Source organism: Halobacillus sp. ABA4_118, assembly GCF_056160205.1.
Genome location: NZ_JBSWWS010000001.1, coordinates 2,063,015 through 2,450,000 on the forward strand (window position 1 = coordinate 2,063,015; position 386,986 = coordinate 2,450,000).

Sequence of the window (386,986 nt, forward strand, 5' to 3'; positions counted from 1 at the left end):
ATTGCCTTATTCATTTTCATAACCATCAGTATTGCTGCTTTTAAGCTCCTTGTCCAGCCGATGATCATGACACAGGGAGGACCGCTCGGCTCTACGAAGTCTCTCGTCTACCATATCTATGAAACTGGCTTTAACTATCGTGATGTCGGTTATGCTTCGGCGATGGCTGTCGTCTTTACCGTTATTGTCCTTGTGATCACCATTGTTCAGCGGATCCTTGTCCGTGAAGAGAGGGGGTAGGGAAATGAAAAGGAAAAAACAGATGCAGACCGTAGTTTTGTATACGTCTTTAATTCTACTGACCTTTATCTTCTTATTTCCGCTTATTTGGATGCTGGTTTCATCTTTGAAAAACGAGTTTCAGATTTTCAAGGATATGAAGTCTCTGCAGGCTTTTCTGCCTCCAGCACCAGGTGAAGTGGAAGGCGGCTATTTTCAAAACTATATCGCAGCTTTCCAACGTGTGGATCTGCTTCGGTATATCATCAATAGTCTAATTTATACGACAGGCATTATCGTGTTCGGACTGGTCGTAAATTCGATGGCAGGGTACGCTCTTGCAAGGTTCCGGTTTCCTCTGGCTGGTTTTTGGCTGGGGGTGATCATCGCTACTTTAATCATCCCGCCGGAGAGCATTTTCCTTCCATTGTATGTTCTTGTGTATGATCTCGGATGGGTGAATACCTACACAGGATTAATCGTGCCGTTTATCGCGAACGCCTTTGCCATTTTTCTCTTCCGACAGTTCTTTCTTGATTTCCCTAAAGAACTGGAAGACGCAGCTAAAATTGATGGATGCTCACAGATCGGCATTTTCTTCCGGATTATCGTTCCGCTGTCGAAGCCGGTTTTTGCAACCGTAGCGATTGTACTGTTCATCAATCATTGGAACGACTTCCTGTGGCCGCTTGTTGTAGCATCGGATGAAAGCATGCGGACCATTCAGATCGGTCTTCAGTACTTCATGAACGAACCGCCGATTAAATGGGGGCAGGTCATGGCGGCTCTTACGATTGCAACGGTTCCTATGCTTTTAATTTTCATGTTTTTACAGCGTTACTATGTTCAGGGCCTGACTCATACAGGTTCGAAGAATTAACAGGAAGGAGTGTGCAGCCGTTATGACACATTATGAAACGATGCCTGCCCATGGCTATTATAAAGAAAAGTACCGCCCTCACCTCCATTTTACACCCGAGCAGATGTGGATGAATGACCCGAACGGACTCGTCTACTTTGAGGGTGAGTACCATTTGTTTTATCAATACCATCCGTACAGTACACAGTGGGGGCCGATGCACTGGGGACATGCGGTAAGCCGGGACCTGGTGACTTGGGAGCACCTGCCTGTCGCTCTGCATCCGGATGAGCAGGGGATGATTTTTTCAGGGAGTGCAGTGGTTGATCATGAGGATACCACCGGTTTTTTTGACGGAGGTAAAGGACTGGTCGCTGTTTATACAAGTGCTGATGGTGACCTTCAGCGGCAGAGTATTGCCTACAGTAAAGACCGTGGACGGACGTGGGTGAAATATGACGGAAATCCTGTACTGGAGAATCCCGGCATTGCAGACTTTCGTGATCCGAAAGTGTTCTGGCATTCGTCCTCTTCCCGATGGGTGATGGTATTAGCTGCTGGAAAACAGGTGCAGCTGTTTACATCGGAAAATCTAAAGCAGTGGACCTTTGCCAGTTCTTTTGGGGAAGGGTGGGGAGAACAGAAAGGGACATGGGAGTGCCCTGATTTGTTTCCTATGGTCAATGAAAAGACTGGAGTTGAAGAATGGGTCCTGATGATCGGCATTGATGCCGGAGGACCATACGGAGGTTCAGGGACACAGTATTTTACGGGAGTTTTTGACGGGTCTGCCTTTTTCCCTGACCAGCAGCAGGATGAAGTCAAATGGCTTGATTTCGGGAAAGACTTTTATGCTGCCCAGTCTTTTTCAGACCTTCGTGACCGGCGTGTGATTATCGCTTGGATGAGTAACTGGCAGTATGCCAACGACGTACCGACAGATCCTTGGAGAAGTGCGATGACCCTCCCGAGAGAACTGATACTTACAAAGGTTTCCGGGGAAAGTGTGCTGAAGCAGATGCCGGTGGCTGATTTGATTCATTCGGTGGACAACAGCGCTCCAGGCAGCGGGGTTCAATTGCTTCCTGGATCCCCGCACATTCAATCACAGCCTGATGCCCCCTTTGTATGGAAAATCACCTTGGAGCTCCAGGCAGATTCCCATGTGGAAGGTACGGTTTTTCATACGGGTGAAGGCGGATATCGCTTTGGTGTCGAAAATGGGAGGGCGTATGTGGTCCGGGATGAATGTGTGCCTGCTTTTTCCGACCATTACGCTGCCGTATGTACAGCTGACATATCTGGCAGTTTCGATGAGGTTACCTTGACGGTCGTTTGTGATTTTTCTTCGGTGGAGATGTTTGTAAATACTGGAGAGATCGGTATGACAAATCTGTACTTTCCTCAAACAGGCCTGTCCCAACTCATGAAGCTGGAAAGTATAAAAGGGTATGCGGCCGTGAAGGACATGGTCATTGATCAACGGCCCTCCATCTGGGCAGAAAACCATTCCTGAAAGGAGAGAATATTCATGAAAGGAACCGGCTCTGTTATTTATCAATGCTGTGACTGGCTGATGCGGCTGGCTGTTCTCAATATATTATGGCTGACATTCAGCATGGCAGGGCTGCTCGTTTTCGGGGTGTTTCCAGCTTCAGCTGCTGCTTCAGCTTTATTGAAGGAGTGGGTGGCAGGGGAGCGGCCGGCGTCGTTTTCCTATTTCCGGCGTATCTATCGGCAGTCTTTCTTTTCTTCCAATACGGTTTTTACAGGAGGATCCGTCGTTTTTATTCTCCTTGGTCTGAACTTATATACAAGTCTGCAGTTTCAGGGGATTCTATTTTACCTGTTTGTCAGCGGCACCATTTTTCTTATGTCCGGCCTTTTTCTTCTGCTTATGCTGACGCTTCTCCCGCTGGGCAGCGGTGAAAAGACAATACCTTCGCTTCGACGCGCCTTTCATCTGCTCATGTGCTATCCGGGCCGGCTTGTTTCATTGTCCGCCGGGATCGTGCTGCTGTTGGTGTGCATCCGGTATGTCCCAGGGATTTTACCTCTCTATTCTGTGAACCTTATTCTCTTCTTGGTAGTGGCTTTGTTTACGAATCAACTGCGTTTGGATGCTGTTTCATAATCAGAAAGAGGCGGTGGTGAGCCGTCTCCTTTTGTATATGTGTAATGTGATGATAAATGAAAAAAATTTATAACAAAATGACAGCGCTTACAATGTAAAGGAGGAATTCGATTGACTTGGAGGTTCCCGAAGACTGTATTTGTCTTGTTCTTTTTTTTCGTAATGGCTGTGCTGTTGCCGGCGGTGGTGACAGCGGAAACGTCTGCCTATCGCTCTGCTTTTCATTATTCCCCGGATGAGAACTGGATGAACGATCCCAATGGCCTCGTCTATTACGATGGGGAATACCATTTGTTTTATCAGCACAACCCTGCTGGTAATGTGTGGGGGCCTATGTATTGGGGGCATGCCGTCAGTGAAGACCTCATCAACTGGAAGGAGCTTTCTCCAGCTCTTTTTCCAGATGAGAAAGGATTCATCTGGTCGGGGAGTGTTGTTGTAGATGAACAAAATACCTCGGGCTTTAAGAACGGGTCAACGGCACCGATGGTCGCTCTTTTTACGCAGGAGAAAAAGGGCGGTCAGATCCAGAGTCTTGCCTACAGTCATGACAAAGGAATGTCATGGACCATGTATGAGGGCAATCCTGTGATTGACAGGCCTGAGGGGAAGGATGTGTACCGGGATCCAAAAGTATTCTGGCATGAAGCAACTGAACAATGGGTGATGCTTCTTTCCGGAGGGCAGTCCATTGAATTCTATCAGTCGAAAGATTTAAAGACGTGGGATCATGTCGATACGTTCGAGCGCCCAAGCGGTGGAGAAGGGGTCTGGGAGTGCCCGGACCTTGTCCGGCTCCCAGTGGAAGGAAAGGAAAATGAGTATAAATGGGCTTTGATCGTCAGCATCAGTGAAGGTGCCGAAGCAGGCGGCTCAGGGATGGAATATTATATCGGTGAATTCAACGGTTCACAGTTTCAGGCCGAACAAGGACCTGTTCCTTTCGATTATGGGGGAGATATGTATGCCGGGGTCACATGGAACAATCTACCTGAAGAACAGGACAGAACCGTGCTGATCGGATGGATGAACAATTGGCAGTATGGACAGGAAATTCCCTCCGACGGTTCCAGGGGTACTATGTCCCTTCCACGTGAGTTGACTCTCCTGGACGAGGGAGGAGGAAAGTACAGCATCCAGCAGCAGCCGGCAGAGGAGTTTGGTCAGTTGAAGGAGGAAGGAAAGGAGTGGGAACAACAAACGTTGAGCGGGGAGAAATCGTTTGGTGAAGTGGAGGATCTCATCCAAATTGAAGCATCCTTTGATATGGAAAAGACAACAGCTTCAGAACTTGGACTGAAGCTTACGAATGAAAGTGGAGAGGAAACGGTGATCTCCATATTTCCAGAAGAGGAAAAAGTGGCTCTTGACCGAACAGCTTCAGGGGAAAGTGATTTTTCTGGGCATTTCGCAGCTGTTCATAACGGACCGATAAAAAGCGGGGATGGAACGGTGGATCTGTCTATCATCGTTGACCGGAATTCGATTGAAATGTTCGCAGATAACGGAAGGTCGGTATGGACCGATCAGATTTTCAGAGATACATCCCAGTCAGAACTCCATGCTTACAGCCGGGACGGAGAAGCAGCGGTGACCATGCTGCGTGTAACTCCTCTGAAATCAGCTCCTCCCGAAAAAGCTTTGGACGAAGTGCCGGCCTCTTCTCCGGAAACTTTGGAAAACGGGGGGTTTGAAACAGGGGATCTGACCGGGTGGACAGCGGCCGGAAGCGCGTTTTCCTCAGGTGTATCCGAAGTAGAGACGTATTGGGAGGGAAACTCCTTCGATCATGAAGGGGACTACCATTTGTGGGGATTTTCGGAGGATGTTCCGGATTCCGACTTTCGTACAGGTACGCTTCAGTCCGCTCCCTTTACGCTGTCCGGACAGGGGAAAGTGGACTTCTTAGTCGGCGGTGGTGAGGATCTTGACCGGCTGTATGTCTCCCTTGTCCGTGCTGAAGATGGGAAGGAATTGTTTAAAGCTACAGGAGCAGATGATGAAAAGTATCGGCGTGTTTCCTGGGATGCTGCCGATTATATAGGGGAAACCCTTTATATTAAAGTGGTGGATTTTCATACAGAAGGGTTCGGTCATCTGAATGTGGATGACTTCCAGGTTTACCATGAAGGAAGTCCGGAAACCAACACGCTGATTAATGGAGACTTTGAAACTGGTGATCTTACGGGTTGGACTGCAGTGGAAGGAGAGGCCTTTACTGATCAAAGTATCACCGACCATACGGATTGGGGTTGGGGAGGCCCTTTTAATCATAACGGGGATTACCATCTGTGGGGGGCTTTGGGAAATGGGGACGACCAGACAGGTGTGCTGCATTCCAATGTCTTCACTTTGTCAGGCACAGGAGAAATCTCCTTTTTAATCGGTGGTGGAAACAATCCTGATGAACTGTATGTGGCCTTAGTGAGAGCTTCGGATGATAAGGAATTGATTAAAGCTTCCAATGAAAAATGGGAAGACAGCGAGGCCTATCACGAAGTTATGTGGGATGCTTCCGATTATAGAGGAGAAGAAGTATACCTGAAAATTGTGGACAGCGCCACCGGCGGGTGGGGACATATTAATGTCGATCATTTCCAGGTCAACCAGACCGGCACACTCGTCCACTATCCGTTTGATGAGGAGCAGGGGGCTGTCACTAAAGAAGCTGTCAGCAGCGAAGTAGATCCCGTCCATTATGTATTTAATGAGGCTGAATATAAAGCAGATTCCGACCCATTGTGGCGGAAAGGGTTAAAGGACAATGCGCTGTTGTTTGATGGGTACTCCACATGGGTGACGCAGAAGGCAGAGGATGTAATTCAGCCCGAAGATGCTTTAACGGTTGAGGGCTGGGTGGCCCCGAGATCCTATGAATGGGGGGACCTGAATCAGGTGTCGGCCATCGTCAATCAGCACGATCCAGGGAAAAAGGAAGGATATGTGCTCGGGATGGGTCGTCACGGAGTTCTGGCTTTCAAGGCAGGCATTGGAGGCGAATGGGTGGAAGTGGATTCCGGTGACCATATGATTGAAAAAGATCAATGGTCTCATGTCGCTGGTGTATTTGACCGTCGTGAGCAGAAGCTGCGCGTCTATATCAATGGTGAACTTGTCGGAGAATCATCGACGCCATCCGGTTCTCTTGCCTCATCAGAAGAAGATTTACTCATAGGAAAGCATAACAAGGCCGCTCTCTTAAACGGGGTTTTTGAAGCCAACATGTTTCACGGATTGATGGATGACGTGAAGATTTCCAATGGAGCTAAAACGACCGAACAACTGAAAAAATCTTTTGATGATACGATCAGCGGTATGGAGGGAGGGGAACTTCCTAAACCAGAGCTGTACTGGGATCGTACCCGTTATGCCGGAGATCAGCATCGTCCGCAGTATCATTTCATGCCGCCTGAGCATTGGATGAATGAACCGCATGCCCCGCTCTATTTTGGTGGAAAATACCACATCTTTTATCAGAAGAACCCTCAAGGACCGTATTGGCATCAGATTCACTGGGGGCACGCGGTGAGTGAGGATCTCGTCCATTGGGAAGAAATGCCGGAGGCTCTGGCACCGGAGAAAGGATCGGTGGCCCCGGACGGGGTTTGGTCCGGAAGTGCTGTCGTGGATAACGGTGAACCTTACTTATTCTTCACGGCCGGTGATGACAGCAGATTCCCGAACCAGATGACTGGTCTTGCCTTCAGTGAGAATCCAGAGGATCCCTTATTGAAAGACTGGCGGATGCTGGATGAGCCTGTCACTGTACAGGAGGAAAACCTGCCCGCAGAAGACGGGGAGGTCATGTATGGGCAGTTCCGCGATCCGTTCGTCTTCAAAGACGGCGATACATGGTATCAATTAATGGGATCCGGAATTGATCAAGTCGGGGGGACGGCTTTGTTGTATTCGTCCAAGGATTTAAAGAATTGGACGTATGAAAAACCGTTTTTCACAGGAGACTCGGAGACGTATCCGAAAACCGGGGATGTGTGGGAACTTCCGGTCTTCCTTCCGATCGGTAAAGATGACACAGGAAAAGAAAAGTATGCTTTCTTTATCAATCCATGGTTTGACGGCTACAGCCCTCACAATGTGAAATATACGTTCTACTGGGTGGGGACATGGGATGCGGCCAAACTGGAATTTGTACCGGATCATGAAGAACCGAGGCAGTTTGATTATGGAGAGCACTTCACAGGTCCAAGCGGCATGATTGATGAGGATGGCACACCGCTTTTATTCAGCATCGCCCAGGATAAGCGAAGCGAGCAGGAACATTATGATGCTGGATGGGCTCATAATGCCGGCCTTCCCGTTGAACTTTCTCTAAGTCGTGGGGGGGATCTTGGATTGAAACCGATCGAAGAGCTGGAAACGCTGCGTGGCAGCCAGCTTGTCTCCATGAAGAATCAGTCGATGGAGCAGGCAAATGAACAGATAGAGGATGTAGAAGGAGATTTGTTGGAGGTTGTTCTCGAGATCGATATGAAAGAGGCGGATAAAGCAGGACTGAAGGTTCGGCAGAGTAAGGAAAGCGGGGAAGAAACCCTGCTGTTCTATGATCAATCAGAAGAGCACTTTGCGATTGACCGGAACGACTCCAGTTTGAATCCTGATGTCAGCAAGGGAATCCAAGGTGGAGAGCTATTGTTGGAGGACGGGAACTGGAATCTCCACGTTTATCTGGATCGTTCCATGGTTGAAGCCTATGCCAATGAGCAGAAGAGTATAACGTCCCGTGTTTATCCAACGAGTTATGACGCCCTCGGCATTGAACTTTGGAGTGAAGGGGGAGAAGTGGAAGTTGTATCTATGGACGTATGGGAATTGAACGGAGCATTTGGTGAAGTCGAACCGGTGTATGAGAAGGAGCAGCCGACGGTACCTCCTCATGGGGAACTGCCGAACCATGACTTTCAAAATGGTGATTTATCGGGATGGAATGTTGTGGAGGGGGACGCTTTCTCCGATGCCCATATTACAGCAAAACAGGACTGGGGATGGGGCGGTCCGTTTGATCAGGCGGAGGATTCCACAGATCTCGAACGCTTCCACTTGTGGGGATTCCTGGATGCTGCCGGCGGAGATGCAGCTACTGGTGTGATGGAGTCCGAAGTATTTGAACTCTCCGGGAGCGGACAAATTGATTTTCTAATCGGTGGAGGAAAAAATGTCGAAGAACTGTCCGTCGCACTCGTCAGGGCTTCCGACGATCAAGTGCTGAAAGAGGCCACTGGAAGAAATGCAGAAACCTACCGCCGTGTCGAATGGGATGCCTCCGAGTTTATCGGAGAGCAGCTGTTGATCCGCGTAACTGACCGGGCCACAGGTGGATGGGGACATATCAACGTGGATGATGTGAATGTGCCCACAGCCTTAAGTGAGGAGGCTCAACTTTTTCAACAGTTGAAAGATATGCCGTTAACCACCAGTAAAGATTTAGATAAGAAAATCGATCTTTATGAAAAAGTAAAGAAACGACAGGCAGCCGGCAAAGGAGATCTGGACTTGATCAGGGCGGACATGCTGGGTTTCCTTCTGGATCAACTTCGTTTGAAAAAGAAAGACTATACCTTGACTGATCAACAGCTTCCGTTCCTTGTTCAGTATGCGATTGAAGAAACCGGAGCGGAAGATGAGTCTGACTATGGGGAAGTCCAGGGGTTTGTCATGAAGAGGGTAAATAAACATGCGACTGGAAAACAGGTGCGGGATGTGATTGAACACCATTTGTCCTAGATCCTGAAACCGTTGGTTGATAAGAAAAAGGTTCTGCTCCCTTGGGAGCAGAACCTTTTTTGGTTTAAACAGCAATATCTTTTTCAACGGCTTCCTTATCGTTGAAGCGTTTGACGTTCAACTTTTTCAAGACACGTGAAGTCAATGTCCCTGATGTCATAGCGCCGTTGACATTGAGTGCTGTCCGGCCCATGTCGATCAGCGGCTCTACAGAAATGAGCAGTCCCGCAAGTGCGACAGGCAGGTTCATGGAAGAAAGAACAATCAAAGCAGCAAAGGTCGCTCCGCCTCCGACACCTGCAACACCAAAGGAGCTGATGGCGACAATCAGCACAAGCTGCACGAGGAATCCAGGACTGAGCGGATCAATTCCGACAGAAGGAGCAATCATAACAGCAAGCATCGCAGGATAGATGCCGGCACAGCCGTTCTGCCCGATCGTCGCTCCAAAGGATGCCGACATGTTGGCGACTCCTTCATCAACACCAAGACTGTTTTTCTGGGCTGATATATTTAATGGAATCGTTCCGGCACTGGATCTGGACGTGAAAGCAAAGGTGAGGACCGGCAGCACTTTTTTCAAGTACGTGAACGGGTTCAATCCAAACGCTCCAATCAGAACAAGATGAATGATAAACATGACAGCAAGGGCGGCATAGGAGGCAAGGACGAATTTACCAAGCTCTAAAATACCGGCGATATTGGTCTGGGCGACCGTTGTCGCCATTAAACCAAGAATACCAATGGGTGTCAGGCGTAGAACGAGGGTAACAATCCGCATGACGACCGCATAAAAAGCGTTGATGATGTTAATGAATGTTTTGGCATGTTCGGGCTGCTTGCGGCGTACGCCGAGAACAGCGATACCAACAATCGCAGAGAAAATCACGACGGCGATGGTGGACGTGGCACGGTCACCGGTCATATCAAGGAAAGGGTTGGCCGGGATGAATTCGAGAATTTTTTCCGGTGTGGACAAGTCCTGGACCTCTGTGAGCGTTTCTTCCAAGTATATTCCCCGGTCGGACTCGGCCTGGCCGGCCTCAATTTCACTGGCGTTCAAATCGAAGACAAAGGAGCTGCCGATCCCGACAAGTGCGGCGATGGCTGTTGTTCCGACTAATATTCCGATAATCCAGAGAGAAATGCGTCCGAGCTCCGATGTTTTCTCCAAATTGATAATGGACTGGATGATCGAAACCATAATCAATGGGATGACTATCATCATCAGGAGACGCACATAGCCGCGTCCGGCGATGTTATACCAGTCTGTCGTCTGGGCGGTTATGGCAGAGTCTGCGCCGAATACGGTCTGCAGATAAACCCCAAGCAGCACGCCGAGACCAAGACCGGTGAACACACGCTTACTGAAAGAGACGTGTTTCTGCTGCATGCGGATCAATACGAATATAAGAGCTGAAATAAGTACAATGTTCAAAAGAACAAGAAATGTTTCCATAAAAAAAGACCTCCTTTAATTGTTTATCCTATAAAACTGATAAAATTACTAAGGTTTATAAATTATCCAATTTCCCACTTAAAGTCAATAGTTTTCCATAACTTTCTATATCTTATTTTATGAGCAGGACAAATGAGCTGAGAACAGCGGAGTTGACATTTTTAGATGAGGACGGTATATTTATCTTGAAACTGAGATAATATCAAAAGGATGAACAAATAAATGGAGGAATGGACATGAACGAACTGAAAGGGATTCACCATGTCACCGCGATTACGAGCAGTGCGGAAAAAAACTACGAATTCTTCACTTATGTACTTGGGATGCGCCTCGTGAAAAAGACTGTCAACCAGGATGATATTGAAACGTACCACTTGTTCTTTGCAGACGATCGGGGGAATCCCGGTACGGATATGACGTTTTTCGATTTCCCAGGCATTCCGAAAGGGTCCCACGGGACGAATGAAATTTCCACAACGTCGTTCCGGGTACCGAATGATGAGGCTCTGGACTACTGGGTTAAACGCTTTGAGCGGCTGGATGTGAAGCACAAGGGCATTCAGGAACGTTTTGGGAACAAGGTTCTTCCGTTTGTCGACTTTGACGACCAGTCGTATGAATTGATTTCTGATGAAAAAGACAATGGTGTGTCTGCCGGAATTCCTTGGCAGGCCGGGCCTGTACCGAACGAATATGCCATCACTGGATTAGGGCCGTTGTATGTCCGCGTAGATAAGGCGGATTACTTCAAGGACATGCTGCAGAAAGTGATGAATTTCCGTCAAACCGCTGAAGAAGGAGCCTTTACGAGGTTCGAAGTCGGAGAAGGTGGAAACGGAGCTGCGGTCATTGTTGAATACAACGCTGTCCTTCCAGATGCGCGTCAGGGGTATGGTACGGTACACCACGCTGCTTTCCGCGTCCATGACCGTGGGGCCCTCCAGGAATGGATTGATCACCTTCCGAAATTCGGTTTCCGCACGTCCGGTTTTGTCGACCGCCATTATTTCGGTTCTCTCTATGCGAAAGTAGCGCCTCAGATTTTGTTTGAGTTTGCGACCGACGGACCTGGATTTATGGGGGATGAGCCGTATGAAACCCTCGGTGAAATGCTCTCCCTCCCGCCGAAGCTGGTGCCGAAGCGTGAGGAGATCGAAAATTACGTGCGCCCGATTGATACCGTCAGAAGTACGAAGACGATTGAAAAAGAATATGAATGAATTACGGACCCTGGAGAGATGTTTTCCGGGGTCTTTTTTTCAGCATAGGAATCGAACGGGGCACATACGTATGTTTTATTCGCAGGTCTTGCAGGAGGTCAACGAAATGAAAAGCGGAAGTCGTAAGTGGCTGTATCTTCCGATTGAAACGAAAGTGAGAGAGCTGGATGCGAAGTTACTGCTTGCGTTTCATGCCATAAGTCAGGGGTATCACGTCGTGATTGGAGAGCATCAGATGGTGGAACAGGCAGCAGAAAAGCTGCCGCTTGGTATTTTCCTGGCCAAGGGTTATTCGAAAGGGTACGGCAGAAGAGTAGTGGAAAACATAGGGAGATGTCATCATAAGATTGTAGAACTGGATGAAGAGGGTTTTTTCATTCCCGACGCTCCGAAATACATCAGCCGGCGGATGAGGAAGGAGCATATTCGCGGACTCTCCCACGTGTGCTGCTGGGGGGAGCATCAAAAAAACATCCTGACAAAAGCTTATCCTCATATGGAAAAGAACTGTACCATTACCGGAAATCCCAGATTCGACCTGCTGAATGACATCTATAAAGAGCTGTACGCCTCGGATGTAGAAGTCATACAGGCGGATTTCGGCTCTTATATCCTCATGAATACCCGGTTTACGTTTTATAATCCGATCGGCGGGGTGAGAGATAACGTCCATCTGCCGGAAATGGAGAAAATAAAAAGGCTCTGCCATGCTTTTATCCAGCTCGCTCAGACGCTGAGCCGGGTCTATCCGGGAAAAAACATCATATTCCGTCCGCATCCCGGGGAAAGCCTCGACGTTTATAAGGAGGCGTTTAAAGGGTTCCGTAACATCCACATCCATAGGGAGCGTAGTGTGATTCATTGGATTCTCGGGGCGGATGCTGTCATTCATAACGGCTGTACAACCGGAATTGAAGGGGTTGTGCTGAGAAAACCGGTCATCGCCTACCAGCCTGTGATTCACTCCTCCGGCATGTTGGACTTTCCCGACAGGCTGAGTATCCAAGCGTTCACCGAGAACGAAGTCTTTCAAATCCTGCAGCATGCTGAAAAGCCTGAACTTCCTGATCAGTTCTTTCATTATTACAGTCATCCGGCCATCCCGTCCGCCTGCACGGCCATTCTGAACGTGTTGAACAACCAACAGGTCCCCCCTGCCCCTGTCCCCTCTTTAAAAAAACTGCGTTTCGTAAAAGACCGGCGGGAAAAAATGAAACGGTTCTTTCCATCTTTATCGACAGAAGAAATCGTACACTTTTATTCCCTTCTGAATAAGATTTCCAATAAAAACCTTCCTTATCGTATCCACCCTTTATCGGATCGGTTATATCTGCTTGAAAGCCTGTAACCAGGGACCGGAGCCGGCTCCTGGCTGGGTTTCTATCTATTATTTTCACCTTTCTATAAAAATAGCATATACATAAGCATGATCAGGTAGAAAGATATGAGGGAAGGAGAAAGAGAGTGTTTTATAAAAATAAGGGCATTCTGGTAATTGGTGGGACGGGCACAATTGGAAAGCGGATTGTGGCTGCCCTTTTGAATGAATCCCCCAAGTATATCAAGGTGTTGAGCCGTGATGAATATAAGCAGTATCAATTGGAAAAAGAATTGAAGTCCGATCCGCGGGTGCATTTTATTCTAGGAGACATCCGTCATTACGAAACAGTCTATGATGCAATGGAAAACGTAGATTACGTGTTTCACCTGGCCGCTATGAAGCATGTTCCTTTTTGTGAAAACAACCCGTATGAAGCGGTGCTTACCAACATAGCAGGAACACGGCACGTGGTGCGGGCAGCAAAGGCCCGTGGTGTCAAAAAGGTTGTGTTCACGAGTACAGATAAAGCGATTTCTCCGACGAATACGTATGGAGCCTCCAAGCTGATTGCTGAACGACTTCTTTTATCCTCCGAACAGCACAAATCAGAAGAAGGTACAATTTTTGCCAGTGTGCGTTTCGGAAATGTCATGGGGTCCAGAGGGTCTGTCATTCCACTGTTTGTTAAGCAGATGGTAGAGAAGAAGCGGATTACCGTGACGGATGATCGGATGTCGCGGTTCATGATGACGATTGACGAAGCCGCTTCCTTAACGATCCGCTCACTGACGAGAGCACAGGGGGGAGAAATTTTCGTCTTGAAAATGCCGGTCATTTCCCTGCAGGACCTCATTGAAGTGGTCCGGGAGGAAGTATGTCTTGCCTATGGCTTGGATACACATGAAATCACAGTTCAGGAGATAGGGTTAAGAGTTGGAGAAAAAATGTACGAAGAACTGATGACCTTTGAAGAATCGACGACAGCCTGGGAATTTGAAGATATGTACGTCATCCCGGGGGATAAACGGACCTCCTATCCGGATGCTGTCAGAACTCAAGTGGGAACGTACAGCTCAAGCGATCAGAAACCGGTCTCCAAAGAAGAGCTGCGCCGGATTGTGCAGAAGCAGAATTTAATTTAGGAAGGAAAGCGGCCATGGATATCATTGAACAAAAATACTGGTCCGTGTACCTGGACTTTCTGGATGATTTTCAATCCCTCCATTATAAAGGGCACAGCATCTCCTACCTTTGTTACTACAGAGGGCTGATCCAGAGCAATAAAGGACTGATGGAAATCTACCAGCAGAAGGGGTGGGTTTCTTTTGTTCGTAACCATGTCACGGATGTACGAGTCGTTCAGCAGCGTTTTGACGAGTACAAAGCGAGGTTTCAAAAGAAAAGGAATCAGGCAGTGAAAAAGAAGCTCGTGTTGTATGACGGGTATGGGCTTCTCAGGCTTCCAACTGCCACTTTATTGAGACTGAACCGGACCTTTGAAACGCTGTACATCGTCGATCGGGAAAACGGCCGGAAGAAAGGGGAGAAAAAGCCGAAGGTTAGGTCGCTGGGTGAAACGGTGTTAGTGAAGAGGCCGTCCGGTATGAAAAAAAGAGCAGCGAGCGTCCTTCCTCCTCGTTACTTTGACGAATATAAGGTGAATGTCCATAAAGAAGTGCTGCGTCTTCAAAAAGAAGCGAAAGTGATCCTTGCCCGTAAGAAAGCGGCCGGCCACCCGGTGTATGCCGTTCCTTACTTTGAAAAAGCATTGATGAATCAGATTGACCAGGTCGTTCATCGAGTGGAACAGATCGGGGCATTACTGCAGCGGGAAGGGGTAGGGTGTGTCATCGTCCCGTATTCGCAATATATGGAGTCGCGGATCTTTTCTATTTTAGGAGCTGCTTATCAGATACCTGTAGCCGCCCTGCAGCACGGCATCATTTCCGATGCATTCGGCTATCTTCCGTGCGTCACTGATTATAAGCTTGTCTTTGGACATTATGAGAAGCAATGGTTCCTATCCCGGGGGGTTCCGGAGAAGAAGATCGTTGTGATGGGACACCCGCGTTTTGATGAAGTGTACAAGGCGGCTCAGATCAACAAAGTAGGAATCAAACAGAATATAGGGCTTCCCATTCATAAGAAAAACCTTCTCATTGTTGTACGGAGCAACTATCAAATGAAAAAATGGGAGTCATTTTTGAAATCCCTTCCCCTGTCAAATCCGGTGAATCTCATCATCAAAGATTTCCCTGACCACACGCCCCATTACTTAACAAAAAAATTCCCGTCCACCTTCCATTCCAGGAACCAGCCGTTAAGTGACTTGATCCAGCTGTCTGATGCGGTCGTCAGTTACCACTCAACCGCCGGGCTTGAAGGCTTGATGGCCGGTAAGCCTGTATTTATCCTGAATAATAATTTTTATGGATACAGCGGATATTTTGATTCATTGGGACGTTTGAAACAGGATGACCCTGTCCGGCTTGCGGGCTTGGTCAATACTTTCCTTAAAGACGGCAGGGTATCTGCACACGATCAGTCCTTGATGCAGTCATTCACACAACGTACCTATCCGCTTGGGAACGGGGCGGAGGGGCGGCTTTCATCCTTTGTCACAGGGCTTCTGAAGAAGTGATGCCCTGTGATTTTTTTCATACATAACGGCACCTAGCAATATATGTATATAGGAATGCCGTTTTTAAAAGAGGAGGGAGCTTTCTGAACGTACTTGTTACAGGTGGAGCAGGGTTTATTGGTCGATGGGTCGTGAAGAAATTACTGGAAGACCAGCATAACGTCTGCGTCGTTGATAATTTGTCGAATGGGGACGTCGGAAACATCGAGGAGTTTCTTTCGCATAAACGTTTTAAAGCTTTTTATCATGATGATATACGTAAAGAAGATGTCATCGAACAGGTCGTCAACGATTCTGTGGATATCTGCTACCATCTAGCGGCAAGTATCAATGTCCAGGACAGCATTGATGATCCGCAGACCACATTCTATAACGATACGGTTGCGGCCTTTCATTTGCTGGAAAGCTGCAGAAAGCACAAGGTAAGACTTGTGTTCATGAGCACGTGTATGGTTTATGATCAAGCATCCAATCCCCAGGGGATTACCGAAAAGGACCCTGTCAAACCAGCTTCTCCCTATGCCGGTTCAAAAATTGCAGCAGAAAATATGGTGCTGTCCTACTTTCATGCCTATCAGATGCCTGTCACGATCGTACGCCCTTTCAACACGTATGGTCCTTTTCAAAAGACAGGAGGAGAGGGTGGTGTGGTTCCTATTTTCATAAAGAAAAAGCTGAATAAAGATCCGATCCAGATTTATGGAAACGGGGAGCAGACCCGTGATCTTTTATATGCAGAGGACTGTGCGCGGTTCGTTGTGGAGGCGGGTCTCCATGAAGAGGCGTTTGGGGAAATTTTGAATGCGGGTCTGGGCCGCGATGTGTCGATCAATCAGCTGGCTGAGCTGATTGCGGACGGCCGGACGTCCATTACTCATATCGAGCACATTCACCCGCAAAGTGAGATTTCCAAACTGTTGTGCGATTATTCCAAAGCCAAAAAGATCCTCGGCTGGGAACCTGAAGTAGATTTAGAGGAGGGAATCCGGCGGACAGAGGAATGGATCAAATCCAACCGTATGTAAAGGAGCTGGGCAGGTGGGAGGCAAGCTTGCTGTATTTGGAGGAAAGCCTGTACGTGATTCGTTTCTCCCTTATGGAAGACAGTGGATTTCCAAGGAAGATAAAGCAGCCGTTGAACGGGTTTTGAACAGTCCCTATTTAACGACAGGACCTGCCGTAGCCAGTTTTGAGAGAAAAACAGCTGCTTATACAGGGGCGGCGTATGCTGTTTCCTTTTCAAGTGGAACGGCAGCGCTGCATGCCGCCTGTTTTACTGCCGGCATCGGGAAGGGGGACGAAGTCATCACCTCCCCTCTCACCTTTGCCGCCAGTGCCAACTGTGTCTTGTACTGCGGAGGCACGCCGGTTTTTGCAGATGTAGACCCCCGCACGTATTTAATTACACCGGAAAGTATCGAAGCCGCTGTTACCGAGCGGACGAAAGCGGTCATTCCTGTAGATTTCACCGGACAGCCGGCTGATTATGAGGCCATCAGAAAAGTGGCGGACAAATACAATCTGCTCATCATCGAAGACGCCGCTCATGCTCTCGGGGCTTCCTATCACACACAGAAAGTCGGTGCTCTCAGTGATATGACGATGTTCAGCTTTCATCCCGTGAAACCAGTGACCACCGGAGAAGGCGGCATCATTACGACGAATGAGGAAAGCTGGTACAAAACGCTTCTTCAATTCCGTACCCATGGCATTACGAAGCATGCACCTGATTTTATACAAACACGCGATCCGTGGGAATATGAGATGCAGTTTCTCGGATTCAACTATCGGATGACCGATCTGCAGGCCGCTCTTGGGGAAAGCCAGCTGGACCGGCTGGATACGTTCACATCCATGAGGGAAGCTTATGCGGATTATTACAACAACGCCTTCAGGACCGTGAAGGGTGTAACGATCCCTTACCAGGAACAGGACCGGCGTTCGAGCTGGCATTTGTATATTCTTAAGCTTGATGAGGAGATGATCGGCCGTCGGAAAGAGATTTTTGAGGCATTGACAGCGGAGAACATCGGGGTAAACGTCCATTACATGCCTGTATATGAACAGCCGTACTATCAGGAAAACGGCTTTGATCAGGTCAGCTGCCCAACCGCAGAAAAGCTGTATCAGCAATTCCTCACCCTCCCGCTTTTTCCTGCCATGGACCAACAGGACCTGGATGATGTGATCGAAGCAGTCCGGAAGGTTTTGAATTATTACCGGGATGGGGCCGGCTCATGAGAGCAGCCATCCGTGTCGACGCATCGGTCCAGTGGGGGACCGGGCATATGATGCGCTGTCTGACTTTGGCCCAAGATCTTCGTGACCTTGGAGCCCATGTATTTTTTATATGCCGAAGCTGTCCGGAAAGTCTTGTGCAGGTGGCTGTGAACCAGTCTTTTTCTGTGTATAGGCTTGAGGACAGCGGAGAATTTTCTTATAAAAAGGATGCGGACCAGACGAAAGAGCTGCTTCAATCATGGGGACCCATCGACTGGCTGATTGTTGACCATTATCAACTGGACGCCGGATGGGAGGAAGAGGTGCGGCCGTTGGTGAAAGGACTGATGGTCATTGATGATCTGGCTGACCGGCGTCATGCCTGTGACGTGCTGCTGGACCAAAATATCTGCAGCAATCTTCATGAACGGTATACCCATTTGATCCCTTCGTCAGCTGTCCGTCTTCTGGGACCGGACTATCTTCTTTTAAGAAAGGAATTTCTCCAGGCAGGTAAGGAGCAGAGTGGAAACATCCATCATCTTCTCATCAGCTTCGGAGGCAGCGATCCTTCCGGTCAGACGTTGAAAGCGATTGAAGCTGTCCAGCATATGACAGATCTGACTGTGACCATCGTTGTCGGTGGAGCGAACGAGAAGGTGGAGGTCATTCGGAGGTACGTGTCCCGGTTTCCACACATGACCCTGCACGTACAGACCAGTCAAATGGCACGGCTGATGGAAGAGGCTGACCTCGTCATAGGAGCTGGCGGCTCATCCATCTGGGAGTGCTGCTATATGAATCTTCCAGTGATTGTCATTCAAACAGCTGCCAATCAGGCCGCCACCATCGCTGCTCTGAAAGAGAGAAAAGCCGTTTTCTATGTGGGAAAGGCTGTGGATGTGCCGGTGGACCGGTTGAAAAGGGCTGTTGAAAAGCTTGTCTGCAACCCAGCCGCCGCCCGGGAAATGGCCGGTCGATTTTCTCAAATCATGGATGGGTACCGCCCAGGACGTGTGGCGGCTTGTTTAATGAACTGGAATAACTCTCCTGACATACCGGGGAGGAAGAAGGGATAAGGTTCCCCCATGGAATTCAGCATTCAAGGCCGTCGCATCGGGAGCGGCCATCCACCGTTCATCATTGCGGAGATGTCAGGCAATCATAATCAATCGCTGGCAAAAGCCCTTACCATGGTCGACCATGCCGCCGCATGCGGGGTGGATGCTTTGAAAATACAAACGTATAAACCGGAGACGATGACGCTCTCCAGCAGCCGGCCGGATTTTACGATTAAGGACAAACAAAGCCAATGGGATGGAAAAAAGCTTTATGACTTGTATGAGGAAGCGAAAACCCCGTGGGAATGGCATGAGAAGGTGTTCAGCAGATGCCGGAAAGCGGGGATTATTGGTTTCAGCACTCCTTTTGATGAATCGGCAGTCGATTTCCTGGAAGCGTGTCACGTTCCGTTATATAAGATATCCTCCTTTGAAAATACAGATCTCTCTTTAATTGAAAAAGTCGTGAAAACAGGGAAACCGGTCATCATCTCGACCGGAATGGCGTCCTTAAGTGAGGTGGAGGATATAGTGAAAACGGTGAGGGGCAGTGGAGGCAGCCAGTTTGTCCTGCTGAAGTGCACAAGTACTTATCCGGCACCTCCCGGTCACTCGAACATCAGCACGATTCCGCATATGGCGCAGACATTTTCCTGCCCTGTCGGCCTCTCCGACCACACGCTCGGCATCGGTGCGGCCGTTGGAAGTGTGGCCCTGGGGGCGGCCGTCATTGAAAAGCATTTCGTGCTGAATCGGTCTGAAGGAGGCGTGGATGCTTCTTTTTCTCTGGAGCCCTCAGAAATGAAACAGCTGGTACTAGAATCGAAAAACGTGTGGCGGGCGATGGGGAGGATTTCGTACGGGGATACGCTGGAAGACGAAAGAGCGAGAAATTACCGGAGGTCTCTTTACATTTCGAAGGATGTAAAGGAAGGGGAGACTTTTACAGACGAGAATATTCGAGCGGTCCGTCCGGGCTACGGCCTGCTCCCGAAGTACAAAAGCGTCTTCCTTGGGAAGCAGGCGCCGTTTGCCATCTCCAAAGGCACTCCGTTGAGCTGGGATATGCTTACGGGAAGGCGGAATGATGTATGAACGTTGTAGCGGTCATCCAAGCGAGAATGGGCTCCACACGACTGCCTGGGAAAGTGCTGAAAATGGCAGCAGGAAAACCTCTCCTGCAGTACCAGATTGAACGTGTCCAACGGGCATCCTCTATCGATCAGCTCGTCGTGAGTACGACGGTTCAACCTGGTGATGACCCGATTGAACACTTGTGCAGCCAGCTTGGAACGGCCTGTTTCAGAGGATCGGAAAAGGATGTATTGGAACGCTTTTATTTGACGGCCTCCCACTATCAGGCAGACGTCGTGATCCGGCTTACCGGGGACTGTCCGCTGATGGACCCTGCCGTTGTTGATGAGGTTACCGCTCTCTTCCTCCATCACTATCCGAAGTATCCGTATGTATCCAATACAAAATTCCGGACGTATCCAAGAGGGATGGATATCGAAGTATTTACATTCGAAGCTCTCTATCATTCTCACTTGATCGCAGATGACAGCTGCACACGCGAGCATGTGACAACAAAAATGATCCGCGATACCCGCCCGTTCAAACACAATCACCTCTTGTATAAGAGAGATGAAAGCAGACACCGATGGACGGTGGACACCATAGAAGATTTTCAGCTGGTTGCAAAGATCCTTGAACATCTCTACCCAAAGAATCCCCGTTTTACTTTGGAGGATGCGCTCGCCTTGTTGGACGCCCACCCCGAATGGGCGGAAATCAACCATCATATCCAGCAGAAAAAGGAGGAGACGGATGATTGAATTCGAGAGATTGAAAGAATCCCATCTCGATCTGGTGTTACAGTGGAGAACCTCCTCCTTCGTCACACGGTACATGTATACAGATATAGAGGCGGACCGAAGCAGACATCAGGCCTGGTTCGAATCGGTCTCCCAATCCGACACGGACCTCTACTGGGTGGCTGTGATCGATGCGGTGCCTGTCGGTGTGCTTTCTCTAAGTGACATCCACCCTGTCCATAAACGGGCCGTTTTCGGTTATTACATAGGTGAGGAAAAATACCGGATTTATGGTGGAATCCTTCCTCTCTATCTATATAACCACGTTTTCAGCAATCTTTCTTTGAATAAGCTGACAGCAGAGGTGATGGAGGGGAACGACAAGGTGGTGAAGCTCAATACCTTCCATGGATTTCGTATGGTCGGCACTCGTAAAAATCACGTGATCAAGCATGGGAAAAGCCATGACGTCCACCTGATGGAGCTTCATAAATCCGACTGGGAGAAGAAGAGCCGTCTATTTAAGAAATATACCGCACCCTTTTGACAAGGAGGAGGAGGAAACGTGGAGGATCAATTGATTGTGATTGTTAATGACATGCGTAAAGATAATGGCCTGCCACCGTTGAAACGACTGGATGCCGGTCAGCATCTCAGGGATGATTTGAACATGGACTCCTTGATGCTCGCTGAATTGACAGTCCGGGTGGAGAGTGAATTCGACGTAGATATCTTTGAGGATGGCCTTGTTGAAACGGTTGGAGACGTCATCAGGAAAATCGAAGGGCACCAGCGTCCATGAAGCATCTTTTTCTCGCTTCCAAAGGACATCAGTATACGTACGAGGAGCTCCTTAAGGATGTGGGCAGCAGGAAAATGGCGTGTTCCAGAATTTTTGTGAAAGGGAACGAACCGTATCAGATTTTCGCAGCGATTGTCCATAGTCTGTGGCTCGATTATCCGGTAGAGCTGTTGGACGGAGATTTTTCTGATGAAGAATTGAAAAAAATGGGAATCCAAACCTCTGACCTCCAGCCGGCTTTAATGGAAAGTCTTCCTGAGCATCCTCCGTCTCATGAGGACGTAACGACCCGTCTTCACCCAAAAAACTGGACCTTGTCCTTGTATACATCAGGAACAACCGGCCGGCCGAAAAAAGTCACTCATCGGTATGAGTCGTTAACACGGCAGGTGAAAACCGGCAGTCACTGGGAGGACCATGTGTGGGGGTTTGCCTATAACCCTACACACATGGCCGGTCTGCAGGTCTTTTTTCAAGCCTTCTGCAATAAAAATCCGATGATCTATGTGTTCAATGAAGAGCAGAAACGGCTGCCTGATTTGATTGAGCCATATCAAATGACGCATCTGTCCGCCACAGCTACCTACTATCGCAATATATTCCCCAGGCTTCAGTCGAAGACCTATCCGTCCGTCAGGCGGATCACATTTGGCGGCGAAGGGTTTGATGAACGATTGTCGGAGAGGATGAAGCAGGTTTTCCCGCATGCCCGGATCAGGAATGTGTATGCCTCGACAGAAGCAGGAAGTGTATTTGCTGGAAACGGCCGCACCTTTACTATATCCTCCTCCATAAAAGACTTAGTGAAAATCAATGAAAACCAGGAACTGCTCATCCATCAGTCGCTGGTCGGTACATTGGAAAACGCAGAAGTCGGCGGCGAATGGTTGAATACCGGAGATGTTGTACAGGAGGTCGGGGCAGATCAATTTGTTTTTGTATCCAGGAATTCTGATTTTATTAATGTCGGGGGGTACAGGGTGAATCCGTTGGAAGTCGAAGCTGTGCTGACAGCGGTCCCGGGAGTAGAGGATGCATTGGTGAAAGGGAAGAAAAATAGTGTAACAGGAAACCTGCTTACCGCTGATATCGTAAAGGCGGCAGACGCCGAAGAGGATCAAGTGAAGAAAGCGGTCCGGGAGCACGCCTCACGCATCCTGCAGCCGTGGAAAGTACCGAGGATTCTTGCGTTTGTCGAAGCCATTCCGAAAACGCGCACAGGAAAGAAGGTCAGAGAATGAAGTGGGTCATTGTCACCGGTGAATCCAGAGGCGTGGGAAAGGCTGTTGCCAGAGAAATTTTAATGGAAGGAACGTATGGGGTCATCGGCATCAGCCGGTCGAAAGGGGCCGAAGTCGAAGATCTGAAACAGCTGGGAGGGGAGCGTTTTGTCCACCTTACCTACGATTTAGAAAACGTGGAAGGGATCAAATCGTTATACCTGCAGCAGCTGAAACCGCTCGGGGTCATTCATGGGTTTGTGAACAATTCCGCCACTGCCTATGATGACATTATTTCCAATCTCCGTGTCGATCCGCTTGAGAAGATGTTCCGAATCAACGTACTGAGTCCCATGCACCTGACTAAATATGTGATCCGGGATATGCTGTTGAACAAAACGGAAGGATCGATCGTTCACATTTCCTCCATCAGTGCCCACACCGGATACAAAGGATTAAGCATGTACGCATCTACAAAAGGGGCCATCGAAGCGTTCTCGAAAAATACGGCGCGGGAATGGGGGGCACGGGGCATCCGTTCCAACTGTGTGATCCCTGGATTTATGGATACGGCCATGAGTGCGACTTTAACGGAGGAACAGAAGGAGAGAATTTACAAACGAAATGCGATGAAGAAGGAAACCGGGATTGCCAGTGTCGTACGCACCGTTCTTTTTCTTTTATCCGACCAGTCCTCTTCGATCACGGGAACAGGTATACATGTAGATAATGGAACGATATAAAAAACCGCAGATCCTCTGGATCTGCGGTTTTTTGGCTGGGGCTGCTAAACCCATAAGTAAGCCCCAGCTGAATGCTGGAGCCTCCGCCACCTATACCTATACAAACGTTCGTCTCTTATGTTCTTTTATATCTCTACTTCAGATGGCTCAAACTAAAGATACCATATTAAGGATGATAAGTTAACTAAATTGTCGGAAAAAATCATAGGTCTTTAGATTCATTTTATTACTTATATAACTTTTTTTAACTTTTGTTAAAAAGGGTGAAGAACCCTTTAATGCCTGATATACCCATCAGCTTCTTTCCTTTGTTCCATAGATAGGGATATAGTATAGTGGAAATGAGCGTGATAATTCTGAAAAATAGTGCGTCAGGGAGGAAGGGGTCCATCAAATGTCTCAACAAACGTTTCTCTATCAGCCGAAAGTAACCGAGGTACTTAACAATATTAGAAAAGTGATGATTGGAAAGGAAGAAGCAGCGCTTTTAAGCGTTGTGGCCCTGCTGGCAAAGGGACATGTTCTGCTTGAGGATGTTCCTGGAGTAGGGAAGACGATGCTTGTCAAAACGCTTGCGAAATCCTTGGATTGTGATTTTAAGAGAATTCAATTCACACCGGATCTGCTGCCGTCAGATGTGACCGGTGTTTCCATTTATAACCCGAAGACATTGGAGTTCGAGTTCCGTCCAGGCCCTATTCTCGGAAACATCGTCCTGGCCGATGAAATCAACCGGACGTCTCCGAAGACGCAGTCCGCGCTGTTGGAAGGGATGGAGGAGACGAGCATTACCGTGGATGGGAGTACCGTCCAGCTTGGGGAGCCCTTCTTTGTCATGGCAACCCAGAATCCTATCGAGTATGAAGGAACCTATCCGCTGCCGGAAGCGCAGCTGGACCGTTTTCTTTTGAAAATGGAGATGGGCTACCCTACAGCGAAGCAGGAAATGGAAATGCTTGCCCGTACGTCGAACAGTCATCCGATCGAAGAAATCTCGGCTGTAATAACAAGGGAAGAACTGGTGGAGCTTCAAAAGGAAACCGCCCAGGTCTATGTGGACCGTTCTGTTCACCGTTATATCGTAGAACTTGTCACAGGCACACGTGATCATGAAGGAGTCTACTTAGGCGTGAGTCCGAGGGGATCAATTTCTTTGATGAAAGCGGCCAAAGCCTATGCGTTCGTCCATGATCGCGATTATGTGCTCCCGGACGATGTGCAGTTCATGGCTCCGTATGTGCTCGGCCACCGGATGATTTTAACGTCTGAAGCGAGGTTTGAAGGGAAGACGTCCGCCTCTATCATTGAGGAGCTCCTCACGGCTACTTCCATCCCGGTGAAAAGGACGACCGGGGAATGAAGCAGACGTTCAGCCTTGCCGGCAAAGGGGCTGTCGTCGTTCTGTTGTTTGCGGCCCTGTTCTCGTATGCGATGTTTCAAGGCGGATTTGTCAGCTGGTTTCTTTTTTATGCGTTTTTCCCGTTCCTTCTTTATATGATCGGTGTGCTCGTGTATCCGATCCGTAAGTGGGAGGTTGAGCACCAGTTGTCCAGGCGTTATGCCCTTGGCGGGGAAACCGTGGAAGTGGAGGTGACGCTGAAGCGGCGGTTCCCATTCCCTGTTTATTACTGTGTCATTGAAGAATATCTTCCGGCATCCTTGAAAAAGGTGGATGAACACTTGGAGAAATACAAGGATATGACGAAAACAGAAACGTATCATGAACAGCGGAATATCAAGAAAGTCGTCTTTCCGTGGTTCAGCCGGAGGATTTCGTACCGCTACGAACTTCAAAAAGTCCCGCGCGGTGCCCATGCCTTCAAGGCGATCCGCGTGAAAACGGGCGACTTCTTCGGATTTGTAAAAAAAGAACAGGTGTACAAGCATACGAATGAACTTCTCGTGTTTCCATACGTCCGTCCGGTAAAAATGAAGGACCGGGTCTACAGCTTTGAGCAGGGGACAAGTCCTTCCTTTAAACTCAATGAGAAAAATACCAATATCGTCACGGGTGTCCGGGAATACATGCCGGGTGACCGCTTTGCCTGGGTGGATTGGAAAACGACGGCGAAGAAAAACGAAATGATGACAAAAGAATTCGAACAGGAAAAAAGCGTGGAAATGCTGATGATCTTAAATACAGGCGCCCATTCGGATATGGACATTTTGAGCTTTGAAGGAGCGGTCGAATTTTCAGCGTCGCTTGTGAAGGAGTTTCACCAGCAGTCTTCCCCGCTGTCATTCATGACGCTTGGGGAAGACCGCCGGTATTTCCCCTATCACCAGGACCCGGCCCGCCAGCAGCAGATCCAGGGGCATCTGGCCCGGGTAAGGCCGGTGGGTCGGCAGCCGTTTGCCAGTCAGCTTGAGCGCGAACGCCCGTCTGTGCCGAGCGGTGTTCTCTTGATGGTGGTCAGCCATCAGCTGGACCAGGATGTTCAGGCGGCGCTTTCGAAATTGGCGAAGAAAAGCAAGCGGCTCGTCTTTTTTTATGTCCGCCCGCATGAACGGCTGACCTTTCAGGACCACCAGCTTACCAAGCAGCTGAAAAGCCGTGGTGTGGTGGTCAATCTCTTATCCGAAGAGCAGATGACACAAAAGGAATTCGAGGTGAACACGTAATGCAGGACCGTCATTCAACCATTTACCGGATGATCCTCTACGGCATCGGTTTTCTTTTGTTCTGTGAATGGCTCCGGCCGCTTGAAATGATTTCCCAGACGGATGACGTCCGGATTTTCTTTATTTTTGCGGCGTTTTGTTTTTTTGTTTCCTTTTTACAAGTCCCCTGGTATCTATCCATGCCGTTAAAAGGACTGGGTGTGGCCTTTATTCTGGACGGACTGTACATCGGGGAACTGATTTTTTCCCCGGGGTGGTTCGCCGTTCTTATCGAGCAGGTCACCTTCAATATTCAGATGATCAGTAGTCAGGAATGGTGGCAGATGACGCCGCTTTTCCGCAGCCTGCTGTTCCTGATTTTACTGTGGCTTATGAGCTACCTTCTTTACTACTGGTTCGTAGTTGCGCGCCGCATGTTCTTTTTCGTGCTTTTGACGATTCTTTTCGTTGCCATTGTTGATACATTCACGGTTTATGATGGCAGCTGGGCGATTATCCGGACCTTTATGATCGGTATGGCGGCGCTCGGACTGTCGAGTTTTGCGAAAGAAATGGATAAGGAATCCATTGTATTCAAAGGGCTTCATAAAGCCAATGTCTGGCTGTTTCCCTTGATTGGAGTCATTTTGTTTTCTTCCGCAGCCGCTTATGCGTCTCCCAAGTTTGCTCCACAGTGGCCGGATCCGGTTCCATACTTGGAAAGTGCCGCAGGAGGGACAGGGGCCGGAGGAGGACGGACAATCCAGAAGGTCGGGTATGGCGAGGATGACAGCCAGCTTGGCGGATCGTTTGTGCAGGATGATACGCCGATCTTCACAGCGACCGTGGATGGGGACCGCTACTGGCGGATTGAATCGAAGGATACGTATACAGGAAAAGGCTGGACAGATACGTTGGAGCAGCCGGTCATGACGACGGACCCTTATGATATTCCATTCTCCACGTTCACTGAAGAAGTGGAAACAGAAACGCAGAGCGCGCAGATTGAAATGACGAGGTTCGCTTCGTTTAGAAAACTGGTTTATCCCTACGGTCTTACATCCGTCGGGAATTTAGATGGGGAGTACAACCTCCGCGTTCACAATAACACGGGGGAGATGGATACGTACCAGGGGGATGCTCCTGCGAAAATCAGTACAGCTGAATTGACGTATGAGTTTCCTTCTTTTGAATACAGCCAGCTTCGTGAATCCGGGAATAATGATCCAGAGGAAATCAGGGATCAATACCTGCAGCTCCCGGAGAATCTGCCGGAGCGCGTCCGCAATCTGGCTTCCCAGATTGTCGAGGGAGAGGACAACCGGTATGATCAGGCAAAGGCCGTGGAGCGTTACTTTTCAGCCAACGGCTTTGAATATTCAACGACGGATGTTCCGGTTCCGGGCGATGACGAAGACTATGTCGATCAATTTTTGTTTGAATCCCAGATTGGATACTGTGACAACTACTCGACATCCATGGTTGTCCTTCTCCGCTCAGAAGGGATCCCGGCGCGCTGGGTCAAAGGCTTTACAGGCGGTGAGCGGATCGATTCTGTGGAAAATGAAGAAGGAGACGGCGTCCAGAACGTGTACGAAGTCACGAGTGGAAATGCGCACTCCTGGGTGGAAGTGTATTTTCCTGACGTTGGCTGGGTTCCTTTTGAACCGACACAGGGCTTCAGTAACAATGCTGATTTTTACACCGATGTCGATGTGGAAGAGACCGAAGAAGATCCGGCAGCAGGTGCTGAAGACGATACGCAGGATGAAACGATGGGGAATCCTCAGCAGGTGGAGGAGGAAGATGAAGCCTCCGGAAATGCGGATGCAGCCTCTTCTTCTGGATCGACGACCTTTACGGCAGTCCTCACAGGTACCGTCCTTTTGGCGGCTGGTATTCTGCTTTATGTCACCCGCTACCGCTGGATGGCCGCGCTTCTGATCCGCCGCTACCGTCGTAGTGAAGACGAAGAGACGTATGAGAAGGCTTACCACTTCCTTTTGAAAGTGCTGAATCATAAAGGGTTGAAACGGAAGCCTGATCAAACACTCCGTGATTACGCCTTGAAAGTGGACCAGCATTTTCAATCCAATGAAATGCAGCGGTTGACGAATAATTATGAGCGTGTGATCTATGGAAATGAATCCGAGAAGGACCAGTGGCAGAAAGTAACGGAATTATGGGAAAATTTAATTAAAAAGACATTGTCTTGATTCCTTGGAAGACGGTTGATAGAATAAGTGAAAATTATCAGATAGAATTCTTCCTTCGTATATCCTCGGGAATAAGGCCCGAAAGTCTCTACCGGGGCACCGTAAATGCCCTGACTATGAAGGTGGGAGTCACAGACGTGTCTTGACATGGATGGATTTCTGCCTTCGTTGTATGCAGCATACAAGAGGCAGGAGTCCATTTTTTTATGGCACGGGAAGTGAAAGAAACAGGCAGGACCAATTTTGGTACAGGGAGTGGAACGTATATGGAAAACGTACAAGGAATGATTCTCGTACTCGACTTTGGAAGTCAGTACAACCAGTTGATCACACGAAGAATCCGCGAATTTGGCGTGTACAGTGAGCTGCATTCACACAAGATGAGCATAGAGAAAATCAAGGAGCTGAATCCGAGCGGCATTATCCTTTCTGGTGGGCCGAACAGCGTATATGGAGAAAACAGCTTCCGTTGTGATGAGCAGATTTTTGAACTGGGTATTCCGGTGCTCGGCATCTGTTACGGCATGCAGTTGATGACCCACCATTTTAATGGAAAAGTAGAACGGGCCAAGGAACGCGAATACGGCAAAGCCGACATTCACATTACAGAAGACCCGGTCCTGTTCCGCAAGACACCAAAAGAACAGGCCGTATGGATGAGTCACAGTGACAAAGTAATCGAAGCTCCTGAAGGTTTCCGTGTGGATGCGACGAGCCATTCCTGTCCTGTAGCTGCCATCAGCCACGAGGATGCAAAGATGTACGGCGTCCAGTTCCACCCGGAGGTCCGCCATTCAGAATATGGGAATGATCTTCTTCGCAGCTTCGTTTTCGATGTCTGTGAAGCGAAGGACGACTGGACGATGGAACACGTGGTAGAAATGGAAGTGGAAAAAATCCGTGAGCAGGTGGGCGGTCGTAAAGTGCTGTGTGCGTTGAGCGGCGGTGTGGATTCCTCTGTTGTAGCAGCATTGATTCATAAGGCGATCGGCGATCAGTTGACGTGTATTTTCGTCGACCACGGGCTGCTGCGTAAGAACGAAGCCGATGACGTCATGCGTACGCTGGGTGACGGCTTCAATATGAACATTATTAAAATAGATGCCAAGGAGCGGTTCATGAGCAAACTTGACGGTGTATCCGATCCGGAAAGAAAGCGGAAGATCATCGGCAATGAGTTCATTTATGTGTTTGATGATGAAGCAGAAAAGCTGAAGGACATTGACTTCCTTGCCCAGGGTACACTGTATACCGACATTATCGAAAGTGGAACAGAAACCGCTCAGACGATCAAATCCCACCATAATGTCGGCGGTCTCCCGGAGGATATGGAATTCCAATTGATCGAACCTTTGAATACGCTGTTCAAGGATGAAGTACGTGCGCTGGGTACGGAGCTTGGTGTACCAGAACACATCGTCTGGCGTCAGCCGTTCCCCGGTCCAGGTCTTGCCATCCGTGTTCTAGGAGAAGTGACAGAGGAGAAACTGGAAATCGTTCGTGAATCTGACTTCGTCCTTCGCGATGAAATTAAAAAGGCCGGGCTGGATCGTGACATCTGGCAGTATTTCACTGTGCTTCCTGATATCCGATCGGTCGGAGTCATGGGAGATGAGCGTACCTACGACTATACGATCGGGATCCGTGCGGTTACGTCCATTGATGGTATGACTTCAGACTGGGCCCGCATTCCATGGGACGTGCTGGAGAAAATATCGACGCGTATCGTGAATGAGGTCGATCACATCAACCGCGTCGTGTATGACGTGACGAGTAAGCCGCCTGCAACGATTGAATGGGAATAATCGAACATTAAAGGGTTTTTATTCAATAATGTTCGGAAATAGTATTGACAGTTCTTGTCGAACGATGTAAGCTGAAGACAATTCAATAACGCATCACCTTCGTATAATTTTGGGGATAAGGCCCATGAGTTTCTACCAGACCGCCGTAAATTGGTCTGACTACGCTGGTGAATGGACGACTGCCTGTACGCATGTGCAGACGTCCGTTTATCTTCGTATCTACAGACACTCTTGGATTTTATCCAGGGGTGTCTTTTTTTGTGGGAGATGGGTCAACATAAAAATAAAGAGACCCGATAAGAAAGGCGACGGAAAACAAAAAGGGGAGGATTTACAAATGAGTAAGTTTTTTAAGTTTAAGGAAATGGGAACGAGCTATCGGATTGAATTCATGGCGGGGCTCACAACGTTTCTCGCGATGGCCTACATTTTGTTTGTCAACCCGTCCACGCTCGCACTGGACGGCATTGAGGCTCTGCCTGAAGGGGTCACTCGTATTGATAAGGGAGCCGTATTCACCGCTACAGCCGTAGCAGCCGCGGTGGGTACATTGATTATGGGATTGTTTGCGAAGTATCCGATCGCTCTTGCTCCCGGTATGGGACTGAACGCATTCTTTGCGTATACGGTTGTGCTCGGGTTTGGTATTCCGTGGGAAACAGCGCTTGCCGGCGTACTTGCTTCTGGACTTATTTTTATTGTGTTAACGGTAACCGGCCTGCGGACGATGATCATTGATGCTATCCCTGGAAACCTTAAGCTGGCTGTCGGAGCGGGGATCGGGCTGTTCATCGCGTTTATCGGCTTTCAAAACGCCGGGATCGTACAGAACAGTGACGCGACACTGGTGCAGCTTGGTGATTTGACCGCCGGACCGACGCTTCTCGCTGTTTTCGGGATCATTGTCAGTGTCATCCTGCTTGCTGTCGGATTGAAGGGCGGCATTTTCTACGGGATGGTGCTGACGTCATTGATGGGGATTCTCACGGGCTTGATTGATCCACCATCCGGCCTTGGCGGCATTGTCAGTCCGGCGCCGAGTGTGGCACCGACGTTCGGTGCAGCGTTGACACACTTTGGGGATATTTTCACGATCCAGATGCTCGTAGTCATCCTGACGTTCCTTTTCGTCGATTTCTTTGATACGGCCGGTACACTTGTGGCTGTAGCCACCCAGGCCGGGTTTATGAAGGATAACAAACTGCCGCGGGCCAACCGTGCGCTGTTCTCCGATTCCGCCGCTACGGTCGTCGGAGCCGTCGTTGGAACTTCGACGACGACGTCCTACATTGAATCCACCGCGGGTGTCGGAGCAGGTGGACGAACAGGCTTTGCTTCTGTCGTGACGGCAGGATTTTTCCTGCTTGCCCTGTTCTTCTCTCCACTTCTCGCTGTTGTAACTGCTGAAGTTACCGCACCTGCTTTGATCATTGTCGGAGTGCTGATGGCGTCCACCTTGAAGAGTATTGACTGGGATGAGTTTGAAATTGCCGTCCCTGCCTTCTTTACGATTGCTGCGATGCCGTTGACGTACAGCATTGCCACCGGAATTGCGATCGGCTTTATCTTCTATCCGATTACAATGATCTTGAAAGGACGATCCAAAGAAATTCATCCGATCATGTATTTCCTTTTTGTCATTTTCGTCTTATATTTCATTTTCCTTGCATAAGGATGTCTATGAAAAGAGTGGTGCACTCTTGGATGACTTCCCCGTCAAGGTATAAAAAAACCGGCGGCCTTCTGTCAGGCGCCGGTTTTATTCATCCTCCAGGTGGCGGATGGTGATCGGTTTCTGTCTTGATGAATCAGGGATGTAGCGGTGAAGCTGGACGACCAGCAGTCCGTGCCTGTAGGTGGCTTCTATTTTGTCATGCCGGACAGGGTAGGGGAGGTCGATGGAACGTTCAAATGTACCGTCGGCAATTTCTGCTTTGATCTGATGACCACCGCGGTTGTTGATTTCGATTTTCCCTTTCAATGTTAACGTGGCGTGGTCGACGAGAACATCGACATTTTTCGGGTGGTCCATGCCGGGAATGTTGACGAAACAGAGCAGCTCATTATCGTATTGATAGATGTTGACAGCCGGTATGGCGGGCTTCATCATCCCCTCAAAACCGCCCCAGAATTCCTGGCCGAAGAAACGGTCGAAGTTTCCTTTCCAATCCTTGAACTGGTCCATCAGCCTGCACCTCCAAGATTTGTCTGTAATTGCGGTGAAAAGCGGTTGTGCCCCTTTATTCTCATGGTTTATAGTGTATGCAAGAGAAGCGGTCCGGGTGATAGATTTTCACTTTATCCCGGGCAAAGGAGGCTGTCTGTGTTGTTTGAAAACCCACTTGTACTCATCGCCATCATATTAGCGGTGAACATCGTTTATGTATCCTTTTTTACCCTTCGTATGATTTTCACATTAAAAGGACAGCGGTATTTCGCAGCGTTTATCGGAATGTTTGAAATCGTCACGTACATTTACGGACTGGGCATCGTTCTTGACCGTCTGGACCAGATTGAAAACGTTATTGCCTATGCTGTCGGTTACGGTACAGGGGTGATTGTCGGTATGAAGATTGAAGAGAAGCTCGCCCTCGGGTATATTACAGTTAACGTCATCTCCTCGAACCCGGATATCGAATTCACCCGTCAGCTCCGGGATAAAGGGTACGGGGTGACGAGCTGGTACGCGTACGGCATGGAGGGAGACCGGCTGGCGATGCAGATCCTGACTCCTCGAAAGTATGAACTCAGTTTATATGAAACCATCCGTACGATTGACCCAAAAGCCTTTATCGTTGCGTATGAACCAAAGCAGATCCATGGAGGCTTCTGGGTGAAGTCTGTAAAGAGAGGAAAGATCCGCGATGCCCAAAAAGAACAGCAGGAACAGCAGAATGCGTTTTGAAGTGCAGGAAAATGAAACGATCGATGATTGTCTCGACCGCATGAAGAGTCAAGGCTATATGCCCGTCCGCCGCATGGAAGAGCCGGTCTTCCGTGAAGAAATCCGAAACGGGGAAAAAGTCATGGAGCCTGTAGGAAAAACGATCGTATTTCAAGCCGTTAAACAGTAAAACCGAACAATTTGTCAATTGTAAAATGTCATTGTTCGACAATGGCGTTGACAGCCAAAAGAGATTCTTGATATGATAAAGACAGAATTGCATAGACGACCTCATATAAGGCGGGGATATGGCCCGCACGTCTCTACCTGGGAACCGTAAAGTCCCGGACTATGAGGGGAGTTATGTCAGCGGCGCCCGGCCGGCCTTGGCCGACGTATGCCTGTTCGACTCCTCTCATTGATTGAGCGGTCGGGCAGGCTTTTTTTATGTTACTTCACAAAGAAACGAGGGAGAGCGCATGGCTGAAGTTGGGATCATTATGGGAAGTATTTCGGACTGGGATACGATGCAGGAAGCCTGCATCGTCCTGGATGAACTGGCCGTCGATTACGAAAAAGAAATCATATCTGCCCACCGGACACCGGAAGATATGTTTGAATACAGTGAAACCGCCCGCCAGAAAGGGCTGAAGGTCATCATTGCCGGCGCAGGGGGAGCCGCCCACCTGCCTGGAATGGTCGCTTCTAAGACGACACTCCCCGTCATCGGGGTACCGGTTGAATCAAAATCGCTTCAAGGCATGGATTCCCTTCTTTCCATTGTCCAAATGCCCGGCGGCGTTCCTGTAGCCACCGTATCGATTGGAAAAGCCGGGGCTAAGAACGCCGGGCTTCTCGCAGCAGAAATGCTGGGGGCTTTTGATAAAGAAACAGCTGGACGGCTGGAGGAGTACCGCAGCCGGATGAAAGAGAAAGTCGGAAATATGAGGAGGGAGCTCGATGAATATTAATGTCATCCGTCCAGGCCAGACCATCGGCATCCTCGGCGGCGGCCAGCTTGGAAAAATGATGGCGCTCGCTGCCAGGCATATGGGGTACCGGATTGCTGTGCTGGATCCATCCGAAGACTGCCCCTGTGCACCGGTGGCCGACCATCATATTGTAGCTGCCTATGATGACTTTGAAGCGGCAGAGCGGTTGAATACAATCAGCCAGGTGGTCACCTACGAATTTGAAAATGTGGACGCCGGTGTTTCCCGTTTTTTTGCTGAAGCAGACATGCTTCCCCAGGGCACGCTTGCCCTCGAGGTGACACAGAATCGTGAGAAAGAGAAGGCCTTTGCTGTAGACGCCGGCCTTGCTGTACCGGATTACCGTATCGTCCATACGTCGGAAGAAGCCGGTCAGGCTGTCAAAGAGATTGGATATCCGGCAGTTATGAAAACGATCAGCGGCGGCTATGACGGCAGAGGTCAGCTGAAACTCGAACAGGAGTCAGATCTTGAGAATCTCCCTTCTTTTCTGAAAGAAGGCGGCACGTATATCGTGGAACAGTGGATTCCTTTCGATCTTGAAATCTCCCAGGTTTTCACCCGTGGACAGGATGGAAGTATCGTTTATTTCCCTCTTGCGGAAAATATCCATAGACAGCAGATTCTTCATGAAACCCGGGTTCCGGCCCAGGTGTCGGACGTTGTCCTTGATAAGGCGAAAGCCGCCGTTGAGGCCCTGGCCGAACGTATCGGCGTTGTCGGGACGTTTGCTGTGGAAATGTTCGTCAGCGGCGATGATATCTACATCAACGAAATGGCGCCGCGTCCGCATAACTCCGGACACTACACGATTGAAGCGTGCAGTGTCTCGCAATTCGAACAGCATATCCGTGCCATCTGTGGACTGCCGCTGCTGCCGGTACATACCTTCGGCGCAGCCGTGATGATCAATGTCCTCGGAAAACACCGCGGCATCCTCAATGACCGGATTGAATACTATACAGGCGGCCACCTTCATGACTACGGGAAAAAAGAAGCCCGGACCACACGCAAGATGGGGCACCTGACCTTCATCGGTGACACACTCGAAGAGATCGATGAACGCATCGAACAAAATCAGATCCATTATTGGTAGGAGGAAGACTATGATTGAACGTTATACACGCCCGGAAATGGGAGCCATCTGGACGGAAGAAAATCGTTATCAGGCCTGGCTTGAAGTTGAACTGCTGGCTTGTGAAGCATGGAGTGAGCTTGGCATCATTCCCAAGGGAGATGTCGAAAAGCTGCGCGAAAAAGCATCCTTCTCCATCGACCGCATACATGAAATCGAACAGGAAACGCGGCATGATGTTGTAGCCTTTACGCGTGCCGTTTCCGAAACGGTCGGAGAAGAACGTAAATGGGTCCATTACGGACTGACCTCTACGGACGTTGTCGACACCGCCTTGTCCTATCAACTGAAGCAGGCGAACGAAATCATCCGCCGCGACTTGGTCAACTTCATTGATATTCTTGGTGAAAAAGCACAGGAACATAAACACACCGTCATGATGGGCCGTACACACGGAGTCCATGCAGAGCCGACGACATTCGGCTTGAAGATGGCGCTTTATTATGAAGAAATGAAGCGTAACCTTGAGCGTCTCGACCTGGCAATCAAACAGATCGAAGTCGGAAAGCTCTCCGGTGCGGTCGGTACGTATGCCAACATCGATCCTTTTGTCGAAGCGTACGTCTGTGAGAAGCTTGGACTGGCTGCTGCTCCTGTCTCCACGCAGACACTGCAGCGGGACCGCCACGCCCATTACGTGTCCACCCTGGCTTTGATTGCGACATCCATGGAAAAAATCGCTGTAGAAATCCGCGGCCTTCAGAAGACGGAAACGCGTGAAGTGGAAGAGTATTTTGCAAAAGGACAGAAAGGTTCCTCTGCGATGCCCCACAAACGGAACCCGATCGGTTCGGAAAACATGACAGGGATGGCCCGCGTACTGCGTGGAGAAATGATGACCGCGTTTGAAAATGTGCCGCTCTGGCATGAACGGGATATCTCCCACTCTTCTGCCGAACGGATCATTCTTCCGGATGCGACCATTGCCCTGAATTATATGCTGAACCGTTTTGGCAGGCTCGTGAAAAACTTGACGGTCTTCCCAGAGCGTATGCAGGAGAATATGGAGAAAACCTACGGGTTGATTTTCTCCCAGCGTGTACTGCTTACCCTTATTGACGAAGGCATGGTGCGTGAGGAGGCATACGATCTTGTGCAGCCGAAGGCGATGGAAGCCTGGGAAGAGGGCATTCCGTTCCGTGAGCTGATCGAAGCAGATGAGAAGATCACGTCGACGCTTTCCTCAGAGCAGCTGGATGCCTGCTTTGACTATAAGCACCACCTCAAACAGGTGGACCGTATTTTCGATCGTATTGGTTTGTAATCATCAAGGACCTGCGGATGCAGGTCCTTCCCTAACAAAACAAGTGAGGTGCTGCTTTTATGAAAGGTTCCCTTTTATATGAAGGAAAAGCGAAGCGTGTGTACCATACCGACGATCCTGAACAGTTGATTTTATCCTATAAAGATGATGCGACCGCCTTTAATGGAAAGAAAAAGGAGTCGTTCCCCGGCAAAGGCCGTCTGAACAACCTGATTACCTCAAAAGTCTTTCAATCCTTACATCAACAACACATCAAGACCCACTTCATTCAAGCTTTAAACGAAACCGAGCAGCTCGTCTACAAGACAGATATCGTTCCGCTCGAAGTCGTTGTCCGCAATAAAGCCGCAGGCAGCATCACCCGCCGCCTCGGTATCTCTGAACAGACACTCTTTCAACCACCCATTCTTGAACTCTTTTACAAAAATGATGAACTGGATGATCCGCTGATCAATGATGTCCACGCCTATCATTTGACGGGGATCCGTGAACAGGACCTCACCTTGATCAAGGAACAGGCGCTTCTCATCAATGAGCATCTGAGCAGCATTTTTCAGAAAGCCGGTCTTGAGCTGATCGATTTTAAACTGGAATTCGGTTTCCTCTCTGATGGCCGCCTCGTCCTCTCTGATGAAATATCCCCGGATACGTGCAGGCTCTGGGACTTGGAAACAGGTACAAAAATGGATAAGGACGTTTTTCGTGAAGGGATTGGCAGTTTGACAGATACGTATGAACGGATTTTACAACGACTGGAGGAGAGCGTATGCGCAAAGTAAAGATTCACATTACGTTGAAAGAAGGGGTCCTGGATCCGCAGGGCAAGGCCGTTCAGCATTCCTTGAAATCACTGGAATACAATAACGTTCACGACGTCCGTGTCGGGAAATACATGGAGGTTCTCGTTGATGACAAGGAAGATTTGGAAGCCGAAATCGACAAGATGTGTGATCAGCTTCTCGCCAATCCGGTCATTGAAAACTATACGTATACGATAGAGGAGGCTGGCTGACGTGAAATGTGCCGTCGTCGTCTTTCCAGGATCGAACTGTGACCGTGATATGTACCATGCCGTCAAAGATGAACTTGGTGCAGACGCAGATCTTGTCTGGTATCAGGAAGCGAATCTAGCAGACTATGATGCTGTGTTTCTGCCGGGTGGCTTTTCTTACGGAGATTACCTGCGTTCAGGAGCGATTGCTGCGACTTCTCCCATCGTTGAGCAGATCCGTGCTGCCGCAGAAGCCGGGAAACCGGTGCTTGGCGTATGCAACGGGTTTCAAATTTTATTGGAAACCGGCCTGCTGCCGGGGGCGATGCTGCCGAACGAAAAACTGAAGTTCATGTGTCATACCGAAACGCTGATCGTAGAGAATGCTGATACACCGTTTACGCAGTCGTATAAAGAGAAGGAAGAAATCCAGATTCCCATTGCCCATGGAGACGGCAATTACTTTTGTGACCAGTCAACGCTTGAGCGTCTTCGTAAGAACAAGCAGGTGGTTTTCACTTATCAGACGAACCCGAACGGATCAGCCGGTGATATTGCCGGTATCGTCAATGAGAGAGGCAATGTCCTCGGTATGATGCCGCACCCGGAGCGGGCGGTCGATGCCCTGCTCGGCACTGATGACGGCCTTCGGCTTTTTCAATCGATTTTGACCTATTGGAGGGAACATTATGCCATCAACGCTTGAGATCAGTCCGGAAATGATTGAACAGAACCGTTTATATGCAGATATGGGTCTGACGGATGACGAATACACCTCGGTGGTGAACATTCTCGGCCGCCGTCCGAACTATACAGAAATCGGCTTGTTTTCGGTCATGTGGTCGGAGCACTGCAGCTACAAAAACTCAAAGCCACTGCTGAAGAAGTTTCCGACAGAAGGTTCCCATGTCCTTCAAGGCCCTGGGGAAGGAGCCGGAATCATCGATATCGGAGATGACCAGGCGGTGGTATTCAAGATCGAAAGCCACAACCACCCGTCTGCTGTTGAACCGTATCAAGGGGCAGCGACTGGGGTCGGTGGTATTCTGCGTGATGTATTTTCCATGGGCGCCCGTCCTGTAGCGTTACTGAATTCTCTCCGGTTTGGATCGCTTGAGCGTCCACGGGTGAAATACTTGTTTGAAGAAGTCGTACGCGGCATCGCCGGCTACGGCAACTGTGTCGGTGTGCCGACAGTGGGCGGGGAAGTCCAGTTTGATGACGCCTACAACGGCAATCCGCTCGTCAATGCGATGTGTGTCGGGTTGATCGATCATAAGGATATCCAAAAAGGGATTGCAGCCGGTATCGGAAATACGGTCATGTATGTCGGGGCTAAAACCGGCCGGGACGGGATCCATGGAGCGACCTTCGCTTCTGAAGAATTATCGGAAGAGTCTGAAGAGAAGCGTCCATCGGTCCAGGTCGGCGATCCATTTATGGAAAAGCTGCTGATCGAAGCCTGTCTGGAGGTCATTCATCATGATGCCCTTGTCGGCATTCAGGATATGGGCGCCGCTGGTCTAACTTCCTCCGCCAGTGAGATGGCGAGTAAAGCGGGAACCGGCATGACGATGAATCTTGACCACATTCCCCAGCGTGAGGAGAACATGACGGCTTATGAGATGATGCTGTCGGAATCACAGGAGCGGATGCTTTTAGTGGTTGAGAAAGGCCGGGAAGAGGAAATTGCTGCTGTCTTCCGGAAGTATGATCTTGAAGCCGTTGCGGTCGGTGAAGTGACCGATACGAAGCGCTTCCGCCTTGAACATCACGGGGAAGTGGCTGCGGATGTTCCGGTGGATTCCCTTGCAGAGGATGCCCCGGTCTATCACCAGCCGTCCAAAGTACCGGAGTATTATGAAGAGTTTCAACGTATGGAAGATTACAAGCCGGCCGTGACGGAATATACGAAAACCCTGCTTGCCCTTCTACAGCAGCCGACGATTGCGAGTAAAGAGTGGGTGTATGACCAGTACGACTACATGGTCCAGACGAACACAGTGGTCTCCCCGGGTTCTGATGCCGCGGTACTTCGTGTGCGTGGAACGGACAAGGCGCTGGCCATGACGACGGATTGTAATTCCCGCTACATTTACCTCGACCCGGAAGTGGGCGGCCAGATTGCCGTGGCGGAAGCGGCACGTAATATTGTCTGCTCCGGCGGCCGTCCGCTTGGAATTACGGACGGTCTGAACTACGGATCTCCGGAAAACCCGGAAATTTTCTGGCAGATGGAAAAAAGCGTTGATGGAATGAGTGAAGCCTGCCGCACCCTCGGCACCCCGGTCATCAGCGGGAACGTCAGTCTTTACAACGAATCGTTCGGCGGACAGGCCATCTATCCGACGCCGATTGTCGGTATGGTCGGTTTAATTGAAGATGTCCGCCATATCACACGTTCCCACGCGAAAGCCGCCGGCGACCTCATTTATGTGATCGGGGAAACGAAACCGGAATTCGGAGGAAGCGAGCTGCAGGGGTTGTTGGAAGGCCGGCATTTCGGAAAAGCACCCGGACTGGATTTAGAAGTCGAAGCGCAGCGACAGAACCAGCTGCTGACAGCGATCCGCTCTGGTCTTGTCGAATCTGCTCATGACCTGTCCGAAGGTGGTCTGGCTGTAGCTCTTGCGGAAACGTTATTCGATCAGGAGTTTGGCTGTGATGTCACGATCGAAGGGGATATCACGACAGCCCTTTTCTCAGAAACCCAGTCCCGTTTCCTTGTGACCATCCATCCGGAAAACAAAGACGCGTTTGAGAAGGCCGCACCTGGAGCGCAGCAGATTGGTACAGTGACGGATAATGGCATGTATACAGTGAAGCAGGAAGACGTTGTGATGGAGGAAAAGACATCTGTGCTGAAAACAGCTTGGAAAGGAGCTCTTTCATGCTTGGTGAAATCAAAGGCTTAAATGAAGAATGTGGGATTTTTGGTGTCTGGGGTCATCCGGATTCTGCCCAGCTGACGTACTATGGTCTCCACGCTCTGCAGCATCGCGGCCAGGAAGGCGCGGGCATTGTAACGACGGATGGCGGGCAGTTGAAGCTTGCCAAGGGACACGGGCTGATCAATGAAGTATTCTCTGAAAACCAGCTGGAAGATCTGCAGGGGCATGCGTCCATCGGTCACGTGCGTTATGCAACAGCGGGAGATGGGGGCTATGAAAATATTCAGCCGCTCCTGTTCCGTTCGCAGACCGGCGGACTTGCCCTTGCCCACAACGGCAACCTTGTGAATGCCCAGGCATTGAAAAACCAGCTGGAAGGACAGGGCAGCATCCTCCAGACGACGTCGGATACAGAAGTCGTCGCCCACCTGATCAAGCGGGCGCGTCATCTGCCGTTGGAGCAGGCCATTACAGAAGCCCTTTCCATGATCAAGGGAGCGTATGCCTTTTTGTTAATGACCGAAGACCGGATGTTTGTCGCTAACGATCCACGCGGCCTCCGTCCCCTCAGTCTCGGCCATTTAGGGGGAAGCTGGGTGGTTTCTTCAGAAACGTGCGCTTTCGATATCGTCGGTGCGACGTATGAAAGGGAAATCGATCCTGGTGAAATGCTCGTCATTTCTGATGAGGGCATTGATTCCATTCGGTTTTCAGCACCGATCCAGCGGACGCTCTGCTCGATGGAATATGTGTATTTTTCCCGTCCTGACAGCAATGTGGATGGAAAGAATGTCCACGCCTCCCGTAAACGGATGGGCAAAACACTGGCTGAAGAAGCGCCTGTGGATGCGGATGTCGTAACAGGCGTACCGGATTCCAGTATTTCCGCCGCGATCGGATATGCCGAGGCTTCAGGAATTCCTTATGAGCTCGGGCTCATCAAAAACCGTTACGTCGGCCGGACGTTTATCCAGCCGTCCCAGGAGCTGAGAGAGCAGGGTGTGAAGATGAAGCTTTCCGCTGTCCGGGGGATCGTTGAAGGGAAAAAGGTCGTCATGGTCGATGATTCCATTGTGCGTGGAACGACCAGCCGGCGGATTGTGAAGATGCTGAAAGAAGCAGGGGCCGCAGAAGTCCACGTCAGAATTGCCTCCCCTCCGATCAAGAATCCGTGCTATTACGGAATCGACACATCCAACAGCGGAGAACTGATCGCCGCGAACCATTCTCTTCAGGAGATGGAAGAACAGATCGGTGCGGACAGCCTCGCCTTTTTATCGACGGAAGGCTTGAATGAGAGCATCTACCAGGGAGAGGAATCCTTGAGGCACGGCGGCTGCATGGCCTGCTTTACCGGGAACTACCCGACCGAAATCTATCCGAACACGATGCATCCATATGAGAAAGCGTAGGGAGGTATACAGATGAGTCAATCCTATAAACAGGCCGGTGTCGATGTTGAAGCCGGTTATGAAGCGGTGGAGCGGATGAAAAAGCATGTCAGCCGGACGATGCGCAAGGAAGTCATCGGCGGACTCGGAGCCTTCGCCGGGTTATTTGATATCAGCGGGATGTCCTACAATCATCCGGTGCTTGTCACAGGAACGGATGGGGTGGGGACGAAGCTCAAACTCGCCTTCCAACTCGATCGTCATGATACGATAGGGGTGGATGTCGTAGCGATGTGCGTCAATGATATTGCGGCGCAGGGAGCGGATCCGCTGCTCTTTCTCGATTATATTGCCTGTGGCAAAAATGACCCCGCCCGTATCGAACAAATCGTCAAAGGCATTGCAGACGGCTGTGAGCAATCAGGTGCTGCGCTTGTAGGTGGAGAAACGGCGGAAATGCCGGGCATGTACGACGCGGATGAATACGACCTGGCCGGCTTTGTCGTCGGTATGGCTGATAAGGACAAGCTGATTACAGGGGCGTCCGTTCAGGAAGGGGACGTCATCATCGGCCTGCCTTCCTCAGGCATCCACTCCAACGGCTTCTCGCTTGTGAGAAAACTCGTGGAGGAGCTTGATTTGGAGCAGGTGTATCCGGGGATGGCCCTGCCGCTCGGGGAAGTGCTGTTGACTCCGACTGTCATTTACGTCGATCCGGTCAAAAAACTTCGCGCAGCAGTCGATGTGAAAGGACTGGCCCACGTCACCGGCGGCGGCTTTTATGAAAATCTACCCCGCATGCTTCCGGAAGGTTTCGGAGCTGTTGTTGAGCAGGGCAGCTGGGACGTCCCGCCTGTGTTCCGTTTTTTACAGGAGCAGGGTTCCATCGCGGAAGAAGAGATGTATGGTGTCTTCAATATGGGCATTGGTATGGCAGCGGTCATCAGGGAAGAAGAGGTGGAACAAGCATTATCGGCCTGTCCTGAAGCCAAGGTCATTGGCCGCGTGACTAAAGGCCGGGGGGTGGAGCTGATATGAAGCAGCTGGCGATTTTTGCTTCTGGTACCGGCTCCAACTTTGATGCCATCGTGAAAGCCATTGAAGAAGGGAAGCTTGATGCCCGCGTCGCTCTGCTTGTGTGTGACCGGATCGGGGCAGCGGTGATTGAAAAAGCTCAGCGTCATGAAATCGATACCGTCGTGTATACACCGAAGCTTTTTTTAGATAAAGCTGCCTACGAGGCGGCGATTCTCGAGGACCTGCGCTCTAGGAATGTGGAATGGATTGTCCTTGCCGGTTATATGCGCCTGATCGGACCGACGCTGCTGGCCCCTTACGAAGGAAGGATAATGAACATACATCCGTCCCTTCTTCCGGCCTTTCCAGGAAAAGATGCGATCGGACAGGCGCTCGACAAACAGGTGAAAGTGACAGGCGTGACGGTTCATATTGTCGACGACGGCATGGACACCGGCCCGATCATTGCCCAGGAGCCTGTCCCTATCTATGATGATGACAGCAGGGAAGACGTTCAGCGCCGCATCCAGACCGTAGAGCACCGCCTTTATCCAGAAGTCATCCAGTCTTTACTACCCAAGGAGGAATACAAATGAAAAAACGCGCCCTTTTAAGCGTATCCAATAAACAGGGGTTAACAGACTTCGCCCGCCGTCTGAATGAGCTTGGTTATGAGCTCGTTTCCACAGGTGGGACAAAACGCACGATAGAAGAAGCGGGCATTCCGGTGCTTTCGATTTCTGAAGTGACCGATTTTCCGGAAATTATGGATGGCCGTGTCAAAACGCTGCATCCGTCTGTCCACGGTGGCCTTCTGGCTAAGCGTTCCAACAAAGAGCATATGGAGCAGCTGGATGAACTGAACATCCAGACCATTGATCTTGTGGCTGTAAACCTGTATCCATTCAAAGAAACAATCGCCAAAGAAGGTGTGACCGAAGCCGAAGCGGTTGAAAACGTCGATATCGGCGGTCCGACAATGCTGCGGGCAGCGGCGAAAAGCTTTGAAGATGTCGCGGTGGTCGTCGATCCATCTGATTATGAAACGGTCGTCGAAGGCCTTAATCAGGGAGAACTTTCTTATGAAGAACGCCGCCGTCTGGCAGCCAAGGTGTTCCGTCATACCGCGAATTATGACAGCATGATTGCTGGGTATTTCTCTGATTTGACGGAAGAGGCTTATCCGGAAACGTATACCGTTACATATGAAAAAGTCCAGTCCCTCCGTTACGGAGAAAATCCGCACCAGAGTGCTGCTTTTTATAAGAAAGCAGCGGTGGAGGGAACATCCCTCGCAGAAGCGGAGCAGCTGAACGGCAAGGAGCTTTCCTATAATAATATCCAGGATGCCAATGCGGCCCTTGAAGTCGTCCTTGAATTCAATGAGCCTGCAGCTGTCGCTGTGAAGCACATGAACCCGTGCGGCGTCGGTGTCGGTGAAAATCTGTATGAGGCCTATGGGAAAGCGTATGAAGGAGATCCCGTTTCCATCTTCGGAGGAATCGTCGCGCTGAACAGGGAAGTCGATGGAGAGACAGCCGCCAAGCTGAAGGAGATTTTCCTTGAAATCATCATCGCTCCATCCTTCAGCCAGGAAGCGCTCGACATTCTCACAAAGAAAAAGAACCTGCGTTTACTCCGGGTGGATATGAAGAAATCAGACCGCCCATCCCATAAGCTGACAAGCGTGAACGGCGGTCTGCTTGTCCAGGATACGGACGAAGGATCGCTGGATCAGGTGGAGTTGGAAGTGGCAACAGATCGTGCGCCGTCCCAGCAGGAAATGGAAGACTTGAAGCTTGGCTGGAAAGTCGTCAAGCACGTCAAATCCAACGCCATCATCGTAGCCAAAGGCGACCGCACGCTTGGCGTCGGGGCCGGTCAGATGAACCGGGTAGGTGCTGCGAAGATTGCTCTTGAGCAGGCGGGTGAAAAAGCAGAGGGCAGCATTCTTGCCTCCGACGCCTTTTTCCCGATGCCGGATACAGTGGAAACGGCGGCAGCGGCCGGTGTCACAGCCATCATCCAGCCGGGTGGATCGAAACGCGACCAGGATTCCATTGATGCCTGCAACAAGCACGGCATCGCCATGGTCTTTACGAAAATGCGTCACTTTAAGCATTAAATACAGAAAGGATGAAGGACGATGAACGTTTTAGTAATTGGACGCGGCGGCCGGGAGCACAGTCTGATCCAGAAACTTGCGGAAAGTGACCGGGTGGAGCGGTTATATGCGGCTCCCGGAAACGCGGGCATGACCGAACAGGCCGAGTGCATCACCATTGATGAAGGAAATCAGGAAGCGCTCGTGGCGTTTGCGAAGGAAAAGGATATTCGCCTGACGATTATCGGCCCGGAAGATCCGCTTGCCGCCGGTCTGGCTGATGCGTTCACAAAGGCCGGTCTTCCTGTGTTTGCCCCGAGCGGCCGTGCGGCCCTCATTGAAGGAAGCAAGCATTTTGCCAAGCAGCTTATGAAAAAATACAACATTCCGACAGCGGATTATGAAGCGTTCACCGATGCGGATAAGGCGAAAGCCTATATCGCTGAAAAAGGCGCGCCAATCGTCGTCAAAGCGGACGGCCTGGCCGCCGGCAAAGGGGTCGTTGTAGCAGAATCCGTCCAAGATGCAGAGCAGGCCGTTGAAGAAATGCTCGGAGACGGCCGCTTCGGGGAAGCAGGCCGCGAAGTGGTTATTGAGGAGTTCCTGGCTGGAGATGAATTTTCCTTAATGGCCTTCGTTCGTGGAGGAAACGTTTATCCTATGGTTCCGGCAAGAGATCATAAGCGTGCCTTTGAAGGGGACCAAGGCCCAAATACCGGCGGGATGGGCGCATATGCTCCCGTTCCGGCACTGTCCAGGGCATCCTATGAGACAGCGCTTGAAACGATTGTCCGCCCAGCCGCCGAAGCGATGGTCGAGGAAGATCGATCCTTTACAGGGATTCTCTATGCCGGATTGATTGAAACGAACGAAGGTCCAAAGGTGATTGAATTCAATGCCCGTTTCGGTGATCCGGAAACACAGGTGGTTCTGCCGCTATTGGAAAACGACCTCGTCCAGGTCCTTCTTGACGTTCTTGACGGAAAAGATCCGGGACTTACCTGGAAAAAGCAGTTCTGTGCCGGTGTGGTGGTTGCTTCCAAAGGCTATCCGGGATCCTATGATAAGGGACGTCTCCTTCCAGAGCTGAAAACAGACAAGTCCGCGTTTTTTGTCCATGCCGGAACCGCCCTCGATGAAAAAGGGTATGTATCAAACGGCGGCCGTGTTCTCCTTGCCGGCAGTCTCGGCAGGAATACCGAAGAAGCGCTGGACAAGGCCTACCGCTCTCTTCAAGTATTCGACACGTTTGATGACTTTTTCTACCGCCGGGATATCGGAAGGTCAACTCTTTTTTCTTCGGGAACGGAGAAACACCGCACCTAAAGCGGCAATCGTCCCGATGATCGTGAGAATGACGAAGCCGACATCGGTCACATATTCTAAAAAGTACACGTTCATTCATCCTTTATAAGTAAGAGCGGGGCATGTCCCCGCTCTTTTTATTATCCTGCAGGTTCCTCTTTCTGTTCGTCCTTCTTCTTTTTATAACGGCTGAAAAGATAGAGGAGAGGCAGAAACATCATCGATCATTCCCACCTTTTCAAGCGTCATCCGGCAGGTTCTGTGCCCAGGGTTCTTCTTTTCCGTCTGTCTCTACGGCTGCTGATTCGTATAAAGCAGTGAGAGGACAGAAACGTACGATGCCTTCCGCGATCTTCAAGGAAGCCATTATGATCAGCAGCGGATGGGAGGAAGATCCTTCCTTGCGCGCTCCGCGGATCGTCAAGTACGTCAGCATGCTGAAGCCTGCTGTGATCCGGATCATGCTGTTGATCAGGCCGATATTCGGTTTCATAACAGGTTCCTCCTTAGCAGATTGGAATATCCTGTGTTACGATAGAACATAATGAAATCAGGGAGGTACGCTCCATGAACGAAACACGCTTTCGCTGGCGCAACCGTCAGCTGCGGGAACATGCAGCTGTCATGGACGGGAAAGTAGCGCCGACGAAACTGATTACCCATACAACATACTTGAACGTGTATTTGAAACAGTGGATGACCGGTCACATCTGGATTTACGAAGACCGTATCATATATACGGGACAGGAGCTTCCTGCCCATACAGAAGGAACGGAAATGATTGATGGCAGGGACAGCTGGATCGTCCCGGGTTACATTGAACCGCATGCCCATCCATTCCAGTTATATAATCCCCAGAGCCTTGGAGAATATGCTGCCGCCACGGGAACGACAACGCTCATTAATGACAACTTGATGTGGCTTTTTTTAACGGACAAAGAGAAAGCGTTTTCTCTGCTCGAAGAATTTATGAATCTGCCTGCTTCGATGTACTGGTGGGCGCGCTTTGATCCTCAGTCCGTATTAAAGGATGAGGACAGAGAAGCGTTTGATGAGCAGATCGAATCGTGGATTGAGCATGACGCCGTCATTCAGGGCGGAGAGCTGACGGCCTGGCCGGATGTTTTGTATAACGGGGACGAGCAGATCCTCCACTGGATGCAGGAAACGAAGCGGGCCCGCAAGCCGCTTGAAGCCCACCTGCCCGGCGCATCAGAGAAAACACTGGTGAAGATGCGGCTGCTCGGCATGGATTCCGAGCACGAGTCGATGACGGCTGATGATGTGCTGAACCGCCTCGCCATCGGTTTCCAGACAGGACTGCGCTATTCTTCCATCCGTCCGGATCTGCCGGATATTCTGCAGGGACTTATGGAAAAAGGACATCAGCAGTTCGACCACATGATGTATACGACCGACGGATCTACCCCCGGTTTTTATCGTGAAGGACTGATCAATCAGTGTATTCAGATTGCTCTCGATGCCGGTGTTCCGGAAATTGATGCCTATATGATGGCGACATACAATTCCGCCCGTCACTTTACGATCGAAAACCGTGTCGGCAGCCTGAACGCCGGACGCGTCGCTCATTTGAACTTCTTATCAAGCCCGGATAATCCGACGCCCCATTCTGTTCTTGCTAAAGGTGAATGGGTGAAAAAGGATGGACAAGCTGTAGAAACGCCATCTCCTGTAGAATGGAAGAAAAACGGAATCGATAAGCTGAACCTGGACTGGGATCTCACCGAACAGGATCTGCAGTTTTCCATGCCGGTCGGTCTTGAGATGATCAATGACGTCATCATGAAACCTTATGCAGTGGATACGGATACAGGTGTGGAACGTCTGCCGGAGGATCACTCCGAAGGATTTCTCATGTTGATGGACCGTGAAGGTGAATGGAAGGTCAACACGTTGATCAAAGGGTTCACAACCTCACTCGGTGCCCTTGTCAGTTCATACAGCAGTACAGGCGATCTTGTTCTGACCGGAAAATCGAAAGCGGATATGAGGACGGCATTTGCCCGGATGAAAGAAATCGGGGGAGGCATCGTACTCGTCAACAAAGGGGAAGTCATCTTTGAGCTGGCTCTTCCGCTCGGAGGAGTCATGTCCGACAAGCCGATGAATACACTGATGGAAGAAGAAGAAACGTTGAAGAACCATTTGAAAGCCTATGGATTCGCCTTCTCCGATCCTGTTTATACGCTTTTATTCCTGTCTTCGACGCATCTTCCATTTATCCGGATCACACCACTTGGAATCATCGATGTGAAAAGGAAAGAGGTACTCTTTCCTTCAATAATGCGTTAAAATATAAGTGGGATGATCTAAAGGACGTGCATGTATGAAAAAGCTGCTGCTCATCGGTCTGCTTACCGCCGGTCTTATTGGCTGCCAATCAACAGGAGAGACTCCTGGAGAAAAAGCAGCAGAAACCCCTGATCCTGTCCCTGCCGGTGATGTTTTTCCATTAACGGGAGAACCCGGTGCAGGGGATAAATCCGGGCGTGTCCTCGGTGTGATGGTCAACAACCATCCGAAAGCACGGCCGCAGTCCGGGCTCAGTCAGGCAGACCTCGTCTATGAAGTCCTTGCTGAAGGGCAGATCACCCGTTTTCTCGCTTTGTTCCACAGTGATATTCCTGATACAATCGGGCCGGTACGCAGCGCCCGTCCCTATTATTTTGAGCTGGCCTATGGATATGACGCTCTTTACACTTATCACGGAGCTTCCCATTCCATATATCAGCAGCTTGCCGGCACCAGCATGGACGCTGTCGATGGTGCTGTTTATGACAACAATGGCTGGCTTTTCCGCCGTTCCGGTGACCGTCCTGCACCGCACAATTCCTACCTTTGGACAGAAGGACTGGATCGTGTGGTCGGTGAAAAAGGCTTAACCGAGGACGCCCCGCCGGAGGCTTTGTATTTTACAGATGAAAGTCCAAACGGTCGTCCGGTTGATGAGGTGGAAATCACCTATGGCAGCAGGACACAAGTCCGGTGGCAGTATTCCGATCATGGGTTTCTTCGATTCGACGACGGAGAACCGTCTGTGGATCGTTCGACGATGGAACAGATTTCTGCCGATAATGTATGGATGATAGAGGCCCGCCACGAAATCATCGATGAGGCCGGCCGCAGGGAGGTTGATTTGACCTCAGGCGGACGCGGTTTTCTTTTGCAGAAAGGGACGATGAAAGAAGTGGAGTGGCGGAATACAGATGGACGGCTGCTTCCTTATGAAGGGGAAGAGCAGGTGCCGTTCGTCCCGGGAAATACATGGATCAACATTATACCAGAATCCGCAGCGGTTCAATTTTGAGGAGGAATCCGAATGCAAATCGATAAATTGCGCGGAAAAACGCTGGATCAGCTTTTTGAAGCGATTCTTTCACTACAGGATATTGAAGAGTGCTATGAATTTTTTGATGATCTGGCAACGATGAACGAGGTGCAGTCGCTGGCTCAGCGTCTGGAGGTCGCCCGCATGCTGAGAGACGGGTACACCTATCATAAAATTGAAACGGAAACCGGAGCTTCGACAGCGACGATTTCCCGTGTGAAGCGCTGTTTGAACTACGGCAACGACGCCTATACCAAAGCGCTCGACCGTGTCCACGAAAAGCGTACAGAATAGAGAAAAGACTGCCATAACGGCAGTCTTTATTTTTTTATGTGTGTGTCTGGTCACGTTCCGCTTATCGGTGGATGCTTGCCGCGGGCCCGGCCTCAGCTAACTTGGTCAGGAAAACCTCCTGTCCAAGTGGATCTTCGGCTCGTGCTGTTCCCGCAGGCGTCACCACCGAACGCTCCTCGTGACAGTCAAATAATGAGCGTGAAAGAGGGATGAACCTTAGGGCCATAGGATGAAAATCCCGATACCATCCCCACTGAATTCAAAAAGAAGGAGTAGGCAGACATCAATATTATAAGTGTGTTAATAGGAAGAAATAGACATATGGATTTTCATACCGTGGTTTTCCTGAGAAGTTCATCTGCTGAAAGAATGGCTGGTGTCTGGTCACGTTCCGCTTGTCGGTGGATGCTTGCCGAGGGCCCGGCCTCAGCTGACTTGGTCAGGAAAACCGTCTGTCCAAGTGGATCTTCGGCTCGTGCTGTTCCCTTAGTCGTCACCACCGAAAGCTTTTCCGTGACGGCGGTCTTTTTTTTGTCTTCTAAAAACACTCGACCCGCATAGAATGGGGTGAGGGGGGACGGGCCTGTGAAAGAGATGGTGAAGAAAGGGATCATGATCGTAGCCGGAAGCTTGATTCTTTCGCTCGGTATCAACTTTTTTCTTATTCCCGACCATGTCCTCGACGGTGGGATCATCGGCATCGGTATGATTGCCAATTACATATGGGGGATGAAGGTGGGGCTGACGATCATCTGCTTCAGCATCCCGATTTTCACCCTTGCCTGGTTTTATTTCCGCATGTACTTTTACAACAGTCTGCACGGCCTGTTGGTTTCCTCGTTTTCCATTGATGTGCTTCAGGGACTGCGTGCTTATCATCTGCCGCTCGACCCTGCCATCAGCTCGATCATCGGCGGGGCCCTTGTCGGCGGGGGGATCGGTTTGATGCTCCGGCACCATACGAGCACTGGCGGGACGGATCTTCTTGCTCAGATGATCGCTGACTGGATGAAGGTAAATGTCGGATTCGTTATTCTGGCCATCGATGCGGTCATCATCGGGGCGGGAGGGCTGCTGTTTTCGATGGAAACGCTGCTTCTTTCCGCCATTACGATTTTGAGTGTCGGTCTTGTTACGATGACGTTCACCTCTTCCCGTCTCCTTCCTGAACATCCTGCCTCTTAATTTAGTAAGGCGGCCGAGAACATTCTCGGCCGCTTTTTTTGTTTGGCAGCCGGATTTTCCCGGTCGTTCTTTCACAGAATATTTACACTCTGAGGGAAACCCTCAACCCGGTGCCGAAATTTTGTTATAATCGACTAATGGATAACTGTTGTTTTGGAGGCCGGAAATGTACAATATAAGCAAGTGGGATCATGTGTTCAAACTGGATCCAAATAAAACGATTTCGGAAAAAGACTTGAAGGACATCTGCACATCCGGTACGGACGCGGTGATGATCGGGGGTACCGATGGGGTAACGTTTGAAAATGTTACCGATCTGCAGGAACGGGTGGAGGCGTACAACGTCACCTGTGTGTTGGAAGTGTCCGATGTGGAAGCCGTTGCTCCGGATTTTGACGCTTATTTCATTCCGATGGTGCTGAACAGCGAAGATAAAAAGTGGATGCTTGATGTGCAGCATCAAGCAGTCAAAGAATACAGCGATATGATCAACTGGACGGCTATGCTGACGGAAGGCTACTGTGTCCTGAATCCCGAAGCGAAAGTTTTTCAAAAAACGTCCTGTTCTCTGCCGGATCAAGCGGACGTGCTGGCATATGCCCGGATGGCCGAGCATCTTTTCCGCCTCCCGGTTTTTTATATGGAATACAGCGGGACCTATGGTGATCCGGCTCTCGTAAAAGAAGTGGCGGATGTGCTGGAGGGGACGACGCTCGTATACGGCGGCGGTATCCGGACGATGCAGCAGGCAGCAGAAATGGCAGCCCAGGCAGACGTCGTCGTCATTGGGAATGTCATCTATGAAGATATACAAGTGGCGCTTCAAACGGTGGAAGCAGTCAAATCAACAAAGAAGAAGGATGGTGGACGTTCATGACTCAGGCGTTGAATGCTTTGATTCAAGGTTTGAATACAGAACAGCGCAATGCGGTAATCCATACAGAAGGCCCGCTGCTCATTATGGCAGGTGCCGGAAGTGGTAAGACAAGGGTGCTGACCCATCGGATTGCCTACTTACTCAGTGAAAAAGATGTAGCGCCGCGCAACATTCTGGCGATTACGTTTACAAACAAGGCCGCGCGCGAGATGAAAGAGCGTGTAGAATCCCTTGTCGTGAAAGACGGCGAAAAAATATGGATGTCGACGTTCCACTCGATGTGTGTCCGGATCTTACGACGGGACATCGACCGGATCGGCTATGACCGCAACTTCTCGATTCTGGATTCCAGTGACCAGCTTTCTGTCATCAAGCAGGTGCTGAAGGAACTGAACCTGGATCCGAAGAAGTGGGACCCACGGGCGATGCTCGGGGCGATCAGTAATTCGAAAAACGAACTGATGACGGCTGAAGATTATGCCAACCAGGCCGGCAGTACCCATGAGGAACAGGTGGCTGAAGTGTACAAAGGCTATCAGAAAAAGCTGCGTAAAAACCAGTCGCTCGATTTCGACGACCTGATCATGCAGACGCTCCGTTTGTTTGATGAAGTGCCGGAAGTGCTGGAAACGTATCAGCGCCGCTTCCAGTATATCCATGTCGATGAGTACCAGGATACGAACCACGCGCAGTACCAGCTCGTCAAGCATCTGGCGAGCCGGTATCAGAATCTGTGTGTTGTCGGGGATTCCGACCAGTCGATTTATGCGTGGCGCGGAGCGGATATTCAAAACATCCTCAACTTTGAAAGTGACTACCCGAAAGCACGGACCATCCTGCTGGAGCAGAATTACCGTTCCACAGAATTGATTCTCGATGCGGCCAACAACGTGATTGATAAAAACTCCGGCCGCAAGCCGAAGCGCCTCTGGACCGATAATAAAGGCGGCGAAAAGATTCACTATCATCAGGCTGGCACAGAGCGTGAGGAAGCCCTTTTCGTCACCGATAAAATCGGCGACCTCGTAAGACAGGGAAAGTTCCGCTATCAGGATACGGCGATCCTGTACCGGACGAACGCCCAGTCGCGTACGATTGAGGAGACATTCGTCAAAGCGGGCATCCCGTACCAGATGATCGGCGGTACGAAGTTCTACGATCGTAAGGAAATCAAGGATCTTCTTGCCTACCTGCGTCTCATTGCCAACCCGAACGATGATCTGAGCTTCCAGCGTGTGATCAACGAACCGAAGCGCGGGGTTGGAAAAACGAGTATGGATAAAATGATGGCCTATGCGGCCGATCACGATATTTCGCTGTATGAAGCAGCGGCGGAAGTCGATTTCGTCGGGGTCAGCGCCAAAGCAGCCAAGGCGATTATGAGCTTCCGCAAAATGGTCCAGAACTGGAGCGAGCAGCAGGAGTTCCTGTCAGCGACCGATATGGTGCAGCAGGTGATCGATAAAACCGGCTATGAAGAGATGCTCATGAACGAAAAAAGCATCGAAGCCCAGAGCCGTCTGGAAAACATTGAAGAATTCAAATCCGTAACGAAGAACTTTGAAGAAAATGCTGAAGATAAAACCTTGGTGGCGTTCTTGACGGATCTTGCGCTGATTGCGGATATCGATTCCATGAATGAGGACCCTAGTAGTGATGACACGGTCACACTTATGACGCTTCACTCCGCGAAGGGTCTTGAGTTTCCTGTCGTCTTTCTCATCGGGATGGAGGAGAATGTCTTCCCGCACAGCCGTGCATTGATGGATGAGGAAGAGATGGAAGAGGAACGCCGCCTCGCTTATGTAGGGATTACCCGTGCTGAGAAGCAGCTGTTTTTGACCCATGCGAAAATGCGTACGTTGTATGGACGGACGAACATGAACCCGATCAGCCGGTTCATCCATGAAATTCCGGAAGAGCTCGTCGACGGACGCGAGCAGAAGGAAGAGATGCCGTTTTTCAATAAGAAGCGTGAAACGAGCCCGTTTGGGAGACAGACCCAGGAGCCGCCGAAGCGTTCTGCCAAGAAACCGAAGAAGACGGAATCGACCGGCGGAGAGAAGATCGGCTGGCAGCCTGGTGATAAAGCGACACACAAAAAATGGGGAACCGGCACCGTCGTCAAAGTGCAGGGTGAGGGAGATGCGCTTGAGCTCGACATCGCGTTCCCGGCACCGACAGGCATTAAGCGGCTGCTTGCCCGTTTTGCTCCGATTACGAAAGCGTAAGGAAGTGAATGAGTATGAACGCAAGTGAAGCGCAGCAGAGGATCGAGGCGCTGCGACAGGAACTCGAGCAGTACAGCTATCAATATCATACGCTCGATGATCCGTCGGTCTCTGACTATGAATATGATAAAAAAATGCAGGAGCTGATCAACCTGGAGGAGGAATTTCCGGAGCTGCAGACACCGGATTCCCCTTCCCAGCGTGTCGGTGGAAAGCCTCTCGATGCTTTTGTGAAGGTGCAGCATGATATTCCGATGCTCAGCCTCGGCAACGCTTTTAACGAGGAAGAGCTCCGTGATTTCGACCGCCGTGTCAAGAACGGCACAGACGAAGAAGTCAGCTACGTGTGCGAACTGAAAATCGACGGGCTCGCCGTCTCATTGAAATATGAGGATGGGGTGTTTGTCCGGGGAGCGACACGGGGAGACGGAACGACAGGCGAAGACATTACGAAAAACCTCCGGACCATCCGCAACATCCCGCTCCGTTTGAAAGAGCCTGCCACCCTTGAGGTGCGCGGGGAGGCGTTTATGCCGAAGCGCTCGTTTGTCGGTTTGAACGAAGCGAAGGAAGCGAATGGAGAAGAGCCGTTTGCCAATCCTCGGAACGCCGCAGCTGGATCGCTGCGGCAGCTGGACCCGAAAATCGCCGCCAAACGGAACCTTGATATTTTCCTTTACGGCATCGGTGTCTGGGAGGACGATCCGACAGACGCCCACAGTGAACGGCTGGAGCGGATGAAGAAACTGGGACTGAAAACGAACCCGGAATGGAAAAGGTGTAACAACATCGATGAAGTGATCGACTATGTGAACAGCTGGGTCGAACGGCGCCCGGATCTCGACTATGAAATAGACGGGATCGTCATTAAAGTGGACCGTCTGGATCAACAGGAAACGCTCGGCTTTACGGCTAAAAGTCCACGTTGGGCGACCGCTTACAAATTCCCGGCTGAAGAAGCGGTCACTACGCTTACGGATATCGAGTTAAGCGTCGGCCGGACAGGGGCCGTAACCCCGACCGCCATTCTGGAACCGGTCAAAGTCGCGGGAACGACCGTGCAGCGGGCTTCTCTTCACAATGAAGATTTGATCCGTGAAAAGGACATCCGCATCGGAGATACGGTCGTCATTAAAAAAGCCGGTGACATCATTCCTGAGGTGGTACGTGTACTTACGGATCATCGGACAGGGGACGAAGAGCCGTACTACATGCCGGAAACGTGTCCGGAATGCGGAAGTGAGCTTGTCCGGATTGAAGAAGAAGTCGCACTGCGGTGCATCAACCCGAACTGTCCGGCCCAGCTGCGGGAAGGATTGATCCACTTCGTATCCAGAAATGCCATGGATATCGAAGGGCTCGGTGAAAAAGTCATCGCCCAGCTATTCCAGGAAAACCTGATCCATAACATTGCCGACTTGTACAAGCTGGACCGTGAAGAGCTGCTGCAGCTGGACCGCATGGGGGAAAAGTCGGTCGAAAACCTGCTGCATGCGATAGAAGCCTCCAAGGAAAACTCTCTGGAACGCCTGCTTTTTGGTCTTGGCGTCCGTTACGTCGGCTCCAAGGCCGCCAGTACGCTCGCCCAGCACTTTGAGTACATGGAGGCTCTGAAGGCAGCAGACACGGAAACGCTGGAGGCGGTTCCCGAAATCGGCAGCAAGATGGCGGATTCGATCGCCAGCTATTTTGACAAGCCGCAGGTCATCGAGCTGTTGGACGAACTCCAATCGCTCGGCTTGAATATGGAATACCTCGGCGCGAAGAAAAGCGACCAGCCGGAAGATTCTCCGTTCAAGGATAAAACGATTGTCCTGACCGGAAAGATGGAACATTTCAGTCGTTCGGAAGCGAAGAAAATCGTTGAAGGACTCGGCGGCAAAGTGACGGGGAGTGTCAGTGCCAAAACCGACCTTCTCATCGCCGGGGAGGATGCCGGTTCGAAATATACGAAGGCAGCAGATCTCGGCGTTGAAATCTGGGATGAAGAGCAGTTTAGAGAAGCTTTAAACGATTAGGGAGTGGAAAGCATGAGGAAGATGCACGCACTGTTACTTAGTTCGGTGCTTTTCGTGAGCGCGTGTACGCCCGTTTTTGATAATAGAGAAGAAGTCATACAGGAAACGACCGATGAGAACAATAACCAGTCGGCGATTGTTCCCAACTATACGATGTCTGAAGAAGATTACCGGATGATCCTAACTGAAAGCAGTCCGACAGTGTCCTCCGCCCGCGGGGTCACGACGAACCAGATGGGCAATCGGCTGGATATCGATGAATTTGAAAGCGGCCTGCGCCGGCACTCCAAGGAATACTATGACCCCGAGGATTACTTTTTCCAGTCGGGTCAGTATTTGACGGACGATACGCTGATCAGCTGGCTTTCCCGTGAAAGCGAGACAAATGAAGTAGGGCTGAACCCTGAACTCGACGAAGATGAAGCATCGGAAGAAGAGTTCCGTGACAGTCCGAAATACATTTCCAATATCGTTGAACAGGATTACTTAGTGAAGAAGGAAGAAAACGTCGTGGAACTGAAAGGGATCACGATCGGAATCTCCCTGCGTACGGTGTACAATTTCCAGACACCGGACGGAAAGAATTACTCTGAAAACCATTCGACCGAGGAGCTTTTGACTAAAGGGAAGCAGTACGCCGGGGAAATCCTGGAACGTATCCGCGAAGATGAGGAACTGAAGGACGTTCCTGTCGTATTTGCTTTGTATGAAGAAGAAGAGGCGAGCTCCAAAGTACCGGGCAGCTTCCTGAGCAAGGCGTATGTGAAAGGTTCATCCGCGTCCATCGGTGGCTGGGACACCATTGATGAGAAGCATGTCCTTTTCCCATCCAGTGAAGCGGAAACCGATCACTTCGATGATTCCCAGGTATTTTCGGACTTCAGAAAAGAAGTGTCCGACTATTTCCCGAACTTTGTCGGTATGATCGGCAACGGTTTTTACGTGAACAACGACCTTCGGGAGGTTACGATTGAAATTCCGATCGAATTCCAGTCGCAGTCCGAGGTTGTCGGGTTTACCCAGTATGTGTACAGTCTTGTTGTTGAAATGTTCCCGGACCATTATGGTGTTCAGGTGAACATTCACAGCATGGACGACCCGGAAAGCCTGATCGTTAAAAACGCAGGGGAAGAAGAACCCTTTGTACATGTCTATAAATAAAAGAAAGCCGTACTCTGATTTTCAGGGTACGGCTTTTTTTACCTGTGAAGTGATGACGGCCACGTTCCGCTTATCGAATGCTTGGCGCGGGCGTCACCACCGATAAGCTCCTTGTGTCCCAGCCGCATGGAGATGTGAGATCCTGAAAACGTTTGTGCACGGAAAGAGAATGGTCTGCGATTCTGGAAAAATACCAGGGTTTTCAACAAACTGAAACCGTACCCTGTAAATGGAGGTATGTTTTTTTTAATGACCTTGGTCGTTTTTTTCTGGTTCTTTAGTCATTTTTCCTTGAGGGATGAACCCGCTTACACACCTAAGGAAAAGGATTTCATCTTTGTTGTGAAGCGTGCGGAGGGTCTAAAGCACTCCCTCCGGTTAATAGTTGAAAGAAAGCTTCTCTCCCTATAAGATAATCTCGGATATTTAAAGAGAGAGGTTTGAAGTTTATGTCTACACGCCAACGAATTACAGCTTTGACAGGAGTGGTCGTACTCATCCTGTTCCTGATCATTTACATGCTGACGGTGTCGCCTGCCGAGCAGATCAATGAAAAGGAGGAAGCGGCTGAACGGGAGGAGATTTCCTATGACCAGTCGCTCCGTCCTCAATATCATTTTACTCCAGCGGAAAACTGGATGAACGATCCTAACGGAATGGTGTATTACGAAGGCGAATACCATTTGTTCTATCAATACAATCCGGATGGGGATCAGTTCGGAAATATGAGCTGGGGGCATGCAGTCAGTGAGGATCTCGTACACTGGGAGGAACAGGATGTTGCGCTGACACCTGATGAGCATGGCATGATTTTCTCAGGGAGTATCATTGCCGATGAAGAAAATAAAAGTGGACTCTTCCCAGATGAAGAAGGTGGTCTTGTTGCCTTTTATACGAGTGCCGGTGATGTTCAGGATCAACGGATCGCTTATAGCACCGACAAAGGAAGGACGTGGGAGAAATACGATGGGAACCCTGTCGTACCGAACCCCGGGATTGAGGACTTCCGCGATCCTAAGATCATCTGGCATGACGAGTCTGAAACATACATCATGCTGCTGGCTGCAGGAAAAAAGGTGATGTTCTATGGATCAGAGAATCTGGTGGATTGGGAATACTTAAGTGAGTTCGGTCATACAGGAGCCCAGGGAGGTATCTGGGAAACGCCGGAATTGTTTGAACTCCCAGTAGATGGAGAGGAGGGAGATACACTCTGGGTGCTGCAGGTGGATATGAACCCGGGCAGTATCGCCGGCGGTTCAGGCGGCCAGTATTTTCTCGGAGATTTTGACGGTGCTGAATTTACAAGACAGGAGAAGTCCAATGACATCAACTGGGTGGATTATGGGACGGACTTTTATGCAGCCCAGGCCTTTAACAACATGAAGGACCGTGTCATATGGATGGCCTGGATGAGTAACTGGACGTATGCCTCCAGCCTTCCAACCGATCCGTGGCGCGGAGCGATGTCGCTTCCAAGGGAAGTCACGCTTCAAAAAGACAAAAACGGGGAAGTACAGCTGATTCAGCAGCCGGCCGATGAACTGAAAGACCATCGCGGAGATCTCATATATGAAGCCGCTGGTATCGAGCTGGAGGGTTCAGAGACGATTGATGGTTTTGAAGAAGAAACCTATGAGATTACAGCGGAAATGGAACCTGGCTCCTCTGGGGAATTCGGATTCCGTGTTCGATATTCCTCCGATATGCAGGAAGAAACCATTGTTGGATATGATACGAAAAACGACGTCGTATTCACCGATCGTCTGAACTCAGGAAAAACCGATTTCCACGAATCGTTTGCTGGTGTCTACCGGGCACCTTCCCGATTAGAGGATGGCACCGTTAAGCTGCACATCTTCGTAGACCGGTCCTCTGTGGAGGTGTTTGCGAATGGTGGACAGCAGGTCTTAACGACGCGGATTTTCCCATTCCCTGAAAGCAGTGGACTTGAAATCTACAGCAAAGAAGGGGATGTGAATATCAAATCGCTCCAAATTTACGATCGACCTTCAGCGTGGTAACCGGTGGCGTGCGGCTTATCAATGCTTCCCTGCCCAACCGGTCCTGGTGAACGGTACAGGGAAAGCATGACCTGACAACAAAGAAAAAAGCTTGTAGAGAAACTCCTGTTTCTTTACAAGCTTTTTTCTTTTTTTCCGCCAGGAGCGAAAGCCCCTTCCCTTTCCGCGGACGAGCGCCCGAGCTTCCTCGCAACACCCACGCTCGGTGATCTCGGCCCACTCGTTCTTCCGCAGGAGTGGAAGGGGCACCGCTCCTTGTTAGTTCTTTAAAATCGAAAAAGACTCCCCTTCACCCAGCTCACCCTTGTTTGATGGCGGGCAGTCTTTTTCATATTCCGGCAGGCAGCTGTCATCAGCGCATGTTCTTTCCCTTTTTCTTTTCCATGCAGGCGGCAACAGCGCCGCTCATGCCGTTCTTTTGAATCTGCGAACCTGCATAGGGCACATGTTCTCTTCTATATATGCTAACGTCGGCACGAGGAGCGTTCGGTGGTGATGCCTGCGGGAACAGCACGGGCCGAAGATCCACTTGGGCAGGCGATCTTCCTGACCAAGTTAGCTGAGGCCGTGCCCGCGGCATTCATCCACCGATAAGCGGAAAGTGACCCTGCAAATGGACCACTCTAACTGGTTAACACAGGCTTTTTCTACAGCCCAACAGTCTTGATAAAGGCTGTTTTTTTATGCTGTATAACGGAAGGAATTTAGAAAGATTTAAGAGGGAACGGAAGCAGGAAGTACGATGCTCTGGGAATTTGAAAATGTTTCACCGGCCCGGGCTTTAGAGGGGAATAGAACGGGATATTCCGTTTGAATAAGGAACACGGGTGCGGTAGAATAATTGTGGAAACATTAATTATTGTAATTTTCTTAAAATTACAAGGCGTATACCCAACTACTTTCAAGGAGGCGTTTTTTTATGGTGGTCCCTTACAAACATGAACCATTCACAGATTTCGCGCTGGAAGAAAATCGAAAAGCCATGCAGGCTGCATTGAAGCAGGTGGAGGCAGACCTTGGAAAAGAGTATCCGTTAATCATCGGCGGGGAGCGGATCATGACTGACGAGAAGATCGAAGTCGTCAATCCGGCCAATAAAAAAGAAGTGATCGGCCGAGTGTCGAAAGCGAATCAGGACCTGGCTGAAAAAGCCCATCAGGTGGCTGATGAGACATTTGACTGGTGGCGGAAGACGAAGGCGTCGTACCGCGCGGATATTCTTTTCCGGGCTGCGGCCATCATTCGCCGCCGAAAGCACGAATTCACCGCCCATCTCGTCAAGGAAGCCGGTAAGCCGTGGAAGGAAGCCGATGCAGATACAGCCGAGGCGATTGATTTCCTGGAGTATTATGGGCGTCAAATGCTTGAAATAGATAAAGGAGTCGACGTGAACTCACGTCCGATTGAAAACAACCGGTTCCACTACATACCACTCGGCGTCGGTGTCGTCATTTCACCTTGGAACTTCCTGTTTGCCATCATGTGCGGGACAACAGTCGCCGCCATGGTGTCCGGTAACACCGTCCTATTGAAACCGGCCAGTGCCACCCCGATCATCGCCTATAAAATGATGGAGGTGCTTGAGGAAGCCGGTCTTCCTGCAGGCGTCATCAATTACATTCCAGGAAGCGGGAAGGAAGTCGGGGATTACCTTGTCGATCATCCACGCACACGCTTTATCAGCTTCACAGGCTCTCGTGAAGTCGGTACCCGCTTGTTCGAGCGGGCAGCGAAAGTCCATGAGGGACAGAAATGGCTGAAGCGGACGATCATTGAGATGGGCGGAAAAGATACCATTATCGTAGATGAAGATGCCGATCTTGAACTGGCTGCGGATGCGATCACGTATTCTGCTTTCGGTTTCTCCGGTCAGAAATGCTCGGCCTGTTCCCGTGTCGTTGCACATGAGGCCATTTACGACGACCTTCTCGACCGTGTCGTCCAGAAGACGAAGAAGGGCGTGAGTTATGGAGATCCATCTGATAACAGCCATTATATGGGGCCGGTCATCGACCAGGGAGCGTACGACAAGATTTTAAGCTATATCGACATTGGGAAAGAAGAAGGGAGTTTAATGTGCGGCGGAAAAGGGAATGACGGTACAGGTTGGTTTGTCGCGCCGACGGTTTTTGCCGATCTTGCTCCGGATGCACGAGTCATGCAGGAGGAAATCTTCGGTCCTGTCGTCGGTTTTACGAAGGCCAAGGACTTTGAGGAAGCTGTTCAATTCGCGAACAATACAGACTACGGCCTGACGGGGGCGGTCATTACGAACAACCGTGACCACATTGAAAAAGCACGGGAAGACTTCCATGTTGGGAACCTGTATTTCAACCGCGGGTGCACAGCAGCTATTGTAGGGTATCATCCGTTTGGCGGATTCAATATGTCCGGAACCGACTCCAAAGCAGGAGGACCGGACTACCTGCTGCAGCACATGCAGGGCAAAACATCGTCTGAGATGCTGTAAAGCAAAGGGCGCACCCTTCTTTTATCCAACATAAGAGGAGGGGTTTTTTTATAAGGCAGAAGTACATACTAAAGAGGCAGAGAAAAGGGGATAATTCCCTATTTTAACCAAAGTGGTGAAATTTTTTGAAGAAATTTTGTGAATGAATATCATTAAAACATCGTATATACGCATTATTATGCATTATTAACGGATATTTATTCAAATAGGTAAAAATATGTAAATTTTTGCAATGTTCAGTCAAAAGTTATATGATATAGTTGTATCCGTGTTTGGTTTCCCTGAGTCTTTGTGACTCAAGAACCATAAGTCGGTACAAATGCATAACATTGTATATCATAAGTCTTGAAGGAGGTGAACCACTTGTTTGAGCTCGCGACTGCAGCATCAGCATCCATCGCCGGGGCGACCTGGTTCTGGTTGTTCGTCCCAATGCCAATACTAATTATTCTATCACTTATTTCCCTATTTACTGAGAGGAGCGAATAACAAACCATGAGTACTGCAACGTTAATAACGTTTATCATTTATTTAATCGGTATGCTGGGTATCGGATTTGCCGCATATCGTCTAACATCTGATTTATCCGATTATGTCTTAGGCGGTCGTCGTTTAGGACCAGGAGTAGCCGCACTATCCGCCGGTGCCTCTGATATGAGTGGCTGGCTGCTGTTAGGCCTGCCGGGTGCGATTTATGCTTCCGGATTGTCTGAAGCGTGGATCGGTGTCGGTCTTGCGATCGGTGCCTACTTAAACTGGCAGTTTGTCGCGCGTCGTCTTCGTGTATTTACAGAGGTTGCGAATGACTCGATTACAGTTCCTGACTATCTTGAGAACCGCTTCCGTGACAACTCCCACGTTCTGCGTGTTATATCTGCATTTGTCATTCTATTATTTTTCACCTTCTATACTTCCTCCGGTATGGTCGCCGGTGCGAAGCTGTTTGAAGCTTCATTTGCCTTAAGCTATACACAGGCTTTATGGCTCGGCGCGATCGTAACTATTTCTTATACGTTCCTTGGAGGCTTCCTGGCTGTAAGCTGGACAGACTTCGTCCAGGGAATTCTGATGTTCCTTGCTCTTATCGCTGTGCCGATTGTGGCTGTATCTGAGCTTGGTGGATGGAGCGCAGCGACAGACGCTGTTGCCCAGATTGATCCATCCCACTTGAACATGGTACAGGGTGTCGGTGCTCTGGCTATCATTTCCTCCCTTGCCTGGGGACTTGGTTACTTCGGTCAGCCGCACATTCTTGTTCGTTTTATGGCGCTTCGTTCACCTAAGGATGTACCGAAAGCCCGTCTGATTGGTATCGGCTGGATGGTTCTCGGCCTGTACGGTGCCATTTTCACCGGTTTGTTCGGACTTGCCTACATCAACACAGCTGATGTAGCGGACTTGTCCACGTTTAATGCTGAAGTCATTACAGAAGGCGGCATCCAGATGCTTGCCGACTCTGAGAAGATCTTCATCACGTTCTCTCAGATCCTGTTCCACCCGATCATTGCGGGTATCCTGTTGGCAGCCATCTTGTCTGCGATCATGAGTACGATTGACTCCCAGCTTCTTGTATCTTCTTCTGCACTGGCAGAGGACTTCTACAAGGCGTTGTTCCGTAAAAACGCTACAGAAAAAGAATTGGTATGGGTCGGACGTGTTGCCGTAGCCGGTATTGCTCTGATTGCCGTGCTTCTTGCCGGTAACCCGGACAGCACCGTTCTTGGACTTGTATCCTATGCATGGGCTGGATTCGGTGCCGCTTTCGGTCCGATCATCATCCTGTCCTTGTTCTGGAAAGGCATCACCCGTAACGGGGCGCTCGCCGGTATTATCGTCGGTGCCGTCACTGTTGTCATCTGGGGTGACTTCCTGAGCGGCGGTATCTTCGATCTTTATGAAATCGTACCAGGATTCCTGTTGAGCACCCTTGCTACGGTGATCGTCAGTCTGATGGGTACACCGCCGAAAGAAATCATTGAAGAATTCAATGAAGCAGCTAGACGCTGAGTTTCTAGAATCATCCCCGGTCGCTGGACCGGGGATTTTTTATGTTTGAGCAGGTTTAAAAAAGAAGGGCTGCCTTCCATCCTGGTGTTCAATTTTCTGTCAGAAACGGTGGTCAATTTCCATCCGTACGGAAAAAGACAGGGGGCGGTGGATATGTTAAGATAGAAAAGGTGTGTTACGTACGTTGAAAATGGATTCTTAAATTTGGTATGATCATATATTATGTGAGATCGAAATGGAGGTCGCATTATGTCCAGAATCAGTAAAGATGAAGTGAAGCACGTCGCGAATCTTGCGCGTCTTGCGATCACGGATGAAGAAGCAGCAACATTCACAAAACAGCTGGATGACATTATTACCTATGCTGAACAGCTGAATGAGCTCGATACAACAGGCGTTGAGCCGACAACCCACGTCCTTGACCTTAAAAACGTCATGCGTAAGGACGAGCCGAAGAAGTGGATCACCCAGGATGATGCACTGAAAAATGCACCAGACAAACAGGATGGACAATTCAAAGTCCCATCCATTTTGGAATAAGGAGGTTCAACGATGTCTTTATTTGAGTACACGTTAAAAGAGCTTCAGGAGAAGCTACATAATAAAGAAATCTCAGTGACGGACCTTGTAGAGGAATCCTACAAGCGCATTGACGAAGTGGATGAAGAGATCCAGGCTTTCATCACACTGAATAAAGAAGCCGCCATGACGAAAGCAGCAGAACTGGATGCTGAGCGCGGAACGGCAGCGGAGAAGCTGTTCGGTCTGCCTATCGGCGTGAAGGACAACATCGTAACGAAAGGGCTTCGTACGACAGCCGGAAGCCAGATCTTGTCCAACCTGAACGATCCATTGTATGACGCAACCGTTGTGAACAAGCTGAACGACGCGAAGTCCGTCACGATTGGTAAATTGAATATGGACGAATTCGCAATGGGATCTTCCAACGAAAACTCCAGCTACGCTGCTGTGCGTAACCCGTGGAACACGGATTATGTCCCAGGTGGCTCCAGTGGTGGTTCTGCGGCGGCTGTTGCTGCAGGCGAAGTCCCTTATTCCCTTGGTTCTGATACTGGTGGTTCCATCCGTCAGCCGGCCGCTTACTGTGGTGTGGTCGGATTGAAGCCGACATACGGCCGTGTCTCCCGTTTCGGATTGATTGCTTTCGCATCCTCTCTTGATCAGATCGGACCAATCACACGCAATGTCGAAGATAACGCGTTCCTTCTGGAAACGATTGCCGGTCATGACAAAATGGATTCGACATCTGCCAATGTAGAAGTGCCAAACTATACAGAGGCTCTGACAGGTGATGTGAAAGGTTTGAAAATCGCTGTACCGAAGGAATACCTTGCTGAAGGTGTCGCTCCTGAGGTAAAAGAAGCGGTTCAGGCTGCCCTGAAAGAATACGAAAAAATGGGGGCGACATGGGAAGAAGTTTCCCTGCCGCACTCCAAATATGCGCTTTCCACGTACTACCTGCTTTCTTCTTCAGAAGCGTCTGCCAACCTGGCCCGTTTTGACGGTGTCCGCTACGGCAAGCGTGCGGAAGATGCGGAGTCTATGCTGGATATGTTCAAGCGTTCCCGCGCAGAAGGCTTCGGTGACGAAGTGAAACGACGGATCATGCTTGGAACATTTGCGCTGAGCTCCGGATACTACGATGCGTATTATAAGAAAGCCCAGCAGGTACGTACCCTTATTAAGAACGATTTCGAAAAAGTGTTCGAAGACTACGATGTCATCGTTGGACCGACAACGCCGACACCAGCCTTTAAAGTCGGCGACAAAGTGGACGATCCAATGACGATGTATGCCAATGACATCTTGACGATTCCCGTCAACCTTGCCGGTGTTCCGGGGATCTCCATTCCTTGCGGCTTCTCCAGTGAAGGACTGCCGATCGGACTGCAGATCATCGGAAAACACTTTGACGAAGGTACTGTCTACCGTGCCGCTCACGCCTTCGAGCAGGCTACCGATTACCATACCCAACGCCCGTCCCTTGGAGGTGCGCGCTCATGAACTTTGAAACGATCATTGGACTTGAAGTCCACGTAGAACTGAAAACCGAATCCAAAATCTTCAGCCCGTCTCCGAACATGTTCGGAGATGATCCGAATACGAACGTCAACCCGATCGACCTCGGGTATCCGGGCGTTCTTCCCGTGCTGAACGAAGAAGCGGTGAACTTCGCTATGAAAGCGGCCATGGCCCTGAACTGTGACATTGCGGAAGATACGAAGTTCGACCGTAAGAACTATTTCTATCCGGACAACCCGAAAGCTTATCAGATCTCCCAGTTTGATAAGCCGATCGGAGAGAATGGCTACATCGACATCGAAGTCGATGGAAAGAAAAAGCGCATCGGTATTACCCGTCTTCACATGGAAGAAGACGCGGGTAAACTGACGCACAGCGACGACGGCTACTCCCTTGTCGACTACAATCGTCAGGGTACACCGCTTGTTGAGATCGTATCCGAGCCGGATATCCGTTCTCCGAAAGAAGCATACGCCTACCTGGAAGCATTGAAAAACATCATCCAGTACACAGGCGTTTCCGACTGTAAGATGGAAGAAGGTTCCCTGCGTTGTGACGCCAACCTTTCCATCCGTCCGATCGGTCAGGAAGAATTCGGTACGAAAACCGAGCTCAAAAACTTGAACTCCTTCTCCTTCGTTCAAAAAGGATTGGAATTCGAAGAGAAGCGTCAGGAACAGGAGCTGCTGAAGGGCGGCGAAATCCTTCAGGAAACCCGTCGTTATGACGAGCAGACGAAGGAAACGATCCTGATGCGTGTGAAGGAAGGTTCGGATGACTACCGTTACTTCCCAGAGCCGGACCTTGTCCCGCTTTACATCGATGAGGCGTGGAAAGAGCGCATCCGTGCGGAAATCCCTGAGCTTCCGGATGCCCGTAAGAAGCGTTACATCGAGGAGCTTGAGCTGCCCGCTTATGACGCAATGGTTCTCACCAACAGCAAAGAGCTTTCCGATTTCTTCGAAGAAGCGATTGGTCAGGGTGCTGACGTGAAGCAGGCGTCCAACTGGATGATGGGTGAAGTATCCGCCTACATGAACAAGCACTATAAAGAATTGTCCGACCTTGCTTTGACACCTGAATCCCTGGCTAAGATGATTCAGCTGATCGAAGACGGTACGATTTCTTCTAAAATCGCCAAGAAAGTCTTCACAGAGCTTGTGGAAAACGGCGGCGATCCAGAGAAAATCGTTAAGGATAAAGGACTTGTTCAAATTTCCGATGAAGGCCAGCTGACGGAAATCATCGTGAAAATCATGGACAACAACCCGCAGTCCATCGAAGACTACAAAAATGGTAAAGACCGCGCCCTCGGATTCCTCGTCGGCCAGGTAATGAAGGAAACCAAAGGCCAGGCCAACCCGCCGATGGTAAACAAAATCATTCTGGCAGAAATGGATAAGCGCTGAAACGAAGCCTGGACTGAATCATAGAGGGACGAAGCACGCACTCCCGGGTGCGTGCTTTCGTATGGTTTAGGACGAACGGTCATATACTATATAAAGTTTGCAAAAACAGGAAAAAAAGATATGATGTATGATGGAACAAGCTTGGATAAAGGGGGTCATATGATGAAACGTGCCCGAATTATATATAACCCGACCTCTGGACGAGAACTCATTCGCAAGGTTCTCCCGGACATATTACAGAGATTCGAACAGTCCGGCTATGAAACCTCCGCGCATGCCACAACGTGTGCCGGCGATGCCGCTGAGGCCGCCCGTTATGCCGTCGAGCAGGAGTTCGACGTCGTTGTAGCCGCAGGAGGCGACGGAACCATTAACGAAGTGATCAACGGACTTGCCGAACAGGACCATAAACCGAAGCTCGGCGTCATTCCAGTCGGGACTACCAACGATTTTGCCCGTGCCTTGCACATCCCAAGAAACATCCATAAAGCCGTCGATATCATCCTTGAGGATTATACCCACCCTCTTGATATAGGACGCGTGAATGATCAGTACTTCATGAACATATCCGGTGGGGGAAAGATCACCGAAGTTTCCTATGAAGTACCAAGTAAACTGAAGACGATGATCGGTCAGCTTGCCTATTACTTGAAAGGCATCGAAATGCTGCCATCCATCCGTCCGACCCGTGTAGAAATCGAGTATGACGGCAAATGGTATGAAGGAGAAATCATGCTGTTCCTCGTCAGTAACACGAACTCCGTCGGCGGACTCGAAAAGCTGGCTCCGTCCGCACGTATGGATGACGGCCTGTTTGATCTGATGATCATCGAAAAAATGAACGTCGCCGAGTTTGCCCGTCTGGCCACACTCGCGATTCAGGGAAATCACCTGAACCATCCGAAGTTCATCCACACCACGGCCAGCCGTGTGAAAGTGAAGACGGATGAAAAGATGCAGCTGAATATTGATGGGGAATTCGGTGGATTATTGCCCGGGGAATTTGTCAATTTATACAGGCATCTGGAGTTTTTTGTACCGGAAGATAAGTTCAAGGAAGAAGAATAAGGGGGAGCGCTGCTGTTGGAACAGTGGCGTTCTTTTCTTTTGTTTGTAAGTGCTCGTGAGGGAATTGTTTGAGGTAGAAGTCCGCAGGCCTCCACAAGCTGCTCGAGGTCATAAGTCCACCGGCTCTGAAAAGGAAGAACGCTTTTCAGTTCCGCTGTTCTTATGCTTGTCGCAGCTGTCGGGGCGACTTCGCACTTAAAGATATCCGGCTGCGTCGCCCAGCTGCTCGAGGTCATAAGTCCACCGGCTCTGAAAAGGAAGAACGCTTTTCAGTTCCGCTGTTCTTATGCTTGTCGCAGCTATCAGGGCGACTCCGCACTTAAAGATATGATAAACTACGGTTAGAGTATATAGATAAAGGACGGATGAATGATGGCGAAGGTGAAGCCGCCTGTACAGAAGAATGAGACGATACAAGTGACGTTTGAGGATTTGACGCATGAAGGCAATGGGGTAGGGAAAGTTGATGGCTATCCGCTTTTCGTACCGTATGGCCTTCCCGGCGAGACGGCTGATGTGAAGGTCGTGAAAGTGAAAAAGAACTTCGGCTTCGGTAAACTCTTGAAGGTGAGCGAGGAAAGTGAACACCGTGTCGAGCCGCCGTGTGACGTATTCTATCAATGCGGAGGCTGCCAGCTTCAGCATATGAGCTACCAGATGCAGCTGGATATGAAGCAGAAGCAGGTCAAAGACAACATGAAGAAAATCGGGCATCTGGAACACGTGCCTGTCCACCCGACGATGGGGATGGAAGATCCGTGGCGCTACCGCAATAAAGTACAGATCCCGGTCGGACAGAAGGAAGACGGTGAATTGATGACCGGCTTCTATCAAAAGCGCAGCCACAACATCATTGATATGGATACGTGCCTGATCCAGGACGAAGTGAACGACCGCATGGTGGAAACCGTCCGCCGTATCGCATCCAAGCACGGGCTGGATGCCTATGACGAACAGACCCACCGAGGTGTGCTCCGTCACATCATGGTCCGCACAGGGCAGAATACGAATGACATTATGATCGTCATCGTAACGAAAACGAAAAAACTGCCTCATAAAGATGAAATGATCAGTGAGATCCACGATGCATTTCCAAATGTGAAGTCCATCGTTCATAACGTGAACAGCGCGAGAACGAATGTCATTTTAGGAAAAGAAACGAACGTCCTTTGGGGCGATGAGTACATTTACGATACGATCGGTGACATCAAATTCATGATCTCACCAAAATCGTTCTATCAGGTCAATCCGACTCAGACGAAAACGTTGTATGATAAAGCGTTGGAATATGCGAATCTACGAGGCGGCGAAACCGTCATTGACGCTTACTGCGGCATCGGAACCATCTCTCTTTTCTTAGCTCAGAAAGCGAAAAAAGTGTACGGCGTCGAAATCGTACCGGAAGCCGTCACTGATGCGAAAAAGAATGCACGTCTCAACAAGATGGACAACGCAGACTTCTTCGTTGGTGAAGCAGAAAAGCTGATGCCATGGTGGCGTAACCAAGGGCTTCGTCCAGATGTGATCGTTGTCGATCCACCGCGTAAAGGCTGTGACGAAGAGCTGTTGAAGGCGATGCTAGATATGGAACCGGAGCGTATTGTATATGTGTCCTGTAATCCATCGACGCTTGCGAGAGATCTTAAAGTGCTGGAAGATGGCGGCTATGAGACGAAAGAGGTCCAGCCGGTGGATATGTTCCCGCAGACGAGTCACGTGGAGTGTGTAACATGGTTAGAGAAGAAGTAATTGGTAGATTGAATTTGAGATATATTTGAGAGAAGTGCACGAAGAGCAGGGGATAGTTCTCCTGCTTTTTTTGTGACCTGAAAAATGTGTAACTCATTGTGGATTTTCAACATCAGGACATAGATGTGTAAAACTTTAGAAAGAATTATTTGAGGAACTCAGGACTTTTGAGATGGTGCATATTTAACAAATAGTATAGACTGTTTAAAAATTGTCCGTTGCAATGGACATTCAACAAGGAAGCGCTTTCTGAAACTTGAGATAATATAAAGTTGCAAGGAGGGATATTGTGAGTTCTAAAAATAATCGTGAACAAAAGTTGCTACTGTTTCTTTCAAAAAATGAAGATTACGTTACTTCAGAGAATTTAGCAGAAGTACTCCATACGTCAAAAAAAACAATATACCGTTTAATAAAAAAAATTAACGATGAGAACGTGGATGATTCACTGATTGTTTCTGAGATCGGACGTGGTTACAAACTAGATTATGAGAAATACATCAATCACCAAAAAAACAATGAAAAATATAATGAAGACTATTTTACACCTGCTGAAAGACGTAAAAGAATAATGGAAGAATTATTACTTTCTTCACCTAAACCTATAAAAATATATTATCTATACGATTCCTATTATGTAGGTGATTCAGTAATCTTTAATGATGAACAAATTATGAGCGAAGAACTTAAGAAGTATAATTTGTTGCTGGAAAGAAAAAATAGGACACTCTCTGTAATGGGGGAAGAGTCTAATATAAGAAAGGCTATTAAAGAGATAATTGAAATTTTTAACATCATTGATATTGATGATTTAAAAACGAATTCTAAACTTTATTTTAATAAGTTTGATGTCCTGATTATTTTAGATCAATTAAGAAAAATTGAAAAAGATTTGAACATAACTGTTCCTTATCCATACAACGTAAATATCTTTTCTCATTTGTATATATTGTTAAGCCGTTCTAGAAAAAACCCAGCTTTTATATTCTTAGGTGAAGCATCACATGAGAAAAGAGAAAATATGAAAAATGATTTTGATTTATACCAAGTTGCTAAAGCTATTATCAATAATATAGAAGATTACTTGAATAGCCCTCTACCTGAAATGGAAATCTACTTTTTATACCAATATTTAGTTTCATCAAGAATGCAAGGAACATTTGAATCATTAACAAACTTGTCTTCAAGCGTGATCAAGGTAACTCAGACATATATTAATGAAATGAGCGCAAAAATAGGTATAAATATAGATAATCAAACCATCTTTGTAGATTTGGCCAATCATATCAAGCCGATGCTTAATAGATTAGAGCATAATATTCGGGTTAAAAACAGTTTGTTAAGTCAGATTAAAGTGACTTATGAAGAAATATTCTACAATGTGAAAAATGTATCTGAGGTAATCAGTAAAACTTATAATTTTCCGGTAATAAATGATGATGAGAACGGATTCATTACTCTCTATTTTGCAAAGATAATTGAAACAAATCAACATCAGCGTCCTATTAAAACGTTGATTATGTGTACAACTGGAATTGGAACATCTGAACTATTGAAAGCAAAAGCATCTAAAAGATTTCCTGAGTTAGAAATAGTGGATGTAGTAGCATCAAGAAACATTCAGCAATTAAAGGAGAAATATCCAGAAATTGAATTGATTTTGACCACTGTTCATATTCAAGAAAATATACCAATGCAACATTTATTAGTGAGTGCCATGTTTACGATAGATGACCAGAAAAGACTTCAAAGGAAAATAGAGGAGATTTACAATGAACGATAATTCTTTTTATCGGATTTGTTTGGACTGTAATTTAGAAACTAAAGAGGAAGTGTACGACTATCTTTCATATATCACATGCAAAAATGGCCATCCTGAAAAGAAATACGATATTCTCCATCAATTCATAGAAAGAGAAAAAGCTGGAAGTCCATTAATAGATGAGCATGTTCTCCTTCCTCACATTGAAAGCGAACATGTATTAGAGACTCAAATAATTATTATTAGACCAACAACACCCATAATATGGGGCGAGTCTACAAGTGATCTTCGCTTAATCATTGCAATCCTAATGAAGTCGGATGAACAGAAAAAGGTAAAGAAAAAGATTACTACATTTACTAGGTCTTTAGCTGATGAAGAATTTATAAGTAAATTAATAAATATCGAAAAAGAAACAGGATTTTATAAAGAACTTCATAACCTTAAGGAGGAATTATGATGAAGATTGTTGGCGTTGCAGCTTGTACAGTAGGAATTGCACATACGTACATTGCGCAGGAGAAAATGGAAAATGCAGGAAAGAAAGCAGGGCATGAAATTTCCATAGAAACTCAAGGGACGATAGGGACGGAAAATGAGCTTTCTTTAGATCAAATACAAGAAGCAGATCTTGTTATTTTAGCAGCTGATGTGAAAATAACAGGTAGAGAACGGTTTGAAGGGAAACGCATTATTCAAGTCCCAACTGAAGTAGCAGTGAAGTCACCTAATAAACTCATAAAAAAAGCAGAAGAAGTAATAAAACAAAAACAGAATCAATAAAGGAAAATTTGGGAGGCGGGGTGGTAATTTTGGAAATTAGTAAAATTTTGAATGAACGCACAATCAAAATAAATATGAATGCCCAAAATAAAGATGAAGCTCTAAATGAATTGGCACAGTTACTACTGGAAAATGGATATATAACTGATATAAAACGTTTTATGAAAGATATTTATGCCAGGGAAGAAGAAGGTCAAACCGGCATTGGAAACTATATTGCAATTCCTCATGGTAAGAGTAATTTTGTGAAAGAAATAGGAGTTGCAATAGGGGTCAATAAAAACGAAATACCATGGGAAACACTAGATGGGAACGGTGTGAAAGGGATAATTCTTTTTGCTGTTGGTAATGACAATGAAGGGGCTAAAAATCACCTGAAGTTACTTTCGTTATTTGCGAGAAAGTTAGGTAATGATGAAGTGATAAAAAAAATATTGCTGTCTGAGAAAGTAGAAGACGTTAAAGAAGCTTTTTCTAGTTAATGGTTCGTTTTGGGTCGGTAGAACTTTTCTGTGATTTAATTACTGAAGTCTTACTTTTTGAAAAGCCAACGGATAAATAGCTGTTCATTATGTTATTTAATGGGATAGGGGGATGGAAGATGGGGAGTTTAAAGGAATTAAATCTGAAGGGACATTTGTTAACAGCAATTTCATACTTAATTCCAATTGTTTGTGGGGCTGGATTCTTGATAGCAATTGGTATGGGATTTGGTGGTACAAGTCAGGGTGCACTCATTCAAGGTGAATTTTCTTTCTGGGATACATTAGCGACAATGGGGGCTGCTGGACTAGGCTTGCTTCCTGTAGTCATAGCAACAGGAATCTCCTATTCCATTGCTGGTAAACCTGGAATTGCTCCAGGATTTATTATTGGCTTAACTGCTAATGTAATTAGTGCGGGCTTTATTGGTGGAATATTAGGAGGATTTATATCAGGTTATTTAGCAATTTCATTAATAAAGTTCCTAAAAGTACCTAAATGGGCTAAAGGACTAATGCCGACTTTGATCATTCCTTTCTTTACTTCCATTATAGGCGGGCTAATTATGGTATATATAATTGGATCTCCCATTTCTGCCTTTACCTCATTATTAACAAATGCTTTAAATAGCCTAGGATCATCTTCTTTGGTGATGTTTGGTGGAGTTGTTGGTTTATTGAGTGGGATAGACTATGGTGGCCCCATTAATAAAACAGTTTTTGCGTTTGTATTAACCTTACAGGCTGAAGGTATTAATGGACCAATTACAGCTTTACAGTTGGTGAATACAGCTACACCAATTGGTTTTGGATTAGCTTATTTTATTGGGAAGTTATTTAGAAAAGACATTTATACCCCTATAGAAACGGAAGCACTGAAATCAGCGGTGCCAATGGGGTTTATTAACATTGTTGAAGGTGTAATTCCAATTGTTATGAACGATATTGTACGCTGTTTAATTGCTACAGCAGTTGGCGGTGTTGCCGGTGGAGCAGTGTCGATGGTGTTAGGAGCTGATGCAACTGTACCGTTTGGTGGAGTACTAATGTTACCAACTATGACTAACCCTTGGTCGGGAGTGGCGGCGCTTATGGTAAATATACTTGTTACAGGTTCGACCTTAGCGCTAATAAAGAAACATAAATCTCAGGAACAACTTAGTTTGGAGTCAGAAGATAATGGTGAAGACGAAGAGGAAATTGATCTAGCTGATATCAAAGTATTGTAAAGAGCTGCTTCATCTACTTAAAACATAGATCATTATAAATATAAGGAGGATACTGGTCATGAAAAAAGTGGAATTTTCTCCATCTTTAATGACAATGGACTTAGATAAATTTAAAGAGCAGATAACGTTCTTAAATCATCATGTAGATTCTTATCATGTGGATATTATGGACGGGCATTATGTTCCCAATATTACACTATCACCATGGTTTATCGAGGAAGTTAGAAAAATAAGTGACTTGCCTATTTCTGCGCATCTTATGGTTACAGACCCAAGTCTATGGGTTCAAAGGCTGATTGATATAGAGTGCGATTGGATATGCATGCATGCTGAAGTCTTGGATGGACTCGCCTTTCGTTTAATTGATCAAATCCATGATGCAGGATTAAAAGCGGGAGTTGTTTTAAACCCTGAAACTCCAATTGACATAGTCTACCCATATATAGAATTAGTCGATAAAATTACAATTATGACAATCGATCCCGGATTTGCAGGTCAACGTTTTATCGAAAGTACGTTAAATAAGATTGTTAATTTAAGGGAACTTAGAAAAAGAAAAGATTATGGTTTCCTCATTGAAATGGATGGATCATCCAATAGGAAATCATTTAAAAAAATTGATGCAGCTGGGCCGGATATATATATTGTAGGTCGTAGCGGTTTGTTTGGTTTAGATGATGACATTCAAAGATCGTGGGAAATTATGAACAAAGATTATGAGGAGATGACCGGAAAATTAATCACATACTCTTAGAAAATAAGATGACCAAAGCCATGAGATACTTTCTCATGGCTTTGGTTTGTTATACAGCACAGCATGGATCTAGGCTGCAAATTCAGAATAGAAGTAAGGTATACATTTCTCGCCTTTTTATAAACGTTTTCTAATCTTAGTGTAACATCTTGAAAACCTCCGCAATCTTGTAGGAAGTTGCTTCATCGGCGTTCTACCATCTCCATCACTAAATAGGGGGCTAAATTTTATGATAGCTGTCCAAGCTATTGTATATACTCTGGAGAAGGCCTGATTCTTTATTGTTGACTATAATAGCAGAAAGGTCTACCATCAAAACGTATAGCTTTACGTTTTGCCCGAAGTAAGGAAGAAAATCTTGTTTATGAAGAATGAGAGCCCTTGCTTAAGGGTATAGATATAGGAAACCTCTGCCTGAATCATGGCATAATCGAAATCGAAACTACACTCAATTAGGAAGGGGAATTCCAATGGCTGATGAAAACCTAAGTAAAGGCCTTGTTGATGCTGCCTTCAATAAGAAAGAAGCAGAAGAAGCAGAGAAAATAAAAGAAGAAAATAAAGCAAACGACGGGGATATCATTACTTTCAAAAGAGACGGCCAGCAGCTGGAAGCTGTCGTTACTTCTACGAATCCGGCAAACTCCGTTGTCTGCGATCTTACCATCATGGAAGATTTCCACGAGCGCAATTTTGACTTCGAAAAGACCGTTGTTGCTCATAAGAACTACACCATTAAAAAACGCAGCAAAAAGTAAGTCCGGCCTCTGCTGTATACGGAAAAGAAGCACCGCACTCGACAAGTGTGGTGCTTCTTTTTATGCGGAGAACTCCTGAAAACGCTTGAATCCCATGGTCATTAGACAGCTTCAACACATAGGAATGAAAATGAATGCTTGATATGTGTTTTGAACTATCCATACCTCAGCAAAATGGTGTACTCTTTATAGGTAGAGTAAACTTCAGAGGTGAGAGAAATGAAAAAGATAACAGCTTTGTGGCTGATAATTTTAACAGGGGCGCTGCTTACAGCCTGCTCCGGAACTTCAGAACCGCCGGACGGTTTTATGACGATGAATAAAGAAGTGACGGAGATGGCGAAAGGCACGTATGAATGGACCAAAGAGGGGGTGTTTTCGGACAGCCAAGTGACAGCGGATGCCGGAACACCTTACGAGATTGCTGACAATGTTGAAGCGGCACCGTCAGGCGGTGACAAGACTGCAGTGATCACGTTCAGCAGTGGAAAAACACCGGAACTCTCCGCTTTTATCTGGGATGATGAAGGAAGGCAGGAGGAGCTTCCGATTGAAAATGAGCAGGTGACTCTTCCGGATTCAGAAGGCCGGTATACGATTGAAGTTTTCGCTGAATGGGAGAATGGAACCGGTTCGTACACGCTTCCTGTGATGATCCCATAGAGGATGAAACCTGATTCCCCTTCTAATCGTATAGATAAGGAACAAAGCGAAAGTGGGTGGAAGGATATGAGTGGAGGCGTGTTTCTGCTGATCATTCTGAGTTTGCTCGGTCTGCCTATTTTATGGGGAATGATCCGGGATAAATTCGGAGGGAATACCAACCGATTTTACGGCGATGAATTGAATAAGCATCAAAAAAGAGGAAGAGAAAAGGTCTATGAAGAGAATACGAGGCATACAGGACCAAGAGACAACCCGCCCATGGGAGGGGATGGAAACCCCTGATGAAATAATGTCCACTTCTCTACAGCCTGCATTGATGAATGAGAAACATAGAACGTATAAACAAGAAATCACTTGTTTGAAATCTCTTGGCTGAGAATTCATCCTTATGTAAAAATAAAACCCGTCCGCGCTTTAAGGCGTAGACGGGTTTTATTTGATTTACTCGCTTTTTACCTCTGTTTTCAGCTTAGTTAAAGGCTGTGGAGGGCATGATTTCTGTGTGAGCCGTGAAACGATGATGATCGTCAGCAGGCCGCCTACCATTGCAAGCGTACGGAATGGGAAAAGGACCACGCCGTCTTCAATCATCGGATAGGGAAGAAATGCCGGTAATCCGAGTGCGGGTTCTCCTCCGCCGAAACGCAGAATGAAAGAAACCGTCAGTCCTGCAACGGCTCCATATGTATTTGCTTTTTTATCGAACAACGCAGTTGTCAACTGAGGGAAAAGCATACAGTAGACGAGATCGGCACATAAATACCAAAGTGTGTAGACACTGTCGATATTTAAAGCGACGATGGTTGCGGCTAGTCCGATGATGATGATGGATAAACGGATGGTGCCTTTAATATCCTTACCTGTCGCTTTCGGCTTGATGAGTGGACGGTAGATGTTCCAGGCTGCCATGGATGATGCGGATAGGATGGAAGAGTCCATCGATGACATGACGGCTGCGGCTACAGCACCCAGGGCGATGATCGCAATCCCGTAGGGCGACATATAGTTGATGACGTAAGCGAGAATTTCGGAAGCGGAACCGGGTCCTTCGATTCCATAGCTCGCCCAATCGGCAGAGAAGCCTGCGACACCGATCATAACAGCGGGTACGGCTAGTACGATACACAGGATACCTGCTGCGATGGACAGCCACATCGCTGTCTTTTCATTTTTTGATGAAAGCACACGCTGGAAATATACCTGCCACGGAATACCTCCGAAGATAAGCAGTAAGGCATAATCCCACCAGTTCCAGTAATAATTTCCCCAGTCCGGATGGTTCCAGCCATCAAGAGGAGGAAGAAGGTTCGCAAACCCGGCCATTCCATCTTTGTAAGCTCCCCATGCTTGTCCGACACCGCCTGCTTCAGAAAGGGCGAACGGAACGACAAGGAACAACCCGATGAGGATCATGATGATCTGGGCTACGTCTGTAAGAGCGACGGACCACATACCTCCGACAAAGGTGTAAGCGACGGCGATAATCGCGGAAATGATGATCGATGTATTGAAATCGAGTCCGAGAATCAGACCGAATGTTGTTCCGAGTGCAACGAGGATGGCGGCACTCCAGAATAGTTCCCCGAGCAGGGCTGGTAAGTATAGAACACCTGCCACCTTCTTACCGAAGCGAACCTCCAGCGGATCGAGCATTGTCGTGAATTCGTGCCTTCTCATCTTACGGGCATAGAAAATCCCGCCTATGATTAAACTGAGGCCGTATCCCCAAGGGGCCTGCGCCCATACGATTCCTGAGGCAAACGTCGTTTCGGCTGTTCCGGCGATATATCCGCCGCCGACCCATGTCGCAGTCATCGTGAACATAGCGACCCATAACGGCATGGAACGACCGGCGACCATCATATCCTTGGCGCTGTCGGATTTTTTTCCAGCGGTGATGACACCTATATAGAAGATGATGGCATATGAGAGAAACATGAAGGCCAACGCTCCCCAGTTCACATCTTTACCTGCAATTCCTACATAAATGGCGACGATGGCAAGTAAGCCTAAGAAGCCTAATAATCCTGAATTACCATATTTCTGTTCCTGTTTTGTGACTGTCTGCTGCACCGAATCACTCCTTTTACATATTGGTTGTATCGAACTGTTCGAAAGGTGAACAGTTCTTTTTTCGATGTAAAACTTTCTATGGAACCGGTTCCTGTTAATTGTTTTAAAACGTTTAATAATTATTAAACATACCTGCACCTATTTACACTAACGTAGAATGAAAGTTTGTCAACAGTTCGATTCGGTATATTTTGGAGATCATTTCGTCGATGGAAGGGATAATCATAAGTAATAAAGAAAGGTGAAAATCTTTTTCTTCATCTGTGTTTTTTATATGATTTTAAAAATCGCATCTATAGGTTTACAAGGTTCCTATTTTACGTTACGATCAAATTGTTCATTTCGTTTAAAAAAAATTAAATAAAATAAATTAAAAAAAGGAGGTTTCACGTTGAAATACATGTACATTAATGGAGCGTGGGTCAACGCAGCGTCTGAAAAGGTGAGAGATATCATCAATCCCTTCAATCAGGAAGTCATTGCCCAAGTGGCGGAAGGGGATGCTGAGGACGCGAAGCTTGCGATCGCGGCTGCGAGAGAAGCATTCGACAATGGGGAGTGGAGTGATACTCCGGGAGCCGAGCGCGGCCAAAAAGTCTTTCGTATCGCAGAACTGATTGAACGGGATAAAGAAGAACTTGCTGAACTCGAAACGCTGGATACTGGTAAAACATTAGAAGAAAGCCGTGCGGATATGGAAGACATTGCCGGTGTGTTCCGGTACTTCGCAGGCCTGGCAGATAAGGATGGCGGAGAAGTCATCGAATCCCCGATTCCCGACAGTCAAAGCAAAGTCGTCCGCGAACCGGTGGGTGTCTGCGGGCAGATTACTCCATGGAATTATCCGCTTCTACAAGCGACGTGGAAAATCGCACCGGCATTGGCGGCAGGCAATACCATCGTATTGAAGCCTAGTGAAATTACTCCGCTCACAACTTTGAAAGTAACAGAACTGATGGAAGAAACCGGCTTCCCGAAAGGTGTCGTCAACCTCGTGATGGGACCGGGGGCAACGGTAGGGAACGAGCTTGCAGAAAGCCACGACGTTGATTTGATTTCTTTCACTGGAGGCATTGAAACCGGAAAGAGAATTATGCAGACCGCGAGTGGCAATGTGAAGAACATCGCGCTTGAACTTGGTGGCAAGAACCCGAATATTGTCTTTGCAGACGCTGATTTCGAAACAGCCGTCGATCAGGCACTGAACGCGGTCTTTTTCCACGCCGGACAGGTGTGTTCTGCCGGAGCGAGATTAATTCTGGAAGATTCCATCCACGATCGGTTTGTAGAGGAGCTGAAGAAGCGGGCGGAGCTTATTAAGCTGGGGAACGGTTTTGATGAAGATACTCAATCCGGACCTCTCATCTCTGCGGAACACCGCGAAAAGGTCGAAAATTATGTGGAAATCGGGAAGGAAGAAGGCGCAAAACTGCTTGTCGGAGGCGCACGGCCGGAGAATCCTGAACTTCAGGACGGTTTTTTCTACCTGCCGACGATTTTCACAGAGTGCACGACAGATATGAGGATCGTGCAGGAGGAAGTATTTGGCCCTGTATTGACGATCGAACGTTTCCAAACGGAAGAGGAATCCGTGAAGCTTGCGAATGATTCCATTTATGGGCTGGCTGGTGCTGTGTTTACACAGGATATCGACAAAGCCGAACGTATAGCAGGTAAGCTGCGCATGGGAACGGTATGGATCAATGACTTCCACCCGTATTTCGCACAAGCGCCCTGGGGTGGATATAAACAATCCGGAATCGGCCGTGAACTTGGTAAACCAGGACTTGAAGAATATACAGAAACAAAACATATTTTCCGTAACGTGAATCCTGAACCGATCCATTGGTTTAAGGCTTGATTTAAATACATGACAACAATGTTAAGGAGGCTGTTATCATGAAAGAATCTTATGATATTGTCATCATCGGTGCCGGAAGTGCAGGTTCGGTCCTCGCAGACCGGCTGACTGAAGATGGAAAGAAAGATGTCCTTGTACTTGAAGCGGGACGAAGTGATTATGCTTGGGATCTACTTGTTCAGATGCCGGCAGCCCTGCCATTTCCGGCAGGTAAATCCCTGTATGACTGGAAATATGAATCTGACCCTGAGCCTTATATGAAAGGACGGCGTATCAAGCATGCCCGTGGTAAAATGCTCGGAGGATCAAGCTCGATCAATGGCATGATTTATCAGCGCGGGAATCCGAAGGACTATGAGCGCTGGGGAGCGGACGATGGGATGGAAGAGTGGGATTTCTCCCACTGTCTGCCTTACTTCAAACGTTTGGAGAACGCCCTCGGCTCGGATAAAAATGATCCATACCGCGGTCATGATGGTCCGGTGAAATTGGAGCGCGGTCCTGCAACGAATCCGCTTTTCCAAGCCTTTTTCAATGCAGCTGCCGAAGCCGGTCATGCCCGGACGCCGGATGTTAACGGTTTTCGTCAGGAAGGTTTCGGACCTTTTGACAAGCACGTCTATAAAGGGCGGCGCATGTCTGCATCCCGTGCGTATCTGCACCCGGCAATGAAGCGGAAAAATCTTACCGTGAAAACCAGAGCTTTCGTTCAGCACATAGATATCCATAATGGGAAAGCGCGAGGCCTGACGTTCAAACGAAATGGTAAAGAGCACTACGTAAGGGCTGGGGAGGTCATCCTTTCTGGCGGTGCGATCAATACGCCGCAGATGCTTCAGCTTTCCGGCGTCGGTGATCAAGAACACCTACGCTCTGTAGGAGTGACTCCGAAAGTGCATCTTCCAGGAGTTGGAGAGAATCTTCAGGACCACCTTGAAGTGTATATCCAGCATGAGAGTCTGCAGCCAGTTTCTGAGCAGCCGAACTTGAACAAGCTGAAGATGCCATGGATCGGTTTGCAGTGGATCATGGGGCGTAAAGGTCCTGCTGCGACGAACCACTTTGAAGGCGGCGGTTTCGCCCGTTCCAATGATGACGTCGATTATCCGAACCTGATGTATCATTTCCTTCCGGTAGCTGTGCGCTATGATGGGGAAAAAGCGCCGGTCAAACACGGCTTCCAGGTTCACATCGGACCTATGTACTCGGATGCTCGTGGATCATTGAAGATCCGCTCCAATGATCCGAAAGCTCATCCAAGCATGGTTTACAACTACCTTTCAACGGAACAGGACAAACGTGAATGGATCGAGGCTGTCCGTGTGACTCGTGAAATCATGTCCCAGCCGGCAATGAAGCCATTCAACGGAGGAGAAATTTCTCCGGGGCCGGCGGCTCAGACTGAAGAAGAAATTCTTGACTGGGTGGCAGAAGATGCGGAAACGGCTCTGCATCCAAGCTGCACAGCGAAAATGGGACCAAAATCTGATCCGATGGCCGTCGTTGATCCGAAGAGTATGAAAGTTCATGGCCTTGATAACCTACGTGTCGTCGATGCATCCGCTATGCCTTATGTCACCAACGGGAACATCCACGCACCTGTCCTGATGCTTGCCGAAAAGGCGGCAGATATTATCCGAGGCAGAAAACCGCTTGAAGCTGAGCATATGGACTATTACCAGCATGGTGTCCATCCAGCAGATGCGGGATCGATTAAAGGCTGAGTTGCGGCTTGAATAAACTGCCATATGAAGGCAGGGGCTTGTATAGCCCCTGCTTTCGATTTATATTATAGAAAGAGCGTATTAATGAAATTGAATGATTTAAACGTTTAAAAGGTAAAGAAGAAAGTGGAGGCGGTTCTTTGAAAAGAAACCTGGAGGCACGAATTGAGGAAGCAGAGAGCGCTGTTGTCAATTCGATCGCTGAAACAATGGACCTGTATGGCATCACTCCGTCAACGGGAAGGTTATTTGCGAGAATGTATTTTAAACATGAGCCGATGACGCTTGATGATATGAAGGACGACCTTGGGATGAGTAAGCCGAGTATGAGTATTGCCGTCCGGAACCTTCAGGAGGTCAGCATCATCCATAAAGTTTGGCGGAAAGGGTCCCGCAAGGATTCCTTTATGGCGGAGAAGAATTTCTTTAAATATTTCTCCCGCTTTTTCGGAAGCAAGTGGGAACGTGAAGCCAAGCTTAACTTGTCGGCCATTGACTATGCAGGGGAGATTCTTCAGCAGGTCATGGAAGATGAGGAGGCGGACGAAGCGACGGTAGAACGAGCAAGGATCAATTATGAGCAGCTTGAGGATTACCGCAAGTACTGCAAGTGGTTGGAGCGTCTGTCTGATTCAATCGATTCCGGTGAGATATTCGACTTCCTGCCTGTTGAGGAACCGGATGCAGATAGTAAGTGATTGACTGTGGCTGACTCTTTCTTTTTTACCGCTGTGAAAGCGGGGAGTCGGGCGCATGCAAAGGATATCGAAATAACCAAAGCAGGATAGGAAAAGCTCCCTTCATCGATCAAGGGAGCTTTTCTTATTGGAGCCATTATTTATTAAGTTCTACGTCTACTTCAATTTCTTCTCCGATATTTTCAAAATTCTCGTTCTGAGCTGCACTGTAATACAGCGTAATCGACTCCACATCTTCAGCTTTTGAATTCTTCAGGATGTAGAAGGAAGTGCCTTCTTTGTTCACTTGACCTAAATATTCGCCATCGATATGATCACTCATAAGCATGTCAGGCTCCAGCTGCTCTCCCGTATTCGTAGTCATTACAGCCTGGGAAGCATAAAAGGAAATATGATCCTCAGAAGAATTGCTTGTTTTCATATCGACTTGGATGTATTCGATTTCTTCCTTATCCATAAGAGCTGCGGCTTCACCTTTTAAGGTGCCGGAGACTCCATTGACCTTTTCAATAGTAAGGCTAATAGGGCCGCTTTCAAATGTTCCGACATCATCAGTGCGGCTGACCATCGTTTGTTCACCTGCTTCAGAAGTGACTGTATCCCCAACCTTGGCATCCTTATTTTCGTTTTCTTCTGCCGTCATGGTTTCAGGAGCATCTGTCTCTTTGCTTTCAGTATCCGTACCTTGTTCTGTTCCTTCTGTACTTGAAGCATCATCAGCGGTGGTATCTGATCCTGAACTTTCTTCTGTACCACAGGCGCTCAAAGCCATCAAGAAGACACTGACAAACAGGATGAAGAGTGAACGTTTCATAAGTTTCCCCCTTAAAAGTAGTGGAGCCTGATACAGGCAACGCGGACATCTTACTAGTAATTTTATATTTTCTTCCATATAAGTCAATGATTTATTAATAAAGTTGAAGCGGCGATTCGGCAGGATTTCCAAAAAAGCCGCTATTCTATCGTATAGATGAGAATAGCGGCTTTGAATGCATTTATGATGTTTTACGTTCTTTTTCTTCAACCGATACAGGGGCACTTTGTTCAGCAATCAGCCCCTGCTCCTTCGCCATCTGTTTCGCTACTTTCGGTGCGAGCCAGACAGGTGGCAGCAACAGCAGTGAAACGGGAACAGCAGTGACAACGATGAAGTTCTGCAGCGTTTGAATACTGCTTTCCCCAATACCGAGGAGCGCTGCGGCGATGCCTCCGAACAACAAGGCCCAGAATACGCGCAGGACACGTGGCGGGTGGGTATCGCCTGTAAGTGTGACGGCGACGGAATAGGACATCGAGTCAGCGGTTGTTGCGACGAAAATGATCGTTACAATCAAGAAGCCTGCAGCCATGACCATTCCGAATGGTACTTGCTCCATAATCGCCATAACAGCGGCAGGCATGCCTGTTTCATTGAGAGCGGTTGAAACGGCTCCTGGTGATTCCAGTTCGTAAAACAGACCGGAACCTCCGACAACGGCAAACCAGAAGTTACTTACGATCGGAGCGAGGATCGCTACGGCAAGGATCAGCTGGCGAATGGTACGGCCTCTGGAAATACGGCTGATGAACATCGCCATTGCCGGTCCGAAACCGAGGAACCAGCCCCAGAAGAAGACCGTCCAATAACCGAGCCAGCCGCTATCTCCGCGGTAAAGACTCATTCGCAGGAAGTTCTGGATTTGGAAAGCTTCGGCGGCGACGAATGAATCGATGATGAACATCGTCGGCCCGAGAATAAGCATGCCGATCATAAGAACGACAGCGAATCCTACGTTGAGACGGCTGAGCAGTTGAATCCCTTTATCTACACCGGAAGCCGCTGAAACGGCAGCGATCGTCACAAGAAAAATAATGACAATGGACTGCGTAAACAGGGTGTCCGGGATATTGAATAAATAGTTGAGCGCATAACCGACTTGTAAGCCTAAGAAGCCGATCGGTCCAATGGTTCCAGCGGCAACAGCAATGACAGAAACGATGTCAGCAGCTGCTCCGACAACACTTTTCTTGTTGAAAATTTTCTCGCCGACCATCGGATACAAGATCGCACGTGGTTTTAGCGGGTACCCTTTATGGTAGTGCGCATACATCAGGACGATGGTAGCGATGGTTCCTAAACAAGCCCATGCGGTAAAGCCCCAGTGGAAAAAGCTCTGCGCTAAGCCTGGGACGACGGCTTGTGCTCTTGTCATTCCCTCATCAGCAAACAGTGGCGGGGTTGTTAAAAAGTGATAGATCGGTTCTCCGGCAGCCCAGAAGACTCCGCCACTGGCAAGCAGTGTACAAAGAATCATCGAGACCCAGCGGAACCATCCGTTTTCAGGCGTATCCTTTTTTCCTAATTTCACTTTTCCATATTTCGACAAGGCAAGCGCAACGCCCACTACGAAAGTAGCAAGCAGCAGCAGCTGCCAGAAGACACCAAAGAATGTAACAGAAAAGTCGAATGAGCTTGAGATCCATTCTCCCGTAAGGTCTTTGTTTAAAAGAGACATCAGTAAAAATAAGACGAGAAAGCCTCCGCTGATGCTGAATGTAATCCAGTCAATCCTTGTTTTCCTGTCCGTTTTTTCGTTCATTATTTTCCCCCTAGGTTTTTAACCTGTGATAGTTAATATATTGTGAAGACGTTGATGGATAATGGCTTTGTTCTTTAGACGTTCAGAAAACGAATGCTCCTCTGGTTATAAGACGTTTATTTCACATAGGGATTAATTATAGAGATGTTCGGACAACTCGTCAAAAAGGAAGGAAGGCAAAGATTGATAGGATGTTAAAGCTTTTAACAGCTGAGTGGATGTAGTTGAGGGAGAGCATAAAATCTATGAAGAAACAGAGGCCTCCTTTCGCTTTTAGTAGAAAAGTACCTTCGTTTATGTAAATCCACGACTTCTCACAGGAGAGTTGATCAGTACATATCAGACGATAGGAGAATTGAATAATAGATTGCCTTAATACTGTTTTCCGCTTCATGTATAATGATAGTTAACCAAAATAAGGAAAAATGATTGGTGTAGTTTTATTTGAAAACAAAACAAAGAGGTGAATCAATTGGATCACACGTTCATATCGTCAGACAATACGTGGGCGCTTTGGTCGTTTCTGACAGGATGGGCGGCCATCAGTATTTATTTGGAGCAAAAGTACAAATGGGCATCGAAAATTTCCGGAGCCATCATAGCTTTGATTGGAGCCATGGTCTTAGCTAATTTAAATGTCATTCCACTAGAGTCGAGTGTGTATGATGCGGTATGGAATTATGTCGTGCCGTTGGCGATACCGTTGCTATTGTTTCAGGCGAATATTAAGAAGGTTTGGCAGGAAAGTGGACGGATGCTGACGATATTCCTGTTAAGTTCCATCGGTACGGTCGCCGGTACCATTCTCTCGTTTATGCTTTTAAGAGATGTGATCCCCCATTTGGATAAAATTGGTGCCATGATGGCAGGTTCTTATACAGGTGGTGGCGTAAACTTTGCCGCCATGGCAGCAAAATTCGATACGCCCAGTGAACTTGTTTCGGCTACCGTGGTTGCAGATAATATGATGATGGCCACCTTCTTCTTTGTTTTGATGGCTATTCCGACATTTTCATTCTTCCGGGACACATTCAGAACCCCTCATATGGATGAGGTGGAATCGGGCGTTACCGGTGATGAAGGTGAAACGCAGGCCGCTTCTTTTTGGAAAGGAAAGGAAATATCCTTAAAAGATATTGCGATCAGCGTGGCGAGTGCATTCGCCCTTGTTACAGTATCCTTTAATCTCGCTGACTTTTTTGCGGGAGTCCTTTCTGGTGGGGAGGATGTAAGCATCATTTATCAGGTGCTGGGCGGTATCATTGGTGATCGTTATCTGATGCTTACGACACTGACAGTGCTGGTCGTTTCGTTGTTCCCCAGACAATTCGAAAGCATCAAAGGAACACAGGAACTTGGGACGTTCTTGATTTATTTATTCTTTGTCGTCATCGGGGTACCGGCTTCCATCGCTATCGTAGTCACAACATCACCATTGTTATTGGTATTTGTTTTAATCATCGTTCTAATGAATGTGATAGTCTCTCTGGTTTTGGGTAAACTATTTAAATTTAGTTTAGAAGAAACTCTTCTTGCAAGTAATGCAAATATGGGGGGTCCCACAACAGCTGCAGCCATGGCGATTGCCAAAGGCTGGCATAAACTGATCGTGCCGATTCTTCTTGTAGGTACGCTCGGGTACATCATTGGAAACTACATAGGCACGGGACTTGGGTTCTGGTTTCAAAATTTGATGTAATTTTAGTAAGGGGGGGATAAAAAAACTCTCCTCCTGTAACAACAGCAGGTTCAGACAGGAAAAGGTGACCCTTGGCAGCATGGGTCACCTTTCTCCTGTGTTATGGACTGAATTCATTTTTCAGCTTAGTCTTCTTCACGCCTTTTTTGTACTTGATGAAGCCATCAAGGATGTTCCATACAGCAAAAATGATAAAAATGGCGGCGATTCTCCAAGCCAGACCATCCGCGACTTGAGCGGAATTCCATTTGAAGAGGTCCGAGATATAGTTGATGAAGGCTGATTGAAAAAGTTTGTCATCCGTAATGATCCAAACGAAAATACCTGTAGACAGAAGTTCCTGTATCGTGTTGAACCAAACGACATCTTTGCTCCATTCTTTCTTCAACAGCTTATAAAGAGCTAAGGCTATTTCTAAACCGATGACAAGGACAATCCCTGGCCAATAGCTGAGCAGGACATCCTGGTTTAAAGCGGGTGTGATGTAGGTCAGTCCTTCTCCCTGGTTTTCATAGATCCCTAACAATTGGTCGGCATGGAAGTAGACAGTTGACCAAATTGCTGTCCAAATAATGGCCCCATACACTTCCCATTGAGGTATCGCACGTTTTTTCGGGGTGTGCGAGACTTTTTTCAGCTTTTCCGGTGTCCATGCTTTACGCGAGGGCATCGATTCTTCATATTCGGCGCTGAAATCGACACGTTCGATCAGGGCGAATATGACCGTGATCCAGAAAAAGACCTGCATGCCGACCGAAAGAATCAGCCATAGACCATTACCAACAATGGAGAGGATCATCGCAATTAAGCTCGTTTCCTCAACATTCCCTATGATATTTTCAGCGAGTAGAGTGATCAATGAAACGGTAATCGCAATCGGCAGAATCAATTTGATGAGGGAGATATAATGATCATAATAACGGGGACCGATCAGATGCATCGGCTTTTCACTATAGCCATGGGCAAGCTTTACAGGGTCGCCCAGTTCCTGAAGGACGTTTTTGACGTCATTTTCGGAAGGGTTCTCTGGAAGCATATCCTGGATGGTCGATTGGATCTCAAGCAGGATGTCCTCCCGGTTCTTTTCTGGAAGCCGGCGCTCAACTTCTTGTAAGTAGACCTCAATCCATTTCATTGTTCTCCTCCTCCAGTAGTTGGAACAATTCGTTTGTCGCTTTTTTCCATTCTTCCTTCAAGGTTTGAAAAATATCTTCCCCGTAATCACTCAGTACATAATACTTCCGGGGGCGGGACTCTGACGTATCCCAGCTGCTCGTGACGAGATCTTTTTTTTCCAGCCGGCGCAGCAGAGGATAAAGCGTGCTCTGTTCGATGGTGATGCCCGAGCCTTCTAATCGTTTTACGAGAGAGTATCCATATTGCGGGGTGCGCAGCTGGCTCAAAACCGCTAACGTCAGATTTCCTCTTCGTTGTTCGGTCAGCAGCGAGTTCAATAGTTGACTCAAAATCTTCACTCCTCTTTATACTGTACGACAAACACTATCTACTCATAGTATATGTCATACAGTATTGGATGTGCAACTGTATTTTCATAACGAAGAATCCCATGAAAAAAACACCTTTCAGAAAAAGGTGCTTACGAATTCAAGATATTTCGAGCCGGACCTTGCTGATCCCGGTTTTGTTTGAAGGCGATGAACTCGTACTTAGACAAAGAGCGCTTCAGTCACGAAGCGCTCTTTGAGTAGTCGTCTGTGATAATTTTTTTCGGACATTCTCATTCAATGCGTCCATCTCTTCAATGAACTGTTCACTCGAAGCAATGATGCGTTCCGACGACTGCTCGGTCGTCTTCAGTGCTTCAAACACGTTATCGAAGGATTCTTGAAGAGCTTCCATACTGATGGCCGGATTCTCCATCATCTGTGTCGTCTCTTCTGCATTCTGCTTCAAATTCCTGGAGTTTGACAGCAGCATGTCTTCGGTCGCCTTATTCACACCGTTCACGGTATCGATCACTTTCCGCTGATTGCTCAAGGCGAGCTGGATGGAGGCGGAGACGGTAATGATATTTTTTGTCAGCGTCACGGCATTGCGGATGGATTCCTTCAGCTTTTCATTGTTTTTCTTAATGATATCAACAGAGGAAACACTTTGATGCAGCACACTCTTCATCTGCGTCATGTTTCTCGTACGCGTAATGATTTTCTCTTTGCCTTCGGTGATCAGGGCAAGGTCGTACTCACCCGTCGCTTCTTTTTCCTTCAACAGCTCAAACAGTTTTTTCCCGAGATAAATCTGCTTGTCCAGGTCATAAATACGCTTCTGGGCGTTTTCTTTGATGAGCTGCAGTTCGACGCTGTCTTCTTCAAGACGGTCTTTCCCTGCAAGCAGGCTGCGGACGACAGTATCGATTTTCGAGTCGACGGTTTCGTACTTCTTCATATAGCGGTCGATCGGTTTCTTTTTGCTTAGTTTATAAAAGAACCGCTGCACGCCGTTTCCTTCTGTACGCTTCGGATCAAGGTCCGATACGATTGTTTCAAGCTCCTGCAAAGACTGGGGGATGTCATTATTGCCCTTGGTCATAAGGTCGTTGACCGGACGCTTCAACGTTTCCATCGTTTCCCCGGCGACACGCTGTTCTTTTTCTCCGAGGTCTCCAAGTTCCCTCATCACATCGGACAGGGAGTCGTCCCTGGATGCATCGAATCTTCCGGCATAGGTTTCTGCTTCCTCATTCAATCGATCGAGATCTTCTTTTTTAATCAGCGTCATGGCTTCCCGCAGGTCCTGATGGTTCAGTTCCGCTTCTTTGTCCCTATAGGTGGAATGGTTACTCATAGTCCTACCTCCTGTATGCGATTCGGTCTTCTCAAGAAAAACAATACAGCCGGCTGCTTAAAACGATCACTTCCTGGAGAGGAAGTTTTCATCTTCTTTGTTGTACTTGGAAGCGATAATCCCCTTGCTTCTGGCGAAGTTCTGCGCGTAACTTTCTTCTTCTTTCTGTTCCAGTGTTTCGATGAACCGGCTCAAATCATACATCGTCTCTACCAGTTCATGCTTTCGGTTTTCCTTATTCTCATCAGACAATCGATGGAACGATGCGATGAAGTCAGGAACGTCTTTATCCATCATCGTCTCGAGCGCGTATTGGTCTTCGACGTCGAGTTCGTCCAGGCGTTTGAATTGGTTTGCTGTCCGTTCCTTTAAAGAAACCCACTCCTTCTGAAGGTCGTGATGCTTTTCGAGAAATGGAAATTCCCATTCTTCGAATATGGGGTTCTCAAAATCTTCAAAGGTTGTAGTTTCTATGGATACGTCCATATCGTTGACGTACGTATTCAAATAGGTAAACAAAATCCCTGAAAAATCCCGTAATGTGTCTCCGAGCACTTTTTTCCTGCTGAACTCTTCCTTCAGGAACGTGGGGAAAAAATGTCTGCGTTCATCGTCCATTTCAAACCGGCCGATCAGCATTTTCGGCGGCTTGCCGTAATACTCGATCGTCCCTTTGAATGTATTGGAGGTTGGAAGCACGGCGGTAAAGAATATGCCGTTCCAAAATCCATCCAGAATATATCTTTTGTTCATTTCCGCCAGCTCTTTGATCTCCAGATCGAAATAGACCGGCCGTTTCTCTTTGATGACCTGTTTCATATCCCTCATCGTTTGAAAGTCGATATAGCGCTGATATTCGGATGTATGCGGCATGAAGGCTCTTTCCAAATACTCCAGCGTAGAAGAGTAGAGGTTGTCCATGCGTTGTCAGCCCCTTTTTTCATCTTTCCTAATTTCCGTGGTTTCAAGTTTATATATTACTTCAAGAATACCATATATCCGGGGGAATCTATGAATCTCTTACTATGAATATACGTAAGAACATGGGCGAATGTTTCATGTATTTATATCAACTTCCTATGTGGCCGCCTTGAAATGTAAAAACGGTACCTGAATCCGCTGGGGAAGGTACCGTTTTTAAAGGTTATTTTATATTTTTACGATGGATGTAATCAGAGACGACAAAAGCAAGGTCGTCATTTCCGTAAAGGGAGAGTACCTCAAGGATTGTTTCTGAATCAATGAGATCGGATTCCTTCTTTGGAACAGTCAGATCCAGTGCTTCGATCAACTCTTTATTCTTCTCCTGGTAGGGATAGGCTTCTGTATACATGGCGATGGGATCGAGGTCATGGTTGATGCACCACTGGGCAAAAACCAGGATCATCATTTTTTCGCCTTTTTGATAGTTACGGATCACTTCTTCTTCGCGGTTATATTCCACGGAGCATTCCTCCTTTGTGGGTAGGGAAGGGGGCTGTGTTTGGTATGCGTTTATTTTCTTCACCATACCATGAACAGAGGTGATGTGCCTATTTACACAGACCGATTTTCAATAAAAGAAAAGGAAATCCTTCCATTATGTTGAAATCGTTAACAAGCTCGTGAGGGTATCTGGTCATAAGAGCAGAAGGAAGGATGAGGGTATGCTGAATTTCATTGACGAGATGAAGTCACACCGTACGGATGCTGGAGTGTTTAACCCATGGAAGGATTACTCGGAACACCTTGATATCCACCCTGAAGCGCCATTGATAAGGGCCGAACATCTCACCAGGTATTTAGAACAGAGAAAAACAACAGCAGAGTATATCTTTGTAGCAGAAGCATTAGGGTATCAGGGTGGGCGTTTTTCAGGGATTCCAATGACATCGGAAAGAATCATTACTGGTACTCATCCTGACATAGGGCATCAGGGTGTTTTCAGAGGGAAAGCGGGGCAGCGAACGAGCCATCCAGAATCAGATTATCCAGGCTTCAGAAATTCTTGGAGAAAGAAGGGTTTTAGTGAGCCGACGGCTTCTATTGTATGGAAAACACTCCTTGAAAATAACATCGATGCTTACAAGGTGATTTTTTGGAATGTTTACCCTTTCCATCCTTATCAAGAAGAAAAAGGATTGCTCTCCAACCGGCCTCCAAGAGCGGATGAATTACGAACAGGCGTAGAGTATTTGAAATGCTTGTTAGACTACTGTCCACCCAATAGTAAGGTAGTTTGTATTGGGAAATATGCGAAAGAAAAGCTGAATCAGTATGGAATGAAACACGTTCCTATTCGTCATCCTTCCTATGGAGGTGCGCCGGAGTTTAAAGAAGGGTGTAGGAAGTTATTTGCCACTAGACCTTAAAGCCGCATGTTGATTAGAATGTGGGCAGGAGAAACGAACCTGTATGCCCCGGTAATTAAAGATATTCGGAATGTCTGCAGTAAGGAATCACGAAAGGATATTAATTTAGGAACGACATGACTGATCTAGGAGGACAAGAATGACTAAACCCATCTACGACCATTATTATGAAGAACCGCAATACTTCGGTGACCCCTACCCAGGACTCATCAAGTTCTTTGAGTCCTATGAACCGAAAGGACACGTGCTGGATTTAGGATGCGGGCAGGGGAGGGACGCTCTTTGTTTAGGAAGGTTAGGCTATACAGTGACAGGGGTGGACATATCAACAGTCGGCCTTGAGCAGATGAACCATTCCGCCAGTGATGAGCAGCTGGAAGTCAAAGGGGTGGCAGGAGATCTTCATGCGTACCCGGTATCCCGCGACCACGATATTGTCCTGCTTGATTCCATCCTGCATTTTTATAAAAGGGACCTGGAAAAAGAAACAAAGCTGCTCCATCGTGTCGCATCCGAGTTACAGTACGGCGGCATCCTTGCCACTTTCATGATTCAGGGAGAGGAGAGGGAGGATCATCTGAAGCGCGTGCTGAATGAGATGGATTTCGACTGGGAAATCCTTTGTGATGATTATACAGACTATCCTGCCTTTCACGCCGCGTATCATATGTACATCGTGAAGAAAAAAGGGGAATGACCTTGAAAGAACAATCCCTGACATCTCTATCAGGGATTGTTTTTTATTATCCTCACTTATGGATTTGGATGAGAAGGGACGTGCTGTAACCTTTTTTCAATGGCCTGGATAATAATCCGATTGGTCTTCACCCGGGCAAAATGCTTATTTTCCCCTTCGACAATGTGCCACTGACATTCAGGAGGAGAAGTATAGTGGAACATATCTTCCACCGCTTCTTCATATATGTCCCATTTGGACCGGTTTCGCCAGTCTTCGTCTGTGATTTTCCATTTTTTCAATGGGTCGGATTGTCGTTCTTGAAATCGTCTGAGCTGTTCTTCTTTTGATATGTGCATCCATATTTTAATCACTACATAGCGGTCTTGGGAAAGGAGTTGTTCAAATTGATTGATTTCATCGTACGCCCGTTTCCATTCCTGCCCTGAAGCAAAACCTTCGACCCGCTCCACCAGCACCCGTCCATACCACGAGCGGTCAAAGATGGCTATTTTCCCATAGGGAGGGAGCTTATTCCAGAACCTTTTGAGGTAATGGTGGCGTTTTTCATTTGTGGAAGGCGCACCGATGGCATGGACCTCGAAGCCGCGAGGGTCGAGTCCGCTCGTAATCCGCTTGATGGCGCCTCCTTTACCGGAAGCGTCCCAGCCTTCAAAAACGATGATCACTCCTAACTGCTGATCGTAAATGGGGCGCTGCAGCTGAAGTAACTTCAGCTGTGTTTCCTTCAGTTCCTTTTTGTACTGCTGTTTGTCTATGCTCAAGGATAAGTCTACAGAGTCCAGCATGGTTTTCTCTCCTTTGGAGTAATCGATGGATCATTCTTCCTTACCTATTCATCAAAAACCGTCTGAACTCCTTTTGTAAACGTTTGCAAAATAGACACAACTTCCCCCGTGCACACCCGCACAGGGTGCTATAATAAAAGTGTAAAGAAGATCAGTAACAAACATAAACAACTTAGGTGGCTCAACCATTACGTGTTCGTTTCCGAGCGGACAAAATCACAGCCGTGGAAAAAAAGTTCCTCCATTTACCGAGGAAAGGACATCGGGTCTGTGATCCAGCCGGCCGCAGAAGGATAACAGGGAAGGTTTCTTTATTAAGCTGGATGGTCACCGGAATAAAGAAACATTGGCCGCTTCCATAGCTGCTGCTTTCTCCTTTCTGGGCTGGAATAAAAACGGGACGTAACGGGATAAGGAAACGAATGCCTGGTAGAATTGTCCTTCGGGAAAGTCTTAAAAAATCAATCGAAATGTATAGAATCAAGGATGATTCTTACATGGTTGGGTCACCTAAGTTGTTTATATTTTTCCCCGGCGCTTTTTCGCGCCGGGGTTTCTTTTGGTAGATGGTAGAACGACTATTCCGATAGATGAGGTGAACCCCTGCCGTCCGGGAAGTGTAACTAATTGTGCGGACGGCTGTCCTGACTCAGGATGCATATAAAAAAACCCTGAAAGCAGCAGTGCCGCTTCCAAGGTTTTTGGGGTCGGGGTCGTTGATGATTAATGGTTACGCCTGGTTATAAGCCAGGTTTTTATTCTTTTTCAGGTCAAAACGATCGGCGTTCATGATTTTCACCCATGCGGATACAAAATCATGGACGAATTTCTCTTTGTTGTCTTCTGTCGCGTATACCTCTGCAATGGAACGAAGCACAGAGTTTGAACCGAAGACAAGATCTACACGGGAAGCAGTGCGGACAAGCTCGCCACTCTGGCGGTCACGGCCTTCATAGCGGTTGTAATCCACAGGCTTCCACTCGATGCCCATATCAAGCAGGTTGACAAAGAAGTCATTGGTCAACGAGCCGACACGGTTCGTGAATACACCAAGATCCGTATCCTCATAGTTCGCTCCAAGTACACGCATGCCGCCGATAAGAACGGTCATTTCAGGGGCCGTCAGTCCAAGGAGCTGGGCTTTGTCGACAAGCAGCTCTTCAGGGCTGAGCGTGTATTTTTTCTTCTCGTAGTTACGGAAACCGTCAGCCATCGGTTCTAATACATCAAAGCTTTCAGCGTCGGTTTGTTCTTCTGTGGCATCTCCGCGTCCAGGTGCGAATGGGACTGTGATATGAACACCGGCATCCTTCGCCGCCTGTTCGATAGCAGCTGAGCCACCAAGGACGATCAAGTCAGCCAGGCTGATTTCATAATCGATTTCCGACTGGATGCGCTCGTACACGTCAAGAGCTTTGGCCAGCTGCTGAGGCTCGTTGACTTCCCAGCTTTTCTGCGGTTCCAGACGGATGCGCGCTCCGTTGGCTCCACCACGATTGTCAGAGCCGCGGAATGTGCTTGCAGAAGCCCAGGCTGTTTTGACAAGCTCACTGATCGTCAGTTCTGAATCAAGAATGTGGGACTTGATGTCTTCAATATCTGCATCAGACAGGTCGTAGTTCCCTTCTGGTACAGGGTCCTGCCAGATCAAATCTTCTTCAGGGACTTCAGGTCCAAGATACCTTGCTTTTGGTCCCATATCACGGTGAAGAAGCTTGAACCAGGCACGGGCGAATGCATCGGCGAATTCGTCCGGATTTTCATGATAACGGCGGGAAATCTTCTCATAATCCGGATCCATGCGGAGGGCCATATCCGCGGTCGTCATGAAGGTTGGTACTTTCATGGATGCATCCTCAGCATCAGGCGCCATATGTTCTTCCTTCTGGTTGACAGGAGCCCATTGGTTGGCACCGGCAGGACTCTTGGATAGCTCCCACTCGTAGCCGAATAGAAGGTCGAAGAAGCCGTTATCCCATGTCGTCGGGTTTGCTGTCCATGCCCCTTCCACACCACTTGTGATTGTGTCGCGGCCTTTTCCGCTGCCGTGTGTGCTCTGCCAACCAAGCCCCTGGTTTTCAATCGGTGCTGCTTCTGGATCCGGACCGACGTGGGCTTCGGCATCTCCGGCACCGTGGGCTTTACCGAAGGTGTGTCCACCGGCAATCAGCGCTACAGTTTCTTCATCATTCATTCCCATACGTCCGAATGTATCGCGGATATCACGGGCACTTCCAAGTGGATCCGGGTTGCCGTTCGGTCCTTCAGGGTTGACGTAAATCAAGCCCATTTGAACAGCAGCCAGTGGATTTTCAAGGTCGCGGTCACCGGAATAACGGTTGTCGGCCAGCCATTCTCTCTCTGTACCCCAGTAGACGTCTTCTTCCGGGTGATAGATGTCTTCACGGCCGGCTCCGAAGCCGAACGTTTTCAGACCCATGGATTCAAGAGCAACGTTACCTGTCATAACGAGCAGGTCGGCCCAGGAGAGTTTATTGCCGTACTTCTGTTTGATCGGCCAGAGGAGACGGCGGGCTTTATCTATGTTGGCATTATCCGGCCAGCTGTTCAATGGAGCGAAACGCTGGTTTCCTGTCGCGCCACCACCGCGTCCGTCACCTGTACGGTATGTTCCCGCAGCGTGCCAGGACATACGGATGAAAAGGGGACCGTAATGCCCGTAGTCCGCCGGCCACCAGTCCTGACTGTCTGTCATCAGGTCATGAAGGTCCTGCTTCAATTGATCATAGTCAATCTTGCTGAACTCTTCCTCATAATCAAAATCATCGCCCATCGGCGTTGTTTTCTTATCGTGCTGGTGAAGAATACTCAAGTTGAGCATATTCGGCCACCAGTCTTTATTGGTCGTTCCTACTTTTTGTGTGGTAATGGCTGTTTCTTCCTCTGTGCCACCATTCGTTTGACCAGTGAACGGGCATTGACCGCCCTGGCTTCCGTGAAGATCATCTTTATGCATATAACAATTCTCCCTTCAGAATTTATGTTATTTTATAACCCATCTCAGATTATAATTATAATAAAAAAGAACATAGATTGAAAGAGTGAACCCGTAAATATTTTGAAAGATTTATGAACAAACGTTCGTGTTCATGGAACAGAGGGAAGTGGCAGCGATCGACAATAAGCGGTGTAATGCGGTTTTTTAGGTTTTTCAAGAAGTTTACTAGCTTTATTGTAACAAACTATCAGAAAATATAATATATTTTAAGTGGTTAAAATTCATACAGTAAATTTTCAAGTACAGCGCTTTCATTCTCAATGATATTTCTTTGTCCTTCGCCATAATGTGACAAATATCTCTGTTTCCATGTGCTACTATAGTAAAAAGCTGCCTGGAAAAAGACCATTCAACGGGGAGGGAGCGGGATGAAAAAATCGACACGCGCCTTATTTAATGAAGAAAAAGAAAGCCTGCACAGGGAAATTACCGAATATTCGATGGAACCGACCGTCATCCACTGCGATCATGAAATTCTTCACATCAATGAAGCGGCTTCCGAGTTCTTTGGACTGGCAAAAGACCAGATTGTCGGAGGAAATGTCTTAGATGTATTTACAGAAGACTTTCGGTCTTTTATCCGAGGACGGATTAAGGATGGGGAAGAGAAGGGCAGGATCGGGGAATTGGTGGAAACAACCGTCTACCGGGGAGACGGCACGGTTGTGGAGGTGGAACTTTTCTGTCATCCAATTCAATATGAAGAAACTAAGGCGATTCAATCGATCTTTCGTGATATGACCACACAGAAAGAAGCGGAGCGTGAACTGATCAAAGTCATGACTCCTATCGTCCCGCTGAAGGAAGGAATCGCTGTTCTTCCCCTGATCGGCACGATGAATCAAACAAGGACGGAGCATATGATGCAGCAGCTCTGCACAGAAATCCCCCGTCACCGCCTCAACTACCTGATCATCGATGTGTCCGGATTGTATGATGTTGATGAACATGCCGGAAAACTACTCTATGAGCTGACAGGCGTTCTTAAGCTTCTCGGGATATCCCCCATTTGTACAGGAATCCGACCGGATATGGTGAGAAATACATTGAAGTTTCTCAATCAGGACGGGAGGGGGATGATTCCGACAATGGCATCGGTCAGTACGGCCCTCAAAAAAATAGCCTTCTAAATGATATAGAATGGGACGTAGGTTTGAACATCTGTTAAAACACGAAGCGGGCGCCGTTATAGAGAATAAAAAAGGTCCGTCCCATGAGTGGGGACGGACCTTTTCTGCTAGAAGAGGGTGCGTTTGTTCATCCATGCCCCCAGCTTTGTAAACGGTCTGCGCTTTTTCGTGTAGGTGAGTGCCTGCGGCTGGCAGAAAGCTTGATAGTCGACCTTCTCAATGAAAAGAATCAAACGGGCTAGTGCGAAAACAAAGGCCAGAGTGGACCCAATCGAGAAACTCAGCCCATAGCCGTCATAGCCGAATGGGAGGAACAACAGAGACAACCCGAGATTCAATAGGAAAAAGATGATGGATGTCCACATGGCTCCCCGCCGGTCTTCGAAATAGAGGAGGATCAGTGTAATCACAAGAACCATCGCATTGGCAAACGCACCGATGGTCGTAAAGCGGAAAATGGAGGCAATTTCAGGTTCTAGGGAAAGGAAGGATGCAATACTTCCAATCGTCAGAAGGATCAGCAGGGAAAAGAGCCCCTGGCTGCGGATCAGGCGCTCCATTTCCTGCTTCAGAACGCGCTGCATCGCTGTTTTCGCAGTCTTGATCTGGGAAAGCGTCCCCCCTTCATTGATATAACCGTAAAAGACACGGTACCGCTCATAAAAACGCGTTTCAACGGAAACGACGAAAATGATCAGCGTTGGGATGATCGTTAAGTACGACCAGAATATCGCCGTATCATAGATGCGGTGGTACAAGAAAGATTCTAAAAGGAAGCCGTTTCCTTCACCGAACCAGATCACCCAGTTACAGACCCAGATGCCGACATTGTACAAGAATCCCGTCCAGAATAAGGAAGGGAAACGGTCAAAATAGTCCAGATAGCTGAATTGGTTCTCCTTCGACCTGTTTGGAAACGTCATGAGCATCGACATGAATAACCCGAACAACGTCACGAGCATGCCTGATGTAAATCCGGCAAGCAGAAAGAAGCTGTTGGAGTGCTCGAACACCGGAAACCAGGAAGCGTTTTTGCCAAACAGGAAGACGAGAAGCAGAGCGGCTCCGCCTCCGGCCAGGAAGCTGTAGGCCACGGACTGATAAAATTTCGCTGCGCTGAGGAACAGGAACAGCACCCAGATGAGATTAACGGTCACATAAAGAATCAACATCAGCCATTTGAAGTAGTAGGGAAGAGGCGAAATCAAAAAGAAAATCAACCAGCTGATGAAGGCAAGTCCGAGCGTCACCTTTGTCATCCCGATAAACGTTGGGAAAATGGCCTCTGTTCGTCGTTCATAAAACAGGTCGGCGGTGTACCGCGTGACAACTAACTGCTGCACACCGAAAAGGACCTGGGAAAAGATGAAGCAGTAGGCTACAGAAAGGTTGAACAGCTCCCTCTCCTGCAGATCAAGCAGGGAGAAGAAAGAGGTCATCCACTGGATCACAGCAATGGTCGCAATAACGACCAGCCACGGACCGGAGGTGACCAGTCCTGCAAATGCGTAGGCTTTAATCCGCGAGGAGAAGTAGTCCTCCTGAAACAATTTCTGCAGCTTAAACCCGATGCCGGCCATAAGCCATCCCCCTTTCTGTGTACAACTCTGTATACTGATCAATGAATTGGTGCACTTGATAATACGTTTCTGCCCGTTTCTGTCCATTTATTCCGAACTTCTCAGCTTCCTGAGGGTGCTCATAATACCATTGGCAGTGTTCAGCGATGGCTTTCGGATTCACGGGCGGGACGACAAAGCCTGCCGGTCCGAAGGGATCATCTTCACGTCCATACATCAGCTCAGAACATGACCCCACATCTGTGACGACATAAGGAATCCCTGCTGCCATACCTTCAAGGACGGCCAGCGGCTGCCCTTCTGAAATACTTGTCAAGAGGCAGACATCAAAGTGAGGAAGGTAGTCTATGATATTGACCTTACCCGCAAGCATGACGCAGTGATTTAGACTCAGCTGTTCAATCATCAGCCGGCATTCCTCGGCATACTCTTCCTCTTCATCCAGTGGTCCCATAATCGTCAGCTCAAAAGGGACCCCTTTGTCATCGAGGATTTTGGCGGCATTGATCATCGTTTTAATATCCTTGATTGGAACAACGCGGACAATCGCCCCGATTTTCAGAACATCTGTTTTGGGAACTTTGACAATTCCTGAAAGCCGGTCATAATGGATGCCATTTGGAATGACAGCCAGCTTGTCTTCATCAGCACCAAGTTCATGTTGGAGCCGGCTGTTGCGGTCGAAAAGCGTAATCACATCATCCGCTTCCGTGTAGGCCTGCTTGGATAAATGGTGGAAAAACTGGACCCAGCGTTTTTTATAGTACTCAGGAATCCATCCAGCCTGCAGGATTTCCTCCTCACGCTCTCGTGAATAGATGCCGTGTTCCGTTAAGAGATAAGGAATTCCCTGACGCTGCTTGATGGCAGCAGCAATCAGTCCGGCATAACCCGTGGACGCAGAATGGATCAGATCAAGGTCCGGGAAGTCCGCCTGCAGCAGCTCGAGGACAGGCGTGAACATGCCGCGCCACATCCAGAAGTAATCGATGAAGGAACCCGACTGTTCTTCAATCCGGTAGCTTTCCTGTACCATGTTCCAGAACAGTTCGCTTGAAAAGAGCGCTTCGGTCGAACCGATTTTTTTCTTGAAGATGTCCAGTACATCCGGCGGAAGACTGCGGAACATCATCCAATCGGTCAACATATGCTGTTCTTCTTCAGTCAGTTTGACGCGCCGCTTTTTTGCGGCTGGTTTTAGATTCAATGGAAGGTTAATGACTTCCGTGATATTGGAAGGAAGCTCGTAGCGGTAATCGTCAGCGGTCATTTCCTCCGGTGTAATGGCAATAATGACGAATTCATGCTGAGGCATCTGTGCAGCAAGCATCTGTACCCAGCTGGCCACGCCGCCGCTTACGTAGGGATAGCTTCCTTCAACGACCATTCCTATTTTCACAAGGCTTCATCCTTTATCGTAATTTCAGCATACGGCTGTTTAAGGGTCACTTGATAAAGTGTGCCGGATTCACCGAGAGATTCGACATCTCCATAATCAAAGGAACCGGTCTCGATCCTTCCTTCATTCAATCTGACAAGAACTGTGGAAGGGGAGAGGAGATTTTCGCCCTTGATAACGATCTGCTCGTCCTGATAGGTTACGTCAATGACAGAAGCCTGGTACTGTTTCATTTTCTTTGTGGCGTCCGTCTGACGCATCCCCTTCAGGTGTGTGTAGTGATCGTGAATATAATGGAGCATATCTTCATAAGACTGCCTCATTTCCGGCCATCCACTGTCTCCGGCCCGGTATGGATCGAGCACATCATCCGGGTGGATGAAGTGGGCGAATACCCCGAAGTTCGCAATCGCATCAATCTGGACGAAACGCTCTTCATCGGTCTCCCCATACCCACTTGAAATCCTTGGGAAATGGTAGATGGATGGAAACTCACTGTTTGGTTCATATTCCTGTAAGAAGGCTCCCGTCTCCTTGTCACCTGTATACAAGCCGGATACAGCTTCAAGTTCCGGAAATACTTCATGCAGAGCGCGCACCCCGGTTTCGTTTAACACATTGGAAGGGGGGACATAGGAATGAACATCCTTTTCCTTGAAGTAGTAGTTGAACAGTTCGTTCACTCGGTTTAGAGACTCTTCCATCTCGCCTTGATTCTGCCAAGGACGGTAGCCGTATTCAGGATCGATCGGTTCATCTGCTGTTACAAGAGACTGGTGATTATATCCATGGAGTCCAATTTCCCCGTCCTCCTTCAAAACCTTGCGGCCGAAATAAAGCATTGGGAAACGTCTGGTTTCAATCAGGTCTTCTGCTGTAATATCCATCGTATCCTGATAGGTTCCAATTAAGTATCCGGTATAAATCACATCTTCTTCTTCGCCGATCCGTTTCATATCCTCCCACCAGACTTCAGAATAAAAATCTTCCACAGTCAAATCGTAATCCCGCTGGATCACATCTGTCGTACCGCTTGGAACAGGAGAAGGGAAGTCATCAATGTGCATCACCTTAATACCCGCCTGTGAGGAAACGAATGTGGGAGGCAGGAAGGAAAGGGCCTGCAGCATTAGTCCACGTGAGGTTTTTTCTGTAACAGAAGAGGTGTTCCAGAACATGACCTTCCCTTCTCCGTAATTGTTCGCCCATAAAATCGGGTGATCTTCTGCTGAAATGTAAACATCGGCGGTTTCAGCGAGTTCAACATCAGCAATGCTGTGGGAAAACAGCTGGGAATCTTCACCTAAATCCATATATCCAGGGAAAACTTCCTTTTCAAACGTCAGCCCGTATATATCGTCGAGGAAATCCTCCACATCTTCCAAGCCGATCAGTTCATTCCAGTTGGGATTGATGAAGCGTGAGGCAATATACAGGTTTCCTCCCTTTTCCACGAAGGAGCGGATTTCTTCATACGGCCATTCTTCGGAGTGCTCACCTCCGAGAACGAGGACGGTATAAGGGGAAGGCGTCAGCTCTTCCATTTCCTTTTTCGTTATCTCCTTATAGGAAACCTTAGCGTAGTCCATGGCGTATTCCAGGTTTTCCAATGCGTCCTTGGACAATGGGGTGTCATTTTTATGCACATAAACCTGAAGTTCTTCTCCTTCTGTGGGACTCTCCTCCGTGCTCATCGTTTCCACCGATGTTTCTTGTGCCGATTCGGCAGGAAACCACTGATGAAACATATCGAGCCGCATAAATTGCAGAATGATAATGGCAGCTGTGAATAGAAGGAAAAGAACCGAAGCATAAATAGTGATTTGTTTTTTCACAGTGTTTTCCCTCCCATCTGTTGGATAATGAAGCGTTGGCTTTCAGGGATGTCCTCTGCCTGCACATGTTGGAAAAGGTCGTAGAGCACAGGCTTGATGTTTGTCCAGTCGCGTCCTGCATAGTATATTTCAATCAATTTCAAGTAGCCTCCTGGATGGGCCGGGAAGCGGCTGACCATCTCACGGAAAGCTTCCACCGCTTTTTCCTCTTTTCCACGACGTATGTAAATATCGCCGAGACTGCGGTACATCCATGGTTCTTTTTCAAGTTTCGGAACCATTTCTTCCAGCAGTTGTTCATATTGTTTCTCGAGCCGCGCCTGTCCGTTCTCATCGAGAATACCGCTTCCCAGATAACGTTCGTACACGCTGCATAAACGCTCGAAAGACATGGGTGCTTCCGGGGCCAATTCTTTTCTGGCATGTTCCAGTTCTTTTTCAAACCGGCTGGACAGCACGTTCATGGTTGTAGCTGCATAGTGGACGGTTTCTGAATTGTTGTGGATCAGGCCGAGGTTCAAGTGCCGTCCTTTATTGGCGATATCGGAATTGATCAGACTGACAATCAATTCCTTCTGGTTGACGCCATCGTTCCTCAAAAGGGCATCGCTGATGGGCGATAAATCCATACTTGATGATGCTTCATAACGCAGGTATTCAAGATTCAACGGCGTGAATGTGACATAATCATCGTAATCATCAATCATGTGATTGCTGCCGGACGCTTTCGCAGCCAGCCAGGCGGCCAGTCCGAGAAGCTCCCCGATGATCGGGAGGAATACGCTCGTAATGGCGAGCCATGTGACGGTTCCTTTTTTGTCATCATGCATCCTTTTTCGAAGCAGCAGGGAAACGATCAGAACAGCGAGGCCGTGAATAACATAGAAAAAGATCAGCCAGTAGGGTTCCTGGAAATTAACCAATGTAAATCCCGCCTTTTGTATCGAGTGCTTTGTAAATCCGCTCTTCGACGATGGATGCATTCTCGGAGCTCGTACCTGGAAGCAGGAAGTGGAAATGCTGCTCCGTCTGGTCGTAGCCCATAATGTCCAATTCTCTCAAGTAGGCACGCAGGATGATTTCTGCTTCCACGACCGACATTTCCCTGTAAGGGCTGACATCGATGGAAACGACACTATAAGGAACCCCGTATTTCTCCGCTCGTTTTTCCTGAAGCTGAACAAGTTCGTCAAAAGCTTCCTTATCATAAATACTTGTGCCTGGATACATCTTCTGCTCTTCTTCTTTACGAAGATACTCTCCAGCTCTTTCGATCCGGTTGGCCATCCAGTCGAGCACGAGAGAGAGGATTTGAACTTCATATTTTGTCAGTTTGGCAAAATCAAGTTGATCAATCACGAGGATTTCCCGTACGTCCTGATTGTAGACGATCGGTCCGATCAGCACTGGAGCATCGGCTTCATCATCAACCGTCTTTAAAGTAATGGTTTTGTTCTTCAGCCCCCGTGAGAAAATCGAGGCCGCATCATCAATGAAAATCGTCTGCGGAAGTCGTTCGGTATTTCCTTTTCGAACGCGGAGGCGCAGCGATTTCTTAGAAGAGTCGACATGATAGACAGCTAAGTCTTCCGCTTCAAACAGGTCTCCGATAATCGTAACGGCCTCGTTTCGGACAAGTTCTGGAGAAGGCTGATCAAGCGTCTTTCCGACTTCGTAAATCCTGGAAAGGGTGTACTCGGAATCAAGGACCTTTGCCTGCATGACCCGTTGAGACCGCTCCAGAGCAGTTAAGGATGTTTTTAGTTCCTCATTTTCATCCTTAGTTTCCTTCAGCACATACTGCTGACTTTCATATCTTTCCCGGAAGGACGTGCTGTACAGCCCTGTAATGACGCCGGTCAGGAGTAGGAAGAGGAGAGATAAATAATTGGCGGGATCATAGAATAAGAGAAACAAGTCCCCGTCCCGCTGATACATGTCATACACATGATAGAATAATGCAGCAAAAAAGCTCAAAAGAGCAAAATTCAGACCGTATCTGAGGGAAAACAATAGGACAGCAAAGAAGACAGGGTTCAGCGTCCATTCCAGCATGTTCCATTCCAACGTCTGATCAAGGAATCCCAATACAAAAAATACGAGGATCAGTTCAATAAACTTCCGGATAAAACTGGATTGTTGATAGAACATCCAATCACCTCCATGTGGATTTAAAATACTTTAACATGTTAAACCTGTGGTATAATGTGGATAAAATTAAATAGAGAAAGGCAAACTTATCGAAAGATAAGGGCGCAAAGACATGGGTCGTAGTTCCTCACAGGAGCCGATTGCCAGTCTGCAATGCCACAGCCGCTCTCTGAATAATCAGGAGGCGTATTATGGGTATACTCACAAAAATGAAACAGAGTTTTCTTGTTGTTTTAGCCGCTGGTCTTGTACTTTCCCCTCTATCTACTTCTGCACAATCTTCTCATCCACTTTCCAATGTGCAGTCCTATAAAATTTATTATGATTCTCCGACCGAAGCAGTCTTGAATAAGATGCAGGCGTATGATGCTGTCATGATTGAACCGGTGTTCTATACTAAAAGCCAGATTGAAACGATTCAGCAGTCCGGGACATTGGTGTATGGGTATATCAACACCATGGAAGCTGATAACTGGAATACGGCGTTGATCAGTCAGCTTGAAGAGTCCGACTTTTTCCACCGGGACGGTGAGCGTGTCTATTATCCGGAATGGGATTCTTATCTGACCGATATCACCTCTGATCATTATCAGCAGGTGCTGCTGGCTGAGATTGAGAAGCAGGTGGCTGATAAGGGTTTGGACGGTGTCTTTTTAGATACTGTCGGCAATATCGATAACGAACACTGCGGATCCGATGTACTGGATGACCAGCGTGCGGGCATGGCCGTCTTCCTGCAGGAAATCCGGCGTCAGTACCCTTCCTTGTCCCTTATTCAAAACTGGGGGTTCGGCACGTTGTCGACCACAACGTATCCTTATGTAGACGGCATTATGTGGGAGAATTACAATTACTCCTCGGTTGCGAAAGATCAATGGTCCCTGGACCGCATGCAGGATTTGAAGCAGCTTCGTCAGGAAACAGGTTTGGAAATACTGACCGTCTCCTTCTCTCAGAAGTCGAAAAGTCAGAGGCTGGCAGAAAGTCACGGGTTCATCCATTATCATGAATCCAGCCATTATAATGCTTGGTAATTATTATACAAAAATTTTCTTGAAAAATGGGCTGAATGGCGTAAAAATGTCGAAAAATGAACAGATCGAGGACTTTTATAAGGGAGCCTAAAGGAGGGCTCCTTTCCTTTTATAGTAGACATATCCTTAATTTTCCTGTACATTCCAAGGTAAGAGATTGATAGAGGAGGAGAGGCAATGATCTTAGTTACAGGCGGGGCCGGATACATAGGCAGCCACATCTGTCTTGAATTATTGGAGAGGGACCATGAGGTTATCGTTCTGGACAACTTATCGAACAGCCACCCCGAATCCCTGCTGCGTGTGCAGGAACTGACAGGGAAGACGTTGACGTTTGTAGAAGGGGATCTGCGGGATCAGGACCTTTTACGAGAGGTTTTCAATGACTTCGATATTACAGCTGTCATTCATCTGGCAGGACTGAAGGCGGTCGGTGAATCGGTTTCTATGCCGCTGACGTACTATCATAACAACATTACGGGGACGTTGATGCTGTGTGAAGTGATGAAGGAATTTGATGTTAAACAGCTGATCTTTTCGTCATCCGCCACCGTGTATGGCACCCCTGACTCTCTTCCTCTTACGGAGAGTGCATCGGTCGGGGCCACAAATCCTTATGGCCGTACGAAGCTGATGCTTGAGGAAATTCTTCAGGATTTATATGTCTCTGATGAATCGTGGAGTATATCTGTTCTCCGCTACTTTAATCCGATCGGGTCGCACCCGAGTGGCCGCATAGGTGAGGATCCTTCAGGGATTCCGAACAACCTGATGCCTTATATTACAAAGGTGGCTGTCGGTCATTTCCCTGAATTGAAGGTGTTTGGTGACGATTACCCGACGGTTGACGGGACAGGAGTAAGAGATTACATTCACGTCGTGGACCTTGCGAGAGGACACGTGCATGCGTTGGAAAAGACAGCAGGCGAAACTGGAATCGAAACGTATAATCTTGGAACAGGTGAAGGATACAGTGTTCTTCAGCTCGTGAAGGCTTTCGAAAAAGCTTCCGGCCGTAAAGTTCCCTATGCCATAGAGGGGCGCCGCTCCGGAGATATTGCAGAGTGCTTCGCAGACCCGGCCAAAGCTCATTTGAAGCTGGGCTGGCAGGCAGAGAAGACGATTGATGATATGTGTGTGGACTCCTGGAACTGGCGGAAGCAGAATCCAGAAGGCTATACGGGAGAGAAGAATGCCTCCAAGCGGGAGCTTGTCGGACAAGAATAAAAAAGGGAGTGGACGGTGACGTCCACTCCCTTTGGCTGTAGAAAAAGCCTGTGTTAACCAGTTCGAGTTATCCATTTGTCGTGTGAAAGGTCACATTCCGCTTATCGGTGGATGAATGCCGCGGGCACGCCCTCCACTGACTTGGTCAGGAAGACCGCCTGCCCAAGTGGATCTTCGGCCCGTGCTGTTCCCGCAGGCATCACCACCGAACGCTCCTCGTGCCGACGTTGGAATATAGAGGAGAGAGATTGTGCACGAAGCAGGTTCGCAGATTTAAAAGCACGGCATGGGCTGCGCTGTTGCCGCCTGCGTGGAAAACAAAAAGGGAAAGCACAGGCGCTGATGACGACTGCCTGCCGGAATATGAAAAAGATTGTCCTGCATCCAGCTGTGCTGGGTGAAGAGTCTTTTTCGATGTTAAAGAATCCCCAAGGAGTGGCGCCCCTTCCACTCCTGCGGAAAGGGAAGGGGCTTTCGCTCCTGGCGGTAAAAAAGGAGTGGACATGCGTGTCCACTCCTTTTTTTCAGGAGGATTCGTTTCCGAAGGCCTCCGGCAGCATTTTAAATCCGTCAATTTCTGCATCTTCTTCAATTTCAATCATGATGCATCGTTTCCCTTTGTAGTTGACCTGTCTGACAAACTCCAGATCCTGGGGACTGATGGAGATGTTGGCCACTTTCGTGTTGATTTTGATGGATTTCGTCTTGTATTTAGGAACGATACTGCTGGCTTTCAGCTCGTATCCTTCGTTGTCTGTGATCATTTGAAAGGCGTGTTTCACTTTTTCGCCTTCGACCTGCTCGCCGCTTTGGTTTAATACCCGTTCCACGTCCCGGTAATCAAGCTTTGGCGGGGTATCATCCTCATTTTCCTCGACCACTTTATTGATTTCCCCATATACATTGGCGAGGGTGGATGGACTCAGTTGATCCCCGACGACACCGCGGATGACTTCCTCAAATACGGCTTTGTCTTCTTTTGCTGTCATAATCTCTTCGCCGTTTAAGACATCCTCGATAAACCAGTAGTCCGGTTCGTTGGCTTTGCCGGCGGCGTACAGCACGTGGTTGACATCAGAGGTTCCTTCGGTAATGCTCGGGAACATGAATCCCGTCAGCGGGTGCTTCAAGTCAATAACCGGATCGACCTGGATATTGTACTTGAATTCTTTTTCAACATAGTCGAACTGGATTTCCTTTTTCGGCTCTTCCGTCTGGTTGACGCTGCAGAGAATAAACGGGTTGGAGTACACGGCATCGCGGTCACTTTCTTCTGATTCTTCACTGCGTCGTCTCGTCGGTTTTAAGTATTCGGCCCGTATGAAAGTGATGACGACATCTTTTTCATACGGATGGTCCTTGATCATTTTTTCCGTCATGGCGAGCATTTCCTGTTTCCAGTCTTCTACGTTCCGGCTCAAGAGTCCGCGGTGCAGAATGAACTGGCTGGAATTCTCTGCCTCCTGGTTGAACTTCAGTTCGAACAGCTTTTCATCGAGCTGTCCTGTGAGCACTTTTTTGAAGTTGGTCATAAAAAGCTCCTGCTGGTCGCGGTCCAGCATTTCAAACGGCTGGCTTTGATGATGATAGATGTCTGTTGATTCCTTCATAATATAGACGTTGAATATATTCGATATCTTCATCAGATCATTGTCGACCTTCAATTGTTTCCGGATCCCGGCTATGTCTTTTTTATCCATCAATCCCACTCCTACCTCTATGATTCTTTCATTTTATCATAGCTTGGAAGTGCGGCGTTTCACCGTTTTTTTATGGTGAATTCTTCTTTAAGCAGGAAGCCGGCTTGAGGGAAATCGAGACCGGTTTTCCAGCCGCCGACACCCTGGATATCATATTTTTTCACGAGTCTGTATTTGGCCAGTATGGACCGGGCGTCCTCGAACCACACTTCATGAATGTCGCCCTGAGGATCGGTGTAGGAAAACCACGGACTTTGTTTTTCAAAATCATAATGGATCGGACGTTGGTGCTCCATCGCTGTATCGACAGCTCGCTGCTGGGAATAGGCTTGGACATCTTCAGGATCTTCTGTATTCCAGTCATAGGCGTACATGGCGATTCCTAAGAAAATTTTCTCTTTCGGCATGGCTGTTCCTGCATAGTTCATAACAGCATCCACCTTCTTGATCGGTGCAATGGCGCCGGGCGACCCACCCATCCAGTGCCAGTTGTACGTCATAAGAAAAACGAAGTCGACGGCCCCGCCGATGGTGTTGTAATCATAGGCTTTGTGGTGGGCAGGGGTGTAGGCGCCGGTCATCGGCGGCAGGGCGGCTCCGACTTCTCCTCCTATTCTATGAATCCGGGTGGAAAGCTGCTGGATGAATGTATTGAAAGAAGCCCTGTCCTTTTCGTGCAGACTTTCAAAGTCGATCACCACCCCTTTGTACTGCTTTTCGTCCACGAGGCCGGCGATATTTTCAATCAACGCTTTTCGTTTCTTCTCATTAGACAGCAGACGGTGGGCCAAATCCGGATCGAAGCCTTCTTTAGTTAAATTAGTGATGGTGGCATGAGGGATCAGGCCTTTTTTCCATGTGCGCGATATGGAGTCTTCACCGTTCAGTCGGCTGAGTTCTCCACTCTCGTCCGGCCGGTATTCGAACAGGCCGAGGGCAGATAAATACTCCCCATAATAGTCAATGGACTGTTGATTTTTTACTGGGGTGCCGGGAATGAAAAATGCTCCAGCGGTAATCGGCTGTTTCCGACTTTGCGGGATATGGAGTTTCTGCCCGGGCGTGATGACGCTTCCGCTGATGCTGTTTCGTTTTTTTAAAGCATGGATGGACGTCTGATGAATCCGGGCAATCTTCCAAAGTGTATCCCCTGTCGTTACGTTGTACGCATTCCCAGGTATGATCACGGACTGCCCGGGCATGATCTGCGAACCGTCCGTTATGCCGTTTATCGTTTTCAAACGGTCTGGCGTTGTTTCATACTGTGCAGCGATTTTCCATAAGCTGTCCCCGGGCTTCACTGTGTAGAGGACGCTTGCAGAGACAGGTGCTGTGGAAAGGGAGAAAAAAATAATGATGGTAAGTAGACCTGTACGTTTCATAATAACCTCCAACTATAGAAAGAGGATTCCCCTGAAAAAGGGAAATCCTCTACATTCATTTAGTTATCTTGTTTTGCTTTTTTGGATTTGCGGGCTTTTTTCGCTTCTTTCTGATGAGCTTCATTCGCAGCAGCACTGCCGAACTCCTCAGAAAACTCTACATCGGCCTGTTTTGGAGCAAACCCTTTTTGGTTCTTCTGCTCTGCTTGGTTTTTCTTTGTTTTCTTCGCCATCGTTCTCCACCTCCTTGTCCCTGATAGTATGTTTCTTCTTCGGTCATCTCATGTAAAAAGAGGGAAGAAAATCATCTGGAATCGATTGGGTGAAGGAGGTATAATGGAACAACAATGATGATGGAAAATGTAGATGGAAAAGGGGCGCGGGCCTTTTTCCATCTATTTTTTCTTTCCTGAACAGAAAGGGACGAACATATGGATTTCTTCACAAACATGGAACAACACACGGGAGTAAAACTGAACGATGTCCAGAAGCAGGCGGTTCTTCACACAGACGGCCCACTGCTCCTGCTGGCATCACCGGGATCCGGGAAGACGACGACACTGAATATGAAAATCGGCTACCTGCTTCTTGAGAAAAAGGTGAAGCCGGAGCGGATCATGGCGATTACTTTCAGTAAAGCATCGGCCCGGGACATGTCCGATCGTTTTGACCGGTTTTTTTCTTCCCTCACGAATGAAAAGGTGCACTTCTCAACGATTCACAGCTTCGCCTTTCAAGTGGTCCGGGAGACGCTGCAGAAAAGAGGAGAATCCTTCCAGCTGATCGAGGGGAATGTCAGTGATGAAGAACTGAAAAAGGGTTTCCATGGACCGGATGTACCGCTCCACAAAAAGTTTATTTTGAAAAGGATTTATGAGGATATCCATCAGAAACAGATGTCCGAGGATGAGATGGATGAACTGATGACTTACATCAGCTTCGTGAAAAACCGGATGCTGGCAGGGAAAGAGCTGGAGAAGGTTTCGTGTCAGGTGAAGCGGGCGGCTGATATGTATAAAGAGTACGAGCGGTTTAAAAAACAGCAGGTTTCTGATCGGCTTCTGCTCGATTTTGACGATATGCTTACGTACGCCCATCAGTTTCTTTTAGAAGATGCAGAACTGCTGGGCCGTTATCAGAGCCGCTTTGAATATGTGCTGACCGATGAAAGTCAGGATAACAGTGTGGTCCAGCATGAAATCGTGGAGCTTCTGGCGCGTCCGCACAACAACTTATGTGTTGTGGCGGATGATGATCAGTCGATTTTCATGTGGCGGGGATCCGACGTAACGAAGCTGCTTCAATTCGAGAAGGTTTATGAGGATGCTGCCGTGATGACGATGTCGCAGAACTACCGGTCATCGAAGGAAATTGTGGAAGCGTCCAATCAGTTTATTAAACGGAACAAAAACCGCTATCCGAAGCAGATGTTTACGGAAAATCCGTCCAACGCCCCCATCCAGATGCAGACGTTCAGCAATTATGATCAGCAGCTGACCTATGTCGCGGAAGCTGTGAAAGCAGCCTCACCGGGGGAGGAAACGGCTGTTTTATACCGGAACAATTCATCAGCGGTTCCACTGGCAGACAAGCTTGATAAGGCCGGTATCGATTTTTATATGAAGGATATTGATGCCAAGTTTTTCAAGCACTGGATCGTTGAAGATATATTGAACTTCATGCGCTTCAGCTATAATGATCAGCGGGTGGATATCCTGGAGCGGATTCATACGAAATTCAACGGCTATATCACGAAAAAGCAGATCGCTTTTTTGAAGAGAACACACCTCTCAACCTCTATTTTTGATGTGTTGAGAGAAGAGGATATCCCTTCGTATCAAGACAAAAATCTCGCTCAGGCGAAAAAGAGGTTCCATGAAATGAACACCATGGAGCCCGGCAAGGCCATTCGTATGATCCGGGATAAGCTCGGTTATGACAAGGCGGTCACGAAAATGTGTGAGAACTTCGGCTTCAATGCGGAGCATCTATTCGGCATTCTGGACACCCTTGAGGAAATTGCCCACGGTCTCGGTTCATTAAAGGGCTTTGCAGACAGATTGAAACACCTTGAACAGCTGATTCAGACGTCGAAGTACAACAAAAATAAAGCTCCCCTGACTCTGACGACCTTCCACAGTGCTAAAGGGCTGGAATACGACAATGTCTATATGATTGACCTTATTAACGGGGTGGTGCCCTCCAAGGATGACATGGAGCGGTATCGAAGTGAAGACCGCGCGCCGATGGAGGAAGCGGTCCGGTTGTTTTATGTCGGCATGACGCGGGCACGCTCTCATCTTGAACTCCTTTCCTACAACTATAAAGGCAGTGAGCGGGTTACAGAGTCCATTTTTCTTATGAATGTCCGCCGCATTATCCAGCCGGAAGTGGAGAAGAAGAAAAAGGCTCCGGTCCGTCCGGCTGTCGACTTATCAGATGAATCGCTGCTAAAGGAAGGGGAGATGGAGCTTGGGTTGAAGGTGTCCCACCGGAAATTCGGAGCGGGCATCATTTCCGAATATGGCGGGGATCAGATCGGAATCCAGTTTGAGGAGCATGGATATAAGGAGCTGCTGCTGGCGTTCTGTCTGGAAAACGGATTGTTGAAAAAAGCGTAGAGACCGGCGGTTCCGGAGATCCAGAAGGCCGATCTCCTCTTGCCTGCATAATAATTATTCAAAAAAACTGCCGGGGATGATCCCAGCGGTCTGAAGAGGATACCCGTCAAAGGGTATCCTCTTTTTTGAAATTTCTTCATAATCCATTCAATCCTAAGAAAAGTGGACCGATAGTCATGAGCAGGGATACAACCGTAAGGGTGATCAAGGCACCGCGTGGAAGCTTCCGTCTTTCTTTTCCTTTGTACCATCCACTGAATTGAAGGTAATTCCTATATATAATAAATAAAAAGACCCATACGCCGGCTGCTCCAACCACTCTGTATGGATCATGAACGTCGACAGCTTCGTAAAGCGGTCCAAGCACGGTAGACCAGAGTACTGCTCCAATGAATGGAAGCAGCAGGAGAATACGGAGAAGTTCAAGGAGGATCCATGCTGTTGGTTTCACAGAGATCCCTCCTTTTTTATGACAGTGTAGTCTATTTTGAAGATGTTGGAAAGAGTCAAGCGGCCCGTCCGGGTTAATGGGGGGATCGCGTTGCGGAAAGCTGAATGACAGAGGGGATGGGAGGAAAACAAAGTGGATTCTCGGCAATCAGCTGTGTCATAAACGGGCGATCGCTGCGGATGTAGACAAGGAGAATGATATTTAAATAGCAGAAGCTCATCCGCGGGCGGCTATAATAAGCAGACGGAAGAGAAAAAGCAGGCGCTCAGTAAAAAAGCGTCATTCTTTAAAAAACAGCTCCAGGACGGACACTTTCATACGGAATAAACGTCCAGGGGGACTGTGCGTTTTATTTTTTATTGACAATGATAATCGTTATCAATTATGATATAGGTGTGAATCAGGAAGGGAGAGAAGACAATGCAGGAATGCTTATTTGTTGTCAAATCCTTTACGTACGAAAAAGGAAGTCGTCAATGCTCGTGTCATCAAACAATCCGGTTTGATAAGGGAGATCGTTTACATATTGTTCAAAATCCATACGCTGTGGCCAACCGTGGCTGGTATGTGCTCGTGCGGAAAAATGAGGAGGGCGCTTTTCCAATGTCCGCCCAGTTTGTCCAGGACCTTTATGACCGCCGTGCAGTTTCTACGAAAATGGATATCCAGCTTGCTCTCAACTATCACACGTATAAAATCAATCAGGCGTTGGAATGGAAAGATGAGGAGAGTTTCCGGACACATGCACGTCTCCACGCCCGGCTTTCCGGTTACCTTGAAGACAGCCTCGTAAAGGGTGTGTAACCTATGGCACGCATTTTCATTGGCTTTGCCAGCATGTCCGGGAATACGGAGGAAATGGCGGACTTGATCAAGGAGCGTCTCGAAGGAGATCATGACATCCACTTGGAAGAAATAGAAGAAATCGAGCCTGATTTTCTCGCCGGTTTCGATGCGGTCCTTTTAGGATCCTATACGTGGAATGATGGAGATCTGCCTTATGAAGTGGAAGATTTCTACGAAGACCTGGAAGACATCGATCTGACGGGTAAAGGTATTGCAGTATTCGGATCAGGGGATACCTCCTACCCGCAGTTCTGTGAAGCAGTGAACCTTTTTGAAGACAGGTTAACGGCTGTCGGTGGAGAGCGGATGTCGGAAGGATGGAAAGTAGATATGCATCCCGATAAGGAAGAAGACTTGACACGTCTGCAGGTTTTTACAGACGAAATCATCGAACATCTGGGACGATTAATACAATTGAAATAAATTTTTCAACAGTGGCTTTTTACAGGGGAGCGTTTACATGCGCGCCCCCGTAGGGAGCCTCTTTTTTATGGGTTGGATTGGAAAAATAATAGCAGTACTTTTTTATTTCTCAAGCGGTTTTCCTGTGCTATACTCCCTCAATGTGGCTTTTATAAACCATAAATTGTTTGATAATTCAAAGGATTACGTAGAAAAGGAGTATCATCATGATTTTCACACAAGCCCTTATCCAAGAGCCTATGGCGGTCTTCGCCTATTTAATAGCTATCGTCGGCATTGTTTTCATGTTAGCGACAGTTGACTATGCACCACTGAAAAAATTCTTCGGCTATCTGCCGCCGTTGATCTGGATGTATTTTCTTCCGATGTTGTCGACGACATTCGGCATCATCCCGCAGAGTTCTGACCTTTACAGCTTTTTAAGTACTTATATGCTTCCGGCAGGTCTGCTGCTTCTAATGATCAGTACGAACGTTCCGGCCACTTTGAAACTCGGCGGAAAAGCGGTCCTCGTTTTCCTGGCAGGAACTCTCGGAGTCGTCGTCGGCGGCCCGGTTGCTTTCGCCCTGTTCCAAGGTGTGCTTCCTGATGAAGCCTGGCGCGGAGTCGGAGCGCTTGCCGGAAGCTGGATCGGTGGTACCGGAAACATGGGTGCCATGATAGAAGCCTTCAAGACCCCGGATGATATTTTAAGTCCGATTATTCTGACCGATACACTCGTTGGAATCGGCTGGATGGGTGTCATGATCTCCCTGGCCAACTTCCAGGATCGATTCAATAAGTGGAACAAGGCAGATAACTCTACAATTAAAAAAATCAACGAAGATATTGCTACCGACGTGGCACGCAACGCTAAACCGCTGGAGCTGCCCCAGTTGTTTGCGATTCTGGCGGTCGGTTTTGCCGGTTCATACTTGATCCGTTTGTTTGCTGATTTGTCATTCATCCCGAAATCTGATGTGATGAGCACATCGACTTGGACATTCCTGCTTGTTACCGCTGTTGGTATCCTGCTTTCCTTTACGAAGGTGAGGAAGCTTGAATACTATGGTGCTAGCAAAATTGGGTATATGGGAATTTATCTGTTCCTTACCGGAATAGGGGCTCAAGCGAATCTTGCAGATATTGTTCAAGCTCCTGAATTTCTCTTAATGGGAATGGTGTGGCTTTCTATTCACATACTCTTTATTTTCACTGCTGCCCGTCTGCTTCGTGCTCCATTGTTCTTCGTCGCTGTCGGATCACAGGGGAATATTGGCGGGACAAGTTCTGCGCCGATTGTAGCGTCCGTATTCCAGCCGGCTCTTGCGCCAGTCGGCCTTCTCATGGGGATTCTCGGAAACGTCGTCGGCATGTACGCCGCTCTCCTATGCGGCCAGCTCGCCCGGATGATTGCCGGGGGCTAAATAAAAGACCCGCCTCATCTGCATTTGCAGGAGAGGCGGGTTTTTATTATAGAAGAGACAGTAGGTTTGGACTGGATATAGAAAAGAGAGGCATGAGATTGGTAAACGTCGATACAAATAAAGAAGCTGCCTAATGGCAGCTTCTTTTCGTTAAGCAGACTTTTGATCTTGTTCTTCTTCGGAGTCCGATCCAGCCGCTTCATTAAACTCTTCTCTGAACGACTTGAGCAGACTGACGATCATCAACAGCAGTATAATGGTTAACGGGAACCCGCTGATGATCGCTGCGGCCTGTAGACCATCAAGTCCTCCAGCCCCCATTAAGATCATGGCGATCGCTGTCAGGATAATACCCCAGCTCAATTTCATAAAGAATGGAGGGTTCAAGCTTCCGCGGGACGTCTGCATTGCAAGGACGAATGTGGCGGAGTCCCCGGATGTGATGAAGAACGTCATAATCAGGATAACGGCTACAAAGGAAAGCAGACCGCTGAATGGAAGCTGGTCAAAGACATAGAACAAGGAAGATTCCATGGACTGACCGGCTACGTTGACGCCTTCCACAAAGTCGAAGTAGATGCCGGCTCCACCGAACACGCCGAACCAAAGGGTACAGACAAGAGCAGGGGCAATAACAACCGCCACAATAAATTCACGTACAGTACGTCCTTTGGATACACGGGCAATGAAGGAACTCACAAATGGCGTCCAGGAAATCCACCAGGCCCAGTAGAAAATCGTCCAGTCTTTTACCCACTGGTTGTTTTCTGCATCAAACGGGCTGAAGCGCATCCCCATCTGAACGAAGTTCTGCATGTAGTTTCCAAGGGTTGTGGAATACGTTTCCAATACAAATCCTGTAGGTCCGAGCAGCAGGAAAGCTGCAAATAATACGACAGTCAGAATCAAGTTGATGTTACTGATGTATTTGATGCCTTTAGAAAGGCCGGAAGCTGCTGAGTAGATAAACAGCACGGCTGTTATTCCCATAATGATAAGCTGGACGCCGTAGTTGTTCGGCACGCCCCATAGATACGCAAGGCCGCTGTTGATCTGCTGGGCACCTACGCCAAGTGAGATGGCGACACCAAAGATGGTAGCGAAAACAGCGATGATATCGACGATATAACCGGCGACACCGTTCATGCGGTTACCGAAGAGTGGCGTAAGGGTAGCACTCATCAGACCCGGCTTATCTTTTTTAAATTTAAAGTAGGCAAGCACGAGGGATACAATCGCATAAATGACCCAGGCGTGCAGGCCGTAATGCAGATAGCTGATTTCAAGACCGAGTTTAGCTGATTCGATCGTCTGTGCATCTCCCACGGGCGGGTTGGCATAGTGGGTGACCGGTTCTGTCAATCCGTAGAACAGCAGGGTAATTCCCATACCTGCACTGAACAGCATCGCAAACCAGGTCGGAGTAGTATACTCGGGTTTATCATCTTTTTTACCAAGTTTGATTTTCCCGTATTTACTGAAGGCAATGATGAAGGCAATAATGAGCATGAAGGTGACGGCGAATTGATAGAACCAGCCAAAACGGTCAAGGATTCCATTCCGAATCGTCATCATCGTATTTAATAGGTGATCAGGGAAAATCGCTCCCCAGCTTACAAACACAATTCCTATTGCTAAAGCAATCCAATACATGGGTGAAAGTTTATTCACGTTATTCCTCCTGAAATGTTTATCTCGTTCGTATAGTTCGTTCAGAAAAAACTTTATAAAAAGTGCATAAACAGAATTATATACGACGCCGAACATAAAATCCAGAAGTTCTAAAAAAGAAGAAATATTCGTAATATTAAAACTCCCTGCCTCAAGGCAGGGAGTTTTAGAAGATTCAGCTGGTGCTTCCCCGTAGATCATTTTCGATTTCTTCAAGGCTTCGTCCTTTCGTTTCCGGTACATACGTATAAACGAATAGGAACGCGAGTATACCGATGACTGCGAATAGAACGAATACCCACGCGGTTCCGATAGCGCCGAGTAGAATCGGGAAGAAGAGGGAGACGACCAGGTTGGCGGCGGACAGCAGCAGTGTCGTAAAGCCTGTGGCAGCCCCTCTCGCTTTAGTCGGAAACAACTCCGGCAGCATGACCCAGACGACAGGTCCCCATGTAGCGGAGAAGAAGATGATGAACAAGCCAAGAAAAACGACTGTCAGCCAGGCAACAGCTGTGGTAAGTTCGGCTGTAAATAAGATGGCAGCCAGAACGGCAAGACTTGTGACCATCCCGGCGTTCCCGATCAGCAGCAGCTTTTTCCTTCCGAGTTTATCGATCGTTGCAATAGCCACGAGTGTCATCAGTACGTTCAGTACTCCAATCCCAACGGTTCCAAGAATGGAAGCAGAATCGGCCAGTCCTGCTTCTGTAAAGATGGTAGGAGCATAATAGATGACCGCATTTATCCCGATCAGCTGCTGGAATATAGCAATTCCGCTTCCGACAAGAAGCATGGGACGGACCCATTTAGCTTTCAGGACATCCCAGGTGCCTTCTTTTTCCGCTTCGATTTTCTTCATCTGTTCCATTTCTTTCTCAATTTCTTTCTCGTCTCTTGTCAATCCCATCACTTTGCGCGCTTCTTTCTCCCGATTTTGTTTAAGGAGCCATTTCGGACTTTCCGGCATAAACATGACGCCTACAGCAAGAACGACGGCAGGAACCGCAGCAAGACCGAGCATCCAGCGCCAGCCTTCAACAGGTGCGAAGGCATAGTTCACAAGATAGGCAAGGACAATCCCGATGGTAATCATTAACTGGTTCAATGACCCCAGCGCACCACGAGAATCCGTCGGCGCCATTTCCGATAGATAAACCGGTACAATGGCCGTTGACCCGCCGACTGCCAGTCCCAGGATGACCCGACCTGTGACGAGCATGGGAACGTTCGGTGCAAATGCAAGGACAAAAGACCCGGCTATGTAGATCAAAGCGATCGTAAACACCACTTTTCTTCGTCCGAACCGGTCGGAAACGTAGCCGCTCAAACCTGCACCAACAATAGCCCCGACGAGGAGAGAACTGACGACAAGCCCTTCCAGGAAGTCTGTCAGTGGGATATCATCACTGATGAATAAGAGGGCTCCGGAAATGACACCGGTATCATACCCATATAATAATCCGCCAAGGGCACCGAAAAAGAAAATCCACCCTTTGCTTATTGAACGATTCATAACATGACCACCTTTTTTTAATCTGCTAAATGGGTTCTACCACGAAATCCTTTGTTAAAAACAACAACTCCTTCCTGATTTTTCATGATACCGATTTCATATTCCTCTGGTATGGGGATTTTGGATCAGTGAAAAATATTGATGCTTTTCTTCTGACAACAGTGGATAGAGGTGGGTTTCGTCTTTTCAGCAGGTTGCAGGATGAAAAACGGGATTTAGCTCAGACTAAAACAAAAGCACGTGGATACAGAAGTTTTTAGTGCAATCCAAATTGGAGGAGTCAGTATGGCGGACAATTCTCAACTTTCTTCTGCCGAAATCGGGACGTTATGGATGACCTACCAGCAAAAGACCATGATTCTCAGGATGCTGGACTATTTTATAGAAAAAGCGGATGACCGGGAAGCGGAAAAGATTATGGTCTATCTGCAGAAGGACATTGAACCCTATGCGGAGAAGATAGAAAGAATATTTGAAAAGCATGGCCTTGAAGTGCCGGTTGGATTTACGAAGGACGATGTGACAAAAGAGGTTCCAAAACTCTACGATAATGGTTTTGATATCATGTTCGTCCGGCTTGTGAAAGAAATCAGTATGGGGATGCATACGCTGAACCTGACGATGTCTTATCAGAAGGATATTATTGAAATGTATCGTGAACTAACCTACCTTACACAAAAATATTATGAAAAGTGCACCCAGTATCTGCTTAAAAAAGGACTTCTTCCACATGCTCCTTATGTCTCCATCCAAAAGCCGGTGGAGCATGTACACGATAAGGACTACCTGAAATTGTTCAAGCCGATCCAAGGGAGACGAGCGTTGAATACAGTGGAAATGACCCATATCCATCACGCAATTGAGTCCAATATCATCGGTATGCAGATGATTTACGGTTTTTCACAGGTGGCCAAAGAACCTGAAACGAGAAAATATTTCCATGAAGGCGGAAATCTGGCTAAAGGGATTGTAAAGCAGCTGACCACAATCATGTTTGAAAATGACACGCCTGCTCCGATGACCTCGGGCGGCAATGTCACCCAGTCTCATCTCTCTCCATTTTCAGATAAAATGATGCTGTATTGTGTCAGTCTGTTCTGCAGCTTCTCATTAGGAGGGAATTCGCTGGGAACAGCTTTCAGTCTCCGGAATGACCTGCCGGCGAAACTTTCCTTATTTATGAAGGATATTTTTGAATATGCCCATAAAGGGGCAAAATTGATGATTAAACACGGTTGGATGGAAGAGCCTCCCCAGACAGAAAAACATTAATCATCTTCCTGATTGAATAAAGAGACTTTTAAACGGGAAGGTACATGGTAGTCTGAATGGGAGGGTGTAAACCATGAACAAAATGAACCGAGGAATAGTTACAGCACTGTCAGCGATCGGAATCGCACAGGCATTGAAAATTGTCACCCATAAACGAGTGCATGGGGTGTGGGACGTGAAACAGGTGGCGACCACCGGCGGAATGCCAAGCTCCCATTCTGCAGGTGTAGCCGCGCTTGCCTCCTATATTGCAGCGAATAAAGGGTCTCGTCATACAGAAACCGCCCTGGCTGTTATTTTTGGTGTCATCGTGATGTATGATGCACAGGGCATCCGCAGACATACGGGAGAAATCGCCCAGCTGGTCAACGACCTTGAAGATAACGTCGCTCAAATATCCGGTGATTTTCCCAGCCTTGAATTTGTAGAGCGTGAAAAAGAATTGAAAGAACTGCTTGGACATCAGCCTGTTGAAGTCCTGGGAGGAGCCCTTTTAGGTATTGCGCTCGGTTATGCTTCCGCACGCGTGGAAGGATAAGCGTCACCCTCATGTAAGGAGGTGGAGCTTATGGGAAAAACAGCAGGTCGGCGTTCAAGGACGAACGTGGATGAAGTGAAGCGCTTGAATGCGTTGTCCGGCTTTTCGTACAACCAGGTCAAAGCACAGCTGGCAAAAAAACAGAAGTCATAAATAATGGGAAGACCCGGCATATAGCCGGGTTTTTCATGTTTAGGAACATCGGAAAATGGAGAGATGAAAAAAAGGGGGGATCCTATGTCCATCAATCAAACGATTCTGCTGTTATTGATCGGTTATCTTATCTTCACCCTGGACAAAAAGCAGGAAAACCTTCCTGTTCCCATGATCCTGGTGTTTATTGGGGTCGGTTTGTCGTTTCTTCCCTACTTTTCAACCATTGAGGTAACAGAGCATCTGATTTATCATGTATTTCTTCCCGCTCTGTTATTTGTATCTGCGTACCGCTTCCCTCCGGAGGGATTCAAAAGAAACAGCCCGTTGATTATCTTTCTGGCTTCCATCGGCATCATAGGAACTGTGGGTATTCTGGGGGCTGCGATTTATGCGGTGACCGGTCCATTCCTTTCCCTGTCCCTGACAGGGGCGATGTTGATGGCGGCTGTTCTGACTCCGACAGACCCGGTTTCTGTCGTGTCGATCTTGAAGAACTCGACGAGTGATGACAAGATGGCGGATGTTGTGGAAGGAGAGTCCCTTTTAAATGACGGAACCAGCATTGTCATTTTTTCTGTTCTGATGGGGATGTATACAGGGAAGTCCGATGTCTCCCTGCTGTCCTTTTTTGGTGAGTTCGTACTCGTTTCCTTCGGGGGGATCGCTCTCGGAGTGGCCTTTGGCTGGTTGATCAGTAAAGGGGTCCATTACACGCACAACCGTGAATACCAGGTTATGCTTAGCATCGTCCTGGCCTACGGGATTTTTAACCTGGCTGAATATCTCGAAGTTTCCGGTGTGCTTGCAGTCGTATCCGCTGGTCTGATGCTGTCTTTTGAATACGGAAGAACGATTAAGGAAGAGCACTTTAAAGAAACCCTTGACGGTTTCTGGGGAGTTGTAGAAACGTCGGCCCTTTCTTTATTGTTCCTGTTGATTGGGATTGAAGCCGCAGGGTATCTCGTTTCGACGCTTTGGGGACTGGCCGCTGTCGTTTTTCTTCTGTCCATAGTCGTTCGGTTCATCGTCATTGCCGGTTCTACGCAGCTGTTCCCCAACTGGCGGAGGAAAATCAGCTGGCGCGAGTCTGCGCTTTTGACATGGGCTGGTTTAAAGGGAACGATGTCTATTTTTCTCATTTTATCATTTGAAGCCGAAGTGGGCGGAGGAGGTGCCTTTACAGCGCTTGCCTTCGCTGTTGTGATCATCTCGCTTATCCTTCAGAGCGCAGGTGTTGCACCGATTTCAAAAAAACTATTGAAAGCATAAACAGAGCGGGGTCCCATGAGGATCCCGCTCTGTTTATGCTTTAGGAACAAGACTGTATGCTGGTTAATTTACGGCATTTGGAAAAGGATAAAAGAAAGAGTTCAATCGATTGACATCGACATATCATCTGAATTATGATACCTAAGTCATTAAAACTTATAAATTTACTTGGTATTACGGAGGGAAAATAAAATGAAAAAATTAACATGGTTATTATCGATCGGTTTTCTTGCCCTTGTTCTGGCTGCCTGCGGAACAAGTGGGGAGGAAAGCCAAAATACATCGGAAGGGGGAGAATCCTCTGAAACAGAAGGGAACGGAGAGGAAAACCTTTTGAAAGAAATCCAGGATAATGGGGAACTCGTCATTGGAACAGAAGGAACCTATCGTCCGTATACGTTCCATGATGATAATGATGAATTGACCGGTTTTGATGTAGAAATCGCCAGGGAAGTCGCAGACCGTCTCGGAGTAGAAGCGGTATTCAATGAGACGAAATGGGATTCCATGTTTGCTGGCCTGAATGCGGGACGTTTTGATATGGTAGCCAACCAAGTCGGAATCAGGGAAGATCGTCAGGAGAAGTATGATTTCTCCAATCCTTACATCCAGACATCAGCGGTCGTGGTGACCAACGAAGCCAATGACTCCATTCAATCCTTTGAAGATTTGGAAGGCGTCAATACAGCTCAGTCTCTGACGAGTAACTACCGTGATATCGCAGAAGCCAACAACGCAGAAATTACAGGGGTGGAAGGCTTTAACGAATCCATGCAGATGATTGCGAGCAACCGCATTGAAGCAACAGTCAATGACCGTCTGTCTGTTCTGGACTATATGCAGCAGCGCCCGGAGGCTCCGGTGAAAATTGCCGCTCGTGCGGATGAAGCTTCTGAAAGCGGTCTGTTGTTCAGAAAAGGAAATGAGGAACTTGTGGAAGCTGTCAATGAAGCCTTAAAAGAAATGAAGGAAGACGGCACATACCTCGAAATTTCCGAGAAGTGGTTTGGTGAAGATGTATCTAAGTAATCTATTCACCAACCCTGACATGCAGGAAAAATACCTGGACATTTTTACAAGCTCTTTTCTCCCTTTGGTGAAAGGGGCTTTATATTATACAATTCCTTTGACGCTGATCACATTCGCTATTGGGATCGTGCTCGCTGTCATCACAGCATTGATGCGTTTGTCGAACGTGAAGTTTTTCCGGGGCGTGGCCCGCGCTTATGTTTCCATCATTCGCGGCACCCCGCTTCTCGTGCAGTTATTCATAATCTTTTTCGGTCTACCATCTCTTGGCGTGACCATCAGTCCTTTTTATTCAGCGATTATCGGTTTCTCCCTGAACATGGGGGCGTATAACTCTGAAATTATTAGAGCAGCTATTCTATCCATCCCGAAAGGACAGTGGGAAGCCTCCGAGTCTATCGGGATGACAACCGCACAGGCGTTGAAGCGTGTCATTCTGCCTCAGGCGACAAGGGTGTCCATCCCACCGCTTTCCAACTCGTTTATCAGTCTGATCAAGGATACGTCGCTCGCTTCAACCATTACGTACACGGAAATGTTCCGGAAATCTCAGGAAATTGCTGCTCAAAATTACGAATTTCTACTCGTTTATTCCGAAGCAGCCCTCATCTACTGGATGATCTGTGTGGCTCTGTCGTTTGTTCAGGACCGGGTTGAAAATCGAATGGAAAGATATGTCGCAAAGTAGGAGGCTGATACAATGATAAAAGTAAATCAACTGAATAAATATTTCGGTGACCTTCATGTGCTGAAAGACATTGATATGAACGTGAACCGCGGGGAAGTGGTCGTTGTTATCGGACCTTCAGGGTCAGGGAAGACGACGCTGCTTCGTTCATTGAACATATTGGAGACCCCGGAATCGGGTGAAATCACCATTGGGGAACGCTCCCTTGATTTCAGCCGTCCCCAGAAGAAAAAGCAGCTGGTGGAATTCAGGAAGCAGACCGGAATGGTGTTCCAAAACCATAATCTTTTCCCTCATTTAACCGCTGTCCAGAATGTGATGGAAGGCCCTGTAACGGTTCAGAAGACGCCTAAAACAGAAGCGAAGAAAAAAGCGGCTGATATTTTGAACAAGGTGGGATTGGGGGACAAACTGGATGTGTATCCCCACCAGCTTTCCGGGGGGCAGCAGCAGCGTGTCGGCATCGCCCGCGCTCTGGCGACAGGTGTAGAGGTCATCTTGTTTGATGAGCCGACATCTGCTCTTGACCCTGAACTTGTGGCGGACGTTCTTGACGTCATGAAAGAACTGGCGGAAGAAGGGATGACGATGGTCGTCGTCACCCACGAAATGAAGTTCGCCGAAGAAGTAGCGGACCGCGTTATTTTCATGGATCAAGGAACCATTGTGGAAGAGGGGACCCCGGATGAGGTGTTCCATTCTACCAAGGAACCCAGGACCAAGCAGTTTCTTCAGCGGATCGGGCAATAAACAGGAACCCGGCTTCTTCAGAAGAGACGCGGACTGTCGAGAAGATTCTCGGCAGTCTTTTTTTTTGATGCTGTAAAATGGATGTGCAGCATGCTCTGATCAATCCTCATTTGGCCAAGTCAAAGGATAGGTCCGTTCCCCTGCCACAGCACCAGAGGAGTGTGACCGTCCACATGCAGGATCTTAAGCATCGAGGGGAAAATTATGTTAGGGTTAACGATAACACTACTATGAATGAAGGAGATTCCATGACACAGACAGGATGGAACTTAAAGCACAGCTATCAACTGCTTCCGGAACATTTTTATGCCAAAGTGGAACCGACACCAGTCAAAAATCCGGCCTGCGTCGTTTTTAACGATGATCTGGCCGCAGAACTCGGCCTCCCGGATGATTCCAAACAACACCCGGAACTATGGAGTGGAAATGAGCTTCCAGACGGAGCTGACCCGATTGCCCAGGCCTATGCCGGTCACCAATTCGGTCAATTTACGATGCTTGGGGACGGCCGGGCCGTCCTTCTTGGTGAACAGGTCACGAATAAGGGAAGACGATTTGATATCCAATTGAAGGGAGCCGGACGCACCCCGTTTTCAAGACGTGGCGATGGTCGTGCAGGACTCGCCCCGATGCTGCGGGAATACATGATCAGTGAATCCATGTATGGACTCGGTATTCCGACGAATCGGACTCTGGCTGTTACGACAACCGGAGAACATATCCAAAGGGAAATTGAAATTCCAGGAGCGGTTTTAACCCGCGTCTCCAGCAGCCACCTACGCGTGGGCACGTTCCAATATGCCGCCGGCCTTGGTGATGTGGACGCCCTTCGACTGTTGGCCGATTACGCCATCCAGCGCCACTATCCTGAAGTGGCAGGAGAAGAAAACAGGTATGCCGCTTTTTATGAGAAGGTCGTGGAAAAACAGGCGGCGCTGATTGCCCAATGGCAGCTGACAGGCTTCATCCACGGGGTGATGAATACCGATAACATGGCGATCAGCGGGGAGACATTTGATTACGGACCTTGTGCCTTTATGGACGTGTATCACCCGGAAACAGTATTCAGTTCCATCGATACTCAGGGACGGTATGCCTATCAAAACCAGCCGCCTATCGCTCAGTGGAACCTTGCCCGTCTGGCTGAAGCCTTGATACCGATTCTTGATGACGAAGAAGAAGCCGCTGTCGAAACGGCTCAGGAAATCCTCAGCCGCTATGGCTCCTATTTCCAAACACACTGGGTCAACGGGATGAGGGATAAGCTCGGATTCTTAAGTGAGGAAAGCCAGGATCGAGCCTTGATGGATGATCTTCTGGATATCATGAAAAAGCAGGAATCGGACTATACGAACACCTTCAGAGCGTTGACGCTTGATCGACCGGAAGAGCTGCCGATGTATCATTCCGTCGCTTTTTCAAGCTGGTATGATCAATGGAAAAAACGTCTCGAACGACAGGAGCAGCCGCTGCACCTCGCTTTTGAAACAATGAAGAAGGCCAATCCTGCCATCATTCCCAGGAACCATAGAGTAGAAGAGGCGTTGGAAGCAGTCATTCAAGAGGATGACTATTCGGTGATGCATCAGCTGATGGAACAACTGAAAAACCCTTACGCCTATTCCGATGCGCAGGAGGAGTACGCCCAGCCTCCAGAGCCGTCGGATCAGCCGTACCGCACGTATTGCGGCACATAAAGAAAACCGGTCTCTTCTTTGAGACCGGTTTTTTAATGGATGTACGTTCCTGCCCCTCTCTGCATAAGATAAGGCGAGATTGTAAGGAAGGGAAGATCCATGTGTATCCATACCCACCTATGAACAGGCAGGAGACGGCTGGAGATATTCTGCAGAACAGCATCGCTTCCAAAGCGGCCGCCGCCCATTTTTATCAGCGCCTTTTTTCGTATGCTCCTGCTGCTGACCAATCCGTCATCAGGCAGGCTTTTGAAAAAGAATCAGCTGTCTTGAATGAGCAGACCGTCCTTTATAGACAGATGACAGGAAGGCAGCCTTCTCTCAAGGCCGTACCGCCAGCTTTCACTACGTATCAGGATGGACTGCAGAAAGCATATGAAATGAAGCTCAATCACTATAATTATGATCAGCAGGCGTTCAGGGCACTGCAGGGCACCCCATGTGAACCGTGTCTTCAGCGTGCCTGTCAAAGTAATGCCGACGAAGCAGGCCGGTGGTACAGATTGTTGACCCGTCAGGAAGAAACAGGAACGACTGTGGACTTCGGCGGCCAGCCTTATGTGCTGGATATCGAAAAAGCGACCGTTCAAAACGATACGTTCCGCACAGCCATCTGGACGGGAGACGATCTTCAGGTCACTTTAATGAGCATCGGTGTCGGAGATGATATCGGCCTTGAGATTCATCCGGATGTTGATCAGTTTCTCCGTCTGGAGCAGGGACGTGGGAAAGTACAAATCGGACCTGAAAAAGACCAGCTTACATTTGAACGGGAAGTTTCGGATGACTATGCAATTATGATTCCAGCAGGAATGTGGCATAACGTAACAAATACCGGGGACGTTCCTATGAAGCTGTATTCCATCTACGCTCCTCCAGAGCATCCATTCGGCACGGTCCATAAGACAAAAGCGGATGCGTTGGCTGCGGAGGCTGAAGAATAAAGGTTTGTCGCGAGAAAGCTTGAGGTTCGATTCCCCTTTTGTAATAATTGAAATAAACAGGGGGGATAACATGAAGCTCTCGTATTTTTTACTGCTGATTATTTTCATGATGCAGGGGATGGCCCTTGTGAATGTCACCCTTTTTGAAAACAACTGGAACGGTGTGATGCTCTGGATCAATACATGTCTTTTTATCATTGCAACCGCTTTAACGGTGAAACCAGCAGATTCCAGTCATGAAGACCATTAAAAGGTACGTTTCCCCTTATGGGAACGTACTTTTTTTATGCGGAAGTAGGGGGATGGATTCCGGGTACACTATATAAGGATTTACATAATTATTACGTGGAATTAACTCATTCTTACCATTACTTATTCTGTCATTAACATAAGGCTACTAGTATGAACCATGTAATCACATGAACGGAGGGAAATTATTTTGAACAAACAGCTTGCAAAGAAAGTATTGTCTGTGACCGCCTTGTCCTGCCTGTTTTTTGGAACGGCTGATTCCCCATCATACATAAGTGCTGAAGATCACAACGAAGAAGTGAAGAACGTCATATTCATGGTTGGTGACGGGATGGGGCCTGCCTATACGACCGGGTACCGTTACTTTAAAGATGATCCGGACACCAAGGACATGGAGCCGACGGCTTTTGATCCCTATCTTGTTGGGATGCAGTCGGTCTATTCCCATGATCCTTATCACGATGGCGGCGAAGAGGATGAAAAGGAGAATATTCCGGATTCCGCAGCGACGGCTACCTCCATGTCTTCCGGGGTGAAAACGTACAACGGAGCCATTGCCAAAGATCTGGAGAAGGATGATACGAAGACAGTGCTGGAGGCGGCCAAGGAAAAGGGGATGTCCACAGGTCTTGTTGCTACCTCCCAAATCAATCATGCCACACCTGCTGCTTACGGAACACACGATGAGTCCCGCCAGAATTATAATGACATTGCTGATGATTACTTCGACGATCAGATTGACGGAGCTCATAAGGTTGATGTCCTTCTCGGTGGTGGAACGGATTATTTTATTCGTGATGACCGTGACCTGACTAAGGAATTTCAGGAAGACGGCTATGATTATGTGACGACGGCCGAGGAGATGGCGGATTCTGAAGCAGAGCAAGTGCTTGGCCTTTTTGCTCCTGTCGGATTGGATAAGGCTATCGACCGTCCGGAAGAGCAGCCTTCTCTCGCTGATATGACAGAAACTGCTCTTGATAAGTTGAAAAACAATGAAGAAGGCTTCTTCCTTATGGTGGAAGGAAGCCAGATTGACTGGGCCGGACATGACAATGATGTCGTAGCTGCCATGAGTGAAATGGAAGATTTCGAAGGAGCTTTCGAGAAAGTGATGGCTTTTGCTGAAGAGGATGAAGAAACACTGGTTGTTACAACTGCGGACCATTCTACAGGAGGTTTTTCCCTTGGAGAAGGTGGTCCTTATAAATGGGATCCCGATGTCATCCATGCCGCTTCCCATACGCCTGATTATATGGCCGGACAGATTGTGGAAGAGGGGGCTGACGTAGAGGAAACCTTGACGGAGTCTATCGATTTCGAATTAACAGAAGAAGAGATCATGTCCGTTCAGGATGCTGTAAATAATGGAGACGATGAGGAAAAAATGGTAGATGTGGATAATGCGATTGAGGACATCTTCAACAAGCGGTCCGGTACAGGATGGACAACCGACGGACATACAGGTGTGGATGTTCCGGTATATGCCTATGGTCCGGCCTCGGATCGCTTCTCTGGATTTATTGACAATACGGACAATGCTAAAATCATTTTTGAACTGCTGAATGGTGCGGAAGAGGAAGAAGAAGGTGCACCTCTGGCTGATACAGCCACCTCCTATCCGTTGGGGCTGCTGGCCGGCGCAGCTGTCGCCGGGGCCGCAGGTGTCATTCTTTTCTTTAGAAGGAAACAGCTGAAAGTGTAACAAACTGCGGGATAAAGGAGAGGTCCGATGATTCAAAAGCTGAGCGTTGCCTTATTGCTGCTGGGATTGGTGCTGGTATTTTGGAATGGCTTCCAATGGTGGTCGGAAAGTCGTGTCGCTGTTTATGATGCAGAGATGCAGGATGTTTCATATTCTCCGGAGAGCGGACCATCTCCATCCGAAGATTTCGTCGCTGCAGAAACCGTCGGAAGCTATCAAGAAGGCGGGGAAATCGGAGAGCTTACGATTCCTAAACTCGGAAGGCGTTATCCTGTGTTTTTCGGGACAGGGGACAGCACATTGAAAGAAGGCGTCGGCCTGTATGATACGTCGTATACGACTCTTCCGTCTGAAAAGGGACATACTGCGCTTGCTGGCCACAGAGAAACGGTCTTCCGCGGCCTCGACGGTCTTGTTCCTGGGGACTTCCTTTACCTTACAGAAGGAGGCTATGAATACGAGTACCAGATTAACCGGATCTGGGTGACGGATGAACAAGATACGTCTGTCATCGTGAAAAAAGACTCTCCCACATTAACTTTGACGACGTGCTATCCTTTTGACTTCATCGGCTCAGCTCCTGAACGTTTTATCGTGCAGGCTGAGTTTGTAAAAAGACACGAACTGCCTTAAGCTTAGCGCTGCCTCTTTCCATTGGGAAGAGGCTTTTCTTTTTGTTAACCTTTCTGAATATTCTTTACTCCGTGCGTGGAAAACCATACACTAAAAGAGATCGTGATTTCTTACATAACTGAAAGGCTGATGCGTATGAGGAACACTCTCACTCCCTTTGACAAGGAAGGTAAATCGTCTCTATTGTCTTGAATCAATCATGAACTGGAGGAGTCGGTATTGAAGACTTTAGGTGATCTAACCATTGTTGAATATCATGATGGGTTGGCGGAAAGTACAGCTGAGATGTGGAACGAAAGCCGTGGAGAATGGGGAGGAGACCTGGTCGTCACAACGGCGGAGGATGTAAAGGAAAAGGAAAACGCCTCTACGAACCTGAATCTGTTCCTCGCGCTCGACGGCGGTAAAGTCGTCGGTTACTGTGGCCTGTCGGAGTACAGGGAAGATCAGGAAGCTTTATATATCCCGCTGTTGAACGTTCATCCGGATTATCATGGAAGAAAGATCGGGCGCAAGCTCTTGAGGAAGGCGATCGATCAAACGGTTGCCTATGGATGGCCGCGGCTGGACTTGTTTACATGGCCGGGCAACACTAAGGCGGTCCCTCTCTATAAAAAATGCGGATTTTTCTGGGAGGAGCGGGATGATACGACTCACTTGATGAACTTCATTCCACAGGTGCTGCAAATGGAGGTCCTCCGTCCATTCTTTCAGGATCATGACTGGTACAGCACCAGCCAGCGCCCGATTGAAGTAAAGCCGGATGGACAGCAGGCTGGAAAGCATACCGTTTATGAATATAAATGGCAGGCACCGGACGGCCGTTTTGTCAGGGTCCAGTTTGAACGGACAGGCCGAGGCATTCATTTGATTGAAACAGATGATTTCTCCATACAGATGGATCTTCCTGACTTTAAACTACGGGAAAATGAAACCTACGCTACCTACATTCATGTCGTCAACAAACAGGCAGCCCCAGCCACGTTCCATTTGGAAGGGGTGTCATCAGAACTCGTGGACCATCGCCTCCCGATGATCACTACGGTGGAGAAGGAAGTAACGGTGAACGGGGATGTCGAGGTGACGGTTCCGGAACAGAAGCCGAGTCCTTGGAAAACCCACCCTGTAGTTGAAACAACCGTCCACATAAACGGCTGGTCCGTTCCATTGAAAATGGGCGTGTATCCAATCAAAGCAGGAGACGTCACGGTACGAACTGTCCAGCCCAGCTGGAGACCGGGACAGGAGGGTTCGTTGTATCTGGATATGGAAAGTCACCTGGAGAAGCCTTCAGTATGGACGGTTCGTCTTCCGGATCAAGACGTGCTGGAGTGGCACCCACCCAGCATACAGGTGGATATAGACGGCGGTGCCCGTGTTTCCGTCCCTGTTCCGATCACCCTTCGGAAAAACGGATTTTTGAAGGAAGAGATTTCAGTTGCCGTCGAAGAAGAGGGCAGGTCTTCCTTTGAATTCACCGCCAGCCTTTCCTACGCTTTTCCGGGCCATGGAGCTAAATTCGGAGGAGAAACAGAAACGAAGTGGTTTGGTTTTAACGGCCCGTACTATGCAGAAATGGAGAAACGGAACCAGTTTATCGAAGTCGGATCGATTCGGTCCGACGAAGATCCTGTGAAGCTGATGACTCCTCACCTGGGAAGACCCTTCAGTCAGGAATTTTCAAAAAAAGAAGCGTCCACGGTGGAATTCATCGAACTCCCGGAAGCTTTTGTTTTGAAAACGACACTTGAATCCGAAGCGTTTACAGGCCTTCTGCTCAACACGTATATCAAAATTTTTGGCGATGGTGTGGTGGAGGTCCATCACGAAATCATCAACCAGGGACCGGCGAAGGAAAGCGTTCACCTGCAGATTCCGGTTTACCCGATGTACAAGCAGCTGGTCATTCCGTATAGAGACGGAGTCATTGTGAATAGGGAAGCATCGATTCCTTTTACCGAATACCTGCGAGATGAAGAGATATCGGAACCATGGCTGTTTTCAAAAAATTCCTGTGGAGACACGAAAGCCCTCGCTTGGCCGGAGGAAGCCAGAGGAAGAGGAGACGACTGGCGTTTTGCCATCGTGTATGAATCAGGTGAACTGGAGGAACAGGAAAAACGCAGCCTGGGCCCGATAAAAGTCGGCTTCAATGCTACAGCCGGCTGGAAAGACTGGCGTTCCCTTGTCAGAGGTGAAGACGGGAAACACTTGAAGGAATACCCGCTGTTCGCGCTGGAAGCAGCCGGGCAGCGTTTTATATCCCGCGCAGGAGAACGAGTCCCCTACACCTTCCGCTCCCTGCTGACTCCGTATCTTCACGGCTCATTAACGATTCGTCAAGACGGAGAAACGTATCGGGAGGAAACCACAGTTGAACAAAAGCGTACGAAAATGGAAATCATGATGGAGCATTCGTCCCCAGGGATTCATTCGATCCATGGCCGCTTCCGCTCCAAAGGACAAGCAGCTGCTCTCCACACCTGCCAGCTTGTAACAGGGGAAAAGCCAGTAGAAGTCACCAGCCGCAGCGGTGTGTGGACCGTGGAAAATGATGGATTATCCTTCCATGCTTCCGCCTCCTATTTTCCCGGCATATACTCGTTGGTGTATGAGGGTCAGGAAATGCTTCACCATCAATACCCGGAGGCGGGACCGAAAAGCTGGTGGAATCCATGGGGCGGTGGGCTGCGTTTTGCGCTCCCGGAAGTGAGTGCTTATTCCATGATGAAAGAAGATACCCGCATATCACGGACAGACCGGACGGATTCACTCGGCCATACGTGGAGCGGCCTGTTATTATCTACAACCCTGCAGGAACATGAAAGGATGAGAGGACTGACCCTCCGTCAGTATGTCCTTACCCTTCCAGGTGTGCCTGTCCTGGTGGTCTTCGCTGAGATTGTCCCACCTGTGCATCGCACGTTTTATGAAGAGAGGGTGAATCTTGAGACTTTCCTCAAGCCCGGAAAGGAACTGGACGGCTGTTATTTGAAATTCCCGGGAAGCGGGGTTTTCCATACGTATTACGCCGGTGTAGAAGAATATGAATTGGAAAATACATCAGCTGTGTGGATCGGTTCTGATGAACACGAGAAGAAGATGACGTTTCTTCATCCACAAGCGAGTAAAGAAGCGGGCAGCTACGTGAATCAGGATGTGATGTACCTGGAGTCTGTACAGAACTGGAGTGCCGCAGATGGAAGGGGTTTCCAGACTTCTCCTGCTTTTCTGTACGGCGGGGGTGAAGAAAATACTCAGGCCCATCACTTGTTTTATGGACTGGCGTTTCCAGAAAAGGATTCTCCCTCGTGAAAATCATTGATGCGCATATTCATTTTTCCAATATTGGAAGCTTTAAAGAAACAGCTGAAAAGCTCTCACACGTTCATTATTGTGCAGGTGGATTGGAAAAGGAGATGAAAGACAACCGCATTGAAGCCTGTATCGGAATGGGAGTGACAGAAACGGAGCGCGAGGAATTCCCTGCCCGTCATGCATCGACACCGATGCTCCTGGATTTAGAAGAACCCCCGGGTCAAGTGGCGGTCTGCCCCGGAGTTAATCCTTGGAAACTCGATGGATCAGGGCTTGATGCCCTTGAAAAAGAACTGCAGAAACCTGAATCGGTGGGGGTGAAAATCTATTTAGGCTACTACCCCTTTTATGCCTGTGATGCGGTTTATCAACCGGTGTATGATCTGGCTGCAGCTTACCGAGTTCCTGTTGTCCTGCATACCGGCGATACGTATTCCGAGCGTGGATTGTTGAAATATTCCCATCCGCTTACCCTTGATGAAGCGGCAGTCATGAGAAGAGATGTCCAGTTTATGATGGCTCATCTTGGGGATCCATGGGTGTTGACGGGAGCAGAAGTGGTCTATAAAAATCCGAATATGTACGCAGATCTTTCCGGGTGGATCGTCGGAGCCGGAGGGGAAGTGGAAGAAAAAAGACGGGGCAGGCATTTTGATCACATCCGTCATGCGCTCACTTATTGTGAACACTATGAAAAGCTTTTGTTTGGGTCTGATTGGCCGCTTGTGCCGATCGGGGATTATGCGGCATGCATTGGGGATTTGATCCCCTCCCGTCATATGGAAGATGTCTTTTACCGTAATGCGCTGCGGTTATTTCCGAAGCTTCGGGCTTTCATTGAAAATGGAACAAGCGGACGGTGAATCCACCGTCCGTTTTTTTCGGATGGAATTAGGATTTCTATGCTACTATTATAGTAGAAAATTATCGGTGATTGGCACAGGAGAAGAAAAATACGGGCTGTCGTCGTGGGTGTGACGATTATAAAAGGAGGATGACTATGACACATACGGTTGATGTCACGGGTGTGGAAGACTGTGGAAATGCGCCGAAAAAGCAATGGCTGAAGGCGTTTAACGAGGCTTTCGCAACAGGAGATGCCGCTTATATTCTGGATCAGGTGACTGATGATGTGATATGGAGGATCATTGGAGAAACTAATGTTATCCAAGGGAAAGCGGCGTTTGCTGAGGAACTGAAGTCCATGACGGAATACAAGGTCAGCGGGCTTCATTTTGATCAGATCATTACGCACGGAAGCACCGGATCCGCGAACGGAACGATCCTCATGCAAAGCGGCCGGCAGTATGGATTCTGCGATGTTTATCTGTTTACAAGTGCAGGGAAAAAGGCACAGCTGAAGGAGATTACCTCCTATCTCATCCCACTCCCGTCAAGCTCCAATTGATTCTGAAATACGGATTCGTCATCATCTGGTGGAACGCCTCCGCGTTTATTACTGTATGTATTAAAAAAGAAGCACACAACGGTGTGCTTTGGCTGTAGATAAAGCCTGTGTTAACCAGTTAGCGTTGTCCATTTGTCGTGGGAAGGGACACTTTCCGCTTATCGGTGGATGAATGCCGCGGGCACGTCCTCAGCTAACTTGGTCAGGAAGATCGCCTGCCCAAGTGGATCTTCGGCCCGTGCTGTTCCCGCAGGCATCACCACCGAACGCTTCTCGTGCCGACGTTAGAATATAGAGGAGAGATTGTGCACGAAGCAGGTTCGCAGATTCAAAAGAAAGGCATGGACTGCGCTATTCCCGCTTGCGTGGAAAACAAAAAGGGAAAGAACAGACGCTGATGACGGCTGCCTGCCGGAATATGAAAAAGATTTTCCTCCATCCAGCAAGGGTGAGCGGGGTGAAGGAGAGTTTTTGTCGATGTTAAAGAACCCCCAAGGAGCGATGCCCCTTCCACTCCTGCGGAAGAACGAGTGGTCCGAGATCGCCGAGCGTGGGTTTTGCGAAGAAGCTCGGTCGCTCGTTCGCGGAAAGGGAAGGGTCTTTCGTTCCTCGCGGTAAGAAAGAAAAAAGCTTGTAAAGAAACAGAGGTTTCTCTACAAGCTGAAGCACACAACTGTGTGCTTCTTTTTTGGAATTTAATAATCCTGCCATGCTTTTTGATACAACTGAATGAGGACGGGGCGGTTCAACGTATTGACGGGGATATCAAAGGTCGCTCCGTTCTCTTCCTCAATCAAAGCATCCGTATCATTGCCGAACGCGAACAACGCGCGTGCGGTCTCCTCATTTAAGAAGGACAGGTTGTCTGAGACCTCCAGGTTGTCGAGATTGATTTCTTCCCGTGAGGCCAGCGTGAACCCCCAGTTTCCGAAACTTGGTACATCCAGATGGTAGCTGTCCGTATACAATCCAGTTTCCTTCATCGTTTCGTGGATCGTCCAGAATACTTTAGGGGCAAAAACAGGGCTCGTGGACTGCATGCTGATTTTACCGCCGGGGGCAAGATGGTTACGGACGAGCGAATAAAATTGAGTGGTATACAATTTATTCAATCCCTCATTGTTCGGGTCGGGAAGGTCTCCGATGATGACATCATAGAACTTTTCATTTTCCTGCAGATACTGAAAAGCATCAGCGTGAACGACCTTAACACGGTCATCCTTGAGGGCACCTTCGTTTAGGCGGAGCAGCTCATGATGGGTGTTGGCCAGATCCGTCATTTCCGGATCGAGGTCTACAAGTGTGATGTCTTCCACCTGTTCATGTTTCAACACTTCCCGAACAGCGAGACCATCGCCGCCTCCAAGAATAAGGACGTTCCTTTTCTGTTCGGCAAGGGCCATGGGAATATGGACAAGGGCTTCATGGTAGCGGTACTCATCACTTTCTGAGAACTGCAGCTGTCCATTCAAATAAAGACGTACATCGTTCGGCTCCTTGGTCAGGATGATCCGTTGATATTGGGTATCTTCAGCATAAATCACCGGATCGGCATACACCCTCTGCTCAAAGGCTGCGGCATATTTTTCACCAAAAAGAAAGCCCCAACCGAGCAGAAGCAGAATAAGTACACCACTCAGCTTATGAAGAGCCGGACGGTGTATTTCTTTACGAAAATAGAACGTAAGGAACAAGGCAATAACCGCGTTGATCGCGGCGACTAAGAAGGCCGTTTTGATCAGTCCCAGTGCGGGCCTCAGGAGAAGAGCGAACCCGATGGATCCGATCAAGCTTCCTGCATAGTCAAAAAATAAAACACGGGCCGTGCTTTTGCTGATATCCGCCCGTATGTCCTGCACCCGCCTGATTAAAATCGGCAGTTCTAATCCGGTCAGGAAACCCGTCAGGGAAATCACGATATACAAATAAACCTGGGCGGTTCCCTGATCGAAGAAGGAAGAGAAAAAGAACAGACCAAAAACAGAAAAACCGCCGATGATGGCAATCAAAAACTCGGCCTGCACGAACCGGGTCACAAGCCGGTTTTTCAAACGTTCACTAACAGCCGCCCCAATCCCCATCGCCATTAAAAAAAGGCCGATGGTAATGCAGTAGTAAAGGACACTGTCCCCGAACAAGTAGCTTCCAGCCGCCCCGTAGAGAACTTGAAAGACGATTCCGCAGATGGAGACAATTCCTGATGATAAATATAAGTATCTCTGGGCGTTCATAAAGTACCTCCCGCAGGTTTACGTAATGCTGCCTGCCACGGCAAAGCCGATGAAAATGCTCACGGCAGCCGCAACGATTGCAACCGCTACGTTGTTTTTACGGATTTCGTCTTCTGCTTTGAAAGGGGTGACCAGTTCAAAGAGGTAATAACCGGCAATCATTAATACAAATCCGATCAAAATCCAGATAGCTGCGCCCCAGATGCTCAAGTTGTGGGCAATGGACGCTTGTGTGATGATGCCGAGGCCGATCAATTTACCAGCAAACTGTGTACCGACAGCTACATTTCCGTTCAGCAGCTCCTGACGGTCATCGTAGGGGGTGAATTTTTCAAAAACGGCCATGCAGATCCCGGCAATAAGGAGCATGAGCACCCAGTACACAAGGGTGAGCATCAGTTCTGTGGCATCAAGGATCTCTGAAAATTCAAAGGCAAACATAAATCAAACACTCCTGTCTTTCATTATTTTCCTGTTCCTGGTCCTCCACCACGAATACCACCCGGTGAATCCGAGGAATATTTCAAGGTCGGAAGCTTTCCACTGTTCTTCACATAACCGCCGCCGAGGATGTACCCGGTATATAGGAATCCTCCACCCCTGGATTCAAAATCCATATCAAATTCCTCTTCAGCCTCTCGGGCAATGCCGTAATCAGAAAAGAAGGCAGTGGAGTAGTTGTTTCGTACAAATTCTTCTCCAGACATTTCGACGAGAGAATCATTGGCGTCTTTCGGGTCTTCAAAAACCTGCACAAGCAGATCATCATAAATCATAAGGTGACGGTCGTTTTTCGAGGCTTCGTACATCGGTTCGTTTGTATCCATGATCTGATTGGCGACCGTAGTTACCGTTTGATTGGAAGCCCGGTATATTTCAGATTTGTTTTCCCTGTCGTCATAGACGATGTCCTCCAGGGGATACGTGTTGTCAACCGCTCCCTGCACGGAGGAACAACCTCCCATGATGATCAAAACAAGGAAAAAACTGTAGCTGATCCATCTCTTCATTGGTTCACCTCCTGACAGCTGTAGTAAAATTCGGTTGAAAAAGCCGTGGGTGTTTCAAAGCCGTTTAAGCAGGCGGACCCAGGGACATTTTCCCATATCATCCTCTTTCATTATACTTGTGTACGAACGAGGACTCAATAACGTTTCATTTATGATGGTTCAGGTCTTTTGACTTCGAGAGGTATCAGACCTTATACTGAACGGAGGAACTGCAGCTTAGACAGAGAAAGAAGAGATGCCATGAACTTACGTGTCGAGGACTACATCAGCATCAAGCTCCACCAGACAGACTTGAAGCTGACAAGTGAAATCAAATCACGCCTTCAGCCCTACAACCTTGCACCTGAACAAAATCTAGTCATGATGCTCTTGTGGGAAAAAGACGGACTGACTCAAAACCAGCTGTCTGAAAAACTTGGAAAAGATAAGACGAATATTGCCAGAATGGTAGGGAATCTTGAAGGGAAGGGCTTTATTGAACGGAAATTCTGCCCGAGCGACCGTCGTTCCCTGGAGGTATATCTGACCGAGGATGGGCGGAAATTGAAAGAAGAAGTCGTCCCTGTTTCTGAAGCGTTCAACGCGGATGTGACAGAGGGACTGAGTGAGCAGGATTTGGTACATCTGGACCAAGTGCTGACAAAAATCCTGAACAATATAAAAGGGTAAGGGTCCCTTTTTTTGCCAATATAGTATGCGTAGCAACTAAATGGAAGAAAGGATGGTTGGATGACATTCCAAAGAGAACTCAAGGAGAAGTGGAGAGTCGAATACACGGAGATGGGGTTTCCGGCTGTACAGAAAGGCTGGGTGCTTCCTGTCGAACGATGGCGTGATTTTGATCCATTCATCCTGATGGCGGAAGACTGGTTCAAAAAGGGCACCTTTCCCGATCATCCCCATAGAGGCTTTCAAACGGTGACTTATGTTGTGGATGGCAGGCTCGAGCATATAGATAACGCAGGAGGCCGTGAAATTCTTGAACCTGGTGACGTTCAGTATATGAATGCCGGGTGGTCGGCCCGTCACGCAGAAGACGGGGTGGAAGATGATATTGCCCATACGCTTCAGTTGTGGCTGAACCTTCCAAAGGATCAAAAGCAATCCGGCACGTTGTATCAGAACGTCTATCAGGAGGATGCCCCTGTCATTTCTTTTGGCGGAGGCAGTGTAAAAGTGTTCTCTGGAAATATCGCAGGAGTGACCGGTCCTCTCGATTCCATCGTTCCTATTACGTTGACGGAATGGACGATGGGAGAAGGGGCTTCCTATACGATGTCCCTGCCTGAAAACCATAATGCTTTTGTTTACGTGCTGGCAGGAGAAGCCGAAACCGGGCCCGGAAAACAGGTGATGAGAAAACACGAAGCCGGCCTGCTTACTTTCCGTGAAAATGGAGAAGAGGATAGTACTCTGACGATCCGTTCCAAAAAACGGCGCACTAAAGTGCTTGTTTATTCTGGAAAACCGATCCGCGAGGAAATTGTCCCGCATGGTCCTTTCGTGATGAATTCCATGGAGGAGATCGAGCAGGCTTTTGAAGATTTCCGAAAGGGTAAGTTCGGACCTCCAGCTGTATAAAGGACGCAGAAAAGCCTGAGAGGCAGCTGGCTCTCAGGCTTTAGTTATCGAAGTTACTGCTGACAGATCGTTTACCATACTTTCGCGTTTCATGACGGATATAATCACTTTTTCTGCTTCTGTGAGTACCGCCTCACGCCATTCCTGCTCTACAGGGTAGAACATGTTCCGAAGTTCCTGCAGGATCCATCGCCGGTCTTCTTCGTGTTCGGCACCTTCCCAGTACAGTTCATTTTCCAGAATAATCGTTGTGAACTCTCTAAGCTCCGCCTCGCGGCTTGTTCCGAATGTACCGAACTCGAACAGCGCCGATAAAAGACTGCGTTCAGGAAACTCATTTTGCTGCAGTTCATAAAAGTGATTGGTTGAATCGCCTTTGACTTTTGAGGGACTGAATTTTTCGATGTTCTCCATATGATAATCTTCTTTCAGTGTATCTACATCTCTTTCTTCAAGGTCTGAAATCACCATCGTCACTTCATTGGTCGGCCCGAGTGCTGTGTGCCAGTCCATATGGATCACCCGGCTGTAGTCATTCAGCATTTTCCTCTGCCACGTTTTCATAATGGAAGCAGACAATTCTTCTTCTTTTCCTCCATAATAAACGCCCTTTTCAAATTCATACTGTCCCATGCCCTTGGCGGACTTCACGGCTTTGTATCCCTGTTCTGCCATTCCTTTGGTCAAATATTCATAGAGAGCTGTCTTTTCTCTTGGAATTTCCTTTAAGCTGCCATTCGGCTGGAACAGACGGCTTGCATCACGATAGTTTGTGTTCAAATCCTCAGGCACATGTTCAGTCTTATAAATATAATTCCGGTTTAAGTCCACATTATTTTCTGTGACCCTGCGGAAATGCTTCATCCCCCAAGGGTTAATGCTGTGGACGAGGCATAATCCTGTATGATCCGCATCCATGCCGGATAGGTGCTTTTCGACAAACATTTTTATAACGGCCGCTCCCGCGTATCCTTCGATTCCGTGTTCACCTGTCGTCATGAACATGACCTGATCATTGTTTACAGTGGCATCGGCATAAATGAAGTCGATGGTTAAATCTTCTTCATTTCCGATGTATTCGGTATGAAGGGAAGCCTGTGGCCACCGTTTCTTTACCTGAGGAAGCAGCTTCCGAAAACGATCGCGCGATTCTTGATATGTTTTACTGAAATATTGTTGCGTATCCATGAAACCAACCACCTTTCTTTATATAATCATTGAACAGATGCATCTCTTGGATCTTCCCGATACAAAGGGAGGGTGCAGCAGCGGAAAGCCCCGCCGGATTTAATAATTTCTGAAAAATCAATGGGGAGCACTTCGAACCCTTTCTCTTCCAAAATCTCATTCAACCGGGTGTGAAGGGAGAGGCTGATCACTTTGTTTCTGCCAATCGAAAGCACATTCGGACCCATATGGAACGTTTCGTCCTTTGTGACAGGGATGACCTCGAACCGATCCCGGATCATCTGCCAACCCTCATCTGTAAACGCTTCTGGATAAGCGATGGCTGTGTGAGCATCCAGGATATTCAATACACAGTCCAGATGAAGGATTCCATCCGCAAGTGAAAGAACGTTCACATCTCTATCCGGTTCCTGCTGTTTGAGTTCTTGAACAGCTTCCATCGAAGTACGCCCGCTGTGACCAATCCAGATTGTGTTTCCATCGACGAGGACGTCGCCGCCTTCTATCGGATGGTGAAAAGTACGGATGTCATTCGTGTCACGGCTGTTCATCCAGGCCGTTAATTCACTCGTTTCACCTTTACGGACATCTTCTTTCATAGAACTGGTGTAGAAATGAGAACCGATGACGAAGCCGATATCTCTTGTGAAAACTTGTTCATGCAGGCTGGATTTAGAGGGGAGCAGGTGGACGGTAATCCCCTCCGCTTTTAGAAGGTGGACAAAATCCCTGTGCTGCTGTAACGCTGTATTCGTCTGTATTTCCTCATAATGTTTCTGTGTTTCATTGATTTTAGTTTCAATTCTCATATGACGGGGCTCCGAGACGAGTACGTCCAGCAGTTGACCGTATTCAGTGGAACAGTTGAATGCTGTTCTAGCAGCCGTATCTTTCACGGGACAAACCTCCATTCTTTCGTTGATTTATGTTTCCCCATCTCTGAACAGCCGAAACAATAGATTTCCAAATCGTAATGAGAGAAAATGGTAGAGTGGAATAATAAAGGAGGCATTTCATGGAGTTTAAACAATTAAAGGACTTTGAAGCATTTACAGACCTCTCCCGCCGGTGTTATCCCGGAATGAACCTTTTGACAGCGGAGGACCAGGAGCGCTATACCACTCACCGCAGGAAGATTTCCGGGTACGAAGATGTCCATCCAGTAGGATTGTACGACGGCTCCTCCCTTATTGGAGGTTATTTTGCTTACGATCATAGGATTCAAGTGTATGACCGGAAAGTAGAAGGCGCAGGGATAGGCACGGTAGCCGTAGATCTTCCTTACAAAAAACAGGGACACGCCAAGCGGATCATTACGAAGTTTTTACTGGATGCCAGAAAAGATGGACGTATAGTGACGCACCTTTATCCTTTTCAGCCGTCCTTCTATCAAAAAATGGGCTTTGGGATCGGCCCGGCGTTGTCTGTCTATCAGTTTCATCCTGCTCAACTCCCGGGTTTTCAACCGAGCCTGGACGTTCAGATGCTCACCGCTGATCACGTAGAGGAGGTTCATACCTGCTACCAGACCTGGGCCGGCCGGACCCATGGCGCCACGGATATCCCTCCTTATGGTTTTGCTTTTTTAGAGAAGCCGGAGCAGCATACGATCGGGGTTCGGAATAATGGAAGACTGGAAGGGTATATGACGTTCGAATTCAAGGCAGGAGGGCACTTCCTTGAAAACGACCTGCACATCAAAAACTTTTTCTATACGACGAAGGAAGCTTATCAAACTCTTTTAACCCAGCTGCATAATCAGAAAGACCAAGTCCAATCGGTCAGATTTCCGACGTTTGATGAAGATTTCAGTTTCACATTACATAATCCTGTCCACGAAGAGAATCATTTAATTCATTCTATATACCATAAAACCGCTGAGCAGGGACGCGGACTGATGTACCGCATTATAAATATCCCGGCTTTCCTGGATGCTGTTACCCATCAGTCCTTCGGCAGAGATACAATCCGGGTGGGATGGACAGTGAAAGACAGTCTGCTTGGGGAAACCTATGAAGCTGTCTGGCAGTTTGCGGCAGGGAGACCATCCCCGGCCAAAGAGGAGGCGGAGGTTCATATAGAACTTGATATCGGCTCGTTTTCCTCCTTAATGATGGGGTGTGTGTCATTAAACGCACTTGAAAAATCAGGCAGAGCCACTGTATCCAAGCCGGTCGATCTTTTCAACCAACCCGAAAAACCGCAATGCTGGACATTCTTCTAATTCTGACGGCAAGGGGAATGTTGAACGGTGAGCCTTCTGCATACATATAGTACATTAAGGAAAATGATGGAACGGAGTGGAGGGAGTGAATAAAAAGAGCAGACGGGCAGAAGCTGTTCATTACTTCAAAACACGCCCCTTGATTCATGTGCTGGAAGCAGCCCGGGTGAAGTATGAAGCCTACGGTAAGGCTTGTGGAACGATGATGACGGAAAAGCTTGCCTACAAAGAATTATTAGCTCTGGCTGATTTCATGGGGATGTCGGAACATGCGCTGGATTTGAAGCGGAAATTTTCCATTGCCCGATTTGAGCGGAGGATCATGGATCGCTGGGGGATAACCTTAGGAGAATTACTTGAAGAATATTTCTCAGGGACGGAGGGGTATAAGGAGTGAAACTTTAAAAACCCGGACTCATATCAAATGAGTCCGGGTTTTTGTTATACCCACGTATAATCTCTGCCCCAGCTTTCCTGAGCAAGCGTACGTATATTCTGTACGATCGTGTTTTCAACAGCGTAGGCATCTCCCTGTTCATAAGGGTTGTAATGGAAAGCGTACAGCCTTGATGTGAATGCATCAAAGGGAAGCGAGCTTTCCCCTTCCTGTTCTCCACTCCCGTTTACGCTTGGCTCAATATTCTGTCCCCAGTTCTGGGAGCCGTCGTTATTCGGGTTGTAGAAGTAAATACGGTAAATGCCCTGCGGGTCTTTTGCAATCCTTGTAATGGAAACGGCATGAAGCCCGAGCAGCTTTCCATGGACATTTGTAATGAATATGCCGACAGGATTCGGATAAATCAATTCATAGTCGTCATTGTAGTCTGGATGATGGGTCGCATAGAAGAGCTTGATAAATCCGTTGTAATCCAGAACATACCCTGTGATGGGATCGAAGACCGAACTGAACCCTTTCTGCACCCAGTTGCCGTAAAAAGCCGGGTTTACCCAGCGGTGGCCGTCTTCTCCGCGGAGGGCAACACGTGTCATCATCTCGCTGTAAATTTTATCTAAGTGCGGGACGAGTACGAGGGATACAGGGTCAAGCTCTTTATGAAGATCGGGGGCGAGCCCGCCTTTTAAGTCTTTGGAATGGATCTGAGCACCTTCAAATGTGAAATCCAAGTCCCCATCTCTGGCTGCTCTCGGAATGATCTCGAGCAGGAATCCAGGGGCATGCTGGGCCCATAAGCTGATTCCTCTCGCAGCCTGACAGGTCGGATTAAATCCTTGCCCGACCCCCATCGGCTGACCGAGGACCTGGATGGTGCCGGCGACGAGAATACTGTTGGCTGTCACACCTTCCCCGGTATTGGTTGTGGAATAGAGTGCATTCCTGACATCCGGCCGGATATCAAGCTCTATGAGCCTGCGCAGTCCCGGGGCTACGGGTGAGTGGGAGAGGACCCCGCGTTCAAGCATCATCGCAAGTCCGTAAATGGCTTGTCTCGTGCCTGGGAAAATGGACGAGCGGATCAACTGGATCACTAACTCCCGGTTTTCTTCAAGGTTGGCACTGCCCTTACTGTTAAGGCTCAGGGCATACGTTAACAGACCAGGATTCTGCTTGCTTAGAAATCTCAGCAGTGTCGCATGATGGGGAGCGACTAAACCGGTGTCCCGCATCGATGTGGCAAGCGCGACACTTTCTGAAATCAAGTCAGCCCTGGGGATCGTCTTCAGCTGGCTGCGGTACGCATGGACATCCTTGAACTGCCCGCTCAGTGGTGAGGGGCCTTCAATGGCAGCTATGAACTGTTTCAATTCTGTTGTATCATTCTTCTCTGTATCCTGGCTGACCATTTCTTTGGCCATCCTGATCATTGATACGATCCGCTTGATCATGATAGGGCGTTGGGCAGTCAGCCGTTTAATCTCATGAATAAGGGTCTGAATGAGGGCGGTCGACGATAAATGAGTGGAAAGAAACGTAAACAGTTTTTCAGCTTTCTCGTCATTTTCATGCTTTTCAATCCGCGCACTTTCGCTGGCATCTGGAAAAAGAAGGTTCAGGTTCAATACCATGACTTCATTGAGGAACTCTTCAGCCATTGTACGGGTCACACTCGAATTAGAAGCCTTTCCTTCGGCTATAGCCAGCATCCGCAGCTCGCTCAGCACTTCGATAATCATAGGCAGCCCTTTGGCTTTCAAGGATCCGCCTACGAGGGGAGGCTGAAGTTTCTCAGCGGATTCCCACGGACCGTCCTGAAAAACGCCGGCCTCTTCAAAACGTGCGGCATGCTGATAAAGGTTTTCAAATCCATCGTCTGCGTCAATCAAACGGTTGGCTTCCTGATAGACATCGGTCTGATATTTTGATTTTACAAAGGAAGGAGCCTGGGCCAGCTGGTCCAGGGCGTAAATGAATCGTTCAGCAAGAGCACCTGTGGTTTGAGGCATGTGACTACTCCTTTCTCTTTTTGAGAGAACTTAAATGTAGAAATTATACGTTTCGTACGTTTCCAGAAGGTCACGCATTTCTTCACTGTCACGTCCGAAGAAAAAGATGGTTCCATAATGGTTCCCAAACCCGACACGTTCCGCAACTTTCCCTTGTGGCGGTGTGAACATATCATGCTTTTCAAAATAGGGATGATCCTCAAGCTCTTCCGGAATCTTTAAATCCTCGACATATTCGATGCCCGGATGAACCATCAGGCACCCCGCATAGTTTTGATAATCATACGGATCAGGGAAGAATTCTTTAAGTTCTTCCTCCGTCGTGCTTGGGTCACTGCATAAGATCTGTGCTTCATACGCACTGAAACCGTACGCCCGCTCAATCAGTTCGAAAATATGGCCGCCCGGTACACGCGCCGCCACTTCACCGAAGTGGAGCGTGCCATCCTGGGTAATGAAATATTCCGGGTGGATCACGCCGTACTCGATTTCAAAGGCATCCACAAGCTGCTGCACAGCCTTTTCGATCAATGGACGTTTTTCTTCCAAAGAAGGAGAGGCAGGAACGAAATTGGAATACCCGAGGCGCACATATTCCGTAATATTCAGGAACTGGACTTTTCCTTTATGAATGAACGCTTCACAGGAGAATTCCTGTCCATCCAGATGACTTTCCATCAAAAGAGGAAAATCTGTATCCTGAATCTGGTTGATGTCTTCTTTTGTATACACCGCCAAGTGACCGACAGATCCCGCTTTGTCCAGAGGTTTCACGTGAATCGGGTCATAGTGGTCGCCTTCAAGCTTCAATAACGCTTCATTCACTCTTTTCAAGAAACGTTCCACATCTTCTTTATCTCTTGCCTCCTCAAACACCCCGACTTTAATACCGGAAATCTGTGCTTTCCGCTTCATCATCCCTTTGTCACGGAGCAGAAGGGAACGGTTGAAGACTTTCGGATCCTCTCTGAATCTGGCGTTCAGCGCCCCGGCCCATTCGACACACTCTTCATATAATGGAACAGCCACCTCGGCTCCCATATCCCGGAGCTGCTTATACAATTGATCCGATCCTTCATTCAGTTTATTGAAGTCCCAGCCTACAAAAGGAATATCGTGCTTCTCGGCATACGGTTGAAATTCCGCGGGACCTACGACGATGAACGGGCGGTTCATCCGTGCGGCCGCTTCAATGGCTTGGACACTCCATCCAACCAGTGCAGTATAATAAGGCTTCGTCTTTTCATCCTCTTCGATTGATGTGTTCATTTCCAGTTGATCCAATTCCATTCGATCCCTCTCCTTTGTCATTGAAAATCTAAATTTAGGAAACTTTGACATTCGTAAGTTAAACGTATCAAAGTAGAAGGAAAACTGTAAGCGTTAGATAGAGGTTCGACAAAACTAGTGAAGGTTTTACAAATCTCGTATTTCCTGTCGGAGATTGATCTATTTCCTGGGAAATGATTGAGAGAGGATAAATTGGTGAATGTTAAATAAAAAGGAGGAGAACGCATGTCGGAGTCACGTTCTTGGAGGGATTTACGTCCGAAGCAGATGATTGCACGAAGCCGCGGGTATTTTTCAGAAAGAGAAACGATGAAGAAATTAAAAGCTTACAGCAGCCGTCTGGGGACTCAGCTCGTCTATTACAGCCTGTTGTTATACTATGCCTTTCAAAGTCCGAATACACCGAAGAAGGCAAAGTTGACCATTGCCGGTGCGCTTGGTTACTTGATTCTTCCGGTGGATGCCATCCCTGATGTTCTTCCAGCGGTTGGTTTTACAGATGACAGTGCCGTCATTTTGTATGCGGTCTACCAGGTCCTCTCCCATATCGATGAGGATGTGAAAGAGCAGGCAGGAGAAAAAGTCAGCGCAATTTTCGGACGTGATGTGTCGAAGGATGAACTGAAGGATCCCGAAGAAAATGGGGAAGCCGGTGTTTAAGGCATCCCCGCTTTTTTTATGTGGAAGTCTCCTGTATAATAATGTTGTTTTTGCGAAAAGGAGATTTCATAATGACTGAAAGCCTGCAGGACCTCAAAACAGATGGGGCCTTTTTTAAATATTTGAATAAAAAAAATGAATATAAGCAGCAGGTACGCGAGACGATGGTCCGTACCGCCGCCAAGCTTACGTCATCAGCGACTTCCGAACAGCGTCCGGGGATGCTTCTTGGAAAAGTGCAGTCCGGAAAAACCCGGACCTTTATAGGGATTATGGGATTGATGTATGATAACGGGTTTGATGTTGTCATCCTTTTAACGAAAGGAACGAACGCTCTCGTCCGCCAGACGTATGCCCGCCTTCACGAAGAATTTTCAGATGCTGTAGACGAGGATGCGATGAGAGTCTATGACATTATGTCCATGCCTGACAATCTTAGAAAATATGAGTGGAATCAAAAGCTTGCTCTGATTGTGAAGAAAGAGACACATAACTTGGAACGCCTGCGGGGTGCTCTTGAAGAAAAGTATCCACAATTAAAGGAGAAGCGAGTTCTCTTCATTGATGATGAAGCGGATTTTGCCAGTGTCGCTTATGAATATAAGCGGGATCAAAACCTGAAGCAGATGCGCGTGATTGCGACAAAGATCAATGAGCTCCGTAAGAAAATCAAAGACACGGCGTTTCTACAGGTAACCGCCACTCCATATTCGCTGTATCTCCAACCGGAGGACATGACGATCCATAAGGGCAAGGTGTTTGAACCGATCCGTCCGTCCTTTACGGAACTGGTACCCGTTCATAACCGGTATATCGGCGGGGATGTCTACTTTGAAATGAGTGAAAAGGAAGATCATCTGGCTTCCTATCTTTTTCATGAAGTGAACGAAAAAGAACTGGAAGTAATGAAGAAGATGGACGGCCGCCGGGTGAAAATGGATCAGCTTCTGGAGCAGAAGAATATATCCAACATTCGAATGGCCGTTGTGAACTTTATCGTTGGTGCGTCCATCCGGCGCTGTCAGCAGCGGTTGAAGGGAAAACGCGAAGAGAAGTATTCCTTTATCATTCATACAGAGCGTGGGAAAAGTGCCCACGCCTGGCAGGCTGAGCTGATCGAAGGCTTTGAAAAACTGCTTACGGAAGAAGCGGACAAGGAAACTGTCACATTTCAAACGTTGATCCGTGCAGCTTATGACGATTTGGTCCGGTCCGTGAGTAAACTGAAGAAATCGCCGACACCGGATTTCAGTCAGGTTTATGAGGAAGTCCGTCGTTCTTTGAATGAAGAATACGTGGTAAGCAGTGTCGTCAATTCTGAAAAAGATGTACAGGATCTGCTGGATTATAAAGGAGAGTTGAAGCTGCGTGCTCCTATGAATATATTTATCGGAGGACAGATTCTGGACCGTGGGGTGACCATCCATAATCTGATCGGATTTTTCTATGGAAGAAACCCGAAGTCGTTCCAGCAGGACACGGTACTGCAGCATTCCCGGATGTACGGGGCCCGTCCTGCAGCTGATCTAGCAGTTACCCGTTTTTATACGACGGCACGGATATATACCGTGATGAAGAGGATTCATGAGTTTGACTCAGCGCTCAGACAGGCGTTTGAAAGAGGAGGGCATGATCAGGGAGTGGTCTTTATCCAAAGGGATGTTACCGAAGAAGTCATCCCCTGCAGTCCGAACAAAATCCTCCTTTCCAATGTGCTCACCATGAAGCCGCACAAACGGATGCTGCCTGTCGGGTTCCAGACTGGTTATAAGACCCATATACAAAAGCAGATTCGGGAGCTGGATGATCGGGTGGCTCAATTGAAAAGGGCCGCCTTAAAAGAACGAGACGGAGCGTATCTCGTTCCTGTCGGAGAAGCGAAACGTCTGCTCAGCCTTGTTCATGAGACGTTGGAAATGGAAGAGGGGCATGACTTTTCCATGGATGAATATGAAGGGGTTCTGGACTATTTGACCGCAGAATCAGGGAAAGAGGCGCTTGTCTGGGTCCTTGCGAGGAAAAACAGGAACATCCAGCGCCTGAAGAAGGATGGCAGTTATGAGAATTCCCCGGATACTCCCGGGCGTGGGGAGGGAGAACTTGCGGAAGCACGCCGTCTCGCCCGTAACTTCCCAGCGCTGATTATGCTGAGACAGGAAGGAAAAAAAGAACAGGGGTGGCGTGGGTCTCCGTTTTGGTGGCCGGTCCTCCTAGTACCGTCAGAAACGGCCCCGACGGTTTATGCGGGCCGCACCGTGAAAGGGAAGCATTAAAAAAGGACCTTTCTTTGAAGGTCCTTTTTTTACTGTCTGCTATTTTTCAATCGGTTCGTCGAATAGATCCGTGAATTTGGCGACGTTCTCGTAACTGAACTCAAACGCCATTCTCACTTCTCCGAATCCAGGCTGATAAAAGTAGCCTTGAACCTCATAACTGCTTGGATTTTCCCTCACCTTCGTAAGGTGGAAGTACCGCTGGATGTATTGAGCCATTTCCTCCAGTTTTTTATTTCGTACTTTGATCCACTGCTCTTTCAGTTCTTGAGTCGGGAAGTCAGATTCCTTTAACATGTGCTCACTCCTCTACGGAAATCAAAAAACTAGAAAACCATTTATAGACATTATACTATAAGAGGACGTCGATAATTTCAACTATTCGAAAAAATCAAACGTGAAAAAGGACCTATTTATGAGAGAGGACTTTTAAGAGATGTGAATCCCTGTTAAACTATGGAAGAACGAATGGCTTCCCCTTCCTGAATGAGGGGTTCTGTGACATGTTGTCATCGTTTTTTTACAAACTTTCCACATTTGTTTATCCATCCACACGCTTCTGCCTGTAAAAGCTGCAATCCCGGTTTTCAGACGTGCAAACAAACTGAAATCTGGATAGTCGAGCAGCTGCGTTCTATTTACAGAAGCCGGTTGCGTGTTACAATGGCTTACACAACCAGATGAAAAAGGAGAAATGACATTGAATAAAAAATGGTTATTGGGATTAATGCTGGCTGCCTTTGTTGCTTTACTTGCTGCGTGCGGGGAAGATGAAGGAGCCTCTGATGATAATAAAGAAGAGACTGAGACGACACAGGAAGAGCAGACGGAAGGCGAGCAGCCCGAAGCTCCTGAGCCGGATCTTGAAAACATTCCGGATGTAGTCGCAGAAGTCAATGGAGAAAAGATTACGAAAGAGGATTTCGAAACGACGTATCAAGGCCAATTCCAACAGATGGCTATGCAGTCTCAAATGACAGGTACAGAGCTTGATCAGGATCAGTTGAAGAAAGATGTCGCCAACAACCTTGTCGGCCAGGAACTGCTCGTCCAGGAAGCTGAAAGCCGTGATTACGAGGTATCCGATGAAGAAGTCGATCAAATGCTGACAGACCTTGCCGAGCAGAACCAGATGGAATCCAAGGACAAGTTTCTTGAAGAGCTTGCCAACCAGGGGATGAAGGAAGATGAAGTCCTTTCCCAGGTCCGTTCCCAGCTGAAAGTCGATCAGCTTCTTGAAGAAGAAGTGAATGTAGAAGCTCCGACAGAAGATGAAGTAAAAGCGGAGTACGACAAAGCTGTCGAGCAGCAGGAAAGTGCGGAAACAGAACAGGAAACTCCTGCCTATGAAGATGTGAAAGATCAAATTAAGCAAAACCTTCAAACGCAGAAGCAGTCCGAAGAAACACAAAAGCTTGTAGACAAGCTTCGTGAAGAAGGCGAAGTTACCGTAAACTTATAAGAAAAAAAGCTGTCCGTCAGGGGCAGCTTTTTTGTGTGTTAGATCCATTCTTTCCATTTCCTACGCAGTTTCTTTTCAGATTTTTCCTTTCTTTTCTGACTATGTTTTTCATGATTGATCAACAGGTCGTATGCTGTGAACGCAGCAATGACACGGGCAAGGATAAACACTCCGGCTGCTGATATTATGGTAATCACAGGGTAGTACGCAGACAGAGCCCCGTTGGTCACTCCATTTTCTTCAAGAAGCAGGGTGATAAATCCGGTTCCGGCAAGGACTACCCCGAGCATGAGAAAAGAGACGAGTCGGGTTCGGACGGATTCAAAACGGTCCGTGATTTCGGTTTTGAACCCAGGGTCAAAGATCAATTCCCTGCTGCTTATGATTTCATAGTTTTCTGCACCTTTGGTCGTCATGGCTTTAATAAAGAAGATCACCCCTGCAGCAGCGAGGCCTGCAATCATGACTGCGAGAAATTCGGGTGATCCTTTAAAAAGGAAGTAGGGTACTAAACCAAGCAGGAACAGACTGAGGCTTACGGCCAGAGAACGTCCCATGGAGTTTACGTAGGTGAAATGTGCTTCGGCCATTTCACGACTGACGTAATACCCCTGTTCCTCCTCAGGTTCTCGTTCTGACTCTTTTTTTAATAGGTAGTCCATCGACACATTGAAAATGCTGCCAATGGTCAGCAGCTTCTCTGTTTCTGGATATCCCTGACCATTCTCCCATTTACTAACGGCCTGACGGGAGGTCTGCAGCTGCTCAGCGAGTGCTTCCTGCGACAATCCCTTTTCCTTTCTTAATTGAAACAGCTTTTCTCCAAAGTTCATGGAAAGCCCCCTTCATCTTTGTTACATCCAGTATAGAAAACAATGGAAGAATTTTCTATACTGTTAGAGTGGAAGATTGTCAACGAACGGTTGCAAATGGGAAACGAGAGGTTTACATCTGCTCATAACCTTAGAAACTCTGGATTTATAAGAAAAATGAGAATAATAGAACATCATAAAAAAGGATTGACCCGTTACTTTTCCGTTGTTATGATTCTCTCTATAATTTAATTGACGAAACACCTTGTATAAGTTCAGGAATACGGCCTGAGCGTCTCTACCAGCTACCGGAAATAGCTCGTCTACAAGGGAAAATAGATGGACCTTTCCCTTAGTATACGCATCGGCAGCTGCCGGTGTTTTTTTGTTTAGGAGGGAACATCATGAAAAACTTCTTTCAGTTTGAGGAAAGAGGGACAACGATAAAAAAAGAAACGATGGCCGGTGTGACCACGTTTTTGTCTATGGCTTATATTCTGGTTGTGAATCCAATCATCCTCAGTCAGGCGGGGATGGATCAGGGAGCATTGTTCACAGCAACGGCTTTATCTGCTATCTTTGGTTCCCTGCTGATCGGTCTCATGGCGAACTTCCCAGTAGGTATCGCGCCAAGTATGGGATTGAATTCATTTTTCACCTTCTCTGTCGTCATTGGTATGGGAATTGAATGGCAGGTGGCCTTGACCGGGGTATTTATAGCCGGCATTATCTTTATGATTTTAAGTTTGTTTAAAATCCGGGAGAAGATTATCAATGTCATTCCTAAAGATTTGAAGCATGCTATTGCGGGGGGAATCGGGTTTTTCATTGCCTTTGTAGGGCTGAAAAATGCCGGACTGGTCGTCTCCAATGAGGAAACGTTCGTTACCATTGGTAACCTGACATCACCGACGACGGCTCTTGCAGGTTTCGGTTTTATCCTTACACTAATGATGCTTGTCCGTGGGATCCGCGGTGGGATTTTCTACGGTATCGTGGTAACAAGTATCATCGGTATGATTTTCGGTCTTGTGGATGTGCCGGGTTCTATTGTCGGAGAGGTGCCAAGCATGGCTCCGACATTCGGTGTCGTCTTCCAGCACCTTGGGGATATTTTTCAGCCGGAAGTCATCGCTGTAATTTTCACATTCCTATTCGTAGCCTTCTTTGATACAGCTGGGGCGTTGATTGCGGTAGCCAGCCAGGCCGGAATGATGAAGGATAATAAAATTCCGAATGCCGGTCGTGCTTTACTTGCCGATTCATCTTCCGGTGTTCTTGGAGCCATCTTTGGAACATCGACGACAGCATCTTTCGTAGAGTCATCCGCGGGTGTAGCTGTCGGGGGAAGAACAGGTTTTACCAGTGTCATCATTTCCGCCTGCTTCTTCATCGCTTTGTTCTTTTCACCGCTTCTCGGTGTCGTTACTCCTGAAGTTACAGCGCCGGCGTTGATTATTGTCGGGGCGTTGATGGCCGTAGAAGTCAAAGAAATCGACTGGAGCCGGCTGGAAGTGACAATACCCGCGTTTGTTACGATTATTATGATGCCGCTCACGTATAGTGTTGCCACAGGAATCGCTCTTGGGTTCATTCTTTATCCATTTGCGATGATTGCCCGCAGAGAATGGAAGCAGGTTCACCCGATTATGTATACACTGGGCGGATTGTTTATCATGTATTTCGTCTTCCTATAAAAATGAAAAGTCCTGGAGCATTGGTGCTCCAGGATTTTTTTATGCCTTTATCAAGGTATGGAGTTTTTTGTTCATCTCATCCGCTGCGAATAAGGCTTGCTGATCCTTCCATATTTCCCCGGGTTTGTTCGCCTGTCCAAGCACGTAACCTGAAAAAGGCAGGTGTACAAACTGGAAAATATGCTGGAACTGCTGTAGAAGCGGGAGAGCTTTCATATAAGGAGAATCTCCACCCACTGCAAGGACGACAGCCTGCTTTTTGGACATCCGTTCACGGAAATCTCCGTATTCAGGCTCCCGCATTGTCTGGGACCACCGGTCGATAAACAGTTTCATTGCCGCAGACATGGAATACCAGTAAACAGGTGTAGCAAAAATAAGAAGATCATGACTCATCACTTGTTCCATCAGGGATTCGTAGTCATCGTCCACCGGCTGAAACCCGCCTTCGTCATGCCGGCCGTCCATAATGGGTTTAATGGTATAGGCTTCGAGATGAAAGGTGGTTACTTCCAGCCCTTTTACCAACCTTTCCGTAAGTATGTTTGTGTTTCCGCCTTGCCGGCTTCCGCCATTCAGTACAGCAATTTTCATTCTTTTACCTCCTTTTGTTTCTCTTCTTCGTTTAGCTTATACTAAAACCATTAATCATAAAAACGGATGATTTGAATGGTTATCATCGAAAAAAACGATGGGAGAATTAATAATGGATGAAAAGCAGCTTGTCACATTTTTAACGGCAGCAGAAACCTTGAATTTCACGAAAACCGCTTCTATGCTCAATTTTGCCCAATCCAGTGTCACCGCTCAGATTAAATCGCTGGAAGCTCAGCTTGGACGCCCATTATTTGAACGTCTCGGAAAGAAGCTGGTGCTGACAGAGGCCGGCCGCCAGTTTAAAGGGTATGCTGAGAAGATGGTGAAACTCAGCTCGGATGCTCGTTTGGCACTTAACGGAGAAGACGGGATGAGGGAGAGGCTTACGATCGGTGCCCAGGAAAGTCAGTGTACGTACCGGCTCCCGCCTGTATTGAAGGCTTTCAAAAGCCGTCATCCTCACGTGGAGTTAATCTTTAAGCCTGCCCATTCCGATGCTCACGCCCGCAGGGATCTGATGGATGGACGACTGGATGCGGCCTTTATCATGGATACGTCCAGGCCGGAAGAGTCTTTGACGATAGAGCCTTTGCTGCAGGAGGATATTAAGCTTGTCGCAGGTGCGGATTACTGGTTGAAGGACAATGAAGCCTTTCAACTGAGTGATATTGAACGGCAGCCCCTGCTTCTTACAGAAGAAGGCTGCTCGTATCGAAGCCTTTTGGAACAAGTATGTGCCGCTTCGGAAATTTCCCCTCTTAATAAGCTGGAATTCGGGAGTATCGAAGCGATTAAGCAGTGTGTCATCGCCGGCCTTGGAATTGCTGCGCTTCCTCAAATGGTCGTTGAACGTGAACTTTCTGAAGGGAGGATCGTTGATTTGGGGTGGAAAAGCCCCCAGCCTCCTTTATTTACGCAGCTGGCGTGGCATAAAGATAAATGGCTTTCTCCGCCATTAAAGGATTTCATCGATATATCCAGAGAATTTCTTCAGGAAGACAGGGAGGAGGGGGGGGATTTAAAAACCCCCGGATCCTCCACCGCCGCCTCCGACACCAGCTCCCCCTCCGCTTGTTCCTGATGAGGAGGCAGCGGACACAGCGGTGTGGGTGTCTGCTCTGTCAAAACCGGCGTCCAAAGTTGCTGCCAGTATAAGAAATAGAGCAGCCTGATTGGTTGAAGAGGAAGAAGGATGCTCTGCCTGCTGCCACTTCTGTTTTCCAAAGCCGATCTGGTAGAGCAGAGCAGGGATCCCGGCTTCGTCTTCTCCATTTTTCTGCAGGTGCCCAGTCTTGTAGGGTTCTGCTTGTTCGCGGACACGATGCCCTCTTGCGGTTAAAGGTCTGTACACGACCGTGAAAATGATGAAAAAGAGTGAAAAACCAATCATTGCTGACATAGATGGCATCAGTGTGTAGTAGCCAAAGATAAAGATGAGAGCCAAACTGACACACGACATCCCTAACGCTGTCCACCGCTGCCAAGTGTTTTCTTTCCGAAGTTTGAGACTTTGGTATTCCCAGCGTACGATTTCCTTCCATTTCTGAAAGGCCAGCCGGTAACGTTCCTGGTTCTTCTCCTCTTCTGCATAAGCTTCCAGATCGTCGATGTGAAGCAGATTTCCTTCTGCTATATCATCAAACAGCCAGGTGATCAGCTGCTTCTCGTGGTCTTTGTCTGTTTTCCGGCTGACGAGTTCAAATTCTTTTTCGGAATGCTGTCTGATGCTGCCTTTGTCAATCATATGCAGCAGGGATGCTGTAACGGCTGAATGGGTGATCTGCCCATGATTGGTGAAATAAATCAACGCGGGCAGGCTCATTTCCTCTGTCGGAAAAAAGCCGTTTCCGACTCTCTGCCGCTGAGCTTCCTGGCTTACGGCAGAACGATTGACAAATCCTGTTCCTAATAGAAGAATGGCAGCCGCAGCCGTTAGAGTCAGGAGGAAAGGGGCAGCCGTTTTCCAATTGCTGACGGCTTCCTGACGAGCCGCCATCGTTTCATCCAACTCTTGTTTTTGGTTCTGGATGCTGCTCAGTATAGCAGTGTCAGAAGCCTCGGCTTCCGGAAACACGTCTGCCGGGTATGCGACACGGATATTTCCATTCGTTCCACTGTTTACATAGCCCATATCAAATAGGACACGCCCGTCTTCTTGAATGGTCTCGGTTTGATAAGCGGAATCTTCTCCATAGGCTGTGCTTACTTCTGCTTTTTCCGGGGGTGTAACGGTAATGGACATCTGCTCATAATCACTTTCATTGCTCTTATCAAAAAATGCATAGTAGAACTGAGCTGCATCCGTAAAGACCTCGACACCATTCTGAATGGTGTAGGATAAATCAATCGTGATGGTTTCATCTTCACCGTCTCTGAACACTTTGTAGGTATGGTCCTCCTGCTCGATACGAAGTTCCTGTCCTTTTTCCTCTGCCTGGACATTCGTAATCGATGTGCCCTCCTTAGGCAGCAGTGTCCGGGTAATGCCGTTGAAATCCCCTTCAAAGGTGTAGGTATGGACTTCGGTTACATGAACATCCCCGTTTTTCTTAAGGTCTGCGTTAATCTTCGTATCCTCGATGGTTAACTCTACTGCGGATGCTTGAAGCGGAATGAAAAAAACAACCAGAGCAAGCATCCATCCCATCAGCTTTTTCATCATTCGTCACCTGCTTTCTCTTATGGTTACGGACAAGAAAAGGGAAGGGTTTCAAAAAAATGGATGGGAACGTTCGGAGCAGCAGCTTCGTATAAAAGAAAAGAGATAAGAAGGAGGTTTACCGATGGATGCAGGGACAATAGTTTTCAGCATAGCCATGGGGGCTGCGCTCATCATTACGGGAGGGCTGACTTTCCTTGTAGTGAAGCGGAAAGAGTACGGTCTTATATCTGGGTTTTCCAGTCGTCCGGAGGAGGAAAAGCGTATCCTGATGGAAAATGGGTATGTGAAAGCGGTCGAACGGCTGCTACTCCTTATATTCCTTCTGTTTGCAGGTGTCTTTATAATGGGATTGCTTCCGGTTCCATATGGTTTGGAGATCAGTCTGGCTGTCTTCCTCCTCGTTGTGCTGGGAGGCGCGGTCCGCGTACAGATGTATGAAGTCCCTGAAAAAAGAAAAAAGAGTCTTTGGATCACATCGATCCTGGGCATTCTGGTCATTTCAGGCATCGGTGTTTTAACGTATTTCAGCGTGATGGAAAACGAAGTCACAGTGACGGATACACACCTGGAGATTTCCGGGATGTACGGGTTGGAATGGGAGCTTGAGGATATTGATGAGGTTGCGATTGAAGAAGAACTTCCAGAAGTTATCTTAAAGTCCAATGGTTTTGCGGCAGCCGGACAATTGAAGGGGCAGTTCCGCCTGGAGGAACCTTATGGACCTGCACGTCTTTTCATCCATGACCAAAGCGAAGGACCGTTTCTTCATGTTCAAAAAGGGGAAGAGGAGCTTTGGTTAAGCCGTGAAACGCGAGAAGAGATTGAACTCCTTGATGAGCAGCTGAATAAAGGGAAGTAAAAGGGCAGCGGGAAATCGGCTGCCTTTTGGCTGTAGAAAAAGCCTGTGTTAACCAGTTAGAGTTGTCCATTTGTCGTGGGAAGGATCACATTCCGCTTATCGGTGGATGCTTGCCGCGGGCACGGCCTCAGCTAACTTGGTCAAGAAAACCATTTGACCAAGTGGATCTTCGGCCCGTGCTGTTCCCGCAGGCATCACCACCGAACGCTCCTCGTGCGGACGTTAGAATATAGGAGAGAAATTGTGCCCTGCGCAGGTTCGCACATGCAAAAGAACGGCATGGGCTGCGCTATTCCCGCTTGCGTGGAAAAGAAAATGGGAAGAAACAGGCGCTGATGACGGCTTCCTTCCGGGATATGAAAAAGATTGCTTTCCATCCAGCAAGGGTGAGCTGGGTCAAGGAGAGTCTTTTTCGATGTTAAAGAAGTTCCAAGGAGCGGTGCCCCTTCCACTCCTGCTAAAAGCTCGGGCACTCGTCCGCGGAAAGGGAAGGGACTTAAGCTTCTGGCGGTAAGAAAGAAAAAAAGCTTGTAAAGAAACTGAGGTTTCTCTACAAGCTGAAGGCAGCGGGAAATCCGCTGCCTTTCTTGTTATTCTTTCGTGTATATCTCATGTTTCAATTCTACTTCTTTCACTTCTGCCTGAGGCAGGAGGATTTTCTCGAAATCAAAGGCATTCAACTCTTTGCTGTCTTTCACTTTGTTCGGAAGATCCGGATTTGCAAGAGCACCGGTCCCAATGGAAACGAGATGGGCTTGCCCGGAAGTCAGAAGGGCTTCGGCTTTTTCCGGGTCCTGGAGCTGACCATTGGCGATCACTGTAATTTTGCTGAACGCTTTTGCTGCTTCTGCCAGTGTTCTTGTTCCCTCACCGAAGGAAGCGGCAGCAGCATCACCGTCTGTGACGTGGATATAGTCGAGACCGGTTTTACCGAGAACTCCGAAGATTTCTTCCGCTTCTTTTTCACCACCGGCCCATTTGTGGGCTTGGTCGGCTACTTTCCCTTGCGAAATCCGGATACCGACGATAAAGTCTTCTCCTACGGCTGCAAGGACTTCATCTACCACTTCAAGGACGTAACGCAGCCGGTTTTCTACAGAACCCCCATAAGCGTCTTCTCTGTGGTTTAAGTAATCGGTCAGGAACTGATCCAGCAGATAGCCGTTGGCACCGTGGATTTCCACGCCGTCAAAACCAGCAGCTTTTGCGCGCTTGGCACTGTCGACAAAACTCATTTTCGTCTCCGTCAGGTCTGGTTCATCCATCGCTCTAGGCGTCTGGAACGGACCTGATCCCCCGTAGAAGCCAAGCTGTTCGCCTTTAGGGGCGATGGCAGATGGAGCGATGGTTTCATCTGTATAAGCATTCCCCTGACTTTGGCCTCCCGCGTGCATCATCTGGGCAATCATGATGGAGCCTTCATCGTGAACCGCTTCTATCACGGGTTTCCATGCATCCGCCTGAATATCTGTCGCAAGGCCTGGTTGATTGTTGTAGCCCTGGCTGAAGCTCTGATCTGTGTAGATGCCTTCGCTGATAATGGCTGCAAAGCCGCCTTTAGCAAAACGGCGGTAATATTCTTTCATTGTATCGTTGGCACGGCCATCAGCCTCTGCGCTGATCCTGGTCATTGGTGCCACAACATAACGGTTTTGGAGTGTTCTGCTGTCTAAATGGAATGAATCAAAAAGCATGTCTTCTGCCACCTTTCCTTATCGTAAGCTCTTTCAGGGTACGTTCTTTTTGTCTCAAATTCAAAGTAAATGCTCAGCCAGCTATAAGCTAGCATACCCCTGCGTCTTTTTTTCATTAGAGACAGTCATTCTTCAATAATCTTCCATCCTGCCGATATAGTAGAAGATAGAACTTTTTAGGAGATGAGCATATGAATTTAGAAGGTAGAGTGGCTGTTATTACCGGTGGTTCCGATGGAATCGGGAAAGCTGCTGCAGAGGAGATGATCCGCCAGGGAGCACGGGTGGTGCTGGCGGATATCAATGAGCACCAAGGAGAGCAGGTCGTTGAAGCATTAAGAAAGCAAGGCGGAGAAGCTGTTTTCTGTAAAACGGACGTGACTGCCTATAATGAGGTGGAAGCGTTGGTGGAAACCGCTGTCGATGCCTTTGGTACGATCGATATTATGTTCAACAATGCAGGGATCGGCGTCAATAAGCCCTTCCTTGAGCATACCCCGGAAGACTATCACGCGGTTGTCGATGTGAATCAGCACGGGGTCTATTATGGAATGCTGGCTGCAGCCAAGAAAATGAAAGAGCTTGATGTGCAGGGGGTGATTATCAACAATGCTTCTGTTTTCGGATTTACAGGAACGCTTGGTATTACCGGCTACCAGGCAGCAAAAGGAGCGGTCGTCACGCTTACAAAGCATGGAGCTTTAGAGCTTGCTCCACACGGCATACGTGTTGTCGCAATCGGACCGGGTGGTGTGAATACGAAAATTGTAGACGGTTACAGGAAAGCCGGCCTTCTGGAATATATGGAGCATCAGCAGTTGACGAGAAAGCTGATTGAGCCGGAGGAAGTCGCTGGTGTGGTGGCCTTTTTAGCTTCCGATGTGTCCCGTTCCATCAATGGAACAACCGTCATGGCGGATGATGGGTTCACTGTGTTCAAGTCCGACATCCGGCCATAAGGAGAGAAGAGTATGAATAACGTAGAAGCAATGAAGCAGAAGGACATGAAGAAGAAAAACGGCCTTTTATTTGCTGGTTTCGGGATCTCTCTTGCTGCTGCTTTTTTGAAGTCTTTCGTAGAACAAGATATGGCGGCTGTGGCGATGTTCGGCACAGAAATGCTTTTATATACGCTTTTGTATACGGTCCTTACATTTGTTATGAGAAAAGACAGCTGGTTCCCTTACATCAGTGTTGTTCTCGTCCAAGTATTTACAATGGCCGGGATATGGGTGACGGGCGGGGGATGGACCATTATATTAGTGAGTTATTTCCTGGCCATCTTTTCCGTCGTTCATTACAAGGCGGCTGTCTTTGCGCTTGGGTATGGACTCGGATTGGTCACGATTCTGACAGGCACTTTTTTAAGTACGGTCAATAAGGACGCCATTCTTGAGGAGGCACCGACAATCCTGTTGGTCTACATTCTCATGGGCCTGCTTCTCGGAGTCTTGATCTACCTTGGCAACCGGCAGGATACATTTATCAGAAAGCTCCTTCTGGAAGCCGAACAACGCTCCAAGGTGGAACAGGAAAAACGCCGCACATTGGAAGAGCATGTAAGTGTGATCATTGATGATTTGTCCAAGGTGAACGAGCATGTACAGCGGAATCGGGTATCGCAGGCAGAAATGAGGCATGCCATTCAGGAAGTAGCGGCTGGCAGCCATCATCAGAGCGGACAGATTACTGCCATTTCCGACCAGTCCAGTTCTTCGCGTACCGAAATGGAAGAGTTGAGCGGTCTTATGGATACACTGAAGGAAGAGACCGGCCGGGCAGGGGAATTGACCGGAGAAGGAAAAACAAAGGTACATAGGTTTACCAAGGGTGTGGAGGAGGTTCACGCGTTTATCCATGATTTGAAAGAAACCTTCTATACACTTAGTGAAAAAGTGAAGGAAACCGACAGCTTCTCTAAAGATATTAAGAAAATTTCAGAGCAGACGAATCTTCTCGCTTTGAATGCGTCCATTGAGGCTGCGAGAGCAGGGGAGGCCGGCAGAGGTTTTTCTGTTGTCGCTGAGGAAATCCGCAAGCTTGCCGAAGTAACCAAGCGGGCGGCTGATCAAATCACGGAGAATCTTTTTGAGGTCAGTCAGAATAATGCAGAAACCTTGTCCAAGATGGAGGTAAGTGTAGAGAAGATGTCTTCGATACAATCTTCTTCTGCAGATATACACGGCACCTTCCAGGAGCTGAGCCGCGTGCTTATAGACATCAATCAAAGCTTTGATCAAACGAATGAAGCGGCGGGCCGGGTTGTAGAAAGCAGTACGGAAATTGATCGCTGGAGCGGAGATCTGGCAGCCGTCATCGAGGAGTCGAGCGCCGGAATGGAGCAGATGAGTGCCACAGTAGAGTCATTGACGGATGATAATGGAAAAATCGCCGATACCATGAAAGAAACAACAGACCGAGCTGTTCACCTGCTGGAGGAGAACGTATAAAAAAAGACGGGCTTCATGCCCGTCTTCCTTGGAGGATTCAAGCGAACTGCTTTAGTGCCTTGTACACTTCCTCTCCCTCATCATTTAATACATGACCGCTTCCGTGGCAGCGGCTGCACTTGGTTTCATAACTGGTTTCCTCGACGGCCAGTTTCCAAGCCGCTTTCTCACTGGCATGATTGACGCGGCTGTAATGGTCCATAATCATATTAGCCTTGCTGTCATCATATTCTTTATAGGCTCCTGTTCCTTGACATAAGGGGCAGACATGATAGAGGTGACTCACCGTATGTTTATTCAAACCGACCACTTCCTTCGTATTTGATATAGTTAAAGTATGATTGATTTTATGAAATATTCTGACAAAAGGCAATACTTTTTCTTCCCATAAAAAAGAAAAAAAGTCATTTTGGACGAAAGACCTACCCGATAGAGATAGAAAAATCTGTGTTATCCAGTTAGAGTTGTCCGCATGTCGTGGTGAGGGGGACACGTTCCGCTTTTTGGGTGGATGGTTCCCGCAGGCGTCACCACCGAACGCTCCTCGTGCCGATGCCTGTGGGAAGACAGCTTTACCCTATGATAAAAGAGAACGTTGAGTACAGCTCCTCCGCTGTTTCAAAAGAACAGGACAAGCTGCGTTACGGCCGCCTGCGTGGGAACAATCCTATCCATGACCAAGTATGGATGACCACTCTTTTGGAGTCACTAGAAAAAAGGTTTCTCTACAAGCTAAAAAGCCACCGGAAATCCGGTGGCTTTTTTCTATCGTCTGTTATTTACCAATGAACATTTGTGTCCAGTAGTTGCCTTCTTCGGCGTGACCTACACCGATGTGGGTGAAGTCAGGGTTCATAATGTTTTCTCGGTGCCCCTGGCTGTTCATCCAGCCTTCAACAACCTGCTCTGGAGATGTCTGTCCCATAGCGATGTTTTCACCGGCTGTGCGGTAGTCAATACCATATTGATCCATCATATCAAATGGAGAACCGTACGTCGGGCTGTTATGGGAGAAATAGTCATTGTTCTGCATATCGAGAGACTTGTCCTCCGCTACTCCGCTGAGCTCTGTATCCAGTTCCAGTGGTTCAAGACCCTGTTTTTCACGTTCCTGGTTCGTAAGTTCCACCACTTCTTTTTCAAAAGCGGATACGTCAGAAGAAACATTCTCTTCCTGGGCGGAATCCTGCGCTTGAGCTTCTTCTTCTGATGCTGTTGTTTCTTCAGGTGCCGGCTGTGGTGCAGCTTCTTCTTCTGCCGGTTGCGCAGGCTCCTCTTGCTGAGCCGGCTGCTCTTCTACGGGTGCCTGCTCAGAAGGCTGGGCATTCCAATTGAATTGTTTAAGCAGAGACTGTACATCCAATTGATCATACTGACCATTGTTCAATGCCTCTTCATTTTGTTTTACCCAGTCGTTCACTTGACTGGAATCTATTTGAATGGTTTTCGTTTGAACCTGATAGTCTTTCTGAACCTCACCTGTAGAAGCAAGGGATGTGGCTGGTGATGCTAGTAGAGACAGCGCAAGTGCGCCTGTCAGAATAAGTGGCTTTTTCATAATCTAAAATTCCTCCTTGATGAGTTGTGTTGTTTGGAACAACTCTATCGTACCATCAAGATCGTGTAATATAGGAGGTTGAATCTGGAAACTGCCATTCTGAGAGATAGAGCATATGGGAGCATCCCCTGTGGAAGAACGACTGAACCCAACGGCGGCGTGAACAGAATAGTCTCATAATTTAATAGAGGGCGGAAGGAAGCATAGGAAGAGTTATCCATTTCGATTATAAATTTCATAAAAGTGCGCCTTGACAGCTTTTGTAAGAGAGGAGATTTGTTACATATGTAACATCAGTGTTACAAGGTAAATCTTCTATGAACCCGTGCTGCAAGAGGCGGGATGGGCCTGGTACACGACATCGGCTTATATTTTTTAGTTGGAGGGATTGGAAAAAGTTATGGTATAGTGAAGGTAGAAATAAAGGAGGTTGATTGTATGACGATGATAGACCTGTCGATTCCGAAGCAGAAACAGCCTTTACGGATAAAAGCGGAGCGGGCTGCCTTTTATGAACAGACACAGCTGATAGAAGGATATGATGATGAAAACTGCTGGCTGCTGTTCTTTTTCAAGCAGACCTTCCTGACGGCTGTTAAGACGAAAAAGATGAAGCGGACCTCCTACGCTTCCCGTGTATGGAAAGAAGGCTTGGTTTATGACCAGCCGCATCCCCTCCTTACGAGATTGTTAGACGCAGAAAAACCCCTTCAGAAAATCAACTATCCCCAGTTGAAAAAGAAAGCTGCCCGGCATTTTACAAGGCAGGAACAAAGCCGGATCCTCACTCTCTTTGAATCTTTTATTCCTAAAAAACAACTGCTTGCTGATATGAAAGCTGTCTTTTATACGTGTAGACGGGAAGGTAAAATGTTTGAATCCTACACAATCGTACGGGAAATGGTGCGTCTGGCGCCTGAGAGCCGGTTCGTACAGGAAATCAGCCATGACCTCGCTTTTGCTTCCGCATCAGAAGCTTACGAAACGCAGGACGCTTCCTTATTCAAACGCGATCGTTTGTACGCCGAAGACCATGCATCGATGGAAGAGAAGTCGCGCCTCCTACTTAACGAAAACAGGGAAGTGGAACACCTTGTCCACAGAATCAACTCCCTGCCCTCATCCTTATCTGCTGAAGAATCAGCAGCGTTCCTTCATTTGGTAAGGGACACCTTTGAGACCCGGGACCAAATGTCTCTGTTGGAACCACTCATATCCAGCCGTCCTGCCTATGATCAAGTCACGGATTTCCTGTTTGACCGCTATCTTGATCAACGTTTAGTAGAACCATCGGCCGGCATCGTTCAACGCTTTGATATCCAGCCGCACTCAGACCAAATGGCATCGGCCGCGGCTATGCTTGATGAAATCGATATGCGGCAGTCCCTTGATGCGGTGCATATCCTTTTGGAGAAAATCCTTCCAGTTCTACCGGAATCGACGGGACACCTGGTAGAGAAATATATTGAAGCCTTGTTTGAGAAGATGGAGATGGAAGAAATCATTGAAAGAATACGACCTTTGTCTGAACAATCCCCGTCGTTTGAGAAAATCGTGCGGATGAAAGAGATTTCGGGTGATCTCGATCACCTCCTTGAACTTGGGGAAGGGTACTATAGTTTCCACCAGCTGGACCAGGCTCTGGAATGTTTCCAAATGGAGATGGAGCTTCAGCCTGATCGTCCTGAGCCCCTCCAATGGCTTGCTAAAGTCTACCAAGATAAACAGATGATGGAGGAGTCTAAAGCGTACCAGAAGCTCTGTGTGGACCTGCAAAAACGAAGCTGATTTTCAAATCATCCGGCGCCGGGAAGCTGATCTTTCATAAGATCAGCTTTTTTTGTGTGGATATTATTGTCAAAAGAACCGATGTGTAATATACTACATTACAACACTAATGCACCCATTCGGAGAGAAGGTGATCAAAGTGATCCTGGATACAGATGGCATGAAACCGATTTATATACAAATCGCAGAATGGATCGAAAGTGAAATCATGAATGGCGGTTTGAACGTGGATGAGAAGGTTTATTCGCAGTATAAGCTGGCGGACATATACAATATCAATCCCGCAACAGCGGCCAAAGGGCTTACAAAATTGGCAGAGGAAGGGATTCTTTATGATAAGCGGGGAATCGGTAAATTTGTGGCCGAAGGGGCAAGGCAGATGATTATCGAGAAACGGAAGAACCAGACATTAAAGCAGTTGATTGACGATGTGGTGACAGAAGCCGGCTATCTTCAACTGTCAGAGAATGAGATTATTGAACTTATCCGGAACTCATGGAAGGGGGGATCAGAATGAAAGCCGTTCAATGCGAAGAAGTCACGAAAAAGTACGGCAGAAGAACAGCGCTCCATGGGGTATCCTTCTCCGTGGAGGAGAATAAAATCATAGGTCTTGCCGGTCGGAACGGAGCAGGGAAAACGACCTTGTTAAAGATTCTCGCAGGCCTTTTGAAAGAAAGTGATGGAGAAGCTGAGGTCTATGGGAAACGGCCGTTCAACAATCTTTTGGTATCAGCCAACAGCATCTACATTGATGATCAGATGAATTTTCCAACGTCCTTAACGCTAAAGGAAATTTTAGAGGAGGGACGCCGCTTTTATCATAATTGGGATCATACACTTGCGATGAACTTGTTTGACTATTTCGGTTTTCACCCAAAAGGTCGTCACAACCAGCTGTCCAAAGGAAAAGAGAGCACCTTCAATATGATTATCGGCCTGGCTTCCCGTTCAGCGCTTACGATTTTTGACGAACCCACTACAGGGATGGATGCCGCGGTTCGGAAGGATTTCTACAGAGCCTTATTAAAAGACTATCTGGCATACCCGCGGACGATCTTACTATCCACACATCATTTGGAAGAGGTGGAGGATATGCTGGAGGAGATCATCCTTCTGGATAAAGGAAATCTTCTGCTGCATACCTCTATGGAAGACATGAAGTCCTATGCGGTCGCGGTATCCGGACGGAAAGAATCCATGCCGGAGTGGATGAAGCTTAAGGTTTTCTTATATGAAGAAAAGCAGGGACCTCACGAAAAGACCATCATCCTTGAGAATGATCTCACAACGGTGGAAAAAGAAGAGTTGAAGCGGAATGGTGTCCAGCTGTCAGCCGTTTCAGCGAGCGATGCCTTCATTTATATGACAGGAGAAGCAAATGGGAAAGGAGGCTTGGATGATGTATTCAGCGGACATATCAACAGCGGAAGTGGTCAAAAAACAAATCAGCTATAAATGGCGCGCCTATATCAGCGTGTTTACGTCGTTGGTGGTCATTCAGCTTCTGGCCGTTCTTTTTTCGTTGAATGGAACGGGAATGAGCAGTTCAGGAGGAATGAATTACAATATTCAGGTGGATTATTACAATGCAGATATGATTATGATTTTTACGATTTTCTGGGGATTTATAACGGCGCTGCTTCTGACGACCAAAGCCTACAGAGAAGATGACTTTGCGTTTGTTACCAACCGCACGAGCGGCACGTTGTCTACGATCATCTATTTGTGGATCATCTGCTCGATTGCGGGGTTCACGGCGTCACTTTCTGGATACCTCTTGAAAGTGGTGGTCTTCCTGTTCACCTCGCAGGAAATCTTGAACAGCACCGGGGCAGGAGGCACGGGGATCTATCTCATGGGCCTTGTATCGCTCATTCTGACTATTTTTATGTTCGCAGGCTTTGGTTATGCGGCTGGTATGATCGTCCAGTGGAATAAGGTGTTCGTCATTCTGCTTCCTGTTCTGATGATTGGTCTCTTGTTTTCACTGGAAAAGGCGGGCTATTCGCTGGATCGATTCTTTTTCCAATTCCTTTTTTCTGAACAGAATTTCTGGCTGTTTATCATGAAGAGTCTGGCCATCAGTACAGCTGCTTATGTTACCGCCTTTCTCATCTCAAACCGATTGGAAGTGAAAAGATGATGGTTCTGCTGCCTATACTTATTCTTGCTCTGGTCGTCGCCGTCACTGCGTTTTCTTCTATAGGAACGATGAAAATGCGCCTGGGTCAGGGGAAAACAGGGTTATGGATGCTTGGAGGGTATTTCGTCCTTCTGCTGGTATCGATGATTGTCTCTGCTTTCCTTCCTTTTGAAACAACAGCTTCAATGAATGAGGAAAGCACACATTCAAAAAATCGATCAGAAATATCCATCCCTATGTTGATTGCCGAGGGAAAAGTGGATGAGGTGAACAAGGATACCCTTGTCAAAGAGTGGTCTTTTGAGCTTCAGGATCACTCATTGACACTTGAATCCTATGTGGAAAACGAAGGTGGGCCGGGTATTTTCATAGAAAAAACTTCTGATCTAACCGGGAGGGTTCAAGCCTCTTATTACCGCTCGCCGATCTACGTGGATGGTTTAAAAGTCCAGGAAGAATTCAAACCGACTATGGCCATGAATCAGCAAACCTTGACGGTGAGCGTGGAAAAACCGGTAGATATTCATTACCAAATGTTCACCTCTGAATTTCCTTTCACCCAGTTTTCCGGGGAACGCGGGGACCGGGGAAGAGGAACTCATATCGATTGGGGCGAGGAGGCTGTCTATATTCAGGTTCCTGCAGGGACGGAGATTAACGGAAATTATACCCTTATTGATCCGGCTGCATAAAGAACATGCAAAACGTCTAGGTGTCAGACTCCTAGACGTTTTTTATTCAGCGGCGTTTCCCGCAGCAGCCGCCTTTACGCGGCTTTCGGCGAGGAGGTCTCTGTAAAGGCGCGGCGTCCGATTTTTTAGGTTGATCGTTGTGACTCATCCTTTCCCCTCCCTTCTTTACTATCATAAGCATCTATGATGAAAGCGAAACGGCGTTTTGGCCTAAACAGGTCAGCTCACACCTGTGCGCGGTGGTGATATTCAGACTTGAAGGTTCATAGGATAGAAAAGAAGGATAGATGGACAACGTTTGCCTATGGGGTGAAACGTATGGATGGAGGAGGCGGAAGTGATGAATAAAGACGCTGTACAACTGCAGCAGAAAGTGATTTATTACCGCTCAGAGCTGGATAAATATAAGAAAAAGGTACAGGATTATCAGGAAAACTATCACTACTCCATGCTGGAAAGTTTAAAAAAAGAAAATGAACAATTGAAGCAGGAAAGCGGGCGCTGGTCGGAAGAAGAAGCGGTGCTGAAAGGTGAACTGGCTAAAAGAAACCAGACGTACGAACTCCAGCTGGAAAAAGCCCGGACGGAGGAAGAGCACTATAAAGCAGAAATCAAGAAGTGGCAGGCCCATGTCGTTGATCTGAAAGAATCTGAAAAACAGGAAGAAGCTAGAAGGAAACAGCTCGAGGCCGAGCTTGGGGAATATCAGCAGCGCTTTTTTCAGTCTCAGCGGGATACGTCCATGCTGCAGAGAAGTTATGCGGAACTGAAAGTCGAGATTCAAAGAGAGCAGGATAAACAAAGGGAATGGCATAAGAAAGCGGAAGAATTAGAAAAGTTGTTCGTGGAAGAAGGAAGACGGACCCGCCGTATGCTGCAGGACCAAGCCTTCTTAATGAACAATTACTTGGAAAGCCGGCGCCTGCTTCAAAAAGAAAAGCAGGAGAAAGCTTCTCTCCAAAAAGATGCCTCCCTGCGGAAAAAGGAACTGGAAGAGATGCAAAAGCAGTACGAAGTCGAGCAGGAGCAGGTCCGTCAGTTAAAAGGAGAACTCCAAAAATGGCAGACGGCTGCCGATCAACGGAAGAAGGAAGAGGAAAAGCTTCTTCACCAAATGGAGGACCAGATGGCTTCCTTTTTTGGTGAAGCCATCCGCCCTAAACATATGGCCGGCAATAAAAGTACTTTCATGAAAGTGTTGGAAACGAAGATAGAAGAACTTACTTCAGAAATTGAAGCCAGCGAGCAGCATAAAGATAAATAAAGCCCTCAACCTTGAACTTTCAAGTTTGAAGGATCCCTGTTTTTGGCTGATATCCTCTTTGACTGTATTTCGACTGTGAAATCCAAGTCTTTGTTTCGTAGTATAAAGAAGTCCGGCGTTCTGTAAAATAGAAGGCTGGACTTCTTTTTGTCTCGTCATTTAGTGATGTCACGTTCCACTTATCGGTGGATGCTTGCCGCGGGCACGGCCTCAGCTGACTTGGACAGGAAAACTACCTGCCCAAGTGGATCTTCGGCTCGCGCTGTTCCCGCAGGCGCCACAACCGAACGCTCCTCGTGACATTCGTAGGCTGCTTGGTGTACATCTATTTTGAATAGAGTTGGTTTCACCTGGTAATCGGCATTTCTGATTAATAGATCCCCGGTTCCGGGGCTTTTTTTATTGCTCGGAAGATGGAATGGTGATGTTCAGCTGTCTTCGGTCTGTTCCATCTGTGTCGACGGTCCAGTATTCCCGTTGGGGTTCGCGTCCTGCGAAGTTCCGGTCGATCGTGTAGAGAATCTGGTCAGACGAACGGAAAAACAGGGGATGCCCTGCCTGAACGGAGCTTTTTGTAATCTGCTTGATGTTTTCCCCATTGGGAGTCATCGTGAAGATTTCATATTCGAAGGTGCCTTTTTCATTTGTGGAGGCCACATCGGAAAAGGCGACCGTGTTCCCATCAGGGGATAAGCGCGGACCGCTGACGACGGGTTCCTGGGCTTTCGAATAGGACAGGGATTCCGGCCACATCGTCGTCGTTTCTCCCGATGCGAATTGAAGGCGCTCGATGGCATGTTTTTCATAATCCAGTTTATAAAGCAGCTCCTCTTCGCTGATGACCTGCAGAGAATTGATGGAGACCGAATTCAAGTCGGTGACCTCTTCCATTTCTCCGGATTCGATGGCCAGTTTATAGACATCGAATTCCGTCGGCTGGGTGCGGCCATCATCATAGACGTCCTTATATTCTTCATTTTTCAAAAGGTATAACTGGGTGCCGTCCGGAGAGAAACTCATATCTGATACGTACGTTTCCTCATCAAGCAGAGGAGTGGTTTTCCCTTCCTCCCACAGCATCAACTGTTGATGGTGGTGGACATCGCCTTCCCATTGACGGATAAAGGCGACTTTCCCGTCTGAAGCGAAAACGGGACGCGTATCGTCTTTTCCCTTCTCTGGTTCCGTCAACCGCTCGGCTTCACCACCGCTGGAAGAAACGGTATACAGACTCCCGTGTCCGTCCTGATGGTAGGTGAAGACGATGGATTCATCATCATGGGAAAGATCAGGGGCTTCTCCAAGACCGGTCGGACCGCCGGAAGAATCAGCGAATGTCCCGGTCCAGTACAACAAGCCGAACAACACGGCCATACTGCTAATGAACAGGATGTTCTTCTTTACCAGCGACAACAGCTTCACCTTCCTTTAGCATAGTCTTTCGATAAAACGTGCGAAACGGCTCCGGATAGAAGGAAGATCACTCCGTAAATGCCTATGATTAAATGAAACAGTAAACCAACCAGAAGGATGAAAGCTCCGTACCCTGTCAAGGCTTGTGTGGTTAGAAGCAGAGCCTTTCTTTTTTTCATCCACACCAACGACCCTGCAATGATAAGGAATAAGAAAAAGACCGACCAGGCCAGCGTAATAAGCAGATCAATCATAAAGATCCTCCTTTATATCCAACTCAATATTGTAAGTGGCAGGCCTGCAAGCAGAGCGCAGAACAATAGACCGGTAAAAATGGCTGTGACAGGCTTTCTTCCAATAATGTTCATTTGATATTTGTAGAAAGCCAGCCAGGCTGCTACAGCTGTCAAAGGGAGGAAGACCCTGGCATTCATGCCGCCGAAAACAAGCGCTCCCCATGTGGTGAACAAACCGGCCCCGGAGATCATCACTCCATAGATAAGGTTGACGGTGTGGCTGATTGTTGTCACTGTCCGCTCTTTTTTATCAGCAGAAGGACTCGTAGTAGCGTTATACGAATTCCGTACGATAAAAACAAGGCAGAAGAGGACAAGAAGGGTTATGAAAAAGCTCATGAAGATGACCTGCAGCTGATAAAACGGGGGTACGACCATATAGTTGAACGCATTCCATAACATTGTCAGGAACACAATCACATTGACGGACCAATAATGCCGGCCGGTCCAGGCTATGTTGATGGCAGTCAAAACGACGAGCATTCCGAGTGACAGCTGGATGGCAAGCCATCCAGGCCAGGGGTCCCCGAACGAGAACGTCGCTGTAAGGTGAATGAAGATACCAAGCAGGATGGTACCGGACCCGATCAAGTAAAGCAGTCCTCGTTGGAAAGGGTACAGACTTTCCTGGATACCGCCCCCGATCATGCCGGCATCCCCAAAATCCTTGATGGCCAGTTTCTCCGCTCTTTTTTCATTTTCACCCTCATCGATATACTTTTGTTTGGCGCTCGTAAGGTGAGTGGTCAATTCTTCACGGATTTCCTCCCGTTCTTCTTTCGTGCTCTGCATTTCCTTCAATATGTGATCGACATGCTTTTCAATTCTTTTCATGCCAGGTCCTCCGACGTCTTAGAAATAAGGTCGCTGACACTTTTCCATTCCTGAAGCTTCTGCTGCAGGATGGTGCGGCCTTCATCGGTGATGCGGTAGTATTTCCTCCGTCCTCCGGTTGTTTCGGACCAATAAGACGTCAGCCATTCTTTGCGTTCCAGTCGTTTCAGAGCGGGATAGAGGGTGCCTTCGCTCATATTGTAAAGCTGGTCACTCTGCTCCTTCAGGTGTTTGACAATCTCATAGCCATACATGTCTCTGCGGTTGACTAAGTTCAACATGAGAATATCGATGCTGCCTTTCATGATTTCCCGGTCCATAGATTCACACCTTTTCCAAATTATTCTAAAACCATTGTATAACGAGGCACCTCGTTTAACAAGGGGATAAATGGAAAACTCACACATCTGGGCCTTCGCACATACAGTATCCATTGAGGTGGTCAAAGATGATACATCGCGCTAAGGAGATCCGCGATGATCCGGTTCAAATGGAACAGCAGGAATGGAAGCAGAGACAGCGTCAGCAGCGCTTGAAGCAGGCTCTGACGGTGTCATCACCGGTTTTCCTGCTTCTGGTCTGGGAATGTTTTTCGCGGATGGGATGGATCGATGCCCGTTTCTTTCCACCCCCGAGTGCCATTCTCTTCACATTTTGGGAGCTGGGGCAGAGCGGTGAGCTGTTTCATCATATTGGAATTTCCCTGTTTCGGATTGCTTCAGGATTTTTACTCGGGGTTATCCCGGCGGTGGCGATCGGTTTATTTATGGGGTTGTATTCACCGGCACGCCATTTTCTCTCTCCGTTGATTATGGCTGTTATGCCCATCCCTACGCTTGCGCTGCTGCCGATCATCATTATTATGTTTGGGGTCGGCGAAGTTTCGAAGATTGTAACGATTGCCGGCAGTGTCTTTTTTCCAGTTGTCATCAACACCGTGGCCGGGGTGACGAACATCGACCGGATTTATCTGGATGTAGCAAAGAATTACGGGGCGGGGTCCAGACAGTTTTTCTTCAAAATCGCCCTCCCGGGGTCTCTGCCTGTCATGCTCGAAGGTATCCAGATGGGGCAGGCGATTGCCCTGTTGACGATTGTGGCTGCTGAAATGATGGGAGCAAATTCAGGAATCGGTTATCTTATTTGGACGTCCTATAAAGCATTTCTGTTGAAGGAGATGTATGTCGGGCTGATCGTGATTTCGTTCTTCGGTTACCTATTCTCAGTTCTGCTGCGCGGCCTGCAGGTGAAGCTTCTTCCATGGAGGTGATCCAATGAGTACGAAAATCGTCATGAACGATTTAACGAAAGTATTTTATAAAAAAGATGCGAAAGTAACAGCGCTGGAAAACATATCGATGAACATCGAGGACGGTGAATTCATCTGCCTGCTCGGTCCGAGCGGCTGTGGAAAAACGACCCTTCTCCGAATATTGGCAGAGCTGGAAAAGCCGAGTGCCGGCTCGTTTGCCATCACAAGGGAGAAAGACGGGCGCCCACTCCAGTCCATGGTTTTTCAGGAACGGGGGGTTATTCCATGGCTGACAGTGGAAGGGAATGTGAGCTTCGGTCTGAAGATGAGACGCACGCCTGATGAAGTGACAAAGGAGCGCACAGCGTATTACCTCAAAAAGACGGGATTGGAAAAGTTTTCCGAGTTGTATCCCCGTGAACTGTCGGGTGGGATGAAGCAGAGAGTCAGCATTGCAAGAGCATTTGCCAATGACCCGGAAATCCTTCTGATGGATGAACCCTTTGCTGCCTTGGATGAGCAGAACAAATTCATTCTGCAGGAAGAGCTGCTGTCAATCTGGGCTGAAACCAAAAAGACGGTCTTGTTTATTACCCACAGCATTGATGAAGCCCTCCTTCTCAGTGACCGGATCCTTTTAATGAGTGCGCAGCCGGGAAGGATCATTAAGGAAATCCATATCCAGTCACCAAGACCACGGACGATGGAGCAGATCCGCTCTGACCCGGAAATGGCCGCTCATTTTGTCAGCGTCTGGAACCATCTGCAGAACGAAGTGCAGCAGTCGCGTTCCCCTATTTGAAAGGAGTCGGAATATGATGGTGAAAAAAGTCTGTCACCTGCTTTCGTTTTTATTATTCCTTTTTCTTCTGTTCGGCTGTGGCGCCGTAGAGGAAGAGAAACAGAGGGAAGGCCCCCCGCCTTCAGGAGATATGGAGCCGCTTGAGAAGAAAACGACGGTCGTCATTGCAGAGGATGGTGCGGCTTCCGGGGCCGGCTTTTACATTGCGAAGGAAAAAGGATATTTTGAAGATTACAATATTGATATCCGGTTTACAAGTTTTGCCAATAGTGATGATATGCTTCCGGCTCTTGCCGCCGGAGAAGTGGATATCGCCGGTGGTGTCTCGACAGCGTCCTTCTTTAACGCGATCGCCCAGGGCATTGATGTAAAGATCATTGCCGACAAAGGGCATTACTTTGAAGGGAATTCTTATTTCAGCTTCGTTATCCGCGAAGATCTGCAGAAGGAGATTCAGGAGTATGCCGATTTGAAAGGGAAGCGGATTGCGGTCTCTTCAAGGAATGCTGTCGATGATTACATTTTTCAAAGAATGCTTGAGCATGCCGGTCTGACAGAGGATGATGTCGAGCTCGTCCTGATGTCCGATTTTGGGAATATGCTGGCAGCAATGGGCAGCAAGTCGATCGATGCAGCCTTGCAGATCGAACCTTTAATCACCCAGGGCGAGGCGCAGGGTCTTCACGTCCGCTTTAAAGATGCGACCGATTATGCCCCCGACGCTCAAATTGCTATGGTTCTCGGGTCACCGGACTTCGTTGAAAAAGAAGAAGAAGTTTCTGTCCGGTTCATGGCAGCGTATTTAAAAGGGATCCGTGATTATAACGACGCCTTCCTATACGGGGAGGGATTGGATGAAGTGATTGGAATGATGACGAAACATACGGCTCTCAAAGACCCGGCCATATGGAAGAAGGTCGGTGTCACGGGTCTTGATCCCGACGGCCGGATGTTTGTTGAAGATATTCAAAAGCAGTTTGCGATGTACAAGGAGAACGGTGCCATAAGTGGTGATGTGGATTTTGATCAAGCTGTTGATACATCGCTGACGGATCGCGCATTAGAGGAAATCGGTATGTACGGCCGGTAAAGAAAAAGGCATTCCTGACACCAGGGGTGCCCTTTGTACTTTATTTACAAAATATTTCATCATTTTTGACATAACATTTCAAAATGATTCATTGGACGCATTAGGAAGGGATGGGAAAAACAGGAGTTTGCGACTGATCAGGGCCTAAAGTGGTATAGACGACTATATCATAATTCGTTACGCTTTTATTACAATTTGCAAACGCTTTCAAAAAGTTTGTACATAGACCGTCTTTTTCCGATCTCAACGTTTTGCAGAAGCGGCTCCGGATACCCGTGGCCCTTTTACAAATAAATAAGGATAAGGAGGAATGGCAGATGAAGACAATTGGAAAGTGGAGTGCCTTGTTTGTGCTGGTGCTCGGTCTTGCACTTCCCCCGGGACAAGGGGCTGTAAAGGCAGAAGAGGAAACGGAGAGACCGGAACTCATGCTCCTCGAAAATGTTCCACAGGCGGATGTGACTGTGAAAGATGGACAGTTCGACTTAACGGCCTTACATGTGTACGGGGATGGATCGTTTAAAAAGGTTGAAGAGGGGCTGTCATGGGCAGCTTCGAATAAGAAGGTGGTCCAGGTGGATGACAAGGGGCAGCTGACCTTCACAGGGAAGCCTGGTAGATCCTGGGTTGCTGTATCGAATGGACGGGATAAAGATTGGATTTTCGTCTACGTTAAAGGTGGTAAAAAACAGTCGGAAATCCAAATTCAAAAAAATAGAGGGCAGAAATACGACCTGGTTCACCATGCGATGGAGAACATGTCGATGAAAGAAAAAGTCGGTCAGATGCTGATGCCTGACTTCCGGAATTGGAACGGGGAGAATGTTACCAAAATGCTTCCTGAAATTGAAGATCTCGTAAAGGAGTATCATCTTGGCGGAGTCATCTTATTCAGGGAGAATGTCGTAACAACCGCTCAGACGACAGAGCTTGTGGCGGACTATCAGGCGGCGGCTGAGAAATATGGACTGCTTGTCACAATTGATCAGGAAGGCGGAATTGTGACCCGTCTGCAGTCCGGGACGGATTTCCCGGGGAATATGGCTTTAGGAGCCACACGTTCGGAAAACATCAGTCAGGATGTAGGCCGGGCGATCGGGGAAGAGCTGTCTGCTCTTGGTATCAATATGAACCTGGCACCTGATATGGATGTCAATAACAACCCGGATAACCCGGTCATCGGGGTAAGGTCCTTCGGCGGAAATCCCGAGCTTGTGGCAGATATGGGACAGGCTTATATGTCAGGCCTTCAGGAAACAGGTGTTGCCGCCACAGCGAAGCACTTTCCGGGGCACGGGGACACGGCTGTCGATTCCCATATCGGTCTCCCGGAAGTACCGTATGACAAGGAACGGTTGAAGGAAGTGGAATTGTATCCCTTCCAACAGGTGATGGATGCCGGGATTGATGCTGTCATGACGGCTCATGTCACATTCCCGGAAATCGATGATACGAAAGTCGTTTCCAAAAAGGACGGCGAAGAAATCGCTCTGCCGGCCACTTTGTCAGAAAAAGTGCTGACGGGTCTGATGCGTGAGGAGATGGGCTATGAAGGCCTTGTGATTACAGATGCGTTGAATATGAATGCGATTCAGGAACATTTTGGGCCTGTGGATGCGGTGATCCGCGCCATTAATGCCGGAACAGACATCGTCCTTATGCCGGTAGGACTCGAAGAAGTGGCGGGTGGAATTTATGAGGCTGTTGACACAGGGGAGATCGAAATGAAAACCATTGAGGATTCTGTAGAGCGGATTCTCACTCTGAAAATCAAACGGGGCATCATCAAATCTGAACAGCCGCCTGCGCTTGAGGAACAAGTAGCGCATGCCGAAGAAGTCGTCGGTTCAGAAGAACATAGGCAGGTGGAAAAGGAAGCCGCAGAGAAATCCATCACTCTTGTGAAGAACGAGGAAGTCCTGCCGCTTCAGGCAGAGACAGACGATAACATCGTCGTTGTCGGTGATTCATTCAGCTCCTCCTTAGCAGAGGCTGTGAAGAAGATCCATGACCGGACCACGTTGATTGATCACAATTCTGAGGCCTTTACGTCCGAAGAGCGGACGGCTCTTCAAGAAGCGGATTATGTCATTGCGGGCACCTATACGTATAATGTCTGGACGAGATCACAGAATCACCCGCAGATGCAGCGGATGCAGGAAATTCTGGAGATCGCCGAAGGACCGGTCATCGGCGTCGGGATCAGAAATCCTTATGATGTGATGGCTTATCCGGAAGTGGACGCTTATATCGCTCAGTACGGGTTCAGGGATGCGAGTTTCTCAGCCACTGCGTCGACTATTTTCGGGGATAATCATCCTTCAGGAACACTTCCGGTGACCATTCCAGGGGAAAACGGTGTGCTGTATGACTATGGAACAGGAATGAGTTACTGAATTTTAAACAAAGGGGAGAGGTTGATTTGAAAAAATGGCTGGCTGCGGCACTTGTGCTGATCATGACTTGGACGACATTTTCTGTTGTAACGGCGGATCACAATGGAAGCAATGGGAAGCATAAAGGACATTATAAAAATGGAAAAGCCTTGAAGCTTGGGGTGGAAGTCCTGCTTGATGATAAGAAAGAGCTGATTGAAGGGAAAAAAGTCGGCCTGATTACGAATCCGACAGGTGTGGATAAGGACTTGAACAGCATTGTCGACCGGCTCCATAAGGACGAGGATATCGACTTGACGGCTCTCTATGGCCCGGAGCATGGAGTCAGAGGGAGTGCTCAGGCCGGGGAATATGTGGAATTCTATACCGATGAACAGACCGGTCTCCCGGTGTACAGCTTATATGGGGAGACGCGGAAGCCGACTCCTGAGATGCTTGAAGATATTGACGTACTGATGTTTGATATCCAGGATGCAGGTACACGCTTCTATACGTACATTTATACGATGGCCTATGCAATGGAAGCGGCACAGGAAAATGACATTCCTTTCATTGTCCTGGATCGTCCCAACCCGATCAGCGGAGACACGGTCGAGGGGCCGGTGCTGGATATGGATTATCAATCGTTTGTAGGGAATTACCCTATCCCGCTTCGTCACGGCATGACAGTCGGGGAGCTGGCGATGCTTTTCAACGAAGAATATGACATCGGTGCTGACTTGGAAGTGATTGAAATGAAAGGGTGGAAGCGCAAGATGGACTATGACGATACAGGCCTTTCCTTTGTCGCTCCATCACCGAATATGCCGACGGTGGACACCGCCTACGTGTATCCGGGAGCGGCGTTGATCGAAGGAACGAATGTATCGGAAGGGCGGGGAACGACCCGGCCGTTCGAGCTGATCGGTGCGCCATTCATAAACAGTACGGAGCTGGCTGAGGCCATGAACGCCAATCATCTGCCGGGGGTAATGTTCCGTGCCGCTTCCTTTACCCCGTCCTTTTCCAAGCATGCAGGAGAATTATCTCATGGCGTGCAGATTCATGTGACCGACCGGGATGAATACAAAGCAGTGGAAACAGGTCTGACCCTCGTAAAGACCATTCATGATCTGTATCCGGATGATTTCGCTTTCCGTGCAGAGAACAGTTCAGGTATTTCCTTCTTTGATTATTTGATTGGAAATGGCTGGGTGCGTGAAGCGGTCGAAAACGGCAGATCGGTGGAAGATATCCAGGAAGAGTGGGAAGAAGACCTGGAAGACTTCAATGATTTGAGAGAAGATTACCTCCTTTATAAATAATGGAAGCTCCTGCCTCAGAAGTAGTTAATGGGGGCAGGAGTTCTTTTCTTTGTAAGCGTTATTTTTACATTCAAGGGTACCTTGTGATAAAATTTGTAAATATTCATACATATTTGACAAAAAATGTGCGGGAGAGAGGGGAAGGTCATGAGTCAAACGGCTTTACTTAAAAACGTATGGAATCGGATGTGGGTGCTTCATCGAGAAGCGAAGGAGCTGCTGACATTCGCCTCAGGGGGATCAGGTTCCACAGGAAGTGCAGGTGCACCGTCGGCCTCGAGCGAGGAAGAACCTGGACCAGCTTTTGATAGGAGACAGAGAATCGGACTTGTACTCGGGCCGCTTTTGTTTGTGCTCACGCTGTTATTTCTGGAGGCGGATGGATTGTCCGCCAGTGCGGTGGCAGTCCTTGCCAGCACCCTTTGGATTGCGACATGGTGGATTACCGAGGCTGTACCCATTCCGGCGACATCGCTGCTTCCCCTCGTCCTTTTCCCGATTACAGGAGGGCTTGATGGGGGAACGACAGCTTCCTCTTATGGCGATAATACGATTTTTCTTTTTATGGGCGGTTTCCTTATTGCATTATCCATGCAGAAATGGAACCTTCATAAACGGATAGCTTTGTTCATTATTAATGCGGTCGGGACCAGCACAGAACAGATTGTACTCGGGTTTATGGTTGCGACCGGTCTGTTGTCCGCCTGGATTTCCAACACTGCCACAGCGATGATGATGGTGCCGATCGGTATGGCTGTTATCTATCAGGCTTCTGAACAACTGAAAAAACAGGGAGAAACCGTGGATCACAGTAATTTCAACTTCGGGAAAGCCGTCATGCTTGGTGTCGCTTATAGTGCTTCCATCGGTGGGCTGGCAACGCTGATCGGAACGCCCCCGAATACGATTTTCAAAGGAATCGTGGAGCAGACGTACAATATTGAGATCAGTTTTGCCGGCTGGATGGCCTTTGGTGTCCCTGTTTCGGTTATCTTTATCGCTTTGGCGTGGTTTTACTTAGTAAAGATCGCTTACCCGATGAAAATCAAAGAGCTGCCGGGCGGACGCAAAGTGATCAACAAGGAAAGGAAAGAGCTGGGGGCGATGTCATCCGAGGAGAAAATCGTCATGGCTGTTTTTACGCTTACAGCGGCTGCCTGGATATCCCGTTCCTTTTTTCTCGCTCAAATCAACGAAGATATCAATGATACGATGATTGCCATGACAGCGGCTGTGCTGTTGTTCCTCATTCCTTCGTCGAATAGAAAAGGGGACTATCTGCTTGACTGGGATACAGCAAAAGGGCTGCCATGGGGAATTCTCCTTTTGTTCGGGGCGGGCCTTGCCATTGCGTCCGGATTTCAGGAAACTGGTCTGGCGGAGTGGATCGGGACCCAGCTGACCGTGCTTGACGGGGTCAATCTACTGGTGATTATCGTCATTGTCACAGCCATGGTGATTTTCCTGACAGAGATTACGTCCAACACAGCAACGGCAACGATGATGTTTCCGATTATGGCTTCTCTGGCCGGTGCGATTTCTGTTCATCCGTACAGTTTAATGATTGCTGCAGGCATGGCTGCGAGCTGTGCGTTTATGCTGCCCGTTGCTACACCGCCCAACGCTGTTGTTTTTGGTTCAGGATATCTTCGTATTCCAGATATGGCAAAAGCAGGATTTCTGCTGAATGTCGTGGCGGTTGTCCTCATTACTCTGGCTATCTATTTCTATCTCCCAATGGTATGGGATCTGGACCTGGCCTCTTTTCCGGAACGTTTTAACTCATAGAAAGAAGTGGATGTCATGGAAGCGACTGCTGCACAGCATCAACCCTATACACCATCAGAAGCGGGTTTCTGGCGCGTGACCATCGCGCTGATGCTCGCTTCCTTGTCTATATTTTCAACCCTTTATGTCTTTCAGCCGCTGCTTCCGGTTTTTACATCGGAACTGGATATTACAGCCACACAATCCAGTTTGCTGATGTCGGCCTGTGTTACGGCTATGGTTTTCGGTCTGTTCGTTCTTGGTTTTGCTGCGGATCGATACGGACGGGCGCTTGTGATGCGGGGATCTCTCCTTTTCACAGCTCTCAGTTTAATCCTCATCCCGATCATGCCGGAATTTGAATGGATGGTGACGCTCCGTTTTATCCAAGGGTTCTTCCTGGCTGGTATCCCAGCGGCTGCCATGGGGTATCTGGGCGAGGAAGTGTCGTACAGGCATATCGGTCTTGCGATGACCTTGTATATTTCCAGTAATGCTCTTGGAGGCATGGGAGGACGTGTCATCGGAGGTTACTTGACCGACTTATTTGACTGGCAGATGACCCTCTGGTCGTTTTCGGCCTTTGGAGTACTGGCTGCCGTCTTGTTTCTCTGGCTTTTTCCTAAGGAGCGTTTCTTTGAAAAAGCCGAACAAAATCTTGTAGTGGATTTAAAGGGCATGCTGATCCATTTAAAAAGTGTCCCGCTGCTTGTGTTGTTTCTTCTTGGCATCTTGATGCAGATTGTTTTTACGGCGGTTTGGACGTATCTGCCCTTTTATCTTGAGGGCGACCCGTTCCACTGGCCTTTGAAGTGGATTGCCTTCACGTACTTCGCCTATCTTTTCGGTGTGCTGGCCCCTCCAGCTGCAGGCAGGATCTCGGATCAGGCCGGGTTGAAGAAGGTTATGTTCTGCGGTGTCGTGATTTTCCTGATAGGGACAGTTCTTACTGCTGTAAGAGAAGGTTGGAGCATCCTGATCGGACTGTCGCTTTTGTGTATGGGGTTTTTTGTGGCTCACTCCATGGCTTCCGCGCTTGTCAGCAAAACAGCGACCCACCACCGGAGCGGAGCGTCAGGGTTTTATTTGATCAGCTACTATCTCGGAGTGGCCATCGGAAGTACGGCCGTGGGTACTTTATGGGAGAATTTTCAATGGTATGGGGTGTTGAGTGTAGGCTTTCTTCTCCTTGTTCTGTTCGTGCTTTATCCTTTTTATAAAGAGGCCTGATCTGATTTCTTCATGTGATAAAATAAAGGGAGGGAGAGGATACGATGCATGATGTTAAAGGAACTCAAGTGGACGCTCAGACACGCTGCGTCCATTACCACAGCGATATCGATATCATTGCTTTAAAATTCCACTGCTGTGGAACGTACTATGCCTGCTGGTCCTGCCATGAAGAACATGCCGGTCACAAGCCGTCCCGGTGGCCCCGGGAACAATGGAATAAGCGGGCGGTTCTCTGTGGAAACTGCGGATATGAGATGACCATTCAAGCATATATGAATACATCCAGCTGTCCTTCCTGCAGCCACAGGTTCAATGAACGCTGCAGCCTTCATTATCCATTATATTTTGATATGGAAAGCCGCCCATAAAAGGAGGGCGGTTTTTTTGTGCAGAAAAAAAGCCCCGGGACCTGGGGGGGCCGGGACTGCCTGCCGTGTTATTTGTTCATCTTGAAGTGCGCATTTAATTGACCGCGCAGCATTCGTTCCATCACTTTGCCCTTTTTCGTTTTCTGCAGATCCTTCCTGATTTCATAGGTCTGCACACCTTCCTCGCGTTTATCTGCAATCTGTAGAAGTATTTCTACATCGGAAAATGAATATTTGCGCGTTCCGCGTTTGGTACGCTCCGGATAAATAAGTCCTCGTTCTTCATAATAACGGATTTGTCTCAGGGAAAGCCCGGTCAGTTCATTGACCGTCCCGATGGAAATAACTTTTTTATGTTTATACGACATACATTCTCCTCCTTGGCGGCTAAGGACGGTTCAATCGTGATACAAGCGTTTCCAGTTCAGTCAAGGTGAGGGTGTAGAGTATTTCATCAGCAGCCTGATAGATGCCGGCTTCAATCAACTTTTGAATATAGTATTCTTTCATTTGGTCAACGGCCGCTCGCAAGTGGTTGGACATTATACATCACTCCCGTTCGGATTCCATTTTTTGTTTAAGTTATAATCAGTCTAATGGGAATTGTCTTAATTGTCACTCTTTATGTTAGAAAATCTAACATATTTTTTTCGGAGTGTGAGAAGATGTTCCATTATCCGTGTCGCCTTCATGAATCTTTTATCTGCTTCTTCCGTTAAAATGGATAAAGTCGGCGGGGAAGATGTCTGTCGTAACTGCTGGATTCATGAAATGCTGCAGGCACCCGTATGTCTTGCTTTTTTTTATAAGAGTATAATAATCCCTGTTTATCACAGGGGGAAAAGGTGAATAGGACAAGAAAAAAAGGAATGTGATACTTATGTGGATCAAGCATCCATATTTTAAATATGTGACAGGAGCTGTACTTTTCCTGATTCTCATTTATTTTCTTGAAAAGCTGGAGTTTCTCTATCCAGTAAAGACCATTTTCGGTACGCTTTTTTATCCGATTTTAATCGCCGGTTTTCTTTTTTACATACTCCGGCCTGTTGTGGAGGTTTTAAGCAGGACGCGTTATCTTCCTAAACCGGCGGCGATTCTCCTTGTATTTGCTGTGATTGGCGGTGCGTTAACGGCGGCCGGCTGGGCTTTGTATGCAACCATTCAAAAACAGATCAACAATATATCCCAGCTTCCTGACAAGGTGAAAAAGACTGCGGAAGAAGCCTCGGACACTTTGGAAAAGAATGATATGGGCATGGTCTCCACAGCGAATATCCAACAAAGGGTGACGGAGTATTTTGGTGGACTGACCCAGCAGATCGGCAGCCATATGTCCGATATCTTCACAACCGTTGCCGGAGCCGCTTCGGTTCTGGTGATTGTCCCTTTCGTCTTATTCTTTTTACTGAAGGATGGGGACCGCCTTCTTCCTTTCTTAAAAAAGGGACTTCCCGGGAAGTTGAAACCGCGGGGAGAAAAGCTGCTGCGGGATGTAGATAAAACCGTTTCGTCCTATATTGTCGGACAGGTGACCGTGGCAGCAATCGATGGGGTGCTTACCTATATCGGATACGTGATCATCGGTCTTGATTTTGCACTTATTCTTGGACTCTTTACAGCGTTTGCCTGCATCGTTCCCTTTGTAGGTCCTGTCATCGGTGCTGTGCCTGCGATCGGTGTGGCTCTCATGCAGGAGCCGTCCATGGCGTTTTACGTCGTCATTATATTTGTTGTCGTGCAGCAGCTGGAGGGGAATCTGGTGGCACCTTATGTTTTTGGAGAGAAGCTGAATATTCATCCCCTCACCGTCATTCTGCTGCTTGTCGTCGCTGCTCCTTTGTACGGAGTGGTGGGTATGATCATAGCTGTACCCACGTATACAGTGCTGAAAGTCATTTTGAAACACAGTTATCAAACCTATCAAATCTATTATTCTAAATAAAGAGAAAGGCCCGGAAGAATGACTTCCGGGCCTTTCTTTATGCTGTTCTCTGAAAAAAAGAAGGAAGTTTCAGGGATTACCGGAACAGCCTGTTGAATTTTTATTCGATAGATTGTATAGTTACTTAATATCAGAAATGTTTATTTATGCACTCATACTTATAAAAATGTCGGAGGAGGAAGAAGAATGGAACTACAACAGGAAAAAATGAAAGAGACAGCAGGAGCATCTGCTTATACAACGAAGCAGTGGATGAAATTCATCCTTCCTTCTATCATCGGAATTCTACTATTTCTCGTACCTATTTCTATCAATGGCAGAGTAACGATCGGGCTCGGAATTCTAGCGGATGGACTTCAAGGGGCCATGGCTGCTTATATTCCAGCTTTTATGACAGGGGTCATCGTCTTCTCGACACTCGGAACGTTCATCGTGAAATTCGTTCCCGTGGAAAAGAGAAAACCGGAGGCCTTCCTGTTTCAATTATTTGATGTAGGGCCGCTTTGGATGGCTTTCCGTTTCTTTGGGGCTGTTTTTGCGGTTCTGACTCTCACCCAGACGGGCCCGGCGGTGATTCAGTCGGATTTGACCGGCGGTGTCGTATTGAACGATCTGATCCCTGTATTGATGGTCTGGTTTTTGTTCGCCAGCTTGTTTATGCCGCTGCTTTTGGAATTCGGACTGATGGACTTTATCGGTACCGTGGTGCGGAAGGTCATGCATCCCCTGTTCAAGCTTCCGGGGCGGTCTTCGGTCGATGCAATGGCTTCCTGGATGGGGAGCGGGACGGTCGGGGTTTTATTGACGACCCAGCAGTATGAGGGAGGCTATTATTCTAAACGTGAAGCATCCGTGGTGGCTACGAACTTTTCCATTGCTTCCATTGCCTTCAGTTTAGTGATCGCCAAGTTCCTGAATATCGATCACCGGTTCGTTGCCTTCTACTTTACAGTCGTCGTCTGCGGGATTGTAGCTGCGGTCATTTGCCCGCGTATTCCTCCACTGTCGAGAAAAAAAGAAACGTATTACGGACCGGTCGGCAAACAGATTGATGAAGTCGTTCCGGAGGGAGTCTCTTCATTCAGATGGGGATTGGAAAAAGCGGTGGAAAAAGCCGATCAAGTGAAAAGTGCTGGAACGGTTGTGAAAAAAGGGGTTTATAATGTACTGGATATCTGGCTTGGATTGATTCCGTTGGTTATGGCTCTTGGAACGGTTGCGCTGGTAGCTGCAGAATTCACGCCCGTCTTCACGTATTTATCGTACCCATTTCTGCCTCTGCTGCAGCTGCTCCAGATTCCGGAAGCATCAGCCGCAGCTCCTGCGATGATCGTCGGGTTTGCTGACATGTTTCTTCCGGCTGTTGTGGGGAGCGGGATTGAATCAGAGCTGACCCGTTTCATAATCGGAGTCATGTCTCTTACGCAGTTGATTTACATGTCGGAAATAGGCATTCTGTTAATCAAATCTAAAATTCCGATCAACTTCTTTGAACTGTTCATCATTTTCCTGCAGCGGACCGTAATCACGCTGCCTGTGGCCGCGTTGATCGCTCATCTCTTCTTCTTCTAAACACGCTGTTCATAAAAAAGAGGCGCCGCTGATATTCAGCGGCGCCTTTCATTTTATTTCAATAGGGGAGGTCATTACATTCATAGGTTTCGGCTCTTTTTGTCATTTTCAGGGGGCCTTTACGACTTTTATCCTTCAACGTTAAAAAAAGTCGGCGCTGTGATGAATGGAATGTTTCTCATGCTTGATATCCACGCGGGAATTAGGGTAGAGTATGAAAGGATTCTAATCTTGAAGAAAGAAGGAGCATGTATGGAAAAAGAAAATAATATCAAGGGAAATGGCTTGGCCTTAATTCCTTTTCTCGTCTTTATTGTCCTTTTTATCGGTTCTGGGATATGGACCGGAGATTTCTACCAAATGCCGGTGCTGGTCGCTATATTTGCAGCGATTTTAACAGCCCTGTTTATGAATAGAAAAACGGATTTCCAGACAAAGCTGCAGCAGTTTACGGAGGGAGGCGGGCATTCCAATATCATTCTGATGGTCGTCATTTTTCTGCTTGCCGGAGCCTTTTCCACTGTCGCTGAAGGGATGGGAGCGGTAGATTCGACAGTTAACCTCGGGCTGGCCGTTCTGCCGGGACAGCTGCTTATTGTCGGCCTGTTTCTTATTGCGTGTTTTATCTCCATTTCCATGGGGACATCTGTAGGAACGATTGTCGCGCTGGCGCCGATCGGAGTCGGTATTGCAGATCAGACAGGATCGGCCCTTCCATTAACTCTGGGAGCGCTCATCAGTGGGGCGATGTTTGGGGATAACTTATCGATTATCTCTGATACGACCATTGCGGCTGTCCGTACCCAGGGAACGAAGATGAAGGACAAATTCCGCGCCAACTTTCTCATCGTCCTTCCGGCAGCCATTGTAACAGCTGTTATATATGGCGTATTGACCGCTGGTGCATCGGGGAGCGCGCAGGGAGATCAAAGTTTTGAAATCATCAAAGTTCTTCCTTATCTTGGAGTGCTCGTGTTTGCTGTGATGGGGATTAATGTCATCTTCGTCTTAATGGGAGGCGTGATCTCTGCCGGGCTGATTGGACTTCTGATGGGGGATTTCTCAGGAATGGAACTCATCACTCTCATTGGAGATGGTTTTGCCGGGATGCAGGAGCTTTCTCTGCTTGTTATCCTTCTTGGAGGTCTGGTGGAGCTGATCCGCAGAAATGGTGGAATCGATTTCCTATTAGAAAAAATCAGCAGTCGTGCCCGCTCCAGCCGTGGCGGTGAATTCAGCATCGCCGGCCTTGTTGCCGCGGTGAACGTGTCAACAGCGAACAATACCATTTCTATTATTACGGCAGGTCCGCTTGCTAAACAAATCTCTTCACGATTCGGGATTGACCCTAAACGATCGGCGAGTGTGCTTGATATCTTCTCAAGCTCGGTGCAGGGGCTGATTCCGTATGGGGCGCAGATCTTATCTGCCGCCAGTGTAGCGAGTATATCACCCGTCAGCATTGTACCGTTTGCCTTTTATCCCATTCTCCTGGCGTTATCAGGAATTCTTGCGATTCTGTTCAGGTTTCCACGTTCTCATGCAAATCAAAAGTAAAGCATTTGAAAAAGCATCAAGCCCTGGCTTGATGCTTTTTTTATTGGGATTGACCATTGGTTATGTAGAAAAGTGGGGATAGGTCAATGCATTCTCCTGTTCAAATGAAGTTTGTTAGCCGTCTTGATTGACGGACAGCAGTGCCTGTTTCAAATCATTGTAGGTTTCCAGCTCTTTGAAGCTGATTTCTGAATCGATGGCAGCCATAGCCATTTCTGTCCGGATGCCGGTCAGGACGGTCCTCGTACCGAGCAGTTTGATGGTTTTCGTTAGATTGAATAAGTCATGAATGAATACATCATCAAACGTGGCAATGCCGGAGAAATCAATGAACAACAGACGCAGGCCGTATTCTTTCACTTTATGAAGGGTATGATCTTTAACGACTTCAAAACGGTCCGGTGAGAATTCTCCTACCAGGGGCAGCACAGCCTGAAATTCATCAATGAGCACCACTGGGGTTGATACTTCATTTAAGTCCTTCTCGATTTTCTCATGTTCTTGTTCTTTCAATTTATTATAGTTATCTGTGGTTGCACGAATCGCTGCATCAAAGGCAGTCACCACTTCTTCCGTAACGAGAAAGCCCTCTTCCACCTTCGCTTCCTTGATCATGTCTGATTTTCTCATGTGCTTCATCAAGGAGAGGCGGAAAACGCAGAGGACATCTACGGTCTGTTTGAGAAGCACCCCACGGGAGTAGAGGTAATTATTCGTATCATAACCGATTTCGGCGGCGTTGGTTTCCTCTGGATGCTGCAGAAGACTTCTCGCCACACGATCAAGAAGCAGGGACAGCATATCGAAGTGATAAGTCAATTCCTGATCGGTATAGTCGATTTCTAATTGGTCCAATGTTGCGGGAAGCAGTTCACTGACAAGTTTCGTCTGGTTATCTTCAAAGTATTGCGCGAGTCTTTGGTTTAAACTGTCCATCTTTGGTCTCCTTCCGATAAGCATTATTGTACCTATACCCTATTTCACCGTTCTATAACTTAAAATTTCCCAGTCGGAGCATTTGATTCTACACTTATTTATTTACTCGGATGATTGTCCGGAAACGGCGAGGTACTGTTGATTGGAAAAAGGGATGAACTGCTGCCCGTTCCAGGAAAGGGGCGTTTGGATGAGGCCGAGGCCATCGGCATTATACCGTCCGATGACACGTTGGAATGCGAATAATTCATATACACCATCACCGTTGAAGTCGATCGGATATAACTGATTGAGTCCGGATACTGATCCTTCGATCGGGATGAGCAGTGTCCCGTCATCAGCATAGATTTCAGAAAGATAGTCCTCACCGCGGTTACTCAGGTCAATGATAAAAGACAGGGCGAGTGTCTCATTCGTCACGTCCACTTTATAATCATTCTGGTAAGTGACGGAATACGTAAATAAAGAATCGAAGGTCTCATAATTAAATAGAAGAGAAGGCTGATTGTTTAAGAATGCATAGACATAGTAATAACCAAAACCGCCGCTTCCGCCTGAGTCCATACTGATTAAAATATTATCGGTGCCATTCCCCGTGAAATCACCTAAGAACAGCCGGGGTTGATATCCAGTGTTTGTAATGAGGGGAATACTGTAAAACTGCTGGGTACGCCCGTCCTGGATAATGAGCGTAATGCCGGTTACGTACGGGCTGTCGGAAGACTGGTACCCGGTCAGGTACACATAGTCGGTGATGGAGTCTCCGTTGACGTCTCCGTAAGCAAAAGCTGTAACAACTGCCGTTTCTGCCTGCCGCCTGAAGTAATGCTGCATGACGCAGACCTCCTTTATTACAGCTTATGCAGGCTGGGTCGGCGGAACCAAAAAAAAAGAGCCCGGAGGGGCTCTTTTTTAAAGACGGCTGAATCCTTCCTGCTCAAGGAAAGACGCTGCCTCCTGATAGGAGTTGAACGCGCCTTCCAATGTTTCATCAGCATAGACGTTGTAGCCGTCTTCTTCTCTTAATAAAATCAAAGCCTGATCGCGGTTGTTCAGCCATTCTTCCATAACCGGATTTTTTTCAGCCGGGGATAAGGAAAGCGAGTCAACCGCCTCTTTGATTAAATGTCTCAAAGCATCGGCGCTGTAGTCTTTAATATTGATCATGCCGCGCTCATCCGTGTCTGCGCCTTCGATTTCACCGGCATAGACAAAGCCGTTGCCATTTGGATGAAGGCGGTATACGATGATTTTCTTATCATAAAGGCTGTCCTCATAGTGGAAATTCACTCGTCCAAGCGAGACATCTTTCCGGTCTAATTCCGAAAACTCTTCAATGATTGCAACTTTTTCTTCAAATGTAAGCATAACGTCCTCCTGATGTCATTCGTAGGCTTAGTATAGCACAACCACGAACGTCATACATCAAGTCTGCAGCAATCATTTTGCGCCGAAGTTCATGCGTGTGTAACGCCCGCGGACGATTTGATAAATGCCGTACAGCATCAATCCCAATCCAGCAATACCGAGAAGGACCTGCCCAAAGGGCTGCTGAGATATTTCAGAAAGAGCACCGTCCATGCCTTTAGCCTGATCAGGGTTGGACGTCAAAGCGGTCCTGATGAAGAAGAACCCAATTAAACCAAGCACAACGCCACGGGCAGATAAACCGAAGCGTCCACTCGTTTCAGCTACTTTTCGGTGATGCTTATCCATATCACCATGATTGAAAGATTTCATAAACCGTCCTGTGGATCCTTGGTAAAATTCGTAGACGGCATACCCGATCGTAATGAGCCCGACAGCTCCGACGAGCCATTGACCGAAAGGCTGGGATAACAATTGCGCGGACATGGTTTTTTCCGTACTTCCGCCGCTTGAGCCTGCATTCATAGCAATTTTCACTGCATTGTAGGCAATACCACCATAAATGACAGCAGCTACGACATACCCAATCCGGGTAATGATCCCTTTTGCGTCACTGCCTTTATTTGCCGGGTCAAGAACGGCTTCGATCAGCCGCCAGATAATGTAGCCGAGCAGGCCGATGGCCACACCCCATAACAGGATTTCACCAAAAGCTACTTGAGCCACGGTACGGAACATACCGGATGTTCCGGTCGTTTTTCCGCCCCCGACACCGATCACTGCCATGAAAGTGAGGAGGCCGATCAGCATGTATACCGTTCCCTTGGCCATAAAACCGAACCGGGCCAGCCGGCGGACCCATGGTTTTATATCCTCCTTGGTTTGTTGAGCATCTGAATTGCTTGAGGATGTAAATGTAGAAGCCATCTCTCTTTGTTCACTCCTTCTTTAACTTATGATTGCTTAAAGAAGTATTTCCCGATGTGAGACAAAAAGAAACCGGCTCGTGGTGGAAATCATGTTAAAATAGGGGAGAGAAAGGGGGCGTCCTTATGTATATGACTGTAAAGGAAACTGCTGCATACCTGGAGCTTCCTGATGACTATATCGAGTATCTGATTCATCATAATAAAATTAAAACGGTCCATGATGGGGAGCAGTGGCTGATCAATAAACATCAATTCTCCAAGCATTTGGAGCAGATGGAACACTACAGGGAATTGATTCAGGAGTATTTGAACAGCCCGATTCCGGAAGATCCTGATATTAAGGATGAAGACTAAAAAAACAGAGCCGGTAAGGGCTCTGTTTTTGGCTATTTTCGAACAGCTACGGCTTCGATTTCTACTCTGGCTCCTTTAGGCAGTCTGCTGACCTCAACGGCGGCGCGTGCTGGATAAGGTTCTTTCAAATAGCCGGCATATACGTCGTTCACAGCGGCAAAGTCATCCATGGAAGCAAGGTAGATATTCATTTTAGCTACATGGGAAAAGTCGAGACCGGCTTCCTTCAGAACAGCTTTCAAGTTTTTCATAACCTGATGGGTCTGTTCAGTGACGTCATCGGATACAAATTCCATCGTAGCAGGATCCAGAGGGATCTGGCCGGAAAGAAAAACAAGGCTGCCAAGGTCAACCGCCTGGGAGTAAGGTCCGATGGCACCGGGTGCCTGGGTGGTGGAAATCGTTTGGAACATGGTTCTGCCTCCTTTTATGTATGTGGCTAAAGTTTACCACGTTTTTTTCTTTGGACATAGCGTTATCCGCCGGCGGTTAACCCGCGGCCTTCGTTCTTTAAAAGGAACGTCTCCCGTTTTTTTCGGTTTAGGCTTCAGGAAACGGGGAAAATGATTGAGGAAGGAGTTGAGGGCATGCCTTATAAAGAAAGACTTGAAAAGCAGATTGAGGAATTAAGAAAACACATGTATGACATATATAATAAGAACCCGGAGGATCCGGAGCTGCTGCGCATTTCCCAGGATCTGGACGACCTTTTGAATCGTTTCGGAAATGAGGACAGCTATCACTGCTCAAACCAGTGAACCTTTTTTACAGAGGAAGGGATGCATGGTTTGATGCTTTCGGCGTGTTGTGTTAAATTATCAGTAATGCCGCCCTGCGATCATTACGACTGCGGGAAACTTAACCATTCCTACAGGGTGGCAGGTTTCATACATAAAAAAGAGCCTTCTGCATCGAGCAGAAGGCTCTTTTTTATGTACTTTTAAGGTGCAAACGCTTTACTTCAAGAAAAAAAAGAATAAAAAAATAAATATTCAGATAATGGGTTGTTATTCGACAAAGAAGCGGCTAGAATACTTTTTATATTCTCATTTGGAAGGAGGCTCAGCGATGGTCACATTTATCGCATCTGTTGTTTTACTTATTCTCGGTTATTTGGTTTATGGAAAGGTGGTCGAACGCATTTTTGTCATCAATGACGAAAAGACGACACCGGCCTATGAACAAAATGACGGATTTGACTACATGCCTATGAGCTGGTGGAAAGCGAGTTTGATCCAGCTTCTCAATATCGCTGGGCTTGGACCGATTTTTGGTGCTGTTATGGGTGCTCTTTACGGGCCCGTTGCATTTATATGGATTGTCATTGGATCAATTTTCGGAGGAGCGGTCCACGATTACTTCTCTGGAATGATGTCTCTTCGGCATAAAGGCGAGCAGTTCCCCGGCCTTGTAGGGAAATATCTTGGAAACCCAGCCCGTGTCGTTATTAATATTCTATCGATTGGTTTGATGGTGCTGGTTGCCGCTGCATTTACTGCAGGGCCGGCTCAGCTGATGGCAGAGGTTACACCGCTTGGTTTCTTTACATGTATCCTGCTTATTTTTGCTTATTTTCTGGTGGCGACTGTTCTTCCTATCAATAAAATTATCGGAAAAGTGTACCCGGTTTTCGGGGCGATTCTTATCTTTATGGCCGTCAGTATCGGAATTGGATTGTTCTTCTTTGATCACCCGGTTCCAAACCTGACTGTGGAGAACCTCCATCCTCAGGAACTTCCCATCTGGCCGCTGCTGATGGTTACCGTTTCCTGTGGTGCCATTTCAGGGTTTCATAGTACTCAAAGCCCGATCCTTGCCCGGACGTTGAAAAAAGAAAGCGAAGGAAGAAAAGTATTTTATGGCGCAATGATTGCCGAGGGTATCATTGCCTTGATCTGGGCCGCAGCTGGAATGGCCTTTTTCGGGGGCACAGGAGAGCTTCAAACGGCGCTTGACGCAGGCGGTCCGGCCGGCGTGGTCAACGAAATCAGTACATCTACGCTCGGGACTCTCGGGGGTATTCTTGCTGTTCTCGGTGTCATCATCCTCCCCATTACGACAGGGGATACAGCGCTTCGGTCGTCCCGAATGATGCTGGTGGATCTGCTCAAAGGGTTTACGAATAAAGAATGGAATGGGAAATGGGCGACGATTCTCCTTGCTGTACCTGTCGCTATCCCAACCTTCATGCTCACACAGATGGACTACAGTTTCCTTTGGCGTTATGTCGGCTGGTCGAACCAGGTAGTGGCCACCGTCATGCTTTGGACGGGAGCCATGTATTTGATGAAGCAGGCGAAGTTCCACTGGATCTGCAGTGTGCCCGCGCTGTTTATGACTGCGGTGGTCAGTACCTACATCTTTTATGCGCCGGAAGGATTCGGCCTTGCTTACTCCACATCCATGATATTAGGCGCCGTCATCTGGACAGCCGTCTTCACATGGTTCGTGTGGCAGGTGATCAAACACAAAGTGCAGAAACAGCAGCGTGTCCTTACAACGAAAGCAAGCTGACCTCAACACCCTCCATTGTGGAGGGTGTTTTTTCGTCCTGGGATGCTGTGCCTTTTGAAGGGTCGGTAAAAAGGGCGGTGGATAGATCATATCCTAGTAACTTTATCGGGATTTTATGATAAAATAAAGAAAGTATCGAAATGAAAGGAGTCCTGGCATGAGTAAAATCTATGTACTTCATGAAAACGACGAATGGACCGGCCACTTGACGGAACGGCTGGAAGAATTAGATCTTCCCTACGAGTTATGGCATCTGGATCAAGGGACGCTTGATCTGACAAGCGAGCCTCCGGAAGGCATTTTTTATAACAGGATCAGCGCATCGTCTCATACGAGAAATCACCGTTTTGCACCGGAATATACAGAGGCTGTCCTTGCTTGGCTGGAGCGCCACGGCCGGACGGTGATTAATGGCAGCCGCGCGCTTCGTCTTGAGGTAAGTAAAGTGAATCAGTACATGGCCTTGAATCAGGCAGGTATTCAAACACCCAAAACCATCACAGCCGTGGGCAGATACAACATTCTTGAAGCGGCCCGCAAGCTTGATCAATCCTCTTTCATCACAAAGCATAACCGTGCCGGAAAAGGTCAGGGGGTTCAATTGTTTCATTCGACTGAAGCTCTGAGAGAATATATCGACGGCCCCTCCTTTGAGGAACCGGTCGATGGAATAACGCTGATTCAACAGTATATCGAGGCTCCCGAACCTTACATCGTCCGCCATGAATTTGTCGGTGGGAAGTTTGTCTACGGGGTGAAAGTGGATACATCAGAAGGATTTGAGTTATGTCCGGCTGATGCCTGCACAATCGAAGACCTTTACTGCCCGACAGATCAACAAGCGGAAGCACCGAAAGCAAAGTTTGAAATTCTGGAAAATTATCGTCCGGAAATTGTCGATCATTATGAGGCATTTTTAAAGGAGAACAACGTTCAGGTTGCAGGAATCGAAGCGATCCAGGATGCGGAAGGGAATCTTTACACTTACGACGTTAACACAAACACGAATTACAACTCGGATGCCGAGGCTGCGGCCGGCATTTACGGCATGCTTGAGCTTGCCCGTTATCTTGGCGGCCTGCTTGAGAAATCGTATGTATAAACAAAGAGATCGATCACACCTTGTGATCGATCTCTTTTTAATGTCGTTTGCTCAGCCACAAGACTCCTGACTTGGCAAGACGAGGGAGGACACCGGTCATAGGCTTTTGGAGCATATTGCCGAATCCGTCGTTTTTTCCAAGCGAGCCGAGGGATCCCTTCAGTTTAACGTCGCCGGGACGTTCCGGTACGCGGTCCTGGAGAACGGCACGAAGGACATCTGCAACTTTTTCGCCTTGCTGGCCGGCCAGCTGTGCACTTGGAGAGTACTCGGAAGACGCACAGTCTCCTACAACATAGACATTTTGATGAGAGGGTACCTGGTAGAAATCATTAATGATGACTTTTTCCTGATCATCTTTTTCAAAAGGAAGCTCTCGTACGAGGAAATTCGGACGTACACCAGCGGTCCATACTGTGACATCATTGATATAACAAAGGCCGTTGTTGCAGACCCCATCCTTCTCGACGTACTCCACATTGGCATGGTGGATAACCTCGACACCATTGTCATTGAACCACTTTTCCACATATTCCTGAATCTTTGAATCAAAAGCTTTCAATACAGAAGAGCCCCGGTCAAGCAGACGGATGTTCAAATCCGGCCGGCTTTCACGTACCTCAGAAGCGACTTCAATGCCACTCAGCCCGGCGCCTACAACGGTAATTTTGCCGTATGCTCCGAGGTTATTGATGGAATAGCCGGCACTACGGGCTTTGGAGAACGTCTGGACACTCTCTGTAAATTGCTGCGCCCCTTCGATGCCGTGATAGTTATCCTCACAACCCAGTCCGATAAGGAGATAATCATAAGGAACAGGCTCAAGGCCGCCTTTCACCCGGACGTGCCCGGCTTCAACATCAATGTTTTCAATTTCATCAAAAACGTAATCCACCTGCTCATGCTCAGGAAAGTCTACACGGGCATGACGGTCGGATTCCGTGCCTGCAGCAATGGTATAAAATTCTGTCTTCAATGAATGGTATGGGTTCCGGTCGATCACGGTGATGTGTACATCATCCCTTACGCCGTCAAGCAGCCCGTGAAGAGCGTTCATGCCGCCGTATCCCCCACCTAAAATGACAACTTTTTTCACTTTTGTTCCACCACCTTCACAAATTCAAGTCCCCTGCGTTCCCTTCTCGTAAACGTTTTCTATCATTTGTTACAATCATTAGCGTATCAAAAAAATCGTCGAAAAACTATATGAATGGCGCATTTATTCCTGGTTGTGGCAGAATATGGATGTCTTTTCTGATGAAGGAAGACATAGTAGAATGAAGCTAATTCAGAAAAAAGAGAGGGTCAGATGATGAAGCAGGTATACAGCAGGGTGGTACAATTTCGAGGCTCCCATTACGATTATGGATATTTTCAGGGGAAGCAGCTGAAAAATTCGATGACGATAAAAAACCGGGAAAAACAGTGGAAGGTACGTATCCCGCGTTTTACAGTAGAAGAATCAGAAGTGAAGGAGGCGATTACCCGCTTTGCTCCGGGCATTTGGGATGAACTGCTGGGCCTCAGGGATGCCCTGGGGTGGCCGATGGAACGGGTGATGATGGAATTCGGCGGCTACCGGGTTGACTATAAACGAAGCGGCTGCTCCATCATGACGGGAGACGGGTATTTTATCCGTAATTATGATTATATGCCGAAAACGTATGAAGGGCGTTACGCCTTGTTTCAACCGGAAGATCAGGGATACAGCACAATCGGACCGACGCAGAGAATTACCGGTCGTATGGATGGGATGAATGAAAAGGGACTCGTTCTCGGCTATAACTTTATGCACCGGAAGAGGCCGGGAGATGGGTTTATCTGCTGTATGATTGGAAGAATCATCCTCGAATCCTGTGCGGATGTAGAGGAAGCCGTGGCGATGCTGAAAGAAATCCCCCATCGTCATTCGTTCAGCTACACGGTATATGATCCGAGCGGACGTACGTATGTTGTGGAAGCTTCTCCGCGTGGAACGGCTGTAAGGGAAGCGGATGTGTGTACCAACCATTTTGAAATCATGGTAGAGGAAAACCGGAACCATCTGGTGGATTCCAAACGGCGGATGGAGGCTGTTCAGGCCGGACGTGAACAGCTTTCCGGGGCTTACGAAGCTTTCCGTCTGATGAATGATACAGCCGGCGGTGTATTTTCGGATCTCTATGACCAATGGGCTGGTACGATTCATACAGCCGGCTACCTCCCGAAGGAAGGAAAGGCATGGTTTGCTTTAGGCGGAGATCAGGAGCCGGTGGAATTGGACTTTCATCAGTGGCTTGCAGGGAAAGATGAAGCACGAACGATGATTTATGGAGAAGTGGACACAGAACTGCCTTTTGTCCACATGGAAGACGGGGCTTACTGGAATGGAAGAAAACGGAGATAGGGGGAGCGCAATGACGGAACGTGTGGTTGTATCGTGGAGTGGCGGGAAAGATTCTGCTTTTGCTTTATCCCTGATGCTGAATGATCCTGCCTATACTGTAAAAGGGTTGATCTCAACCGTGTCTGCAGAAAGGAAGAGGCTTCCGGTCCACGAAGTGAAAACGGAATGGATAAGGAGCCAGGCTGAGGCTCTGCAGCTGCCCTTATACGAGGTGGAACTTCCGGAAGAGGCCTCCAATGAACAGTACGAGCAGGCGTTGGGACGACAAGCGGAGCAGCTGAGGAAGGAAGATGTCTCCGCTGTCGTCTACGCCGATCTTTTTCTTGAGGATATCAAAGATTACCGCCTGCAGCTCTTGGATAGGATAGGGATGGAAGGAATATTTCCTTTGTGGAAACAGCCGGCAAAAGAACCAGCAGAGACGTTGATCCAGCTTGGCTTTAAAAGCATCGTCACGACCGTGGATACCGACGTGCTGCCTGAAGAGTATGCAGGAAGGACGTTCAACATGGATTTTCTGAATGCTCTTCCTGAAGGGGTGGATCTGTGCGGGGAACATGGGGAATTCCATACCTTTGTCTATGATGGCCCCTGTTTCATCCACCCGCTGCCCGTCACCTCTGGACTTCGTTTTACCTCTTTAGGTGGAAGATTTGCTCATGTAGAATTAGAGGAGCCCGGCAAATAAGTATGGTAAGATAAGTAGTCGAGAAAAGATTCACTGGAGGTAATTATGGAAGACATTTTACAGTTGAAAGATAAGAACATCGTCGTGATGGGTGTAGCCAATAAGCGGAGCCTTGCCTGGGGCGTAGCAAGGTCCCTCTACAAGGCAGGAGCGAATGTCATTTTTACATATAGAAAAGACCGCAGCTATACGAAACTGCAGAAGCTTCTTGAAGAAGAAGGCGTCGAGGCGGGAGCTGTTGTTCAGTGTGATGTAAACAATGACGAAAGCATCCAGGAGGCCTTTACGACAATCGGAGAGCAGGCAGGTGTGATCCACGGGGTCTGTCACTCCATTGCCTTTGCCCATGCGGAAGACTTGAAAGGCGACTTTATTGAAACGTCCCGGGACGGCTTTGCCTTCGCTCATGATACGAGTGCTTACTCCCTCATAGCGGTAGCCAAAGCGGCGCGGCCGTATATGACAGAAGGCGGTTCATTGATGGCTATGAGCTATCTCGGTGCGGAGCGCCTGGTGAAAGGGTACAACGTCATGGGGGTAGCAAAAGCCTCCCTTGAAGCGGCTGTCCGTTACCTCGCTGAAGATATGGGACAGCAGCAGGTCCGTGTGAATGCGATTTCTGCGGGAGCTGTCCGTACGCTCGCTGCAAAGGGTGTACCAAGCTTCAATGAAATTCTCAGCAAGATCGAAGAAACGTCTCCGCTTAGAAAAAATGTGACACAGGAAGAGGTCGGCGATATGACGCTGGCTATGATGAGTCACCTATCCCGGGGGGTAACCGGCGAAATCGTGTATGTGGATTCTGGATATAATATTTTAGGTTGAACAAAAAGCTCCCTTATTCAGGGAGCTTCAGCTTGTAGAGAAACCTCTGTTTCTTTACAAGCTTTTTTCTTTCTTGCCGCCAGGAGCGAAAGCCCCTTCCCTTTCCGCGGACGAGCGCCCGAGCTTCCTCGCAACACCCACGCTCGGCGATCTCGGACCACTCGTTCTTCCGCAGGAGTGGAAGGGGCACCGCTCCTTGGGAGTTCTTTAACATCGAAAATGACTCTCCTCCATCCACCCAGCTCACCCTTGCTGGATGGAGGAGAGTCTTGTCCATATTCCGGCAGGCATCCGTGATCAGCGCCTGTTCTTTCCCTTTTTCTTTTCCACGCAGGCGGCCATAACGCAGCCCATGCTGTTCTTTTGAATCTGCATACACGAGGAGCCTTCGGTGGTGATGCCCACGGCATTCATCCACCAAAAAGCGGATTGTGGCCCTTGGCACGACAAATGGACAACTCTAACTGGTTAACACAGACTTTTTCTACAGCCAAAAGCTCCCTTATTTAGGGAGCTTTTTTAATGGTTAGGAAACGTTTCACGTGGAAAAATTAGGGTATGGGTAATTTAGTGAGTGAAAATCAGCACAGGACCTTATCATTAGATCGGAGGCTTTATGTATGCAGAGACAACAATCAATCATCGAAGAGTCACTGAAAGCAGTTATGGAAGATGAAGATTTTCTACCGGATCTGAAGTACCAGTCCAGAGAGCAGGCGTATAAATCACTGGTGGCCCTTCTATCCACACCGAATCACGTGCATAAATCATACTTAAGAGTTCCTATGGAGGACGGTCAGATCGTTCGTATTCCAGCCTTTCGTATCCAACACAGTGATACGGTAGGCCCATATAAAGGCGGGATCCGCTTCCATGAATCGGTCCATGAAGACGAAGTGGCCAACCTCGCTAAGCTGATGACGTTGAAAAATGCCCTTCATGAGCTGCCGTTCGGCGGAGGAAAAGGCGGCGTCGGAATCAATCCCAAAGATTACAGTGTGAAGGAACTGAATCTGATCTGCAAAAAATATGTCCAGTATTTTAACGATATTCTGGGGCCTGATAAAGACATACCAGCTCCTGACGTAGGAACGGGAGAACGGGAAATGGACTGGATGATGGGAGAGTACAAGGCGCTCCATCCGGGAGAACCCTACCGCAACAGTTTTACAGGCAAAAGCATTGTGAACGGTGGGTCACTTGGACGCCGCGAATCAACAGGGAAAGGTGTCTACTTTACGTTCCGCTATATGCTGCATGACTTCTTGAAGAATAATAAGGACTGGCTGGAAGGAACCGATAATATATTTGCCAAAACGGCGCTGAATCATGCCGATAAAGAATTGAAAATGGCTGTTCAGGGCTTTGGAAACCTTGGATCAGTAGCCGCGCTTGAATCCAGGAAATGTGATTACTTGAACAACAAAGTGGTCGCTGTCAGCGATGCAAACGTCATGTTGTACAACCGTGATGGGCTGGATATTGAAGCACTTGTGGAATTCACGAAACAGAATGATGGAGACCTTCCCACCGAAGATCAGCAGCTGGAAGAGCACGAACTCCAAGCAGAAATCAGAGACCGGGATGAACTGCTTACCATGGATGTCGACGTCCTGTTCCTTGCAGCGCTGGAAGATCAGATTCACGAAGGCAACATGAAGGATATCCAGGCAGAAATTATTGTTGAAGGCGCTAACGGACCTATTACAGAGGAAGCAGATAAGCATCTGGCGGATAAAGGTGTCTTGATCATTCCGGATATCCTCGCCAATGCCGGTGGTGTGATCGTTTCCTTCTATGAATGGGTGCAGGGAAGAGAGGCGCGTTTCATGAACGAAGACGAAGTATTTGAACGGCTGTTCGATAAAATGAAACATACGATGGATACGATTCTTCCGCAGTTTTTCGGAGATCCGTTCCCGCTCCGTCAAAACTGCTATATCCACTCCGTTATGAAATTGTCCAACATTATGTACCGCCAGGGAAAACTATACTAAAGAAAAAGTTCGTCCTACCCAGTTAGAGTTGTCCGTATGTCATGTTGAGAGGGCACGTTCCGCTTATCGGTGGATGCCTGCCGCGGGCACGTCCTCCGCTGACTTGGTCAAGAAAACCATTGGACCAAGTGGATCTTCCGCTCGCACTGTTCCCGGAGACGTCACCACCGAACGCTTCTCGTGCCGATGCCTGTGGGAAGACTGCTTTATCCTATGATAAAAGAGAACGTTGAGCATCGCTTCTTCGCTGTTTCAAAAGCACAGGACAAGCTGCGTTACTGCCGCTTTGAGAAAATCCTATATTGGTGACCGCTCCTTTGAGTTACTGGAAAAAAGGTTTCTCTACAAGCTGAAAAAACTCAGCCTTTCAAAGGCTGAGTTTTTTGTGCATTTTTCCGGAAAAGTGGGAAAGGTAAGGAGTGATGAACCTAGAAGGAGGAATTATCGTGTTAGAAGGAAAATCTGCCTTAATTACAGGATCAGGCCAAGGCATCGGTTTGGAAATTGCTACGGAATTTGCAAAAGCCGGTGCCAAAGTTATGTTAAATGATATCAACCAGGAAACATTGGACAAATCGGTCGAGGAGCTTCGATCTCAAGGCTTTACGGTCGAAGGTGTTGTCGCCAACGTAGCGAAAGAAGAAGATGTGAAGCATGCGATTGAAGAAACAGTCAGTAAATTCGGCCGTATCGATATTCTCGTCAATAATGCCGGGATTCAGCACGTGGCTCCGGTGGAGGAATTTCCATCTGAGAAGTTTGCATTGATTCTTGATATTATGCTCAAAGGCCCATTTTTCGGAATCAAGCACGCCTTTCCCCATATGAAAAAGCAAGGGTATGGACGTGTCTTGAATATGGCTTCCATCAACGGTTTAATTGGGTTTGCCGGTAAAGCAGGGTACAACAGTGCCAAGCACGGGGTTATCGGGCTGACGAAAGTGACGGCTCTGGAGGGAGCTGATGATGGCATTACCGTTAATGCGATCTGCCCAGGCTATGTGGATACGCCGCTTGTTCAGAATCAGCTGGAGGACCTGGCGAACACGCGGAACATTAAGAAAGAAAAAGCCTTGGAAGAAGTCATCTATCCACTTGTCCCTCAGAAACGTCTCCTTCAGGTCCAGGAGGTTGCTGACTACGCCATTTTCCTTGTCAGTGACAAAGCGAAAAGCATCACCGGTCAGGCTGCAGTCATTGACGGAGGGTATACCGTTCAATAAAACCATAAATAAAGGAAAACCCTGTCCTTGGTGCAGGGTTTTTTTATGACTTAGATAAAAAAGGGAGGAACTTCTCATCATGAGAAGTTCCTCCCTTTTTTCTATATGATCATTTGGATATGTCTGAGGCAGCCGGGTTAATTGATTCCCATCATAGCCAGCAGGATGATGGCTATGGTTGCAATCATTGGAATGACCAAGCCCACTACGAATACGTCCTTGTAGGAATCCTTATGGGTCAGGCCGGTAACCGTGAATAAAGTCAGCAGTGCCCCGTTATGAGGAAGGATGGAAGCACCTGAAGCTACAGAGGTAATTCTGTGGAAGGCTTCCAGACTGAGTCCCTGATTCACTGCTATATCATAATACTCCTGACCGAGCGCTTCCAAAGCGATTCCCATACCACCAGAAGCAGAGCCGGTGATCATCGCTAACAGCTGGACAGCGAAAGCTTCTGAAAAATATGGGCTGAGTGGAATACTGAAAATAAGCTCTTTCACTGTATCAAATCCGGGGGAAGCGGTAACCACTGTCCCGAAACCAACAGCCGCACTTGTATTAATGGTCGCCATAACCGATCCGGAGGCACCGCCGTTTATGGCTTTGATAAAGTCTTTATAATCTTTCCAGTTAAATGCCATAATCAGCAGAATTCCGATGAGCAGGGCGGTCAGGATATTCAAGTCAAATATATTCAACGTCGCTACTACTGCAATGAGGGGGATGGTGGATAAAATCCAGTTTGGAAGTTCTTCCTCGTTGACACTTTTCACCTGGTTATCCCCTTCAGGTTCTGTAAAGGTTTCATCATTTTTAGTCAGCCGGCCTTCGCGGAATTTCAAATAAAAGTATCCGCCGACAGCCATGATTAAAGCGGCGGCGATGCCCAGAATCGGTGCCGCCATCGTATTGGTCTCGAATGTATTGATCGGAATGATGTTCTGAATCTGTGGTGTACCCGGAACAGCGGTCATCGTAAATGTGAAAGCGCCGAGAACAAAGGTGGACGGGATCAGTTTTCTTGAAACATTCGCTTCTCTGAACATCGCTACAGCGAGAGGATAAACAGCGAAAACGACGACGAACAGACTGACACCGCCGTAGGTTAGAATAGCAGCCGACAGCAGCATACCAAGGATGGCCCGTTTTTTCCCAATGACACTGGAGATTTTGTGAGCGACGGACTGGGCAGCTCCTGTATCCTCCATCAGCTTTCCGAAAATCGCACCGAATAGGAAGATGGGGAAGTAGTCTTTTGCAAAATCTACGAATCCCTGCATGTACGTGTCCGTATAGGCAGGAAGGATGTCCATTCCGCTTAGAATTGCGACAAAGCCTGATACGAGCGGAGCAATCCAGATGATGGACCAGCCCAGGTAGGCGAGAAGCATGAGTAAAACAAGTCCTAAAAGGATACTAATCATGATGATTCCCTCACTTTATGTGGTTGATGTCTGTTTTACTATGTCCAATTCAGCGGATTTGATGAACCACATAAAAAAACTGCCGGCGTTTGGCCGGCAGTTTTGTTGATCAACCTGTATTACGAAGTCCTGCAGCGATTCCGCTGATCGTCAGCAGTACTTCTGTTAGAATTTCATCGTTTGGATCTTCTTCCTTGCGGAGCTCTTTAATCAACTCCACCTGCAGGAAGTTCAATGGGTCGACGTAAGGGTTCCTCAGACGGACGGATTCCTTGATCGTCGGCTGATGATTCAACAGTTCATCATCTCCTGTAATCCGGAGGAGGATTTCTTTCGTACGCTCATATTCTTCAACCACTTCATTGAAGATCCGCTTTCCGATCTTTTCATCCTGGACAAGCTCGGTATACTCACGGGCCGTTTGAATGTCGGCTTTCGTCAGGGCCATCTGCAGGTTATTGATGGTAGAACGGAAGAACGGCCAGTTTTCATACATCTGCTGCAATTGGTCAAGTTGCTCGCTGCCTTGATCGGCATAATAAGCGAGACCCGTTCCTGCGGCGTACCAGGCAGGGAGGAGCTGGCGGTTCTGTGTCCAGGCAAAGACCCATGGAATGGCGCGCAGATTTTCAAACTTGGAGCTGTCCTTACGCTTCATTGGCCGTGACCCTATATTCAGGCCGCTGATTTCCTGAAGCGGCGTGGCTTCATTGAAGTACGTAAGAAATTCAGGGTCGCCGAAGACAAGGTCCTGGTATTTTTTAAGAGACACTTCGGAAATTTCTTCGATGGCCTGTTCCCATGTGTCTTCACGGTGGTGGCCCTGCTCCGATTCCTTCGAGACATTGGCTGCGCCTTCCACAAGGGTGGAGGCTGCCTGTTCCAGGCTTCGGTAAGCAATGTCACGTAGCAGATAACGGGAAGAAAGCACTTCTCCTTGTTCGGTGATCTTCACTCCTTCACCCAGGGTTTCAGCAGGTTGTGACAGCAGGCTGCGGTTCAATGGTCCGCCCCCGCGGCCTAATGAGCCTCCGCGGCCATGGAAGAACTTGAGACCGATACCATAATCCTCGGCCATTTCACGGATTTCCTGCTGAGCCTTGTACAAACGCCAGTTGGCCGTGAGTGTTCCACCATCTTTACTGCCGTCGGAATATCCAAGCATAATTTCCTGTGAACTGCCGCGCTTTTTCAAGTGACGGCTGTATATGTCCATATCAAACACAGTTTTAAGAATCTCAGGTCCGGCAACGAGATCGTCCACGGTTTCCAGCAGCGGGGCAACATTGATGTTGCTTTCCACTGTGCCATCGGCGTGAAGTCTGTAAATACCCGCCTCTTTAGCAAGGACAAGAACTTCCAGAAGATCACTTGCGGCTTCTGTATGACTGATCAAGTAAACTTCAATGGAGCGTTTACCGAACTCCAGGTGAGCTTTACGGATCATTTGGAAAACGGTCAGCATCTGCTGGGTGGACTCTGAATAATCCTCGTTCAGCAGGGAAATCGGACGCGGGTCTTTCAATACATCCTGAAGGACGGCCAGCTTCCGCTCTTCAGAGAGAGCTGAATAGTCCTCTTCAATTCCAACCTTACGGAGCAGTTCGGTAACCGCAGCTTCATGCTCCCCGCTGTGATTACGGATGTCCAGAGTAGCGAGATGGAAGCCGAACATTTCCACCTGTCGGATCAACTTTCTCAATTTTTTGAGTTCGCCTCGGTTCGGCTGGTGGGTCTGGGCGCTTTCCTGTATAAGGAGAAGGTCTTCATGCAGTTCGTCTGCATCTTTATAACCAATCTCAGACCGGCCTACTTGACGCAGGCGTTCAAGGATGATGGCAAACTTCCTGCGGTAGATTTCCCGGTCATCCCGCCATCTCTTTTCTTCAGAAAGAAGAGGTTCCTGCTCCTCGATCGATCGTTTCAGAGCGTCGGTCACGGTCACTTGTGTCGAAGAGTGACTGAATCGTTTCATCAGCTCCACAAGGACCTGGTCATATTTTTTCAAAGCAAGACGGCGCTGCTTCTCAAGCGTTTCCCAAGTGATTTCCGGAGTCACGTTCGGGTTTCCGTCACGGTCTCCACCAATCCAGGATCCGAATTTAAGGAAATTCGGTACGTCCCAGTCTTCTCCTGGGAAATGATCTTCCAGACGATTTTCAAGCTCCTGATGAATATCAGGAAGAACATCAAACAACGTCTGGTCGAAGTAGTACAATCCATTCCGTACTTCATCCATGACGGTCGGTTTGCGCTCACGGAGTTCATCCGTCTGCCATAGAACTGTCACTTCGTTCTGGAGGCTGTCCTGAAGATTTTGGCGTTCTCCTTTTGTGAGCTGCGGGTGATCCAGCTTTTGAAGGATTGCAGCAATCCGTTTCTGGATTTCGAGCACAGTTCTCTTGGTTGCTTCCGTCGGGTGTGCGGTAATGATCAATTCAAGGGAAAGGTCGTGGAGCACATCTTGAATCAACTCTTTGGAAAAGTTGTTGTTTTTCAAATTAACCACGGCACTTTCCAATGAAAAAGGCTGTGCCCCATGATCTTCACGGAGTTGATATTCTCTTCTTCTGCGGATTCTGTGGTTCTGCTCAGCGATATTCACAAGATGGAAATAGATGGAGAATGCGCGGATGACCTGCGAGCGCATAGGAGGCTCGAGGCTCTGGATTTCTTGTTTCAGCTGTTTATAAGTATGCTGTTCAGGGTTTTGGCGTAAGTCTTTGGTCAGCTGGCGGATGGTTTCTACTTTATTTAATAACTCTTCACCGCCGTGATGGACAAGAATGTTTCCAAGCATTTGTCCAAGGGAACGGATATCTCTCCTCAGGGGAGTCGTGTGGTCGTTTGTACTGTTAAGCGTTGTCACAATTTCACCTTCCTGTCAGATCTGTAAAATGGATAGTATTGTGCTTCATAATATTATCAGAATAATTTGTATAGTCAAATGTTCAGCAGTACCCTGTGCTTTTATATGGAAGCAGCAAGGGGGAAGGAATGCTTCCGTAAAGTGTGCTGGCCATAGACATGTAAGCGCTGCCTTATACTCTGAGTAAAGAACCTTCTTTTCTATTTTAATTTTTTTTGAAGCAGAAAACAAAGATATCAATGATATGGAAACATCCGCTGATTTTTCCATTCATTTTTGGTGAGGAACATTTCCAGTGTGTGCCAAGGCTGGGTCTCCGTCATTTCCTTATTTTTATCTTGTTCTTTGAATGAGAACCCCGCTTTTTCATATACCCGGAGAGCCGGGGTGTTGAAGGCGAAAACGCCTAAGGTGACGCTCTCCAGATGAAGTCGGTCGAAGGCGTAGGTTGTGATTTCACGCAGCATCCGTGCAGCAACCTTTTTTCCTCTGTGTTCGGGATTCGTTATCACACGACCGATTCTTCCTGTCTTAAGAGGTTCGATCCGGCCGATGGAAATGTGTCCGGCCGGGCTGTCTTCCAACAGAGCTGTGAACGATTGACGGTCCTCCTCATTCAAGTATTTCTCCCACTGGCTCAAGGAGAGGGGGTGCTCAAAACCGGAGCCGCTCCATTGTTTCAGCTCGTCCTTTGACCTGATCCATTGACTGATCGTTTCAAAATCTTCCATCCTTGCCGGCCTTAATTTCATAATATAACTCCTTTATAACCAATGGTCTGTTCAGATACTATTACTGATCAGAGGTTTCTGTGCTTTCCAGATGATATCCTGATTTGCTTTAAAGTGGTAACAATTCAGCTGTTTATATTCCATCATATCAGGTGGTAAACTATACAAGGTTAAGTAATTGTTGAGGAGGGAATCAGATGGCTGATCAAGAGGGAAGAAATGAAGAAGTCATCGATGAAGCCTTAGGAGAAAAAGAAATCAAACGCCTGGAGTTCCATGGCGGGGTATTTGCTGCAACGATTCCTTTGGTTTTCTTTATCATTTGGGCCATTGTCTTAAGTGTGGCAGGTCTTGTTACAGAGCAGGGGCTTGTCTTAGGAATTGTGATTGGAATCGGCCTCGGTCTGTTCTTTACTAAATCGAAATGGTCAGATTATGCGCAGAGTCTGATTACAGGGATGGCTCAGCCGGTAGGGATCGTTTCGATCATTGCCTGGTTCTGGGCCGGCATGTTTGCAAATATGCTGTCTGCCGGAGGACTGGTGGATGGTCTGATCTGGTTCGGCTTCCAAACAGGGCTGGAAGGTGGAGCTTTCGTCGGTATTACGTTTCTGCTCGCCGGCTTATTTTCCACAGCCGTAGGAACTGGATACGGTACGGTAGCCACGTTCGGTGTGCTTATGTATCCAGCTGGTGTCATATTAGGAGCGGATCCGGTGCTGCTTGTTGCAGCGATTTTAAGTGGAGCTGTATTCGGGGATAACCTGGCGCCTGTTTCTGACACAACGATCGTCTCTGCAACGACACAGGAAGCGGATGTCCCTGGAGTTGTCCGTTCCCGTTTTAAATACTCCATGGCGGCTGCTGTTCCGGCAATGATTCTTTTCATTGTTTTCGGCGGCGGTGGGGAACAAGGAAGCCAGCAGGTGATCAATGACCTGCAGAGCCAGGTGTCACCCAACGGTCTGTTGATGCTGGTGCCATTTGTACTCGTTCTTATCCTGGCGCTGAGAGGCCAGCATCTTCTGACGTCCTTATCATGGGGGATTCTTGCATCCGTGGCTTTCATATATTTGAGTGGCATATCCTTAAAGGAAGTGCTGTATATTCATTTTAATGAAGCAGGGGACCCTGTGATTGAAGGGGCCCTAATTGATGGAATCAGCGGATATTTCAATATGGCTGTTTTGATCCTGTTCATTCTTGCGGCGGCTTACATGCTTGAAGTAGGAGGGACGATGGAAGTGATTAAGAACTTCTTCCTCCGCATCATCAATGGTGTAGTCCGCAGAGCTGAACTCGCCATCTTTGGTATTGTAGCTTTCTTGAATGCCTTCATCACAATCAACACAGCAGCGGAAATTGCAGCGGCTCCGTTTGTGAGGAAAATCGGGAAGGAATTGAATATTCATCCATACCGGCGGGCCAACTTCCTGGATACAGTGACCTCTTCCCTGGGGTATATTTTCCCTTGGAGTGGTGGTGTCCTGCTTTCCTGGGCCACGGTTCAGGGAGCGGCAGACAAGTATGACTTCCTCCCCGTCGTTTCGCCTGGTGAAGTATTCCCGTATGTGTTCCAAGGATGGCTCCTTCTGCTTGTTATGCTGATCGCAGCATGGACAGGATGGGGGCTCCGTTACACCGGGAAGAACGGCGAAGAAGTGAAGCCTGAAAAGTAAACAGGATCGTCAAAGATAGAAAAAGCGCAGAGATTCGTCTCTGCGCTTTTCAACTGTAGACAAGAGACTTGACTTGCCATCCAGTGGATCTGTAGGTGGTGTGCCTGGTCACGTTCCACTTATCGGCGGATACTTACCGCGGGCACGGCCTCGGTTCACTTGTATAGGAAGACCACCCAGCCAAGTTCCTCCGCAGAAAGGGAGTGGTCTCAGTTCCTGAAGGCCCGATAAAAAGCGGGGAATTTCAAGCCAGAGATTTACCTCTGCGTGTTTTTCTACGGGTTTATAAAGCTTCCACAGTTTCTTTCATTTGATCAAGGTGGCGGAGTTCGTGCCAGCCGATGAATTCAATCCACTGCACCAAGTCCATGTCTCCGAAAGCGGGGTGGGGAAACACACGGTTCTTCAATGTTTCTTCATCTTTGTTATGAATGAGGAATAACGTAGCTTCCCTTGTTTTTTTCAATCCATCCTCGGCTTCTGCAATCGTTTGGAACGTACCTTCAGGCCGGACGGACTCAGGGGCTTCCACCTTGTAGTCCCTTTCCGTCGTCCGGTGGATCGGTTTTTCGGAAGTCTGCTGGATATCTCCCTGCTTTACTGCCTGCTTGATCTGGTAGACGACAAGTTGTTCCATCAGGTACAGGTGCTCCAGAATTTCAAGGACCGACCATTTTCCTTCCCCGGGCTTCTGTGCTGCCATTTCGTCAGAGACGGAATGGGCATACTCCAACAGCTGTTTTCTTTTCTCATCAAGACCATACATAAACAGGTCCTCCTCGTCCTTAGGTTGTTTGAATAGATCAAATAGAATCATCATTCCCCTGCCAGGTGGTGATGAAACCTTTCCTCCATTGTAAACGTAAAACGATAGACAAAGGTTTCATAAATGGTCTAACCCACCCCGGGGTGTGGTATAGAACTATAACCTACATAAAAGGAGGAATCTGTCATGGCAGACTATTCGATTGAGGAGTTTATCAGGGCGACGAAACAGGATGATTCAGAAAATGATTATTTTGAGCTGGAAACCCCGCGTATTCTCGAGGTGAACCTGATGGATCAGGTCTGGGCGAAATCCGGGGCCATGATTTCCTATAATGGGAATATCAAGTTTGAGAGAGAAGGGATTCTGGAGCACGGTGTAGGAAAAATGTTCAAGAAGGCGTTGACGGGAGAAGGCAGTTCGCTGATGAAAGCGACAGGGCGCGGACGTTTGTATCTCGCTGATCAGGGGAAAAAGATTACGATTTTTGACTTGGATAATGAAACGATAACAGTAAACGGCAACGACCTTCTGGCTTTTGAACCGAGCATCGACTGGGATATCAAGCTGATGAAAAAAGTGGCCGGGATGGTTTCCGGCGGTCTGTTTAACGTGACCTTGAATGGCAGCGGACGTGTGGCTGTCACCTCCCATTACGAACCACTGACATTGCTCGTACGCCCGGGAGAACCGGTTATTACGGATCCTCATGCGACCGTAGCCTGGTCCGGGCATTTGGAGCCGAATTTCAAGACGGATGTAAGCTTTAAAACGTTTATCGGACGGGGAAGCGGGGAATCTATTCAAATGCAGTTCGAAGGAGATGGATTTGTCATCGTCCAGCCGTATGAGGAGATTTATACAACCGGCAGTCAGTAAGACTTTTCTTTTGCGTGGACTGGCATAGTCATGCTAAAGTGTGAATACAATGATGATACAAAAAGAATCATCATTTATCCTTTACTTCGTTACTGAAACGTAGTATATTGATAATCAACATTAAATAAATAACGGAAACTTCTTATCCAGAGAGGCGGAGGGACTGGCCCTTTGATGCCCGGCAACCATCGAATCAATCCACGGATTGACGAGAACGGTGCCAATTCCTGTAGGATGAACACCATCCTAAAAGATGAGAGGATCGTACGGATTGATACGAACCCCTTTTCTTATGTGGATAAGAAAAGGGGTTTTTTGCATATCAGCATACCCGTCATGGCTCTCGATAGAAGTTGCGTTAAAGGAAAGGGAAGATGTAGATATGGCAACAGCAATTTTCGGCGCAGGATGTTTTTGGGGAGTAGAAGCATTTTTTGAGAAATTCGAAGGGGTAACGGCAACAACCGTCGGTTACATCGGGGGACATCTCGAAAACCCTTCCTATGAAGAAGTGAAACAGGGAAATACCGGTCATGCGGAAGCTGTCCGTATCGAATATAATCCTGCTGTCATTACGTATGCCAAACTGGTCAATATCTTTTTTGAAGCTCACGACCCGACACAGGTAAATCGTCAGGGCATTGATGTAGGACATCAATACCGTTCAGTGATCTTCTATACAGATGCAAGCCAGAAGTACATTGCAGAAGAGAAAATCAAAGAATGGAGTGCCAAAGGCATCTTCAAGCGTTCGATCGCTACACAGGTGGAAGAGGCTTCCTCTTTCTTTGAAGCAGAAGAGCATCACCAGAAGTACATTCAAAAACATGGCTCCGCTGCCTGTTCCATCGGCTGATGAAAAGCCCCTCACTGAGGGGTTCAGCTTGTAGAGAAACCCCTGTTTCTTTACAAGCTTTTTTCTTTCTTCCCGCCAGGAGCGAAAGCCCCTTCCCTTTCCACGCAAGTGCGCAACAGCGCAGCCCGTGCCGTTCTTTTGAATCTGAGAACCTGCGTAGGGCACAAACTCTCTCCTCTATATTCTAACGTCGGCACGAGGAGCGTTCGGTGGTGATGCCTGCGGGAACAGCACGGGCCCAAGTCAGCGGAGGGCGTGCCGCGGCATGCATATACCGATAAGCGGGAAGTGACCCTTCCCACGGCAAATGCACAACTCTAACTGGTTAACACAGGATTTTTCTACAGCCAGAGCCCCTCAGTGAGGGGGCTTTTTTTATGGGGGAAAGTTCACTAGAATGGAGGAGATGAAGAGAGGAGGGAGAGGCTGTGTTGAATGATATCATCCTTATGGTCATGTGCGCCTTTATGGTTCTTGGAGCTCTTGATTACTACATATTGAATCACCGCCTTGCCTTAGGATGGCGTTTTTATGAAGCCTTTATGATGATGGGTCCTCTGGCCTTGTCCATGGTGGGGATCATCTCTCTGGCCCCGGTGCTTTCCAGATGGCTCGCGCCGGTCGTCACTCCATTGTTCCAGGCTGCAGGAGCTGATCCTTCGATGTTTGCTTCTATGCTGCTTGCCATTGATATGGGGGCTTATCCTCTGGCGGAATCGCTCGCGGCAGACAAAGAAGCGGCTGTTTTTTCGTGGGCTCTGCTTGGGACGATGATGGGCCCTACGCTTGTGTTTACCATTCCAGTTGCCTTGACCGTTGTAGCAAAAAAAGATCATCCTTTTTTCGCAAAGGGAATTCTTGCAGGAATGGTGACGATTCCAATCGGTTGTTTCATCGGCGGGTGGACAGCCGGCTATGAACCGGGGTGGATGCTTAGAAATCTGCTTCCGGCCATGATTCTATCCCTTTTCATCGCCGCCGGTCTCTGGCTCTTCACAGCCTTGACCATTCGTCTGTTTTCCTATTTCGGCAAAGCGGTCGAAATCATTATTATTTCAGGGCTTGCTCTCATCATTATTGAAACGTTAACAGGTATAACGGTTCTCCCCGGTATGGCTCCGTTATCAGAAGGGATGCTCATCGTGGGTAAAATCACTGTCACACTTGCAGGGGCTTATCCGCTGGTGGCGTTTATCAGCAGGCACGGCGAAAAAGTGCTCACCCGTGCGGGAAGACGTCTCGGGATGAACGCGGTATCGATGACAGGATTCATCGCATCGCTTGCTCATCATTTGCCGATGCTTGCCGTCATGAAGGACATGGACGATAGAGGGAAGACCATCAATGCGGCCTTTGCAGTCAGCGGAGCATTCGTATTCGGAAGCCACTTCGCATTTGTGGCCGGCGTCCAGCCGGACATGATACTTCCGGTGATCGTGGGCAAATTAAGTGCAGGTATTCTTGCTGTGAGTTTAGCCCTGATTCTAACGAGACAAGACGTTTCATTTTATGAAGAAGAAGATTCTTCGTATAATGAAGATTGAAATTGATCATAAAGGAGTTTTTCAAATGACGACAGATATGCGCAGACAATTTGACCAATACATCGAGAAATTCAAACAGAATGCCTCCCAGGAAGTTCAGGACAAAATGAGCGACGCCATTAATGAATTGGAAGCCTCTGAAGAGGGGAACGGTCTTTCCAAAGGAGAAAAAGCCCCGGACTTCATCCTTCCAGATGCCAAAGGTGGTCAGGTTCAGCTTTCCGAACAGCTGAAGCAGGGTCCTGCTATCGTAACTTTCTACCGCGGCGGCTGGTGCCCTTACTGCAACATGGAGCTGCGTGCCTATCAGGAAATCATGGATGATATTCATAATGAAGGAGCTCAGCTGATTGCTATCAGCCCGCAGACGCCGGATCAATCCATGACTACTCAGGAGAAAAACGACCTGGAGTATCACGTTTTGAGTGATGTTGGAAACAAAGTTGCTCAGCAGTTCAACCTTGTTTATGAGCTTCCGGATTATCTTGTAGATGTGTATAAGGATAAAGGATTGAATGTAGACAAGCATAATGGAGACGATTCCTGGACGCTTCCAGTATCCGCTACCTACATCATTGATACAGATGGTACGGTTGTATACGAATATACAAAATCTGACTATAAAGACCGTGCGGAACCTTCTGAAGTTCTCCAAGAGCTGAAAAAAGTAAACGCATAAGTCCAAAAAGATGCCCTCCATGGATGTGGAGGGCGTTTTTTTATGAGTGGAAAAATCCGAAAAGGTAGAAACCGGCTGCCAGCATCAGCAGGACACTGACCTGGATGCAGATGCCAATGATGGAACAGATTTTTCCTGCCGTCGCAAAGTGCCGGCCGTTTTCTTTTTCCTCCTCTTCGCTGCGTAAGAAGGCATTGGCCATCACGATGCCGATGATGCCTGTTATTAATCCGGCGAGAGGGAGGAAGATGGACATGATGCCCAGTACGAGGGATGTCACAGCCTTTTGATACATAGAATGCTCCTCTCCTCCAAACAACCTTAGGGAGGTTATTTGGTATATCGGTTCGCATAGCTGCTGGCGGCGATTGAGTCGGGCTTGATTTTTGGTTCCATCCCAAGGGATTCAATCCTGGCCACCATTTCATTTACATACACTCTTGTCCGGTTCCGGTCACCGGAACCTATATCAATGTGTCCTTCCATTGTAAATGTCGCACCTTTGTAGATGTGAGGGAGGACAATATCAATTAACTCATTTTTCCGTTCTTCTGTAAAAAGGGAGGCAACCCGCTCTGTTAAAGATGTTTCATAGGAAATCCGCTCATGCAGGGTAGTCATTTCCCTGGGGGTGACTTCTTTGCGGTAACAGGCCCAGGCCCCTTTTCCTACCCGCTGAATGACGACTCCGGTAATAAACAGCGTGCGGGAAGGGTGGACTTGTGAATCTGTTCCTACCATTAAACGGTAATTCCCGACAGGCTCCCGTTTCATAAATGTTAAAATATGTGAGAATACTTCTGCAAATCCCATTTTTTTATGCGTGAGGTTTTGAAACAAATCGAGCTGGTGCACATGTGCCATCTCCTTTTTTATTTCTAGGCAGTGGAGTGTGGGGGATAAGTGTATTCCCTTTTTTCTCCTTGGGCAATCCTTGATTGTCCTGCCGTGAAACTGTCTCCATCCAAGCAGCTGTGACCATTCTGTTATTAGGATATTCATAGACCTGCTTGAAAGATAACATGTTTTTAAATAGAGTATGTGTGCATTCTGCGCAATTTATGTAAAAAATAGTCAATGTGCAGAGGAAGAGGAGTGAAAGGACTGGAAAACCTGGATCCATATCCTGCCCGTTGGAGAAAATGCATGGCACTGGAAAAAGGGACCTGGTGGTGAGTGAAACAGGCCCTAGAAAATAAAAATCCAGCAAAGAATAATAGTGATCACAAAAGTGATCGCGTAGATCGTGGAGAGTAAAGGAATGCTTCCTTGATCTTTTTTATCGGATTTCAAGTGCTGCAGATCCTCTTCCGGGGTCAACTGGTTTTCCGACTTGTCCATGTTTTTGGCAATGACAACCGTACTGACCAAAGCGGTAATCGACAAAACAATGATGATGGCATAGTACAAAGGATACATTGAACATCCGCCCCCTGATTAAAGTCTTACCTTCATTATAATAGAAAGCGGGCGGATGTTGGAAATGTTCCTGATTTACATATGTTCCGGCGCAGCCATTCCAAGCAGACGCAGCCCTTCCTTCAGTACGATGGCAAATGCGTAAACGAGCGTCAGGCGTTCCTGTTGGGAAGCGGAGCCGATAATTTTTGATTTGGCATAAAAGTGATTGAATGTTCGGGCAAGGTCCAGCAGGTAACGGGCAATTTTAGAGGGATCATTGGTCGTACAGGCCATTTGAGTCATTTCTGGAAATGCACGGACCGCCTTTACTAATGGCCAGGCTTCAGGGTCGTCAACCGCCGGCTGCGGAGTGTCTGCCGAAAATCCGCCTTTACGTAAAAGCGAGCATGCGCGGGCATGAGTGTACTGCAGATATGGACCGGTATTTCCTTCAAAAGTAAGCATATCCTCGAGAGAAAATTCAATATCATGACGTCGATCCTGCTTTAAATCGTGAAAAATCACGGCTCCAACTCCGACTTGGCGCGCTGTTTCTTCAGGATTCGTGAGGTTGGGATTTTTCTCTTTCATATTCAAGAGTGCCTGCGCTACGGCTTCCTTCAGAGCTTCTTCCAACAAAACCGTCTTCCCTTTTCTCGTAGACATCTTTTTTCCATGCTGCAGAATCATCCCGAACGAGACATGCTCCAATCGGTCTGCCCACTCAAACCCGGCCTTTTTCAATACAAGCTTCATCTGCTGAAAATGAAGGGACTGTTCACTGCCAACAACATACAGACTTTTTTCGAAAGGATAAGACTGATAGCGGTCGATGGCGGCAGCGAGATCACGGGTGGCATACGTAGTGGTGCCGTTGCTTTTACGGATCAGACAAGGGGGCATTGTATCGCCCAGTTGAACCACATCCGCTCCTTCTGATGTTTCCAACAGACCCTTTTCCTCCAAAAGTTTGATGACAGGCTCCATTTTGTCCGTATAATAAGCCTCACCACGAGTCCAATCAAAATCCACTCCAAGCATTTCATATAACGTGTTGAATTCGTTCAGGGAGGCTTCGCGGAACCAGTTCCAAAGGGTGAGCGCCTCCGGGTCCTGGGATTCCAGCTTCTTGAACCATTCTCTGCCTTCTTCAATGAGGGAAGGTTCTTCCTCGGCAGCTTCGTGGAATGTCACATATAGCTTAGTCAGTTCCTTGATTGGATCAGCTTCGACGACATCTGGATCGCCCCAGCGGGTGTAGGCGGCCAGAAGTTTCCCGAACTGTGTCCCGTAATCTCCGATGTAGTTGACCTTTACGGGAGTATAGCCACACTTTTCCATGAGATTGGCCAGGGCGTTTCCAATGACGGTAGAGCGGAGGTGACCCATGGAGAAGGGTTTGGCGATGTTCGGAGAGGACATATCTAAGACTACGTTTTTCCCCTCCCCAAAGGTATGGCTGCCATAAGCTTCAGGGTCCTCAAGAACTTGATTCAACGTATGTTCGGTAATGAACGAGCGGTCAAAGAAGATGTTGATATAACCACCCTGGACCTCTACCTGATCAAAAACAGGGTGGTTCAGTCTGGAGGCGATTTCTCCTGCAATGATGACTGGTTTTTTACGCATCGACTTGGCTAGAGCGAAGCAGGGGAAGGAGACATCCCCAAAGGATGCCTTTTTCGGTACCTCCAACATGGACTCCACCCATTCGCGTGGATAATCCTCTCCGAGTATGTGAGATATTTGAAGTGCTGTCATTTGCTTTTCCATTTATGCTCCTCCTTTTCCATATAAAAAGGCCCCGTCTCTAAAAAAAGAGACGAGGCCTGGACTCGCGGTGCCACTCTTATAGCTGAATGTAAATCAGCCGCTTGAATTTGATAACGGGGTGTCCCCGGATCTTCCTACGTGTGTTTCAGAAGACCATCTCCAAAGTCCGGTTCACCGACAGAAGGACATCCGGGCTTCCACCACCCCCGGTTCGCTGTGACCTTCCCGCCGGCTACTCTCTTTGTCATTGATTTTGAATAGTTGAAAAGATTATATCGGATTTCCAGCGACGATGCAATGTTTCATGTAAAAAGGGTCCATGTGGTAATGCGGGGCGTGATACGCGCCAACGTAAGAAGCCGCGTTTTGTAAAAATACAGTAAATAGGCCTCCATAACGATCGGTTCTGGAATAAATTTCATAAATTTTCACATTTTAAACTGGGTATATAAACCCTTTTAATTCCCATAAATTTATAATGATCCAGTTCATGGAAAATAACGTGTGTAAAAAGGCGCATATGAATGAGAGCGGTTTCTTTTATCCTGTCAGAAAATGAACCATTCGATGGTGTTTAGGCAAGACTGCCTGATAAGTAAAGCCGGCTTATCATTTGTTTATACAAAACATTCATGAATGCTCGAACGTATGGGACAGCGATGTACGTCTGTTGTGCTGTTTAAGGAGTATTTGAAAAACATCTTTCAAGCAGGAATAGGAAACTTTGATTATGACAAATAGATAACATTTGTATGACAAATAGATAACACTTCCATATAAGCCTGTGAGAAAGTAAATCCATCACCAACGAGCGGAGGATGTACGCATAGGAAGATGGGGGAGGAATTTTCTATCTAATTACATAATACTTTACTACCTTTTGACGTTTATTCTTGATGTGATAGTGTTGTTTTGCAATCAGATTTCGACACATTTTTTGGAAAGGGAGGTGACGTATGGGAATGATTCCGAGTTATTCACCCGACCGTTTATACAGCATGATGGTTCAAGCGGTGAAGACTCATTTGAACGAAGCCGTCCTTGCCCGGATGGCTGAGCGGTTTATCTCCTATAAGAAAGCAGAAGGGTTTTCCTTTTCGCCGTTGACGCAGCTGCACTTTCATATCCATAGCAGGAAAAAGCATGAAGGGGTGTATGTTCTATCGGCAGCTATCGAGTTTTTAATACTGGCTCTCGATATCCTGGATGATCTTCAGGATGAAGATGCTGGCGATAAACCTTGGAGTCAGGTGTCTTCTGCCTCCTCGATGAATATTTCGACGGGGTTTTTGATGCTGAGTATGCAGCTGATGCATGAATCCCCTTTTCAAAAAGAAACATCTTCGGATGCTCTTCAGGCCATGCACCAGCAGGTCCTGCAGGCGGTGAATGGTCAGCACGCCGACCTGAATGAATCCGCTTCTACGGAAGAAGAGTTTCTAAGGATGATCAGGCGGAAATCCGGTTCGCTGATGGCATGTGCCTGTATGGCCGGAGCAGCTTTTCAACAGAATGAAGATCTTTCAAGCGTTCGTTTGTATGCGGAGAGTTTTGGAATTGCGGCTCAGTTAGTGAATGACCTGCAGGACATTGTGCGTTTCGATGCTAAAAATGATCTCATTAACAAGAAGTGGACCCTCCCTGTATTTCTGCTCCTGCGGGAAAGCAGTGAGGAAGCCGGCTGGATACGTGATTACTATGAAGGCCGTGTCGATCAATCGTTTATCACAGATAGGAAGCAGCTTTTATTTGAGTGGGTATCCCGGTCCCCTGTCAAACCATATATCCAGGTGCTGATCCGGAAATATCAACGGCAGGCGTTACGGGAGCTGGACGTGTTTCAGGCAGGGCAGGCTTGGAAGGAACAAATGAGGAAGAGGATTGAAGATTTATAAAAGATGGATCTTGCATAAGGAGGAAACAATCATGCTATTTGAATTGGTTCAGAAGATTGTACAAAATCCAGCGCTTATGAATGCTGTGAAAGAGGGAAAAGCCGACCTTCCGGGTGTTTCTGAAGTGGAAAAGGAAGCCCTTATTGATGTGTTCGCATCCGAAGACCTTCAGGGCATAGAGTGGAGAATGTGTTACTGGAAGTAATCCATGATAGAGATCCTGAAAGCCAGAGATACTCTGGCTTTTTTGACGTTATAAAAGAAAGGGAATGGAAATGGCTCGAATAAAAAGTAAGAGATTTATCTTTTATTTTAGTTTTATCTTTGTTGTTGCTCTTTATTTAATTTTCGTAACGATGACGAAAACATATGTAGGTATCGATGTCAGTGAGAATAAAGAAAGATCCTTGATCGTGACGAAAGTGGATTCGATCGGCTGGGCTGCTCACCGGAAAATAAAAGAGGGAGATCGTGTTATTGAAGTCAATCACCAGGAGGCAGCCAGGTATCACTCCATTCAAAATTACGGGGTGATCGGTAACCTTAACCAGATGAAGGTCATGAGAGCAGGAACCGAGTTGGAATATAAGGTCCAAAACCCGATGAACTATAATACGCTACTTTATCATACCATACTGCCGACGGTTGTATTTTTCGTTTTATTTTCGTTTTCATTACAAGTCTATGTAAAAAAACGGGGGGACCCGGTTGCGTTTTATCTGATCGCCTTTCTTCTGGCTGTTGGTATTGGGTATTTAAGTGCCGGCGCTTCTGCGAGAACGGATAGTCTTGCGAGAATCATCAACAGTTTCAGCTTGATGATGGTTCCTGTGCTGTTTCTGCATTTTCATTATCAATATTTCCTGAAATACGAGATTCATCTGATTAAAAAGCGCCTATTGGCTGCGGTCTATTCCATTAATCTGGTTGTCGTTCTTATGGATATCATATCTATTTTCTGGATGTCTCTGGGGCATTATGAAGTGATCCGCAATACGCAGCTGATTCTTTTTTCCATGGAGATTCTTATCGGTTTGAGTGTTCTCCTGTATTCTTATCTGACCTTTCGGAAAACCATACATAAGTCGATTTTTCAAAATGCGATTTTCGGAATCATCGTCTCGTTTTTTCCTTTTATCTTCTTGACGGCGCTGCCTAATGCAGTTGTCGGCGTTGAACTGATTCCTGCGCCTGTAACCGCGGTATTCCTCATCTTTCTGCCGATCTTTTTTCTTTATCTCGTGCTGACGGATCGGATATTTGATATTGACTTTATTAACAGCCGTTTGCGGTACTATGCGGTCATTTCTTTCCTGTTGACGGCTGTGGTTATGATTCTGCTCGTTTTCTTTACGAATCTGGATGACCTGCAGTGGATCAGACTGGGGATTCTAACCTACGGACTCTTGATTTTGTTTTTCTATTTTGAAGAAAAGTTTTCTCTTCGTTCCAAATGGTTTGGAGATAAGTTTAACTATCAGCTGAGTCTTGATCGGTTTTCCTATGATGTAGCAAAAATATTAAAAAAAGAAGAGCTGGATGACCGGCTGCTCCGTGAAATCAAAGAGGTGCTTCCAGTAGAGCATGCCTGCCTGTTCTCCTATGACAAAATAGAAAATGAGATGAACCTCATTGCGGGAGATGAATCCATCCCCTACCCATTGATTCAGACGTATATCTCCTATAAAGGAACGTCGTTGTCCATAGGAATGCCGTTTCTATTAGAAGATGGATTAGGGTATGTGCTTAGTGAAAAGCATGATACGGTCGATATATTATGGATTGAACAAAAAGTCAACCGGACACCGTTCAACCAGGATGAGCAGCGTTGGCTGAAAACCATCGTCCAATATACAAGCATCGTATATGAAAATTTTCAATTGATTGAAGGAGTGACCGAAGATTTAAAAAGTTCGATCCAGGATGAACGACGTGTACCTTCGTGGATGCTTCGGTTCATGTTTAAGCTTTCAGAAGAGGAAAGAGCAAGACTTTCCGCCGACCTGCATGATTCTGCTCTTCAGGAACAGCTGGTGTGGTATCGGAAAGTAGAAGAAATAGCCGCCTTGGATCATTTGGATCGTCATGTAAAAGATGAACTCTCTGACGTACAGGAAGGTTTGCTGGGGGTTGTCAGTCAGATTAGGGAAACGTGCACCTTTCTCCGTCCTCCTTTTCTTAAGGAAACGGGTTTTGTGGAAGCATTATCCTACTTGATTGACCATTATCGTCAGCGGGAGGACTTTCATATTGACTATCGATATAATCATTTCACAGCTGATCTTGGGGATGAACAAGCTCTCACGCTTTATCGCATTGCGCAGGAACTGTTGAATAATGCGTCCAAGCATTCGAAGGCGGAATTAATTGAATTTGAACTGAAGAATGATGGAGATATGGTAATGCTATCCTATAAGGATGATGGAGTGGGCGTTCAGAATAATCAACAGAAGCCGTCAACAAAAAGCATGGGCTTAACGGGAATCAGACAGAGAGTCAACAGCCTCGGAGGGAGTATGGAATTCTTTTCACAGGAAGGATCAGGCGTTGAAGCCGCCATCTTAATTCAGGCGGAGGGATGAAGGAAACGATTGGAAAAAGGTTGGAGAAGAGGAGAGGTTTGATGGTTTCGATATTATTGGTGGATGATCATCCGGCTATTGGTGAAGGGTCCAAATTAATCATTGAAAGAGAGAGTGATATGGTTGTAACCATTGCAGACAGTCCTGGGAAAGCTTTGGAAATCTTAAGGGAGCAGAGCTTTTCAATTCTGCTGTTCGATCTGCGTATGAAAGGGATGAATGGCATTGAGCTGACCAAACATGTACGGGCTGAAGGACATACTTCGCCGGTACTCATCTATACTGGTCACGATGTAGGTCCTTATTTCAATACATTAGTGGAGTCTGGAGCGTCGGGGTTCATCAGCAAGACGGCTCCGCGGGAAGAATTGATTGAAGCGATCCGTTACGGGGTGAAGGGGAAAGCAATCGTTCCCGTCTCCCTTCTCGAACAACTAAGAAAAAATGAGGTCCGTGTTGAAGAAATGCCTGAACATGAGCTGCCGGATCGTGACGTTTCGGTTACGTCGAAAGAACAGGAAATCCTCAAAGAGGTTGCCAAGGGGAAAAGCAACAGGGAAATCGCTCAGATTTATTTTAAGAGTCCACGAACGATTGAATACAACTTAACGGAAATCTTCAAAAAACTGCAGGTAAAGACAAGAGCGGAAGCTGTGTTGAAATCCAAGCAGTGGGGGATTATCACGGATGATATGGATTGAACCAGCTCAAGAAGCGTCATCTATAAACCTATGGGCGTAGTTTAGGGGGATCTTCTATATATAGAAGATCCCCCTTTGGCTGTAGAAAAACCTGTGTTTACCAGTTAGAGTTGTCCATTTGTTGTATGAAGGGTCACTTTCCGCTTATCGGTGAATGAATGCCGCGGGTACGCCCTCCGCTGACTTGGTCAGGAAGGCCGCCTGCCCAAGTGGTTCTTCAGCCCGTGCTGTTCCCGCATCCTTCACCAATGAACGCTCCTCGTGCCGACGTTAGAATATAGGAGAGAGGGTGTGCCCTAAGCAGGTTTGCAGATTCAAAAGAACGGCACGGGCTGCGTTATTGTCGCTTGCGCGGAAAAAGAATGTACGCGAACAAGCGTTACTGACGGCGGCCTGCCAAAACATGAAAAAGACTGCCCTTCACCTATCCAGGGTGAGATAGGTGAAGGAGAGTCTTTTTCGGTGAAGGGCGGGCGAATACCAGGAGACTCCTGCGGAAAAACGGGCGACCCGAGACCCCGCAGTGTGGGTTTTCACGAGGAGGCTCGGGCGTTCGTCCGCGGAAAGCGAGTGGTATTCGCCCGCACGAACTGCACAAAAAAAGCTTGCAGAAGAACACGGGGGTTCTCTACAAGCTGGGGGATCTTCTATTACATAGAAGATCCCCCTTTTATTTTTCACAGCCTGTCTTTTTTCCCGAGGTCGCTTAGATGCTCGGACGAATTTTCAGCTGTATCCTTCACTTATTCTTTGGCATCGTCCCAATATCGATAGGCATGGACAGTATAGCCCTGGTAGGAGGAATAGGAACGGAATGCCTCATCAACGAGGGAAAGCTGATTCTCCATGACCTCTTCTCCTTCCTCATAGAACGAAATATGTGGGTGGGAAGGATTTTCTTTGATTTCTACGGAAATAAGAAGATCTTTTCCAAGCTCTTCAGAAAAATTGACTTCATTCTCAGCAGCTTGAATGATGCCCTCTGCTTGATCACGGAAGGCCATAACTGAGGTGTGATCCATCAATCCGATTACCCATTCATTAAAAGGCGTTTCCGGGGATCCCGGGGTTTCTATATCATCAAACCACATGGCCATGTCCATACTGGCCTCCAAGTCCGAGTCTTCTTTTGTTTCTTGTACAAAGCGTTCCAAGTTGCCCATCCATTGTTTCAATACAGATGCCTGATCGGTGGACCATGATGGTTCTACATAAGGCTCGATATCCAGGTGGATGCCATCAAAGGACTGGTTTTCGTTTACCTCCTGATTGTAGGATTTCACATAATCCACAAGTTTTAAAATCCGGTGTTCTTCTTCCTTCAAGGCCCAGGAAGGGTGTCCACCCATGGCATGTACTTCGATTCCGGCTGCATCTGCGGCTTCCACGAAGTGGGAATAGGCGCTGTAGGGCTGGGATAGATCCAGACGTGTATAGAGCAGATTAATATTGTTTTCTTTTGCGAAATCCAGGATTTTATCTTTTTCATTGATAAGGGTTTCCGCTTCCCATACGTATGTTCCTCGCTTCTGTTCTTTTTTCATATCCTCTTCGGAAGGTGTTTCCTCCTGCTGTTTTAGATTCGCATAATCATCGATGGAATAACCCGCATAGGAACTGTGCTCCCCAAGGTGTTTATCTATCAGATCGAGGTGCATATGCATACTCTCCGGTCCCTCTTCATAAAAGGTCGTCCAATTCCTCCCTGTTTCTGCTGTCGTTATGCCGATGAGGATCTGTCTTCCTGCCTGGTCTGCGGCCTCTAATTCATTCTCGGTCAAGGCTGCGATTCCATTGGTCGTTTCCAGCGTATCCCGGAAGGCAAGAATGGTCGTATGGTCAAATTGTTGAATCACCCATTCATGAAAAGGAACGTCAGACTGTCCGGGTGTTTCCATTTCATCCAACCAAAAAGGGATGGAATGACTGATTTCAAGTGCCCTGTCTTCCGGGACCGATTGAATCCCTGCTGTGATATTCGCTTTCCATTCACGAAGGACCCGGGGCTGGTCGTCATACCATTCCTCCAAGTATTGGGGCTGGACTTTGAAATGAATACCAGCAAACTGCTGATCCGATGAGACGGATTGGTTGTATTCCATTACCTCATCCACAAAAGCATCATATCTCCCCTGATTTTCCCCCAGGGCCCATGAAGGTTCTCCGCCAAGGGCATGGACCTCGATCCCTTTGCTGTCTGCTTCCTGAATGAAGTCTGCCGTTACCTGTGGATCCTCTTCTATTCCTTTCAGATATAAAACATTGATGCTGTTCTGCCCGGCGGTCTCCAGAATGGATTCTTGTTCTTCGCCGAGTTCCGTTTTTTCCACCCACATGGCCCTCTTGTATTCTTCTGACTCTGAAAAGCCAAAGAGAGGGAGCGAGAGAGCGGTGAGCATTAAAGATAGACATAGGATTCGATTCATTGTTTACCTCCAAGTGTGTAAGTGATGAGTTTTTAACCAGATTTCTGCCAAACGTACCCTTCTGTTTCTTTCTCTTTATCCGGGGGTCCCGCAACTGATGAACCAGGTATTTTTGAAAGCGGTTCATCTATCCCCGCTTCTGAATCCGAAGCCCGACCCCCTGATAAAAAGGGCGCGGATTTTGTCGGATTTTTGCGGAGGGTGCCGAAATAGAAATTCGCTGTTCCGAAACTGGGTTTTCGATGAAGTGTCCGGACCCCCGTGTTAGCGTTATAAACGTAGCGAGGCAATACACTAACAATCTAAACGCTCTACATTAAGTTTGCAACACTAAAAAAATTTTCCCTAAAGCAAAATTTGAAGGAGGGGGATAAATGAGATGGAAGGGGAAAGGGCTCGCTGTTCTCTTTTTTATAACAGTGGCTGGCAGTTGGTTTTTAGTGGGATCAACAAAGATGACGGAAAGCGAACAGCTCCAAAATGGGAGCCAGCTGACATTTCGTACGCAGGGCGAGCAATTCGAAGTCTATCAGGATGAAAGCTGGTCACCGCTTTTTATTAAAGGGATAAATATGGGAGCCACTTTGCCCGGCCATTTCCCGGGAGAACTTCCCATTTCTAAAGACGACTACCTCCGCTGGTTTGAAATGATTGATGAAATGGGAGTGAACACGATTCGGATTTATACGATCCATCCTCCTGTTTTCTACGAAGCGCTGGTGGAATACAACGAAGATACCCAAGGGGATCCTCTTTATTTCATGCAGGGGGTCTGGTCTCCGGTGAATATCATGGATGACACGGGAGATGCTTTATCCAACCGTGTGCTGCAGGCTTTTAAGCAAGAGATTGATCATGCTGCAGGAGCGGTTTATGGAGACATCCGGATACCTGAGCAGGATGGGAAAGCAAGCGGGAACTATACGGCGGATGCCGGCCCTTATTTGGCTGCCTGGCATATTGGAACGGAATGGAATCCTGATCTTGTTCAACAGACTAATGATAAACACAGCGATGATCCAGCTTTCAGTGGCACATATTTTGGAACCACCGAAGATGCCTCCCCCTTTGAAAGCTGGTTAGCTGAACTTTTGGATTACACAGCAGAGCAGGAAAGTGAAAGAGGGTGGCAGCATCCGATGACCTTTACCAATTGGATGACAACCGATCCTCTGGAGCATCCGCAGGAACCCCAGAAAAGAGAGGATATGGTGAGTGTCGATCCCACACATATTGAGGAAACGAACTGGGCTGCCGGCTATTTTGCTTCGTATCACGCTTACCCGTACTATCCGGACTTTTTAAGGTTCACCGATGAGTACGATGACGTAAAAAATGAAGATGGAAAGGTAGATACATACCTCGGATACTTGAAAGATTTGAAAGATTATCATGAAGGACTGCCTGTCATGATCAGTGAATTCGGAGTTCCTTCATCCAGAGGAAGTGCTCACAATGGTCCTTTAGGCCGGGATCAGGGCGGACATAGTGAACAAGAGCAGGGAAAACATGCTGTCGATCAGCTTCACCATATATACAACGAAGAATTCTCGGGGGCTCTGCTTTTCACCTGGCAGGATGAGTGGTTTAAGAAAACGTGGAATGCCATGCCTTTGAGTACAGATCACAGGGAGGCGTTCTGGTATAACACGTTATCTGCTGAACAATCCTACGGTGTTTTAGGCATGTACCCGGAAAAAGCTGATGATGTGGAGATTGATGGTGATCTCAAGGATTGGAAGGAACTGGAGAAGGAAGACGTGGAGAAAATCTCTGCACCGCTCACTGATTTGAATGTGACCCATGACGAAGGGTATGTGTACATTTCCGCGCGATTACCAGAGGACATCGACTTGGAGAAGCAGTCTGTTTATGTAGGTGTCGATAGTGTGGAGGGAGGAACAGATCCTCCTCAACACCTCCACGGCATCCAACTGGAAGAAGGACTGGAGACGATGATACGTCTCAGTGCATGGGAAAAAAGTGAAGTGTTGATCGAATCCACCTATGATTTCCATACGCGTCTCTATGAAGAAGCTTCCGGCAGCGGTCAGGAGGGAACCTTCCAACCTTGGAAAATGGCTGTCAGTCTACCATTGAGGCATCCTTTGACAAAAGAGGAAATTCCATTTGAAGCCGTAGAGGTGGGACAGATGGACCGCGCTTCCCTTGTGAATCAGGCAGAGGCCGACTGGGAAATCAAAGGCCGTGTGCTGGAGATGAAAATCCCCTGGGGACTGTTAGGGTTCTCAGATCCGAGTACAAAAAAGGCGGTCGGTTATCCTTCTTCTGAGCAGATGGAAGGGGATCTTCCTAAAGAGACGGTGGATGGCATCCGCCTCCTCCCCTGGATCTATGATAAAGAATCAGAGGAGATCCGTGGGGTAAGCAGCTCAGTTTCTACAGAGCCGTACCCGATCTACGAATGGAAGGAATGGCAGGAAACAGCGTATGAAGAAAAAAGAAAGGCGAGCTATTACATGATGAAAGAAGCCTTACAGGGATTGGAACAATAAGGAAGGAGGTTCTCCATGTATATCAACGTTCAAATCGCTTACTACATGATTGGGGTTTTACTCATTCTCATGACCGCATTCATTATGGCGACGTTAAGTTTGAAATGGAATAAAAAACGTGTAGAAAAGCGGAGAGCGCAATGTCTGGTTCGACATAAAGATTATCTGGAATATGTACAAATGCACTTAGGAGAAGAAGACCGGTTAAGACCCCCCGGCGGCTCTCTGACAACCTTTGAACGACGAGTGCTGCAGAGCGAGCTTGTCCAATGGATCAATCAGCTGGATGGGATTTACCGGCAGGGGCTGTTAAGGCTGTGCGGGGATCTCGGGCTGGTCGAACACAATTTAAAGCGGTTGGGCAGTCATCGGCCGCTTGTCCGGTTGGATGCCGCGTATCACCTTGGAGCATTGAGGGCACCTGAAGCCACATCCTCTCTGCTTTCCCTGCTGTATAAGAAGCGTGTGGATTCTTCCTCCTTCATTTATGCACGGGCGGCTGCCCAAACGGCCACACAGTTAAGTGAGATGGGCGATCTGCTCCGTTTCCTTATTGAGAATGGGAAGCAGGATGTTCATTTGACAGCAGACATCACAAAGGAATCTGAACTTGATTTAACACAGTTATTTATCACATTCCTGCATGAAAAGGATCCCAAATATGTGAAGCTCGGGCTTATTGGTCTTCAGAACAGCGTGAAGGCTGATCTGCCTGACCGTATTCAGGAACTGACGAAATCGGATGATCGTGACATTCGTATGAACGCAGCTAAACTGCTGATTTCCTCGGTTGACTTATCTGAAGAGGATGTTCAATTTTATCTTGCTTTCCCGGACTGGGAGGTCCGCAGACTTTTTGCTGAATGGATTGGGAGATCTGGTCTCATTCAATACATTCACTTGTTATCCACCCGGCTGGAAGATGTAAACTGGATGGTCGCTCGTGCGAGTGCAGCGAGTCTAGTCCGTATGGGAGACGAAGGGTTTGAAGCCCTGTGCCAATTGGCTGTTGGAGATGGAAGTGAGCATGGAAGGGCCGTGGCCATGGAATTCATCGAAGAAAATTTGAAGCAGTCAACCTCCCCATCTTCCCATGTCGAGGACATCATGAGTCACAACCATAAAGAGTTTCTGTACAAGAAGTATTTTGAAAATCACCAGGCATTAACAAACGTCATGTAAGGAAGGAGGATGAAGAATGAGAGAGATCCTGCTGTTCTATGGAATTTTTGCCATGTATTACGTAGTTACGATCAACACCATTTACTTCGGAATTATCTTATTTTCCTTCCGGAGAATACTAGGAATTATGAAGGAAACCTTCTACTCAAAGTATGAGGCCCTGTCCGGATCCAAACATGTCCCGCCCATATCCATCCTTGTTCCAGCTTTCAATGAAGAGCTGACTATCAAGGAAAATGTCAGATCCCTGCTGGCCCTCCATTACCCGGAGTTTGAAGTGATTGTGGTGAATGACGGATCGGGAGACAAAACCCTCGATACCTTAATCGAGGAGTTCCAATTAAAATATCATCCCCCGAATATGATCAAAGATACGATTGCTACAGCTGAGGTCAAAGGGGTTTACTACAATCCGGATTATCCAACTCTCTATCTTGTAGATAAAGAGAATGGTGGAAAAGCAGATTCCCTGAATGCCGGCATTAACTTATCGAATTACTCACTGATCTCATCGATCGATGCGGATTCTTTACTCGAAGAAGATGCGCTGATCCGGATTGCCAGAAAGTATATGGAAAATCCTGAGGAGAATGTGGCGATTGGTGGGAACGTGCGGATTGCCAACGGCTGCCGTATCCAAAACGGGATGGTGAAGCAGGTCAATCTTCCGAAAAAATTACTGCCGATGTTCCAGACCGTAGAGTACTTAAAAGCGTTTCTAGGCGGACGGATCGGCTGGAGTGACGTCAATGGACTGATTATCGTTTCCGGTGCTTTCGGTGTCTTTAAGAAAGAATACGTTGTAAAAGTCGGAGGCTACCGCGGGGGTTACCCTGGGGAGGATATGAACATTATCATTAAGCTTCACCGCTACATGCTGGATCACAAGCTTCCCTACAAAATCGATTTTTGTCCGGATGCAGTCTGTTGGACGCAGGCTCCCGACACGTTCAAGATTCTCGGCAGTCAGCGTAAACGCTGGGGCCGTGGAAATTTGAAAAATATGATTGAAGAAGGGCGCTTCATGTTCCTGCGTCCGAAATACAAGATCATGGGTATGTTAACGATCCCATATAACATTATTTTTGAAACTTTGAGCCCTTATTTCCGAATTACAGGTTTTCTCGCCATTCTCGGTTACAGCTTCATGGACATGACCGGATGGAAGCTCATGGGAATCTTCATGCTGATTAATGTTCTGTACGGAACACTGCTTGGCTTAGGTTCGCTGCTTTTGGAGGAAATGGCCTTTCAGCGCTACCCGAGAGTCCGCGATTATTTCAAGATGATTTTGTACACGGTTTTGATGTTCTTCGGATACCGTCAGCTGGGGATTTTATGGAGGTTCCTCGGTCACATCGACTTTATGCGGAAAAACAACTCCTGGGGAACGATGGTACGAACCAGTTGGAATGAAGACGAAGACGAAGACAAGGAAAAGGCCGCATAACCGAACGAAAAAAGGAGGGTGGAAAATGGCAGCGACTCATATTGGTTCCCGGATCATTCAATCGTTCAATCATTTTCTTCACTATTATCAGAGCAGCCAATTAAAGTGCGGGATCATTCTGGCCCGTGCAGATATGAATGAAGCAGAGGTCGGGGAAATGGAAGCGTATTTGGAAAAGGAAGAGCCGGGTACCGCCTTTCAAGTCAGTTACGATCCACAGGAGAAGATTCTTGGCATCCTGCTTGATGGCTGTGCCTTGGCGTATACCCATTTTCTATCGCTGCACGTGAAAGATGTGTTAAGCCGGAACCGCCAGCTCACCGGAGATTTATGGGTGGGGAGCTTTCCTGAAAACAGCGACCACGCAGAACAAATGATGTTTGACATGCTTTGGAGAATCATTGATGGAAACCACGAAACGAACGATATCCATGTTTATCAAGGACAGAAGGAAAAGGGTCCATCAACGAAATCCGTGCTGCTTGTTGATAGTGATCAAAGCTTAGTTCAGTTATTGACAAACTACCTGCAGGGAAAAGGTTATGTCGTCCATACAGCAGAAGACGGGAAAACGGGCGTGGATGTCTATCAAAATGTCCTGCCGGATCTCGTCATTACGGAAATCAATCTGTCCGCTCTGGGAGGCTATCAGTTCATCAATCAAATCAAGAACATCGACGAAGCCTCCAAAAAGTCGACAGCGATCATAGTTCTTACAAATAAACAATTGGAAGAAGATGTGAGGCGCACGTTTGATTATGGTGTCTCCGATTATATGACCAAGCCCTTTTCACTTGTAGAGCTTGAAGCACGGATGAAAAGACTCGTGAGCGTTTCTAAATAAATCTTATAAAAAGAGAGGGATCAGGAATGGGATATTTTGAACAGCTGTCTCAGAAGATTGAAATGAAGAAAGCAAATATCGGAGTTGTCGGTATGGGGTATGTCGGGCTGCCACTGGCTGTCGAAATGGTGAAGTCAGGATTCAACGTATGTGGCATCGATTTGGATCAGAAGAAGATTCAGTCGCTGCGTGAAGGGCATTCCTACATCAACGATATTGCGGATGACGATTTGCAGCAGGCGCTTGCCACAGATCGGTTCTTTCCAACAAGTGACTATGAAGTTGTCAAAGACCTTGATGCGGTCAGCATTTGTGTCCCTACCCCATTAAGTGAGAACCAGGATCCGGATACTTCCTATATTACAGGCGTGATCAACAGCATGAAGCCCTTTATGAAAAAAGGAATGCTCGTGACGCTGGAAAGCACCACATATCCGGGGACGACCGAAGAACTGATTTTGAAAGAATTCAATCGTATGGGATACGTCGAAGGCGAAGATATCTTCCTTTGTTATTCACCTGAGCGCGTGGATCCAGGGAATCAGTCCTTCAACACGCATAACATGCCGAAAGTTATGGGCGGCATGACAGAAAAATGTAATACAGTCGGAGGGCTTCTCTACAGAAATTACATTCCAAACGTTGTTCCTGTTACGTCACCCAAAGTTGCAGAGATGTCCAAGCTTCTAGAAAATACGTTCCGAAGCGTCAATATTGCTTTTGTCAATGAGATTGCAATGATGTGTGAACGTATGGATATCGATGTGTGGGAAGTGATTGATGCAGCGGCAACGAAACCATTCGGCTTTATGAAGTTCCAACCGGGACCTGGAATCGGCGGTCACTGTATCCCTCTGGATCCGATGTACTTGTCCTGGAAAGCCAAAGGATTCCGCTTCTATAGTAAGTTCATCGATCTGGCCCAGTCGATCAACAGCAACATGCCGGACGTTGTCGTTGGAAAGACGTCACAGGTATTGAACATTCATGGGAAGTCCATCAATGATTCTAAAATCCTTATTCTCGGTATGGCCTATAAACCGAATATCAGTGATCTTCGTGAATCACCGGGGCTGTATCTCTATGAACTATATAAAGAAAACGGAGCGAAGGTGGAGTATCACGATCCCCATGCCCACAGCTTCCTGGATGATGATGGTGACGTCGTCCACTCGGTTCCTTATGATAAAGAACAGCTGAAAGAGTACGACTGCCTTGTCATGGTCACGAATCACAGTGACTTTGATTATCATGAACTGGCGGAATTAGGAGTTCCGATTGTAGATACAAGGAACGCTTTCCAAGCCTTCGATCAACCACACATTCATAAACTTGGGACGGCTTCGAAAGTGAACAAGAAACAGCACGAATCCATTGCTCTATAATCAATCAAAGAAAGCTTAAAAACTACTTATTATAAAGGGGATGAACGACAATGTGCGGAATCATGGGATATGTTGGAGATAAAGAAACACAGCGTGTATTAACAGAAGGACTGCGTAAGCTGGAATATCGCGGCTATGACTCTGTTGGTATCGCATTGAACAACGGGGAAACCCTTCAGCATGAGAAGTCTAAAGGAAGACTCGAAGTGTTGGAAGAAAAATTGGAGGGGGCTCCGCTTTCTGGGTCGATCGGAATCGGTCATACCCGATGGGCTACACACGGACGCCCTTCCGATGAGAATTCCCACCCGCATCTGGATGAGCAATCCAAATTTGCTGTCGTCCATAACGGCATTATTGAGAACTATATGGAAATTAAGCGGGAAATGAAGGAGGAAGGCTATTCCTTTACTTCTGAAACGGATTCCGAAGTGATTTCCCACTTATTCTCTCATTTATATGATGGAGAAATAGTATCGACCATCCAGAAAGTGGTGGATAGACTGGAAGGAGCCTATGCGCTTGGAATAGTTTCTGAGCATGATCCAGAGCGGTTGTATGCTGTGCGTGAAGCCAGTCCCCTCATCATCGGATCCGGCGATGGAGAATCCCTGATCAGCTCCGACATCCCCGCTCTGCTGGAACATACACGTGATGTTTATATTTTGGAAGACGGCGAGATGGCAATCCTTTCAAAAGAAGGTGTCACGTTGATGGAAACGGAGACAGGAAAGGAATTGACACGCGATATTTTCCGTGTGGACTGGGATATGGAACAGGCTGAGAAAAATGGGTATGATCACTTTATGCTGAAAGAGATCTTCGAACAGCCGACGGCACTTCGGAAAACGATGACCGGTCGTCTTGATCAGGAAGCGAAACGTGTGGACTTCGAGGAACTGCAGTGGTCACCTGAAACCATTCAGCAATGGAACAAAATTACGATTGTAGCCTGTGGGACAGCTTATCATGCAGGGTTGATCGGTAAGCATGTAATCGAGGAACTGACACGTATTCCAGTCGATGTTGAAGTGGCTTCGGAATTCCGCTATCGACGCCCGATCGTAGACGAGAAGACATTGGTCATTGTTGTCAGTCAATCTGGAGAAACAGCAGATACTCTGGCCGCGCTGCGTCAAAGTCAACACCTTGGAGCGAATGTTCTGGCCATAACGAACGTTGTCGGAAGCTCCATCGCCCGTGAAGCAGATGAAGTGATTTTGACAATGGCCGGTCCGGAGATTGCTGTAGCTTCTACAAAAGCGTACACCACACAAGTGCTGTCATTCTACCTATTAGGTCTGTATCTTGCTGAAAGCAAACAAACCATCACCGAACAAAACTACAAGCAGCTGATTGAGTCCATCATCGAACTGCCGGAGAAAATCGAGGACATGCTGGAGCACTCTCAGGGAATCCGCTGGTACAGTGATTCCATCAAAGATGCCAAAAGTGTCTTTTTCCTCGGCCGGGGACTGGATCATGCGGTCGCGTTGGAAGGATCGTTGAAACTGAAGGAAATCTCCTATATTCATTCGGAAGCTTATGCAGCAGGGGAATTGAAGCACGGAACGCTGGCCTTGATCGAAGAAGGGACACCAGTCGTTGCTCTCATTACACAAGATGAAGTGAGTGAGAAAATGCTCGGGAATGTCAAGGAAGTGAAAGCCCGTGGAGCGCAGGTGCTGGGGGTCGCAGAAGAAGGGAATCTGGATATATGGGAGTATGTAGATGAAACGTGCTATATTCCGAACACTCCATCCATTCTGACGCCGCTGCTGACAGTCGTTCCTTTACAATTGATCGCTTATTATACATCGCTCGCTCTTGGTAACGACGTCGACAAACCAAGAAACCTTGCGAAGAGCGTTACGGTCGAGTAGGTATCCAAATGATGGAGGTCATGGAACGGCAGCAGACAAAACTGAATAAAAGTAATTTAAAAGGGCTGATGCTTGGGGTTTATGAAAAGGTGGAGAACGAAAGCATCCAAACGGACCGTCAGATTATTGATGAGGTGATGGAGCAGTTAAGACCAATCATCCAGCCGATCGAGGAATAACTACGAATGGGGGAAGAAAAATGAGTGAAACGTTTGCTGTAGTATTAGCTGCTGGCAAAGGAACAAGGATGAAATCCGATCTTCCGAAAGTTCTTCATAAGGTTTGTGGAAAACCTATGGTGGAACATGTCATTGATCAGCTGAAGCAGCTTTCCATCGATGAGATCGTTACCGTTGTGGGTCATCAGAGTGAACGAATACAGGAACAGCTGGGTTCGACCGTAGAGTATGCTTATCAAGCGGAACAGCTCGGCACAGCTCATGCCGTGAAAATGTCTCATGAACAGCTGGGTCATCGTGAAGGCAGCACGCTGATCATTACAGGAGATACGCCGCTCATATCCAGCGGAACGTTAGCCGATTGTCTGGAACTCCATCAGGAGACAAACGCAGCTGCTACGATTCTGACGATGCAGCCGGATGACCCCGCGGGCTATGGAAGGATTATTCGTAATGAGCAGGGACAGGTGGAACGGATTGTTGAAGAAAAGGATGCTTCCGAGCAGGAGCGTTCCGTCAACGAGGTGAATTCGGGTATTTTCTGTTTCGATAACGGGCTGTTATTTGAAGCTTTGGATCTTGTGTCAACGGACAATGAGCAGGGGGAATATTATCTGCCGGATGTCATTGAGGTCCTGCAGCAAAAAGGGGAGCGAATCTCAGCAGCCCGTATGCCGGACGTTGACGAAGGACTCGGCATTAATGATCGAACCCAGCTTGCGAAGGCGGAGAAAATTTTACAGAAACGCATCATTGAATTTCATATGGAAAATGGGGTAACGATTATTGATCCCTTCTCTACTTACATAGGTGCTGACGTAACCATCGGCATCGATACGGTGATTGAACCGAGGACGCATTTAAGAGGGAAAACGAAAATAGGAACGAACTGCATCATTGGTCCGGATGTGGATCTGGAGAATTATCAAGCAGCGGATCGTACAAAAGTGAAAAATTTCTCAAGAACAAATGATATCAGTTCTCTGCCCTATGTTAACTAAATTACAGAAGGAAAGACCTTTCAATGGTGAAAGGTCTTTCTTTAAACGAAAATTCTCCCGAAGAAACAGCATCATCGGATCAGTGATGCTGTTTCTTCTCATCATTGGGGTGGGCATATACATGAGTCAACCATCAAAAGTGAAGGCTACCTGGATCTGGGATTTGGACGAGATGGAAGGAAGCATAGAGGAAAATATCGCTTTCGCTGAAGAGCAGGAAGTGAATTTAATCTATCTGCACATCAGTATTAAAGGATTCGACAGGGAGCGTGTAGAGGCGTTTATAGAAGAAGCTTCCGCTCATAATATCCAAGTGTATGCCCTTGGTGGTGATCCCAACTGGGCGCTGGACAAACATCAGGATAGTCTTGCTGCCTTTATATCCTCGGTCAAGGATTATAATCAAGACGTTCCAAGTGAAGCAGGATTCAAAGGGATCCATATGGATATTGAGCCTTACCTTCTGCCCGAGTGGGATGCGGACAGGGATGAAGTCATAACTCAATGGATGGATAATGTCACATTCTTAAGACAAGAAGTGGAAAAAACAGGCCAGGATCTTCAATTGAGTGGAGATTTTCCGTTTTGGGTGAATGATTTACAAGTGCCGGAGGAAAGTGGATCGCTCAGCTCGTGGATGCTGTCTCAACTGGATTCTATGACGATTATGGCTTACAGGGATTATACGGAAGGTCGTAACGGGATTAAACATATTGCTTCCCCCCTCATCGAACAGGCAGCGAATCAAGATAAATCGGTGGTTATTGCTGTGAATGTCATCAAGACGGATGAAGGCAGTTATACGACTTTCTACGACAGCTCACCCGGTCAGATGGAACAGGAGTTGAACGGGTTGAACCAAAGCTTTTCCGGCCATCCCGGCTATGCAGGGACCGCTGTCCACGACTACAGCTATTGGAAGCTTTATCGGAACAAAGAATAGGGGAACGATGTTCTGCTTGTAGAGAAACCTTGTTTTTCTACAAGCTTTTTTTATCTCCGCAATCCTGCCGTGGAGGGGGGATATTTTCATCCGTTCAGGACAACGTATGAAGGATATAGGAAACGATGGGGTACATAAACGGACGGTTTTGAGGAGCTGGTTCGGGTTATACATCGGTTCTTCTGCCTTCGTATGGAAACGAGGTGTCTTTTATGGATTGGATATGGAAAGCTGTTTTAATCATCCTCGCAGGTACGATTATTCTTCGTATCGCCGGTCGGAAGTCAATCTCGCAGATGACCTTGTCCCAGACCGTCATCATGATTGCCATTGGGTCGCTGCTGATCCAGCCTGTCGCAGGAGAGAACATCTGGGTTACATTTGGTGTTGGCGGTGTGCTTGTCTTAACTTTGATGGCGATGGAATATTCCCAGGTGAAACTTGATTTTATGGAGAAGTTTTTAACGGGGAGGTCTGTCTCGATTATTGAAAATGGCCAGCTGAATGAAAAAAACTTAAAGAAGCTGCGTTTCACTGTGGACCAATTGGAAATGAAGCTCCGGCAGTCGAATGTGTCCTGTATTCAGGATTTGAAATCGGCCACTCTTGAACCCAACGGCCAGCTCGGCTTTGAGCTGAAAGAAAGGAAGCAGCCTGCGACCAAGCAGGACGTGGAAGACTTAAAGCAGCAGCTGCATCTGCTGGCTTCCAAGCTGCATCCGGATCAAGCGGTCCAGCCTTCCTCAGAAAGCCCGTCCGGTGAGGATTTGTTTAAGGAAGTCGAAAACAAACATCATGAGCAGCCTTTCCCTCGACGTCTTCAGTAGGAAGAGGCGCGTGGAAGGAATTTTAGTTTAGAAGCTGATATAATGAACTCGAGGTGAGACAAATGGATTCTATACACTCCATTGAAGATTTAGATGCTTTTGTAAATGAGGAAATGCTCTCGATTGTTTATGTATCCAGACCGGGCTGCTCCGTTTGTCATGGTCTTCTACCTCAAGTGGAGGATCTGCTGGCTGATTATCCAAGCATACAAGCCCGCCATGTGAATGCAGATGAAGTACCCCAGGTTGCCGGTCATTACTCTGTGATGACTGTACCGGCCGTTCTTGTCTATTCGGAAGGAAAAGAGCTCTTCCGGAAAGCCCGCTTCGTGCCGATCGGTGAACTCAATCAGCAGCTCGCTAAATTAAATCATTTTATAAACGAAAGCTGAATGCCTGCTTCTGGTCCTTTGACCAGAAGCAGCTTTTTTTATGCATGAAAAAGGGAGGGCGGTTTTTCAGATGAGTGGGGAACGAAAAAATGAATGATTATTCCAACAATTCGGTTTTGTCGAGCATTTCTTAAAAATTCAAGCCGCAAATACACCCATGAGACGAGATTATTTCCGATGAGAAGCGATGACTGTGAAATATCTCTCTTTGAAACCGTTTACACGGACTAATTGACGAATATAGACCCGACTTGTAGAAAAGCCCTTGAATCTGTTTTTGCCAGTGTTATGATGAAAAACGTCTTAGAGAAAAAGCGAACAAAAATGCGAACGGGAGAGATTAACCCAAATGATTAAACAAACGATTGCTTTTCTAGGTGCAGGATCTATGGCAGAGGCGATGATTTCAGGAATGGTGGAGTCGGGCAATATTCCAGCTGAACAGATCATTGTAACCAACCGAAGTAATCAGGAACGTTTAAACCACATTCAATATAAATACGGCGTCCGTACAGTATTAAAAGATGAATTGAATTTCGCTGAAGTGGATCAGTTCATTCTGGCAATGAAGCCGAAAGATATTGACGCTGTTTTGGAAGACTTGAAAAATAAATTGACCCCGGACCAAGTTCTTGTATCTGTTCTTGCCGGTATTTCTACTTCTTATATGGAAGATCGTCTGAATGACCGCCAGCAGGTGGTCCGTGTGATGCCGAATACTTCCAGCATGCTTCGTGAATCAGCCACGGCCGTGTGCCCCGGGCAGTTCGCAGACATGGAGAAGGTCGAAGTTACGAAAGCTCTGCTTCGTTCAATCGGTGAAGTCTTCGTCATAGAAGAAGAGAAAATGGACGTCTTCACTGGAATCGCTGGAAGTGGACCTGCGTACTTTTATTATTTGATGGAGCATATCGAAGAAACGGGCCGTTCAGAAGGGATGGATCCGGAAACGCTTCGTGAAATTGGAGCACAGACACTGCTTGGTGCCGCCAAAATGATGTTGGAACGTGATGAATCCCCGGCAGAACTGCGGGAGAACGTAACTTCACCGAATGGTACAACGGCAGCAGGACTCGATGCGCTTGCAGCCAGCGGCGGAGGTCAGGCGATTTCAGAAGCCGTACGCGGTGCCGCTTCGCGATCCAAAGAATTGAGTGCAGAACTTGAAGGACTTCTCGTAGGCAGTAGATAAATACAGCTGACAGACGCAAAATTGTTAAACAGGAGTGATATGTTGAGTCAAACTAAGAAACGAATCGTTATTAAAATTGGAAGCAGTTCATTAACCAGTGCGCACGGTGAAATCAGCCGTCGTAAACTTGAAAAACTTGTCGATGAAGTTGTCCGTTTGAAGGACGACGGCCATGAAGTCCTCCTTGTCTCCTCAGGCGCGGTAGCCGCGGGTTACCGGAAACTGGGATGCCTGGAGCGTCCGAGCACCCTGCCGGAAAAACAGGCAGCCGCATCCATCGGTCAGGGTCTGCTCATGGAATCGTACTCTGATCTATTCCTATCCCATGGGTATATGGGATCCCAAATCCTCATCACGCGCAGTGATTTCTCTGATGAAAACCGCTACAACAACGCACGTAACACCATCAATGTCCTACTAGAACGCGGAATTATCCCTATTGTAAACGAAAATGACACGATTACGATCGACAGACTGAAGTTCGGAGATAACGACACCCTTTCAGCGAAGGTCGCCGGCCTTGTCGATGCTGATCAGCTGATTATCCTTTCAGATATTGATGGCCTTTATGATGCTGATCCTAGAAAAAACTCCGATGCAAAACTGCTTGATAAAGTCCACGAGATTACCCCTGAAATCGAAGCTGCAGCAGGTGATCCGGGAAGTGCGGTCGGAACAGGCGGCATGAAATCGAAAATTGATGCCTTCAAAATTTCCATGGCTTCCGGTATCGCTTCTTTCCTAGGAAAGGCTAATACACCGAACATCGTCTATGATGCGGTTTACGGGGATGCTGTAGGTACGTACTTTGAAATTACGACTGATGCTGAGAACCTCGATCAGAAGAAACAGTGGATTGCTTTTAACTCCGGACCGGAGGGCACAGTAATCATTGACCACCGTGCAAAAGAAACGGTTGTCGACATGAAACAGAGCTTGATGCCGGCCAATGTTCACCATGTCACAGGGCGCTTTGAAAAAGGTGCTGTCGTACGAATCCATGATCTGGATGGTGAAGAAATCGGCTTAGGCGTAGTCAACTATTCTTCTGAACAAATGAAGAACATGATCAATCTGACACAACCTGAACTCGAGTCTTATGATAAGGCTGCTGTTGAACAGAAAGATTTTGTGTGCCATCTCGAAGTATCCATGCCCGTAGGCGTTTAAAATACTCAAGGAGGTCTTTGATGACTGTAACTATGAATGTAAATGTGGAAGCTCAGGCAATGGAAGCGAAAAAAGCATCCAAACAGCTGATGATCCTTTCAAAAGAAGAAAAGAATGAAGCGCTGCTTCATCTGGCTGATGTACTTGAACGTGAATACGAAAGCATTCTGCAGGCCAATGAAAAAGATCTGGCCAATGGACGTGAGCAAGGCTTCACTGATGCGTTCATGGACCGTCTTTCCTTGTCCAAAGAACGCGTGGAGGATTTTGCCCAGGGGCTTCGTGACGTTGCAGAACTGGAAGATCCAACAGGGCAGGTCCTGACAGACTGGACGCTGGAAAATGGACTGCAGGTAGAAAAAGTGACCGTTCCCCTCGGTGTGATCGGTATGATTTATGAAGCACGTCCGAACGTGACCGTCGATGCTACCGGACTCGCTTTGAAATCAGGCAATGCGATTGTCCTGAAAGGTGGCTCGTCTGCCATCCACTCCAACGAGGCTATTGTAGATGTCATTCACAAAGGACTTGAAGAGACGAAAATGCCTAAGGAAGCTGTACAGTTCATCGCTTCTACAGATCGTGCAGCTACAAACGAGCTGTTTACAATGAAAGAGCACATCGACGTATTGATTCCACGTGGAGGCGGACGATTGATTCAGGCTGTGGTAGAAAACGCCACGGTCCCTGTTCTTGAAACAGGTGTCGGCAACTGCCATATCTATATTGATGAGCAGGCGGATGTGGAAAAAGCGCTGAACATTTTGATCAACGCAAAAACCGATCGTCCGGCTGTCTGTAACGCAGCAGAAACGCTGGTTGTTCACAAAAACTGGTTGAAAGAGCATAAAGATGCCTTAATCGCTGCATTGAAAGAGAACAATATTGCTGTTCATGGCGATGAGCACATCGTTGATACGATTCCAGGCGCTGTTCCAGCTGGAGAAGAAGACTGGGCTGAAGAATATTTGAGCACAGATCTAGCAGTGAAAGCTGTAGACAATCTGACAGATGCAATCGCGCATATTGAAACGTATGGAACGAAGCACTCGGAAGCCATTGTCACAGAAGACCAAAAAGCTGCCGATCACTTCTTTGCGCTTGTTGATGCAGCGGCTCTCTATCACAATGCATCCACACGCTTTACAGATGGCGGGGCCCTTGGATTTGGGGCGGAAATCGGTATTTCCACGCAAAAACTTCATGCCCGCGGACCAATGGGGCTGCCGGCATTGACGACGATCAAGTTCCTTATGAAAGGAAACGGTCAAACCCGGTAAACAGAGATCAATTTTTCAGGCTGTCGAGGATATTCTCTCGGCAGCCTGTTTTTTTATGTAACTGAAAAATGTGTTGGAACAGGCAGGGATAAGGAAAAAACGTTCCGGTTAAAGATGGAACACATGGTGGCTCGGATGACTGAATAAGGAAGAGGCCTTCTGATCAAGGAGGCGCATAGGAAACAGGACTGGCCTGTTATTCCTCCCATTTCCTGTGGTCATTTACTTTAAACTTCAACAACTGTATGATGTTGGAAACGCATTTTACAGGAGGGCTGGCGATGAGACAGGGAGAGGCTGTAGAGGTATTGTTGGAAAGCTTGAAAGTAGATGCACTCGTAAAGGCTGTCTTTTTAAAAGGGTCCATGGGCAGAGGGGAAGAAGATGTCCATTCCGATGTGGATCTTTACGTCCTTGTGGATGAAGAGGAGGAGCATGCATTTTTAAAGAAGAGAAAAACGCACCTTTTATGCTATCAACCTCTTTTGTTTTATGATGAAATCTTCATCATTGCTCCTCAGGTGATTGCGGTTTATGATAATCTCCTGCACGTGGATTTATTTACAGTTACAGAAGAAACACTGATCCATAAGGATTACGTCCGTGTACTGTACGATCCTGAAGGGCGAATGGAAAGGCATCAACAGGAACAGCAGCTTTATTTAGATGAACGTGATTTTCAGGATGCGGTTGATGATGTCACCTTCTTTTTGCTGCAGTATAAGAAAGCTTCCGATCGTGGAAATGATATGTGGGCATGTAAAGTGTTGAATGACCTGGCTTTGAATACAGCGAAGGTTCTTCTCCAGCATTATGCTCCCGATCGTGCGCAACTTGGATTGAAAACGGCAGATCAGTCCCTGCCTGCCGGGGTTAAAAAGAAACTTCAAAAGGTTTACCAGCACTTGTCTCTGAGGGAGCATCCTACAGCTGTAAACGTTCTTATTCACCTATTAGAAGAGGAGTCTGCCTGGCTTCAAAAGGTGTGGAAAGGGAAGAAAGATACCCTTCCGTTTTTGGAGCGCATGATCTTCGAACTAAAAAACCAGCTTCCTGTCTGAACAGGAAGCTGGTTTTTTAAAAGGTTTGACCGGCCATCGCCTGCGATAACGTCGCGGTCGTCGTGACGTGACTGAAGTCGAGGCCGAGGGAAACGGCGGTCTGTGCAATTTCCGGCCGGATGCCGACGACCGTTGAAGATACTCCGATCAAGCGGAGGCTGTCAATCAGCTGGAAAATCTGCTGGGCAACCATCGTATCCACGAGATAGACTCCTGACAAGTCTATGTACAGCAAGTCTACATCCTGCTCGGTGCATTTTCTCAGTATATTCTCCTGGATCGCAGCGGCCCGGTCGGTATCAATGTTCCCGACAAGAGGCAGGAGCGCCTGTTCATTCGACAGTTGAATCAATGGAGAGCTCAATTCATTGATGGTCGACTGCTGTTTTTCAATCGTACGGTTCAAGTAATTGGATTTTTCCTCGACGACCTGATACATGATCTGATCGAAGGCATCCACCAGGAGACGGGTCCAGCGTGTTTCTCTATCCCTGTCTACGTCGACATCCTGGGTTTCAATGAATTCCTTGAGGAAATCCAGGTATTGGATACGAACACGCATGAATTCCCGCATGATTTCATGTGTAGGAGTCTCGAGATGATGGGGGTCCCGTCCAATTTCCACGATCCAGTCATTCATGTGAGCGAGAAAGGCCTCTTTATCCAGAGTGAAGATCTCGGCCAGATGTTTGTGAAATGCAAAGTTTTGGGATTTCAAATTTTCAATGGTTGCCTGATCACGGGAGGCATAGACGCCCGAAACCGAACTTTGATCGAGGGAATTATACCATTCTTCCGTTAGAATCGATGCTTTTTTCAATAGAAATTCTCGAAATGCTAGGTTGGCTTTCAATGGGGAAGCTCCTCTCTCTACTTGAGCCTCTCATAAAATCCGGAGAGCATCATAGATACTTTTATTATATAAGGTATCCCTTATATTTTCCATCTTTAGGCGGCTGAATAAGGAAATAAAACAACTTTCCGGACTGGTGCCGATCTATTCATCCACGTCTACCATGTTTTCCTTGGAGTAGTGGTTCCTAAACATCGGATCGAGCTGAAGCATGAAAGGTCGACTGTCATACATGTTCCGGATGCTGTATAGGAGTGGGAAGAGCTGTGACAGGAAGGACTTTCGTGTTGAATCAGCAGCTCCAGAACAGCACAGGAGTGGTCGGGGGAGAGTCTGACCGCTTTGAATATGCAAGATGTAAAGCATATATAGCTGCCCTCCTTTTCTTTGATCCCATTACCACAGAAGCGTTGTCCATCTCTGCAGTACAACATAAACGGAATGGTCGTATTTCCTTGTCGATGCTGCTGATCACCGCGCAGAGCTGCGATGGATGTGCGGCAGCTGGTTTCAGAGTGACGACCGGCTACTATTTTCTGGGCTTTTATGATGGCTGCCACCGTCCTTGTCACGGAGCAGCAACTGCAAGAATCGTGTTTCAAAGGCAGTATCCTCCTTTCTATTCGATCTCTTATAGTCTATTCCGGACTGGAAAAAAGGGCTGTGCTTCCGTCCTGTTAGAGCCTGATATAGGACAATGGCCAATCCGTGGGAAGAGGCGGATGCATAAGGTATAGGACAGCGGAAGGAAAACGGCAGCTACAGCCTGCATATACAAGGAAGACCTTCCGTTTAAAGAATGCCAGCGTACACTGGCATTCTTTTAGTTTTTTCTTCTATATAAAAGAGACAGCCCCCTTCTCATGCACACGTATGAAAGGTGAATGTTCATTCATTTTCTGGTTGAATTTTCAGAATAATGGGAGTAGAATGAAAACATACTAACCGTTTGGTATGTTACATACCTGTACTATTAAGGAGTGAGCTGATGCATGTGAAGGAGTTGTTCGATCTATCGGGGAAGACGGCGCTCGTAACCGGTGGGGGACGAGGGCTTGGAAAACAGATGGCCGAAGGATTTGCAGAGGCAGGGGCGGATCTTGTCCTTTGCTCCCGGAAACGAGAGGCATGTGAGGAAACCGCCCGGCAGCTTGAAGCAGAATACGGAGTCAAGACTGCCGCTTATGGTTGTGATGTAACAAACGTCGAAGACATCGAGCATGTTGTTCAAAAAACGGTGGAAAAGTTCGGCACCATCGATATTCTCGTCAATAACAGCGGGGCAAGCTGGGGGGCGCCAACGTTGGAAATGCCGCTTGAAGCCTTCCAAAAAGTAATGAATGTCAACGTGACAGGGACGTTCTTAATGTCTCAGAAGGTCGGAGAGGTCATGGTGAATCAAAAGTCAGGCAAGATTATTAATATCGCTTCTGTAGCGGGACTTGGCGGGGCAGATCCCAGATTCATGGATACGATCGGATATAACGCGAGTAAAGGGGCTGTGATCACCTTCACGAAAGACCTTGCTGTAAAGTGGGGAGCCCACAATATTCAAGTGAATGCCCTGGCTCCTGGATTTTTCCCTACCAAAATGTCGAAAGGACTACTGGAACAGGGAGGAGAATTCATTCTGGACCGCACCCCTCTCAACCGTTTCGGGTCCGAAGAGGATTTGAAAGGAGCGGCTCTTTTCCTGGCTTCCCGTGCGTCTGATTATGTGACAGGGGATGTGCTCGTCGTTGATGGCGGAATGCATGCTTCGTGCTGAGAAGAGCTGTTTTGTAAAGGACAGACGCCCATCCGATAAAAGGGATGCGTGTCAAGTTTATAGAGGAGGAATCGCATGGAGATGAAACAGATCACAGTAATTGGATCGGGGAGTATGGGACATCAAATCGCTATGCTGTCAGCCCTTGCCGGTTTCGATACGTACGTGCAGGATGTCCGTCCCGATGCTTTAGGACAAGCGAAGGACAAGCTGGAGCAGATCATGGCGAAATGGGTGAACAAGGACAAAATTTCTCAACAGGAAAAAGCGGAAGCCTTTGAGCGTCTTTCCTTTACGACCGACTTGCGGGAAGCGGCGGGGGAGGCTGACCTTGTTATCGAAGCCGTTGTGGAAAAGCTGGATGTGAAGCGGGAAGTATTTGCCCAGCTTGATGAGATTGTCCCTTCTCATACCGTGCTGGCTACCAACTCTTCTACAATGGTCAGTTCATTAATCGCTGATGTGGTTTCACGTCCGGATAAGGTCTGCAACATGCACTTCTTTTACCCTCCCCTCGTTATGGACTGTGTGGAAGTGGTCAAAGGGGAGCATACATCACAGGAGACGGCAGGATCGGCTATGGACGTCTGCCGGGCGTTGAACCGTACGGCTGTTTTACTGGAAAAAGAGATATCAGGATTTATCGCCAACCGCATTCTTTTTGCGATCCAGAAAGAGGCGGTGAGCCTGTATGAAGGTGGATACGCGGACTTCAAGGATATTGATAAAATCACCCGCAAGGCATTGAGTCATCCGATTGGTCCTTTCGAGCTCATGGACTTGTCAGGCATCGACGTCGGTTGTTATGTGATGCAGCAGCAGTACAACGAAACCGGCGATCCTGCAAACCTTCCACCAAGAACGATGACGGAGAAAGTGGAAGCGGGTGAACTGGGCCGGAAGACAGGGAAGGGCTTTTATACGTATGAAACGAAGGTGAATCAGTAGGAGGAGTAGGGCATGCACGAGATAGAAGTAACGGTACGATTTTGTGAGACGGATATGCTCGGTCATGTGAACAACAGCAATTTTTTTGTTTACATGGAAGATTCCCGCATTCGATTTTTCAAAGAACTGAAGCTTGTCGGGGAGGAGTGGAATTTTATTCTGGCTTCTGCTAAATGTGACTTTCTTAAGCAGGTGTACTTCAATCAGACACTGATCATAAAGAGCAGCGTAGCGAAAATCGGAAACTCCAGTTTTCATCTGATACAGGAGATGGTGGAGAAAGATTCACAGGAAGTCGTGGCTGAGGGAAGTTCAGTCATCGTGCAGTTCGATTTTGAAAAACAGAGAAGTCTGCCATTTACAGACGAAATGAGACAGCGTCTGGAGGAGCATAAGCCTGTTGTGAAATAGGAGGGGTCGGATGGCCGAAACGAAAGATACGCAGGCAGTGCGTAAAGGTGAAGAGCTGGATTATAAGATATTGATTCCCTTTTTGAAAGAACGTTTGAACATGCCGGGCGAGGAGCTTACCATCAGACAGTTCGGCGCCGGACACTCCAACTTAACGTATGAGCTTTCTGCGGGAGAAGACTGGAAGGTTGTGCTGAGGCGTCCGCCGCTTGGGCCGGTTGCTCCAAAGGCCCACGATATGGAGCGGGAATACAACGTGCTCCAGGCGCTGCATCCAGTTTATCCACTGGCTCCGAGACCTTTTCTCTTTGAATCTGGTGATCTGCTCGGAGCCCCTTTTTTCATAATGGAACGCAGAGAAGGAATCGTCTATGATAAACAGTTTCCAGAAGGAGTAGAAGGAAATGCGGAGCTCGGACGGCGGGTTTCACAGACGATGGTGGACAAGCTTGCCGAACTTCATGCTGTGGATTATTCGAAAACAGAACTCGTCCATATGGTGAAGCCTGATGGATTTATGGAGCGTCAAGTACACGGATGGATCAAACGGTACGACCGTTCGCGGACGGACGATGTTGTTTCAGGTGAACGGTTGAAGAAGTGGCTCTTGGATCATATCCCTTTATCCGGGGGAGCTTCTGTCATTCATTATGATTACAAGTTGAACAATGCCATGTTCAGCAGGCAGAACCATGCTGAAATGGTCGGGCTGTTTGACTGGGAAATGACAACGGTCGGAGATCCGCTTGCAGACCTGGGAGCAGCGCTCAGCTATTGGATCCAATCCGATGATCCACCGATGCTGCAGGAAGGGCTGGGCAGACCGCCGGTCACAGTAAAGGATGGCTTTTTTACAAGGGATGAGTTTGTAAACGCTTACTCTTTAAGAAGCGGCCGGAATGTCGACGACATCCATGTTTATTTGACATTTGCTTACTTTAAGCTGGCTGGAATTATCCAGCAGATTTACTTCCGGTATAAAAATGGTCAGACAGAGGATCCAAGATTTGCTCAAATGAATCATTTTGTCAATAACTTGATTCATCATGCGGAAGAAACGGCAGGGTTGTAGGTATGGGGAAAATCGAAGTCATTTTCAAAAAGGAAGACATCCAGCCTGAAAAGCTGGCCGGGAAAACAGCTGTGGTTTTTGACGTGCTTTTTGCAACGTCGACAATGACGGCCGCGATTGCTGATGGGGCGTTGTCTGTGCTCCCTGTTTACAGTCCTGAGCAAGCTCGGAAAACAGCCGAGGCATTTGACCAGCCCTTTCTTCTTGCCGGCGAGGATCAAGGGCGGACGATTGAGGGGTTTTATCCGCCTTTACGAAATCAGCTGAAACCATTTGTTGCGGGTAAACATCTGATTTTGACAACTACGAATGGTACGGTCGCGCTTCACAAGGCTCAACAAGCGGCAGATCTTTATGCCTCATCGCTGCTCAACAACCCGGCAACAGCCAAGCATCTGAACGAATCTCACGGCGGGGAAACGATTGTGATCATCTGCTCTGGATCAAGCGGTTTGTTTACAATGGAGGATTTTTATGGAGCTGGAAGTCTTGTCCATCATATGCAGCAGGATGGACATTGGGAGCTTTCAGATGGGGCGTTAACATCCCTGCATTTTTATAAGGGCGGTGGTGAGGGCCGGGAATTGCTTCGTTCCTGCCGGATTGGAAACTGGTTAATGAAACATGGTCTCGATCCTGTGGAAATCGACTTCGCTGCACAGGAAGGAGTGGTTGAAGCGGTTCTTGCTTACGACAAAATAACAGGACAAGTGAAGGAGAGGTATTATGCATCCAGTTAAAGATGAATGGAAAGGTGGTCGATTCCTCACTTCCGATATTGATCCGGAGGCGGTTTTCACCCCGGAAGATCAGACGGAAGAGCACCGGATGATCGGCCGGACCGCCCGGCAGTTTATTGAAGGAGAGGTGCGTCCATATAGGGAACGCATCGAACGGGGCGATTATGACTTCGTTGACCGGAAGATGAAAAAAGCAGGGGAGCTGGGGCTCCTGGCTCACAGCATTCCGGAAACGTACGGTGGTCTCGGGCTTGATAAAATCAGCAAAGGCATCGTGGGAGAAGCGCTGGGGAGCGCCGGCGGCTACAGTGTGGCCCATTCCAATCATACGTGTATCGCCACTCTGCCCATTACTTACTTCGGTTCGGAGGAACAGAAGAAGAAATACCTGCCGAAACTTGCCTCTGGAGCTTTTATAGGTGCCTACTGCCTGACAGAACCGGAAGCAGGATCGGACGCTTTATCCGCAAAAACGACAGCTGTCATGAATGACACCGGATCGCATTATGTGCTTAATGGAACGAAAATCTATATAACGAATGCTGCGTTTTCCGATACGTTCATCGTGTACGCGAAAGTGGATGGAGAGCATTTTACAGCTTTTATCGTAGAAAAGGATTTTCCAGGGCTGTCGATCGGCCCGGAAGAAGACAAAATGGGAATCAAAGGATCCTCCACCTGCTCAGTTGTAATGGAAGACTGTCAGGTCCCGGTGGAGAATCTTCTGGGGGACGTCGGCCGGGGGCATTTGATTGCGTTGAATGTGTTGAATCTCGGTCGGTTTAATTTAGGGTTTGCTACACTTGGTGCGGCAAAGTACAGCTTTCAGCTCGCTCTTGGTCATGCTTCCGAGCGTCGGCAGTTTGGAAAAGCGATCACAGATTTCAGGGCAAGTAAGCAGAAACTGGCTTGGATGGCCGCGGACTTATATGCGGCTGAATCGGTCATGTACCGGACAGCGGGGCATATTGAATCAGCACTCGCGGACCACTATGATACAGAAGACAAACAAGCTGTGTCCAAAGCGATGAACGAGCATCGTATGGAAGCAGCCATCTGCAAGATTGTCGGATCTGAAACACTGGATCGTGTCGTCGATGAAGCGGTTCAGCTTCACGGAGGGGCAGGGTTCATCAAGGAATATCCGGTTGAACAGGCTTATCGTGATGCGCGCATCAACCGCATTTTTGAAGGAACCAACGAAATTAATCGTCTCCTCATCCCGGGTGCCTTTTTCCAAACAGCCGGAAAAGCGGAAATAGATACACATACCTTAGTGAAACAAGCCGATGAATCCCTGAAAACAGGTGGTTACAAACGGGAGCAGGGTCCTGTGCCGAAGCTCGAAGAGGCGGTCGCTTTGTGTAAAGATTTATATCTCGTTTCCGCTGGAGCTGCCTATAAAATTCATGGATCCGCTATGAAAGAGGAACAGGAAATATTGATGGAACTGGCAGACATAGCCATTGAAATCTACCGCTCCGAATCTACCGTTCTTCGTGCCAAAAAAGGCAGTGGAACCTCAAGTCTTCACCTGCAGCTGGCTGAGACCGTCATTGAGAGGTCCATTGAAAATGTCCGCCTGTCTGTGAGCCGCTTGTTTTCTTCTCTCCTTAAAGGAGAAGAACGGACGAAGGCATTGAGGAGTGCTGCAGCCCTGTTGAGTGTGTATTCCTTTGAAGGAAGCCTGGATCGGAACCGCCGCCTTGCTGAACAAATGGTAGAATCCGGTCACTATAAAGTTTAAAAGGAGAGATGAAGATGAAATTAGGAAATGAGCATGTAGCTGTGGATATCAATGGACCCGTCATGTCCTGTGTACTGAACCGTCCGGAAAGTCTGAACGCTTTTTCTGACCAAATGATCGGTGGTTTGATGGAAGCTTTGGAAGAGGCCTCCAGGAATGAGGAAGTGAAAGTGATTACGCTTTCCGGAGCAGGGCGGTCTTTTTCGGCAGGAGGCGATGTGAAAAGCATGGGCGAAGCTTCGGCCCAGCATTTGTATGATCATGTCGGTGAGTTGAATAAACTGATTCTGAAGATCAAAGATGTACCGAAGCCGGTCGTAGCGGTCGTCCATGGGTATGCGGCCGGAGCAGGGTTCAACCTCGCTCTTGCCTGTGATCAGATTCTGGCAGCTGAAGAAAGTCGGTTTGTTTTGAGCTTTGCGCAGGTCGGCTTGATATCCGATGGCGGCGGTCACTATTTCCTTTCCCGTCTCATCGGTCCCTACCGGACGAAAGAGCTGCTGTTTACTGCCGAACCGATTCCAGTCGAGACAGCATCAGAGTGGGGCCTCGTCAACAGGGTGATTCCAGCTGGTGAGCTGGAAGAGACAGCGATGGATTATGCGCTTCGTCTGGCTAAAGGGCCGGGGAGGGCCATCGGTATGATGAAGAAAATTGTGGATCAAGCCGATCAATCCGACCTTGCCGCTATCCTGGAGCAGGAACGGATTTCTCAAACGATGATGGTGGAAACAATGGATCATAAAGAAGGTGTGGCTGCATTTAAGGAAAAGCGGAAACCACAGTTTACAGGGAAGTGAGGGAAGAATGATGAAAGCTATTCAATTTAAAGAATATGGAAGTCCATCCGTCCTTGAAAAAGTGGACATTGAAAAGCCGTCCCTGGCTGAGGATGAAGTGCTGGTCAAAGTATCGGCTGTTGGTGTCAACTATGCCGATACGGCCCGTAGAGAGGGGGCCTATGTGGTTCCGACACCTCTCCCATTTATCCCTGGTGCTGAAGTGGCCGGGGTTGTGGAGGCTGTTGGATCTGACGTCCAGGATGTGCACGAAGGGGACCGTGTCGTGACTTTGATTGAATCCGGTGGGTATGCGGAGTATGCGAAAGCGAAGGCTGTCTCCCTCATTCCGATTCCTGAAGAGGTGGACGATGAAACGGCTGTGGCCATTCCTCTACAGGGACTGACTGCTTATCACATTTTAACGACGATGGGACGGATGGAGCACGGAGAAACGGTGCTTGTTCATGCAGCAGCAGGAGGGGTAGGATCGCTTGCGGTGCAGCTGGCGAAACAGTTTGGTGCAGGGAAAGTCATTGCAACGGCAAGTACAGAGGAGAAGCGGCAGCTGGCTCTTGAACTTGGAGCCGATGAAGCGGTGGACTATACGAAGGAAAACTGGCGGGACGATGTTCTTGAAATGACGGGCGGACGCGGGGTCGATGTTGCTTTGGAAATGGCAGGAGGAGACATTTTCCACGAAACGGTGAAGTGTATGCGGTCGTTCGGTCGTGTAGTCGTGTATGGGGTAGCCAGTGGAGATCCGGCAAAAATGTATCCTTCCGGCTTGATGAACCGAAACTTATCCGTCATCGGTTTCTTCCTTCCGCAGATTATGAAGAAACCGGAAATGTTCAAACGAAGCCTTCACCATTTATTGGAACTAGTGAATACCGGCGATGTAAATTTGACGGTAGGCGGTGTGTATTCATTGGAGGAAGCAGCCAAAGTCCATGAACTGATGCAGGGGAGAAAAACGAAAGGAAAGCTTGTACTTAAGCCATAATGCCGGTTTAAGCCTGTCGGGAAATCCCCGGCAGCTTTTCTATTTTCCCCGATCTTCAAAGGTGCCTCTGAGAATCGGTCCCTTTTTTGAAGCTGATCCAAGGACAGGGAGGAATCAATTGGAAACTTGTCGAATACACAGGACACGCAGAAATAAAGGGGGCTTTTATCTTGTTTACCTATACAGTTGATGATCAGTTGTCATTGAAATTAATTGGACACGAAGACGCTGAAGAACTCTTTCAATTATCGGACCAATCCAGGGATCACCTTCGAACGTGGCTTCCGTGGATTGATTTCACGAAGACGGTGGAGGATACCCGGGGGTTTATCCAAAGCAGCCTAAAGAGATATGCGGAACATAACGGCTGGACGGTCTGTATCCTTTGGGAAGGGCGGATCGCCGGTATCGTTGATTTCCACGAACTGGATTACAACAACAAAAGGACCAGCATCGGTTACTGGATGGGAGAGGAATTTAAAGGGAAAGGTCTGTTGACACGCGCCTGCCGGGTATTATTCGATTATGCCTTTTATACGCTTGGGATGAACCGGATCGAGATCCGTGCGGCGGAGCAAAATGAAAAAAGCAGGGCTGTCCCTGAGCGTCTCGGTTTTGTAGAGGAAGGACTCATCCGCAGCGCCGCCCTCCTCTATGATGAGTATACAGATCATGTGGTCTACGGCATGCTTAAAAAAGACTGGGTCAAACAAACGGTGGACCTATGAAGTATCAGGTAGAAGCTGTCCAGTTGAAAAGTCCCGCCAAAAAAGAAAGCGAAGATGCCTATGTTCTTCATGAGGCCGCCGGTGTTTTCGGCGTGTTTGATGGAGCTACGCCACTTGTTTCGTTTGAAGATGAGGATGGTCATAACGGCGCCTATCTTGCAGCCCATCGTTTCAGGGAACACATGCAGAACATGGACGGTGATGCTTCCTTGAAAAGAACAGTGGAGGAAGCCAACACCCGTTTGTTTGAAGAGATGGTTTCTGCCGGAGTGGATACGTCCAGAGGAGAGGAGCGGTGGTCGACGTGTGTCGCTGCGATTAAATTGGAACACAGGCATTTCCACTATGCTCATCTGGGAGATTGCATGATTATGGCCGGTGATAAAAAGGGGGCTGTTCATGTCCTCACGACAGATACCGTCGCAGGAATCAGCGCCCGTGCAAAATCGAAAAGAGAGAAAGACAGAGGAAATGGACTGCAGGTCAAGGAAGAGCCGTATTATGACGTGCTTCTACATAAGCTTCAGTATAACCGGGGCCTGGCTAACACACCAGGAGGTTATACGGTAGCCAACGGTATGCCGGAGGTGATGACCCATCTGGATTCAGGCTCCTATCCAGTTGAAGGGCTCGAGGATCTATGGCTTGTAAGTGACGGTTTATTCCATCCTGAACTTTCTTTGGAAGAGACATGCAGACGAATGAAGCAGGAGGGGATCCGCTCCTATATCAGCGATCTTACTTCCTATTTAGAGAAGCACCAGCTTCCGATTGACGACCGGACAGTGATCCACCTGCGCTTTTCCTAAACTGTTTGCTGGTGAAACGAAAAAAACCTGAAGGATGACCGCTGTCAATCGATCATCTTTCAGGTTTTATAGTTAGGAGAAAGTCCGTTATGATTCGACCACCGCAAGTAGGAAACCGTCATACCCTTTGTTTCCAACTGTCTGGAAGACGGTGCTCTCCAGACGCGGATGATTGTGGAGAAGGTCGAACATCTGCCGGATTCCTTGGATACTTTGGGACTCGCTGTTTTCCTCGAGGATTTTACCGTTCCGAATGACGTTGTCGACCAGGATGGTTGTTCCTGGTTTGGACAGTTTCAATACGTGTTCGATATAGTGGGGATTGTTCTCCTTATCGGCATCGATGAAAATAAAGTCGAAGGGTTCGTCATTCTCGAGCATAGGGAGCGTCTCGAGAGCAGGCCCGACGTGAATGGAGATTTTATCCTTCACACCAGCGTTTTCCATATTGATGGAAGCCGTTTCGGCATGCTTTGGGTTAAACTCAAGAGTGGTGAGCACTCCATTTTCCGGCAGTGCTTTGGCCATCCAGATTGAGCTGTATCCGCCAAGCGTTCCAATTTCCAACACTCTGCGGGCTGCTTTCATTTTGACATAAAGGTAGAGCATTTTTCCCTGCGCAGCGGAGACACCGATGGAAGGCAGGCCTTCTTTTTCATTCAAGTCTGTAATGGAAGCCATTGCCTCATCCTCAGGAATCAGCCGGTCGATGACGTATTCATCTACGTTTGCCCACGTTTCACGTTCGCTCATAACATCCTCTCCTTTTCTTTTTTTGATGCCGCTTCCCAACCGGCAGCTGGTTACAAAGAACGGGCGGAACCCAGTGGACCGCCCGTTTTTCTATTTATTCAAAAAGCTGTGGAATACCTTGAATCAAGGATACACCGCCCATATAAGCCATTGCAATGACAATGAGGGCTCCGAAGATCGTAAGCCAGAGCGGATGTTTGTAATCGCCGACGATTTTTGTTTTATAGGCGGCCACAAGCATGACCCCGAGAGCAATCGGAAGGATCAGACCATTCAAAGACCCGACAAGAATCAGAACTTTGACAGGTTTCCCGATGGAAACAAAGACCGTGGTGGAAATGACAATAAACCCGACGATGAACCACTTGTGGTACTTCTCGATGGTTTTACTGAATGTACGGATGAAGGATACGGACGTATAAGCGGCACCGACTACTGATGTAACAGCGGCCGCCCACATGATAATTCCGAAAATCTTATATCCGACATTTCCTGCTGCGGCCTGGAATACAGAGGCCGGCGGGTTGGATGGATCGAGGGTGACACCGGAAGCGACCACTCCAAGAGAAGCGAGGAAAAGGAAAATCCTCATAACGGAAGCGATTCCGATCGCCGATACGGAGCTTTTCGTTACCTGCCCCAGAGATTCCTGTCCCTTTACACCGGCGTCAAGAAGGCGGTGGCCCCCTGCGAACGTGATATATCCACCGACGGTTCCACCGACAAGCGTGATAATCGCCAGGAAATCAATCGTATCCGGGGCGAATGTTTTGGCAGCCGCCTCCCCGATAGGCGGGTTGGCTGAGAACATAACAAAGATGGTAAGAGCGATCATGATAAAACCGGCAATTTGAGCGAACCGGTCCATCACCTTTCCAGCTTCCCGAACGAGGAAGACGGCGACGGCTACAATACCGCTGAACAGAGCACCCATCTCAGGGGAGATGCCGAAGAGGACATTGGTCCCCAGTCCGGCACCGGCAATGTTACCGATATTAAAAGCGAGACCTCCGGCTACAATGAGAATGGATAAGAAAACGCCGAGACCCGGCAGGAGGCTGTTCGCTATATCCTGTGCCGGTTTTTCCGAAACGGCGATGATCCGCCAGATGTTCAACTGCGCACCAATATCAATGATGATGGATATGAGGATGACAAAACCGAAACTCGCAGCAAGCTGTTCGGTAAAGTGTGTCGTTTGTGTTAGAAATCCCGGACCGATGGCGGAGGTCGCCATAAGGAAAGCGGCCCCTAAGAGGAGACTTCTGGTCGATTGTTGTTTCATGTTGTTCTCCTTTCTACTTATCGTGATAAGACCGATCCGATAGCTTCAAGCTGGATGCCTGATTCCTGGAAAGCCTCCCGTATGTATTTTGCGAAGTCAACAGCGCTTGCGCCGTCCCCGTGGATACAAATCGTTTCGGCATCGATATCGATATCGATATCTTGAAGCGTTGAGACTTTTCTTTCTTTGACCATACGAATCACCTGATTAACCGCTTCTTCATGATCGGTAATCAAGGCATTCGGTTCCCGGCGTGAAGTGAGAGAGCCATCCTCCTGATAGGTACGGTCGGAAAAGACTTCACTTGCTGTTTTCAACCCGGCAGCTTTACCTGCGTGGATTAATTCACTGCCAGCCAGCCCAAACAGGATGAGTGAAGCATCCACGTCATGAACTGCTTTGGCAACAGCGTCAGCCAGCGGGCGGTTTTTAGCGGCCATGTTGAAAAGGGCGCCGTGTGGTTTGACATGCTGGAGCTGCCCGCCTTCCGCCTGGACAAACCCTTGAAGCGCACCGACCTGGTAAACGACCATATCATACGCTTCCTCTGGTGAAATCTCCATTGGTCGGCGGCCGAAACCAGCCAGATCCGGAAGGCCCGGGTGTGCACCGATTCCTACACCATACTGGATGGCCATGCGTACGGTTTTCTTCATAATGGATGGATCACCAGCGTGATAGCCGCAGGCGATATTCACGGAAGTCACATAGTTCATCATTTCTTCGTCCCGTCCGATTGTGTAGGACCCGAAGCTTTCTCCCATATCACAGTTCAAATCAACAACGTACATGCGTATTCCCCCTTATTTTAATTTCATTTCAATGCCCCGCGCTAACAGCTTAATATCCTTCTCCTGCTGCAGATACAAGCGCTGAGCTTCCTCATGGGTGATCATCGTAAACGAAAAAGATTCTCCAGGACGCATCTGCGCCAGCCTTGGAAGGTCGACAGAAGCGACTTGAGCGATTTTTGGGTAGCCGCCGGTCGTCTGACGGTCTGCGAGAAGAATAATCGGGTTTCCCTCGGCCGGAACCTGGATCGTCCCGAAGGTTACAGCCTCTGAGAGAAGGTCACGTTCTTCCACGGCTGATAACCGGCATCCGGTCAACCGATAGCCCATCCGGTCCGATTTGGAGTCAATGTTGAATGTCTCACTCGTCAAGCGGCCCTGGCTTTCTTCATCAAACCAATCATATTCCCGCCCCGGCATAATCCGGATAGGATCCTTTGTATATCCATTGTGGTTGAAGTCATGTCCGACGTACCAGGAAGCCTCGTGGAAGCTGGAGTCGCCGGCGTCTGATTTCAGCTGCTCCATCACACGCTTGGAGAAGGGAGAAAAAGGAGAAGGTTCAAGAACATCCCCTTTCTCGAGCGGTCGTCCTTGATGTCCGCCGATGCCGGCGCGGATGTAAGTCGACGCGCTGTTCATTGTAATAGGGATATCAAATCCGCCTGCCACAGCCAAATAGGCACGAAATCCGGTCTTTGGTTTTCCAAAACGAAGTTCACTGCCTTGTTTTATGTAAAGAGGTTTCCATGTCCCTACACGTTCTCCGTTAACCATTGGAGTCAGATCGCCGCCGCAGATGGACAGGCAGACGTCCTGCTGGAATTCCAGTACAGGACCCATTAACGTAACTTCAAGAACAGGGGCGTGCTGTTCATTGCCGACCAGAAGATTGGCAATCCGGTAAGCTTCCTGATCCATCACTCCACTGGCAATGACGCCGTGCTTTTGATGTCCGTACCTGCCAAAGTCCTGAATAGTCGTAAGGAGTCCGGGTTTCAATACATGTATCATTCTCCGCCCTCCTTCAGGTTTTCATACTCTTTTTGGGTAATCCTTTTAAATTGGATCCGGTCTCCAGCCTGTAGAAGAGTGGGAGATTCTTCGTTTGATGGATCAAACATCTTCGATGGTGTTCGACCGATCAACTGCCATCCTCCGGGTGTTTCCAAAGGGTAGACGCCTGTCTGGGCGCCGGCAATCCCGACCGTACCGGATGGGATCTTCAAACGAGGATCTTTCCTCCTGGGTGTTGCAATGGCTGGGTCCATACCGCCGATATAGGGGAAACCGGGTGCAAAACCGATCATATAAACCAAGTAGTCTCCGTTCATATGTCTTTCAATGACTTCTTCTTCTGTCAACCCATTCTTCTCAGCCACATAAGCCAGATCCGGACCGAGCTCGCCACCGTAACAGACAGGGATTTCAACCGTCCGGGCCGACCCGGATGCCTTGATTGTTAAAGTGGACAAAAATTGAGACACCTGATGGTGAACCCAATCGTAGGGGAGCTGGTTCTGTGAGGTTTTATGATTGGCTATGTAAAGAGGATCATAAAAAAGTGTCACCGTCGTAAAAGCGGGAATGTACTCGATCATCCATTCCGGCTGCCATTCGTCGAGGCTGCTTGCTGCCGCCTGCACAGTCTGATTGATTTCTTCACTGATTTCGTTTCCGAATTCAATCAAAACCGCCTGATCACCTAAGGGATGCAGGGACCAATCCATACAATAACCTCCTTTATTCCTTGAGTTTTGTCGTAAGGCTGAAAAAATCCTTACCTCTTATCGTAGCCTATTTTAAGGCCGCTTTCAATTTAAGAATCCATTACAGCAAAGGGTTAAAGGATAGGGGTGGAAGGGAATAAAGGAATAAACAAGGAAATGGAGGGATCAAGGATGCCGTGGGATAACGACGATTATCCAAGTTCATTGAAGAATTTGGATACAACGGTCCGGAAAAAGGCCATAGATATCGCCAATGCTATGCTGGACGAAGGGTATGAGGAAGGAAGAGCCCTTCCGATTGCCATTGAACAGGCGAAGGAATGGAGCAGTCATGCGGACGAGGAAGAACGGAAAGAAGTAAAGCAGATGAGTGACAAGGCACTGAGGAGCAGAGAAAAGGGAGAGGATGGAGAGTCGCAAGCGCGTCCGGAATTGATGGACAAAGGCGAACATGTCCTTTCTCACAAGCAGGGCTGGGCTGTCAAAGCGGAGGATGCAGAAAAGCCGTCCAATGTTTATGAAACCAAACAAGAAGCAGTCAACCGGGCAGAAGAAATCGCTGAAAATAAAGGGACGCAGGTGATTATTCATAAGAAGGACGGGACCATTCAGAGGAAACAATCTTTTTAAAATGGAATTTTATGTTTAAAATGGGTGGAAACAGGATATTGTTTTTATACATTAGTTAAAGGAGGAATTCATTGTGGCTGAATCTAAGAACCAGGCAGAACACGTTGTTCCTCATGAGGACGGCTGGGCTGTCAAAGCAGAAGGAGCCGAACAACCGACGAAAATCTACGAGAACAAGCAGGATGCGATCGATCGTGCGAAGGAGATTGCCCAGAACAAAGGGACGTCGGCCATCATTCATACGGAAAAAGGGACCATTCAGAATCAATTCAATTATTCCAGCTGATCAGTGAAAAGCACCCGGATCCGGGTGCTTTTGCTATGTTTTCTTTCCAAGGCCTGTGGTAAGATAAATGGATAATGGTCAGATGGAAGGAAGGATTTCGATGAGTGGAGAAAAACGCAGTGATATCCAGACTGGAGCAGAAGTGGATATCGTTTTGAAACAGGATCAGCGGACAGGAAAGCTGACAAGAGGGAAAGTGAAGGACATTCTTACTAAATCTCCGTCTCATCCGCACGGCATTAAAGTGCGTCTGCAGGATGGACAGGTTGGAAGAGTCAAGCATATTCACGAATAAAAGGCTGACAAGCCAAAAGGTGCCGTCTTTAGACGGCACCTTTTGGCTGTAGAAAAAGCCTGTGTTAACCAGTTCGAGTTGTCTATTTGTCGTGTAAAGGGTCACATTCCGCTTCTCGGTGGCTGAATGACGCGGGCACGCCCTCAGCTGACTTGGTCAGGAAGATCGCCTGCCCAAGTGGATCTTCGGTCCGTGCTGTTCCCGCAGGCATCACCACCGAACGCTCCTCGTGCCGACATTAGGTTATAGAGGAGAGAGAGTGTGCCCGAAGCAGATTCAAAAGAACGGCAGGGGCTGCGCTATTGCCGGTTGCGTGGAAAAGAAAATGGGGAAGAAAAGGCGCTGATGATGGCTGCCTGACGGAATACGGAAAAGACTGTTCTCCATCCAGCAAGGGCGAGCTGGGTGAAGGAGAGTCTTTTTCGATGTTAAAGAACTCCCAAGGAGCGGTGCCCCTTCCACTCCTGCGGATGAACGAGTGGTCCGAGATCGCCGAGCGTGGGTGTTGCGAGGAAGCTCGGGCGCTCGTCCCCGGAAAGGGAAGGGGCTTTCGCTCCTGGCGGTAAGAAAGAAAAAAGCTTGTAAAGAAACGGGGGTTTCTATACAAGCTGAAGGTGCCGTCTATAGACGGCACTTTTTTTATGGATTTGCCAATGCAGAATAATATCGATAAGGCATTTCTATGGTGAAAAAAGCCCCGTCATCATCTTCTTCGGCATGAGCGATTGTATATTCGGTTCCGAAAATTTGTTCCATCGCATAGTCCCCGTTAACAAAAGGCTCACGATCAATGGAGAAACCGGATTGTAAGACTTTATGCCGGTCTTCTTCTGTAAAGCGGCTGATTTCCGTCAATTGGATCATGGGACGAATCAAAGAAGATGCGCCGGGATTTTCTACAATCTCATAGCTCACTTCCACCTGCAAAACGTGCCGTGCTTCACCGAGCATTTCCAAAACGATCGATTTGAATTCTGTAACATCCATAAAGAAGCGTACTTCTTCAGGCTCTATACGGCTTAAGTAGTCGGTCATCATCAAAACTCCTTCCCTCTATGGCTATATTACCATGAGAGAAAAGGATTAAACGTCACTCCTATGGAAAAAGCGCACCGGGGAATACCCTCGGTGCGCTTTTGTACTTTCGGAAAATATCTGAAGTTTTTCACCTTGTGTTAGATAAACAAGTCTTCGTGGATAGATTGATCCACGGTATTGCCGCGGTTGTTTAATTCTACATGGTAGTTTTTAAGCAACTTAAACGACGCAATCCCTACCTCTATTGCATCCTTACAGCTCCGAAGCTGATCCAGTGTGATTAAGTCGTATCAAAACGTAGCAGAATGCCAGTCTCATACAAATCACTCTTTCTTTTTCCGAATTGCTCTTTAACGAGCATCAATACCTAGTATAGATTAGAAGTTAATGTATGTCAAATATCGTTTTGAGTATCGTCTACCATGATGTTTAATTGATTTACGATTGAACGGCGGCGTCGGTACATAGATAAGCTTTCCCCAGCTTATTGAAAAATAAACCTAGTCCTTCTGATCAGGCTTCATGTCCTCATCGAATTCTTCTTCCGTAAGTGAATCGTTCTTGGATTTTTTGTGTTTCTTTTCGTCGTGAGCGAGTTTTTGACGCATTTCTTCGTCGGGGACATTATCCAGCAATTTTTCTTTCTCCAGCTTTTCCTTGAAGCTTTGATCATCCTCTGCCAGACGGTTGTTCTGTTTTTTGTTCTTTTCAGCCATACAGCTGTCCACCTCCATCGATGATTGTATTCTGCTTATCTATTCCTTTTTCTACCATTCCTTAAACGCCTATGACACACTTGACTCTTCAACTTGTAGATTTTCCGCTTTGAAGGACAAAAAGGGAAGCTCTCCTGTGAAATAGAAGACCTTCCCTTTTTAGATAGAGGTTTAATGAAGTTGTGCCTGTCCGACGCAAGCTGTTTATGTGGATCGTGCCATAGACGGCAAATGCCCGCGGACAGGAACGAGCGGGTGCCCACGGTTTATTTGCTGGTGAACTTCTGTTTGATGTTTTGGATAAATGGAATCTGCATGATGTAATCGACAGCGGTGCTGATGATTAATCCGTGAATGATGACGCCGAGGGTGGTGAAGATGACAATGATGATATGACCGGCAGCTGTCTCTGGTTCAAATCCGGATCTTCCGAAAAAAGTGAGGGAGAGGACAGCGCTCTGCATCGCATCTGCGTAGGTTTCCAGCTCCTGTTCGTACAAGTTTAGAGGGATAATCAGCAGGAAGATAAGAAGGAAGGTGATTCCAAGGACTCCTGAAAGATGCTGGCGCTTTAGAAAGCGGATAAAAGGCATGGTATAGTACTTTGTCATGGATTTCAGGCGGAGCAGGTGGAGAATCCGGGCGACCCGCGCCACTTGGAAGACTGCATCCAGAGGAACAGCCGCTATAACGATGAAGGGGTTTTTCTTGATGAACTCCCACTTCTTTTCACTGGTTATCAAACGATAAAGAAAGTCGAGGAAAAAAATCGACCACGTGGACCAGACTATGACACTGTTGTAGCCTGTCTGCTGCCATATGGTGGCAATGGACAGAGCGGCAAGGCCGACCATCAACAATTCATAGAGTGTGCGCTTTGGTTTTCTTAGTAGTCGTTTCATGTACATCCTTCTCCCGGCCTGTGTCGAATCTCCTGTTATTATATCATTGCTCCTCATAAATTCGAAAAGAGTTTTTCCTGTCTTCGTCTGCTTTGTTTATGCAAAACATTGGCAGAGTGTGATTCGTTTCGGTGGGGAAGGGTTTGTGGTATTCTCTAGTTAAAGAGAAAGAGGAGAGACATGTGTGCGGATTCTAGTAAACTTTCTGAAGTTCCTTATTGGGATCATCGGAATCGGTCTTTTGTTCTTTTATGTGATTCCATATATTGAAAATGAAGCGGGGCCTTCCTTTTTGAAGAAAGAGGATGTGCCAATTCCTGACACCCTTCATCCTGTTGTTCAGGAGAATAAAGAAAAACTTGTCAACCGTGCCGAAGAGAAAGGGATTGCTGTCGTCATTACAGATGGTCACCGCTCAGTCGGGGAGCAGGATGCTCTCTATGAGCAGGGAAGGTCCGAAGATGGCAGAATTGTAACCTATGCAGAAGGCGGGGAATCTTATCATAATTACGGTCTTGCCATCGACTTTGCCATTGAAACGAAAGACGGGCGTGTCGTCTGGGATATGAATTATGACGGAAATGACAACGGGGAATCGGAGTGGATGGAAGTTGTAGATATAGCTAAGGATCTTGGATTCACGTGGGGAGGGGACTGGGAAAACTTCAAGGATTATCCTCACCTGCAGATGGATTTTGGGTTGTCCATCCGGGAACTTCAGTACGGCAAGCGTCCGGAAGTCCAAGATTATGCGAAATAAAATACCGCAGCAGGCACCTGGCAGGTGTCCGCTGCGGTATTTGTTATTGCTGGAACGTTTCATAGGGTTTGATCATTCCGAAAACCGTTTCGATGCAGGGGAGGGACAGATTGACTTCACTGCCGAGACGCAGTGCGCCTCCGTGCAGGTGCTCTACTTCCAAAGGCAGGCCTTTCCTGCGATCCTGGTGCATGGAAGACGTCATATCTTCTCCAAGGCTGCGCAGTTTTTCGAAGCCATTTTGAACGTGTTCCTCTGTCAGGTTAATTTTATGGGCATTTGCCAGTTCTTTCATCTCTGAAAGCATACGCTCGGCAATACGCAGGGTTTGTGGAAAGCTGCGGACAACACCGATGGGTTGATTGACAGCCGTTGTAATTCCTGAAAAAGCTGTAATGAACATGTACTTTTTCCACATATCCTCAAGGATGTTCGGACTTAATGTCCCGGTCATATTTGCCTGATTGCAGGCAAGAGCCAGCTCTTCACAGACGGCCTGTTGGGATGGATGAAGAGGACCGAATACTAAATCATGGAATTCACTTGTATGGACGACATGTCCGGCATCATCCAGGGTGGCTATGATATAAGAAAGCCCGCCGAGGACTGCTTCTTCCCCCAGCTCTTTCTGGAGGATGCTGATGTGTTCCATACCATTGAGGACTGGAAATACTTTGGCTCCTTTTTGGACAAGGGCCTTCAGCCAGTCCATCGTCCCGTGGAGGTGATATCCCTTAACCGCAAGAAACACCAAATCAGGCTCGTGGATTTCCTCTGGACTTCTGGCGATGATGGGAGTGTCCGACTCATAGCTGCCCATTTCGCTATGTATTTGCAAACCATTCTTCTCCAGCTGTTCTGCACGGCCTTCCCGGACGAGGTTGATCACTTCATGACCAGCTTCCTCCCAGCGCGCCCCAAAATAGGCGCCGAGAGCACCTGCACCTAATACAACGATTCTCATCGATCTGCACCTCCGTGATTAATTGGTTTCTGCAACGCGTTCTGTTGTAAAGCTTGATGTAACGACACGGTTCATTTCTACAATATCCTTGATGTTCCCATCCAGATAGTGGATCATATCATCAAAACCGACTTCTTTCATAACATTATGATAGTGCTCTTCACTTTCAAAAACCGATTGGCCGAGGAATAGTTCCTCATTCTCTTCCATTTCCACCAGGTTCAGCAGCCCCATGGAACCTTGTCGTCCTGTTAACTCGCGGGCAAAATAAATGTTGTGCTCAAGGGTCCCGTGATTTTCAAGGATTTCTCCAGACTTTTTGGTGATTTTCAAAAACTTGTCTATATTTCGCTGTTCGACTCTGAAAAAACAAATAATAGTAAACATTGAATGCCCCCTTTAGTTATGCTTTTTTATCTAAACTGGTCGCTCGTCCGGCGTCTATTAATAGGAAAATGGCGGTAACGGAGTGCAGGATCCAGCCGAGAACAGGAATCCACGCAAGGGCACTTGTGATTAACCCGAGTACACTGCCTGCATAAGTCCGATTGTCCCGTACGGCAAAGATCAGAGTAATCAAGTGCGCCACAAACATAAAGAGAAGGGCGTTCCATCCGCTTCCGACTACAAATAATCCCCCGATGAATGGAATAGCAAGAAGTGCCTCACATCCTCCGGTCACCCATTTTAATATTGTTGATAGTTTCATTCGTTAGTCTCCTTTTCACATGTTCTATCCACTTTTTTAACCTTATAGGAAATTTTAAAACCTTTCAATTCATGGAAAGTGAAAAGTAACGGATATTCCTTACTGCCTTATTTCGACATGAACGGGGGAGAGTCCTTTAATTACGCGGATAAAAACCAAGCCTCCCGGGGTTTGATCGGAAGGCTTGGCAGGTTCCCGCTCTCGGGATATAGGGTTTTGAATGGGATGGCGCCGCATTTCTGCGATGTCCAGCTGCAGTGCCCAGTCCCTCGAGGTCATAAGTCAATCACCTCCGTGGAGGAAGATCATTCCACTGCGCTGCTTGTCTTATGCTTGTCGGGACTACCAGGGCACTTCCGCATTTCTGCGATGTCCAGCTGCAGTGCCCAGTCCCTCGAGGTCATAAGTCAATCACCTCCGTGGAGGAAGATCACTCCACTGCGCTGCTTGTCTTATGCTTGTCGGGACTATCGGGGCACTTCCGCATTTCTGGGTTACTTACTGGCTTTTTGTAGTTTCTGGATCATTTTGAGGGAGCGGCCGGTTCCGATGGCTACGGATTCGAGCGGGCTTGGGGCCATGTGTACGGGAACGGAAATTTCGTTGGACAGCCATTCCTGCATGCCGTTCAGGAGCGATCCGCCTCCTGTAAGGATGACACCGTGATCGACAATGTCGCCGCTCAATTCCGGCGGGCATTCCTCGAGGGTGGCGCGGATGGTTTCCAGAAGCTGATCGAGCGATTCTTTCAGAGCCTGCTGGATTTCCGTTGATTTCAATTCGATGGTTTTCGGCAGCCCTGTGACCATGTCACGGCCGCGGACTTCCATCGTTTCTTCCGGATGATCGATCAAGGCATAGCCGATTTCCATTTTAATCTGTTCTGCGGTCCGTTCACCGATCAGGACATTGTAGGCTTTGCGTACGTATTGGATGATTTCCTCATCCATCACATCTCCACCTGTACGGATGGATTTGCAGGAAACGACGCCGCCGAAGGAAATAATCGCAACCTCACTCGTTCCACCGCCGATGTCGACGACAACGTTTGCAATCGGTTCATCTACGGGCAGGTCCGCGCCGATCGCTGCAGCAATCGGCTCTTCGATCAGGTGTACATGCTTGGCGCCGTAGCTTTTGACAGCATTGTGAATGGCACGGCGTTCCACAGACGTGGATCCGGATGGCGTACAGATAACGACTGTTGGTTTGCGCATAGATATTCCTGATTTTTTGGAAACTTTTTTCAACAGCTCTTTCAACATTTGTGCCGTCATGTCATAGTCGGCAATAACACCGTCGCGAAGCGGGCGGACAGGAATGATGTTCCGAGGGGTCTTTCCTACCATTTCTTTCGCTTCTTTTCCGACAGCAACAACGTTCTTGGTTTCAGTATTGTAAGCAACGACAGATGGCTCGTTCAGCAGAATTCCTTTAGACTTGGAATAGATAAGTATGTTTGCAGTACCGAGGTCGATACCGATTTCAGCATTTGATAACATTTAGACGTACCTCCAAAGATGACAGATTCTCTTATATGTCTTCTCATATCATAGGAGTTTTATGGGGGTTAAACAACAGGAAATTCGTGGACTCTGCTTATAGTAGGAAAGTCTCTGTGACATGTATAATAAGACTATGGATAGATAGAGGAGTTTGAAAATGAGATTTTTGAAACATGAAGATATTATTAAAAAGTCAGAGCGTATCAACCAATCGTACGAAGTGGACCCGGGATTTTTTGACCAGATTGTAGATGATCTGCTTGATAGTGAAAAAGAGACAGAGGCTGTGATTCTCGAAGGATTTGAACGGCTTTTATCTGAAGTGGACCATGAAATTGAGCGTATGGAGGATTTCGCTTCGATGAAACCGAATTGTTTTATGGGGTGTGCGTTCTGCTGTTATTTTCCAATTGTCCTGACGAAATTGGAAGCGAAGCTGCTTTTCCGGTCCATCGAGCAGTTTTCTGCTGAGCGCAGACAAAGGATATTTGACCATTGGGAGAGTTACTTCCCTGCCCAGGAGAAAAAGCTTCAGGAAGCCCTCGCTATGGATTATGAAGACCCGGATACGAAACTGGCCTACAAGCGTTTGAATCTGCCTTGTCCGATGCTTGATCCGGAAACCCAGCTTTGTATGGCTTATGAAGTACGTCCGATTCCGTGCCGTACGTACTTGAATTACAGCGACCCCCAGGTGTGCGCTGATCATGCCATGCCGAAGGAGCCGTTTAGTTATGAGTTTTTGTATTCCTTTTATTTCACCAGTATGAATGAACTGATTCAGGCGCTCTATGAAAACGGTGAGGATGTGTTTGTTGATTACCCGATGGATGCGTGGCAGTACGATTACCTGCCGGCGTGGATCCAAAAGTACAGGGAAGGGGAGTTTTATGAAGTATAAGCTCTTATCTTTAAATGTCGGCCGGCCGGAAACGTATGAGACGAATAAAGGTGAATTAGAGAGTGCGTATCGCAAAAAGCCGGTTTCCACACCAGCTTTTTTATCGTATTGGAACTTTGAAGGGGACGAGCAGGCTGATAAAAAGAACCATGGAGGGAGAGATAAGGCGGTCTGTCTTTATCCCGCCCAGCATTACAGACATTGGGAAGAGCACTATGGTCAGTCGTTTGCTTTCCCTTCTTTTGGTGAAAATATAACCGTGGAAGGCGTGTCGGAGGAAGAGGTTCATATTGGAGACATCTTCCAGATGGGGGAAGCTCTTCTTCAAATTTCTGAGCCGCGCAAACCTTGTTATATCATCGCCCGTACCCATGGAATTGATGATTTCCCCGCCCAGGTCATGAAAGAAGGGTTTACCGGCTTTTACTTGAGGGTGTTAAAAGAAGGAACCGTGCAGGCCGGGGATTACCTCAGCCTTGTTGAAGCTCATCCTGACGGGGTGACGGTGGATGATGTGAATCAGCTTCGCTACCACGACAGGGGTAATAAAGAGCTTCTAGAAAAGGTCATCCATCTTGAACCTCTTGCAGAAGGGTTGAAAGAGTCTTTGAAAAAACGTCTTTAGGAGGAACGCTATGAATTCATTTTCCAAACGTGCACTGGAAATCGCCTGTGAAAATGTAGAAGCGGGCGGTCATCCCTTTGGAGCTGTTCTGGTTTCTGCCGGGGAGGTAATAGCCGAAGGGGTCAATGAACTGCACAAACATCCTGATGTGAGCGGCCATGCTGAAATGCTGGCGATAAGACGGGCCCAGCAGCAAAGAGGTTCGGTCGATTTAAGTGATTGTGTCCTTTATGCCAGTGGTGAACCTTGTTCGATGTGTCTGACGGCCATTTATTTTTCCGGTATTCAGACGGTCGTCTATTCTCAATCTGTGGAAGAAGCGGCAGAGGCTGGTCTTTCTCTTTCTGGTGAAGTCTATGCCCAGATCGCCCAGCCGAAGGAATCGAGGAAGATCACCTATGCATACGAGCCGGTAAAAGACCAGGAGATGAATGCGATGCGGCTGTATGCGGAAAAATCAGTGGAACAGAGGCGTTGACGGTGGATTATGCACATCTTGTTGAAGAGAAAATCAAGCAGGCCTTGAAAGATGGGGATTTCGATCATCTGCCCGGTCACGGGAAACCCCTTCCCAAAGACGAATTCGCACACCTCCCGGAGGAAGTAAGGAACAGCTATCGGATCTTGAAAAATGCCAACATGCTGCCGGAGGAAATGGTGCTCAAAAAGGAAATCAGTGAGCTTGAGGATATTCTCGCGGAAATCAAAGACCCTCAGTTATCGGCGCACTACAAAAAGAAGATCACTGAAAAGCAGATCCGGTTCGACATTCTCATGGAAAAGCGAAAATGGAGTGAATCCTCGGCTTTTCAGAAGTATCAACGGAAAATCGACAATAAATTCGGTTTATAGTCAGGCAGCCTGTTTTCAGGGCTGCTTTTTTATTTTCCTTCTATCTTTCCAGCTTCTTCAGTATGTATAATAAAAGTGAGTAATCACTCACTATTTGAAAAAAGGAGCGTGAAACATATGGAGACTGCCGTGGAAATGAACAACATTTCACATTGGTTTGGGAAGCTTCAGGTGATCCACGACGTGGATCTGAACGTTGAAAAGGGGGAAATCTATGGTTTGCTTGGTCCTTCAGGATCCGGAAAAACGACGCTGGTTAAATTGATGACCGGTCTTCTACGTCCTTCCAAAGGCGTAGTGAAGTTGAATGGGGAGAAAATGCCGGCGCTGAAGCAGATGAAGCAGTTTGGATTTATGGCTCAATCGGATGCTCTTTATTCAGAGTTAACAGGGAGGGAGAATCTTGATTTTTTTGCCTCGTTGTACGGGATGAGCAGGAAGGACCGGCGTTTACGAATGGAGCACGTCCTGGATATGGTGAACTTGACTGTGGATGCCTCCCGACCTGTACACACATACTCCGGGGGGATGAAAAGGAGGCTGTCGCTGGCGGCATCTCTCATACACGAGCCTGATCTGATCATTTTGGATGAGCCGACAGTCGGCATTGACCCTGTTCTCCGGCAGTCCATTTGGAATGAGTTGAATAGATTGAGAGACAACGGTGTGACCATCATCGTGACGACCCATGTGATGGACGAAGCAGAAAAATGCGGACGTCTTGCCCTGCTGCGTGGCGGGAGAATGATGGCAGAGGATACTCCGTTGCGGTTGAAATCGGAGTTGGAAGTTTCCTCTATGGAAGAAGTCTTCCTGCATTATGGAGGAGGGAGCCGGGCATGAATACAGCAGCTGTTATAAAACGGATACTCAGACAGTTCCGGCGTGATAAGAGGAGCGCCGCTTTAATGATTGCAGCTCCCCTGCTGGTCTTAACCCTGATGTGGCTGGTTCTGGATACAGACGAAGCAGCGGTTGAGATTGCCGCTGTCGGCGTGCCGGAGCATGTCGTTGAATCAATAGAAACAGAGGGGATGACGGTGACCGTCATGGAAGAACAGGAAGCAGAAGAGGATCTGGACAGAGCTGAAATCGACGGTATGATTCAGTTGAAGGATGGTGTGCCTGTCCTGACACTTGAAGGCAGTGACCCAAATACTTCAGGTGCCGTCAGGAGTAAGCTTCAGAAACAGTTATCAGAGCAGAGCTCTCCGATCGAATGGGAATATTGGAACGGCTCTTCTGAATTGGGCCTGTTTGATTATGTCGGACCTGCATTGATCGGTTTTTTTGTTTTCTTTTTTGTGTTCATCGTCGGTGGAGTTTCCTTTCTTCGTGAACGGACGCAGGGGACTTTGGAGCGTCTGCTGGCGTCACCTATCCGGCGGAGTGAGGTCGTCTTCGGATATTTAGGGGGATTTGGTTTATTTACGATTGCTCAATCCGTTGTCATTGCCGCCTATTCGATTTATGTGCTGGATGTATTTATGGCGGGGAATTTCTTATACGTCCTTCTTGTTACTATTTTGATGGCCTTGGCAGCGTTGAGCCTGGGAACACTTGTATCGGCATTTGCCGGTAATGAATTTCAAATGATTCAGTTTATCCCGCTGGTTATCGTTCCCCAGGTCTTTTTCTCCGGTTTGTTTCCGACCGAGGGACTGGCAGAATGGGTTCAGGTGGTTGGAAATCTGATGCCGTTGACTTATGGGGCAGAGGCGCTCAGGGATATTATGTTAAGAGGAGCATCCTGGGAATCGTTTCAGATGGAGGTTTCTATCCTGATTGGGTTTACAGCGCTCTTCACTGCTCTGAACATTATCGCTCTGAAAAAACACAGGCCGATGTAAAGCGTTGGAATAAAATTGAAGGAGACAGGCAATGAATGAATTTAAAGATATGATGGAAGAACTGGAGCAGGCGGATGGAGAAGAAAAAAAGCTGACACCGAAGCAAGCGCAGATTCTTCAGGCGGCTGTCGAAATTTTTGCGGAGAAAGGGTATGCTTCATCGTCAACGAGTGAAATTGCTCAACGGGCCAATGTTGCTGAAGGAACCATTTTTAGACATTATAGAACGAAAAAAGAACTGCTTATATCGATTGTCACCCCGTTTATGGCGAAGTTCATGGTTCCTTTTTTTGCTGCACGGTTCACCAGAAATGTTTTTGATGAACCGCAGGAGGGATTTGAAAATCTGCTGCGGACGATTTTAAAGGACAGGTTTGCATTCGCCGCAGAAAATGCTCCTCTGCTGAGAATTGTTCTTCAGGAAATGGCTTTTCATCCAGAACTTCAGCAACGGTTTCAGGAAGTTTTTGTTAAAGACGTGTACCCGAAATTTGAAGCAGCTCTTGACCGCCTGAAGGAGGCGGGGCAGGTGATGGACAGGCCGAACGGTACAATCATACGAATGATCATGTCCTCGGTGATGGGGTTTCTCGTTACGCGATTCATTCTTTCTCCTGATTTGGAGTGGGATGACGATCAGGAGATTGAACAAACGATAGCCTTCATCATGTATGGGCTTGCGGAAAAGTCATAGGATCCTACGGTTTTCCCGAATTCAGGGAAACCTTTATACTGGAAAAAAGGAGGATGCCCGATGTGTGGAAGGTATACACTTTTAGCTGAAGAAGCGGAGGTCCTTAGAGAGTTCGGCATTTCCCAACCGATTCATGGTTATGAGCCAAGATACAATATCGCCCCAGGACAGCAGGTACTGGCTGTGATTCATGACGGCAGAGAAAAGCGGGCCGGTTTCATGAAGTGGGGGCTTGTTCCATCCTGGTCGAAAGACCCGAAAATCGGCTATAAGATGATCAATGCCAGAAGTGAAACCGCTCATGAGAAGCCGAGTTACCGGAAGCTGATGAGCAGGAAACGATGCTTGATTATAGCGGACAGCTTTTATGAATGGAAAAAAACCGGGAGTGGGAAGCAGCCGCTTCGGATTCAACCAGAAGACAGGACACTGTTTGCTTTTGCCGGCTTATGGGATCAATGGAAAGGCGCCGGTGACCCCCTCTATACGTGTACCATACTGACTCAGGAAGCAAATGAGGACGTGGCTCCTGTGCACGACCGCATGCCGGTCATTCTTCCACAGGACCAGCAGGACGGTTGGATTACACCTGTGCAGTGGGAGGCACATCAGGCGAAAGAATACCTGGATCAGCTTACGATGGATGATTTATCGATGTATGAAGTCAGTACACATGTGAATTCAGCCAAAAATGAAGACGAGGCGTGCATACGGCCGCTGACATAAAACAGCCCGAAGCAGGATCTGCTTCGGGCTTCAAGTTGTTGAGAAAGGGTGACTGTACGCAGACGGCATTATCCGACCTGGCGTTGTTCTTTCTCCTGCTGTTTTTCCTGTTTGGCTACTTTCAGGAACTTGTTCGTCTCGGCCGCTACGACCCCGGATAACAGAAGCAGGCCGATCAAGTTCGGGAAGGCCATTAATCCGTTCATTACATCAGCGAAGACCCATACGGTGCTCAGCTGAGAAACGGATCCCACGAGAACAAACGCTACAAATACAATTTTGTACAAACCGATGAAGCGCTGGTTTGTTAAATAACCGAAGCATTTTTCTCCGTAATAGGACCAGCCCACAATCGTGGAGAAAGCAAAGAAAATCAAACCGATGGTAACAACATAAGCCCCGAATTCACCCAGGAAAAGCTCAAAGGATGCAGAGGTCAGATCCGCGCCGTCAAGTCCGCCCTGGTACTGTCCGGCCATGACGATGGTTAACCCAGTCAATGTACAAACGATAATCGTGTCGATAAAGACCTGTGTCATGGATACAAGAGCCTGACGTCCGGCATAGTCGGTTCTTGCTGCAGCGGCTGCAATGGGTGCGGATCCAAGTCCGGCTTCGTTGGAGAATACGCCCCGGGCAACCCCGTAACGGATCACGCTTCCGAGAATACCGCCGCCCACGGCGTTAGCTGTGAAGGCATCCGAGAAGATGGTCCCAAAGGCCGGCAGGATCAAATCGGCATTAAGCACAAGAATAATTAAGGCCCCAATTACATAAAAAACGGCCATAACTGGGACGAACAAGGCTGTGACACGACCAATACTCTTGATTCCCCCGAGGAGAACCAGTCCCGCGAGAAGCGTCAGTACAATTCCCGTCACCCATGGGGAGATGTTGAAAGTTCCCTCAACAACGTCTGAAACGGAGTTGGACTGCACCATATTACCGATTCCAAATGCAGCGACGGCCCCGAAGAGGGCAAATAAAATGCCGAGCGGTTTTCCGAGCCATTTGGTTTTTAAGCCGCGGGACAGATAGTACATGGGTCCGCCGGACATCTGTCCGTCTTTTCCTTCAATTCGATATTTAACGGCAAGAACGGCTTCCGCGTATTTCGTCGCCATTCCGAAGACCGCTGTAATCCACATCCAGAAAACGGCTCCCGGTCCGCCAAGCACGACTGCTGTCGCCACCCCGGCGATGTTCCCGGTACCGATGGTTGCCGCAAGCGCGGTCGTCAAAGCCTGATAGTGGGAAATATCCCCTTTTTCACCCGGCTTTTTCTTTTTGTCCGGTTTAAAAGCGAGCCTCAGTGCATAAGGCAGTGTTTTAAACTGGAGAAAACCGAGTCGTAAAGTCAAATAAACCCCTGTACCTACCAGCAGAATCAGCAGGACGGGGCCCCAGACCAGACCACTCAGTTCACTTAAAAAACTATGAAGTGCACTCTGTTCTCCCATTGTCATCCCCCTTAAAGATAAAAAAAGATAAAAACATTCCATGTATAAAATATTCCGAAAATTCAGAGCGTCTGTCAACCTCTTTTTATAAAATGGTGTCGAAAAGCGGTTCAGGGAGAGACGTAAAGGGAATGAAATGGAAGAATAGTTGCACCAGGCAGGATTATGTGTCACCTTATAGAATTAGTACAGTTAGAAATACTATGATGGAGGAACCAACATGATACGAGTTTTATTTGTTTGTCTCGGCAACATCTGCAGGTCGCCGATGGCTGAAGCGGTCTTCAGGAACCTGGTGGAAAAAGAAAACCTCAGCGATCGGATATCTGTAGATTCCGCAGGGACCGGTCACTGGCATACAGGTTCCCAGCCTCATGAAGGAACACGGGAGATTTTAGATAAGAACGATGTGACCTATGAAGGCATGACCGCGCGTCAGGTCAGGGAGACGGACTGGGATGAGTTCGACTACCTTGTTGCCATGGACCAGAAAAATCTTCAGGATCTTCACAGCATCCGGCAGAAAGATGGAGTCACTGTGACCAAGCTGATGGACTATCTTCCGCAGCTGGATGTGGATGAAGTGCCCGACCCGTACTACACAGGGAATTTCGATTACGTTTATGACCTTGTCCAGCAGGGATGTGCCGAACTGCTGGCCTCGATAAAAAAAGAATATAAACTTTGAGGAGGAAGAAACATGGGACAGACATTATGGAAGGGAATTCTGATCGGTGCTGCGGCAGGTGCTGCAGCTGCCTTGATTGATAAAGATACACGCACAATGGTTGGCCGGAAATCGAAAGCCGCCGGATCCAAGTGCCGTCAGATTGCTGCAAGCCCGTCAGAAGCTGTTCACTCTCTGCGGGTAAGCTATGAATCGTTTTCCAAGCAGTTGAACAAAGGAGTCGAAGATCTTCTTGAATTATTAGACAAGGCAGAGAGTATGCTAAATAAAGTAGGGGAAATCAATCAGGAGGTCAACGACCAGTTGAGAGCTGCGGACAATTCCGACAACGCTTCCTGATTTCAGGAGTGATGGAATATCATGAAAGTCATCAAGAATTTCTTCCGGGAACTTTTCACCCGGTTCGGGGAGGATGATGTAGGCGGCATGGCTGCCCAGCTTGCCTACTTCTTTCTGTTATCATTATTTCCATTTATGATATTCCTGCTCACGCTTCTAGGGTATCTACATATTGATGAACAGCGCGTTCTCACATTCGTAAGTGCGTATGCTCCTGCAGATACGTTCGAGATCATTACGGAAAACGTCACCTCCCTGTTTTCAGATGAAAACGGAAGCCTGTTATCCATTGGGCTGATAGGAACACTTTGGGCTGCATCGAACGGAGTCAATGCGATTATGCGTGCCTTTAACAGAGCCCACAGCGTGAAGGAGAGCCGGTCCTTTATCGTTTCAAGAATGATCGCCATCGTCTTGACCATCGCTATGGTCGTTGTCATCGGAATCGCTTTTCTGCTTCCGGTAGCGGGGCAGGCCATCGGAGTTCATTTGTTTTCTTATTTCGGTTTATCCGAAAGCTTTATCGGCTTATGGAATGGACTGCGCTGGGTCATTTCCTCGGTCATTTTCTATGTCGTTCTTTCCTTCCTTTATGTAACAGCTCCAAATAAGCGGTTGAAATACAGGGATACCGTAGGAGGAGCCGTTTTTGCTACCATCAGCTGGCAGCTTGTATCGCTGTTGTTCTCCTTTTATGTGAGCAATCTGGGAAACTTCTCAGCGATGTATGGAAGTCTTGGAGGGGTGATCGTCCTGATGATCTGGCTTTATCTTTCCGGGATCGTCATTATTCTCGGTGGTGAGATCAATGCCATGGCCTACCACCGCAGGACAGAGGATACATGGGGATGAAAAGAAGCTGCCGGGGTTACACCCGACAGCTTCTTTTACAGGCATTCTGCTGAATTTGTCTTATCATCGTTTCGTTTCAGGGCCGTATAAAACGCTCGCAGCTCTTATCTTTTGTAAATGATCCAGTCAGAAAAGGAGGATGGATATGAAGAGGAGCGTTCGGCTGTAATGCCTCCAGGAACAGCGCTGGCTGTTTACATTTTTAATTTTTCAAGAGGCGGAGTCCGTTCAGGATGACAAGAATCGTGCTTCCTTCATGGCCGATGACGCCAAGCGGAAGATCCAGCCACTGGAGAAAGTTACTCATGATCAGCAGCATAATGACGGTGATAGAAAAAATGACGTTCTGTTTAATAATCCGGTTCATGCGTTTGGAAAGTTCCATGGCACGTGCGATTTTCGGAAGATCATTTTTCATAAGGACCACATCAGCTGTCTCTAAGGCGACATCTGTACCTTCTCCCATAGCAACTCCTACATCAGCCTCTGCCAGTGCCGGAGCATCATTAATGCCGTCTCCGACCATAGCGACGTGAGGGAAGTGCTGTTTCAACCGCTTGATTTCCTCCAGCTTTTGATCAGGAAGACATTCGGAAATGTATTGGTCCAGTCCTGCTTCTCGAGCAATGGCCTCCGCTGTGGCAGCATTATCTCCAGTCAGCATAATTGTATAAATCCCCTGATCCTTCAGTATCTGTACCGCCCGTTTCGTATCCTCTCTTACCGTATCCTTCAAGGCAAGAAGGGCCGAAACGAGCCCGTTCCGTTTTACGAAGATGACGGTCTTCCCTTCAGCAGCTAATGTGGAAAACAATCCTCCCTCAAAACTGGAGCAGTCGTCCCGTCCAATGAAATCGGCTTTTCCAATCGCCCATTCCTCACCTTTGTACCAGCCGCTTACACCGTTACCGCTGTGATTTTTTACGTCCTCAACGTTTACAAAAGGAACTTTCTGCCCGGCGGCAAAGGTCACGACGGCTTTTGCGAGAGGATGGTTGGATTGCTGCTCAATGGATGCTGCCACAGATAACAGGTCATCAGCGGCCTCTTTGTCCGTGGTGACGAAATCCGTTACGACCGGCTGCCCTTTTGTGAGGGTCCCGGTTTTATCAAAGGCGAAAGCTTTGATGGAGGACAAGTGTTCAAGGTGGACGCCGCCTTTGAATAGTATCCCCTGACGTGCCCCATTGGTAATAGCTGAAAGGGTGGCGGGCATAATAGAGGCGACCAGTGCGCATGGGGAGGCGACCACAAGCAGAATCATCGCCCTGTACAAAGTTTCCATCCAGGTCCATCCAAATAAGAAGTGCGGCAGAAACATCATGACAGCTACTGCTCCAAGCACAGCTTTGACATACGTGCTTTCAAACCGTTCGATAAACAGCTGGGAAGGCGATTTTTCGCTTTGTGCGTTTTGAACCATGGTAATGATTTTCTGGAATAAGGTTTCCTTTGACTCTTTTGTCACTTCTACAAGCAGGCTTCCATCGATATTCATCGTACCTGCAAAGACCTCGTGATCCATTCCCTTGGAAGCAGGCATGGACTCTCCTGTGATCGTGCTTTCATCCAAAGTGGATGTTCCTTCAGAAATGACTCCGTCAGCCGGAACACGTTCCCCTGGCTTCACACGAATGACATCTCCGACGGTTAATCGTTCTACAGGCACCCATTGTTGATGTCCATTTGTAACAAGCAGCGCCTGCTCCGGCTGCAGGTTCATGAGGGAGGAGATTTCCTTATGGCTCTTATTCATCGTATAGGTTTCCATAGCTCCGCTTAAAGAAAAAATGAAAATCAGGATGGCTCCTTCAGTCCAGTAACCGATGGAGGCCGATCCAACAGCGGCCAGGATCATCAGCAGCTCTACATTCAATGACCGGTCTTCCAGCGTTTCTTCTAATCCCTCTTTCGCCTTGGCAAATCCACCAATGATAAAGGCGGAAAGGTACAAAGTGATGTACACAGGGGGAGACCAGTAGTTTTCTCCTATCCAGGCAGAAAGCAGAAGCATACCACTGACAAGAGCGGCAATCAGTTCGGCGTGCTCTTTCATATGTCCTGGGAATTTCAGTTCCTTCCAATGTTTCGGGTAAGGAAACGTGCGGGTTTCATTCACTTGATTCTCAGCTCCTTTTACATAATTGAAAATGAAATTCATTCACAATTAATTATAAGATTTATTATTTTATAATCATTATAATCTGAGTATGTTATTATCATAGCACACTGGACGGAAAAGTCCACAAAAAATTTCCCAGCCGATAAAAATGGACAGCACAGTTGATTTGACAGGTGTCAAGTTGCTATATTAAACAGGTGACACGAATAAAAATGGAGGGTGGAAAGAACGATGCGCAAAGCTTTTATACTTATGAGCATGTTACTGCTGGCTGTGATTGTGGCTGCTTGTGGATCAAGTGAAGACACAGGGGACAGTGGTTCAAATAATGGAAGCGAAGAAGCTTCTGACAGTAAGTGGAGTGAAATTCAGGAAGAAGGAGAAATCGTCGTCGGGACATCCGGCACACTTTTCCCGGCTTCCTACTACCCGGAAGGCTCCGATGAAATGACCGGGTATGATGTGGAGATCATGCGCGAAGTCGCCGACCGCCTTGGTCTTGAATTGAAATTTGAGGAATATGGTGTCGATGGACTGCTTTCTGCGATTAACAGCGGCCGGATTGATGCCGTTATTAATGATATGGAAGTTACGAAGGAGCGCCAAAAACAATTTACGTTCAGTGAACCTTACAAATACTCCTATTCCACGATGATTGTGCGGGAGTCTGATTTGTCCGGTATTGAAAAACTGGAGGACCTTGAAGGCAAGACCCATGGTGGTGGAGCGACAACGGTATTCTCCCAGATTGCGGAACATTTCGGTGCGGATACGAAAACATACGGAAATGTCACCAATGATGTCTACCTTCGTGATGTGGAGAATGGAAACACAGACTTCATTATCAATGACTACTATTTACAGTCCCTGGCCCTGCAGGCTTTAACAGATATTGAAGTTCAGCTTCATCCGGATTTGAAATTCCATCCGACGAACTCAGCTATTGTGATGCCGAAAGAAGCAGAAACAATGAAAGAGGAAATGGATGCCGTACTGGCTGAAATGAAGGAAGATGGAACATTAACAGAACTGTCCGAAGAGTTCTTCGGCGGCCAGGATGCTTCGAAGGAACCGGAAGAGGATATCCGCGAAATCGAAGGCCTGGATTTATAAGGGTTAGGAAATGTTTGGCATTGAAGTAAACGAAATACAAGTCGAGAAGCTCTTTAATGCAGAGCGGGCCTGGTCCAACCTTCCTTTTATCCTGGAAGGTGTGCCGCTTACTTTATTAGTAGCAGTCATTGGAATGGCCATCGGTCTCATTCTTGGTTTTTTCCTGGCATTGGCACGTGGGTCCAGTCGTATCTGGCTCCGATGGCCGGCGAGGTTTTATATTTCCTTCATGAGAGGAACGCCTATCCTCGTTTATTTATTTGTCCTTTATTTCGGACTGCCGGTTGTAGGATTGAAACTGCCGGCAACGACGGCTGCCATTATCGGATTCGGAACCAACAGTGCTGCTTATATTGCTGAAATCAACCGGGCTTCCTTAAACAGTGTGTCCAACGGGCAGTGGGAGTCCGCCCGTGCTCTTGGATTTACGTACTGGCAGACGATACGCAGGATTATTATGCCGCAGGCGACGAGGATTGCCATTCCACCATTAGGAAATGTGTTTCTTGATTTGTTGAAGGCCACCTCACTTGCAGCCATGATCTCCGTTCCGGAAATTTTGAATAAAGCACAGATTGCAGCAGGACGGACAGTGGATTCCATGACCATGTATATTACAGCAGCATTGATCTACTGGCCGCTGACGATGATTTTCTCAGCACTGCAGGATTATCTGGAAAGAAGAAACAACCGGTATTTATAATATTCAAAGACCAGTGCAGGGTTCCCTGTCCTGGTCTTTTGCTTTACATAAAGAAAAATAGGGTACTTCTCTCTTGATTCCTCAGGCAACCTCCTATATGATAGGGAAAGAATTTTAAATCGTAATGATTATTATCTTGAGAGGGATGGACCATGAGTGAACAAACCATTGTAAAGTTGGACAATGTCTCCTTTAAATATGAGAGAGAAACGGTCGTTCAGGATGTAGATCTTGAGATTAAATCAGGTCAGTTCCTTGGACTGGTGGGACCTAACGGATCAGGGAAGTCGACACTCATTAAATTGATGCTCGGACTCGAGAAGCCTGATAAAGGAACGATCCAGTTGTTCGGCAGACCACTGAAACAGTATAAAGACTGGCAGGAAATCGGTTTTGTCTCCCAAAAGGCGAACAGTTTCAATTCCGGATTCCCCGCAACAGTTCTGGAGGTCGTAAAGACCGGTCTCGTATCGAGGATAGGCACGTTTAAATTTTTCAATAAAAAACATAAAGAGAAAGCGATGGATGCTCTGCGCACAGTGGAGATGGAAGAATACGCGCATGCCGGCATTGGTGATCTTTCCGGCGGTCAGCAGCAGCGTGTGTTCATAGCAAGAGCTCTTGTCAGTGATCCATCATTGATGATTCTGGACGAGCCCACCGTCGGAGTCGATGCTAAGCATGTCACCGAATTTTATGACCTGCTCGGCAGATTGAACAAGGAGCGGGGCATTACGCTGCTTATGATCAGCCATGATATTGGAACGATTACAGACCATGCCACCCATGTGGTGTGCATGAACAAGACGGTCCATTTCCATGGACAGTCGGAGGAATACAAGGAATTCAGTGAAGAGGATTTGAATCAGCTTTATGGATACGCCGTTCAGCAGCTGACTCACAATCACAGTCACTAAGGAGGAAAAAGAGCGTGCTTGAAAGTTTTATGCAATTTGAGTTTTTACAGAATGCAGCGATTACAGGTCTTTTGATTGGCATTGTCGCTCCTCTCCTTGGAGTGTTCATAGTCGTACGACGCTTATCGTTGATTGCTGACGCCTTGTCCCACATCACACTGACAGGGATTGCGGCCAGTCTTCTGTTGGAAAAGAGAGTATCATCCATCGATGACTGGAACCCGGTTTATATGGGCATGGCGTTTTCTGTAGCCGGTGCCATTTTGATTGAACGGTTGAGAAAAGTATATAAACACTACGAAGAACTGGCGATCCCTATTATTTTATCCGGAGGGATTGGACTTGGTGTCATTTTGATTTCCCTGGCGGACGGATTTAATACGGACTTGTTCAGTTACTTGTTCGGAAGTGTTACAGCGGTAAGCCGCGACAGTATGTGGACGGTATTATTGGTAACCGTGATCGTTATTTTTATCGTTATTTTCTTTTATAAGGAATTGTTCGTTCTATCGTTTGATGAGGAACATGCGTCGGTATCAGGGGTGAACGGCCGTTGGATTCATTTATTATTTATTGTTATGGTGGCGCTTGTGATTGCTTCCGCCATGCAGGTCGTCGGCATTCTGCTCGTATCAGCGCTGATGACGCTGCCTGTGGCTTCCGCACTCCGGATTGCCACAAGCTTTAAGCAGACGATCGGGCTTTCCATCGCGTTTGGGGAAGTCTCTGTCATGGTCGGGCTGTACTCCTCCTACCACCTGAGCGTACCTCCGGGTGGAACGATTGTCGTCATGGCCATCTTGATTCTGGTAATGTCTATTATTTATAAAAATGTTAGAAACCAGCAATGGATAAAGGGTGAGGCTTCATGAATGTGGAAACAGCATTGCAGAGATTGAAGGAAAAGGGATATAAGCGAACCAAGCAGCGCGAACGTATGCTGAAGATTTTTTCTGGTCAGGACCAGTATATTGCGGCTAAGGAAATTCTTAAGGAATTTCAGGGATATTTCCCGAGCGTCAGTTATGATACGATCTATCGGAACCTTTATATGCTGACGGAGGTTGATATTCTGGAGTCGACAGAACTGGGGGGCGAAAAGCATTTCCGCCTCAGCTGTGATACGGACGGCCACCATCATCATTTCATCTGCACAGACTGTGGAAAAACTAAATCCATCGCCTTTTGTCCGATGGAAAACGTGCATGAGAATTTGAAAGGCTATGATATTGAAAACCATAAGTTTGAAATTTATGGCAAATGTCCGCGGTGTCATTAAACAGATGGGAAAGGGTGTCTTCACAGGCATCCTTTCCTTTATTGATTAAAAGGTAATGGTTACTGTTTACAAACCGTAATGATTACGCTAAGATTTGGGCAGAACCATTTGGAGAGGACGAAATCATATGAAGAAATTTGGTATATTATCGTTTTTATTAACAGCAATTTTTCTTCTCAGTGCCTGTGGAAGTGAAGAAACTTCAGGGGATGGGAAGGAAGGAGAAGAGAGCGGGGACACTCTCAAGGTGTATACAACAGTTTACCCGCTTCAATTTTTCACCAGTGAAATCGGGGGAGACACGGTAGATGTGGAAACGATCCTTCCGCCAGGGTCTGACGCGCACACGTACGAACCTACAACAAAAGAAATGGTGGATATGGCCGGGGCCGATTTGTTCGTTTACAACGGAGCAGGCCTTGAAGGGTACGCCCAGAAAATCTCTGAAGCTTTGAAACCTGAGGGGACAACCGTGTTGGAAGCGGCCGGCGATATGGACCTGCAAGAGCGTGTTCATGATCATGGAGCGGAAGACAGCCATGAAGGTGAGACAGCGGAAGAACATGCTGAGCATGACCACAACCATGAGGGAGAAACAGAAGAAGAGCATGCCGGGCATGACCACAGTCATGAGAGCGAAACAGAAGAAGAGCATGCCGAGCATGAACACAGTCATGAGGGCGAAACAGAGGAAGAGCACGCGGAGCATGAAGACAGCCACGAAGGACATGATCATGGGGAGAATGATCCGCACGTCTGGCTCGACCCGGTTCGATCCATTGAACTCGCTGAAGGTATTAAAGAGCAGCTTATTGAGTTGAATCCTGAAAAGGAAGACCTGTATGAAGAAAACTTCGAGGCCTTAAAAGGAAAACTTACAGCGTTGGACGAGCAGTTTCATAAACAAGTGGAATCACAGCCGAAAGACAAAATCATCGTTTCTCATGCGGCCTACGGCTACTGGGAGGAAGCTTACGGCATCGACCAGATTGCAGTGTCCGGACTGAGTCCGACGAATGAACCTTCCCAGAAAGACTTGGAGGAAATCATTGAACTGGCAGAGGAAGAGGAGCTCCGCTACGTGATTTTTGAACAAAATGTCACTCCTAAAGTATCAAAAGTCATTCAGGATGAAATCGGTGCAGAGCCTCTACAGTTCCATAATCTTGCTGTGTTGACGGAAGAAGATGTAGAGAATGGAGAAGATTACTTCTCCTTGATGGAACAAAATCTGGAAGTGCTTTATAAAGCACTCGCAGAATAAACAAACAGGCAGCTCTTAGGATGGGGCTGCCTGTTTTTTCTCTAACGGAAGAGGTTTGTACAAGAATATCGCTGTCAGAACGACAACCAACAGGGATACGATGACATAAAAGAATGAAAGGTCCGGCCACAGGTCCAGAACGAATCCTGATAAGAATGGACCTAGAATACTTCCGATACTGAAAGACATCCCGCAGAGAATGTTTCCCGCGGGAAGGAGTTCCTTAGGTAGAAGGTCGGTCATATAGGAAATCCCCAAGGAAAAGAGAGAGCCCACAAAAAGCCCGCCTAAGGCGAAGGAGGCAAAAAGCCAAGGGATCGATCCTTCAAAAGCTGCAGCGAGCAGAAAGGCGGCAATGCCTCCCGTCACGACCGTTATTATCACTTTCTTTCTCCCAATATGGTCACTTAATATGCCTAGAGGAATCTGCGAAAATAAACTGGCCGCAGCAAAGGAAGGGATGATGAACGATAACATGTTCACATCGTGTCCGATCCGCATGCCGTACACGGGGAAAATCCCATGCAGGGTGGCTTCCAGAAAGCCATAGGCAAGAGGCGGCAAAAAGGCCGGCCATGCCAGACGGATACTCCGGCCGAAACGTTTCCATGAACTTGTCCCATAAGCAGTGGCCTGCTCGGTTGGCGGCTTTTCGCTGCGAACGCGCAGGAGCAGCAGCCACACCATGAAACTTAAGAAGGAAGACAGGAGAAACGGAACGAAAATCCCGAATTCCAACAGGTTGGTCATTAATGGACCAAGGGTGAATCCGACACTGAAAAACAAACCATAATAGGCAATGCTGCGCCCTCGGTTCTGCGGGTCCGAGGAAGCGGTGATCCATGTCTGGGTACCGAAGTGGAGAATCTGGTCACCGATTCCGACAGCTACCCGGAGCATAAACCAGAACCACAGCGCCTGCCAGAAAGGAAAGAGCGCGAGTGAAACGAATACGAGCGCTCCCCCGAACAGTATGATGGCTTTGTAGCCGAACCGACGGAGTGGTTTTTCCATAAAAGGGGACGATAATAAAATTCCTATGTAAAGCCCCGTTGCATGTATCCCGTTCACAGAAGACGAAATCCCGTTCTGCTCAAGGATGACCGCGATGAGGGGGAGAAGCATGCCTTGGGAAAAGCCCGATATGGTGACAAGACCGATTAAAATCCAAAACCTGGTGCGATTAGAAACCATAGTCATCCTCCTGTTCTACACGCTTATCGTATCGGAAAAGGTGTCAAACAGGCAAGGTCGGGGCGGAAAGACGGTGTGGTTTCTTTTACAGAACGATCTATTATATAATGAACGCAAAGCCGTTAAGCGAAAGGAGTGAATAAACTGATGGAGTTTCATTTAAGAGAGAACGGCATCCGTACTTCTTTGGAATATGGACAGCTGGACATTTCCGGCGATGAAGCCAATGGTTTCCGCCCGTTTCAATTGATGGTGTCTTCGATTGCAGGGTGCAGCCTTGGGGTGTTCAGGAAAATCCTCGATAAACAGCGGATGAATTACGAAGATATACAGGTATCTGCGGAAGTAACGAGAAATCCCGATGAGGCGAACCGTATCGAAAAGATCCACCTGCACTTCGTTGTCAAAGGGTATCACTTGAATCAGGACAAGCTGTTGAAAAACCTGGAAATTTCCCGGAACAACTGCTCGATGGTTCAATCAGTAGAAAATAGTATAAATGTGGAAGAAACGCTTGAGTGTATCCAGTTAAGCTAGTAAAATATAAAGAGCATGAGTCCGACAGCCGGATTCACGCTCTTTTTTTGTGTCTTATGTACAGGTTTTCGGTTCAAAGCAACTTTGAAATAAAGAAATGAGGGAGACCATGAGAACATTAGTCATTAAAGGATTCTTTTATCTTGCAGGGTTGATTGTCATTGCGATGGGCGTCACACTAACGATTAAATCGAATCTGGGAGCTGGAGCGTGGGATGCCGTAAATGTCGGGCTGACGGAACAGATCGGACTTACAATTGGAACGTGGGTTATGGTCATTGGTGGTTTTCTGATTGTAACCAATGCACTGATTGCAAAAGAGAAGCCGGACCTGCCTGCGGTGATTACTATATTAGTACTTGGGAAATTCATCGATTTCTGGATGCTGCAGGTGTTTGACACCTTGGTGCTTCAAGCATTCTTCATGAAATTGATCACTTTAATCCTCGGAATTGTAATTATTGCCATCGGCGTATCGCTTTATCTGCAGCCGAAATTCTCCTTGAATCCTGTTGACGGGTTTATGGTCGCTCTCCAGAAGCGTTTCGGCTACAGCATTACCAAAGCTAAAACCATGACCGAGTCTTTTGCTCTCGTGCTGGCTCTTGTGCTTGGTGGCCCTATTGGTATCGGTACCATTGTAATTCTTCTGGGGATCGGGCCATGCATCCAGTTTTTCGACAGCAAAGCGAGCTATATGATGAACAAGCTAATTGCAGCAGAATAATGTATACTACGGGCCATCTTTCACAAGCTATAAAAAAAGTGAAAGGTGGCCCTTGATGTGAATAGAAAATGGCTGGGACTACTGCTGTTTATTTGTATTCTTACTTGGTTTGCTGCCGGTTCTGCCTCGGCTGAACCTAAGAAGAATGAAAAAGAAGAAGGCTCCATTCCGAATCACGTCTTAAACATATCCAAAGACAACACGTATCCGAACTCTACCGATGATCAGGAATTGCTGGAAGCGGAGGAAATTACGAAAGAGCTGATGGAGAATACGGAGGTCCGCATTACCAATCCCCAGTTGATTGAAATGCTGAATGAAACGTCCTTGAAGCCTTCTCCACTGGCGATTGGGTACAGAGGAGACATATTTCTTGGAAGGTGGCCGCTTTCCTATGATTCGAAAGAAACCAATATCAATTGGGAGTATCAGGAGATCAATACAAATGAACTGAACAACCACGGAGGAGAAAAGCAGGAGAAACTGAGTTATCTTCAAAAAGAAGAAAAAGCAGTCAAGGGTGGTCTGACCTCACGGATCAGCCACAGCGACCAGATGATGAAGCTGATTCTTCTGGAAGCTCAGAAAAACACAAAACTTCCGTTATCCTTTAACACCGTGATTGGTAAAGGAACAAAGCAGAATAATACGTACGGCATCCCGACCAACAAAGTAGGGGTCCTTCATGCGTTTGCACCGGCCGTGAATGAAAAAGGAGAAGTAGCTTTCGGTGATGTTTACATCCAGCTGAAGGGGTCGAAGAAGACACTCTCCGTTAAAAACGTGACCCGGCAGGGCATCGGAGCCTGGATCCCCATTCAGGATCACGTCAGCTTTTCCTTCGAATTAAAATGAGAAGACGCGCCGTCTGTACGAGAACAACACATTTGTTTTCGTACAGACGGCGCTTTTTTACAGCTGGGTGAAGCCGGTTCTGGACAGAGGCAGATACTTGTACTATGATGGACTGGACGTAAAACAGATAAAGGAGCTGAATCGTTACATGACGCAGCAGGAGAAGATGTCCAACTTGAAGCAGCGCCTGGAAGATTTTATGGGACGTTTAGATAACCTGGATCCTGAGCAGACGTCAGTGGAAGACATTGACCGCCTGATCTCTATGCTTGAATCCCTTGAGCGCAGCATGGACGAATAAGCAGCTTTCAGAATTGACTCTCTATTTTCCTGAGGGTTGATTTTTTCACCATCATACTTTATCATGATAAATCGCTAATGCATGAAACTACTGGAGAGGAGAATGTCTTATGGCATGGGCAGTTGTCGTTTCTGTCCTGGTGATGACCGTGTTAAGTTTATTACGCGTGAACGTCATCGTTGCCATTATCGCCGCGGGTTTAACCGCAGGTCTCATGAACGGGGAGAGCTTGACAGATGCGTTAACCCTTCTTGTTGACGGGATGGGAGAACAGGCGAATGTGGCATTAAGTTATATATTGCTGGGAGCTTTCGCGGTTGCGATCAGCTACTCAGGCATCACATCCATACTAGTCGGATTTTTACTGCGTGTTTTAAAGGATAAACGGACGATGATTGTTTTTGTCATTGCGTTCGTAGCCAGTCTTTCTCAGAACGTCATTCCTGTACACATTGCTTTTATACCGATTCTTATTCCACCGCTTTTGAAATTATTTGATGAAATGAAGCTGGACCGGAGAGCTGTAGCTGCCGCCTTAACCTTTGGTTTGAAGGCGCCGTATGTCATGATTCCGGTTGGCTTCGGCTATATTTTCCACGATACGATCAAGACATCCATGGAAACGAACGGCATTGACCTTGGGATTGGGAGTATTGCTTCATCCCTTATTATTCCCGGTTCGGGAATGATCGTCGGACTTTTCATCGCCATCTTCATTACTTACCGGAAACCGAGGGATCCTTCTGTCGTACCAGAAGATAAAGAAACGCCGGATGAAGAGGTTGTCCTTGATTCACGTTTCCAATTGAAACACCTTCTGACGCTTGCAGCCATGCTTGTGACCCTTATCATTCAGGCGGTCTGGTCGAATCTGATTCTGGCTGCTCTGGCCGGTATCATCCTGATGTTTATCTTCCGTGTCGTTCCGTTCAATAAAGGCGACAAGGTCATCAACGACGGCATCGGAATGATGGGTTTTATCGCTTTTGTGATGCTTGTCTCATCAGGTTATGCCAATGTATTGACCGCGACAGAATCTGTATCGGCGCTTGTAGAGCTCAGCTCCGACTATCTGGGGGATAACCAGGCTTTCATCGCCTTTATCCTGCTCCTGGTCGGACTGATTGTCACAATGGGAATCGGGTCTTCCTTTGCAACGATACCGATTCTTGCGGCTCTGTTCGTTCCGATCTGTGTGGCTGCCGGTTTTTCACCGATGGCAACGGCTGCACTGATTGGTACAGCAGGAGCTCTCGGTGATGCAGGTTCTCCGGCTTCAGACAGTACACTCGGTCCGACTTCAGGGTTGAATGCGGACGGCCGGCACAATCACATCTGGGATACTTGTGTACCGACATTTCTGCACTACAATATTCCATTGTTCATCTTCGGATGGGCCGCATCTTTATTTTTGTAAAAAGGCAGCGTGGGGAATTTTCCCACCTGTCTTTTTTTATATTCCTTTTTCCTTCACACATACTAAATAAAAAGCGAGGGATACACATGAGCAGGATAGTGAAGTTGATCACAGCCGTCCTAATGGTCTGTTTTTTTCCTTTAACCACCTATGCGGAAGGCTGGGGATATAATAAAAGCAAAAATGGTATGACACCGGATCCAGGCAGATATGGGCCGATGATTGAACAGCATCATGGTTTTTTTATGGATCCTTCTGAAGAACGTGTGGTTTATTTAACGTTTGATAATGGGTATGAACAAGGACATACCGGTCAGGTCCTGGATGTTCTTAAGGAAAAGGATGTTCCGGCTGCCTTCTTCGTGACCGGGCATTATATAGAGAGTGCGCCGGATCTTTTGAAGAGAATGGCTGACGAAGGACATCTCATTGGAAACCATTCCTGGAGCCATCCTGATTTTACGCAGAGTTCCAAAGCGGAAATGGAAAAGGAATTACAGCGGGTGGAGGAAGCTGTCAAGGAAAAGACAGACCAGGATATTATGACCTTTCTTCGTCCGCCTCGAGGTATGTTCAATGCGCAGACATTGAAATGGGCAGAAGAATTGGGGTACACCCATGCGTTCTGGTCCGTCGCTTTTGTTGACTGGCATACTGACAGGCAGAAAGGGTGGGAGTACGCCTACCGCAGCGTTATGGATCAGATTCACCCCGGAGCCGTCATTCTCCTGCACACCGTTTCCAGTGATAATGCAGAAGCTCTTTCCCAAATGATTGATGAGCTCAGGAAAAGAGGCTATCGGTTTGGGAATTTAAATGAAATCTTGATGAAAAAGCTTGTCCCCGCCCCGGTGTGGGGATTATAAAATAGAATGCCGCCGTACACGTTGTACAGCGGCTTTTCGTTTTATGAAATCAGAGCAGGTGTCTGTGATTGTAATGTTTTGCTAAGTTTCATCAAAGCTTCTATGATAAAGGGAGAATTGGTCGGATAAGCCTCAGGTCTTCTTTCCTATTCTTGACAAAATAGAAAAACTAAAGGAATTGAAGGAGGAGAAACTCACGTGTGGAAAGAAAAATTAAAGGCAGTTAACTTTTACGATTTTGATTATACGCTACTCCGCTGGCAGCTGGACCCTTTAATTCATCTGGACAGAGAGGAACGATGGGTGGACATCCCTGTCAAGCTGAATGAGGACCATCATATAGTCAGAGTGCAGGCCCTTGGGACGACCCTTGATCCTGTTTTTTCTGTGCAGAGTGACAGCGATGAAGCCAGACCACAGCTCCTGAACTACATCAAGCATCTTTTTCAATGGGATGTTGATTTGGAGGGAATTCATCAGCATTTTTTGGACACCGACTTGGAACAATTATTCAGAAATCATCCGGGCACACCGATTGTGAAGGATTTTCACCTTTACGACTGTTTGATGAAAGTCATCATCCACCAGCAGTTGAATATGAAGTTCGCTTATACTCTGAGTACCAGGTTCGTAGAGACACTGGGCAGACAGAAAGACGGGGTATGGTTTTATCCTGATCCGGAAACGGTCGCTCAGACGCCATACGAAACACTGAGGGAACTGCAGTTCAGTCAGAGGAAAGCCGAGTATGTGATCGATACGTCCAAACGCATAGCAGAAGGGGAGCTGGACCTGCCGGCGCTGTCTGCTATGGAGAACGATGACATTATGAAACGTCTGGTGAAAGTCAGAGGAATCGGGCCATGGACAGCAGAAAACTGGATGATGTTCGGGCTCGGAAGGGAAAACTTATTCCCGAAAGCGGACATCGGCATCCAAAACGCGTTGAAGCACTACTTTCAAATGGAACGTAAACCGACAATAGAAGAAATGGGAGCATGGAGCCGGCCGTGGTCGCCTTATTTGAGCTACGCCTCGTTAACATTGTGGCGCAGTATTGAAGGGTGAAATTTCTGTCATATCGTTGTTCTTTTCAGCGTACAATGTTTAAAAAGCAAAAATAAAGGCTAAATCGTTAGAAAATATTCAAAATTTGTTAATTTTGCGTTATAATGAAAACCGTATTGGAAATAAACGAGCGGCAAAAAGGAAAGAGGTCTTACTATTGGTTATAAGAGAGAGGTATTCAGACCAAGTTCATAGCGGTGAGATTTTGGATGTTCTCAGTATGAATGGAACACCCGCATGTTTACTCGATCTGCGTCTTCAAGCCGTTACATTGAATCAGGAAATGATTCATATGCTGCATTTGAAGGAAACAGACCTGTCTTTCTCTCAGTGGATCCGGTGTTTCCGCCACACAGGCCAGCACCGTCTTCAACAATCTCTTCATCAGCTTCTGACCGAAGGGCTGAGGGAAACCTCTGTCCAGTTGACAGATAAGAATTTTAATCTTAGGTTTCAATGCCGTATGGTGCATCTGACCAACGGACAAATCACCTTTACACTTGCCAAAACGGAACAAGACCATCATTTTTCTGCATCGGGTCCGGTGGACGCTGATGTGCCTTCAAAGAATGATAAGCCGTCCTTATCCATTACGAATCATGAAGGCGTTCCGCTTTCAAGCTTTTCCTCTTCTCAAATCAAGCACCGCATGACACACATTGTCGATAAATTTCCACACGGCCTTGCCGTCATTAACCATAACTGGGAAGTTGTTTATGCCAATCCTAAAATGGAAGAGCTGACCAAACGTCCTTTTTTCAAAAATTATTATAAAAAATTATGGGATATCTTTTCCATAGATGAGCACTATCCATTTTTTCAGCATTTCCTGCGCTCTATGGAAACGTACGAAACGGTGGAATTCGAAGGTTTTATTGAGGAAACCCAGCTCGATGTGAAAGTGACGGTTCATCCAACGGAACTGGGCCTTACTGTTTTTCTGCAGGATATTACTCAATACAACAAACATTTGCAAGCGCTTAAAGATTCAGAAGAACGTTTCGCTCTTCTCGCTGATAACATTACGGATGTCTTCTGGATCAGTGATCCACACTTTGAGGAAGCCCACTATATCAGTCCTGCCTTTCAAACCTTGTTCGGTATTCCGAGACGCCAGGCATTTTCAGACCCCAAGTCACTTTTGGAGCACGTACATGAAGCGGACCGTTCTCATTTTGTAGACGGCCTTTCGAAAATGAAGGACGAGGAATTCGTCGTTGACTATCGGGTGTGTGTCCAGGGAAAAGAAGAAAAATGGATCCGTACGAAAGGCTTCCCTGTGGATTATAACGGAAAATCGCTCATTCTCGGTATTCATCAGGACGTAACGGAATACAAGGAAATGATTGAGCTGAAGGAAAAGTCCCAGCAGCTGTCTACAATTACGCAGATGTCTGCAGGTATTGCTCATGAAATCAAGAATCCCCTGACCGCCATCAAAGGTTTTCTTCAGATCGGAGCGGCTAATCCGGAGCTCAGGGATAATTATCAGGAAATCATTTTAGATGAAGTCAATCGGATCGAAGCAATCGTCCAGGACTTCATGATGTTATCAAAGCCTAAGTCTTCCATCCAGCTTGAGGAAGTGGACCCTGAACAGCTGGTATCGTATGTACTCCGCCTCCTTGAACCGGAAGCGAACGAAAAGCAGATTCTACTGCTGTTTGATTGTGATCCTGTACAGGATAAGTTCAGGACGGAACCGAAACGTATGAACCAGATTTTAATCAATTTGGTGAAAAATGCAGTGGACGCGGTCGATCTTGGTGGTGAAGTACGGATTGAAATTCAGATGTCGAGTTCTCATCTAACGCTTTTCGTTAGAGATAATGGGCCGGGGTTAAGTGCTCAGGAACTCTCGAAAATCGGTGAACCGTTCTTTACTACAAAAGAAAAAGGAACAGGACTAGGAGTTATGGTCACGAAAAAGATCGTATCGGATTTGAACGGAACGATAAATTATGAAAGTGAAAAAGGAAAAGGAACGACGGTCATTGTCAAACTGCCTCGTGCATGAACGAAAAAACGCCACTTAAAACGTGGCGTTTTTTTATGTTTCCTTTTCAGGGAAAACCATTTCAATTTGCTGAATATTTCCGCTTAAACCGCTTACTTAAAATAAATCCTTTTTTTACATCAACAGCTGTTTACAAAAGGCAGAAAGGGCTCTATAATCCCGATTGTATTGCAAATTTCGTTCGACAAAATCCTATCATTAATTACAAAAAAGGAGGCTCTCAGATGTTTAAAAAAGTGTGGTCATTTCTAATGATGAATCTTGGTGCGCTTGCTGTAGCAACCAACGTCCACTTCTTCCTGTCCCCGAACGACCTGGCTACAGGGGGAGTGAGTGGTTTATCCATCGTATTGAATAAGGTTTTTCCTGATTTGTCCCTTGGAATGATTATGATTCTCTTGAATATTGTCTTATTTATCGTCGGTTTTATTTTCCTAGGGTTCCAATTTGGTGTGAAAACTATTTATGCAAGTTTTGCACTTTCATTTATGGTTTGGGGCCTCGAAGCCTTTTTCCCTATGCAGGAAGCTCTGAGTGATGATCTGCTGATTCAGCTGATTATCGGACAGATTATTGCCGCTTCAGGCATGGCCCTCGTTTTTCATCAGGGAGCTTCCACAGGTGGGACGGATATCCTGGCTATGATTCTAAATAAATTCTTCTCCATTGAAGTTGGAAAAGGTGTGCTTTTCTCTGATATTGCCATTGCCACATCTTCCATCTTCCTGTTCGGCCCTACGGTCGGTATGTATGCGTTCTTTGGTGTCATCCTCAATGGTCTTGTGATCGATTATATGCTTCAGCAGTTCGAGGATAACAAGGAGATTGTTATTATCAGCCGTGAGAGTGAGCTTGTCCGTAACTTTATCATCAATAAGCTCGGCCGCGGTGCTACCATTCATGAAGCGAAGGGTGCGTTTAACCAGGAGCAGAAGGAAGTCATCACTACAATTCTCAGCCGGAAAGATTATACCCGTCTCAAGAAATATATGACGGCTGTAGATGAGCAGGCGTTTATAACGGTTCACTCCATGAATGAAATTCTTGGGGAGAATTTCAAACGACTGGCTTGACTCCTGGAGAAACCGACGGCGCTTCTCATCCCTTCATTCCCGAACGGTCGAATGGCAGCGGCGATCAGTCGTGTCTGGTCATACTTGGATGAAAGATCAACATGATACGGATATAGAGATAAACATCAAAAAAGAGTCTCCGGAAGGCATCACCGGAGGCTCTTTTTTCTGTCTTTTCGGATGGAAGGGGAAGCGAGAGCTACATTCATAATGACCACACTTGCAACGGAAGCTGCGGTGTAATTGTAATTGTTTGTTACGATGGAGAGGGACAGAAATAAAGCCAACATCACTCCTGAAATGAACAGGAGAGGGAAACCACGAATGACACGCTGCTTTTTCATTGGACGAAACTCCATCTGCCGCACTCCTCTCTACAGTTAGTACCAGTATATGAAAAGTTTTAATTATCTGTCAATTGTTCTGAATAAAAGGAACAATATTTGAAAGATTTAGATAAATTGGTATAATGGGAGTGTTGAAAATGCAGTACGTTATTATGGAGGAGGATGGCACATGAATCGAGAAGAATTGATCGCCCCGGAACGGTACAACGTCGTTTCTGAAATGGAAAAGTATGCAGACGATGCCGAAAGGAAAGCTTTATTATGGTTGAACGATCAGGGGGAAACGAAAGAAGTTACATATCAAAGCCTGATGGAACGTGCGAATAAAATTGGAAACGCTTTCCTTGACTGTGGATTAAAGCAGGGAGATAAGATCCTGGTTATGATCCCACGCCTTATTGAAGCATATCAGGTTTACACGGCGGCTTTGAAGGCCGGACTTGTCGTTATTCCAAGTTCTGAAATGCTGAGGACGAAAGATCTTCAGTACCGGATCAGTCACGGAGAAGTCCGGGGCGTTGTCAGTTATTCTCCTTATACAGATCAGTTTCAAGGGATCCGCGAATACGATGAGCTTGTGAGGTTTTCCGTCGGTGAACAGAAGGAAGGGTGGCATCACCTAGACAGTCTGATGGAAGATTACAGCGTAACGATGACGCCTGCTGACACGGGTCGTGAAGATATGGCATTCCTCTCCTATACTTCAGGAACTACCGGAAATCCAAAAGGGGTCGTTCACACGCATGGATGGGGATATGCCCATCTGAAAACAGCGGCTTATCAATGGCTGGCCATTGAAGATGGAGATACCGTGTGGGCAACAGCTGGTCCAGGATGGCAGAAGTGGATTTGGAGTCCGTTTTTATCTGTGCTGGGGACGGGTGCAAGGGGACTCGTTTATCAAGGGAAATTCGATCCGAATGTCTACCTGGATATCATGGACAAACACGATGTGAATGTGCTCTGCTGTACGCCGACGGAATATCGTTTGATGGCGAAAGTGGATAACTTGAGTGAGTACAGTCTGAACCATCTTCACAGTGCCGTGTCAGCGGGGGAACCTTTGAACAGAGAAGTCATCGACACCTTCCAGAGGCATTTTCAAGTGACTGTCAGGGACGGATACGGCCAGACGGAAAATACACTTCTCGTTGGGATTATGAAGGATATGGAAGTCCGGCCGGGATCGATGGGACGCCCGACACCAGGCAACCAAGTCGAAATCGTGGATGAAATGGGGGTGCCTGTCGGGACGGATGAAGTGGGAGATATTGCTGTACACTTGGATACCCCGGCGCTCTTTAAAGAGTATTATAAAGATCCAGAGAGGACGAAAATGTCAAGGAGAGGCAATTACTATATTACTGGAGATCAAGCCAAAAAAGATGCGGATGGATACTTCTGGTTTGAAGGGCGCAGTGATGACATCATTATCAGCTCGGGGTATACGATCGGACCATTTGAAGTAGAGGATGCGCTCGTCAAACATCCGGCTGTCCGGGAATGTGCCGTAGTTGCAAGTCCGGATGAAGTCCGGGGCAATATTGTAAAAGCATTCATTGTGCTGCAGTCCGGGTATGAAAAAGACAGTCAAATCGTTCAGGAGCTGCAGACTCATGTGAAGGAGCATACGGCCCCTTATAAATATCCGAGGAAAATTGAGTTTATCGAAGAACTTCCCAAAACAACCTCGGGTAAAATACGAAGGATCGAACTGAGGGAAAAGGAAAAATCCTTCCATAATTAAGCAGGAAAACCGGAGGCATTCAGTCTCCGGTTTTTTCGTTCTCTTCCGTTTGAAGTGATAAGATAGACGGGAAATAGGCAGATTATAAGAACAGGAACTTACATGGAAGTGGAAAGGTGGAGTCTTATGAACATACACGTAGAAATTACATACCGTGCGAAAAACAAAACGGAAGTCTTTTTCAAATCTGAATCTGTTTCTCCTGGAGAAGCGCTTCTTATAGCGGAAGACCTTGAAAAAACAGGACGATTGAAGGATATCGCATTTATTGATGATTATGATACTTCATGGAAATTGAAGGATCTGAAGAAGTATATGGCCAAAGTGGACGCCGAGCCCCATCACATACGAGTGTATTTTGACGGAGGGTTCGACAGGAATGACAGGAAGGGTGGTCTGGGATGCGCGATTTATTATGAGCAGGACGGCCGGTTTATGCGTCTAAGGAAAAATGCCGCGGTCGAGGAAATGGAAACGAATAATGAGGCGGAGTACGCTGCTCTTTATTTTGCTGTACAGGAACTGGAGGCGATGGGGGTTCAGCATATGCCTGTAAGCTTTATCGGTGATTCCCAGGTTGTCATCAATCAAATGAAGGAGGAATGGCCGACGATGGAACAATCCCTTCATGAATGGGCGGACCGGATCGATGGGAAGCTTAGGGCCATGTCCATAGAGGCGTCCTACCATCTGATCTCAAGGAAGGACAACCGTGAATGCGACCGGCTTGCCACTCAGGCCCTGCAGGGAACAGAAGTGGAGAGTACGTCTGAAGTGCAGGGATAGGTTATAAATGGATGGTGACGGGGGTGCCGTTCGGAATCGTGAGCGCCAGTTCTTCCACGTCTTCATTGTACATCCGTACACATCCGCGCGATACAGCTTTTCCAATGGAGGACGGATTGTTCGTTCCGTGGATGCCGTAGTGTTCTTTTGATAAGCTCATCCACATCGTTCCGAATGGTCCGCCGGGATCGGGGGCTTTATTCAGGATAATAAAATCCCCGATCGGTGTTTCATAAAGCATCCGCCCGACAGCCACTGGATATTCTTTTACGAACTGCCCGTTTTTGTAGAGCCTCAGCAGGCGTTCATTGATGGAAACATCCAACTGGTACGACTGGGTTTCTACAGGTGGGTACCCTGGGATTGTAATTCTCTGTCCGACCCTGATTACATCCGGATTAGGAATGGAATTGACGGCTAAAATGGTTGTCAGCGACATCCGGTAATCTCTTGATATTTGATAGAGGGTTTCTCCCGGTTTTACCGTATGGAGCATTCCATCATCTCCCCAGAAGTTTTACACCATTGTATGCATGGATGAGACAAAAAAAACCAGACCTCCTGTCTTTGTCAGAAGGAGGTCTGGTTTTTTTCGATTTATAATACGATGGTTTTGTTTTCGTGTACGATGACGCGGTCCTCAAGGTCCCATTTGACACCTCGGTTTAGAACAGTACGTTCAATCAACCGGCCTTTCTTTTTTAAATCGTCGATGTGGTTACGGTGATCGACACGGATGACATCCTGTTCAATGATAGGGCCTTCATCAAGGTCATCTGTTACATAGTGGCAGGTGGCTCCTATCAGCTTAACGCCCCGTTTATGCGCCCGTTTATGTGGATTCGCTCCGATAAAGGCGGGTAGGAACGAATGGTGGATGTTAATGATCTTCGATGGGTGGGTCGACACGAAATGTGGAGTAAGAATCTGCATATATCGTGCAAGTACGATGACATCGATGTCGTATTCCTTCAAAAGCTTCAGTTGTTCCTCTTCCACTTCGTGCCGGATCTCTTTACTTGCGGGAATATGGTAGAAAGGGATGCCGAAGGATTCGACGAGCTCCTTTCCTTCCCTGTGGTTGCTGATGACGAGAGGGATATCCGCCATAAGACCACCACTTTCCCATTCGTAAAGAAGCTCTCGAAGACAATGGAGTTCTTTGGAAACGAAGATGGCCATGTTCTTGAGTTTATATAAAAATGTCAGCCGCCATTTCATATGGAATTGGGCAGCAATTTCCTTGAACCCTTCCTGGAACGTTTCTTCCTTTTCTTTCATATCCGAAGCGGCAAATTCGATGCGTATGAAAAATGTCCCCTCATCCGGGTGTGTTGTGTATTGATTGGACTCCACGATATTTGCTCCGTGTTCATGAAGGAATGTGGAAATGGCAGCCACTATACCCGGTTGATCTGTACAACTGATGAGAAGCCGCGCTTTGTTTTGGTTTTTTTCTGTGTGGTGCTGGATGTGCTGGTTGGTAGACGTCATGCCTGGTCCCCTTTCGTTGTTTCTTTATATTGTAGAGGAAATAAATCCCGAAGCAAACCATGTTTTCGTAAAATTCGCTCGATACCTTTTTGATTTGACAATCATGAGATAAGGAAGGGAACGTTGAGATTTATGAAACGTTTTTCCCTTCCATGTCGTATAGAGAGGTAGAGAAAGAAATCCTGGCGGAAAAAATAACAGGTCCTGTCTATACAAAGAAATAATCAGGAAGGATGGCATGTGTGAAGAAAAAATTAGTGACGTCAGCAGTACTGGCTGCCTTTCTTGTGTTGTCGACCTGGTACATACACCACACGTTTTTTTTCAGCCCTTTATCTTTTGAACGGGATGATATTACCCACCACTCATGGAGCGATTACCAACGTCCGATGACGCTTACTTATTATGACTTGGATGGAGAACGCACATCCTACCAAATGGACACGGATGAAGACATACGGTCGTTTTTCAAAGCAATGAAGAAGTGTCCGTCAAGTGCAGGAGAGAAAAAAGGGACACAGGTGCTGGGGGCGCTCCGCATATCCAGTGCCCGTGAGGTCGTGCTGGAAGCCTATTTTTACAAAGATTTCTGGCACGTGCTGCAGAATGATCATGAGCGGCTTGAAATCACTCCGCAGCTGGAGGGACTGATCAATCAATTGTAAACGCTGAGGCGGCGTTTCTTCGTCCGCCTTCCATGGCATTCTTCCTAAAAGAATAAGGTTGTACTATACTTGGAAAGGATACAGGCAACCATAAGTGGAAGGAGTCAGACGGATGAATAGCTGGTTCACCCATATTTTTAACATCTTAGTCGGAATATTGATCATTGTCGAAGGCGGCGTGTACATATTTATGAATAATAAAGACGGAGACCTTCATCTGCGCAGTATGATGATGACGGTCCTGCTCCTCACAGCTTGGGCCATGTCCTACCGCAAACAGGTGACAAGCGATAATCCCAGTGCGTGGCTGATTGTAACGATCATCATTATGATCCCGATGATTCTCCCGTGGTTGTTCTTTATATAATTTAGAAGAGCCAGCGGTAAAGACCTGCCGCAGCAAAGAAGACGGCTGCCAGCAGATATAGAAAGCCGAAGACGCGGGACCTGGGTTCTTCAGCGGCTGTTTCTACAGTCCCTGCGAACACCAAAAAAAGAATGCCCATGATCACCATCGTCACTTCAACCCCCGAAAACGGGGGTTTTTTTAATAGCAGCCATACTTCAATAGGAATGGCTGTCCACAGGGGTAAAAGCAAGGGGCCGAACCATTTTTCCACTCCCTTATCCAATCTGTCCATTTTTCTCCTCCTCCTCCTTTCCTCATCCAGTCAAGTGTCCATTCTGGTCGAATGCCGGCGGAAAATCTGTTGAATAGGAATATTCTACCCGGGATGGGGTATTAGATTTACATCTAGATTTGCCTTCTGTCTATACAATTGGTACAATTTATTCTGTACGATTTACTTAATCCTCTGATTTATCCCCCGCATTGCATGTTTTAACCCTTGCAGTTCAAACTACTTAACGAAGGTATAGGAAAGGATGTATGTCACTTGAAAATGAAGCTTATTGACTGGCCTACGTTTATTGGGGCCTTAATATTACTGCTCGGAGTTACCGTTCCGTTAATTGTTTTCCCTGAGGCAGGGAAAGAAGTGGTGTCTCAAGCCAATACATTTATGACAGAGAATTTCGGCGTTCTTTATATGGTTCTTGGATTTGTCATTTTTGCTTTTTTAATCTATGTCGCTTTCAGTAAAAATGGAGCCATCAAACTCGGAGATGAAGGAGAAAAACCTGAATTCAGTACATTCTCCTGGGCTGCGATGCTTTTCGCTGCCGGGATCGGTTCCAGTATTCTTTACTGGGCAGTCATTGAATGGGCGTATTATTATCAGGGACCTCCTTTCGGCGTAGAGCCGGAGTCGAAGGAAGCCATCAAGTGGGCTTCTACTTACGGCATGTTCCACTGGGGACCTATCGCCTGGGCGATTTACACGCTGCCGGCACTGCCGATTGCCTATTTCTATTATGTACGCAAAAAGCCGGTATTGAAAGTATCTGAAGCCGTACGTCCGGTCCTTGGTGATACGGTGGACGGCCCGGTCGGTACAATTATTGATGTCCTGTTTATGTTCGGACTTCTTGGCGGTGCGGGAACGACGCTTGCGCTCGGAACACCGATGATTGCACAGGGGGTCAATGATTTAACTGGCATCCCTGTAACGCTCGGTCTGAAAAGTGGGATTATGCTGCTTTGTACGTTGATTTTCGCAATCAGTGCCTATTCAGGATTGAAACGCGGGATTAAAATCCTTAGTGATGTGAACTTATGGCTGTCCATCTTCCTGCTTGCGTTTATTTTCATTTTCGGTCCGACCCGTTTTATGAGTGAAACGACGTTCACATCTCTCGGACTTCTTGCAGATAACTTCTTCCGCATGGCTACATGGATGGAGCCGTTCGGAAACCTCGGCCAGTTTGAGAAGACGAGCTTCCCTGAATACTGGACCGTGTTCTACTGGGCATGGTGGCTCGTGTACGCTCCGTTTGTCGGTTTATTTGTTGCCCGTATTTCCAGAGGACGTACCATCCGTCAAATGATCCTCGGGACGATGGTTTACGGAACAATCGGATGTGTCCTTTTCTTCGGAATTATGGGGAACTTCGGACTTTACCTGCAGATTTCAGGTCAATTTGATGCCATTGCCTTTATGAACGATAACGGGGCACCGGCAACCATTATTGAAATTATGAACCAGCTGCCGCTGGCTGATTTCATTGTCTTGATCTTTACGGTCCTGGCTATCATTTTCCTTGCCACGACCTTTGATTCTTCCTCCTACATTCTTGCGTCTGTGACACAGAGAAGTGTAGAAGGTGAACCGCTTCGCTGGAACCGGTTGTTCTGGGCGTTCGCGTTATGTATCATGCCGCTCGCTCTCATGTTCCTCGGTGGACTGGATACGCTGCAGACAGCAAGTATCGTCGGTGGTTTCCCGCTCATTATCATCATGTTCCTGCTCGCCTGGTCGTTTATGAAGGCGTCCAATACGGATATTCGTGAGTCTGACGACTATGAGCCATCCACCATTCACATTAAGCGCTGGAAAAACCGTAAGAAAAAGAAAAAGCGTTCCGCCCTCGAGGCTCTTGAAGATAAAGATACGGATTAAAAATAAGGAAACCCTGAACTCCATTGGAGTTCAGGGTTTTTTCTTTCCCGCAGAACAAAGGGGGTCAAACGTTCTTTTTTTCTGGAAGGTAGGGGACGACGTCCTGGATGATCACATCGCCGCTTTCCTGGAGAAACTGTTCCACCAGATGAAGGTGATCGGCACCGACGAGAACAAGGACACGGTCCCAGGGTGCAGCTGTGCGGAGGATGTTGGCGGCCATGGCTAAGTCGCGGTGGTGCCACTGTTTGAGCCAGTGGACACCAATTTGGTGCTGGCGGTCCCCGACACGGGTCAACTTCATATAGACGCGCTGCAGTTGTTCTTTGTAACCCTCGTGATTAATGTAATGGAAATAGCCCGCCAGTGTTTGTTTATCCTCCATCTGCTTTACATCCTTCTGTATGGAAAGAATATCCTTGAGAAGCTCCGGTTGATGCTCTCCCGCCCAGGAGAATACCTGCTCAAGGGAAGGGGTGGACATATCCACAATCTCGTCAACAGGATAGAGGTGATTCTGTTCAAGGGAGGCTGCAAGTGGGAAAGCGATCTGTTCCACTTCATCGTACGCAGGTGCCTGCTCTCCCGTTAGGAACTGCTCCAGCCTTTTGTTGAGTTCTTCTTCAAGGAAAAAAGATTTTTCCACCGCAATCTTTGTCGGTTTCCATTCTTTCAAGGAAGCGGTCAGGGAAGAAAGTTCATCTCTATGCTTATGGATCATTTCCGGCTCCACAGCCATATGAAAAGTGCCGAGAAGCATAATCTCCGGTTTCATATCATCATTCCTTTCCGTGTCATTTGAAATAGGGCAGGATATCTTCGCCAATTTCCTGCATTACCTCAGCTGTCGGTCGTTTGTTTTTGGAAAGGCCGAACATCATATGGTTCACACCAGCGGAACGGTACTGTTCGATAATATCCTTTAAACCTTCGCGTCCGGTTTGATAACCGGCAGGAATTTTTTCGACAGGGGCTCCAGGGTTTTCAGAAAGAATGACAGGAAGAGGCATGAAAAAGGGACGGAAAACATCGCCGTGGAAGCCTCTCACTTTTTCCCTGTACATGTCAATCGTCTGTTTCTGCTGTTCTGGACGCTGAGGATAAAACATCCACCCATCTCCGTGTTCAGCAATCCAGTCGAGCGTCTGCTGACAATAGCCTGTCATAAAAACAGGAATCCGGTTCGGCGGCTTAGGAACGAGGTTGGCTTTATCAAGCTTGCCGAAAGAGGAGAAGGCTTCCGGGTACTCTTCATATAAGGCCTTCGCAAAGAAATCGTAGGCTTCTCTGAACCATGCCCCGCGCTCCATGATAGGGATGTTCAATCCTTCAAAGTCCTTCCGCCGGTCTCCAGAGGATAGGCCGGCCATGAGACGTCCGGGAAACAAGCGTTCAATGCTTGCCAGCTCCTTTGCTGTCCGTAAAGGGTGGCGGAGCGGCATGACCAATGCGGCTGTCCCGAGATTGATGGACTGGGTGTGGGAGGCCAGGTAGGTTAAGTAGATCAGGCTGTCAAAGATCTGCCCGGTTGCCGGGTCTTCAAACGTTGGATCTTCAAGAAGGACGTCCTGCAGCCATAGACAGTGAAAACCGAGTTCTTCTGCCATCTGCGCCTTCTGGACTTGATCGTCCATGAGCGGTGTCTCTTTATCGTAATTTTCAATCGGTATCGTCAGTCCAAAAGATATCTGATCTTTTTGGAGCATGTTCTGCCATCCGCGATGGTTTTCAAACAAAATATTTCCTCCTCCATGTTTCTTTCTTCTTCTTATTATAATGAGGAGGAGGCTGGACTTCTAATCAAAGGAACTAAAAAGCACCTTCTCCTGAGGGAAGAGAGGCGCTCGTTGCAAATCACATGACATAGATGGCCAGATAAAGGACAAGAGTGAGAAAAACGGAACCTCCGGCTACACTCACGATTTCTGTTCGGTCGTATTCCATACGTTTTTTCAATGTCATCGCTCCTTAAAGATATAAATGTCATCTTCCTATGTGTTTTTTTGTTCTACTCTATATGACGATTGAATAGTCAGAAAGGTTTCATTTATATTACAAAAATGCAACTTTTTCATGTCGGTGATTTTTATGTGTCATCACGTAAAGGGAGTTTGCACCTCTGATATAATGGAAGAAGCAATCCATAATAGATGGGAGAGGAAACGCTTATGTCTACCTATGCAATGACGTGGAATCTGGACAGTCTTTTTCAAGGCGGCAGCCATTCCAGTGAATTAAAAAACTATGTCCAGCAGCTGGAGGTTCATCTGGAGGAGCTTGAATCGCTTATTCCATCCTTTGTGCCGCCGTCCAGTACAGATGAAACGGAACCATTACATCACATGATAGAGGCTCTTCAGGTGGCTGTGAAAGAGCTTGAAGAATTCAGTGCCTTTACGAGCTGTCTGCAGGCTCAGGATGTGAACGATACTGGAGCTGGTCAATGGCTGGCGAAGAGGAGTGAACTGGGAGCCCGTCTGAATAATGTGCTGGTTCAGCTCGATGAGACGTTCATCACCATTGATGATGAAATCTGGACTTCGCTTCTACAGCAGCCATCGCTGAAGGAACTGTCCTTCGTGCTTGATGAGCGGAGACAGAAGGCTGCAGATAAGCTGGATGCGTCACGGGAATCGTTAATCAATGACCTTAGTGTTGATGGCTACGACGCATGGGAGCTCATGTATGACCGGCTTGTCGCTAAATTGTCTGTCAAAGTGGAAGGCAGGTCCTTATCGGTTGGGCAGGCCTCCAATAAATTGGATTCCCCCGACCGTTCTGTCCGCAAGGAAGCTTTTGATCAATTGCAGAAGGCGTGGCAGAACGAAGCGGACGTATTCAGTGAAACATTGAATCATTTATCTGGGTTCCGCCTTCAAACTTATAAGCATAGAGGGTGGGAGAATGTCCTCAAGGAGCCACTCGACTACAACCGGATGAGTGCCGAGACGCTTGAGACCATGTGGAACGTCATCACCGATTATAAGCAGGCCTACATTCCATATATGAGAAGAAAAGCAGAACTTCTGGGTGTGGACCAGCTTCGTTTTTATGATGTGGAAGCTCCTGTCGGAAAGACGGATAGTACAAAGAGCTTTCAGGAGGGGGCCTCCTTTATTATCGAGCAGTTCAGGAAGTTCAGCCCTAAAATGGCCGATTTTGCTGAGATGGCATTTGAGAAAGGCTGGATAGAGGCTGAGGACCGTCCTGGGAAGCAGCCGGGTGGATTCTGCACCAGCTTTCCGGATAGTGAAGAAACAAGAATTTTCATGACCTACTCCGGCAGCCCCTCCAGTGTCGCCACACTGGCTCATGAACTTGGTCATGCCTATCATCAGCATGTCATGAATGACCTTCCTGTATTGAATCAGGGCTATGCGATGAACGTAGCTGAAACAGCCTCTACGTTTGCAGAAATGATCGTAGCCGATGCCGCCGTGAAAGAAGCGTCCACGAAGGAAGAGAAGATGACGCTTCTCGAGGAAAAAGTACAGAGCAGTGTGGCTTTCTTTATGAATATCCATGCCCGTTTCCTGTTTGAAACACGGTTTTACGAAGAACGGAGGAGGGGAATCGTACCTCAGGAACGTCTCAATGAATTGATGGTGGAAGCACAGAAGGAAGCCTATATGGAAACGCTGGAAGAGTATGATCCGACGTTCTGGGCATCCAAGCTTCATTTCCACATCACCGATGTTCCGTTTTACAACTTCCCATACACCTTCGGCTATCTGTTCAGCGTGGGAATCTATGCGAAGGCATTGGAGACCGGACCTGAATTTGAAGAGCGTTACACAGCGCTGCTGAGGGATACAGGGAAGATGACGGTAGAGGAACTGGCCTGGAAACATCTCGGTGTCAATCTCGAGGAAAGAGAGTTCTGGGAACATGCCGTGGAACTATGCACAGCCGATCTGGATGCATTTATGAAATACAGTGAATCATCAATGGAGGGATAAGGATGGATGAAACGCGTATTCCGGAAGAAGCCAAGCTGGAGAGAGTGGCTGAGCTGGATGGATGGAAGCTGACCGATGAGAAATTCATTGCGAAACGCTATCGATTCCAGGATTTCTTAACAGGCGTCCGTTTTGTCAATTTGATTGCGGAGTATGCTGAGGAAATCCAGCACCATCCGTTCATCAGCATCGATTATAAGATGGTGACGTTAAAACTGACCTCCTGGAATGCCGGGGGCCTGACAGAACTCGATCTGGAGTGCGCCCGGAAGTACGACAGCATTTATCAGTCTATTGAACAGAAATAAAAGACGCTTAACTCACCTTGTGCCAAACAAACGGTTATAACAAGACCCCCTTACTTTCACAGGGAGCCACGTTCCGCCTACCGTTGGATAGCTGACGCAGACGTTACCAGCGATCAGCTCATCCGGGGTGGAGGCAAGAATGAAATACTGATGGCCATCGACGGAAGAGGGAATCATCGGGAACTTTGTTGAGCCAAAACCCGCTCCTGGAATCAGGAGCGGGTTTTGGCTGTAGAAAAAGCCTGTGTCGACCAGTTAGAGTTGTCCATTTGTCGTGGGAAGGGTCACATTCCGCTTATCGGTGGATGAATGCCGCGGGCACGTCCTCAGCTAACTTGGTCAGGAAGATCGTCTGCCCAAGTGGATCTTCGGCCCGTGCTGTTTTCGCAGGCATCACCACCGAACGCTACTCGTGCCGACGTTAAAATATAGAGGAGAAAGACTGCGCCCTATGCAGGTTCGCAGATTCCAAAGAACGGCATGAGTTGCGCTATGGCCGCTTGCGTGGAAAAGAAGGGAAAGAACAAGCGCTGATGATGGCTGCCTGCCGGAATACGGAAAAGACTGTTCTCCATCCAACAAGGGCGATCTGGGTGAAGGAGAGTCTTGTTCGATGTTAGAGAACTCCCAAGGAGCGGTGCCCCTTCCACTCCTGCGGATGAACGAGTGGTCCGAGATCGCCGAGCGTGGGTGTTGCGAGGAAGCTCGGGCGCTCGTCCGCGGAAAGGGAAGGGGCTTTCGCTCCTGGCGGTAAGAAAGAAAAAAGCTTGTAAAGAAACAGGGGTTTCTCTAAAAGCTGAAACCGCTCCTGGAATCAGGAGCGGTTTTTTATCTGTTTCAGCAAATCAATATGAGCATTGGTAAATAACGTGGACGATGGGGCGGGAGGTGCATAACAATGAATCGTTTCCTCAGTAAAAGGATGGACGAATGTCAGCCTGGCTGCATGAAGAGCCTGTTTATAGTGGATATTCCCTTTTCCCCCGTACAGCGTATCCCCGATCAATGGATATCCGATCGAGCTCAAGTGCACACGGATTTGATGTGTCCTTCCTGTCTCCAACTGCAGCATAACGAGGGAGCAGTCCTGACCGGCATCATAGCTTAACACGGTATAATGCGTCTCTGCATACCGGCCGTCCCTGGAGACCATTCGTTTTACGGTATGTTCTGGATCTTTGCCGATCGGTTTAATGATCGTCCCCTGCTCCGGGAGAAGTCTGCCGTGAACCCAGGCCAGGTAGGAGCGTTTGATCTTCCTTTCCTGGATTTCTTTTCCGAGCATCGCTGTAGCCAGTGCATGCTTGGCAAATAATATGGCTCCGGATGTATCCCGGTCGAGCCGGTGGACATACTTCGGAGTAGAGGGTATACCTTGTCTTTGGAAATATCCGGCGGCTCCGTTGACAAGGGTATCGTGTTCATCCGGCCGGTTCGGGTGTGTGAACACACCGGCCGGTTTATTGATGACAAGCAGATGATCATCCTCAAAAACGGGGTCGATCGACATGGACGATGGAGTTACCTCTAAAGGCTCCGGTCCGAAAAGCCGGAGGCGGAGGTGATCCCCGGAGTGGACATTCGTCGTTTTGTAATGAGGAAAGGTGTTGTTCAGCATCACCTCATTCTGGGAACGGAAACGATGCATCAGTTTCCTCGGCACATGCCATTGTTTTGTCAGGATCTTTTCGATTGTTAAACCGTCCCATTTAAAGGGGATGATGACGTTGAGCCATTCCCCGTCCCGGCTTGTTTTCATGATGGACACCTAATTTCTGGCTGCTGTGTATCCGGTTCTTTTTCGAAGGAACCTGGACCAATTGATTTTATTTTACTTGTTTCCATATCTGTGGTGCAATGGGGAATAGAAGTGATTCTGCCGGGAAGGTGCAAAACCAGCCAGCTGTCTATCGTTAACTCTAAGTAAATCTGGTATCGATCCTAAAGCAGTTGTGTTATAATAGAACGGTTGAATAATATTTGCGATACGAAAGAGGTGTGTGCTTCATGCAACACAGAGATGATATTCGTAATATAGCCATCATCGCACACGTTGACCACGGTAAAACAACGCTGGTTGACCAGATGCTTCACTATTCCGGAACTTTCCGCGATAACGAGCATGTCGATGAGCGCGCTATGGACTCTAACGATTTGGAAAAAGAACGCGGCATTACGATTCTTGCTAAGAATACCGCGATCAATTATAACGATGCCCGTATTAATATTTTAGATACTCCAGGTCACGCCGACTTTGGTGGAGAAGTAGAACGTATCCTTAAAATGGTAGACGGCGTTCTTCTCGTTGTCGATGCGTACGAAGGGTGTATGCCACAAACTCGATTTGTTTTGAAAAAAGCGCTGGAACAGAAACTGACACCAGTCGTTGTTCTTAACAAAATCGACCGTCCGAACGCCCGCCCTGACGAAGTCGTCGATGAAGTACTGGATCTGTTCATCGAGCTTGGAGCGGATGACGAACAGCTTGAATTCCCAGTCGTTTATGCGTCTGCTCTTAACGGTACATCCGGCGATGAGCCTGAAGACCAGCAGGAAACGATGGATCCGATCTTTAAGCTGATCATGAACAACATCCCTGCTCCGCACGATACGAAAGATGATCCGCTTCAATTCCAGGTGACTCTGCTTGACTATAACGACTACCTCGGCCGTATTGGTGTCGGACGTGTCTTCAATGGTCAAATTAAAGTCGGTCAGCAGGTTTCCTTGATGAAGAAGGACGGTTCAGTGAAGAACTTCCGTATTTCCAAACTATTCGGTTTCATAGGCTTGAAGCGTGTCGAAATCGAAGAAGCCAAAGCGGGTGACATCATTGCCCTGTCCGGCCTTGAGGATATTAACGTCGGGGAAACGGTCTGTCTGCCTGAACACCAGGATGCGATGGAAATCCCTCGTATTGATGAACCGACCCTGCAGATGACATTCCTTGTCAACAATAGTCCTTTTGCCGGTCGTGAAGGTAAATATGTAACTTCCCGTCAAATTGAAGAGCGTTTGATGACACAGCTGGAAACAGATGTCAGCCTGCGTGTCGACCCTACAGATTCCCCTGATGCCTTCACAGTATCAGGACGTGGTGAACTTCACCTTTCCATCCTTGTGGAAAATATGCGTCGGGAAGGTTATGAACTTCAGCTTTCCAAGCCTAAGGTTATTCTGAAGGAAATCGATGGTCAGACTTGTGAGCCTGTCGAGCGCGTTCAAATCGATACACCGGAAGAGTACCAGGGTGCCGTTATGGAATCCATCGGTTACCGTAAAGGTGAAATGCAGGACATGGTCAATGATGGTAATGGGCAAGTGCGTCTTGAATTCCTTGTACCATCTCGTGGTCTTATTGGCTATGCGACAGAATTCATGACGCAGACACGCGGATATGGAATTTTGAACCATACTTTTGATGGCTATGCGCCCCTTGTAAAAGGCCAGGTCGGCGGACGTCGTGAAGGTGTCCTTGTGTCTCTTGATAAAGGGAAAGCTTCCACGTACGGCATCATGAACCTTGAGGACCGCGGTACCATCTTCGTGGAACCGGGTACAGAAGTGTACGAAGGTATGATTGTCGGAGAGCACAACCGTGAGAACGACTTGACGGTCAACATCACGAAAGAAAAACACTTGACCAACATTCGTTCTGCGAACAAAGACACGACGAATACAATCAAGAAAACCCGTCAAATGACGCTCGAAGAAGCGATTGAGTATCTTGATGATGACGAATACTGTGAGGTTACTCCAGAGAACGTTCGTCTTCGTAAGAAATTCTTGAACAAAAACGAGCGCGAAAAAATGGCGAAGAAGAAAAAGCTTCAAAATACGGACGTATAATAATGAAAGGACCACCGGGCAGCCCGGTGGTCCTTTTTTTATTCGATTACTTCTATGGTCTGCTGTTTTTCACCTTGAAGGTCTTTCTCTTCCTGTTCATAAACGACGGTGACTGTATAGTTTCCTGCTTCCTCGAACGTGTAGGATCCTTGGTATTCCCCCGGCTGTTTTTCTTCAGCCGTGACTTCGGTTTCCTCACCACCTGCTTCTGGTGTAATGAGGTATTTCACCTTACCTTCTGTGAACGGTTCCTCCATATGATTGATATGGGCCGTAAGCATGGATTCACTTCCGGCAGCGAATGTTTCTTCTGTCATCAAATGAACCATGAACTTGCTGGATTCCATATCCATGGCCTGTCCCTCTTGTCCATGGCCGACCTGTACTTCTTTTTGGGGCATCGTATGCAGATCATCGACTTGCGTATGAGCAATCACCTGGTAGGAGCCTTCCTGTTCAAACGTATAGGACAGCTCGTAAATGCCGTCTTCTGTATGTTCGGCTTCTTTCGTTACCGAGTCTTCCTGCCCTTCCTCTGTATTCCAGATTTCAAACTTAACATAAGAGGCATCAGTGACAGGCTCCTCTCCCTGTGTCACTTCTGCGCGGATATCGACGGGTTCATTGACTGGATAGGGCTGCTGTTCGAGCAGCACTTCAACTTCAGGTATGGGAGCGGCCTGGTCTTCACTTCCGCTGTTCTCGGAATCAGCACAGGCCGTTAAAAAAATCGTAAGTATAAGGGCTGTCACTAAAATGGCTGCGTTCTTCAAAAAATCATCTCCTTTATGTTGACCCTTTTTATAGAATATCATTTCCATCATGGTCATGGAGTCCTGAATTTAGACAGATCGGTGAAAATCTGCCAGTGTAAGAATGATTTGGATCGTTCGAACTACAAAAAAAGTCCTGCTCCATGGAGCAGAACTTTTATGTTTTAGGTGACCTGATCGCTGGACCAGTCATACGTATAAAATTTCTCTTCGGTCACCCATTTAAGAGCTTCCGGATCGTTGACCTTGATGCCTTCTTCAAGCATTTCCAGCATAGCAGCTGTCTGGGAGATATGGGCGCGCATGGCATTCATTTTCTGTTCCTGGACACCGCGGATGTCGTTAATCACGTCCGGACTCCCCAGGTTTTCCTCTGTATCATTGGCGAAGGCAACAGCGTGGAACTTCGGCCGTTTGTCTTCATCGATGTCGCGCAGCGCCCGGACAACGGCGCGCGCTGTCGCTTCATGATCGGGATGGACGGCATATCCTGGATAAAAACTGATGACAAGGGATGGGTTCAACTCGTCGATGAGCTGGCTGACCATATTTTTCATCTCTGTATCGTCTTCGAATTCCAGTGTTTTATCCCGGAGCCCCATCATACGGAGATCTTCGATGCCCATAGCTTCAGCCGCTTTGACAAGCTCTCTGCGCCGGATGTCAGGCAGTGATTCCCTCGTGGCGAACGTGGGACGGCCGAGGTTTCTTCCCATTTCCCCAAGTGTGAGGCAGGCGTAGGTTAACGGTGTGCCCTGATTTATATAAGTGGAGATCGTTCCGGACACGCCGAATGCTTCATCATCGGGGTGGGGGAAGATCACGAGTACGTGTTGTTCATTTTGTATCATATCTTTCACTCCTTGAAGAGGATCACTAGTCTCCATTATTGCCTACTTTTTAAAAAATGAAAAGTCATTTGTTTATAGAGCAGGTTTATAAAAAGGAAGTAAAAGGAAGAAGAGGATTAGATGACATTTGGAAGGGAGTTTTTACGATGGAAGAACGTATTGACTATTTAGTCCGGTGGCTGCAGGATAAAGTCGAAGAGGCAGGGGCGGATGGAGCCCTTGTCGGGATCAGCGGCGGAATTGATTCAGCTGTCGTTTCCTATCTTGTCAAAAAGGCATTCCCTGAACAGTCGCTTGGAGTCCTGCTGCCGATCAACAAAAAGATGGAGGAACAGACGGATGCGCTGGCCGTTGTAGAAGGGGCGGACCTTGATTACATCGGTATCAATCTGACGGACGCCTATGAAACGACGTATCAGGCAGTAAAAGGACAGATTGAGGAGAAAGGGGACTGGAAGGAGGATAAATCGCAGCTGGGTGGAGCGAACCTGAAGGCGCGCCTCCGCATGAGTACGCTGTATGCCGTTGGAAACAACTACAATTATCTTGTTGTTGGAACGGATAATGCCGCAGAGGATTATACAGGCTACTTTACCAAGTACGGGGATGGTGGCGTTGATCTCGTACCGTTGATTAACCTGAGAAAAGAAGAAGTCCGGGAAATGGCGGGAGCGCTGGATGTGCCTTCCTCCGTTATTGAGAAAAAACCGAGTGCAGAGTTGTGGGAAGGGCAGACGGACGAAGATGAGCTCGGCATGTCCTATGATACGATTGACGCTTATCTGCGCGGGGAGAAAATCGATCCCGAAGATGAGAAACAGCTGAAAGACAGACATAAACAGACGGCCCATAAGCGCCAGATTCCTGCAGGGCCGGAAGAATACCGGGGAGATTAAACATGAAATCGTCCACGGCCCTTCTTATTATTGATATGATGAATACATTGGATTTTGACGGGGGAAAGGACCTGTTGGAGTATGCTCTTCCTGCGGCTGAAGATCTGCAGAGCTTCAAGCAAGAAATGAAGGAGCAGGGGATTCCTGTCATTTATGTGAATGACAACTTCGGTCTGTGGCAGGACAACGCCTCCGACATCATAGATACATGCCGCCAGTCCAGGGGAGAGCCGCTGGTGGAGCTTACGCAACCGGAAGAGGATGACTTCTTCATCATTAAGCCGAAGCATTCCGGTTTTTTCGGGACGCAGTTGGAGATTCTTTTGAATCAGCTTGAAGTGAGCCGGTTGATTTTATCAGGAGTCGCCGGAGACATTTGTGTTCTGTTTACAGCGAACGATGCGTATATGAGGGATTATGAGCTGTGGGTTCCTTCGAATCTCTCGGCCTCGGAATCGCATGAAGGGAACGATAATGCGATGAAAATCATCCGTAGATCGCTCGGAGCAGAAACCGCCCCGACATCCGAACGGAAACTGCAGGATGTCTTTCCCGTTGACAAATGAACGCGAATCTCCTATATTAAAGAGGATGAATCGTCTGTTCCACGCAGAACGATCCTTATAACAAAGGAGAATGATGTATGAGTGTGGTTGTTCTTAACTAATCCATGAACTGGATACGTTTCTAATCAGGTGTAAAAAGTGTGCACGGTTGCATGCTTGTTTAAGTGCCGCCTTTTTAGGAACAGTTAAGAACAAGCATAAGCATAGCCTGGACAGATACGTCTTTGAAGCTGTGGCTGCTTTTCAGTCACAGCTTTTTTGTATCCCGTGGAACAGACGACGTTCACACAAAAGTCCGCGATGAGCTTATTTCAGCTTGCCGCGGGCTTTTTTATATGGATAAATATAGGGGGAATCACATTGAACGACCAAACTTTTCAAGTATTGGAATATCATGAAATTTTGAACCGTACAGCTGAGCATGCCCATACAGAACTGGGAAAACAGACCATTATTGAATCAAGACCGATTCAAGATCGAAAACGACTGGAACTGATGCACGAGGAAGTAGAAGAAGCCAAAGCCATCCTCGCCACCCAGAGCCGTGTCCCGCTCCATACGCTCGCTGACATTCAGGGAATGCTGGAGCAGGCGCAGAAAGGCCTCTACCTTCAACCGAGACAGCTGATGGTTCTGCTTTCTTTCCTGGATCATTGTACGAAACTGAAGCGGTTTATGAAGGGGCAGCAGCTGATCGCTCCGAGAATTGCTTTCTATGCAGAATCCATGACGGAGCTGACCAGTCTTGAAGAAAATATCGCCTCAGCAATCCGCCATGCGCAGGTCGACGACCATGCTTCAAAGGAGCTCGCAAAGATCAGGAGAAAAAGAGAGAAGAAAACAGAGGAAATCAAGGAACGAATGAACAGCCTGGCTAAAAAGTATGCGTCCATCATGCAGGAGGCACGTCCCATGGATAAAGGCGGCCGGTGGACACTGCCGGTGAAAAGGGAGCAGCGCTCAAAAATGAAAGGAACCGTACTGGATCAATCGGCGTCTGGGGCCACTCTCTTTGTTGAACCGGAAGAAGTGACCCGCCTTCAGGAAGAACGGCAGCTATTGACGTTCAGTGAGGAGCAGGAAGTCGAACAGATTTTATATACGTTGACTGGAGCGGTGCTGGAGCATGAACAGGATCTCTCCATAGCTGTCGAGACGATGCATCAGTATGATGTTTTATTCGCGAAGGCCAAATACAGTCGTCTGACGGGGGCTCATACACCGGTATTTACCGATCACGAGTTGAAAATCAATCAGGGCCGGCATCCGATGCTCGGAGAGAAGGCGGTGCCCCTGACCCTTCACATGAATGAAGGGGAACAGGCGCTGCTTATTACAGGTCCCAATACCGGCGGAAAGACGGTTACATTGAAAACCGTCGGCTTGTTCTGCCTGATGGCCCAGACAGGACTTCACATTCCCGCAGAGCCGGGAAGTCTTCTTCCGTTATACCAGTCGATTTATGTGGACATTGGGGACGGTCAGAGCATTGAGGAGAATTTGAGTACGTTCAGCTCACGTTTGACGAACTTGATTGACATTTTACAAAAAGCGAACGACCATTCGCTGTTGTTATTAGACGAAATAGGATCCGGTACAGAACCTGGAGAGGGGATGGGGCTTGCAACAGCCATCCTGGATCAGCTGGCTGCCAAAGGATCGGATATTCTGGCTACGACTCATTATAGTGAAATGAAAGCTTATGCGAAGGAAAAGGATGGGTTCATCAACGGTGCGATGGCATTTGATCTGGAAACGTTGAAGCCGACGTATCAGCTGCAGACGGGTACAGCCGGCGAGAGCCAGGCGTTCGACATCGCTTATAAGCTCGGACTGCATCCGGATATTCTTAACCACGCTCATCAGATCACCTACAAGGAAGAGGCATCCTATAAGCTGGAGGAAGAACAGCGCAAACATTCCTCTTATGCCAGTCAGGTGGCCGGCAACCGGTATAAGAAGAACCGGAAGCGTAACGACAGCAAACAGCCGCCTTCTTTCAAAATGGGCGATAATGTGCAGGTCCCTGATTCAGATGCGGCCGGTATCGTCTACACAGGCCCGGATGCAAGAGGTAATTATGTAGTTCAAGTGAAGGGGGAGAAGCAGACGTACAATCATAAACGGTTGAAACTGCATATCCCGGCCGAAGAGCTTTACCCGGAAGATTACGATTTTGATATCATTTTCAAGTCGAAGGAATACAGGAAAATCGACCGGATGATGAACCGCAAGTATGTGGAGGGGCTCACCTTGGAGGACGAAGAGTAAAGACAGCAGAATTCTGTCTGGAATTTTTATTCCGTGGTATGCTTAAAGAAATTCAACACGACAAGGGAGGCCTCTGTGTGAAGAAAAAAAGGATATGGACGGCCGGCATCATCGTTCTGCTTATAGGCGCAGCATTTGCTGTCCCTGAGATTTACTCCTATGTAACAGAGCGGAATTATGAGAGTGAGGAAGTGGGCGCATCAGAAATTCCGGAAGGGTACGAAACAGCTGTGCTGGCTGGAGGGTGTTTCTGGTGTATGGAGCCACCGTTTGAAAAATTGAAGGGCGTCCATAGTGTCGTCTCCGGCTATACCGGTGGAGATGTGGAAAATCCGACTTATGAAGAAGTGTCTGCCGGGGGGACCGGCCACATTGAAGCGGTGCAAGTTTATTTCGACCCTGATGTGATTTCCTATGCGCAGATCCTTGATGTTTTCTGGAGGCAGATCAATCCGACGGATGATGAAGGTCAGTTTGTAGACCGCGGGTATCAATATACATCAGCGGTGTTTTATCTTAATGACGAGCAGAGACAGACGGCTGAACAGTCCCGCAGAGAACTCGAACAGTCCGGACGGTTCGATGAGGACATCGTAACACGCATTGTGGAAGCAGAGACATTTTACCGGGCGGAAGAATATCATCAGGATTATTACAAGAAAAACAAGCTCCGCTATGACTACTACCGAGGAAATTCCGGGCGTGACCAATACCTTGAAGAAACGTGGGCAGAAGATCTGAACGTGGATCTTCCCCGAAAATAAAAATAAAAGCCTTTCCGCTTCAAAGCGGAAAGGCTTTTTAATATTGTTTCGTTTCCTGTGATATTTCAGGATTGGCATCTACTTCAGGATCTATATTGGTGTATCCTACATAACTGAAACCAAGCACAATGATTACCATGACAGCCATTAACACTCTACGCATCTTTCTATTCCTCCATCACTGCAGAAAATGTCGGTATACTGCAACAGCCTGCTTCTTTTATTGTAAGCATTCTTTGAAAAGAACACAAGGTTCTGATGGATATTATGAAACCAATTTCAAACCGATGATACCGGTAAGGATACAGGCAATAAACAACAGCCGTTTCGGTGTTGCTTTCTCATTAAAAAAGAGGATGCCCAGCAGAACGGTTCCTGCCGATCCGATTCCTGTCCAGATCGCATAAGCCGTGCCGATCGGAAGGTCATTCAAAGACAAGGAGAGGAAATAAAGACTGCCGCTCATCGCAATGGCGGCACCCAGTGTCGGCAGCTTCTTTTTAAACCCATCCGACAATTTTAAAAAGAACATGGAAGTCATTTCCCCTGTTCCTGCGAGAATTAAGAAAATCCAAGCCATGTTATCCCTCCTGTGCCTGACTTGATGAAGCAGAATCTGTCATTTTCAATCCGATAATTCCCGTAATCAACAGAACGATGAAGAATATCTTCCCGATACCACCGGCATCGCCGAGAAAAATCATACCGACCAGCGCTGTTCCTACAGCCCCCACCCCGGTGAATATGGCGTAGCCTGTGCCTACATCCAGGCTTTTTAATGCCATTGTAAACAAAGCGAAGCTGATGATGATGCAGACGACGGTGATGGTGGAGTATAGAGGCTCGGTAAAGCCCTCGGACAGTTTCAAGCCGACCGCCCAGGCGATCTCAAACAAGGCGCCGACAAACAAATAGACCCATGGCATTTTACGATCCCTCCTGATGTTGTGTCTGGATGCCGAGCCAGAAAATTTCCCAGCTGCTGAGCTGGCGCTGTTCGAACACATCCTGATCATAGTAGTTTTCTTCCAAGAACAGACCGTCAATTAACGTATAAAAAGCAGAAGTCAGCGTATCTGTAGAAAGAGGGCGGATTTTCTTCTCCGCTATTCCTTTTTCCATGATCGGCTGAATGACAGCGGTCATTTGATCTTCCACCATAAGGAATACCTCTTTGATTTCAGCCGTAAACTTTTCAGGTGGGAAGAAGGTGACACGCTTAAAAAAAAGCCCTTCTGTGGAATGGGCCATGCGTTCTAAATAAAACCGGTAGAACTGGTGAAGCTGCGCTTTCACCGTCATTCCCTTCAGTTGTGGAGCTTGCTGCATGATCCGTTCCTTTTCCAAATCTCCGACGTGATAAAGCACATCGAGGAAGATGGCATCCTTATTGTCAAAGTGATTATAAAGAGACGGTTTTTTAATCCCGACAGCATCGGCGATCATCGTTAACGACGTGTTCTCATAGCCATGTCTGGCGAAAAGGCGTAAACTTTCCTGCCTGATTGTTTCTTTTGTCATCCAATCATCCTTCCTGACTACAAACTAACGGTCGTTAGTCTTTAGTTTACCACGTTTGAATTCTTCAGTCCAGTTCACCGTAAATTCGACATGTTTAGTCATAGGGTGCAAAGGGAATGATACTTCAAAAGAGACAGAAGACAGGGAAGGAATGTCTCTATAGAGAATTCCAAGTAGAAAGGGTTTGAGTAGGTGAATCAGTACAGACTCGATCGATACGAAGGTTCATACGCAATCCTTGTAGAGGATTCAGAGTTTCAGAATGAATTGTACGTGTTGAAAGAACGACTGATCGGTTTTGTGAAACCGGGAGACTGCCTGGAAATTGAATTTGATACTATAGGAAACTTAAAGCACGTTGCTATCATATCTACGCCTGACAAAATGGAAAAAGCATAAAAAAGAGTGCGTCATCATTGTTCAAACAGAACCTGATGGCGCACTTTTTTTGTTTTAAGACCGTTCATTCCAGCCAAATATAATGAGGAGGCTTATGTATGATTTTACAGGCGGCCATGGATCTTCTTGATGAAGGGGTATTGATTTCTGATGATCAGTATATCATTACCTATGTCAATCCGGCATTTATTGAATTGTTTGGTCTTCAGGGAAATCAAGCAGCGGGGGAGTCCCTTCACACACTCTTTCCGGATATCGATCCGGAGAGGCGGGTGGTGACAAATTCAACGAAAGAACAAAGGCCTTTGATTGTAGATGATTATCCGATGCATTGGCAGGGGGAGGAGTATGTATTCAAGGTTCATACCCGACCATTTACATATGAAGGGAAGGGCTACAATCTAACCAGGATTTTTGACAGGACCCAATCCTATTACAGGGAGAAACAGCTGATCCACATCATTGAGGAAATGACGGCGAACATCGTAAAAGTGGCTGATGGCTTTGCCCTGCTTCCCCTGCAGCCGATCCTCAGGGAAGAGCAGAAGGAGGTCCTCCTGACCCGTGTGCCGGAGCTTTGTCAAAACCAGCGGATCAATCGTCTGGCTGTTCAATTTTCTGGAATCGTGTCCGTAGAAGATGAATGGGTGCACCTGCTTAGAGACTTGATTGTCAGCCTCCAGCTGCTTGGTATTGAAGTGGTTCTTGCTGGAATGCGTCCACAGGTGGTGATGCAGTTCACACAGAACCGGATCAGTCTGTCCGGTGTGCGGACGTTCAAAAACCTTCCTCAAGCCGCAGACTACTTTTTAAATAAGCGGAAGTAAGGAAGTGGTCTTCTTCGGGTTCTGGAAGTATTTGTACCCTGCCGGAACTGTTCCTGTTTGATGTGGACATTCAGCGGAAAGAAAAAAAGCTTGTAGAGAAACTAGGTTTCTCTACAAGCTAAGGCGCATGAGACATGCGCCTCTTTTTCATCTCCGTACTTCTTTTTTCAATTCGTGATCCTTAATTTCCGCCTGTGGCAGCATGATGGATGAAAAATCGAAGGGGTCCAGATGCTGACCGTTAAGGATGCGGTTCGGTGCATCCGGATTTTGGAGCGCTGCTGTACCGAGACTGATGAAATCAGCCTCTTCGCTGCTCAACAGCTGCAGGGCTTTGTCTGTCTCATGAAGACCGCCGTTGGCAATGACAGGAAGACCACTGAACATCTTCGCAGCGGCAGCCATGGAAAGGGACCCCTCTCCGAAGCTGGAGGCTGTTCCGTCTTTATCTGTTACATGGATGAAATCGATCGGAGATTCACCGAGTTTACCGAAGATGGTTTTGGCATCTGTTTCACCAAGAGCCCAGCGGTGTTCGCCATCGGAGGCTTTCCCCTGCGAAATCCGAATGCCGAGAAGGTAATCATGGCCGACTTCCCGCCTGACTTCCTTGATGACTTCAAGAATATACCGCATCCGGTTGGTCGTTGTTCCTCCGTACTGATCTTCTCTCTGGTTGAAATAATCGGTCATGAACTGATCCAGCAGGTAACCATTGGCTCCGTGAAGCTCTACGCCGTCAAACCCTGCTTCCTTAGCCAGTCGTGCAGAGTGTGCGAAGGACTGCTTGATTTCTTCCAGTTCCGCATGAGTGGCTGCTTTCGGGGTAGGGAACGGGCCTTTCCCACCGTAAAAAGGCAGCTGATCATTTTTAGGGGCCACAGCTGAAGGGGCGATGGTTTGGTCCGTGTAGGCGTTTCCCTGCGACTGGGCACCTGCGTGCATGATTTGAGCAATGAACAGGGATCCATGCTGATGAACGCCCCGGACGATTGGCTTCCAGGCGTCCCGGTGCTGTTCGTCGGCAAGCCCCGGCTGGTTTGAGTATCCCTGGGAGTAGGTACGGTCCGGGTAGATGCCCTCGCTGATGACTGCTCCGAATCCACCTTTAGCATAGCGCTCATAATACTGCTTCATCCGCTCATTGGCTGTCCCGTTGTTGGCCGCGCTGACTCTTGTCATCGGTGCGACCACATAGCGGTTTTTAAAGCGGTTGTCCTGAACGATCTTTTCTTCAAATAAAGGGGTGATATCGCTGGTCATAATTTCCTCTCCTTCCACAGGTCCATATCCGTTCCACTGAGGCTTCAAACCGATTCAGTGTGCTATAATACAAACAAATGTTCTTGGAAGGTGAATCACTATGGAAAAACTGATGGAAGGATTGAACGAAGCTCAGCAGGAGGCTGTCGTTTCTACGGAAGGATACATCCGCGTCGTGGCCGGTGCAGGTTCGGGGAAAACGAGAGCACTGACGCACCGGTATGCGTTTATCGTCAATGAACTGGGCGTGGATCCGGCCCATGTATTATCTGTAACCTTTACGAATAAGGCAGCTCATGAAATGAGGAGAAGGGTGAAGCGCCTGATCGGCGGCGAACAGGATACAGGATTCATTACGACTTATCACGGCTTCTGCGTCCGTGTGCTCCGAGAGGATATCCATCGTCTCTTCTATCCGAAAAATTTCTCCATTTTAGACGTCGAAGACCAGAAAACACTGCTGCGGGAGATATTTGAAGATATGGGGTTGAAGATGAATGAGAAAACCTTCAAGCGCCTTCTGGACAAGATCGGAATATTGAAAGGAAATACCCATTATGTCCAACAGATGATCATGCGCGGCGGCATGCCTGCGGCTGATGAATCCGGTGACCTGGACGGGCAGATTCTACAACACTATTTAAAAAAACAAAAACGCGTGTACGGCCTGGATTTCGATGACCTGCTGAATTTCGTCTTTGTCCTTTTTGAACAATATCCGGATGTACTGTCCAAATGGCAGGACCGTCTGTATTACATCCAGGTCGATGAATTCCAGGACAGCAGTCTGAAGCAGTTCGAACTTGTACGCATGCTCGCACAGGAACATGAGAACCTGTTCGTTGTTGGTGACCCTGATCAGACGATCTACGAATGGCGGGGGGCGGATCCGAAGTATATGGTCGAGTTCGACGAATTTTTCCCGGGGGCACAGACAGTCTTTCTGAAGGAAAATTACCGTTCCACCCCTGAAATCCTCTCCCTTGGCAATGCGTTGATTAAAAATAACTACTTCCGTGTGGATAAGGATATGCTTCCTGTCCACCCGCCTGGAGTCAAAGCGGTCCATTACCACGGAAAAAACGACATACAGGAAGCGAAATGGATTGTTCAGCAGATTCAAAGTCTTGTTGAGGAAAAGCAGGCGCGGCTCAGTGATGTGGCTGTTTTATACAGAGCAGGTTATTTATCGCGTTATGTGGAGCAGGAACTTATGGCGGAAAACCTGGAGTATACTATTTTCGGAGGTTTTAAATTTTTTGACCGGATGGAGATCAAGGATGCTCTCGCTCATCTGAAAATGATCGCTGCAGGAGATGACTTATCGTTTTCAAGACTGATCAATGTGCCGAAAAGGCAGATCGGTAAAAAACGGATGGCCTTTATCCGTCAGAGGGCAGAGGCAGAGGGGCTTTCTTATTATGAGACCTTGAAAAAATACGCGGATCATGAGCAGCTTCAGCGGACAGGGGCCAAAGCATTCATTGGTGCCATGGAGGAACTCAAGGAGAGGAAGAAAGAATTGAACGTGTCGGAACTGCTGCAGGAAGCGATGCAGAAGACGGGTTATGAAGCCTACCGCCGCGAAGACGGGGACCAGGAACGCCTGGATAATCTGGCCGAACTGCTTCACTCCATCGTCCAGTATGAACAGACGCTCGGAGAAGATATCGATTTGGATGAGTACCTGCAGATGATTTCTTTGTATACCGATCACGACAGAGAAGAGCGTAAGGATACGATCAAACTAATGACGATCCATACTGCCAAAGGTCTGGAATTCCCCTATGTTTTTGTGATCGGCATGACAGAAGGGGTCATGCCAAGTGTGCGGACCATCCGTCAGCGGAAGGAGCGTGGGCTTGAAGAAGAGCGGAGACTTGCCTATGTCGCCGTTACCCGTGCCGAAAAGGCGTTGTATATGACAGAGTCGGAGGGCTTTCAAAATGGAGGGCAGAAAAAATATCCGTCCCGCTTCATCTTTGAGGTGAACGAAGATTTATATGAGCGTGTCGGGGACCTTGATCCAGCCCTTATAGAAGAAGCGGAGGATTACATCCGGGCCTCTCACCATTTAAAACAAGAGGCTCCTCAAAAAGGGTTTGAAAAAGGAACACGTGTCCATCATCCCGTGTTCGGCATCGGGACTATTCAATCCATTGATGAAAAGAAGAACACGTACCTTGTTTTCTTCGATAACCTGAAGGCACCAAGGCCGATCAGCCGGATGTTTAAGAAACTGGAAAAAGTTCAATGAATACGGCAGTCTGTGACCACATATAAAAGCTGCGGGGAAGGTTTCCCGGCAGCTTTTATAGATGATTGGCGATTTCCACAGCTTTTTCCGAACGCTCTTCAGCAGGGCCGTAATATTCAACCTGATAGATGATATCTTCTTCTCCTTCATACCATTCCACAAACACATGTGTCTCTTTTTCCAGTACGCCTGCCAGCGCTCCGGAATCCAATGGTACCTGCAGTTCGGATTCCTGCAGGATGTTTCCGGGACTGTATAAGGTCGTAACGACAGCTTTCTGCTCGGTATCGGATGTATAGGTTACCTCGGCTTCATTTTCTCCAACAGAGGATTCCACCATGGTCACTTCAAAAGGCATATCAGAAGGCAGGCCAAGGTTTTCCTGCTGTGTTTCAGAAAGGTTCTGGATAGGATCTGCGAAGTCCTCGGGATAAGCAGCGGTTAAATCTTCATAGGATAAATTTTGTGAGGAACAGGCAGCCAGAAAAAATAATCCTGTCAGCATCAACCAACGTTTCATAGTCATTCCACTCCTTGTGTCGATAAGAAAACAATCGCTCTTATTTTATCATACTTTTCTCTCATCATTGACGGAAAAAAGACACATAGAATGAAACGAATAGGGAATTGTATCGTATAATAGAGTAAAGAGATCAGGCTTCATCATAGACAGACTGGGAAACTTAACAGGAGAAAACTTGGAAAAGAAAGGGAGGAAACGATGGAATCCATTCAAATCCGCTCGTTTCGCGAACAAGACTTTGATAGTGTTCATCAGTTGAATCAACAAGAAGGATGGGAGGGGCTTGTGCAGCATAATGAAGAAACGCTGTGCGCCTGGATCAATTCGGAACCTGCCCTCGTGGCCGTGGATGAATCTGGAGAACTCGTCGGTTATTTGAGAGGGTTGACCGACGGGACGACCACTTTGTACATCTGTGAACTCCTCGTTAAGGAATCCTGCCGCAAGCAGGGAATTGCCGAACAGCTTGTAAGAACCGCCCATGAATGCTATCCGAACGCCCGCGTGGACATGCTGGCTACAGAAAGCTCGGAAGGCTACTATTCTCATTCAGGCTACCGCTCGTTCTATGGTTTTCGTAAAGCAGCCGAAGAAATGTAAAAAAACTGACCCCGGAGACGGGGTCAGTTTTTTCGTTTCTGCATGAATTGGGCTTCTTCCTGAGGAGAGAGCACACCTGTGGCTTTGCCGACGTTCCCGTTCTGAAGCGTCCAGATCCGGTTATGGTCCTCATCAGCCGTTGAGAAATCACCTGCGTGCCATTTCGTCAGGATCTCTTCATATGTCTGTCTATGAGTAAGCGTAGTCTGATCCAGTCCCTCAAGCAGCCACTCAATACGTTCCGGGTGGATAGTTGTAAATCCCCACTTTTTATCGGCTTTCACTTTCTGGTGGGACATGGAGTGGATGTAGCTTTGATAATCGGAATCTGTCAGTTCGCTTTGGCTTTTTTCATGACCGAATGGATTTTTACCTTCTTCCTCATAGGTCTGAAGCTTTTCATCCGCTTCCTCAGCGGATTCTTCTACGGCTTCCTTGACTTCTTGTTCTGTCATTGCTTCAGCCTGTGTGCTCATCAAATACCAGCCTGTGCCGGCAGCTGCGAGCAGAAGAAGGACGGTGGATAAGATCCATTTCTTCATACCTCTGCCCCCTGTTTAAGAATTTTCTTCCAATATATCAAGTATAAAGGAGATGGCGGCAGGAGGAAAGGTCTGGGACATAAGAATTATTGATCCATATAATGAGCGGCTTTTGCAGCCCAGGAACGAGGAAGCAGTTTCGCCGCATAAGCCATCGTCTGGTTGGCCGGCCCGGGAATGATGACACGGCGGCCTTTAACAAAGCCGACAAACCCTGATTTAGCAACAGCTTCCGGTGTCATCGTCTGCTTGACCAGCTTCGTATGCTCTGCCTGAGCTGTCTTGAAGAAGTTGGTTTCTGTTGCGCCCGGGCACAGCGTCGAGATAGTGACGTTCGTGTCCCTCAGTTCCTCCACAAGAGCTTCGGAGAAGGAAAGGACGTAGGCTTTGGATGCATAATATACGGCCATTTTCGGCCCGGGCTGAAACGCCGCAGTGCTGGCGATATTCAGGATGCCTTTTGGAATGGAGCGGAATCGTGCCGCTTTGATTTCCGGCAGAAACAGGTGGGTGAGCTCTGTGAGTGCATTGACGTTGACTTGCAGCATTTTCTGCTGGTCTAACAGCGGAAGCTCCTCAAACAGGCCGTTCAGGCCGAACCCTGCATTGTTCACGAGCACGGTGACGTTCAAGCCGAGTTCTTTGACTTTGTCGTAAACAATTTGGGCGGCCCCGGGTTCTGACAGATCCTGCGGAAGAATGGTAACGGGGTGGCCGTCCAATTCATTTCGCAGCTCCTCGAGTTTATCTTCAGATCTTGCTACAACGATCAAGTTATAACCAGCCTTCGCGAAAAGCAGGGAAAGTTCATACCCGATTCCCCCGGAAGCTCCGGTAATCAGTGCAGTCGGCTTCATGCAAATCTCTCCTTTAGACAATCCAATAGTTTTATTGACAATAGTCTATACCCTATTGGGTGGGAGTACAACTCTTCTTCCTTTTGATCCGTAAATTTTGACATTCAGGAGAGTCTGGTGCTTTTCTTCAAACGTTTCGTTCCTGCATAAAGGAGAAGGATGGTAAGCGCGGCTGTGACGAGACTGGTGTACCATAAATCCGCAGGCACTTCTCCCGTAATGAGAAGAGAACGAAGGTAGGAGGACAGCCGTGCGGGACTCCAGGCGAGGTACTTGGAAAACAGACTGGTGACCAGGCTCATGGTCATGAGGGCTGCCAGTGTGAAAAACAGGACGAGGCCGGGGATACGTGACCAGGCATTCATAAAAAGACTGATGCTCGTAAGAAATAAAATCCACAAGCTGTAGAAAAAGATCACTCCGGCTGCGGCCGTAAAGGACACATCTCCAAAAAGGAGCTGGACGTAATACCAGCTCGCTGTCAGGCCGATGGCAGCAGAGAGGATCAACAGTGTGGAAGCAGCCGCCCACTTCGCCGTCAGGTAAGAAAAGTAAGAGACCGGTTTCACGAGGATCAGCTCCGCCACCCCTGATTTTTTCTCTCCGGAGATTGTGCCCATCGTGATGAGTGCAAGGACGAGGATACCCAGCGTGTTCAGCTGGGAAATGCTCATCATGAACACCTCGGAAGGGGGAGGGGTGGGCAGGTCAAAGACCGCCCCTTCCGGAAGACCTCCGGCAGCTTCAATAATCACCGGAAGATAATAGGTGGACAAGGGGTCAAGGATACAGAAGAGAATAAAGACAAGAGGCACCCAAATCCATTTGTAATTCCTAATCATTTCAAGCCATTCCTTCTTATAGATGGTGATCCACTGCATGATTTTTCACCGCCTTAATAAATAAATCTTCCAATGTCGGCCGTCCGACTTCGAAGTGGACAAGCGGCCATTCGTTTCGTGAGGCTTCCTCCAGGACTTTCTTCCTGACCATCCCACTGTCCGACACATAGAGGTGAAGGGTCTGTTTATGCCATTCCACACGATTGACCTCGGGCCATGTGCTCACATAATCCTTCCAATTTTCGGTGTCCATCGAAAACTGGAGGGTTAGTTTTTCCATAGGATGGCGGGATTTCACATCATCAATCGACCCAGATTCAATCATCTTTCCTTGATGCATCAGTAGAATTTCATCACTCACTTCTTCAGCGTCGTTCAGGATATGGGTGGAGTAGAGCAGGAGGGTTTCCTGTTTCAGCTCTTCCATCAGTTCCAGAACTTCCCGGCGCCCGATTGGATCCAAAGCAGATACCGGTTCATCAAGCAGGAGAACGCCGGGGGTGTGTATGACCGCCTGTGCGATGCCGAGGCGCTGCTTCATCCCTCCGGAGTACCGGGCGATTCTTTTGTTCTGAAACTCTTTCATCCCCACCCGGTCCAGTGTCTTATCCGCCTGTTGCCCTGCCTCCTGCTTGGAGAGGCCGGCAAGACGAGCGGCATATAACAGGAATTCCCGTCCTGTCATCCATCCATGAAATTGAGGATGCTGAGGCAGGTAGCCGATGTGAGCGCGGATATCCCCGGATATTCCTTCAAGGTGTATCGTTCCGGAATCAGGAATGAGCAGTCCGGCTATGAGACGCAGGGTGGTCGTTTTCCCTGCGCCGTTCGGACCGAGAAGAGCCATGCATCTGCCTTTTTCCAACTGAAAGGTTACGTCGTCCACAACAGGGTGCCGGCCGAACGATTTCGTGAGGTTGTTCACCTGCATCATCCTTCCTCACTCCTTCCGAAAATAAAGTAGGCGACAGGCCCGAGCGTATTGACAAAAATAATCAGCAGCACCCACATCCACTTCGGGCCGCGTGTTTCTTTTGTTCCTGCCAGGCTGATGAGCGCGGTTACCATTAAAATCAACTGGACAGCCATCAGCGGGAGGAGAACAGGGAGGTTGTCCGTGAGCATGTGGAGAACCCCCGCTGTCATTGTGGACTCCTTTCTGCAAGGGTGACCGCTGTTCCGTAGGCGATGATTTCAGAAGCGGCACTCGTAATAGAGGACGTTTCCAGGCGGACGGCAATGACAGCATCAGCCCCTTTCTCCTCTGCATGTTGAATCAATCGTCCGATGGCCTGCTGACGGGCGCTGTCCATCATACTTGTATAATCTTTAATTTCTCCCCCGACAAGATTCTTTAATCCCGCCAGAATATCTTTTCCCACGTTTTTCGACTGGACTGTACTGCCACGCACAAATCCTTTCACTTCCTGAACGTCATATCCAGGAACAAATTCAGTAGTCACGATAATCATTCCAGTGTTCCTCCTTTTTTTCTTCCTTGGCTTCCTTCCACAGCTTTATGATTACGAGTGTGAAAGCTGCATAAGAGATGAGTAGAAGAGCGATTCCCGTCCAGATGGACACAAACAGGATAAGAGCGTAAGCTGCCAGTTGTGCGGCTGTACCTGCCGCAATGAGGATCATCTTCATTCTGTTGGATCCTTCCAGATTGTTTTGCACAGGATGATGAATACGATGGTTGGGAAAGGGAATTGAATCAGTCCGACAAGGCCCCACAGCCAGGGGGTCCGTCCGCGTTTTTTTGCCTGGATGAACAACAGGGTGCTCTGGGTGATCAGGATGGCGGCAATGATTCCCCACCCCCAGACAGGGATTTCTTCAGGTCCATAATGCTTCATTTATCGATCATCACCATTTCTCTTTTCTCCTTCCAAACATACCCAAGCAGCACGGCAGCGGCTGTTCCTTGAATGATGATGAACAGGGCCGGTACGAAATAAAAACTGAGTGCGAGCCCAGTGATCATCAAAAGAGCGGCCGTCCATAACAGCATCAATTCCTTCCACAGCCTCTCATGCCATGCTTTCCTTTCCTCTCTCACAAGCGTTTCGAAATACAGGAGGGGGGGTTCGTCTGTGTCCAGCTGCTGATCCATCTGCTGGAACCCCTGCTTCAGCTTTTCCTCAAGAGAAAGGTTCTTCTTGTCATCCATGTTCATTCAACTCCTTTCGCAGCTTCTCCATACCATAATGCACCCGTGATTTCACCGTTCCGGTTCTGGATTTCGTCATGTCAGCGATTTCCTTGTATTCAAACCCATAGTAATGTTTCAAGAGGACGGAGATCCGGTATTTTTCATCAAGGTTCCAGAGAGCCTCCTGAACGTCCAACCATTCTTCTGGAAGCTGCTGCGGGGTCTGCAGTTTTAGTCGTTCCTTTTCCTGCTGCTCCAGTTTTTCGTTTCTCTGTTGTTTTCGTCGTGTATCGATATACGTATGGGTAGCGATGCGGATCAGCCACGTGGAGAATTTGGACGTTCCCCGGTACTGGTCAATCTTCTGGATGGCTTTCATGAGCGTGTCCTGGGTGACGTCATAGGCCAGCTGTTCATCGCCGCACATTTTCCATACATATTTCATCACAAAGGAGTAGTGTTCTTTCAGGAGCCGGGCAAGACTTTCTTCGTCTCCATTCCTGGCACGTGTCAAATCGTTGGCTTCCATAATCATTCCTCTCTTCCCGCCTGTATATAAGACGTCACTGGCTGCGGATGCGTTCAAAAGAAATCCCGGTTTTTTTGTGGTGTGCTTTTCCTGGAGCCGTTCAGCGTTTCTTATATTATAAACAGATAGCTTTGAAGAACCGCAGCGGTTTGTTAAGGTGGAAATAGAGTTGCTGGAAATTCTCCGGTTGACTTTATTATCTGAATTTTATAGACTGTGAGAAAGTATTTTATAAATGAATACAAAGTTAGTTGAGAAGAGAATGAGTTGAGTTGAGGAATAGGATGAGCAGAGCAGAGCCGAGTAAGAGCGAGGAACCGCTGGACGTACGGAGCTGGTTGGTTGCCTGGCCGAACCCCTTTATTTCATCCACTCATTTTTTCATTCCTCAACGTCTCGTTCTCCATAAACCCTTTATGGAGAGGTGAGCGAATGACCACTTACGAAACATTTCAAACCGATGCGGAAGCGTACCGCACCATTCCCATCAGTCAATCCTTTTTTACAGATACGATTACACCCATTCATATGTTTCATGCATTGAAAGATGAAGCTGTCTTTATGCTTGAAAGCCAGGACCCGGAATCCCCGTGGTCGAATTTTTCATTCATTGGACTCGATCCCATGGTCCAGGTGAAAGAGAAAAGCGGCCGGTTTCTTATTGAAGATTACCGGTTGCAGACAACAGCATACGAAGAGACCTTCAAGGCCGCTTATGAAAAAGTGGTGCGCGATCTGGAGGTGAAGCAGCCGGAAATCGATCTTCCATTTAAAGGAGGCGGGGTCGGTTACATCAGCTACGATGCCATTTCAGATTTCGAACCGGTGGAACCGGCGGAACAGGATGACCTGAATCTTGCCCGCTACCACCTGCTGTTCTGCCAGACCTTGATTGCCTACCATCATAAAACGAAAGAAACGACGATTCTTTCTTTCGGAAGAGTCGACGAGCCAGAGACTTCCCGTGAAGTTTATGATACGACGAAGGCACGCATCAAAGAGATTACAAGCCGTTTGAGAAAAGGCAGCGATTTGGAAGATTTGATGCTTGGGGAGGAATCGGGAGAAGAGCAGGAACTCGTTCTTTCCAGCAACTATGAGCCGGAAAAATTCAGGCAGGATGTGGAAACGATCAAAGAGTACATCCGGGCCGGCGATGTTTTCCAGGCTGTTTTATCCCAGCGCTTCCACACCATTACAGACCGTACAGGCTTCGAGCTTTACCGGGTGCTGCGGAAAGTGAATCCATCTCCTTATATGTTCTACTTGAATATGGAGGATGTCGAAGTGATCGGAAGTTCGCCGGAGCGGCTGCTTGAAGTACAGAACGGGCAGCTTGAAATCCATCCCATTGCCGGAACAAGGAAGCGCGGGCAGACTCAAGAAGAAGATGACCAGCTGGCAGAGGAACTCCTTGCAGATGAAAAAGAACTGGCCGAGCACAGAATGCTCGTCGATCTTGCCAGAAACGATATCGGCCGTGTCGCTGAATTCGGAAGTGTGGACGTTCGTGAGTATATGACGATCGGGCGTTTCTCGAAGGTGATGCATATCATCAGTAAGGTGACGGGGCAGTTGAAGGAAGGGGTTTCACCGATCGATGCCCTTATTTCCTCCTTCCCGGCCGGAACGTTATCCGGAGCACCGAAGGTCAGGGCCATGCAGATCCTTCGTGAACTGGAGCCTACACCGCGTAATCTTTACGGCGGCGGCATCCTTTACCTTGGGTTTGATGGGAATATCGATTCCTGCATTACCATCCGTACAATGACTTTAACGAATAAAAATTTATATATTCAGGCCGGAGCCGGTGTGGTTGCCGATTCCGATCCTGAAGCTGAATATCAGGAAACACTGAACAAAGCCAGCGCCTTGAAGAGAACGATCGAGTTAGCAGAGCAGGTATTTTCGAGCCGAGAAGGAGTGGAGACGAGATGAAACAAACGTTGAGCCGGGTTGTAGCCGGAGAGTCCATGAGCGAGCAGGAAGCCTTTGAAACGATGAACACGATCATGAATGGAGGAGCCACCACCGGTCAGTTGATGAGTATGCTGAGCGTCATGAGCTACCGTGGGGAAACCGTTGAGGAGATGACCGGTTTCGTCCGCGCCATGCGTGAGAACATGACAAGGATGGATGTGGACGATGCTTCCCTCGTAGATACGTGCGGGACCGGCGGCGATGGTGCATCCACTTTCAATATTTCGACGGCGGTATCACTCGTTCTAGCCAGTATGGGCGTGAAGGTCGCCAAGCATGGCAATCGGAAAGTTTCCTCGAAAAGCGGAAGCGCCGATGTTCTGGAATCTCTCGGTGTTCCAATTGATACGACACCGGAGCAGGGAGCGAAAGCCTTGGAGGAAAAGGGAATGACCTTCATGTTTGCTCCTCTTTATCATCAGGCTATGAAGCATGCCGGTCCAGCACGTCAGGAGCTTGGGTTCCGTACGGTGTTCAATCTGCTTGGACCGATGTCCAATCCGGCCAATGCAAGACGTCAGCTGATCGGAATTTATGACACAGCTTATGCCGAGAAAATGGCTGAAACCCTTTATAAGCTGGGTTCCGAACACGTCCTGCTCGCCACCGGCCGTGACGGTCTGGACGAAATTACGATTACCGGGGAAACCGATCTTGTGGAAATGAAGGACGGGAACATCCGCCGCTTTACAGTCAAACCGGAAGACTTCGGGATGGCCAGAGGAAACATTGAAGACATTCAAATAACAGAAACTGAGGAAAGTGCCGCCATCATTAAAGCCGTCCTTTATAACCGGGCAGGGGAAACAGCGGCATCGATCGTTACCTTGAATGCAGCAGCCGGGCTGTATGTGGCTGGTAGAGCAGAAACGCTGGAAGACGGTGTCATGCAGGTCCGCGAGGCCATTCAATCCGGCATGACCAAAGAGTACTATGAATCTATCGCGTCAGAAAGGGAGAATCGCCAGTATGCTTGAAACCATCTTAGCTGTGAAACATCAGGAAATTGAAAAAATGTACCTGCCTGAGGAACAGTCCTTCCCGAGGCATTCCTTATATGAAGCGTTGAACGGGGCAGATCCATCCGGACTGATCGCCGAAGTGAAGAAGGCTTCCCCTTCCAAGGGTATCATCCGTGAAGACTTCAACCCTGTCCGCATTGCGCATGATTACGCCGAAGCAGGCGCCCATGCCATATCTGTTTTGACCGATCAGCACTTTTTCCAGGGGCATCGCGATTATTTGACACAGATCAAGCAGGTCGTGGACATTCCTGTCATGAGAAAAGATTTTATCATCGATTCCGCCCAGGTCGTTGAAAGTGCGTATATCGGTGCCGATGCGATTCTTCTGATCGGTGAGGCGCTGGAAGCGGAGAAGCTTCACGAGCTTTACAACCAGGCCTATGAGCTGGGAATGGAAGTGCTTGTGGAAGTGCACAGTGAAGAGACCCTTGAAAAAGTGCTGAACCAGTTCACACCGAAAATCCTGGGCATCAACAACCGCAACCTGCATACGTTCGAGACATCCTTGAAGCAGACCGAACGGATGGCGGCTCTTGCACCGGAGGAATCGCTGCTCGTTTCGGAAAGCGGCATTTTCACAAATGAAGATGTTCAACAAGCCGCCAGGTATGGGGCGAAGGGGGTTCTTGTTGGAGAATCGCTGATGAGGCAGGATGATATCAAAAAAGCCGTACGTACCCTGCTTGAAGGAGTGGAGGTCCAGTGAGGGAGCCTATAGTGAAATTGTGCGGCAACCAGTCGCTTTCTGACACAGCGAAAACGGCCTCCTCCAAAGCCTCTCATCTCGGCTTCATTTTTGTGAAGCGGACGAAGCGCTATGTGCGCCCTGAGCGTGTAGGTCGCTGGATTAAGAAAATCCGTCCGCGACAGAAGCTTGTCGGGGTGTTCATTGACCCTACAATAGATGAACTGGAGGAAATTCTCCATTTCGTGCCGCTGGATGTCATTCAGCTGCACGGGAACGAGACCGTTTCCCAGCTGCTGCAGATCAAAGAAGCTTTTGGTCTTCCGGTCTGGAAGGTTGTTCATCATCAGGATGGTGGTCTCGACCAGATGGACGTATTTAAAGGCGTCGCGGACGGTTTTATCGTGGACAGCAAAGTCGAGGGGGCATCCGGAGGTACAGGGGTCCGGTTTGACTGGGAAGCGGTCCCTGCCTACAGGGATGCCGCTTTTGATCAAGGAGTGCCCTGCCTGATCGCTGGTGGAATCAAGCCTGAAAACGTTGGTGAACTGTTGAGTTGCCAGCCGGAGGGTATCGATATTTCCAGCGGGATTGAACGAGAAAATAAAAAAGACATTGGTAAAATACAAGCGATTATGAAAGAGGTGGAAGCAAATGTTGCAAGCATTTCCTGATATTAAAGGCCGATTCGGTGACTTCGGGGGCAAATACGTACCGGAAACGTTGATGGGCCCGCTTCAGGAGCTTGAAGAAGCTCTGGATGAAGCTATGGCGGATCCTGAATTCCAAAATGAATACCATCATGTGCTCAAAGAATACGCAGGGCGTCCGACTTCCCTGACGTATGCCGATAAAATCTCCGAGCACCTCGGCGGAGCGAAAATCTATTTGAAGCGTGAGGATTTGAACCATACCGGCGCCCATAAACTGAACAATGCGATTGGACAGGCTCTTCTGGCTAAGCGGATGGGCAAGGAAAAGATCATCGCTGAAACCGGAGCCGGTCAGCACGGTGTCGCTTCTGCCACGGTCGCTGCCAAATTCGGTCTGGAATGTATCGTATTTATGGGGGAGGAGGATATCCGCAGGCAGGAGCTGAACGTTTTCCGTATGAAGCTGCTCGGTGCTGAAGTCGTATCTGTTTCCAGTGGGAACGGCACATTGAAGGATGCAACGAACGAAGCGATCCGCTACTGGGTCGCGAATTGTGAAGATCACTTCTACCTGATCGGTTCTGTCGTCGGGCCGCACCCGTACCCTCGGATGGTCCGCGATTTCCAACGCATCATCGGAGACGAATCAAGACGTCAGTTCCTTGAGGTTGAAGAAACTCTTCCGGACCGCATATATGCCTGTGTCGGCGGTGGAAGTAATGCAATGGGCATGTTCTACCCATTCCTACAGGACGACAGTGCCCTTGTGGGGGTGGAGGCAGCAGGAAAAGGCATTGATACACCGGAACATGCCGCCACGCTTTCTAAAGGAACGCCGGGTGTCATTCACGGATCGCTGACATACTTGATGCAGGATGATAACGGACAGATTACCGAGCCGTATTCCATCTCGGCAGGCCTTGATTATCCGGGCATCGGCCCTGAACATGCACACCTTTTCCAGACAAAGCAGGTCCGCTATGAAGCTGTGACGGATCAGGAGGCCCTGGACGCGCTGAAGCTTCTTACGCAGACAGAAGGCATTATCCCGGCCATTGAAAGTGCCCACGCTCTTGCTCAGGCTTTCAAGGAAGCCGGAAGCATGGAAGCGGATGAGACGATTCTCATCAACCTGTCCGGACGCGGGGATAAGGATATGGCAACACTGATGGAACATTTCCAGGAGGAGGTTTAACATGCTGACGAAAACATCGTTTCAAGGGAAGCTTAACAAAACCGAGAATCTGTTCATCCCGTTCGTCGTAGCAGGAGATCCTTCTCCGGAATATACAATTGAATTTGCGCTGAGGCTGCAGGAGCAGGGAGCGGACGTTCTGGAACTCGGTGTTCCCTACTCCGACCCGCTTGCTGATGGACCGACGATCCAGCGCGCGGCCAAACGGGCGTTGAACGCCGGCATGTCTCTGAGAAAAGCGATCCAGCTTGTTCCGGAACTCCGCAGGCACGGAGTGGAGATTCCTGTTGTGATCTTCACGTACTACAACCCTGTGCTGCAGATCGGCCATCAGGACTTCTTCAACCTGCTTGAAGAAAACGGCGTGGAAGGCGTTTTGATTCCAGACCTTCCTTTTGAAGAGAGTGAAGAAGTGCGGAGCATGGCTGTTGAGAAGGATGTCGAATTCATTTCCCTCGTCGCGCCGAATTCAGATACACGTATCCAGCAGATCGCAGAACATGCCCGCGGGTTCCTGTATTGTGTATCCTCCCTTGGTGTGACCGGCGGAAGCAGCGGAATGTCCGCAGAAGCGTTAACCTTCATTAAAAAAGTGAAGGAGCACAGCCAGGTCCCTGTGGCAGTCGGATTTGGAATTTCTACGAATGAGGATGTGAAGCTTGTTCGTGAACATGCCGACGGTGTCATTATCGGCAGTAAGATCATCCGGCTTATCGAAACAGAGCTTGAAGCCATAGAAAAGGGGCAGAAAGAAGAGGCACTGGACAGCTTTACGAAAGGCATTCAGGAACTCGTCAAAGATTGAGGTGCAGATCGAGCAGAGAGGAGATGAGCAGAGTGATTTATATGATTGACCACTATGATTCATTCACGTATAACCTCGTCCAGTACCTGGGCGAGCTAGGTAAAGAGGTCGTCGTCCGCAGAAACGACGAAGCATCAGTTGAAGAAATTGAACAGCTGGATCCGGAGCTGATATTCCTGTCACCCGGACCGTGCTCTCCGGATGAGACGGGGGTCACGCTTGAAGTCATCGATCATTTTAAAACGAAGACACCGATTTTCGGCGTCTGCCTGGGCCATCAGTCGATTGCCCAGGTATTTGGTGGCAACGTCATCCGGGCGGAACGCCTGATGCACGGCAAGTCCTCCCGCGTCTTTCATGATGGCCGCGGTATTTATGAGGGCTTGAATAATCCAATGGAAGCGATGCGTTATCACTCCCTGATTGTCGAACTGGATTCCCTTCCTGATTGTTTCGAAATCAGCTCCACCACCGTTGAAGGAGAAATCATGGGGATACGCCATCTGGAATATCCTGTGGAAGGCGTGCAGTTCCATCCCGAATCCATCGGTACAAATGATGGTATGCAGCTTCTTAAAAATGTCATCGAACAACGGATGAAAGCTTTATTATAATAAAGAAGAAGACCGGTATGCCCATTCATACCGGTCTTCTTTTTTTAGGACTATAGAACTAATTTTACTACAAAATTCTGTCGCTCTTTTCCTTTTTTAACTGAACTTTCATAACAAAAAGACAACTTTTTGAGATGGTGCCCTTAACCTGCTTATCGAAGATTGTGAAAGATGAAACAAGCCCCAAAACGCCTGGAACTAACGCTTTTTTCCCAAGGTGTAATGCGTTTTCACAAATGCTGAAACTGTGTTAGGTTATAAAGTGTTGTGTTAGACGGGCAGTCACCGGCCGGTGGATAGATATTCATGTGCTCTAGGAAATCCAGCAGTAAAAAAACATCAGGAGATGATTCAGTCAGTATGGAATTGCAACAAGATCCAACTTTACTATGGTTTATTGCTATCTACGGGATTGTAATGATCGGCATCGGTGTAGTCATGTCGAAGAAAGTATCTGGAAGTGAGGACTTTGTCCTTGCCGGTAAAAGTCTCGGACCTTTTGTGCTTATGGGGACCCTGCTTGCTACGTGGACAGGAAGTGGAAGTATTTCCGGAGGGGAGACGTCGATGGCGTTCTCTTACGGTATTCTGCCTTCCTTGATGATGATGCTCCCAACGTTGGTCGGAATTATTATTCTTTATGTCGTCGCTCCTAAAATCCGGGCCTACGGGAAATTTACCGTCTCAGGAATTTTGGAAGCGAAATATGGACGAACGTCCCGAAACCTTGCGAGTGTTATTATCATCCTGGCCTATGTAGGGATTGTATCCTATCAGATGAAAGGCTTCGGCTTTATCTTGAATTTGACGACAGGGATGACCGTTCAGGCAGGAACAATCATCGGTGCAGGAATGATCATTTTCCTTGCGATGATCGGCGGACTTCGTTCGGTTTCCCAGACAGACGCCATCAGCGGCTTTTTGATGGTAGGTGGTTTAATCGTCACAGTTCCTACGATTATCATGGTCGCAGGCGGATGGAGTGAGATCGTCGCCAATGTGCCGGAAAGTCATATGACCTCTACAGGCGGACTGACAACCGTACAGATGATCGGTTATCTGCTGCCTTCCTTGTTCCTTCTGCTTGGTGACCAGAACATGTACCAGCGACTGGCCTCATCCAAAGGGGACAAGTCAGCCAAACGAGCTCAAATCGGCTGGTTGATTGCGATGCTGATCATTTCACCATCTATTTCTATCATCGCCTTTGCCTCCCGTTCCTTATTCCCGGACATTGATCCCGGAATGGCCCTTATGGCTACAACCGTAGCTATGCCTATGGCCATCGGTGGCGTTCTTCTGGCAGCTGCCGCGTCCTTTATCATTACGACCGGAAATTCGTATCTTTTGTCGGCAGCGACCAACTTAACCTACGACTTGTACGGCAAGTATGTGAATAAAGACGCTTCCGATAAGAAGCTGCTCACGATGACGCGGATCTTTATCGTAGCCCTTGGATTGTTTGCTTTTATCATTATCAGCTATTTCCCAACCGTGCTGAGTGTGCAGATGTACGCTTATACCGTCTACGGTGCCGGATTGACGCCAGCCGTTCTCGCCGTTTTCTTCTGGAAACGCGTAAACGCAGCAGGTGGTGTATCTTCCATGGTTGCTGGTGTTGTCACAACACTTGTATGGGAGATCGTCCTGCAGAAGCCGTTTGACGTCAATAGTGTCGTCATCGCGGTCCCTGTAGCCGTTCTCGTCCTCATTATCGTTACCCTTGTAACGTCTAATAAAGGAGAGGCTGCCGCAGACGTGCGTGCATCCTAATTCAAGAAGACCTTCTGATTGTAATCAGAAGGTCTTCTTGCTGTAGAAAAAAGTACAGCTTTTCGTAGGTCACGTGGTCACGTTCCGCTTATCGGTGGATGCCTGCCGCGGGCACGGCCTCAGCTAACTTGGGCAGGAAGATCACCTGCCCAAGTGGATCTTCGGCTCGCGCTGTTCCCGCAGGCGTCACCACCGAACGCTCCTCAAACCAACTATAGGCCATATGCGAACGGAAAGACCTTCTGATCTTAATCAGAAGGTCTTTTTTGAATTTTTTTGTCAAAAAGTATTGATAAAGAAATACGGACATGCTATTATCATACTTGTCTTCAATAAATACGGGGCATTAGCTCAGCTGGGAGAGCGCTACACTGGCAGTGTAGAGGTCAGCGGTTCGAGCCCGCTATGCTCCACTTATAAGGTACGATTAAAACCCTTCTTACTCAAAGTAAGAGGGGTTTTTTGTTTGAATATGTAGAATTTGGGAAAAAGACCTTTAATCTAACAAATTGGGGTGACAGCATGGGGAAAAGGAAAGTGAAAAACAGATGGCTCATCGCTTTATGTGCCGTCGGCATCCATATTTCCATCGGATCGGTGTATGCGTGGAGTAACTTTACGGGGCCGTTGAGTGAGGAATTCGGCTGGTCGGCCAGCCAGGTGCAGTTTACGTTCAGTGTCGCAATTTTATTTCTAGGTTTATCTGCTGCTTTTCTTGGCTGGTTTGTAGAAAAATACGGTCCGCGGGTGGCGGGGATAACAGCGGCTGTATTCTTCGGTATCGGTGTCGCAGGATCAGGGATTGCGGTACAGGCCGGATCGCTCTGGCTGCTGTACTTTTTTTATGGGGTTCTTGGTGGGATCGGTCTTGGAGTGGGCTATATCGCACCGGTATCCACGCTTGTTAAATGGTTCCCGGACCGTCGTGGACTGGCGACCGGCATGGCGATTATGGGCTTTGGCTTCGCCGCTGCGATTGCCAGTCCGCTGATGAACTTTTTTATCAATCAAACAGGCATTGCCGCAACCTTCTACATTCTCGGTATCTCTTATTTTGTCGTTATGATTGGTTCTTCCCTGTATCTGTCCCGTCCGCCGGAGGACTGGGTTCCGGAGGGCTACGACCCGAAGGAACAGGAGTCTTCGGATAAACAGGACCTCGCTAATATGCGGGCGAAGGAAGCGGTCAAGACGAAGCGTTTTTATTACTTATGGGTAATGCTCTTCATCAATGTGACGTGCGGGATCGCCGTCATCTCCGCCGCTAAACCGCTGCTTGAGGAAAGTGTCGGTGTAGCAGCTGGGACAGCGGCGACACTTGTGGGCGTGATGGGGATCTTTAACGGTCTCGGCCGGATTGGCTGGGCTAGTGCGTCGGACTATATCGGCCGTGGAAATACGTATTTAGCATTTTTCGTTCTGCAGATTGGTCTTTTCCTGATTGTGCCTTATACATCCATTACATGGGTGTTCGTCGTGGCGTTTTCGGTCATTTACACTTGCTACGGTGGAGGATTTGCAGCGATGCCGGCCTTTATCGGCGACTTGTTCGGAACGAAGGAGCTTGGTGCCATTCACGGGTACATTTTGACCGCATGGGCAGCTGCGGGACTTGCCGGTCCTGTGTTTGCAGCATGGATGAAGGATACGACAGGCAGTTATGAGAACAGCTTGATCTATTTTGCCGGTTTGTTTGTGATTGCCCTCGTCGTTTCAATCTTGACGAAGCGTGATGAAAAACAGAAACGCCAAGCGCTGAAGGAAGAATCGCGCACAGCGTAATAGAGAGGAAACCCGGGTCTCATTCTCTGGGTTTCCTTTTTTTAGTGGGAGGCGTAGAATGGGATTCATATATAGATAGATAAGGGGAGGAGAGCGGGATGATTCAAAGGTTGAACCGGCTGCTGCAGAAGCTGATGCCCTACATCACACCTGCAGCTGTCGTTTTCGGTGTGATCTTCGCCAGGTGGCTTGAACCGCTTGTTTTTCTTGTACCATGGATCTTTGCTGTTATGACCTTTGCCGGCAGCCTTGGTTCCAATTTTACTGATTTGAAAAACGTGCTGCGTCATCCGTTCGGGTTAATCATCTGTCTTCTCGTTTTACATATACTCATGCCGGTCATCGCCCTTGGAACAGGAGCGCTATTTTTCAGCGGGGATGTGAACACAACCATCGGGCTTGTTTTATCCTTTGTCATTCCAACCGGGATAACGTCGCTGATCTGGGTATCGATCTATAAAGGAAACGTCGTGCTGACGCTGTCAATTATTCTGGTGGACACGATGCTTGCTCCGTTTATCGTTCCGGTCGTTATGAAGCTCCTCGTCGGAAATGCGGTGGAAATGGATGCGCTGTCGATTATGATGGGTCTGCTCTGGATGATTGTGATTCCATCGCTCCTCGGGATGTGTGTGAACCAGTGGGGAAAAAGGGAATGGACGGAGCGTTTGGAGAGGAGCCTGGCTCCCACAACCAAACTTGGCATTGCTTCTGTCGTGATGATCAACAGTTCAGCGGTCGCTCCTTACTTGAAGGAAATGAACGGGAAGCTGGCAGCGACAGCGCTGACGGTGTTCCTTCTGGCTGTCCTGGCTTACACGCTCGGCTTCTGGTCAGCAAAGCTTGCGAAGCTTGAGAACGTGAGTATCCTATCGCTCACGTTCAACAGCGGTATGCGCAACATAAGTGGAGGAGCCGTTATCGCGATTACCTATTTTCCCGCAGCGGCCGCTGTGCCGGTCATCGTCGGAATGCTGTTTCAGCAGGTGCTCGCTTCGTTTGCCGGGAAATTTTTCGAAAAGCGGGCGGTACGGGTGAAAGAGGCCGGTTAATCGATATCATGCAGATTTGGCTGATGTATCCGGAAAAATGTTGATATCTCACCAATATGGATCGATCTATTCAAGAAACGACCGATATATCGATCTGATTGACCGATATCCGGTGCTGGGAACACGAAAAAAGCTTCCGCTTCGTCAGGAGACTACTGAAAAACTCCTTCCTATCAAGAGAAGGGGGTAAAGGTGGTTATTGTTTCTCACGAATCGCTTGTCGATGGATGTTTGCCGCGGGCACGGCCTCAGCTGACTTGGTCAAGAAGATCATTGGACCAAGTGGATCTTCGGCTCGCGCTGTTTCCGCAGGCGTCACCATCGAACGCTCATCGTGGAATCAACGGTGTCCCACCTAAAAAGAGTGATTTTCTTTAATTTATAAATCAAAGAAAATCACTCTTTTTTCTTATACGATGAAAAGAATACATGAAAGTGAGGGATTCCATGTTAGATCGTCAATCATCCATACCTTTCACAAATCCTCAGTTTTTCAGTGGCCTTCTTCGTTAGCGGACGCTTGTTTTATACACCACGTTTGTTTCCCCAGACGAGGGCGTGCACCTGTGGCAGCACGCGTACATGATTCAAGTTTTTCGAGGCCGTCACCTTGTCAATCAGCCATTCATACTGGTCAAGCAGGTGAGAGGCAAGGCTGCCTGGTTTCTCTTCTACAAGGTCATCATTGCCGACTTGTAAAAAGAAAGGAACGTCCGGGTAACGCTGATGCACGGTTTCCGCATACGTCAGATCCTCATCGTTAAAAATAACGACCTTCAGACTAACATGCGAGGAGCGCCCCTGCTCCTGAAGCCTCTGGATGATGTCATCGAGCACGTCCCAGTTTGTCGTCATCAGCGAGCTCGGCGGTTTTGGTGAAATCGTTAAATCATCAATGTCCACAAACCAGTCCTGCCACCGGCTTCCCTGCGTTTCTAGGGCCACTTCAATGCCGCGTTCATGCAGCGGCTGAATAAGCTCATGCAGGTTTTTCAAAAGGGCGGGGTTTCCACCGGAGATGGTGACGTGATCGAATCGGTCGCCGCCTTCTTCTACCAGTCGGTCGATGATGTTATCGGCTGTCAGGCGTTCGATATCCTCTTTGGCACTGCCATCCCACGTGAAGGCGGAGTCGCACCAGGCGCAGCTGTAATCACAGCCGGCTGTCCGGACGAACATCGTTTTCCGGCCGACGACCATTCCTTCGCCTTGTATGGTCGGTCCGAATATTTCGAGTACAGGGAACTTATGCATCGTTCATCCACTCCCGTCGGGCTTCCGCGTAGCTTGTCGGTGTTTCATACAGCTTTACAAATTCAACGCGGTAATCATTGGGGTAGGAACGAAGCGACTCCTGCATTTGTTCATAAATCCAGACGACCATGTTCTCTGCCGTTGTATTCATCTGCGGAAGCGTATCGTTCAAGTACCTGTGATCGAGGTGGACTTCAATATCGTCCTTCCAGATTTTCTTGATATCACCGAAGTCGATCACAAGGCCGATCTCATCGGTATAGCCACTGATGCCGAAGATAACTTTGTACGTATGTCCATGCAGGTTTTTGCACTTGCCTTCATAACAGTGGAGGTGGTGGGCGGCGTCAAAGGTGAATTCCTTGCTCACCATCACCCGTTTCTGGTGGTATTTCAACTCATGACGCTTAATATCTTCATCGATTTTCTGCAGGTTTTCCACGATCGTAAATCCGTACATCGTTACGCCTCCTTCCGCTCAGATAAATAGTTTTCCAAACCCTGTCTGCGCAGGTCGCAGGCGGGACATTCTCCACAACCGTCTCCGCGTACACCGTTATAGCAGGTGAGGGTTTTTTCGCGTACGTAGGAAAAGGCGGCCAGGTCATCGGCCATTTTCCACGTCTGCGCTTTATCCAGCCACATGAGCGGGGTATGGATGACGAATTCATCGTCCATCGACAGGTTGAGGGAAACGTTCAGTGATTTAACGAACACATCGCGGCAGTCGGGATACCCGCTGAAGTCCGTTTCACATACACCAGTAATAATGTGCTTGGCACCAATCTGACGGGCGAGAATCGTAGCGAAAGATAGGAATAGAAGGTTTCTTCCAGGGACGAATGTGGAAGGAAGCTCTCCGTCTTCTCCGTCTTTAACGTCGATATCGTCCCGGGTCAGCGCGTTTGGGGCAAGCTGATTCAACAGCGACATGTCGAGGACGTGCTGACGGACACCCAGGTCTCCGGCGATCTCCTCTGCCACTCCGATTTCCTGTTTATGACGCTGATTATAGTCAAAAGTGACCACTTCCACGTGATCAAACTGTTCTAAAGCCCAGAAAAGGCAGGTCGTGCTGTCTTGTCCGCCGCTGAACACGACGACGGCTTTCTTGTTTTTTTCCATAAAAAAATTCTCCTTTCAATCATGAAAAAGAGAATTCTACACACCCAAAACCATAAAAAAACCGCACCTAAGGCAAGGTACAGTTCCATCCTTAGTTTTTTATAGAGGGTGTCGCTAGAACCTCTCCTGCTTATTCAGCAGATTTTATGAAACTATCTGCCATTGTATCACATCTCTACGAAGGGAAACAGAAATTTCTGAGATTCCTAATGAGATATTGTGAAATATTTCACAAAGTGGTCACTCTCTTTTCCATTCTTTTCCGATATAATGAAAGTATCAAGAGGTAAGGGTGTGGGTAGGATGACATTTCTTCAATTAATCACGGCACTGATGCCGGTGGCTGCCGTCTTTATTCTATTGGTCTTATGCCGTTTTCCGGCGGTACGTGCCATGCCGGTCAGTCTCCTTGTCGTTGCTTTATCCGCCGTCTTCATTTGGAAGGTGCCTTTGATCAGGGCGGCTTCGGCCTCCCTTGAAGGCATCATGATTGCCGTGTCTATATTATGGATTGTATTTGGCGCGGTGCTTCTTTTGAATACTTTGAAAAACAGTGGCGCACTCGGAGTGATTCGTACCGGTTTTTCCGGGATTACGAGTGACCGCAGGGTTCAGCTGATTATCATCGCCTGGCTGTTCGGGTCCTTCATTGAAGGGGCGGCCGGATTTGGAACGCCTGCCGCGATTGCTGCGCCTTTACTCCTGACACTCGGATTTCCGGCGCTCGCTTCCGTCTCTCTTGCTTTGATCGCGGACAGCAGTGCAGTATCCTTTGGAGCTGTGGGGACACCGTTGATTGTAGGAGTGGACCAGGGATTGAGACAGGGGGAAGCGGTGGCCGAACCCGTCCGGCAGGCCCTTGGCAGTCAGACATTAACACAATTTGTATATGAGGTCGCTCAATCTGCCGTTCTGATGGACTTGTTTATCGGCAGCTTTATCCCCCTTGTGCTCGTATTGATTCTTACGAAGCTCTTTGGTGAAAACCGCTCCTTAAGAGAAGGTCTTGAAATCTGGAAATTTGCCCTTTTTGCCGGGGTAAGCTTTACGCTTCCCGCTTTACTTGTCGTTCATCTGCTTGGACCGGAATTTCCGTCCATCATCGGCGGCCTTGTCGGCTTGGCACTCGTCGTTCCGGCAGCTAAAAAAGGGTTCCTTCTTCCGGATGAACCCTGGGATTTCGGAAAAAGGGAGGAAGATGAAGCGGTGGAGGAAATCAGCGCCAACGCTGTCACCATGCCTTTATACAAAGCGTGGGTTCCTTATATCGTTGTTGCTGTCCTGCTCGTTCTGACCCGGGTGAATGTTCTTCCTCTGAAAAGCTGGCTGACCTCTGTGTCTGTAACATGGAACGATATTTTAGGAACAGGCATCACAACTTCTTTTCAGCCCTTCTATCTTCCTGGAACGATTTTTGCCGTTGCTGTCTTGTTCACTATTTTTTATCACAGGATGAGAAGGAAAGAAGTGCTGGAAACATTGAAAACGTCCGCGCATACCATGGTGGGGAGTGCTGTAGCCCTGGGCACAGCGGTTCCGATGGTGCGGATCTTCATCAATTCCGGCGTGAACGACGCAGGCCTTGCCAGTATGCCGATGGAGCTTGCCGAGATTTTTTCTGCTTCTGTTGGAGAAGCCTGGCCGCTGGCCGCTCCTGTAATCGGTGCGCTCGGTTCTTTCATATCCGGCAGTGCGACATTCAGCAATATGATGTTTTCTTTATTCCAATTCAGCGTAGCGGATCAGATCCAGGTCGCTCCGCAGCAGGTAACGGCTCTGCAAGTGCTCGGTTCCAATGCGGGTAACATGGTGTGCATCCTCAATGTTGTGGCCGCTGCCTCTGTCGTAAACCTCGTCGGTGAAGAAGGAACAATCATCCGTTTGACGATGATTCCGATGCTCCTCTATGTAGTCATGGCGGGTGTAATCGGTATGGCGGCTGTCTATCTATTTTAATCCTCATGTCGATTTGAAAACGGTCCACCAGAAGGCGGGCCGTTTTCAAAGAATAAAAGTAAAGTTTTTCAGATTTGCTTGTTGACTTCCTCTGTATATTTTGTATAATTATAAACAATAAATAATAAAAATACATTCGAAGACGAAGAAAGTACGTATGGATGCTGGTCTTACAGCGAGTCGGGGTTGGTGGAAGCCTGATGGCCATTCATAGGGAAACGCACTTCCGAGAAGTTTGGTGAACGCGAGTAGCCGGAACCGGGATCCCCCGTTATCAGTATTGAGCTGGTCTATGTTTCATAGACAATGAGAGTGGCACCGCGGATGTGAACGATAAAATCCGTCTCTTACGATTAGTAGGAGACGGGTTTTTTTAATGGACAAAAATATGAAGGAGGACGTTATAATGACAAAACCAAAGGTTGTATTAGCATATTCTGGTGGATTGGATACTTCGATTTCTGTGAAATGGATCCAGGAGAAGTACGGCTATGATGTGATTGCACTCGGGCTTGATGTTGGAGAAGGGAAGGACCTTGAGGCCATCCGTCAGAAAGCGCTGGATGTCGGAGCAATCAAGGCCATCATGGTCAATGCCAAAGAAATCCTTGCTGAGGAATATTTGATGCCTGCCTTGAAAGCCAACGCCTTGTATGAAGGTAAATATCCGTTATCTTCTGCCTTGTCCCGTCCACTTATTTCCAAACTTCTTGTAGAGGTTGCAGAACAGGAAGGAGCAGTGGCAGTCGCTCACGGCTGTACAGGAAAAGGGAACGACCAGGTTCGTTTTGAAGTTTCCATCCAGGCGCTGAATCCGGAGCTTGAAGTCATTGCTCCTGTCAGAGAGTGGGGAATGACTCGTGATGAGCAGATCGTTTACGCAGAGGAAAAAGGGATTCCGATTCCTGTGAATCTGGAAAATCCGTTTTCCATCGATGCCAACATCTGGGGCCGTGCCTGCGAAGCCGGCGTCCTGGAGGATCCATGGCAGGAAGCACCGGAAGCGGCTTACGCCTGGACCAACCCGCTTGAAAAAACACCGGATACACCGGAAATCCTTGATATCGATTTCAAAGAAGGTAAGCCGGTCGCTTTGAACGGGGAAGCGATGGACATTGTGCCATTGATTGAAAAGCTGAATGAGCTCGGAGGTCTGCATGGGGTTGGAAGAATCGATCATACCGAAAACCGCTTAGTCGGGATCAAATCAAGAGAAGTGTATGAAAACCCGGCAGCCATGATTTTGATCAATGCCCATAAAGAACTGGAATTCCTTACCCTGACCCGTGAAGTATCCCAGTATAAAACGAATGTGGATCAGCAGCTGTCCAAAATGATTTATGATGGTCTCTGGTATTCTCCGCTTCAGCCGGCCTTGTCCGCCTTTGTGGAAACAACCCAGCAGGTTGTCACAGGAACGGTGAAAGTGAAATTGTTTAAAGGCCATGCGATTGTCATCGGCAAGAAGTCACCGGTCAGCCTTTACAATGAAGAGTTGTCCACGTATTCCAAGGAAGATGCTTTTGATCACAACGCAGCCGTCGGTTTCATCAAGCTGTGGGGACTGCCGACAAAAGTCCACGCGGATGTGCATAAAAAGAAGCTGATCGATCAGGCAGCGGTGAAGGTCAATGAGTAAACTGTGGGGCGGACGCTTTACAAAACCAACCAATCAGCTGGTCGAAGAGTATACCTCTTCGATCGGCTTTGATCAAAAGCTGGCCCTACAGGATATCAAAGGAAGCCTCGCTCACGTGGAGATGCTCGCCCACTGTGACATCATTTCCAATGAAGAGAAAAACCAGATCATCCGCGGGCTTCACACGATCCAGGGGAAAATCGAAAACGAGGATGTGGAATATTCCGTAGCGGATGAAGACATTCATATGAACATCGAAAAGCTATTAATAGAAGAAATCGGTCCTGTCGGGGGCAAGCTCCACACCGGAAGAAGTCGGAATGATCAGGTCGCCACGGATATGCACCTGTACCTCCGTGAGAAAACGGAGGCCATCATTGAGCTTGTGGAAAATGTCCAGACAGCGCTGCTGAAGCAGGCCGAGGGAAACGTGGAAACGATTCTTCCAGGGTATACCCATCTGCAGCGGGCGCAGCCCATTTCGTTTGCCCACCATGTGCTCGCCTACTTTTGGATGTTTGAACGTGACAAAGACCGGCTGCAGGACAGCTTGAAGCGGATCAATTGGTCTCCGCTTGGGGCTGCAGCACTTGCCGGAACGCCTTACCCGATCGACCGGCAGATGAGTGCGGATCTCCTCGGGTTTGAAAAGGTATATCCAAACTCTCTGGATGCGGTGAGCGATCGTGACTTTATTCTCGAATTTCTGTCGATTTCATCAATTATGATTACGCACATTTCCCGCCTTTCTGAGGAATTGATTTTATGGAGCAGCGAAGAGTTCAACTTTGTTGAGCTTGATGATGAATTCTGTACCGGTTCAAGCATTATGCCTCAGAAGAAAAACCCGGACGTGCCCGAGCTTCTCCGTGGAAAAACGGGACGTATTTATGGAAACCTGATGGGGCTGCTGACCCTTTTGAAAGGGCTGCCGCTCGCCTATAACAAAGATATGCAGGAGGATAAGGAGGGCATGTTCGACACGATCGATACTTTGGAAGGGGCACTGGCGCTGCTTGCTCCTATGCTGGATTCAATGAAAGTGAAGGCAGGGGAAATGAAAAAAGCAGTGAAAGAGGATTACTCCAATGCCACTGACATTGCCGATTATCTGGCTGTCAAAGGCATGCCGTTCCGTCAGGCTCATGAAGTGATCGGAAAGATCGTGTTGTACGCCATTCAGGAAGGACGCTATCTTCTGGATCTTTCCATAGAGGAATACCAGCAGTTTTCCGAGTTGTTCGAAGCGGATATTTATGACAAGCTCGCTCCGGAACACGTGGTCGCTGCAAGGAACAGTGAAGGCGGCACCGGCTTTGAACAGGTTCATGTTCAAATTAAAACGGCAAAAGAGCACCTCTACGAATAAGAGGTGCTCAAGCTTAAGAGAGAGTATTTGTCGACTTCTGTGCTTTTCCCATGAAGCGTTTACGGTCACGTTCCGCTTATCGGTGGATGCTTGCCGCGGGCACGACCTCAGCTAACTTGGGCAGGAAGAGCACCTGCCCAAGTGGATCTTCGGCTCGCGCTGTTCCCGCAGGCGTCACCACCAAACGCTCCTCGTGACCTCGCCAAAACATAATCAAAAAGACTGGTTTCTTATTTTTGTAATGGAGACCGTTCCACTTACAAAACATAATTCTGGATGGAAAAGTCTCATTGATTACGGAAGGATTTCCGGCTGCTCCACTCCTCGAGAAAACGGACAGTCGAAACACCACAAGGTCGTTTTGCCGAGGAGACAACGGATAAACATTGTGTTTTTATACAAGAAGAGCACCTCTACGAATAAGAGGTGCTCTTTTTGTATGGAGGTTTGAAAGGGTTTGCTTAAGGATACTATATCCATACCAACTATATTAAGAGAGGAAGAAAACGATGTCTAAAACCGTTCAAGCTTATTTCCAGACAGAAAATGATGCCGAAAGCGCTAAAGCCGATCTGCAGTCGTTATCCGTCCAGCAGGAAATGGTGGAGGCCATTCCGGGGGATGTGGACCTGACCCCGGTTGTCCCTGTAGCAGGCTCTGCCAATACAGGCGGCGGGACATTCAATTTTACAGAGATCATCACTCCAAAGCACGACCGTGAGGAAGCCCTATCCGATAAGCGGCATTTGACCCATGTGCTCCATTTTTCCGTGAAGGAGGAAGAGTATGAACGAGCCGTTGGGGTCATTAAAGATCATAACGGACATATGAACCGAAACGACCTTGATGATGAATAAATCCCGTGCGGGGGGGCTCTCCCCGCACGGGATTTTTTACATGTAGAGGCTGGCCAGGAAAATGCCGATGGATTCCTGGTAGATTTCATCAAACTGTTCAAGTGGAAGCGGGTTGACTCCCTGTCCGAGTTCCACAGTAAACCCCGGCTGGCGGAAATCCTGAATGAACCAGTCTTTGTAGCCGGCATAACTGTCCACGAAACGAATCGGTTCATAGCCGCTCACCCGGCTGAATTCTTTTACTATGGTCATGGCCCGGGGAGGTTCAAGCCCTTCATATCCCCAGTAAATGACCTCTCCCTGCGTATGAAAAGCGAGCATCTTCGAAAACTTTCTCTGCCTGGCAAGCTCCGCCATTGCCACAGCTTCCGGTTCACTCAAAGGTTCATAGCCGGGAAAATCCCTGAACGCAGGTTCTTCAGGTTTACGCTCTGCTTCGACTTCCCATTTGGCAGGGAATTGATTATTGAGATCCACACCGCGGATATTCGCTTTCCATCCGGAAAAGTCCCGGCTTCCTTCATTAATAGCAAGCGCGGCTTCTCCGACCTCACCTTCAGGCGGACCGTTCAGGACAAGATCTACGCCATCCGGGTCCACCATCGGTACAATCGACAAGGTAATCCGGTTGTACAATGGCTGGACATCCATGCCGCGGATCGATTCTTTGTTGGTTAGTGCAAGTAAATAATCATTCAGAAACTGCATGATGACTCCGGTTGTAATCCACTCATTGGCATGAAAGGATCCATTCCAGTGTACGTACTCGTTCCCTCGGCCGATCCGCAGTTCCTGAAGCTCTTTTCCCATGACCGACTGTCCGATGCTGGACCGCCGGATGAACGGATAAAGGTCAAACAGGGCACGAAGGTCCTCTGATAATACAGCAGACGTGTAGGGGCGGTTTCCGTTAACAATCCGGGTCGATACACGTTCCGGGAGGAGAAGGAATCCGCCGAGCGGAAGCGCGTCGGGATCGGCGTCCGGGTTTAATAGAAACAGCGCATCTAATGAGAGACGATTTTCACCGGCCAGCTTCCATAACGTGTCCCCCTGCGCAATGGTATACGCAGTAGTACGCCAGCCGGGGATTTTAATGGTCTGACCAATTTGAAGAGCTTCAGGCGTGAGCCCGGGATTGGAATCCATGAGCAGTGGGAGAGGAATATTGAAAAGTCCGGCATAGTACCAGAGCGAATCCCCTTTTCTTACTTGTACGTCCAATACAATTCCCCCTTACCGATATATCTTTATTCTATGTATATGGATTGTCCCCGTCCGGCATGAACAAGGACGCTCTCAAGAAAAAAGCTGCCCGGCGTGGGCAGCTTTTTTCTTACGTAATGTCTTTTTTGGAAATGTACCAATCGATATAATCAATATCCTCCTGTTCAGAACGTTTGGCGGCTTCCTCCTGGGATTTTGGTGGAGAAACGACGGCCTTGTCTCCTTCCTGCCAGTTCGCGGGCGTAGAAACGCCGTATTCATCGGTCGTCTTCAGAGCTTTAACAAGGCGTAGAATTTCCTGCATATTCCGTCCTGTCGTAAGTGGATAATAGATGATCGAGCGGATCTTCTGCTGGTCATCAATAACAAAGACAGCCCGGCTCGTCTCTACCTGACTCTCCCCAGGCATAATCATGCCGTACTTCATTGAGACTTCCTTATCCAGATCGGCAATGACAGGGAACTCGATGGACGTGTTGAAATTTTCTTCGATGCTGCGGATCCAGGCGATGTGGGAGTTTACAGAATCGACGCTTAAGCCAAGCAGCTCGGTGTTAAGCTGATGCAGTTCAGGATAAATCTCTTGAAAGCCGACAAACTCTGTCGTACAGACCGGCGTGAAATCGGAAGGGTGGGAAAACAGCACGAGCCATTTTCCTTTGTAATCCTTCAAACTGATATTTCCGTGGTTGGTGGGTGCTTCAAAATAAGGAGCACGGTCCCCGATTCTCGGCATCGTGACTTGAGAAACTTCTGTATCAAACTGAGCCATTATTTTTCCTCCTTGGTAGGAATTTCTTTTCTGTATGTCTCATTCCACAAATGAGAGCGCTTAATCTTTCTGTGGAAAGAATGAATCAAAAGTCCGCCCTGTCGAAGGAGCACAGAATTTTTATAGTTTTTCTTGAGAGAAGGAGGTGGAACGGTGTTTTTTCAGGTATACTACGGGAAGGTATGTATACAGGAAGATTTTATTGAAGGAAGAAGGATAAGTAGTGAAAAAAACTTTTGAACAACTGGGTATGTCCCGGGAAATGATTGATCGATTGAAGAAACAGGGAATTACCGTACCCACTCCTATTCAGGAGCAGGCGGTCCCTGTAATCATGGACGGACAGGATGTCATGGGACAGGCGCAGACAGGCACGGGAAAAACGTTTGCTTTTACTGTTCCGATATTAGAAAGGATCGATTCTTCCAAGCCTCACGTGCAGGCGCTGATCATATCACCGACAAGGGAATTGGCGCTGCAGATTACGGAGGAGACGAAGCGCCTTGCCCCGGAGGGGATCCATGTTCTGCCGGTTTATGGCGGGCAGGATACGATCAAACAGCTGCATAAGCTGGAAGGGACGGTTCATATAATTGTAGCGACTCCCGGCCGGCTGCTTGATCATCTGCGCCGGGAAACCGTCGATCTTACCCAGGTGGAGTACCTTGTCATTGATGAAGCGGATCAAATGCTGGAAGCCGGGTTTTATCCAGATGTGATGGACATCCTCGATCAAACGAATCCGGATAGACAGTCCATGCTGTTTTCTGCCACCCTGCCGTCCTCGGTGAAGAAACTCGGACGGGAAATGCTCCGGGAGCCCAGAACCATTCACGTAAAGCCCGAGAAAGAGACGATCGGCCACATTAAACAGCTGCTGTATCAAACGACAGACAGAGCCAAACAGGATGCCCTGATGACAATTATGCTCGAGCACCGGCCATTTCTTGCTGTCATTTTCTGCCGGACCAAACGCCGGGCGAAGAAGTTGAATGATGCGCTGCTTGCCAAAGGATTCCTCAGCGATGAACTTCATGGTGATCTTACCCAGGCCAAACGGCAGAAAGTCATGAAAAGGTTCCGTGAAGCGGATATCCAATATTTAGTGGCTACCGATGTAGCAGCCCGGGGATTGGATGTAGAAGGAGTCACTCATGTCTTCAACTACGACATTCCCCAGGATGCGGACAGCTACATCCACCGCATCGGCCGTACAGGAAGAGCGGGCGGCAAAGGCCTCGCCATCACCTTCGCTTCGCCGAAGGATAAGCAGATGCTGAATATTATAGAAAAACAAACCAAACAAAAACTCGAACGTCGTACACTCGATACACTATCCCCGGGCAAAAGAGAGAAAGAATAAAGCGAAGGATGCTGAAAGGCATCCTTCGCTTTTTTTCATACCGTGCCACCCCATTTTTTCAGGAAGGTTGGCACGGCAGTGAATGAAGTAAACCGGTGGATGGATAAGCAGATGCTGAAAAATGGGTCATAGACCTATACCGTTGTAGAATCTTCAGAAATATGATACATTAATAATGTAATTCCGAGTAAACGCATTGGGATTATAAATTATGGGGAGAGATGAAGCGATGGGAATGGAATTCGTCGACCTATTCAACCAATGGGCGAGTTCATATGATGATACAGTAGCAGGAAAAGATCCAGAATATAGAGAAGTCTTCGACGGTTATGAGGAAATGCTGGAGCGCTTAGCGAAGCTCTCATTATCTCCCGTATTGGAGTTCGGAGTAGGAACGGCCAACCTTACAAGAAAAATGGTCGATCAGAACAAAGTGGTGCTGGGCGTTGAGCCTTCTTCGGAAATGCGGAGAATTGCCAAAGTGAAATGTCCTGAAGCAGCAATATACGAAGGGAATTTCCTTGAATACCCTATGCTTCAGTCACCAATCCGTTCCATTGTCAGCTCGTTTGCTTTTCATCACCTGACTAGTTCAGAGAAGAAAGCAGCCATTGTCGACTTTCATCAGCGTCTCGAAGAAGATGGCCAGGTGATTTTTATTGATACCCTGTTTAAGGATAAAGATCATAAGAACACGTTGATCAAGGAAGCCGAGCAGGCGGGATTCTTGAATTTAGCACAGGATTTGCAGGAAGAATACTACCCTTATCTAGAAGAGATAAAAGAGATGTTTGTAGAAGCTGGATTTGAGGTATCGTTTGAACAAATTAACAAATATGCCTGGCTTATCCAGGCGGGAAAAGGAGTATGATCTTATGCCTATGAACGTAGAGAGCTTTAACCTTGACCATACGAAAGTCAAAGCGCCTTATGTACGCCTTGTTGGTGTGACCGAAGGGGAAAAGGGAGATAAAATCTATAAATATGATCTGCGTATCAAGCAGCCGAACCAGGAACACATGAATATGCCTGCACTTCATTCTCTTGAACATCTGATGGCAGAGAACAGCCGGAACCACCATGACCGTATCGTCGATATCGGACCGATGGGATGCCAGACAGGTTTTTATATTGCAGTACTGAATGATGACAGCTACGAAAATATCCTGAATGTGATCGAAAAAACGCTTCAGGATGTATTGGAAGCGGAAGAAGTGCCGGCCTGCAACGAAGTGCAGTGCGGTTTTGCAGCCAGCCACAGCCTGGAAGGTGCACAGGAGCTTGCCCGCGAGCTTCTGAATAAGCGTGACGAATGGACGGAAGTTTTTTAAAAAACGGGAGATGAGAATGCGATGGGGTACGTGAAGAATATCCAATCTTTGATTGGGCAGACACCTATGATTGAACTCACTCATTCAGCGATCCCGAATCAAGCCCGTATATTTGCCAAGCTTGAATTCATGAACCCAGGCGGTAGTATCAAAGACCGCCTGGGTTTAAAACTGATTGAGGATGCTTTAGCACGTGACCTGCTGAAGCCTGGCGGGACAATTGTGGAACCGACCGCGGGCAATACAGGGATCGGCGTCGCTCTTGCTGCTATTGGAAAAGGGTTCCGGGTGATTTTTGTGACACCTGAGAAATTCAGTGTTGAAAAACAGACGCTGATGAGAGCCCTTGGAGCAGAAGTGATCAACACGCCGACGGACCAGGGAATGAGAGGCGCGATTGATAAAGCGGAGGAGCTGTGTAAACAGATTCCGGACGCCTTCAGCCCTCAGCAGTTTAACAATCAGGCTAACCCGGATGCTTATTATGAATCCATTGGTCCGGAAATTTATGCTGATCTTGAGGGAGACATCGATGTTTTCGTAGCAGGAGCTGGTACAGGAGGAACCTTTATGGGGACAGCACGGTACTTGAAAGAACAGAATCCTGCTGTCAAGACGGTCATCGTTGAACCGGAGGGATCGATTCTGAATGGTGGAGAAGCCGGATCGCATCGTACGGAAGGCATCGGTATGGAATTTCTACCTTTTTATATGGATACAGATTATTTTGATGCCATTCACACGATTGCCGATGAAGATGCCTTTGCCCGTGTGAGAGAACTGGCACTCAAGGAAGGGCTGCTTGTGGCGAGTTCTTCCGGAGCAGTGTTTGAAGCCGCCCTCCGGGAAGCGGAGCAGGCAGAACCCGGGGCCCGGATTGTAACTATTTTTCCCGACAGCAGTGAACGGTATTTAAGCCAAGGAATATACGAGGAGTGAAAGCATGAGGAAAAAAACGCAGTTGATTCACGGTGGTATTACAGGAGATGAAAAAACAGGAGCGGTCAGTGTGCCGATTTATCAGGTCAGCACGTATGCTCAGGATGGCGTGGGTCAGCACCGCGGATATGAATATTCGCGGACAGGCAACCCGACCCGTTTTGCCCTGGAAGAACTGATTAAAGATCTGGAAGGCGGGCACCGCGGGTTTGCCTTCGGTTCTGGGATGGCCGCCATTACGGCGGTCCTGATGACTTTCAACCACGGAGATCACATCATTTTTACCGACGATGTGTACGGCGGTACGTACCGTCTCGTGTCCAAAGTGATCAACCGTTTCGGCCTGGAAGCGAGTTTTGTAGACACGAGTGATACGGCGAATATCGAAGCGGCAGTCACGGATCGTACGAAAGCGGTCTACGTCGAAACGCCGACCAATCCACTGCTGAAAATTACCAACCTTGATCAAACGGCAGAGCTGGCGAAAAAGCATGACTTAACGTTTATCGTGGATAACACCTTCAGTACACCATACTGGCAGAATCCACTGGAGCACGGTGCGGACATCGTCCTGCACAGTGCGACGAAATATTTAGGCGGACATAGTGATGTTGTCGCCGGGCTTGTCGTTGTGAATTCAGAACAGCTCGCGGAAGATGTTCATTTTGTGTTGAATTCTTCAGGTGGAATCCTCGGACCTCAAGATTCGTGGCTGTTAATGAGAGGAATCAAGACGCTCGGTATCCGCATGGAAGAAATTGAAGAGAACACCAGGCAGTTCGTCGAGTTTCTTCAGGAACTTCCGGAAGTCACGGACATTTACTACCCAGGCCTTTCTTCGCATAATGGTCATGATGTACACACGAAACAGGCAGGCGGAAACGGTGGTATGATCAGTTTTGACGTCGGCACCGCTGAAAAAGCCGACAAGGTGCTCCGCCATGTGAACTATTTTACGCTGGCGGAAAGTCTAGGAGCTGTGGAAAGTCTCATTTCTGTACCTGCCCAAATGACTCACGCGTCCATCCCTGAAGACCGCCGGGCAGAGCTTGGCATTACGGAGGGGCTTGTCCGTGTGTCCATCGGGTTGGAAGATATTGAAGATTTGAAGGAAGATTTCCTCCAAGCCTTAAGAAAATAACCAGAAAAAGGGGAGTGCTCTTGTTAGAGCACTCCCTCAGTCTGTAGAAAAAGTTCGTCCTATCCAGTTAGAGTTGTCCGCATGTCGTGTTGAGAGGGTACGTTCCGCTTATCGGCGGATGCTTGCTGCGGGCACGGCCTCAGCTAACTTGGTCAAGAAAACATTGGACCAAGTGGATCTTCGGCTCGCGCTGTTCCCGCAGGCGTCCCCACCGAGCGCTCCACGAGGCGATGCCTGTGGGAAAACAGCTTTACGCTAGGATGGATGTCCGCTCCTTTAGAGTCGCTGGACAGAAGGTTTTACTCAAAGCTGAGGGAGTGCTCTTGTTAGAGCACTCCCTTTTTGTATAGGAAAAGAAGGGAGTGTCAAACTAACAGGGACTACCAATCAGGAGTGGAATGACATGGATTATATTCAATATAAAAAGCAGTTGGAAGATCGAAAGAGGGAATTGGAACAACAGACGATGGACGATGACCAGTATGGCCTGAAGCGGGGATTTGCGAGTGATATGGCCTCGGGTGAATTGTCGCAGTACGACAATCATCCCGCGGATTCAGGGACAGAGCTGTATGAAAGGGAAAAGGATATGGCCCTGCTTGCTCATGTTAAAGAAGAATTACAGGACATTGAATATTCGCTTCAGCAGATAAAAGACGGCACGTACGGCATTTGTGAAGTGACGGGCCGGCAGATTCCTGCGGAGCGGCTGGAAGCTCTCCCGACAGCACGGACGATTGCGGATGCATCACCGAATGAGGAGGTTCCCTCTGACCCTCCGGTCGAACAGGATGTGTTGACTCATCTTGAGAATGCCTATGGAAGAGACTCGGATGATCCTGAATATAATGAACAGAATGCTTATGAGCAGGTGGCTTCCTTCAATCAAAGCAGCATGACCTATGATGATTCATCCCTTATGGACAATCAGGACGGTGTCGGCTATGCAGAAGAATTCGAGTCGTTTGTTTCCACGGATATGAATGGCTATACAGGAGCGGAGGGTGTCTCCTTCCAAAGAAATGAGCATTATGATAAATATATGGATGAAATGGATGAAAGAGAAGAGGAGCAGTAAACTCTAAAGGCCCGGGAGTATCCCGGGCCTAAGGCTGTAGAAAAATCCGTGTTATCCAGTTAGAGTTGTCCTGTCGTGATGAGGGGGCACGTTCCACTTATCGGTGGATGCTTGCCGCGGGCACGGCCTCAGCTAACTTGGTCAAGAAAACCATTGGACCAAGTGGATCTTCGGCTCGCACAGTTCCCGCAGGCGTCACCACCGAACGCTCCTCGTGCCGATGCTTGTGTGGAAACAGTTTTACCCTATGATAAAAGAGAACGTTGAGCATAGCTCCTTCGCCGTTTCAAAAGAACAGTACAGGCTGCGTTACTGCTGCTTGCGTTGGAAAAATTCTACCCGTGACCAAGAATTGATGCCCGCCCTTTGCAGTTATTAGAAAAAAGGTTTCTCTACAAGCTTAGGCCCGGGATTATCCCGGGCCTTCTGTTGATTAATAACCGACTTCAACGGCTGCGTTTACGATGTACATCAAATCATTTTTGTCTTCTTTTTCTTCAAGGAAAATGCCGCTGGTTGTAAGCATTCCACCTTCCATGACGGTGATGGTCACTTCGCCGAAAGGAATGGCTTTTTTTACTTCCTCATGATCCAGCTGATCGAAATCGCAGGGAACGGCCAGTTTGACGTTGATTTTCATATTGTCCAGAGATTGTTCTGGAAGAACGGTCCGTATGCCGGGCATGGAATTGGTGTGGATGGCATTCTTGATTGCTCGGACGGCTGCCTTTGTCACGTTCTGTCCATGTACATCTGTTCCCATTCCAGTTTGTATAAACATAAGTTGATCCATTCTTATTTCCCACCTTTCTTCTTGTATGGTATCACAGGTTCCAGACGCTCTGGAAAGGATATGGATAAAGACCAGCGGATAAAAATTTCTGTCCTGTCCATTAGTTTCGCCTATTTAGGTCAAACTAATGGTACAGGAGGGATGGACAGTGAAGCGATTATGGGTAATGGCTTTGATGATGACCCTGATCACATCAGAAGCTGTTTCAGCGGAAAGTATATATAAAATCATGCACAAAGATAAAGTGGCGGAGGATTGGGAGGTACATGCCGACTATCCTTTGTTTACGAATTTGGAAAATGAAGAACTGCAGAACATCGTCAATCACAGGATTGTTCAAAAGCTGGAGCATACGGCCGGGCGGGTGCAGAAGGGGGCAGCCGATTTCAGCGGAGTTCCCTATTTGTATTATGAGGAGTCCGCCGTTTACCAGGAAAAGCATTTCTATTCTGTTGTCATGATTTCCCACATATCAAGGGGGGACCGTTACAATTCAACGGTCACATCGGTGAATTTTGAAGACAGGACAGGCGGGGAAGTGAAGAAGCTGCAGGATCTCTTTGATATGGCCAAATTGAATAAGGAAGTGAAAAAAATATTGGATGCTGATCCGGATCTTCGTGCTGAACAGCCATTTGCGGGTGTCCGCGAGAACACAGCTTTTTACATGAAGGATGATCACCTGGTGCTTGTATTCAATAAATTTGAAGTAGCGGCGGGGGTTCACGGCACACCAGAAGTGCCCGTTCCAATGAAAGGTCTTCTGAAAACAGAAATCAATGCCCCGCAGGTTCCCATCCCATCGGTTACATGATTTGTGCACATCATCCACAGCGGTGATGTGTTTTTTGTACACAGGAATTACTGTGAGAAAGTTGCGTTTTCGCTGATTATTCAGAAAGTTATTCACATTGTGCACAACACTGTGGATTGTTTTCTCCACAAAAAAGAAGCATAAGCGCTCTGCTTATGCTTCCATCATTTCCTCATTATTCTGCTCACCATAATAGTGGAATAAATACTGGTCTTTCGTAATGACGTACAGGTCATACACGTCCTCGTTACGGTTGATCCATTCGTAGACGTCCGGGTAATCCTCGTTGGCAGAGGATACATACGGAATTTTGAGTGCGGCTTTCATGGAACGGACATTGGTACGGCGGATTTTCATAAAGACCGCCTGAACATCCAGCTGGAAGAACAACTCTTCAAAAAACGCTTCCTTGGCAGGCTTGTTGTATCCCATACCGAAATACGGGCGGCCGATCCAAGTGGCCAAAAATCCTCTTCCTTCTTGTATATCAAAAAGATTGATCGTTCCGATTGGCTGGGCCCACTCATCCAGGATCGTACGTGAAACCAATTCACCCCGATCTTCTGCTTCTATGGTCTGCTTTGTCAAAAAGTAAAACTCATCACTTGATGAAGCTTTATGGCGGACATATGGAAAAACTTCAGGGTGACTCATCAAATCAAACAAAACCGGGGCGTCATGCAGCTCACGCTTTTTCAGCATAAAAAATCCCTCCTTGGATGAGGAGGGGGGTTCGTATGCATAGGAAAGAACCATTCCTGGCTGGTTCGAACCCCCCTCGAATTTTTATCAATTGCTCACAAAAATCCGGGGTGGGAATCGAACCCACTAGAACCAGTAAAGCTACTGGTGGCGCACCATTTGCCTTCCCTAAAACAGAAACTTATAAAGAATCATCTAAACTTATAATAATCCAAAACCGTAAAAAAGTGAATAAAATAATTGTAAAGTTGCGATGAAATTTTTTCCTTGTTTCGTCACCTTCCCGCCGTTATGTAAAACATAAAAAAGGCACCCTTATCGTGAAGGCTGGGTGCCTATTAAACGTCCTCTACTTCTGTCAGTACAGTAAAGACAACGAGACGCTCGGAGTAGGTGGAGGCTTCCTGGTTGTACGATCCTGTACAGGTAATTAAGTTTAACCTCTGTTCGCTGGAAGGACCGAAAAGTTCACGGATGGGTGAATCTTGAAAAGGATAAGACGCTGTTTTTTCCACTGTGAACGTTAGGCGGGTTCCTTCATCATCGTAAAGATAAATCTCATCGCCCTCTGACAGTTCTTTTAAATTATAAAATACCGCGGGGCCGCTTCTCCCATCTACATGACCGGCAATGACGGAATTCCCCTGATTCCCTGGTTTTGTCCCAGGCTCAAACCATCCGGTGTCCGTCAAGTTAGCAGGGACCGCCATTCCACCTTCATCGGTATACCCGAGAGACTGGATAGGGGCGTCGACGTCGATGGCCGGGATTTCCAACCGATTCGGAACGATGCCCTCCTGTTTGTCAGGAGATACGGTGGCGGCAGGTGTGTAATTCTGCTGGATCGGCTCGTTTTCAAGGGCGTCCCTGGTTTCTTTTTCTCCTGCGTGTGTTTCTTTCATAAACTCATCCTGGCTGGAGGTAGAAAGAACCCCGGCCTCTTTCAAGGGTTCTTCGCTAAGCAGGGAATAGCTTGCGAAGAAAACGAAGAGACCGAGGATCACAGGGGTGAAGATTCTTTTCATATTTTACTTACGCTTCAGATTTTCTGCGTGTAAGGAATACACCAGCACCTGCTGCTGCCAGACCCAGGATACCGGCATATAGAAGGGCATTGGAAGTTTGACTTGTTCCACCAAAACCAGTTTCAGGCATATCAGAAGGCATCGCGGATGAATCTTGAAGAAGGATTACTTCAGGATTATCAGCGGTCCCTACAGCGAATGCACTATAGACGTTCCCTGCTTCCAGAGTTGTTCCGGAAAGGTCAATCAGCTGTGCCCCATCTGTTGTGCGTACTTCAAGATCATACGTTCCTGCTTCAAGTTCCTTATAATCGGTTACCATCGGGAATTCGGCACCAGAGAAGACAGCGTCTCCATCAATAGGTCCTACATCAACAGCTGGTGCTTCTGGAATGAAGTGTCCAACACGGATTTTAGCCATATCTTCGCTTGCTTCCATGGAATCTTCAAGAGCTTTCAACTGCAGATTCTCCAGGTTATCAACAGCTGCTGCGGTATAAGCTTTACCAGCTTCTACCGTAACATTTGTAGAAATGACAGGATCCTGTTCACCTTTTGTACCGGCTGCATAAATTTCAACGGTATGTTCTCCTGCAGGAACTTTCATATAGTCGGTAGCTGCTTTGAACTCAGCACCTTCCACAGCGGCTTCATCATTTAAGTATACGTCAACCGCAGGCGCATCAGGTGAAGCATGGACGACACGGAGCATAGCTTCCTCGTGATGATCTGCGAAAACAGCCGGGGCGAACATTCCAAAAATCAAAACAACAGCAGCAAGACTTGATAACAACTTTTTCATTCATTCCACTCCCTTGATTTTTTATATTGATTGCCGGAGAGGCAAAAAATATCGAATTCATACAACGTTGTGTAACACTTGTACAAGTTTTGTTACAGTCTACCTATTGCCGTAAAGTTTGAATTCGAAACATTATATTTGTAATGAATGTGCAAAAAAAGCACCGGGATGAATCGGTGCCCTTTTTACTGCCTTGCTATGGATGGATGTTATACGTTATCCGCTGTGATCCCCGGCGATAGTGAAGTCATCTTTACCATCGAGCACCTCATCGACATAATTTCTTCCCCAGGCGTACATCGCTTCTAAGATCGGAAGCAGGCTTTCCCCGTGTTTGGTCAGCGAATATTCCACTTTGGGGGGAACAACCGGGTACACTTCCCGGTGAATGATATCGTGGGCTTCAAGTTCACGCAGCTGGTTGACGAGCATCCGCTGGGTAATCCCCGGCATAAGGGTCTTCAGTTCTCCGAAGCGTTTCGTTCCTTCTTTTCCTAAATGCCAGAGAATCAGCATTTTCCACTTTCCACCTATAATGGCTAAAGTTAATTCTTTTTCACAGTTGAATGATCGTTCTCCCAAATTCGGCATCATGCTCTTCCTTTCTATATAAAAGTCGAGGGGGCAGTATACTTTTTTTCACTACGTGAGAAAAAAATGCGTACTTTTTTTATTTCACTAGGCTGAGTATACTAATCCCTGTGCCACAGCGTAAAGTTTTTAACCTGGGGCTTATCCAAACTCAAAGAAGAAGGAGTCGAAGATAAATGAAATTACAACTTGCTTTAGACCTTGTAGATATTAACGGTGCCATTGAAGTGGTGAAGGAAGTGGAGAACCATGTCGATGTGGTGGAAATCGGAACGCCGGTCGTCATCAATGAAGGATTGAAGGCGGTTAGAGAAGTGAAGAAAGCCTTCCCGGATATGACGGTTCTTGCTGATCTTAAAATTATGGATGCTGCCGGTTACGAAGTCAGCCAAGCGTCTGCTTCCGGAGCAGACATCGTTACCATTCTGGGAGCTGCTGAAGATGAATCCATCAAAGGTGCCGTCGAGGAAGCGAAGAATCAGGGCAAAGAGATTCTTGCCGACATGATCGCTGTTCAGGATGTTGAAACACGTGCCGGAGAACTGGACCAGCTCGGTGTGGATTACATTTGTGTGCACACGGGTTATGATCTCCAAGCCGTTGGAAAAGATTCTTTTGCAGACCTTGCCGCAATTAAGAAAGTAGTCAAGAACGCGAAGACGGCTATTGCGGGCGGCATCAAGCTCGAAACCCTTCCAGAAGTGATCAGCCACAAGCCTGATTTAATCATTGTCGGCGGAGGAATTACTGGTCAGGAAGATCAAGCATCAGCTGCCAAGCAAATCAAAGAGCTGATAACCCAGGGCTGAGTCATCTTATGAATGCACAAGCGTATATGAAAAAGATTGTCGCTGAACTCGAAGAAAGTGTTTCTTACATTTCTAAAGAAGAAACAGAAGCACTGATTACCCAGATGCTTCAGTCCAGGAGAATTTTCGTTGCGGGGGCCGGCCGGTCCGGGTTAATGGGAAAATCTTTTGTCATGCGTCTCATGCATATAGGACTGGACGCTTATGCGGTAGGTGAGACCGTCACAGCTGGATTGGAAGAAGGGGACCTTTTGATTATCGGGACAGGCTCTGGAGAAACCGTTTCGCTTGCGGCTGTTGCAGAAAAGGCAAAGCGTTTAGGTGGAAAAGTGGCGGCTGTTACGATCAAGCCTGATTCTACAATCGGAAAAACAGCGGATTTGACGGTTCAAATGCCGGGTGCACCAAAAGACCGTGGTCAGGAAGAGTTCCGCACGATACAGCCGATGGGATCTTTATTTGAACAAACCATGCTTGTCTTATATGATGCTTTGATTTTAGGTCTGATGGAGAAAAAAGGACTGGATTCAGAGACGATGTACGGAAAGCATGCCAATCTTGAATGAATGAAAACAAGCCTCCACCCGCTTATGGTGGAGGCTTGTTTTGTTATTCCTGATAGTAAACCATTTTCCCATCAATCATTGTCCATATCGGTTTGGAGAGATACTCGAAAGGGTGGCCGCTCCATAGGACAAGGTCGGCATCTTTGCCTTTTTCGATAGATCCGACACGGTCATCCACGCCAAGGTTTTTCGCTGGAGTAATGGTAATGCCGCGGAGGGCATCCTCAATTTCCATTCCTTCTCTGGCCGCCAGGGCTGCGCAGATGTTTAAGTATTGGATAGGGGTGTAGGGATGATCGGTCGTAATCGATACTTTAATGCCGTAGTCATGCAGAATTTTATACGTCTGCCACGTTTTGTTGCGCAGTTCAATTTTAGACGCCCGTGTAAAGGTGGGGCCGACAGATACCTGAAGATCACGGCCGGCCAGCTCGTCTGCAATCAGGTGCCCTTCTGTACAGTGTTCGATTCTTAAATCGAGATCGAACTCATCTGCAAACCGGAGCGCTGTAACAATGTCATCCGCTCTGTGTGCGTGGATCCGGACAGGGATTTCCTTATTGAGCGCTTTGAGTATCGGCTGGACACGGAGGCCGGGGTCGGGATCTTTCATGGCAGCATAGAACGTTTCCCGAAGCGTCCCCATAATTCCAAGACGCGTAATGGACGCATTTTTGGACTGGGAGTGAATGCGTTTCGGGTTTTCACCGAGAGCCAGCTTCAGTCCGGCCGTCTGCCGTAGAATCATTTGGTTGATCGTATGGCCAACGGTCTTGATAACCGACGTCATTCCGCCGATCATGTTGGCGCTCCCCGGCATAATGTGGGCAGTCGTGACACCCGCTTTGCGCGCATTGAAGAAGGCAGGATCCAGCGGATGAGCGCCGTCGATAGCTCTTAAGTGTGGAGTAATGGCTTCGATCGTTTCGTTGGCATCACTGCCTGCCCAGCCTGTACCTTCATCATATAATCCGAGGTGGGTGTGGACGTCAATAAAGCCGGGATACAAGTCCATGCCTTTTCCATCAATGCATTCCGCTTGTTCAGGAATTTGAAGGTCCGCTCCATAATCCTGAATTTTTCCGTCGACAACGTGGACAGAGCCATTCGGAATAGAAGGGGAGGTGATCGGGTGAATATGGACATTCTTAATGACAGTCATCATAAACATACAGCCTTTCCAATAGTTATACTTTTATTATACGGTTATTCTGTCCTGTTGGCTCTAAAAAAAGGAACAAAGTCCGGGACTTTGTTCCTTTTTTTGCTAGTTTTCCAAAATAGAGGCAAGAGCCGGCTCTAGTTCGGGATACTTGAAGCTGTACCCTTCGCGGAGCGCTTTTTTCGGAATGACGGCCTGACCATCGAGCAAGAGGGTGCTCATATCTCCAAGCGCCGCCTTCAATGCGAAGGCCGGAGCCGGGAGCCAGTGCGGCCGGTTGAGAACATCCCCCAATGTCTGTCCGAAATCCTTGTTTCGCTTCGGATTGGGAGCTGTTCCATTCAACGGCCCCTCCAGGTCAGGGTGAATGAGGGCAAATTGAATGAGGCCGACAACGTCCTGGACGTGGATCCAGGACATCCACTGCTCGCCGGAGCCAAGGTTTCCACCGACCATCATTTTGTAAGGCAGGACCATTTTAGGAAGGGCGCCTTCCTCACCTAAGATAATTCCGAAGCGCACATAAACGGTCCGCACCCCTTTTTCCTTGGCTTTAGCCGCTCTTTCCTCCCATTCCACGACGACACTCGCAAGAAAATCGTTCCCTGCTTTTGTCGTTTCTTCCGTAAACGTTTTCGTTTTGGATTGTCCATAAAATCCGACAGCTGATGCGTTGACGAGTACATCCGGCTTTTCAGGAAGGGCATCAATCAAGTCAAGCACGCCCTCAGTGGCTTCGATCCGGCTCTTTAGGATGGACTGTTTCTTTTCCTCTGTCCACCGTCCGCTGTTCAACGATTCACCGGCCAGGTTTACAATGGCGTCCAGCAAAGGCAGTTTCTTTTCCGGGTTGAAGGATTCCTTCAACCATCCAACATAAGTGACCTGATCTGTGTTTTGGTGCTTTTCGGGACTCCGGGTCAGTATGTAGATGTCATGACCTTCCTCTTGTAACGATTGTACGAGTTTCTGTCCTACAAATCCTGTTCCACCAGTTACGGCAATTTTCATTTCTATTCCTCCTGTTCTATGGATAGGCTGTCCCCGGTCCTTTATCATGTATATAAGGTGGAGTCGTGGTAAAATAAACGCATTGGGGTGAAGCGAATGGCTAAACTGACAAAAATTACAACGCAGAAAAAAAATAAGGCACGGTACAATATTTTTCTGGATAAAGGCCAGGGAGAAGAATACGGATTCAGTGTTGATGAAGATGTCCTCATCAAGCACAACCTCCAGAAAAATATGGAGCTTGATGATGCCGCGGTCCAGGCACTGATTCAGAGTGATAACCTGCATAAATCCTATACCCTTGCCATCAATTATTTAAGCTATCGAATGCGATCGGAAAAGGAAATCCGTGATTATTTGACGGACAAGGAAACCGATCCGGAGCAGATTGATGAAATCATCCAGCGGTTAAAAAACGAGCGGCTGCTGAATGATCAGGAATTTGCCCGTTCCCTTGTCCGGACGAGGGTGACGACTTCCAGTAAAGGGCCGCTCATGGTGAAAAAGGAACTGATTGAAAAAGGGGTCCATGCGCAGACCGCAGCGGATGCGCTTCATCATTATTCTTTCGACGAGCAGATTGAAAAAGCCTTGAAATTTGCGGAAAAGAAAATGAGGAACGATGGCAGGAAGTCTCATAAACAGCAGGTTCAACAGGTGCAGCAGACGCTGATGCAGAAAGGTTTTACAGGAGATGTCATCAAAGAGGTGCTTACACAGCTCCCTGATGAGGAAAATGAGGATGCCGAGTGGCAGGCGGTCGTTCACCAGGGGGAGAAGCTGCTCCGGAAGTATTCTTCCAAGGCAGAAGGCTATGAACTGAAGCAGAAGGTGAAAGCAGGCCTGTACCGAAAAGGGTTTGCATTCGATTCCATTGACAGGTTCATGGAGGAATATATCGAAGAAAGCTAGCATGAAAAAAGAACAAGCAGGTGACTTAAACGTCAACTACTTGTTCTTGTTTTCTGAGCAGGCCTTTTTTATCAAGGTCTTCAATGGCTTCGTGAACATGATCGACAACCGTACCGGCTTTCGCTTTCACTTCATCACGTGCTGTGGACATGACGTAGCTGTGCGGTGTCATTTCAAACATGCTTACATCATTAAAGGAATCCCCGACACAGGCAATTTCTTCAGGCGCAAGCCCGAGTCCTTCGATCAACTTTTTCAAACCACTCTGCTTATTGATGTTTTTAGGCATCATATCCACGCAGGTTTCATGGGAGATGAAGCTGTCGATTTCTTCGCCGAAAGTGCCTGCGACTTTATCAGCAGCCTTGATGACATCGGCTTCCTGTCCGTGCAGGGTAATCTTGGACGGGGTCACTTTTGTACCGATCAGCTCATTCAGCTCCGGCTTAACGATGATGTCATGGAACATCTGCTCGGAAATGAGGTCGATCCAGTGGCTGTGCTCCTTCGTAAAGGTTTCATCAGCTGTCGATACGGTTTTAACCATCGGTTCGGCGTCAATTTCACTGACAATCCGGCGGGCAAGCTCAGGGTCGAACGTCTTTGCGAGGACCGGCTTGTTCTGATCGTCAAACACGAAAGCACCGTTCTGGCTGACGCGGTGGCCATTGACGCCAACACGTTTCAGCACCTCGCTGATTTCATGGTCCATCCGTCCGGATGCTACGGCAAGCGGAGTCCCGTAGTCGATCATCTTTTTTAAGGCGTCTACATCTTCATTCTTTATATAATGGTCCTGACCGAGCAGGGTGCCATCAAGGTCTGTAACAAACAATTTGATCATGGAAATGCTCCTTCCTTTGGCATTTATCAAGTACCTTCATGATTGTACACGACGTAATCGCTTACACACAAAGGAGAATACCTGCCCGTAGTTTAACCTCTTGTAAAAAATACAAATCAACTATAGGATAGAAGTTATGAGATGACTGAAAACGCTTTTAGTGTGATGTTAGTGGGGGACCGTTATGGAACAGCAATTAACAATAAAAAAAGTATTGAATAATAACGTCATCATTGCTGCCCACCCGTCCTACGAGGAAGTGGTGCTGATCGGAAAAGGGATCGGTTTTAACAAGTCCACAGGGGAGGACGTCTCCTTCGATAAAGCCGACAAAACCTTTCTATTGAGCAATGAACAGGAAAAGGAACAGTATGTCAATCTGCTGCCTTACATTGATGAAGCGCTGATCGATTTTATGAATGATATTCTGCATCATATTGAAGCGAGGATGGGGCAGGAGCTGAACCAGCATATCCACGTGGCTCTGACTGACCACATCGCTTTCGCCATCAACAGGGCGAAAAAGGAAATGCAGTTCACCAATCCTTTCCTGTTCGAAATCGAATCGCTTTACCCGAAGGAATACCAGGTGGCGACAGAAGTGGTGACAATGATCTACGACCAGATGGGCATTCATTTTCCGGAAGGGGAAACCGGTTTTATTGCGCTGCATATTCATAGTGCAGTCACGGATAAGACGCTCCGGGAAATCAACCGGCATAACCAGTTGATTACCCGGCTTGTAGGAATTGTGGAGGAAACCATGGACGTTGAAATCGACAAAAAAAGTGTCGATTATCACCGGCTTGTCCAGCACCTTCACAGAGCAATCGACCGTGTCTACCAGGGGGAATCGGCAGGGGATGAAATTCGTCTCGCTGAGATGTTGAAACAAGAGTACCCGGTATGCTATAATCTTGCTTGGAAGTTGATTAAAGTGATGCAGAAACAGCTGAATAAACCCGTAGATGAATCAGAAGCCGTTTATCTCACGATTCATCTGCAGCGTTTAACCCATAAATCCTAAAACGTACGTGTTACTGACACGATCAGGCATGAGTACATGCAGGGGAAGTGGTTATCATAGGGATAGGTCTATCCTTATGCCACTTTCGCCTGCTGTGCTCATGCCTTTTTTATGTCCATAAACAGATCGGCTTCAAGTCATTATTCCTACATGGTCATGATCTGTTTAAGACTGAAACCGTTTTAGTTTGATTGCTCCGGCATTTCTGCCACAAACAAAAAGGAGGAAATACTTATGTTTAAGAATGCTTTCGGCACACTGCAAAAAGTCGGTAAAGCGTTGATGACCCCTGTGGCCCTGCTGCCTGCAGCCGGTATTCTTCTCGCTTTTGGTACAAGTTTTGCACAGGACAGCTTTGTCGACAAAGTTCCATTCTTCGGTACCGAGTGGGTGCAGACACTGCTCCAGGTGATGGCTGAAGCTGGTGGAATTGTCTTTGCCAACCTGCCGCTTCTTTTCGCTGTAGGTGTTGCCATCGGTCTTGCTAAAGGCGATGGTGTTGCAGGTCTTGCTGCGATTATCGGTTACTTAATTATGAACGTTGTTATGGGCGTGCTCGGTAACGTTGATGCCGACATGGTCTCTGATCCCGCCTATGCGGAAGTCCTCGGTATACCAACGCTCCAGACCGGAGTCTTTGGAGGTATTATCGTCGGTATATTAGCAGCATCGATGTACAACCGGTATTTCAATATAGAACTGCCACAGTTCCTTGGATTCTTTGCCGGTAAACGTTTCGTTCCAATCATCACGGCGTTTACGTCCTTGATTCTAGGTGTGATTATGCTTTGGGTATGGCCGTTTGCACAAGCCGGTCTGAATGCTCTTTCCCAGCTGATGCTTGAAGGAAACCAGACCATCTCTGCTTTCTTCTTCGGCCTGATTGAGCGTTCCATGATTCCATTTGGTCTGCACCACATTTTCTATTCACCATTCTGGTTTGAGTTTGGTTCCTACACCAACGCGGCCGGTGAAATTATCCGTGGTGACCAGACAATTTTCTTCGAACAGCTGAAAGATGGGGTTGATTTTACTGCCGGTACTTTCATGGTCGGTAAATTCCCGTTCATGATGTTCGGTCTTCCCGCGGCAGCGCTTGCCATTTATCACACAGCGAAGCCGGAACGTAAAAAAGTGGTCGGAGGAATCATGGCTTCTGCTGCCCTGACTTCTTTCCTTACAGGGATTACAGAACCGATTGAATTCTCATTCTTGTTCGTAGCACCGATCCTTTTCGCTATTCACGCTGTATTTGCCGGATTCTCCTTCATGATCATGGAGATCCTCGGGGTGAAAATCGGACAGACCTTCTCCGGTGGTCTGATTGACTTTATTCTCTTTGGTGTCCTTCCCAACCGTACAGACTGGTGGTGGGTCATCATCGTTGGACTTATCTTCTCCGTCATCTACTACTTCGGGTTCCGCTGGGCGATCCTTAAGTTCAACCTGGCTACTCCAGGCCGTGAAGACGAAGCAGAAGATGAAGAAGAGGATGGAGAAGTGGGCGACCTGCCATTTGAAATTCTTGAGGCGATGGGCGGTCAGAAAAACATCGACCACCTGGATGCTTGTATCACAAGACTCCGTGTCTCTGTAAACGATAAAAATGATGTCAACAAAAACCGTCTGAAGAAACTAGGTGCTTCCGGGGTCATGGAAGTTGGAAACAACATCCAGGCTATCTTCGGCCCTGTCTCTGATACGCTGCGTGGACAAATGCAGGACATCATTGATGGTAAAACACCACGTTCCAAAGAAGACGTAGCTGAAATTATGAATGAACAGAAACAGGCAGAAGCTCCTGTTGCTGAAGGCGAGCTTTCGTTTGTCAGCCCGCTGAAAGGGAAAATCATGCCGATTACAGAGGTGCCGGATCAGGTGTTCTCTGGTAAAATGATGGGTGACGGCTTTGCCATCGAGCCGGTTGACGGAAAAGTGGTATCACCGATCAATGGTAAAGTGTTGAACGTATTCCCTACAAAACATGCGATCGGCCTTGAAGCTGATAATGGCATGGAAATCCTGCTTCATATCGGAATTGATACAGTAGGATTGAAAGGTGAAGGATTTACAGCTAAAATAGCTGAAGGAGACGAAGTGAAGCAGGGACAGGCGTTAATGGAGGTCGATCTGGACTTCGTTAAGGAAAACGCTCCGTCTATTGTGACACCGATTATCTTTACAAACCTTCAGGAAGGCAAGAGTGTCAGCCTGAAAGCATCTGGTGAAGTGAATCATAACCAGCCGGATATTGTAGAAATCACTGAATAAAAAGGAGAATGTATCATGGCACAACAAACAATGAAAATCACATCTGCGGACGGTGTACACGCACGTCCAGCCACAGCACTTGTACAAGTAGCCGGCCGATTCGAATCTGACGTAAACCTTGAGTACAATGGCAAGTCCGTTAACATGAAATCCATCATGGGCGTCATGTCCCTTGGAATTCCAAACGGCGCTGAAGTCACGTTCTCTGCTGAAGGTGCAGACGAAGAAGAAGCAGTAAACGCTGTTGTTGCAAAAGCAAAAGAAGAAAACCTTGGTGAGTAATTCATAAAAAAAGACAGCCTGCCGATCCGGCAGGCTGTCTTTTTATTTTTCAGCTTTGTTAAAATCTGTTGTTGATAGTTTAAACGATTACTAAATCGTCCCCGTCTGGAATTAGGGGTTCGGTCCGTTGTTCACTCAGAACATGGGATGGCAGGGAAAACCGTCTGCTTTCCGCGGCTCACGATACCCCGCGGAAAGGGAGTCATTCCCAAGGCCGCCTCATACAAGTCCCATGTAAGAAAGGGGTGATCTGAGCTCACATGTTACTTAACGGTCAACAAAAATTTCGGTGCGGCCGTCATCCTCTTTGTAAATTTGATCTGCTGCGATTTCCGGGCTCTTCATCTTCTCCGGATGTTGAACGTGGTCGGTATCGTTCCAGAATGGTGTATTCATCCCGCCCATATAGACAGCGGTCGCTGTGATGCTTTCTTCTTCCCATTCCTTCTGCAGACTCTCTGTGAAGCCTCTGAGAGCAAATTTACTGGCGCAGTAGATGCTTTCGTTCTTTTTCCCGCGCAGGCCGGCTGTGGAAATGATATTCAACACGCGGCCTTCAGACTGCCGCAGACGGGGAAGGGCTGCCTGTGTCATAAGGATCGTCCCCTTGACGTTGGTTCCCAGCAATTGTTCTATATCGTTCTCAGAGTAGGAGGACAGCTCTCCGAAAATGCCGGTTCCGGCGTTATTGATCAATACATCGACGTGGTCGATATTCTCTACAGCCGAAGCGATGGAGGAAGGGGTTGTAATATCGCAGACGATAACCTCTGCGCTTCCGTTATTCTGTTCAATTTCCCTCTGAACAGCCGCTAAGGGTTCATATTTCCTGCCACTCAATACAATGTGGTTTCCTTCCCGGGCATAGGTGTGGGCGAGAGCCCTTCCCAGTCCTGTTCCGGCACCTGTTATCCAAATCTTTGCCAATGAAATCAGCCTCCTTGTCCAGACATATATCCATTGTCGCTAAAGCCTGTTAGAATGTAAAGAAAGTACAGATAAGGGGGAGAAGGATGGAACGGAGATACAGTGACTATTCAGAGAGAGAGTTAAGGGATGAAATAGCCGAGCTGACAGAAAAAGCCCAGAAGGCGGAGCAGCTTGGCATGGTCAATGAATACGCTGTCCATGAACGGAAGATCATTATGGCTAAAGCCTATATGATGAATCCGGACGATTTCTCAGCAGGGGAAACCTACGAAATGGACGGAGACTATGAGCATACCTTCTTCATCGAATATATGAACGGAATTTTTGCCTGGGGATATCGGAAGCAGAATGGTCAAAAGGTGAGTACAGAAGAAGAGGCTCTGCCGATTTCCATGCTCGGCCGTCGCGTGCAGGAATAGAAAGTATCGAGTACACCGCTCTGCTTATCGGTGGATGACTGCCGTGGGAACGGCCTCAGCTGATTTGGTCAAGAAGATCGCCTGACCAATTGGATCTTCGGATCGTGCTGTTCCCGCAGACGTTACCACCGAACGCTCCCCGCCATCATGCGCAGGGAGTAGACATATTTACAATAAGGCGCTGGTAAAGGATGCTTTTCCTTTATCAGCGCCTTTAAAATACCAGGTGAACCCACGCATTCTACAGAAACGGTACAGCCTCAGTTAAAAAAGGCTGTCGAGGAATTCTCGACAGCCTGAACCGGGTACATAAGGTACCTGGTTTCTTTAGTTTCTTTTTCTCATTTGAATTTCAGTGATCTGGTTCGCCTGCGTCTGCTCTGTTTCACCATTCACACGTCGGCTCATGTGCTTTGAGCTTCGGTGGGAATGAGAAGCCGGAGCGGCTTTGAAATTACGCTTACCCATGGTAATTCCTCCCTGTGTCGTTAACATCACGGTGTCTCGATCGGGCCGCGCGTTCCTGCGGCTTATTGTTGATCGTTCCGTTCGGACGCTTGTTCGAGTATTCACTCTGATCATCCGGTGCGTGGGTCATATGAACATTCGGGAAATTTTTGGCCTTGTTACGCATTCGTCACCCTCCTATGCCTCCGGGAAGAGGCAGGCTTAGTATACCCCGCCTGCTGCCTGTGATGTGTTATAATAAAGGGTAAACTATGGCAGAGACGGAGTGGTACCATGAATGAAATTTATCAGCGTCTGGCTGAAACCCTATATAAGAAGAACGAACATTTGACAATGGAAGAGGCCCTTACATGGGTCGAGCTTTTGTGGGAGGATTTCGAAACGACACGGGCGAAGGCAGGTCGTGAATACGAAGGAAAGAAAGTGACGGAACAGATTGTGACACAGTGGATCCAAAATTACGGACCAAGGCTTCATGAGTTCGCGGCCACCAATTCGAAATACAAGAAAATGCTTGAGAAAAAAGGGGATCTGCATTAAAAAGGGAGCCTCTTCAAAGGAGGCCGCTGAAAAATCCTTCCTAATCAGGAGAAGTGGTTTAAAGTTGTTGATTCTCACGAATTGCTTGTCGATGGATGCTTGCCGTAGGCACGGCCTCAGCTAACTTGGTCAAGAAGATCACTTGACCAAGTGGGTCTTCGGCTCGCGCTGTTCCCGCAGGCGTCACCATCGAACGCTTCTCGTGGAATTAACGGTGTCCCATCTTTAAAAAGTGATTTGACTTTGATTTATAAAAGAAAATCCCTTTTTTTCTTGTACAACGAAAAGCCTCATAAATATAAAAAAAGCGGATGGCATGGAATATTTTATCCATACCATCCGCTTTTTTAAAACTTTACCTTTAGCAAATCCTCATTCTTTCAGTGGCCTCTCTTCAAAGAGGTTTTTTTCATTACGACTTCGATTCCATCGGACTGAGTTTATTCTGCAGTTTTTCCTCCGTGAACACCCAGCCGGTATAGGAATTGAGAATCTTCAAGTGGTCTCCATGCTCATCATCAATCTGCGCAACAGCTACAAAAGGATAACGTCCGCGGGAGCGGTAGCGCAGATCAATGAAACGGACTTCTGTATACTCGTCAAAGTAGCTTAATTCATAGCGGTAGACGGGTGAAAAGGACAGAAAGGCTTTGATGTTCTGGTCGGTTAATGCTTTTTGAACGACCGGATCATCGTAATCAATCGGTTTATTCACGAATCTGTCCAGAATTTTCAAATGTCCGTTTTCGGCCCTTCCTACGTAATAATGTTCCGGAGTCGTAATGGCAATCCGCCATATATTCTGCTTGATGGTGGGGGAGGTGGCAATCTGAGTCACTCCGTCCACATTTTCATGAATGAGGCGGACAAGTTCCCGTTTATCGAAATACCGTTTCACGTAATAAATGGCAATGACTCCGTAAATGGTCAGCCACATCATTCCGGGTGAAGCCCCAAGGTTCCAAGCGACGATCCCGGCGATATGCAGAATGAAAATATAAGGGTCGAAGGTGTTGATGAAGCCATAAGCGACCCAGCGTTTCGTAATCGGACGGTAGGCCTGGGTCCCGTAGGCGTTGAAGATGTCTACGAATACGTGAAGAATGACCGCTAAAAAGCTCCACAGCCACAAATGGAGAAAGTTGACCTCCGGGTTAAATAAGTATATGATGCCGGGGATACTGATTCCCCATAAAAGGACCGCCGGAATGGAGTGGGTAATTCCCCGGTGATGGCGGATGTAAACGGCATTGTTTTTCAGTTTCAGAACGGTGTCAATGTCCGGCGCCTGTGACCCGACGAGCGTGCCGATCAGGACAGCATTGAATAAAGCCGGATCAGAGCTTACGGCTGGGTCAAGCGTAGCGATACCGCCAAGAGCGACACCCATGACCACATGAGTACCAGTATCCAACGTACAAACCTCCTTTTTGGGTGACGAAAACGTTAAATAAGAAAGGTGTTTCCAGTGAAACCGAAAGAAAGAGTTCCCTTCCTATTGAATCATACCAATGTAAATGCTTTTAGAGATGATCTTATATCCTGGTTTAAAAAAGAGCAGAGAATCCTGCCCTGGCGGGAAAATCAGGACCCATACAGAGTCTGGGTATCAGAAATTATGCTCCAACAGACCCGTGTTGATACGGTTATTCCTTATTTTAACCATTTTATGAGCAGATTCCCAAGCCCCGAAGCCTTAGCCGAAGCCGATGAGCAGGAGGTTTTAAAGGCATGGGAGGGGTTAGGTTACTATTCCCGTGCTCGAAATTTGCAAAACGCTGTCAGGGAAGTTGTCGAATCCTATGACGGGGTAGTACCGAGTGACCCGGATGAACTTGGGAAACTGAAAGGCGTCGGACCCTATACGAAAGGGGCGATCTTGAGTATAGCTTATGATACACCGGAGCCGGCTGTCGATGGAAATGTGATGCGGGTGCTTTCCCGTATTCTTTATGTAGAGGATGATATCAGTAAACAGAGCACAAGAAAGCTGTTTGAAGAACTCGTCCGGCACTTGATCTCCAAAGAGGATCCATCCGCCTTCAATCAGGGGCTGATGGAGCTTGGTGCCCTTATCTGCACACCGAAGACACCGTCCTGTATGCTTTGTCCGGTGCAGGATCACTGCAGCGCCTTTGAAAAAGGAGCCGAAACCGAACTCCCTATTAAAGCGTCGAAGAAAAAACAGAAAAAAATCCCTTACCTGCTGCTTTTAATTGAAAATGACCAAGGTGAGGTATTAATTGAGCAGCGCCCCGGAGAAGGGCTTCTGGCCTCGCTGTGGCAGTATCCGATGGTTCCACTGGAAGATGTGGATCAGGAATCCGTACCGGTCTGGGTGTACGGGGAGTATGGTCTGAAGGTAGAACTCGGGGAAAAGGTGGATCATGTCCGTCATGTGTTTTCCCATTTGATCTGGGAAATGGATGTGGTCAGAGCCGTTGTGAAAAGTGGCCATCTCGATCATGAGCGGGCCAGGTTTGTCACCCGTGAAGCCATGCTTGATCATCCATTTCCCGTATCCCATCAAAAAGCCCATCCGTATATTAGTCCGTAACTGTATGAGTGCCGCTGGTCCAGGAAGCTTCCTTTGCTTCCAGACCGCCGCGGCGCTCTATTTCTTTGTTGATTTCCCTGAGCAGCGTGACACCTTCTGCATTCAGATAGGGCGCGGCCTGCGACAGGGATGTATGAAAATACCCCAGCTCTTTTTCTTCCCAGTTTTGTTTGGGTTCCATCGTCAATCCAGCTAAATCTCTTCCAACATACATAAAAGAACAGCCTCCTTTTCCTCCTTAATGTATGTACAATTGTCCTGCTCATACAAACAAAATTCGACAAATACACATGTAACAAACCTGTAAAGTAAATGTAACGAAGCGTGGAAAACCTTGGTATCAAAGGGTTCGACTGGCTTTGTTGGTATTTGTAGAAGTTTTGGAGTATTTACAAACAATTGTCTTTTATGAATAATGGGATTTAGGTTATTTGATTGCACAATTATAACAATTCATACATAGGGGAGAGTAAAGAATACATGAATAAGAAAAAATTGGTTACGGCGGTCAGTGGAGCTTTGCTTGGGGCATCTGTTATGGGAACTTCAGTTTTTGCGGATGAATTGCACAAGGTTAAATCCGGGGATACAATCTGGGATTTGAGCAGGCAGTATGACGGATCTGTTTCAGAAATCAAATCATGGAATGGTCTGAATTCCAGCATGATTTACGTTGGTCAGAGTTTGATTGTTGAAAAAGATGCATCATCTTCACAGAAATCAACGTCGTCTTCCAATTCCGGAAGTGGATCGTACACTGTTAAAAGTGGTGATTCCCTTTGGGCGATTGCAGTAAACCACGGCATGTCGGTTTCTAAGTTGAAGAGCATGAATAATATTTCCAGTGATGTTATCCATCCTGGACAGAAGCTTTCTCTTTCTGGAAGTTCTTCCAGCTCCAGTAAGTCTACTTCTTCCAGCAGCTCAAGCTCTTCTTCATCTAAGTCAACAAGCACATATACCGTTCAGAGCGGTGATTCCCTTTCTGTTATTGCATACGAGTACGGAACATCCGTGTCCAGCCTTAAGAGCCTGAACGGCTTGTCCGGTACAACGATTTATGTAGGTCAGAAGTTGAAGGTAAGTGGTGAGGCGTCTACATCGTCTTCTTCATCTTCCTCTTCATCCTCTAGTCATACATCTACCACGAGTTCTTCAAGTTCAAACTCTGGATTTGTAGATGGACTGGTTGCAGAAGCTAAAAAGCACATCGGTACACCATATGTATGGGCAGGAAGCACACCATCCGGTTTTGACTGCAGTGGATTCCTTAACTACGTATTCGCACAGGAAGGCGTAAGCATTCCACGTACAGTAGCTACCATTTATGCAGACAGCCGTATGCAGTCTGTCAGTGATTCCCAGCGCCAGGTTGGAGACATCGTCTTCTTTGAAACGTACAAGCCTGGAGCGTCTCACGCAGGAATCTACCTTGGAAACGGCAAGTTCATCCACACAGGTTCTACGAACGGCGTGGAAATCAGCTCCCTTTCCAGCAACTACTGGGGAAGCCGCTATATCGGTACGAAGCGTCTTGCCAACTAATCAAAGCATCAGAAAAGAGCGTCCCATCAAGGGTCGCTCTTTTTTTGTGAAAAATTTCGATCGATGAGGAATGAAACAGAGGCTCGCTGTACACAATAATTTTTGCGGAGGTGATACACATGGCTAAGCAACCGAAACAAAACAAAACAGCAGCTGGTACGGATGTTAATCACGTAAAACAACAAAACCAACAAGCTGCTCAAGGGAATTCCCAATACGGCGCTGAGTTTGCCAAGCAGACAGATGCACAGCACGTAATCGAGCAGAACCAAAAATCTCAGGCGAAGAAAAAGTAACCTGAATCTTTGGCAGGTTGGCCGGGCTGTTTGATTAGCCTGTTGCAATCTCCCATGAGAAAGAGCCGTCCCGGCAACGGGCGGCTCTTTTTTCTTTTTCTTCCTATATAATGGTCCATCTTGAATCCCCTCCCCGTTCTCTTGAAAAAAAGAAGGGAGCGTCCGGCATACTTTTCAGAGTAATTGTTTTCATTCGCTTTCGTTTGTCGTTATAATAGACAGAAGGTGAAACGGTAAAGAAAGGGAAGGGGGGATCTTATGCCCGGCCCGGAAGCAGGGAAGCGGATTGAAATTCAAAGCTATAAGCATAATGGGCATTTACACCGTGTTTGGGAAAGTACAACGATATTAAAAGGAACGAGGCATGTCATCATTGGTGCCAATGACCGGACGACCGTCACAGAAAGCGATGGCCGCCGCTGGGTGACCAGAGAGCCTGCCATCTGTTATTTCCATTCCAAGTACTGGTTCAACGTCATCGGGATGATTCGGACAGACGGCGTGTACTATTACTGTAATATCAGCTCTCCCTTCATCTATGAGGATGGAACCATCAAGTACATCGATTATGATCTCGATGTGAAGGTGTTTCCGGATATGACGTACAAGATTTTAGATGAGGACGAGTATGAAGTTCATAAGAGAAGAATGAACTATCCTCACGTGCTGGACCGTATTCTGTATAACAATGTGGATATTTTACTTAGATGGATCAGGCAGAGAAAGGGACCTTTCTCGCCGGAGTTTATTGATCAGTGGTACGAAAGATATTTAACGTATAGATAATGAGTGGATGCGCACTTCTAAGGAGTGCGCTTCTCTTGTTGTTCAGGTGAAAGGAAGCAGGTGATTTTTTGGACAGCATCAAGAGGTACTTGAAGTTTGTCAAACCGTATAAAGGAAAAATAATTTTAACCGTTCTTATTGGAATCATTAAATTCTCCATTCCACTGCTGATGCCGTTGATAACGAAATACGTCATTGATGACATCATTAATGCAGATCAGATGGCCCAGTCGGAAAAAATGGATCAGCTGCTCTGGCTGATGGGCGGAGCGCTCTTCGTTTTCCTCGTGCTGAGACCGCCGGTGGAATATATCCGCCAGTATCTCGCCCAGTGGATCGGAAGCCACATCCTCTATGATATCCGTGAAAAGCTGTTCGATCATATCCAGCGTCTTAGTCTGCGGTTTTATTCCAGGACAAAGACGGGAGAGATCATTTCTCGTGTCATTCATGACGTTGAACAGACGAAGACGTTTGTCATCACAGGCCTGATGAACATCTGGCTCGATATGATCACGATTGTTGTTGCGGTTATTATCATGCTGACGATGGACCCATGGCTCACGCTTGTAGCGATTGCTTTATTCCCGTTTTACGGGTTTGCGGTCAAATACTTTTACGCTCGTCTCCGCCAGTTGACGCGCGATCGTTCCCAGGCCCTTGCTGAAGTCCAGGGGCATCTGCATGAACGCGTGCAGGGAGTTCCGGTCACTCGGAGTTTTGCTTTGGAAGACCATGAACAGGCCCAGTTCGGTACGAAAAACAAAAACTTCCTGGATAAGGCGATTACGCACACCAATTGGAATGCGTACACGTATACCGTGACGAACACGATTACGGATCTGGCTCCACTGCTCGTCATTACCTTTGCCGGGTACCAGGTCATTACCGGCTCGTTGACGGTCGGTACGATGGTCGCGTTCATTGGCTACATGGACCGTGTGTACAATCCGCTGAGGAGACTTGTGAACTCAGCCACTGTCCTGACCCAGTCGATTGCTTCCATGGACCGTGTCTTTGAATTTGTCGATGAGGAATATGACATTGTCGATGAACCCGGGGCCAAGAAGCTGGAGCATGTAGAAGGTGATGTGCGCCTGGAGGGCGTTTCCTTCCGTTATGATGAAGAAGATCCGCTCGTGCTGAAGGATATCGATCTGCATATCCAAAAAGGAGAGACGATCGCCTTTGTCGGAATGAGTGGAGGTGGTAAGTCTACACTGATCAGCTTGATTCCAAGGTTTTACGACGTGACAGCAGGGAAAATCCTGTTGGATGGCACGGATATCCGAGAAGTTCAGGCTCGTTCGCTCCGTGATAAAATCGGGATGGTGCTGCAGGACAACATTTTGTTCAGTGAATCCATTGCGATGAACATCCGGATGGGAAACCCTGATGCGACAGATGAGGAAATGTTCGAAGCGGCCAAGGCAGCCAATGCTCATGACTTCATTATGGATCTTCCTAACGGGTACGACACCCTCGTCGGTGAGCGTGGAGTGAAGCTTTCCGGAGGACAGAAGCAGCGCGTCGCGATTGCGCGTGTCTTCCTGAAAAACCCACCTCTGTTAGTGCTCGATGAAGCGACGAGTGCGCTTGACCTGGAAAGTGAGCATCTCATCCAAGGGGCGCTGGAACGTCTTGCATCATCGCGGACGACATTCATTGTTGCCCACCGCTTATCAACAATCACGCATGCGGATCGGATTGTTCTCATTGAGAACGGAGAAATCGTTGAAGTCGGCCCCCACCACGAGTTAATGAGGAAGAAAGGTCATTATTATGATCTTTATCAAGTTCAGGAACTGGATGAACCAGCCACCTATTCCAATATGTAAAAAGAAGGCATCCGCATGGGCGGATGCCTTTTTTGTGTCTTTAAAAAAAGTTTATGGTCTCAACTGACTGTACCCGAAGGCGTAACTTCCCAACATATGTGTCTCAGAACATCATCTTCTCTAATAAACCACTGGAGAACATCCTTTTTTAGTGAACCTGACAAAAAAAGACGGCCGGAAATCTTCCCGGCCGTCTAAAGTCCGCGTTAGCGGTACCTTCTTTCCTATTTGTCTGATGTCTGGATGAAGTCACCCTGGTGGTGGTTCTGGTAACTTTTCAACAGTCTCTTCAACCGCTCAAGCTGATAATGGTATTCCATCAGCTGCGAGGCGAGGGGAAGGAAAACGAGCTTATCGGGATTGTTGCTTTCTTCATACACATGCATCAGCCGCTCGACCAATAAAGGAATATCCGGTTCCTCGATCCGCCTGAGAGACTGCTTGTGCGTTCGTTTTATTCTTCCTTTCAAGCTCAACACCAGTTTCTCGTGGGCATTGATCAGCTTATCCAGTTCCTGAACGACGGCGTCCTGGAAATCCTCCGGGATCTGCTCGATCTTATGGTCCAGCCTGTAAAAGGCCTTCAGGACATCGAAAGATTTTTTCGTCGTCGTAATCAACTGTCGGAAGAGCACCATTTTCCTTCCTTTGGAAAATCGGCTGCCCTTGAAGTAGGTCCGTTCCTCTGAATACAGCAGGTACGTGTGATCCACCCAGCGCATGTCATCCTGAATCCTCGTAATTTCATATTTTAAAGCGGGCTCGTCCGACAACTGCCTCGTTGTCACGCGGAGCCACTGTAGAATATCATTGGTGGCGCTGTCGATTTTGGTGAACAATCGTGTTTCATACCTTGGAGGCAGGAAGACGAGGTTCACGATGAAAGCGGCCAGAATACCGAGAATCATGGATGCGAGTCGTGAGCCAGCGAAGTAAAGAAAGGTCTGGTCGGTGGCATCCATCAAGGCGATGACCGCTACGACCGCAAGAGATATCGTATTTTCGTTCATCTTCATCGTCGATGTGACTCCGATGACGAGGATAATCGCAAAGCCGACGACAAATGGGTCATTGCCAAGGGTGAATACGGCAACAATGGCAATCATGGCCCCGATGATGTTCCCCTGAAGTTGTTCAATAATCGATTGATAGGAACGGTAAATCGAAGGCTGAATGGAAAAAACAACAGCAATGGCAGCGAGTAATGGGGAGATGAATCCGATCAAGTGTCCGAAATAAAGAGCTATCCCGACCGCAAGACCTGTCTTCATCATCCGTGCGCCCAGTTTCATACAAGCATCATCCTTTTTACATGGAAACTCCTCGATTAAGGAGGACTGCCATCATTATACATGATAATAGGGCAGGAAGAACAAAAGAAAAAGGCTTATGCGTGAAAACAGCATAAGCCCAAGGGGAACCAGTCCCAAGAGCTGGTTCCTATGAAAAGGGAAAGAAATGAAACAAAGATCATAATTCGTGGGAATATTCAGAATTATAAATATATAATAGCATGGAATATCAGGATAAGCAACTCCCTTTCCATAAAAAAATCCCCTTCTTATATAGGAAGAAGGGGATGGTGCTTATTCAGCGGCCATAATCTTGAATGTCTTCTCAACCGCTTCGAGTGTCTGATCGATATCTTCGTCCGTATGAGCGGTCGTTAAGAACCAGGCTTCATATTTAGATGGAGCAAGGTTGATGCCCTCAGCAAGCATCAATTTGAAGAAACGGGCAAACCGTTCTCCATTTGTGTTTTCCGCCTGCTCGTAGTTTTCTACCTTTTCATCTGTAAAGTAAACCGTTAAGGCTCCTTTCAGGCGGTTGATTTGAATCTGTACGCCTGCCTGTTCCGCGTGCTGGAGGATACCTTCTTCGAGTTTTTGACCGAGGCGGTCCATCTCGTCGTACACACCTTCCTGTTGAAGGATTTCCAGACAGGCGATTCCTGCTGACATGGACGCGGGGTTACCAGCCATGGTTCCTGCCTGATAAGCCGGTCCGAGCGGTGCGACCTGTTCCATGATGTCGGCCCGTCCGCCATAGGCACCGATCGGCAGCCCGCCGCCGATGATTTTACCCATCGCGGTCATGTCCGGTTCGATGTTCAACAACTGCTGGGCGCTTCCATATGTAAAGCGGAAGGCCGTGATGACTTCATCATAGATGACAAGCGCGCCTGCTTCATGGGTCAGCTCATTCACAGTTTCCAGGAAACCAGGATTTGGCTCAACAATTCCGAAGTTGCCGACGATCGGTTCAACAAGGACGCCTGCAATTTCATCGCCATACTTGCGGAGTGCTTCCTTGAACGGTTCAATGTCGTTGAATGGAACGGTAATGACATCCTGGGCGATCGATGACGGTACTCCTGCAGAATCCGGTGTACCAAGTGTGGAAGGTCCGGATCCAGCGGCGACGAGGACAAGGTCGGAGTGACCGTGGTAGCAGCCGGCGAATTTAATGATTTTATTCCGGCCGGTGTATGCCCGCGCGACACGGATCGTCGTCATGACCGCTTCCGTTCCGGAGTTTACAAACCGGACTTTATCAAGGGAAGGGATGGCATCTTTCAACATTTTAGCAAACCGGTTTTCGAGAACCGTCGGTGTCCCGTACAGGACGCCGTTCTCTGCTGCCTTCGTGATCGCCTCCGTAATATGCGGGTGGGCATGTCCGGTGATGATCGGCCCGTAGGCACCAAGGTAATCGATGTATTCGTTGCCGTCGACATCATAGAAACGGGAGCCTTGCGCTTTGTCCATATAGACCGGTGTCCCACCCCCGACACCTTTATAGGCGCGTGAAGGAGAGTTCACCCCGCCGACGATGTGTGCTTCGGCTTCTTTATATAATTGTTCTGAACGTGGAATGTTCATGCTATACCTCCTAACAACTGTTTCACTTTCTCATTGTAGCATGTTTGTCCATGTCACAAGATAGAAAAAGACCGTCCTGACTCAGCAGGCCGGTCTTTCTCTGTCTTTCAATACGAACCTATGCAGCTGTCCGGTCGCACCCATGAGGAATATACACTGGTTTATGGTCATCCCATCAGTTGATGTTCTTCTTAGTATACGAACGCTGCACCAACGATAATTAGAAGGATGAAAAGAACAACGATCAGCGCAAAGCCTCCGCCATATCCGTAACCCATTACAATTCCCCCTTTCCATGGTTTACTGTATCTTATGCCTTTCCCTGAAAAGCGGGCTGTGCATCCGCCCGTTTTTCAGCAAATATCTTCGAGCACCGGAGGCATATCCATCTCGGAAAAGACATAAGAAAAAGTAAAGCCTGTCACCCATGTCCACCTGGATGATAAGAAGGAGCACGCTATGGTTACGATTATCGTCAGCATCCTTTTACTGCTTCTGATGGGGGCGAGTCTCCGGCAGATCTTTCACTCCCTGGAAATCGAGCATAAAATTTTTTCGAGTCAGCTGTTCATTGCTGTGATGCTTCTGTACACCATCGTGATGATTGGCTTCGGCCTCATATATACGGTGCTGATTCTGGAAGGGGTGGATGTATACCGGACAGGCATCCCTTCCAGGCGGGTATCATGGATCGAAGAATTCATACGTAGTATCTATTTCAGCGGTGTCACATTATTTACCGTCGGCTATGGAGATATGCTGCCTGTAGGGGTGGGGAAGTGGCTGGCGATTCTAGAGGCTATGATCGGTTACACGCTTCCCGCGGCTCTTGCCGCCAAAGTATGGCAGACGAACAAAAAAAGAGACTGAGATTGGAAGTTTCCTTCTGAGTAAGGTACCCTAGAGGATAGATATCTTTAAGGAGGGTGCTTATATGTCTATAGAAAAAGGAAAGCAAGTGGAAGATTTCACACTGCCGGCAAGTAATGGGGAATCCGTTTCTTTGTCTGATTACAAAGGAAAGAATGTCGTCCTGTACTTTTATCCGAAAGATATGACGCCGGGGTGCACGACAGAAGCCTGTGACTTCCGTGATCATCATGAAAGTTTCGAAGATCTGGACGCTGTCATTCTTGGTGTCAGCCCGGACCCGGTTGATTCTCATGAGAAATTCATTAACAAGCATGACCTTCCGTTTATGCTTCTTGCAGATGAAGACCACAAGGTTTCCGAGGAGTTTGGCGTATGGAAGCTGAAGAAAAACTTCGGCAAGGAGTATTACGGCATCGAGCGCTCCACTTTCATCATTGATAAAGAGGGGAACCTTGCTGAGGAGTTCCGCAAAGTGAAAGTAGAGGGCCACGTGGAAGCGGCTCTTCAATACATCCGTGAAAACCTTCAATAAGAACAGCTTGAAACCATAGTCCATAGGTGACTATGGTTTCTTTATAAGCTAAGATAAAGAAAAAGAGGATGGAGGGGACACGATGAAGATTGTTTCAGCTATTAAAAGGGTTCCGGAATCAATCCGGATTCATTTGAGCCGTCGTTTTGACGAGGTGGATTTCGTTTTCTGTCACGGGATGCATGAGGCGCAGCATTATTTAGCAGAAGCCGATGTGTTCATTACATACGGGGAGGATCTGGATGAAGAGAAAATCCAAGTCGCTAAGAAATTGAAATGGATCATGGTCTTGTCGGCAGGCATGGACCGGATGCCTTTTAACGAAATCAAAAAGCGCGGCATCCTTGTGACCAACGTCCGCGGCATTCATGCCAAGCCGATGGCGGAGTACGCGATATCCATGCTGCTGCAGGTGGCAAGAAAAGCCAAGACGCTGATGAAGCAGGAACAGAAGCGGGAATGGAGCCGGAGAGCTGAGATGAATGAAATCAGTGAACGCACGATGGTGCTGCTCGGCACAGGGGCCATCGCTCAAGAAACGGCCCGCCTTGCCGGAGCTTTCGGGATGACAACGATCGGCCTGTCCAAGTCCGGACGGCCGAAGGTGCATTTTGACCAGGTGTACCCGATTTCCGACATCCACCTGATCCTGCCGAAAGCTGATTTTATGGTTGCTGTCCTGCCGAGCACCGAAGAGACGAGGGGCATGCTGACTCACGCCCATTTTGCTGCCATGCCTGATCATGCGGTCTTTTTGAACATGGGCAGAGGGGATCTTGTTCCGGCTGACGTCATTATGGATGCTGTCACCACCGATGAAATCGCCCATGCCGTGCTTGATGTGTTTGAAGAAGAGCCGCTTCCGGAGGCTCATCCATTCTGGGGAGAGGAAAATGTGACGGTCACGCCGCATATCTCAGGCATTTCTCCTCATTATGTGCCGCGCGGCTTTGCCATTTTTGAAGAAAACCTTGAGGTGTTCCTGAACGGAGACGGTGAGTTGAGAAATATTATTGATCCAGAACGGGGGTATTGAGATGCGTATTTATACAAGATCCGGTGATAAGGGGCAGACTTCCTTGATTTACGGCCAGCGTGTCGCGAAGAATGATGTAAGAGTGGAGGCCTACGGAACGTGTGATGAGGCTAATTCAACCATAGGCGTTGCGCTCAGTCATCTAAGGAAGGAAGACTGGACGGATAAGGCAGCTTTCATGCAGACGATGGAGAAAATCCAGACGATTCTCTTTCATGTAGGGGCGGAGCTTGCTACACCCAAGGGGAAGGATGTCACTTGGAAGCTGAAGCAGGAGCATATTGAAGACCTTGAACAGCAGATTGATACGTGGGACCAGGAACTTGACCCGTTGAAGAATTTCATACTACCATCAGGGCATGAAGCGTCAGCCGCCCTCCATCTGTCCCGTACCGTTGTGCGCAGAGCAGAACGACTGGCCGTTACGCTGGAGGATGAACTGAACAACCCGCTAGTTGTGTCCTATCTGAACCGCTTATCGGATTTCCTGTTTGTTGCGGCCAGATATGTGAATAAGAAGCTGAGCGGAAAGGAAACACCCCTCCATCCCGATGTGTAATCCAACGTGGAATGCGGGCTTCCATATTGACAACCGGTTTACGGAAAGGTTACACTAATTGTAAGCATTCTAATGTAATAATTTTATAAATCAAGAATCATTTTATGAAAGCGAGGTGCATGACCGTGTCTGATCATCGACTCCAGGATGCCATTGATACATTGAAATCATCCGGCGTCCGAATCACTCCACAGCGTCATGCGGTGCTTGAATTCCTGCTTAATGCAATGACCCACCCTACAGCTGATGAAATATACAAAGCGCTGGAAAGTAAATTCCCAAACATGAGTGTGGCCACTGTTTATAACAACCTGCGCGTGTTCAAGGATATCGGATTGGTCCGGGAGCTTACTTATGGAGACTCCTCAAGCCGGTTCGACTGTAATACGAGTGACCACTACCATGCGATCTGCAACAACTGCGGAAAAATCGTGGATTTCCACTATCCAAGCCTTAACGAAGTTGAATCATTAGCTGAACAGGTGACGGGATTTGACGTAAGCCATCATCGTATGGAAGTCTATGGAACGTGTTCCAAATGTCAATCAGAAATGGCCCACTAAACTGAAAGCCCTGCGCTTTCAGTTTTTTTATGGCATTTTTTATGAATGGATACAAAAAAAGACCCGTGGATAACGGGTCCGGACGGCTCAGGACTGTGTAGGAGCCTTTTCGTTTCGGTATTTCTTCTTATTGTACTTCTCATCGAAATCTTTACCTTCCAGGGACTTGTCCATCGTCAGCGGCTGGTCACAATGCATGCAGGCGTCGACCCGTCCGAGCATCTTGGTCGGTTTCTCGCATGAAGGACAGATGATCTGGATGGTCCTGGTGGAGAGCATGCCGATCCAGAAGTAAACGACGGTGCTTAGTCCGACAAAGCCCATCCCTAAAATCATGAACGTTGCCATAAGCCAGACGATGTCCTTGAACAACAGGCCGATGTACATGACTCCGATACCGAGAAAAATCAGCCAGAAAGCAAAAGAACGGATCTTGTTGATTTTACTGCTGTATTTTAACGCCACTAAGGCTCCCTCCTTACTTATCTACCACGTAGTATAGCATATTTTTCTAGGAACAAATACAATACGGAAAAAGGATTTTGGCGCATCGTAGCGAATTAACACAGGAAAGGGAAATTGAATATGGGGGAAAGACAATGGAAGATTTATTACGCCCGATTTATCAGGAAAGAGCCAGCCAGAGCAGTACCCTGGGGATCCTGATCCTGGAAAAGAACAAACCAATCAGTCCGGTCACGGATAACTTTGATGTGATTCTCTTCATTATCGTACGGGATGCAGAAGAACTGTGGTATGTGAAGCACTATGAATTTGAGAACAAATCAGCAGCAATGCATATTGTGGATGAAACCCTCCTCCATCACTGGATTGACACCAGCTCCTACCGGCGGGCGGTGGAATGGGTGATTAATGGAAGCATCATCTTTGAAAGAAATGAATATGTGACTTTAATGAAAGAGCACCTTCGAGAGTTTCCTCAAAAAAACCGCAGCCTGAAGAAAGCGATAGAATTCGCCAAACTGATACGCAGTTACAGTGAATCCAAGGATCTTTATGATTCTGAACAATATTTGGATTCCTACAGCAGAATGGTGAGCTCGCTCCATTATTTGGCCCGGTTGTCCATTATAGAGAAAGGTTTTCATCCGGAAGTCACCGTATGGAATCAGGTGAAACGGATTGAGCCTGAAATCTATAAACTCTATCAGGAGTTAATTGAGAGTGGGGAGCCGACGGAAAAACGGATCCAGCTAATGGTCCTGGCCGTTGAACATTCCATCAGCAAGCGAGCCCGTTCCAGCGCCCGGCATTTGCTGGACTTGATGAACGACAGAGAAGAGCCGTGGTCATTCGGCGAATTGAAAGTCCATCCGGAAATCCAGGAATATATACTGGATCTATCCTCGATGATCGAGTATCTCGTTGAGCACGGAGCCATCGAGGTGATCCCCCAGAAAACGAAGGGACCGCAGATTTTCCACCGCACCTATAAGCCTGTAGAACAACCCAACCATTTATAGTTGAAAGTCCTCTTCCATCGATTTATTAAAGGAAGAGGACTTTTTTAATAAAAACCATTGACCGTTCTAAAACAAGCGTGCTATATTATTAAACGTCGCATTAAGAGCGGCTGAGCGGAACGAGAGACTCCGTGAGAAAACAGCAAAAAAGTTATTGACTTCAATAACGTTGCGTGATAAATTATTACTTGTCGCTTTAAAAGAGCGGCATGGTGCTGAGAAGCACTAAAACAAATCACAAAAAAAGTTGTTGACACTAACAGCTTACCGTGATAATCTAGTAAATGTCGCTAAAAACGACAGCGAAACACTTTCTCAACTTAATGAAAAAAGTTGTTGACACGAAAAAGCAACACATGTTAAGATGATTGAGTCGCTGTTTTCAAACGGCCGACAACATTTGATCTTTGAAAACTGAACGAACCAACCAGTACGTCAAAACATTTCTTCTTTAATGAAGGAATTTGAAACAAGCACATTCGGTGTGCAAATGAGCAAGTCAAACTACTTTTATGGAGAGTTTGATCCTGGCTCAGGACGAACGCTGGCGGCGTGCCTAATACATGCAAGTCGAGCGCGGGAAGCGAGCGGATCCCTTCGGGGTGAAGCTCGTGGAACGAGCGGCGGACGGGTGAGTAACACGTGGGCAACCTGCCTGTAAGATCGGAATAACCCCGGGAAACCGGGGCTAATGCCGGGTAATACTTTTCTTCGCATGAAGATAAGTTGAAAGATGGCTTCTCGCTATCACTTACAGATGGGCCCGCGGCGCATTAGCTAGTTGGTGAGGTAACGGCTCACCAAGGCAACGATGCGTAGCCGACCTGAGAGGGTGATCGGCCACACTGGGACTGAGACACGGCCCAGACTCCTACGGGAGGCAGCAGTAGGGAATCTTCCGCAATGGACGAAAGTCTGACGGAGCAACGCCGCGTGAACGATGAAGGTCTTCGGATCGTAAAGTTCTGTTGTCAGGGAAGAACAAGTACCGTGCGAATAGAGCGGTACCTTGACGGTACCTGACGAGGAAGCCCCGGCTAACTACGTGCCAGCAGCCGCGGTAATACGTAGGGGGCAAGCGTTGTCCGGAATTATTGGGCGTAAAGCGCGCGCAGGCGGTTCCTTAAGTCTGATGTGAAAGCCCACGGCTCAACCGTGGAGGGTCATTGGAAACTGGGGAACTTGAGGACAGAAGAGGAGAGTGGAATTCCACGTGTAGCGGTGAAATGCGTAGATATGTGGAGGAACACCAGTGGCGAAGGCGACTCTCTGGTCTGTTTCTGACGCTGAGGTGCGAAAGCGTGGGTAGCAAACAGGATTAGATACCCTGGTAGTCCACGCCGTAAACGATGAGTGCTAGGTGTTAGGGGGCTTCCACCCCTTAGTGCTGAAGTTAACGCATTAAGCACTCCGCCTGGGGAGTACGGCCGCAAGGCTGAAACTCAAAGGAATTGACGGGGGCCCGCACAAGCGGTGGAGCATGTGGTTTAATTCGAAGCAACGCGAAGAACCTTACCAGGTCTTGACATCCTTGGACCTCCCTAGAGATAGGGATTTCCCTTCGGGGACCAAGTGACAGGTGGTGCATGGTTGTCGTCAGCTCGTGTCGTGAGATGTTGGGTTAAGTCCCGCAACGAGCGCAACCCCTAATCTTAGTTGCCAGCATTCAGTTGGGCACTCTAAGGTGACTGCCGGTGACAAACCGGAGGAAGGCGGGGATGACGTCAAATCATCATGCCCCTTATGACCTGGGCTACACACGTGCTACAATGGATGGTACAAAGGGCAGCGAAGCCGCGAGGTGTAGCAAATCCCATAAAACCATTCTCAGTTCGGATTGCAGGCTGCAACTCGCCTGCATGAAGCCGGAATCGCTAGTAATCGCGGATCAGCATGCCGCGGTGAATACGTTCCCGGGCCTTGTACACACCGCCCGTCACACCACGAGAGTTGGCAACACCCGAAGTCGGTGAGGTAACCTTTTTGGAGCCAGCCGCCGAAGGTGGGGCCAATGATTGGGGTGAAGTCGTAACAAGGTAGCCGTATCGGAAGGTGCGGCTGGATCACCTCCTTTCTAAGGATATTACGGAAACGTACTGTGTTGGTTGTTCAGTTTTGAGAGATCAAAGCATCTTTCAAATTTGTGAACCTTGAAAACTGGATAAGGAATTATGACTCATCTAGCGATGAGATCATGATGACAAGACATCTAATTGATTTATATAAACGTCTTTTCACGAAGATAGTTAAGTGAATAAGGGCGCACGGTGGATGCCTTGGTACTAGGAGCCGATGAAGGACGGGACTAACACCGATATGCTCCGGCGAGCCGTAAGCAGGCTTTGACCCGGAGATTTCCGAATGGGGAAACCCACTGTTCGTAATGGGACAGTATCCTATACTGAATACATAGGTATAGGAAGGCAGACCCGGGGAACTGAAACATCTAAGTACCCGGAGGAAGAGAAAGCAAACGCGATTTCCCAAGTAGCGGCGAGCGAAACGGAATCAGCCCAAACCAGAAAGCTTGCTTTCTGGGGTTGTAGGACACTCCTTTGGAGTTATCAAGGAGGAAGATAGACGAATCGATCTGGAAAGATCAGCCGAAGAGGGTAACAGCCCTGTAGTCGAAATCTTCCTCTCTCCGGAGTGGATCCTGAGTACGGCGGAACACGAGGAATTCCGTCGGAATCCGGGAGGACCATCTCCCAAGGCTAAATACTCCCTAGTAACCGATAGTGAACCAGTACCGTGAGGGAAAGGTGAAAAGCACCCCGGAAGGGGAGTGAAATAGAACCTGAAACCGTGTGCCTACAAGTAGTCGGAGCCCGTTAATGGGTGACGGCGTGCCTTTTGTAGAATGAACCGGCGAGTTACGACCGTATGCGAGGTTAAGCAGCAGAAGCGGAGCCGCAGCGAAAGCGAGTCTGAACAGGGCGAGTGAGTATGCGGTCGTAGACCCGAAACCGTGTGATCTACCCATGTCCAGGGTGAAGGTCAGGTAACACTGACTGGAGGCCCGAACCCACGTAAGTTGAAAATTACGGGGATGAGGTGTGGGTAGGGGTGAAATGCCAATCGAACACGGAGATAGCTGGTTCTCTCCGAAATAGCTTTAGGGCTAGCCTCAGAATAGAAAGTCATGGAGGTAGAGCACTGATTGGACGAGGGGCCCCTATCGGGTTACCGAATTCAGTCAAACTCCGAATGCCATAGACTTTGTTCTGGGAGTCAGACCGTGGGTGATAAGGTTCATGGTCGAGAGGGAAACAGCCCAGACCGCCAGCTAAGGTCCCAAAGTGTGTGTTAAGTGGAAAAGGATGTGGAGTTGCTTAGACAACCAGGATGTTGGCTTAGAAGCAGCCATCATTCAAAGAGTGCGTAATAGCTCACTGGTCGAGTGACTCTGCGCCGAAAATGTACCGGGGCTAAACACACCACCGAAGCTGCGGATTGATCTTATGATCAGTGGTAGGAGAGCGTTCTAAGTGCTGCGAAGTCAGACCGTAAGGACTGGTGGAGCGCTTAGAAGTGAGAATGCCGGTATGAGTAGCGAAAAAAGAGTGAGAATCTCTTTCACCGAATGCCTAAGGTTTCCTGAGGAAGGCTCGTCCTCTCAGGGTTAGTCGGGACCTAAGCCGAGGCCGAAAGGCGTAGGCGATGGACAACAGGTTGATATTCCTGTACCACCTCCTTTCCGTTTGAATGACGGGGGGACGCAGGAGGATAGGGAGAGCGTGCCATTGGATGTGCACGTCCAAGCAGTGAGACGGTCGGAATAGG

The 386,986-nt window shown here is 47.9% G+C and carries 374 protein-coding genes, 1 tRNA gene, 2 rRNA genes, 4 pseudogenes, 7 riboswitches and 2 other annotated features (2 of these 390 cut by a window edge); of the genes and pseudogenes, 254 read left to right on the forward strand and 127 right to left on the reverse strand.

The window, feature by feature from the left end:
• The 5 genes from ACXAGL_RS10285 to ACXAGL_RS10305 all read left to right on the forward strand — a co-directional run.
• Positions 1-240, forward strand: the end of a protein-coding gene (locus ACXAGL_RS10285) for a carbohydrate ABC transporter permease (protein ID WP_474991076.1). It extends 744 nt beyond the left edge of the window; 240 of the gene's 984 nt are visible here — the last part of the coding sequence; its start codon lies off the left edge, out of view; the stop codon is at positions 238-240.
• Positions 241-244: 4 nt separating this feature from the next.
• On the forward strand, positions 245-1,099 hold the full coding sequence (locus ACXAGL_RS10290; RefSeq protein ID WP_474991078.1) for a carbohydrate ABC transporter permease: 855 nt from the start codon (positions 245-247) through the stop codon (positions 1,097-1,099).
• A 22-nt stretch (positions 1,100-1,121) separates the two neighbouring features.
• The gene (locus ACXAGL_RS10295) at positions 1,122-2,594 is read left to right on the forward strand and encodes a glycoside hydrolase family 32 protein (RefSeq protein WP_474991080.1); all 1,473 of its coding nucleotides are present in this window, start codon (positions 1,122-1,124) and stop codon (positions 2,592-2,594) included.
• Between the two features lie 15 nt (positions 2,595-2,609).
• Positions 2,610-3,212: a DUF624 domain-containing protein gene (locus ACXAGL_RS10300; RefSeq protein ID WP_474967371.1), complete on the forward strand. Its 603-nt coding sequence runs from the start codon at positions 2,610-2,612 to the stop codon at positions 3,210-3,212.
• 111 nt (positions 3,213-3,323) lie between these two features.
• Positions 3,324-8,954 (forward strand): GH32 C-terminal domain-containing protein, encoded by a 5,631-nt coding sequence (locus ACXAGL_RS10305; RefSeq protein ID WP_474991082.1) that lies wholly within the window; start codon positions 3,324-3,326, stop codon positions 8,952-8,954.
• Between the two features lie 64 nt (positions 8,955-9,018).
• On the opposite strand, the gene ACXAGL_RS10310 is transcribed toward ACXAGL_RS10305, so the two are convergent.
• Positions 9,019-10,413, reverse strand: a complete 1,395-nt coding sequence (locus ACXAGL_RS10310) for an L-cystine transporter (protein ID WP_474972072.1) — start codon at positions 10,411-10,413, stop codon at positions 9,019-9,021.
• 236 nt (positions 10,414-10,649) lie between these two features.
• Here ACXAGL_RS10310 and ACXAGL_RS10315 point away from each other — a divergent pair, with 236 nt between their 5' ends.
• The 18 genes from ACXAGL_RS10315 to ACXAGL_RS10400 all read left to right on the forward strand — a co-directional run bounded on the left by ACXAGL_RS10315 (position 10,650) and on the right by ACXAGL_RS10400 (position 31,749).
• Positions 10,650-11,633 (forward strand): ring-cleaving dioxygenase, encoded by a 984-nt coding sequence (locus tag ACXAGL_RS10315; RefSeq protein ID WP_474991084.1) that lies wholly within the window; start codon positions 10,650-10,652, stop codon positions 11,631-11,633.
• A 106-nt stretch (positions 11,634-11,739) separates the two neighbouring features.
• Positions 11,740-12,981: a surface carbohydrate biosynthesis protein gene (locus ACXAGL_RS10320; RefSeq protein WP_474991086.1), complete on the forward strand. Its 1,242-nt coding sequence runs from the start codon at positions 11,740-11,742 to the stop codon at positions 12,979-12,981.
• Positions 12,982-13,097: 116 nt separating this feature from the next.
• Positions 13,098-14,096 (forward strand): SDR family NAD(P)-dependent oxidoreductase, encoded by a 999-nt coding sequence (locus ACXAGL_RS10325; RefSeq protein WP_474967376.1) that lies wholly within the window; start codon positions 13,098-13,100, stop codon positions 14,094-14,096.
• Positions 14,097-14,110: 14 nt separating this feature from the next.
• Entirely contained in the window at positions 14,111-15,595 is a 1,485-nt protein-coding gene (locus ACXAGL_RS10330; protein WP_474991088.1) for a capsular polysaccharide export protein, LipB/KpsS family, read from the forward strand.
• An 83-nt stretch (positions 15,596-15,678) separates the two neighbouring features.
• On the forward strand, positions 15,679-16,620 hold the full coding sequence (locus ACXAGL_RS10335; protein ID WP_474992358.1) for a dTDP-glucose 4,6-dehydratase: 942 nt from the start codon (positions 15,679-15,681) through the stop codon (positions 16,618-16,620).
• 13 nt (positions 16,621-16,633) lie between these two features.
• Positions 16,634-17,836, forward strand: coding sequence for a UDP-4-amino-4,6-dideoxy-N-acetyl-beta-L-altrosamine transaminase (gene pseC, locus ACXAGL_RS10340; protein ID WP_474991090.1), 1,203 nt, complete (start codon positions 16,634-16,636; stop codon positions 17,834-17,836).
• Complete coding sequence (gene pseG, locus ACXAGL_RS10345; RefSeq protein ID WP_474991092.1) at positions 17,833-18,894, forward strand: UDP-2,4-diacetamido-2,4,6-trideoxy-beta-L-altropyranose hydrolase; 1,062 nt, start codon at positions 17,833-17,835, stop codon at positions 18,892-18,894. The genes pseC and pseG overlap by 4 nt, the downstream gene beginning before the upstream one ends.
• A 9-nt stretch (positions 18,895-18,903) precedes the next feature.
• The gene (gene pseI / locus ACXAGL_RS10350) at positions 18,904-19,971 is read left to right on the forward strand and encodes a pseudaminic acid synthase (RefSeq protein ID WP_474967380.1); all 1,068 of its coding nucleotides are present in this window, start codon (positions 18,904-18,906) and stop codon (positions 19,969-19,971) included.
• Positions 19,968-20,711, forward strand: coding sequence for a cytidylyltransferase domain-containing protein (locus tag ACXAGL_RS10355; RefSeq protein ID WP_474967381.1), 744 nt, complete (start codon positions 19,968-19,970; stop codon positions 20,709-20,711). The genes pseI and ACXAGL_RS10355 overlap by 4 nt, the downstream gene beginning before the upstream one ends.
• Positions 20,704-21,237: a UDP-4-amino-4,6-dideoxy-N-acetyl-beta-L-altrosamine N-acetyltransferase gene (gene pseH / locus ACXAGL_RS10360; RefSeq protein ID WP_474967382.1), complete on the forward strand. Its 534-nt coding sequence runs from the start codon at positions 20,704-20,706 to the stop codon at positions 21,235-21,237. The genes ACXAGL_RS10355 and pseH overlap by 8 nt, the downstream gene beginning before the upstream one ends.
• An 18-nt stretch (positions 21,238-21,255) precedes the next feature.
• Complete coding sequence (locus tag ACXAGL_RS10365; protein WP_474967383.1) at positions 21,256-21,492, forward strand: acyl carrier protein; 237 nt, start codon at positions 21,256-21,258, stop codon at positions 21,490-21,492.
• Positions 21,489-22,733, forward strand: coding sequence for an ANL family adenylate-forming protein (locus ACXAGL_RS10370; protein ID WP_474991094.1), 1,245 nt, complete (start codon positions 21,489-21,491; stop codon positions 22,731-22,733). The genes ACXAGL_RS10365 and ACXAGL_RS10370 overlap by 4 nt, the downstream gene beginning before the upstream one ends.
• Positions 22,730-23,455 (forward strand): SDR family NAD(P)-dependent oxidoreductase, encoded by a 726-nt coding sequence (locus ACXAGL_RS10375; protein ID WP_474991096.1) that lies wholly within the window; start codon positions 22,730-22,732, stop codon positions 23,453-23,455. Before ACXAGL_RS10370 ends, ACXAGL_RS10375 begins: the two co-directional genes overlap by 4 nt.
• A 394-nt stretch (positions 23,456-23,849) precedes the next feature.
• The gene (locus tag ACXAGL_RS10380; protein ID WP_474967386.1) at positions 23,850-24,815 is read left to right on the forward strand and encodes an AAA family ATPase; all 966 of its coding nucleotides are present in this window, start codon (positions 23,850-23,852) and stop codon (positions 24,813-24,815) included.
• Entirely contained in the window at positions 24,812-26,077 is a 1,266-nt protein-coding gene (locus tag ACXAGL_RS10385) for a DUF58 domain-containing protein (RefSeq protein ID WP_474991098.1), read from the forward strand. The genes ACXAGL_RS10380 and ACXAGL_RS10385 overlap by 4 nt, the downstream gene beginning before the upstream one ends.
• Positions 26,077-28,272: a DUF4129 domain-containing transglutaminase family protein gene (locus tag ACXAGL_RS10390; RefSeq protein ID WP_474991100.1), complete on the forward strand. Its 2,196-nt coding sequence runs from the start codon at positions 26,077-26,079 to the stop codon at positions 28,270-28,272. Before ACXAGL_RS10385 ends, ACXAGL_RS10390 begins: the two co-directional genes overlap by 1 nt.
• A 35-nt stretch (positions 28,273-28,307) precedes the next feature.
• A riboswitch (purine riboswitch) is annotated at positions 28,308-28,409 on the forward strand.
• 129 nt (positions 28,410-28,538) lie between these two features.
• Positions 28,539-30,077: a glutamine-hydrolyzing GMP synthase gene (gene guaA, locus ACXAGL_RS10395; protein WP_474970341.1), complete on the forward strand. Its 1,539-nt coding sequence runs from the start codon at positions 28,539-28,541 to the stop codon at positions 30,075-30,077.
• A 79-nt stretch (positions 30,078-30,156) separates the two neighbouring features.
• A riboswitch (purine riboswitch) is annotated at positions 30,157-30,259 on the forward strand.
• 155 nt (positions 30,260-30,414) lie between these two features.
• The gene (locus ACXAGL_RS10400) at positions 30,415-31,749 is read left to right on the forward strand and encodes an NCS2 family permease (protein ID WP_027955711.1); all 1,335 of its coding nucleotides are present in this window, start codon (positions 30,415-30,417) and stop codon (positions 31,747-31,749) included.
• Between the two features lie 87 nt (positions 31,750-31,836).
• On the opposite strand, the gene ACXAGL_RS10405 is transcribed toward ACXAGL_RS10400, so the two are convergent.
• Positions 31,837-32,262 carry an Hsp20/alpha crystallin family protein gene (locus ACXAGL_RS10405; protein ID WP_027955712.1) on the reverse strand — a complete coding sequence of 142 codons (426 nt, stop codon included), beginning with the start codon at positions 32,260-32,262 and terminating at the stop codon, positions 31,837-31,839.
• Between the two features lie 141 nt (positions 32,263-32,403).
• Between ACXAGL_RS10405 and ACXAGL_RS10410 the strand changes: the two genes are divergently transcribed.
• The 14 genes from ACXAGL_RS10410 (at position 32,404) to purD (ending at position 46,072) form a co-directional block, all read left to right on the forward strand.
• Positions 32,404-32,982, forward strand: a complete 579-nt coding sequence (locus ACXAGL_RS10410) for a DUF2179 domain-containing protein (RefSeq protein WP_027955713.1) — start codon at positions 32,404-32,406, stop codon at positions 32,980-32,982.
• Positions 32,942-33,151: an NETI motif-containing protein gene (locus tag ACXAGL_RS10415; RefSeq protein WP_474972059.1), complete on the forward strand. Its 210-nt coding sequence runs from the start codon at positions 32,942-32,944 to the stop codon at positions 33,149-33,151. Before ACXAGL_RS10410 ends, ACXAGL_RS10415 begins: the two co-directional genes overlap by 41 nt.
• 81 nt (positions 33,152-33,232) lie before the next feature.
• Positions 33,233-33,333: riboswitch (purine riboswitch) on the forward strand.
• A 107-nt stretch (positions 33,334-33,440) separates the two neighbouring features.
• Positions 33,441-33,932: a 5-(carboxyamino)imidazole ribonucleotide mutase gene (gene purE / locus ACXAGL_RS10420; protein WP_474967390.1), complete on the forward strand. Its 492-nt coding sequence runs from the start codon at positions 33,441-33,443 to the stop codon at positions 33,930-33,932.
• On the forward strand, positions 33,922-35,049 hold the full coding sequence (gene purK / locus ACXAGL_RS10425) for a 5-(carboxyamino)imidazole ribonucleotide synthase (RefSeq protein ID WP_474991102.1): 1,128 nt from the start codon (positions 33,922-33,924) through the stop codon (positions 35,047-35,049). The genes purE and purK overlap by 11 nt, the downstream gene beginning before the upstream one ends.
• 10 nt (positions 35,050-35,059) lie before the next feature.
• Positions 35,060-36,352, forward strand: a complete 1,293-nt coding sequence (purB, locus tag ACXAGL_RS10430) for an adenylosuccinate lyase (RefSeq protein WP_474972058.1) — start codon at positions 35,060-35,062, stop codon at positions 36,350-36,352.
• 59 nt (positions 36,353-36,411) lie between these two features.
• A complete protein-coding gene (gene purC / locus ACXAGL_RS10435; RefSeq protein WP_474967393.1) occupies positions 36,412-37,131 on the forward strand; it encodes a phosphoribosylaminoimidazolesuccinocarboxamide synthase in 720 nt (239 codons plus the stop codon).
• Positions 37,119-37,364, forward strand: coding sequence for a phosphoribosylformylglycinamidine synthase subunit PurS (gene purS, locus ACXAGL_RS10440; RefSeq protein ID WP_027955719.1), 246 nt, complete (start codon positions 37,119-37,121; stop codon positions 37,362-37,364). Before purC ends, purS begins: the two co-directional genes overlap by 13 nt.
• A 1-nt stretch (position 37,365) precedes the next feature.
• Entirely contained in the window at positions 37,366-38,049 is a 684-nt protein-coding gene (gene purQ / locus ACXAGL_RS10445; RefSeq protein WP_474967394.1) for a phosphoribosylformylglycinamidine synthase subunit PurQ, read from the forward strand.
• Positions 38,033-40,258 (forward strand): phosphoribosylformylglycinamidine synthase subunit PurL, encoded by a 2,226-nt coding sequence (gene purL / locus ACXAGL_RS10450; RefSeq protein ID WP_474991104.1) that lies wholly within the window; start codon positions 38,033-38,035, stop codon positions 40,256-40,258. Before purQ ends, purL begins: the two co-directional genes overlap by 17 nt.
• Positions 40,234-41,646: an amidophosphoribosyltransferase gene (gene purF / locus ACXAGL_RS10455; protein ID WP_474967396.1), complete on the forward strand. Its 1,413-nt coding sequence runs from the start codon at positions 40,234-40,236 to the stop codon at positions 41,644-41,646. Before purL ends, purF begins: the two co-directional genes overlap by 25 nt.
• A gap of 12 nt (positions 41,647-41,658) precedes the next feature.
• Positions 41,659-42,663, forward strand: coding sequence for a phosphoribosylformylglycinamidine cyclo-ligase (gene purM, locus ACXAGL_RS10460; protein WP_474967397.1), 1,005 nt, complete (start codon positions 41,659-41,661; stop codon positions 42,661-42,663).
• Entirely contained in the window at positions 42,660-43,238 is a 579-nt protein-coding gene (gene purN / locus ACXAGL_RS10465; protein WP_474991106.1) for a phosphoribosylglycinamide formyltransferase, read from the forward strand. The genes purM and purN overlap by 4 nt, the downstream gene beginning before the upstream one ends.
• Positions 43,235-44,767: a bifunctional phosphoribosylaminoimidazolecarboxamide formyltransferase/IMP cyclohydrolase gene (gene purH, locus ACXAGL_RS10470; RefSeq protein WP_474972052.1), complete on the forward strand. Its 1,533-nt coding sequence runs from the start codon at positions 43,235-43,237 to the stop codon at positions 44,765-44,767. The genes purN and purH overlap by 4 nt, the downstream gene beginning before the upstream one ends.
• 21 nt (positions 44,768-44,788) lie before the next feature.
• Complete coding sequence (gene purD, locus ACXAGL_RS10475) at positions 44,789-46,072, forward strand: phosphoribosylamine--glycine ligase (protein ID WP_474991108.1); 1,284 nt, start codon at positions 44,789-44,791, stop codon at positions 46,070-46,072.
• Here the strand turns inward: purD and ACXAGL_RS10480 are convergent.
• Together ACXAGL_RS10480 and ACXAGL_RS10485 are read right to left on the reverse strand one after the other, a co-directional pair.
• Complete coding sequence (locus tag ACXAGL_RS10480) at positions 46,031-46,147, reverse strand: EYxxD motif small membrane protein (protein WP_156896492.1); 117 nt, start codon at positions 46,145-46,147, stop codon at positions 46,031-46,033. The two genes, purD and ACXAGL_RS10480, sit on opposite strands and share 42 nt — an antisense overlap.
• 142 nt (positions 46,148-46,289) lie before the next feature.
• Positions 46,290-46,544, reverse strand: coding sequence for a YgaP family membrane protein (locus ACXAGL_RS10485; protein WP_474967401.1), 255 nt, complete (start codon positions 46,542-46,544; stop codon positions 46,290-46,292).
• 74 nt (positions 46,545-46,618) lie between these two features.
• Here ACXAGL_RS10485 and ACXAGL_RS10490 point away from each other — a divergent pair, with 74 nt between their 5' ends.
• From ACXAGL_RS10490 to ACXAGL_RS10500, 3 genes are read left to right on the forward strand one after another with little or no spacing between them, the layout of a single operon-like run.
• A complete protein-coding gene (locus ACXAGL_RS10490) occupies positions 46,619-48,364 on the forward strand; it encodes an adenine deaminase C-terminal domain-containing protein (RefSeq protein WP_474991110.1) in 1,746 nt (581 codons plus the stop codon).
• A 34-nt stretch (positions 48,365-48,398) separates the two neighbouring features.
• Positions 48,399-49,379: a DUF3048 domain-containing protein gene (locus tag ACXAGL_RS10495; protein WP_474972048.1), complete on the forward strand. Its 981-nt coding sequence runs from the start codon at positions 48,399-48,401 to the stop codon at positions 49,377-49,379.
• 12 nt (positions 49,380-49,391) lie between these two features.
• Entirely contained in the window at positions 49,392-49,694 is a 303-nt protein-coding gene (locus ACXAGL_RS10500; RefSeq protein WP_027955730.1) for a YerC/YecD family TrpR-related protein, read from the forward strand.
• Between the two features lie 329 nt (positions 49,695-50,023).
• Here the strand turns inward: ACXAGL_RS10500 and ACXAGL_RS10505 are convergent, their stop codons facing one another.
• Positions 50,024-50,194, reverse strand: coding sequence for a hypothetical protein (locus ACXAGL_RS10505; protein WP_474991112.1), 171 nt, complete (start codon positions 50,192-50,194; stop codon positions 50,024-50,026).
• A 94-nt stretch (positions 50,195-50,288) separates the two neighbouring features.
• Here ACXAGL_RS10505 and ACXAGL_RS10510 point away from each other — a divergent pair, with 94 nt between their 5' ends.
• The 6 genes from ACXAGL_RS10510 (at position 50,289) to ACXAGL_RS10535 (ending at position 59,190) form a co-directional block, all read left to right on the forward strand.
• Positions 50,289-50,879 (forward strand): YitT family protein, encoded by a 591-nt coding sequence (locus ACXAGL_RS10510; protein WP_474970342.1) that lies wholly within the window; start codon positions 50,289-50,291, stop codon positions 50,877-50,879.
• A 166-nt stretch (positions 50,880-51,045) separates the two neighbouring features.
• Complete coding sequence (pcrB, locus tag ACXAGL_RS10515; RefSeq protein ID WP_474967404.1) at positions 51,046-51,756, forward strand: heptaprenylglyceryl phosphate synthase; 711 nt, start codon at positions 51,046-51,048, stop codon at positions 51,754-51,756.
• On the forward strand, positions 51,753-53,987 hold the full coding sequence (gene pcrA, locus ACXAGL_RS10520) for a DNA helicase PcrA (RefSeq protein ID WP_474991114.1): 2,235 nt from the start codon (positions 51,753-51,755) through the stop codon (positions 53,985-53,987). Before pcrB ends, pcrA begins: the two co-directional genes overlap by 4 nt.
• Positions 53,988-54,001: 14 nt before the next feature.
• Positions 54,002-56,005 (forward strand): NAD-dependent DNA ligase LigA, encoded by a 2,004-nt coding sequence (ligA, locus tag ACXAGL_RS10525; RefSeq protein WP_474991116.1) that lies wholly within the window; start codon positions 54,002-54,004, stop codon positions 56,003-56,005.
• A gap of 12 nt (positions 56,006-56,017) precedes the next feature.
• The gene (locus ACXAGL_RS10530) at positions 56,018-57,166 is read left to right on the forward strand and encodes a CamS family sex pheromone protein (RefSeq protein WP_474967407.1); all 1,149 of its coding nucleotides are present in this window, start codon (positions 56,018-56,020) and stop codon (positions 57,164-57,166) included.
• A gap of 449 nt (positions 57,167-57,615) precedes the next feature.
• Entirely contained in the window at positions 57,616-59,190 is a 1,575-nt protein-coding gene (locus ACXAGL_RS10535) for a glycoside hydrolase family 32 protein (protein WP_474991118.1), read from the forward strand.
• Between the two features lie 266 nt (positions 59,191-59,456).
• Here ACXAGL_RS10535 and ACXAGL_RS10540 read toward each other — a convergent pair.
• Positions 59,457-59,621 (reverse strand): annotated as a pseudogene (locus ACXAGL_RS10540) (IS5/IS1182 family transposase); the annotation flags it as partial.
• Positions 59,622-60,109: 488 nt separating this feature from the next.
• Between ACXAGL_RS10540 and pruA the strand changes: the two are divergent.
• The 16 genes from pruA to ACXAGL_RS10620 all read left to right on the forward strand — a co-directional run bounded on the left by pruA (position 60,110) and on the right by ACXAGL_RS10620 (position 76,652).
• A complete protein-coding gene (gene pruA, locus ACXAGL_RS10545) occupies positions 60,110-61,660 on the forward strand; it encodes an L-glutamate gamma-semialdehyde dehydrogenase (RefSeq protein WP_474967409.1) in 1,551 nt (516 codons plus the stop codon).
• 495 nt (positions 61,661-62,155) lie between these two features.
• On the forward strand, positions 62,156-63,667 hold the full coding sequence (putP, locus tag ACXAGL_RS10550) for a sodium/proline symporter PutP (RefSeq protein ID WP_474967410.1): 1,512 nt from the start codon (positions 62,156-62,158) through the stop codon (positions 63,665-63,667).
• A gap of 249 nt (positions 63,668-63,916) precedes the next feature.
• A complete protein-coding gene (gene gatC / locus ACXAGL_RS10555; protein WP_160839217.1) occupies positions 63,917-64,207 on the forward strand; it encodes an Asp-tRNA(Asn)/Glu-tRNA(Gln) amidotransferase subunit GatC in 291 nt (96 codons plus the stop codon).
• Positions 64,208-64,219: 12 nt separating this feature from the next.
• Positions 64,220-65,692, forward strand: a complete 1,473-nt coding sequence (gatA, locus tag ACXAGL_RS10560; protein WP_474967411.1) for an Asp-tRNA(Asn)/Glu-tRNA(Gln) amidotransferase subunit GatA — start codon at positions 64,220-64,222, stop codon at positions 65,690-65,692.
• Complete coding sequence (gene gatB, locus ACXAGL_RS10565; RefSeq protein WP_027955740.1) at positions 65,689-67,119, forward strand: Asp-tRNA(Asn)/Glu-tRNA(Gln) amidotransferase subunit GatB; 1,431 nt, start codon at positions 65,689-65,691, stop codon at positions 67,117-67,119. Before gatA ends, gatB begins: the two co-directional genes overlap by 4 nt.
• A gap of 162 nt (positions 67,120-67,281) precedes the next feature.
• Entirely contained in the window at positions 67,282-68,187 is a 906-nt protein-coding gene (locus ACXAGL_RS10570; protein ID WP_474967412.1) for a diacylglycerol kinase, read from the forward strand.
• Positions 68,188-68,559: 372 nt separating this feature from the next.
• Positions 68,560-69,936 carry a 23S rRNA (uracil(1939)-C(5))-methyltransferase RlmD gene (gene rlmD, locus ACXAGL_RS10575; RefSeq protein ID WP_474991120.1) on the forward strand — a complete coding sequence of 459 codons (1,377 nt, stop codon included), beginning with the start codon at positions 68,560-68,562 and terminating at the stop codon, positions 69,934-69,936.
• A 289-nt stretch (positions 69,937-70,225) separates the two neighbouring features.
• Positions 70,226-71,719, forward strand: coding sequence for a BglG family transcription antiterminator (locus tag ACXAGL_RS10580; RefSeq protein ID WP_474972044.1), 1,494 nt, complete (start codon positions 70,226-70,228; stop codon positions 71,717-71,719).
• Entirely contained in the window at positions 71,709-72,158 is a 450-nt protein-coding gene (locus tag ACXAGL_RS10585; protein WP_474972043.1) for a PTS sugar transporter subunit IIA, read from the forward strand. The genes ACXAGL_RS10580 and ACXAGL_RS10585 overlap by 11 nt, the downstream gene beginning before the upstream one ends.
• A complete protein-coding gene (locus tag ACXAGL_RS10590) occupies positions 72,158-72,481 on the forward strand; it encodes a PTS fructose transporter subunit IIB (RefSeq protein ID WP_474972042.1) in 324 nt (107 codons plus the stop codon). Before ACXAGL_RS10585 ends, ACXAGL_RS10590 begins: the two co-directional genes overlap by 1 nt.
• Before the next feature lie 20 nt (positions 72,482-72,501).
• Positions 72,502-72,963, forward strand: a complete 462-nt coding sequence (locus tag ACXAGL_RS10595; RefSeq protein WP_474991122.1) for a fructose PTS transporter subunit IIA — start codon at positions 72,502-72,504, stop codon at positions 72,961-72,963.
• Positions 72,964-73,082: 119 nt separating this feature from the next.
• Positions 73,083-74,192: a PTS fructose transporter subunit IIC gene (locus ACXAGL_RS10600; protein ID WP_474972040.1), complete on the forward strand. Its 1,110-nt coding sequence runs from the start codon at positions 73,083-73,085 to the stop codon at positions 74,190-74,192.
• A 58-nt stretch (positions 74,193-74,250) separates the two neighbouring features.
• On the forward strand, positions 74,251-74,946 hold the full coding sequence (gene alsE, locus ACXAGL_RS10605; RefSeq protein WP_474972039.1) for a D-allulose 6-phosphate 3-epimerase: 696 nt from the start codon (positions 74,251-74,253) through the stop codon (positions 74,944-74,946).
• A 470-nt stretch (positions 74,947-75,416) separates the two neighbouring features.
• The gene (locus tag ACXAGL_RS10610) at positions 75,417-75,704 is read left to right on the forward strand and encodes a YkvS family protein (RefSeq protein WP_474967424.1); all 288 of its coding nucleotides are present in this window, start codon (positions 75,417-75,419) and stop codon (positions 75,702-75,704) included.
• Positions 75,705-75,923: 219 nt separating this feature from the next.
• A complete protein-coding gene (locus tag ACXAGL_RS10615; protein ID WP_160889331.1) occupies positions 75,924-76,367 on the forward strand; it encodes a carbohydrate-binding protein in 444 nt (147 codons plus the stop codon).
• A 66-nt stretch (positions 76,368-76,433) separates the two neighbouring features.
• Positions 76,434-76,652 carry a hypothetical protein gene (locus ACXAGL_RS10620; protein WP_160841340.1) on the forward strand — a complete coding sequence of 73 codons (219 nt, stop codon included), beginning with the start codon at positions 76,434-76,436 and terminating at the stop codon, positions 76,650-76,652.
• Positions 76,653-76,811: 159 nt separating this feature from the next.
• On the opposite strand, the gene ACXAGL_RS10625 is transcribed toward ACXAGL_RS10620, so the two are convergent.
• The gene (locus ACXAGL_RS10625; protein ID WP_474967426.1) at positions 76,812-78,443 is read right to left on the reverse strand and encodes a high affinity choline transporter 1; all 1,632 of its coding nucleotides are present in this window, start codon (positions 78,441-78,443) and stop codon (positions 76,812-76,814) included.
• 400 nt (positions 78,444-78,843) lie between these two features.
• On the opposite strand from ACXAGL_RS10625, the gene betB reads away from it, so the two are divergent.
• The 3 genes from betB to cudC all read left to right on the forward strand — a co-directional run bounded on the left by betB (position 78,844) and on the right by cudC (position 82,726).
• A complete protein-coding gene (betB, locus tag ACXAGL_RS10630) occupies positions 78,844-80,304 on the forward strand; it encodes a betaine-aldehyde dehydrogenase (protein WP_474992359.1) in 1,461 nt (486 codons plus the stop codon).
• A 38-nt stretch (positions 80,305-80,342) separates the two neighbouring features.
• Positions 80,343-82,028: a choline dehydrogenase gene (gene betA, locus ACXAGL_RS10635; RefSeq protein WP_160841341.1), complete on the forward strand. Its 1,686-nt coding sequence runs from the start codon at positions 80,343-80,345 to the stop codon at positions 82,026-82,028.
• A gap of 140 nt (positions 82,029-82,168) precedes the next feature.
• On the forward strand, positions 82,169-82,726 hold the full coding sequence (gene cudC / locus ACXAGL_RS10640) for a choline uptake/conversion transcriptional regulator CudC (protein WP_160839581.1): 558 nt from the start codon (positions 82,169-82,171) through the stop codon (positions 82,724-82,726).
• A 136-nt stretch (positions 82,727-82,862) separates the two neighbouring features.
• Here the strand turns inward: cudC and ACXAGL_RS10645 are convergent, their stop codons facing one another.
• The gene (locus tag ACXAGL_RS10645) at positions 82,863-83,777 is read right to left on the reverse strand and encodes a hypothetical protein (RefSeq protein WP_474991124.1); all 915 of its coding nucleotides are present in this window, start codon (positions 83,775-83,777) and stop codon (positions 82,863-82,865) included.
• Positions 83,722-85,305, reverse strand: a complete 1,584-nt coding sequence (locus ACXAGL_RS10650; RefSeq protein ID WP_474991126.1) for a BCCT family transporter — start codon at positions 85,303-85,305, stop codon at positions 83,722-83,724. The genes ACXAGL_RS10645 and ACXAGL_RS10650 overlap by 56 nt, the downstream gene beginning before the upstream one ends.
• A 472-nt stretch (positions 85,306-85,777) precedes the next feature.
• Here ACXAGL_RS10650 and ACXAGL_RS10655 point away from each other — a divergent pair, with 472 nt between their 5' ends.
• Positions 85,778-87,004, forward strand: coding sequence for a DUF819 family protein (locus tag ACXAGL_RS10655; protein ID WP_474991128.1), 1,227 nt, complete (start codon positions 85,778-85,780; stop codon positions 87,002-87,004).
• A gap of 100 nt (positions 87,005-87,104) precedes the next feature.
• Here the strand turns inward: ACXAGL_RS10655 and ACXAGL_RS10660 are convergent, their stop codons facing one another.
• The 5 genes from ACXAGL_RS10660 to ACXAGL_RS10680 form a co-directional block, all read right to left on the reverse strand.
• On the reverse strand, positions 87,105-88,139 hold the full coding sequence (locus ACXAGL_RS10660; RefSeq protein WP_474991130.1) for an HAAS signaling domain-containing protein: 1,035 nt from the start codon (positions 88,137-88,139) through the stop codon (positions 87,105-87,107).
• On the reverse strand, positions 88,126-88,470 hold the full coding sequence (locus tag ACXAGL_RS10665; RefSeq protein ID WP_027955754.1) for a PadR family transcriptional regulator: 345 nt from the start codon (positions 88,468-88,470) through the stop codon (positions 88,126-88,128). The genes ACXAGL_RS10660 and ACXAGL_RS10665 overlap by 14 nt, the downstream gene beginning before the upstream one ends.
• 217 nt (positions 88,471-88,687) lie before the next feature.
• On the reverse strand, positions 88,688-89,809 hold the full coding sequence (locus tag ACXAGL_RS10670; RefSeq protein WP_224871159.1) for a toxic anion resistance protein: 1,122 nt from the start codon (positions 89,807-89,809) through the stop codon (positions 88,688-88,690).
• Positions 89,810-89,875: 66 nt separating this feature from the next.
• On the reverse strand, positions 89,876-90,730 hold the full coding sequence (locus ACXAGL_RS10675; protein ID WP_474991132.1) for a hypothetical protein: 855 nt from the start codon (positions 90,728-90,730) through the stop codon (positions 89,876-89,878).
• A gap of 223 nt (positions 90,731-90,953) precedes the next feature.
• A complete protein-coding gene (locus ACXAGL_RS10680; protein WP_474970345.1) occupies positions 90,954-91,199 on the reverse strand; it encodes a hypothetical protein in 246 nt (81 codons plus the stop codon).
• A gap of 256 nt (positions 91,200-91,455) precedes the next feature.
• Here ACXAGL_RS10680 and ACXAGL_RS10685 point away from each other — a divergent pair, with 256 nt between their 5' ends.
• Together ACXAGL_RS10685 and ACXAGL_RS10690 are read left to right on the forward strand one after the other, a co-directional pair.
• The gene (locus ACXAGL_RS10685; RefSeq protein WP_474991134.1) at positions 91,456-92,160 is read left to right on the forward strand and encodes a uracil-DNA glycosylase; all 705 of its coding nucleotides are present in this window, start codon (positions 91,456-91,458) and stop codon (positions 92,158-92,160) included.
• A 139-nt stretch (positions 92,161-92,299) separates the two neighbouring features.
• Positions 92,300-92,857, forward strand: coding sequence for a class I SAM-dependent methyltransferase (locus tag ACXAGL_RS10690; protein WP_474991136.1), 558 nt, complete (start codon positions 92,300-92,302; stop codon positions 92,855-92,857).
• Between the two features lie 56 nt (positions 92,858-92,913).
• On the opposite strand, the gene ACXAGL_RS10695 is transcribed toward ACXAGL_RS10690, so the two are convergent.
• Both ACXAGL_RS10695 and katG read right to left on the reverse strand, forming a co-directional pair.
• On the reverse strand, positions 92,914-93,645 hold the full coding sequence (locus tag ACXAGL_RS10695) for a polyphosphate kinase 2 family protein (protein WP_474991138.1): 732 nt from the start codon (positions 93,643-93,645) through the stop codon (positions 92,914-92,916).
• Between the two features lie 730 nt (positions 93,646-94,375).
• Positions 94,376-96,622 carry a catalase/peroxidase HPI gene (gene katG, locus ACXAGL_RS10700; RefSeq protein ID WP_474967437.1) on the reverse strand — a complete coding sequence of 749 codons (2,247 nt, stop codon included), beginning with the start codon at positions 96,620-96,622 and terminating at the stop codon, positions 94,376-94,378.
• Positions 96,623-97,032: 410 nt separating this feature from the next.
• Between katG and ACXAGL_RS10705 the strand changes: the two genes are divergently transcribed.
• Entirely contained in the window at positions 97,033-97,794 is a 762-nt protein-coding gene (locus ACXAGL_RS10705; protein WP_474967438.1) for a PAS domain S-box protein, read from the forward strand.
• A 107-nt stretch (positions 97,795-97,901) separates the two neighbouring features.
• On the opposite strand, the gene pelG is transcribed toward ACXAGL_RS10705, so the two are convergent.
• The 5 genes from pelG to ACXAGL_RS10730 are packed head-to-tail and all read right to left on the reverse strand — an operon-like array spanning position 97,902 to position 104,759.
• A complete protein-coding gene (gene pelG / locus ACXAGL_RS10710; RefSeq protein WP_474991140.1) occupies positions 97,902-99,374 on the reverse strand; it encodes an exopolysaccharide Pel transporter PelG in 1,473 nt (490 codons plus the stop codon).
• Positions 99,355-100,773, reverse strand: coding sequence for a GT4 family glycosyltransferase PelF (gene pelF, locus ACXAGL_RS10715; protein ID WP_474967440.1), 1,419 nt, complete (start codon positions 100,771-100,773; stop codon positions 99,355-99,357). The genes pelG and pelF overlap by 20 nt, the downstream gene beginning before the upstream one ends.
• Positions 100,770-102,608 (reverse strand): DUF2194 domain-containing protein, encoded by a 1,839-nt coding sequence (locus tag ACXAGL_RS10720; protein ID WP_474991142.1) that lies wholly within the window; start codon positions 102,606-102,608, stop codon positions 100,770-100,772. The genes pelF and ACXAGL_RS10720 overlap by 4 nt, the downstream gene beginning before the upstream one ends.
• Positions 102,605-103,531 (reverse strand): tetratricopeptide repeat protein, encoded by a 927-nt coding sequence (locus ACXAGL_RS10725; protein WP_474991144.1) that lies wholly within the window; start codon positions 103,529-103,531, stop codon positions 102,605-102,607. Before ACXAGL_RS10725 ends, ACXAGL_RS10720 begins: the two co-directional genes overlap by 4 nt.
• Positions 103,524-104,759 carry a GAF domain-containing protein gene (locus ACXAGL_RS10730; RefSeq protein ID WP_474967443.1) on the reverse strand — a complete coding sequence of 412 codons (1,236 nt, stop codon included), beginning with the start codon at positions 104,757-104,759 and terminating at the stop codon, positions 103,524-103,526. The genes ACXAGL_RS10725 and ACXAGL_RS10730 overlap by 8 nt, the downstream gene beginning before the upstream one ends.
• A 69-nt stretch (positions 104,760-104,828) precedes the next feature.
• Positions 104,829-104,915, forward strand: a riboswitch (cyclic di-GMP riboswitch).
• A 35-nt stretch (positions 104,916-104,950) separates the two neighbouring features.
• Between ACXAGL_RS10730 and ACXAGL_RS10735 the strand changes: the two genes are divergently transcribed.
• Positions 104,951-105,793: a glycoside hydrolase family 191 protein gene (locus ACXAGL_RS10735; RefSeq protein ID WP_474991146.1), complete on the forward strand. Its 843-nt coding sequence runs from the start codon at positions 104,951-104,953 to the stop codon at positions 105,791-105,793.
• Positions 105,794-105,970: 177 nt separating this feature from the next.
• A complete protein-coding gene (galE, locus tag ACXAGL_RS10740) occupies positions 105,971-107,020 on the forward strand; it encodes a UDP-glucose 4-epimerase GalE (RefSeq protein ID WP_474991148.1) in 1,050 nt (349 codons plus the stop codon).
• A 524-nt stretch (positions 107,021-107,544) separates the two neighbouring features.
• On the opposite strand, the gene ACXAGL_RS10745 is transcribed toward galE, so the two are convergent.
• The 3 genes from ACXAGL_RS10745 to ACXAGL_RS10755 are packed head-to-tail and all read right to left on the reverse strand — an operon-like array spanning position 107,545 to position 110,335.
• The gene (locus ACXAGL_RS10745) at positions 107,545-108,720 is read right to left on the reverse strand and encodes a DUF4317 domain-containing protein (protein ID WP_474991150.1); all 1,176 of its coding nucleotides are present in this window, start codon (positions 108,718-108,720) and stop codon (positions 107,545-107,547) included.
• A 59-nt stretch (positions 108,721-108,779) separates the two neighbouring features.
• Positions 108,780-110,102, reverse strand: coding sequence for a LysM peptidoglycan-binding domain-containing protein (locus tag ACXAGL_RS10750; protein WP_474991152.1), 1,323 nt, complete (start codon positions 110,100-110,102; stop codon positions 108,780-108,782).
• 59 nt (positions 110,103-110,161) lie between these two features.
• Entirely contained in the window at positions 110,162-110,335 is a 174-nt protein-coding gene (locus tag ACXAGL_RS10755; protein WP_202409778.1) for a hypothetical protein, read from the reverse strand.
• Positions 110,336-110,533: 198 nt separating this feature from the next.
• On the opposite strand from ACXAGL_RS10755, the gene ACXAGL_RS10760 reads away from it, so the two are divergent.
• Positions 110,534-112,723 (forward strand): ATP-dependent helicase, encoded by a 2,190-nt coding sequence (locus ACXAGL_RS10760; RefSeq protein WP_474991154.1) that lies wholly within the window; start codon positions 110,534-110,536, stop codon positions 112,721-112,723.
• A 136-nt stretch (positions 112,724-112,859) separates the two neighbouring features.
• On the opposite strand, the gene ACXAGL_RS10765 is transcribed toward ACXAGL_RS10760, so the two are convergent.
• Positions 112,860-113,174 carry a hypothetical protein gene (locus ACXAGL_RS10765; protein WP_474991156.1) on the reverse strand — a complete coding sequence of 105 codons (315 nt, stop codon included), beginning with the start codon at positions 113,172-113,174 and terminating at the stop codon, positions 112,860-112,862.
• A 420-nt stretch (positions 113,175-113,594) separates the two neighbouring features.
• On the opposite strand from ACXAGL_RS10765, the gene ACXAGL_RS10770 reads away from it, so the two are divergent.
• The 3 genes from ACXAGL_RS10770 to ACXAGL_RS10780 all read left to right on the forward strand — a co-directional run bounded on the left by ACXAGL_RS10770 (position 113,595) and on the right by ACXAGL_RS10780 (position 115,849).
• Positions 113,595-113,978, forward strand: a complete 384-nt coding sequence (locus tag ACXAGL_RS10770; RefSeq protein ID WP_474967450.1) for a hypothetical protein — start codon at positions 113,595-113,597, stop codon at positions 113,976-113,978.
• Between the two features lie 3 nt (positions 113,979-113,981).
• Positions 113,982-114,443 (forward strand): flavodoxin, encoded by a 462-nt coding sequence (locus ACXAGL_RS10775; protein WP_474967451.1) that lies wholly within the window; start codon positions 113,982-113,984, stop codon positions 114,441-114,443.
• Between the two features lie 206 nt (positions 114,444-114,649).
• Positions 114,650-115,849 (forward strand): DUF819 family protein, encoded by a 1,200-nt coding sequence (locus ACXAGL_RS10780; RefSeq protein ID WP_474967452.1) that lies wholly within the window; start codon positions 114,650-114,652, stop codon positions 115,847-115,849.
• A gap of 150 nt (positions 115,850-115,999) precedes the next feature.
• Here the strand turns inward: ACXAGL_RS10780 and ACXAGL_RS10785 are convergent, their stop codons facing one another.
• Together ACXAGL_RS10785 and ACXAGL_RS10790 are read right to left on the reverse strand one after the other, a co-directional pair.
• Positions 116,000-117,520 carry a BCCT family transporter gene (locus ACXAGL_RS10785; protein WP_474967453.1) on the reverse strand — a complete coding sequence of 507 codons (1,521 nt, stop codon included), beginning with the start codon at positions 117,518-117,520 and terminating at the stop codon, positions 116,000-116,002.
• A gap of 175 nt (positions 117,521-117,695) precedes the next feature.
• Positions 117,696-119,033 carry a sugar porter family MFS transporter gene (locus ACXAGL_RS10790; RefSeq protein ID WP_474967454.1) on the reverse strand — a complete coding sequence of 446 codons (1,338 nt, stop codon included), beginning with the start codon at positions 119,031-119,033 and terminating at the stop codon, positions 117,696-117,698.
• Between the two features lie 285 nt (positions 119,034-119,318).
• Here ACXAGL_RS10790 and ACXAGL_RS10795 point away from each other — a divergent pair, with 285 nt between their 5' ends.
• The 16 genes and pseudogenes from ACXAGL_RS10795 to ACXAGL_RS10870 all read left to right on the forward strand — a co-directional run.
• Positions 119,319-120,305, forward strand: a complete 987-nt coding sequence (locus ACXAGL_RS10795) for a DUF3231 family protein (RefSeq protein ID WP_474991158.1) — start codon at positions 119,319-119,321, stop codon at positions 120,303-120,305.
• A 73-nt stretch (positions 120,306-120,378) separates the two neighbouring features.
• Entirely contained in the window at positions 120,379-120,843 is a 465-nt protein-coding gene (locus ACXAGL_RS10800) for a divergent PAP2 family protein (RefSeq protein ID WP_027955785.1), read from the forward strand.
• Between the two features lie 30 nt (positions 120,844-120,873).
• Positions 120,874-120,996, forward strand: a complete 123-nt coding sequence (locus ACXAGL_RS10805) for a hypothetical protein (protein WP_474967456.1) — start codon at positions 120,874-120,876, stop codon at positions 120,994-120,996.
• An 84-nt stretch (positions 120,997-121,080) separates the two neighbouring features.
• Positions 121,081-122,268, forward strand: a complete 1,188-nt coding sequence (locus ACXAGL_RS10810) for a cation:proton antiporter (RefSeq protein ID WP_474991160.1) — start codon at positions 121,081-121,083, stop codon at positions 122,266-122,268.
• 192 nt (positions 122,269-122,460) lie between these two features.
• Positions 122,461-123,297, forward strand: coding sequence for an amino acid ABC transporter substrate-binding protein (locus ACXAGL_RS10815; protein WP_474967458.1), 837 nt, complete (start codon positions 122,461-122,463; stop codon positions 123,295-123,297).
• On the forward strand, positions 123,284-123,985 hold the full coding sequence (locus ACXAGL_RS10820) for an amino acid ABC transporter permease (RefSeq protein ID WP_027955788.1): 702 nt from the start codon (positions 123,284-123,286) through the stop codon (positions 123,983-123,985). The genes ACXAGL_RS10815 and ACXAGL_RS10820 overlap by 14 nt, the downstream gene beginning before the upstream one ends.
• 12 nt (positions 123,986-123,997) lie before the next feature.
• Positions 123,998-124,735, forward strand: coding sequence for an amino acid ABC transporter ATP-binding protein (locus tag ACXAGL_RS10825; RefSeq protein ID WP_474991162.1), 738 nt, complete (start codon positions 123,998-124,000; stop codon positions 124,733-124,735).
• 248 nt (positions 124,736-124,983) lie between these two features.
• Positions 124,984-126,432, forward strand: a complete 1,449-nt coding sequence (locus tag ACXAGL_RS10830; protein WP_474991164.1) for a protein adenylyltransferase SelO — start codon at positions 124,984-124,986, stop codon at positions 126,430-126,432.
• A 101-nt stretch (positions 126,433-126,533) separates the two neighbouring features.
• Entirely contained in the window at positions 126,534-127,376 is an 843-nt protein-coding gene (locus ACXAGL_RS10835) for a cupin domain-containing protein (RefSeq protein ID WP_474991166.1), read from the forward strand.
• Positions 127,377-127,446: 70 nt separating this feature from the next.
• On the forward strand, positions 127,447-127,626 hold the full coding sequence (locus ACXAGL_RS10840; protein WP_474967461.1) for a hypothetical protein: 180 nt from the start codon (positions 127,447-127,449) through the stop codon (positions 127,624-127,626).
• Positions 127,627-127,812: 186 nt separating this feature from the next.
• Positions 127,813-129,333 (forward strand): alkaline phosphatase, encoded by a 1,521-nt coding sequence (locus tag ACXAGL_RS10845; protein WP_474970346.1) that lies wholly within the window; start codon positions 127,813-127,815, stop codon positions 129,331-129,333.
• A 27-nt stretch (positions 129,334-129,360) separates the two neighbouring features.
• The gene (locus ACXAGL_RS10850; protein ID WP_474967462.1) at positions 129,361-129,966 is read left to right on the forward strand and encodes a sortase; all 606 of its coding nucleotides are present in this window, start codon (positions 129,361-129,363) and stop codon (positions 129,964-129,966) included.
• A gap of 219 nt (positions 129,967-130,185) precedes the next feature.
• Complete coding sequence (locus tag ACXAGL_RS10855) at positions 130,186-133,281, forward strand: N-acetyltransferase family protein (RefSeq protein ID WP_474991168.1); 3,096 nt, start codon at positions 130,186-130,188, stop codon at positions 133,279-133,281.
• Positions 133,278-134,147, forward strand: a complete 870-nt coding sequence (locus tag ACXAGL_RS10860; protein ID WP_474991170.1) for an amidohydrolase family protein — start codon at positions 133,278-133,280, stop codon at positions 134,145-134,147. The genes ACXAGL_RS10855 and ACXAGL_RS10860 overlap by 4 nt, the downstream gene beginning before the upstream one ends.
• A gap of 137 nt (positions 134,148-134,284) precedes the next feature.
• A complete protein-coding gene (locus ACXAGL_RS10865; RefSeq protein ID WP_474991172.1) occupies positions 134,285-134,692 on the forward strand; it encodes a nuclear transport factor 2 family protein in 408 nt (135 codons plus the stop codon).
• Between the two features lie 316 nt (positions 134,693-135,008).
• Positions 135,009-135,176, forward strand: a pseudogene (locus ACXAGL_RS10870) (transposase); the annotation flags it as partial.
• 211 nt (positions 135,177-135,387) lie between these two features.
• Here ACXAGL_RS10870 and ACXAGL_RS10875 read toward each other — a convergent pair.
• The 3 genes from ACXAGL_RS10875 to ACXAGL_RS10885 are packed head-to-tail and all read right to left on the reverse strand — an operon-like array spanning position 135,388 to position 137,933.
• Positions 135,388-136,923 carry a polyamine aminopropyltransferase gene (locus ACXAGL_RS10875; protein WP_474991174.1) on the reverse strand — a complete coding sequence of 512 codons (1,536 nt, stop codon included), beginning with the start codon at positions 136,921-136,923 and terminating at the stop codon, positions 135,388-135,390.
• A gap of 18 nt (positions 136,924-136,941) precedes the next feature.
• On the reverse strand, positions 136,942-137,364 hold the full coding sequence (locus ACXAGL_RS10880) for a DUF350 domain-containing protein (protein WP_474967466.1): 423 nt from the start codon (positions 137,362-137,364) through the stop codon (positions 136,942-136,944).
• 23 nt (positions 137,365-137,387) lie between these two features.
• A complete protein-coding gene (locus ACXAGL_RS10885) occupies positions 137,388-137,933 on the reverse strand; it encodes a DUF4247 domain-containing protein (protein ID WP_474991176.1) in 546 nt (181 codons plus the stop codon).
• A 240-nt stretch (positions 137,934-138,173) separates the two neighbouring features.
• Here ACXAGL_RS10885 and ACXAGL_RS10890 point away from each other — a divergent pair, with 240 nt between their 5' ends.
• Together ACXAGL_RS10890 and ACXAGL_RS10895 are read left to right on the forward strand one after the other, a co-directional pair.
• Entirely contained in the window at positions 138,174-138,602 is a 429-nt protein-coding gene (locus ACXAGL_RS10890) for a MarR family winged helix-turn-helix transcriptional regulator (protein WP_474967468.1), read from the forward strand.
• Between the two features lie 60 nt (positions 138,603-138,662).
• A complete protein-coding gene (locus tag ACXAGL_RS10895) occupies positions 138,663-139,514 on the forward strand; it encodes a pirin family protein (RefSeq protein WP_474991177.1) in 852 nt (283 codons plus the stop codon).
• Between the two features lie 33 nt (positions 139,515-139,547).
• Here ACXAGL_RS10895 and ACXAGL_RS10900 read toward each other — a convergent pair whose 3' ends face one another.
• Positions 139,548-140,702 carry a M14 family metallopeptidase gene (locus tag ACXAGL_RS10900; protein WP_474991178.1) on the reverse strand — a complete coding sequence of 385 codons (1,155 nt, stop codon included), beginning with the start codon at positions 140,700-140,702 and terminating at the stop codon, positions 139,548-139,550.
• Positions 140,703-140,728: 26 nt separating this feature from the next.
• Positions 140,729-141,598, reverse strand: coding sequence for a dimethylarginine dimethylaminohydrolase family protein (locus tag ACXAGL_RS10905; RefSeq protein ID WP_474991179.1), 870 nt, complete (start codon positions 141,596-141,598; stop codon positions 140,729-140,731).
• Positions 141,599-141,717: 119 nt separating this feature from the next.
• Between ACXAGL_RS10905 and ACXAGL_RS10910 the strand changes: the two genes are divergently transcribed.
• Together ACXAGL_RS10910 and ACXAGL_RS10915 are read left to right on the forward strand one after the other, a co-directional pair.
• Entirely contained in the window at positions 141,718-142,926 is a 1,209-nt protein-coding gene (locus tag ACXAGL_RS10910; RefSeq protein WP_474991180.1) for a GNAT family N-acetyltransferase, read from the forward strand.
• An 85-nt stretch (positions 142,927-143,011) separates the two neighbouring features.
• Positions 143,012-143,323, forward strand: a complete 312-nt coding sequence (locus ACXAGL_RS10915) for a hypothetical protein (RefSeq protein WP_474967473.1) — start codon at positions 143,012-143,014, stop codon at positions 143,321-143,323.
• Between the two features lie 44 nt (positions 143,324-143,367).
• Here the strand turns inward: ACXAGL_RS10915 and ACXAGL_RS10920 are convergent, their stop codons facing one another.
• Together ACXAGL_RS10920 and ACXAGL_RS10925 are read right to left on the reverse strand one after the other, a co-directional pair.
• Entirely contained in the window at positions 143,368-145,329 is a 1,962-nt protein-coding gene (locus tag ACXAGL_RS10920) for a hypothetical protein (protein ID WP_474967474.1), read from the reverse strand.
• 30 nt (positions 145,330-145,359) lie between these two features.
• A complete protein-coding gene (locus ACXAGL_RS10925) occupies positions 145,360-146,619 on the reverse strand; it encodes an ATP-grasp domain-containing protein (protein WP_474967475.1) in 1,260 nt (419 codons plus the stop codon).
• A 225-nt stretch (positions 146,620-146,844) separates the two neighbouring features.
• On the opposite strand from ACXAGL_RS10925, the gene ACXAGL_RS10930 reads away from it, so the two are divergent.
• Both ACXAGL_RS10930 and ACXAGL_RS10935 read left to right on the forward strand, forming a co-directional pair.
• Entirely contained in the window at positions 146,845-147,279 is a 435-nt protein-coding gene (locus ACXAGL_RS10930; protein ID WP_474991181.1) for a YkvA family protein, read from the forward strand.
• A 71-nt stretch (positions 147,280-147,350) separates the two neighbouring features.
• Positions 147,351-149,552, forward strand: a complete 2,202-nt coding sequence (locus ACXAGL_RS10935) for a Z1 domain-containing protein (protein ID WP_474991182.1) — start codon at positions 147,351-147,353, stop codon at positions 149,550-149,552.
• Positions 149,553-149,591: 39 nt separating this feature from the next.
• Here the strand turns inward: ACXAGL_RS10935 and ACXAGL_RS10940 are convergent, their stop codons facing one another.
• Positions 149,592-149,849, reverse strand: coding sequence for a hypothetical protein (locus tag ACXAGL_RS10940; RefSeq protein WP_027955811.1), 258 nt, complete (start codon positions 149,847-149,849; stop codon positions 149,592-149,594).
• A gap of 397 nt (positions 149,850-150,246) precedes the next feature.
• Between ACXAGL_RS10940 and ACXAGL_RS10945 the strand changes: the two genes are divergently transcribed.
• On the forward strand, positions 150,247-151,014 hold the full coding sequence (locus ACXAGL_RS10945; RefSeq protein WP_474992361.1) for a SurA N-terminal domain-containing protein: 768 nt from the start codon (positions 150,247-150,249) through the stop codon (positions 151,012-151,014).
• A gap of 38 nt (positions 151,015-151,052) precedes the next feature.
• Here ACXAGL_RS10945 and ACXAGL_RS10950 read toward each other — a convergent pair whose 3' ends face one another.
• Complete coding sequence (locus ACXAGL_RS10950; protein WP_474991183.1) at positions 151,053-151,847, reverse strand: helix-turn-helix domain-containing protein; 795 nt, start codon at positions 151,845-151,847, stop codon at positions 151,053-151,055.
• A gap of 224 nt (positions 151,848-152,071) precedes the next feature.
• Positions 152,072-152,172: riboswitch (purine riboswitch) on the forward strand.
• Positions 152,173-152,230: 58 nt separating this feature from the next.
• On the opposite strand from ACXAGL_RS10950, the gene ACXAGL_RS10955 reads away from it, so the two are divergent.
• A complete protein-coding gene (locus tag ACXAGL_RS10955) occupies positions 152,231-153,523 on the forward strand; it encodes an NCS2 family permease (RefSeq protein WP_474967479.1) in 1,293 nt (430 codons plus the stop codon).
• Between the two features lie 39 nt (positions 153,524-153,562).
• On the opposite strand, the gene ACXAGL_RS10960 is transcribed toward ACXAGL_RS10955, so the two are convergent.
• Positions 153,563-154,117 carry a flavodoxin family protein gene (locus ACXAGL_RS10960; RefSeq protein WP_474967480.1) on the reverse strand — a complete coding sequence of 185 codons (555 nt, stop codon included), beginning with the start codon at positions 154,115-154,117 and terminating at the stop codon, positions 153,563-153,565.
• Positions 154,118-154,229: 112 nt separating this feature from the next.
• Here ACXAGL_RS10960 and ACXAGL_RS10965 point away from each other — a divergent pair, with 112 nt between their 5' ends.
• Entirely contained in the window at positions 154,230-155,201 is a 972-nt protein-coding gene (locus ACXAGL_RS10965; RefSeq protein WP_474991184.1) for a LysR family transcriptional regulator, read from the forward strand.
• On the opposite strand, the gene ACXAGL_RS10970 is transcribed toward ACXAGL_RS10965, so the two are convergent.
• Positions 155,139-156,782 (reverse strand): DUF2207 domain-containing protein, encoded by a 1,644-nt coding sequence (locus tag ACXAGL_RS10970; protein ID WP_474991185.1) that lies wholly within the window; start codon positions 156,780-156,782, stop codon positions 155,139-155,141. The two genes, ACXAGL_RS10965 and ACXAGL_RS10970, sit on opposite strands and share 63 nt — an antisense overlap.
• Before the next feature lie 121 nt (positions 156,783-156,903).
• Between ACXAGL_RS10970 and ACXAGL_RS10975 the strand changes: the two genes are divergently transcribed.
• The gene (locus tag ACXAGL_RS10975) at positions 156,904-157,641 is read left to right on the forward strand and encodes a DUF3784 domain-containing protein (RefSeq protein ID WP_474991186.1); all 738 of its coding nucleotides are present in this window, start codon (positions 156,904-156,906) and stop codon (positions 157,639-157,641) included.
• A gap of 251 nt (positions 157,642-157,892) precedes the next feature.
• Positions 157,893-158,063 (forward strand): annotated as a pseudogene (locus ACXAGL_RS10980) (IS5/IS1182 family transposase); the annotation flags it as partial.
• A gap of 168 nt (positions 158,064-158,231) precedes the next feature.
• On the opposite strand, the gene ACXAGL_RS10985 reads toward ACXAGL_RS10980, so the two are convergent.
• The gene (locus ACXAGL_RS10985; RefSeq protein ID WP_474991187.1) at positions 158,232-159,335 is read right to left on the reverse strand and encodes an oxidoreductase; all 1,104 of its coding nucleotides are present in this window, start codon (positions 159,333-159,335) and stop codon (positions 158,232-158,234) included.
• A 191-nt stretch (positions 159,336-159,526) separates the two neighbouring features.
• Here ACXAGL_RS10985 and ACXAGL_RS10990 point away from each other — a divergent pair, with 191 nt between their 5' ends.
• Together ACXAGL_RS10990 and ACXAGL_RS10995 are read left to right on the forward strand one after the other, a co-directional pair.
• Positions 159,527-160,294, forward strand: a complete 768-nt coding sequence (locus ACXAGL_RS10990; RefSeq protein ID WP_474967485.1) for an SDR family NAD(P)-dependent oxidoreductase — start codon at positions 159,527-159,529, stop codon at positions 160,292-160,294.
• 12 nt (positions 160,295-160,306) lie between these two features.
• Positions 160,307-161,785 carry a methyl-accepting chemotaxis protein gene (locus tag ACXAGL_RS10995; RefSeq protein WP_474991188.1) on the forward strand — a complete coding sequence of 493 codons (1,479 nt, stop codon included), beginning with the start codon at positions 160,307-160,309 and terminating at the stop codon, positions 161,783-161,785.
• A gap of 37 nt (positions 161,786-161,822) precedes the next feature.
• On the opposite strand, the gene ACXAGL_RS11000 is transcribed toward ACXAGL_RS10995, so the two are convergent.
• Together ACXAGL_RS11000 and ACXAGL_RS11005 are read right to left on the reverse strand one after the other, a co-directional pair.
• The gene (locus ACXAGL_RS11000; RefSeq protein ID WP_027955822.1) at positions 161,823-162,086 is read right to left on the reverse strand and encodes a hypothetical protein; all 264 of its coding nucleotides are present in this window, start codon (positions 162,084-162,086) and stop codon (positions 161,823-161,825) included.
• A gap of 474 nt (positions 162,087-162,560) precedes the next feature.
• Complete coding sequence (locus tag ACXAGL_RS11005; protein ID WP_474967488.1) at positions 162,561-163,343, reverse strand: CAP domain-containing protein; 783 nt, start codon at positions 163,341-163,343, stop codon at positions 162,561-162,563.
• Between the two features lie 438 nt (positions 163,344-163,781).
• Here ACXAGL_RS11005 and ACXAGL_RS11010 point away from each other — a divergent pair, with 438 nt between their 5' ends.
• The 6 genes from ACXAGL_RS11010 (at position 163,782) to ACXAGL_RS11035 (ending at position 169,233) form a co-directional block, all read left to right on the forward strand.
• Positions 163,782-165,131: a hypothetical protein gene (locus ACXAGL_RS11010; protein ID WP_474967489.1), complete on the forward strand. Its 1,350-nt coding sequence runs from the start codon at positions 163,782-163,784 to the stop codon at positions 165,129-165,131.
• 130 nt (positions 165,132-165,261) lie between these two features.
• Positions 165,262-165,648: a GntR family transcriptional regulator gene (locus tag ACXAGL_RS11015; RefSeq protein WP_474972000.1), complete on the forward strand. Its 387-nt coding sequence runs from the start codon at positions 165,262-165,264 to the stop codon at positions 165,646-165,648.
• Positions 165,645-166,589 carry an ATP-binding cassette domain-containing protein gene (locus ACXAGL_RS11020; RefSeq protein ID WP_474971999.1) on the forward strand — a complete coding sequence of 315 codons (945 nt, stop codon included), beginning with the start codon at positions 165,645-165,647 and terminating at the stop codon, positions 166,587-166,589. The genes ACXAGL_RS11015 and ACXAGL_RS11020 overlap by 4 nt, the downstream gene beginning before the upstream one ends.
• Positions 166,531-167,277 (forward strand): hypothetical protein, encoded by a 747-nt coding sequence (locus tag ACXAGL_RS11025; protein ID WP_474971998.1) that lies wholly within the window; start codon positions 166,531-166,533, stop codon positions 167,275-167,277. The genes ACXAGL_RS11020 and ACXAGL_RS11025 overlap by 59 nt, the downstream gene beginning before the upstream one ends.
• Entirely contained in the window at positions 167,274-167,969 is a 696-nt protein-coding gene (locus tag ACXAGL_RS11030) for a hypothetical protein (RefSeq protein ID WP_474991189.1), read from the forward strand. The genes ACXAGL_RS11025 and ACXAGL_RS11030 overlap by 4 nt, the downstream gene beginning before the upstream one ends.
• 340 nt (positions 167,970-168,309) lie before the next feature.
• Positions 168,310-169,233, forward strand: a complete 924-nt coding sequence (locus ACXAGL_RS11035; RefSeq protein ID WP_474991190.1) for a hypothetical protein — start codon at positions 168,310-168,312, stop codon at positions 169,231-169,233.
• Positions 169,234-169,632: 399 nt separating this feature from the next.
• On the opposite strand, the gene ACXAGL_RS11040 is transcribed toward ACXAGL_RS11035, so the two are convergent.
• Genes ACXAGL_RS11040 through ACXAGL_RS11055 form a run of 4 tightly spaced genes read right to left on the reverse strand, consistent with a single transcriptional unit; the run spans position 169,633 to position 172,096 of the window.
• The gene (locus ACXAGL_RS11040) at positions 169,633-170,646 is read right to left on the reverse strand and encodes a hypothetical protein (protein WP_474991191.1); all 1,014 of its coding nucleotides are present in this window, start codon (positions 170,644-170,646) and stop codon (positions 169,633-169,635) included.
• Between the two features lie 5 nt (positions 170,647-170,651).
• Positions 170,652-170,900 (reverse strand): hypothetical protein, encoded by a 249-nt coding sequence (locus ACXAGL_RS11045; RefSeq protein WP_474967496.1) that lies wholly within the window; start codon positions 170,898-170,900, stop codon positions 170,652-170,654.
• 12 nt (positions 170,901-170,912) lie between these two features.
• Positions 170,913-171,776, reverse strand: coding sequence for a permease prefix domain 1-containing protein (locus ACXAGL_RS11050; RefSeq protein WP_474991192.1), 864 nt, complete (start codon positions 171,774-171,776; stop codon positions 170,913-170,915).
• Positions 171,773-172,096: a PadR family transcriptional regulator gene (locus ACXAGL_RS11055; RefSeq protein WP_474967498.1), complete on the reverse strand. Its 324-nt coding sequence runs from the start codon at positions 172,094-172,096 to the stop codon at positions 171,773-171,775. The genes ACXAGL_RS11050 and ACXAGL_RS11055 overlap by 4 nt, the downstream gene beginning before the upstream one ends.
• A 128-nt stretch (positions 172,097-172,224) precedes the next feature.
• Between ACXAGL_RS11055 and ACXAGL_RS11060 the strand changes: the two genes are divergently transcribed.
• The 8 genes from ACXAGL_RS11060 (at position 172,225) to ACXAGL_RS11095 (ending at position 181,988) form a co-directional block, all read left to right on the forward strand.
• A complete protein-coding gene (locus tag ACXAGL_RS11060; RefSeq protein WP_474967499.1) occupies positions 172,225-173,046 on the forward strand; it encodes an ABC transporter permease in 822 nt (273 codons plus the stop codon).
• Between the two features lie 4 nt (positions 173,047-173,050).
• The gene (locus ACXAGL_RS11065; RefSeq protein WP_474967500.1) at positions 173,051-173,830 is read left to right on the forward strand and encodes an ABC transporter ATP-binding protein; all 780 of its coding nucleotides are present in this window, start codon (positions 173,051-173,053) and stop codon (positions 173,828-173,830) included.
• 16 nt (positions 173,831-173,846) lie between these two features.
• Positions 173,847-174,920 (forward strand): ABC transporter substrate-binding protein, encoded by a 1,074-nt coding sequence (locus ACXAGL_RS11070; RefSeq protein ID WP_474972326.1) that lies wholly within the window; start codon positions 173,847-173,849, stop codon positions 174,918-174,920.
• A gap of 317 nt (positions 174,921-175,237) precedes the next feature.
• Positions 175,238-177,316, forward strand: a complete 2,079-nt coding sequence (locus ACXAGL_RS11075; protein WP_474991193.1) for a glycoside hydrolase family 3 protein — start codon at positions 175,238-175,240, stop codon at positions 177,314-177,316.
• Positions 177,317-177,342: 26 nt separating this feature from the next.
• Positions 177,343-178,620 (forward strand): exo-beta-N-acetylmuramidase NamZ family protein, encoded by a 1,278-nt coding sequence (locus ACXAGL_RS11080; protein WP_474967502.1) that lies wholly within the window; start codon positions 177,343-177,345, stop codon positions 178,618-178,620.
• Positions 178,621-178,767: 147 nt separating this feature from the next.
• A complete protein-coding gene (locus ACXAGL_RS11085; protein ID WP_474991194.1) occupies positions 178,768-180,408 on the forward strand; it encodes an SLC13 family permease in 1,641 nt (546 codons plus the stop codon).
• A gap of 15 nt (positions 180,409-180,423) precedes the next feature.
• The gene (locus tag ACXAGL_RS11090) at positions 180,424-181,617 is read left to right on the forward strand and encodes an MFS transporter (protein WP_474967504.1); all 1,194 of its coding nucleotides are present in this window, start codon (positions 180,424-180,426) and stop codon (positions 181,615-181,617) included.
• A gap of 44 nt (positions 181,618-181,661) precedes the next feature.
• A complete protein-coding gene (locus tag ACXAGL_RS11095; protein WP_474967505.1) occupies positions 181,662-181,988 on the forward strand; it encodes a CHY zinc finger protein in 327 nt (108 codons plus the stop codon).
• A gap of 68 nt (positions 181,989-182,056) precedes the next feature.
• On the opposite strand, the gene ACXAGL_RS11100 is transcribed toward ACXAGL_RS11095, so the two are convergent.
• Positions 182,057-182,356 carry a MerR family transcriptional regulator gene (locus ACXAGL_RS11100; RefSeq protein ID WP_027956249.1) on the reverse strand — a complete coding sequence of 100 codons (300 nt, stop codon included), beginning with the start codon at positions 182,354-182,356 and terminating at the stop codon, positions 182,057-182,059.
• A 19-nt stretch (positions 182,357-182,375) separates the two neighbouring features.
• The gene (fbpA, locus tag ACXAGL_RS11105) at positions 182,376-182,531 is read right to left on the reverse strand and encodes a Fur-regulated basic protein FbpA (protein ID WP_474967506.1); all 156 of its coding nucleotides are present in this window, start codon (positions 182,529-182,531) and stop codon (positions 182,376-182,378) included.
• A gap of 337 nt (positions 182,532-182,868) precedes the next feature.
• Between fbpA and ACXAGL_RS11110 the strand changes: the two genes are divergently transcribed.
• The 3 genes from ACXAGL_RS11110 (at position 182,869) to ACXAGL_RS11120 (ending at position 187,062) form a co-directional block, all read left to right on the forward strand.
• Positions 182,869-183,933, forward strand: a complete 1,065-nt coding sequence (locus ACXAGL_RS11110) for an AI-2E family transporter (RefSeq protein ID WP_474991195.1) — start codon at positions 182,869-182,871, stop codon at positions 183,931-183,933.
• A gap of 186 nt (positions 183,934-184,119) precedes the next feature.
• Positions 184,120-185,505: a YjiH family protein gene (locus ACXAGL_RS11115; RefSeq protein ID WP_474967508.1), complete on the forward strand. Its 1,386-nt coding sequence runs from the start codon at positions 184,120-184,122 to the stop codon at positions 185,503-185,505.
• Positions 185,506-185,757: 252 nt separating this feature from the next.
• Positions 185,758-187,062, forward strand: a complete 1,305-nt coding sequence (locus ACXAGL_RS11120; RefSeq protein ID WP_474967509.1) for a Na+/H+ antiporter NhaC family protein — start codon at positions 185,758-185,760, stop codon at positions 187,060-187,062.
• 114 nt (positions 187,063-187,176) lie between these two features.
• Here ACXAGL_RS11120 and ACXAGL_RS11125 read toward each other — a convergent pair whose 3' ends face one another.
• The 4 genes from ACXAGL_RS11125 to ACXAGL_RS11140 all read right to left on the reverse strand — a co-directional run bounded on the left by ACXAGL_RS11125 (position 187,177) and on the right by ACXAGL_RS11140 (position 190,293).
• Complete coding sequence (locus tag ACXAGL_RS11125; protein WP_474967510.1) at positions 187,177-187,998, reverse strand: STAS domain-containing protein; 822 nt, start codon at positions 187,996-187,998, stop codon at positions 187,177-187,179.
• A gap of 102 nt (positions 187,999-188,100) precedes the next feature.
• The gene (locus ACXAGL_RS11130) at positions 188,101-188,832 is read right to left on the reverse strand and encodes a VCBS repeat-containing protein (RefSeq protein ID WP_474991196.1); all 732 of its coding nucleotides are present in this window, start codon (positions 188,830-188,832) and stop codon (positions 188,101-188,103) included.
• Positions 188,833-188,910: 78 nt separating this feature from the next.
• Positions 188,911-189,366 (reverse strand): hypothetical protein, encoded by a 456-nt coding sequence (locus ACXAGL_RS11135; RefSeq protein ID WP_474991197.1) that lies wholly within the window; start codon positions 189,364-189,366, stop codon positions 188,911-188,913.
• 72 nt (positions 189,367-189,438) lie between these two features.
• On the reverse strand, positions 189,439-190,293 hold the full coding sequence (locus tag ACXAGL_RS11140) for a DUF1206 domain-containing protein (RefSeq protein WP_474971987.1): 855 nt from the start codon (positions 190,291-190,293) through the stop codon (positions 189,439-189,441).
• Positions 190,294-190,418: 125 nt separating this feature from the next.
• On the opposite strand from ACXAGL_RS11140, the gene ACXAGL_RS11145 reads away from it, so the two are divergent.
• On the forward strand, positions 190,419-190,649 hold the full coding sequence (locus ACXAGL_RS11145; RefSeq protein WP_474967514.1) for an excisionase family DNA-binding protein: 231 nt from the start codon (positions 190,419-190,421) through the stop codon (positions 190,647-190,649).
• Positions 190,650-190,681: 32 nt separating this feature from the next.
• Here the strand turns inward: ACXAGL_RS11145 and ACXAGL_RS11150 are convergent, their stop codons facing one another.
• Positions 190,682-191,062: a RidA family protein gene (locus ACXAGL_RS11150; RefSeq protein WP_474967515.1), complete on the reverse strand. Its 381-nt coding sequence runs from the start codon at positions 191,060-191,062 to the stop codon at positions 190,682-190,684.
• A gap of 174 nt (positions 191,063-191,236) precedes the next feature.
• On the opposite strand from ACXAGL_RS11150, the gene ACXAGL_RS11155 reads away from it, so the two are divergent.
• The 3 genes from ACXAGL_RS11155 (at position 191,237) to ACXAGL_RS11165 (ending at position 194,265) form a co-directional block, all read left to right on the forward strand.
• Positions 191,237-191,407: a Spo0E family sporulation regulatory protein-aspartic acid phosphatase gene (locus tag ACXAGL_RS11155; RefSeq protein WP_474967516.1), complete on the forward strand. Its 171-nt coding sequence runs from the start codon at positions 191,237-191,239 to the stop codon at positions 191,405-191,407.
• A gap of 310 nt (positions 191,408-191,717) precedes the next feature.
• Complete coding sequence (locus ACXAGL_RS11160; RefSeq protein WP_474991198.1) at positions 191,718-193,163, forward strand: carbon starvation CstA family protein; 1,446 nt, start codon at positions 191,718-191,720, stop codon at positions 193,161-193,163.
• Between the two features lie 157 nt (positions 193,164-193,320).
• Positions 193,321-194,265 (forward strand): ATP-grasp domain-containing protein, encoded by a 945-nt coding sequence (locus tag ACXAGL_RS11165; protein WP_474991199.1) that lies wholly within the window; start codon positions 193,321-193,323, stop codon positions 194,263-194,265.
• A 37-nt stretch (positions 194,266-194,302) separates the two neighbouring features.
• Here ACXAGL_RS11165 and ACXAGL_RS11170 read toward each other — a convergent pair whose 3' ends face one another.
• Positions 194,303-195,361, reverse strand: a complete 1,059-nt coding sequence (locus ACXAGL_RS11170; protein ID WP_474991200.1) for an NAD(P)/FAD-dependent oxidoreductase — start codon at positions 195,359-195,361, stop codon at positions 194,303-194,305.
• A gap of 216 nt (positions 195,362-195,577) precedes the next feature.
• Here ACXAGL_RS11170 and ACXAGL_RS11175 point away from each other — a divergent pair, with 216 nt between their 5' ends.
• From ACXAGL_RS11175 to ACXAGL_RS11195, 5 genes are all read left to right on the forward strand, one after another.
• On the forward strand, positions 195,578-196,651 hold the full coding sequence (locus ACXAGL_RS11175; RefSeq protein ID WP_474992363.1) for a C45 family autoproteolytic acyltransferase/hydolase: 1,074 nt from the start codon (positions 195,578-195,580) through the stop codon (positions 196,649-196,651).
• A 10-nt stretch (positions 196,652-196,661) separates the two neighbouring features.
• Entirely contained in the window at positions 196,662-197,339 is a 678-nt protein-coding gene (locus ACXAGL_RS11180) for a Dph6-related ATP pyrophosphatase (RefSeq protein WP_474991201.1), read from the forward strand.
• Positions 197,340-197,384: 45 nt separating this feature from the next.
• Positions 197,385-198,164 carry an enoyl-ACP reductase FabI gene (gene fabI, locus ACXAGL_RS11185; RefSeq protein WP_474967521.1) on the forward strand — a complete coding sequence of 260 codons (780 nt, stop codon included), beginning with the start codon at positions 197,385-197,387 and terminating at the stop codon, positions 198,162-198,164.
• 620 nt (positions 198,165-198,784) lie between these two features.
• Positions 198,785-200,161 carry a Glu/Leu/Phe/Val family dehydrogenase gene (locus ACXAGL_RS11190; RefSeq protein ID WP_474967523.1) on the forward strand — a complete coding sequence of 459 codons (1,377 nt, stop codon included), beginning with the start codon at positions 198,785-198,787 and terminating at the stop codon, positions 200,159-200,161.
• A gap of 422 nt (positions 200,162-200,583) precedes the next feature.
• The gene (locus tag ACXAGL_RS11195) at positions 200,584-201,384 is read left to right on the forward strand and encodes a 3-hydroxybutyrate dehydrogenase (protein WP_474970350.1); all 801 of its coding nucleotides are present in this window, start codon (positions 200,584-200,586) and stop codon (positions 201,382-201,384) included.
• Between the two features lie 137 nt (positions 201,385-201,521).
• Here the strand turns inward: ACXAGL_RS11195 and ACXAGL_RS11200 are convergent, their stop codons facing one another.
• The 3 genes from ACXAGL_RS11200 to ACXAGL_RS11210 form a co-directional block, all read right to left on the reverse strand.
• Positions 201,522-202,808 carry a GntP family permease gene (locus ACXAGL_RS11200; protein ID WP_474991202.1) on the reverse strand — a complete coding sequence of 429 codons (1,287 nt, stop codon included), beginning with the start codon at positions 202,806-202,808 and terminating at the stop codon, positions 201,522-201,524.
• Between the two features lie 109 nt (positions 202,809-202,917).
• Positions 202,918-205,677 (reverse strand): phosphoenolpyruvate carboxylase, encoded by a 2,760-nt coding sequence (gene ppc / locus ACXAGL_RS11205; protein WP_474967526.1) that lies wholly within the window; start codon positions 205,675-205,677, stop codon positions 202,918-202,920.
• Between the two features lie 236 nt (positions 205,678-205,913).
• Positions 205,914-206,429 (reverse strand): GNAT family N-acetyltransferase, encoded by a 516-nt coding sequence (locus ACXAGL_RS11210; RefSeq protein ID WP_474991203.1) that lies wholly within the window; start codon positions 206,427-206,429, stop codon positions 205,914-205,916.
• A gap of 176 nt (positions 206,430-206,605) precedes the next feature.
• On the opposite strand from ACXAGL_RS11210, the gene ACXAGL_RS11215 reads away from it, so the two are divergent.
• Positions 206,606-208,087, forward strand: a complete 1,482-nt coding sequence (locus ACXAGL_RS11215; protein WP_474971979.1) for a Na+/H+ antiporter NhaC family protein — start codon at positions 206,606-206,608, stop codon at positions 208,085-208,087.
• A 283-nt stretch (positions 208,088-208,370) separates the two neighbouring features.
• On the opposite strand, the gene ACXAGL_RS11220 is transcribed toward ACXAGL_RS11215, so the two are convergent.
• Positions 208,371-208,853, reverse strand: a complete 483-nt coding sequence (locus ACXAGL_RS11220) for a DinB family protein (RefSeq protein WP_474971978.1) — start codon at positions 208,851-208,853, stop codon at positions 208,371-208,373.
• Positions 208,854-209,039: 186 nt separating this feature from the next.
• Between ACXAGL_RS11220 and ACXAGL_RS11225 the strand changes: the two genes are divergently transcribed.
• The 4 genes from ACXAGL_RS11225 to ACXAGL_RS11240 all read left to right on the forward strand — a co-directional run bounded on the left by ACXAGL_RS11225 (position 209,040) and on the right by ACXAGL_RS11240 (position 212,811).
• Positions 209,040-209,732, forward strand: a complete 693-nt coding sequence (locus ACXAGL_RS11225; protein WP_474971977.1) for an AIM24 family protein — start codon at positions 209,040-209,042, stop codon at positions 209,730-209,732.
• Between the two features lie 139 nt (positions 209,733-209,871).
• Positions 209,872-209,992: riboswitch (SAM riboswitch) on the forward strand.
• Positions 209,993-210,114: 122 nt separating this feature from the next.
• On the forward strand, positions 210,115-210,588 hold the full coding sequence (msrA, locus tag ACXAGL_RS11230) for a peptide-methionine (S)-S-oxide reductase MsrA (RefSeq protein WP_474967531.1): 474 nt from the start codon (positions 210,115-210,117) through the stop codon (positions 210,586-210,588).
• 428 nt (positions 210,589-211,016) lie between these two features.
• Positions 211,017-212,132 (forward strand): ethanolamine utilization protein EutH, encoded by a 1,116-nt coding sequence (eutH, locus tag ACXAGL_RS11235; protein ID WP_474991204.1) that lies wholly within the window; start codon positions 211,017-211,019, stop codon positions 212,130-212,132.
• A gap of 25 nt (positions 212,133-212,157) precedes the next feature.
• Complete coding sequence (locus ACXAGL_RS11240) at positions 212,158-212,811, forward strand: peroxiredoxin-like family protein (RefSeq protein ID WP_474967533.1); 654 nt, start codon at positions 212,158-212,160, stop codon at positions 212,809-212,811.
• 40 nt (positions 212,812-212,851) lie between these two features.
• Here the strand turns inward: ACXAGL_RS11240 and ACXAGL_RS11245 are convergent, their stop codons facing one another.
• From ACXAGL_RS11245 to argS, 4 genes are all read right to left on the reverse strand, one after another.
• Positions 212,852-213,106, reverse strand: coding sequence for a DUF4190 domain-containing protein (locus ACXAGL_RS11245; protein WP_474967534.1), 255 nt, complete (start codon positions 213,104-213,106; stop codon positions 212,852-212,854).
• Positions 213,107-213,141: 35 nt separating this feature from the next.
• Positions 213,142-213,624, reverse strand: coding sequence for a ribonuclease H-like YkuK family protein (locus ACXAGL_RS11250; protein ID WP_474992365.1), 483 nt, complete (start codon positions 213,622-213,624; stop codon positions 213,142-213,144).
• Positions 213,625-213,999: 375 nt separating this feature from the next.
• Positions 214,000-214,230: a hypothetical protein gene (locus tag ACXAGL_RS11255; protein ID WP_474967535.1), complete on the reverse strand. Its 231-nt coding sequence runs from the start codon at positions 214,228-214,230 to the stop codon at positions 214,000-214,002.
• Between the two features lie 75 nt (positions 214,231-214,305).
• Entirely contained in the window at positions 214,306-215,985 is a 1,680-nt protein-coding gene (gene argS / locus ACXAGL_RS11260; RefSeq protein WP_474991205.1) for an arginine--tRNA ligase, read from the reverse strand.
• 42 nt (positions 215,986-216,027) lie between these two features.
• Positions 216,028-216,242: a binding site (T-box leader), on the reverse strand.
• A 699-nt stretch (positions 216,243-216,941) separates the two neighbouring features.
• Between argS and ACXAGL_RS11265 the strand changes: the two genes are divergently transcribed.
• From ACXAGL_RS11265 to ACXAGL_RS11285, 5 genes and pseudogenes are all read left to right on the forward strand, one after another.
• Complete coding sequence (locus ACXAGL_RS11265) at positions 216,942-217,880, forward strand: polyprenyl synthetase family protein (RefSeq protein ID WP_474991206.1); 939 nt, start codon at positions 216,942-216,944, stop codon at positions 217,878-217,880.
• Positions 217,881-217,911: 31 nt separating this feature from the next.
• Positions 217,912-218,085 (forward strand): competence pheromone ComX, encoded by a 174-nt coding sequence (comX, locus tag ACXAGL_RS11270; protein ID WP_474967538.1) that lies wholly within the window; start codon positions 217,912-217,914, stop codon positions 218,083-218,085.
• A 70-nt stretch (positions 218,086-218,155) separates the two neighbouring features.
• Positions 218,156-220,462, forward strand: coding sequence for a sensor histidine kinase (locus tag ACXAGL_RS11275; protein ID WP_474991207.1), 2,307 nt, complete (start codon positions 218,156-218,158; stop codon positions 220,460-220,462).
• Positions 220,463-220,503: 41 nt separating this feature from the next.
• A complete protein-coding gene (locus tag ACXAGL_RS11280; RefSeq protein ID WP_474967540.1) occupies positions 220,504-221,163 on the forward strand; it encodes a response regulator transcription factor in 660 nt (219 codons plus the stop codon).
• A 305-nt stretch (positions 221,164-221,468) separates the two neighbouring features.
• Positions 221,469-221,605: pseudogene (locus ACXAGL_RS11285) on the forward strand (transposase); the annotation flags it as partial.
• Positions 221,606-221,906: 301 nt separating this feature from the next.
• Here ACXAGL_RS11285 and ACXAGL_RS11290 read toward each other — a convergent pair.
• Positions 221,907-223,493, reverse strand: a complete 1,587-nt coding sequence (locus tag ACXAGL_RS11290) for a hypothetical protein (protein ID WP_474991208.1) — start codon at positions 223,491-223,493, stop codon at positions 221,907-221,909.
• Positions 223,494-223,963: 470 nt separating this feature from the next.
• Here ACXAGL_RS11290 and ACXAGL_RS11295 point away from each other — a divergent pair, with 470 nt between their 5' ends.
• The 15 genes from ACXAGL_RS11295 to ACXAGL_RS11365 all read left to right on the forward strand — a co-directional run bounded on the left by ACXAGL_RS11295 (position 223,964) and on the right by ACXAGL_RS11365 (position 240,894).
• Positions 223,964-226,105 (forward strand): hypothetical protein, encoded by a 2,142-nt coding sequence (locus ACXAGL_RS11295; RefSeq protein WP_474991209.1) that lies wholly within the window; start codon positions 223,964-223,966, stop codon positions 226,103-226,105.
• 15 nt (positions 226,106-226,120) lie between these two features.
• Positions 226,121-227,287 (forward strand): HEAT repeat domain-containing protein, encoded by a 1,167-nt coding sequence (locus tag ACXAGL_RS11300; protein WP_474991210.1) that lies wholly within the window; start codon positions 226,121-226,123, stop codon positions 227,285-227,287.
• Between the two features lie 16 nt (positions 227,288-227,303).
• On the forward strand, positions 227,304-228,737 hold the full coding sequence (locus tag ACXAGL_RS11305; RefSeq protein ID WP_474967544.1) for a glycosyltransferase family 2 protein: 1,434 nt from the start codon (positions 227,304-227,306) through the stop codon (positions 228,735-228,737).
• A 25-nt stretch (positions 228,738-228,762) separates the two neighbouring features.
• Positions 228,763-229,581, forward strand: a complete 819-nt coding sequence (locus tag ACXAGL_RS11310; RefSeq protein ID WP_474967545.1) for a response regulator transcription factor — start codon at positions 228,763-228,765, stop codon at positions 229,579-229,581.
• A 26-nt stretch (positions 229,582-229,607) separates the two neighbouring features.
• Complete coding sequence (locus ACXAGL_RS11315) at positions 229,608-230,966, forward strand: nucleotide sugar dehydrogenase (protein WP_474991211.1); 1,359 nt, start codon at positions 229,608-229,610, stop codon at positions 230,964-230,966.
• Between the two features lie 50 nt (positions 230,967-231,016).
• Positions 231,017-232,849: a glutamine--fructose-6-phosphate transaminase (isomerizing) gene (gene glmS / locus ACXAGL_RS11320; protein WP_474991212.1), complete on the forward strand. Its 1,833-nt coding sequence runs from the start codon at positions 231,017-231,019 to the stop codon at positions 232,847-232,849.
• Positions 232,850-232,857: 8 nt separating this feature from the next.
• Positions 232,858-233,028, forward strand: a complete 171-nt coding sequence (locus tag ACXAGL_RS11325; protein ID WP_474967548.1) for a hypothetical protein — start codon at positions 232,858-232,860, stop codon at positions 233,026-233,028.
• Positions 233,029-233,048: 20 nt separating this feature from the next.
• Positions 233,049-234,029 (forward strand): bifunctional UDP-N-acetylglucosamine diphosphorylase/glucosamine-1-phosphate N-acetyltransferase GlmU, encoded by a 981-nt coding sequence (glmU, locus tag ACXAGL_RS11330; protein WP_474967549.1) that lies wholly within the window; start codon positions 233,049-233,051, stop codon positions 234,027-234,029.
• 121 nt (positions 234,030-234,150) lie between these two features.
• Positions 234,151-234,972, forward strand: a complete 822-nt coding sequence (locus tag ACXAGL_RS11335; RefSeq protein WP_474971968.1) for a hypothetical protein — start codon at positions 234,151-234,153, stop codon at positions 234,970-234,972.
• A 212-nt stretch (positions 234,973-235,184) separates the two neighbouring features.
• Positions 235,185-235,799, forward strand: a complete 615-nt coding sequence (locus ACXAGL_RS11340; RefSeq protein ID WP_474967551.1) for a DUF421 domain-containing protein — start codon at positions 235,185-235,187, stop codon at positions 235,797-235,799.
• Between the two features lie 62 nt (positions 235,800-235,861).
• Positions 235,862-236,191, forward strand: a complete 330-nt coding sequence (locus ACXAGL_RS11345) for a thioredoxin family protein (RefSeq protein WP_474967552.1) — start codon at positions 235,862-235,864, stop codon at positions 236,189-236,191.
• A gap of 349 nt (positions 236,192-236,540) precedes the next feature.
• Positions 236,541-237,383, forward strand: a complete 843-nt coding sequence (gene proC / locus ACXAGL_RS11350) for a pyrroline-5-carboxylate reductase (protein ID WP_474967553.1) — start codon at positions 236,541-236,543, stop codon at positions 237,381-237,383.
• A 39-nt stretch (positions 237,384-237,422) separates the two neighbouring features.
• Positions 237,423-238,553 (forward strand): glutamate 5-kinase, encoded by a 1,131-nt coding sequence (gene proB, locus ACXAGL_RS11355; protein ID WP_027956205.1) that lies wholly within the window; start codon positions 237,423-237,425, stop codon positions 238,551-238,553.
• Between the two features lie 20 nt (positions 238,554-238,573).
• Positions 238,574-239,833, forward strand: a complete 1,260-nt coding sequence (locus ACXAGL_RS11360) for a glutamate-5-semialdehyde dehydrogenase (RefSeq protein WP_474991213.1) — start codon at positions 238,574-238,576, stop codon at positions 239,831-239,833.
• Between the two features lie 281 nt (positions 239,834-240,114).
• Positions 240,115-240,894, forward strand: a complete 780-nt coding sequence (locus ACXAGL_RS11365; RefSeq protein ID WP_474967555.1) for a nucleotidyltransferase domain-containing protein — start codon at positions 240,115-240,117, stop codon at positions 240,892-240,894.
• Between the two features lie 16 nt (positions 240,895-240,910).
• Here the strand turns inward: ACXAGL_RS11365 and ACXAGL_RS11370 are convergent, their stop codons facing one another.
• Positions 240,911-241,747, reverse strand: a complete 837-nt coding sequence (locus ACXAGL_RS11370) for an STAS domain-containing protein (RefSeq protein WP_474967556.1) — start codon at positions 241,745-241,747, stop codon at positions 240,911-240,913.
• Positions 241,748-241,905: 158 nt separating this feature from the next.
• Positions 241,906-242,319 carry a CotY/CotZ family spore coat protein gene (locus ACXAGL_RS11375; protein ID WP_474992367.1) on the reverse strand — a complete coding sequence of 138 codons (414 nt, stop codon included), beginning with the start codon at positions 242,317-242,319 and terminating at the stop codon, positions 241,906-241,908.
• Between the two features lie 416 nt (positions 242,320-242,735).
• Here ACXAGL_RS11375 and ACXAGL_RS11380 point away from each other — a divergent pair, with 416 nt between their 5' ends.
• The 10 genes from ACXAGL_RS11380 (at position 242,736) to ACXAGL_RS11425 (ending at position 251,755) form a co-directional block, all read left to right on the forward strand.
• Positions 242,736-243,515: an SDR family oxidoreductase gene (locus ACXAGL_RS11380; protein ID WP_474971966.1), complete on the forward strand. Its 780-nt coding sequence runs from the start codon at positions 242,736-242,738 to the stop codon at positions 243,513-243,515.
• 75 nt (positions 243,516-243,590) lie between these two features.
• A complete protein-coding gene (locus tag ACXAGL_RS11385; protein ID WP_474991214.1) occupies positions 243,591-244,463 on the forward strand; it encodes a 3-hydroxyacyl-CoA dehydrogenase family protein in 873 nt (290 codons plus the stop codon).
• A 12-nt stretch (positions 244,464-244,475) separates the two neighbouring features.
• Positions 244,476-244,874 carry an acyl-CoA thioesterase gene (locus ACXAGL_RS11390; RefSeq protein ID WP_474967559.1) on the forward strand — a complete coding sequence of 133 codons (399 nt, stop codon included), beginning with the start codon at positions 244,476-244,478 and terminating at the stop codon, positions 244,872-244,874.
• A 10-nt stretch (positions 244,875-244,884) separates the two neighbouring features.
• Positions 244,885-245,946 (forward strand): phosphotransferase family protein, encoded by a 1,062-nt coding sequence (locus ACXAGL_RS11395; protein ID WP_474967560.1) that lies wholly within the window; start codon positions 244,885-244,887, stop codon positions 245,944-245,946.
• Between the two features lie 2 nt (positions 245,947-245,948).
• Positions 245,949-246,686: a 2-phosphosulfolactate phosphatase gene (locus ACXAGL_RS11400; RefSeq protein ID WP_474967561.1), complete on the forward strand. Its 738-nt coding sequence runs from the start codon at positions 245,949-245,951 to the stop codon at positions 246,684-246,686.
• Positions 246,673-248,433, forward strand: coding sequence for an acyl-CoA dehydrogenase family protein (locus tag ACXAGL_RS11405; protein WP_474967562.1), 1,761 nt, complete (start codon positions 246,673-246,675; stop codon positions 248,431-248,433). Before ACXAGL_RS11400 ends, ACXAGL_RS11405 begins: the two co-directional genes overlap by 14 nt.
• Before the next feature lie 14 nt (positions 248,434-248,447).
• The gene (locus ACXAGL_RS11410) at positions 248,448-249,233 is read left to right on the forward strand and encodes an enoyl-CoA hydratase/isomerase family protein (protein WP_474967563.1); all 786 of its coding nucleotides are present in this window, start codon (positions 248,448-248,450) and stop codon (positions 249,231-249,233) included.
• A 10-nt stretch (positions 249,234-249,243) separates the two neighbouring features.
• Positions 249,244-250,218, forward strand: a complete 975-nt coding sequence (locus ACXAGL_RS11415) for a quinone oxidoreductase family protein (RefSeq protein ID WP_474967564.1) — start codon at positions 249,244-249,246, stop codon at positions 250,216-250,218.
• Between the two features lie 170 nt (positions 250,219-250,388).
• Entirely contained in the window at positions 250,389-250,946 is a 558-nt protein-coding gene (locus tag ACXAGL_RS11420; RefSeq protein WP_474967565.1) for a GNAT family N-acetyltransferase, read from the forward strand.
• The gene (locus tag ACXAGL_RS11425; RefSeq protein ID WP_474967566.1) at positions 250,943-251,755 is read left to right on the forward strand and encodes a protein phosphatase 2C domain-containing protein; all 813 of its coding nucleotides are present in this window, start codon (positions 250,943-250,945) and stop codon (positions 251,753-251,755) included. Before ACXAGL_RS11420 ends, ACXAGL_RS11425 begins: the two co-directional genes overlap by 4 nt.
• Before the next feature lie 87 nt (positions 251,756-251,842).
• Here ACXAGL_RS11425 and ACXAGL_RS11430 read toward each other — a convergent pair whose 3' ends face one another.
• From ACXAGL_RS11430 to pxpB, 5 genes are all read right to left on the reverse strand, one after another.
• On the reverse strand, positions 251,843-252,508 hold the full coding sequence (locus tag ACXAGL_RS11430) for an O-methyltransferase (RefSeq protein ID WP_474967567.1): 666 nt from the start codon (positions 252,506-252,508) through the stop codon (positions 251,843-251,845).
• A 94-nt stretch (positions 252,509-252,602) separates the two neighbouring features.
• Positions 252,603-253,793 (reverse strand): NRAMP family divalent metal transporter, encoded by a 1,191-nt coding sequence (locus ACXAGL_RS11435; protein ID WP_474967568.1) that lies wholly within the window; start codon positions 253,791-253,793, stop codon positions 252,603-252,605.
• Positions 253,794-253,810: 17 nt separating this feature from the next.
• Positions 253,811-254,584 (reverse strand): LamB/YcsF family protein, encoded by a 774-nt coding sequence (locus tag ACXAGL_RS11440; RefSeq protein WP_474967569.1) that lies wholly within the window; start codon positions 254,582-254,584, stop codon positions 253,811-253,813.
• Between the two features lie 12 nt (positions 254,585-254,596).
• Positions 254,597-255,598 carry a 5-oxoprolinase subunit C family protein gene (locus ACXAGL_RS11445; protein ID WP_474967570.1) on the reverse strand — a complete coding sequence of 334 codons (1,002 nt, stop codon included), beginning with the start codon at positions 255,596-255,598 and terminating at the stop codon, positions 254,597-254,599.
• Positions 255,595-256,314, reverse strand: coding sequence for a 5-oxoprolinase subunit PxpB (pxpB, locus tag ACXAGL_RS11450; protein WP_474971959.1), 720 nt, complete (start codon positions 256,312-256,314; stop codon positions 255,595-255,597). The genes ACXAGL_RS11445 and pxpB overlap by 4 nt, the downstream gene beginning before the upstream one ends.
• Positions 256,315-256,485: 171 nt before the next feature.
• Between pxpB and ACXAGL_RS11455 the strand changes: the two genes are divergently transcribed.
• The 3 genes from ACXAGL_RS11455 to ACXAGL_RS11465 all read left to right on the forward strand — a co-directional run bounded on the left by ACXAGL_RS11455 (position 256,486) and on the right by ACXAGL_RS11465 (position 257,525).
• Positions 256,486-256,944 (forward strand): DUF2188 domain-containing protein, encoded by a 459-nt coding sequence (locus tag ACXAGL_RS11455; protein ID WP_474971958.1) that lies wholly within the window; start codon positions 256,486-256,488, stop codon positions 256,942-256,944.
• A 73-nt stretch (positions 256,945-257,017) separates the two neighbouring features.
• A complete protein-coding gene (locus ACXAGL_RS11460; RefSeq protein ID WP_474967573.1) occupies positions 257,018-257,230 on the forward strand; it encodes a DUF2188 domain-containing protein in 213 nt (70 codons plus the stop codon).
• A gap of 100 nt (positions 257,231-257,330) precedes the next feature.
• Positions 257,331-257,525, forward strand: a complete 195-nt coding sequence (locus tag ACXAGL_RS11465) for a YwbE family protein (RefSeq protein ID WP_474971957.1) — start codon at positions 257,331-257,333, stop codon at positions 257,523-257,525.
• 82 nt (positions 257,526-257,607) lie between these two features.
• Here the strand turns inward: ACXAGL_RS11465 and ACXAGL_RS11470 are convergent, their stop codons facing one another.
• The 4 genes from ACXAGL_RS11470 to ACXAGL_RS11485 all read right to left on the reverse strand — a co-directional run bounded on the left by ACXAGL_RS11470 (position 257,608) and on the right by ACXAGL_RS11485 (position 260,181).
• A complete protein-coding gene (locus ACXAGL_RS11470) occupies positions 257,608-257,742 on the reverse strand; it encodes a hypothetical protein (protein ID WP_474991215.1) in 135 nt (44 codons plus the stop codon).
• Between the two features lie 422 nt (positions 257,743-258,164).
• Positions 258,165-258,560, reverse strand: a complete 396-nt coding sequence (locus ACXAGL_RS11475) for a hypothetical protein (protein ID WP_474991216.1) — start codon at positions 258,558-258,560, stop codon at positions 258,165-258,167.
• Positions 258,561-259,063: 503 nt separating this feature from the next.
• Positions 259,064-259,279, reverse strand: coding sequence for a hypothetical protein (locus ACXAGL_RS11480; RefSeq protein ID WP_474991217.1), 216 nt, complete (start codon positions 259,277-259,279; stop codon positions 259,064-259,066).
• A 266-nt stretch (positions 259,280-259,545) separates the two neighbouring features.
• Positions 259,546-260,181: a hypothetical protein gene (locus ACXAGL_RS11485; RefSeq protein ID WP_474991218.1), complete on the reverse strand. Its 636-nt coding sequence runs from the start codon at positions 260,179-260,181 to the stop codon at positions 259,546-259,548.
• Between the two features lie 184 nt (positions 260,182-260,365).
• Between ACXAGL_RS11485 and ACXAGL_RS11490 the strand changes: the two genes are divergently transcribed.
• Positions 260,366-260,941, forward strand: coding sequence for a M15 family metallopeptidase (locus ACXAGL_RS11490; protein ID WP_474991219.1), 576 nt, complete (start codon positions 260,366-260,368; stop codon positions 260,939-260,941).
• 43 nt (positions 260,942-260,984) lie between these two features.
• On the opposite strand, the gene ACXAGL_RS11495 is transcribed toward ACXAGL_RS11490, so the two are convergent.
• The 4 genes from ACXAGL_RS11495 to mreBH form a co-directional block, all read right to left on the reverse strand.
• Positions 260,985-261,905 (reverse strand): ketopantoate reductase family protein, encoded by a 921-nt coding sequence (locus tag ACXAGL_RS11495; RefSeq protein ID WP_474967581.1) that lies wholly within the window; start codon positions 261,903-261,905, stop codon positions 260,985-260,987.
• 18 nt (positions 261,906-261,923) lie between these two features.
• Positions 261,924-262,292 carry a DUF1428 family protein gene (locus tag ACXAGL_RS11500; protein WP_206934166.1) on the reverse strand — a complete coding sequence of 123 codons (369 nt, stop codon included), beginning with the start codon at positions 262,290-262,292 and terminating at the stop codon, positions 261,924-261,926.
• 16 nt (positions 262,293-262,308) lie between these two features.
• On the reverse strand, positions 262,309-262,614 hold the full coding sequence (locus tag ACXAGL_RS11505; protein ID WP_474967582.1) for a hypothetical protein: 306 nt from the start codon (positions 262,612-262,614) through the stop codon (positions 262,309-262,311).
• Positions 262,615-263,108: 494 nt separating this feature from the next.
• Positions 263,109-264,116 carry a rod-share determining protein MreBH gene (mreBH, locus tag ACXAGL_RS11510; protein WP_027956173.1) on the reverse strand — a complete coding sequence of 336 codons (1,008 nt, stop codon included), beginning with the start codon at positions 264,114-264,116 and terminating at the stop codon, positions 263,109-263,111.
• A 160-nt stretch (positions 264,117-264,276) separates the two neighbouring features.
• Between mreBH and ACXAGL_RS11515 the strand changes: the two genes are divergently transcribed.
• The 8 genes from ACXAGL_RS11515 to ACXAGL_RS11550 all read left to right on the forward strand — a co-directional run bounded on the left by ACXAGL_RS11515 (position 264,277) and on the right by ACXAGL_RS11550 (position 269,767).
• Positions 264,277-265,020 (forward strand): YkgJ family cysteine cluster protein, encoded by a 744-nt coding sequence (locus tag ACXAGL_RS11515; RefSeq protein WP_474991220.1) that lies wholly within the window; start codon positions 264,277-264,279, stop codon positions 265,018-265,020.
• A complete protein-coding gene (locus ACXAGL_RS11520) occupies positions 265,010-265,645 on the forward strand; it encodes an MOSC domain-containing protein (RefSeq protein WP_474991221.1) in 636 nt (211 codons plus the stop codon). Before ACXAGL_RS11515 ends, ACXAGL_RS11520 begins: the two co-directional genes overlap by 11 nt.
• A gap of 10 nt (positions 265,646-265,655) precedes the next feature.
• Complete coding sequence (locus tag ACXAGL_RS11525; RefSeq protein WP_474991222.1) at positions 265,656-266,123, forward strand: nucleoside deaminase; 468 nt, start codon at positions 265,656-265,658, stop codon at positions 266,121-266,123.
• Between the two features lie 2 nt (positions 266,124-266,125).
• Positions 266,126-266,497: a DnaJ family domain-containing protein gene (locus ACXAGL_RS11530; RefSeq protein WP_474991223.1), complete on the forward strand. Its 372-nt coding sequence runs from the start codon at positions 266,126-266,128 to the stop codon at positions 266,495-266,497.
• Between the two features lie 117 nt (positions 266,498-266,614).
• Positions 266,615-267,340 (forward strand): ABC transporter ATP-binding protein, encoded by a 726-nt coding sequence (locus ACXAGL_RS11535; protein ID WP_474991224.1) that lies wholly within the window; start codon positions 266,615-266,617, stop codon positions 267,338-267,340.
• The gene (locus ACXAGL_RS11540; protein ID WP_474991225.1) at positions 267,337-268,347 is read left to right on the forward strand and encodes an ABC transporter permease; all 1,011 of its coding nucleotides are present in this window, start codon (positions 267,337-267,339) and stop codon (positions 268,345-268,347) included. Before ACXAGL_RS11535 ends, ACXAGL_RS11540 begins: the two co-directional genes overlap by 4 nt.
• 31 nt (positions 268,348-268,378) lie before the next feature.
• Positions 268,379-269,041: a TetR/AcrR family transcriptional regulator gene (locus ACXAGL_RS11545; protein ID WP_474991226.1), complete on the forward strand. Its 663-nt coding sequence runs from the start codon at positions 268,379-268,381 to the stop codon at positions 269,039-269,041.
• Between the two features lie 60 nt (positions 269,042-269,101).
• Complete coding sequence (locus tag ACXAGL_RS11550) at positions 269,102-269,767, forward strand: SOS response-associated peptidase (RefSeq protein WP_474991227.1); 666 nt, start codon at positions 269,102-269,104, stop codon at positions 269,765-269,767.
• A 68-nt stretch (positions 269,768-269,835) separates the two neighbouring features.
• Here ACXAGL_RS11550 and ACXAGL_RS11555 read toward each other — a convergent pair whose 3' ends face one another.
• A complete protein-coding gene (locus ACXAGL_RS11555; protein WP_474991228.1) occupies positions 269,836-271,227 on the reverse strand; it encodes an alanine/glycine:cation symporter family protein in 1,392 nt (463 codons plus the stop codon).
• Positions 271,228-271,447: 220 nt separating this feature from the next.
• On the opposite strand from ACXAGL_RS11555, the gene ACXAGL_RS11560 reads away from it, so the two are divergent.
• From ACXAGL_RS11560 to ACXAGL_RS11570, 3 genes are read left to right on the forward strand one after another with little or no spacing between them, the layout of a single operon-like run.
• Complete coding sequence (locus ACXAGL_RS11560; protein WP_474991229.1) at positions 271,448-271,915, forward strand: low molecular weight protein-tyrosine-phosphatase; 468 nt, start codon at positions 271,448-271,450, stop codon at positions 271,913-271,915.
• Positions 271,916-271,927: 12 nt separating this feature from the next.
• Positions 271,928-272,254 carry a hypothetical protein gene (locus tag ACXAGL_RS11565; RefSeq protein WP_027956162.1) on the forward strand — a complete coding sequence of 109 codons (327 nt, stop codon included), beginning with the start codon at positions 271,928-271,930 and terminating at the stop codon, positions 272,252-272,254.
• 21 nt (positions 272,255-272,275) lie between these two features.
• A complete protein-coding gene (locus ACXAGL_RS11570; protein ID WP_474967590.1) occupies positions 272,276-273,106 on the forward strand; it encodes a YihY/virulence factor BrkB family protein in 831 nt (276 codons plus the stop codon).
• Between the two features lie 202 nt (positions 273,107-273,308).
• On the opposite strand, the gene ACXAGL_RS11575 is transcribed toward ACXAGL_RS11570, so the two are convergent.
• On the reverse strand, positions 273,309-275,162 hold the full coding sequence (locus ACXAGL_RS11575) for a heavy metal translocating P-type ATPase (RefSeq protein ID WP_474970353.1): 1,854 nt from the start codon (positions 275,160-275,162) through the stop codon (positions 273,309-273,311).
• A 297-nt stretch (positions 275,163-275,459) separates the two neighbouring features.
• Between ACXAGL_RS11575 and ACXAGL_RS11580 the strand changes: the two genes are divergently transcribed.
• The 6 genes from ACXAGL_RS11580 to ACXAGL_RS11605 all read left to right on the forward strand — a co-directional run bounded on the left by ACXAGL_RS11580 (position 275,460) and on the right by ACXAGL_RS11605 (position 280,504).
• The gene (locus ACXAGL_RS11580; RefSeq protein ID WP_474967591.1) at positions 275,460-276,341 is read left to right on the forward strand and encodes a transporter substrate-binding domain-containing protein; all 882 of its coding nucleotides are present in this window, start codon (positions 275,460-275,462) and stop codon (positions 276,339-276,341) included.
• A gap of 10 nt (positions 276,342-276,351) precedes the next feature.
• Positions 276,352-277,044: an amino acid ABC transporter permease gene (locus ACXAGL_RS11585; RefSeq protein ID WP_474967592.1), complete on the forward strand. Its 693-nt coding sequence runs from the start codon at positions 276,352-276,354 to the stop codon at positions 277,042-277,044.
• A 152-nt stretch (positions 277,045-277,196) separates the two neighbouring features.
• The gene (locus ACXAGL_RS11590) at positions 277,197-277,961 is read left to right on the forward strand and encodes a metal ABC transporter ATP-binding protein (RefSeq protein WP_027956157.1); all 765 of its coding nucleotides are present in this window, start codon (positions 277,197-277,199) and stop codon (positions 277,959-277,961) included.
• 14 nt (positions 277,962-277,975) lie between these two features.
• Positions 277,976-278,833 (forward strand): metal ABC transporter permease, encoded by an 858-nt coding sequence (locus ACXAGL_RS11595; protein WP_027956156.1) that lies wholly within the window; start codon positions 277,976-277,978, stop codon positions 278,831-278,833.
• Entirely contained in the window at positions 278,830-279,240 is a 411-nt protein-coding gene (locus ACXAGL_RS11600) for a Fur family transcriptional regulator (protein WP_474967593.1), read from the forward strand. The genes ACXAGL_RS11595 and ACXAGL_RS11600 overlap by 4 nt, the downstream gene beginning before the upstream one ends.
• A gap of 127 nt (positions 279,241-279,367) precedes the next feature.
• The gene (locus tag ACXAGL_RS11605) at positions 279,368-280,504 is read left to right on the forward strand and encodes a metal ABC transporter solute-binding protein, Zn/Mn family (protein WP_474991230.1); all 1,137 of its coding nucleotides are present in this window, start codon (positions 279,368-279,370) and stop codon (positions 280,502-280,504) included.
• Positions 280,505-280,519: 15 nt separating this feature from the next.
• On the opposite strand, the gene ACXAGL_RS11610 is transcribed toward ACXAGL_RS11605, so the two are convergent.
• Positions 280,520-281,698, reverse strand: coding sequence for an MFS transporter (locus tag ACXAGL_RS11610; RefSeq protein WP_474967595.1), 1,179 nt, complete (start codon positions 281,696-281,698; stop codon positions 280,520-280,522).
• Between the two features lie 147 nt (positions 281,699-281,845).
• Between ACXAGL_RS11610 and ACXAGL_RS11615 the strand changes: the two genes are divergently transcribed.
• The 9 genes from ACXAGL_RS11615 to ACXAGL_RS11655 all read left to right on the forward strand — a co-directional run bounded on the left by ACXAGL_RS11615 (position 281,846) and on the right by ACXAGL_RS11655 (position 290,559).
• Positions 281,846-282,235 (forward strand): OsmC family protein, encoded by a 390-nt coding sequence (locus ACXAGL_RS11615; RefSeq protein WP_474967596.1) that lies wholly within the window; start codon positions 281,846-281,848, stop codon positions 282,233-282,235.
• Positions 282,236-282,344: 109 nt separating this feature from the next.
• Positions 282,345-282,962, forward strand: a complete 618-nt coding sequence (locus ACXAGL_RS11620; RefSeq protein ID WP_027956151.1) for a YczE/YyaS/YitT family protein — start codon at positions 282,345-282,347, stop codon at positions 282,960-282,962.
• Positions 282,963-283,019: 57 nt separating this feature from the next.
• On the forward strand, positions 283,020-283,817 hold the full coding sequence (locus ACXAGL_RS11625; RefSeq protein ID WP_027956150.1) for a YfkD famly protein: 798 nt from the start codon (positions 283,020-283,022) through the stop codon (positions 283,815-283,817).
• Between the two features lie 148 nt (positions 283,818-283,965).
• Entirely contained in the window at positions 283,966-284,118 is a 153-nt protein-coding gene (locus tag ACXAGL_RS11630; protein WP_474970354.1) for an SE1561 family protein, read from the forward strand.
• A 109-nt stretch (positions 284,119-284,227) separates the two neighbouring features.
• Complete coding sequence (locus tag ACXAGL_RS11635) at positions 284,228-285,535, forward strand: Na+/H+ antiporter family protein (protein WP_474967597.1); 1,308 nt, start codon at positions 284,228-284,230, stop codon at positions 285,533-285,535.
• Between the two features lie 86 nt (positions 285,536-285,621).
• Positions 285,622-286,401 (forward strand): delta-lactam-biosynthetic de-N-acetylase, encoded by a 780-nt coding sequence (pdaA, locus tag ACXAGL_RS11640; protein WP_474991231.1) that lies wholly within the window; start codon positions 285,622-285,624, stop codon positions 286,399-286,401.
• Between the two features lie 198 nt (positions 286,402-286,599).
• Positions 286,600-287,469, forward strand: coding sequence for a DNA-3-methyladenine glycosylase family protein (locus tag ACXAGL_RS11645; protein ID WP_474967599.1), 870 nt, complete (start codon positions 286,600-286,602; stop codon positions 287,467-287,469).
• 220 nt (positions 287,470-287,689) lie between these two features.
• Positions 287,690-289,486 carry an ATP-binding protein gene (locus ACXAGL_RS11650; RefSeq protein ID WP_474991232.1) on the forward strand — a complete coding sequence of 599 codons (1,797 nt, stop codon included), beginning with the start codon at positions 287,690-287,692 and terminating at the stop codon, positions 289,484-289,486.
• 224 nt (positions 289,487-289,710) lie between these two features.
• Positions 289,711-290,559 carry a YitT family protein gene (locus ACXAGL_RS11655; RefSeq protein WP_474967601.1) on the forward strand — a complete coding sequence of 283 codons (849 nt, stop codon included), beginning with the start codon at positions 289,711-289,713 and terminating at the stop codon, positions 290,557-290,559.
• 149 nt (positions 290,560-290,708) lie between these two features.
• Here ACXAGL_RS11655 and ACXAGL_RS11660 read toward each other — a convergent pair whose 3' ends face one another.
• Positions 290,709-290,918 carry a hypothetical protein gene (locus ACXAGL_RS11660; protein WP_474991233.1) on the reverse strand — a complete coding sequence of 70 codons (210 nt, stop codon included), beginning with the start codon at positions 290,916-290,918 and terminating at the stop codon, positions 290,709-290,711.
• A gap of 157 nt (positions 290,919-291,075) precedes the next feature.
• Between ACXAGL_RS11660 and mbcS the strand changes: the two genes are divergently transcribed.
• Positions 291,076-292,653 carry an acyl-CoA synthetase MbcS gene (gene mbcS / locus ACXAGL_RS11665; protein WP_474991234.1) on the forward strand — a complete coding sequence of 526 codons (1,578 nt, stop codon included), beginning with the start codon at positions 291,076-291,078 and terminating at the stop codon, positions 292,651-292,653.
• A gap of 126 nt (positions 292,654-292,779) precedes the next feature.
• Positions 292,780-293,439, forward strand: coding sequence for a reverse transcriptase-like protein (locus ACXAGL_RS11670; RefSeq protein WP_474991235.1), 660 nt, complete (start codon positions 292,780-292,782; stop codon positions 293,437-293,439).
• Between the two features lies 1 nt (position 293,440).
• Here the strand turns inward: ACXAGL_RS11670 and ACXAGL_RS11675 are convergent, their stop codons facing one another.
• On the reverse strand, positions 293,441-293,935 hold the full coding sequence (locus ACXAGL_RS11675) for a L,D-transpeptidase family protein (protein WP_474991236.1): 495 nt from the start codon (positions 293,933-293,935) through the stop codon (positions 293,441-293,443).
• Between the two features lie 101 nt (positions 293,936-294,036).
• A complete protein-coding gene (purU, locus tag ACXAGL_RS11680; RefSeq protein WP_474967606.1) occupies positions 294,037-294,933 on the reverse strand; it encodes a formyltetrahydrofolate deformylase in 897 nt (298 codons plus the stop codon).
• A 242-nt stretch (positions 294,934-295,175) separates the two neighbouring features.
• Here purU and ACXAGL_RS11685 point away from each other — a divergent pair, with 242 nt between their 5' ends.
• Positions 295,176-295,598: a hypothetical protein gene (locus ACXAGL_RS11685; protein ID WP_474991237.1), complete on the forward strand. Its 423-nt coding sequence runs from the start codon at positions 295,176-295,178 to the stop codon at positions 295,596-295,598.
• 112 nt (positions 295,599-295,710) lie between these two features.
• Entirely contained in the window at positions 295,711-295,965 is a 255-nt protein-coding gene (locus tag ACXAGL_RS11690) for a hypothetical protein (RefSeq protein WP_474967608.1), read from the forward strand.
• 1 nt (position 295,966) lies between these two features.
• Here the strand turns inward: ACXAGL_RS11690 and ACXAGL_RS11695 are convergent, their stop codons facing one another.
• Complete coding sequence (locus tag ACXAGL_RS11695) at positions 295,967-296,239, reverse strand: hypothetical protein (RefSeq protein WP_474991238.1); 273 nt, start codon at positions 296,237-296,239, stop codon at positions 295,967-295,969.
• A 255-nt stretch (positions 296,240-296,494) separates the two neighbouring features.
• On the opposite strand from ACXAGL_RS11695, the gene ACXAGL_RS11700 reads away from it, so the two are divergent.
• A complete protein-coding gene (locus ACXAGL_RS11700) occupies positions 296,495-298,117 on the forward strand; it encodes a BCCT family transporter (RefSeq protein ID WP_474991239.1) in 1,623 nt (540 codons plus the stop codon).
• 64 nt (positions 298,118-298,181) lie between these two features.
• Here ACXAGL_RS11700 and ACXAGL_RS11705 read toward each other — a convergent pair whose 3' ends face one another.
• Positions 298,182-298,892 (reverse strand): DUF5694 domain-containing protein, encoded by a 711-nt coding sequence (locus ACXAGL_RS11705; protein ID WP_474991240.1) that lies wholly within the window; start codon positions 298,890-298,892, stop codon positions 298,182-298,184.
• Positions 298,893-298,911: 19 nt separating this feature from the next.
• Positions 298,912-299,823: a TIGR03571 family LLM class oxidoreductase gene (locus ACXAGL_RS11710; protein WP_474992369.1), complete on the reverse strand. Its 912-nt coding sequence runs from the start codon at positions 299,821-299,823 to the stop codon at positions 298,912-298,914.
• A 462-nt stretch (positions 299,824-300,285) separates the two neighbouring features.
• Between ACXAGL_RS11710 and ACXAGL_RS11715 the strand changes: the two genes are divergently transcribed.
• Together ACXAGL_RS11715 and ACXAGL_RS11720 are read left to right on the forward strand one after the other, a co-directional pair.
• Positions 300,286-302,076, forward strand: coding sequence for a M3 family oligoendopeptidase (locus ACXAGL_RS11715; protein ID WP_474991241.1), 1,791 nt, complete (start codon positions 300,286-300,288; stop codon positions 302,074-302,076).
• Between the two features lie 2 nt (positions 302,077-302,078).
• Positions 302,079-302,384: a 4a-hydroxytetrahydrobiopterin dehydratase gene (locus tag ACXAGL_RS11720; protein WP_474991242.1), complete on the forward strand. Its 306-nt coding sequence runs from the start codon at positions 302,079-302,081 to the stop codon at positions 302,382-302,384.
• Positions 302,385-303,198: 814 nt separating this feature from the next.
• Here the strand turns inward: ACXAGL_RS11720 and ACXAGL_RS11725 are convergent.
• Positions 303,199-304,143: an RluA family pseudouridine synthase gene (locus ACXAGL_RS11725; RefSeq protein WP_474991243.1), complete on the reverse strand. Its 945-nt coding sequence runs from the start codon at positions 304,141-304,143 to the stop codon at positions 303,199-303,201.
• Between the two features lie 248 nt (positions 304,144-304,391).
• Between ACXAGL_RS11725 and typA the strand changes: the two genes are divergently transcribed.
• On the forward strand, positions 304,392-306,233 hold the full coding sequence (typA, locus tag ACXAGL_RS11730) for a translational GTPase TypA (protein WP_027956129.1): 1,842 nt from the start codon (positions 304,392-304,394) through the stop codon (positions 306,231-306,233).
• A gap of 38 nt (positions 306,234-306,271) precedes the next feature.
• On the opposite strand, the gene ACXAGL_RS11735 is transcribed toward typA, so the two are convergent.
• Entirely contained in the window at positions 306,272-307,006 is a 735-nt protein-coding gene (locus ACXAGL_RS11735) for a FixH family protein (protein ID WP_474991244.1), read from the reverse strand.
• A 164-nt stretch (positions 307,007-307,170) separates the two neighbouring features.
• A complete protein-coding gene (gene bshB2 / locus ACXAGL_RS11740; RefSeq protein WP_211225375.1) occupies positions 307,171-307,857 on the reverse strand; it encodes a bacillithiol biosynthesis deacetylase BshB2 in 687 nt (228 codons plus the stop codon).
• Between the two features lie 146 nt (positions 307,858-308,003).
• On the opposite strand from bshB2, the gene nadE reads away from it, so the two are divergent.
• The 4 genes from nadE to msrA (ACXAGL_RS11760) all read left to right on the forward strand — a co-directional run bounded on the left by nadE (position 308,004) and on the right by msrA (ACXAGL_RS11760) (position 312,354).
• A complete protein-coding gene (gene nadE / locus ACXAGL_RS11745; protein ID WP_474991245.1) occupies positions 308,004-308,753 on the forward strand; it encodes an NAD(+) synthase in 750 nt (249 codons plus the stop codon).
• A 2-nt stretch (positions 308,754-308,755) separates the two neighbouring features.
• Entirely contained in the window at positions 308,756-309,319 is a 564-nt protein-coding gene (locus ACXAGL_RS11750; protein ID WP_474991246.1) for a cysteine hydrolase family protein, read from the forward strand.
• Between the two features lie 360 nt (positions 309,320-309,679).
• Entirely contained in the window at positions 309,680-311,590 is a 1,911-nt protein-coding gene (locus tag ACXAGL_RS11755; protein ID WP_474967618.1) for an endonuclease MutS2, read from the forward strand.
• Positions 311,591-311,667: 77 nt separating this feature from the next.
• Positions 311,668-312,354, forward strand: coding sequence for a peptide-methionine (S)-S-oxide reductase MsrA (gene msrA, locus ACXAGL_RS11760; RefSeq protein WP_474967619.1), 687 nt, complete (start codon positions 311,668-311,670; stop codon positions 312,352-312,354).
• Between the two features lie 37 nt (positions 312,355-312,391).
• Here the strand turns inward: msrA (ACXAGL_RS11760) and ACXAGL_RS11765 are convergent, their stop codons facing one another.
• The 4 genes from ACXAGL_RS11765 to ACXAGL_RS11780 all read right to left on the reverse strand — a co-directional run bounded on the left by ACXAGL_RS11765 (position 312,392) and on the right by ACXAGL_RS11780 (position 313,875).
• Positions 312,392-312,517: a hypothetical protein gene (locus tag ACXAGL_RS11765; RefSeq protein WP_474967620.1), complete on the reverse strand. Its 126-nt coding sequence runs from the start codon at positions 312,515-312,517 to the stop codon at positions 312,392-312,394.
• Positions 312,518-312,619: 102 nt separating this feature from the next.
• Entirely contained in the window at positions 312,620-312,934 is a 315-nt protein-coding gene (locus ACXAGL_RS11770; protein WP_474967621.1) for a DMT family transporter, read from the reverse strand.
• 1 nt (position 312,935) lies between these two features.
• Positions 312,936-313,280 carry a DMT family transporter gene (locus ACXAGL_RS11775; RefSeq protein ID WP_027956121.1) on the reverse strand — a complete coding sequence of 115 codons (345 nt, stop codon included), beginning with the start codon at positions 313,278-313,280 and terminating at the stop codon, positions 312,936-312,938.
• Between the two features lies 1 nt (position 313,281).
• Positions 313,282-313,875: a TetR/AcrR family transcriptional regulator gene (locus tag ACXAGL_RS11780; RefSeq protein ID WP_474967622.1), complete on the reverse strand. Its 594-nt coding sequence runs from the start codon at positions 313,873-313,875 to the stop codon at positions 313,282-313,284.
• A 192-nt stretch (positions 313,876-314,067) separates the two neighbouring features.
• Here ACXAGL_RS11780 and ACXAGL_RS11785 point away from each other — a divergent pair, with 192 nt between their 5' ends.
• Both ACXAGL_RS11785 and ACXAGL_RS11790 read left to right on the forward strand, forming a co-directional pair.
• Entirely contained in the window at positions 314,068-314,274 is a 207-nt protein-coding gene (locus ACXAGL_RS11785; RefSeq protein ID WP_027956119.1) for a hypothetical protein, read from the forward strand.
• Positions 314,275-314,372: 98 nt separating this feature from the next.
• Positions 314,373-315,101 (forward strand): PAS domain-containing protein, encoded by a 729-nt coding sequence (locus ACXAGL_RS11790; RefSeq protein ID WP_474967623.1) that lies wholly within the window; start codon positions 314,373-314,375, stop codon positions 315,099-315,101.
• Positions 315,102-315,248: 147 nt separating this feature from the next.
• On the opposite strand, the gene ACXAGL_RS11795 is transcribed toward ACXAGL_RS11790, so the two are convergent.
• On the reverse strand, positions 315,249-316,364 hold the full coding sequence (locus tag ACXAGL_RS11795) for an NADH:flavin oxidoreductase (RefSeq protein ID WP_474971947.1): 1,116 nt from the start codon (positions 316,362-316,364) through the stop codon (positions 315,249-315,251).
• A 100-nt stretch (positions 316,365-316,464) separates the two neighbouring features.
• On the opposite strand from ACXAGL_RS11795, the gene ACXAGL_RS11800 reads away from it, so the two are divergent.
• Entirely contained in the window at positions 316,465-318,621 is a 2,157-nt protein-coding gene (locus ACXAGL_RS11800; protein ID WP_474991247.1) for an ATP-dependent helicase, read from the forward strand.
• A 55-nt stretch (positions 318,622-318,676) separates the two neighbouring features.
• Here the strand turns inward: ACXAGL_RS11800 and ACXAGL_RS11805 are convergent, their stop codons facing one another.
• Positions 318,677-319,141: a hypothetical protein gene (locus tag ACXAGL_RS11805; RefSeq protein WP_474967626.1), complete on the reverse strand. Its 465-nt coding sequence runs from the start codon at positions 319,139-319,141 to the stop codon at positions 318,677-318,679.
• 201 nt (positions 319,142-319,342) lie between these two features.
• Between ACXAGL_RS11805 and ACXAGL_RS11810 the strand changes: the two genes are divergently transcribed.
• Positions 319,343-319,744, forward strand: a complete 402-nt coding sequence (locus ACXAGL_RS11810; protein ID WP_474991248.1) for a GNAT family N-acetyltransferase — start codon at positions 319,343-319,345, stop codon at positions 319,742-319,744.
• 23 nt (positions 319,745-319,767) lie between these two features.
• On the opposite strand, the gene ACXAGL_RS11815 is transcribed toward ACXAGL_RS11810, so the two are convergent.
• The 10 genes from ACXAGL_RS11815 to sigY all read right to left on the reverse strand — a co-directional run bounded on the left by ACXAGL_RS11815 (position 319,768) and on the right by sigY (position 324,669).
• Positions 319,768-320,286, reverse strand: a complete 519-nt coding sequence (locus ACXAGL_RS11815; protein WP_474967628.1) for a DUF6241 domain-containing protein — start codon at positions 320,284-320,286, stop codon at positions 319,768-319,770.
• Between the two features lie 86 nt (positions 320,287-320,372).
• Complete coding sequence (locus ACXAGL_RS11820; RefSeq protein ID WP_474967629.1) at positions 320,373-321,143, reverse strand: SDR family NAD(P)-dependent oxidoreductase; 771 nt, start codon at positions 321,141-321,143, stop codon at positions 320,373-320,375.
• 104 nt (positions 321,144-321,247) lie between these two features.
• A complete protein-coding gene (locus tag ACXAGL_RS11825; protein WP_474991249.1) occupies positions 321,248-322,024 on the reverse strand; it encodes an ABC transporter permease in 777 nt (258 codons plus the stop codon).
• Complete coding sequence (locus ACXAGL_RS11830) at positions 322,002-322,919, reverse strand: ABC transporter ATP-binding protein (RefSeq protein WP_474991250.1); 918 nt, start codon at positions 322,917-322,919, stop codon at positions 322,002-322,004. The genes ACXAGL_RS11825 and ACXAGL_RS11830 overlap by 23 nt, the downstream gene beginning before the upstream one ends.
• Positions 322,916-323,131 (reverse strand): PLD nuclease N-terminal domain-containing protein, encoded by a 216-nt coding sequence (locus ACXAGL_RS11835; RefSeq protein ID WP_474967632.1) that lies wholly within the window; start codon positions 323,129-323,131, stop codon positions 322,916-322,918. Before ACXAGL_RS11835 ends, ACXAGL_RS11830 begins: the two co-directional genes overlap by 4 nt.
• A complete protein-coding gene (locus ACXAGL_RS11840; RefSeq protein ID WP_474967633.1) occupies positions 323,128-323,457 on the reverse strand; it encodes a YbjQ family protein in 330 nt (109 codons plus the stop codon). The genes ACXAGL_RS11835 and ACXAGL_RS11840 overlap by 4 nt, the downstream gene beginning before the upstream one ends.
• On the reverse strand, positions 323,438-323,635 hold the full coding sequence (locus tag ACXAGL_RS11845) for a hypothetical protein (protein WP_474967634.1): 198 nt from the start codon (positions 323,633-323,635) through the stop codon (positions 323,438-323,440). Before ACXAGL_RS11845 ends, ACXAGL_RS11840 begins: the two co-directional genes overlap by 20 nt.
• Complete coding sequence (locus ACXAGL_RS11850; protein WP_474967635.1) at positions 323,632-323,844, reverse strand: sigma-Y antisigma factor component; 213 nt, start codon at positions 323,842-323,844, stop codon at positions 323,632-323,634. Before ACXAGL_RS11850 ends, ACXAGL_RS11845 begins: the two co-directional genes overlap by 4 nt.
• On the reverse strand, positions 323,841-324,158 hold the full coding sequence (locus ACXAGL_RS11855) for a YxlC family protein (protein WP_474991251.1): 318 nt from the start codon (positions 324,156-324,158) through the stop codon (positions 323,841-323,843). Before ACXAGL_RS11855 ends, ACXAGL_RS11850 begins: the two co-directional genes overlap by 4 nt.
• Complete coding sequence (gene sigY / locus ACXAGL_RS11860) at positions 324,151-324,669, reverse strand: RNA polymerase sigma factor SigY (protein ID WP_474991252.1); 519 nt, start codon at positions 324,667-324,669, stop codon at positions 324,151-324,153. Before sigY ends, ACXAGL_RS11855 begins: the two co-directional genes overlap by 8 nt.
• 432 nt (positions 324,670-325,101) lie before the next feature.
• On the opposite strand from sigY, the gene trpE reads away from it, so the two are divergent.
• From trpE to ACXAGL_RS11915, 11 genes are all read left to right on the forward strand, one after another.
• Positions 325,102-326,607 (forward strand): anthranilate synthase component I, encoded by a 1,506-nt coding sequence (gene trpE / locus ACXAGL_RS11865; RefSeq protein ID WP_474971942.1) that lies wholly within the window; start codon positions 325,102-325,104, stop codon positions 326,605-326,607.
• On the forward strand, positions 326,604-327,626 hold the full coding sequence (gene trpD / locus ACXAGL_RS11870; protein WP_474991253.1) for an anthranilate phosphoribosyltransferase: 1,023 nt from the start codon (positions 326,604-326,606) through the stop codon (positions 327,624-327,626). The genes trpE and trpD overlap by 4 nt, the downstream gene beginning before the upstream one ends.
• A complete protein-coding gene (trpC, locus tag ACXAGL_RS11875; RefSeq protein ID WP_474971941.1) occupies positions 327,619-328,380 on the forward strand; it encodes an indole-3-glycerol phosphate synthase TrpC in 762 nt (253 codons plus the stop codon). Before trpD ends, trpC begins: the two co-directional genes overlap by 8 nt.
• Positions 328,377-329,033, forward strand: coding sequence for a phosphoribosylanthranilate isomerase (locus tag ACXAGL_RS11880; protein ID WP_474971940.1), 657 nt, complete (start codon positions 328,377-328,379; stop codon positions 329,031-329,033). Before trpC ends, ACXAGL_RS11880 begins: the two co-directional genes overlap by 4 nt.
• Entirely contained in the window at positions 329,014-330,207 is a 1,194-nt protein-coding gene (gene trpB / locus ACXAGL_RS11885) for a tryptophan synthase subunit beta (protein WP_474991254.1), read from the forward strand. Before ACXAGL_RS11880 ends, trpB begins: the two co-directional genes overlap by 20 nt.
• A gap of 1 nt (position 330,208) precedes the next feature.
• Positions 330,209-331,012: a tryptophan synthase subunit alpha gene (gene trpA / locus ACXAGL_RS11890; protein ID WP_474991255.1), complete on the forward strand. Its 804-nt coding sequence runs from the start codon at positions 330,209-330,211 to the stop codon at positions 331,010-331,012.
• A 32-nt stretch (positions 331,013-331,044) separates the two neighbouring features.
• Positions 331,045-331,626 carry an anthranilate synthase component II gene (locus ACXAGL_RS11895; RefSeq protein WP_474967644.1) on the forward strand — a complete coding sequence of 194 codons (582 nt, stop codon included), beginning with the start codon at positions 331,045-331,047 and terminating at the stop codon, positions 331,624-331,626.
• A 360-nt stretch (positions 331,627-331,986) separates the two neighbouring features.
• The gene (locus tag ACXAGL_RS11900) at positions 331,987-333,399 is read left to right on the forward strand and encodes a sodium:solute symporter family protein (protein ID WP_474971937.1); all 1,413 of its coding nucleotides are present in this window, start codon (positions 331,987-331,989) and stop codon (positions 333,397-333,399) included.
• A gap of 340 nt (positions 333,400-333,739) precedes the next feature.
• Positions 333,740-333,812 (forward strand) — tRNA-Ala (locus ACXAGL_RS11905).
• 124 nt (positions 333,813-333,936) lie between these two features.
• Positions 333,937-335,181, forward strand: a complete 1,245-nt coding sequence (locus tag ACXAGL_RS11910) for an L-lactate MFS transporter (RefSeq protein WP_474991256.1) — start codon at positions 333,937-333,939, stop codon at positions 335,179-335,181.
• Between the two features lie 98 nt (positions 335,182-335,279).
• On the forward strand, positions 335,280-336,233 hold the full coding sequence (locus ACXAGL_RS11915; protein ID WP_474991257.1) for a bile acid:sodium symporter family protein: 954 nt from the start codon (positions 335,280-335,282) through the stop codon (positions 336,231-336,233).
• A 525-nt stretch (positions 336,234-336,758) separates the two neighbouring features.
• Here ACXAGL_RS11915 and queE read toward each other — a convergent pair.
• The 3 genes from queE to queC are packed head-to-tail and all read right to left on the reverse strand — an operon-like array spanning position 336,759 to position 338,612.
• The gene (gene queE, locus ACXAGL_RS11920) at positions 336,759-337,487 is read right to left on the reverse strand and encodes a 7-carboxy-7-deazaguanine synthase QueE (protein ID WP_474967648.1); all 729 of its coding nucleotides are present in this window, start codon (positions 337,485-337,487) and stop codon (positions 336,759-336,761) included.
• Positions 337,480-337,947, reverse strand: coding sequence for a 6-carboxytetrahydropterin synthase QueD (gene queD / locus ACXAGL_RS11925; protein ID WP_474991258.1), 468 nt, complete (start codon positions 337,945-337,947; stop codon positions 337,480-337,482). The genes queE and queD overlap by 8 nt, the downstream gene beginning before the upstream one ends.
• A 2-nt stretch (positions 337,948-337,949) precedes the next feature.
• A complete protein-coding gene (gene queC / locus ACXAGL_RS11930; RefSeq protein ID WP_474991259.1) occupies positions 337,950-338,612 on the reverse strand; it encodes a 7-cyano-7-deazaguanine synthase QueC in 663 nt (220 codons plus the stop codon).
• A gap of 85 nt (positions 338,613-338,697) precedes the next feature.
• A riboswitch (PreQ1 riboswitch) is annotated at positions 338,698-338,742 on the reverse strand.
• Between the two features lie 173 nt (positions 338,743-338,915).
• On the opposite strand from queC, the gene ACXAGL_RS11935 reads away from it, so the two are divergent.
• From ACXAGL_RS11935 to ACXAGL_RS11950, 4 genes are all read left to right on the forward strand, one after another.
• Positions 338,916-340,568, forward strand: coding sequence for an L-lactate permease (locus tag ACXAGL_RS11935; RefSeq protein ID WP_474992371.1), 1,653 nt, complete (start codon positions 338,916-338,918; stop codon positions 340,566-340,568).
• 130 nt (positions 340,569-340,698) lie between these two features.
• Positions 340,699-340,919: a binding site (T-box leader), on the forward strand.
• Between the two features lie 55 nt (positions 340,920-340,974).
• Positions 340,975-342,207 carry an argininosuccinate synthase gene (locus ACXAGL_RS11940; RefSeq protein ID WP_474967651.1) on the forward strand — a complete coding sequence of 411 codons (1,233 nt, stop codon included), beginning with the start codon at positions 340,975-340,977 and terminating at the stop codon, positions 342,205-342,207.
• Entirely contained in the window at positions 342,200-343,576 is a 1,377-nt protein-coding gene (gene argH / locus ACXAGL_RS11945; protein ID WP_474991260.1) for an argininosuccinate lyase, read from the forward strand. Before ACXAGL_RS11940 ends, argH begins: the two co-directional genes overlap by 8 nt.
• A 509-nt stretch (positions 343,577-344,085) precedes the next feature.
• The gene (locus ACXAGL_RS11950; protein WP_474991261.1) at positions 344,086-344,433 is read left to right on the forward strand and encodes a hypothetical protein; all 348 of its coding nucleotides are present in this window, start codon (positions 344,086-344,088) and stop codon (positions 344,431-344,433) included.
• A gap of 36 nt (positions 344,434-344,469) precedes the next feature.
• Here the strand turns inward: ACXAGL_RS11950 and ACXAGL_RS11955 are convergent, their stop codons facing one another.
• Both ACXAGL_RS11955 and ACXAGL_RS11960 read right to left on the reverse strand, forming a co-directional pair.
• On the reverse strand, positions 344,470-345,657 hold the full coding sequence (locus tag ACXAGL_RS11955) for a M14 family metallopeptidase (protein WP_474991262.1): 1,188 nt from the start codon (positions 345,655-345,657) through the stop codon (positions 344,470-344,472).
• A 112-nt stretch (positions 345,658-345,769) separates the two neighbouring features.
• Positions 345,770-346,432 (reverse strand): peroxiredoxin, encoded by a 663-nt coding sequence (locus ACXAGL_RS11960; protein WP_474967655.1) that lies wholly within the window; start codon positions 346,430-346,432, stop codon positions 345,770-345,772.
• A gap of 223 nt (positions 346,433-346,655) precedes the next feature.
• Here ACXAGL_RS11960 and ACXAGL_RS11965 point away from each other — a divergent pair, with 223 nt between their 5' ends.
• From ACXAGL_RS11965 to ACXAGL_RS11990, 6 genes are all read left to right on the forward strand, one after another.
• Positions 346,656-347,795 carry a DEAD/DEAH box helicase gene (locus ACXAGL_RS11965; protein ID WP_474991263.1) on the forward strand — a complete coding sequence of 380 codons (1,140 nt, stop codon included), beginning with the start codon at positions 346,656-346,658 and terminating at the stop codon, positions 347,793-347,795.
• Between the two features lie 211 nt (positions 347,796-348,006).
• Positions 348,007-348,666: a class I SAM-dependent DNA methyltransferase gene (locus ACXAGL_RS11970; RefSeq protein WP_474971928.1), complete on the forward strand. Its 660-nt coding sequence runs from the start codon at positions 348,007-348,009 to the stop codon at positions 348,664-348,666.
• Positions 348,667-348,670: 4 nt separating this feature from the next.
• Positions 348,671-349,126 (forward strand): S-ribosylhomocysteine lyase, encoded by a 456-nt coding sequence (locus tag ACXAGL_RS11975; RefSeq protein WP_474967657.1) that lies wholly within the window; start codon positions 348,671-348,673, stop codon positions 349,124-349,126.
• A gap of 21 nt (positions 349,127-349,147) precedes the next feature.
• Entirely contained in the window at positions 349,148-350,065 is a 918-nt protein-coding gene (locus ACXAGL_RS11980) for a PLP-dependent cysteine synthase family protein (RefSeq protein ID WP_474971927.1), read from the forward strand.
• Positions 350,066-350,069: 4 nt separating this feature from the next.
• On the forward strand, positions 350,070-351,206 hold the full coding sequence (locus ACXAGL_RS11985) for a bifunctional cystathionine gamma-lyase/homocysteine desulfhydrase (RefSeq protein ID WP_474971926.1): 1,137 nt from the start codon (positions 350,070-350,072) through the stop codon (positions 351,204-351,206).
• Between the two features lie 403 nt (positions 351,207-351,609).
• Complete coding sequence (locus tag ACXAGL_RS11990; RefSeq protein ID WP_474971925.1) at positions 351,610-352,284, forward strand: TraR/DksA C4-type zinc finger protein; 675 nt, start codon at positions 351,610-351,612, stop codon at positions 352,282-352,284.
• Positions 352,285-352,717: 433 nt separating this feature from the next.
• Here ACXAGL_RS11990 and ACXAGL_RS11995 read toward each other — a convergent pair whose 3' ends face one another.
• Positions 352,718-353,077: a Lin0512 family protein gene (locus ACXAGL_RS11995; RefSeq protein WP_474967661.1), complete on the reverse strand. Its 360-nt coding sequence runs from the start codon at positions 353,075-353,077 to the stop codon at positions 352,718-352,720.
• 148 nt (positions 353,078-353,225) lie between these two features.
• Between ACXAGL_RS11995 and ACXAGL_RS12000 the strand changes: the two genes are divergently transcribed.
• Positions 353,226-353,891 carry an RsiV family protein gene (locus ACXAGL_RS12000; RefSeq protein ID WP_474967662.1) on the forward strand — a complete coding sequence of 222 codons (666 nt, stop codon included), beginning with the start codon at positions 353,226-353,228 and terminating at the stop codon, positions 353,889-353,891.
• Positions 353,892-354,044: 153 nt separating this feature from the next.
• On the opposite strand, the gene ACXAGL_RS12005 is transcribed toward ACXAGL_RS12000, so the two are convergent.
• From ACXAGL_RS12005 to ACXAGL_RS12020, 4 genes are all read right to left on the reverse strand, one after another.
• The gene (locus ACXAGL_RS12005) at positions 354,045-354,593 is read right to left on the reverse strand and encodes a GNAT family N-acetyltransferase (RefSeq protein ID WP_206934279.1); all 549 of its coding nucleotides are present in this window, start codon (positions 354,591-354,593) and stop codon (positions 354,045-354,047) included.
• A gap of 338 nt (positions 354,594-354,931) precedes the next feature.
• A complete protein-coding gene (locus ACXAGL_RS12010; protein ID WP_474991264.1) occupies positions 354,932-355,495 on the reverse strand; it encodes a class F sortase in 564 nt (187 codons plus the stop codon).
• A 130-nt stretch (positions 355,496-355,625) separates the two neighbouring features.
• The gene (locus ACXAGL_RS12015) at positions 355,626-356,420 is read right to left on the reverse strand and encodes a DUF4397 domain-containing protein (protein ID WP_474971923.1); all 795 of its coding nucleotides are present in this window, start codon (positions 356,418-356,420) and stop codon (positions 355,626-355,628) included.
• A gap of 216 nt (positions 356,421-356,636) precedes the next feature.
• Entirely contained in the window at positions 356,637-357,011 is a 375-nt protein-coding gene (locus tag ACXAGL_RS12020) for a winged helix-turn-helix transcriptional regulator (protein ID WP_027956076.1), read from the reverse strand.
• Positions 357,012-357,187: 176 nt separating this feature from the next.
• Between ACXAGL_RS12020 and hxlA the strand changes: the two genes are divergently transcribed.
• Both hxlA and hxlB read left to right on the forward strand, forming a co-directional pair.
• A complete protein-coding gene (hxlA, locus tag ACXAGL_RS12025) occupies positions 357,188-357,820 on the forward strand; it encodes a 3-hexulose-6-phosphate synthase (RefSeq protein ID WP_474971922.1) in 633 nt (210 codons plus the stop codon).
• 8 nt (positions 357,821-357,828) lie between these two features.
• The gene (gene hxlB, locus ACXAGL_RS12030; protein WP_474967666.1) at positions 357,829-358,386 is read left to right on the forward strand and encodes a 6-phospho-3-hexuloisomerase; all 558 of its coding nucleotides are present in this window, start codon (positions 357,829-357,831) and stop codon (positions 358,384-358,386) included.
• A 43-nt stretch (positions 358,387-358,429) separates the two neighbouring features.
• Here hxlB and ACXAGL_RS12035 read toward each other — a convergent pair whose 3' ends face one another.
• Positions 358,430-359,551: an amidohydrolase gene (locus ACXAGL_RS12035; RefSeq protein ID WP_474967667.1), complete on the reverse strand. Its 1,122-nt coding sequence runs from the start codon at positions 359,549-359,551 to the stop codon at positions 358,430-358,432.
• Positions 359,552-359,653: 102 nt separating this feature from the next.
• On the reverse strand, positions 359,654-360,559 hold the full coding sequence (locus ACXAGL_RS12040) for a TIGR01777 family oxidoreductase (RefSeq protein WP_474991265.1): 906 nt from the start codon (positions 360,557-360,559) through the stop codon (positions 359,654-359,656).
• 96 nt (positions 360,560-360,655) lie between these two features.
• On the opposite strand from ACXAGL_RS12040, the gene recX reads away from it, so the two are divergent.
• Complete coding sequence (recX, locus tag ACXAGL_RS12045; protein WP_474991266.1) at positions 360,656-361,471, forward strand: recombination regulator RecX; 816 nt, start codon at positions 360,656-360,658, stop codon at positions 361,469-361,471.
• 25 nt (positions 361,472-361,496) lie between these two features.
• On the opposite strand, the gene ACXAGL_RS12050 is transcribed toward recX, so the two are convergent.
• The gene (locus ACXAGL_RS12050) at positions 361,497-362,315 is read right to left on the reverse strand and encodes an HAD family hydrolase (protein WP_474991267.1); all 819 of its coding nucleotides are present in this window, start codon (positions 362,313-362,315) and stop codon (positions 361,497-361,499) included.
• Positions 362,316-362,499: 184 nt separating this feature from the next.
• Between ACXAGL_RS12050 and glcT the strand changes: the two genes are divergently transcribed.
• From glcT to ACXAGL_RS12065, 3 genes are all read left to right on the forward strand, one after another.
• A complete protein-coding gene (glcT, locus tag ACXAGL_RS12055) occupies positions 362,500-363,342 on the forward strand; it encodes a glucose PTS transporter transcription antiterminator GlcT (RefSeq protein WP_474991268.1) in 843 nt (280 codons plus the stop codon).
• Positions 363,343-363,576: 234 nt separating this feature from the next.
• On the forward strand, positions 363,577-365,613 hold the full coding sequence (gene ptsG / locus ACXAGL_RS12060; RefSeq protein ID WP_474967672.1) for a glucose-specific PTS transporter subunit IIBC: 2,037 nt from the start codon (positions 363,577-363,579) through the stop codon (positions 365,611-365,613).
• Positions 365,614-365,628: 15 nt separating this feature from the next.
• Positions 365,629-365,895, forward strand: coding sequence for a phosphocarrier protein HPr (locus tag ACXAGL_RS12065; RefSeq protein WP_474967673.1), 267 nt, complete (start codon positions 365,629-365,631; stop codon positions 365,893-365,895).
• 267 nt (positions 365,896-366,162) lie between these two features.
• Here ACXAGL_RS12065 and ACXAGL_RS12070 read toward each other — a convergent pair whose 3' ends face one another.
• Positions 366,163-366,822, reverse strand: coding sequence for an SDR family NAD(P)-dependent oxidoreductase (locus ACXAGL_RS12070; protein ID WP_474991269.1), 660 nt, complete (start codon positions 366,820-366,822; stop codon positions 366,163-366,165).
• Positions 366,823-366,908: 86 nt separating this feature from the next.
• Here ACXAGL_RS12070 and ACXAGL_RS12075 point away from each other — a divergent pair, with 86 nt between their 5' ends.
• Positions 366,909-367,244 (forward strand): YfhH family protein, encoded by a 336-nt coding sequence (locus ACXAGL_RS12075; RefSeq protein WP_474991270.1) that lies wholly within the window; start codon positions 366,909-366,911, stop codon positions 367,242-367,244.
• A 327-nt stretch (positions 367,245-367,571) separates the two neighbouring features.
• Here the strand turns inward: ACXAGL_RS12075 and ACXAGL_RS12080 are convergent, their stop codons facing one another.
• Entirely contained in the window at positions 367,572-367,712 is a 141-nt protein-coding gene (locus ACXAGL_RS12080) for a YpzG family protein (RefSeq protein WP_160838703.1), read from the reverse strand.
• A complete protein-coding gene (gene sspK / locus ACXAGL_RS12085) occupies positions 367,705-367,878 on the reverse strand; it encodes a small acid-soluble spore protein K (protein WP_084163184.1) in 174 nt (57 codons plus the stop codon). Before sspK ends, ACXAGL_RS12080 begins: the two co-directional genes overlap by 8 nt.
• 107 nt (positions 367,879-367,985) lie before the next feature.
• Here sspK and ACXAGL_RS12090 point away from each other — a divergent pair, with 107 nt between their 5' ends.
• Positions 367,986-368,252, forward strand: a complete 267-nt coding sequence (locus ACXAGL_RS12090; protein ID WP_474967676.1) for a YfhJ family protein — start codon at positions 367,986-367,988, stop codon at positions 368,250-368,252.
• Between the two features lie 412 nt (positions 368,253-368,664).
• Here ACXAGL_RS12090 and ACXAGL_RS12095 read toward each other — a convergent pair whose 3' ends face one another.
• Complete coding sequence (locus tag ACXAGL_RS12095) at positions 368,665-369,666, reverse strand: metal-dependent hydrolase (protein WP_474971919.1); 1,002 nt, start codon at positions 369,664-369,666, stop codon at positions 368,665-368,667.
• Positions 369,667-369,720: 54 nt separating this feature from the next.
• Between ACXAGL_RS12095 and mutY the strand changes: the two genes are divergently transcribed.
• The gene (gene mutY / locus ACXAGL_RS12100; protein WP_474967678.1) at positions 369,721-370,809 is read left to right on the forward strand and encodes an A/G-specific adenine glycosylase; all 1,089 of its coding nucleotides are present in this window, start codon (positions 369,721-369,723) and stop codon (positions 370,807-370,809) included.
• Here mutY and ACXAGL_RS12105 read toward each other — a convergent pair.
• Complete coding sequence (locus tag ACXAGL_RS12105) at positions 370,799-371,023, reverse strand: hypothetical protein (RefSeq protein ID WP_027956061.1); 225 nt, start codon at positions 371,021-371,023, stop codon at positions 370,799-370,801. The two genes, mutY and ACXAGL_RS12105, sit on opposite strands and share 11 nt — an antisense overlap.
• A 266-nt stretch (positions 371,024-371,289) precedes the next feature.
• Between ACXAGL_RS12105 and ACXAGL_RS12110 the strand changes: the two genes are divergently transcribed.
• The 4 genes from ACXAGL_RS12110 (at position 371,290) to ACXAGL_RS12125 (ending at position 375,274) form a co-directional block, all read left to right on the forward strand.
• A complete protein-coding gene (locus ACXAGL_RS12110; RefSeq protein WP_474971918.1) occupies positions 371,290-372,354 on the forward strand; it encodes a C40 family peptidase in 1,065 nt (354 codons plus the stop codon).
• 119 nt (positions 372,355-372,473) lie between these two features.
• Positions 372,474-372,650 carry a gamma-type small acid-soluble spore protein gene (locus tag ACXAGL_RS12115; RefSeq protein ID WP_474967680.1) on the forward strand — a complete coding sequence of 59 codons (177 nt, stop codon included), beginning with the start codon at positions 372,474-372,476 and terminating at the stop codon, positions 372,648-372,650.
• 258 nt (positions 372,651-372,908) lie between these two features.
• Positions 372,909-373,436 carry a nucleoside tri-diphosphate phosphatase gene (gene ntdP / locus ACXAGL_RS12120; protein ID WP_027956058.1) on the forward strand — a complete coding sequence of 176 codons (528 nt, stop codon included), beginning with the start codon at positions 372,909-372,911 and terminating at the stop codon, positions 373,434-373,436.
• Between the two features lie 68 nt (positions 373,437-373,504).
• Complete coding sequence (locus tag ACXAGL_RS12125; protein WP_474991271.1) at positions 373,505-375,274, forward strand: ABC transporter ATP-binding protein; 1,770 nt, start codon at positions 373,505-373,507, stop codon at positions 375,272-375,274.
• Between the two features lie 224 nt (positions 375,275-375,498).
• Here the strand turns inward: ACXAGL_RS12125 and ACXAGL_RS12130 are convergent, their stop codons facing one another.
• The 3 genes from ACXAGL_RS12130 to ACXAGL_RS12140 all read right to left on the reverse strand — a co-directional run bounded on the left by ACXAGL_RS12130 (position 375,499) and on the right by ACXAGL_RS12140 (position 378,434).
• On the reverse strand, positions 375,499-376,566 hold the full coding sequence (locus ACXAGL_RS12130) for an FUSC family protein (protein WP_474967682.1): 1,068 nt from the start codon (positions 376,564-376,566) through the stop codon (positions 375,499-375,501).
• A 294-nt stretch (positions 376,567-376,860) separates the two neighbouring features.
• Positions 376,861-378,156 carry a glutamate-1-semialdehyde 2,1-aminomutase gene (locus ACXAGL_RS12135; protein ID WP_474991272.1) on the reverse strand — a complete coding sequence of 432 codons (1,296 nt, stop codon included), beginning with the start codon at positions 378,154-378,156 and terminating at the stop codon, positions 376,861-376,863.
• Between the two features lie 191 nt (positions 378,157-378,347).
• Positions 378,348-378,434 carry a YjcZ family sporulation protein gene (locus ACXAGL_RS12140; RefSeq protein WP_079478425.1) on the reverse strand — a complete coding sequence of 29 codons (87 nt, stop codon included), beginning with the start codon at positions 378,432-378,434 and terminating at the stop codon, positions 378,348-378,350.
• 181 nt (positions 378,435-378,615) lie between these two features.
• Between ACXAGL_RS12140 and ACXAGL_RS12145 the strand changes: the two genes are divergently transcribed.
• The 5 genes from ACXAGL_RS12145 (at position 378,616) to perR (ending at position 381,719) form a co-directional block, all read left to right on the forward strand.
• Entirely contained in the window at positions 378,616-379,026 is a 411-nt protein-coding gene (locus ACXAGL_RS12145; protein WP_474967684.1) for a potassium channel family protein, read from the forward strand.
• 64 nt (positions 379,027-379,090) lie between these two features.
• The gene (gene bcp / locus ACXAGL_RS12150; protein WP_027956053.1) at positions 379,091-379,561 is read left to right on the forward strand and encodes a thioredoxin-dependent thiol peroxidase; all 471 of its coding nucleotides are present in this window, start codon (positions 379,091-379,093) and stop codon (positions 379,559-379,561) included.
• Positions 379,562-379,643: 82 nt separating this feature from the next.
• Entirely contained in the window at positions 379,644-380,597 is a 954-nt protein-coding gene (locus tag ACXAGL_RS12155; protein ID WP_474991273.1) for a D-2-hydroxyacid dehydrogenase, read from the forward strand.
• Position 380,598: 1 nt separating this feature from the next.
• On the forward strand, positions 380,599-381,156 hold the full coding sequence (locus tag ACXAGL_RS12160) for a cob(I)yrinic acid a,c-diamide adenosyltransferase (RefSeq protein WP_474967686.1): 558 nt from the start codon (positions 380,599-380,601) through the stop codon (positions 381,154-381,156).
• A 119-nt stretch (positions 381,157-381,275) separates the two neighbouring features.
• On the forward strand, positions 381,276-381,719 hold the full coding sequence (gene perR / locus ACXAGL_RS12165) for a peroxide-responsive transcriptional repressor PerR (protein WP_035532548.1): 444 nt from the start codon (positions 381,276-381,278) through the stop codon (positions 381,717-381,719).
• 87 nt (positions 381,720-381,806) lie between these two features.
• On the opposite strand, the gene ACXAGL_RS12170 is transcribed toward perR, so the two are convergent.
• A complete protein-coding gene (locus ACXAGL_RS12170) occupies positions 381,807-382,184 on the reverse strand; it encodes a YgzB family protein (RefSeq protein WP_027956049.1) in 378 nt (125 codons plus the stop codon).
• Between the two features lie 134 nt (positions 382,185-382,318).
• On the opposite strand from ACXAGL_RS12170, the gene ACXAGL_RS12175 reads away from it, so the two are divergent.
• From ACXAGL_RS12175 to ACXAGL_RS12185, 3 genes are all read left to right on the forward strand, one after another.
• On the forward strand, positions 382,319-383,203 hold the full coding sequence (locus ACXAGL_RS12175; protein WP_474991274.1) for a nucleotidyltransferase-like protein: 885 nt from the start codon (positions 382,319-382,321) through the stop codon (positions 383,201-383,203).
• A 509-nt stretch (positions 383,204-383,712) separates the two neighbouring features.
• Positions 383,713-385,277: ribosomal RNA gene (locus tag ACXAGL_RS12180) — 16S ribosomal RNA — on the forward strand.
• A gap of 170 nt (positions 385,278-385,447) precedes the next feature.
• Positions 385,448-386,986, forward strand: a 23S ribosomal RNA gene (locus ACXAGL_RS12185); it runs 1,378 nt beyond the window's last position.
• The 16S and 23S rRNA genes sit together here, the layout of an rRNA operon.

Excerpts from the sequence above, each read along its gene's own strand:
- ACXAGL_RS10290 (WP_474991078.1), top strand. The coding sequence starts at position 245 with ATGAAAAGGAAAAAACAGATGCAGACCGTAGTTTTGTATACGTCTTTA.
- ACXAGL_RS10295 (WP_474991080.1), top strand. The coding sequence starts at position 1,122 with ATGACACATTATGAAACGATGCCTGCCCATGGCTATTATAAAGAAAAG.
- ACXAGL_RS10300 (WP_474967371.1), top strand. The coding sequence starts at position 2,610 with ATGAAAGGAACCGGCTCTGTTATTTATCAATGCTGTGACTGGCTGATG.
- ACXAGL_RS10310 (WP_474972072.1), bottom strand. The coding sequence starts at position 10,413 with ATGGAAACATTTCTTGTTCTTTTGAACATTGTACTTATTTCAGCTCTT.
- ACXAGL_RS10315 (WP_474991084.1), top strand. The coding sequence starts at position 10,650 with ATGAACGAACTGAAAGGGATTCACCATGTCACCGCGATTACGAGCAGT.
- ACXAGL_RS10320 (WP_474991086.1), top strand. The coding sequence starts at position 11,740 with ATGAAAAGCGGAAGTCGTAAGTGGCTGTATCTTCCGATTGAAACGAAA.
- ACXAGL_RS10330 (WP_474991088.1), top strand. The coding sequence starts at position 14,111 with ATGGATATCATTGAACAAAAATACTGGTCCGTGTACCTGGACTTTCTG.
- pseG (WP_474991092.1), top strand. The coding sequence starts at position 17,833 with ATGAGAGCAGCCATCCGTGTCGACGCATCGGTCCAGTGGGGGACCGGG.
- pseI (WP_474967380.1), top strand. The coding sequence starts at position 18,904 with ATGGAATTCAGCATTCAAGGCCGTCGCATCGGGAGCGGCCATCCACCG.
- ACXAGL_RS10355 (WP_474967381.1), top strand. The coding sequence starts at position 19,968 with ATGAACGTTGTAGCGGTCATCCAAGCGAGAATGGGCTCCACACGACTG.
- pseH (WP_474967382.1), top strand. The coding sequence starts at position 20,704 with ATGATTGAATTCGAGAGATTGAAAGAATCCCATCTCGATCTGGTGTTA.
- ACXAGL_RS10370 (WP_474991094.1), top strand. The coding sequence starts at position 21,489 with ATGAAGCATCTTTTTCTCGCTTCCAAAGGACATCAGTATACGTACGAG.
- ACXAGL_RS10375 (WP_474991096.1), top strand. The coding sequence starts at position 22,730 with ATGAAGTGGGTCATTGTCACCGGTGAATCCAGAGGCGTGGGAAAGGCT.
- ACXAGL_RS10380 (WP_474967386.1), top strand. The coding sequence starts at position 23,850 with ATGTCTCAACAAACGTTTCTCTATCAGCCGAAAGTAACCGAGGTACTT.
- ACXAGL_RS10385 (WP_474991098.1), top strand. The coding sequence starts at position 24,812 with ATGAAGCAGACGTTCAGCCTTGCCGGCAAAGGGGCTGTCGTCGTTCTG.
- ACXAGL_RS10390 (WP_474991100.1), top strand. The coding sequence starts at position 26,077 with ATGCAGGACCGTCATTCAACCATTTACCGGATGATCCTCTACGGCATC.
- guaA (WP_474970341.1), top strand. The coding sequence starts at position 28,539 with ATGGAAAACGTACAAGGAATGATTCTCGTACTCGACTTTGGAAGTCAG.
- ACXAGL_RS10400 (WP_027955711.1), top strand. The coding sequence starts at position 30,415 with ATGAGTAAGTTTTTTAAGTTTAAGGAAATGGGAACGAGCTATCGGATT.
- ACXAGL_RS10405 (WP_027955712.1), bottom strand. The coding sequence starts at position 32,262 with ATGGACCAGTTCAAGGATTGGAAAGGAAACTTCGACCGTTTCTTCGGC.
- ACXAGL_RS10415 (WP_474972059.1), top strand. The coding sequence starts at position 32,942 with ATGCCCAAAAAGAACAGCAGGAACAGCAGAATGCGTTTTGAAGTGCAG.
- purE (WP_474967390.1), top strand. The coding sequence starts at position 33,441 with ATGGCTGAAGTTGGGATCATTATGGGAAGTATTTCGGACTGGGATACG.
- purK (WP_474991102.1), top strand. The coding sequence starts at position 33,922 with ATGAATATTAATGTCATCCGTCCAGGCCAGACCATCGGCATCCTCGGC.
- purB (WP_474972058.1), top strand. The coding sequence starts at position 35,060 with ATGATTGAACGTTATACACGCCCGGAAATGGGAGCCATCTGGACGGAA.
- purC (WP_474967393.1), top strand. The coding sequence starts at position 36,412 with ATGAAAGGTTCCCTTTTATATGAAGGAAAAGCGAAGCGTGTGTACCAT.
- purS (WP_027955719.1), top strand. The coding sequence starts at position 37,119 with ATGCGCAAAGTAAAGATTCACATTACGTTGAAAGAAGGGGTCCTGGAT.
- purL (WP_474991104.1), top strand. The coding sequence starts at position 38,033 with ATGCCATCAACGCTTGAGATCAGTCCGGAAATGATTGAACAGAACCGT.
- purF (WP_474967396.1), top strand. The coding sequence starts at position 40,234 with ATGCTTGGTGAAATCAAAGGCTTAAATGAAGAATGTGGGATTTTTGGT.
- purM (WP_474967397.1), top strand. The coding sequence starts at position 41,659 with ATGAGTCAATCCTATAAACAGGCCGGTGTCGATGTTGAAGCCGGTTAT.
- purN (WP_474991106.1), top strand. The coding sequence starts at position 42,660 with ATGAAGCAGCTGGCGATTTTTGCTTCTGGTACCGGCTCCAACTTTGAT.
- purH (WP_474972052.1), top strand. The coding sequence starts at position 43,235 with ATGAAAAAACGCGCCCTTTTAAGCGTATCCAATAAACAGGGGTTAACA.
- purD (WP_474991108.1), top strand. The coding sequence starts at position 44,789 with ATGAACGTTTTAGTAATTGGACGCGGCGGCCGGGAGCACAGTCTGATC.
- ACXAGL_RS10480 (WP_156896492.1), bottom strand. The coding sequence starts at position 46,147 with ATGAACGTGTACTTTTTAGAATATGTGACCGATGTCGGCTTCGTCATT.
- ACXAGL_RS10485 (WP_474967401.1), bottom strand. The coding sequence starts at position 46,544 with ATGAAACCGAATATCGGCCTGATCAACAGCATGATCCGGATCACAGCA.
- ACXAGL_RS10490 (WP_474991110.1), top strand. The coding sequence starts at position 46,619 with ATGAACGAAACACGCTTTCGCTGGCGCAACCGTCAGCTGCGGGAACAT.
- ACXAGL_RS10495 (WP_474972048.1), top strand. The coding sequence starts at position 48,399 with ATGAAAAAGCTGCTGCTCATCGGTCTGCTTACCGCCGGTCTTATTGGC.
- ACXAGL_RS10500 (WP_027955730.1), top strand. The coding sequence starts at position 49,392 with ATGCAAATCGATAAATTGCGCGGAAAAACGCTGGATCAGCTTTTTGAA.
- ACXAGL_RS10510 (WP_474970342.1), top strand. The coding sequence starts at position 50,289 with ATGGTGAAGAAAGGGATCATGATCGTAGCCGGAAGCTTGATTCTTTCG.
- pcrB (WP_474967404.1), top strand. The coding sequence starts at position 51,046 with ATGTACAATATAAGCAAGTGGGATCATGTGTTCAAACTGGATCCAAAT.
- pcrA (WP_474991114.1), top strand. The coding sequence starts at position 51,753 with ATGACTCAGGCGTTGAATGCTTTGATTCAAGGTTTGAATACAGAACAG.
- ligA (WP_474991116.1), top strand. The coding sequence starts at position 54,002 with ATGAACGCAAGTGAAGCGCAGCAGAGGATCGAGGCGCTGCGACAGGAA.
- ACXAGL_RS10530 (WP_474967407.1), top strand. The coding sequence starts at position 56,018 with ATGAGGAAGATGCACGCACTGTTACTTAGTTCGGTGCTTTTCGTGAGC.
- ACXAGL_RS10535 (WP_474991118.1), top strand. The coding sequence starts at position 57,616 with ATGTCTACACGCCAACGAATTACAGCTTTGACAGGAGTGGTCGTACTC.
- pruA (WP_474967409.1), top strand. The coding sequence starts at position 60,110 with ATGGTGGTCCCTTACAAACATGAACCATTCACAGATTTCGCGCTGGAA.
- putP (WP_474967410.1), top strand. The coding sequence starts at position 62,156 with ATGAGTACTGCAACGTTAATAACGTTTATCATTTATTTAATCGGTATG.
- gatC (WP_160839217.1), top strand. The coding sequence starts at position 63,917 with ATGTCCAGAATCAGTAAAGATGAAGTGAAGCACGTCGCGAATCTTGCG.
- gatA (WP_474967411.1), top strand. The coding sequence starts at position 64,220 with ATGTCTTTATTTGAGTACACGTTAAAAGAGCTTCAGGAGAAGCTACAT.
- gatB (WP_027955740.1), top strand. The coding sequence starts at position 65,689 with ATGAACTTTGAAACGATCATTGGACTTGAAGTCCACGTAGAACTGAAA.
- ACXAGL_RS10570 (WP_474967412.1), top strand. The coding sequence starts at position 67,282 with ATGAAACGTGCCCGAATTATATATAACCCGACCTCTGGACGAGAACTC.
- rlmD (WP_474991120.1), top strand. The coding sequence starts at position 68,560 with ATGGCGAAGGTGAAGCCGCCTGTACAGAAGAATGAGACGATACAAGTG.
- ACXAGL_RS10585 (WP_474972043.1), top strand. The coding sequence starts at position 71,709 with ATGAACGATAATTCTTTTTATCGGATTTGTTTGGACTGTAATTTAGAA.
- ACXAGL_RS10590 (WP_474972042.1), top strand. The coding sequence starts at position 72,158 with ATGAAGATTGTTGGCGTTGCAGCTTGTACAGTAGGAATTGCACATACG.
- ACXAGL_RS10600 (WP_474972040.1), top strand. The coding sequence starts at position 73,083 with ATGGGGAGTTTAAAGGAATTAAATCTGAAGGGACATTTGTTAACAGCA.
- alsE (WP_474972039.1), top strand. The coding sequence starts at position 74,251 with ATGAAAAAAGTGGAATTTTCTCCATCTTTAATGACAATGGACTTAGAT.
- ACXAGL_RS10610 (WP_474967424.1), top strand. The coding sequence starts at position 75,417 with ATGGCTGATGAAAACCTAAGTAAAGGCCTTGTTGATGCTGCCTTCAAT.
- ACXAGL_RS10615 (WP_160889331.1), top strand. The coding sequence starts at position 75,924 with ATGAAAAAGATAACAGCTTTGTGGCTGATAATTTTAACAGGGGCGCTG.
- ACXAGL_RS10620 (WP_160841340.1), top strand. The coding sequence starts at position 76,434 with ATGAGTGGAGGCGTGTTTCTGCTGATCATTCTGAGTTTGCTCGGTCTG.
- betB (WP_474992359.1), top strand. The coding sequence starts at position 78,844 with ATGTACATTAATGGAGCGTGGGTCAACGCAGCGTCTGAAAAGGTGAGA.
- betA (WP_160841341.1), top strand. The coding sequence starts at position 80,343 with ATGAAAGAATCTTATGATATTGTCATCATCGGTGCCGGAAGTGCAGGT.
- ACXAGL_RS10650 (WP_474991126.1), bottom strand. The coding sequence starts at position 85,305 with ATGAACGAAAAAACGGACAGGAAAACAAGGATTGACTGGATTACATTC.
- ACXAGL_RS10660 (WP_474991130.1), bottom strand. The coding sequence starts at position 88,139 with ATGAAATGGATTGAGGTCTACTTACAAGAAGTTGAGCGCCGGCTTCCA.
- ACXAGL_RS10670 (WP_224871159.1), bottom strand. The coding sequence starts at position 89,809 with ATGAGTAACCATTCCACCTATAGGGACAAAGAAGCGGAACTGAACCAT.
- ACXAGL_RS10675 (WP_474991132.1), bottom strand. The coding sequence starts at position 90,730 with ATGGACAACCTCTACTCTTCTACGCTGGAGTATTTGGAAAGAGCCTTC.
- ACXAGL_RS10680 (WP_474970345.1), bottom strand. The coding sequence starts at position 91,199 with ATGATGATCCTGGTTTTTGCCCAGTGGTGCATCAACCATGACCTCGAT.
- ACXAGL_RS10685 (WP_474991134.1), top strand. The coding sequence starts at position 91,456 with ATGCTGAATTTCATTGACGAGATGAAGTCACACCGTACGGATGCTGGA.
- ACXAGL_RS10690 (WP_474991136.1), top strand. The coding sequence starts at position 92,300 with ATGACTAAACCCATCTACGACCATTATTATGAAGAACCGCAATACTTC.
- ACXAGL_RS10695 (WP_474991138.1), bottom strand. The coding sequence starts at position 93,645 with ATGCTGGACTCTGTAGACTTATCCTTGAGCATAGACAAACAGCAGTAC.
- katG (WP_474967437.1), bottom strand. The coding sequence starts at position 96,622 with ATGCATAAAGATGATCTTCACGGAAGCCAGGGCGGTCAATGCCCGTTC.
- ACXAGL_RS10705 (WP_474967438.1), top strand. The coding sequence starts at position 97,033 with ATGAAAAAATCGACACGCGCCTTATTTAATGAAGAAAAAGAAAGCCTG.
- pelG (WP_474991140.1), bottom strand. The coding sequence starts at position 99,374 with ATGGCCGGCATCGGGTTTAAGCTGCAGAAATTGTTTCAGGAGGACTAC.
- ACXAGL_RS10730 (WP_474967443.1), bottom strand. The coding sequence starts at position 104,759 with ATGTTCTATCAACAATCCAGTTTTATCCGGAAGTTTATTGAACTGATC.
- ACXAGL_RS10735 (WP_474991146.1), top strand. The coding sequence starts at position 104,951 with ATGGGTATACTCACAAAAATGAAACAGAGTTTTCTTGTTGTTTTAGCC.
- galE (WP_474991148.1), top strand. The coding sequence starts at position 105,971 with ATGATCTTAGTTACAGGCGGGGCCGGATACATAGGCAGCCACATCTGT.
- ACXAGL_RS10745 (WP_474991150.1), bottom strand. The coding sequence starts at position 108,720 with ATGGATAAAAAAGACATAGCCGGGATCCGGAAACAATTGAAGGTCGAC.
- ACXAGL_RS10750 (WP_474991152.1), bottom strand. The coding sequence starts at position 110,102 with ATGAAACGTACAGGTCTACTTACCATCATTATTTTTTTCTCCCTTTCC.
- ACXAGL_RS10755 (WP_202409778.1), bottom strand. The coding sequence starts at position 110,335 with ATGGCGAAGAAAACAAAGAAAAACCAAGCAGAGCAGAAGAACCAAAAA.
- ACXAGL_RS10760 (WP_474991154.1), top strand. The coding sequence starts at position 110,534 with ATGGATTTCTTCACAAACATGGAACAACACACGGGAGTAAAACTGAAC.
- ACXAGL_RS10770 (WP_474967450.1), top strand. The coding sequence starts at position 113,595 with ATGCAGGAATGCTTATTTGTTGTCAAATCCTTTACGTACGAAAAAGGA.
- ACXAGL_RS10775 (WP_474967451.1), top strand. The coding sequence starts at position 113,982 with ATGGCACGCATTTTCATTGGCTTTGCCAGCATGTCCGGGAATACGGAG.
- ACXAGL_RS10780 (WP_474967452.1), top strand. The coding sequence starts at position 114,650 with ATGATTTTCACACAAGCCCTTATCCAAGAGCCTATGGCGGTCTTCGCC.
- ACXAGL_RS10790 (WP_474967454.1), bottom strand. The coding sequence starts at position 119,033 with ATGAATCGTTCAATAAGCAAAGGGTGGATTTTCTTTTTCGGTGCCCTT.
- ACXAGL_RS10795 (WP_474991158.1), top strand. The coding sequence starts at position 119,319 with ATGGCGGACAATTCTCAACTTTCTTCTGCCGAAATCGGGACGTTATGG.
- ACXAGL_RS10800 (WP_027955785.1), top strand. The coding sequence starts at position 120,379 with ATGAACAAAATGAACCGAGGAATAGTTACAGCACTGTCAGCGATCGGA.
- ACXAGL_RS10805 (WP_474967456.1), top strand. The coding sequence starts at position 120,874 with ATGGGAAAAACAGCAGGTCGGCGTTCAAGGACGAACGTGGATGAAGTG.
- ACXAGL_RS10810 (WP_474991160.1), top strand. The coding sequence starts at position 121,081 with ATGTCCATCAATCAAACGATTCTGCTGTTATTGATCGGTTATCTTATC.
- ACXAGL_RS10815 (WP_474967458.1), top strand. The coding sequence starts at position 122,461 with ATGAAAAAATTAACATGGTTATTATCGATCGGTTTTCTTGCCCTTGTT.
- ACXAGL_RS10820 (WP_027955788.1), top strand. The coding sequence starts at position 123,284 with ATGTATCTAAGTAATCTATTCACCAACCCTGACATGCAGGAAAAATAC.
- ACXAGL_RS10825 (WP_474991162.1), top strand. The coding sequence starts at position 123,998 with ATGATAAAAGTAAATCAACTGAATAAATATTTCGGTGACCTTCATGTG.
- ACXAGL_RS10830 (WP_474991164.1), top strand. The coding sequence starts at position 124,984 with ATGACACAGACAGGATGGAACTTAAAGCACAGCTATCAACTGCTTCCG.
- ACXAGL_RS10840 (WP_474967461.1), top strand. The coding sequence starts at position 127,447 with ATGAAGCTCTCGTATTTTTTACTGCTGATTATTTTCATGATGCAGGGG.
- ACXAGL_RS10850 (WP_474967462.1), top strand. The coding sequence starts at position 129,361 with ATGATTCAAAAGCTGAGCGTTGCCTTATTGCTGCTGGGATTGGTGCTG.
- ACXAGL_RS10865 (WP_474991172.1), top strand. The coding sequence starts at position 134,285 with ATGACACATACGGTTGATGTCACGGGTGTGGAAGACTGTGGAAATGCG.
- ACXAGL_RS10875 (WP_474991174.1), bottom strand. The coding sequence starts at position 136,923 with ATGAACGCCCAGAGATACTTATATTTATCATCAGGAATTGTCTCCATC.
- ACXAGL_RS10880 (WP_474967466.1), bottom strand. The coding sequence starts at position 137,364 with ATGTTTGCCTTTGAATTTTCAGAGATCCTTGATGCCACAGAACTGATG.
- ACXAGL_RS10885 (WP_474991176.1), bottom strand. The coding sequence starts at position 137,933 with ATGAAGAGATGGATCAGCTACAGTTTTTTCCTTGTTTTGATCATCATG.
- ACXAGL_RS10890 (WP_474967468.1), top strand. The coding sequence starts at position 138,174 with ATGAACTTACGTGTCGAGGACTACATCAGCATCAAGCTCCACCAGACA.
- ACXAGL_RS10895 (WP_474991177.1), top strand. The coding sequence starts at position 138,663 with ATGACATTCCAAAGAGAACTCAAGGAGAAGTGGAGAGTCGAATACACG.
- ACXAGL_RS10900 (WP_474991178.1), bottom strand. The coding sequence starts at position 140,702 with ATGGATACGCAACAATATTTCAGTAAAACATATCAAGAATCGCGCGAT.
- ACXAGL_RS10910 (WP_474991180.1), top strand. The coding sequence starts at position 141,718 with ATGGAGTTTAAACAATTAAAGGACTTTGAAGCATTTACAGACCTCTCC.
- ACXAGL_RS10920 (WP_474967474.1), bottom strand. The coding sequence starts at position 145,329 with ATGCCTCAAACCACAGGTGCTCTTGCTGAACGATTCATTTACGCCCTG.
- ACXAGL_RS10925 (WP_474967475.1), bottom strand. The coding sequence starts at position 146,619 with ATGGAATTGGATCAACTGGAAATGAACACATCAATCGAAGAGGATGAA.
- ACXAGL_RS10930 (WP_474991181.1), top strand. The coding sequence starts at position 146,845 with ATGTCGGAGTCACGTTCTTGGAGGGATTTACGTCCGAAGCAGATGATT.
- ACXAGL_RS10935 (WP_474991182.1), top strand. The coding sequence starts at position 147,351 with ATGACTGAAAGCCTGCAGGACCTCAAAACAGATGGGGCCTTTTTTAAA.
- ACXAGL_RS10940 (WP_027955811.1), bottom strand. The coding sequence starts at position 149,849 with ATGTTAAAGGAATCTGACTTCCCGACTCAAGAACTGAAAGAGCAGTGG.
- ACXAGL_RS10945 (WP_474992361.1), top strand. The coding sequence starts at position 150,247 with ATGACATTGAATAAAAAATGGTTATTGGGATTAATGCTGGCTGCCTTT.
- ACXAGL_RS10950 (WP_474991183.1), bottom strand. The coding sequence starts at position 151,847 with ATGAACTTTGGAGAAAAGCTGTTTCAATTAAGAAAGGAAAAGGGATTG.
- ACXAGL_RS10955 (WP_474967479.1), top strand. The coding sequence starts at position 152,231 with ATGAAAAACTTCTTTCAGTTTGAGGAAAGAGGGACAACGATAAAAAAA.
- ACXAGL_RS10960 (WP_474967480.1), bottom strand. The coding sequence starts at position 154,117 with ATGAAAATTGCTGTACTGAATGGCGGAAGCCGGCAAGGCGGAAACACA.
- ACXAGL_RS10965 (WP_474991184.1), top strand. The coding sequence starts at position 154,230 with ATGGATGAAAAGCAGCTTGTCACATTTTTAACGGCAGCAGAAACCTTG.
- ACXAGL_RS10970 (WP_474991185.1), bottom strand. The coding sequence starts at position 156,782 with ATGATGAAAAAGCTGATGGGATGGATGCTTGCTCTGGTTGTTTTTTTC.
- ACXAGL_RS10975 (WP_474991186.1), top strand. The coding sequence starts at position 156,904 with ATGGATGCAGGGACAATAGTTTTCAGCATAGCCATGGGGGCTGCGCTC.
- ACXAGL_RS10985 (WP_474991187.1), bottom strand. The coding sequence starts at position 159,335 with ATGCTTTTTGATTCATTCCATTTAGACAGCAGAACACTCCAAAACCGT.
- ACXAGL_RS10990 (WP_474967485.1), top strand. The coding sequence starts at position 159,527 with ATGAATTTAGAAGGTAGAGTGGCTGTTATTACCGGTGGTTCCGATGGA.
- ACXAGL_RS10995 (WP_474991188.1), top strand. The coding sequence starts at position 160,307 with ATGAATAACGTAGAAGCAATGAAGCAGAAGGACATGAAGAAGAAAAAC.
- ACXAGL_RS11005 (WP_474967488.1), bottom strand. The coding sequence starts at position 163,343 with ATGAAAAAGCCACTTATTCTGACAGGCGCACTTGCGCTGTCTCTACTA.
- ACXAGL_RS11010 (WP_474967489.1), top strand. The coding sequence starts at position 163,782 with ATGACGATGATAGACCTGTCGATTCCGAAGCAGAAACAGCCTTTACGG.
- ACXAGL_RS11020 (WP_474971999.1), top strand. The coding sequence starts at position 165,645 with ATGAAAGCCGTTCAATGCGAAGAAGTCACGAAAAAGTACGGCAGAAGA.
- ACXAGL_RS11025 (WP_474971998.1), top strand. The coding sequence starts at position 166,531 with ATGATGTATTCAGCGGACATATCAACAGCGGAAGTGGTCAAAAAACAA.
- ACXAGL_RS11030 (WP_474991189.1), top strand. The coding sequence starts at position 167,274 with ATGATGGTTCTGCTGCCTATACTTATTCTTGCTCTGGTCGTCGCCGTC.
- ACXAGL_RS11035 (WP_474991190.1), top strand. The coding sequence starts at position 168,310 with ATGAATAAAGACGCTGTACAACTGCAGCAGAAAGTGATTTATTACCGC.
- ACXAGL_RS11045 (WP_474967496.1), bottom strand. The coding sequence starts at position 170,900 with ATGATTGATCTGCTTATTACGCTGGCCTGGTCGGTCTTTTTCTTATTC.
- ACXAGL_RS11050 (WP_474991192.1), bottom strand. The coding sequence starts at position 171,776 with ATGAAAAGAATTGAAAAGCATGTCGATCACATATTGAAGGAAATGCAG.
- ACXAGL_RS11055 (WP_474967498.1), bottom strand. The coding sequence starts at position 172,096 with ATGGACCGGGAAATCATGAAAGGCAGCATCGATATTCTCATGTTGAAC.
- ACXAGL_RS11060 (WP_474967499.1), top strand. The coding sequence starts at position 172,225 with ATGATACATCGCGCTAAGGAGATCCGCGATGATCCGGTTCAAATGGAA.
- ACXAGL_RS11065 (WP_474967500.1), top strand. The coding sequence starts at position 173,051 with ATGAGTACGAAAATCGTCATGAACGATTTAACGAAAGTATTTTATAAA.
- ACXAGL_RS11070 (WP_474972326.1), top strand. The coding sequence starts at position 173,847 with ATGGTGAAAAAAGTCTGTCACCTGCTTTCGTTTTTATTATTCCTTTTT.
- ACXAGL_RS11075 (WP_474991193.1), top strand. The coding sequence starts at position 175,238 with ATGAAGACAATTGGAAAGTGGAGTGCCTTGTTTGTGCTGGTGCTCGGT.
- ACXAGL_RS11085 (WP_474991194.1), top strand. The coding sequence starts at position 178,768 with ATGAGTCAAACGGCTTTACTTAAAAACGTATGGAATCGGATGTGGGTG.
- ACXAGL_RS11090 (WP_474967504.1), top strand. The coding sequence starts at position 180,424 with ATGGAAGCGACTGCTGCACAGCATCAACCCTATACACCATCAGAAGCG.
- ACXAGL_RS11095 (WP_474967505.1), top strand. The coding sequence starts at position 181,662 with ATGCATGATGTTAAAGGAACTCAAGTGGACGCTCAGACACGCTGCGTC.
- ACXAGL_RS11100 (WP_027956249.1), bottom strand. The coding sequence starts at position 182,356 with ATGTCGTATAAACATAAAAAAGTTATTTCCATCGGGACGGTCAATGAA.
- fbpA (WP_474967506.1), bottom strand. The coding sequence starts at position 182,531 with ATGTCCAACCACTTGCGAGCGGCCGTTGACCAAATGAAAGAATACTAT.
- ACXAGL_RS11110 (WP_474991195.1), top strand. The coding sequence starts at position 182,869 with ATGTGGATCAAGCATCCATATTTTAAATATGTGACAGGAGCTGTACTT.
- ACXAGL_RS11115 (WP_474967508.1), top strand. The coding sequence starts at position 184,120 with ATGGAACTACAACAGGAAAAAATGAAAGAGACAGCAGGAGCATCTGCT.
- ACXAGL_RS11120 (WP_474967509.1), top strand. The coding sequence starts at position 185,758 with ATGGAAAAAGAAAATAATATCAAGGGAAATGGCTTGGCCTTAATTCCT.
- ACXAGL_RS11125 (WP_474967510.1), bottom strand. The coding sequence starts at position 187,998 with ATGGACAGTTTAAACCAAAGACTCGCGCAATACTTTGAAGATAACCAG.
- ACXAGL_RS11130 (WP_474991196.1), bottom strand. The coding sequence starts at position 188,832 with ATGCAGCATTACTTCAGGCGGCAGGCAGAAACGGCAGTTGTTACAGCT.
- ACXAGL_RS11135 (WP_474991197.1), bottom strand. The coding sequence starts at position 189,366 with ATGCTTACATTTGAAGAAAAAGTTGCAATCATTGAAGAGTTTTCGGAA.
- ACXAGL_RS11140 (WP_474971987.1), bottom strand. The coding sequence starts at position 190,293 with ATGGCTTCTACATTTACATCCTCAAGCAATTCAGATGCTCAACAAACC.
- ACXAGL_RS11145 (WP_474967514.1), top strand. The coding sequence starts at position 190,419 with ATGTATATGACTGTAAAGGAAACTGCTGCATACCTGGAGCTTCCTGAT.
- ACXAGL_RS11150 (WP_474967515.1), bottom strand. The coding sequence starts at position 191,062 with ATGTTCCAAACGATTTCCACCACCCAGGCACCCGGTGCCATCGGACCT.
- ACXAGL_RS11155 (WP_474967516.1), top strand. The coding sequence starts at position 191,237 with ATGCCTTATAAAGAAAGACTTGAAAAGCAGATTGAGGAATTAAGAAAA.
- ACXAGL_RS11160 (WP_474991198.1), top strand. The coding sequence starts at position 191,718 with ATGGTCACATTTATCGCATCTGTTGTTTTACTTATTCTCGGTTATTTG.
- ACXAGL_RS11165 (WP_474991199.1), top strand. The coding sequence starts at position 193,321 with ATGAGTAAAATCTATGTACTTCATGAAAACGACGAATGGACCGGCCAC.
- ACXAGL_RS11175 (WP_474992363.1), top strand. The coding sequence starts at position 195,578 with ATGAAGCAGGTATACAGCAGGGTGGTACAATTTCGAGGCTCCCATTAC.
- ACXAGL_RS11180 (WP_474991201.1), top strand. The coding sequence starts at position 196,662 with ATGACGGAACGTGTGGTTGTATCGTGGAGTGGCGGGAAAGATTCTGCT.
- fabI (WP_474967521.1), top strand. The coding sequence starts at position 197,385 with ATGGAAGACATTTTACAGTTGAAAGATAAGAACATCGTCGTGATGGGT.
- ACXAGL_RS11190 (WP_474967523.1), top strand. The coding sequence starts at position 198,785 with ATGCAGAGACAACAATCAATCATCGAAGAGTCACTGAAAGCAGTTATG.
- ACXAGL_RS11195 (WP_474970350.1), top strand. The coding sequence starts at position 200,584 with ATGAACCTAGAAGGAGGAATTATCGTGTTAGAAGGAAAATCTGCCTTA.
- ACXAGL_RS11200 (WP_474991202.1), bottom strand. The coding sequence starts at position 202,808 with ATGATTAGTATCCTTTTAGGACTTGTTTTACTCATGCTTCTCGCCTAC.
- ACXAGL_RS11210 (WP_474991203.1), bottom strand. The coding sequence starts at position 206,429 with ATGAAATTAAGGCCGGCAAGGATGGAAGATTTTGAAACGATCAGTCAA.
- ACXAGL_RS11215 (WP_474971979.1), top strand. The coding sequence starts at position 206,606 with ATGGCTGATCAAGAGGGAAGAAATGAAGAAGTCATCGATGAAGCCTTA.
- ACXAGL_RS11220 (WP_474971978.1), bottom strand. The coding sequence starts at position 208,853 with ATGTATGGTCTTGATGAGAAAAGAAAACAGCTGTTGGAGTATGCCCAT.
- ACXAGL_RS11225 (WP_474971977.1), top strand. The coding sequence starts at position 209,040 with ATGGCAGACTATTCGATTGAGGAGTTTATCAGGGCGACGAAACAGGAT.
- msrA (WP_474967531.1), top strand. The coding sequence starts at position 210,115 with ATGGCAACAGCAATTTTCGGCGCAGGATGTTTTTGGGGAGTAGAAGCA.
- ACXAGL_RS11240 (WP_474967533.1), top strand. The coding sequence starts at position 212,158 with ATGACGACAGATATGCGCAGACAATTTGACCAATACATCGAGAAATTC.
- ACXAGL_RS11245 (WP_474967534.1), bottom strand. The coding sequence starts at position 213,106 with ATGTATCAAAAGGCTGTGACATCCCTCGTACTGGGCATCATGTCCATC.
- ACXAGL_RS11250 (WP_474992365.1), bottom strand. The coding sequence starts at position 213,624 with ATGGGATTTGCAGAAGTATTCTCACATATTTTAACATTTATGAAACGG.
- ACXAGL_RS11255 (WP_474967535.1), bottom strand. The coding sequence starts at position 214,230 with ATGTATCCTTTGTACTATGCCATCATCATTGTTTTGTCGATTACCGCT.
- argS (WP_474991205.1), bottom strand. The coding sequence starts at position 215,985 with ATGGAAAAGCAAATGACAGCACTTCAAATATCTCACATACTCGGAGAG.
- ACXAGL_RS11265 (WP_474991206.1), top strand. The coding sequence starts at position 216,942 with ATGGGAATGATTCCGAGTTATTCACCCGACCGTTTATACAGCATGATG.
- comX (WP_474967538.1), top strand. The coding sequence starts at position 217,912 with ATGCTATTTGAATTGGTTCAGAAGATTGTACAAAATCCAGCGCTTATG.
- ACXAGL_RS11275 (WP_474991207.1), top strand. The coding sequence starts at position 218,156 with ATGGCTCGAATAAAAAGTAAGAGATTTATCTTTTATTTTAGTTTTATC.
- ACXAGL_RS11280 (WP_474967540.1), top strand. The coding sequence starts at position 220,504 with ATGGTTTCGATATTATTGGTGGATGATCATCCGGCTATTGGTGAAGGG.
- ACXAGL_RS11295 (WP_474991209.1), top strand. The coding sequence starts at position 223,964 with ATGAGATGGAAGGGGAAAGGGCTCGCTGTTCTCTTTTTTATAACAGTG.
- ACXAGL_RS11300 (WP_474991210.1), top strand. The coding sequence starts at position 226,121 with ATGTATATCAACGTTCAAATCGCTTACTACATGATTGGGGTTTTACTC.
- ACXAGL_RS11305 (WP_474967544.1), top strand. The coding sequence starts at position 227,304 with ATGAGAGAGATCCTGCTGTTCTATGGAATTTTTGCCATGTATTACGTA.
- ACXAGL_RS11310 (WP_474967545.1), top strand. The coding sequence starts at position 228,763 with ATGGCAGCGACTCATATTGGTTCCCGGATCATTCAATCGTTCAATCAT.
- ACXAGL_RS11315 (WP_474991211.1), top strand. The coding sequence starts at position 229,608 with ATGGGATATTTTGAACAGCTGTCTCAGAAGATTGAAATGAAGAAAGCA.
- glmS (WP_474991212.1), top strand. The coding sequence starts at position 231,017 with ATGTGCGGAATCATGGGATATGTTGGAGATAAAGAAACACAGCGTGTA.
- ACXAGL_RS11325 (WP_474967548.1), top strand. The coding sequence starts at position 232,858 with ATGATGGAGGTCATGGAACGGCAGCAGACAAAACTGAATAAAAGTAAT.
- glmU (WP_474967549.1), top strand. The coding sequence starts at position 233,049 with ATGAGTGAAACGTTTGCTGTAGTATTAGCTGCTGGCAAAGGAACAAGG.
- ACXAGL_RS11335 (WP_474971968.1), top strand. The coding sequence starts at position 234,151 with ATGAGTCAACCATCAAAAGTGAAGGCTACCTGGATCTGGGATTTGGAC.
- ACXAGL_RS11340 (WP_474967551.1), top strand. The coding sequence starts at position 235,185 with ATGGATTGGATATGGAAAGCTGTTTTAATCATCCTCGCAGGTACGATT.
- ACXAGL_RS11345 (WP_474967552.1), top strand. The coding sequence starts at position 235,862 with ATGGATTCTATACACTCCATTGAAGATTTAGATGCTTTTGTAAATGAG.
- proC (WP_474967553.1), top strand. The coding sequence starts at position 236,541 with ATGATTAAACAAACGATTGCTTTTCTAGGTGCAGGATCTATGGCAGAG.
- proB (WP_027956205.1), top strand. The coding sequence starts at position 237,423 with ATGTTGAGTCAAACTAAGAAACGAATCGTTATTAAAATTGGAAGCAGT.
- ACXAGL_RS11360 (WP_474991213.1), top strand. The coding sequence starts at position 238,574 with ATGACTGTAACTATGAATGTAAATGTGGAAGCTCAGGCAATGGAAGCG.
- ACXAGL_RS11365 (WP_474967555.1), top strand. The coding sequence starts at position 240,115 with ATGAGACAGGGAGAGGCTGTAGAGGTATTGTTGGAAAGCTTGAAAGTA.
- ACXAGL_RS11380 (WP_474971966.1), top strand. The coding sequence starts at position 242,736 with ATGCATGTGAAGGAGTTGTTCGATCTATCGGGGAAGACGGCGCTCGTA.
- ACXAGL_RS11385 (WP_474991214.1), top strand. The coding sequence starts at position 243,591 with ATGGAGATGAAACAGATCACAGTAATTGGATCGGGGAGTATGGGACAT.
- ACXAGL_RS11390 (WP_474967559.1), top strand. The coding sequence starts at position 244,476 with ATGCACGAGATAGAAGTAACGGTACGATTTTGTGAGACGGATATGCTC.
- ACXAGL_RS11395 (WP_474967560.1), top strand. The coding sequence starts at position 244,885 with ATGGCCGAAACGAAAGATACGCAGGCAGTGCGTAAAGGTGAAGAGCTG.
- ACXAGL_RS11400 (WP_474967561.1), top strand. The coding sequence starts at position 245,949 with ATGGGGAAAATCGAAGTCATTTTCAAAAAGGAAGACATCCAGCCTGAA.
- ACXAGL_RS11405 (WP_474967562.1), top strand. The coding sequence starts at position 246,673 with ATGCATCCAGTTAAAGATGAATGGAAAGGTGGTCGATTCCTCACTTCC.
- ACXAGL_RS11410 (WP_474967563.1), top strand. The coding sequence starts at position 248,448 with ATGAAATTAGGAAATGAGCATGTAGCTGTGGATATCAATGGACCCGTC.
- ACXAGL_RS11415 (WP_474967564.1), top strand. The coding sequence starts at position 249,244 with ATGAAAGCTATTCAATTTAAAGAATATGGAAGTCCATCCGTCCTTGAA.
- ACXAGL_RS11425 (WP_474967566.1), top strand. The coding sequence starts at position 250,943 with ATGAAGTATCAGGTAGAAGCTGTCCAGTTGAAAAGTCCCGCCAAAAAA.
- ACXAGL_RS11430 (WP_474967567.1), bottom strand. The coding sequence starts at position 252,508 with ATGAGCGAACGTGAAACGTGGGCAAACGTAGATGAATACGTCATCGAC.
- ACXAGL_RS11435 (WP_474967568.1), bottom strand. The coding sequence starts at position 253,793 with ATGAAACAACAATCGACCAGAAGTCTCCTCTTAGGGGCCGCTTTCCTT.
- ACXAGL_RS11440 (WP_474967569.1), bottom strand. The coding sequence starts at position 254,584 with ATGTACGTTGTTGATTTGAACTGTGATATGGGAGAAAGCTTCGGGTCC.
- ACXAGL_RS11445 (WP_474967570.1), bottom strand. The coding sequence starts at position 255,598 with ATGATACATGTATTGAAACCCGGACTCCTTACGACTATTCAGGACTTT.
- pxpB (WP_474971959.1), bottom strand. The coding sequence starts at position 256,314 with ATGGATTGGTCCCTGCATCCCTTAGGTGATCAGGCGGTTTTGATTGAA.
- ACXAGL_RS11455 (WP_474971958.1), top strand. The coding sequence starts at position 256,486 with ATGCCGTGGGATAACGACGATTATCCAAGTTCATTGAAGAATTTGGAT.
- ACXAGL_RS11465 (WP_474971957.1), top strand. The coding sequence starts at position 257,331 with ATGAGTGGAGAAAAACGCAGTGATATCCAGACTGGAGCAGAAGTGGAT.
- ACXAGL_RS11475 (WP_474991216.1), bottom strand. The coding sequence starts at position 258,560 with ATGACCGACTACTTAAGCCGTATAGAGCCTGAAGAAGTACGCTTCTTT.
- ACXAGL_RS11480 (WP_474991217.1), bottom strand. The coding sequence starts at position 259,279 with ATGGCTGAAAAGAACAAAAAACAGAACAACCGTCTGGCAGAGGATGAT.
- ACXAGL_RS11485 (WP_474991218.1), bottom strand. The coding sequence starts at position 260,181 with ATGAAACGACTACTAAGAAAACCAAAGCGCACACTCTATGAATTGTTG.
- ACXAGL_RS11495 (WP_474967581.1), bottom strand. The coding sequence starts at position 261,905 with ATGAGAATCGTTGTATTAGGTGCAGGTGCTCTCGGCGCCTATTTTGGG.
- ACXAGL_RS11500 (WP_206934166.1), bottom strand. The coding sequence starts at position 262,292 with ATGTTTACTATTATTTGTTTTTTCAGAGTCGAACAGCGAAATATAGAC.
- ACXAGL_RS11505 (WP_474967582.1), bottom strand. The coding sequence starts at position 262,614 with ATGAAACTATCAACAATATTAAAATGGGTGACCGGAGGATGTGAGGCA.
- mreBH (WP_027956173.1), bottom strand. The coding sequence starts at position 264,116 with ATGTTATCAAATGCTGAAATCGGTATCGACCTCGGTACTGCAAACATA.
- ACXAGL_RS11515 (WP_474991220.1), top strand. The coding sequence starts at position 264,277 with ATGAGATTTTTGAAACATGAAGATATTATTAAAAAGTCAGAGCGTATC.
- ACXAGL_RS11520 (WP_474991221.1), top strand. The coding sequence starts at position 265,010 with ATGAAGTATAAGCTCTTATCTTTAAATGTCGGCCGGCCGGAAACGTAT.
- ACXAGL_RS11525 (WP_474991222.1), top strand. The coding sequence starts at position 265,656 with ATGAATTCATTTTCCAAACGTGCACTGGAAATCGCCTGTGAAAATGTA.
- ACXAGL_RS11535 (WP_474991224.1), top strand. The coding sequence starts at position 266,615 with ATGGAGACTGCCGTGGAAATGAACAACATTTCACATTGGTTTGGGAAG.
- ACXAGL_RS11540 (WP_474991225.1), top strand. The coding sequence starts at position 267,337 with ATGAATACAGCAGCTGTTATAAAACGGATACTCAGACAGTTCCGGCGT.
- ACXAGL_RS11545 (WP_474991226.1), top strand. The coding sequence starts at position 268,379 with ATGAATGAATTTAAAGATATGATGGAAGAACTGGAGCAGGCGGATGGA.
- ACXAGL_RS11550 (WP_474991227.1), top strand. The coding sequence starts at position 269,102 with ATGTGTGGAAGGTATACACTTTTAGCTGAAGAAGCGGAGGTCCTTAGA.
- ACXAGL_RS11555 (WP_474991228.1), bottom strand. The coding sequence starts at position 271,227 with ATGGGAGAACAGAGTGCACTTCATAGTTTTTTAAGTGAACTGAGTGGT.
- ACXAGL_RS11560 (WP_474991229.1), top strand. The coding sequence starts at position 271,448 with ATGATACGAGTTTTATTTGTTTGTCTCGGCAACATCTGCAGGTCGCCG.
- ACXAGL_RS11565 (WP_027956162.1), top strand. The coding sequence starts at position 271,928 with ATGGGACAGACATTATGGAAGGGAATTCTGATCGGTGCTGCGGCAGGT.
- ACXAGL_RS11570 (WP_474967590.1), top strand. The coding sequence starts at position 272,276 with ATGAAAGTCATCAAGAATTTCTTCCGGGAACTTTTCACCCGGTTCGGG.
- ACXAGL_RS11575 (WP_474970353.1), bottom strand. The coding sequence starts at position 275,162 with ATGAAAGAGCACGCCGAACTGATTGCCGCTCTTGTCAGTGGTATGCTT.
- ACXAGL_RS11580 (WP_474967591.1), top strand. The coding sequence starts at position 275,460 with ATGCGCAAAGCTTTTATACTTATGAGCATGTTACTGCTGGCTGTGATT.
- ACXAGL_RS11585 (WP_474967592.1), top strand. The coding sequence starts at position 276,352 with ATGTTTGGCATTGAAGTAAACGAAATACAAGTCGAGAAGCTCTTTAAT.
- ACXAGL_RS11590 (WP_027956157.1), top strand. The coding sequence starts at position 277,197 with ATGAGTGAACAAACCATTGTAAAGTTGGACAATGTCTCCTTTAAATAT.
- ACXAGL_RS11600 (WP_474967593.1), top strand. The coding sequence starts at position 278,830 with ATGAATGTGGAAACAGCATTGCAGAGATTGAAGGAAAAGGGATATAAG.
- ACXAGL_RS11605 (WP_474991230.1), top strand. The coding sequence starts at position 279,368 with ATGAAGAAATTTGGTATATTATCGTTTTTATTAACAGCAATTTTTCTT.
- ACXAGL_RS11610 (WP_474967595.1), bottom strand. The coding sequence starts at position 281,698 with ATGGTTTCTAATCGCACCAGGTTTTGGATTTTAATCGGTCTTGTCACC.
- ACXAGL_RS11615 (WP_474967596.1), top strand. The coding sequence starts at position 281,846 with ATGGAGTTTCATTTAAGAGAGAACGGCATCCGTACTTCTTTGGAATAT.
- ACXAGL_RS11620 (WP_027956151.1), top strand. The coding sequence starts at position 282,345 with ATGAGAACATTAGTCATTAAAGGATTCTTTTATCTTGCAGGGTTGATT.
- ACXAGL_RS11630 (WP_474970354.1), top strand. The coding sequence starts at position 283,966 with ATGACGCAGCAGGAGAAGATGTCCAACTTGAAGCAGCGCCTGGAAGAT.
- ACXAGL_RS11635 (WP_474967597.1), top strand. The coding sequence starts at position 284,228 with ATGGCATGGGCAGTTGTCGTTTCTGTCCTGGTGATGACCGTGTTAAGT.
- pdaA (WP_474991231.1), top strand. The coding sequence starts at position 285,622 with ATGAGCAGGATAGTGAAGTTGATCACAGCCGTCCTAATGGTCTGTTTT.
- ACXAGL_RS11650 (WP_474991232.1), top strand. The coding sequence starts at position 287,690 with ATGAATGGAACACCCGCATGTTTACTCGATCTGCGTCTTCAAGCCGTT.
- ACXAGL_RS11655 (WP_474967601.1), top strand. The coding sequence starts at position 289,711 with ATGTTTAAAAAAGTGTGGTCATTTCTAATGATGAATCTTGGTGCGCTT.
- ACXAGL_RS11660 (WP_474991233.1), bottom strand. The coding sequence starts at position 290,918 with ATGGAGTTTCGTCCAATGAAAAAGCAGCGTGTCATTCGTGGTTTCCCT.
- mbcS (WP_474991234.1), top strand. The coding sequence starts at position 291,076 with ATGAATCGAGAAGAATTGATCGCCCCGGAACGGTACAACGTCGTTTCT.
- ACXAGL_RS11670 (WP_474991235.1), top strand. The coding sequence starts at position 292,780 with ATGAACATACACGTAGAAATTACATACCGTGCGAAAAACAAAACGGAA.
- ACXAGL_RS11675 (WP_474991236.1), bottom strand. The coding sequence starts at position 293,935 with ATGCTCCATACGGTAAAACCGGGAGAAACCCTCTATCAAATATCAAGA.
- purU (WP_474967606.1), bottom strand. The coding sequence starts at position 294,933 with ATGACGTCTACCAACCAGCACATCCAGCACCACACAGAAAAAAACCAA.
- ACXAGL_RS11690 (WP_474967608.1), top strand. The coding sequence starts at position 295,711 with ATGAATAGCTGGTTCACCCATATTTTTAACATCTTAGTCGGAATATTG.
- ACXAGL_RS11695 (WP_474991238.1), bottom strand. The coding sequence starts at position 296,239 with ATGGACAGATTGGATAAGGGAGTGGAAAAATGGTTCGGCCCCTTGCTT.
- ACXAGL_RS11705 (WP_474991240.1), bottom strand. The coding sequence starts at position 298,892 with ATGAAACCGGAGATTATGCTTCTCGGCACTTTTCATATGGCTGTGGAG.
- ACXAGL_RS11710 (WP_474992369.1), bottom strand. The coding sequence starts at position 299,823 with ATGCTCCAAAAAGATCAGATATCTTTTGGACTGACGATACCGATTGAA.
- ACXAGL_RS11715 (WP_474991241.1), top strand. The coding sequence starts at position 300,286 with ATGTCTACCTATGCAATGACGTGGAATCTGGACAGTCTTTTTCAAGGC.
- ACXAGL_RS11720 (WP_474991242.1), top strand. The coding sequence starts at position 302,079 with ATGGATGAAACGCGTATTCCGGAAGAAGCCAAGCTGGAGAGAGTGGCT.
- ACXAGL_RS11725 (WP_474991243.1), bottom strand. The coding sequence starts at position 304,143 with ATGAAAACAAGCCGGGACGGGGAATGGCTCAACGTCATCATCCCCTTT.
- typA (WP_027956129.1), top strand. The coding sequence starts at position 304,392 with ATGCAACACAGAGATGATATTCGTAATATAGCCATCATCGCACACGTT.
- bshB2 (WP_211225375.1), bottom strand. The coding sequence starts at position 307,857 with ATGATACAAAATGAACAACACGTACTCGTGATCTTCCCCCACCCCGAT.
- nadE (WP_474991245.1), top strand. The coding sequence starts at position 308,004 with ATGGAAGAACGTATTGACTATTTAGTCCGGTGGCTGCAGGATAAAGTC.
- ACXAGL_RS11750 (WP_474991246.1), top strand. The coding sequence starts at position 308,756 with ATGAAATCGTCCACGGCCCTTCTTATTATTGATATGATGAATACATTG.
- ACXAGL_RS11765 (WP_474967620.1), bottom strand. The coding sequence starts at position 312,517 with ATGCGTAGAGTGTTAATGGCTGTCATGGTAATCATTGTGCTTGGTTTC.
- ACXAGL_RS11770 (WP_474967621.1), bottom strand. The coding sequence starts at position 312,934 with ATGGCTTGGATTTTCTTAATTCTCGCAGGAACAGGGGAAATGACTTCC.
- ACXAGL_RS11775 (WP_027956121.1), bottom strand. The coding sequence starts at position 313,280 with ATGCCATGGGTCTATTTGTTTGTCGGCGCCTTGTTTGAGATCGCCTGG.
- ACXAGL_RS11780 (WP_474967622.1), bottom strand. The coding sequence starts at position 313,875 with ATGACAAAAGAAACAATCAGGCAGGAAAGTTTACGCCTTTTCGCCAGA.
- ACXAGL_RS11790 (WP_474967623.1), top strand. The coding sequence starts at position 314,373 with ATGATTTTACAGGCGGCCATGGATCTTCTTGATGAAGGGGTATTGATT.
- ACXAGL_RS11795 (WP_474971947.1), bottom strand. The coding sequence starts at position 316,364 with ATGACCAGCGATATCACCCCTTTATTTGAAGAAAAGATCGTTCAGGAC.
- ACXAGL_RS11800 (WP_474991247.1), top strand. The coding sequence starts at position 316,465 with ATGGAAAAACTGATGGAAGGATTGAACGAAGCTCAGCAGGAGGCTGTC.
- ACXAGL_RS11805 (WP_474967626.1), bottom strand. The coding sequence starts at position 319,141 with ATGAAACGTTGGTTGATGCTGACAGGATTATTTTTTCTGGCTGCCTGT.
- ACXAGL_RS11810 (WP_474991248.1), top strand. The coding sequence starts at position 319,343 with ATGGAATCCATTCAAATCCGCTCGTTTCGCGAACAAGACTTTGATAGT.
- ACXAGL_RS11815 (WP_474967628.1), bottom strand. The coding sequence starts at position 320,286 with ATGAAGAAATGGATCTTATCCACCGTCCTTCTTCTGCTCGCAGCTGCC.
- ACXAGL_RS11820 (WP_474967629.1), bottom strand. The coding sequence starts at position 321,143 with ATGAAGCCGACTGCACTGATTACCGGAGCTTCCGGGGGAATCGGGTAT.
- ACXAGL_RS11825 (WP_474991249.1), bottom strand. The coding sequence starts at position 322,024 with ATGCAGTGGATCACCATCTATAAGAAGGAATGGCTTGAAATGATTAGG.
- ACXAGL_RS11830 (WP_474991250.1), bottom strand. The coding sequence starts at position 322,919 with ATGATGCAGGTGAACAACCTCACGAAATCGTTCGGCCGGCACCCTGTT.
- ACXAGL_RS11835 (WP_474967632.1), bottom strand. The coding sequence starts at position 323,131 with ATGACAGCGGGGGTTCTCCACATGCTCACGGACAACCTCCCTGTTCTC.
- ACXAGL_RS11840 (WP_474967633.1), bottom strand. The coding sequence starts at position 323,457 with ATGATTATCGTGACTACTGAATTTGTTCCTGGATATGACGTTCAGGAA.
- ACXAGL_RS11845 (WP_474967634.1), bottom strand. The coding sequence starts at position 323,635 with ATGAAGATGATCCTCATTGCGGCAGGTACAGCCGCACAACTGGCAGCT.
- ACXAGL_RS11850 (WP_474967635.1), bottom strand. The coding sequence starts at position 323,844 with ATGAAGCATTATGGACCTGAAGAAATCCCTGTCTGGGGGTGGGGAATC.
- ACXAGL_RS11855 (WP_474991251.1), bottom strand. The coding sequence starts at position 324,158 with ATGGATGACAAGAAGAACCTTTCTCTTGAGGAAAAGCTGAAGCAGGGG.
- sigY (WP_474991252.1), bottom strand. The coding sequence starts at position 324,669 with ATGGAAGCCAACGATTTGACACGTGCCAGGAATGGAGACGAAGAAAGT.
- trpE (WP_474971942.1), top strand. The coding sequence starts at position 325,102 with ATGACCACTTACGAAACATTTCAAACCGATGCGGAAGCGTACCGCACC.
- trpD (WP_474991253.1), top strand. The coding sequence starts at position 326,604 with ATGAAACAAACGTTGAGCCGGGTTGTAGCCGGAGAGTCCATGAGCGAG.
- trpC (WP_474971941.1), top strand. The coding sequence starts at position 327,619 with ATGCTTGAAACCATCTTAGCTGTGAAACATCAGGAAATTGAAAAAATG.
- trpB (WP_474991254.1), top strand. The coding sequence starts at position 329,014 with ATGTTGCAAGCATTTCCTGATATTAAAGGCCGATTCGGTGACTTCGGG.
- trpA (WP_474991255.1), top strand. The coding sequence starts at position 330,209 with ATGCTGACGAAAACATCGTTTCAAGGGAAGCTTAACAAAACCGAGAAT.
- ACXAGL_RS11900 (WP_474971937.1), top strand. The coding sequence starts at position 331,987 with ATGGAATTGCAACAAGATCCAACTTTACTATGGTTTATTGCTATCTAC.
- ACXAGL_RS11915 (WP_474991257.1), top strand. The coding sequence starts at position 335,280 with ATGATTCAAAGGTTGAACCGGCTGCTGCAGAAGCTGATGCCCTACATC.
- queE (WP_474967648.1), bottom strand. The coding sequence starts at position 337,487 with ATGCATAAGTTCCCTGTACTCGAAATATTCGGACCGACCATACAAGGC.
- queD (WP_474991258.1), bottom strand. The coding sequence starts at position 337,947 with ATGTACGGATTTACGATCGTGGAAAACCTGCAGAAAATCGATGAAGAT.
- queC (WP_474991259.1), bottom strand. The coding sequence starts at position 338,612 with ATGGAAAAAAACAAGAAAGCCGTCGTCGTGTTCAGCGGCGGACAAGAC.
- ACXAGL_RS11935 (WP_474992371.1), top strand. The coding sequence starts at position 338,916 with ATGACATTTCTTCAATTAATCACGGCACTGATGCCGGTGGCTGCCGTC.
- ACXAGL_RS11940 (WP_474967651.1), top strand. The coding sequence starts at position 340,975 with ATGACAAAACCAAAGGTTGTATTAGCATATTCTGGTGGATTGGATACT.
- argH (WP_474991260.1), top strand. The coding sequence starts at position 342,200 with ATGAGTAAACTGTGGGGCGGACGCTTTACAAAACCAACCAATCAGCTG.
- ACXAGL_RS11950 (WP_474991261.1), top strand. The coding sequence starts at position 344,086 with ATGTCTAAAACCGTTCAAGCTTATTTCCAGACAGAAAATGATGCCGAA.
- ACXAGL_RS11960 (WP_474967655.1), bottom strand. The coding sequence starts at position 346,432 with ATGGCTCAGTTTGATACAGAAGTTTCTCAAGTCACGATGCCGAGAATC.
- ACXAGL_RS11970 (WP_474971928.1), top strand. The coding sequence starts at position 348,007 with ATGGGGAGAGATGAAGCGATGGGAATGGAATTCGTCGACCTATTCAAC.
- ACXAGL_RS11975 (WP_474967657.1), top strand. The coding sequence starts at position 348,671 with ATGCCTATGAACGTAGAGAGCTTTAACCTTGACCATACGAAAGTCAAA.
- ACXAGL_RS11980 (WP_474971927.1), top strand. The coding sequence starts at position 349,148 with ATGGGGTACGTGAAGAATATCCAATCTTTGATTGGGCAGACACCTATG.
- ACXAGL_RS11985 (WP_474971926.1), top strand. The coding sequence starts at position 350,070 with ATGAGGAAAAAAACGCAGTTGATTCACGGTGGTATTACAGGAGATGAA.
- ACXAGL_RS11990 (WP_474971925.1), top strand. The coding sequence starts at position 351,610 with ATGGATTATATTCAATATAAAAAGCAGTTGGAAGATCGAAAGAGGGAA.
- ACXAGL_RS11995 (WP_474967661.1), bottom strand. The coding sequence starts at position 353,077 with ATGGATCAACTTATGTTTATACAAACTGGAATGGGAACAGATGTACAT.
- ACXAGL_RS12005 (WP_206934279.1), bottom strand. The coding sequence starts at position 354,593 with ATGCTGAAAAAGCGTGAGCTGCATGACGCCCCGGTTTTGTTTGATTTG.
- ACXAGL_RS12010 (WP_474991264.1), bottom strand. The coding sequence starts at position 355,495 with ATGAAAGAAACACACGCAGGAGAAAAAGAAACCAGGGACGCCCTTGAA.
- ACXAGL_RS12015 (WP_474971923.1), bottom strand. The coding sequence starts at position 356,420 with ATGAAAAAGTTGTTATCAAGTCTTGCTGCTGTTGTTTTGATTTTTGGA.
- ACXAGL_RS12020 (WP_027956076.1), bottom strand. The coding sequence starts at position 357,011 with ATGCCGAATTTGGGAGAACGATCATTCAACTGTGAAAAAGAATTAACT.
- hxlA (WP_474971922.1), top strand. The coding sequence starts at position 357,188 with ATGAAATTACAACTTGCTTTAGACCTTGTAGATATTAACGGTGCCATT.
- hxlB (WP_474967666.1), top strand. The coding sequence starts at position 357,829 with ATGAATGCACAAGCGTATATGAAAAAGATTGTCGCTGAACTCGAAGAA.
- ACXAGL_RS12035 (WP_474967667.1), bottom strand. The coding sequence starts at position 359,551 with ATGATGACTGTCATTAAGAATGTCCATATTCACCCGATCACCTCCCCT.
- ACXAGL_RS12040 (WP_474991265.1), bottom strand. The coding sequence starts at position 360,559 with ATGAAAATTGCCGTAACTGGTGGAACAGGATTTGTAGGACAGAAACTC.
- recX (WP_474991266.1), top strand. The coding sequence starts at position 360,656 with ATGGCTAAACTGACAAAAATTACAACGCAGAAAAAAAATAAGGCACGG.
- ACXAGL_RS12050 (WP_474991267.1), bottom strand. The coding sequence starts at position 362,315 with ATGATCAAATTGTTTGTTACAGACCTTGATGGCACCCTGCTCGGTCAG.
- glcT (WP_474991268.1), top strand. The coding sequence starts at position 362,500 with ATGGAACAGCAATTAACAATAAAAAAAGTATTGAATAATAACGTCATC.
- ptsG (WP_474967672.1), top strand. The coding sequence starts at position 363,577 with ATGTTTAAGAATGCTTTCGGCACACTGCAAAAAGTCGGTAAAGCGTTG.
- ACXAGL_RS12065 (WP_474967673.1), top strand. The coding sequence starts at position 365,629 with ATGGCACAACAAACAATGAAAATCACATCTGCGGACGGTGTACACGCA.
- ACXAGL_RS12075 (WP_474991270.1), top strand. The coding sequence starts at position 366,909 with ATGGAACGGAGATACAGTGACTATTCAGAGAGAGAGTTAAGGGATGAA.
- ACXAGL_RS12080 (WP_160838703.1), bottom strand. The coding sequence starts at position 367,712 with ATGGGTAAGCGTAATTTCAAAGCCGCTCCGGCTTCTCATTCCCACCGA.
- sspK (WP_084163184.1), bottom strand. The coding sequence starts at position 367,878 with ATGCGTAACAAGGCCAAAAATTTCCCGAATGTTCATATGACCCACGCA.
- ACXAGL_RS12090 (WP_474967676.1), top strand. The coding sequence starts at position 367,986 with ATGAATGAAATTTATCAGCGTCTGGCTGAAACCCTATATAAGAAGAAC.
- ACXAGL_RS12105 (WP_027956061.1), bottom strand. The coding sequence starts at position 371,023 with ATGTATGTTGGAAGAGATTTAGCTGGATTGACGATGGAACCCAAACAA.
- ACXAGL_RS12110 (WP_474971918.1), top strand. The coding sequence starts at position 371,290 with ATGAATAAGAAAAAATTGGTTACGGCGGTCAGTGGAGCTTTGCTTGGG.
- ACXAGL_RS12115 (WP_474967680.1), top strand. The coding sequence starts at position 372,474 with ATGGCTAAGCAACCGAAACAAAACAAAACAGCAGCTGGTACGGATGTT.
- ntdP (WP_027956058.1), top strand. The coding sequence starts at position 372,909 with ATGCCCGGCCCGGAAGCAGGGAAGCGGATTGAAATTCAAAGCTATAAG.
- ACXAGL_RS12130 (WP_474967682.1), bottom strand. The coding sequence starts at position 376,566 with ATGAAACTGGGCGCACGGATGATGAAGACAGGTCTTGCGGTCGGGATA.
- ACXAGL_RS12135 (WP_474991272.1), bottom strand. The coding sequence starts at position 378,156 with ATGAACATTCCACGTTCAGAACAATTATATAAAGAAGCCGAAGCACAC.
- ACXAGL_RS12140 (WP_079478425.1), bottom strand. The coding sequence starts at position 378,434 with ATGGGTTACGGATATGGCGGAGGCTTTGCGCTGATCGTTGTTCTTTTC.
- ACXAGL_RS12145 (WP_474967684.1), top strand. The coding sequence starts at position 378,616 with ATGGTTACGATTATCGTCAGCATCCTTTTACTGCTTCTGATGGGGGCG.
- bcp (WP_027956053.1), top strand. The coding sequence starts at position 379,091 with ATGTCTATAGAAAAAGGAAAGCAAGTGGAAGATTTCACACTGCCGGCA.
- ACXAGL_RS12155 (WP_474991273.1), top strand. The coding sequence starts at position 379,644 with ATGAAGATTGTTTCAGCTATTAAAAGGGTTCCGGAATCAATCCGGATT.
- ACXAGL_RS12160 (WP_474967686.1), top strand. The coding sequence starts at position 380,599 with ATGCGTATTTATACAAGATCCGGTGATAAGGGGCAGACTTCCTTGATT.
- perR (WP_035532548.1), top strand. The coding sequence starts at position 381,276 with ATGACCGTGTCTGATCATCGACTCCAGGATGCCATTGATACATTGAAA.
- ACXAGL_RS12175 (WP_474991274.1), top strand. The coding sequence starts at position 382,319 with ATGGAAGATTTATTACGCCCGATTTATCAGGAAAGAGCCAGCCAGAGC.